We start from the raw sequence: 375,896 nt of genomic DNA, 5'->3' as shown, positions 1-375,896 counted from the left end.
GATCCCCACCGAAGCGGTTCACCGTTCGACTTGCATGTGTTAAGCACGCCGCCAGCGTTCGTCCTGAGCCAGGATCAAACTCTCCGTAGATGATTTGATACCGGCTGAGAACCGCGAGCTGACACTCTCGCGATATCAATCAACCAAAGGAATCCCAGCCACGACCACAAGAATCGCGGCACGGGGTATTACTTGGCACTGACTTTCGGCACGCTGTTGAGTTCTCAAGGAGCGGACGCGCAGAAACTCGACCCTTCCGGGCTTCGTCCCTGGCTGGAGGTCCCACTCTACGCCGGTTTCCAGCAGCCCGTCTAGCGGGGGGCTGGTCCGGCGGCCCTCCCGGGCCGCGCGGCGCAGAAAGAAAGTTACGTGCCCCCGCGGGCGGTGTCAAACGAGCTGCAGGTGACGCGCGCCACGCCCCCCGCCGCCTGGGTCGGCCCGTCCAGAGGCTCGCGCCGAGCCTGCGAGGCGTGAGGAGGACGGGGCCCTCTCAGAGCCCCAGGAAGCCCTCGATGCCGACGGTGAGACCGGGCCGACGCCCGATCTCCCGGACGGCGAGCAGCACCCCGGGCATGAACGAGGCGCGGTCGAACGAGTCGTGCCGCAGCGTCAGCGACTCCCCCGCCGCCCCGAGCAGCACCTCCTGGTGCGCAACCAGACCGGCCAGCCGCACGGCGTGCACGCGCACCCCCTCGACGTCGGTGCCGCGCGCCCCCGGCAGCTCGTCGGTCGTGGCGTCCGGCGCCGGCGGGAGCCCGGCCGCGCGGCGCGCCGAGGCCACCAGGCGCGCGGTCCGCACCGCCGTCCCCGAGGGGGCGTCCACCTTGTTCGGGTGGTGCAGCTCGACGACCTCCACGGACGGGAAGAAGCGAGCCGCCTCCTGGGCGAAGCGCATCAGCAGGATCGCCCCGATGCCGAAGTTGGGGGCGATGACGACCCCGAGCTCCGGCTTCGGCTCGAGCCACTCGGCGACGGTCGCCAGTCGGGCCTCGTCGAACCCGGTGGTGCCCACGACGCAGTGGATGTTGTTGTCGATGCAGAACCGGATGTTGTCCATCACCACGTCGGGACGGGTGAAGTCGACGACCACCTGGGCGCCGGCGTCGGCGACGTTGAACAGCCAGTCGCCGTCGTCGACCATGGCCACCAGCTCGAGGTCGTCGGCGTCGTTCACCGCCCTGACCACCTCGGTGCCCATCCGGCCGCGGGCGCCGAGCACTCCCACCGGGATGAGGGAGGACTCCCCCTCGACGGAGGCGGGCTGCTGGCCGGGCGCGCTCGTGGTCACGCGGTCAGGTTTCCCGGCCCGGCCCCGCGATGCAAGACAGGCCCCGGTCAGCGCGTCCGCCGGGCGAGGGCGGCCCACGCGAGCAGCCCCACGAGGATCCCCGCGACGTCGGCGACGACGTCGGCGAGGGACATCGAGCGGCCGAGCGGCGTGAGCCCCTGCACCAGCTCGCTGGCCACCGCGTAGGCCACCAGCCCCGTCGCCAGCGGCACCCCCTGCATCCCGGCCCACCGGCCGGTCAGCGCCAGGGCGCCGAAGACGAGCAGGTGGACCGCCTTGTCGGTCCCCGGGGGCGCGGTCGGCACCCCCGAGGCCGGCAGGAAGAGCACGACGGCCGAGACCAGCACCGCGAGCGCGAAGGCGGCCTGCGGCAGGGAGGTCCGGGTCGTCGGCATCCGCGAGGTCAGAGCCGGTCGAGGTCGGACTCGCGGTAGGGCCCCACCACGGCCAGGCAGGTCTCCCGGCCGAACAGCTCCCCTGCCACCGACCGGACCTGCGCCTCGTCGACGGACTCGATGCGCGCGAGCACGTCCCGCACCGGGACGTACTCCCCGTAGGACAGCTCGCTCTTGCCCAGCCGGCTCATGCGCGAGCCGGTGTCCTCCAGCCCGAGCACCAGCCCGCCCTTCAGCTGACCGCGCGCCCGGGCCACCTCCTCGGTGGTGAGCCCCTCGGCGGCGACCCGCCCGAGCTCCTCCCGAACCAGGCGGAGCACCTCGGGCACGCGCTTCTTGGAGCAGCCTGCGTAGACGGAGAAGGCGCCCGCGCCGGCGTAGTGGGTCAGCGCCGACCCGACGCTGTACACCAGTCCGCGCTTCTCCCGGATCTCCTGGAACAGCCTCGAGCTCATGCCGCCTCCGACGGCGGCGTCCAGCACGGCGGCGACGTACCGGCGCTCGTCCAGGCGCCCCATGGCGGGCGTGCCGAGCAGCAGGTGGGTCTGCTCCGTCCGGCGGGAGATGAGCCCGGCCGGCCGCGCGGGCCGCTCGAGCGCCACGTCGCCGGTGCGCAGCGGCGCGGGACGGGCCGTACCTGACAGCCGGTCGCCGAATGCCGCCGTCACCAGGTCGAGGACCTGCCGGTGGTCCACCCGCCCGGCCGCGGTCACCACGATCGAGGGCACGGCGTAGCGCGAGCGGTACCAGCCGTCGACGTCCTCCCGGGTGAGCCCCTCGATCGACTCGACGGTGCCCAGGACCGAGCGCCCGAGGGAGGTGTCGCCGTACAGCGTCTCGGCGAAGAGGTCGTGGACGGCGTCCGAGGGCTCGTCGTCGCGCATGGCGATCTCCTCGAGCACCACCGTGCGCTCGGACTCCAGGTCCGCCGCCGTGTTGGTCGCCTCGGTGACCAGGTCGGCCAGCAGCGTCACCGCGAGCGGGAGGTCGCTGGCGAGCACGTTGGCGTAGTAGCAGGTGTGCTCCTTGGCGGTGAACGCGTTCATCTCACCGCCGACGGCGTCCATGGCGGTCGCGATCTCCAGCGCCCCGCGCGACGTCGTCCCCTTGAACAGCAGGTGCTCGAGGAAGTGCGAGGCCCCCGCGACGGCCGGCGTCTCGTCGCGCGAACCCACGCCCACCCAGATGCCCAGGGTCGCCGACAGCACCCCGGGCATCGTCTCGGTGAGCACCCGCAGGCCCCCGGGGAGCTCGGTGCGCTCCACCCGGCCGCCGACCTCGTCGAGGTCCAGCAGCGCGGTCGTCCCGACGGGAACCGGGGTGGGGGCCGCTCCCGGAGAAGCGGCGCCCACCCCGGCCCGGATCAGATCAGTCGTGGTCACTCACCCGCAGGGGCGGACTCGGCCGGGGCCTCGGCGGAGGCCTCGGCGCCGTCGGCACCGTCGGCGGCGACCGGCGCGAGGCTGATCTTGCCGCGGGCGTCGATGTCGGTGATCTCCACCTGCATCTTGTCGCCGACGTTGGCGACGTCCTCGACCTTGCCGATGCGCTTGCCCGCACCGAGCTTGCTGATGTGGACCAGCCCGTCCTTGCCCGGGAGCAGGGAGACGAAGGCGCCGAACGGCGTGGTCTTGACGACCGTGCCGAGGAAGCGCTCGCCGACCTTGGGCATCTGCGGGTTGGCGATGGCGTTGATCCGGTCGACCGCGGCCTGGGCCGAGGGGCCGTCGGACGCGCCCACGTAGATCGTGCCGTCGTCCTCGATCGTGATGTCCGCGCCGGTCTCGTCCTGGATCGCGTTGATCATCTGGCCCTTGGGGCCGATCACCGCACCGATCTTGTCGACCGGGATGCGCACCGTGGTCACCCGGGGGGCGTACGGGCTCATCTCGTCGGGGGCGTCGATGGCCTCGTTCATCACGTCCAGGATGTGCAGCCGGGCGGCGCGGGCCTGGGTCAGCGCCTGGGCGAGCACGTCGGACGGGATGCCGTCGAGCTTGGTGTCCAGCTGCAGCGCGGTGACGAACTCCCGCGTGCCGGCGACCTTGAAGTCCATGTCACCGAACGCGTCCTCGGCACCGAGGATGTCGGTCAGCGCCACGTACTCGGTCCTGCCGTCGACCTGGTCGGAGACCAGGCCCATGGCGATGCCGGCGACCGGGGCCTTGAGCGGCACGCCGGCGTTGAGCAGCGCCAGCGTCGAGGCGCAGACCGACCCCATGGAGGTCGAACCGTTGGAGCCGAGCGCCTCGGAGACCTGCCGGATCGCGTAGGGGAACTCCTCGCGGTCGGGCAGCACCGGCAGCAGCGCACGCTCGGCGAGCGCACCGTGGCCGATCTCGCGCCGCTTGGGCGAGCCCACGCGACCGGTCTCGCCGGTGGAGTACGGCGGGAAGTTGTAGTTGTGCATGTAGCGCTTGCGGTTGTCCGGCGACAGCGTGTCGAGCTGCTGCTCCATGCGCAGCATGTTCAGCGTGGTGATCCCCAGGATCTGGGTCTCCCCGCGCTCGAACAGCGCCGAGCCGTGCACGCGCGGGACGACCTCGACCTCGGCGGACAGCGGCCGGATGTCGGTGACGCCGCGGCCGTCGATGCGGACCTTGTCGCGCAGGATCCGCTGCCGGACGACCTTCTTGGTGACGGCGCGGAAGGCGGCCGAGACCTCCTTCTCGCGACCCTCGAACTGGTCGGCGAGCGAGGCCTTCACCTCGTCCTTGAGCGCCTCGGTGGCGTCCTCGCGCTCCTGCTTGCCCGCGATGGCCTGCACCTCGCCGAGGCGGGTCAGGGCGGCGGACTCGACGGCGGCGTAGACGTCGTCCTGGTAGTCCAGGAAGCGCGGGAACTCCGCGACCGGCTTGGCGGCCTTGGCGGCCATCGCGCTCTGCGCCTCGCACAGCGCCTTGATGAAGGGCTTGGCGGCCTCGAGGCCCTGGGCCACGACCTCCTCGGTCGGGGCGCTGGCGCCACCGGCGACGAGCTCGATCGTCTTCTCGGTGGCCTCGGCCTCGACCATCATGATCGCGACGTCGCCGTCCGGGAGCAGGCGACCGGCGACGACCATGTCGAAGACGGCCTCCTGGAGCTCCGAGTGCGTCGGGAAGGCGACCCACTGGCCGCGGATGAGCGCGACCCGGGTGCCACCGATCGGGCCGGAGAACGGCAGGCCCGACAGCTGGGTCGAGGCCGACGCGCCGTTGATGGCCATGACGTCGTAGAGGTGCTCGGGGTCCAGGGCCATGACGGTGATGACGACCTGGACCTCGTTGCGCAGCCCCTTGGCGAAGGTCGGCCGCAGCGGGCGGTCGATCAGCCGGCAGGTGAGGATCGCGTCCTCGGACGGCCGGCCCTCGCGGCGGAAGAACGAGCCGGGGATGCGGCCCGCGGCGTACATCCGCTCCTCGACGTCGACGGTCAGCGGGAAGAAGTCGAAGTGCTCCTTGGGCTGGCGGCCCGCCGTGGTGGCCGACAGCAGCATGCTGTCGCCCATCGTCACGACGACCGAGCCGGCGGCCTGCTTGGCCAGCCGGCCGGTCTCGAAGGTGATGCTGCGGCTGCCGAAGCTGCCGTTGTCGATGACCGCGGTGGCGGTGGTGACCCCGTCCTCGGGGTCGAACTCGGCAGCGATGCTGCCCTGGGTGGTGGGTGCGGACACGTGTCCTTCTCTCTTCGTCGCATACCGCGACGTTCCTCTTGCGGCGCCTCGCGCCGACCTGCTTCCGGGGGCGACCGGTCTTCGATCGAAGCCCTCGGGCGGTGCTGTTCCCCGGAGGTGGGGAACCGATGCGTCCCGGGGGCCACTACCGAGGACCGGCCCTTGGCGGGGCGGTCGGCCGGAGGGCCTCGAACTCGGACGGCGGGTGCCGTACGAGAGAGGGGACCGCCCCGGATCGATCCGGGAGCGGTCCCCTCGACGTGCTAGCGGCGCAGGCCGAGCCGCTCGATCAACGACCGGTAGCGGTTGATGTCGGTCTTCGCCAGGTAGTTCAGCAGCCGGCGACGCCGGCCCACCAGCAGGAGCAGGCCCCGCCGGCTGTGGTGGTCGTGCTTGTGCGCCTTGAGGTGCTCCGTCAGATCGCTGATCCGGCGGGTCAGCATCGCGACCTGCACCTCGGGCGAACCGGTGTCCTTGTCGACCGTCGCGTACTCGGTCATGATCTGCTGCTTCGTCGCGCTGTCGAGCGCCATGGTTCGCCTCCTGGGCGGGTCACGTGTGGCCCCCGGTCTGACTCACGAGGGCAGCGTTCACACAGCCGTGCGTGCACGGCTGCCACGAGACTACCAGCGGTGATCAGCCGGTCGGACCGAGTGGCTGCCGGCCGGGGTGCCGTCCGGAGGACGACGCCGTCACAGGCCCAGCAGCGCCCGGGTGTCGGCCACGTCCTTGGCCATGGCGGCCAGGAGCCCGTCGACGTCGGCGAAGGCGGCCATCGCCCGGAGCCGGTGGGCGAACTCGACGCCGACGTGCTCGCCGTAGAGGTCGCCGTCGTAGTCGAGGACGTAGGCCTCGACCGTCCGGCGGCTGCCCTGGAAGGTGGGGTTGGTCCCCACGGAGATCGCCGCGGGGAACCGTTCCCGGCTGGCCGCGCTGCGCGGGTCGCGGGTGACCAGGTGCCCGGCGTAGACGCCGTCGGCGGGGATGGCGGTGTACGGCGGGGTCTCCACGTTGGCGGTCGGGTACCCCAGGTCGCGGCCGCGGCGGTCACCGCGCACGACGACGCCGTCGACCCGGTGCGGCCGGCCGAGCGCGCGGGCCGCCGGGACCATGTCCCCCGCGGCGACGCAGGCGCGGACGTAGGTCGAGGAGATGGTGACCTCGCCGTCCTCCGAGGCGTCCTGCGCCAGGGACACCCCCTCGACGGCGAAGCCGAAGCGGCGCCCCTCCGCGGTGAGCGAGGAGACCGTGCCGGCGGCGCGGTGGCCGTAGGTGAAGTTCTCCCCCACCACCACCTGCGCGGCGTGCAGCCGCTCGACCAGCACGGTGTGCGTGAAGGTCTCCGGCGGGAGCTTCATGAACTCCGCGGTGAACGGCAGCACGCACATGGCGTCCACGCCGAGGTCGGCGACGAGCTCGGCCTTGCGGTCCAGCGAGGTGAGGATCGCCGGGTGCGACCCCGGCCGCACGACCTCCGCCGGGTGGGGGTCGAAGGTCAGCAGCAGGCAGGGGCGGCGCATGGCCCGGGCCCGCGCGACGGCGGCCCCGATGAGCTTCTGGTGCCCGCGGTGGACGCCGTCGTACATCCCGACGGTGACCACCGTGCGCCCGAGATCACCCGGGGTGGCCTCGAGCCCCCGCCAGCGCAGCACGCGACAACCCCCGCCGCGGTCAGGAGACCTGGTGCAGCCAGCCGTGGGTGTCGGCCACCCGCCCGTGCTGGATGTCGAGCAGCGTCTCGCGCAGCCGCATGGTGACCGGGCCGGGCTCGCCGTCGCCCACGGTGAAGTCGCCGGTGCGGGCGCGGATCTGACCGACCGGGGTGATGACGGCGGCCGTCCCGCAGGCGAAGGTCTCGCTGATCGAGCCGTCGAGCGCGCCGCTGCGCCACTCGTCGAGGGTCACCTTGCGCTCGGTCACCCGGTGTCCGAGCTCCCGGGCGACGGTGATGAGCGAGTCGCGGGTGATGCCCGGCAGCAGGGTGCCGGAGAGCTCGGGGGTGACCAGCTCGGCGTCCTCGCCTGAGCCCAGGACGAAGAACAGGTTCATCCCGCCCAGCTCCTCGATGTAGCGCCGCTCCACGGCGTCGAGGTAGACGACCTGGTCGCAGCCGAGCTCGCTCGCCTGCTGCTGGGGCCGGAGGCTCGCCGCGTAGTTGCCGGCGCACTTCACGTCGCCGGTGCCCCCGGGCGCGGCCCGCACGTAGTCCTCGGAGACGAAGACGGAGACCGGGTGCACGCCGCGCGGGAAGTAGGCGCCGGCGGGGCTCGCGATCACCAGGAAGAGGTACTCGTGCGCCGGGCGGACGCCGAGGAAGGACTCGCTGGCCAGCTGGTAGGGGCGCAGGTACAACGTCTGGTCCGGCCCCGTGGGCACCCACGCGCGGTCGGCGTCGACGAGCGCGTCGACGGCGGCGAGGAACGCCTCCTCGGGCACCGGCGGCATCGCCAGGCGCTCGGCGCTGCGGATGAAGCGCGCCGCGTTGGCCTGCGGCCGGAAGGTGGCCACGCTGCCGTCGGGCTGGGCGTAGGCCTTGAGCCCCTCGAAGATCGACTGGGCGTAGTGCAGGGCGGCGGTGCCGGGGTCCATCGGCAGCGGGCCGTACTGCGTCAGCCGGGCGTCGTACCAGCCGCGACCGGCCTGGTACCGGGCCACGAACATGTGGTCGGTGAAGTAGCGGCCGAAGCCGGGGTCGGCCAGCAGCTCCTCGCGCTCGGTGGTGGAGCGGCGCTGCACGTCCTCCACGACCACCGGCACGCCCTCGACGAACGTCCGGGACGTGGTTCGGCTGTCGGCGAGCGTGTCGGTCATGGCTCCTACCCGGGCGTGCGAGGGGACGGCACCGGCCCGCGGGCGTGCGGGGCCGGTGCCGTCACACTAACCCGGCTCAGGCCCCGTCTTCGTGCTCGCCCTTCGGGCCGGCGGTCTCCAGCACCTCGTAGGTCCAGACGTGCGCCGAGTGCGGGGCGGCCGAGGCGAGGGTGTCACCGCCACCGGAGTGCGCCCGGTCGAAGTCCTGACCGGACTGCCAGGCCTCGTAGGCCTCGACGCTGCTCCACCGCGTGTAGACCAGGTACTGGTCGGTGCCCTCCACCGGCCGCAGCAGCTCGAACCACTCGAAGCCGGGGGTGGTCTCCACGGCTCCGGCGCGCCCGCGGAACCGCTCCTCGAAGCGCTCCTGCTTGTCCTTCGGCACGGTGATCGCGTTGATCTTGACGACGCTCATGGTCGTGCCCTTCCCGGGCGGGGTGGCCGCCAACCGCACGACCACCCCCGCGTGCGGCAGGCTGGTGCAGGTGAGCGCACCCCGCACCGCAGACCTGGGCTTCGCCCGCCTGGACCTCGACCGCGAGACCCGGACCGGTACGCCCGAGGTCGTGTTCGCGGCCGGCAAGACCCCCGCCCAGACCGTGGCCTGCCTGGCCGCCCTGCTGGAGGGGTCACCGGCGCCGTTCGCCTGGGCCAGCCGGGTCGACGACGCCACCGCGGCGGCGGTGCTCGACCGGTGGCCCGACGCCGTCGTCGACGCCGAGGCGCGGTGCGCCTTCGTGGGCACCCTGCCGGACCCGGTCGGCGAGGTGCTCCTGCTGACCGCGGGCACCTCGGACGGCCCGGTGGCCGCGGAGGTGGCGGCCACGCTGCGCGCGTGCGGCGTGGGCTGCCGCCGGGTGGACGACGTCGGGGTGGCGGGGATCCACCGCGTCCTCGGCGTCGCCCCGGACCTCGGGGCGGCCGACGCCGTGGTCGTCGTCGCCGGCATGGACGGTGCGCTGCCCAGCGTGGTCGCCGGGCTCACCGACCGGCTCGTCGTCGCCGTCCCCACGTCGGTGGGCTACGGCGCCGCCTTCGAGGGGCTGGCCGCCCTGCTGACCATGCTCACCGCCTGCGCCCCGGGGGTGCTCGTCGTCAACATCGACAACGGGTTCGGGGCCGGGGTGGCCGCCGCGCGGATCGTCCGCTCGGCTCAGCGGTAGCGCACGGGGTCGGGCAGCAGCTCGTTCATCGCCCCCGACCGGAAGCCCCGCGGGTCGAGCTCGACCCGGGCGAAGCCGGGGACGGCGGCGTGCAGGTCCACTCGCGCCGCGAGGTCGGCCACCAGCGCGGCGTCGACCTCCACCCGGGCGACGTCGTCGCCGAGGTCGCGCACCCGCAGGTCGCGCACCGGCAGCCCGGCCGCGACGAGTGCGGTGCGCAACCCGGCCTCCGCGTGCTCCACGCGGGCCAGCCCCGCGGCAGACACCGGCACCCCGTAGGCGATCCGGCTGGCCAGGCAGGCGGCCGCGGGCTTGTCGGCCAGCGGCAGCCCCCACCGGCGGGCGGCGGCGCGGACGTCGTCCTTGGTGAGCCCGGCCCGCGCCAGCGGCGTCCAGGCCCCGCGCCGGGCCGCCGCGCGGATGCCCGGCCGGAACCCCGCGACGACGTCGTCGGCGTTGGTGCCGGTGACCACGTCGGCGATGCCGAGCCGGTCGGCCAGCGGGCGCAGCACCTCGACCAGCTCGGTCTTGCAGAAGGCGCACCGGTCCCCGCCGTTGGCCCGGTAGCCCTCGCGGGAGAGCTCGTCGGTGCGTGGCCGCTCGTGCCGCACCCCCAGCGACGCGGCGAACTCCCCCGCGCCGGCGAGCTCGGCGGCCGGCAGGCTCGGGGAGACGGCGGTGGCGGCGACCACCCGGCCGGCGCCGAGCGCGCGTACCGCGGCGGCGAGCAGGACGCCGGAGTCGACCCCGCCGGAGAACGCGACGAGCACCCCGGGCAGCGGGCGCAGGAGCGCGTCGAGGTCGGCCAGGCGGGCGGCGAGGGTCACGGTGGCCAGGCTGCCACCGCCTCAGGCCGGCGGGAAGCCGACGACGACGCGCGCCGTGCGACCGGCGTCCTCGACGAGGGCCGCCAGCCGGCCGTCGGCGTCCACGGCGGCGTGCAGCCCGGCCGCCCCGGTCGCGGGGATGCGCTGGCCGTAGCCGAGCGCCCGCGCCTCCTCCGGGGTGAGCGGCCGCTCGGGGAAGACCAGGCGCGCCGCCTCCGTGAGCCCGAGGAACCCGGGCCCGCCGCCGGCGACCAGCGAGGCGGCTGCGTCCTCGACCGTGCCGGACTGCGCGACCGCGAACGGCCCCGAGGCGGTGCGGCGCAGCGCCGTCAGGTGGCCGCCGACGCCCAGCGCCGCGCCCGCGTCGCGGGCGATGGCGCGGATGTAGGTCCCGGCGGTGCACTCGACCGTGACGTCGACGTCCAGCAGGTCTGGCTCCGGCCGGCTGAGGCGGTGCACCTCCAGCCGGTGCACGGTGACCGAGCGGGGGGCGAGCTCGACGGCCTCCCCCGCCCGCACGCGGTCGTAGGACCGGCGGCCGTCGACCTTGACCGCGCTCACCGCCGAGGGCACCTGCTGCAGCGGTCCGGTCTGCGCGGCGAGGGCCGCGCGGACGGTGTCGTCGTCGAGGTGCGCCGCGGAGGTGGTGGTGAGCACCTCGCCCTCGCGGTCGTCGGTGACCGTCGCCTGCCCCAGCCGGATCCTGGCCTCGTAGGTCTTGCCGTGCCCGCCGACGTACCCGAGCAGCCGGGTCGCGGTGCCGACGCCCAGGACCAGCAGCCCGGTGGCCATGGGGTCGAGCGTCCCGGCGTGCCCGACCTTGCGCACCGACAGCGCGCGGCGGGCGCGGGCGACGACGTCGTGGGAGGTCATGCCGTCCGGCTTGTCCACCAGCAGCAGTCCGGGCGGGACGTCGGCATCCGGGCGTCGGCTCATTGCTCGACTCCGCCCTCGTTCCGCTCCTCGGTCGCTGGCGCTCCCTGCGATGCTCGCTCGGGCGTCGTTCTCGCGGTGCTCACGGGGCAACCGTCTCAGGCGCGCCCACCCACCGGTCACCCGCCACCCGCAGCAGCACCGCGACCAGCCGCAGCACGATGAAGAGCGTGAGCCCGGTCCAGATGCCGGCGAGGCCGAGGTCCAGCGGCCCGGCGAGCAGCGACAGGGGCAGGAATCCGACGAGCGCGGCCGCGATGGTGACGGTCCGCAGGTAGCCGACGTCGCCGGCCCCCATCAGCACGCCGTCCAGGGCGAACACCACCCCCGCCAGCGGCTGGAAGCAGGCGAGGAACCACCAGACGAGGGCGGCCTGCGCCAGCACCGCCGGGTCGTCGGTGAACAGCGGCGGCAGGACGTCCCGCAGCGCGATCAGGACGGCGGCCACGAGGCAACCGGTGACCAGGCCCCAACCCACGACGCGGCGCGCCGTCGCGCGGGCCTCGTCGGGCCGCCCGGCACCGAGGGCGTGGCCGACCAGGGTCTGCGCCGCGATGGCGTAGGCGTCGAGCACCAGGGCGAGGAAGAAGAAGAGCTGCAACGCGATCTGGTGGGCACCCAGGGCCGCCGTCCCGGCCCGCGCGGCGACCCCGGCGGCGACCAGGAAGGACAGCTGCAGCACCGCCGCCCGCAGCAGCAGGTCGCGGCCGATGACCAGCTGCCGCACGATCGCCCGCGGGTGCGCGCCCCAGTCAGCGCCCTCGCGCAGCAGCGCCCGCACGAAGAGGGCGGCGGTGAGCGCCTGCCCGGCGACGTTCGCCACCGCCGAGCCGACCAGGCCCAGCCCCACCGGGTGCACGAGCAGCGGGCAGAGGACGAGGCTGAGCAGGCTGCCCGCGACGACGTAGCGCACCGGGCGGCGCAGCTCCTGGACACCGCGCAGCCAGCCGTTCCCGGCCAGCGACACCAGCAGCAGCGGGGCCCCGAGCGAGGCCACCCGCAGCCAGCCCTCCCCCGCCTCCGCGACCGGCCCCGCGCCTCCGGCGAGGACCCGGGTCAGCGGCCCGGCCAGCAGCTGGAAGAGGGCGAGCACGAGCACCCCCAGGGCGAGCGCGAGCCAGGTCGCCTGCACGCCCTCCTCGACCGCGCCGGCCCGGTCACCGGCGCCGGCGCGGCGGGCGGCGCGCGCGGTCGTGCCGTACGCCAGGAAGTTCAGCAGCGCGGCTGCCCACGCCAGCAGGCCGCCACCGACGGCGAGCCCACCGAGGGCGACCGTGCCCAGGTTGCCGACGACGGCGGTGTCCACGAGGAGGTACAGCGGCTCGGCCGCGAGGACGACGAGCGCCGGGGCGGCGAGGGCGAGGACGGACGGGGAACCGGATGGCGGGGGCCGGACGCCTCCCGATCCGGTTCCCGGATCCGGCTCGGCGGCCTGATCGGCCCCGGTGCGGGGGCCCACGCCCGGCCGGCGAGGCGTGGGGGGCACGGAGATCCTTCTACCCACCTGGTCGCGGTGGCCGGCCCGCGGCCGACAGATCGCAGAGCTCCCGGCGCAGCGCCGCGACGGTGCCCTCGCGGTCGAGGTGCGAGGTGTACCCGGCGGCCGCCCGGTGCCCGCCGCCGCCGAGCGCCGTCGCGACCCGCGCGACGTCGCTCCCCCCGCGGGACCGCAGGGAGACCGACCAGGACCCGTCGTCCTGGCCCTTGAGCACGCAGGCGACGTCCGCCTCCTGGGTCGAGCGGACGACGTCGACCAGCGCCTCGAGCTGTTCCCCGGGCAGGCCGTGCTCGGCTGCCTCGACGGTGCTGGACCACGTCCACACCAGCCCGGCGCCCACCTCCGGCTCGAGCACCGCACGCCCGGCGACGACCGAGAGCAGGCCGAGCCAGCCGAAGGGGGCCGTGTCGAAAAGCCGGCGGCTGATCGCGGCGTGGTCGATGCCCGTGGCGAGCAGTCGCGCGGCGAGCTCGTGGGTCTCCGGCCGCGTGCTGCCGAACCGGAAGGAACCGGTGTCGGCGGCGAGCCCGGCGTACAGGCAGGTGGCCAGTTGGGCGTCGAGCGCCACGCCGAGGCCGTCGAGGAGGTCGGCGACGAGGGTGACCGTGGCGGGGGCGGCCGGGTCCACGAGCCGCAGGTGGCCGAAGCCGGGGTTGCTGGCGTGGTGGTCGACGACCACGGAGGTGCCGGCGCGGTCGAGCAGCGGAGCCAGCTCGCCGAGGCGCCCCGGGGAGGCCGCGTCGAGGCTGACGAAGACGTCCGGGGACGAGGGGACGGCGCCCGAGGGCACCAGCCCCTCCGCGCCGGGGATCCATCCGAGCGACGCCGGGAGGGTGAACGGGCCCGGGAAGGTGGCGAGCACCCGGGCACCGCGCCGGCGCAGCCCCTCGGCGAGCGCCAGGGTGCTGCCGAGGGCGTCGGCGTCGGGTTGGACGTGCCCGGAGAGGACCACGGTCGCCCGCGCATGCGCCGCCTCGGCGAGCACGGCGGCGACCGACCTCGTGGCGGTGGTGAGGTCCGGGACCGCACCGCCGCCGGGGTTGGCGGGGGTCACCCCGCCGGGTCGGGGTCGGCGACCCGGCCGCCCTGGTGCTCGGTGATGTCGCCGCCGCCCACGGGATAGCCCGGGCCGCCGTCGTCCGGCTCGTCCTCCGCGATGCTCGGCGCCTCCCCGATCTCGCCACGCTTGCCGCCCTGGGTGGGGTCACCGGCGTCGGGGGCCGGGCGGCCGCCGAACTCCGAGCGGCCGTGACCCTCGTCGGGCAGGTTCGGGTCGGGGTCGTTCTCGCTCACAGCGCACTCCTCGTCCGGGGCGTCAGGTCCTCGCCGCTGTCATCGGCAGCCCCGCCGCCGGCCGGTGCGTCGTCGTCCCCGTCCTCCGCGGGGCGGCGGTAGGGATCGGGCTCGCCGGCGTAGCTGGCGCCCTCGCGGGCGCGGGCCAGCTCCGCGTCGGCGTGCCGGGCCCGCTCCAGCGCCTCCTCGAGCTCGCGCGCGGTGTCGGGGACGATGTCGGCGACGAAGGTCAGCGACGGGACGAACTTGATCCCGGTCTGCCGGCCGACGGTGGAGCGGAGCACCCCGGTGGCGCTGGTGAGCGCCTTGGCCGAGTCGGCGACCTGCGTCTCGTCGCCGTAGACGGTGTAGAACACCGTGGCCTCGCGGAGATCGCTGGTCACCCGGGCATCGGTGACGGTCACCATGCCCAGCCGGGGGTCCTTGATCTGGGACTCGATCGCCGCGGAGACGATCTGTCGGATGCGCACCGCCAGCTTGCGGGCGCGGGCCGGATCGGCCATCAGGGACCTCCTTGGGACTGCCAGGTCGCTACCTGGGTGGGTCGGGCGGCCTCGTCGCCGGGGCCCGCCCCCCAGACTGCGAGGGGGTTGTGGGCGACGAGGTCCTCAATCGGTGTCGCTGACGAGCTGCCGGTGCGTCGACAGCAGGGTCACCTCCGGCCGCTCGGCCAGCAACCGCTCGCAGGCGTCGAGGACGTCGGAGACCTGGGCGGCGTCCCCCGCGACGGTGGCGACCCCGATCTGCACGCGGCGGTGCAGGTCCTGGTCGCCGACCTCCGCCGCTGCGACGGCGTACCGCCGCCGCAGCTCGGCGACGATCGGCCGGACGACCGACCGCTTGCCCTTGAGCGAGTGGACGTCGCCCAGCAGCAGGTCGGCGGTGAGCGCGCCGGTGAACACTAGGAGGACCCTCCTGCCCCCCACCGCTCGCGAGCTCGCGCCGGGACCCTGCAGGAGGGCCGTTCCAGCACGTCACCCGCTCGCAGTGGGGGGCAAGGGATCATCTGGTTCAGTCGCGCGGCTTCTCGCGCAGCTCGAAGGTCTCGATCACGTCGTCGACCTTGATGTCGTTGTACGACCCCAGGCCGATACCGCACTCGTAGCCCTCGCGGACCTCGGTCGCGTCGTCCTTGAACCGGCGGAGGGACTCCACCGACAGGTTGTCGGCGACCACGGCACCGTCACGGATCAGGCGCGCCTTGGAGTTGCGCACGATCGTGCCGCTGCGGACCAGCGAGCCGGCGACGTTGCCGACCTTGGGCACCCGGAAGACCTCGCGGACCTCCGCCGTGCCCAGCTGGACCTCCTCGTAGATCGGCTTGAGCATGCCCTTGAGCGCGGCCTCGATCTCGTCGATCGCCTGGTAGATGACCGTGTAGTACCGGACGTCCACCCCTTCGCGGTTGGCGAGCTCGGTGGCCTGGCCCTCGGCCCGGACGTTGAAGCCGAGGACGATGACGTCGTCGGCCAGCGCCAGGTCGATGTCGCTCTTGGTGATGCCGCCGACGCCGCGGTGGATGACCCGCAGCGAGATCTCGTCGTCGACCTCGATCTTCATCAGCGCCTCTTCGAGCGCCTCGACGGTGCCCGAGTTGTCGCCCTTGATGATCAGGTTGAGCTGACGGTTCTCCTTGAGCGCCGCGTCGAGGTCCTCCAGGCTGATCCGCTTGCGCATCGAGGCGTTCTGCGCGTTGCGGATGCGGGCCTGGCGGCGGTCGGCGATCTGCCGGGCGACGCGGTCCTCGTCGACGACGAGGAAGGTGTCGCCGGCGCGGGGCACCGAGGTGAGACCCACGACCTGCACGGGGCGGGCCGGCAGGGCCTCCTTCAGCTTGTTGCCGTGCTCGTCGAGCAGCGACCGGACGCGGCCGTAGGCGTCGCCGGCCACGATGGAGTCGCCCTGGCGCAGCGTGCCGCGCTGGACGAGCACCGTGGCGACGGGGCCGCGACCCTTGTCCAGCTTGCCCTCGATGACCACGCCCTGCGGGTCCTGCTCGGTGTTCGCGCGCAGGTCCAGCGAGGCGTCGGCGGTGAGGAGCACCGCCGCGAGCAGGTCGTCGAGGCCCTGCCGGGTGATCGCCGAGACGTCGACGAACATCGTGTCGCCGCCGTACTCCTCGGCGACCAGGCCGTACTCGGTGAGCTGCTGGCGGATCTTGGCGGGGTTGGCCCCCTCCTTGTCCACCTTGTTCACCGCGACCACGATCGGGACCTCGGCGGCCTGGGCGTGGTTGAGCGCCTCGACCGTCTGCGGCATGACGCCGTCGTCGGCCGCGACGACCAGGATGACGATGTCGGTGACCTTCGCGCCGCGGGCACGCATCGCCGTGAACGACTCGTGGCCCGGGGTGTCGATGAAGGTGACGGGACGCTCGTTGCCGTCCAGCTCGGTGACGACCTGGTAGGCGCCGATGTGCTGGGTGATGCCGCCGGCCTCGCGGGCCACGACGTTCGCGTCGCGGATCGCGTCCAGCAGCTTGGTCTTCCCGTGGTCGACGTGACCCATGACGGTCACGACCGGCGGACGGGCGGACCAGTCCTCCTCGTCGCCCTCCTCGTCACCGAAGGTGAGGTCGAAGGTCTCGAGCAGCTCGCGGTCCTCGTCCTCGGGGCTGACGACCTGGATGACCCAGCCGATCTCGGCGCCGAGCAGCTGGAGCGTCTCGTCGTTGACCGACTGCGTGGCGGTCACCATCTCGCCCAGGTGGAACAGGGCGGTGACCAGCGCGGCCGGTTGCGCGTTGATGCGCTCGGCCAGGTCGGTCAGCGAGGCGCCACGGGGCAGCCGGACGGTCTGCCCGTTGCCGCGCGGCAGGCTGACGCCGCCCATGCTGGGCGCCGCCATGGAGTCGAACTCCTGACGCCGCTGCTTCTTGCTCTTGCGCCCGCGGACCGGACCCCGGCCGCCGGGACGCCCGAAGGCACCGGCCGTACCGGCACCCGAGCCACCGCGACCACGGCCACGACCGCCGCCACCGCCGCGGAAGCCACCGCCGGCGGGCGCGCCGGCGCCGGGAGCGCCACCGCCACCGCCGGGACGGAAACCACCGCCACCGCCACCGCCGGGACCACCCGGACGACCGCGACCGGCACCGCCGGGCCCACCGCCCGGTCGGCCGCCACCGGCGGGTCGGGGCGGCATCATGCCGGGCGAGGGGCGCTGCGGCATCATGCCCGGGTTCGGGCGCGGACCGCCGGGACCGGCCGCCGGACGGGGACCACCGGCACCGGCGCCGGGACGGGGACCGCCCGGACCGGGGCGCGGACCACCCGCACCGGGCGCCGGACGGGGGCCGCCCGCGCCGGGCGCCGGACGGGGACCACCAGCGGGGCCCGGACGCGCGCCACCGGCCGCGGGGCCGGGGCGGGGCGTGCTGCTGAAGGGGTTGTTGCCCGGGCGCGGAGCCGGCCGCGGACCGGGACGCGGACCACCCGGGGCAGCGCCACCGGCGGGAGCCGGCCGGGATGCCGCGGGACGGGGAGCGGACGGCTGCTGCACCGGGGCCCCAGGAGCCTGCGCGGCCGGAGCCTGCGGAGCCGGGGCCTGCGGAGCCGGGGCCTGCGGAGCCGGGGCCTGGGCGGCCGGGGCCTGCGGGGCGGGCGCCGCGGGGCGCGGACCCGGACGGGGTCCGGGAGCGGCCGGGCGGGACGGGGCCGACGCCGCCGGGGCCTGCGGAGCAGCAGGGACCTGCGGGGCCGCCTGCGGCGCCGGAGCGGCGGGACGGGGAGCGGGCGCGCTCGGGCGCGGGGCAGCGGCCCCGTCGTTGCCGCCGCTGGTGGCGGCGCCGAGCGCCTCGCGCAGCCGACGGGCCACGGGGGCCTCGACGGTGGAGGACGCGGACTTCACGAACTCGCCCTGCTCCTTGAGCTTGGCGAGCACGGTCTTGCTGTCGACACCGAACTCCTTGGCGAGTTCGTGTACGCGGGCTTTGCCTGGCACGGGTCTCCTCTTGGTGAGGCCGGCGGCTTGCCCGCTCGACCTCGTCGTTAGTGGCGCATGGTCATCGTGAGAACTTCACGGCTGAGTCATCCGACGGTGTCCTGTCGACGTGCGGACCGGCCTGGTGCCGGCCCGACTGTGCAGTGCTGTCGCCCTCTCCCGGCCCGGTCCCGGCGACCTCCGCGGAGGCGCCCAGGACGTGGGCCCGGAGCGGACCGACCTCCACGGGGGCGCTGGTGCGCAGCGCCCGCGGGAAGGCCCGGCGTCGCTCCGCTGCGCGCAGGCACTCCGCCGTCGGGTGCAGCGAGGCACCGCGACCGGGGAGCCGCCGCCGCGGATCGGGAACCAGGTTCCCGTCCACGACGACCACGCGCAGCAGGTCATCGACCGAGGTTCGCTTCCGGCACCCCACGCAGGTGCGGACCGGATCCGACTTTTCGGCCACCCGTCACTCTAGCGCGTGGCCGGCCCGCGGTGTTCCGCGCGGCGTGGAGCCGAGCGCGGACCGCCCGCGGGAGCCTGCGCGCGGGACCCCGGAGCCCCGCCGCGCCCCCCGCCCGGGTGAGGCGGCAGGCCGGAGCGCAGCGGCGGGCGGCCCACCCCCGGCGAGGGGGTTGCGCCGGCGTCCTCGTCCTGGGCGTCGCTGCGGATGTCGATCCGGCAGCCGGTCAGCCGCGCGGCCAGGCGGGCGTTCTGCCCCTCCTTGCCGATGGCCAGCGACAGCTGGTAGTCGGGGACGACGACACGGACGGCCTTGGCCTGCGGGTCGACGAGCTGGGCGCTGGACACCCGGGCCGGGCTGAGCGCGGAGGCCACGAAGGACGCCGGGTCCTCCGACCAGTCGACGATGTCGATCTTCTCGCCGTGCAGCTCGCTCATGACGTTGCGCACCCGCTGGCCCATCGGCCCGATGCAGGCGCCCTTGGCGTTCAGCCCGGGGACGGAGGTGCGCACCGCGATCTTCGTGCGGTGCCCCGCCTCGCGGGCGACCGCGACGATCTCGACGCTGCCGTCGGCGATCTCCGGGACCTCGAGCGCGAACAGCTTGCGGACCAGGTTCGGGTGGGTCCTCGACACGGTGACCTGCGGGCCCCGGTAGGTGCGGGAGACGGCGACGACGTAGGCCTTGATCCGGCTGCCGTGCGGGTAGGACTCCCCCGGCACCTGCTCGGCGGAGGGCAGCACGGCCTCGACCTTGCCGATGTCGATCATCACGATGCCGCTGGCGTTGCGCCGCTGGTCGGCCTGGACGATGCCGCTGACGATGTCGCCTTCCTTGCCGGCGTACTCGCCGAAGGTCTGCTCGTGCTCGGCGTCGCGGAGCCGCTGGACGATCACCTGCTTGGCGGTGCTCGCGGCGATCCGGCCGAAGTCCGAGGGGGTGTCGTCCCACTCGCGGACGACCTCGCCGTCGGGGCCGATCTCCTGCGCCAGGACGGCGACCTCGCCGCTCTTGCGGTCCACGTGCACGCGCACGTGCTTGGCCGCCCCGTCGGCGTGCCGGTAGGCGGTCACGAGGGCGGTCTCGAGCGCCTCGATGACCGTGTCGACCGGGATGCCCTTCTCCCGCTCCACCGCCTTGAGCGCGGTGACGTCGATGTTCACTTCTCTCCTCCGTCGTCGTCCGCGAGCGCGGCCTGGTCCAGGTCGTCGCGCTCGTCGGCGTCGTGCTCCGCGGTGTCGCCCGCGATCTCGTCGGTGCTGTCGTCGGCGTGGGAGTCGGCCCGGCCGAACTCGACCTGCACCCGCCCCGCGCCCAGTTCGGCCCAGGGCACGCGGCGCGGCTGCGGCGGACGCTTCTTCGCCCCCGGCTTGCCCTTGGCCTCGACGGCCAGCGTGACGCCGTCGCCGTCGACCTCGGTGATCCGCCCGGTGAGCTGCTCGGCCGCCCCCGCGGCACCGACCGCGACCACCACCAGCCGTCCGGAGTTCCGGCGCCAGTGGCGCGGCTCGGTGAGCGGGCGGTCGACCCCGGGGCTGGTCACCTCCAGCACGTAGGGGGTGCGGCCCATGCCGTCGTCGTTGCGGTCCAGCACGTCGGAGACCGCCCGGCTGACCTCGGCGATGTCGTCGAGGGTGATCCCCGCATCGCGGTCGACGACGACGCGGACGACGCTGCGCCGGCCGGCGGGGGTGACGACGAGCTCCTCGAGGTCGTACCCCGCCTCGGTGACGACCGGGCGGATCCAGCCGGTCAGCCGGTCGGTGGCGGGGTCGCTCCGCTGGGTTCCGCGAGAGGCGGACACGCTGGCCTCCTCAGGCTCGGTCGGCGGCACGGTGCCGTGCGCGCAGTTCTGCGGCCCGGCGCCGCGGACCTGCGTCGCTGGCCGGGCCCGGTGTCGAGGGGAAGTGCTCAGGCTACCGCCCGCACCGGCACCCCGGCCCGGCGCGGGGCGGCCGGACGGGACCGGCCGGGTGGTGCGCCCACCGGCGGGCACGGCGGGTGCGGTGCACCTCACGTCCACGCGGCACGCCCGTCCGACCGGAGGACCGGCTGCGGGGGCCGGCGGCTGCGAGGATGGGGGTGATGTCTTCCACCCCCCGTCCCGGCCCGCGGACGCTCACGCGCCGGACCCTTCTGGTGGCCTCCGCCGCCGGCGTCGCCGCCGTGGCCACCGGGTGCACCTCCTCTCCCGCGGTGGAGGAGCGCGACACCGTGACCAGCGCGCAGGCCGACGAGCTGGCCGCGCAGGTCGGCGTCCAGGAGACCCTGGTCCGGGCCTACGAGCTGGCCTTCGCCGCCGATCCCGCGCTCGCCGCGGCGGTCGGTGTCCTCGCCGACCAGGCGGCCGAGCAGCTGGACCGGCTGCGCGCGGCGGCGCCCGGCAGCAGCCCCTCGGCCGCCCCGCCGGCGGACGCGCCCCCGCCCGGGGAGGCGCAGGCCTGGCTGCGGGCGCAGGTCGCCGTCGCGGCCACCTCCCACGCCGCCGCGGCGCTGGGCCAGGCCGGTGCGCGGGCCGCCCTCCTGGGCTCCATCGCCGCGGGGCTGCGCGGGCACGAGGCACGACTGGCATGACGGAGGACGGCCATGGCTGACGAGGACACCACCGCCACCTCCGCCGAGGACGCCGCGCTGGATGCCGCGCTCGCCGCCGAGCACGCCGCGGTGTGGGGCTACGGCGTGGTCGGGGCCGCGCTGCCACCGGAGCAGCGCGGCGGGGGGGCGGCCGCCCCGACCGGCCACCGCCACGGGCCCCACACGCTGACCACACAACTCCCCCAGCTCGGACCCCATCCCCCCCCCCCCCCCCCCCCCCCCCCCCCCCCCCCCCCCCCCCCCCCCCCCGCCGCGGGGGCGCCCCCCCCCGCCCCCCCCCCCCCCCCCCCCCCCCCCCCCCCCCCCGCGGCCGCGGCCGCCGAGACGGGCCACCGCCAGGTGCGCGACCGGGTGACCACCCTCCTCGGCGAGCGCGGAGCCGATCCGGCGCTGCCCGAGGCCGGGTACGCGCTGCCCTTCCCGGTGCTGTCGCCGGTGGACGCCGCAGCGCTCGCCGCCGTCCTGGAGGAGGGCGTCGCCGCCGCCTGGGTGCGGGTCCTGGACCGGGCGGCGGAGCGGACCACGCGGGCGCTGGCCATGGAGGCGCTCACCGCCGCCGAGGTGCGGGCCGTCGCGTGGCGCCAGGCCGCGGGCCTGAGCCCCGTGACGAGCGCTCTCCCGGGGCTCTCCACGGGGTAGGCCGGGGCCGAGGTCAGCCCAGGTTGCCGACGAAGGCGTCGGTGACGGCGACCGCGGCGCTGCTGGACTGCCCGGCCTCGACGAGGGTCGCGAAGGCGATGTCCCCCTGCGGGCCGGCCAGCTGGTAGCCCATGAACCAGCCGTGCGACTCCGGCGGGCTGGCCGTGCCGAACTCGGCCGTGCCCGTCTTCCCGTAGACCTCGCCGCGGTCGGCCAGCGCCTGCGCGGTCCCCGACAACACGACCTGGCGCATCATCGGCCGCAGGCCGTCGAGCACCCCGGCGGCCGGGCCGCTGGGCACCGGCCCCGCCGCCTCGGCGCCCACGACCTCGACCGGAGCCACCGGGGTACCCCCGGCGATGCCCGCGGCGACCAGGGCCAGCTGGGCGGGGCTCATGAGCACCTGCCCCTGCCCGATCGCGTTCGCCGCCTTCGTCGTCCCGGTGCTGTCGCCCGGGACGCTGCCGCTGAAGACGTCGACCGGCAGGTCCCAGTCGGTGCCGACGCCGTAGGCGGCCGCCGCCTCGGCCAGCGCGGCGTCCGGCAGCTGCAGGCCCTGCTGGATGAACGTGGTGTTGCAGGACTGCGCGAAGGCCTCGGTGAAGGGCACCGTGCCGAGGTCGAACTGGTCCTGGTTCTCGAACTCGCGCCCTTCGACGACCGTCGTCGCCGGGCAGGGCACCGGTGTCTGCGGGGTGAGTCCGCCCTCGTCCAGCAGTGCGGTCGCCGTCACCGCCTTCATGCTGGACCCCGGCGGGAACTGCCCGGTGAGCGCGTTGGCGGGGTTGGCCGCCTCGTTCGAGGCCACCGCGAGGATCTCGCCGGTCCCGGGGCGGACGACGACGAGGTGGGCGGGCAGGGGCTGGGCGGCGACGGCGGCCTCGGCGGCGGTCTGGATGGCCGGCACGAGCGGCGTCCGCACCGGCTCCCCCGCGACGGGCGGCACGGAGGCGATCTCCCGGCCGGACCCCTCCTCCGTACCGGCCACCGCGACGGTGAAGCCGGCGGTCCCGCTCAACTGCTCCTGGTAGGCCCGCTGCAGCCCGGACAGCCCCAGCTGGTCTCCGGCGGCGTAACGGGGCTCCCCGTCGACCGCCGTCTCCTCCAGGAGCTCCGCCGTCGCCGCGCCGACCCGGCCCAGCAGCGCGACGGCGAACCTCGACGAGGGCGCCAGCGACCGGGTCTCGGTCGGGAAGACGGCGCCGGGCAGGTCGAACACCTGGCCGCGGATCTGCTCGAACTGCGGCCGGCGCAGGTCGATGACCGGCACGAACTGCCCCTCCGGCGCGGCCTGCACGTCGGCGATGATCTCCTCGGCGGCGACGCCGGTCGCCGCCGAGAGCGCCGCCGCCAGCGCCGGCAGGTCGGTCACCTGGGCGGGGTCGACGCCCACCCGGACCACCTCGGTCGGCGTGAACAGCGGGGCGCCGGAGGCATCGGTGATCGCCGCCCGCTCGGGCAGCTGCCGGTCCAGTTCCAGGTGCTGCCCCTCGCCCAGCTCGGGGTGGACGACCGCCGGTTCGGCGACCACCTGCCACGCGTCGTCACCCTCGCGCAACCGAAGGGTGCCCTCGTAGCTCCACTCCGGCGCCGCCTCCAGGTCCCAGGTGGCGGTCCAGCCGACGGTGGCGACGCCGTCGTCGACGGCCACCTCGCCGATCTCGGCGGTCAGGGCCGCGCCGGGGAGGTCGGCGGCGGTCTGCTCGAGCAGCGCGGTGGCGGCGGCGGGGTCGGTCGTGGCACCGGCCGCGGCGCTGAGGTCACCCGCCGTCCAGTCCTCGAGGAAGGCCTCCGCCGCCGCGCGCACGTCGTCCTCGCTGCCCGAGCAGCCGGCCAGCACCGGGACGGCCAGCAGGATCGGGATCAGCAGAGCGGGGGCCGGGCGGGTGCGCACCCACACAGGTTCCCAGACGGGAGCGACGGTTCAGAACAGGACGCTGGCGTACTCGCCGACCTCGCGGAAACCCACCCGGCGGTAGGAGGCGCGGGCCCGCGTGTTGTAGTCGTTGACGTAGAGGCTGACCACGGGGGCGATGACCGCGCGGGCGTACTCGACGACCGCGGCGGTGCAGGCCGTGCCGATGCCCTGGCCGCGCAGCGCCGGCGCGACCCAGACGCCCTGCACCTGGCACGCGGCCCGGCAGGCCGCGCCGATCTCGGCCTTGAACAGGACCCGCCCGTCCTCGATCCAGGCCAGCGACTGGCCGGCCCGCACCAGCTCGTCGACCCGTGCGCGGTAGCCGGCGCCGCCGTCGACCCGCAGCGGGCTCACGCCGACCTCCTCGGTGAACATCGCCACCGCGGCCGGGAGCAGCACGTCGAGCTCGCCGGGGCGCACCGGCCGCACCCGCGGCTCGGGGGCGACGGCGGGCGGGCAGTCGATCGCCATGAGCGGCTGCCGGGGCCGGTGGTCGCGGGGCGGCCCCCACGAGGGCGCCAGCAGGTCCCACAGCGGCGCCACGGCGGCGGAGGGGCCCACGATGGTGGAGCAGCGGCGCCCGGCCCGGCGGGCCCGCTCGGCGAAGGCGACGGCGGCGGCGCGCTCGCTCCCGGGCAGCGCGAAGGGGATGAGGTTCGCGCCGGCCAGGCAGACCGCGTCCAGCTCCCGGCCGCTGCCGATGCCCCACAGCGGGGCGCCCAGCGAGACCGCCGCCGTACCCGAGGCCTCGACCCGGCCGGCGATCACGCAGGCCGCGACGGGGTCGGTCGCGAGCAGCCGGTGCACGGCCGGCTCGTCGGCCTCGTCGAGGACGCGGGCGGCAGGCGTACGGAGCACGGGTCAGCTGACGGAGACGACCGGCGGCCCGGAGGGCTCACCGGCGTCGACGTGCTCGCCGGCGATCCGCATGGCCTCCTCGATGAGGGTCTCGACGATCTGCGACTCGGGCACGGTCTTCACGACCTCCCCCTTGACGAAGATCTGCCCCTTGCCGTTGCCGGACGCCACCCCGAGGTCGGCCTCGCGGGCCTCACCGGGGCCGTTGACGACGCACCCCATGACGGCCACCCGCAGCGGGACCTCCATGCCTTCGAGGCCGGCGGTGACCTCGTCGGCGAGCTTGTAGACGTCGACCTGGGCGCGCCCGCACGAGGGGCAGCTGACGATCTCCAGGCCGCGCTGCTTGAGGTTCAGCGACTCCAGGATCTGGTTGCCGACCTTCACCTCCTCCGCCGGCGGGGCCGAGAGGGACACCCGGATGGTGTCGCCGATGCCCTTGCTCAGCAGGGCGCCGAACGCGACGGCGGACTTGATCGTGCCCTGGAAGGCGGGCCCGGCCTCGGTGACGCCGAGGTGCAGCGGGTAGTCGCACTGCGCGGCCAGCAGCTCGTAGGCGCGCACCATGACCACCGGGTCGTTGTGCTTGACCGAGATCTTGATGTCCCGGAAGTCGTGCTCCTCGAACAGCGAGCACTCCCACAGCGCGGACTCGACCAGCGCCTCCGGGGTCGCCTTGCCGTACTTGGCGAGCAGCCGCTTGTCCAGCGAGCCGGCGTTGACGCCGATCCGGATCGGGATGCCGGCACCCCTGGCCGCCCGGGCGATCTCGCCGACCTTGTCGTCGAACTTCTTGATGTTGCCGGGGTTCACGCGGACGGCGGCGCAGCCGGCGTCGATCGCGGCGAACACGTACCGCGGCTGGAAGTGGATGTCGGCGATGACCGGGATCTGCGACTTCTTCGCGATGATCGGCAGCGCCTCGGCGTCGTCGGTGTCGGGCACCGCGACCCGCACGATCTGGCAGCCCGACGCCGTCAGCTCGGCGATCTGCTGGAGCGTCGCGTTGATGTCCGCGGTCTTCGTCGTGCACATCGACTGCACGCTGACCGGGAAGTCGCTGCCGACACCGACACCGCCGACGTCCAGCTGCCGGGTCTTCCGACGCGGGGCCAGCACGGGCGGAGGGGCAGCGGGCATGCCGAGGCCGACGGGGATCGCCATGTCGCCAGTATCCCCCGGCGGACGGCCGGGCCGCTGTGACGTGCGCGTCCGCAGGGTGCAGGGCGTGCGCCGGCGCCTCAGGCCGGGTAGGCGGCGGTCTCGGCCACCCCCTCGCCGACGACCGCCCGCACCGCGCGCTTGTCCTTCACGAACGTCGACCGCAGGCTCGCGGTGTGCCGCTCCGCGACCGCCTCCTCGCCTGCTTCGTCGCGGTGTGCTGGGGGCTCAACTTCCCGGCCACGGCCCTCGCCCTCGAGCAGTTCCCGCCGCTGTCCATGGTCGCGCTGCGCTTCGCGCTCGTGGGGCTGCCCGCGCTCCTGCTGATCCCCCGGCCGGTCGTCCCCCTGCGCTGGCTGATCGGCGTCGGGGTGGGCATCGGGATCCTGCAGTTCGCCTTCCTCTATGCCGGGATGGCCGCCGGCATGCCCAGCGGCCTGGCGTCCCTGGTGCTGCAGGCGTCGGCGCCGTTCACCGTCCTGAGCGCCGGGGTCTGGCTGCACGAGCGGCTGTCCGCGCGGCAGCTCGGCGGGGTGGTGCTCGCCGTTCTCGGTCTCGCCGCGATCGCGGTGCACCGGGCGCAGACGGCCGCGTGGCTGCCCGTCGTCCTCACCCTCTGCGGGGCGCTCGGCTGGGCGATCGGCAACGTCTGCAGCCGCCGGGCCCAAGCGCCGAACGCGTTCCACCTGACGCTCTGGACGGCGGCGATCCCGCCCGTGCCGATGCTGGTGCTCGCGCTGGCCGTCGAGGGGCCGGACCGGATCGTGCGCTCGCTGGCGACCGCTGCGACGGCCGAGGCGCTGCCGGCGGTGCTGGGGCTCCTCTACGTCGTCGTCGTCGCCACGCTGGTCGGCTACGGGATCTGGAACACGCTGCTCTCCCGGCACCCGTCGAACGTGGTGGCGCCGTTCTCCATGCTCGTGCCGGTGGTCGGCGTGCTCGCGTCGTGGCTGGCGTTCGGCGAGGTGCTGGACCCGGTGGAGCTGGTCGCCGGCATCCTCGTGGTGGGCGGCGTGCTCGTCGCCTCCCGGCCGGCCCGCGGTGCCGCGACGCCGGCCGCGCCGATCACCCAGCCAGCCTGACCGGGTTGACCACGTCCGCGATCAGCAGCAGCAGCGAGAGCCCCAGGAAGAGGCCTGCGACGGCGTAGGCCACCGGCATCAGCCGGGCGATGTCGAACGGCCCGGGATCGGGCCGCCCCCGGAGCCGCGCGACCGTCGAGCGCGCCTTCTCGTACAGCGCGCCGGCCACGTGGCCCCCGTCGAGCGGGTAGATCGGGAGCAGGTTGAACAGGAACAGCACCAGGTTCAGCCCGGCCAGCAGCTGGATGAAGTAGCCGATCTTCTGCACCGGCGAGAGCTGGTCGAGGGCGAAGACCTCACCGGAGATGCGGCTGACGCCGACCACGCCGATCGGGCCCAGCGGGTCGCGCTCCTCGCCGAGGAACGCCGCGCGGAACAGCTGCGGCACCCGCTCCGGGATCTCCACCAGCCGGTCCACCGACCGCACCAGGATGTCGCCGAAGTGACCCGGCACCTCGCTCAGCGGCTGGCGCACCTCGCGCTGCAGCGGGCTGATGCCGACGAAGCCGACGACCTGCGTCGCCTCGCCCTCCTCGTCGGCGTAGACGACGTTCTCGATGGGGGTGACGGTGAGGTCGCGCCGCTCCCCGTCGCGCTCGACGGTGAAGACCACCGGCTCGTCGGCGCTGGTGCGGATCGCGTCCTGCACCTGCTGCCAGCCGACGTCGGTCTCCTGGGAGACGGGCTCGCCGTCGAGCGCGAGCACGGTGTCGCCCGGCTGCAGGCCGGCCCGCGCGGCGGGGCTGCGTGCCGGCAGGGCGCAGCCCGCGGCGCCGGCCTCGCACAGCTCCCCCTCGGACGTGATGGGGATCGAGCAGGGGTCCTCCGCACCGGCGCTCGCGGCGCCGGCGGGGAGGACGCAGTCGGGCACCTGGCGGATCGTCGTGGTGATCTCCGGGATGCCGAAGCCCATCAGCACGACCGCGAAGAAGATGACGGCGAGCACCAGGTTGTGGAACGGCCCCGCGAACATCACGACGACCCGCTGCCACCAGGGCTTCTTGTAGAAGACGCGGTCGCCGTCGCTGGGCCGGACGTCGTTGAGCGCCTGCCCGCGCACCTCGGCGATGAAGCTGCGCATGCGCGTGGCGCGCTTGCTCTCGTTCTCCTCGGCCGGCGGGATCATGCCGACGATGCGGATGTAGCCGCCGAGCGGGACGGCCTTGATGCCGTACTCGGTCTCGCCGCGACGCCGGGAGAAGACGGTGGGCCCGAAGCCGACCATGAACTGCGGCACCCGCATGCCGAACTTCCGGGCCCAGTAGAAGTGCCCCGCCTCGTGGAAGGCGATGGAGAACATCAGGCCGAGGGCGAACAGGACGATCCCCAGGATCGTCAGCAGGAATCCGCTCAGCTCAGCCTCCGCCGATCACACCCCGGGCGTGCTCCCGGGCCCACTTCTCCGCCGCCAGGACGTCCTCGACGCAGGTGGGGGCGCCGAGGTCCGGCGCGGCGTCGAGGGTACGCGCGACGAGCTGGACGATCCCTGGGAACGAGAGCCGACCCGCCGTGAACGCGGCGACCGCCTCCTCGTTCGCGGCGTTGTACATGGCCGGGACCACGCCGCCGGCCTCCCCCGCCGCGCGGGCCAGCCGCACAGCGGGGAAGGCCTCCTCGTCGAGCGGCAGGAACTCCCAGGTGCTCGCTGCCGACCAGTCCAGCGCCGGCTGCACGACCGGCAGCCGGTCGGGCCACGCCAGCCCCAGGGCGATGGGCAGCCGCATGTCCGGCGGGCTGGCCTGCGCGATCGTCGCGCCGTCGGAGAAGGTGACCATGGAGTGCACGATCGACTGCGGGTGCACGACGACGTCGATGTCGGCGTAGGGGACGCCGAAGAGCAGGTGGGCCTCGATCAGCTCCAGCCCCTTGTTCACGAGCGTCGCCGAGTTGATGGTGACGACGGGCCCCATCGCCCAGGTCGGGTGGGCGAGCGCCTGCTCGACGGTGACCTCCGCGAGCTCGGCGGCCGTCCGGCCGCGGAAGGGCCCTCCGCTCGCGGTGAGCACCAGCCGGGCGACCTCGGCCCGCGAGCCGCCGCGCAGGCACTGTGCGAGCGCGGAGTGCTCGGAGTCGACCGGCACCAGCTGACCGGGGGCGGCGGCGGCCAGCACCAGGTCACCACCGGCCACGAGCGATTCCTTGTTGGCCAGGGCGACGGTGCGCCCGGCCCGCAGCGCCGACAGCGTGGGCCCCAGGCCGATCGAACCGGTGATCCCGTTGAGGACGACGTCGGCCGGGCGGGCAGCGAGCTCCTCGGCGGCGCGCGGGCCGGCCAGGATCTCCGGCAGCGAGAAACCCCCCTTCGCCCAGCCGCGCTGCTGCGCCGCGGTGTAGAAGGCCAGCTGGAGGTCCTGGGCGGCGGTCGCCCGCGCGACGGCGACCGTCCGGACCCCCAGCGCCAGCGCCTGCTCCGCCAGCAGCGAGACGTCTCCTCCCCCGGCGGCCAGGCCGGTGATCCGCAGCCGGTCGGGGTTCTGCGCGGCGACCGCCAGGGCCTGGCGGCCGATGGAGCCGGTGGAGCCCAGGACGGTGACCTCGCGCGGCTCGCTCATGCGGGCATCCTGCCAAGCCCCCCGCCACCGGCCGCACCCACAGGCCGCCCCGGCCCCGGCCTGGCGGAACGGCAAGTTATGCCATCAGCCGCACCGGAGCTGGGCAGTTTCGATCCTAGGCGCCGCGCTCGGGCGTCTCGGGCGGGTGTGGATCGACGAGGACCTGCACGTCGAGCGGCGTGTCGTCGTCGATCCGCTACATCTGGCCCCGCTGCGTGCCGATACTCACCGCGACGGCTCGGAGATCCGGGCCCCCGACCATCGGAGCTCGCCATGTCGCACCGCACCACCAAGCGCGTCGCCGCCGCCACCGGCTTCGCCGTCGCCACGGTCTCCCTCGGCATGGCCTTCGCGCCCGCCGCCCTCGCCGCACCGACCGGGCTCGCCGCACCCACCGGCCCGGCGAGCGCGCAGGCCGGGCAGGTGTTCGAGGTGAGCGGCAGTGGCTGCGTCGCCGACGATCCGGAGAACCCGGACTACGAGGCCGGCGTCATCGTCTTCACGGACATGACGGACCTCGACGACGACAACTCGCCCCTGTTCCTCGCCGTTCCCACGGCCGAGGGCGACTGGACGGCGGAGATCTCCTTCCCGGCCGGCACGCCGGCCGGCGCGCACGAGGTGTACGCGGACTGCGACTACGCCTACAGCGCCGAGCTCGCCGAGTACCCGACCCTCACCGTGACCGTGCAGGCGCCGGCCACGACCACTCCCACCCCGCCGCCGGCCGCGCCGAAGACCGACGCCCCGGTTCCCGGCGCCATCCGCGGCACCTCGTCGAACACCCCCGGGGTCGCCGTCCAGACCACGGGTGCCACCACGAAGGACGCCGTCCTCGGCCAGAAGGTCGTCAAGGTCTACAAGGGCTTCCAGCCCTTCGAGAAGGTCACGCTGACCATGCACTCGACCCCGACCACGATCGGCACCTTCACCGCGACCGCCGAGGGCGTCGTCACCGCCGAGTTCATGCTTCCCGCGGGCACGACCGCGGGCACCCACACGCTGGTGCTCGAGGGCGACCAGGGCACCTACTTCCAGGAGTCCCTGCAGGTGGCGGCCGCCACGAGCAGCACCGGCAGCCTGGCCTACACCGGTGCCAGCGTCGGCCTGCCGCTGGCCCTCGGCGCCGGCCTGCTCGTCGCGGGTGGCGGCGCACTTGCCCTTTCCCGTCGCCGCGCGGAGGCCTCGCAGGCCTGAGCATGACCTCTCCGCACGACCCGGAAGCCGGCCAGGGCACCCCTGGCCGGCTTCCGGCGCGTTCCGGGGCCCGACGGCGGCTGCCGGCGGTGCTGGTGGCGCTGCTCGCGCTCCTCGGGGTCGTCGCCGTCGACGTCGTCGCGGTCGCGGCGCGGGTCGAGCGCCTGGAAGCCGATCTGGCGAACGGCTCCGGGGACGCCGACGGCCGGACCTGGGTCCTCGTCGGCGTGGACTCACGCGAGCGGTTGCCCCAGGGAACCGACGCGCGTGACTTCGGCACGGTCGAGACGGTGCCGGGCAGTCGTGCGGACGTCGTCCTGGTCGTGCACCGGACCGACGCCGGGACCACGGTGTTCTCCGTCCCCCGCGACGTCCTCGTCCGGCACGGCCGCAGCGTCGACCGGCTCGCCCTGACCTGGCTCGACGGCCCCCAGGCCACGGTGGACGCGCTCTGCACCCTCGGCATCCCCACCGACCACCTGGTGAGCGTCGACCTCGCCGGTTTCGCCGCGGTCGTCGACGCGGTCGGCGGCTTGCGCGTGGACGTCCCCCGGCCGGTCCGCGACCCCGCTGCGGGGTTGCTGCTGGAGACCGCCGGGCGTACCCACGTCGACGGGACGACCGCGCTGGCCATGGTCCGCTCCCGCCACCCGCAGCACCTGGTGGACGGAGCCTGGGCCCCCGCTCCCGTCGACCCGGACGGGCGGGCGGACGCGGCCGGCGACGTCCTGGCCGCGCTGGCCACCCAGGTGCGGGCGTCGGCCGCACGCCCCTGGCTGCTGCAGTCGGTCATCTGGACCGCCTCGGGCGCCGTCGCCGTCGATCCCGGCACCTCGGTGGCCGACCTGCTCGACCTGGCCCTCTCCGACGTCGGCGAGGTCTCCGTGCTGCCCGTGGGCGACCCGGTGGGGGACGGGCTGGCCCGCCTCCCGACGGCCGCGACCACCGCCGCCGTCGCGGGGGCGGGGCTCTCCTGCGACGGCTGACGACCCGCCGGGCCACCACCTCGGAGCGTGGAGTGCGCCGGCTCCTGCCAGAATGGTCGGGTGACCGAGGCACTGCACTCCCCGTCGACCCAGCGGGTCAACCAGCCCGGCCGTGAAGAGGCCGTCGTCCGCGCCGGCGAGCACCCCGTCGAGCACGAGGAGCCCCAGGACTGGGGCTGGCACGGCGAGACCGGCGCCTGGGGCCGGATCGGCGCCGTCGTCGCCTTGGGCTTCCTCCTGCTCATGCTGGCCGGCAACGAGCCGTTGATCAGCACCGGGCACGTCTGGGTCCTCGCCCTCACCGCCCTGGGCGCGCTGGTGCTGTTCATGGACTGGCGCCGCCGGAAGAACTCCTGGCGCAGCCGCTAGACCGGCTCGGCACCCCTGCGCGCGGCCCCGGGCGACGCCCGGCGGCCGCTCAGGTGACGGCGACCCCGATCGCCGCGCCGATCAGGTAGGTCACCCCGGCCGCGGCCGCCCCGAACAGGAGCTGGCGCAGACCGGCGTACCACCACGGCCGCGGGGTGAAGCGTGAGGAGAGGGCTCCGGCCAGCAGCAGCCCCAGCCCGCCGCTGAGCAGGGCGACCCAGAGGACCGGCACGCCGAGGAAGTAAGGCAGCAACGGCAGCACGGCACCGGTGCCGAAGGTCAGGAACGACGAGACCGCGGCGACCCGTGGCGAGGGCCGGTCGTCGGTGCTCACGCCGAGCTCGGCCAGCACGTGCAACCGCAGCGCGACCTCCGGGTCGGCCGAGAGCTGGACGGCGACCTGCCGGGCCAGCCGGGCGTCCACCCCGCGGTCCTGCAGCATCGCGGTCAGCTCCGCGAGCTCGCCGGCGGGGTTGCGGGTCAGCTCGCGCCGCTCCTTCTCGACCTCGAGGTCGAGCTGCTCGTTCTGCGTCTTCACCGAGGTGTACTCGCCGAGCGCCATCGACACCGCGCCGGCGACGAGGCTGGCGACACCGGCCAGCACGATGGCACGGGGGGCGGCACCCCCGCCCGCGACGCCGGCGACGAGCGCGGTGTTGGTGACCAAGCCGTCCATGGCCCCGAAGACGGCGGCCCGGAGCCAGCCACCGGAGACGTCGGCGTGGGTGTGCTCGTGCGCCTCGGCCTCGCGCGGCGCCGTGCTCACGCCTGGTCGGCCTCCGCGCCGAGCGGGACAGGCGCCTCGGCAGACGGCGTGGGCAGGGCCACCGCGGGCACGCCCTCGACCCGGTCGGCGGCGGCGAGCTGCCCGCAGGCACCGTCGATGTCCTGCCCGCGGGTGTCGCGCACCGTGGTGGCGACGCCGGCCGCCCGCAGCCGGGCGACGAACTCCCGCTGGGCGGGGAGCGGGCTGGCGTCCCACGGGCTGCCCGGCGTGGGGTTGAGCGGGATGAGGTTCACGTGCGCGAGCTTCCCGGCCAGCAGCTTGCCGAGCAGGTCGGCGCGGAACGGCTGGTCGTTGACGTCGCGGATGAGCGCGTACTCCACCGAGTAGCGGCGCCCGGTGCGCTGCGCGTAGGCGTCGGCGGCGTCGACGACCTCGCCGACCTTCCAGCGCGTGTTGATCGGCACCAGGGTGTCGCGCAGCTCGTCGTCGGGGGCGTGCAGGCTCACCGCGAGGGTGACGTTGCGCCCCTCCTCGGTGAGCCGCCGGATGGCCGGCACCAGGCCGACGGTGGAGACCGTCACCGACCGCTGCGAGAGGCCCAGCCCGTAGGGGGCGGTGCCGAGCAGCGCGTCGAGGGTGGCCCGCACGCGGGCGTAGTTGGCCAGCGGCTCCCCCATGCCCATGAAGACCACGTTGGAGAGCCGCCCGGGCCCGCCGGCGATCTCGCCGTTCGCCATCGCCGCCGACGCCGCCACCGCCTGCCCGATGATCTCGGCGGCGGAGAGGTTGCGGGTCAGGCCGGCCTGGCCGGTGGCGCAGAACGGGCAGGCCATGCCGCAGCCGGCCTGGCTGGAGATGCAGACGGTGGCGCGGTCGGGGTAGCGCATGAGCACGCTCTCCACCAGGGCGCCGTCGTGCAGCCGCCAGAGGGTCTTGCGGGTGCGGCCGTTGTCCGCCGTCTGGTGGCGGACCACGGTCAGCAGGCCGGGCAGCAGCGCCTCGCGCAGCGTCTCGCGGACGGCGGCAGGGATGTCGGTCATCTCGGCCGGGTCGGTGACCCCGCGGTAGAAGTGCCGGGCGAGCTGGTCGGCGCGGAAGGCCGGCTGGCCGAGCTCGACCACCGCCGCGCGGGCCTCCTCGCGGGTGAGGTCGGCGAGGTGGCGCGGGGGCTTGCCGCGGCGGGGGGCGTCGAAGACCAGGGGGAGGGCAGTCATGGCGCTCTCCATCGTCCCACTCCCCCGGCCCGGGGACCCGGTCCGGAGAGGCAACTCACGCGGACGGGCCGGATCCCTGGCAGTCTCCGGGTGCATGAGCAGGCTGGACGACGTCGACCTGAGCCTCCACCTGGACAAGAAGGAGGCCAAGAAGCAGCTCGCCGCCGCCCAGGAGCGGCTGGTGCACCTGCGCCTGCTGCTCGGCGGCCAGATCGGGCCCGGCGAGCTCGGCCCGCCGCTGCTGGTGCTCTTCGAGGGCTGGGACGCATCGGGCAAGGGCGGGGCGATCCAGCGGCTGGTCGGCGAGCTCGACCCGCGGCACGTGCGGGTGGCGCAGTTCGCCGCCCCCACCCCCGACGAGAAACGGCACCACTTCCTGTGGCGGTTCTGGCCGGTGCTGCCGGGATGGGGCGGTATGGCCGTGCTCGACCGCTCCTGGTACGGCCGGGTGCTGGTGGAGCGGGTGGAGGGTTTCGCCGAGGAGGAGGCGTGGCGCCGGGCCTACCAGGAGATCGTCGACCTGGAGACCTCGCTGGCCGCCGAGGGCACGGTGCTGGTGAAGTTCTGGATGCACGTCTCCCCCGAGGAGCAGCTGCACCGGTTCGAGTCGCGCCGCGCGAACCCGTACAAGGCCTGGAAGCTCACCGACGAGGACTGGCGGAACCGGGAGAAGCGCGGCGAGTACGAGGCGGCGGTCGAGGAGATGCTGGAGCGCACCGACACCCCCGAGGCGCCGTGGCACGTGATCCCCGCCGACGACAAGCGGTGGGCCCGCGTCGCCGTCGTCCGGACGGTCTGCGAGGCGGTCGAGGCGGCGCTGCACGCCCGTGGCATCGACCCCGACCCGCCGCTGACCGGGGATCAGGACTAGCGCGCGGCCCCCAGGTCGGCGTGCCGGCGCACCCAGGCGTGCATGGCGATGCCCGCGGCGACGCCGGCGTTGATCGAGCGGGTGGAACCGAACTGGGCGATCGAGACCGTGAGGGCTGCCCCGGCCCGCGCCTCCTCGGTGAGCCCCGGCCCCTCCTGGCCGAACAGCAGCACGCAGCGCTCGGGCAGCTCGGCGGTCTCCAGGGGGACGGCGCCGGGCCCGTTGTCGACGGCGACGACGGCGAGCGCCCGCTCCGCCGCGAACGCCAGCAGCCCGCCGACGTCGTCATGGTGGCGCAGGTGCTGGTACCGGTCGGTGACCATGGCGCCGCGACGGTTCCACCGTCGCCGGCCCACCACGTGCACCTCGGCGGCGAGGAAGGCGTTGGCGGTGCGCACCACCGTGCCGATGTTCAGGTCGTGGCCGAAGTTCTCGATGGCGACGTGGAAGGGGTGCCGGCGCCGGTCGAGGTCGGCGACGATCGCCTCGACCGTCCAGTAGCGGTACCGGTCGACGACGTTGCGCCGGTCGCCCTCGGCGAGCAGCTGCGGGTCGTAGCGGGGGTCGTCCGGCCACGGCCCCGCCCACGGGCCCACGCCGACCGTCGCGCCCCAGTCGGTGGGGCCGGGCTGTTCGTCCTCGTGCACGCAGGGAGGATCGCAGGGTGACCGACGACGTCCTCCTGCACCTGGTCGAGCCGGCCGCGTGGCGCGCCGCCCTGGGCAGGGGCGCGATCGCCCCGGCGGCGGAGGGCTTCGTGCACCTCTCGACGCCGGAGCAGGTGCACCTGCCCGCGCAGCGGCTGTTCCCCGGCCGCCGTGACCTGGCGCTGCTCGTCGTCGACCCCGCACGGCTCCCCCACCCGGTGCGGTGGGAACCCGGGCATCCTGACGACCCGGCGGGGATGCTGTTCCCCCACCTCCACGGCCCGCTGCCGGCGTCATCGGTCGTGGCGGTCGTCCCGTACCGGCCGCCGGCGCCGCTCGTGCTACCCGCGCCGGGCGACGCCCTCGCCCGCGCGGTGGCGCTCTACGCCTCGGTACCGGTCCGGCGGGCCGTCGGCGTGGGGGACGTACCGGGTGGCGTGGCGGTGCTGGACCCGGACGTCCCGCACTCCCGGGACAACAACCGGCTGGTCCTCACCGGGCCGGTCGACGCGGCGACCGTCGAGGCCTCCGCCGAGGAGGTCGGTGGCAACGCCGGGTGGCCGCACCTGGCAGCGCTCCTGACCTGGCCCGGCGCCGCGTCGGTCGCCGCCGAGCTCGCCGCCCGCGGCTGGGCCGCCGAGGAGCTCGTGCTCATGGGCCGCCCCACGGCGCTCGCCGTGCCGGCCGCCGCCGTGCGGGCCGAGGTGGTCGACCAGCGGGAGGTCCACGGCCTGTGGGACCGGGGCTGGCGCCGCGACCTCGCCGCCCTCGGCGACCGGCTGGAGCCGGTGGTGCGGCAGCTCATCGGCCGGGAGCAGCTCAACGACCGGGTGGTCGCGGTGACCGACGTGGTGGTGCGGGAGGACGGCCGGGTGGTGGCCGCCGCGCAGTTGCGGGTGGACGGCGCCACCGCGGCCGTGGAGTCGGTGATGACCGATCCGGACGCCCGCGGGCGCGGGTACGGCGACGCGGTGCTCGCCCGGGTGCTCGAGCTGGCCGCCGAGGCCGGCTGCGACCTGGTCGTGCTGGAGGCCGCGGGCGACGACTGGCCGCGGCACTGGTACGCCCGGCGCGGGTTCGCGGAGCTGGGCACGACCTGGTCCGTCGACCGGGAGCCCTAGACGGGCGCGAGGACCGCCAGGAGCAGGTAGGCCGCCGCCGCGGACGGAAGCAGCGAGTCCAACCGGTCCATGATGCCGCCGTGACCGGGCAGCAGGTCCCCCATGTCCTTGATGCCGAGGTCGCGCTTGATGAGCGACTCGGCGAGATCCCCCACGGTCGCCGAGACGGCGATCGCGGCCCCGAAGACCAGCCCGCCCCACCAGGGTGCGCCGAGGCCGAGCACCAGGATCGGCGTGGCCATCAGCATGCAGGCGAGCACGGACCCGGCCATGCCCTCCCACGACTTCTTGGGGCTGATCGAGGGCGCCATCGGGTGCTTGCCGAACAGCACCCCGGCGGCGTAACCCCCGACGTCGCTGGCGATGACCGTGGCGATGAAGGCCAGCACCCGCACGGCGCCGTCCTCGGGCACGAGCAGGAGGACGGCGAAGCCGGCCAGCAGGGGGACGTAGAGCGCGACCAGGACGCCGGCGGCCGCGTCCCGCCGGTAGCCGACCGGGCCGGCGGCCAGTCGCCACAGGAGCACCGCCAGGGCGGTCAGGAGGAAGCCGGTGAGCAGGCCGGTGGGGCCGCGCGTCCAGGCGAGCGCCTCCATGGCGAAGGCGCCGACGAGCAGCGGCACGAGCGGCGCGGAGTACCCGCCCTTGCCCAGGGCCCGGGTGAGCTCCACGACGGCGACGAGGATCGCGGCGACGAGCACCCCGAGGAACGCCGGGCGCCAGACGAACAGTGACACGACGATGACCGCGACCAGCCCGACGCCGACGCCGATGGCCGCGCGCAGGTTCCGGCCGGCGCGGCTCACCGGCTGCTCCGTGGTGGGCAGCTGGGCGACCGCCTCGGGCAGCGGCATGGCCGTGGCCGTGGGGACGTCGTCGGCGGCATCGGGGGTCGGCCCGGGTTCGTCGGGGACCGGAAGCGGCGAGCGGGACGGGAGCGGCGGCAGCGGGCGGGACGCCGCGACCGGCACCGGCCCGGTGTCGCCGTCCCGCCGGCGCCCGCCCGACCCCGGGCCACCCACCCGCGGGTAGGACTGACCCCCCGGGCGCAGGGAGCCCGGGCGGTCGGCGGGGGGAGGTGTCATCGGAGCGGCGGCCGAAGTGGAGGTCAGACCTCGAGGAGCTCGGTCTCCTTGTTCTTCATCGCCTCGTCGACGTGCGCGACGTGCTGGGCGGTGAGGTCGTCGAGCTCCTTCTCCGCGCGACGCACGTCGTCCTCGCCGGCCTCGCCGTCCTTGGCGATGCGGTCGAGCTCCTCCTTCGCGCGGCGGCGGATGTTGCGGAGCGCCACCTTCGCGTCCTCGCCCTTGGCGCGGGCCTGCTTCACCAGGTCGCGACGGCGCTCCTCGGTGAGCTGCGGGAACACCACGCGCAGGATCTGACCGTCGTTGGTCGGGTTGACACCCAGGTCGCTGTCGCGGATGGCCCTCTCGATGGCCGTCAGCTGCGACATGTCGTAGGGCTTGATGACCGCCATCCGCGCCTCGGGCACGGTGATCGAGGCCATCTGGGGCACCGGGGTGTAGGCGCCGTAGTAGTCGACCATGATCTTGCTGAACATCGAGGGCGTGGCACGGCCGGTGCGGACCGAGCCCAGGTCCTCGCGCGCCACCGAGAGGGCCTTGTCCATCCGCTCCTCGGCGTCGAGCAGGGTGTCGTCGATCACGGGGTGTCCCTCCTGCGGCGGTTCTCGTTCCGCCGGCGTCCTCGTCTGTGCCCGATCGGTGCAGCCGGCGTCACGCCGGCTGGCTGATCAACGTGCCGATCTTCTCACCTGCGGTGGCGCGGGCGATGTTGCCGTCGCGCAGCAGGTCGAACACGACGATCGGCATGGCGTTGTCCATGCAGAGGCTGATCGCCGTCGCGTCCGCGACCTTGAGCTGCTTGGCCAGCACGGTCGCGTAGTCGAGGTCGTCGTACATGACGGCGTCGGGGTTGGTGCGGGGGTCGTCGTCGTAGACGCCGTCGACACCGTTCTTGCCCATGAGCAGCACCTGGCACTCGATCTCCAACGCCCGCTGGGCGGCGACGGTGTCGGTGGAGAAGTACGGCATGCCGGCGCCGGCGCCGAAGATGACCAGCCGGCCTTTCTCCAGGTGCCGGATCGCCTTGCGCGGGATGTAGGGCTCGGCGACCTGGCCCATCGTGATGGCCGACTGCACCCGGGTCTCCAGCCCCGCCTTCTCGCAGAAGTCCTGCAGCGCCAGGCAGTTCATGACCGTGCCGAGCATGCCCATGTAGTCGGCCTTGGTCCGGTCCATGCCGGCCTGCGAGAGCTCCGCGCCGCGGAAGAAGTTGCCGCCGCCCATGACGACGGCGACCTGGGTGCCCCGGGAGACGACCTCGGCGAGCTGCTCCGCGATCCCCTTGACGATGTCGGCGTCGACGCCGACCTTGCCGCCGCCGAAGGACTCACCGGAGAGCTTGAGCAGCACGCGCTTGTAGCCGTCCCCGTCGGCCGGCTGGAAGGCGGTGGGGGCGGACAGCGGCGCGGTGGTGGTGTCGGTCAACGGTTCATCCCTGGGTGGAGTCGATGGGTGCTGTCGGTGGAGTGATCCTGCCGCATCCGGGTGCCCCGCTCCTGCCGAGCGAGGGCGTCCGCACAGCAAAGGACCCCGCTGCCCCCCACGCTCGGCGCGGGCCCCTGCACCGGGGCCGAATGGGGACGCGGGGTCCTCTGCTGTACGGCTCGTTACGCCTGGCCGACCTCGAAGCGCGCGAAGCGCTCCACGGTCAGGCCGGCCTCGTCGACGATCTGCTTGACCGTGCGCTTGGGCTCGGTGATCGACGGCTGCTCGAGGAGGACGAAGTCCTTGTAGTAGGCGTTGACCCGCCCCTCGACGATCTTGGAGATCGCCTGCTCGGGCTTGCCCTCCTCCTTTGCGGTCTGCTCGGCCACGCGGCGCTCGGTCTCGACCGCCTCGGCCGGGACCTCCTCACGGGTGAGGTAGCGCGGCCGTGCGGCGGCGATGTGCATCGCCAGGCTGCGGGCGGCGTCCTCGCTGCCACCGGAGTACTGCACGGCGACACCGATGGCCGGGGGCAGGTCGGTGGCCCGCTTGTGCAGGTAGGTGGCGGTGGTGCCCTCGAACGCGGCGAACCGGCTCAGGACCAGCTTCTCGCCGATGCGGGCGGACTCGCCCTCGACGAGCGCGGCCACGGTCTGGCCGTCGACCTCGCTGGTGAGCAGGCTCTCGGCGTCGGAGGCCTTGTTCGTCAGGCCGATCTCGAGCAGGCGCTCGGCCAGCGCGATGAAGTCGGCGTTCTTGGCGACGAAGTCGGTCTCGCAGTCGAGCTCGAGCAGCGCGCCGTCCTTGCTGACGACGATGCCGTTCGTGGTGGAGCGCTCGAGACGCTTGCCGACGTCCTTGGCGCCCTTGACCCGCAGCAGCTCGACGGCCTTGTCGTAGTCGCCGTCGGCCTCGGTGAGGGCCTTCTTGCAGTCCATCATGCCGGCGCCGGTGGCGTCGCGGAGACGCTTGACGTCGGCCGCGGTGAACTCAGCCATGTCACTTCCTTCTGGATGTGGTGAAGCGGAACGCCCGGAAAGCCCCGTCCCGAGGCTCACCCCGAGCTTGCGAGGGGTGAGAGGGACGGGGTCCTTTCTCAGACGGCGTTGTTCTCCTTGCCACCGGTGGTGGCGGGGACGTCCTCGACCGGGGCGACCTCGCCGACGGTGACGTCGGCCGGCTGCGCCGGGGTCTCCGGCAGCGGCGTGGCGGCGGCCTGCTCGTCGGCGGTACCGCCGGTGAGCAGCTCGCGCTCCCAGTCGGCGAGCGGCTCGCCGGCGCCGACGGCGGGCTCGCCGTCCTCGCGCCCGGCGTTGGCCTGCGCGGCGGAGCGGGCCATGAGGCCCTCCGCGACGGCGTCGGCGATGACCCGGGTCAGCACGGTGATGCTGCGGATCGCGTCGTCGTTGCCCGGGATCTTGTAGTCGACCTCGTCGGGGTCGCAGTTGGTGTCGAGGATCGCGACGACCGGGATGTTGAGCTTGCGGGCCTCGCCGACGGCGATGTGCTCCTTCTTGGTGTCCACGATCCAGATGGCGCTGGGCACCTTCTGCATGTCGCGGATACCGCCGAGCGAGCGCTCGAGCTTGGCCTTCTCCCGGCTGAGGACCAGCTGCTCCTTCTTGGAGAGGCTGACCAGCACGCCGGTCTGCTCCATGTCCTCGAGCTCCTTGAGGCGCTGGAGGCGCTTGTGGACCGTCTGGAAGTTGGTGAGCATGCCGCCCAGCCAGCGCTGGTTGACGTAGGGCATGCCGACCCGCGTCGCCTGCTCGGCGACGACCTCCTGCGCCTGGCGCTTGGTGCCGACGAACAGGATCGAGCCGCCGTGGGCGACCGTCTGCTTGACGAACTCGTACGCCGAGTCGATGTACCCGAGCGTCTGCTGCAGGTCGATGATGTAGATGCCGTTGCGCTCGGTGAAGATGAAGCGCTTCATCTTCGGGTTCCAGCGACGGGTCTGGTGCCCGAAGTGGACGCCGCTGTCGAGCAGCTGCTTCATGCTGACGACTGCCATATCGCAGCCTCTCTGCTCTCGCGCGCGACCGAGGCCGCGCGGATTCCGGTTGTCGCGGGCACCGGGTGGTGCACGCCCTGACGTCCTGCGGCGCCACTCACCCGGCTGGGCCGGGACCGAGGTGGCGACTGCCCCGCCGATCGGCGGGAAGAGGACGCGCGAAGTCGACCCGCTCGCACGGGCCGCACCGGACAGCATACGCGTCGTCCACCGGCACCCTCGTCGCGCCGGTCGGCGACCCGTCCACAGCGGGTACGGGCGTCCACACGTACCGGCCGCCCGCCCCCCAGCACGCCGCCCGCGACCAGCATCGGGGGATGCCCCTACGCGCCCGTCCGCTGGCCGCCCTGTTCCTCGGTCTGCTCGTCCTGGCCGGCGTCGTCCCCGCCACGGCGTCGCCGACCGCCGCCGGGCCGTCCCGACCGGAGCCGCTCTGGAGCGCTCCCCTGCCCGGCGAGCCGGTGGTCACCCGCCCGTTCGAGCCACCTCCGCACCGGTACGGGCCCGGGCACCGCGGGGTCGACCTGGCAGCCGCTCCCGGCTCCCCGGTGCGGGCGGCCGGCGACGGGGTCGTCGTCTTCGCCGGGATGGTCGCCGGGCGGCCCGTGGTCAGCGTCGACCACGCCGGAGGGCTCCGGACGACGTACGAGCCGGTGACGCCGTCGGTGGGCACCGGCCGGTCCGTCGTCCGTGGAGCTCGTCTGGGCGTGCTGCTGGCCGGCCACGACGAGTGCCCGGTCGCCGCCTGCCTGCACTGGGGGGCGCGCCGCGGCGAGGTCTACCTCGACCCCATGTCGCTGCTCCGGCCCCCGCGGGTGCGACTGCTCCCCCTTGCCGGCGATGCCCACGGTGCACCACAGCCAGTCAGCGCGCGGTGACAGGTCGTACGCACCGTCCCTGCGGGGATCCCGGGCGACCCGGCACCCCGGCGCTACCGTCCAGGTGTGCGATTCCGACGCAAGCGTGCCGCCAACCCGGGCTCCGGCGAGCCCACCGGTGTCGAGCAGGCCGGTGCCGGGACGACCGACGTGCAGCCGGCCGAGGCCCCGGCCCCGGCGACCGCGGCCCGACCGGTCGAGAGCGGGCCGGTCGAGAGCGGGCCGACCGAGGGCGAGCAGGACGCCGACCAGGTGCTGAGGGGCCTGCACCAGGTGATCGACACCTTCGGGTGGGCGGTGCTGCACGGTGGCGGCACGCCCGGCGAGCCGCGCTACTCCTACACGGTGGGCCTCGCAGCGTGGGAGCACCCCGAGGTGGTCGTGGTGGGGCTGCCGTTCCCCGCCGCGGAGAAGTACCTGAACCTGGTCGGCGAGGCGGTCCGGGGCGGGGCCCGGTTCGCGCCGGGTACCGCCACGGCGGCGCTGACCGACGAGGACTCCCCCGTGGTCTTCCTCCGCGTCGAGGACACCGAGCGGCTCACCGTGATCGAGCAGCTGCACGGCACCGTGGACGCGCTGCAGCTCATCTGGCCCGACTCCACCGGCCGGCTGCCCTGGCAGGAGGGGCACCGCAATCCGCCGGGCACTCAGCCGCTGCTGGGCCCCCGTCCGGACGACGACCCGGCCGGCAACTGACCGCCGTTCCCAGCGGAGACGCCGCTGCCCGACGTCAGGCGATGTCAGCGAGCTTGGTGCGCAGGTGCAGGACCGCCTTGGTGTGCAGCTGGCAGATCCGGCTCTCGGTCACGCCGAGCACCCGCCCGATGTCCGCGAGCGTGAGGCCCTCGAAGTAGTAGAGCGAGACGACGACCTTCTCCCGCTCGGGCAGCTGCTCGACCGCGCGGGCCAGCAGCTGCCGGGCCTCGCCGTGTTCCGCCATCGCCTGCGGGTCCAGGGCGCTGGGGTCCTGCAGGGTGTCGCCGAGGCGCGGGGAGCCGCCCTCGTCGTCGGTCAGCAGCTCGTCGAGGGCCACCACGTTGACCAGCGAGAGCTGGCCCAGGAACTTCCGGATGTCCTCGACGTCCATGTCCATGGCGTCGGCGACCTCTTCGTCGGTCGGCGTCCGGTGCAGCCTGCTCTCGAGCTCGGCGACGGTGCGCTCGAAGGCCCGGGCCTTGACGCGCACCGACCGCGGGATCCAGTCGGTGTTGCGCAGCTCGTCGATGATCGCGCCGCGGATGCGCGCCATCGCGTAGCTCTCGAACTTCACCTCGCGGGTGGGCTCGTAGCGGGTGATCGCGTCGATGAGCCCGAACGTCCCGTAGGAGATGAGGTCGGCCTGCTCGACGTGCGCGGGCAGACCGCTGCCCACCCGGCCGGCGACGTACTTCACCAGCGGCGCGTAGTGGAGGATCAGCCGGTCGCGCAGGCCGGCGTCCCGGCCCTCGACGTACCGCGCCCACAGGTCGGCCAGCAGGGCATCGGCGTCCTCACCGGACTCGTCGATGCGACGGATGGTTGCCTCAGACACGGTGGCGCTCCTCGGTCGTGCTGCGCGGGCACCGTCCGTGGTCCCGCGTGGTCCTGACTGCGTCCGCAGATCCCGCCACCCGGCCGCGCGCGTCAGGCACGGGGGTGCGCCTGGGCGTGGACCGCACGGAGCCGCTCGACCGTCACGTGCGTGTAGATCTGTGTCGTCGCGAGGCTAGCGTGGCCGAGCAGCTCCTGTACGGAACGCAGGTCCGCGCCGCCCTCGAGGACGTGCGTGGCCGCGGAGTGCCGCAGCCCGTGCGGGCCGATGTCCGGCGCCCCCGGGACGCCGGCCGTCGCGGCGTGCACCGTCCGCCGGGCCTCCCGCGCGTCGAGGCGGCCGCCGCGCAGCCCGAGCAGGAGCGCCGGCCCGGAGTCCGGCCGGACGAGGGCCGGGCGCCCGCGGGTCAGCCAGGCCTCCAGCGCCCGCTCGGCGGGCACGCCGTACGGCACGCTGCGCTCCTTCCTGCCCTTGCCCAGCACACGCAGCAGCCGTCGCCCGCGGTCGACGTCGTCGACGTCCAGGCCGACGAGCTCGCTGACCCGGATGCCGCTGGCGTACAGCAGCTCCAGGACGACCGCGTCGCGGAGCTGCACCGGCTCCTCGGCGCCCGCCGCCGTCTCCACCAGGGCCCGCGCCTGCTCGGGCGCCAGGACATCGGGGAGGGTGCGGTGCGCCTTCGGGCTCACCAGGCGCTGGCCGACGTCCTCGGGGGTGAGGGCGGCGCGGCGCAGCCAGGCGGTGAACGACCGCGCGGCCGACGCGTGGCGGGCGGTCGTCGAGCGGCTGTGCCCGCGGGTGCGCCCCTGGGCCAGCCAGCTCCGCAGGGTGGCGAGGTCGAGGTCGTGCGGCTGGGTGCCGCTGCGCCGGGCGAGGTGGTCCAGCAGCCGGGCGACGTCGCCGACGTAGCTGCGCACGGTGTTCGCCGAGAGGTCGCGCTGCCCGGTCAGGTGCTCCTCGTAGCCGGCCAGCGCCTCGGCCAGCGCGGGCGGCAGCCCGGCGCGGACCTCGTCGGTGCTGGGCGTGGCCACGGGGGCACCGTCCGTCGGCGCCCGGCCCCGGTCAAGCCGCCGCGCCGGGCGGCTTCGGCGGCGGGGCCAGCCGCCAGCCCGTGCTCGTCCGCTGGACCAGCTCCGCCACCTCCAGTGCCGGCAGCACGCGCAGCACCTCGAGCACGTCGCAGCCGGCGGTGCGGGCCAGCCGCTCCGGGCTGACGCCGCTGCGCACCGGGCAGGCGTCGAGCACCCGCACGGCGAGGTCGGAGAGCCCGTCGCGCGGGGAGGCAGGCCGGGGAGCGGCCTCGGCCAGATCGACACCGATGCCGCCGACCTCCTCGATGACGTGCGCCGCGCAGGTCACCAGCCGAGCGCCACCCTCCTCGTCCCGGAGGAGCTCGTGGCAGCCCACGCTCATCGCCGAGGTGACCGGACCGGGGACCACCAGCACCCGTCGCCCGAGGTCGCGCGCGCGGTTCGCCGTCGCCTGCGCGCCCGACCGGGCCGCCGCCTCGACCACGACCGTGCCGCGGCTCAGCGCCGCGATGAGGCGGTTGCGGACCAGGAAGCGGTGCTGGTGGGGCGCGGCACCCGGGGGCCACTCGCTGACCAGCAGGCCGCTCGCGGCGATCCGGTCGAGCAGCGTCCCGTTCCCCGCCGGGTACGGGCGGTCCACGCCGGAGGCGAGGACGGCGATCGTCGGCCCCTGCGCCGCGAGCGCACCGCGGTGGGCGGCCGCGTCGATCCCGAAGGCGCCCCCGGAGACCACCGTCCAGCCGCGAGCGGCGAGCTGGTGCCCCAGCTCGGCGGCCACGTGCTCGCCGTACGCTGTCGAGGCCCGGGAGCCGACGACCGCCACGGAACGGTCGGTGACCTCGGCCAACCGGGCCGTCCCCCGCACCCAGAGGGCGAGTGGCGGCACGAGCGCCTGCGTGCGCTTCGCCTGCCGCGTGCGGTCGTGCGGCTGCTGCAGCGCAGCCATGGTCAGCGCGTGCAGCGCGAAGGCCGGCCACTCGTCGTCCTCCGGCACCACCAGCCGGGCGCCGCACCGCTCCGCGCGCTGCAGATCTGCCGCCGTCGCGTCCTGCCCCGCCCGGGCGCCCACGATGGCCCGGACCCGGTCGGGAGCCGTTCCGGCGCGGATGCATCGGGTGGCTTCCACCGGGCCGACGTCCTCGACCCAGCGCCAGAGGTCGACGACCCCCGGCTCGACCGCCCGGCTGAGCCACGCCCGCGCCCGGCGGACCCCCGGGTGCACCTCGCCCGCCACCGGCGGCGCGCCGGCCGCGTCCTCCAGGTCCTCCTCGAGGGTGGTCACGCCACGGCCCGCTGCAGCCGCATGCCGAGGGCCTCGGCGACGTCGTCGGTGCACGGCACGCCGCGCCCGGCCAGGTCGGCGACCGTCCACGCGACGCGCACCACCCGGTCGAAGCCACGCACCGAGATGGAGCCGCGCTCGAGCGCCCGCTCGGCCAGCCGGAGCGACGCCCGCGGGATCGCGAACCGGTCGCGCAGCAGGCGACCCGGCACCTCGCTGTTGAGCGCGAGCCCGGTGCCGGCGAGCCGCGCCCGTGCCGCGGCCCGCGCCCGGGCCACCCGCGCGGCGACCACGTCGGTGGACTCCGGCGCGGGGAGCCCGTCGAGCCAGGCCGCCCGGGTGACCGGGGGCAGCTCCACCCGCAGGTCGACGCGGTCGAGCAGCGGACCGGAGAGGCGTGCCTGGTACCGCCGCCGCTCCAGCGGGCTGCAGGTGCAAGCGGTGTCCCCCGCGGCGGTGGCGCACGGGCAGGGGTTCGCCGCCAGCACGAGCTGCGCCCGGCACGGGAACGTGGCCGCGCCCGCGGCCCGCTGGATGGTGACCTGCCCCCGCTCCAGGGGCTGGCGCAGCGTGTCGAGCACCGCCCGGGGGAACTCGGGCGCCTCGTCGAGGAACAGGACTCCGCGGTGCGCCCGGCACAGCGCGCCCGGCCGGATCTGGCCCGAGCCACCCCCGATCAGCGCCGCCATCGTCGCCGAGTGGTGCGGCGCCTCGAAGGTCGGCCGGGTGATCAGCGGCGCCTCCGGCGGCAGAGCGCCGGCGATGGAGTGGATGGCCGTGACCTCGAGCGCCGCCTCTTCGTCCAGCGGGGGCAGCAGCCCGGGCAGCCGCTCGGCGAGCATCGTCTTGCCGGCACCGGGCGGCCCGGCGAGGTAGAGGTGGTGCCCGCCGGCGGCGGCGACCTCCACGGCCCGGCGGCCGGCGGCCTGGCCGACGACGTCCCCGAGCTCCGGCACCGGCGGCTGCGCGGGCGCCGCCCCGCGGACGTGCGGGGTCAGTCGCGCCGCGCCCAACAGGTGCGCGACGAGCTGGGTGAGGGTCGCGACGGCGAGCACCTCGACCCGGTCCACCAGGGCCGCCTCGGCGGCGTTCTCCACCGGGACGACGACCTGCGCGTGCCCGGCTCGGGCCGCCGCGAGGACCGCCGGCAGGACGCCGCGGATGGAGCGCACGGAGCCGTCCAGGCCCAGCTCGCCGAGGAGCACCAGCCGGTCGACGGCGCCGGCGGGCACCGCGCCCGCGGCGGCCAGCACCCCGGCGGCCACGGCGAGGTCGAACCCGCTCCCCTGCTTGGGCATCGACGCGGGCGAGAGCCCGATGGTCACCCGGCGGACGGGGAACTCGCCGCCGGCGTTCGCGATCGCGGCGCGCACCCGGTCGACCGACTGGCGGACCACCGCGTCGGGCAGCCCGACGAGCACCACACCGGGCAGCCCGGCGGCGATGTCCACCTCGACCTCGACCATCGCGCCGCGGACGCCGGCGAGCCCGACCGACCACGTGCGGGCCAGCGTCACGAGAAAGCCCCCCGCAGGTGCGTGACGACCGCCGGGCGCTCCGGGCGCACCAGCACGCCCACCACGTCGAAGCGCACCTCGGGGGCGTGGTGGTCGTGCACGGCCAGCCAGCGCTGCGCCAACGTCCGGATCCGGCGCCGCTTGGCGAGGGTGACCGCCTCGACGGGATGGCCGTAGCCCGTGCCCCGCCGCGTCTTCACCTCGCAGAAGACGAGGGCGTCACCTTCCCGCGCGACGAGATCGATCTCGCCCTCGCGGCAGCGCCAGTTGCGGTCGAGGACGCGCAGGCCGGCGTCGGTCAGGTAGGCGACGGCGATGCGTTCACCGCGGGCGCCGAGTTCGGTGGTGGGAGGCACCCCCCGACCGTGCCGCCGCGGGGGCGCCGGGCCGAGCCCCTGGGGCGATCTGTGGACGGGGCCGCCGGGTGTGGACGGCTACGGCAGCCGGGGACCGTCCGGGAGCTCGAGGTCGGGCTTGTCGAGCTCCTCGACGTTGACGTCCTTGAACGTCAGCACGCGCACGTTGCGCACGAACCGGGCGGGCCGGTACATGTCCCACACCCAGGCGTCGGAGAGCTTCAGCTCGAAGTAGACCTCTCCCGCGGCCTCCCGCACCTGCAGGTCAACGGAGTTGGCCAGGTAGAACCGGCGCTCGGTCTCCACCACGTACGTGAACTGCCGGACGATGTCCCGGTACTCGCGATAGAGCTGCAGCTCCATCTCGGTCTCGTACTTCTCGAGGTCTTCGGTGCTCATCGACACTGCTCCGCATCGCTGCTCCGCAGGGGAACCGGATGCCTACGGCTGATGCCGGCAGGGGAACCGGACGCCTGCGGCGACCCTCGAAGGTCCTCGGTGCTCGTCAGGGCTAAGGACACAGGGCGCATGGGCCCATCATCGACCATGGCACCGGAACCGGTCAGGTGGGTGGTCCGCTCGGCGTGCGCGTCGCGGGCGCTGCGCACGTTGACGAAGCGCATCCGGTGCTCGGGGCAGGGCCCGTGGCGGTCCAGCGCGGCGGTGTGCACGTCGGTGATGTAGCCCTTGTGGCCGGCGAAGTCGTACTCCGGCCAGCGCTCGTGCAGCTCGAGCATGATCCGGTCGCGGGTCACCTTGGCCAGCACCGAGGCCGCGGCCACGCAGGCGGCCACCCGGTCGCCCTTCCAGACGGCCAGCCCCGGGCGGGCGAGGCCCGGCACGGGGAAGCCGTCGGTCAGCACGTAGTCCGGGCCGGGGTCCAGCGTGCACACCGCGCGGCGCAGCGCCTCGATGTTGGTCACGTGCATGCCCCGGGCGTCGAGGTCCGCGACCGGCAGGACGACGACCGACCACGCGACCGCCCGGTCGAGGATCTCGTCGTAGGCACGCTCCCGGGCGGCCGCCGTGAGCAGCTTGGAGTCGGCCAGCCCCGGCACCCGGCCCCGGCGTCCCGCGGGCAGGATGCAGGCCGCGGCGACCAGCGGGCCGGCGCAGGCACCCCGCCCGGCCTCGTCGGCCCCGGCGACCGCCTCGAACCCCCGCCGGCGCAGCGCGCGCTCCATGTCCCAGAGCGCGTCGGGCCGGTCGTCGGCGAGGGTGCGCCGGACGCGGACCGCCGGCGCGGATGGGGTGTGGGTGGGAGGTGCGGCCATCGCCGCACGACACTACGACGGCGGGCCGACACCGCCGCCGCCCCCCGGACGCGCCGCAGGCCGGCTCCCGGGAACGGGAGCCGGCCTGCGGGGGCGGGAGAGGAGCCGGTCAGACGTCGGCCGTCTCCTCGGGGGATGCGGCCGCCGGGTGCGCGCCGCAGCCGCAGCCCGGACCGCGGTTGGAGAGGACCAGCGAGACGGCGTGCGCCCGGTCGCGGGCACCCAGCTTGCGCAGGATGGCCTTGACGTGGGACTTGACCGTGTCCTCGCTGATGAAGAGGTTGCGGCCGATCTGCCGGTTCGACTGGCCCTGCAGCAGCTCGTCCAGGACGTCCTGCTCGCGGCGGGTCAGCGGCACCTCGGGGGCGAACGGCTTGGCGGTCGGCACGGCGGAGGGCTCCACGCGGCGGATCTGCGGATCGACCACGGTGCGCCCGGCGCGGGCGGCGAGGATCGCCCAGCCGAGCAGCGTCGGGGACGTGTTGATCATCAGGTAGCCGCGGATGCCGGCTGCCAGGGCCTCGTTGACCACGGCCGGGTCCTCGGAGGTGGCCAGCGCGACGATCGCGACCCGGGGGAAGCGGCGCCGCAGATCACGGCAGGCGTTCAGCGTGGCCGCCCGACCGGACCCCAGCTCCACCACGACGGCGTCGGGGCGGGCGGTCTCGACCAGGGTGAGGGCCCGCCGCAGCTCGCCGGGAGTGCCGACGGCCTGCATGCCGGCGGTCTCGTTGATCATGCTCACCAGCCCGCGACGCAGGACGGGCGCGTCGGCGAGGAGGAGCACGCGGGTGATGCCGCGCGCGGTGCTCGCCATGGGTGCAGACACAACTGACTCCGTTTCACTTCCGGGAACGTGCAATCACTCCATCGGAAGGGGAAAACGGTTGCTTGAATGCTTTTCCGGCAATTCTTGTGCGATTGCCCGCGGCGATGGTGAAAGGCGCCGGAATCACTCCTGCAACGCCACGACCATCAGGAGGACGGTGGGACGGCGCGCGCCCGCCGGCGCCACGCGGTGAGGGGCACGGCACCGGCCAGCCCGACGGCGTAGGGCAGCACCGCCACCGCGCCCACCGGGCCCACCCCGTCATCGGGGACCGGGGGCACGGCTCCCGACGCCTCGACGCCCTGGATGTCCGGGGAGTCGAGCAATCCGAACCGGTCCAGCGGCCAGACGATGACCGCGGCCTTGCCGATGACGTCGTCGACAGCGACGGTGCCGGCGTACTCGTCACCCACGTGCGAGCGCGAGTCCGCCGACGCGGAGCGGTGGTCCCCCATGACCCACAGCCGGCCCTCGGGAACGGTCACCGGGCCGAACGGCCGGCTCTCGATGGGCATGTCCTCGAAGATGTAGGGCTCCTCGAGCGGTTCGCCGTCGACGGTGACCCGGCCCTCGACGTCGCAGCACTGGACGGTCTGCCCCTCGGTGGCGATGACGCGCTTGACGAAGTCGTCCTCGCTGGGCGGCGCGACGCCGATCGTGCGGCCCAGCCACAGCAGCGCGCCGGTGAACCAGTTGCCGGGCTCCTCGACCGATATCTCCGGCGTCCAGGTGTCCGGGCCGCGGAAGACGACGATGTCACCGGGTTCGGGCTCCCCGAACCAGTACGGCACCTTGTTGACCAGCACCCGGTCGCCGGTGCAGCCGGTGCAGCCGTGCAGCGTCTGCTCCATCGATCCGGAGGGGATGAAGAAGGCCTGCACGAAGAAGGTCTTGACCACCAGCGCGAGCACGAAGGCGATCAGCAGGAGGACCGGCAGCTCCCGCAGGAGCGAACCCTTCTTCGGGTCCTTCGCCCTCCGGCGCCGGCGCACGGGCCTCTCGGAGGCGGGTGAGGCGTCGGGGGTCCGGTCGGGCTCGTCGGGTTCGCCCGGGACGACGTCGGCGGGCCCCCCGGGCCGGTCGCTGCTCATCAGGAGCCAGCGTACGGCGCGGGGGACCCGCCGAGTTCCAGCCGGTCGGCCCGGCTGCAGCGTGTCCTCGCGGGGAGGTCAGCGCGCGACGGTCTCGCGCTTCTCCTTGATCTTGGCGGCCTTGCCGCGCAGCTCGCGGAGGTAGTAGAGCTTGGCGCGACGCACGTCACCGCGGGTCAGCACCTCGATCTTCTCCACGACGGGGGTGTGCACCGGGAAGGTGCGCTCGACCCCGACACCGAAGCTGACCTTGCGCACGGTGAAGGTCTCGCGGATGCCGCCGCCCTGACGGCGGATGACGACACCCTGGAAGACCTGGATCCGCGAGCGGTTGCCCTCGATGACGCGGACGTGCACCTTGACGGTGTCACCCGGGCGGAACGAGGGGATGTCGTCGCGCAGCGAGTCGGCGTCGAGTGCGTCCAGGGTGTTCATCTCGGCAGTCCTCAGTCTCAGGTGGCTCGTTCTCGGTTCGGACAGCGGAACGCCCCGGCTGTCCGTTCCGGGGGGCTGCGGCTCCGGTGCGGAGCTCCCGACAGCGGTGCCGTCGGTCAGCAGCGACTCTCTACTGTGCCACATCGTCACGCGACGATGCGCGGCGGGCCCGTCCACGGCCCCGCCCGCAGCTCCGCCACCAGAGCGGCGAGGTCGGCCGGGACGAAGGCTCCCCCCGCCGCCAGCTCGCCGGTCGTCCACCACCGGTGCGGTTCGTCGGCCAGCAGCTCCAGCGCGGTGAGCGCACCGGGGACGACCTCGTGGACGACGTCGCGCAGCACGAAGAACGTCTCGCGGGTGTCGAACACCTGCTCGCCGAACGGCCCGACGTGCCGCCGCAGCCACACCGGCCCCTCGAGCGCGGTCGTCTCGACGTGCAGCCCGATCTCCTCGGCTAGCTCCCGGACGGCGGCCGCGCGGAGGGTCTCGCCGTCCTCCACTCCCCCGCCGGGCGTGTACCAGAACAGCACCTCGCCGGGCGGCACGGAGGGATCGGGCAGCCGGGCGCCGAGCAGCAGCACCCGCCCCTCCGGGTCCAGGACGACGACGCGCGCCGTCGTCCGCTGGACCGGCCGGTCAGCCACCGGCCAGCGACGCCCGCTCGGCGTCGGTGAGCGCGTCGTCCGGCAGGGCGGCCAGCAGGTCGGGGCGGCGGGCCGCCGTGCGGCGCAGGGACTCGGCGCGCCGCCAGCGGTCGATGGCGGCGTGGTCCCCCGACAGCAGGACCGGGGGCACCTCGTGGCCCCGCCAGTTCGCCGGCCGGGTGTAGGAGGGGCCCTCGAGCAGGCCGTCGGCGTGCGAGTCGTACTCCGCGGACTCGCGGTTGCCCAGCACCCCGGGGATGAGCCGGGTGACCGCCTCGGTCATCACCAGGACGGCGGCCTCACCGCCGGCGAGCACGTAGTCGCCGATCGAGACCTCGGAGACCGGCCCGGCCTCGGCCGCCCAGTCGGCGACCCGCTGGTCGATGCCCTCGTAGCGCCCGCAGGCGAAGACCAGCCCGGGCTCGGTCGACCACTCCACCGCCATCGCGTGGGTGAACGGCCGACCGGCGGGGGTCGGCACCACGAGCCGGGTGCCGGGCGGGCGGACGGCCTCCAGGGCGCGGCCCCACGGCTCGGGCTTCATCACCATGCCGGGGCCACCGCCGTACGGGGCGTCGTCGACGGTGCGGTGGACGTCGTCGGTCCACTGCCGGAGGTCGTGCACGCCGACCTCGACCAGTCCCCGCTCGACGGCCTTGCCGAGCAGCGACTGGCGCAGCGGCGCCAGGTACTCCGGGAAGATCGTGACGACGTCGATCCGGAAGGCGTGACTCACAGGTCGAGCAGCCCCTCGGGCGGGTCGACCACCACGAACCCGCCGGCGACGTCGACGGTCGGCACGATCGCGGTGACGAACGGGATCAGCGCGTCCCCGCCCTCGACGCGGCGGACGACCAGCAGGTCCTGCGCCTCGTGGCGGACCGCGGTCACCTCACCGATCACCGTGCCGTCCGGGAGCCGGGCGGCCAGGCCGACGAGCTGGTGGTCGTAGTAGGAGTCGGGGTCGTCGAGCTCGGGCAGGTCGGCGACCCGGACCAGCAGCAAGGTGTTGCGCAGCTCGTCGACGGCCTCGCGGACGTCGTAGACGGCGCCATCGGGTGCGGCGAGCTGGAGCAGCAGCGTGCCGCTGTGCCACCGCCGGTCGACGACGGTGAGCGGGCCGCGCTCCGCCGGATCGGTCAGCAGCACCGCCCCGGGGGCGAAGCGCCCCTCAGGGTCGTCGGTGCGTACCTCGACGGTGGCCAGACCACGGACACCGTGGGGCCGGCCGATGCGGCCGACCACCACGGTGTCGGTGGGTTCGTTCTGGGTGCTCAAAGGAGCCGGTGCTCAGCGCCCGTCGGTGTCGACGACGTCGACCCGCAGGCCTCGTCCGCCGACCCCGGTCATCACCTGGCGCAGCGCCTTGGCGGTGCGCCCGCCGCGGCCGATGACCTTGCCGAGGTCGTCCGGGTGGACGCGGATCTCGAGGGTCTTGCCGCGGCGGTTGGTGAGCAGGTCGACGGTGACGTCGTCGGGGTTGTCGACGATGCCCCTGACCAGGTGCTCGAGCGCTTCTTCGAGCACGTCTTACTCGGCCGGCGTCTCGGCCGGAGCGGCGTCGGCTGCGGGGGCGTCGGCCGCAGAGGCGTCCGCCTTCGGAGCCTCGGCCTTGGGGGCGGCCTTCTTCTTGGGGGTGGTGGCGCCGGCGGCCGGCTCCTCCATACCCGCGCGGACGGCCTCCTCGTACAGGGCCTTCTTGTCCGGCTTCGGGGCAGCGACCTTCATGGGAGCCGGGGCCGGCTCGCCCTTGAACTTCTGCCAGTCACCGGTCACCCGGAAGATGGCGGCGACGGCCTCGGTCGGCTGCGCGCCGACGCCCAGCCAGTACTGCGCCCGCTCGGAGTCGACCTCGATGAAGGAGGGGTCCTCCTTCGGGTGGTACTTGCCGATCGTCTCGATCGAGCGGCCGTCACGCTTGGTGCGGGCGTCGGCGACGACGATGCGGTAGTACGGCGCGCGCATCTTGCCCAGGCGCATGAGCTTGATCTTGGTGGCCACGGTGTGTGGTGTTCTCCTCGAACGCGTTTCGGGTGCTCGCCGGGCGACGTGTGGGGGTACGCCGGGGCGGAGCCAGGGACACGCACGTCACCGGTGAGAGGGCCGCCGACGCCGTGTTCGACCGACCATGATGCCAGACGCCCGGACGGGGCGGTCACGCAGCCGGGTCGGCCCGCGCGGACGCACCGACCACGGCCGCCGGACGCCGTCCACCCTCGCCGCAGCGCGTCCTCCCTCACCGCACACCCTGAGGGAGGACGCGCCATGATCAGGTTCCCTGATCGTGGCTGGGGGTCAGCTGCGGACGGCGGCCAGCACGCGGGCGGTGGCGTCGTCGACGGGGATCTCCTCGCGCTCCCCCGTGGCCCGGTCCCGCAGCTCCAGGACGCCCTCGGCCAGGCCGCGGCCGACGGTGACGATCGTCGGCATGCCGAGCAGCTCGGCGTCCTTGAACTTCACGCCGGGCGAGACCTTCGGCCGGTCGTCGTAGAGCACGGTGAGGCCGGCGGCGACGAGCTGGGCCGCCAGCGACTCGGCGGCCTCGAAGACGGCGGCGTCCTTGCCGGTGGCCACGACGTGCACGTCGGCCGGGGCGACCTCCCGTGGCCAGACCAGCCCGAGCTCGTCGTGCGTCGACTCGGCGATCGCGGCGACGGCACGGGAGACGCCGATGCCGTAGGAGCCCATCGTCACGGTGACCAGCTTGCCGTTCTCGTCGAGCACCTTGAGGTCCAGCGCCTCGGCGTACTTGCGGCCGAGCTGGAAGATGTGGCCCATCTCGACGCCGCGAGCGAGCTCCAGCGGACCGGAGCCGTCGGGCGCGGGGTCGCCGGCCAGCACCTCGGCGGCCTCGATGACGCCGTCCCAGGTGAAGTCCCGGCCGGCGACCAGGTCGAACACGTGCTTGCCGGGTGCGTTCGCGCCGGTGATCCAGCGGCTGCCGGGAACCACCCGCGGGTCGACCAGGTAGCGGATGCCCGACTCGCTCCCACTGCCGAGCACCTGCGGCCCGATGTAGCCCTTGACCAGCGCCGGGTGCTGGTCGAACTCGGTGAACGGCTCGACCTCCGCCGGGGCCACCTGCGCCCCGAGGCGCTTGGCGTCGACGTCCCGGTCGCCGGGGATGCCGACGACCAGCGGCTCGCGGGTGCCGTCGGGGTGCACGAGGGTGACGACGACGTTCTTCAGCGTCGAGGCCGCGGTGTAGCCGGCCTCGGGGAACATGTCCCGCGCGACGGCGACCAGCGTCTCGATGGTCGGGGTGTCGGGGGTGTCCTCGACGTGCGCCTCGGGCAGGCCCTCGAGCGGGATCTCGTCGGGGACGACGGTGGTGACCGCTTCGACGTTGGCCGCGTAGCCACCGGCCGAGCGGACGAAGGTGTCCTCCCCGATCTCGGTCGGGTGCAGGAACTCCTCGCTCTTGGAGCCGCCCATGGCGCCCGACATCGCGGAGACGATGGCGTACTCCAGGCCGAGCCGGTCGAAGATCTTGATGTACGCGTCGCGGTGCGCGGCGTAGGACGTGTCCAGCCCGGCGTCGTCGACGTCGAAGGAGTAGCTGTCCTTCATGGTGAACTCGCGGCCGCGCAGCAGCCCGGCCCGGGGACGCGCCTCGTCCCGGAACTTGGTCTGGATCTGGTAGAGCGAGAGCGGCAGGTCCTTGTAGGACGAGTACAGGTCCTTCACCAGGAGCGTGAACATCTCCTCGTGCGTGGGGCCGAGCAGGTGGTCGACGCCGCGACGGTCCTTGAGCCGGAAGAGGTTGTCGCCGTACTCGGTCCAGCGCCCGGTGGCCTCGTAGGGCTCCTTGGGCAGCAGCGAGGGGAAGTGCACCTCCTGCGCGCCCATCGCGTCCATCTCCTCGCGGATGATCCGCTCGACGTTGCGGAAGACGCGGAAGCCCAGCGGCAGCCAGGTGAACCCGCCGGGGGCCGCGCGCCGGATGTAGCCGGCCCGCGCGAGCAGGCGGTGGCTGGCGACCTCGGCGTCGGCCGGGTCGTCCCGAAGGGTCCGGAGGAACAGGGTCGACATCCGCAGCAGCACGGCAGCAGTCTCCCAGGCCCGGCGGGGGACCTCCCCCGCCGGGCTCGCGGAGGAGATCAGTCGTCGCGACCGTGGCCGCCGCCGACCCGTCCGTCGGAGTCGTCGTGGCCGGAGGTGGGGCTCGCCGCGCCCGGCGACCAGGACGCCGACGGGGACGAGGACGAGGACGAGGACGAGGACGTCGACGGGGACGAGGACGGGGACCGGAACGCCGAGTCGTCCAGGGCGAACCGCGGTGCGCCGTCGATGCACGCGACGTGCACGTCGATGTCGTCGTCGTCGTTCTCGAACTCCATCTTGCCGAGGTCGTCGGAGGGGTCGACCCACCAGCCGGCCGCGGGGACCCCGGCCAGGACGGGTGAGCCGCTGCTGCAGTCGGCGAACACGGTGCCGCCGGCGGTGGCGTACTCACCGGTTGCCGACGCGGCGGGCGCCGACGGGCCGGGGGCCGACCCGTGCGGCACGGACGCCGTCGGCGCCGGGGGTGCCGACGCGGAGCTGCTGGCCGCCACCGGCGACGTGCCCGGCGACGCCGAGGCGTCCACGAACGACACCGCGAGGAAGCCCAGGCCGACGGCTGCGGCCGCCGACGCGGTCCAGGCGGCTCCGAGGAGGACCGGTCGTCTCATGCTGGTTCGTGTCATGGCGCAGACCCTCCGGCCGAGCGGGTTAAGACCACCCCAAGAGGACATCAAGGAAGCGCGCCGGTTTCCATCCCCAGGGCCGAGGGCCCGCTAGCGTCCGCGGCGTGGCCCAGCTCCTGGTCGTCGAGGACGACGAGCGCATCCGCTCCGCGCTCATCCGCGCGCTGCGCGACCGGGGGCACGCGGTCAGCTCGGCCGGCACCGCGCTCGAGGGGTTGCGACAGGCCGTCGACGGGCGGCCGGACCTCGTCGTGCTCGACCTCGGGCTCCCCGATCTCGACGGCGGCGAACTGCTGCGCATGCTCCGCGCGGTCTCCTCGGTGCCGGTCATCGTCGCGACGGCCCGGGACGACGACGGGAGCATCGTGCGGGTCCTGGATGCCGGCGCCGACGACTACGTGCGCAAGCCGTTCAGCGCGGAGCAGCTCGACGCACGCATCCGCGCGGTGCTGCGCCGGAGCAGCCCCGCGGGCAGCGGCGCGGCCGAACTCACCGTGGGAGAACTGACCGTGGACCCGCGCGGCCGCCGGGTGAGCTACGCCGGCCGGCCGGTCGAGCTCGCGCCCAAGGAGTTCGACCTGCTGGCGTACCTGGCCGCGCGGCCCGGCGCGGTGGTCCCCAAGCGCGAGCTGCTCGCGGAGGTCTGGCAGCTCCCGTACGGCGGCTCGGACAAGACCGTCGACGTCCACCTGTCCTGGCTGCGGCGCAAGCTGGGGGACGACGGTCCCCGCATGGTGCAGACGGTGCGCGGCGTCGGCGTCCGCCTGACCGAGCCCGAGCCGTGAGAGGCCGCATCACGCTGCTGGTGGCGGCGACGACGTCGGTCGTCCTGCTCGCCTTCCTGCTCCCCGCCGCGTCGCTGGTCAGCCGCGTGGCCGAGGCACGAGCCCTGGATGCGGGCCAGGCACAGCTGCAGTTCCTGCTGCCGTCGGTCGGCCTCGGGGACCAGGACCAGGTCGCCGCGGATCTGGCGGCTCTCGCCGGGGGGCCGCGGGCGGGGGTGCTCTGGACCGACGGGACGACGTGGCTCGGCGAGCGCGGGACCACGACCACCGCACCGGGGAGCCCCGTGGTCGAGGAGTCGGCCGAGGGCACACGTCTCGTCCAGCCGGTGGGCCGTCCCGGCGGCACGGCGGTCGTCGAGGTGCTCGTGCCGGTGGAGCAGCTGCGCGCCGGCGTCGCCCGCACCTGGGCGGTGCTCACCGGGCTGGGCGTCGTCCTCCTGCTGGTGGCCCTCGTCGTCGCCGATCGGCTGGCACGCTCGCTCACCCGCCCGGTGATGGACCTGGCCGCAACGGCACACCGGCTCGGCAGCGGCGAGCTGTCCGCGCGCGCCGTCCCCGCCGGGCCACCGGAGGTGCGCGAGGTCGGGGAGGCGGTCAACCGGCTGGCCGGGCGGATCGGCGAGCTGCTGCAGGCCGAGCGGGAGGCAGCGGCCGACCTGGCGCACCGGCTGCGCACGCCGTTGACGGCCCTGCGCCTGGACGCCGAGGGGCTCCCCCCGGCCGATCGGGACCGGATCCGCGAGGACGTCGACGCGCTGAGCCGCACGGTGGACGCGGTGATCGCCGAGGCCCGCCGCCCGCTGCGCGAGGGGCTCGGAACCGGCTGCGACGCCTCCGCGGTGGTGACCGGGCGGGTCACCTTCTGGTCGGCGCTCGCCGAGGACGAGGGCCGGGCGCTCCGGTTCACCGCCTGTCCCGACGCGCTCCCGGTGCGGGTGCCCGCCGACGACCTCGCCGCCACCGTCGACGCACTGCTCGGCAACGTCTTCCAGCACACGCCGGACGGCACCCCCGTCGCCGTGGACGTCCGGCCGCGGGACGGCGGCGGCGCCCTCCTCACGGTCGCCGACGGTGGACCTGGCCTCGATGCCACGGCGCTCGAGCGAGGCCGGAGCGGCGGCGGGTCCACCGGGCTCGGCCTGGACATCGTCCGGCGGACGGCCGAGGCCTCCCGTGGCCGGCTGCACCTCTCCTCGTCGTCGGCCGGGACACGGGTGACCGTCGAACTGGGCCCGCCGACCTGATCAGGCGGGTTCGGGCACCCCGCCGGGGTCTCCGCCCGGGTCGTCGGGCGAGGGCTCGACCGGCGCGGGTGGCAGCGTGTCGGGGGTGTCCGGCAGGAGCTCGCCCGGATCGTCGGGCACGGGCTCGCTCGGGTCGATCGGACGGTCGGGCTCCGGGATCGGCGTGACCATGCGACGAGTCAACCAGCACGGTCCCCCCACCGGCATGTCGCGAGCGCTCCGCGACGGACGCGTCCTGGCTACGATCGGGCCGGTCAGAGGCGCATCCACACCCCCGCCGCGGGGCCGACCGGCGTGAGCGAGGAACCAGTGGGCCGAGACCGCGACCAGCAGGGCGCCCGGCCGCTCCCCCCGCGCCTCGACCCGCGCGCCGGCGGGCGCGCCCGCGCCCGGACCGGGTCGAGCGCCGCCGGCCTGCGCGAGCGGGACGGCCACCGTCGCCTCGTCGTCGGCAGCCGCGTGGTCGCCGGGCTGCTCTCGGTGCTGCTGCTCGTGGGCTCCGGCTGGGGCTGGTACCTCGGCCAGGTCGCCGACGCGACGGTGAACCGCACCGACGCCATCCCCGCCGACGGCAACGACGGCGACGGCGAGGCGATGAACCTCCTGCTGGTCGGCAACGACAGCCGCAGCAACCTGACCGAGGAGCAGCTGGTCGAGCTCAACGCCGGGACGGACTCCGGCATCAACACCGACACGATCATCCTGGTGCACGTGCCCGCCGACGGGTCCCGCGCCTCGTTCGTCTCCTTCCCGCGCGACTCGTGGGTCGAGATCCCCGGCCACGGCGAGGACAAGCTGAACGCCGCCTACGCCTACGGCTACACCGGCGCCGCCGACGCCGCGACCGAGGCAGCCCGCCAGGCGGCCGGCGCGCAGCTGCTGGTGCGGACGATCAGCCGGCTCACCGGGCTGGAGATCGACCACTACGCCGAGGTCGACCTGCTCGGCTTCTTCGAGCTGTCGAGCGTCGTCGGCGGCGTCGAGGTCAACCTCTGCAACGCCGTGGACGACCGTGAGTGGTCCGGCGCCTTCTTCCCGGCCGGCCCGCAGACGATCAGCGGCGCGGACGCGCTGAAGTTCGTGCGCCAGCGGCACAACTTCGGCCCGGACGGCCGCGGCGACTTCGACCGCATCGTCCGCCAGCAGGTCTTCATCGCCGGCGTGCTGCGCAAGATGCTCTCCGAGGAGGTGCTGCTGGACCTCGGCAAGCAACGCGAGCTGGTGCAGGCCGCCGCGGAGTCGCTCACGGTGGACGAGGACCTGGACCTGCTGCAGCTGGCCGAGCAGATGCAGTCGGTCACCACGGGCAGCATCGAGTTCCAGACCGTGCCCAACCTCGGCGTCGACCGGGAGGGCGACGCGTCGATCGTCCGCCTCGAGGACGAGGCCACCCTCCGCCAGTTCTTCTCGCAGCTCTCCGCCGAGCCCGAGCCCGCACCGGAGGAGGCCGCCCCGCCGGAGGCCGCCGACCCCGCGGACGTCTCGGTGGCCGTCTTCAACGGCTCGGGAACGAGCGGGCTGGCCGCCACGGCCCAGGGCGAGCTCGAGGACGCCGGGTTCACGGTGGTCTCCACCGGGAACGCCGACTCCTCCGACTACGCGCAGAGCGAGATCCGCCACGCCGCCGGGGACGAGGCCCTCGCCGCCGCGGTCGCCGCCGCCGTCCCCGGCGCCGTCACCCGGGTCGTCGACGACGCCACGTCGGGCACCGTGCAGCTCGTCCTGGGCTCGGACTACAACGGCGTCGGGCAGGCGACCGACGCACAGCCGCCCGCGGCGCCGGTCGAGGGCGAGGACGCCCGCACCGCCGCCGACACCGGCTGCATCAACTGACCGCGCCCGGCGGCCTTCACCGCAGGCCCGCTGCGGGGGTCAGGACGAGGAACGGTGGACACACCGCCACCAGCGCCCCGGCCGCCAGCACGCTCCCGCGCCGCGCCGCGCCAAGATCAGCGCCGTCAGGGCCAGGAACGAGAGCGCCTGCACTCCAGCGCCCGGCTGACGCGGTCACGGACGGGCCGGCCGGCTCAGGCGATGACGCGGCCGCGCAGGACCGTCCGCTGCGGTCGCTGCAGCGCGTCGAGGTCGGCCCGGGGGTCGGTCTCGTAGACGACGACGTCCGCCGTCGCACCCTCCTCGATGCCGCGCAGCCCCAGCCACTCGCGCGCCTTCCACGACCCCGCGGCCAGCGCCGCCTCGGCCGGGATGCCGGCCCGGCAGAGCGCCCGGATCTCGTCGGCGATCACCCCGTGGTCGATCCCGCCACCGGCGTCGGTGCCGGCGAACACCGGCACGCCCGCCTCGAACGCGGCCCGCACGACGGCGCCCGAGTTCGCGTACAGCCGCCGCATCGTGCTGGCGTAGGTGGGGAACTTCTTCTCCCCCGCCGCCGCGAAGCCCGGGAAGTTCTCCACGTTGACCAGGGTCGGCACGACGGCGGTCCCCCGGCGGGCCATCTCGCCGATGAGCTCCTCGGTGAGCCCCGTGCCGTGCTCGATGCAGTCGATGCCGGCCTCGATCAGCGCGGGCAGCGCGTCGGTGCCGAAGGTGTGCGCGGTGACCCGGGCGCCCTCCTCGTGCGCGGCGGCGATCGCCGCCGCGACGACGTCGGCCGGCCACTCGGGCGCCAGGTCGCCGACCGAGCGGTCGATCCAGTCGCCGACGAGCTTCACCCAGCCGTCGCCGCGCCGGGCCTGGACGCGGGTCTGCTCGACCAGGTCCTCCGGCTCGATCTCGACGCCCAGCCCGGGGATGTACCGGCGGGTGCGGGCGATGTGCCGCCCGGCGCGGATGATCGTCGGCAGCTCGGGGTCGCCGTCCAGCTCGCGGGTGTCGACCGGCGAGCCGCAGTCGCGCAGCGCCAGCACACCGGCGTCCCGCTCGGTCAGCGCCTGCTGCCGGGCGTGGGCGAGGTCCTCGACGTGCCCACCGCCGCGGGCGATGCCGACGTGGCAGTGCGCGTCGACCAGGCCGGGCAGCAGCCAGCCGCCGCGGCTGACCGTCTCGGCGCCCGGCACCGGGTCGAAGGTGAACCGCCCGTCGCGGATCCAGACGTCGCGGTGCTCCCCCTCGGGCAGCACCACACCGGAGAGGTGGAGGGCGGGGGCGGTCACCGCCCGTTGCCGTCCTTGAACTGGTCGAAGTTCAGCTTGGTCAGGTCGGGCAGGCCCTGACCGGGCGGGAGGCCCGGCATCCCGGCGCCGCCGAAGGGGTTGGCCCCGCCCGGGAGGCCCGCGCCCGGCGGCAGGCCCGGAGCGCCGGCGGGGCGGCGGGCCGGACCACCCTTGCCCTTGCCCTTCTTGCCCTTGCCCTTCTTCGACTGCGCCTGCATCTGCCGGCCGCGGGCCTTCTTCGACATGGGTCCCATGCCCTGCAGGCCCATGCTCCCGGCCATCTGGCCCATCATCTTCTGCGCCTGGGCGAAGCGCTCCAGCAGTTGGTTGACCTCGGTGACGCTGACCCCCGAGCCGTTCGCGATGCGCACCCGGCGCGACGCGTTGATGATCTTCGAGTTGACCCGCTCCTGCGGCGTCATCGAGCGGATGATCGCGGCGGTGCGGTCGAGGTCGCGGTCGTCGACCTGCTTGAGCTGCTCCTTCATCTGGTTCGCGCCGGGGAGCATGCCCAGCAGGTTGGCGATCGGCCCCATCTTGCGGATGGCCACCATCTGCTCGAGGAAGTCCTCGAGGGTGAAGCCCTCGCGGGAGGTGAGCTTGCCGGCCATCTTCTCGGCCTGGTCGGCGTCGAAGGCCTGCTCGGCCTGCTCGATGAGGGTGAGCACGTCACCCATGCCGAGGATGCGGGACGCCATCCGCTCGGGGTGGAAGACGTCGAAGTCGGTGAGCTTCTCGCCGGTGGAGGCGAACATGATCGGCTGGCCGGTCACGTACCGCACCGAGAGGGCCGCACCACCGCGGGCGTCGCCGTCGAGCTTGGTGAGGACGACGCCGGAGAACCCGACGCCCTCCTGGAACGCCTGCGCCGTCGTCACCGCGTCCTGACCGATCATCGCGTCGACGACGAACAGCGTCTCGTCCGGGCGCACGGCGTCGCGGATGTCGGCCGCCTGCTGCATCAGCTCGGCGTCGATGCCCAGCCGGCCGGCGGTGTCGACGACGACGACGTCGTGCATCGTGCGGCGGGCGTGGTCGATGGAGTCGCGGGCCACCTGCACCGGGTCACCGACGCCGTTGCCCGGCTCGGGCGCGAAGACGTCGACGCCCGCCTGCCCGGCGACGATCGACAGCTGGTTGACCGCGTTGGGGCGCTGGAGGTCGGCGGCCACGAGCAGCGGGGTGTGGCCCTGGGACTTCAGCCAGCGGCCGAGCTTGCCGGCCAGGGTCGTCTTACCGGCACCCTGCAGACCGGCCAGCATGATCACCGTCGGCGAGGTCTTGGCCAGCCGGATCCGGCGGGTCTCGCCACCGAGGATCTGGATGAGCTCCTCGTTGACGATCTTGATGACCTGCTGCGCCGGGTTCAGCGCCTGCGAGACGTCCGCGCCCCGGGCCCGCTCCTTGACGGCGGTGATGAAGGCCCGCACCGCCGGCAGCGCGACGTCGGCCTCCAGCAGCGCGATGCGGATCTCGCGCGCGGTCGCGTCGATGTCGGCGTCGGAGAGCCGACCCTTGCCCCGCAGGCCGGTGAAGACCTTGTCGAGGCGGTCGGAGAGGGTCTCGAACACAGCACGTCCTCGTCACAGCTCGTGGCGCGGCCCGCCGGCCCGACGGCCGGCGACACGGCGACGGGTCCGGGCGTGCCGGACCCTCGCGCCTCCTGGCCCCAGCGTATCCACCCGGCTCCCACGCGGGCGGCACCGCGAACGAGCGACGGCGGCGAGGCGTCCACCCGAACCGGGGCCGGCTCACCGACCCTCCACGGCCGAGCGCACCACGAACAGGCATTGGCCGAAGCCTGTTTCGTGAGTATCGTTGCGCCTATCAGTCCCGGCCAACAGTGAGCGGCCGGACGGAGAGGTGCTCCTCGTGTCCGACGTCCTCGACCTGACGGCGCTCGTCCTGGCACTCGGCCTGCTCGGTCTGCGCGCCCACCCCCGCACCCGGTGCTGGGCGCCGCGAGGCCTCCGGCACGCCTCGCCCGCGGGACCCCCGGCCGCCGCGCCCGCCCGCGGAGAGGAGCGCCGGCTCGCAGCTGCGGGTCGCTGAGCCGCCGCGGACCGGCTCAGGACTGCCGGGCGCCCGCTGCCGGTGCGTCCACGGATGCGAGGCCACCCCCGGCCCCGTCGAGGACGAGCGCGAGGAAGTCCCCGACCCGGACGTGCCGCTCCAGGTCGTGCCGGAACCGCCCCTGCATCACGACTGTGTAGCGGTTGCGCCGCCCGACCCGCTCCCGGATGACGTACCCGGCCTGCTCGAGGTCGCCCACGATCATCTGGACGGCCCGCTCGGTGATGCCGACGCGTGTGGCGATGTCGCGCATCCGGGCGTCGGGATCGGCAGCGAGGCTGACCAGGACATGCCCGTGGTTGGACAGGAAGGTCCAGCTCGCCCCCGGCGCGATCATGCCGGGCACCTTACGCGACCGCCACCCACGCCATCAGCTGGTCCAGAGCAATGCATTTCGGGTAACGTGCTTCGCGCGAGGGGAGTACCCGATGCACACGAGCGCAGTCGCTGCCCGCCAGTCCCGGCCCCCGGCCCGGGCGCGACCGGCCCTGACCAGGGGTCGGGGGAGACCTCGCCGCACCCTGGGAGACGCCCTGTGACGTCGCGCCGCACCGCCATCCCGCCAGCCGCGAGAGCGATCGCCCCCGTTCCCGCCGACCGGTCCTCCTCGTGACCCCCACCGGGCCCCGGGTGACCTGGCCCTCCCCCGGCCAGGTGCTCCTCCTGCAGTCGGTCCGGGCGGACCCGTGCATCAGCGTCCTCGCCGCGACCACCCCCTCGCCGCGCATGACCGACACGGACGTGCGGCGCCTCCGCCGGCTGGCCGACGACGCCGCCGCCCGGCTGGCCGAGGGCGACCACCCCGACGTCCACCTGCTCCGGACCGCGCTCGACGAGGTGGTCGCCGGCGCGTCCACGCTGGCGACCGGGTCGGGGATCGGCCTCTACGTCAGCGCCCACGTGCGCGAGGTCGTGCGACTGCCCGTCCCCGTCGCCGACCGCGTGGTCGTCGACCCCTCCTTCGCCACGCGCGACCTCGTGCGGGCGCTGCACCGGACGCCCCATCACGTCGCGTTGCTGCTCGGAGAGCACGAGGCCCGGCTGATGGTCGGGGTGGCCGACGACCTGCGGCCACCGCCGCGCAGCGCCTTCCCCCTCACGGCGGACGGGGCGCCGGTCGACGCCTTCCTGCGCCGGGTGGACGAGGCGCTGGGCACCTACCTCCAGCTGCACCCGGCACCGCTGGTCCTGGTCGGGGCCGAGCACGTCGTCGGGCGCTTCCGCCGGCAGTCGCGCAACACCCACCGGCTGGCCGGGACGCTGGACGCCAACCTCACCCGCTCACCCGTGACGACCCTCGTGCCGCGGACCAGGGAGGTGCTGCAGGCCTACCTCCGGTCCCGCCAGGACGAGGCGCTGGAGCACCTGGACCGGCGGCGGTCGCGGAACGCGGTCGTGGAGGGGATCGACTCCTGCTGGCTCGCCGCCCGGCGGGAGCGTCCGGAGATGCTCGCGGTCGAGGAGGGCTTCACCTACGCCGCCCGGCTCAGCCCGGACGGCGACTTCCTCACCCGCGCCGACGACGTCGAGCACCCGGACGTCGTGGACGACGTCGTCGACGAGCTGATCGAGACGGTGCTCCTGCGCGGAGGGTGGGTCGCCTTCGTCGACGACGGCGCCCTGGCCGAGCACGGACGGGTGGCGCTCACCATCCGCTGACCGGGGTCAGGCCGCGCTGGGAAGCCCCGCCGCGAGGGCACCGGCCGGCACGGCCCCGACGACCAGGGCCGCGCCGCAGTCGACGCAGGCCCACTCGGGGCACTCGCCGCCGTCCTCGGTGTGGCCGTCGACGCACGGCGGCTGCACGAAGTCCCGGTCGTCCTCGCAGGACGGGCAGGGCCAGTGGCGGCTCTCCACGGGCGAGCTCCTCTCGGCAGATGGGACCGGTCCGTCCCGTTCCGCCTCGACGCTCGCACGGACCACCGACAGAACCCGGTAGCTCAGGCCGGCGTGTCGGGCCCCACCGCCACCGCGGGGCCACGGGTGGCGGCGACCAGGGCCGCGTCGACCCGTTGCCGCTGTTCCTGGTCCACCGGGGAGCCCGAGGGGTTGGCGACGTAGAAGCAGTCGACGGCGTCGCCCCCGAGCGTCTCGATGCGGGCCGACGTGACGTCGAGCCCCTCCCCCGCGATCGCCGCGGTCAGCCGGTAGAGCAGCCCCGCCCGGTCCCCCGCGCGCACCTCCACGATGCCGGTCGCCTGCCCGCTGACCTCGTGGTTGTGCCACGAGATCCGCGGGGGCGCGGTCCGGGCCTCCTGGTGGTAGTCGGCCTCCCGCTGGCGCAGCCGCTCCGGCAGCCGGAGCGTGCCCTCGAGGGCGGCCCGGACGCCGTCGGCGAGGATCTCCGGCACCGGCGCCCGGCCGAACCGGGGCCGCACCGAGTAGACGCCGGTGCTGTACCCGTCGGCCACGGTCATCTTCGCCGCCCGCACGTCGAGCTGGTTGAGCGCGAGCACGCCGGCGCAGGTGCTGAGCAGGCCCGGCCGGTCGGGGGCCCCGATGGTCACCTGCTGGCCGTCGGCCACCTCCTCGATGGCGACGGTCACGCCCCGCGTCGCGCCGGGGATGCCGGGGACCTGCACCGTGGCCTGCGCGCGCGTGGCCGGGTGCAGCACGGGTTCCGGCGCCACCAGCGGGGTGCCACCGAGGACGGCCTGCACCCGCGCGACGAGGGCCGCCACCAGGTGCGCTTTCCACGGCGACCAGGCGGAGGCGCTGGTGGCGGCGCCGTCGGCCTGCGCCAGCGCGTGCAGCAGCTGCAGCACCGAGGGGTCGCGCCCGATGGTGGCCGCCACCCGCTCGATGGTCGCGGGGTCGTCGATGTCGCGCCGGGTCGCCGTCGCCGGGAGGAGGAGGTGGTGGCGCACCAGGGTGCCCAGGACGGCGACGTCGGCGTCGGCGAAGCCCATGCGGGCACCGATCGCTGCGGCGACGCGCTCCCCCACCACGCTGTGGTCCCCCGGCCAGCCCTTGCCGATGTCGTGCAGCAACGAGGCGACCAGCAGGAGGTCGGGGCGGTCGACGTCGCGCGTCAGCTCGGAAGCCGCGGCCGCCGCCTCGATCAGGTGCCGGTCGACGGTGAACCGGTGCCACGGGTGCCGCTGCGGCAGCGAGCGCACCCGGTCCCACTCCGGCAGCAGCCGGGCCAGCAGCCCCTCCTGGTCCAGCTGCTCCAGCACCGGCACCGCCGACCGGCCGCTGGCCAGGACCCGCAGGAAGGACCAGCGCGCCTCGGCCGGCCACGGCTCGGGCATCGGGGGGCTGTGCACCGCGAGCACCTTGAGCGTGTACGGGGAGAGCAGCAGGTCGGCCCGGGCGGCGGCCGCCGCGGCCCGCAGCAGCAGGCCCGGGTCGGCGGCGGGCTTCGCGCCCTGGGCGAGCACCACCTCGTCGCCCTGCCGCACGACGCCCTCGGCCAGCGGCTCGCGGCGCACCCGGCGGTAGCGGCCACGGGGACGCCGGACCAGCCCGGCCTCCACCCGCCGCCAGGTCTCGTCGGCGACGAAGGCCAGCCGCCGCCCGGCCAGGCTCACCTCCCGCAGGAGCACGTCCTCGTCGGCCAGGCCGAGCGCGGCGGCGACCGCCCGCTGCTCCTGGCGGACCAGGACGTCGGCGGCGCGCCCCGACCGGCGGCGCAGCTCGTCGCGCACGTCCAGGAGGAAGGCGTAGGCCTGCTCGACCTCGGACGCGGGCTCGTCGGCGAGCTGGGCGGCGGCCGCCGCACGGAGCACCTGCCCCTCGCGCAGCCCGCCGTAGGCCTCTTTGAGGTCCGGCTCGAGCAGGAAGGCGAGCTCGCCGAGCCGGCGGGCGCGGTCGCGGCGAAGGTCCCTCAGCTGCGGCAGCAGCCGGACGGCGTGCTGCCGCCAGCTGGCCAGGGTCGCGGTGCGCAGCCGGGCGGCCAGCCCGGAGTCGCCGGCCACCAGCCGGGCGTCCAGGAGCCCGAGGCCGGCCTTGACGTCGGTGGAGGCGACGCCCACCGCCTCGGCCACCGACCGCACCGAGTGGTCCAGTCGCAGCCCGGCGTCCCAGACGGGGTACCACAGCGCGTCGGCGACGGCGGCGACCTCCGGCCGGTCCTCGTGCACGAGGACCAGGTCCAGGTCCCCGTGCGGGGGGAGCTCCCGGCGGCCGAGACTGCCGACGGCGACCAGGGCCAGGCCGTCGGTCCCCGTGCGGGGCGGCGGCCCGCCCCGCCGAGCCCGGGCCGGCGGCGTGCCACCGACGGCGTCGTCCAGCAGCCCGGCGAGCCACCGGTCCAGGGCCTCGACCCGCCCAGCGCGGCTCAGCCCCGGCAGCCCCTCGGTGTCCAGCACGGCTCCCCCTCGGTACGGCCCGGATGGAAAGGCGTCGGCCGGGGCGGTGACGAGACCACCACCCCGGCCGACGGAAGAAGGACTCCCTGCCCCCGCGCTCGCACGCTCGCCGCGGGACCCTGCAGGGGCCGGGTCCCTCAGATGGCGTCGTCCCCGCGTTCCCCGGTGCGGACCCGGACGATCTCGTCGATCGTGGTGACCCACACCTTCCCGTCGCCGATCTGGCCGGTGGAGGCCGCCTCGACGACGGCGTCCACCACCCGGGCGGCGTCGAGCTCGCCGACGACGACCTCGATGCGGACCTTGGGCACGAAGTCCACCTGGTACTCCGCCCCGCGGTAGACCTCGGTGTGCCCCCGCTGGCGGCCGAAGCCCTGGACCTCGCTGACGGTGAGCCCGGCGATGCCGATCAGCTCGAGCGCGTTCTTGACGTCGTCCAGCTTGAACGGCTTGACGATCGCGGTGACCAGCTTCATGCCAGCGTCCTCTCCGTGTTGCGGGCCTCGGCACGCGCCTGGCCGGCCAGTGGTGCGGTGGAACCGCTGCTGCCGAGCGAGGCGAAGTCGTAGGCCGACTCGGCGTGCGCGACGTTGTCGATGCCGGTGACCTCGTCCTCCTCGGTGATGCGGAAGCCCATCGTCTTCTGGATGACGAACCCGATGACCAGCGTAAGGACGAAGGAGAAGACGAGGACGGCCACCGCCCCGACGACCTGGCGCCACAGCTGGTCGACGCTGCCGCCGAAGAGCAGGCTCTCCACGCCGGCGGGGGCGTCGGGGTCGGCCAGGAAGCCGATGGCGATCGTGCCCCACAGGCCGCCGACCAGGTGGACGCCCACGACGTCGAGCGAGTCGTCGTAGCCCAGCTTGTACTTCAGGCCCACGGCCAGGGCGCACAGCACGCCGGCGACGGCCCCGACGACGATCGCCCCGACCGGCGAGACCGCCGAGCAGGCGGGGGTGATGGCGACCAGGCCGGCGACGACGCCGGACGCGGCGCCCAGCGAGGTGGCGTGGCCGTCGCGGATCTTCTCGATGAGCAGCCAGCCCAGCACCGCCGCCGCGGTGGCGACCAGCGTGTTCACCCAGGCGACCGCGGCGGTGTTGTTCGCGGCGACGGCGGAGCCGGCGTTGAAGCCGAACCAGCCGAACCACAGCAGCCCGGCGCCGATCATCACCAGCGGCAGGTTGTGCGGGCGCATCGCATCCCGGCCGAAGCCGCGCCGCTTGCCGAGCACCAGGGCGAGGGCGAGGCCCGCCGCACCGGCGTTGATGTGGACGGCGGTGCCACCGGCGAAGTCGATCGCGGCGAGGTCGTTGGCGATCCAGCCGCCGATCACGTCATCGACGTCGAAGGCGAACACCCAGTGCGCGACAGGGAAGTAGACGATCGTGGCCCAGATGCCGACGAAGACCATCCACGCGCCGAACTTGGCGCGGTCGGCGATGGCACCGGAGATCAGCGCGACGGTGATGATGGCGAACACGGCCTGGAAGCCGACGAAGGCCATGGCGGGCAGGCCACCGGCCTCGCTGGTCGTGTCCTCCATCAGGCCGGCGAGGCCGAAGTACTCGGCCGGGTCGCCGATCAGGCCGCTGCCCCCGACGCTGTCGCCGAAGGCGATCGAGTAGCCGTAGAGCACCCACAGCACGCTGACCAGGGCCAGGGCGCCGAAGCTCATCATCATCATGTTCAGCACGCTCTTCGCGCGGACCATGCCGCCGTAGAAGAGCGCGAGGCCTGGCGTCATCAGCAGCACGAGCGCCGCGCTGGTGAGGATCCAGGCGGTGTCGCCGGTGTTGACCACGGCAACCTCCTGTGTCGGGTCGTCGGCCGGGCGGCCGTATCGGTGGGCTCGGGCCCTCCGTGCGGGAGGGGCGACGCGGTGTTCACCGTGCCGGTCGCGTGTTTCCGGCGACGTCGGCGCCGCGTTTCGCGGGCGTGAACTCCGCGCCGCGTGTCCCGCTCCCGCGTTGCGGGCGTGTTGCGCGCCCCCCAGGAGCCCGTCCCTCACCCACCGAGCGCGGGGATCACCCCTCTCCGACGAGGCCCTCCGCGAACGCCCGCGGCTCGAACGGCGCGAGGTCGTCGGGGCCCTCCCCCAGACCGATGAGCTTCACCGGGATGCCCAGCTCCTGCTGCACCCGGACGACGATGCCGCCCTTGGCCGTGCCGTCGAGCTTGGTGAGCACCACGCCGGTGACCTCGACCGCCTCGGTGAACACCCGTGCCTGCACGACGCCGTTCTGGCCGGTGGTGGCGTCGAGCACCAGCAGCACCTCGGTGACCGGCGACTGCTTCTCCACGACCCGCTTCACCTTGCCGAGCTCGTCCATCAGCCCCGACTTGGTGTGCAGCCGGCCCGCGGTGTCGACGACGACCGTGTCCACCTCCGCCTCGACGCCGGTGCGCACCGCCTCGAACGCCACGGCCGCGGGGTCGCCGCCCTCCCGGCCGCGGACGGTGAGCACGCCCACCCGCTCGCCCCAGGTCTCCAGCTGGTCGGCCGCGGCGGCCCGGAAGGTGTCGGCCGCGCCGAGGATCACGCTCTTGCCGTCGCCGACCAGCACGCGCGCGAGCTTGCCGACGGTGGTGGTCTTGCCGGCGCCGTTGACGCCCACGACCAGCACGACGCCGGGCCGCCCCTCGTGCCGCGAGGTGCCCAGCGACCGGTCGAGGTCGGGACCCAGGACCGCGACGAGGTTGTCGATCAGCAGTTCGCGCAGCTCGGCGCCGGTGGCCGTGGCGAGCACCATCGACTGGGTGCGCAGCCGCTCCACGATCTGGGTGGTCGCGGAGATGCCCACGTCGGCGGCGAGCAGGGTCTCCTCGATCTCCTCCCAGTCGTCCTCGGTCAGCTTCTCGCGGGCCAGGACGGTGAGCAGGCCGCGGCCCAGCGACGACTGCGAGCGCGCCAGCCGCGAGCGCAGCCGCACCAGACGGCCGGCCGAGGGGGCCGGGGTGTCGAAGACCAGCCCCGGCTCGGGCTCGGCCGGGGGCAGCTCCACCGTCGGCGGGGCGTCGGGGACGACCGCGTCGGGCTGGTCCTGCAGTCCCAGGCCAGAGGCGGTGGCGCCCGTCGGCCGCGGCTGGTCGGCCGGTGGCGCGGGAGGCCGGGGCCGGGTCAGCGTCGTGCCGCTGACGGCGTCGTCGTCCAGGCGCGTGGTCCGCCGGCCGCGGCCGACGAGGAGGCTGACACCGAGGACCAGTGCCACGACCAGGATCGCGATCGCGATCAGCACGAATTCCATGCCCCGAGTCTCCCAGCACCCGCCCGCGGAGCACCTCCGGCACGGCGGGTCCCCGCAGGCACGGGCCGATGCGCCAGGCTGTGCCCATGCCGCCGCCCGCCTCGTCCTCCCCCGCCCTCGTGCTGGGCCCCCTCCTGCGGCACGTGGACCCGGTCTCGGCCACCGTCTGGGTGGAGACCGACCGGCCGTGCGAGGTCGACGTCCTGGGCCGGACGGCCCGCACTTTCTGCGTCGGCAGCCACCACTACGCCCTGGTGCTGGTGGAGGAGCTCGAGCCGGGCAGCACGACCCCCTACGAGGTGCGTCTCGACGGCGACCTCGTCTGGCCGCCGGCCGCCTCGGAGTTCCCGGCCAGCCGGATCCGGACGCCCGGCGGGCCGGGTGCGTTCCGGCTGGCCTTCGGCTCCTGCCGCTACGCCAGCCCGGGCACCGTCGAGGCGTCCGAAGGGATCCCACCGGACGCCCTCGACCTCTACGCCGGCCGGGTGGCGGGCCTGCCGGAGGACCGGTGGCCCGACGCGCTGGTGCTCCTGGGCGACCAGGTGTACGCCGACGAGCTCACCACGCACACGAAGTCGCTGCTGCACCGCCGGCGCGATGCGCGCACCACCGGCGGCCGCGGACCGGACGACCAGGTCGCGGACTTCGAGGAGTACACCCGGCTGTACTACGAGTCCTGGCAGGACCCCCGGGTGCGGTGGCTGCTGTCGACGATCCCGTCCTCGATGATCTTCGACGACCACGAGATGATCGACGACTGGAACACCTCCGCGGCCTGGCGGGCCACGGCCTCGCAGGAACCCTGGTGGCGCGGGCGGATCACCGGCGGTCTGGTCAGCTACTGGATCTACCAGCACCTGGGCAACCTCAGCCCGCAAGAGCTGGCCGAGAACAAGACCTGGCAGGCGATCCAGGACCTGAGCGCCGACGACCCCACCCGGGACGCCCAGCCGATGCTCCGCGAGATGGCGGAGCTGGCGGACGCGGAACCGGCGACGATCCGGTGGAGCTTCGTGCGGCACTGGGGCGACGCCCGGCTGATCATGGTCGACACCCGGGCCGGCCGGGTCCTCGCGGAGCAGCACCGCCGCATGCTCGACGAGGACGAGTTCGCCTGGGTCGAGGCCGCCATGCGCCGCGCCGTGCACGAGGGCGTGGAGCACCTGATCATCGGCACCTCGCTGCCCTGGTTACTGCCGCACGCGATCCACAACGTGGAGCGCTGGAACGAGACGCTCAACGTTCGGCACCACGGCCGCTGGCGAGGAAGGATCGCCGAAGGGATCCGGCAGGCCGCCGACCTGGAGCACTGGTCGGCGTTCGGGCACTCCTTCGAGCGGCTCGGTGCGGCGCTGACCGCGGTCGCCCGAGGCGATCACGGCCGGGCCCCCGCGACCGCTCTCGTCCTCTCCGGCGACGTCCACCACGCCTACGCGGCCGAGCTGGTGCGCCCCGGCGGGCTCCGGGCCCGCGTGCACCAGCTCACCGTCTCCCCGCTGCACAACCAGGCGCCCCACCCCGTCCGCATCGGTTTCAAGATCGGCTGGAGCCGGGCGGCGCGCCGGTGGACCGAACGCCTGGCGCGACTGGTGGAGGCAGAACCCACCGGCCTCGAGTGGGAGAAGCAGGCCGGCCCCTACTTCGGCAACCAGATCGGCGAGCTGGTGCTCGACGGCCGGGAGGCCCGCTTCGTGCTGTCGGTGAGCGAGCGGGGCGCCACCACGCTGAGCCAGGTCCTGGACGCGCCGCTGTCGAGCGCCTGAGAGGGTGAGGAGGTGACGAAGCCGGCCCCCGGTCCCGACCAGCCGCCGATCCCGGTCCGCCTGGTCACCTTCAACACCCACCACGGCGTGGGCGCCGACGAGCGCCACGACCTGCCCCGGCTGGCCACGCTCCTGGCCTCGGTGGACGCCGACGTCATCTGCCTGCAGGAGGTGGACCGCCACTTCGGCGCGCGCAGCGAGGACGTCGACCAGGCGCTCCTGCTGTCCCGGGCACTGGACATGCAGCTGGCCTGGGGGCCGGCCATCGACGAGCAGCGGCCGGGCGACCAGCCGCCTCGGCAGTACGGCAACGCACTGCTCTCGCGGCTGCCGATCCTGATCAGCGACGTCCACCGACTGCCGGGGAGCGGTGAGCCGCGCAGCGCGCTGCGGACCATGGTCGAGCTCGACGGCGGGGCGCTGTGGATCACCGCGACGCACCTCACCACGCGTTCGGCCGAGGAGCGCGGGGCACAGGTGGCGACGCTGGCGGCGCTGCACACCGACTCGATGGAGACCGGCGTGCTGGTCGGCGACTTCAACGCCGCGCCCGACGCCCCGGAGCTCGACGCGCTGCGCCAGCGGTTCACCGACGCCTGGCGGCTGGCGCGGGCCCGTGACGACCAGGCCGGCTGGCGGTTCTGGCAGTCCGACGCCGGTCACACCCACCCGGCGCGGTCGCCGCACCGGCGCATCGACCAGGTGTGGGTCTCGCCGGGGGTCGCCGTCGCCGGGGCGCACGTCCTCGACGGCGGGGGCGCCTCGGACCACCTGCCCGTGGTCGTCGACCTCGAAGTCCGCTCGGGCGTCTGAGAAAGGACCCTGCTGCCTCCACCGCTCGCACGCTCGCGGCGGCCCCCTGCAGCAGGGCCGTCAGGCGGTGGCGAGCTCGCGCAGCCGCTGGCTGATGACGCCGGTGATCCCGTCGCCGCGCATGCTCACCCCGTAGAGGGCGTCCGCGATCTCCATCGTCCGCTTCTGGTGCGTGATGATGATCAGCTGCGACGTCGACCGGAGCTGCTCCACGAGCACCAGCAGCCGGCCGAGGTTGACGTCGTCGAGCGCCGCCTCGACCTCGTCGAGCACGTAGAAGGGCGAGGGGCGGGCGCGGAAGATCGCCACGAGCATCGCGACCGCCGTCAGCGACCGCTCCCCGCCCGAGAGCAGCGACAGCCGCTTGACCTTCTTGCCCGGCGGCCGCGCCTCCACCTCGACGCCGGTCGTGAGCATGTTCTCCGGGTCGGTGAGCACCAGCCGCCCCGAGCCGCCCGGGAAGAGGGTGGCGAAGACCTGCTCGAACTCGCGCGCCACGTCGGCGAACGCCGCGGCGAAGACGTCGTGGATGCGGCCGTCGACCTCGCGCACGACGGTCAGCAGGTCCTTGCGGGTGGTCTTGAGGTCCTCGAGCTGGGTGGCGAGGAAGGTGTGGCGCTCCTCCAGCGCCGCGAACTCCTCGAGGGCCAGCGGGTTCACCTTGCCCAGCGTCGCGAGGTCGCGCTCGGCCCGGGCCACCCGCCGCTCCTGGACGGCGCGGTCGTAGGGCACCGGGTCCGGTGCCGGCTCCCCCGCCGCCTCGGCCTCGGCCACCTGCTGCGGCGAGGGCGGCACGGCCGCGGCGGGCCCGTACTCGCCGATCAGCGTGGGCAGGTCGACGCCGAACTCCTCGGCCGCCCGGGTCTCCAGCGACTCGATGCGGTAGCGCTGCTCGGTGCGCGCCACCTCGTCGCGGTGCACCTCGTCGGTGAGCCGGTCGAGCTCCGCTGTCGCCGCACGCACCCGGCTGCGCACCTCCAGCAGCTCGGCCTCGGCACCGCTGCGCGACGACGCCAGCGCATCCCGCTCCGCGGCTGCGCGGGCCAGCGAGCGCTCCAGGGCAGCGCTCGCCACCCCGGCGTCCCGCCGCACCGCGTCGGCGACCGCGGCCCCCCGCTGGCGGGCGACCCGGGCGGCCGCGGCGCGGTCGCGGGCCGCCCGCTCCTGCCGCGCCTGCCGGCGCAGCGACTCGGCCCGGCCCTGCAGCGCCCGCGCCCGCTCCTCGGCGGTGCGGACGGCGAGACGGGCCTCGGTCTCGGCCTGCCGGGCGGCGGCCACCTCGACGCGCAGCCGGTCGCGCTCCTCCGTCGGCGGCTCCTCCGCGACGGGCGCGGCCTCGGCGTCGGCGAGCTGCTGCTCCAGGCGGGTCAGCGAGCCCTGCGCCTGCTCCAGGGCCTGCTCCGCCCGCACCCGCGCGGCCAGCGACCGCTCGGCCTCCGAGGCGGCGGAGCGCGCCGCGGCGCCGAGCTCGGCCAGCGCCGCCGCCTCGGCCGAGCGGGTGCGGTCGGCGGCCTGGCGCGCGGCCAGCGCCTCCTCGACCGCGGCCGAGCGCGCCCGGGCCTCCTGCCGTGCCGCGGCCAGCTGGTCGGCGAGCTCGGCGGCCCGGGCCGACGCGGCGGCGAGCTCGGTCCCGGCCTCGTCCACGCGGGCCCGCAGCTCGAGGTTCGAGGGCGCGTCGGTCTGCCCACCCAGCGCCCAGTCCGCGCCGAGCAGGTCGCCGGTGGCGGTGACCGCCCGCACCCGGGGGTGGGTGCGCACGAGGGCGACAGCCGCGTCCAGGTCGGGTACGAGCGCCACCCGCTCGAGCGCGCGGGCCAGGGCCGGGCGCAGCTCCTCGGGGGCGCGCACGGCGTCCAGGGCCCACCGCGCGCCGGCCGGCAGCTCCGGCCAGCCGTCCCGCGGGACCGGCGGCAGTCCCCCGGTCACCAGCAGCCCGGCCCGCCCGCCGTCGGTCCGCGTCAGGTGGTCCAGCGCCGCGGCGGCCTCGGCGACGCCCGCGACGACGACGGCCTCCGCCATCCCGCCCAGCGCGGCCGCGACGGCGACCTCGTCACCGGGGGCGACGGCGAGCTGCTCGGTCACCGGGCCCAGGACGCCCGGCAGCCCGGCGCCGAGCACCGCGGCCGCGCCGTCGGCGGGCGTGAGCCCGAGGGCCAGGGCGTCGCGGCGGGCCTGCCAGGACGCGCGGTCGCGCTCGGCGGCCCGTTCGGCCTCGGCCAGCTCGGTCACCCGGCGGGCGGCGGCGGTGTGCCCGGCCACGGCGTCCTCGTGAGCGGCGACCAGCGCGAGGTCGGTGTCCTCCTGGCCGGCGACCTGCCCGCGCCGATCGGCCAGCCGGTCGGCGGCGGTCTCGGCGCGGTCGGCGGCCTCGGCGGCGGCGACGGAGAGCCGCTCGATCTCCGCCTCGCCGGCGTGCACCCGGGACCGAGCGGCCGCGACCTGCCCGGAGAGCCGGGCGAGGCCCTCGCGGCGGTCGGCGAGCGCGCGGGCGGCGGCGACCCAGGCCTTCTCGGCGGCGGCGAGCGCCGTCTCCAGCTCCGCCCGGCCGGCCACGACCGCGGCGAGGCGCTCCCGCTCGGCCGCCAGCCCGGCGGCCAGCTCGGCCTCGGTGGCGGCCACCCGGTCGGCCTCGGCGTCGAGCTGGTCGGGGTCGCGCCCGGTGGCGGCGGAGGGGGCCGCGGCGGAGAGGTGCCGGTGCCGCTCGGCGGCGAGCTGGGCGACGCTCCGGAACCGCTCCCCGAGCGCGGAGAGCCGGTACCAGGTGTCCGAGGCGGCCTGCAGCCGCGGCGCGCTCGCCGCGAGCGAGCTCTCCAGCTCGCCCTCCCGGCGGGAGACGGCGGAGAGCTCGCGCTCGACGACGGCGCGCCGCTGGCGGGCCGCGGTCTCGTCGGCGACGTCCCGGTCGAGGGCGTCGCGCAGCTGCACCAGGTCGTCGGCGAGCAGCCGGAGCCGGGCGTCGCGCAGGTCGGCCTGCACGCCGGCGGCCCGCCGGGCGACCTCGGCCTGCCGGCCCAGCGGCTTGAGCTGGCGCCGCAGCTCGGCGGTGAGGTCGGCCAGCCGGTCGAGGTTGGCCTGCATCCCGTCGAGCTTGCGGAGCGCCTTCTCCTTGCGCTTGCGGTGCTTGAGGACGCCGGCGGCCTCCTCGATGAACGCGCGCCGGTCCTCGGGGCGGCCGGAGAGCACCGCGTCCAGCTGTCCCTGGCCGACGATGACGTGCATCTCGCGGCCGATGCCGGAGTCGCTGAGCAGCTCCTGGACGTCGAGCAGCCGCACCTTGTCGCCGTTGATCTCGTACTCGCTCTCGCCGGAGCGGTACATGCGGCGGGTGATCGACACCTCGGTGTACTCGATCGGCAGCGCGCCGTCTGCGTTGTCGATCGTGAGCGTCACCTCGGCCCGGCCGAGCGCCGGGCGGCCGGCGGTGCCGGCGAAGATGACGTCCTCCATCTTTCCGCCCCGCAGGCTCTTCGCGCCCTGCTCGCCGAGGACCCAGGAGATGGCGTCGACGACGTTGGACTTGCCCGACCCGTTGGGGCCGACGACGGCGGTGATGCCGGGCTCCAGCCGGAGCGTGGTGGCGGACGCGAAGGACTTGAAGCCCTTGAGCGTCAGGCTGGAGAGGTGCACGGGACGTGGACTCTAGCCCGTGTCTCCGCAGGACAGGGGGGCCGCGGGGCCGGTGGTGCGCCTGTGGACGATCGGTTCAGGATGCGGCCCCCTTCCGGGCACCGCCCCGAGCGTGCGAGGGGTGGGGAGAAGGGGGTCCTTCCTCAGGCGAGCGCGGGCTCGGCGGTGTCGCCCGCCAGCGAGAGCAGCTCGTGCGCGATGGCGGCGTCGCGCTGGGCACGCAGCTCGGCGAGCTCGTGCTCGAGCCGCTGCACCCGGGCCCGCAGGGCGGCGTTCTCCTCGGCTACCCGGAGTTCCACGGGGGTGACGACCGAACCGAACAGGGCCTTGGCCATGGCTGTGACGGCCTTTCGAGAGAGCGAGAGGGTGTGCCCGGCGCCCCGGTGGACGGTCGGCGCGGGCTGGATGTTCCCAGGGTGACAGCCCCCGACACGCAGGTCAACGGCGCGGGGGCAGGGCTCCCGTGTCGGGGGGATGTCGTCTTCGTCACGCCGTGGTGAAGCCCGACATCCCCCGCGCCGGCCCGGTGCGGACGTCGACGTCGGTCACCCGCCCCGGGGCGTCCGGCCCGTCGAGGGCGGCGACGAGGTCGCGCACGGCCTGCTCGGGGCCCTCGGCGACGACCTCGACCCGGCCGTCCGGCAGGTTGCGCGCGACCCCGGCGAGGCCGGCCTCGCGCGCCAGCCCACGCACGAACCAGCGGTAGCCGACGCCCTGGACACGGCCGGAGACCAGCACCTCGACCCGGACGGTCACGCCCGTCGCGCTCTCGGCCGGGGCTGGCACACGGGGCAGCTGTAGCTCGAGCGGTTCATGAACGACTCCCGGCGGATGGGGGTTCCGCAGCGGGGGCAGGGCCGGTCCTCCTGCCCGTAGACGGCGAGGAAGCGGGAGAAGTAGCCGCTCTGCCCGTTGACGTCGACGTAGAGGGAGTCGAACGAGGTGCCGCCCTGCGCGAGGGCCTCCCCGAGCACGTCGCGCACGCCGTCGAGCAGGTCGGCCACCTGGGCCCGGGTGAGCCGGTCGGTGGGGCGGGCGCCGTGCAGGCGCGCCCGCCACAGCGCCTCGTCGGCGTAGATGTTGCCCACCCCGCCGATGAGCGTCTGGTCCAGCAGAGCGCGCTTGACCTCGGTGCGGCGCCGGCGCAGCGCGGCGGTGAAGGCGTCGACGTCGAAGGAGCCGTCCAGCGGGTCGATGGCGATGTGCGCCAGCCGCGGCGGCACCCCGCCGTCCGCCGGCGTGTCCTCGACCGCCAGGCCCCCGAAGGTGCGCTGGTCGACGAAGCGCAGCTCGCGGCCGCGGTCGGTGAAGGTGAAGCGGGCCCGCAGGTGGGTCTCGTCGGGCGCCGACGGCTTCTCGACGAGGAGCTGCCCGCTCATCCCGAGGTGGCCGACCAGCGCCCGGCCCGAGGGGGTCCCGTCCGCCTCGGCCAGCGGCAGCCACAGGTACTTCCCGCGGCGGTGCGCGGCGGTGAAGGTGCGGCCGGTGATCGCCTGCACGAAGTGGTCGGCGCCCTCCAGGTGCCGGCGGACCGCCCGCGGGTGGTGCACCTCGACGGCGGCCACGGTCCGCCCGGTCACCCACTGGTCCAGACCCCGGCGCACCACCTCGACCTCGGGCAGCTCGGGCACCGGCCTACTCCTCCGAGAGCGAGCGCCAGGCGGCCTCGGCGGCCTCCTGCTCGGCGGCCTTCTTCGTGCGGCCCGCCCCCTCCCCGCGGACGGTGCCGGCGAGCAGCACCGCGGCGCGGAAGGTCTTGGCGTGGTCGGGACCGTCGTCGTCCACCTGGTAGACCGGCGCGCCCAGCCCCTGCGCCGCACCGAGCTCCTGCAGGCTCGTCTTCCAGTCCAGGCCGGCGCCTCGGGTGGCCGACTCGACCAGCAGCGGGTCGAACAGCCGGTGCACGATCGCCGCGGCCGTGTCCAGCCCGCAGCCCAGGTGCAGCGCCCCGATGAGGGCCTCGAGCGCGTCGGCGAGGATCGAGTCCTTGTCGCGGCCGCCGGTGGTCTCCTCGCCGCGGCCGAGCAGCAGGTGCGGGCCGAGCCCGCCGTCGCCGAGCCGCCGGGCGACCCGGGCCAGCGAGGTCATGTTCACCACGGAGGCACGCAGCTTGGCCAGCTGGCCCTCGGGGAGGTCCGGCTGGCTGCGGTAGAGCTCGTCGGTGACCACCAGCCCGAGCACCGAGTCGCCGAGGAACTCCAGGCGCTCGTTGGTCGGCAGGCCGCCGTTCTCGTAGGCGAAGGACCGGTGGGTCAGCGCCAGCGGCAGCAGGCCCCCGGGCAGCGCGACGCCGAGGGCGTCGAACAGCCAGGTGGCTGCCCGCTCGGCGTGCTCGGCGCCACCCGGAGGCGCCGCGGGGACGCGACCGTCCACGGCATCCCGGTCAGGATGCGGAGCGGCGGCCGGCGTCCCCATGGCGGTACGGGTGCGGGAGGTCAGACCGACAGGACCTGGCGGCCGTCGTACTGCCCGCAGGTGGGGCACGCCTGGTGCGGGGGCTTGAGCTCACCGCAGGCGCGGTTGGGGCACGGCGACAGGGTCGGCGCGGTGGCCTTCCACTGCGACCGGCGCATGCGGGTGTTGGCCCGCGACATCTTCCGCTTCGGAACGGCCACGTCAGTTCTCCTCTGGGGTGGTGGATTCGCCGGGGGTGCCCGGCGAGGAAGCGAATCGCTCCGCGAGGGCCGCCCACCGGGGGTCGGTCACCTCGTGGGTGTGGTCCTCGGGCAGGTCGTCGACCCGCTGGCCGCAGCCGACGCAGAGGCCGCCGCAGTCCTCCGTGCAGACCGGCGAGAGCGGGAGGCTCAGGACGATGGTGTCCCGCGCCAGCGGCTCGAGGTCGAGGAAGTCGCCCTCGACCCGGCGCACCTCGTCCTCCTCGCTGGTGGCCTCGGTGGTGCTGCCCGCGTAGGCGTACAGCTCCTGGACGTCCAGCGTGAGGGTGTCCTCGAGCGGCTCGAGGCAGCGGGCGCACGAGCCGACGACGGGGACCTCCAGGTCACCGGAGACCAGCACGCCCTCCATGACCGACTCCAGCCGCAGCTGCAGGTGCACCTCGGCGCCGCCCGGGACGCGGATCAGCTCCAGCCCCCAGCCCTCGGGGGCCGGTGCGGTGCGGTCCAGCTCGTGCAGGCTCCCCGGGCGGCGGCCCAGCTCGCGCAGGTCGACCTTCCAGGGGTTGGCCGAGGGGCGCCGGTCCTCGGGGGAGGCGGCGCCGGGGCGGTTCGGGGAAGCGGCAGGCATGTCAGTACTCGCGGTCGGGTGCGGGAGGGGTGGGCGACCGGGCGGGAGCCGACGGTCGGGCCGGTGGTCGAGACTACCCGATCCTCCCGGGACCCCCACCGTGCGGAAGGTCTCAGCCGTCTCGCAGGGTGCTGCGGGCCTTGTCCACGGAGCGGAGCATGCGCTCCAGGGTCGTCCCGAACTCGGCGAGCCGGGTGTCGACGTACTCGTCGACCTCCGCCCGCATCCGCGCTGCCTCGGCGTGCGACTGCTCGCCGAGCTCGTCGGCGCGGGTGACCGCGGAGCGGTAGACCTCGGTCTCGGTGATGAGCCGCTCGTGCTCGGCCTGGGCTTCGGCGAGGAGGGCGGCCCGGTGCTGCCGGCCGTCGGCGACGAGAGCCTCGGCCTCGGCCTCGGCCTCCAGCAGGATCTGCTCGGCGTCGGCCTGGGCCTGGGCCAGGAGCTCGTCGCGCTGCCGCCGGGCCGTGCCGACGATCTCGTCCCGCTGGCGTCGGGCCTGCACGAGGAGCTGCTCGCTGTCCGCGCGGGTCCGCCCGGTGAGGCGCTCGGCCTCGGCCTGGGCCTGCTGCAGGATCTCGGTCCGCTGCTCGACGATCGCGCCGGCGGCCTGCACGTCCTCGGGCAGCGACTCCCGGAGGTCGTCGAGCAGGTCGAGCACGAGGTCGCGGGGCACCATGCAGGAGCTCGACATCGGCACGCTGCGGGCGTTCTCGATGACCGTGGTGAGCTCGTCCACCGTCTCGTAGAGCCGGTAGACCACCTCGGTGGTGTGACCGCGCCCGGGCCGGGTCACGAGCGCCCCTCCCGGGCCCGCTCGCGCAGCCGGTCGTCGACGGCCTTGGGCACCAGCCGGGAGACGTCCCCGCCGAACGTGGCGATCTGCTTGACCAGGCTCGAGGAGAGGTGCCCCACCTGCGGGGCGGTCGGTACGAACAGCGTCTCGACGGCCGCCAGCTCGCGGTTCATCTGCGCCATCTGCAGCTCGTACTCGAAGTCGCTGACCGCCCGCAGCCCCTTGACGATCACCGGGATGTCGTGGCTGCGGCAGTAGTCGACCAGCAGCCCCTGGAAGCTGTCCACGCGCACGTTGGGCAGGTCGGCGACCGCATCCCGGAGCAGGTCCATCCGCTCGTCGACGGAGAAGAGCCCCGCCTTGCCCGGGTTCACCAGCACGGCCACGACCAGTTCGTCGTAGAGCCCGGCGGCCCGGTTGATGACGTCGACGTGCCCGTTGGTCACCGGGTCGAAGGAACCTGGGCAGACGGCACGCCTCACGGACGCCGACCGTACCGGAGCACGGCCTCGCCGTAGCGCCGCTCGCGCAGACCGTGCAGGGGTGTCGGCCAGTCCCACGCCCGTTCCCGGCTGGGCCGCTCGACCACGACGACCCCGCCAGGGGTCAGCCACTCCCCCGTGACCAGGGCCCGGAGCACCTCGTGGACCTCCTCTGCCGGCGTCTCGTAGGGCGGGTCGGCGAGGACGACGTCGAACGCCTGCGGCGCCGGGCCGGCGACGACGGCGGGCACGGAGCCGGCGACCACCCGCCCGCCGGGCAGCCCGATCGCCGCCAGGTTGGCCCGCAGCACGGGCAGCACCCTCGGGCCCTGCTCGACGAAGACCGCGGTGGCCGCGCCGCGGGAGAGCGCCTCGAGGCCCAGGGCACCGGAGCCGGCGTAGAGGTCGAGGACCGCAGCCCCCTCGAGGTCGACCAGCGAGCCCAGGGAGTTGAAGAGCGCCCCGCGCGCCTTGTCCCCGGTGGGCCGGACACCCGCCTGCGGGACGGTGAGGCGCCGGCCGCCGGCCAGCCCCGCGATGATCCTGGTCACGCCTTCTCGAGCCACTCGGCGCGCTCGTCGCTGGCCAGGGCCGCGACCTCGGCGGCGAGCCCCGGGTGGTCGGCGAGACCGCGCTCGGTCGCCAGCAGCGCCGTCGCCTCCGCCCGCGCCTCGGCGATGAGCTCCTCGTCCGCCAGGAGGGAGAGCAGCTTGATGGTCGAGCGGCGGCCGGACTGCGCGGCGCCGAGGACGTCGCCCTCCCGCCGGGTCTCCAGGTCCAGCCGGGCGAGCTCGAAGCCGTCGGAGGTCGAGGCGACCGCGGACAGCCGCTGCCCGGTCGGCGACGACGTCGGGGCGTCGCTGACCAGCAGGCACAGCCCGGCGTGCTTCCCGCGGGCGACGCGGCCGCGCAGCTGGTGCAGCTGGCTGACGCCGAAGCGGTCGGCGTCCATCACGACCATGACCGTGGCGTTGGGCACGTCGACCCCGACCTCGACCACGGTGGTCGCCACCAGCACGTCGGTCTCCCCCGCGGCGAAGGCGCGCATGACGCCGTCCTTCTCCTCGGGGGTCATCCGCCCGTGCAGCACGTCCAGCCGCAGGCCGGCCAGCGGACCGGCGCGCAGCGCTTCGGCGACGTCGAGGACGGCGAGCGGGGGCCGGCGGTCGCTGCGCCCCTCCTCGGGCGGCGCGCCGTCGGCGTCCCCGGGCTGGTCGTCGGAGCCGGGGACGTCGCCGATCCGGGGGCAGACCACGTAGGCCTGCCGGCCGGCGGCGACCTCCTCGCGCAGCCGCGCCCAGGCCCGGTCGAGCCAGCCGGGCTTCTCCACGACCGGCACCACCGAGCTCGTGACGCCGCCACGCCCGCTGGGCAGCTGCCGCAGCGTGGAGATCTCCAGGTCGCCGTAGACGGTCATGGCGACGGTGCGCGGGATGGGCGTCGCCGTCATGACGAGCACGTGCGGGGGCCGGCTCCCCTTGGCCCGCAGCGCGTCGCGCTGCTCGACGCCGAAGCGGTGCTGCTCGTCGACGACGACGAGGCCGAGGTCGGCGAACTCCACGCCCTCCTGCAGTAGCGCGTGCGTGCCGACGACGATGCCGGCCCGCCCCTCGGCCACCTCGGCGCGGGCCTCGCGGCGCGCCGCGGCCTTGAGCGAGCCGGTGAGCAGGGTGACGCGGGTGCCGGCGGGGTCGCCGTCGATCTCCCCGGCACGGCCGAGCGGGCCGAGCAGGGCCCGGATGCCGCGGGCGTGCTGGGCGGCGAGCACCTCGGTGGGCGCGAGCAGTGCGGCCTGGCCCCCGGCGTCCACCACCTGGGCCATCGCGCGGAGGGCGACGACGGTCTTGCCCGACCCCACCTCGCCCTGGAGGAGCCGGTGCATCGGCTGGTCGCGGTCCAGCTCGGCGGCCAGCTCCTCCCCCACGGCCCGCTGGCCGTCGGTGAGCGCGAACGGCAGGGCGGCGTCGACGGCGTCGAGCAGCCCGCCGGCCTTGGGAGGACGGGCGGTGCCCGGCTCCAGCGCGGCGGCCCGGCGCCGGGCGGCGAGGGTGAGCTGCAGGGTGAGCGCCTCGTCCCACTTCAGCCGGTGCTCGGCGCGCTCGACGTCCTGGCTGGTGGTCGGGCGGTGGATGTCGAGCAGCGCCGCCGGCAGCGACAGCAGGCCGTGCCGGGCGCGGATCTCGTCGGGAAGCGGGTCGGTGACCAGGTCGGCGAGGTTGCCCGCCCCGCCGAGCAGCAGCTTGACCGACTTCTGGATCACCCAGCTCGAGACATCCTTGCTCGCCGGGTAGATCGGCACGAGCTCGCGAGCCCAGTCGTCGTCGTCATCGTCGCCGCTGAGCAGGTGCATGTCGGGGTGGGTGAACTGCAGCTTGCCCTGGTAGGTGCCGACGGTGCCGGCGAACATGCCCCACACCCCGGGCGCGAGGCGGGCGTGCCGGTGGCTGAAGAAGACCAGCTTCATGGTGCTGGCGCCGTCGCCCACGGTGACCTCGGTGAGGGTGCCGCGGCGCTGCCGCATCGGCCGGGTGCTGACCGTCTTCACCTGGGCGAGCACCGTCACCCGGTCGCCGGGCTGCAGGTCGTCGAGCCGGGCCATCTCGCCGCGCCGGGCGTAGCGGCGCGGGTAGTGGCGCAGCAGGTGGCGCACCGTGTGCAGGCCCAGCTGCTCGGCCATCCCGGTGGCGGTCTTCGGCCCGAGCACCTTCGCCAGCGGGGTCTCCAGCGTCACCGCCACCTCACTCGACCCCGATCTGCAGGGGCAGCGAGCCGGGACCGCCGCCGTAGCGCACCACCTCGACGGTCGGGTGCGCCGACGAGAGGTGGGCGCAGACCGCGTCGCCGAGCACCTCGTCGGGGCCGACGACCAGGGTGGCCATCTCCCCGCCCGCGGAGAGCAGCCGGTCCAGCAGGTCGCAGGCGACGGCGGCGAGCTCGGCGCCGATGACGACGACGTCACCCTCCGCGGAGCCGAGCACGTCACCGGGGTGGCAGCGACCCGCGGAGGTGAGCGCCTCCTGGTCGGCGACGGAGAGCTCGGCCCACCGGGTCGCGGCGGCGGCCTCGGCCATGGCGATGACGTCGTCGCCGAAGCGCCGCTGCGGATCGGCGACGGCCACCGCGGCCAGCCCCTGCACCGGCGAGCGGGTGGGCACCACGGCGACCTCCCGGCCGGCCTCCCGCGCCCGCTCGGCCGCCAGGGAGGCGACGGCGTGCAGGCCGGCGTCGTTCGGGAGGACCACCACCTCCTGGGCAGCGGCCGCGACGATCTGGTCGTAGACCTCGTCCTCGGTGATCCCGCCGGCGTCGCAGACGACGACGCGGACCCCCTCGGCGCGGAAGAGCTCGGCCAGCCCGTCGCTGTGCACCGCCGCGACGACCGCCCGCACGCCGTGCACCGGCGCCGCCGGGGGCACCGGCGCGAGCGGGCTGACCGTGATGCGGTGCGGGCGGCCCGCCTCGATGCCCGCCTCGATGGCGGCGCCGACGTCGGAGACGTGCACGTGGACGTTCCACTCCCGGCCGGTCGGGGTGTCGACGCCCACGATGACGAGGCTGTCGCCGAGCTCGGCCAGCCGCTCGTGGAGGCGGGCGACCGACCCCTCGTCGGCGTCGGCGAGGAGGTACTGCACCTCGCTGCCCGGCCCTGGCGGCGGCTGGTGCGGCGTGTGGAGGTGGTCGTGCGGGCCGTGCGTGCGGCGGGCCAGGGCCGGCCGCACCGGCTGGATGCCGGTGACCGTGCGCACGAGGGAGTCCAGGACGAGGGACAGCCCGGCGCCGCCGGCGTCGACGACGCCGGCCTCGCGCAGCGCGGCCAGCTGGTCGGGGGTGCCCTCCAGGGCGCGGTGGGCGCCGTCGGCCGCGGCCCCGACGACGTCGGCGAGCGCCGTGCGACCCGCGTCGACGGCGGCCACGGCGGCCTCCCCGGCGGCCCGGGCCACCGTGAGGAAGGTGCCCTCCTCGGGGTCGGCGACGGCGGTGTAGGCGCTCTCGGCGGCCTTGCGCAGCGCGGCGGCGAGGACCGGGCCGTCGGCCGGGGGCTGGTCTGCGAGCTGGTCGGCCAGCCCGCGCAGCAGCTGCGCCAGGATGGTGCCGGAGTTGCCACGGGCGGAGAGCACCGCGCCGCGGGCCACGACGGCCCACGTCGACTCGCCCGGCGCCGCCTCGTCCAGCGCGGCCTGCGCGCCCTCGGCGGTGTGCAGGAGGTTGGTGCCGGTGTCCCCGTCGGGCACGGGGAAGACGTTGAGGTCGTCGAGCCGCCCCCGGAAGTCGGACAGCGCCTCGACCGCGGCGCGGCACCACTGACCGACCGCGGCGTCGTCCAGCGCCGTCAGCACGGGAGCAGGCTACCCACCGGCACCGACACCGCCCGGCTCCGCGAGCCCCGGGACCGCCCGCGCGGGCCCCGCCGGGAGGGGGCTGCGGCATCCGCCGCGGAGAGCGGTTAGACTGCTGGACGGTCTTGATGCGGGTGCTGCCTTGCCCCGCCGTCTGTGAACGATTCTTCTGGGAGTGATCCACCGTGGCTGCCGTGTGCGATGTGTGTGGCAAGGGCCCCGGTTTCGGTATGTCGGTGTCGCACTCGCACCGCCGCACGCCGCGCCGTTGGAACCCGAACATCCAGTCCGTGCGGGCGCTGATCGCCCCCGGCAACCGTCGCCGGATCAACGCGTGCACGTCGTGCATCCGCGCCGGCAAGGTCGCCCGCGCGTGACGCAGGCCCCCTGAGGGGGCGCGAGACATCGAGGAGCCCCGGAGGTCACCGACCTCCGGGGCTCCTCGCGTGCGCGCCTCAGCCCCCGATGCCCCGCCCGCGCGCGGCGGTCACCACGAGGTCCACGACGGTCTCCACCGGGAACGCGGTCGCGTCCACCACCAGGTGGTAGAGGCGGGGATCGGCCGGGTCGCGGCGGTAGAAGTGCCGGACGTAGGCCTCGCGCGCGCGGTCGTTGGCCGCCATCTCCCGGGCCACCTCCTCGCGGGGCCGCCACGACCGGGCCACCGCCGCGGCCAGCCGCCGCTCCCGCGGCCCGTCCAGCCGGACGTGCAGCGCGTCGGCGCGGTCGGCCAGCACGACCATCGCAGCCCGGCCGAGCACCACGCCGCCGTCGCCGGCCGCGATCTCGGCCAGGATCCGCTCGGTCTGGTCGCGGTAGGCCCGTGTGTCGGGCAGCGGCGCCCCCGGCACCACCCCGCCCACCGGGTCGGGCATGGTGCCCAGCGACGCGACGAGCCGCCACAGCCCGCGCACCACCGTCTCGTCGTTGGCCTCGGCCTCCTCGAGCGGTACCCCCAGCCGCCCGGCCACCTGGGCGGGGATCGCGCGGTCGTGGAACGGCAGCCCGAGCCGCGCGGCGACCGCGGGCGCCACCTCCGCCCCCGCGGCGCCGTAGGGCGCCGAGATCGTCACGACGCCCATGTCGGCTCCTCCGCGTGCACGGGCAGCTCCTTGCCGAGGAAGACGGCCTCCGGCGAGCAGGCGTACACCCCGTAGCCGGGGACCGGCGCATAGCCGAGCTCCCGGTACAGCGCGACCGCCTCCGGCTGCCGCTGCCCGGTGTTGAGGACCACGGTGCGGTGCCCGGCACGGGCAGCCGAGGCCTCCAGCTCCGCCATCAGCACCTGGGCCAGCCCCCGCCGGCGGAACCCCGGCGCGACGTAGACCCGCTTGATCTCCGCACCACCCGGCGGGTAGGCCCGCCACGCGCCGCACCCGGCCGGCTCCCCCGCCACCTCGGCGACCAGGAACAGCCCGGCCGGCGGGCGGAACTCCCCCGGGTCGACGACTGCCTCGTCGCGGCCGCCGTACCGCGTCACGTACTCCTGCTGCACCTGTTCCACCAGGAGCTGCGCCAGGGGGTCCTCGTAGGGCAGCGGCCGCAGGCGCACCGCCGCGCCGTCCCGAAGCTCCCGCTCAGCCGAAGTGCGCATGCCCCGCCCTCTCCGCTCCCACGGCGGCCAGCACGTCGGCGGCCGTGACCCCGTCCACCCGCACGTCCGGCCCGCGCTTCCCCGGCCGCACCACCCCGATCGGCGTCCACCCCGCGGGCAGCGCCACCTTCCGCGGGAACGTGGCCAGCAGGGCGTGGTCCTCCCCACCGGTGAGCACCCACGCCATCGGGTCCACCCCCAGCGCCGAGCCGACCTGCTGGAGCGGGCCCACCGGCTCCAGGCACGCCCGCACCAACGCCGCGCGGTCCAGGTCGAGGACGACCCCGCTGGCCTCCGCGATGTGCCCGGCGTCGGCGAGCAGGCCGTCGCTCACGTCGCACATCGCGGTGGCGCCCGCATCGGCCGCCACCTGCCCGGCCGCGTACGGCGGCGTGGGGCGCCGGTGCGCCGACACCACCGCCAGCGGGCTGCTGAACCCGCGGCGCAGCACCGCCAGCCCGGCCGCCGACCACCCCAGCCGCCCGGCCAGCGCGACGACGTCCCCGGGCCGGGCGCCCGAGCGCAGCACCGGCGCCCGCCCACCGAGGTCGCCCAGGGCGGTCACCGACAGGACGACGGCGGTGCTGCCGGGGGCGGCCGCCACGGTGTCCCCGCCGACGACGGCGGCCCCCTGCGGTGCGCACTCGTCGGCCAGCCCCGTGGCGACCCCCTCCAGCCAGCTGGTGGGCGTCTCCGGCGGGCAGGCCAGCCCCACCACGAGCGCCGTCGTCCGGGCGCCCATCGCCGCGACGTCGGCCAGGTTGGCCGCGGCCGCCTTGTGCCCGATGTCCTCGGCCGAGGACCAGTCCCGCCGGAAGTGCCGGCCCTCCACCAGCACGTCGGTGGTGGCCACGACCCGGCGGTCCGGGGTGCGCACGACGGCGGCGTCGTCGCCGGGTCCGACCTCGGCGGCCGCCGCGGTGCCAGACCGGGCCAGCACCCGGGCGATGACGCCGAACTCGCCGACGACCCGCACGGTGTCGGCCGGATCGCCGCGCGGGACCAGGGGGCGGGGTCGGCTCATCGATGCTCTCCAGTCGCTGCGGTAGGTTGCCGACGAGTCCGCCAGCCGGCGGGGACGACGTCTCGGCACTGTTGCCGGAGGAAGGATCTCCCGTGGTCCACGCCTACATCCTCATCCAGACCGAAGTCGGCAAGGCGGCCCAGGTCGCCAAGACGATCAGCGAGATCAGCGGCGTCACGAAGGCCGAGGACGTCACCGGCCCGTACGACGTGATCGTGCGCGCCGAGGCCGACACCGTCGACGAGCTCGGCCGGCTCGTGGTCGCCCGGGTGCAGTCGGTCGACGGCATCACCCGGACGCTGACCTGCCCGGTCGTCAACATCTGAGCGCTCCCCCCGTGGACCCGCTCCGCCGGGCCGCGATCCTGATCACGGCGGTCACCCTCCCGGTGGTGATCGCGCTCGTCGTGCTGGTCAACCTGCGCGGCGGCGAGATCCCGCCGGAGTCCGAAGGCCCGGCCGCCGTCGACGGGGTCACGCCGGTCCGCCCCGAGGACCTCCCGACGCTCGAACTCGACAGCCCGGAACTCGGCCCCGAGGCCGAGGAGTCCTGCACCCCGCTGATGAGCAACCTGCCGCTGGAGCTGGCCGGCGAGCCCTCGCGCCGGGTGCGCTCCGAACGCGCCAACGTCTACGCCTGGGGCGAGCCGCCCGTGGTGCTGACCTGCGGCGTCGAGCGGCCGGCCGGGTGGACCGTCGGGGCGTCCGCCATCCAGATCAACGGCGTGCAGTGGCACGTCGACACCAGCGACCCCGAGGCGACGGTGTGGACGGCGGTGGACCGCCCCGTCTACGTCGAGGTGCGGCTGCCCCCCGGCGTCGACAGCGCCCCCGTCACGGCGCTCACCGTGCCGCTGGCCGAGGCCCTCCCCTACCAGGAGCCCGTGCCCGGTCCCTGAGCGCCCGCGCCTGCTCACGCCGGCGGCAGCAGCGCCAGCTGCTCCTCGAGGACGGCGCCGACCTCCCGCACCGCCTCGGGGACCGACCCGGCCACGGACGTCACCGACACGCTGAACACGCCGTGCCAGCACCACGCGAACGCCGCCGGGTCGGTCAGCCCGGCGTCCGGCACGGGGGTCTCCACGGTCAGCAGGCGGCAGTTCGCCGGCAGCTCGGGCGGGTCCACGCTGAGGACGCCGCCGTAGAGGTCGGCGTCGTTGCGGGCCAGGGCCTCGGCGTAGGCGCCGGCGCCGGCCCGCTGCTCGAACTGGTCGACGAACAGGCCGGTCATGGGGCCGGACTCCCGCCCCCAGAAGCGCTCCCACCCGTACCGGTAGCCGTAGTCGGCGAGCACCGCCATCTCGCGCTCCGGGTCCGGCGCGTAGGCGGCGACGTCCTCGAGCCGCTTCTCCCCGGCCGGCGGCTCGAGCTCGTCGTCGGGGAGTCGCGGCAGCCCGGAGGGCACCTCCTCGACGAGGAGCTCCTCCAGCTCCGCCGGTGCGGAGGGTCGGTCGGAGGCCGGGGCGGCGGTGGCGACGCCGTCGACCGCGCGCCCGCAGGCAGCGAGGAGCAAGGCGGCCAGGAGGAGGCCCGGGGCGATCCGGTGACCGGTGGCGCCTCCGCCACGGCCCGGCCGCCCGGCCCTCACCGGCCCGGCCGCGCGCCGCCGGCGAGCGCCCCGCTCACCAGGCGGTCCACCAGCTCGCCGAAGTCGACCCCGGTGGCGCCCCACATGCGGGCGAACATCGAGATCGGCGTGAACCCGGGCATGGTGTTGACCTCGTTGATCACCAGGCGGTCCGCGCCGTCCGGGCCGGTGCCGAGGAAGAAGTCGACGCGGGCCAGCCCGCGGCAGTCCAGCGCCAGGTAGGCGCGGCGCGCGGTGTCCTGGACGGCGGCGAGCTGCTCGGCGGTGAGGTCGGCCGGGATGTCGAACTCCGCGGCGTCGTCGAGGTACTTCGCGGCGAAGTCGTACCAGTCCACCCCCGGCCGCAGCCGGATCTCGGCGGGCAGGCTCGCCTCGGGCAGGCCCGAGCCGCGCGCGGCGAGCACGCCGCACTCGATCTCACGGCCGGGGACGGCGGCCTCGACGATCACCTTCGGGTCCACCGCGGCGGCCGCCGCGACCGCCGCCGGGAACTGCGCCCAGTCGGTGACCTTGCTGATGCCGATGCTCGAGCCGGCGCGCGCGGGCTTCACGAAGACCGGCAGGCCGAGTCGCTCGCGCTGTGCCTCGGAGAGCAGGACGGGGTCCGCGCAGACCGCGCCGTGCTCGTCGCGCAGGACGACGTGGTCACCCTGGGGCAGGCCCGCCGCGGCGAGGAGCTTCTTGGTGAACTCCTTGTCCATGGAGGCGGCGCTGGCGAACACCCCCGAGCCCACGTACGGCAGCCCGGTCATCTCCAGCAGGCCCTGGACGGTGCCGTCCTCGCCGAAGGCCCCGTGCAGGACGGGGAAGACGACGTCGACCTCGGTGAGCGCCCGACCGACCGCGGCGCCGGGCTGGAGGACGGCCAGTCCCCGGGCCTCGGGGTCGCCGACGAGGGAGACCGCCGTCCCCCCGGTGACCTCGGGCAGCGCGCCGTCGGTGAGCGCCAGCCGCTGGCCGGGGTCGGGCAGCACCCAGCGCCCGTCCTTCGCGATGCCGACCGGGACCACCTCGTAGCGCTCCGGGTCCAGCGCGGCCATGACGCTGCCGGCGGAGATGCAGGAGATGGCGTGCTCCTCGCTCCGCCCGCCGAAGACGACGGCCACACGCACCCTGCCCTGCTGTCCGCTCATCGACGCGACCCTAACCGAGGCCCCGACGCCGCCCCCGCCGCGACGTCGGTGCACGCGTCGGTCCGCCGGGCCGGGCGTGGTGTGGCAGCCTCGTCGCCGTGCCCGACGACCCAGCTCACCAGACCGCACCCGGGGCCGCGCGCACCACCGACGGGCCCCGGCACTCCCCAGGACTGCGCCTGGCCGGCGCGGCGGTGCACCTGTACACCGCCAGCGGCTCGGTGCTCGGCCTGCTCATCGTCCTCGCGGCCTTCGACGGCGCCGTGGAGACGGCCCTGTGGCTCATCCTCGCGACGCTGTTCATCGACGGCACCGACGGGATGCTGGCCCGGAGGTTCCGGGTCAAGGAGACGATCCCCTGGTTCGACGGCGCCCGGATGGACGACATCGTCGACTACCTGACCTACGTCTTCGCGCCGATCGTGCTGCTCTGGACGACCGACCGGCTGCCCGGCGGCGCGCTCGGCTGGGTCCTGGCCGCGCTGCCGCTGCTCGCCTCCTGCTACCAGTTCTGCCGGGTGGACGCGAAGACCGAGGACCACTACTTCCTCGGCTTCCCGAGCTACTGGAACGTGGTGGCCTTCTACGCGATCGTCCTGGACGTCGGCCCGACCGGCGTCGGCATCGCGCTCGCCGTCCTGACCGTCCTGGTGTTCGTGCCGGTCAAGTACGTCTACCCGTCGCGCACCAAGCTGCTGCGGGGGGTGAACCTGGGGCTGGCGGCGGTCTGGCTGGTCGCCTTCGCCGTCCTGATCGTCCAGTACCCCGATCCCCACCCGGTGGTCGTCGCGGTGAGCATGGTCTACCTCGCCTACTACTTCGGCGTGAGCATCTGGCTCACGGTGGCCGGCACCCGCCGCCGGTCCGCGTCAGCCGAGGGCGTCGAGCGCGCGGGATAGGTCGGCGACCAGGTCCGCGGTGTCCTCGATGCCGCAGGAGAGCCGCACGAAGCCCTCCGGGACGGCGTCCCCGCCCCACTGGGCCCGCCGGTCGATGGTGCTGTGCACCCCGCCGAAGCTGGTCGCCGCCGCCCACAGCCGGCTGGCGCCCAGCAGCCGGGCGACGGCGGCCTCGTCGGGCAGCTCGGCGGAGACGACGCCGTTGGGGCGCAGCATCTGCCGGGAGGCGAGGGCGAACGACGGGTCCTCCGGCCGCCACGGCCAGCGCAGACCGGTCACGGCCGGGTGCCCCGCGAGGAGCTCGGCGACCGCGGCCGCGTTCTCCGCCTGGCGGGCCAGCCGCAGGTCCAGGGTGCTCATCGAGCGGTGTCCGAGCCACGCCTCGAAGGGCCCCGGCGTGCTGCCGGTGCGGTCGCGGAAGCCCTTCACCGCCGCGTGCAGGGCGTCGTCGGCCACGGTCACGTGCCCGAGGAGGACGTCGCTGTGCCCGGTGAGCGCCTTGGTGTCGCTGCCGACGGTGAGGTCGGCACCGAGCGCCAGGGGGCGCTGGCCCAGCGGGGTGGCGGTGGTGTTGTCGACGGCGACCAGCGCACCGGCCGCGTGCGCGGCTGCCGCGACCGCGGCGATGTCGCAGACGTCGAGCTGCGGGTTGCTCGGCGTCTCCAGCAGGACCATGCGGGCCCCGGCCAGACCCCCCTCGGCGGCCACCCGCTCGATCTCCGGCGTCGGCACGTACCGCACCTCGACGCCGAACCGGGCCAGCTCCTCGGCGGCCAGCAGGCGGGTCGTGTAGTAGCCGTCCGACGGCAGGACGACGCGGTCACCGCTGCCGACGCAGGACAGCACCGCGGCGGTGAGCGCCGCCATCCCGGTGGCGAAGGAGAGGCAGCGGCCGCCGTCGAGCTCCCCGACGGCGTCCTCGAAGTGCCGGAGCGTCGGCTGCTCGGTCCGCGCGTACGCGTCGGCCCCGCCGGCGCGCGGCGGCCGGTCCCCGAGGTGGAAGGGTGCGGCGAAGACCGGCGAGGGCCGCAGCGGCGCGCCCGGGACCGCCGGGTCCTCCCCCGCCCGGACCGACCGCGTCCCGTCCCCGTGACCGCCCAGCTCGCTGCTCATTCAGGCTTCGCCTCCCGCGACATGATCTCCCGCACCATCTGCGCCGGCGCCTCGCCCTCGTGGCACACCCGGACGACGGCCTCGGTGATCGGGACGTCGATGCCGTGCGCGCGGGCGAGGTCGAGCACGGAGCGGCAGCTCTTCACGCCCTCGGCGGTCTGCCGGGTGCTCGCCTGCACCTCCTCGACGCTCATGCCCCGGCCGAGCTTCTCGCCGAAGGTGCGGTTGCGCGACAGCGGCGAGCTGCAGGTCGCCACCAGGTCGCCCAGCCCCGCCAGTCCCGCGAACGTGGTGAGCTCGGCGCCCAGTGCGAGCCCCAGCCGCGCCGTCTCGGCCAGCCCGCGGGTGATCAGCGAGGCGCGGGTGTTGTCGCCGAAGCCGAGCCCCTCGGCGATGCCGGCGGCCAGCGCGATGACGTTCTTGACCGCTCCGCCCAGCTCGCAGCCGACGACGTCCGGGTTCGTGTAGGGCCGGAAGTAGGGGGTGTGGCAGGCCGCCTGCAGGACCGCGGCCCGGTCCGGGTCCGAGCACGCGATGACCGTGGCCGCCGGCTGCTCCTCGGCGATCTCCCGGGCCAGGTTGGGGCCGGACAGCGCCGCGACCCTCCCCGCCCCGGAGCCGGTGATCTCGCAGATCACCTCGCTCATGCGCATGGTGCTGCCGAGCTCGATGCCCTTCATGAGCGACAGCAGCGTGGCGTCCGGCGGCAGCAGGCCGGACCAGGACGTGAGGTTGTCGCGCAGCGACTGCGAGGGCACCGCCAGCACGACGACCTCGGCGCCGTCGAGCGCCTCGGCCGGGTCGACGGTCGCCCGCAGCCGGTCGGGCAGGCGCACCCCCGGCAGGTAGTCGGGGTTCTCCCGGTGGTCGCAGATGGCCCGCACCAGCTCGGGCCGCCGCGCGTGCAGCCGGACCTCGCACCCGGCGTCGGTGAGCACCTTGGCGAACGTGGTGCCCCAGGAACCCGCACCGAGCACCGCCGCGCGCGTCACGCGGCGCTCCCCGCGGCGCCGCCGGGGCGCGAGCGCCCCGGACCGGGGTGGACGGCGGCCGGGGCCGGTTCCCCCCGGAGCTCGGCGAGCTGGTGGCGAACCCTCGTCATCATCAGGTCGGTCGTCTCCCGCAGCAGTGGGGCGTCCAGCGGCCGGCCGGCCCGGACCTCGGCGCGCAGGGCCGAGAGGTCGATCGGCTCGCCGACCAGGTAGTCGGCGGGCGTGCGCAGCCGCAGGTGCAGCTTCCTGGCGTGGTAGTCGTGCACCCGCTGCGGCCCCCACTGCGCCACCGGGACCACGACGGCGTCGGTGGTGAGCGCCAGGTGCGCCGCGCCCGTGCGCGCCTGCATGGGCCACCACGCGGGGTCCCGCGTCACCGACCCCTCGGGGTAGATCACCACGATGCTGCCGGCCTGCAGGTCGGCGCGCGCCGCGTCCAGCGAACCCCGGGCGGCCGACGAGTACCGGGCCACCGGGATCTGCCCCGCGGCCCGCAGGATCGTGCCCGCCGGCCCCTTGAAGACCGCCTCCTTGGCCAGGAAGTGCGGGATGCGCCCACGGTCGAACACCAGGCGGGCGCAGGCCAGCGGGTCGAGCACCGAGACGTGGTTGACCACGAGCAGGACCGGCCCGCGCACGGGGATGCGCTCGATGTGGTGGTAGCGCAGCCGGAACATCAGGGAGGAGACCGGGTAGATCACCAGGATGCACAGCCAGAGGTGGAACGAGATCCGCCCGCGGGTGCGCCACCGGCTCTCCGGCCGGCCACGCGCGTGCCCGGACGGGGTCGTGCCATGAGGGGACGCCTCTTCCGTCACCGACCCGCCTCCCTCTGGTGTGAGCCCGCCCATGATCGACCCGTCCCACCCGGCCCGGACCACCGGGTCCCGGTCCGGCGGGCCGCCGAGCGACCGCGTGCTGACATTGTGGGGCCGTGTCCACATGGTCGGTCGTCGTCCCGGCGAAGCGGCTCGCGGCGGCCAAGACCCGGCTGCGGCCGCTCACCGCCGGCCCCGGCGGTGACCACGGCGCCCTGGTCCTCGCCCTGCTCGCCGACACGGTCGCCGCGGCGCTGGCCTGCCCGCGGGTGGGCTCTGTCGTAGTCGTCACCGACGAGGCGGCTTCCGCGGAGCTGGTGCGCGACCTCGGCGCCGACGTCGTCCCCGACGAGCCCGACCGGGGCCTCAACCCCGCCCTCGAGCACGGGGCCTGGTGGGCCGGGAGCGCGCAGGTGGCCGCGCTCTCCTCCGACCTCCCGGCCTTGCGCCCCGGGGAGCTCGACGCCGCGCTGGCCGCCGCGGCGGCGGCACCCCGGTGCTTCGTGGCCGACGCCCAGGGGACGGGCACCACCCTGCTGACCGCCGCCGGGGCCCCGCTGCGCCCGCGGTTCGGCCGCGGCTCCGCGCACGCCCACGAGGCCGATGGCGCGGTCCGGCTGCCCGGCGCGTGGCCCGGCCTGCAGCGCGACGTGGACGTCCCCGCCGACCTGCGGGCCGCGCTGGAGCTCGGCGCCGGCCCGCGCACGAGCGGGCTCGTGCGGGCCTCACCGGTGCTCGCGAGCCGGGTGGGTACGGCACGATGAGGACGTGGCCCCAGAGAGCGCTCCCCGGACCGATGCCCTGCCCGCCGACCGCTACCTGAACCGGGAACTGTCCTGGCTCGACTTCAACGCGCGCGTGCTGGAGCTCGCCGAGGACGAGTCCCTGCCGCTGCTGGAGCGGGTCAAGTTCCTCGCCATCTTCGCCACCAACCTCGACGAGTTCTACATGGTCCGCATCGCCGGCCTGAAGCGCCGGCAGAACACCGGTCTCACCGTGCGCTCCCCCGACGGGCTGACCATCCGGGAGCAGCTCGAACTGGTCACCGGTCGCACCCAGGAACTGGTGCAGCGCCACTCCGACGTCTTCAACAAGGACGTGCTGCCGCGGCTGGAGGAGGCGGGCATCCGGCTCGTGCACTGGGAGGACCTCGCCGACCAGGACACCCGCCGGCTGCGCGACTACTTCCGCGACCAGGTGTTCCCCGTGCTCACCCCGCTCGCGGTCGACCCGGCGCACCCCTTCCCCTACATCAGCGGGCTCTCGCTGAACCTGGCGGTGTCGGTGCGCGATCCCGACACCGGCGCCCCGCGGTTCGCCCGGCTGAAGGTGCCCAACAACGTGCCGCGGTTCGTGCCGGTCGAGTCGGCGGACTCCACGGCCACCTTCCTGCCGCTCGAGGACCTCATCGCCGCCCACCTCGCCCAGCTGTTCCCGGGACTGGAGGTGATCGACCACCACTTCTTCCGGGTCACGCGCAACGCCGACCTCGAGGTGGAGGAGGACCGCGACGAGGACCTGCTGCAGGCCCTGGAGCGCGAGCTGGCCCGGCGCCGCTTCGGCCCCGCCGTCCGCCTCGAGGTGGCCGAGCCGATGGATCCGCGGATCCTCGAGGTGCTCATCTCGGAGCTGGAGGTCTCCCCCGACGACGTCGTCCACGTGCCGGGGCTGCTGGACCTCGCCTCGCTCATGGCGCTCTACGACCTGGACCGCCCGGAGCTCAAGGACGACCCGTTCGTCCCCGCCACGCACCCGCGGCTCTCCGAGGGCGAGACGCCCAAGAGCGTCTTCGCCACCCTCCGCGAGGGCGACGTGCTGGTGCACCACCCCTACCACTCGTTCGCCACGAGCGTGCAGCGCTTCATCGAGCAGGCCGCGGCCGACCCGAACGTGCTCGCCATCAAGCAGACGCTGTACCGCACCTCCGGTGACTCGCCCATCGTGACCGCGCTCATCGAGGCGGCCGAGGCGGGCAAGCAGGTCGTCGTCCTCGTGGAGATCAAGGCCCGCTTCGACGAGGAGGCCAACATCAGCTGGGCCCGCTCGCTGGAGCGCGCCGGCTGCCACGTGGTCTACGGGCTGGTGGGGCTCAAGACCCACTGCAAGACGGCGCTGGTCGTCCGCCGCGAGCAGGGCGTCATCCGGCGCTACTGCCACATCGGCACGGGCAACTACAACCCGAAGACCGCCCGCATCTACGAGGACCTCGGCATCCTGACCGCCGACCCGCGGGTGGGCGCGGACCTCACCGACCTGTTCAACGTGCTCACCGGGTACTCGCGGCAGACCAACTACCGCACGCTCATGGTGGCACCGCACGGCATCCGCAACGGCCTGATCGAGAAGATCCGCCGCGAGGCCCGGCACGCCGCCGAGGGCGGCCCCTCGGGCATCCGCATGAAGGCGAACTCGATCGTCGACGAGCGGATCATCGACGCGCTCTACGAGGCCTCGCGCGCCGGCGTCCCGGTCGAGCTCTTCGTCCGCGGCATCTGCGCGCTGCGGCCCGGGGTGCCCGGCCTCTCGGAGACCATCCGGGTGCGCTCGATCGTCGGCCGCTTCCTGGAGCACTCCCGCGTCATGTCGTTCCACAACGGCGGGGACCCCGAGTGGTGGATCGGCAGCTCCGACCTCATGCACCGCAACCTCGACCGCCGCGTGGAGGTGCTGCTGCGGGTCTGCGACGAGGCGGCCCGGGCGCAGCTCCAGGAGGCCCTGGAGCCGGCGATGGGGCCCGGGGTGCGCTGCTGGGAGCTGCGCAGCGACGGCAGCTGGGAGCGGCTCGAGGGCCGGGACCACCAGGCGGTGCTGATGCGGCGGGTCCATGAGCTCGCCGGCTGAGCCCCGCACCGTCGTCGCCGCGGGCGGGGTGCTCTGGCGACCGGCCGCGGACGGCGGGATCGAGGTCGCCGTGGTGCACCGCCCGCGCTACGACGACTGGTCGCTGCCCAAGGGCAAGCTCGACGCCGGCGAGCACCCCCTGCAGGCGGCCTGCCGGGAGGTGGTCGAGGAGACCGGGCTCGCCGTGGTGGCCGGGCGCCGCGCCCCGACCACCCGCTACGCCGTCGACGGCGCCCCCAAGCGCGTCGACTACTGGCTGATGCGCTGCGCCGGTGGCGAGTTCACGGCCAACGACGAGGTCGACGAGCTGCGCTGGCTCTCCCCCGACGCCGCCGCCGCGCAGGTCACCCACGAGCACGACCGGCTGGTGGTCGCCGACGCCGCCCGCACCGACGTCCCACGCGAGGTGGGCGTGCTGCTGGTGCGCCACGGCCGCGCGGGGAGCAGGCAGGACTTCGACGGCCCCGACGACCTGCGGCCGCTGGACGCCAAGGGGGAACGCCAGGCGCGGCGGCTGGCCGAGGCGCTACCGCTGTTCTCCCCCCGCGCGGTGGCCGCGGCACCGCCGCTGCGCTGCCGCGCGACGGTGGCACCCCTGGCCGAGCAGGTGGGGCTCCGGGTGCACGACCGGCCCGAGTTCGGGGAGGAGTGCTTCGCGGAGGACCCGCAGGCCGCCCTCAGCGCGCTCGAGCGGCTGCTCTCGGACGCCCCCGAGGCCGGGGTGACGGTGCTGTGCAGCCAGGGCGGGGCCATCCCGTCGCTGCTGCAGGCGCTCGGGGTGCACGGGCACGGCGTCCCCGGCCTCGCGCCGCCGGCCGCCAAGGGCAGCGTGTGGGCCCTCGGCGGCCGGCCGGGCGCGCTGGTGGCCGACTACTACCGTGACCTCGAGCCCGACCCCGACGCGCCCCGTTAAGCCGGCAGCGCGGGCAGCGCCTTGGGCAACCAGGCGGGGCGCCGCGCCTCGTAGGCCTCGACGTCGTCCAGGTGCCGCTCGGTGAGGCCGACGTCGTCGAGCCCTTCCAGCAGCCGCCAGCGGGTGTAGTCGTCGGCCTCGAACGGCACCGCGGTGTCGCCGTAGGTGATCTGCTTGGCCTGCAGGTCCACGGTCACCTGGGTGGTGGGGTCGGCCTCGGCGGCCGCCCACAGCGCCTCCACCTGCTCCTGCGGCAGCACGACGGTGAGCAGGCCGGCCTTGGTCGAGTTGTTCTTGAAGATGTCGGCGAAGCGCGAGCTGATCACCACGCGGAAGCCGCCGTCCAGCAGCGCCCAGACGGCGTGCTCGCGGGAGGAGCCGGTGCCGAAGTCGGGGCCGGCGACGAGGATCGAGGCGTCGGCGTACTCGGGCTTGTTGAGCACGAAGTCCGGCTCGTTGGTGCGCCAGGCGACGAAGAGCCCGTCCTCGAACCCGGTGCGGGTGATCCGCTTGAGGTACTCCGCCGGGATGATCTGGTCGGTGTCGACGGCACTGCGGCGCAGCGGTGCGACGGTGCCGGTGTGGGTGGTGAAGGCGTCCACGGGGTCAGGCTCCGATCAGGTCGGCGGGGGCGGTGAGGCGGCCGGTGAGCGCGGTGGCGGCGGCCACGGACGGCGAGACCAGGTGGGTGCGCCCTCCCTTGCCCTGCCGGCCCTGGAAGTTGCGGTTGCTCGTCGAGGCGGAGCGCTCACCCGGCTTGAGCTGGTCGGGGTTCATGCCCAGGCACATCGAGCAGCCGGCGCCGCGCCACTCCGCCCCCGCGTCGACGAAGACCCGGTCGAGCCCCTCGGCCTCGGCCTGGTTCTTCACGCCGACCGAGCCGGGGACGACGAGCATCCGCGTGTTCGGGTCGATCTTCTTGCCGCGCAGCATCTCGGCGGCGACGCGGAGGTCCTCGATCCGGCCGTTGGTGCAGGAGCCGAGGAAGACGGTGTCGACCTCGATCTCGGTGAGCGGGGTGCCCGGGGTCAGCCCCATGTAGGCCAGCGCCTGCTCGGCGGCCCGCCGCTCCCCCTCGTCGGCCATCTCCGCCGGGTCGGGGACGCGCTCGCTGATCGGCAGCCCCTGGCCGGGGTTGGTGCCCCAGGTGACGAACGGCGTCAGCGTCGAGGCGTCCAGGACGACCTCGCTGTCGAACACCGCGCCCTCGTCGGTGCGCAGCGTCGACCAGTACTCCACCGCGGCGTCCCAGTCCGCGCCCTGGGGCGCGTGCGGCCGCCCCTGCAGGAAGTCGAGGGTGGTCCGGTCGGGGGCGATCAGCCCGGCGCGGGCGCCGGCTTCGATCGACATGTTGCAGATCGTCATGCGGGCCTCCATCGACAGCGCCTCGATGGCGCTGCCGCGGTACTCGATGACGTGGCCGGCGGCGCCGTTGGTGCCGATCTGCGCGATGACGGCCAGGATGACGTCCTTCGCCGAGACGCCGGGCGCCAACTCGCCGTCCACGGTGACCGCCATCTGCTTGGGGCGGTACTGCGGCAGCGTCTGGGTGGCCAGCACGTGCTCGACCTCGCTGGTGCCGATGCCGAAGGCCAGCGCACCGAACGCGCCGTGCGTGGAGGTGTGGCTGTCGCCGCAGACGATGGTCATGCCGGGCTGGGTCAGCCCCAGCTGCGGGCCGATGACGTGCACGATCCCCTGGTCGCGGTCGCCCATGGGCGCCAGCCGGATGCCGAACTCGGCAGCGTTGCGGCGCAGCGCGTCGACCTGCGCCCGGCTGACCGGGTCGGCGATGGGCTTCAGGATGTCCAGGGTCGGGACGTTGTGGTCCTCGGTCGCCATCGTCAGGTCGGGCCGCCGCACCGTGCGCCCGGCCGCCCGGAGACCGTCGAAGGCCTGCGGGCTGGTCACCTCGTGCACGAGGTGGAGGTCGATGTAGAGCAGGTCGGGCTCCCCCGACGTGCTGCGCACGACATGGGCGTCGTAGACCTTCTCGGCCAGGGTCTTCGGCACGGGCGCGTCCCCTTCGGGTGACTGGTCGATCCCGAGTTGACTGTCTCACTCTGCGGGATGCGAGTATTGCTGTGTGGGACAGCCTAACCCGGTCGCGGTTCTGGACAAAGCGGTGTCGATCCTGCACGCCGTGGCGCACGAGCCGGCCACCCTCGCGGAGCTGGTCGCGCGCACCGGTCTACCCCGGGCGACCGCCCACCGGCTGGCCGTCGCGCTGGAGGGGCACCGCCTCGTCCGGCGCACCGAGAGCGGCAGCTGGGCGCCCGGCCCGGCGCTGGCCGAACTCGGGCGCGGGACGGCCGACATCGGCGAGATCGCCTCCCGCCACCTGGTCACCCTGCGGGACGTCACCGGCGAGAGCGCCCAGTTCTACGTGCGCGACGGCGCGACCCGCGTGTGCGTCGCCGCGGCGGAGCGCACCAGCGGCCTGCGGGACACCGTCCCGGTCGGTGCGCGCCTGCCCATGACGGCGGGGTCGGCCGCCCACGCGCTGCTGGTCTTCATGCCCGCCGACGAGGTGACCCGGCTGCTGCCCTCGGCCAGCTTCACCGCGCGCACGCTGCTCGACGTCCGCCGCCGCGGCTGGGCCCACAGCGTGGCCGAGCGGGAGGCCGGCGTCGCCTCCCTGTCCGCGCCCGTCCGCGACGGCGGCGGGTCGGTGCTCGGCGCCGTCTCCATCTCCGGCCCGGTGGAGCGGCTGGGCCGCCGGCCCAGCCCGGAGGTCGTCGGCGCGGTGCTGGACGCCGCGGCGGCGATCTCCCGCTCCGCACGCTGACGCCTCGGTCGTACCGCGTTCGAGCACGTGTCGGCGCGCCCACCAGCCCCTCGAGGCCGCCCCGGGAACGGCGAGAGCCCCCGACCGGGTGGTCGGGGGCTCTCGGTCGCGTAGCCCCGAAGGGATTCGAACCCTCGCTACCGCCGTGAGAGGGCGGCGTCCTAGGCCGCTAGACGACGGGGCCCTGCGCCGAAGATTCTGCCATGCCCGCGCACCGGCGCCGCACCGGGGGGCCGGGAACGGCGAGAGCCCCCGACCGGGTGGTCGGGGGCTCTCGGTCGCGTAGCCCCGAAGGGATTCGAACCCTCGCTACCGCCGTGAGAGGGCGGCGTCCTGGGCCGCTAGACGACGGGGCCGTGCTGTGGTGCGGTACTGCAAGAGGAACCAGGCTTCCTCGCTGGGGTACCAGGACTCGAACCTAGACTAACGGAACCAGAAACCGTCGGGCTGCCAATTACCCCATACCCCATGGGTAGCACCTCGCGGCGCCGGGAAGAACTGTACCCGACGCCGCGGAGGCGGGTCGCACCACCCCCCGGTCGGCGGATCAGCGGGCCGGGACGGAGACCACGGGCGGGTGCCGCAGGTCCAGGGCGGGCGTGCGCAGCTCGGGCTGCGCCCGCCGCCGCCAGCGGGCGACGAGCAGGACGAAACCGCCGAAGCCGGCGACGGTCAGGGCGAGCGACACCGGGACGAGCCCCGCCGGCACCACGTCCGTGGTCACCGCGTCCCCCAGCAGGGCGACCAGCACGAACAGCACCACGTTGTTGACCGCGTGCATCACCACGGCCGCCTCGATGCCGCCGGTCAACCACACCACGGCCGAGGCGGCGAGGGCGAAGGCGAAGCGGTCGAGGAAGGTGGCGAGGTCCGGCGGCAGGTGGGCGAGGGAGAAGAGCGCGCCGGTCACCACCGCGGCGACCACCGCGCCCGTGCGGGGGGCGCTGATCCAGCCGGCGACCGCCTGGCTGAGGTAGCCGCGGAAGAGGTACTCCTCCGCCGCCGACTGCAGCGGTGTGGTGAACAGGACCACCACCAGCAGCCAGCCCCACGACGGGACCGGCCCGGTCACCTCTGCGCCGCCCACGGTCACGCCCACGAGCACCGACAGCCCGATGACGACGCCGATCGAGGCCAGTGCCAGCACGGTCAGGCGGGGCAGCAGCCGCCACCGGAACCGGGCCAGCACCGACGACGACCAGCCCGTGCCCATGCCGTGCGCCACGGCCCAGGCCAGCCACACCACCGGGATGCCCACGACCAGGGTCGCGTTGGTGACCAGCAGGGTGCCGGGGTCGGTGAGCTCGATGAGGGTCAGGTCGGGGCTGATCCCGGTCAGGATGCCGAGGACGCCGAGCAGCGCCCCGGCCACGAGGAAGACCACCCCGAGCAGGAGCAGCCCCAGCAACGGCCGCCACCAGGCCCAGTCGCGCGAGCGCATCGCCCGCAGGAACGACGTCGGCTCGTCGTGCGGCGGCGTGCCCGGCGGGAGGGCCCACCCGGCCGGTGGCGCCGGCGGGTGGGGGGCCCACGCACCCGCCGGGAACGGCGGGTGGGCCCCCGGCGGGAACGGTGCCGGGTGGTACGGACCCGCCGGGTGGCCACCCGGCGGCCCGGGCCACGGCGCGACCGGGAACCACCCCGGCTCCGGGCGCAGCGTGGGCGGCGGCCCGGCGTACGGCTCCTCGACCGGGCCCCCGCCGGCCGCCGGCGAGGTCATCCCGCCGACGCCACCGTGCGCGCAGCGGCCAGCCGGGCCAGCGTCCGGTCGCGGCCGAGCAGCTCCATCGACTCGTACAGCGGCGGGGAGACCGTGCGCCCGCTGACGGCGACCCGGACCGGCCCGAACGCCTGCCGCGGCTTGCGCCCCAGCCCGTCGACGAGCGCCGCCTTGAGGGCCTGCTCGATGGCGGGCGTCGTCCACTCCGGCAGCTCGCCCAGCGCCGCCGACGCCGCGTCCAGCACCTCGACCGCGCCCTCCCCGGAGAGCTGCTTCTCGGCGGCGGCCGGGTCGACCTGGACCTCGTCGACGAAGAGGAAGCCCAGCAGGCCGACGGCCTCGGAGAGGACCACCATCCGCTCCTGCGCCAGGGGGGCGATCGCGCGCAGCACCGCGTCCTGCTCGGCGGTGGGCGGGTCGGTGACCAGTCCCGCGGCAGCCAGGTGCGGGACCACCCGAGCGGTGAACTCCTCCACCGGGAGGGCGCGCAGGTGCGTGGCGTTGATCGCCTCGGCCTTCTTCAGGTCGAACCGCGCGGCGTTCGCGTTGACCTTCGTGACGTCGAAGGCCTCGACCATCTCGGCCACCGAGAAGATGTCCCGGTCCTCGGCGATCGACCAGCCCAGCAGCGCCAGGTAGTTCACCAGGCCCTCGGGGAGGAAGCCGCGCTCCCGGTAGACGTCGAGGTTGGACGTGGGGTCGCGCTTGGAGAGCTTCTTGGTGCCCTCGCCGGTCACCAGGGGCAGGTGGCCGAAGCGCGGGGTGCCGGCGGCGACGCCGATGTCGGTGAGCGCCGCGTAGAGCGCCAGCTGCCGCGGCGTGGAGGGCAGCAGGTCCTCGCCGCGGAGGACGTCGGTGATGCCCATCAGGGCGTCGTCGACCGGGTTCACAAAGGGGTAGAGCGGCGCGCCGTTGCCCCGCACCAGCACGAAGTCGGGCACCGCGCCGGCGGCGAAGCGCACCTCGCCGCGCACCAGGTCGGTCCAGGCGAGGTCCTCGTCCGGCATCCGGAGGCGCAGCACCGGCTGGCGGCCCTCGTCGCGGTAGGCCGCCTTCTGGGCGTCGGTGAGGAAGCGGTCGTAGTTGTCGTAGCCGAGCTTCGGGTCCTGGCCGGAGGCGCGGCGCCGGGCGTCGACCTCCTCGTTGGTGGAGAAGGATTCGTAGGCGTGCCCGGACTCGAGCAGCTTCGCGGCCACCTCGCGGTAGACGTCCTGCCGCTCCGACTGCCGGTACGGCCCGTGGGGCCCACCGACCTCCGGGCCCTCGTCCCAGTCCAGGCCCAGCCAGCGCAGGCTGTCGAGCAGGTGCCGGTAGGACTCCTCGGAGTCGCGGGCGGCGTCGGTGTCCTCGATGCGGAAGACGAACGTGCCGCCGTGGTGGCGGGCGTGCGCCCAGTTGAACAACGCCGTACGGATGAGCCCGACGTGCACCAGCCCGGTCGGTGACGGGCAGAAGCGGGTGCGGACCGCTCCGGTCGGGGTGGTGGGTGCGACAGCCGTGGCCGTCATCGGGCGCCACCGGCGGTGGAGACGGCATCGGCCGCCGTCACCGAGTTGGTGAGCGTGCCGAGGCCCTGGATGGCGCAGGTGACGGTCTGACCCGGGCGGATCGGCCCGACGCCGGACGGCGTGCCGGTGAGGACGACGTCGCCGGGCAGGAGGGTCATCACCTGCGAGATGTAGGCGATCAGCGTGGGGATGCCGAACAGCAGCTGGCTGGTGCGCCCGGTCTGGCGGCGCTCGTCGTCGACGTCGCAGGTCACCTCGAGGTCCGCGGCGTCCAGGCCGATGCCGGCCAGGTCGGTCTCGATCCACGGCCCCAGCGGGCAGAAGGAGTCGAAGCCCTTGGCGCGGGTCCACTGCCCGTCGCTCCTCTGCATGTCCCGCTCGGTGACGTCGTTGGCGATCGTGTAGCCGAACACGCTGCCCATCGCCTGCTCCGGCGTCACGTTGCGGGCCCCGCGCGCGCCGATCACCACGGCGAGCTCGGCCTCGTGGTGCACGTTGGTGCTGCCCGCCGGGATGCGGATCGCGTCGCCGGGGCCGATGACCGAGGTGGAGGGCTTGAGGAACAGCAGCGGCTGCTGCGGGGCGTCGCCGGTGCCCATCTCCTTGACGTGCTCGGCGTAGTTCTTGCCGACGCACACCACCTTGCTCGGGAGGATCGGCGAGAGCAGCCGGATGTCGGCCTGGGCGAAGCGGGCGCCGGTGAAGGAGATCTGGCCGAAGGGGTGGCCCTCGATCTGGGCCACCTGACCGTCTCCGTCGAGGACGCCGAAGGACATGCCCTGGGGGGAGGCGAAACGGACGATGCGCACGACCCGAGGTTAGTCGCGCCCCCTCCTGCCTACCGTGCACCCATGGCCTGCCGGTTCAGCGAGCTCGTCGTCGACAGCCGGGACCCCGAGTCCCTCGCCGCCTTCTGGGCGGCGGTGCTGGACTACCGGGTCGTGGGGCGGGAGGACGACGGCGCCGTAGAGATCGGCCCCGAGGCCGGTTTCGGCGGGCCCGCGCCCACGCTGGTCTTCGTGCCGGTCACCGACCCGACGCCGGGGAAGGTGCGCCTGCACATCGACGTCAGCCCGACCGACCGCGACCAGGACGCCGAGCTCCAGCGGCTGCTCGGGCTGGGCGCGACGCCGGCCGACGTCGGCCAGTCCGACGACGCGACCTGGCAGGTCCTCGCCGACCCGGAGGGCAACGAGTTCTGCCTGCTCCGGACCCGGCTGGACCCCGTGTGACGGGCGGCCGCCGGCGGCACCAGGTCTTCGGCAGGGCAGTCGGTCTCTGCCCCGCCGGGGTGGGCAGAGCGCCACAGCTGGCAGCACACCTCCCCAGGGGGACGGTTCGCCGGGTCGTGGGGACGGCAACTGGCCGCGGTGTCGGCCGGAGGCCGACAATGACCCCGTGATCCTCATCGTCGTGAAGTTCCCCGTCCGTCCCGAGCGCGCCGACGAGTGGACCGGGCTGGCCGCCGACTACGCCCGCGCGGTTAACGCCGAGAAGGGATCGCTGTTCTTCGAGTGGTCGCGCAGCCTGGAGGAACCGCACACCTTCGTCTGCGTCGAGGGTTTCCGTGACGCCGACGCGGGCGCCGCCCACGTGGCCACCGACGCCTTCAAGCGCTTCGTCGAGCAGGCGCCGGACCTCGTCTCCGCGCAGCCGCAGATCATCTACGTGGACGCGCCCGACGTCAGCGGCTGGGGCCCGATGGGCGAGATCCAGCCGCGCTGACCGGGTGAAGCCCTTCCTGCTGCTCTCCTCCCGCCCCGAGGACGAGGCCGCGGACGGGGAGCTCGCCTCGTTCCTCCGCTGCACGGCGCTGCCCGCGGCGCGGCTGCACCGGATCCGGCTCGAGGCCGGGCCGCTGCCGGCGCTCGACCTCGACGGCTACGCCGGCGTCTTCCTCGGCGGCGGGCCGTTCAACTCCTCCGACGAGGACAAGTCCGCCGTCCAGGTGCGGGTGGAGCGCGACGTCGGCCGCCTGCTGGACGAGATCGTCGACCGGGACCTGCCCTTCTTCGGCGCCTGTTACGGGATCGGCACGCTCGGCACCCACCAGGGCGGTGTCGTCGACCGCACGTTCGGGGAGCCGGTGTCGGCGGTGGAGGTCGCCCTCACCCCGGACGGCCGGGAGGACCCCCTGCTCGCCGGCGTGCCCGACCGCTTCACCGCCTTCGTCGGCCACAAGGAGGCGTGCCGCGTGCTGCCGCCCACCGCCGTGCTGCTGGCCTCCTCGGCGACCTGCCCGGTGCAGATGTTCAAGGTGAAGCAGAACGTCTACGCCACCCAGTTCCACCCCGAGCTCGACGTCGCCGCGATCGTCGCGCGAGTGCGCATCTACCAGCACGCCGGCTACTTCGCGCCCAGCGAGGTGGAGGCGGTCGTGCGGCGCCTGACCCCCGCGGTGGTGACCGCGCCCGGCCGGCTGCTGGCGAACTTCGTCGCCCGCTACGGCTGAGGACGACCGCTACGGCTGAGGGCGACCGCTACGGCTGAGGACGACCACTACGGCTGAGGACGACGCAGCACCGCGTAGGTCAGCGCGTCCACCAGCGCGTGCCACGAGGCCTCGACGATGTTGGCGTGGACGCCGACGGTGGTCCACTCCCCCACCCCGTCGGTGGTGTCGATGAGCACGCGGGTGGTCGCGCTGGTGCCGCCCTTCCACCCGAGGATGCGGACCTTGTAGTCGGCCAGGGAGACCTCGGCCAGCTGCGGGTAGCGGTGCACCAGCGCCTGGCGGAGCGCGTTGTCGAGGGCGTTCACCGGCCCGTTGCCCTCGCCGGTGCTGATGATCCGCTCGCCGTCGACGTGCACCTTGACCGTCGCCTCGCTGACCACCACGCCGTTGCCCCAGTGCTCCACGGAGGTCTTGTAGCTCTCCAGCCCGAACAGCGGCGGCGGCGCCTCCGGCAGCTGGGAGCGCAGCAGCAGCTCGAAGGAGGCGTCGGCGGCCTCGAACGACCAGCCGTCGGCCTCGAGGACCTTGACCTGGTCGACCACCCGGCCGATCGCATCGGTCTGGCCGGTGAGGTCCACGCCGAGCTCGCGGCCCTTCAGCTCGACCGACGCCCGGCCGGCCATCTCGGTGACGAGGATGCGCATGTCGTTGCCGACGACCGCGGGGTCGAGGTGGTTGTAGAGCTCCGGGCTGACCTTGATCGCGCTCGCGTGCAGGCCGGCCTTGTGCGCGAACGCCGAGGCGCCCACGAAGGGCTGGTGCTCGTCGGGGGCGATGTTGGCGAGCTCGGCGATGGCGTGGCTGACCCGCTGCAGCTCGGGCAGGCACTCGGCCGGCACGGCGGGGATCCCCATCTTGGTGACCAGGTTGGCGATCAGCGCGAAGGTGTCGGCGTTGCCGGCCCGCTCCCCGTAGCCGTTCGCCGTCCCCTGCACGTGGGTGACCCCGGCCTCGACCGCGGCCAGGGTGTTGGCCACGGCGCACCCGGTGTCGTCCTGGCAGTGGATGCCGAGCTTCCCCTCGACCCGGGAGCGCACCTCGGCGACCACCCGGCCGACGCCCATCGGGAGCATGCCGCCGTTGGTGTCGCACAGGACGCCGACCTCGGCCCCGGCCTCGAACGCCGCCTGCAGCACCCGCACCCCGTAGTCGCGGTCGGCGGCGTAGCCGTCGAAGAAGTGCTCGCAGTCGAGGAACACCCGGCGCCCCTCGGACACCAGGTAGGCGACGGTGTCGGCGACCATCGCGAGGTTCTCCTCCAGCGTGGTGCGCAGCGCCTCCCGCACGTGGCGGACGTCGGACTTGGCGACCAGGCAGACCACGGGCGTCTGCGCGTCGAGCAGCGCGCGGACCTGGGGGTCGTCCTCGACGGCGACGCCGGCCTTGCGGGTGGCGCCGAAGGCCACCAGCTGCGCGTGCTTGAGGTGGAGCTCGGTGCGGGCCCGGGAGAAGAACTCGGTGTCCTTCGGCAGCGCGCCGGGCCAGCCGCCCTCGATGAAGCCGACCCCGATCTCGTCCAGCAACCGGGCGACCGCGAGCTTGTCCGCGACCGAGTAGCTGATGCCCTCGCGCTGGGCGCCGTCGCGCAGCGTGGTGTCGAAGACGTGGAAGTCGGTGCTGGTCATGGGGTCTCCCGGGGCGGTGGTGGACGGCCCGAACACGAAAAAGACCCCCCGGGTACGGGAGGTCTGCGCGCAGTCGGGGAGGTGACTGCGCGCTAGGCGATGATGATCGTGCCGCTGGGGTGCATCCCGGTCAGTGAATCACAACGGGACGGCCCCGACGATGACGGCCGTCCTCAGCCGCCGGCGAGGGCGGCGAGCCGGTCGCCGACGTCGGCGGTGCGGATCGTGGCGCGCGGGTCGCGTGTGGACAGGTCGAAGGCGACGGCGGCGTCGACCTTCCGCGCCTGCTCGCTGCGGCCCAGGTGCTCCAGCAGGAGGCCCACGGAGAGCACGGTGGCCGTGGGGTCGGCGATGCCCTGGCCGGCGATGTCCGGGGCGGAGCCGTGCACCGGCTCGAACATGCTCGGGTTGGTGCCCGAGGCGTCGAGGTTGCCGCTGGCCGCCAGGCCGATGCCGCCGGTCACCGCGGCCGCTACATCGGTGACGATGTCGCCGAAGAGGTTGTCGGTGACGATCACGTCGTAGCGGCCCGGATCGGTGATGAAGAACATCGAGGCGGCGTCGACGTGCTGGTAGGCGACGGTCACCTCCGGGAACTCGACCGACACCTCCTCCACGATCCGCGACCAGAGACCGCCGGCGTGGGTGAGCACGTTGGTCTTGTGGATCAGGGTCAGGTGCTTGCGCGGGCGGGCGACGGCCCGCTCGAACGCGTAGCGGACGACGCGCTCCACACCGAAGGCGGTGTTGAGGCTGACCTCGGTGGCGACCTCCTGCGGGGTGTCCTTGCGCAGGACTCCGCCGTTGCCGACGTAGGGGCCCTCGGTGCCCTCGCGGACGCACAGCATGTCGATCGGGCCGGCGTCGGCGAGCGGGCTGCGGACACCGTCGAACAGCCGCGCGGGGCGCAGGTTGACGTGGTGGTCCAGCTCGAAGCGCAGCCGCAGCAGCAGCCCGCGCTCGAGGATGCCCGGCGGGACGCTGGGGTCGCCGATGGCGCCGAGCAGGATGGCGTCGTGCTGCCGGAGCTCGTCGAGCACGGGGTCGGGCAGCAGCTCGCCGGTGCGCTGCCACCGCGCGGCGCCCAGGTCGTAGGGGGTCGTCTCCAGGTCGGGGGCGACCGCGCGGAGGACCTTGAGCCCCTCCGCCACGACCTCGGGTCCGATGCCGTCTCCGGGGATCACTGCCAGGCGCATGGTCAGGGACCCTAGGTCAGAGGGTGCTCAGGTCCGCGGCCCGGGCTGCCGACGCCCCGATGCGGGCGGCGATCCGCTGGAGCAGCTCCGGTCCGACGGGGCTGTCGACGGTCACCGCCATGAGCGCCTCACCGCCCTCGTCGGACGGGCTCACCTGGGCGCCGGCGATGTTGACCCCGGCCTCCCCCAGCTCCGCGCCGACCGCGCCGACCACCCCGGGGCGGTCGGCGTAGACGAAGAACAGCAGGTGCCCGGAGGCGGCGAGGTCGATCTCGAAGCCGGCGACCTCGGTCAGCCGCGGCGCCTGGTTCTTGCCGAAGAGGGTGCCGGCGACGGTGACCTGCGTGCCGTCGGCCATGGCACCCCACACCCGGACGTAGGTGCGGAACGTCGGGCTCTCGGGGTCGCTGGTGAGGACCACCTCCAGGCCCCGCTGCTCGGCGAGCAGGGGGGCGTTGACGTAGGTGACCTGCTCCTCCACCACGCCGGAGAAGACCCCCTTGAGCACCGCGAGCGGCAGCACCGAGACGTCGAACTCGGCCAGGGTGCCCCGGACCTCCACGGTGACCGACTGCGCGAGCCCGTCGGCGACGGAGGTGAAGACCCGGCCCAGCTTCTCGGCCAGCGGCAGGCCCGGCCGCACCTCCTCGGCGACGACGCCGCCGGCCTGCACGTTCACCGCGTCGGGGACGAACTCGCCCCGCAGCGCCAGCCGCACCGAGCGGGCGACGGCGGTCCCGGCCTTGTCCTGCGCCTCGGCCGTCGACGCACCGAGGTGCGGCGTGACGACCGTGTTGGGGAGATCGAACAGCGGGCTGCCGGTGCACGGCTCCTCGGCGAAGACGTCGAGGCCGGCGGCGCCGACCTGGCCGGTCCGCAGCGCGTCGGCCAGCGCCGCCTCGTCGACCAGCCCGCCGCGGGCGGCGTTGACGACCACCACCCCGCGCTTCGTGGCCGCGAGCTCCGCGGCTCCGATCAGGCCGAGGGTTTCCGGCGTCCTCGGCAGGTGGATGGTGAGGACGTCCGACTCCCGCAGCAGCTCCTCGAGGGAGACCAGGCGGACGCCGAGCTGGGCGGCCCGGCCGGGCTGGATGTAGGGGTCGTGCGCGACCAGCTCGACGTCGAAGGCCGCCAGGCGCTGCGCCACGAGCTGGCCGATGCGGCCGAGGCCGACCACGCCGACGGTCTTGCCGGCGAGCTCGACGCCCGTGAAGGCGGACCGGTCCCACCTGCCCGCGCGCAGGGACGCGTCGGCGGCCGGGATGTGCCGGGCGGCGGCCAGCAGCAGCGCGACGGCGTGCTCCGCGGCGCTGACGACGTTCGCGGTCGGTGCGTTCACCACGAGCACGCCGCGCCCGGTGGCGGCTGCGACGTCGACGTTGTCCAGGCCGATGCCCGCCCGGGCGACGACCTGCAGGCGCGGGGCCGCGGCCAGCGCCTCGGCGTCGATCCGGGTGGCGCTGCGGACGACGACGGCCGCCGCCTCGGCCAGCGCAGGAAGAAGCGCCGCTCGGTCGGCGCCGTCGACGTGCCGGATCTCGACGTCGGTCCCGAGCGCCACGAGCGCGCCGGGCGCCAGCTCCTCGGCGATCAGGACGACGGGTGCGGTCGTGGTCACGAGAGGAGAGCCTAGGGACGCAGCGGCTCACCCGGGGGTCCTTGCCCCCGCCCGGTGGCACCGACATCCTGGCTTGCGAAGCCGGTGCACGCCGGCCCCGACGGAGGAGAACAGTGAGCCAGTCCGACGACGAGGGTCGTCCCGAGTCCCAGCCGCACGGTGCCGGGAGCGGTCCGGAGCCCGGCCGGCCCTCCTACGAGCAGCAGTACGGCGGCCAGGGCGAGTACGGGCAGCCGCAGTACGGCCAACCCCAGTACGGCCAGCAGCCGCAGTACGGGCAGCCGCAGTTCGGGCAGCAGCCGCAGTACGGCCAGGGCGGCTACGGCCAGGGCGGCTACGGGCAGGACCAGTACGGGCAGCAGCCGCAGTACGCGCAGCCCGGCTGCCCCCAGCAGTACGGCGCCCCCGGCTACCCCCAGCAGTACGGCGACCCGGGTGTCCCCGCGAAGCCGGGCGGGGTGATCACGGCGGCCGTGCTCGGTCTCGTCTACGGCGCGATCGGGCTGCTCGTCACCTTCTTCCTCCTGATCATCGGCGCGGCCGCCAGCGGTGCCGGCGGCGGGCTGGACGAGGAGATCCCCGGCTTCGGTGCCATGACCGGCGCCGTCGGAGGGGCGCTCATCGTCTTCGGCGTGCTCGCGCTGGGATGGACGGTGCTCATGGTCTGGGGCTCGATCTGGGCGCTGACCGGCCGCAGCCGGGTGCTCCTGCTGGTGGGCGGCTCGATCGCCCTGACCTTCACGACGATCGGCCTCCTCGGCAGCCTCGTCGACGGGGCCGCCGGGGACGTCGTGGTCAATCTGCTCTTCTTCCTCGCGGCGCTGGCGATCGTCGTCCTGCTGTCGCTGAAGCCGGCCGGCCAGTTCTTCGCCGCCCACCGGTACCGCCGGACCGGTCGCTGAACCGGGTGGCTCCGGCCGGAGCGATCCGCTCGGGGGTGCCCGACTCCCGCGCCGGTGTGACCATCCCTACGACACGTCCTCGGCGATCACGCCGGGGATCCCGAGCAGGAGGAAGCCACCATGTCCAGCCCTACCGGTTCCGATCCCGACCACCCGCAGGGGGGTTCGCCGCAGGGCCAGCCGGGCTGGGGCCCGCCGCCCGGCCAGCAGCCCGGCCAGGGCTACGGCCAGGGCTACGGCGAGGGGTACGGCCAGCAGCCCGCCCCGCAGTACGGCCAGGGCTACGGCCAGCAGCCGGGCGGCTATCCCAGCGCCCCTCCCGGCTACGGCCAGGCGCCCGGCGGTCAGCGCCCGGGTCAGGTCACCGCGGCCGCCGTCATCGGCGTGGTCATCGGCGGCCTGGGCACGCTCGGCGGGCTGCTGACCCTCTTCGCGATCGGCGCGCTCTTCGAGATCGACGCGCTGCTCGGCATCCTGGCCCTGCTGTCGTTCGCGGCGGCCGTCGTGCTGCTCCTCGGCGGCATCCAGGTGCTGCGCGGGCAGGACCCCAAGCTGCTGCTGCTGGGCAGCTACGCGTCCATCGCGCTGCAGCTGCTGTACCTGCTCTGGAGCCTGGTGCAGGAGGAGGGCTTCGTCTTCACCGGCCTGCTGGGCTTCGTGCTGCCGATCCTCATCGTCGTGCTGCTGCGCACCGAGCAGTCCCGGCAGTACTTCGCCTCGCGCGGTCAGTCCGTCTGACCTCCCGCCGCACGAGAACGGCCCCCGCTGCCTGCGCAGCGGGGGCCGTGTCACGTGGAGGAAGGGTGGTCCTTGCTCAGTTCCGGGCGGCGGTCCCGGTGTAGTCGTCGGACGCCGACACCCAGCTCATGAGCCCGCGCAGCTTGCGCCCGGTCTCCTCGATGGGGTGCGCCTCGGCGGCGGCCCGCTTGGCCTTGAAGTCCGGCGCTCCGGCGTCCTGGTCGGCGATGAAGGCGGCGGCCCAGGAGCCGTCCTTGATCGCGTCGAGGACCTCCTTCATCGACTCCTTGACGCGGGCGTCGATGACCTTGGGGCCGGAGGTGTAGTCGCCGTACTCGGCGGTGTCGGACACCGACCAGCGCTGCTTGGCGATGCCGCCCTCGTACATGAGGTCGACGATCAGCTTCAGCTCGTGCAGGCACTCGAAGTAGGCGACCTCGGGCTGGTAGCCGGCCTCGGTCAGCGTCTCGAACCCGGCGGTGATCAGCGCGCTCGCGCCACCGCAGAGCACCGCCTGCTCGCCGAACAGGTCGGTCTCGGTCTCCTCGGCGAAGGTCGTCTTGATGACGCCGGCGCGGGCGCCGCCGATGCCCTTGGCGTAGGAGAGCGCGAGCTGCAGGGCGTTGCCGCTGGCGTCCTGCTCGACCGCGACCAGGCAGGGCACCCCCTTGCCGTTCTCGAACTCGCGGCGCACCAGGTGGCCCGGGCCCTTGGGGGCGACCATCGCGACGTCGACGCCGGCCGGGGGCTTGATGTAGCCGAAGCGGATGTTGAAGCCGTGGCCGAAGAACAGCGCGTCGCCGTCCTGCAGGTTGGGCTCCACCGACTCGGCGTAGAGGTGCCGCTGCACGTGGTCCGGCGCCAGGATCATGATCAGGTCGGCCTCGGCGGCCGCCTCGGCGGGCGTGACCACCCGCAGCCCCTCGGCCTCGGCCTTGGCCCGGCTCTTGCTGCCCTCGGGCAGGCCGACGCGGACGTCGACGCCGGAGTCGCGCAGCGACAGCGCGTGGGCGTGACCCTGGCTGCCGTAGCCCAGGACGGCGACGGTCCGCCCCTGGATGATCGAGAGGTCGGCGTCGTCGTCGTAGAAGATCTCGGCGGCCATGCTGTGGTTGTTCCCTTCGGTTGGTCTGTACGAGTGCGGTAGGGGTTCAGGCGGTGCGCTCGACCGGCCGCAAGGTACCGGCGCCGCTCATGGCGCGCGGGCCCCGGCCCAGGGCCACGGTCCCCGACTGGGCCATCTCCTTGATGCCGAGCGGTGCGAGCACCGCCAGCAGCGCCTGCAGCTTGTCGGGCGTCCCGGTCGCCTCGAGCGTCACCGTGTCCGGGTTGACGTCGACGACGCGGGCCCGGAAGAGCTCCGCGGTCTGCAGCACCTGGGTGCGCTCGGCCATCGGCGCGCGCACCTTCACGAGCAGGAGCTCGCGCTGCACGGCGGCCTCGCCGTCCAGCTCGACGATCTTGATGATCTCGATGAGCTTGTTCAGCTGCTTGGTGATCTGCTCGAGCGGCTGGCTCTCCGCGTCGACGACGATCGTCATGCGGGACAGGTCGGGGTTCTCGGTCGGCCCGACGGCGAGGGACTCGATGTTGAACCCGCGGCGGCTGAACAGCGCCGAGACGCGGGCCAGGACACCCGACTTGTTCTCGACCAGGACCGACAGGGTGTGGCGCGACATCTCACGGTTCCTTTCCAGGAAGTCGTCACCAGCGGCGGCCCCCTCCCGGGGGCCCACCGCCGAGCGGAGCGAGGTGGTGCGGAGGGAGGGGGCCCTACACCTGTCCGTCGCCGAAGACCGGGCGCAGGTCGCGCGCGGCCAGGATCGCGTCGTTGCTGGCGCCCGCGGCCACCATCGGCCACACCTGGGCGTCGGCCCCCACGACGAAGTCGATGACCACCGGGGCGTCGTCGATCTCCATCGCCTTCTGGATGACCGCGTCGACCTCCTCCTTGGTCTCGCACCGCAGGCCCACGCAGCCCAGCGCCTCGGCGAGGGCGACGAAGTCGGGGATGCGCACCGGCTTCGGGGTGCCGTCGGCGTTCCGCGCGTGCAGCTTGGTGTTGGAGTAGCGGCCCTCGTAGAAGAGGGTCTGCCACTGCCGGACCATGCCGAGGTTGCCGTTGTTGATGACGGCGATCTTGACCGGGATCCCCTCGATCGCGCAGGTGGCGAGCTCCTGGTTGGTCATCTGGAAGCAGCCGTCGCCGTCGATGGCCCAGACGGTGGCCTCGGGGCGGCCGTACTTGGCCCCCATCGCCGCGGGCACGGCGTAGCCCATGGTCCCGAGGCCCCCGCTGTTGAGCCAGGTGCCCGGCAGCTCGTACTTGATGAACTGCGCGGCCCACATCTGGTGCTGGCCGACGCCGGAGGTGTAGATCGCCTCCGGCCCGGAGATGGCGCCGAGCCGCTCGATCACGTACTGCGGCGACAGCGCACCGTCCTCGGGCCAGTCGTAGCCGAGCGGGTAGCGCTCGCGCCAGTCGTCCAGCTGGGCCCACCAGGCCGCCAGGTCCGGCGTGCGGCCGGCCGCGTGCTCGGCGCGCAGCGCCTCGACCAGCTGGGCGATGGTCTCCTTCGCGTCGCCCACGATCGGGACGTCGGCCTTGCGGTTCTTCCCGATCTCGGCCGGGTCGATGTCGGCGTGGATGACCTGTGCCTCGGGCGCGAAGCTGGACAGCTCCCCGGTCACCCGGTCGTCGAAGCGCGCGCCCAGCGCGACGATCAGGTCGGCCTTCTGCAACGCGGTGACCGCCGCGACGGTGCCGTGCATCCCGGGCATGCCCAGGTGCTGGGGGTCGCTGTCCGGGAACGCGCCACGGGCCATGAGCGTGGTGACCACCGGCGCCCCGGTCAGCTCGGCCAGCGCGGCCAGCTCGTCGGTCGCCCGCGCCTTGAGCACGCCACCGCCGACGTAGAGGACCGGCCGGCGGGCGCCGGCGACGAGCGCCGCCGCCTCGCGCACCTGCTTGCCGTGCGGGCGGGTGGTCGGCTTGTAGCCGGGGAGGTCCAGCCGCGGCGGCCAGGAGAAGTCGGTGGTCGCCTGCAGGACGTCCTTGGGGATGTCGACCAGGACCGGGCCGGGCCGGCCGGTGGCGGCCAGGTGGAACGCCTCCGCGATCCGCTGCGGGATCTCCGCGGCGCTGGTGACCAGGAAGTTGTGCTTGGTGACCGGCATCGTGATGCCGCGGATGTCGGCCTCCTGGAAGGCGTCGGTGCCGATGGCGGCGCTGGGCACCTGCCCGGTGATCGCGACGATCGGGACCGAGTCCATGTAGGCGTCGGCCAGCGGGGTGACCAGGTTGGTCGCGCCCGGGCCCGACGTCGCCATGCAGACCCCGACGCGGCCGGTGGCCTGGGCGTAGCCGGTGGCGGCGTGGCCGGCGCCCTGCTCGTGGCGGACCAGCACGTGGTGCACGTGGGAGTCGAAGAGCGGGTCGTAGGCCGGGAGGATCGCGCCGCCGGGGATGCCGAAGACCACGTCGACGCCCACCGCCTCGAGGGACCGGACGAGGCTCTGCGCGCCCGTGATGCCGGTGGCCGGCTGGGCGGCGGCCTCGGCGACCGAGCGGGCCGTGGTCTCGACGCCGGTCAGCGACGCGGCGGCCTCGCGGGTGGTGGCCTCGGGGTCGGGGGCCTCGTGGGGGGTGCTGGTCATCGCGCGGGTCTCCTGTGCCTTGCGGCGTGGTACGGGCTGGTGCGACGGGCGGCGTGCTCGCTGTGCGGCGGATCACGGCCAACAAAAAACCCCTCGTGCCGCAGGCACGAAGGGTCAGCGCGTCGGTCGGTGACCGGACGCGCTAGGCGATTACGAGGACGCCGTGGGTTCGGGCGTCGGCGAGCATGCTGGTGCGAGGCACGGGGACACTGTGCGCCCGCAGGCGGCCCGTCGTCAACCGTCGCGTCCCACTAGGTGGACACCCCGGTCCATTTTCGAGCGGCTCGGCTGCGGGACGTCCAGGACCGAGTCGTCGAAGCTCGCCAGCAGCGCCCGCAGCTCGGTGAACGGCATGGGCCTGCCGAACAGGTAGCCCTGGAGGTAGCGGCAGTCCATGGCCTGCAGCTCGGCCAGCTGGGCCTCGGTCTCGACACCCTCGGCGACGACGTCCATCCCGAGCGCGCGGCCGAGCTCCACGACGCTGGCCACGAGCGCGCGACCGCGCGGGTCGGTGTCGATGCCGGCGACGAAGGCCCGGTCCATCTTCAGGATCTGCACCGGCAACCGGGCCAGGTAGGCCAGCGACGACCACCCCTGGCCGAAGTCGTCGAGCGAGAGGACGACGCCCATGCCACGGAGCGTCTCCAGGTCGCTGAGCACCCCGTCGTGCACGTCCAGGAGGACGGACTCGGTGATCTCCAGGATCAGCTTGCTCGCGGGCAGCCGGGCGGCGGTGAGCGCGGCGGCCACGTCCGGGGCCAGGCACCCGGCCTGCAGGTGGCGCACCGACACGTTGACGCCCATCTGCACGTCCCAGCCGTCGGCCAGCAGCACGGCCGCCCGTTCGGTCGCCTCCCCGAGCACCCAGCGCTGGAGCGGGACGATCAGGCCGTCCTCCTCGGCCAGCGCGATGAACTCGTCCGGGGGCACGGTGCCCAGCAGCGGGTGCTCCCAGCGCACCAGCGCCTCGAGGCCCAGCACGCGGCGGTCGTGCACGCCGACGACGGGCTGGTACAGCACACGCAGCTGCCCCTCGGCGAGCGCCGCGGGCAGGTCGCGGGCCAGCCGGGTGCGCCGTCCCACGGCCTCGTCGATCGCCTCGCCCGAGGAGCGCACGCAGCGCTTCCCCGCGGCCTTCGCGGCGCGCAGCGCGAGATCGGCCTGGCGGACGGTCGCGGACGCCTCCGCGGCAGGGTCCAGCTCGGCCAGGCCGATGCTGCCCGAGACCACGAATCGCGGACCGGCGCCCTCCCCGCCGGGGGACGGCGCCTGGAACGACCGGTCGAGGGCCACGACCAGCCGCTCGGCCAGCCCGGTGGCCTCCTCCAGGCCGCCGGGCACCAGCAGCGCGAACTCGTCGCCACCGAGACGGGCGACCAGGTCCTGCTCCCGCGCCCCGGAGCGCAGCTGGTCGGCCACCTGGACCAGCAGCTGGTCGCCGGCGTCGTGACCGGCCACGTCGTTCACGGCCTTGAAGCCGTCGAGGTCGACCAGCAGCACGCAGCCCGGGCGGCCCTCGGTGGCCGCTGCCCGCGCGTCCTCGAGGGCGGTGAGGAACCGGGCCCGGTTCGGCAGGCCGGTGAGGTAGTCGGTGTAGGCCATCCGCTCGAGCTCGCGCTCGGTGGACCGGCGGGCGGTGACGTCGCGCAGGTGCAGCACCAGACCCGAGCCCAGCGCGCTCCCCGGGATGCCGGCGCGGGCGGCGCCCGACAGCTCGACGTCACGGTGGTCGCCGGCGCGGGTGGCCAGCCGGACGGTGGGCGGCAGGGCGGCAGGGCCCGCGGGGACGCCCCCGCGCAGGACGCCCTCGAGCACCGCGCGGTCGTCGGGGTCGGCCAGGTCGGCCAGCCGGCGGCCGGTCAGCTCCCGCTCGGACCAGCCGAGCTGGCCGTCGGCCGCGCCGGAGACCCAGCGCACCCGACCGTCGCCGTCCAGCACCACGGTGACGTCCTCGGCGCTGGCTGCGAGCGCCCGGAAGTAGGCCTCGGCCCGCTGGAGCCGGCGGGTGAGCCGGCCGCCGTCGACGACCCAGACCAGGCTGCGCAGCGAGGTGCAGAGGACCAGCACCCCGATCGCCACCTGCTCGGGCGTCGTGAACGAGTGCCCGGTGACGAGGAACCAGATGACCACACCCGCGACGCCGTAGGCGGTCGCGTGGCTGACGGCGAGCCCGAAGAGCGGCAGGCCGTCGGCGTCCTGGCGGGGTTCCCGGTGGTGCCCGCGATCGGTGTCGACGGCCCGGACGGCGGCCGCCAGCATCGCCGACCAGGCGATGCTGACGAGCAGCTCGGAGGGGGTCTCGCCCAGCACCCGGGTGAGCGCCCCGACGACGGCCATGCCCGCGGTCGCGAGCATCGACACCAGGAGCCACACCGCCGGCTCTCGGCGGGACGCCGGCGCACGGGAGACGGTCAGGAGCGCCACCGCGCAGAGCAGCGCGCCGCCGGCTGGGTAGCCCATCGCGTGCAGCACCGCGACGTACCCGCCGCCGCTGGGGGCACCCGACCGCGACAGCACCAGGCCGGCGAGCAGCAGCCCCGCGATCACCACGATGGCGCCGTCGAGGAGTTCCCGCACACCGGCCCGCTCGCTCCGCGGCGGCAGGAGCAGCCAGCACGCGGCGAGCCCCAGGGGCAGCGCCAGCACCTGCGCGGCGTGCGCGACCGTGCCCGCCCCGCCGTCCACGACGCTCGCCAGGCGACCCACGGCGAGCAGCACGGCGACCGCCGAGAACGCCTGCCACGGCCGCCGCGCGGTGCGGTCCAGCCGGGCCGCGTGCCGGACGACGACGGCGGCGGTGGCGAGGGCACCGACCGCCAGCAGCACGCTGAACAGCCCCGCGGCGGCGGCCGCGCCCAGGGCCGGCCCCACGGCCGCCCCGGACACGGCCAGGACGGCGAGGAGGACGTGGAGGAGCCGCGACTCGCGCCGCTCCGCCGGGGACGCGGCAGGCGGGAGCCCGGGGGCCGAGCCGGTGCGCGGCGGGGCGGCGAACGGGGGGACGGCGGGCAGCGGGACGGCCGGGGCCGCAGCCTCGTCGTCCCGTCGCTGCGCGGCCAGGTCCACGACCCTCTGGTCGGCACCCCGGCCGGGGCTGTGGACTCCGCCCCGCCCCGGCCTCACCCGATCGGGTGTCAGCCGCAGATCGCGCCCTGCGCCGCCGACCCGACCAGCTTGGCGTACTTGCCGAGCACACCGGTGGTGTAGCGCGGCGGGAGCGGCTCCCAGCCCTCGGCCCGGCGGGCGAGCTCGTCGGCGTCGACGAGCAGGTCGAGGGTCCGGGTGGTCAGGTCCAGCCGGACCCGGTCGCCGTCCCGCACGAAGGCGATCGGGCCGCCGTCGGTCGCCTCGGGTGCGACGTGCCCGATGCACAGGCCCGTGGTGCCTCCGGAGAACCGGCCGTCGGTCAGCAGCAGGACGTCCTTGCCGAGCCCCGCACCCTTGATCGCCCCGGTGACGGCGAGCATCTCCCGCATGCCCGGGCCTCCGCGCGGGCCCTCGTAGCGGATGACGACGACGTCGCCGGGCTGCAAGGTGCCGTCCGTGACGGCGTCCATGGCGCCCTGCTCGCCGTCGAACACCCGGGCGGTGCCCTCGAAGACGTCGGCGTCGAAGCCGGCGGACTTCACGACCGCGCCCTCGGGGGCGAGCGAGCCGCGCAGGATGCTCAGACCGCCGGTCCGGTGGATCGGGTCGTTCATGGCGTGCACGATCGTGCCGTCGAGGTCGGGCGGGGCGATGTCGGCCAGGTTCTCGGCCATCGTCTTCCCGGTGACGGTGAGCGTGTCGCCGTGCAGGAGCCCGGCGTCGAGCAGCGCGCGCAGGACGACCGGCACGCCGCCGACCCGGTCGACGTCGGTCATGACGTACTTGCCGAAGGGCTTGACGTCGGCCAGGTGCGGGGTGCGGTCGCCGATGCGGTTGAAGTCGTCGAGGGTCAGCTCGACCTGGGCCTCGTGGGCGATGGCGAGCAGGTGCAGGACGGCGTTGGTCGAGCCGCCCAGCGCCATGACGACGGTGATGGCGTTCTCGAACGCCTCGCGGGTCATGATCTGCCGGGAGGTGATGCCCTTGCGGAGCAGGTTGACCACCGCCTCGCCGGAGGCGACCGCGTAGGCGTCGCGGCGGCTGTCGGGGGCGGGCGGCGCGGCGCTGCCCGGCAGCGCCATGCCGATCGCCTCGGCGACGCTGGCCATCGTGTTGGCGGTGTACATGCCGCCGCACGAGCCCATGCCCGGGCAGGCCGCCCGCTCGATCGCGTCGAGCTCGTCCTGGGTGATGAGCCCGCGGGCGCACGCGCCGACGCCCTCGAAGACGTCGATGATGGTCAGATCACGGTCGCCGAGCTTGCCCGGCAGCGTGGAGCCCGAGTAGAGGAAGACGCTGGCCAGGTCCAGCCGTGCGGCGGCCATGAGCATGCCGGGGAGCGACTTGTCGCAGCCGGCCAGCAGCACCGAGCCGTCCAGCCGCTCGGCGAACATGACCGTCTCGACCGAGTCGGCGATCACCTCGCGGGAGACCAGCGAGGCCCGCATGCCCTCGTGACCCATGGAGATGCCGTCGGAGACGGAGATGGTGCCGAACTCCAGCGGGAAGCCACCGGCGGCGTGCACGCCCTCCTTGGCTCGCTTGGCCAGCCGGTCCAGCGAGAGGTTGCACGGGGTGATCTCGTTCCAGGAGGACGCCACGCCGATCTGCGGCTTGGCGAAGTCCTCGTCGCCCATGCCGACCGCGCGCAGCATCGCGCGCGCCGGGGCCTTGGCCAGCCCGTCGGTCACCTCGTGGCTGCGGGGCTTGAGCGGGCTGTGGGTCGCGCCCGCGGGCTCGTTTCCGGGGATGAGGTCCTCGCCGATCGTCACGGGAAGCGATGCTAGGCCGCGGGTCCGACATCCCGGAGACTGCCGTGGTACTAGTACGGGTACCACCACCGAGCCGCGACCGAACGGGGAGCGCATGACCGTCGCCGCACGCCGGGAGCTGGGCGAGTTCCTCACCTCGCGACGGCGGCAGCTCGCCCCGGCGGCGGTGGGCCTCCCCTCCGGTGGCAACCGGCGCACGCCCGGCCTCCGCCGGGAGGAGGTGGCACTGCTCGCCGGGGTGAGCCACACGTGGTACACGTGGCTGGAGCAGGGGCGCGACATCCGGCCGTCCCCGCAGGTGGTGGACGCCCTCGCCCGCACGCTGCAGCTGTCGGCGGCCGAGCGCGAGTACGTCCTGCGGCTCTCCGGCAACGACCCGGTGCGCACCCACGAGGCGGTCGACGCCATGCCCGCCCACCTGCAGCGGCTGCTGGACTCCCTCGGCGCCTCGCCCGCGTACGCGATCACCTCGCGCTGGTCGATCGCCGGCTGGAACGCGGCCTACGCCCGCCTGTACCCGGGAGTGGCCCGGGTGCCGGCCGGGGACCGGAACCTGCTGTGGCTGGTCTTCACCGATCCGGCCGTGCGCCGGCTCCTCGGCGACTGGACCACCGACAGCCGGCGCTTCCTCGCCCAGTTCCGCGCGGAGGTCGGTCCCCGGCTGGCCGACCCGGAGGTGGCGGACCTCGTGACGCGGCTGAAGGCGGCGAGCCCCACGTTCCGCGAGGGGTGGGCGAGCCGCGACGTCGACCGGTTCACGTCCACCGAGCGCCGGTTCGAGCACCCGGAGGTGGGCACGTTGGTCCTCGAGCACCACCAGCTCACCCCGGCCGACGCCCCGGGTCTGCAGCTGGTCGTCTACACCGCGGCCCAGGCGGACAGCGCCGCCCGGTTGGCCCGGCTCGCCGGCTGAGCGGTCTGGGAGGATCGACGTCCGTGAGCCCTCCCAGCCGCTTCCGCATGACCCGGAGCGCGCTCATCCCCGTGGTCCTGCTGGCTCTCTGCGTCCTTCCCACGGCGCTGGTCAGCGCCTGGACGCTGCTGCTCCTGCTGATCCCCGCCGTGGTGACCGCGTGGGTGCTGCGGGCCGGGGTGGACGTCGGCGAGGACGGGATCACCGCGCGCTCGCTGCTCGGATCCCGCACGGTGGCCTGGCCGGAGCTCTCCGGCATCCGCCTCGGGGAGCGCGGCAGGCTGTGGCTGGTGACGACGGCCGGCACCGAGGTCCGCCTCCCCGTGCTGCGGGTGCGGGACCTGCCGCGCCTGGCCGCCGCCTCGGGCGGCCGCCTCGCCGACCCCTCCGCCCGCCCTTCGGGTCAGTAGTCGCCGACGACGTTCTCCAGCGGCCGGCCCGCGAGGACTCGGCCGATCTGCTCGGTGACCGCCGCCGTCGCCCGCTCCCGGGTCCCCGGCACCTCGCCGCCGATGTGCGGGGTGAGCAGCAGGTTCGGCGCGCGCCAGAGCGGGTGGCCCTCGGGGAGCGGCTCGGGGTCGGTGACGTCGACCGCGGCGCGCAGGCGCCCCGAGGCGAGCTCGGCCAGCAGCGCCGCGGTGTCCACGACCGGCCCGCGGGCGGCGTTCACCAGCAGGGCGCCGTCGGGCATGGCGGCCAGGAAGCGCGCGTCCACCATCCCGGTGGTCTCGGGCGTCAGGGGCACGAGCAGCACGACGACGTCGGCCTCGGGCAGCAGCTCGGGCAGCTCGGCCACCGTGCGCACCCCCTCCCGCGGGCGGCGGGCCACGTAGGTGAGCCGCACGTCGAACCCCTCGAGCATCCGGCCCACCGTCGCGGCGATGTCGCCGGCACCGATCACCAGCACCCGCGCGCCGACCAGGGAGTGCTGGGTGGTGAAGGTCCACCGGCCGGCGTCGTGCTCGCGGACGAAGAACGGCAGCCCGCGCTGGGCCGCGAGCGTCGCCGCCATCACCCACTCGGCGGTGGCCGGGGTGTGCGCGCCGCGGGCGTTGCAGAGGACGACGCCCTCGGGCATCCGCCCCGCGAAGCCCTCGGCGCCGGCGCTGGTCAGCTGCACCAGCCGCAGCCGCGGGAGCGCGTCGAGGAAGCCGTCGGGCGGCGCGGCCGAGCCACCGCCGGCCACCCAGACCTGGGCCTGCGCGGGCTCCCCGCGGGGCGGCCCCTCCGCCGGCGGCACCCGGTGGGCCCGCACCCGCGGGGAGAGCGCCTCGACCGCGTCGGCCAGCCGGCGGGACGGGACCAGCACGTGCAGCGTCTCGTCCGCCGCGAGCTCCAGGGTGGTCACCGCCTCACGCTAGCCAGCCCCGCCTCCGCGCGCGCGGGCCGGCCGCCCGTCCACCGCACGTACTCTGGGCCGGGTGAGGCCGACGAGGGCGGGGGGCGCACCGCGGGCGGTCGCCGCCGTGCTCGCCGCCCTGCTGCTCGCCGGCTGCGGTGGCGGCGGCTACGAGCCCGCCGGCCCGTTCCGGCCGCTGCCCGAGGGGCCGCCGCCGCAGGTGGGCCCGCCCACGCAGACCCTGCCGCCGCCCGCGGACCCGGCGCAGCCGGGCTCCGGCGAGGAGGAGGGCGATCCGAACGTGGTCGCCACCGACCTCAGCGTGCCCACCGGCCTGGTGCTGCTGCCCGACGGCACGGCCATCGTCGGCGAGCGGGACACCGGGCGCCTGCTGCAGGTCTTCCCCGACCGGTCGCCGGCCAAGGAGCTCATGACCCTGCCGGGGCTGGACACCAGCGGCGACGGCGGGCTCCTGGGGCTGGCCCTCTCCCCCACGTTCGCGGAGGACGGGCTGCTGTTCGCCTACGTCACCACGGCGACCGACAACCGGGTCGTGCGGTTCCCGATCGGGGGGACGCCGAACCCGGTGCTCACCGGCATCCCGCGCGGTGCGACCGGCAACGGCGGCGGCCTGATGACCGGCGCCGACGGCCACCTCTACGTCGGCACCGGTGACACCGGGGACGCCGCGCTCGCGGCCGACCCGGCGTCGCTGGCCGGCAAGGTGCTCCGCATCGACGTCTTCGGCCGTGGCGCCGACGGCGGCGACCCGGTGCACAGCTGGGGCTACCGCGACGTCACGGCGCTCTGCCAGGACGGCGACCGGGTGTACGCGACCGACCAGGCGCGCCAGGGCCCCGACGAGGTCGACCGCGTGCAGGAGGAGGGCGTGGGCGTCCCCCTGCTGACCATCCCCGCCGAGGAGGGCGGCCTGGGCGGCTGCGCGGTCGCCAACGGCACGGTGTTCCTGGGCGCGCTGGACGGGCAGCAGGTGCACGTGGTCACGCTGGACGAGAGCGGCGTCCCGATCGAGGGTGCCGTCGACGAGGTGCTCGGCGACCGGTACGGCCGGCTGCGCACCGTCGTCCTGGACGCCGAGGGCGCGCTCTGGGTGACGACGTCGAACCGTGACGACGCCGGCTCCCCCGCCGAGGACGACGACAAGGTGCTACGGATCCGCCCGCCCGGCGGTCAGCCGAACTCCCCGCTCTGAGGGGTCGGCGCACGGACCCGGTGGACGACGCGCGCCCGCCGGCTCAGCTCCCGCAGCCGCCCCGCCGGCAGCTCCACCCGGTCAGGGCTAGGAGCCGACCAGGCGCTCCTCCAGCATGCGCTTGACGGTGGCGGCGTCGGCCTTGCCGCGGGTGGTCTTCATGACCGCCCCGACCAGCGCGCCGATCGCCTGGACCTTCCCGCCGCGCACCTTCTCGGCGACGTCGGGGTTGCCCTCGATGGCGGCGTCGACCGCGGCCACGAGCTCGTCGGACTCGCCCATGACCGCCAGCCCGCGGGACTCCACGACCGCCGCCGGGTCCCCCTCGCCGGCCAGCACGCCGTCCAGCGCCTGCCGCGCCAGCTGGTCGTTGAGGGTGCCGGCGGAGACCAGCCCGATCAGCTCGGCGACCTGCGCCGGGGTCACGGCCAGCTCACCCAGCTCCGTCCCGGCGTCGTTGGCCCGGCGGGCCAGCTCACCGAGCCACCACTTCCGGGCATCGCTCGGCGAGGCGCCGGCGGCGACGGTGTCGCTGACCAGCTCGACGGCGCCGGCGTTCACCAGCCAGCCCATCTCCGTCGGCGAGATGCCCCACTCGTCGGAGAGCCGCGCCCGGCGGGCCGCCGGGAGCTCGGGCAGGGCGGCGCGGAGCTTCTCGATCCACTCCTCGTCGGGCGCGATCGGCACGAGGTCGGGCTCGGGGAAGTACCGGTAGTCGGTCGCCTCCTCCTTGCTGCGCCCCTCGGACGTCGAGCCGGTGTCCTCGTGGAAGTGCCGGGTCTCCTGGACCACGCGCTCGCCGGCGTCCAGGACGGCGGCCTGCCGGCGCATCTCGTAGCGCACCGAACGCTCCACGGAGCGCAGCGAGTTCACGTTCTTGGTCTCGGTGCGCGTGCCCCACTCCAGGCTGCCGATCGGCGCCAGCGAGGTGTTCACGTCCGAGCGCAGGTTGCCCTGCTCCATCCGGACCTCGGAGACCCCGAGGGCGAGCAGGATCTCCCGCAGCTCGGTGACGTAGGCCTTCGCGACCTCCGGCGCCTTGGCGCCGGTCCCCGGGATCGGGCGGGTGACGATCTCGACGAGCGGGATGCCGGCGCGGTTGTAGTCGACCAGCGAGTGGTCGGCGCCGTGGATGCGCCCGGTGGCGCCACCGACGTGCAGGTTCTTGCCGGTGTCCTCCTCGATGTGCACCCGCTCGATCTCGACGCGGTGGGTCTCGCCGTCGACCTCGACGTCCAGGTGACCGGCGGTGCACAGCGGCTCGTCGTACTGGCTGGTCTGGAAGCCCTTGGGGATGTCCGGGTAGAAGTAGTTCTTGCGGGCGAACCGCGACCAGGACGCTATCCGGCAGCCCAGCGCCAGGCCGATGCGGATGGTCGACTCGATGGCGTCGGCGTTGACCACCGGCAGGGAACCCGGCAGCCCCAGGCAGACCGGGCAGGTCTGGGTGTTGGGCTCGGCCCCGAAGGTCGTGGAGCAGCCGCAGAACATCTTCGACGCGGTGCCCAGCTCGACGTGGGTCTCCAGGCCGATGACCGGCTCGTAGCGGGTCAGGACCTCGTCGAAGTCCACGAGGGTGTCGGTCATGAGGGGGCGTTCTCCTTCGAGCCGATCGCGGCCAGCAGCGCGTGCCCGCGGGCGGCGTCCTGAGCCGCCTCCAGCGCGGCGGCGACGCGGTAGCAGCGGTCGTCGGCGAGGGCCGGCGCCATGATCTGGAAGCCGACGGGCAGCCCCTCGGAGAGGCCGCACGGCACCGAGATCGCCGGGACGCCCGCGAGGCTCGCCGGCAGCGTGCAGAGGTCGGCGGCATACATGGAGATCGGGTCGTCCACGCGGGCGCCGATCGACCAGGCGACCGTGGGGCTGGTCGGGCTGACCAGCACGTCGACGTCGTCCCAGGCGGAGGTGAACGCACGCGTGATGAGCGTGCGGACCTTCTGCGCCTGCCCGTAGTAGGCGTCGTAGTAGCCGCTGGACAGCGCGTAGGTGCCGAGGATGATGCGGCGCTTGACCTCGGGACCGAAGCCCTGCTCCCGGGTCAGCGCCATGACCTCGTCGAGGTCGCGGCTGCCGTCGTCGCCGACCCGCACGCCGTACCGGACGCCGTCGAAGCGGGCCAGGTTGGACGACGCCTCGCTCGGCGCGATCAGGTAGTACGCCGGCAGGGCCAGGTCGAAGGCAGGGCAGGAGACCTGCCGGACCTCGGCGCCCATGCCTTCGAGCAGGGCGACCGCCTCGGCGACGCGCGCCAGGACACCGGGGTCGTACCCGTCGGTGTGGCCGTCCCCGCCGAGCTCGGTGACGACGCCGACCCGGAGGCCGGACAGGTCGCCCCCGGCGCCGCGGCGAGCGGCCTCGGCGAGCACGGGCACCGGCGCGTCGATGCTGGTGGAGTCCAGCGGGTCGTGCCCGGCGATGGCCTCGTGCAGCAGCGCGGCGTCCAGGACCGTCCGCGTCATGGGGCCGGCCTGGTCGAGGCTGGAGGAGAAGGCGATGAGCCCGTACCGGGAGACCGACCCGTAGGTGGGCTTGTGGCCGACCAGCCCGGTGACGGCGGCCGGCTGGCGGATCGACCCGCCGGTGTCGGTGCCGATGGCCCACGGGGCGAGGCCGGCGGCGACCGCGGCCGAGGAGCCGCCCGAGGAGCCGCCCGGGATGCGGTCGGTGTCCCAGGGGTTGCGGGTGACCCGGTAGGCCGAGTTCTCGGTGGAGGAGCCCATTGCGAACTCGTCCATGTTGGTCTTGCCGAGCAGCACCGTGCCGGCGGCCTTCAGCCGGGCGGCCAGGGTGGCGTCGTACGGCGGTCGCCAGCCCTCGAGGATGCGCGAGCCGCTGGTGGTGGGCACGCCCTCGGTGACGACGACGTCCTTGAGGGCGAGCGGGACGCCGGCCAGCGGGCCGAGCTCGGCGCCGGCCGCGCGGGCGTCGTCGACGGCGCCGGCGGACTCAAGCGCGGCGTCGGCGTCGACGTGCAGGTAGGCGCCGATCGTGGCGTCCTGCGCCTCGATCCGGTCGAGGTAGGCGCGCGTCACCTCCACGGAGCTGAGGTCGCCCGACTGAAGCGCCTCGATGAGCGCGGCGGCGCTGGTGGTGGTGAGGTCGGTGGCGGTCACGCCTCCTCCCCCAGGATGCGCGGGACCCGGAAGCGGTCGTCCTCCGCGGCCGGGGCCCCGGCGAGGACGACGTCGCGGGGCAGGCTGGGCCGGGCGACGTCGGGGCGCATGACGTTGGTCATCGGCACCGCGTGCGTGGTCGGCGGCACGTCGGCGACGTCGGCCTTGCCGACCTGCGCGACGGCGTCCAGCACGGCGGCGAGCTGACCGGCGAAGAGGTCCAGCTCCTCGTCGCTCACCGCGAGCCGGGAGAGGTGGGCGAGGTGCGCCACCTCGTCACGGGTCAGTTGGCCCTTCGGGGAGGGGGTGCTCATGCTGCGGTGGAACTCCACTTCGGCAGTGCCCGGCGGCCCGCTCTCGGACCGGGACGTGACCGGGTCACTGTACGTGCAGCCCTCCCGGCGCTGGTCAGCGTGAGAGGCTGCCCCCGACCGCGATCGACGGAGATCGGCCCGAACCGGCGAGCACTCCCCCGGAGGAACCGTGTCCTATCTCCTGCGCCTCGTCGTGCCCGACCGCCCCGGCGTCCTCGGGGCCGTGGCCACGGCGCTCGGCACGGCGGGGATCGACATCGTGTCGCTGGACGTGCTGGAACGGGGCAACGGCATCGCGGTCGACGACGTCGTCGTGGACCTGCCCGGTGACCGGCTGCCCGACAGCCTGATCACCGCGGCCCAGACCGTGCCCGGGGTGCAGGTGGAGTCGCTGCGCCCTTTCGCCGGGCCGCTGGACACCCACCGGGAGCTCGACCTGCTGGACGCGCTGGCGCGCGGTGACCGGCCGCCGACCGAGCTGCTCACCGACTCGCTCCCCCGCGTGTTCCACAGCGGCTGGGCGGTGGTCCTCGACGACTCCGGCCAGCCCGCCCCCCTGGCCGAGCGGGCGGTGCTCGCCGCGTCGGACGCCGCGCCCGCCTTCCTCGGGCTGACCCTGCCGTGGCTGCCGCTGGCGGGGCCGCGGCTGCTGCCCAGCGACGAGCCGTGGCTGCCCGAGCGGTGGCAGGAGATGGCCATCGAGATGATGGCGGTGCCCTACGGCGCCGGCCGGGCGATCGTGCTCGGGCGCTCCGGCGGCCCGGCCTTCCGCCGGTCCGAGCTCCTCCGCCTGGCCCACGTCACCGGCATCGCGACGACGGTCGCCCACCTCCCGCCGGCCTGACGCCCTCGCTGCTGGAGGCCGGGCCGCCCGCAGAGGGCGGCCGCCGCGACCGTGCCGGCGCGGCCGCTCGAGCTGCTGACCTGCGCCTCTCCGCGAAGGGCTTGCGAGGACATGTGTTCGAACATATGATCGAACACATGGCGCAGGTGACGGCGGGGGGCTCAGCCGAGCCCGGCTGCGGCGCGTCCGGCGCAACCGCGGAGTTCGTGCCGGCGCCACCGACGGCCGGGTGGGCCACCGGTCCGCTGGGCGCCGTCCAGGCTGCCGACCGCGAGATCGCCCGCCACACCGCTCTCCGCGCCCGGGCGGTGGCCGAGTTCGCCACCACCCGTCCCGCGTCGGCCGATCGCCCGGCCGGTCAGGCCGGGGCGATGAGCGAGGCACGTCGGGCCGCCCGGCCGGAGGTGCTGGCCGAGGTCAGCGAGTGGGCGGCGCAGGAACTCGTGGTGGCGCTGTCCCTCTCCGCCCAGGCCGCCGAGCAGCTGCTCGCCCGGTCGCTGACGCTGGTGCACCGGCTCCCCGCGACGTTGGCCGCGCTGGAGCGCGGGGAGATCCACCCGGGGCACCTGTGGCCGATGCTCGAGCGGGTGGCGCCCATCGCCGACGCGGCGCGGCGAGCCGCCGTGGAGCGCGATCTGCTCGCGTGGATGTCCGGCCGGGTGACCACCCCAGCGCAGCTCGGCGCCAAGGCTCGCCGCCTCGGTCTGGCCCGGGACGCGCGCGACGAGGCCGCCCGGCTGGCCGCGTCGCTGCGGGAACGGGGTATCTCGATCCGCTCCGACCGGCGCGAGGGCATGGCCTCCTTCGGCGCTCTCCTCACGGTGCCCGAGGCCCAGGCGCTGCTCGACGCGCTGAGCCGGTACGCCGATGCGCTCGACGAGCCGGAGGACCGCAGGACCCGCGGCCAGAAGATGGCCGACTGCCTGCTCGACCTGGTCCTGCGGCCGGAGAAGAACGACCTCCCCGCCGTCCAGGCGCAGCTGACCGTGGTGGCCGGGGTGCGGTCCCTCCTCGGGGGCGATCAGCCCGGTGAGATCGGCAACGAGCCGGTACCCGCCGAAGTGGTCCGCGCCCTCGCCCGCGCCCTGGGCCTGCTGCCCGCAGCGGAACGCCGGGCCGACGATCAGCCGCGGGACGCCGGCGCCACCGACGTCTGGCCGGACGACCTCTGCCCCACGGACTCCTGGCCGGACGACTTCGGTTCCACCGGCGCCTGGCCGCTGGACACCTGGCCCAGGGAGTGGCGAGAGGCCGACGAGCGGTGGTGGGCGGAGGTCGAGGCCCGCGCCCTCCGAGGTGAGTGGGGAGGGGAGGACTACACCCCGGAGGACGAGCTGCTCCGCCGGTGGGCCGAGGAGGCACCCGTCGAGGCCTGGCTGGAGCGCGTCGGTGCTTTCGCCGACCCGGCGCCGCCCTCCGATCCCGATCCCGGCTCCGGCTCAGGACGCGGCCCCGATCTCAGCCCCGGTTCCGAACGTGACCCCGATGCCAGCCGGGGTTCGGGATGCGACCCCGATGCCAGCCGGGATTCAGGACACGGCTCCGACGTCCAACCTGGAACAGCACCCGACCAGCGGCCCGCGACATGCCCAGCGCCCACGACGGAGGACGACGACAGCGGCGGATCCGCTCGCTGGGCGACCGCCCACGGGTCGATGCAAGCTGCCGCGGATGCGCTGCTGGGCCTGGATCGGGCGATCGGTCACGCCCGACGGATGGTCATCGACGCCCAGCGGGCCGACCGTGCGGACGAGGCCACCTGGCTCCGCAGCGCCGCTGGGCGGGTCACCGGTGCGCCGAGCGACCTGGACGCGTGCGCCGCGGCCGGGGAGTCCCGCCGGGCGGCCCTCGCCGCACTTCTCGACGTGAGCGGCGGCGGCACGCTGGTCGACCGGCCGCGCATCGCGGTGGTCGACGAACTCTCCGGCGCCCTGCTCGCGCTGACCGACAGCCGTGAGCTCCGCCGCCTGGCCCGCTGCGACGACGCCGCCTGCCGCCGCGCGCCGGCCCGCTGCACGCACGACCTCACCGGCCGCCCGGGGCTCGGCCCACCCGGCCCGACCGACGGGTACCGCCCCGGCGCCGCCCTCGACCGGTACGTCCGTGCCCGCGACCGTCGCTGCCGCTTCCCCGGCTGCCGCAGGCGCGTGCGGCTCGGCGGGGAGCTGGACCACGACCGTCCCTGGCCCGAGGGGCCCACCAGCGCGCAGAACCTCGTCGGCTTCTGCACCGGTCACCACCGCGGCAAGCACCAGGCGCCCGGTTGGCGGCACGAGTTGGCGCCCGACGGCCGACTGACCGTGACCGCCCCGACCGGCCTGGTCGCGACGACCACTCCCCCACCGTTCTGAGCGGCTACTCCTCGGTGCCGTCACCGATCGTCGCGACCTCGCGGGCGGCGTCCGGGCCCTGCTCGAGCAGCACGCGGAAGCCGTCGTCGTCCAGGATCGGCGCTTTCACCTGCACGGCCTTGTCGTACTTGCTGCCCGGGTCGGCGCCGACGACCACGAAGCCGGTCTTCTTCGACACCGAACCCGTCACCTTGCCGCCGCGCTCCTGGATCGCCGCGATCGCCTGGTCGCGGCTGAAGTCGCGCAGCGAGCCGGTGACCACGACGGTGACCCCGGTGAGCGGGCCCGGGCCGGCGTCCTCGCCCGCATCGGCCAGCGAGACACCGGCCTGCCGCCACTTCTGGACCACCTCGCGGTGCCAGTCGACGGCGAACCAGTCGCGGATCGACGCCGCGATCGTCGGCCCGACGCCGTCGGCGGCAGCGAGCTCCTCCTCCGTCGCGGCCATGATGCGGTCCATCGACCGGAAGTCACGCGCCAGCGCCTGGGCGGCGGTCGGGCCCACGTGCCGGATGGAGAGGGCGACCAGCACCCGCCAGAGCGGGACGTCCTTCCGGGTCTGCAGGTTGGTCAGCAGCTTGCGCCCGTTGGCCGACAGGGCGCCGTCCTTCTTCGTGAAGAACGCGCTGCGGCACAGCGCCTCCTCGTCGAGGAAGAAGAGGTCGCCCTCGTCCTGGAGCAGACCGCTCTGCAGCAGCGCGATCGCCGCCTCATAGCCGAGGTTCTCGATGTCGAAGGCGCCGCGACCGGCCACGTGGAAGACCCGCTCCCGCAGCTGTGCGGGGCAGGACCGGGCGTTGGGGCAGCGGATGTCGGCGTCGCCCTCCTTCTCCGGTCGCAGCTCGGTGCCGCACTCGGGGCAGTGGGTCGGCATGACGAACTCGCGCTCGTCGCCCGTGCGGGCCGCCACCACCGGGCCGAGCACCTCGGGGATCACGTCGCCGGCCTTGCGGATGACGACGGTGTCCCCGATCAGCACGCCCTTCCGCTTCACCTCGCTGGCGTTGTGCAGGGTGGCCAGCTGCACGGTGGAGCCCGCGACCTTGACCGGCTCCATGAAGGCGAACGGCGTCACCCGGCCGGTGCGCCCCACGTTGACCCGGATGTCGACGAGCTTCGTCGTCGCCTCCTCCGGCGGGTACTTGAAGGCGATGGCCCACCGTGGCGCCCGGGAGGTCGAGCCCAGCCGCCGCTGCAGCGCCACCTGGTCCACCTTCACCACGACGCCGTCGATCTCGTGCTCCACCGAGTGGCGCTGCTCGCGGTAGCGCTCGATGTAGGCCCGCACGCCCTCCAGGTCGGGCACGACCTCGAAGCGGTCGCTCACCGGCAGCCCCAGCGCCCGCAGCCCGTCGTAGGCCGCCGACTGGCGCTCGGGCTCGAACCCCCTCCGGGCACCCAGGCCGTGCACCACCAGCCGGAGGGGCCGCGAGGCGGTGACCTTCGGGTCCTTCTGGCGCAGCGAGCCCGCCGCGGCGTTTCGCGGGTTGGCGAACGGCGGCCGCCCCTGCTCGACCATGGCGGCGTTCACGTCGGCGAACGCCGCCACCGGGAAGTAGATCTCGCCCCGGACCTCGAGCAGCTCGGGGACGTCATCGCCGGTGAGCTGCTGCGGGACGTCGCGCATCGTGCGGACGTTGGCGGTGACGTCCTCGCCGGTGACGCCGTCGCCCCGCGTGGCGGCCCGCACCAGGCGGCCCTGCTCGTAGACCAGGTCGACGGCGACCCCGTCCACCTTCAGCTCGCAGAGGTAGCTCCCCCCGGCCGCGCCCTCCCGCTCGGCCCGCGCCGCCCAGGCCGACAGCTCGTCGCTGGTGAAGGCGTTGTCCAGGCTCTGCATCCGCTCGAGGTGCTGGACCGGCGCGAAGGTGGCGGTGAACCCGCCGTTGACCTTCTGGCTCGGCGAATCCGGCGTGACCAGCGCCGGGTGCGCGGCCTCCAGTGCCTTCAGCTCACCCATCAGCTCGTCGTACTGGCCGTCGCTGATGAGCGGCTCGTCGCGCACGTAGTAGGCGAACGCGTACCGGTCCAGCTCCTCGGAGAGGTCGCGGTGCCGGGTGCGCACGTCGTCGGGGACCTCGGTGAGGTCCTCGCGGTCGGCCACCGGGGTGACGGACGGTTCGACGAGGTCGGCGTCGGTGCTCACGGTCGAACGGTATCCGGCGGCTACGACGGTCAACCGGCGCTCACCCGGTCGGGGCCGGGCGCCTCACTCCGGGAGCAGGTACTTCGCGGCCTCGCGCACCTGGCGCATCGCGGCCCGGGCGTAGGACGGCGTCGCCCCCGCCAGACCGCAGGCGGGGGTGAGGGTCACCGCCTCGGGCAGCCGGTCGGCGGTGAAGCCGAGCTCGCGCCACCACGCCTGCACCCGCGACGCCGTCGCCTCCGGGGCCGGGAGCGCGGCGTCGGTGCCGGGGACGACACCGGGCAGCAGGTGCACCCCCGCGTCGACCGCCTCCCCCACCGCGTCGAGGTCCTGGACCAGGCCGAGGTCGAAGGAGAGCCCCGACGCACCGGCGGCACGGAACAGCCCCAGCGGCGTGCGCGGCGCGCAGCAGTGCACGACCACCGGTCCGGGCAGCGCCCGCACGACGGCCGCGAGCTCCTGCTCGACGACGTCCTCGGCGACCGCCGGCAGCTTCCCGAACCCGCTCACGGTCGGCAGCGCGCCCTGCAGGACGGCGGGGACCGAGGGCTCGTCGAGCTGCACCACGATCCGCGCCCCGGGGAGCCGTGCCTGCACGGCCGCCACGTGCGCGGCGAGCCCCTCGGCCAGCGACTGCCCCAGATCGCGGCGGGCTCCCGGGTCCACGACCGCACGGTCGCCCCGGGCGCGCTCCAGCCCGGCGGCGAGGGTCCACGGGCCGGTGGCCTGCACCTTGAACGGTCCCGTCCAGTCGGCGGCGACGTCGTGCACGGCATCGAGGTCGCGGGCGAGGAACTCCTCGGCCCGCTGCTTGTCGATCCCCGGCCGCGGGACGAGCCGCCAGCCCGCCGGGGTGAGGTCGACGGCGAGGTCGACCAGCAGGGCGGCGCTGCGCCCGAGCACGTCCGCACCCGCCCCGCGACCGGGGAGCTCGGGCAGGTGCGCGAACCCCGGCAGCTCGCCGACCACGGTGCGGACCGCCTCCGCCGGCTCGGTGCCCGGCAACGACCCGACGCCGCAGGCGGGGCCCCAGAGACCCCCGGCGTCACTCATGCGGGCATCCCGGCACGGTCGCCGGTGGCCCGGACCGCGGCCTGCCCGAGCACCAGGTCACCGCGCTCCGGGTCGGGGGTGTAGAGCACGGCGGACTGGCCGGCGGCCACCCCGCGCTGCTCCTCCTCGAGCAGGATGTGCAGCCCACCGGCGTCGTCGCCGGTCACCTCGCACGGCACCGGGGTGCCGTGCACCCGCAGCTGCACCTCCGCCCGGAGCGGCAGCTCCGGCGCCGCCCGGGTCCAGGTGGGAGCCGCGGTGACGACGCGGTCCACGCCGGCGAGGTCGGCGGTGCCGATGGTCACCGTCCGGGTCACCGGCTCGATGCCCAGCACGTAGCGGGGCCGCGAGTCCCCGGCGCTGACCCCGAGACCGCGGCGCTGGCCGACGGTGAAGCCGTAGGTGCCCTCGTGCTCGCCGACGGTCGCGCCGGTTGCGGCGTCGACCACCGGTCCCGGGCGGCTGCCCAGCCGGCGGGCCAGGAAGCCGCGGGTGTCGCCGTCCGGGATGAAGCAGATGTCGTGCGAGTCGGGCTTCGTGGCGACGGCGAACCCGCGCTCGGCGGCGATCTCCCGCACCCGCTCCTTGGTCATGCCGCCCAGCGGGAACACCGCCGCGGCCAGCTGCTGCGCGGTGAGCACGCCGAGCACGTAGGACTGGTCCTTGGCGGCGTCGACGGAGCGGCGCAGCTCGCCGCCGGCCAGGCGCGCGTGGTGCCCCGTGACCACCGCGTCGAAGCCCAGCCCGACGGCCCGGTCGAGGACGGCGGAGAACTTGATCTTCTCGTTGCAGCGCAGGCACGGGTTGGGTGTGCGGCCGGCCGCGTACTCGGCGACGAAGTCCTCGACGACGTCCTCGGTGAACCGGTCCGCCATGTCCCAGACGTAGAAGGGGATGCCGAGCTCGTCGGCCACCCGCCGGGCGTCGTGGGAGTCCTCGACGCTGCAGCACCCGCGGGAGCCGCTGCGCAGCGTCTGCCGGTTCTGCGAGAGCGCGAGGTGGACGCCGGTGACGTCGTGCCCGGCGTCGACGGCGAGGGCCGCGGCCACGGCGGAGTCGACTCCCCCGCTCATGGCGGCCAGCACCCTCATCGGCGCCCCGTCCCGGCCCGCCGGGCCCGCTCGACCACCGGTGCCACCACGCCGAGCAGCGCGTCGACGTCGGCGTCGGTGCTGGTGTGCCCGAGGCTGAAGCGCAGCGAGCTGCGGGCCCGGTCGGGGTCGGCGCCCACCGCGAGCAGCACGTGGCTGGGGCGGGCCACCCCGGCGCTGCACGCCGATCCGGTCGAGCACTCGATGCCGCGGGCGTCCAGCAGCATGAGGAGCGCGTCGCCCTCGGCGCCGGGGAAGGAGAGGTGGGCGTTGCCGGGCAACCGGCCGGGCCCAGAGCGGACGACGTCGTCGAGCGGGGCGCCGTTGAGCTGGGCATCGGGCACCTGCTCCACGACCCCGGCCACCAGCCGGTCGCGCAGCCGCGCCAGCTCGGCGGCCCGCTCGACGCGGCCCCGCACCGCCGCGGCCGCCGCGACCGCCAGCCCGACGATGGCGGCGACGTCCAGGGTGCCGGAGCGGACGTCGCGCTCCTGGCCCCCACCGTGCAGCAGGGGCGTGCACTCGGCGTCGCGGCGCAGCAGCAGCGCGCCGGCGCCCATCGGTCCGCCGAGCTTGTGGCCGGTCATGGTGAGCGCGTCGACCCCGCTGGCGCCGAAGTCGACCAGCACCTGCCCGACCGCCTGCACCGCGTCGGTGTGGAAGGGGACCCCCACGTCGTGCGCGGTGGCCGCGAGCGCCGCGACGTCGCTCACCGTGCCGATCTCGTTGTTGGCCCACATCACGCTCGCGACGGCGACGTCGGTGCCGTCGCCCAGCGCCTCGGCCAGCGCCCGGGGGGTGACCCGACCCGAGGGCTCCACCGGCAACCACGTGACCTCGGCGCCCTCGTGCTTGGCCAGCCACTCGACGCTGTCCAGGACGGCGTGGTGCTCGGCGGGGCTCACGACGATGCGGCGACGGCGGGAGTCCGCCTCGCGCCGGGCCCAGAACAGGCCCTTGATCGCCAGGTTGTCGCTCTCGGTGCCGCCGCCGGTGAACAGCACCTCCGACGGCCGGGCGCCCAGCGCCTCGGCCAGCCGCTCGCGGGCCTGCTCCGCGGCGCGGCGGGCCGCCCGGCCGCTCGCGTGCAAGGAGGAGGCGTTGCCCACGCGGCCGAGCTGGCCGGTCATCGCGGCCAGCACCTCGGGCAGCATCGGCGTGGTCGCCGCGTGGTCGAGGTAGACCGGCTCCGAGTAGGTCATGACGCGCTCAGGGTAGTCGCGGGCACGGCCGGGCCGGTCGCCGCCGCCGGAGGACCACCCGCACGCGGGGCGAGCACCGCGCCGCCGACCGCGACGGCGGAGAGCAGCACCACACCGGCCAGCACCGCGACCTCGAGGGAGAGCGCTCCGCCCGCCGCGGCGGCAACCAGCACGCCGACGAGCCCGATGCAGACCGCGGCGCCGGTGACGTCGGCGATCTGGAAGGCCGCGGAGTCCGCGCCCCGGGTCGCGTCCGACGAGCGGTCCAGCAGCAGCACGCTGAGGCTCGGCATGCCCAGGCCCATGCCGAGGCCGGCGACCGCCCAGCTCACGTAGGCCGGCCACCCGCCCACCCCGGGGACGGCGATCGCGGCCGTGGCCAGCAGCCCGGCGGTGAGTACGGCGAACCCGAGGCGCAGCAGGCGCACCCGCGACCAGTGCGGGTGGCGGCCCTGCAGCTGGGAGGCGGTCGCCCAGCCCAGGGCGCCGGCGGTGAGCGGGATCCCCGCGGCGGTGGCCGAGTAGCCGTGCAGCTCGGTGAGGGCCAGCGGCAGCAGCGCGTCCATGCCGAAGAAGGCACCGGCCAGCAGCCCGCGGCCGGCGACCACCGCGGGCAGACCCGGGCGGGCGACGGCGGTCCCGGTCGGCAGCAGCGGGCGCAGGCCGAGGACCAGTGCCAGCAGCCCGGCGACGGCGATCCCGGCCGCCAGGAGGTCGAGGCGCTGCCCCGCGTACTGCAGGGCGGCGATGCCCACGCCGGCCAGCAGCGCCCACCAGCGCCGCGCCGAGGCGGGGGCCGCGACCGGGGCGGGCCGGGGCAGCGCGCGGACCGCGGGCAGGACCAGGCCCAGGCCGAGCAGGATGAGCGGCAGGAGGGCGAGGAAGACCAGCCGCCAGGTGAGGTGGGTGGTGAGCAGGCCGGCGACGACGGGGCCGATCAGCGCCGGGAGCACCCACGCGGCGGCGAACGCGCCGAAGAGCCGCGGACGCAGCCCGGGCGCGAAAGCCTGCCCGGCGACCACGTACAGGGAGACGGCGATCGCGCCCCCGCCGATGCCCTGCAGCGCCCGGGCGGCGACGAACAGCGCCATGCTCCCCGAGACGCCGGCGGCGAGCAGCCCCGCGGCGAAGACCGCCACCCCGGTCAGGAGCGCGACCCGTGACCCGCGGCGGTCACCGAGGTCCCCGCCGAGCACCATCCCGACCACCGAGGCGACGAGGAAGGCGCTGAAGGGCCAGGCGTACCAGGCAAGGCCGTCGAGCTCCGCGACCGCGGTCGGCATCGCGGTCGCCACCGCCATCGCCTCGAAGGCGACGAAGGTGACCAGCATCAGCAGCCCCGCGGTGGTCAGCCGGTGCGCCCGGTCGAACAGCGTCGGCGGCGCTCCGGTGCTCACGCGGTGCCCAACCACCGGACCTCCCGCCTGCTTCCCGTCCCCGGACATGCGTCGAGGGCCGGCCCCCTGCACGGGAACCGGCCCTCGACGGGTGCCGCTACTTGCGGGCGTTGATCGCCTCGGTGGCGGCCGGCACGACGGTGTTCAGGTCACCGATCACGCCGAAGTCGGCCAGCTCGAAGATCGGCGCCTCGGGGTCCTTGTTGATGGCGACGATCGTCTTGCTGGTCTGCATGCCGGCGCGGTGCTGGATGGCGCCGGAGATGCCGACGGCCACGTAGAGCTGCGGCGAGACGGTCTTGCCGGTCTGCCCCACCTGGAAGCTGTGGGGGTAGAAGCCGGAGTCGACCGCGGCGCGCGAGGCGCCCACGGCCGCACCGAGCGAGTCGGCCAGGCCCTCGATGATCGAGAAGTTCTCGGCGCTGGCCACACCGCGGCCACCGGAGACGACGATGGAGGCCTCGGTGAGCTCGGGGCGGTTGCTCTTCTGCTCCACGACCCGCTCGACGACCCGGACCTGCTTGGCCGCGTCGCTCACCGAGACGTCGACGGTCTGCTCGGCACCGGCGGCGGGGGCCGGCTCGGGGGTGACCGAGTTGCCGCGGAGCGTGTAGATCGGGGTGCCGACCGTCACCTGCGAGTGCACGATCGTCGCCCCGGCGAACGCCGCCTGCGTGGCGGTGCCGTCGGGGGCGATCTCGGTGACGTCGGTGAGGAAACCGCTGCCGGTCTTGATGGCCAGGCGGGCGGCGATCTCCTTGCCCTCCGGCGAGGAGGGGATGACGACGGCGGCGGGCGACTTCTCGCTCACCAGCTGCGCCAGCACCTCGGCCTTGGGGGCCACCAGGTAGGCGTCGACGTCCTCGGACTCGGCGACGTAGACGGTGGCGGCGCCGTACTCCGCGAGGGCGTCCTTGACGCCGGCGGCGGTGCCGGGGGCACCGAGGACGACGGCCGACGGCTCACCGAGTGCGCGCGCCGCGGTCAGGGCTTCCAGCGTGGTCTTGCGGACACCGCCGCCGGCCGGGTCGAGCTCGGCAAGGACCAGGACCTCTGCCATGGGATGTTCTCCTCTTCCTTGGATCCGGGCGGGGTCAGACGATCTTCTGGGCGGCGAGGTAGTCGACGAACTTCTGCGCGCCGTCGCCCTCGTCGGTCACCTTGACGCCCTCGCCCTTCGGCGGGCGGCCGGCGAAGTCGAGCACCTTGCTGGTGGCGGTGGCCAGGCCGACGCTGCCGGCGTCGAGGCCCAGGTCGGCCAGGGTCTTGGTCTCCACCGGCTTCTTCTTCGCGGCCATGATCCCCTTGAACGAGGGGTACCGCGGCTCGTTGATCGTGTCCCAGGTGGAGATGATCGCCGGGAGCGGGGCCTCGAGGGCCCAGTAGCCGCCGTCGGTCTGCCGCTCCACCTTGGCGACGCCACCCTCGATGGTGACCTTGCGGGCACCGGAGAGCTGCGGGAGACCCAGGCGCTCGGCGAGCAGGGCGGGCATGACCGACAGCTGGGCGTCGGTGGCCTCCGCGCCGCACATGACCAGGTCGAACTCCATCTGGCCCAGCGCCGCGGCGATCACCGCGGAGGTCTGCACCGCGCAGGAGCCGTGGATGGCGTCGTCGACGACGTGCACGGCCTTGTCGGCGCCCATGGAGAGCGCCTTGCGGATGGCGTCGGTGGCGGAGTCGGGCCCGACGGTCAGCACGGTGACCTCGCCGCCCTGCGCCTCCTTGATGGTGAGCGCCTCCTCGATGGCGTACTCGTCCATCTCGTTGATCACGTTGTCGGCGGACGCACGGTCGACGGTGTTGTCGGCCGGGTCCAGCTTGCGCTCACTTCCCGAGTCCGGGACCTGCTTGACAAGAACGACGATGTTCATCGCGCTGAACCTTCCTCAGGACGCGTTCAGGATGCGGGCACGAGGCCCGCCTGGCTCCGATCATGGAGGCTACTGCGGAGTAACGCCGCCGCGGTACGAGGGGCGGGTGAGGCACGTCACGCCGGCGGGCCCGGCCACTCCCCCGTGGCGGCGAACCGGCGCAGGACCGCCGTGTACGGCGCCAGGTCCAGCCCCTGGGCGGCCACCCAGTCGTCGGAGTAGTACGTCCGCGCGTACCGCTCTCCGCCGTCGCAGAGCAGCGTCACCACGCTCCCCGTGCGCCCCGCCGCGACCATCTCGGCGACCAGTCCGAAGGCCCCCCACAGGTTCGTGCCGGTGGAGCCGCCGGCCCGGCGTCCGGTGACCTGCTCCAGGTGCCGCATCGCGGCCAGCGAGGCGGCGTCGGGGACGGCGACCATACGGTCGACGATGGTCGGCACGAACGAGGGCTCCACCCGCGGCCGCCCGATCCCCTCGATGCGTGACGGCGCCCCGGTCGTCCACCCCGGGTCCCCGGCCGCGTACCCCGGGAAGAACGCGGAGTTCTCCGGGTCGACGACGGCCAGCCGCGTGGGGTGCCGCCGGTAGCGGATGTACCGCCCGATCGTCGCGCTCGTGCCGCCGGTGCCGGCGCCGACCACGATCCACTCCGGCACCGGGTACCGCTCGGCGGCGAGCTGCTCGAAGACCGACTCGGCGATGTTGTTGTTGCCCCGCCAGTCCGTGGCCCGCTCGGCGTAGGTGAACTGGTCCAGGTAGTGCCCGCCGCACTCGGCGGCCAGCCGCCGGGCCTCCTCGTAGATCTCCGCCACCCGGTCGACGAAGTGGCACCGGCCGCCGTGGAACTCGATGAGCGCGACCTTCTCGGGGCTGGTCGAGCGCGGCATGACGGCGACGAACGGCAGGCCCAGCATCCGGGCGAAGTAGGCCTCGCTCACCGCCGTCGACCCGCTCGAGGCCTCGACGACGGTGCTGCCCTCGGTGATCTGCCCGGAGCACAGCCCGTACAGGAAGAGCGACCGCGCGAGCCGGTGCTTCAGGCTGCCGGTGGGGTGGGTGGACTCGTCCTTGAGGTAGAGGTCCACCCCCCACTCCGGCGGCAGGGGGTAGACCAGCAGGTGCGTGTCCGCGCTGCGCCGGGCGTCGGCCTCGACGGCGGCGACGGCCCGGTCCACCCACGCCCGGCCGCCGGGGCCCGACCGGTCGACCACACCCTCCACCGGGCTCAGCGGCCGGAGAACTCGGCCTTGCCCGGGCCGCTCTCCAGGAACGAGCGCATCCCGGCAGCCTGGTCCTCGGTGTCGAACAGCTCGGCGAACAGCCGGCTCTCCAGGTCCAGCCCCTGCTCCAGGGGCAGGTCCAGCCCCTCGTCGATCGCCCGCTTGGCCGCCGCGAGCGCCAGCGGCGGGCCGGCGGCGAGCTTGCGCGCCATGGCGAGGGCGGTGTCGTACACCTCGGCGTCGGGGACGGCGGCGTCGGCCAGCCCCATCTCCAGGGCCTCCTCGGCGCCGACGTGCCGGCCGGTGAAGACCAGGTCCTTGGCCCGGGCCGGGCCGACGAGGCGGGCCAGCCGCTGGGTCCCGCCGGCGCCCGGGATCACGCCGAGCAGGATCTCGGGCTGGCCGACCTTCGCGCCCGCGCCGAGCACGCGGAAGTCCGCGCACAGCGCCAGCTCGTAGCCGCCGCCGAGGGCGTAGCCGGTGACGGCGGCGATGACCGGCTTCGGGATCCGCGCGACCGCGCGGAAGGAGTTCTGCAGCTCGCGGCCCCAGGCGACCATCGACCGCCCGTCCAGCTGCGACATCGCCTTGATGTCGGCGCCCGCGGCGAAGACCCGCTCCCCGCCGTAGAGGACGACGGCGCGCACGTCCGACCGCTCACCGGCCTCGAGCGCGGCCGCCCGGACCTCCAGGTGCAGCTGCTCGTCGATCGCGTTCATCTTCGGCCGGTCGAGGCGGATGGTGCCCACCCCGTCGTCCACCTGCAGGGTCACGAACTCGGGGGTCGATGCCATGGACGGCACCCTATAAGGACCGCCTCCCCCTCGACCCCCGCTCCGCTCGGGCCGCGCCTCGGGAGGGGGCCGCCTCAGGAAGCGCGCCTGGCGGTGAACCGGCCGTCGGTGCGGGCGAGGTCCAGCGGCAGGCCGAAGGTGTCCGAGAGGTGCTCGGAGGTGAGGACGTCGTCGGCCGCGCCGGAGGCGACGACCTCCCCCTCGCGCAGCAGCAGCGCGTGGGTGTAGCCCGGCGGGATCTCCTCGACGTGGTGGGTGACCAGCACCTGGGCGGGCGCGTAGTGGTACCTCGCCAGGTCCGAGAGCCGGGCGACGAGGTCCTCGCGACCGCCCAGGTCGAGACCGGCCCCGGGCTCGTCGAGCAGCAGCAGCTCCGGGTCGGGCATCAGCGCGCGGGCGATCTGGGTGCGCTTGCGCTCGCCCTCGCTGAGGGTGCCGAAAGGGCGGTGCGCGTACTGGGCCACGCCCCACTGCGCCATGAGCATCCCGGCCCGGGTGAGGTCGTGGACGTCGTACCGCTCCCGCCACCGGCCGACGACGGCGTACCCGGCCGAGACGACGACGTCCCCGGTCTTCTCCGCGGGCCCGATCCGCTGGGCCAGCGAGGCGCTGGTCAGCCCGATGCGGGGCCGCAGGTCGAAGACGTCGACGGCGCCGAGCGTCTCGCCGAGCAACCGCACCTCGCCCCGCGTCGGGTGCAGCTGCGCGGCCGCGAGCTGCAGGAGCGTGGTCTTGCCCGCCCCGTTGGGACCGAGCACCACCCAGCGGTGGTCCTCCTCCACGGCCCAGTCGACGCCGCGGAGCAGGTGGTTCCCGCCCCGGACGACGTCGACTCCGGTCATCCGTACGACCGCCCCTCCGGGGGCGTCAGGGTTCGGCACGCCCCCATCCAACCAACCGTCGCGCCGGTCGGTGCGCCCGCTCCGGTCGGCGGCTTGGCACGATCGCCCGGTGACCGAACACACAGCGAGCGGACGCCCGCTCCCCGACGTGCTGCCCGGCGCCCCCGCACCGCTGGGTGCGGTCTGGGACGGCCGCGGGACCAACTTCGCGCTGTGGTCGGCCGGCGCCTCCGCCGTCGACCTCTGCCTGTTCGACCCCGACGGGACCGAGCACCGGCACCGGCTGGAGGAGACCACCCACCAGGTGTGGCACGGCCGGCTGCCCGGCGTCGGCCCCGGGCAGCGCTACGGCTACCGCGTCCACGGCGGCTACGAGCCGTTCTCCGGTTCCCGGTACAACCCGGCCAAGCTGTTGCTGGACCCCTACGCCCGGGCCGTGGACGGGGAGCTGGAGCTGCACGCCGCGCTGTTCGGCCACCCCGTCGAGCACCCGGACTCCGCCGTCCCCGACGGCCAGGACTCCGCTCCCCACGTCCCCCGCGGCGTCGTCGTCCACGACCCGTTCCCCTGGGACGGCGACCGCCCCCTGCGCCGTTCGTGGTCGGACACCGTCATCTACGAGGTGCACGTCAAGGGGGCCACCGCCCGGCACCCCGGCGTCCCGCCGCACCTGCGGGGCACCTACGCGGGGCTGGCCCACCCCGCCTTCGTCGAGCACCTGCTGGCGCTCGGCGTGACAGCGGTCGAGCTGCTCCCGGTGCACCACTTCGTCAGCGAGCCGCACCTGCTGCGCCGCGGGCTGACCAACTACTGGGGTTACAACACGCTGGGCTACTTCGCGCCGCACGCCGCCTACAGCGCCGCCGGCAGCGGCGGCCAGCAGGTGACCGAGTTCAAGACGATGGTCAAGGAGCTGCACGCCGCCGGCATCGAGGTGATCCTCGACGTCGTCTACAACCACACGGCCGAGGGCGACCACACCGGGCCCACGCTGTCGTTCAAGGGCATCGACAACCCCGGCTACTACCGGCTCGACGGCGCCAACCCCTCCCGCTACACCGACTACACCGGCTGCGGGAACACCCTCGACGTGCGCCGGCCGGCCGTGCTGGGCCTGCTCATGGACTCGCTGCGCTACTGGGTCACCGAGATGCACGTCGACGGCTTCCGCTTCGACCTCGCCTCGGCGCTGGCCCGCTCGATGCACGACGTCGACCGGCTGTCGGCGTTCTTCGACGTCGTGCACCAGGACCCGGTGGTCAGCCAGGTGAAGCTGATCGCCGAGCCCTGGGACGTCGGTCCGGGCGGCTACCAGGTGGGCAACTTCCCGCCGCCGTGGACGGAGTGGAACGGCAAGTACCGCGACACCGTGCGCGACGTCTGGTCGGGCGCGCACGTCGGCGTGCGCGACCTCGCCTACCGGCTGACCGGCTCCTCGGACCTCTACCGCTCCGACGGCCGGCGCCCGTTCGCCAGCATCAACTTCGTCACCGCGCACGACGGCTTCCCCCTCGCCGACCTGGTCGCCTACGAGCAGAAGCGCAACGAGGCCAACGGCGAGGAGAACCGGGACGGCGAGAGCCACAACCGGAACTGGAACTGCGGCGTCGAGGGGCCCACCGACGACCCCGAGGTGCTCGCCCTGCGCGCGCGCCAGGTGCGCAACCTGCTGGCCACCCTGCTGCTCTCCACCGGGGTGCCGATGCTGACCGCCGGCGACGAGCTGGGCCGCACCCAGCAGGGCAACAACAACGCCTACTGCCAGGACAACGAGATCTCCTGGCTGGACTGGGCGGCCGCCGACGAGGACCTGCTCGCCTTCGTCACCCGGCTGGTCCGGCTGCGCCGCGGCGCCCCGGTGCTGCGGCAGGAGGCGTTCTTCGAGGGCCACGAGCTGGCTGGCACCGAGGGCACCCGCGACCTCGCCTGGTTCGCCCCGGGCGGCGGCCAGCTCACCACCGCGCACTGGTTCGACACCGGGCTGCAGACCGTGGGCATGTACCTCGACGGCCGGGGCATCCGGCACCGCGACGAGCACGGCCACCCCGTCGTCGACGACTCCTACCTGGTGCAGCTGCACGCCGGCCCCGACCCGGTGACCGTCGAGCTGCCCGGGCCGCCGTGGGCGGACGGCTACGAGCTGGTGGTCTCCACCGAGTACGCCCGCGGCGCCCCGCCGGCGATCACGTTCCTGCCGCCGGGGCCGGTGGAGCTGCCCGGCCGCTGCGTCTGGCTGCTGCGGGTCGAGCGCCGGCCCGACAGGTGAGGTGCTGGAACGGCCACCCTTCAGGGCCCCACGCCGAGCTCGTCAGGCGTGGGGGGAAGGGTGGTCCTTCTACTCCTGCGGCTGCTCGAAGGTGATGACCGTCCAGCCCAGGAGCAGGCGGTCGCCGTCGGAGAGCGGGTGGGCCACGCCCGGCTCGAGCTGGGTCCACTCGGTGGCCTCGGGGCCGGCGACGTGGGTGCCGTTGAGCGAGCCCAGGTCGACGAGCGAGACCTCGCGGCCGTTGCGGGTCAGCGCCGCGTGGGCCGAGGAGAGCACGTTCTGGGTGTCGGCGATCGGGACCGCGCGCGCCGAGCCGCTGGAGACCATCTCGTGGTTGTCGGGACGCCGCCCGAGCACCAGGTCCTCGTCGATGGTGACGACCATGCCGTCGTCGAAGCGCAGGATCGGCGTGGCCTCGGTCGACTCGGGGCGCCAGAACGCGGTCTGCTCGCCCGAGTCGGGCTGGGCCGCCGACGCGGAGGAGCCGCGGCCGGCGCCGAAGCCGGAGTCCGTGCTCGCCGCGAAGGACGACGCCGCCGCCACAGGGGCCGCGGCGGCCGGGGCCGCCCCGGCCAGGTGCAGCGTGGCGCCGCCACCGGGCACGGTGCCCTCGACCAGGTCGTAGCTCACGCCCGGCGGTGTGCGCGGCGCGGACTGGCCGGGGCCCACGTACAGCGACTGCCCCGGCGAGAAGCCGGAGGCGAGCGTGCCCCCCTCGACGGACGAGCCGGAGAGCGGGACGCCGTCGACGGCCGGCTGACCCTTGCCCGCCCAGAGCGCGACGCCGTTACCGGCGTCGCCGGTGACGACGAGGGCGAACGAGACGCCACCGGAGGCCAGGGAGCTCACCTCACCGGCCACGGCGGCCAGCACGCGGTCGGCGCCGGGGCCCGTCACGCCCAGGCAGGCGTGCAGAGCCGACACGAGGGCGGGCGAGCCGGGAGCGTCGACCCACAGCAGGCCGCCGCCACGGCGGGCGACGACGGCATCTCCGGGGAGCACTTCACAGCGGTCGGGCATGGCGTCCAGCCTAGTGAAGGGCGAGCGTTCTGGCTGGCCGCGGGCCGCCGCCACGCCGGGGCGTGACGACGTCACACGAGGTCACTGTGGCCGGCGTGGCCCGAGTGCCCGCTGGTTCACCGTCAGGCCGTGCTCACCACGCCGAGCTCCGCCGGATCGGCGAGGTGCTCCGAGTGCGGCAGCACGCGCACCGTGTAGCCGAAGGCGCCCGTGCGCTCCAGCGGCACGGTGGCGGTGAACCAGTGCCGCGACCCGTCGGTGTGCTCGTGCGCCATCGGCACGGTGGTCACCTCGTGCAGCCCGTCGGCGTCGTCGACCCGGCCGTAGGCGGCCTGCACCTCGACGTCACCGGGCTGCAGCCCGGGCAGCTCCACCTCGGCGCGCAGCGCCAGCGTCGACCCGATCTCCGGGGTGTCCCCGGCGCCGGTCGCCTCGACGTGGGCCACCCGGACGTCGTGCCAGTGGTGCAGCACCTGCGAGCGCCAGGAGGCCTCGCTGCGCGCCGGCGCGTAGCCGTCGGCGGCCATCGCGCGGGCCGACCCCGCGGCCGGGACGTAGAGGGCGCGGACGTAGTCGCGGACCATCCGGGTGGCCAGCACCTTGGGGCCGGTCTCGCGCAACGTGTGCCGCACCATCTCCACCCACCGGCCCGGGATGCCGTCGCGGTCGGTCTCGTAGAACCGCGGCAGCACCTGGTTCTCGAGGAGGTCGTAGATCGCCCGCGCCTCGACCTCGTCGCGGCGGTCGGGGTCGGCGACGCCGTCGGCGGTCGGGATCGCCCAGCCGTTCTGGCCGTCGAACCACTCGTCCCACCAGCCGTCCCGGATGGAGAGGTTCAGCCCGCCGTTGAGCGCCGCCTTCATCCCCGACGTGCCGCAGGCCTCGAGCGGGCGCAGGGGGTTGTTCAGCCAGACGTCGCAGCCCCAGTACAGGTAGCGCGCCATCCCGATGTCGTAGCCGGGCAGGAACGCGATGCGGTGCCGGATCTCCGGGTCGTCCGCGAAAGCCACCATCTGCTGGATCAGCTTCTTCCCGCCGTCGTCGGCCGGGTGGCTCTTGCCGGCGATGACCAGCTGGATCGGCCGCTCGGGGTCCAGCAGCAGCGCCTTGAGCCGCTCCGGGTCGCGCAGCATCAGGGTGAGCCGCTTGTAGGAGGGCACGCGGCGGGCGAAACCGATGGTGAGGACGTCGGGGTCGAAGACGCCGTCGGTCCAGCCCACCTCGGCCTCGGTGGCCCCGCGCGAGAGCGCCGTCTCGCGGACCCGCCGGCGCACCTCCTCGACCAGGCGGGCGCGCAGCACGCGCCTGGTCCCCCACAGCTCGGCGGCCGGGATGCGGTCGACGCCGTCGAAGTGGACGTCGCCGTCGACCTCGACCGGGTCGCCCTGGCTGGAGGACTGGGTGCCCATCTCGACCAGCTCGCGGGCGGTCCAGGTCGGCGCGTGCACCCCGTTGGTGATCGAGCCGATGGGCACGTCGGCCTCGTCGAAGCCCGGCCACAGGCCCTTGAACATCCCCCGGCTGACGTGCCCGTGCAGCTGGCTCACGCCGTTGGCCCGCTGCCCGAGGCGCAGGCCCATGTGGGCCATGTTGAACTTCGCCGGGTCCTCCTCGGCGCCCAGCGGCAGCAGCTGGTCCATCGGCACGCCGAAGCCGGCGAAGTAGCGCTCGATGAGCGCCTTGGGGAACCGGTCGATACCGGCCGGCACGGGGGTGTGCGTGGTGAAGACGGTGCCCGCGCGCACCGCCTGCAGCGCCTCGGGGAAGGTGAGGCCGTGCGCCTCGGTGAGCTCTCGGATGCGCTCGACGCCCTGGAAGCCGGCGTGCCCCTCGTTGGCGTGGAATACCTCCGGCTGGGGGGTGCCGGTCAGCGAGCAGTAGGCGCGCACGGCCCGCACACCGCCGATGCCCAGGAGCATCTCCTGGCGGAGGCGGTGGTCCTCGTCGCCGCCGTACAGCCGGTCGGTGACCAGCCGCTCGCCGGGGGCGTTCTCCTCGATGTCGCTGTCGAGCAGCAGCAGCGAGACCCGGCCCACCTGGGCGCGCCAGACGTGGGCGTGCAGGCTGCGCCCCTCGGGCAGCGGCACGGTGATGACGACGGCGGAGCCGTCGGACCGGCGCAGCAGCTTGATGGGCAGGCCGTGCGGGTCGAGCGAGGGGTAGCGCTCGAGCTGCCAGCCGTCGGCGGACAGGCCCTGGCTGAAGTAGCCGGCGCGGTAGAGCAGCCCCACGCCGATCAGCGGGACGCCGAGGTCGGAGGCGGCCTTTAGGTGGTCGCCGGCGAGGATGCCCAGGCCCCCGGAGTACTGCGGGAGGACCTCGCTGATGCCGAACTCGGCGGAGAAGTAGGCGATGCTGCGCGGCGCCTCGTCGCCCAGCGACTGGTACCAGCGCGGGGTGCCGAGGTACTCCTCCAGGTCGTCGACGGCGTCGGTCAGCCGCCGGACGAAGCGCCGGTCCTTGGCGAGGGTGGCCAGCCGCTCGGCCGACACCTCACCGAGGGCGCGCACCGGGTCCCCTCCGCAGCGCTGCCAGAGATCGGGGTCGAGCGCCTCGAAGAGGTCGCGGGACTCGGCGTGCCAGGACCAGCGGAGGTTCATCACCAGCTGGGAGAGGGGCAGGAGCGGCTCCGGCAGAGCCGCGCGGACGGTGAACCGACGGAGTGCTCGCACCCGGGGAGCCTATCGACTCCGGGGCCCCCGGGCAGGGCTCCGCGCGGTGACCACCAGGAGCACCCGGCCCGGACGGGTGAGCCGCCGAGGGCAGAACGGCTGCCGAGATGCTGGTGAGGCGGCAGCTCAGTAGCGTGGTCGGCGATGACTGGCCGCCCTGATCTCCGCCTCGGCATCACCGATGTCGCCCCCGTCGTGTCCTGCGGGTCCTTCTCGGCCCGCGCGGTGGTCGGGGAGCACGTACCCGTCACCGCCACCGTCTTCCGCGAGGGCCACGACGCCGTCGCCGCGAACGTCGTCTGGACGCCCCCGGGCGGCGACGACGCGAGCGCGCCCTTCCTGCGCATGGCGAAGCTGCCACCGGAGCCCGACCGGTGGCTGACCACGGTCGTGCCCGACCGCGAGGGGCGGTGGACCTTCTGCGTCGAGGCGTGGAGCGACCCGCTGGCCACCTGGCGGCACCACGTCGAGGTCAAGGTCGAGGCCGGCCAGGGGGCCGACGAGCTCGCCAACGACCTGGAGGAGGGCGCCCGGCTGCTCGACCGGGTGGCCGCCGAGGCCGAGGAGGACTGGCGCGGGCGCGTCGAGGCCGCGGCCGCCGCCCTGCGGGACACCTCGCAGGAGCTCACCGTCCGGATCGCCCCGGCCCTGGCCGCCGGCCTGCAGCGCTACCTGCACGAGCACCCGGTGCGCGAGCTGGTCACCCGTTCCCCGCGGTACGAGGTGTGGGTCGACCGCAAGGAGGCCCTGTTCGGCTCCTGGTACGAGTTCTTCCCGCGGTCGGAGGGCCCGGTGGTCGCCGGGGCGCCCACCCACGGCACCTTCACCACGGCCGCCGACCGGCTGCCCGCGGTCGCGGACATGGGCTTCGACGTCGTCTACCTGCCGCCGATCCACCCGATCGGCAAGGTGAACCGCAAGGGCCCGAACTCGAGCCAGTTCCCCGGCGGCAACCCGCACGACGTGGGGCCGGACGACGTGGGCTCGCCGTGGGCGATCGGAAGCGACGAGGGCGGGCACGACGCCGTCCACCCGCAGCTGGGCACGATGGAGGACTTCCGGGCCTTCGTCGCCCGCACCCGTGAGCTGGGCATGGAGGTGGCCCTCGACTTCGCGCTCCAGGCCGCCCCCGACCACCCGTGGGTGAAGGAGCACCCGGAGTGGTTCACCACCAAGCCCGACGGGACGATCGCGTACGCGGAGAACCCGCCGAAGAAGTACCAGGACATCTACCCGGTCAACTTCGACAACGACCCCGAGGGCATCTACGCCGAGTGCCTGCGGGTGGTCCGGGTCTGGATGGACGCCGGCGTCCGCATCTTCCGCGTCGACAACCCGCACACCAAGCCGCTGAACTTCTGGCACTGGCTGATCTGGGAGGTCAAGAAGACCGACCCGGACGTGCTCTTCCTCGCGGAGGCGTTCACCCGGCCGGCGATGATGCACCAGCTCGCCCGGCTCGGCTTCACCCAGTCCTACACGTACTTCACCTGGCGGACCGGGCGCGAGGAGCTCGAGGAGTACGGCCGCGAGCTGGCCGCCAACAGCCACTACATGCGGCCGAACTTCTTCGTGAACACCCCGGACATCCTCCACGAGTCGCTGCAGTTCGGCGGCCCGCCGATGTTCAAGATCCGGGCCGTGCTCGCCGCGATGATGAGCCCGACCTGGGGCGTCTACTCCGGCTTCGAGCTGTTCGAGCACGTGGCGGTGAAGCCGGGCAGCGAGGAGTACCTGGACAGCGAGAAGTACGTGCTGCGCCCCCGCGACTGGGCCGGCGCCGAGGCGTCCGGGCGGAGCCTGGCGCCCTACCTGCGGCGGCTCAACGAGGTGCGGCGCGCCCACCCGGCGCTGCAGCAGCTGCGCACGCTGCGCTTCCACCAGGTCGACAACCCGAACCTGCTCTGCTTCACCAAGACCGACCCGGGGTCCGACGACGCCGTCCTCGTCGTCGTGAACCTGTCCAGCCGGGACACCCAGATCGGGACGACGGCGCTGGACCTGCCCGCCCTCGGGCTGGACTGGCACGAGCGCTTCGGGGTCACCGACGAGCTCACCGGTGCCCGCTACGACTGGGGCCAGTTCAACTACGTGGAGCTCGACCCCCACCGGGAGCCGGCCCACGTGTTCGCGCTGACCTTCCCGCGATCCGTGCAGTTCCCCCCGCCCGTCTCCTGAAGAGATCGATCTCCGGCCCCGTCCCGGGTCCCGCCCTGAGCCTGCGAAGGGTGGGGAGGACGGGGTCCTTCTCCCGAGAGGGGAACCCGCTCCCGATGACCGTTCCCGTCCCCGACGCACCCGCGCACCGCTCCGCCCTGCCGCCGCCGGGCACCGATCCCGAGTGGTACAAGCGCGCGGTCTTCTACGAGGTCCTCGTCCGCGGCTTCGCCGACAGCAACGCCGACGGCGTCGGCGACCTCCGCGGCATGCGCGACAAGCTCGACTACCTGCAGTGGCTCGGCGTCGACTGCCTCTGGCTCCCGCCGTTCTTCGCCTCCCCGCTGCGCGACGGCGGCTACGACGTCAGCGACTACACCGCGGTGCTGCCCGAGTTCGGCACGATCGAGGACTTCAAGGAGTTCCTCGACGAGGCCCACGCCCGTGGCATGCGCGTGATCATCGACTTCGTCATGAACCACACCTCGGACCAGCACCCCTGGTTCCAGGCCAGCCGCAGCGACCCGGAGGGCCCGTACGGCGACTTCTACGTCTGGGCCGACGACGACACCGGCTACGCCGACGCGCGGATCATCTTCGTCGACACCGAGAGCTCCAACTGGACCTTCGACCCGGTGCGCAAGCAGTACTTCTGGCACCGCTTCTTCTCCCACCAGCCCGACCTCAACTTCGAGAACCCGAAGGTGCGTGAGGCGATCATCGACGCCCTCCGCTTCTGGCTGGACCTGGGCATCGACGGCTTCCGGCTCGACGCGGTGCCCTACCTCTTCGAGGAGGAGGGCACCAACTGCGAGAACCTGCCGCGCACCCACGAGTTCCTCAAGGAGGTGCGCAAGGTCGTCGATGCGGACTACCCCGACCGGGTGCTGCTGTGCGAGGCGAACCAGTGGCCGGCCGACGTCGTGGAGTACTTCGGCGAGGACGGCGACGAGTGCCAGATGGCGTTCCACTTCCCGGTCATGCCGCGCCTGTTCATGGCGGTGCGCCGGGAGCAGCGGTTCCCGATCTCGGAGATCATGGCGCAGACGCCGGACATCCCGGACAACTGCCAGTGGGGGGTCTTCCTCCGCAACCACGACGAGCTGACGCTCGAGATGGTCACCGACGAGGAACGCGACTACATGTGGGGCGAGTACGCCAAGGACCCCCGCATGAAGGCCAACATCGGCATCCGCCGGCGGCTGGCCCCGCTGCTGGACAACGACGTCAACACCCTCGAGCTGTTCAACGCGCTGCTGCTGTCGCTGCCGGGCTCGCCGGTCCTGTACTACGGCGACGAGATCGGCATGGGCGACAACATCTGGCTCGGTGACCGGGACGGCGTCCGCACGCCGATGCAGTGGACCCCCGACCGCAACGGCGGCTTCTCCACCGCCGACCCGCAGCGCATGTACCTGCCGCTCAACCAGGACCCCGTCTACGGGTACCAGGTCACCAACGTGGAGTCGCAGCTGCGCAACACCAACTCGCTGCTGCAGTGGCTGCGGCGGATGATCCAGGTCCGCGGGCAGCACCCGACGTTCGGCCTGGGCACCTTCGAGGAGGTCGGCTCCCGCAACCCGACGGTGCTGTCGTTCGTCCGCCGGTTCGGGGACGACGTCGTGCTGTGCGTCAACAACCTCTCGCGCTTCCCGCAGCCGGTGGAGCTGGACCTGCGCGAGTTCGAGGGCTACACGCCGATCGAGCTCACCGGGCGGGTCGAGTTCCCGCAGATCGGCGTCCTGCCGTACATGCTCACGCTCGCCGGGCACGGCTTCTACTGGTTCGAGCTCTCCAAGCCGAACGAGCCGGTCCCCGACGAGCACGAGGACTGGGCCAGCGCCACGTCCAGCGCCGTGGCCGACTCCCTGCTGGCCGCCGGCGTGGTCAGCGCCGCCGACGAGCCGTCCGACGAGTCCGGAGACCCCCGATGAGCGCACTGACGGAGCTGTTCCGCGACTGGATCCCCCACCAGCGCTGGTTCGGCGGCAAGGGCCGCGAGTGGGCCGAGGTGACCGAGGACGGCTTCTTCCTCGACCGCGGGAACCCCGTCCTCTCCGTGCACCGGGTCCGCATCCGGTACGCCGACGACGTGACCGAGACCTACTTGGTCCCGCTGTCGTGGCGGGACCACCCGGCCGAGGACCTGGAGACCGCGCTCGTCGGCGCAGTGTCCAACGAGGGCCGGGAGACCTACGCCTACGACGCGATGCGCGACCGCGAGTCCACCGCGCCCTGGCTGATCCACCTGGCCCAGGGCTCGTCGATCGGGCCGATGCGCTTCTCCCCCGCCGGCGAGGGGGACATCCCCGAGGGGCTGCCCGGCGACATCGTCTCCACCGAGCAGAGCAACACCTCCCTGGTCTACGGCCAGGAGGCGATCCTCAAGCTCTTCCGCCGGCTGGAGCCGGGGCTCAACCCCGACGTCGAGATCCACGACGCGCTGCGCCGGGCGGACAACCCGCACATCGCCGCGCTGCTCGGCCACATCGAGATCGACGACCCGCAGGGCGACGCCCCCGCCACCGTCGCGATGCTGCAGACCTTCGTCCCCAACGCCAGCGACGGCTGGCGGCTGGCCACCGCCAGCGTCCGCGACCTCTACGCCGAGGGCGACCTGCACGCCGACGAGGTCGGGGGCGACTTCGCCGCCGACAGCGAGCGGCTGGGGGCGGCGACCGCGTCGGTGCACGCCGACCTGGCCGCGGTCCTGCCCACGGAACAGGCCGACCCCGGGTGGCTGGCCACCGTCGCCCGGCAGATGTCGGAACGTCTGGACGCCGCCATCGAGATCGTGCCGCAGCTGCAGGAGCACGCCGAGGCGCTGCGGGAGGTGTACACCGCGGTGAGCGAGAGCGAGGAGCCGGTCGTGCGCCAGCGGGTGCACGGTGACCTCCACCTGGGTCAGGTGCTGCGCACGGCCACCGGCTGGATCATCCTCGACTTCGAGGGCGAGCCGGCCCGCCCGCTGGCCGCCCGTCGCGAGCTCGACAGCCCGCTGCGGGACGTCGCCGGCATGCTGCGGAGCTTCGACTACGCCGCCCGGCACCTGCTCGTCGAGCAGCCCGAGGACACCCAGCGCGAGTACCGCGCCCAGGAGTGGGCGGCGCGCAACCGCGCCGCCTTCTGCGCCGGGTACTCCGAGGCCAGCGGGATGGACCCGTGCGGGGACTCACCACTCCTTCGGGCGTTCGAGGCCGACAAGGCGGTTTACGAATGCGTCTACGAGGCGAGGAACCGTCCGCACTGGCTGATGATCCCGCTCCAGTCGATCGCCCGGCTCGCCGGTCGCGACTGAGCTCCCGAACCGACGGACCAGAGCACCGAGAACGGACGAGGACGGCGAGACCATGACGACCGACGACCGAGGCGAGAGCCCCGTGGCCGGCAAGGACGATCTGCAGCGCGCCGTGGAGGAACGGGTGGCGCAGGCAGAGGCGGCCGCCGGTAGCGAGCCGCCGGTGAACGCCGAGCCGGCCAGGAAGAGCACCAAGCGGGCCGCGGCGAAGAAGGCTGCGCCGGCGAAGAAGGCCCCGGCCGCCAAGAAGGCCGCCCCGGCGAAGAAGGCTGCGCCGGCGAAGGCTGCCGCTGACAGCAAGCCCTCCGGCGACAGCAAGCCCGCCGCCGCGAAGCGGGCGACCGCCAAGAAGGTCGCCGCGGCGCCCACGGCCACCGAGGCCACCCCGGAGCCGGGCAGCGAGGAGACCGAGGTGACCGCCAACCCGGTGGTCGCCCCCGCGCCGATCGCCGAGCCCGGCTCCCCCTCCGGTGCGCCGGCCGGTCAGCCGGAGGCGCCCGACCCCGACCCGGCGACGCCGCCCACCCCGCAGGCCCCGACCGAGGACCGGGCGGGCTCCGACGGCTCCGCGGAGCCCGCGGCGCCGGTCCCGAGGGCCGACGCGTCCCCTGCCGACAGCGCAACCTCCGACGACGGCTCCCCCGCGGGCGGCACCACCGCCGGCGCCGCGGAGGATGCCGCGATCGAGGAGTTCGCGGAGGACGACCTGCGGGCGATCGCCGAGGGCTGGTCGCGCGACCCGCACCGGATCCTCGGCGCGCACCGCACCGCCGAGGGCTGGGCTGTGCGGACGCTGCGCCCGGACGCCGTCAGCGTCGCCGTCCTCGACGAGGACGGCAGCCGGTACGAGGCCGCGCCCCTGCACGCCGGCGGCATCTACGAGGCGGTGCTCCCCCGGCAGCCCGGGGACTACCGGATCGAGGTCGTCTACGGCGGCGGCGAGGGCGGGACGACCACACACACCGTCGACGACCCCTTCCGCTGGCTGCCCACGCTCGGGTCCCTGGACGAGCACCTCATCCGCGAGGGACGCCACGAGCGGCTGTGGGAGGTGCTCGGCGCGCACGTCCGCCGTTACGAGACGCCGCGCGGCACGGTCGAGGGCGTCTCGTTCGCCGTCTGGGCACCCAGCGCCCAGGGCGTGAAGGTCACCGGCGACTTCGACTACTGGCAGGCCCGGGCCTACCCGATGCGCATGCTCGGGTCCTCCGGCGTCTGGGAGATCTTCATCCCGGGCGTGCAGGTCGGGACGCGGTACCGGTACCACGTGCTCGGCGCGGACGGCACCTGGCGCGAGAAGTCCGACCCGCTCGCCTTCGCCACCGAGGTGCCGCCGCTGAACGCCTCCGTGGTCACCGAGTCCACCTACGAGTGGGCCGACGACACCTGGCTCGAGCAGCGGGCGGAGGCCGGCTGGCACCAGCGCCCGATGAGCGTCTACGAGGTGCACGCCGGCTCATGGCGGCAGGGGCTGTCCTACCGCGAGATGGCCGACGAGCTCGTCGACTACGTCCGCGACGCCGGGTTCACCCACATCGAGTTCATGCCGCTGGCCGAGCACCCGTTCGGCGGCTCCTGGGGCTACCAGGTCACCTCGTACTACGCGCCGACGTCCCGCTACGGGAGCCCGGACGACCTGCGCTACCTGATCGACCGGGCGCACCAGGCCGGGATCGGCGTCATCGTCGACTGGGTGCCCGCCCACTTCCCCAAGGACGAGTGGGCGCTGGCCCGCTTCGACGGCACGCCGCTCTACGAGCACGGTGACCCGCGCCGGGGCGAGCAGCTGGACTGGGGCACCCTCGTCTTCGACTTCGGCCGGTCCGAGGTCCGCAACTTCCTGGTCGCCAACGCCCTGTACTGGTGCAAGGAGTTCCACGTCGACGGCATCCGCGTCGACGCGGTGGCCTCGATGCTCTACCTGGACTACTCCCGCAGCGAGTGGCTGCCCAACAAGTACGGCGGGCGGGAGAACCTGGAGGCCGTCGCCTTCCTGCAGGAGTTCAACGCGACGGTCTACCGCGAGGTCCCCGGCGTCATGACGATCGCCGAGGAGTCCACCGCCTGGCCGGGGGTCACCCGGCCCACCCACCTCGGCGGCCTGGGCTTCGGGTTCAAGTGGAACATGGGCTGGATGCACGACTCGCTGGCCTACGTCGAGCGCGAGCCGATCTACCGCAGCTACCACCACGGTCAGCTCACGTTCTCGATGCACTACGCCTACACCGAGAACTACGTCCTGCCGATCAGCCACGACGAGGTCGTGTACGGCAAGGGCTCGATGCTGCGGAAGATGCCCGGCGACCGCTGGCAGCAGCTGGCCAACCTGCGCGCCTACCTGGCCTACATGTGGGCCCACCCGGGCAAGCAGCTGCTGTTCATGGGGTCGGAGTTCGCGCAGGACGCGGAGTGGGCCGAGAGCCGCTCGCTGGACTGGTGGCACCTCGACGACCCCGCGCACCGCGGCATCCTGCAGCTGGTCACCGACCTCAACGGCCGGTACAAGGAGTGCGACGCCCTCTGGTCCCAGGACGTCGACCCGGCCGGGTTCCAGTGGATCGACGCCAACGACGCCTCGGGCAATGTGCTCTCCTTCCTGCGGTACGGGGCCGCGCCGCAGGGCACCGTCCCCGCCGGGGACGGTGGCGAGGAGACGGCGGGGAGCCCGGCGCAGGGGTCGGCGCTGGCCTGCGTCGTCAACTTCTCCGGAGCCCCGCACCACGAGTACCGCATCGGGCTGCCCCGCCCGGGCCAGTGGCGTGAGGTGCTCAACACCGACGCCGAGGGCTACGGCGGCTCCGGCGTCGGCAACTACGGCGGCGTGGAGGCCGAGCCGGAGCCGTGGCACGGCCAGCCCTACTCGGCGACGATCGCCGCTCCCCCGCTGGGCACCGTCTGGTTCCTGCACGAGTAGAAGGACCACCCTTCAGAACGTCACGGGGCATGCTGTGCTCGCGCGGCCTCCCGGACGCGCGAGCACAGGGCACCTGGAGGAAGCACCGGATGAGACGGCTGCTGCACCGGGTGGCCCCTGTGGTCGTCGCGGGGCTCGTGCTCACCGGTTGCGCCACCGGCACGGTGCGCGGTCAGGCGATGCCCCCGGGCGGTGCCCCGACCGACGCTGGCGCCGACGAGTTCCCGATCACCGGGGTGGGCGAGCAGCCGATCGACCAGTTCGCCCGCAACGCCCTCGCCGACCTCGAGACCTTCTGGACGCAGGCCTACCCCGAGTACTTCGGCGGGGAGTACACGCCGCTGGAGGGCGGCTACTTCTCGGTCGACTCCGAGAACCTCGACGAGAGCGCCTACCCGGAGACCGGCATCGGCTGCGAGGGCTCGTACACCGCGCCGGAGGACGTGGCCGGCAACGCCTTCTACGACCCGGTCTGCGACGTGATCGCCTACGACCGCGCGCTGCTGCAGGAGCTCTCCGACGACTACGGCCGCTTCCTCGTGCCGGTGATCATGGCCCACGAGTTCGGGCACGCGATGCAGGGGCGGTTCGGGTTCGCCGAGTCCGGCCGGAGCATCCAGGACGAGACCCAGGCCGACTGCCTGGCCGGTGCGTGGACGCGCTGGGTCGCCGAGGGGGAGGCGGACCACCTCTCGCTGCGCGAGCCGGAGCTCGACGACGTCGTCCGGGGGTTCCTCCTGCTCCGCGACGACGTGGGCAGCGACCCCGACGACGTCGAGGCGCACGGCTCGTACTTCGACCGGGTCTCGGCGTTCTACGACGGGTTCACGAGCGGCCTGGGTGTCTGCCGCGACGCCTTCGGCGAGGACCGGCTGTTCACCGCCGCCGAGTTCACCCCGACGGATCTCAACCAGGGGAACGCGGAGTTCGCCGACATCGTCGACTGGGTCGGCGCCACCCTGCCCGCCTTCTGGGGCGAGGTCTTCCCCACCGCCTTCGGCGAGGAGTTCCAGGAGCCCGCGATCGCCGGGTTCGACGGCCGGGCGCCGGGCTGCGACGGGCTCCGCGACCGGGACCTGGGCTACTGCGCCGAGGAGCTCACCGTCTACATCAGCGGGAGCGACCTGGCGGTGCCGGCCTACGACGAGATCGGCGACTTCGCCCTGGCCACCGCCATGGCGCTGCCCTACGCGATGGCGGTGCGGGAGCAGGCCGGGCTCTCGGTCGACGACGCCGAGGCGACCCGGTCGGCGGTCTGCCTCACCGGCTGGTACCAGGCGCAGTGGTACAACGCCGAGTTCGTCGACGTCGTCGAGGCCGAGATCAGCCCCGGCGACCTCGACGAGGCCGTCCAGTTCCTGCTGCGGTACGGCGTCGAGGAGCAGGTCTTCCCCGACGCCGACGCCTCGGGGTTCGAGCTGGTCGGCGCCTTCCGGTCCGGCTTCCTGGAGGGCGGCGGGGCCTGCGGGATCGCGGGCTGAGCCCCGCCGTCAGAAGAGCGCGGCGGTGAGCTGACGGCGGGCCGACGCGACGCGGGGGTCGGCGTCGCCGACGACGGCGAAGAGCTCGACCAGGTGCTTGCGCGCCGCGTCCCGGTCCTCGCCCCCGGTGCGGCGGACCACGTCGAGCAGCCGGTCGAAGGCCGCCTCGATGTTGCCGGTGCCCAGGAGGAAGTCGGCGGCCCGGGTCTGCGCGGCGACGTCGTCGGGCGCGGCGTCAGCGGCGGCCAGCGCGTCCGGGCCCGCTTCCTCGGCCCGGCGGAACAGCTGCACCTGGCGCAGCGCGATGCCGGCGTCGGGGTGTTCGGGCTCCTCGGCCAGGATCGCCTCGTAGGCGGCCTCGGCCGCGGCGAGGTCTCCGCGCTCGAGGGCGGCCTCGGCGGCGTCCAGTCGCGGGTCCTCCGCCTCCTCCTGCGCCTCGGCGCCGGGGACCGCGCCCCCGGTGGTGGCCTGCACCAGCTCGGTGACGAACTGGCGGGCCTGCTCCTCGGGGATCGCGCCGGTGAACTCGGCGACCAGCTGCCCCTGCCACACCGCCTTGACGGCGGGGATCCCCTGGACGCGCAGCCCCTGCGCCAGCGCCGGGTTGGCCTCGACGTCGACCTTCGCCAGCACCCAGGAGCCGCCACCCTCGACGGCCAGCCGCTCGAGCACCGGGGAGAGCTGCTTGCACGGCCCGCACCACTCGGCCCACAGGTCGAGCACGACCGGCACCTGGAACGACCGGTCCAGCACCTCGGCCTGGAAGGTGGCCTCGGTGACGTCGACGACCGCACCACCCGGTGCGCCCGCCGGGGCGGCGGCGCTCGGCGGCGGGGCGGCCTGGGCGCGCGCCGCGGCCTCCGAGCGGGCCTTGACGGCGGCGAGGTCGACGGCGCCGGCCATGGCGGCGGCCATCTGGGCCTGCTGTGCCTGCGCGCGCGGGTCGGGACGTCCGGGGCGGGTGGGCTGCATGCACCTATTGTCGCCCTTCGGGCTCCGACCGCGGCCAGGTGCCCTCCGGACCTGCGTGGAGCCGTCCCGTCGCCCCACGCGGGGAGACTCCGGCCCGGCCCCGCGGGACGACCCTCGCGGAGCGGCCCCCGGTTCTTCCTCGGGGACGCTCCGGGCCCCGCTCGTCAGAACCGGGCGGGCTCGGTGTAGCCACCCCACTCGGCGCGCAGGGCGTCGCAGATCTCGCCGAGCGTCGCCTCCGCGCGCGCGGCGTCGAGCATCGCGGGGACCATGTTCGCCTCCGTCCGCGACACCTCGACCATCCGCGCGACGGCCGCGCGGGCGGCGTCGTCGTCCCGCTGCCGCCGGCGGCCGGCCAGCTCGGCCTTCTGCTCGACCTCCACCTCGTGGCTGACCCGCAGGATGTCCAGCTTGTCGTGGGCATCGACGGAGCCGGTGAGCGTGTTCACGCCGACCACCTTCTTGTCGCCCTTCTCCAGCGCCCGCTGGTAGACGAACGCCGCCTCGGCGATCTCGCCGGTGAACCAGCCGTCCTCGATGCCGCGCAGGATGCCCGAGGTGATCGTGCCGTCGGTGCCCATGTCGCGGATGCGGGCGAAGATCTCCTCGGCCTGCCGCTCGAGGTCGTCGGTGAGCGCCTCGACGTACCAGGACCCGCCGAGCGGGTCGGCGACGTTCATGACGCCGGTCTCCTCGGCGATCACCTGCTGGGTGCGCAGCGCGATCTGCGCCGCCTTGGCGCTGGGCAGCGCGAGCACCTCGTCGAGGGCGTTGGTGTGCAGCGACTGCGTGCCGCCGAGGACGGCCGCGAGCGCCTCCACCGCCGTCCGGGTGATGTTGTTGTCCGGCTGCTGCGCGGTCAGGCTCACCCCCGCCGTCTGGGTGTGGAAGCGAAGTTGCTGGGCCTTCTCCGTCCGTGCGCCGTAGACGTCGCGCAGCCAGCGCGCCCAGATGCGGCGGGCGGCCCGGAACTTGGCGATCTCCTCGAAGAAGTCGATGTGCGCGTCGAAGAAGAAGGAGAGGCCGGGCGCGAAGGTCTCGATGTCCAGCCCCCGGTCCAGGCCCAGCTCCACGTAGGCGAAGCCGTCAGCCAGGGTGTAGGCGAGCTCCTGCGCGGCGGTCGAGCCGGCTTCGCGGATGTGGTAGCCCGAGACGCTGATCGGCTTGTACGCCGGGATGTGCTCGGCGCAGTACTCCATGAGGTCGCCGATCAGGCGCAGGTGCGGCTCCGGGGGGAAGAGCCACTCCTTCTGCGCGATGTACTCCTTGAAGATGTCGGTCTGCAGCGTGCCGTTGAGCCGGCCGATGTCGGCCCCCTGGCGCTCGGCGGCCACCAGGTACATGCAGAAGACCGGGACGGCGGGGCCGCTGATGGTCATCGACGTCGTCGTCGCCTCGAGGTCGATGCCGTCGAAGAGCGCGTCCATGTCGACGGCGGAGTCCACGGCGACGCCGCAGTGCCCGACCTCGCCGAGGCTGCGGGGGTCGTCGGAGTCGCGGCCCATGAGCGTGGGCATGTCGAAGGCCACGGACAGGCCGCCGCCGCCCTCGGCCAGGATCATCTTGTAGCGCTCGTTGGTCTGCTGGGCGTTCCCGAACCCCGCGAACTGCCGGATGGTCCAGGCCCGGCCGCGGTAGCCGGTGGCGTGCAGCCCCCGGGTGAAGGGGAACTCCCCCGGATAGCCGATCCGCTCGAACCCCTCGACGGCGCTCTCGTCGGCCGGGCCGTACACCGGGTCGACCTCGACGCCGGAGAGCGTGGTGAAGTCCGCGTCCCGGACCCGCCCCGCGGCGAGCGCCGCGTCGTACCGCTGCTGCCACCGCTGCCGGGCGTCGTCGCTCATGCCGAGATGCTAGGACGTCCAACTATCGTGTGTCGAGCGTCACGGCGCGTCGTCCGCGACGTCCCCGGCCCCGAGCCGGACCCGGCGCAACGTCGTGAACAGCACCTCGTGCTCCTCCTCCGCGAGGTCCCCCAGCCCGAACTCGAGATCGGTCAGCGCCCGCGTCCCCTCCTCCACGACGGCGCGGCCGCGTGCGGTGATCGCCGCGAGGACACCGCGGCCGTCCGCGGGGTTGGGGCGGCGGTCGACGTACCCGGCGGCCACCAGCCGGTCGATGGCGTTCGTGACGCTGGTCGGGTGGACCATCAGCCGGCTGCCGATCACCTTCAGCGGCAGCTCCCCCGACCGGCTGAAGGTGAGGAGCACGAGCACCTCGTACCGGGCGAAGGTCAGCTCCAGCGGTCGCAGGACCGCGTCGAAGCGGGCGAGCAGGATCTGCTGGACGCGGAACACCGACGTCGCCGCCCGCATCGCCGACGACGGGCCGAAGTGCTCCTCCCACCTCTCCCCGGCGCGTTCGATCGGGTCGAACGGCAGCCCCAGCGGTCGGACCATGCGGCGCACGGTACCGCTCGATGGGCGGGGATCCCGGCGTGGCCCGACGGCTCCCCGTCACCGCCGCCAGTGCACGAGGGTTGCGCACGGTGGCGACCCTCCGCATCGCCGAGACCGGCGACGCGCGCCGCGCCGGCGACCCGGCCCAGGGGCACGCCGAGTCCCTAGGTTTCCTCTCCGCGGGGGGACACCCACCCCGGGAGGCTTCGATGAGGTCCAAGCTGTTGACAGGCGCGGTGGCTCTGAGCGCCGCGGGCCTGCTGGCGGTACCGGCGACGGCAGGCGCCCACGGCGGCGGCCACGGCGGCGGCCACGTGGAAGTGATCGAAGCGCAGGACGACTGCGACCCGGCCAGCTTCGACGAGGCGGTGGGACCAGGCACCTGCGTCGGTGACGGCGACACCACGTTCGACGAGTTCGTCGAGGAACTGCTCGACGACGGCGAGCACGGGAAGTGGCGGTTCCACCCGGACCGGACCACGGTGCGCCACGGCGATTCGCTGCACGTCGTGGGCGTCGGCGGGGAGTTCCACACCTTCACCGAGGTCGAGCGCTTCGGCGGGGGCTGCGTGGACGACGTCAACGCGCTGCTGGGACTCACCCCCGTCGCCGAGTGCGCCGACCTCGTGGAAGTGCAGCCCGGGGTGTCCGTTCCCCGCGGCTTCGTCGAGACCGGCGTGCCACCGGGCGGGCACCACGTGGTCGAGCACCTGGAGCCCGGGGTGCACAAGTTCGAGTGCCTCATCCATCCGTGGATGCAGTCGACGGTCACCGTGCGCAAGTAGTCACCCGACGGACCCGTCGGCGACCGGGGCAGCCACGCGGCGGACCCCTGGGGGCCGCCGGTGGCGGGGTCCGGCGGCTGTGGCCCACCGCTGCCTCGATCAGCGCAGCGGTGGGCGCAGCGGCGGGACGTGCCGCACGCCGAACACCTCGCGCAGCGCCACGCGGGCGGCGTTGTCGCCGCAGGCCCCGTGGACGGCGGGCCCGGGCGGGGTGGCCGACGACGCGAGGTACACCCCGCGCACCGGCGTCTTGTAGGTGTTCCAGCGCGGCACCGGGCGGGCCAGCATCTGGCGCAGGGTGGCCTGGCCGTTGGAGATGTCGCCGCCCCGGTAGGTGGGGTTCCACCGCTCCATCTGCACGGCGGTCTTGGTGGCGCGCTCGACGACGGTGTCCCGGAACCCGGGTGCGAACCGCTCCACCTGCCGCTCGATCGCCTCCGTCATGTCGGCGTCGGAGGCGTGCGGCACGTGCACGTAGGCCCAGAAGATGTGCCCGCCCTCGGGCGCACGGCTGGGATCCGGCACGGTCGGCTGCACGGCGAGCACGTAGGGGCGGTCGGTGAGCCGGCCCTCGTTGGGCGCCCGCTCCCCCGCGATCGTCTCCTCGAGGTCGCCGGCGACGTGGATCGTCCCGGCCCGCCGGACGTCGGGGTTGGTCCACGGCACCGGCTCCGAGAGGATCCAGTCGATCTTGAACACCCCCGGTCCGTGCCGGTAGCGCCGCACCCAGCGTCGGTAGCCCTCGTGCACCCGGTCGCCGGCCATGCGGACGAACGCCTCGGGGGTGGTGTCGAGAAGGACGGCGGGCACGTCCTCGAACTCGCGCAGGTCGGTGACCAGGTGCCTGGTGACCACCTCGCCGCCCTGCTCCTCGAGCGCCGTCACCATGGCGTCGGCGAGCCGCTGCGACCCACCCTCGATCAGCGGCCAGCCGACGTGGTGGGACAGCATCGTCAGCAGCATGCCCAGGGCCGAGGTGAGCGGCTGGCTGAGGTCGAGCATGCCGTGGGCGGCGGCGCCCCCGAGCAGCGCTCGCCCCTCGTCGGTCTCGAAGTACCGGTGCGCCAGCCAGCTCACGTTCGGCAGGCCGGTCAGCCCGAACCGCGCGATCTGCGGCACGCTGCGGGTCGGCAGGCTCCGCAGCCGGCTGGTGAGGAAGAAGTCGACGACGTCGGTGCCGTGCTCCACCAGCGGCTCGAACAGCCGCCGGTAGGCCGCCGCGTCCACGCCGAGGCCGGCTGCGGTCTCCTCCAGGGAGCGGTGGGAGACCGCCGCCCGCCCGCCGTCCAGGGGATGGGCGTAGTTGACCTGCGGGTGCACGAGGCGCACCCCGCGTGACGGCAGGTCGAACTCGCGGAAGAAGGGCGCCGCGACGGCCAGCGGCTGCACCGTCGAGCAGACGTCGTGGTGGAAGCCCGGGCGCATGAGCTCCTCGGTGCGCATGCCGCCGCCGGGGCGCTCGCCCGCGTCCACCACCTGCACCCGCAGGCCCGCGGCTGCCAGCCGGAGCGCCGCGGCCAGGCCGTTGGGTCCCGCTCCGACGACGACGGCGTCCGGCTTCCCGTTCACCCGTCCATCCTGGCCGCCCCGCGTCGGAGCCGCCCGGTCAGCGGCTACAGCTGGCCGAGCAGCTCGTCCGCGGCGCGGTACGGGTCGGTCCCGCCGCCGACCACCGCGTCGGCCAGGGCGCCGAGCGCCGCCGAGCCGCGCACGTCGCCCATCCGCTCCCGCAGGGTGGCCAGCGCGATCGCCTCGATCTCGCGGGCGGCCCGCTCGCTGCGCCGGCGGTGCCCCTCGCCCGAGGACTCCAGCCACTGCCGGTGCTCCTCGATCCTCACCAGGACCTCGTCGATGCCGTTGTCGGTGTCGCGGGCGGCCACCGTGCGGCAGATCGGCGGGCGCCAGTGCCCGGCCTCGGAGTGCCGCCCGCCGAGGGAGAGCATGTAGCGCAGGTCGCGGACGGTCTGGTCCGCGCCGTCCCGGTCGGCCTTGTTCACCACGAAGACGTCGGCGACCTCGAGGATGCCGGCCTTCGCGGCCTGGATGCCGTCGCCCATGCCCGGCGCGACGAGCACGAGCGTGGTGTCGGCGAGCGAGGCGATCTCCAGCTCGGACTGGCCGACGCCCACGGTCTCGACGAGCACGACGTCGCAGCCGGCCGCGTCGAGGACCCGCAGCGCCTGCGGGGTGGCCCACGACAGCCCGCCGAGGTGGCCGCGGGAGGCCATCGAGCGGATGAAGACGCCGCTGTCGCCGGCGTGGTCCTGCATGCGCACGCGGTCGCCGAGCAGCGCGCCCCCGGAGAAGGGGGACGACGGGTCGACGGCGAGGACCCCGACCCGCTTGCCGGCCTGCCGCAGCGCGCGGACCAGCGCGGTGGTCGACGTCGACTTGCCGACGCCCGGGGACCCGGTGAGCCCGATGACCTGCGCGTGGCCGGTGTGCGGGGTCAGCGCGGCGGCCACCTCGCGCAGCGCAGGGCTCGCGTCCTCCACCAGGGAGATCAGCCGGGCCACCGACCGGGCGTCGCCCTCGCGGGCGCGCTCGACCAGGGTCGGGACGTCGGTGGACCGCCGGGAGCGGCGCCCGCGAGGGGCGCCCGGAGCCGGCGTCTGGACCGCGGTCCCCTCTGTCGTCACGCCTTCGCGGGCACGTGCAGGATCAGCGCGTCGCCCTGGCCACCGCCACCGCAGAGCGCGGCCGCGCCGACGCCGCCACCGCGGCGGCGCAGCTCCAGCGCGAGGTCCAGGACGATCCGGGCGCCGCTCATGCCGATCGGGTGGCCCAGGGCGATGGCACCACCGTTGGGGTTCACCTTCTCCGGGTCGATGCCGAGCTCGCGGGTCGAGACGATGCCGACGGCCGCGAAGGCCTCGTTCAGCTCGACCAGGTCGAGGGACTTCGGGTCGATGCCCTCGCGCTCGCAGGCCTTCTGGATCGCCCGCGACGGCTGGCTCTGCAGCGTGGCGTCCGGCCCGGCGACGACGCCGTGCGCACCGATCTCGGCGATCACGGTGCAACCGAGCTCGGCGGCCCTCTCGGCGCTCATGACCACGACCGCGCAGGCGCCGTCGGAGATCTGCGAGGCGGTGCCGGCCGTGATCGTGCCGTCCTTCGCGAAGGCCGGCTTGAGCTTGGAGAGGCTCTCCGCGGTGGTGTCCGGGCGGATGCCCTCGTCCTCGCGGAACTCGATCGGGTCGCCCTTGCGCTGCGGGATGAGGACGGGGGTGATCTCCTCGTCGAAGATGCCGTCCTTCGCGGCGCGGGCGGCCTTCTGGTGGCTCGCCGCGGCGAACTCGTCCTGCTCCTCGCGGGTCAGGTCGTAGCGGCTGTTCGCCTGCTCGGTGAGCGCGCCCATCGCCACCTGGTCGAAGGTGTCCGAGAGGCCGTCGTGGGCCATCGAGTCGATGAGCGTCGTGTCGCCGTACTTGGTGCCCGTGCGGGAGCCCGCCAGCAGGTGCGGGGCCTGCGTCATCGACTCCATGCCACCGGCGACGACCACGTCGTACTCACCGGCGCGGATGAGCTGGTCGGCCAGCGCGATGGCGTTCATGCCGGAGAGGCAGACCTTGTTGATGGTCAGCGACGGCACCGACATGGGGATGCCGCCGGCCACCGCCGCCGGGCGGGCGGGGTTCTGCCCGGCGCCGGCCTGGATGACCTGACCCATGATCACGTAGTCGACCTGGTCGCCGGAGATGCCGGCGCGCTCGAGCGCGGCCTTGATGGCGACACCGCCGAGGTCGGCCGCCGAGAAGTCCTTGAGCGAGCCGAGGAGCCGCCCCATCGGGGTGCGGGCGCCGCTGACGATGACCGAGCGGGACATGCTGCCTCCAGTGCCGGGCCGCCGCCGGTGGCGACCACGTTGTCGGGACGCACCGCGACGGTGGTACCGGCGCGGCGTCGGGCCTCCCGGGAAGGATAGGACGGGCGCCGGACCGGCGGCAGGGCCGGACGAGTGGCCGCGGTCACGTCCCCGGGGTGAGGCGCGCCACATCGACCTGTCGTCTCAGACGTCTTGGCGGCAATATGCGTCGGGTGAGCAACGACGCCGCCCGCCCCGGCCTGCCCGAGGGCCTGCTGACGACCATCGACCACGTGGGCATCGCCGTCCCCGACCTGGACGAGGCGATCGCCTTCTACGCCCGCGCCTTCGGGGTGCACTCGGTGCACGAGGAGACGAACGAGGAGCAGGGCGTGCGCGAGGCCATGCTCGCCGTCGGCACCGGCGAGACCAGGATCCAGCTGCTCGCGCCGCTGACCCCGGACTCCACCATCGCCAAGTTCATCGGCCGCTCCGGCCCCGGCCTGCAGCAGCTGGCCTTCCGGGTCGACGACGTCGAGGCGGTGAGCGCCACGCTGCGCGAGCGCGGACTGCGGCTGCTCTACGACACGCCCAAGCGCGGCACGTCGGACAGCCGCGTGAACTTCGTCCACCCCAAGGACGCCGGCGGCGTCCTCGTCGAGCTCGTCGAGCCGGCCCCGACCTCCGCGCGCTGACCACCCCGAGCCGCCCGGTTACCCATCGGTAACCTCTCCGCACCCGCACCGCCCTCCGAGCCTGGCCGACGACGGCCACCTATGACCCAGGAGTTCGCGTGAACGAGATCAGGGACGCCATCCTCGCCGACCAGCTGGACGCCCTCGGCGGCCTGGCCGTGCCGGAGTCCTACCGCGCCGTGCTGGTCCGCAAGGACGAGCAGGACATGTTCGTGGGCCTGACCACGAAGGAGAAGGACCCGCGCAAGTCCCTCCACGTCGAGGAGGTCGCCACCCCGGAGCTCGGCCCGGGCGAGGCGATCGTGGCCGTCATGGCGTCCTCGGTGAACTACAACACCGTCTGGACGTCGATCTTCGAGCCGGTCTCCACCTTCGGCTTCCTCGAGCGCTACGGCCGCGTCTCCGAGCTCACCAAGCGGCACGACCTGCCCTACCACGTGGTCGGCTCCGACCTGGCCGGCGTCGTCCTGCGCGTGGGCCCCGGCGTGAACAAGTGGAAGCCGGGCGACGAGGTCGTCGCGCACTGCCTCTCCGTGGAGCTCGAGGACCCGGCCGGCCACGACGACACGATGATGGACCCGCAGCAGCGCATCTGGGGCTTCGAGACCAACTTCGGCGGTCTCGCCGAGCTGGCCCTGGTCAAGAGCAACCAGCTCATGCCCAAGCCCGCCCACCTCTCCTGGGAGGAGGCCGCCAGCCCCGGCCTGGTCAACTCGACCGCCTACCGCCAGCTGGTGAGCAAGAACGGCGCCAACATGAAGCAGGGCGACACCGTGCTCATCTGGGGCGCCTCGGGCGGCCTGGGGTCCTACGCCACCCAGATGGCGCTCAACGGCGGCGCGATCCCGGTGTGCGTGGTCAGCAGCCCGGAGAAGGCCGAGATCGTCCGGAAGATGGGCGCCGAGCTGGTGATCGACCGATCCGCCGAGGGCTACCAGTTCTGGAAGGACGACGACACCCAGGACCCCAAGGAGTGGCAGCGCTTCGGGAAGAGGATCCGTGAGCTGACCGGTGGTGAGGACGTCGACATCGTCTTCGAGCACCCGGGCCGGGAGACCTTCGGCGCCAGCGTCTACGTGGCCAAGAAGGGCGGGACGATCATCACCTGCGCCTCGACCACGGGATACATGCACGAGTACGACAACCGGTACCTGTGGATGAATCTCAAGAAGATCCTGAGCTCGCACTTCGCCAACTACAAGGAGGCGTGGGAGGCCAACCGGCTCATCGACAAGGGCCTCATCCACCCCACCCTGTCGAAGGTCTACCCGATGGAGGAGGTCGGCCAGGCCGCCCTCGACGTCCACCGCAACGCCCACCAGGGCAAGGTCGGCGTCCTGACCCTCGCCCCCCAGGAAGGGCTCGGGGTCAAGGACGCCGAGAAGCGCGCCAAGCACATCGACGCGATCAACCGCTTCCGCGGGGTCTGACGAAGGACCCCGTCCCCCTCACCCCTCGCAGGCTCGGGGTGAGCCTCTGGACGGGGCCGTTCCGGTCGCCTGGGGCCGGGCCGCGCTGCGGCCCGGCCCCCTGCGCGTCACCCGGCGTGTCACCCGGGCCGCCGGCACACCTGTGGCGCACCAGGCCCAGGACGATGACGTGCCCCTGCCCTTCTGCGAGGATGAACCCATGAGCGACCCCCGCCGTGATATGCCGATGCACGAGGCCCAGCACTCGTTCGACGTGGTCCTGCGGGGGTACGACCGCAGCCAGGTCGCCGACACGATCGAGCGGCTGGAGGCGGACTTCCGCATCGCGCTCGCCGACCGCGACGCCGCCGTCGCCCGCTCCAGCGACCTGGCCAGCCAGCTCTCGGCGCTCCACGGCGAGATCGAGTCGCTGCGCCGCAAGGCCGCCAGCGCCGCCGCTCCCACGTTCGAGAACATCAGCGAGCGCATCCAGCACATGCTGCAGCTGGCCGAGGAGGAGGCGGGCGAGATCCGCCGCGCCGCCGAGGTCGACGCGATGGCCGTGCGCGAGCAGACCGCCGCCGAGGAGCGGGCGCTGCTGGAGCGCCACGCCGCCGGGCAGGCCGAGGTCGAGCGGATGATCGCCGAGGCGCGGCACAGCGCCGAGCAGATCGCGCAGAAGGCCCAGCAGCGGGCCGACGAGCTGGTCGCCAAGGCCCAGGAGCGGGTCGCCCGGCTCGACGCCGAGTCCCAGGCCCGCCGCGCCAAGGTCGAGGAGGACTTCGACATCGCGCAGCGCGCCCGCCGGGCCGAGGCCGCGCGGGTCGAGGAGGAGCGCGAGCGCGTCTCCACCCAGGCCGCCCGCCAGCGGATCTCCGCCGCCGAGCAGCACGCCGCGCAGCTGGTCGCCGACGCCGAGGCCCGCGCCGAGGCCATCCGCGAGGTCCGCGACGAGCTGACCAGCCGGCTCGTGCAGGCCCGCCGCCTGCTCGACAGCCTGCCCGACCTGGGCGACCGGGCCCAGCAGTCCCGTGACGACGCCGAGGCCGAGCGCCGCCCGCAGCCGACCGCGCGCACCGCCGAGGCCGCTCCCCAGCAGCCCGCCCGGCCGGGCGACCGGCCGCAGCAGGCGGCACCGCAGCAGGCCCCGGCCCAGCCGACGACCGCCCCGCAGACGGCTCCGGCCGCGCAGGCCGACCGCCCGGAGGCGACCGCTGATCAGTCCCCCGCCCAGGTCGCCGGCCCCCAGACGGGTCAGCAGCCGGCCGTCGCCCGGGGCGAGGGCGAGGCCGCGGCGGCCCGCCAGCCCACCCGCATCGACCCGGTGACCGCCACCTTCCCGGCGGTCCAGCGCGCCGAGCCGACCACCCGGGCGCTGCCGCTGCCGCCGCGGCCCACCACGGGCGGAACCCCGGCCGCGCAGGACGAGTCGACGACGGAGTCGGTGGACGAGCCGGTGGGCCGCTCCTGAGCCCGGGGGGCCGGCGCGGGCTCTGGCCCGTCGTGGCCCTGACCCTCGCGCTGCTGCTGGGCCTCCTCGCCGCGCCGGTACGCGCCGCGGCCGAGGAGCCCGGCGAGGGGCTGCTGCGGGTCGCCCACCTCTCCCCCGACACTCCCGCGGTGGATGTCGCGCTGACCCCCGCCGCGCCGCCCGGGGAGGTCCTCACCGACCCGGGCCCGGTGGTCGCGCCCGGGCTGCGGTACGGCGAGGTGGACGCGTACACGCAGCTGCCCTCGGGCGCCTACGCGGTCAGCATCCGGGCCGCCGGCGCACCGGCGTCCACCCCGCCGGTGCTCTCCACACGCCTCGACCTCTCCCCCGGGCAGGCGCGGACCGTCGTGCTCGCCGGCGCCTTCGCCCACCTCGCCCTGCAACCGGTCGAGGACGACCTGAGCGCCCCACCGGCCGGGGAGGCCCGCGTCCGGGTGCTCGCGGCCGCACCCGCCGCCGGCCCGCTCGACGTCCTGGTGCCCGGTGGGCCGCGGCTCTCGGCCGGGCTCGCCTCGCCCGGCGCCGGCCCCGCCGTGACCGTCCCCGGCGGTCGCTACCGAGCCCTCGTGCCGACGACCGGCGACGAGGCCGAGCTCGACCTGCCCGCCGGCTCGGTGCGCACGGTGCTCGCCCTGGAGCGCCCCGGGGGCGGCGTGGAGCTGCGGGTGGTGGCCGACGCCTCGGGGCTCGCCGTCCGGCCCGTGGGTGCGGTGGAGGCCGGGGGCGGCCCGGCCGGGCTCCTCACCGGCTGGCTGCCCCGCGCGGTCGCCGTCGCGACGGCGGCCCCGCGGCTCGCCGTCGAGCGGCTGCCGACCGCCGCTCCCGTGCGCCTGCGCGTCCCCGCCGCGGGCATCGAGGCGCCCGTGGTCGGCGCCGGCCTCGACGACGCGGGCGCCCTCGTCCCGCCGGCGGACCCCTCGAGGGTCGGCTGGTTCACCGGCGGCCCCGTCCCGGGCTCCCCCGGTCCCGCGGTCCTCGCCGGGCACGTGGACGGCGGCGGGCGCGCGGGGGCGCTGGGCGCGCTCGCCGGGCTCTCCCCCGGCGACGAGGTGCTCGTCGACCGGGCCGACGGCAGCGTGGCCCGCTTCCGCGTCACCGCCACCGAGCGGTACGCCAAGGCGGCCTTCCCGGGGACGACCGTCTACGCGCCGACCCCGGCCGCGGAGCTCCGGTTGATCACCTGCGGCGGCGCGTTCGACGCGGCGGCGGGGAGCTACCTCGACAACGTGGTGGTCTCGGCCGAGCTCGTGACCTGATGGAACGGCCTCGCTGCAGGGGCCCGCGCCGAGCTCGCGAGCGTGGGGGGGTCCTTCTTCAGCGGCGGCGGGTGCGGGAGCGCCAGCAGGCCGTGTGCCAGTGCCGGCGCCGGTCGGCCGCCGAGTCGACGTCCCAGGGCTCGAGGTCGGAGTCCCGGACGAAGGCGGGCCAGGTCACCACGTGCGGCGTGCCGGGGCGGATCTCCTGGTCGCAGCCCGGGCAGCGGTAGGACTTCCCGGTGGCGGCGCCGGTGATGGCCCGGACGACCCAGTCGCCGTCGGAGGCCTCCTCGACCTGCTCGGAACGACGGACCGGGTCGCGTCCCGGAGGACGCGACCCGGTCCGTGGACGGCGACGGGGCACCCGTCAGCGGGCGGCGTAGTCCCGGAACCCGCGACCGGTCTTGCGGCCGAGGTATCCGGCGGTGACCAGGTGCTCCAGCAGCGGCGCCGGCGCGAACCCGGGCTCCCGGAACTCGGTGTAGAGCTCCCGCTCGATCGCGAGCGAGACGTCGAGGCCGACGACGTCCAGCAGCTCGAAGGGACCCATCGGGTAACCGCAGCCGACCTTCATGGCGGCGTCGATGTCGTCGGCGGTGGCGTAGTGCGCCTCCAGCATCTTCACCGCGTCGTTCAGGTACGGGAAGAGCAGCGCGTTCACGATGAACCCGGCGCGGTCGGTGCAGGAGACGGCGTGCTTGCCGAGCTTCGCCGACACCGCGTGGATCGTCGCGGCCGCGTCGGGAGCGGTGGAGATCGTCGAGACCACCTCGACCAGCTTCATGACCTGCGCGGGGTTGAAGAAGTGCATGCCCACCACGTCGGCCGGGCGGCCGCTGGCCTTGGCGCACTCGATGACCGGCAGGCTCGAGGTGGTGGTGGCGAGCACCGCGCCGGGCTTGGCGATCTCGCCGAGGTTGGCGAAGAGCGCCTCCTTCACCGGCAGCGACTCGATCACGGCCTCGATGACCAGGTCGCGGTCGGCGAGGTCGTCCAGCGACGTCGTCCCCGTGACCCGGCCGAGGATCTCCTCCTTGGCCGCCTCCTCGAGGCGGCCGCGCACGACCTGCTTGTCCAGGGACTTGGTGAGCGCCTTCGTGACGCCCTCGACCTTCTCGGGCGAGCGGGCGACGAAGCGCACGTCGTAGCCGCCCTTGGCGACGACCTCGATGATGCCGGTGGCCATCGTGCCCGAGCCGACGACGCCTACGGTCCGCACGTCGCGGGCGCCCGCAGCGGCGCCGCCCGGCGTCGGGGTCTGCGCGTCCGCGACCACCTCGGCCGAACCGGGCTCTGCGTAGGTGTAGAAGCCGCGACCGGACTTCCGGCCCAGCAGCCCCGCGGTCATCATCTGCTTGATGACCGGGCTGGGCGCGTGCAGCCGGTTCCGCGACTGCTTGTACATCGTGTCGAGGATCTCGTAGGCGGTGTCGATGCCGATCAGGTCCATGAGCGAGAGCGGCCCCATGGGGAGCCCGCAGCCCAGGCGCATCGCGGCGTCGATGTCCTCGCGGGAGGCGTAGCGGTTCTCGTACATCGAGACCGCGTGGTTGAGGTAGCCGAACAGCAGCGCGTTGGCGATGAACCCGGCCTTGTCGCCGATGGTGACGTCGACCTTGCCCAGTCGCTCGGCCAGCGCCTCGACGGTCTCGACGACCTCGGGCTCGGTGACCACGGTGCGGACGACCTCGACGAGCTTCATCACCGGGGCAGGGTTGAAGAAGTGCATCCCGATGACCTTGCTCGGCCGGCCGGTGACCACCGAGAGCTCGGTCACCGAGAGGCTGGACGTGTTGGTCGCCAGGATCGTGTCCGGCGGGCAGATCTTGTCCAGCTTGGCGAAGGTGTCGGCCTTGAGCTCCATGCGCTCGGGGATGGCCTCGATCACCAGCTCCGCGGTCGCGAGGTCCTCCAGCGAGGTGGAGAAGCGGATGCGCTCGAAGATGGCGTCGCGGTCGGCCGGGTCGAGCTTGCCGCGGGCGACCGCCCGGTCGGTCGACTGCTCCAGGTGCCCGCGACCGCGCTCGAGCGCCTCGCCGGTGACCTCGACGGCGGTGACCGACAGCCCCGCCCGTGCCAGCACCTCGGTGATGCCGGCACCCATGGTGCCCAGCCCCACGACGCCGACCTCGTTCAGTTCCCTGGCCACGTTGCCGTCTCCCATCGCCGGTGATCGCGGGAAGTCTCTCATCACGACGACCAGCGCTCCCCGGCCCCTCTGCTCCGGCTCGGTGGGGGCGGAGGGGCCCCGGTCAGAACAGCCGCTGGGAGGGGTCGTCGGTGCCCTTGAGGACGGCGTAGTCCACGGTGACGCAGTCGATCCCCCGGTCCTGCGCCAGCACGCGCGCCTGCGGCTTGATCTCCTGCGCGGCGAAGACGCCCTTCACCGGGGCCAGCAGCGGGTCGCGGTTGAGCAGGTCCAGGTAGCGGGTGAGCTGCTCGACGCCGTCGATCTCGCCCCGCCGCTTGACCTCCACCGCGACGACCCCGCCGTCGGCGTCCCGGCAGAGCAGGTCCACCGGGCCGATCGCCGTCGGGTACTCCCGCCGCACCAGGGTCCAGCCCTGCCCGAAGGTCTCCACGTGCAGTGCCAGCAGCCGCTGCAGCTCGGCCTCGACGCCGTCCTTCTGCAGCCCGGGGTCGACGCCGAGCTCCTGGGCGTGGTCGTGCAGCACCTCGTCGATGCTGATGATCAGCTGCTCGCCCGCCTTGTTCGTCACCGTCCAGGTGCCCGCGCCGTCGGAGAGCGCCTCGTCCAGCCGGCACGGCGGGCTCATCCAGTTCAGCGGCTTGTAGGCGCGGTCGTCGGCGTGCACCGACACCGAGCCGTCGGCCTTGACCAGGAGGAGGCGGGTCGCCATGGGCAGGTGGGCGGTGAGCCGGCCGACGTAGTCGACGGAGCAGCGGGCGATGACCAGACGCACGGGCGCCGACGGTACCGGCCCGCGCCGGCGCCGCCGACGGCAGTCACGGGGATGGGCGGGCCGATCTCGCGCTGGCACGGGGCGCACCGGCGGAGAATGGGCGGGTGCCGCCCGTGAGCAGACCACCGCCGGCGACTGGGTGCACTGGCTCCTGACGCCGCTCGCGCCCGCCTGGGCACGGAAGTCGCGTGGGTCTCGCTCTTCACCGAGCGGTCGACGACTACGCGGCCGCCGAGGGCGTCGAGCACGCCGCCGAGCGCGATGCCCTGGTCACCCGCGGGGTCCGCTACGGGCAGGGCCACCTGTTCGGCCGGCCGCGACCGGCGGCCGAGGTCCTCCAGAGCCTCCCGGCGTGAACCCCCACGCGGAACCTCCCGGGCGCCCCTACCCGTCGTACGCGGTATGAGCACCCGTCCCCTGCGCGCCGTCATCTTCCTGGTCCTGGCCCTGCTCCTGAGCGCCTGCGCCGACGCCGCGGGCGGTGGCGCCGGCGGTGCGCCCGCCGCCGATCCGTCGCCGTCCCCCGCGGAGGAGGACGCCACCGTCGTGCTGCAGGTGAGCGAGGTCGGTGGCTTCACCACGCCGGCCATGCTGGCCAGCCGACTGCCGTCGGCGACCCTCTACGCCGACGGCCGGCTCATCACCGACGGGCCGGTCATCGCCATCTGGCCCGCCCCGGCGCTGCCCAACCTGCAGGTGTACCGGCTCGGGGACGGCGGGGTGCGCGACCTCGTCGACCGGGCGGTGGCCGCCGGTGTCACCGAGACCGGCGACCTCGGCAGCCCGCCGGTCGCGGACGTGACCAGCACCCGGTTCACCGTCCGCACCGGCGGGGAGACGGTCACCCGCGAGGTGTACGCCCTCGGCGTGGGGCCCGAGCGGGAGCCGGACGGCGGGCTGCCGACCGGGTTCGACACCGGGATCACCGAGGAGCAGGCGGCCGCGCGCGCCCGGCTCGCGGAGCTCGCCGAGGCGCTGCGCGACCCGGTCGCCGCGCTGGGTGCCGACCGGGTGTCCGGCCCCGAGCCGTACCAGCCCGACGCCGTCGCGGCGGTGGTGAGCCCCTACGTCGACGTGGACCCGGCCCAGCCGGAGCTGCCGTGGCCGGGGCCGGAGCTCCCGGGCGAGCCGATCGGGCCGGGCATCACCTGCGTGACGGCCACCGGCGAGCAGGCGCAGGCGGTGCTCGAGGCGGCGGCGGAGGGCAGCTCGGCCACCCCGTGGGTCGGGGACGACGGGTCGCGGTGGTCGGCGCAGCTGCGGCCGCTGCTGCCGCACGAGTCCGGCTGCGCGGACCTGACCGAGGGATGAGCGACGGGCCCGGACCTCCTGGGAGGTCCGGGCCCGTGCAGGGGTGTTCTCAGGCGGTCGCGGGCTCCCGCAGGTCGGCGTCGACGCCGCCGCGCTCCTCGGCCGGGGCCAGCGGGTCGACCGTCCTCGTCGAGCGGTAGCGCTCGAGGTCGAGGATGCCCTCCCGCCGGGCCACGATCGTGGGCACCAGCGCCTGACCGGCGACGTTGACCGCGGTGCGCCCCATGTCGAGGATCGGGTCGACGGCCAGCAGCAGGCCCACGCCGGCCAGGGGCAGGCCGAGGGTGGAGAGCGTGAGGGTCAGCATGACCACCGCGCCGGTGACGCCCGCGGTGGCGGCCGAGCCGATGACCGACACCAGGGCGATGAGCAGGTAGTCGGTGAGGCCCAGGTCCACCCCGAAGAACTGGGCGACGAAGATCGCCGCGAGCGCGGGGTAGATCGCCGCGCAGCCGTCCATCTTCGTCGTCGCGCCCAGCGGGACGGCGAACGAGGCGTAGGACCGCGGGACGCCGAGGTTCTGCTCGGTCACCCGCTCGGTCACCGGCAGCGTGCCGATCGAGGAGCGCGAGACGAAGGCCAGCTGGATCGCCGGCCAGGCGCCCGCGAACCAGCGCAGCGGCGAGAGGCCGTGGGCGCGCAGGAGCACCGGGTAGACGACGAAGAGCACGATCGCCAGACCCGCGTAGACGGCCCCGGCGAAGACGCCGAGCGAGCCCAGGGACTCCCAGCCGTAGCTGGCGACGGCGTTGCCGATCAGGCCGACGGTGCCCAGCGGCGCCAGGAGGATGACCCACCACAGCACCTTCTGGACGACGGCGAGCGCCGATCGGACGACGCCGAGGAAGGGCTCGGCTGCCTCGCCGACCTTGAGCACCGCGATGCCGATGACGGCGGCGATGACGATCAGCTGGAGGACGTTGAACGACAGGGCACCCTCCGCGGAGCCCTGCAGGCCCAGGATGTTGCCGGGGACGATGCCGTTGAGGAAGTCGAACCAGGAGCCGGTGCGGCCGGGGTCGGCCTGCGCCGCGGCGTCGACCGAGCTGTTGCGGCCGGGCTGGGTGAGCAGGCCGAGCCCGATCCCGATGGCGACGGCGATCAGCGCGGTGATCGCGAACCAGAGCAGCGTCTGGGCGGCGAGCCTCGCGGCGTTGGAGACCTGCTTGAGGTTCGCGATGCTGACGATCACCGCGGTGACGATCAGCGGCGGGACGAGGGTCTTCAGCAGCGTGACGAAGGTGCCGCCGATGGTCTGGAGGGTGCTGGTGAGCCAGTTGGGCGAGCCGTCGGCGACGGGGCCGATCTCACGGGCGACGAAGCCGAGGGCGACGCCCACGACCAGGGCGAGGAGGACCTGCGCCGCGAAGGGCAGGCGGCGGAGACGAGCGAGCACGGGGGTGTTTCCGTTCTGGATGAGAGATGACCGGGCGGGGGCGCGTCAGCCCCGACAGCGGTCCACCGTCACGCGGCCGAAGTCGACGGTCCGCCGCCGCGTCAGGCCCCAGATGTTCTGCACGCGTGGGTCAGGGCTTCCCGGCGCCCGCGCATTCCGCGCTGTGGCCGGCTTCACCGTGGTCCTTCTTCAGTCCGGCCAGACGGGGCGGCGCTTCTCCAGGAAGGAGGCCATGCCCTCGCGCGCGCCGGGCAGCTGGCTCGCCGCCGCCATGACCTCGATCGCGGTCGCGTAGGCGTCGCGCTCGGGGCGGTCCAGCTGGGCGTACATCGTCTGCTTGCCCCAGGCCTTGCTCGCCCGCGAGCCACGGGTGGCCCGCTCCACCAGCTCGTCGACGGCGGCGTCCAGCTCGGCGTCGGGCACCACGCGGTTCACCAGCCCCCAGTCCAGCGCCGTCGCGGCGTCGATGACGTCGCCGGTCAGCGCCAGCTCCATGGCGCGCTTGCGGCCGACGTTGCGGGCGATCGCCACCATGGGCGTGTGGCAGAACCAGCCGCCCTTGCCGCCGGGTGCGGCGAAGCCCGCGGATTCTGCGGCGACGGCGAGGTCGCACGAGGCCACCAGCTGGCAGCCGGCCGCCGTCGCGAGGGCGTGCACCCGCGCCACGACGACCTGCGGCACGTCCTGGACGGTCTGCATCAGCTCGGTGCACAGCTGCAGCAGGCTGCGCACCTCGGGCAGCGAGGCCCCGGCGACGTCGGCGAAGTCGTGGCCCGCGCTGAACACCGGACCCTCGGCGCCGAGCACGACGGCCGCGGCGTCGCTCTCGCCCGCCTCGGTGACCGCGGCGAGCAGCTGCGTGAGGTGCTCGCGGGAGAGCGCGTTGCGCTTCCCCGCGCGCGTCATCGTGATGCGGACGACGTCGCCGTCGCGCTCGACCCGGGGTGCACCGTCAGCCATGCCCCGACCCCACCATGCCCGGCCCCGGTCGGCAACGACGATCGCCGCGCGAGGGGGGACGCTGGGTCCGTGCCCGACGTCGAACCGCTCAGCCCGACCGCGCCGCGACCGGCCGGCCGCACCGTGTTCACCCAGGGCTGGCGCGACGTCGCGTTCCTCCACTGGGCGGTGGACCCCGCGCGGGTCGCTCCGCTGCTCCCGGCCGGGACCCGCCCCGACGTGCTGGACGGCGCCACCTACGTCGGGCTCATCCCGTTCCGCATGGTGCGGATCGGGCTGTTCGGGACGCCGGGCATCCCCTACCTCGGCTCGTTCGCCGAGACGAACGTGCGGCTCTACTCGGTGGACGCCCAGGGCCGGCGGGGCGTCGTCTTCCGGTCGCTGGACGCCGAGCGCCTGCTCCCCGTGGTGACCGCGCGCTGGGTGGCACGGCTGCCGTACGCGTGGTCGCACATGCGGATCGACCGCGCCGGCGACCGCGTCACCTACCGCTGCCGCCGGCGCTGGCCCGGCCCCGCCGGTGCGCGCAGCACGCTCACCGTCGACGTGGGCCGCCGGCTGGACCGGCCGGGCCCGTTGGAGCACTTCCTGACCGCCCGGTGGGGGCTGCACCGGCCCGGACGAGGCGGTCCGGCGTACTGGCCCAACGAGCACCCGGAGTGGCCGCTGCACCGGGCGGAGGTCGCCGACCTCGACGACTCCCTGCTCGCCGCCGCCGGCCTGGCCGACCTGCCGGGCCCGCCGGACAGCGTCCTGTTCTCCCCGGGCGTCGACGTCCGGTTCGGCCCGGTGGTCACGCCGGGGCGGGGACCCGGTCCGGGAGGCCGTTGGCCTCGCGGACCACGTCGACGACCTGCCCCATGATGTCGTTCAACCCGAAGTCCTTCGGGGTGAAGACGCGGGCCACGCCCTGCTCGCGCAGCCGCCGGGCGTCGCTGTCGGGGATGATCCCGCCGACCACGACCGGCACGTCGTCCAGCCCGGCCTCGCGGAGCCCCTGCAAGACCGCCGGCACCACCTGCAGGTGGGAGCCGGAGAGCACCGACAGGCCGACGACGTGCACGTCCTCCTCCACGGCGGCGCTCACGATCTGGGCCGGCGTCAGCCGGATGCCCTGGTAGATCACCTCGAACCCGGCGTCGCGGGCGCGCACGGCGATCTGCTCGGCGCCGTTGGAGTGGCCGTCGAGCCCCGGCTTGCCGACGAGGAAGCGCAGCCGGCCACCGAGCTCCGCACCGGTGGCGCGCACCCGCTCCCGGACCTCGGTGAGGGCCTCGTCGGCCTCCCCGCCCCCGCTGGCGGCGGCGACGCCGGTGGGGGCCCGGTACTCCCCGAAGACCTCGCGCAGCGCGCCGGCCCACTCCCCTGTGGTCACGCCGGCGCGGGCGCAGTCGAGGGTGGCCGGCATCAGGTTCACGTCGGAGGACGCGGCCTCACGGAGGGCGTCCAGGGCCTTGTCGGCCGCCTCCTGGTCCCGCTCGGCCCGCCACTTCCGGACGGCCTCCTGCGCGGCGTTCTCGACCGCCGGGTCCACGACCATGATGGCGGCGTCGAGGTCGGCGGTCAGCGGGTTCGGCTCGGTGGTGTCGAACCTGTTGACGCCGACGACGACGTCCTCGCCGCTCTCCATCCGGCGCCGGCGCTCGGCCAGGGAGGCCACCAGCTCGCCCTTCATGTAGCCGGACTCGACGGCCGCGACGGCCCCGCCCATCTGCTGCACACGGGCGATCTCGGCGCGGGCGCCATCGACGAGCTCGGCCACCTTCTTCTCGACGACGACCGAGCCGGTGAACAGGTCGTCGTACTCCAGCAGGTCGGTCTCGTAGGCGAGCACCTGCTGCAGCCGCAGCGACCACTGCTGGTCCCACGGCCGGGGCAGCCCGAGTGCCTCGTTCCACGCCGGCAGCTGCACGGCGCGGGCGCGGGCGTCCTTGGACAGGGTCACGGCGAGCATCTCGAGGACGATGCGCTGGACGTTGTTCTCCGGCTGCGCCTCGGTGAGGCCCAGGGAGTTGACCTGGACGCCGTAGCGGAAGCGGCGGTGCTTGGGGTCCTGCACGCCGTAGCGCTCCTCGGTCAGCTCGTCCCAGAGCTGGGTGAAGGCCCGCATCTTGCACATCTCCTCGACGAACCGGACCCCGGCGTTGACGAAGAAGGAGATGCGCGCGACGACCTCGCCGAAGCGCTCCTCCGGCACCTGGCCGGAGTCGCGCACGGAGTCCAGGACCGCGATCGCCGTGCTCATGGCGTAGGCGATCTCCTGCACCGGCGTGGCCCCGGCCTCCTGCAGGTGGTAGCTGCAGATGTTGATCGGGTTCCACTTGGGCATCGCCGTCACCGTGTAGGCGACCATGTCGGTGATCAGCCGCATCGAGGGCGCCGGCGGGAAGACGTAGGTCCCCCGCGAGAGGTACTCCTTGATGATGTCGTTCTGCGTCGTCCCGGCCAGCGTGGCGACGTCGTGCCCCTGCTCCTCGGCGACCGCCTGGTAGAGCGCGAGCAGCCACATGGCGGTGGCGTTGATCGTCATGGACGTGTTCATCTCGTCGAGCGGGATGCCGTCGAAGAGGGCACGCATGTCACCGATGTGGGTCACCGGCACGCCGACCTTCCCGACCTCCCCGCGGGCGAGCTCGTCGTCGGGGTCGTAGCCGGTCTGCGTCGGCAGGTCGAAGGCCACCGAGAGACCGGTCTGGCCCTTCGCCAGGTTGCGGCGGTAGAGGGCGTTGGACTCGGCCGGCGAGGAGTGGCCGGCGTAGGTGCGCATGACCCAGGGTCGGTCGCGCTCCGTCGGCTTCTGCGGGAACGGCATACCGGCGGAGTGTAGGGCGGTTACCCGCCGGTAGCAGCCCCGCCCGGGAAGGTGTGCGGTGGGACACTCGCCAAGGGTGAACCCGGGAGGAGGAGAGCCGTGGCGGTCGCGGACAGCCTGCTGCACGCCGGGGGGCCGGTGGTGGCCCTGGCGGCGTTCGCGCTGCTGGCGCTCTTCACCCGCTGGGCCTTCGGCAGCGACGGCGGGCGCCGGCGCGGCGGGCCGATCGAGGACGGGCTGCTCACCCACGTGGCCACGCTGAGCCGCCGCGAGTCGGCCCTGGCCCTGCGGGCGGTGCTGTCGGACGCCGGGATCCGGTCCACGGTGCGCTTCCCGGAGGCCTACCGCGCCGAGGTGCTGGTGTTCCCGGAGGACGCCGACCGTGCGCGGCAGCTGGCCGCGTCGTTCGGCGGCGGGCCGCTCCCCTAGTCCGGGCGCTCCGTGCGCCGGACGTCGGCGCCCAGGCCACGGAGCTGGTCGACGAAGTCGGGGTAGCCGCGGTCGACGTGGTGCACGTCCTGCACCTCCGTCACCCCGTCGGAGCACAGGCCGGCCAGCACGAGCCCGGCTCCGGCGCGGATGTCGGTGGCCAGCACGGGAGCGCTGGAGAACCGCTCGCGGCCGCGGACCACGGCGTGGTGCCCGTCGATGCGGACGTCGGCCCCCAGCCGCACGAGCTCGTTGACGAACATGAACCGGCCCTCGAACACGTTCTCCGTGATCAGCGCGGTCCCGGTGGAGACCGCGGCCAGCGCCACCGCCATCGGCTGCAGGTCGGTCGGGAACCCGGGGAAGGGCAGGGTGACGACGTCGACGCAGCGCGGGCGGCCCTCCATGGCCACCCGGAGGCCGTCGGGCAGCGACTCGACGACGGCCCCGGCGTCGGTCAGCTTGTCCAGGGCCACCGTGAGGTGCTCGGCGACGCCCCGCTCGATGACGACGTCCCCCCGGGTCATCACCGCGCCGATGGCCCAGGTGCCGGTCACGATGCGGTCGGGGACCGTCGTGTACTCGACCGGCTGCAGCGCGTCCACGCCCTCGACGGTGATCGTGGAGGTCCCGGCGCCCTCGATGCGGGCCCCCATCTCGCCCAGCATGCGGCAGAGGTCGACGATCTCGGGCTCGCGCGCCGCGTTGTCGACGACCGTGGTGCCCCTGGCGAGGACCGCCGCCATGACGAGGTTCTCCGTGGCACCGACCGAGGGGAAGTCCAGCCAGATCGAGGTGCCGGTCAGCCGCGGGGCGGTCGCGACGAGGAAGCCGTGCTCGCTGATGATGGTGGCGCCCAGCCGCTCCAGGCCGGAGATGTGCATGTCCAGTCCGCGCGAGCCGATGGCATCCCCGCCCGGGAGCGCCACGCGCGCGCTGCCGCAGCGGGCGACCAGCGGGCCGAGCACGCTGATCGAGGCGCGCATGCGGCGGACCAGGTCGTAGTCGGTCTCGGTGGAGGGCGCCTCCGGGACGTCGATGGTCAGCCGGCCGCCACCCCCGCTGCCGGGGGTCCGCTCGTAGGAGACGGCGCAGCCCAGCCGGCGCAGCACCTCGCCCATGATGGCGACGTCGAGGATGTCGGGGACCTCGTCGATCGTCGACCGCCCGGAGGCGAGCAGCGTCGCCGCCATCAGCTTCAACGCGCTGTTCTTGGCACCGGTGACCCGCACCCGGCCCGCGAGCCTCGCTCCCCCGGCCACCTCGAAGCACTCCACCGGGGCAGCCTACGGCGGACCGCATCTGGCGACGGCCCCGCTGCACGAACCCGCCGCGCGCCCGGTGACGCGCTGGAACGGCCCTCCTGCAGGGACCCGCTCCGAGCGCAGCGAGGAGTGGGGGGCAGGAGGGTCCTTCTCCTAGGCTTCGGGCATGACGGTCCGGCTCACCCGCATCTACACGAAGACCGGCGACGCCGGTCAGACCCACCTGGGCGACATGAGCCGGGTGGCCAAGACCGACGCGCGGCTCGTCGCCTACGCCGACGTGGACGAGGCCAACAGCGCGATCGGCGTCGCGATCGCCCTCGGCGCCCCCGAGCCGTCGCTGGCCGACCTGCTCCGCAGCATCCAGAACGACCTGTTCGACGTGGGCGCCGACCTGTGCACGCCGATCGTCCCGGAGCCGGAGTACCCGCCGCTGCGGGTGACGGCCGCCTACACCGAGCGGCTCGAGGCGGCCTGCGACGCCTACAACGAGACGCTGCCCAAGCTCGACAGCTTCATCCTCCCCGGCGGCACCCCGCTCGCGGCGCTGCTGCACCAGGTGCGGGTGATCGTCCGCCGGGCCGAGCGCAGCGTCTGGGCGCTGCTGGAGAGCGACGCCGAGCGCACCAACCCGGAGACGGCCCGCTACCTGAACCGCCTGTCGGACCTGGTGTTCATCCTCGGCCGGGTCGCCAACCCCGGCGGCGACATCCTCTGGGAGCCCGGCGCGCACAGCGGCGTCCACGCCCAGCGCGCGGCCGCTCGCCGGGACGGCTGAGCCCGGCGTCCTCAGCTGCCCGGCGGCGCCGACTCCACCCAGGACAGGAAACCGGTCACCGTCGAGCGGTCCATGGCCAGCTCGCGCCGCCCCTGGGCGGTGCTGCACTCCAGGACGTGGACGTCACCGGGCAGCGCGAGGTCATCCCGCCCGGGCGGGCGCTGGGCCAGCACGCGGAACCCGGCGCGGGTCAGCCGCTGCTGCGGGCGCACCGACAGCGACAGCGCGCGGTACCAGAGCAGGACGTCACCGCCGTACCAGGCGACGCCCACCGACCAGCGGGGCGCGCCCTCCGGGCGCAGCCACATCGTCACCGCGCCGAGCCCCGAGAGCAGGAACCGGCGGCGCAGCAGGAAGACCACGACGACGAGCAGCAGCAGGACGCCGATCAGCACCCACAGGGCGGTGGTCATCCCGCGCGCTCGCCGGCCCCGTCAGTCGCTCGCGCCGGCCGCCCTCAGCCGCGACTGGGCGCGGCGTGCGGCGGCGACCGCCTCGGGGTCGTCGCCCTCGCTCTCGGCGCGGCGCAGGGCCTCCCGGGCCCGCTCGACGTCGATCTCCGTGGAGATCTCCGCCGTCTCGGCGAGGATCGAGACGCCTCGCTCGGTGACGGAGAGGAAGCCGCCGTGGGCGGCGATGACCATGTCCTCGCCGGACTCGGTGTGGATCGTCACGACGCCGCCGTCGGCCAGCTGACCCAGCAGGGGGGTGTGCCCCGGCAGGACACCGAGCTCGCCCTCCGTGGTGCGGGCGATGACGCTCGTGGCCTCGCCGGACCAGATCTTGCGCTCGACGGCCACCAACTCGACCTGCAGGGTCGCCACGACACTCCTCGGGGTCCACGGAACGGAACCCTCACTCTAGCCACGCAGCGACGAGCTGGAACGGCCACCCTTCAGGGGCCCGCGCCGAGCGTGCGGGGCATGGGAGGGAAGGGTGGCCCTCTTTCAGGCCGCGCGGCGGTAGAGCAGGGTCCAGCGCCCCACGCGGACCCAGGGGTGGCGCACGCAGGTGGCCGACGCCCAGCGCTCGGTGTCGAAGTCGGCGACCCGCACGTCCACGGGGGCCAGCGGCGGCCACGTCCAGTCCGCGACCCGGTCTGCGGACCGCGGTACCGCGCCGTCCCGTGCCACGCTCGCCCCTCGCGCCGGCACCCGTCTCCCGGGCGCGCCTGGAGCAATGGTCGACAGCTCCGCCCCCGGCCCGCAGAGCCGGTGGCCCCGATTCACCCGATCGGACGAGATCCCCGGATCGCCGAAGGCCGGGCCTCCTCGCGGAGACCCGGCCGACGGAACGTCCCGGGGTGGCCTCGCTGCAGGGCCCCGCGCCGAGCGTGCGCGGCGCGGGGGCAGCGGGGTCCTTCTACTTCTTGAGCTTCGAGGCGTTCTTCTCGAGGTCCTCGAGGCCACCGCACATGAAGAAGGCCTGCTCGGGGACGTTGTCGTACTCGCCCTCGGTGATGGCCTTGAACGCCTGGAGGGTCTCCGCCAGGGGCACGAACGACCCCGGCTGCCCGGTGAAGGCCTCGGCGACGAACATGTTCTGCGAGAGGAAGCGCTCGACGCGACGGGCCCGGTTGACCGTGACCTTGTCCTCCTCGGAGAGCTCGTCGATGCCGAGGATCGCGATGATGTCCTGCAGCTCCTGGTAGCGCTGCAGCACCTGCTTCACCCGCTGGGCGATGTCGTAGTGCTCCTGGCCCACGTACTGCGGGTCGAGGATCCGGCTGGTGGAGTCCAGCGGGTCCACGGCCGGGTAGATGCCCTTCTCCGAGATCGGCCGCGAGAGCACGGTCGTCGCGTCGAGGTGGGCGAACGTGGTGTGCGGCGCCGGGTCGGTGATGTCGTCGGCGGGCACGTAGATCGCCTGCAGCGAGGTGATCGAGCGGCCACGGGTCGAGGTGATCCGCTCCTGCAGCTCGCCCATCTCGTCGGCCAGGGTCGGCTGGTACCCCACGGCCGAGGGCATGCGGCCCAGCAGCGTGGAGACCTCGGAGCCGGCCTGCGTGAACCGGAAGATGTTGTCGATGAAGAGCAGCACGTCCTGGTTCTGCTCGTCGCGGAAGTACTCGGCCATCGTCAGGGCCGAGAGGGCGACGCGCAGGCGGGTGCCCGGCGGCTCGTCCATCTGGCCGAAGACCAGCGCGGTCGACTCGATGACGCCGGACTCGGTCATCTCCGTGATGAGGTCGTTGCCCTCACGGGTGCGCTCGCCGACACCGGCGAACACCGACACACCACCGAACTCCTGGGCGACGCGGCGGATCATCTCCTGGATCAGCACGGTCTTGCCGACGCCGGCACCGCCGAACAGACCGATCTTCCCGCCGGCCACGTAGGGGGTCAGCAGGTCGATGACCTTGATGCCGGTCTCCAGCATCTCGGTGCGGCCCTCGAGCTGGTCGAACCGCGGCGCGTGCCGGTGGATGGACCAGCGGGTGGCGTCCTCGGCATAGCCGGGGGTGTCCAGGCACTCCCCGAGGGCGTTGAAGACGTGACCCTTGGTGACGTCGCCGACGGGGACCATGATCGGGTTCCCGGTGTCGGTGACCTCGGCGCCGCGGACGAGACCGTCGGTCGGCGCCATCGAGATGGTGCGCACGACGTTCTCACCCAGGTGCTGGGCGACCTCGAGGGTGAGGGTCTTGCCGAGGTCGGCGAGCGTGACGTCGACCTTCAGGGCGTTGAACAGGTCGGGCATCGCGTCGCGCGGGAACTCGACGTCGACGACCGGCCCGGTGACCCGCACGACGCGGCCGGAGCCGGTGGTCTGCGAGGTGGTCGGACGGTCCTCGGTGACGGTCATCTGTACTGCTCTCCTGCCCTGGGGCTCGGTGGTCTGCTGTTCGGTGGGTCAGTCGTTCGAGCCGGCCGAGACCAGCGCGTCGGCGCCACCGACGATCTCGCTGATCTCCTGGGTGATCTCCGCCTGGCGGGCCTGGTTGGCCTGCCGCGAGAGGTTCTTCGCCAGCTCCTCGGCGTTGTCGGACGCCGACTTCATCGCCCGGCGGCGCGAGGCCGACTCGGACGCGGCCGCCTCGAGCATCGCCGCGTAGATGCGCGTGGTGATGTACTTCGGCAGCAGCGCGTCGAGCAGCCCCTCCGCCGAGGGCTCGAACTCGTACGCGGTCGGGAGACCGTTGTCGGCAGCGGTGCCCTGCTCCCGGTCCTCCCGCTCGTAGTCGAACTCCTCGACCTCCTCGACCTCCAGCGGAGCCATCCGCTTGGCGACGGGGATCTGCGAGAGCAGGGAGCGGAACTCGGTGTAGACGATGTGCAGCTCGTCGACCCCGAGGACGCCGTCGGCGCCCGACCCGCTCTCGTCGTCGTCCTGACCGGCGGTGAAGGCCGCGATCAGCTCCTCGCCCACGCTCTGGGCGTCGGAGTACTTGGGCTGCTCGGAGAAGCCCGTGAAGGTGTCAGCCATCTCGCGGTTGCGGAAGGAGTAGTAGGTCTCCCCCTTCCGGCCGACGACGTAGAGGACCGGCTCCTTGCCCTCCTGCCGGAGCAGGGAGAGCAGCTCCTCGGTCCGCCGGAGCACGTTGACGTTGTACGAGCCGGCGAAACCGCGGTCGGAGGTGATCACCAGGACGGCGGCCCGCCGCGCGCTCTCCCGCTCGGTCAGGAGCGGGTGGTCCAGGGACGCCGAGGACGCCAGCGCCGACAGGACGCGGGTGATCTCCCGGGCGTAGGGCTTGGACGCCTCCACCCGGGCCTGGGCGCGCACGATGCGGGCACCGGCGATCAGCTCCTGCGCCGAGAAGATCTTCTTCGTCGACTGCGTGGAGCGGATGCGGCGCCGCAGCGCGCGGAGAGAGGCAGCCATCGCCTCAGCCCTTCTTCTTGACCTGGACGCGCTCCTGACCCCGCTCCGAGGCGTCCATGGCCTCGACCTCGGGCTCGTTCACCTTGAGCGACTCACCGTCGCCGGTGGTGAACTGGCCGTAGAAGGCGTCGACCGCCTGCTCCAGGTTCCGCACCGTGTCGTCCTCGAGCTTCTTCGACGTCCGGATGGTGTCGAAGATGCCGCCGTGGCTCCGGGACACGTAGTCGAGGAACTCCGACTCGAAGCGGCGCACGTCGCTCACCGGGACGACGTCGAGCTTGCCGGTGGTGCCGAGCCACAGCGAGACGACCTCGCGCTCCACGGAGTACGGCGAGTACTGGCCCTGCTTGAGCAGCTCGACCAGGCGCTGACCGCGCTCCAGCGTCGCGCGGCTGGAGGCGTCCAGGTCGGAGGAGAACGAGGCGAACGCCTCGAGCTCGCGGTACTGGGCCAGGTCCAGGCGCAGGCGGCCGGCGACCGACTTCATCGCCTTGATCTGGGCGGACCCACCCACTCGGGACACCGAGATGCCGACGTTGATGGCGGGGCGGACACCGGAGTTGAACAGACCCGTCTCGAGGAAGATCTGCCCGTCGGTGATCGAGATGACGTTGGTCGGGATGTAGGCCGACACGTCGTTGCCCTTGGTCTCGATGAGCGGCAGGCCGGTCATCGAGCCCGCGCCGAGCTCGTCGGAGAGCTTCGCGCAGCGCTCCAGCAGGCGGGAGTGGAGGTAGAAGACGTCGCCCGGGTAGGCCTCGCGGCCCGGCGGGCGGCGCAGCAGCAGGGAGACGGCGCGGTAGGCCTCGGCCTGCTTGGACAGGTCGTCGAAGACGATGAGGACGTGCTTGCCCTCGTACATCCAGTGCTGGCCGATGGCCGAGCCGGTGTAGGGGGCGATGTACTTGAAGCCGGCGGCCTCGGATGCCGGGGCGGCGACGATGGTCGTGTACTCCATCGCGCCGGCGTCCTCGAGGGCGGAGCGGATCGCGGCGATCGTCGACCCCTTCTGGCCGACGGCGACGTAGATGCAGCGCACCTGCTGCTGCGGGTCGCCGGTCGCCCAGGCTTCCTTCTGGTTGATGATCGTGTCGGTCACGATCGCGGTCTTGCCGGTCTGCCGGTCACCGATGACCAGCTGGCGCTGGCCGCGGCCGATCGGCGTCATGGCGTCGATGGCCTTGATGCCGGTCTGCAGCGGCTCGTGCACCGACTGCCGCTGGACCACCGTGGGCGCCTGCAGCTCGAGCGCGCGGCGTCCGGTGGTCTCGATCGGGCCCGCGCCGTCGATCGGGTTGCCCAGCGGGTCCACGACGCGGCCGAGGTAGCCGTCGCCGACGGGGACCGAGAGGACCTCGCCGGTGCGCCGCACCTGCTGGCCCTCCTCGATGCCGGAGTAGTCACCCAGGACGACCACACCGACCTCGCGGACGTCCAGGTTCAGCGCCAGACCACGGACACCGCTCTCGAACTCGAGCAGCTCGTTGGTCATGACCGAGGGCAGGCCCTCGACCCGGGCGATGCCGTCGCCGGCCTCGGTGACGATCCCGACCTCTTCGCGGGACACGTCAGGCGAGTACTCGGTGACGTAGTTCTGGATGGCACTGCGGATCTCTTCTGCGGAGATCGTCAGCTCGGCCATGGCTCTGAGTCCTCTTCCCTGCGGGGTCGTGATCTGTGGTGGTGGGCGGGTCAGCCGGCGAGCTGCCGTCGGGCGGCTTCCAGCCGGTGGGCGATGCTGCCGTCGATGACCTCGTCGCCCACCTGGACGAGGAGACCGCCGAGCACCGTCGGGTCGACGGTGACCTGCAACCCGATGGTCCGCCCGTAGAGGCGGGTGAGCACGTCGACCAGGCGCTGCTCCTGGGCTGCGGTGAGCGGCGCCGCCGTCGTCACCCGGGCCACGTACTGGCCCCGGCGACGGCTGGCGACGTCCGAGAGCCGCTCGACCGCGACCCCCGCCGTACCGGCGTGGGACGTGGTGAGCACGTTGCGCAGCAGGAGCTCGGTCACCGGGCTGACCCGGCCCGACAGCAGCTGGTCGAGCAGCGCCGCCTTGCCCGCGGCCGGGGCCTTGCGGTCGCTGAGGATCCGGGACAGCTCCCGGTCGCCCTCGATGATCCGGCCGAAGCGGAAGAGCTCGTCCTCCACGCCGTCCAGCTCACCGCGGGCACCCGCGGCGTCGAGAGCCGCCTCGGTGGCCAGGGACGTCGCGGCCTCGATCAGGTCGAACGGCCGCGACCAGCGCTGCCGGACGCTGAACTCGACGATGTCGAGCGCGACCGCGGAGAGGCGGCTGCCGAACAGCCGCTGCGCCAGCGCCGCCCGCTCCTCGGGCTTGCCCGACGGATCGGTGAGCGCCCGGCGCAGCGAGGGCTGGGCGTCCAGCAGCCGCGCCACCGCGAACAGCTCCTCGGCCAGCGCGAGCTGGTCCTCGGCGGCGGTGGCGCGGGCCTGACCGGTCAGCTTGTCCTTGGCCTTGCCCAGGAACCCGGAGGGGTCCCGGGTCAGCTCGTCCAGCCGTTCCCGGGCGGCGAGGAGCGCCGCGCGGCTCGAGGCATCCATCAGCGGGTGCCTCCGGCGACGGTGCTGCCGCTCCGGCCGTCGGGGGCGCCGGCGGCCATCTGGTCGAGCTCGTCGAGGAAGCGGTCCACCGTCCCCTGCCGGCGGGCCTCGTCGGCGAGGGACTCCCCGACGACCCGGCCCGCGAGCTCGACGGCGAGGCCACCGACCTGCCCGCGCAGCTCGTTGACCACCTGCTGGCGGGCAGCAACGATCTGCTCCTCGCCACGGGCGACGATCCGCGCCGACTCCTCCTGCGCCTGGGCCCGCAGGTCCTCGAGGATCCGCTGACCCTCGGCGCGGGCCTGGTCACGGATCTGCGCGGCCTCGTTGCGGGCCTCGGCCAGCTGCGCGCGGTACTGCTCGAGCGCCGCCTTGGCCTCGGCCTGCATGGCCTCGGCGCGCTCGATGCCGCCCTCGATGGCGCGCTGGCGCTCGGCCAGCATCGCCTCGAGCCGCGGCACGACGAAGCGCTTGTAGAGGAGGTACAGGATGGCGAACGAGATGATGCCGACGATCAGCTCACCCGGGTGCGGGATGACCGGGTAGGCGTCCTCCCAGAAGCCGCCCTCGCCGCTCTCGGCGGCCAGGACGTCGGCCGCGTTGTCGATCGCGCCCATCACGTGTGCTCCTTCCGGTCCTCGGTCAGCCCGAGAAGACGAAGGCGAGGGCGATGCCGAAGATGGCCAGCTGCTCGCAGAGCACGAAGCCGAGGATGGCGATGGTCTGCAGCACACCGCGGACCTCGGGCTGACGGGCCACGCCGGCCACGTAGGCAGCGAAGATCAGGCCGATGCCCACACCCGGCCCGATGGCCGACAGGCCGTAGCCGATGATCGCGAGATTGCCTTCCATTGGGTGTGTCCGTTCCTCTCAGTCGGTCTGTGCTACCGGGTGGCGCACATCGGTGGTACAGCTCGGAGCCGGTGCTCCGCGGACGTCAGTGGTCGTCCGCGTAGATCTCTGCGATGTAGACAGAGGCCAGCAGGATGAAGACGTAGGCCTGCAGGAACGCGATCAGGATCTCGAACGCGCTGAACAGGAAGAACATCACGAAGGCCGGGATCGAGACCAGCTTCAGCAGACCCTCGCCGTGGAGCAGCAGGTACTCCCCGCCCAGCGCGAACAGCAGCAGCAGGATGTGGCCCGCGAACATGTTGCCGAAGAGCCGCAGCGTGAGCGTGACCGGACGGGTGACGAGGAACGTCACCAGCTCCAGGACGAAGACGACCGGGACCACCCAGAAGGGCAGACCGCTGGGCACCAGGTTCTTGAGGAAGCCACCCAGCCCGCGACGGCGGACGCCGGCGACCAGGTAGACGACGTAGACCCCGAGCGCCAGGGCGAGGGGGAAGCCGATCCGGCTCATCGTGGGGAACTGGACGGGCGGGATGATGCCCATCAGGTTGTTCACCAGGATGAGCGTGAACAGGGTGAACAGCAGCGGGACGTAGGGCCGGAAGTGGTCCGAGCCGATGATGTCCCGGCCGATCGAGTTGCGGACCAGGCCGTACACGCCCTCGAGCCGGTACTGCCCGCGCCCGGGGACCACCGACAGGCGACGCGTGGCCAGCATCATGACGACCGCGAGACCGATGGTCACCAGGACCATCACGATCATCGAACGCGTGATGGCGAAGGCGCCGTCGCCGACGAGCGGCTGCCAGAAGTCCGGCGCACTCGGCGGTACGAACTCCTCGGCGGCCGAGACCACGGTCGTCACTACTCAGCCTTCGTCACGAACTTCTGGGTGGTTTCGTACTGCGGCCCGGGGGGCCGCCTTCCGCATCTGCGGCGTGGCACGCCTCACGGGCCGTGGTGAGCGTAGCGGACCCAGATCGCGGAGATCGAAGCGGCCATCCCCAGGACGAGGGCCACGGGCAGCACCCAGACCTGGTCGATGGCCTCGCTGAGCCACCACGCCGGCAGCCCGAAGACCAGCACGCCGGACAGGAGCATGCCGAGCGCGTCCCACGCCTCGCGCAGGTGGGCGCCCGCCACCATCTGGTGGTGGACCGGCGCCGGCCGCTCGGTGCCGCCGGGCTCGGTCAACGCGCCGCCCCGGACGCCGCCCCCGGCTCGTCGTAGATGTAGGTCTTGACCCGGGTGAAGGCGACGACCTCGCCGATGGTGCCGGCCAGCGACACGACGATCGCGGTGACGGCGAAGGCGATCGGGGAGAGCCACTCCGCGTCGCGGAACAGCACGAGGAAGACCCCGAGCAGCATGACCTTGAAGAAGTAGCCGACGAGGGCACCCATGAAGACCACGCGCGGGTCGAGGCCGGCCATCCTGCGCAGGAGCACCAGGGTGGAGACGGTGCTCACCAGGACGACGGCGACGGCCAGGGCGCTGCCCGCCGCGCCGAGCGCGCCGTCGACCGCCGTGAAGACGGCGAACGCGACGACTCCGACGACGGTCGCGGGGACCAGCCCACCGCGGAGCATGGCGCCGTAGGGATCGGGTCTCGTGGCCGGTTCTCCTTGCGAATGCACGCCTCACGGTACCTGGAAGGACCCTGCCGCCCTACCGGCACGGGGCCCGGTCAGAGCGGGACGCGCTCGGCACCCGCAGGCGGCGGCGCCGGCTCCTGGCTCCCGGTGCGGTGCCCCCGCGCCGTGGGGTGGTCGGCGCGGCTGCGCAGGCGCTGCGCCTCCAGCTCCGCGGCGCGCGCCTCCCGCGCCGCCCGGCGTGCCCGCGGGCTGAGCACCACGACGACACCGACGACGAGCAGCACCCCGACCGCCACGACGAGCTCGACCCGCCCGCCGGTGATCGAGAACCCCACCGCGCCGAAGGAGAGCAGCGCCGCCCAGAAGTACATGACCAGGACCGCGCGCTTGTGCGAGTGCCCGATGGAGAGCAGCCGGTGGTGCAGGTGCATCTTGTCCGGCGAGAACGGGGACTGCCCCTTCCTCGTCCGCCGGACGACGGCCAGCACCAGGTCGGTGAACGGGATGAACAGGATCGCGATCGGCACGAGCAGCGGCAGCGTCAGCGGCAGCAGGCTGGCCGCCGAGTCGAAGGTCTGGGCGTCCACTCCCCCGGTCGCGGTCACCGCGGCGGCCGAGAGCATGAGCCCGACGAGCATGGAGCCCGAGTCGCCCATGAAGATCCGCGCCGGGCTGAAGTTGTGCGGCAGGAAGCCCAAGCAGGCTCCGGCGAGGACAGCGGTGATCAGCGCCGGGGCGCTGGCGGTGGCCACGTAGCCGGTGAGCCCCAGGTGGAAGCTGTAGGCGAAGAAGGCCAGGGCGGCGATCGCCGAGACGCCGGCGGCCAGCCCGTCGAGCCCGTCGATGAAGTTGAGCGCGTTGACCGCGAACACGGTCAGCAGGATGGTCAGCGGCACGCCGACGTCCGGGCCGAGCGAGACCGTCCCGATGTCGGCGACCGGGAGGAACAGGAACGCCAGCTGGACCCCGAGCAGCGCCATGACGCCGGCCGCGGCGATCTGCCCGGTGAGTTTCGTCAGCGCGTCCAGGCCCCACTTGTCGTCGAGCACCCCCAGCAGGCAGATGAGCCCGCCGGCGACCAGCACCGCGTAGACCTGGGTGTCGTCGAACGTCCGCTGCAGGGCGGGCAGCCGGGAGGCCACCAGGACGGCCGCGACCACCCCCAGGTACATGGCGACGCCGCCTCCCCGCGGGGTCGGGATGACGTGCACGTCGCGCTCCCGCGGCGCGGCCATCATCCGCAGCCGGATCGCCATCATCCGCACCACCGGCGTGGCCAGGAAGGTGACCAGCGCCGCGGTGAGCAGGACGACGACGTACTCGCGCACGGGCTCAGGCGGTCCGCGCCGGCTGGGGGTGGGCAGTCGGCCGGGTCGGGTGGGGGTAAGCGGGGTGCGCGGACACCAGGTCGCGGACGGCCGCGGCGACCTCGGCGGTGCGGCTGCCGTCGGCGTCGCGGATGGCGGCGCCGATGAGCGAGGCGATCGACCGCATCTCCGGCTCGGCCATGCCCTGGGTGGTGACGGCGGGGCTGCCGACCCGGATGCCGGAGGCCACGGAGGCCGGTTGGGGGTCGAACGGGATCGCGTTCTTGTTGAGCACGATGCCCGCGGCGTCGCACCGCTTCTCGGCGTCGGCACCGGTCACGCCGGTCCCCTGCAGGTCGAGCAGGGCGAGGTGGGTGTCCGTGCCGCCGGCGACCGGCCGCAGCCCCTCGGCGGCCAGCCCCTCGGTCAGCGCCTGCGCGTTGGCGACGACCTGGCGGGCGTAGTCCTGGTACTCCGGCTGGAGGCACTCCTTGAAGTTCACCGCCTTGGCGGCGACGGCGTGCATGAGCGGGCCGCCCTGCATCATCGGGAAGGTGGCCTTGTCGATGGCCTTGGCGTGCTCGGCCCTGCAGACGATCGCCCCACCGCGCGGGCCGCGCAGGACCTTGTGCGTGGTGAAGGTGACCACGTCGGCGTGCGGCACGGGGCTCGGGATCGCCTTGCCGGCGACCAGGCCGATGAAGTGCGCGGCGTCGACCATGAAGATCGCGCCCACCTCGTCGGCGATCCGGCGGAGGGCGGCGAAGTCGATCAGCCGCGGGATGGCCGACCCCCCGGCGACGATGAGCTTGGGCCGGTGCTCGCGGGCGAGGTCGCGCACCTGGTCGTAGTCGATGTGCTCGGTCCGCGGGTCGACGCCGTACTGCACGGCCTGGAACCACTTGCCGCTGAAGCTCACCTTCGTGCCGTGCGTGAGGTGGCCGCCGTGCGGCAGCGCCATGCCCAGGAAGGTGTCGCCCGGCGAGAGGAAGGCGCCGTAGGCGGCCAGGTTGGCGTTCGCCCCGGAGTGCGGCTGGAGGTTGGCGTGCTCCGCGCCGAAGAGCTCCTTGGCCCGCTCGATGCCGATCTCCTCGGCGCGGTCGACGACCTCGCAGCCGCCGTAGTAGCGCCGGCCCGGGTACCCCTCGGCGTACTTGTTCGACAGCGTGCTGCCCAGCGCGGCGAGGACGGCGGGGCTCGTGAAGTTCTCGCTGGCGATCAGCTGCAGCCCGCCGCGCAGCCGGTCGAGCTCCCCGGTGACCACGCCGGCGATGTCGGGATCGAAGGCGGCGAGGGCCGCGAAGTCCGGTCCCCAGTAGGGCGTGCTCATCTCGTCGCGCTCCAGATCCGTGCGGGCGCCCGCGGTACCCGTGTCCGGGCGCGCGGCGGTCAGGGGCCCACGGTATCGCTCCGGGCCGGGCGGAGAGGGGACCCGAGGAGCAGCCCCGTCCCGGAGCCCGCCCTGAGCGTGCGGACGGTGGGAGGACGGGGTCCTTCGTCAGTCGCTGAGCTCGGGGACGACCTCGCGGAGCCGCTCGACCGGCACGGCACCCACCCGGAGCACCCGCGGTGGGCGCCCGGTGCAGTCGACGATGGTGCTCGCCGCCGAGCTCGTGCGCGGGCCGCCGTCCAGGACGACGGCGGCATGCATACCGAGCTGCTGCACCGCCTGCTCCGCGGTGGTCGCCGCCTGCCGCCCGGATCGGTTGGCGCTCGAGACCGCCAGCGGCCCGGTACGGCGCAGCAGGTCGCGGGTCAGCTCGTCGTCGGGCAGCCGGACGGCCACCGTGCCCTGCGCGTCGCCGAGGTCCCAGGCCAGCGACGGCGCGTGCTCGACCACGAGGGTGAGGCCGCCGGGCCAGAACTCCTGCGCGAGTTGCGTCGCGACCGCAGGGGTCTGCAGGACGAGGCCGGCCAGCGTCGAGGCCTCGCCGACGAGCACCGGCACCGGCATCGCCCGGCCGCGGTTCTTGGCCTCCAGCAGGCGGGCGACCGCGGCGGGCGAGAAGGCGTCGGCGGCCACGCCGTAGACGGTGTCGGTCGGGAGCAGCACCAGCTCACCCCGGCCGATCGCCGCCGCCGCGGCGTCGAGTCCGGCGGCGCGCGTCTCGGCGTCGGAGCAGTCGTAGAAGTCGGCCACGGAGGAGCAGTCTTCCGCAGGGCTCAACCGCAGCGGCGGGCGGTGGTGTAGCGGGGTCGTCCGGCGAGGTCCCGGTGGTCGTCGACAGCGGTGAACCCGCCGTGCGCGCGGACGACGGCGGGCAGGGACTCCCCCTGCTGGTCGGCGTGCTCGATGCCCAGGCCGCCGCCGGGTCGCAGCAGCCGGGCGGCGGTCACCAGCAGCCCGCGCACGACGTCCAGCCCGTCCGGTCCGCCCCAGAGCGCGAGCGGCGGATCGTGGTCGGCGACCTCGCGGGGCACCCGGGCGCCGTCGGGCACGTAGGGCGGGTTGCTGACCACGAGGTCGACGCCGCCGTCGAGCTCCCGCAGCAGCGCCGGGTCGGTCATGTCGCCCGCGACGACGTCGACCGGGGTGTCCCCCGCGGCGGCGCGGGCGGCCGCGTTGTGCCGGGTCCACTCGATGGCGCCGGGATCGCGCTCCACCGCCGTCACCCGCGCCCCGGGGTGCTCGTGCGCGAGGGAGAGCGCGATGGCCCCGGAGCCCGAGCCGAGGTCGACCACGACGGGCTCCGCGATGCCGGCCAGCCGCTCGAGGGCCCAGCCCGCCAGCTGCTCGGTCTCCGGGCGGGGCACGAACACCCCCGGGCCTACCGCCAGCTCCAGGTACCGGAAGGGGGCGCGGCCGGTGAGGTGCTGCAGCGGCACCCGGTCGGCGCGCTGGGCGACCAGCTGCTCGAACCGGGTGGCGGCCGCGTCGTCGACCACGTCGAGGGTGAGCAGCCGGGCGCGCGGGACGCCGAGGGCGTGGGCCAGCAGGAGCTCGGCGTCCACCCGCGGGCTCTCGACGCCGGCCTCGGCGAGGCGGGTGACCGCCCCCCTCAGGAGGAGCCGCGCGATCAGGAGCCGGCCGCCAGCAGCTCGGCGGTGTGCGCGGCGACCAGCGCGTCGATGACGCCGTCGAGCTCGCCGTCCAGCACCTGGTCGAGGTTGTGCGACTTGTAGCCGACGCGGTGGTCGGAGATCCGGTTCTCCGGGAAGTTGTAGGTGCGCACCCGCTCGCTGCGGTCCACCGTGCGGACCTGGCTGCGCCGCTGGTCGCTCGCGGTCGCCGCGGCCTCCTCGCGGGCGGCGGCCAGCAACCGGGAACGGAGCACGCGCAGCGCCGACTCGCGGTTCTGCAGCTGGCTCTTCTCGTTCTGCGAGCTGACGACGATGCCGCTGGGCAGGTGGGTGATGCGGACGGCCGAGTCGGTCGTGTTGACGCTCTGCCCGCCCGGCCCGGACGAGCGGAAGACGTCGATCCGCAGGTCGTTCGGGTCGACGGTGACGTCGACCTCCTCGGCCTCGGGGAGCACCAGGACGCCGGCGGCCGACGTGTGGATGCGGCCCTGGCTCTCCGTCGCCGGCACCCGCTGCACCCGGTGCACGCCGCCCTCGAACTTCAGCCGCGACCAGATCCCCTCGTCGGTGCGCGACTTGATCGCGACCGCGACGTCCTTGTACCCACCGAGCTCGGCGTCGACGGCGTCGAGGACCTCCGTCGCCCAGCCGCGCCGCTCGGCGTAGCGCAGGTACATGCGCAGCAGGTCGCCGGCGAAGAGGGCGGATTCCGCGCCGCCCTCCCCGGCCTTGATCTCGAGGATGACGTCCTTGTCGTCGTCGGGGTCCTTGGGCAGCAGCTGCTCGCGGAGCCGGTCGGTCAGCTCGGCGATCCGCTGCTCGAGCGCGGTGGCCTCCGCGGCGAAGGAGGCGTCCTCCGCGGCGAGCTCCCGGGCGGCGCTGAGGTCGTCCCGGGCCTGGTCGAGCGCCCGCGCGGTCTCCACCAGCGGCGCCAGCTGGGCGTAGCGGCGACCCATGCGGCGGGCGCGCGCCTGGTCTGCATGCACGGCGGGGTCGGCCAGCTCCTGCTCCAGGCGGGCGTGCTCGGCGAGCAGCCCGGCCAGCCGGTCGGGCGCCGACGTCTCGGTGCTGCTCATCGCTCTCTCCTGCGGGGCTTCGGGGCCGGACATGACGACGGCGCCCGCCCCACCGCGAGGGTGGGACGGGCGCCGTCGGGGGTGCTACTGGGCGTCGGTCGAGGCGCCCGTGCTGCGCTTGCCGAACCGCTTCTCGAAGCGGGCGACGCGGCCGCCGGTGTCGAGGATGCGCTGCTTGCCGGTGTAGAAGGGGTGGCAGGCGGAGCAGGTCTCGACGGTCAGCTGACCGTTCGGGGCGGTGCTGCGGGTCGTGAAGGTGTTGCCGCAGCCGCAGGTCACGGTGGTGACGTTGTAGGCCGGGTGGATGTCGGGCTTCATGGCTGCTGCCTCTTCTACGAAGTCTGTGTCGTTCAGTCGGTCAGAACGCCGGGGGCCGGACGACTATTTCCGGCCGCGCCAGCGGGCCTCGGCCGACCAGTCTCCCAGATCGGTCGGGAGGTGCTGGAACGGCCCCCGATGAGGGGCTGGAACGGCCCCGCTGCAGGGTCCCGGCCCGAGCTGGGGGCACCTCCCGCTGGCGGGGGACAGCGAGGGCCGGGGGCAGCGGGGTCCTCCTAGTCCTGGCCGGGGCCCAGCGTCGTCTTCTGGATCTGCATGAGGAACTCGACGTTGTTGCGGGTCTTCTTCAGCTTGTCGAGCAGCAGTTCCAGCGCCTGCTGCGGCTCGAGCGCGGCGAGCACCCGGCGCAGCTTGATGACGATGGCCAGCTCGTCGGGCGACATGAGGATCTCCTCCTTGCGCGTGCCCGACGCGTTGACGTCGACGGCCGGGAAGACCCGCTTGTCCGCCAGCCGGCGGTCCAGCTTGATCTCCGCGTTCCCGGTGCCCTTGAACTCCTCGAAGATCACCGTGTCCATCGTGGAACCGGTCTCGACCAGCGCCGAGGCGATGATCGTGAGCGAGCCCCCGTTCTCGATGTTGCGGGCCGCGCCGAGGAAGCGCTTGGGCGGGTACAGCGCCGTGGAGTCGACACCGCCGGAGAGGATGCGCCCGCTGGCGGGGGCCGCCAGGTTGTAGGCGCGGCCCAGGCGGGTGATCGAGTCCAGCAGGACGACGACGTCGTGGCCCATCTCGACCAGGCGCTTGGCCCGCTCGATGGAGAGCTCGGCCACCGTGGTGTGATCGGCCGGCGGCCGGTCGAAGGTCGAGGCGATGACCTCGCCCTTCACCGAGCGCTGCATGTCGGTGACCTCTTCGGGGCGCTCGTCGACGAGGACGACCATGAGGTGGCACTCGGGGTTGTTCGTCGTGATCGCGTTGGCGATCGACTGCAGCACCATCGTCTTGCCGGCCTTGGGCGGGCTGACGATGAGCGCGCGCTGCCCCTTGCCGATCGGCATGACCAGGTCGATGACGCGGGTGGTCAGCAGGTGCGACTCGGTCTCCAGCCGCAGGCGGTCCTGCGGGTAGAGCGGGGTCAGCTTGGTGAACTCCGGCCGGTTGCGCGCCTGCTCGGGGTCCAGGCCGTTGACCGTGTCGAGGCGGACGAGTGCGTTGTACTTGTCCTTGCGCTCGCCCTCGCGCGGCTGCCGGACGGCGCCCGTGATGGCGTCACCGCGGCGCAGGCCGTAGCGGCGCACCTGCGACAGCGACACGTAGACGTCGTTCGGCCCGGTCAGGTAGCCCGAGGTGCGGACGAAGGCGTAGTTGTCCAGGACGTCGAGGATGCCGGCGACGGGCAGCAGGACGTCGTCCTCGCTGACGGTCGGCTCGCTCGGCTCGAAGCGGTCCCGGGTGTTCCCGCCCCGCTTGTTGCGGTCGCGGTAGCGACGCCCCCGGCGGCCGCGGCCGCCCTCGAAGTCGTCGTCGTCGTCCTCGGCGGGGCGGTCGTTCCGACCGCCGTCGGTGCGGTTGTCGGTGCGGTTGTCGTTCCGGTTGTCCGGACGGCCGCCGCGGTCGTTGCGGTCCCGGTCGGGGCCGCGGTTGCCGTCACGGCCGGCCCCGTCACGGGCGCCGCCCTCGCGGTTCCCCCGCTCGGCGCGTTCGCCGCCGTCCTGGGTCCCGCTGCGGTCGGTGCGCTCGCCGCCGTCGCGCGGGGTGCCCCGCTCGGCGCGCTCGCCGCCGTCACGGTTGCCGTCCCGCTCACCGCGGTTGCGGTTGCGGTCGCGGCCGCGCTGCGGCCGGTCGCCACCGCGCTGCTCGTCCTCGCGCGGCTCGGCGGGGGCGGTGTCCTGCGCGGGGGCCTGCTCCTGCGCGGTGGCCTGCTCCTGCGCGGGGGCCTGCTCCTGCGCGGTGGCCTGCTCCTGGGCAGGGGCCTCAGCCGGGGCGGCGGCCGCCGCCGGAGTGCTCTCGGTGGCGGCGCCCGGCGAGCCGGCCGGTCGGCTCGCCGCCCGGCGGGTGCGCACGGGTGCCTCACCGGTCAGCGGGCCGCCGTTCGCGCCCCCGCTGACGGGCGCCTCGAGGGGTGCGGCCGACGCGGCGACGCCGCGCGCGACCTCGGCGCCCCCGGTGGAGCCGTTCTCCGCGCGCGGCGCGGGTGCGCCACCCTCGGAGCCGGCGCCCACCTGGCGTTCGGAGATGGCCGCGACCAGGTCGCTCTTGCGCATCCGGCCGGTGCCGGGGATGCCCAGCTCGCCGGCCAGGCGCTGGAGTTCGGGCAGGAGCATGCCCGACAGCCCGTTGCCGCGGCGGCGGGGACGCCCAGCCTGCCCAGAAGCGGCAGTGCCCTCGGCGGTTGCGGCGGCATCGGGCGCGCCGTTCCGGCCGAGGTCGGTGGTTTCGCTCACGTACAGGTCCTTCCCTGCGGTGACCTGCGCGTCTCAGCGCAGGGGGTGCCCGGTCCCCGGCGGACCGGCCCGGAGGGCGGATGCGCGTCAGGAGACAGGTCGAGAGGTGCGAGGCGGATCAGCGGCGAAGAGGTTCGGACATCTGCTTCGGCCCCGCGCGAGGCTCGCCCGAGTGGGCGGCTACGCCGTGAGCCTAGTCGCAGCTCACGGACACGACAACACCGGATGATCTCGGCGTGTTCCCCGTTACCGAGACGATACCTGGCGGGCGGGCAGCACCCGGGCCCCGCCCTGGTCGATCGGCAGCGGGAGCACGCGCCAGCCGGCCGGCACCAGGCCAGCGACCTCCCGCACCCGCACCGCGGCGGCGAGGTCACCGGACGGGTCGTCGGGATGCCGTCGCGTCAGCACGAGGACGCTCGGACCGGCCCCGGAGACGACGGCCGCGTGGCCCGCGTCGCGCAGCCGGTCGACCAGGGCCAGCGACTCCGGCATCGCCGCGGCGCGCTGCCGCTGGTGCAGCCGGTCCTCGGTGGCCTCGAGGAGCAGCCCCGGCTCCCGGGTGAGCGCGTGCACCAGGAGAGCGGCGCGACCGGCGTTGAAGGCGGCGTCGCCGTGGGGCACCGACTCCGGCAGGAGGGTGCGGGCCACGTGGGTGGGGAGCACGGTCTCCGGCACGACCACCACCGCGAGCACCTCGTCGGACACGTCCAGCCGGTCGGCCCGGGCACCTCCCGCCGTCGACCACGAGAGGGTGGCACCGCCCAGGAGGCACGGGGCGACGTTGTCGGGATGCCCTTCCAGGGCGTCGGCGAGCCGCAGGACCGCGTCGCCGTCGATCGCATCGACGTCGGGGCACAGCGACCAGGCGGCCAGGAGCCCGGCGATGACCGCGGCCGCCGAGGACCCCATCCCGCGCCCCTGGGGGATGCCGTTGTCCGCCTCGATGCGGAGCCCCGGAGCGTCCCACCCCAGTTCCGCGGCCCCGGCACGGAAGGCCCGCGCCACCAGGTGCGACTCGTCGGCGGCCAGCGTGCCGGCGCCCTCCCCGCGCACGACGATCTCCGTCGACCCGCGTTCGACCAGCGAGAACTCGAGGACGTCGTGGCACGCGAGCGCGAGCCCGGCGCAGTCGAAGGCAGGGCCCAGGTTGGCGCTCGTGGCGGGGACCCGGACCCGGACGACCCCGGTCACAGGCCGAGCTGCGCTGCGGCCGCGGCCGCGTCGACCGGGATGGTCAGCGGCGCCGGCGCACCGGAGATCGCCCACTCCGGGTCCTTGAGGCCGTTTCCCGTGACGGTGCAGACGATCCGCTGGCCGGGCTCGAGCTCGCCGGCGTCGGCGACCTGCAGCAGGCCGGCGACCGAGGCCGCCGAGGCCGGCTCGACGAAGACCGCCTCGCTGCGGGCCAGCAGCCGGTAGGCCGAGAGGATCGCCCGGTCGGTGACCGCTTCGATGCGCCCGCCCGACTCGTCGCGGGCGGCGAGCGCCTTGGTCCAGGACGCGGGGTTGCCGATGCGGATGGCGGTGGCGATCGTGCTCGGGTTCTCCACCACCTGACCGCTGACGATCGGGGCGGCGCCGGCGGCCTGGAAGCCGAACATGCGCGGGCTGCGCGAGGCGGTGCCGTCGGCGGCGTACTCGCGGTAGCCCTGCCAGTAGGCGGTGATGTTGCCGGCGTTGCCCACGGGGAGGCAGTGCACGTCGGGGGCGTCGCCGAGCACGTCGACGATCTCGAACGAGGCGGTCTTCTGCCCCTCGATGCGGAACTGGTTCACGCTGTTGACCAGGCTGACCGGGTAGTCGATGGCCAGCTTGCTGGCCAGTGCGAGGCAGTCGTCGAAGTTGCCGTCGACCTGCAGCAGCTTGGCGCCGTGCACGAGCGCCTGGGCCAGCTTGCCCATCGCGATCTTGCCCTGGGGGACGAGGACGGCGCAGGTCATGCCTGCGCGGGCGGCGTAGGCCGCGGCGCTGGCGCTGGTGTTCCCGGTGGAGGCGCAGATGACCGCCTGCGCACCCTCCTCCAGGGCCTTGGTGATGGCCATCGTCATGCCGCGGTCCTTGAACGACCCGGTCGGGTTGGCGCCCTCGACCTTGAGGTAGACCTCGCAGCCGGTGCGCCGGGAGAGCTCCCGCGCGGGCACCAGCGGGGTGGCGCCCTCCTGCAGCGTGACCACCGGGGTGGTGTCCGAGACCGGCAGGCGGGACCGGTAGGCCTCGATGAGGCCGGGCCAGCCCGGGGACACGACCGACGAGACCGTCATTGCAGACCCTCCACGCGCAGCACGCTGGTGACCCCCCGGACGGCGGGCATCTCCCGCAGTGCGGCAATGGTGGCCGACAGCGCCGCGTCCGGGGCGCTGTGGGTCACGATGACCAGCGTGGCGGCGTCGCCGCGGCCGGTCTGGCGGACCGTGGAGATGCTCACGCCGTGCTGCGCGAACTCCTGCGCGACGGCGGCGAGCACACCGGGCTTGTCGGCGACGTCGAGGCTCACGTGGTACCGCGTCGGGGTCTCGGCCATGGGCCGGACGGCGAGGTCGGCGTAGCCCGTGGGGCCCTGCCCGGCGGCGCCGGCCACCCGATTGCGGGCGACCGCCACCAGGTCGCCCAGGACGGCGCTCGCGGTTGGTTCCCCCCCGGCGCCCTGGCCGTAGAACATCAGCTGCCCGGCGGCCTCGGCCTCGACGAAGACGGCGTTGAAGGCCCCGCCGACCGACGCCAGCGGGTGGGTCGTCGGGATCATCGCCGGGTGCACCCGCACGGAGACCGAGTCGCCGTCCCCGTTCCCGTCCACCCGCTCGCAGATGGCCAGCAGCTTCACCGTGCAGCCGATCTCCGCGGCCCGGGCGACGTCGGTGGCGGTCACCGTGGAGATGCCCTCCCGGTGCACGTCGGCAGCCGAGACCGGCGTGTGGAACGCCAGGGAGGCGAGGATGGCGGCCTTGGCGGCGGCGTCGAAGCCGTCGACGTCGGCGGTGGGGTCGGCCTCGGCGTACCCCAGCTCCGTGGCCTCGGCCAGGGCCTCGCCGAAGCCGGCGCCGGTCTCGGCCATCCGCGACAGGATGTAGTTGGTGGTGCCGTTGACGATGCCCACGATGCGGGACAGCTGGTCGCCGACCAGCGACTCGCGGAGCGGGCGCAGGATCGGGATCGCCCCGGCGACGGCCGCCTCGTAGTACAGGTCCACGCCGGCCTTGGCCGCCGCCGCGTGCAGGGCCACGCCGTCCTCGGCGAGCAGCGCCTTGTTGGCGCTGACCACCGACTTGCCCGTCTCGAAGGCGGCGAGCATCAGGGACCGTGCGGGCTCGATGCCGCCGATCACCTCGACGACGAGGTCGACGTCGTCCCGGGTGACCAGGGCGTGCGCGTCGGTGGTGAGCAGGTCCAGGGGCACGTCCGGGTGGTGGTCCGGGCGGCGGACGGCGACGCCCGCCACCTCCACGGCGCGGCCGACGCGGGCGCCGAGGTCGTCGGCCTGCTCCTGCAGCGCGCGCAGCACCGCGCTGCCGACGGTGCCGCAGCCGAGCAGCGCCACCTTGAGGGGTCGGTTCACGAGGTCGCTCCCGCGGGGTGCTCGGGCGCCGGCTGGTCGATGGCCGGCGAGGGGGCGGGTCGGTCGGCGAGGACCGCGTCGAGGGCGAACACGTCCGACAGGGTCTGCCGTCGCACGATCTCCCTGGCGGCGCCGTCCCGGACGGCGACCACCGGGGGCTTGAGCAGGTAGTTGTAGTTGCTCGCCATCGACCAGCAGTAGGCGCCGGTGGCGGCGACGGCGAGCAGGTCGCCCGGCTGCACGTCCGAGGGCAGCCACAGGTCGCGCACCAGGATGTCGCCGCTCTCGCAGTGCTTGCCGACGACCCGGCACAGCGCCGGCGGGGCCTGGGAGACGCGGTTGGCCAGCACGCAGGTGTAGGCGGCGTCGTAGAGGGCGGTGCGGATGTTGTCGCTCATCCCGCCGTCGACCGAGACGTAGTTGCGCACCATCGGGGTGCCGGGCGCACCGCTGGCGCCCAGCCGCACCGGCTTGATCGTGCCGATCTCGTAGAGCGTCACCGTGCCCGGCCCGGCGATGGCGCGGCCGGGCTCGACCGCCAGGCGCGGCACGGGCAGGCCCAGCTGCGCGCACTCGGCGGCGACGACGGCGCGCAGCCGCGTGGCGACGTCCGCCGGGCTCACCGGGTCGTCCTCGGACAGGTAGGCGATGCCGAAGCCGCCGCCCAGGTTGAGCTCGGGCAGCACCTCCCCGGTGGCCTGGTGCACCTGGCCCAGGAGCCCGACGACGCGGTGCGCGGCGGCCTCGAAGCCGGCCGTGTCGAAGATCTGCGAGCCGATGTGGCTGTGCAGCCCGGCCAGCCGCAACGCGGGCTCGCGGATGACCCGCACGGCGGCGGTCAGCGCGTCACCGGTGGCCAGCGAGAAGCCGAACTTCTGGTCCTCGTGCGCGGTGGCGATGAACTCGTGGGTGTGCGCCTCGATGCCCACGGTCGCGCGGATGAGCACCGGCACCGGCGACCCGCCGTCGGCGACCCGCTTCTCGGCCATCGGGACGAGCCGCTCGATCTCGTCGAAGGAGTCCAGCACGACGTGGCCGATGCCCGAGTCGACGGCCAGCTGCAGCTCGACGAGCGACTTGTTGTTGCCGTGCAGCGCGATCCGCTCCGCCGGGAACCCGGCCGCCAGTGCGAGGGCCAGCTCGTTGCCGCTGCACGCGTCCAGGTGCAGGCCGTCGTCGGCGATCCACCGGGCCACCTGGCCGCAGAGGAACGCCTTGGAGGCGTAGTGCACGTCGGCGTCGGCGAAGGCCAGGGCGAACTCCGCGGCCCGACCGCGGAAGTCCTCCTCGTCGAGCACGAACAACGGGGTGCCGTGCGCGCGCGCCAGGTCGGTCACCGCGCGGCCGCCCAGGTGGAGCTCACCGTCCACGCGGGTGGCCGAACGCGGCCAGACGTGCGGGTCGAGCGCCCCGAGCTCCTCCGGCGGGGCTCCGGCGGCCGTGGGCGGGGTGATCGTGCCGTGCAGCGGCCCCGCGGGGTGCGCCCTCACATCCGCTCCGGCGCGGTCACACCGAGGACCCCGAGGCCGTTGCGGAGCACCACCGCGGTCGCGGCGCACAGCCAGAGCCGGGCGGTGGTGAGCGGCGTGGTCTCCTCGTCGCCGCGGGGCAGCACCCGGCAGGCGTCGTAGAAGCGGTGGTAGGTCCCGGCCAGCTCCTCGAGGTAGCGGGCCACCCGGTGCGGGGCGCGCAGCTCGGCGGCCGAGGTGAGCACCCGCGGGAACTCCCCGATCGCCCGCAGCAGGTCGTTCTCGCGCTCGTGCACCAGCGCGCCGACGTCGACGCCGGCGGCCTCGCCCAGCCCGATCCCGAGGTCGGCGGCGTTGCGCAGCACCGACGAGATGCGGGCGTGCGCGTACTGGACGTAGAAGACCGGGTTGTCGTTGGTCTTCCGCGTCCAGAGGTCGATGTCGATGTCGATCTGCTGGTCGACCGAGGCCCGGGCCAGGGCGTACCGGGCTGCGTCCGCGCCGATCGCGTCGACGAGGTCCTCCAGGTTGACCACGGTGCCGGCGCGCTTGCTCATCCGCACCGGCTCGCCGTCGCGCAGGAGGTTCACCAGCTGGCCGAGCAGGATCTGCAGGTGCACCGCGGGGTCGTCACCGGCGGCGGCCACCAGGGCCTTGTACCGCCCGACGTAGCCGGAGTGGTCGGCCCCGAGCATGATCACGACCTTGTCGAAGCCGCGCTCGCGCTTGTCCAGGTAGTAGGCGCAGTCGGCGGCGAAGTAGGTGGGCTCGCCGTCGGCCTTGACCAGCACCCGGTCCTTGTCGTCGCCGAAGGTCGTCGTGCGCAGCCACACCGCGCCCTCGGACTCGTACACGTGCCCCTGCTCGCGCAGCCGCGCCACGGCCTTCTCGAGGGCCCCGGCCCGGTGCAGCGACGTCTCGGAGAACCAGACGTCGAAGTGGACGCCGAACGCCTCCATCGTGCTGCGGATCTCGTCGACCATGAGCTCCACGCCCCGGGCGCGGAACACCGGCAGCTGCTCGTCCTCGGGGCGGTCGAGCAGGCCCGGCTCGGCGGCCACGACCTGCGCCGCGATGTCACCGATGTAGCTGCCGGCGTAGCCGTCCTCGGGCACCTCGCGGCCGTTCGCGGCGGCGAGCAGGCTCCGGGCGAACCGGTCGATCTGCGCCCCGGCGTCGTTCAGGTAGTACTCGCGGGTGACGTCGGCGCCGCTGGCCTGGAGCAGCCGGGCGATGGCGTCGCCGACAGCGGCCCAGCGGGTGCCGCCGATGTGCACCGGGCCGGTGGGGTTGGCCGAGACGAACTCCAGGTTGAGCCGCTGCCCGGCCAGGGTGGCGGTGCGCCCGTAGGCCTCCGCCGCCGTGACGGCGTCGACGGCGATCTTGCCCAGCGCGCCCTGCGCGAGGGTGACGTTGAGGAAGCCGGGCCCGGCGATGTCGACCCGCGCGACCCCCGGGTGGGCGCGCAGCTCCTCGGCCAGCAGCCCGGCCACCTCGCGCGGCGGCCGGCCGGCGGGCTTGGCCAGGCGGAGGGCCACGTTGGTCGCGTAGTCGCCGTGCTCGGGGTTCTTCGGCCGTTCGACGACGACGTCCGCAGGTACCTCGACGGGCAGCGCGCCTCGCTCGACGACCGCGGCCACGGCGGTGCGGACGAGGTCCTGGAGCTGCTCCGGTGTCACCGGGCGAGCGTACTGATCGCGGTGCAGCCACCCGCCGCCCCCGCCCGGCTCCCAGCTCCCGTACAGGGAGCCGACCTAGACTCGCTCCCGGTGAGCGGGGCCCGCCCGGCCCCCGCCGCAGCGGCGCGGACGCGCCCCGTGAACGAGGAGAGGCCTTGGCCAAGGACCGCAAGCCCGACAAGAGCCGAGCCACCGGCGGTGGGGCCACCCGGTCCGGCGGGCGGGCGACGGGAGGGCGCACCCGGCCTCCGACGCAGGTCGTGGTGCAGCAGCGGCCCTGGGGCCTGATCGCCGCCGCCGTGGCCGTCGTCGTCTTCGCCGCGGCGGTCATCACCTACGCCGTGGCGCAGGTGCGGGCGGCCGACGCCTCGCGGGTGGAGTCGATCGACGAGATCGCCGGCGCGCAGACCTTCGAGTACGAGGGCGGCCTGCACGACGACGGCCCGATCGAGTACACCGAGTCCCCGCCGGTCGGCGGTGAGCACGCCAACCTGTGGGCCGACTGCACCGGCACGGTGTACGACGTCGACATCCGGCACGAGAACGCGGTGCACAGCCTGGAGCACGGCGCCGTCTGGATCACCTACAACCCCGACGAGGTCTCCGACGCCGACGTCGAGACCCTCGCCGGGCTGGTCGAGGGTGTCTCCGGCCGCATGCTCTCCCCGTACGAGGGCCAGGACTCCCCCATCAGCGTCCAGTCGTGGGGCGAGCAGCTGAAGGTGGACAGCGCCGAGGACGAGCGGATCAAGCAGTTCGCCGACCTCATGACCTACAAGGCCGACAGCTTCCCGGAGCCCGGCGCCACGTGCGAGAGCCCGACCTTCCTGGCCGACCCGCCGCTCGAGAGCGACGACGCCCCCGTCACCCAGTGAGGACCGTCTCCCGGGAGGTGACCTCGTGACCGCAGGCAGTGCGTCCCGGCACAGCACGCTACGCACCGCCCTGCTCGCGGTCATCGGCGTCGGGCTGCTCCTCCTCGGCGGGGGGCTGGCCGTCGCGCTGGGCATCGGCCGGGACGCCCAGCCCACGGCCGACTCCGTCGACGCCGGCTTCGCCCGGGACATGTCCCGCCACCACCTGCAGGGCGTCGAGATGGCCAACCTGGTCGCCGAGCGCAGCGACGACCCGGAGGTCGAGCAGTTGGCGTTCGACATCTCCGCCACCCAGACCAACCAGGCCGGGCGCATGCAGGGCTGGCTGGCGCTCTGGGACATCCCCGTCTCGGGCGGCGAGACCATGGCCTGGATGGCCGGGGCGGACGCCCACGCCGGGCACGACATGGCCGGCACGGAGATGGCCGCGGGCGCGCTGATGCCCGGTATGGCCACCGACGACGAGCTCGCGGAGCTGCGGAGCCTCTCGGGCACCGCCTTCGACGTGGAGTTCCTCCGGCTGATGATCCGGCACCACCAGGGCGGCTTCGACATGGCCGCCTACGCGGCCGAGAACGCCGAGGTGCAGGCCGTGCGGGACCTCGCGCGGTCGATGGTGCGGTCGCAGGGCGCGGAGGTCGAGACGATGACCGCGATGCTCGCCGCCCGGGGCGGGACCCCCCTCCCGGAGCCGTGACCCGCGGCCCGGGAGCCGCATCCCGGGCCGCGGCGGGGGGCTGGTAGTTTCTTCCCTGCCCCACCACCGAGCCCCCGTAGCTCAGGGGATAGAGCACCGCCCTCCGGAGGCGGGTGCGCAGGTTCGAATCCTGCCGGGGGCACCACCACGAGCCGAGTCCCGGTCCCCCTGCGGGCCCCCGGCTCATGCCAGGCCCCGCGGCCCCTCACCGGGTGCCGACGGGCCTGTCGCGCATCCGGGGGACGCAGCGTGCCCGCCGGGCGTGCGACATGGCGCGAGTTCTGGCACGTTTCCATCGACGGCCCGTCGCGGTCCGGTGCTCGGGGTGCTCGCGGGGCCGGCGGACCACGGCGCGGGAGGTCGGATGAGCACGGCAGAGGGCGCGCAGGCCCACGCGGAGAGCCGGCGGGGCGGCTTCAGCTCCCGCCGCGTCTTCATCCTGGCGGCCATCGGCTCGGCGGTCGGCCTCGGCAACATCTGGCGGTTCCCCTACGTCGCGTACGAGAACGGCGGCGGCGCCTTCGTGGTGCCCTACCTGGTCGCGCTGCTGACCGCCGGCATCCCCTTCCTCCTGCTGGACTACGCGATCGGCCACCGCCACCGCGGCTCGGCACCCCTCTCCTTCGCCCGGCTGCGCCGCGGGGTCGAGGGGCTCGGCTGGTGGCAGGTGGCCATCTGCTTCGTCATCGCCGTCTACTACGCGGCGGTGCTCGCCTGGGCGCTGAGCTACACCTTCTTCTCGTTCGACCAGGCCTGGGGCGCCGACCCCGAGGGCTTCTTCTTCGGCGAGTACCTGCAGGCCGGTGACGTCGAGGTCACCGCGGACGTGGTGCCCGGGGTGCTCGTGCCGCTCGCGGTCGTCTGGCTGGCCGTCCTGGCGGTCATGGCGCTCGGCGTGCAGCGCGGGATCGGCGTGGTCTCGCTGGTCTTCATCCCGGTGCTCGTGCTCGCCTTCGCCGCACTGGTGGTGCAGGCGCTGCTGCTGCCGGGAGCGGGTGCCGGCCTCGACGCGCTGTTCACACCCGACTGGTCGGCCCTCGCCGTGCCCTCGGTCTGGGCCGCCGCGTTCGGCCAGATCTTCTTCTCGCTGTCGATCGGCTTCGGCATCATGATCACCTACGCCTCGTACGTGAGCCGCCGCGAGGACATGACCGGCTCCGGCCTCGTCGTCGGCTTCTCGAACTCCAGCTTCGAACTGCTCGCCGGCATCGGCGTCTTCGCCGCTCTCGGCTTCATGGCCCAGGCCGGCGGGGTCGCCGTCGACGAGGTCGCCAGCGACGGGATCGGCCTGGCTTTCATCGCCTTCCCGACGATCATCAGCCAGGCCCCGGGGGGCACGCTCCTCGGCGTCCTGTTCTTCGGGTCGCTGGTGATCGCCGGGATCACCTCGCTGATCAGCGTGATCGAGGTGGTGATCTCCGCGGTCCGCGACAAGCTGGACACCGGCCGGCTCACCGCGACCCTCGCGGTCGTCGTGCCGACCGCGGTGCTGAGCCTGGTCCTCTTCAGCACGACCAGCGGCATCTACGTCCTCGACGTGGTCGACCACTTCGTCAACCAGTACGGCATCCTCGTCGTGGCCCTGCTGAGCATGCTGGTCGTCGCGTGGGGGCTCCGGGCCCTGCCCCGGCTCGCCGACCACCTCAACGTCCACGGCCGGCCGAGGCTCGGCACGGCCTGGCGGCTGCTGACGAGCGTCGTCGCCCCGGCGGGTCTGGCGATCGTGCTCGTCCTCGCGTTGCGGGACGACCTGGACGCGCCCTACGGGGACTACCCCACCTGGCTGCTGGTGTCGCTGGGCTGGCTGCTGGTGGTGGCGCTGCCCGTCGCCGGGTTCCTGATCGCCCGGCTGCCGTGGCGTGCCGGCACCCACCTGGACGGGCCGCCACCCGGCTCCGATCCGACGGCGCCGCTGCACGCCCCCGCTGCCGCGGGACCGACCCCCGGAGGCCGTCCGGTCACCGGGAACGACGAGGGAGGCCGGCGATGAGCGCCGAGGCGATCGCGATGATGGTGGTGGCGATGCTCGTCATCTGGGGCGGCCTCGCGCTGGCCGTCGCCAGCCTGATGCGCCACGGCGCGGTTGAGGACCGCGGCGAGAACCTGCGCCGGGACCTCTGACCCCGTTGCCCACGGAACGAGGGGGCCGGACGCCCAGCGTCACGGCCACCCCGGCGGGCCGTCCGGGGGCAGGCCATCGCTCGTGGCCTCCGAACTGATCACGACGCCGCCCCCGACCCGGTGGACGGCATCCTGGTCCACCCCCACGGCGGCGGCAGGCGGCAGCCGCCGGCCCCGTCGACGGCACCCGCCGCGCGATGGGGCGCGGCCGGTCCCGGACGAGGCCGGCCGGGTGCGGATGCGCATCGCACGGACCGACCGCGCCACCATCGACGGTTCGCTCAGCTGGTGAGCATCCCGCCCTCGACGGGGATGGTCGTGCCGGTGACGTAGCCGCCCGCGTCGCTGACCAGGAAGACCAGGGCGGCGGCGAGCTCCTCCGGCTCGCCCTTCCGCCCCACGAGGACCCGGGACAGCTGCGACTCCAGGTAGCCCTCGGGGTACTGGTCGGTCATCTCGGAGGTGAAGAAGCCGGGCGCCAGGGCGTTGACCCGGATCCCCTTGCGCCCGGTCCACTGCTGGGCGAGGTCGCGGGTCAGCCCGATCAGCCCCGCCTTGCTGGCGGCGTAGGCGGCCTGCGGCAGGCCGGCCGTCGTCAGCCCGAGCACGCTGGAGATGTTCACGATCGAGCTGCCCGGCTGCATGACCCGGCCGCAGGCCTGCGCCATCCAGTAGCAGCCGTTGAGGTTGACGTCGATGACCTGCCGGAACTGCTCGGGCGTCTCCCGGGTGGCCGGCGCGGCGGTGCCGACCCCGGCGTTGTTGACCAGGACGTCGACCTTGCCGAACTCGGCCATGGCGGCGTCGACGAGCGCCTGGCAGTCCTCGGGCCGGGAGACGTCGGTGGCCACGCTGATCGCCCGCCGCCCGGCCTCCTCCACCGCACGCTGGGTCTCGGCCAGGCGGTCGACCCGGCGGGCACCCAGGACGACGTCGCAGCCGGCCTCGGCCAGGGTGCGGGCGAAGACGGCCCCCAGGCCGGAGGAGGCCCCGGTGACGATGGCGACGCGGTCGTCGAGGCGGAACAGGTCGAGGATCGAGCGGTCGGGCATGAGCGGGGTTCTCCTCGGGTTCGGCGGGCTGTCGGGCCACCGTATCGGCCCTGTGCGGTAGATCACCGATCGAGCCGGGTAGGGGCCCCGGGTCCAGCCAACGGGGACCAGGGGGACGACCGTGACCAACCTCGCGCAGAACCTGCTCGACTCCGCCGACGAGGGCGCCGACCGTCCCGCGCTGCGGATGGATGACGCCGAGCTCACCTACGGCGGGTTCCGCGACGCCGCGCTCCGCGTCGCCGCCTCGCTGCAGGCCCGCGGCGTGCGGCCGGGCGACCGCGTCGGGCTGGTGCTGCCCAACGTCCTCTCGTTCCCGGTCGTCTTCTACGGGGCCCTGCTCGCCGGTGCCGCCGTCGTGCCGATGAACCCGCTGCTCAAGGCGCGGGAGGTGCAGTACTTCCTCGAGGACTCCGGCGCGCGGGTCGTCGTCACGCTGGAGAGCACGGCCGGGCCGGTGCGCGAGGCGGCGGACGTGGTCGGCGCCGAGGCCGTCGTGGTGGGGCCCGCCTCCCCCGACGAGCTCATGACCGCCGAGCCGCTCGGCGCGGCGGTGGAGCGGTCCGACGACGACCTGGCCGTCGTCCTCTACACCTCGGGGACGACCGGGCAGCCCAAGGGCGCCGAGCTGACCCACGCGAACATGGGCCGCAACGCGCTCACCACCGCCGAGACGCTCGCCGAGAACACCGCCGACGACGTGATCATGGGCTGCCTGCCGCTGTTCCACGTCTTCGGTCTGACCTGCGGCCTCAACACCGCCGTCGTGCGGGGCTCCCTGCTCACGCTCGTCCCCCGGTTCGACGGCGCGAAGGCGCTGGAGGTGATCGAGCGAGACCGCGTCACCATCTTCGAAGGCGTCCCGACGATGTTCGCCGCGATGCTGCACCAGCCCGACGCCGACCGGCACGACCTCTCGAGCCTCCGGCTGTGCGTCTCCGGCGGCTCGGCGATGCCGGTCGAGATCATGCGCTCCTTCGAGGAGCGCTTCGGTTGCATGATCCTCGAGGGCTACGGCCTGTCGGAGACCTCGCCGGTCGCCTCGTTCAACCACCCGCACGCGGAGCGCAAGCCCGGCTCGATCGGGACCCCGATCCGCGGTGTGGAGATGCGCCTGGTCGACGACGACGGCAACGAGGTGGGCGGCGGCGAGGTCGGCGAGATCGCCATCCGCGGCGAGAACGTGATGCGCGGTTACTGGGAGCGGCCGGAGGAGACGGCGAAGGCGATCCCCGACGGCTGGTTCCGCACCGGCGATCTCGCCCGCACCGACGAGGACGGCTACTTCTTCATCGTCGACCGCAAGAAGGAGATGATCATCCGCGGCGGCTACAACGTCTACCCGCGGGAGATCGAGGAGGCGCTGTACGAGCACCCGGCGGTGGCCGAGGCCGCTGTCGTGGGGGTCGCGCACCCCGACCTCGGCGAGGAGGTGGCCGCGGCGGTCGCCCTCAAGCCCGGCATGACCGCCGAGGTCGAGGAGCTGCGCGAGTTCGTCAAGGCGCGGGTGGCCGCCTACAAGTACCCCCGCCACCTCTGGCTGGTGGACAGCCTGCCGAAGGGCCCGACCGGGAAGATACTGCGCCGCGCCGTGGAGATCCCGCAGGAGGTGGGGGCCCGATGAGCCAGCCCCCCGCGCCCCGCAAGGCACCGCCGTCGCCGCCGCTGTGGCGGCAGGCCTTCGACGCCGCCGAGCGGGCGATCGCGCCCCGCGCCGAGGACGTGGTGCGCAGCGAGTACTTCGCGCTGGCCACCGCTCTGCTGCGGCGCGCGCAGACCGTGGCGGGCAGCTCGGCGCAGGGGCTCAGCGCCCGCGCCTGGCACCTGCTCAACCTGCCCGCCGGCAGCGACGTCAGCCGCCTGCGCGCGCAGATCGGCTCGCTCGACCGCGAGGTGCGCCGGCTGACCATCCAGCTGGAGAAGGAACGGCGACGCAGCTCCGCGTCCCGCCCGGACCGCCCTCGACCGACCACCGCCCCGACCACGGAGGACAGCGATGCCGACGGTGCCCAGCCCGCAGACGGTGCTCGACCGCGTCCGGCGCGACGTCGAGCGCAACACCCTGCGCGCCCGTAACGGCATCAAGCTCGTCGCCGGCGTCGACCGGCCCGGCGTCGGGCAGACCCCCAAGGACGTCGTCTGGCAGCGCGGCCGCACCCAGCTCTGGCACTACCGCAACGACCCCGACACCTACGGGGGCGTCCGCTACGGCCCGCCGCTGCTCATCGTCTTCAGCCTCGTGAGCAAGAGCTACATCCTCGACCTGACGCCGGGCAACAGCTTCGTGGAGCAACTGCTCGAGGCCGGCTTCGACGTCTACATGCTCGATTGGGGCGAGCCCGACGAGCGCGATGCGGGCAACGGGCTCGAGGACTACGCCGACGACTACATCCCCGCCGGGGTCGACCGGGTCCTGGAGCTCTCCGGCGCCGACGAGGTCAACCTGTTCGGCTACTGCTTCGGCGGGAACCTCGCGCTGCTCTACGCCGCGCACCACCCCGACGCGCCGCTGCGCAGCCTCACCGTGCTGGCCACGCCCGTGGACTTCCGGCACATGGGCCCGCTCGCCGACATCTTCGCCGTCGGGGGCATGGACGTCGGCTCGGTCCTCGGTCCGGACGGCAACGTCCCGCCCTCGGTCGTCGTCCAGGGCTTCCGCGCGCTGACCCCCACGGCGGAGGTCACCCGGTACGTCACCCTCTGGGAGCGGCTCTGGAACGACGAGTACGTCGCGTCCTACCAGGCCATGACCGGCTGGTCGGACGACCACGTGCCCTTCCCCGGCGTCGCGGCACGGCAGACGGCGGAGATGCTCGTGCGGGCCAACGGCATGGTCAACGACCGGCTCTCCGTGGGCGGGGACCCGGTTCACCTCTCCGACATCCAGGTGCCGTTCCTGACCGTGCGCGCCAACCGCGACCACATCGTGCCGCCGGACGCGACGGCGCCGCTGATCGACCTGGTCGGGTCCCCCGACAAGCACGAGCTGTGCCTCGACGCCGGCCACATGGGGCTCGTGGTGGGGCGCACCGCGGCGAAGACGACGGTGCCCACGATCATCGACTTCGTCCGCCGGCGCAGCGACGCGCTCGACGCCGACGAGACCAGCCGGGAGGCCTGACGTGACGGTGGTGGAACTGGGACCGGAGCGCTGCGATGCGCTGCTCCGCTTCTTCGGCGACCTGCCCGCCGGTGACCTGACGTTCATCAAGGAGGAGGTCACCGACCCCGAGACGGTGCGCTCCTGGGCCAGCGGCGAGTCGTCGGGCGGTCGCTGGGTGGCGGTCGAGGGCGACGACGTGACCGGCTACGTCGCCGTCCGGCCGCTCCCGGGCTGGTCGGACCACGTGGGTGAGGTGCGCCTGGTCGTCGCGCCGTCCCGCCGCGGCAGCGGGCTCGGGCGTGCGCTGGCCCGGCAGGCGCTGGTCGGCGCGGTCTCCTCCGGGCTGTCCAAGCTGGTCGTGGAGGTCGTCGCCGAGCAGGGGTCGGCGCTGGCGCTCTTCAGCGACCTCGGCTTCTCCGGGGAGGCGCTCCTGCGCGACCACATCCGCGACCGCGACGGCGAGCTGCGCGACCTCATGGTGCTGGCCCACCACGTCTCCGACACCTGGTCGGGCATGGACACCGTCGGCATCGCCGACGAGCTGGGGGCGCCGGCCGGCTGAGGCCCCGGGTCAGCGCTCGGTGACGCGTCCGCCGTCGACCTCGAGCAGCCGGTCGGTGGCGACGGCGGCGAGCATCCGCCGGTCGTGGGTGACCAGCAGCAGGGTGCCGGAGTAGCCGGCGAGCGCCTGCTCCAGCTGCTCGATCGCCGGCAGGTCCAGGTGGTTGGTCGGCTCGTCGAGCACGAGGACGTTGATCCCACGCGCCTGCAGCAGCGCCAGCGCCGCGCGCGTCCGCTCCCCCGGCGAGAGGGTGACCGCGGGGCGCGTGACGTGGTCGGCGGTGAGCCCGAACTTGGCCAGCAACGTGCGCACCTCCGCCGTCGGCCAGTCGGGCACCTCCGCGCCGAAGGCGTCCAGCAACTGCTCGGTGCCGAGGAACCGCCCGCGGGCCTGGTCGATCTCGCCGATGCGGACCGACGGCCCCAGCGACGCCGCACCCTCGTCCAGCGGCAGGCGGCCGAGGAGCGCCGCCAGCAGCGTCGACTTGCCGGAGCCGTTGGCGCCGGTGATGGCGATGCGGTCACCCCAGTCCACCTGGAGGTCCACCGGCCCGAGGGTGAAGGGACCCCTCCGCACGACCGCACCGCGCAGGGTCGCCACGACGGCCCCCGCGCGGGGGGCGGCGGCGATCTCCATGCGGAGCTCCCACTCCTTGCGCGGCTCCTCGACCACGTCGAGCCGCTCGATCAGCCGCTCCGTCTGCTTCGCCTTCGCGGCCTGCTTCTCTGCCGACGCCCGGTTGAAGTTCTTGATGTGCTTGTCGGGGTCCTTCGACTTCTTGACCGCGTCGCGGACGCCCTTGGCCATCCAGTTGCGCTGCATCCGCGCGCGCGCCTCGAGCCCGGCCTTCGTGTCGGCGAACTCCTCGAACTCCTCGCGCGCGTGCCGCCGGGCGATCTCGCGCTCCACCAGGTAGGCCTCGTAACCGCCGTCGTGCACCCGCACGAGCTGCTGGGCCAGGTCCAGCTCGACGATCCGGGTGGCCGTGCGGGCGAGGAACTCGCGGTCGTGGCTGACCACGACCACGCCGGACCGGGAGCCGGCGACGAACCGCTCCAGCTGGTCCAGGCCGGCGAGGTCGAGGTCGTTGGTCGGCTCGTCGAGGAGCAGGACGTCGTAGCGGCTCAGCAGCAGCGCGGCCAGCCCGACGCGGGCGGCCTGGCCACCGGACAACCCGGTGGTCGGCGCGTGGAGCGCGACCCCCGGCGCCACCTCGGCGACGACCTCGGCGGCCCGCTCGTCGAGGTCGGCCCCACCCAGGGCCAGCCAGCGCTCCAGGGCGTCGCCGTACGCGTCGTCGGCGCCGGCCTGCCCCGCCACGAGCGCCTCGGTGGCGGCGTCGAGCTCCGCCTGCGCCGAGGCGACACCGGTGCGGCGCGCCAGCGCGGCGAGGACCGTCTCCCCCGGGCGGCGCTCGTGCTCCTGCGGCAGGTAGCCGAGCGTCGCCGTCGGCGGGCTGAGGGAGATGCTCCCGGACTCGGCAGGGAGCTCCCCGGCCAGCGTGCGCAGCAGGGTCGACTTGCCGGCGCCGTTCACCCCGACCAGGCCGACGACGTCGCCCGGGGCGACGACGAGATCGAGGTCGGCGAAGAGCACGCGGGCGCCGTGACCGGCTGCCAGTCCGCGGGCGACGAGGGTGGCGCTCACCCCTGCAGCCTGCCAAGCGCCCGCGAGGCGCTCAGTCCCGGCTCGCCGACGGGTCGTCGTCGACGTCGAAGGCGTCCTCCCCGTAGCCGCTGCCGGCGTCCTCCGCGACCACCCTCGCCCGCCGCACGAGCCACGGCTGCAGGTGGTCGTAGCCGCGCACCGACACCCGCCGCAGCGGCCGGACCCGGTAGTCGCCCACCGCGCGCAACCGGTCGGCGAGGTCCCGGTCGACCAGCAGGGCGCCCGGTCGGGCCAGCGACGTCAGCCGGCTGGCGAGGTTGACCACCGGCGAGTAGACGTCGCCGAGCCGGGTGAGGACCGCGCCGTAGGCGGCGCCGACCCGCAGGGGCGGGCGGTCGTCGGCCGCCCAGGCGTCGGGGAGCTCCAGGCCGATGTCCGCGGCGTCCGTCGCCGACCACGCGGTGAAGAGGACGCCGTCGCCGACGGTCTTCACCACCCGGCCGTGGTGCCGGGCGATCACCTCGGCGGCGGTGCTCTCGAAGTCCTCGACCATCGCGCCGAGCTCGCGGCCACCCATGCCCCGGCTGCGCGAGGTGTAGCCGACGAGGTCGGCGAAGCCCACCGCCAGCTCCCGGCGGTCGCCGGGCCCGGTCGCGGCCAGCAGGCGGTCGACGTTGGCCACCAGGTGCCGGCGCCAGACGTAGTCCTGCACCTCGCGCAGCCGGGGCAGGAGCGCCTGGGCGGCGGCCACCGCCCGCTCCGTGGTCGCGGCCGGGTCCTCGTCGGCCCGCGCCCCGCGCAGCAGCGCGTCGGCCAGCATGTCGGTCTGCCAGTCGGCCAACCGGGAGAGCGACTGCCCCATCGCCCGGGCGATGGAGGCCTCGCTCTCCGTGTCGACGAAGCCGGAGTCGATCAGGGTCGAGAGGACGCCCAGCGCGGCGATGTCGGCGTCGGTGAAAGCGGGGTCGTCGTCGGCGGCGTCGGGGAAGCCGAGCGCCCGCCACAGCCGCTGCGTCCGCTCCGGTGGCATGCCGGCCATCCGGCCGACGTCCAGGCGGGTGTAGCGCCGGGGGCCGCCGAGCAGCAGCCGCTCCAGCGCCTCGCGGGCGCCCGGCTCAGGACCCGCCCCGGCGTCGTCCATGCGCCTCGGACCTCAGTCCGTGGTGTGGACGACCAGCACGTCGCACCCCGACCGGCGGGTGGCGTCGGCCGGGACCGAGCCCAGCAGCCGGCCCTTGATGCTGTTGAGGCCCCGGTTGCCGACGACGAGCAGGTCCGCCTTCTCCCGGCGGACGACCTCCAGCAGCGTCTCGACCGGTGATCCCATCACCGCCACGGTGCGCACGTCGCGGGCGCCGGATGCCAGTGCGCGCTCGGCGGCGGTGCGCACGGTCTCCTCGGCGGGGTGGGACCCGACCACCTGGTAGGCCTCGTCCCCCAGCACGTCCTGCGCCCGGGCGAGCTCCCGGTCGTCGGTCTCCGTGGGGAGGTAGGCGCAGGCGACCACCAGCGTCGCGCCGCAGGCGCCGGCCAGTGCCCCGGCCCGGGCGACCGCGCGCAGCGAGGACTCCGACCCGTCGGTTCCGACGACGACCGTGGTGTAGGCGTTCGCGGGCTCGCTCACGGCGCGCACTCTAAGGGACGGCGCGCGGCCGTGTGCCCGGGGTCACGCACACCGGGCGCGCGGGCAACGGAGCGGTGGAAAACGTGCCCGCGGGGTGCCGGAACGTCGTGCCGGTGCGCTTGGATGGGCGGGACACGGGCCACCAGATCGGAGGCGCGACATCGCCACCCCCCACTCCCCCGTGACCGACCCCGTGCGGGTCGAGGTCCGGGGGCTCACCAAGTCCTTCGGCTCCGTCCGGGCGGTGAGCGACCTGGGCTTCACCGTCGAGCCGGGCACGGTCACCGGGTTCCTCGGCCCCAACGGCGCGGGCAAGACCACCACGCTGCGCATGCTGCTCGGGCTGGTCCGCCCCGACGCGGGCACCGCCACGTTCGACGGCACCCCGTACACGGCGCTGCGGGAGCCGGTCCGCACCGTCGGCGCGGTCCTGGAGACCGCCTTCCACCCGGCCCGGTCCGGCCGCAACCACCTGCGCGTCTACTGCCGCGCGGCCGGGCTGCCGGTCGAGCGCGCCGACGCGGTGCTGGCCCAGGTCGGGCTGGCCGACGCCGGGGGACGGCGCGCCGGCGGCTACTCCCTCGGGATGCGCCAGCGGCTCGGGCTGGCCACGGCGCTGCTCGGCGATCCCTCCGTGCTGGTGCTCGACGAGCCGGCCAACGGCCTGGACCCCGAGGGCATCCAGTGGCTGCGAGGCTTCCTCCGCCACCTCGCCCACGACCAGGGCCGCACGGTGCTGGTCTCCAGCCACCTGCTCTCGGAGGTGGAGCAGACCGTCGACCGCGTCGTCATCGTCGGCGCCGGCCGGCTGGTCCGCGAGGGCTCGATGGCGCAGCTGCGCGCCGGGGCCGACGGCGCCGGCTCGGTGCTGGTGCGCAGTCCCGAGGCGACCCGGCTGGCCGACTCGCTGCGCGCCGACGGCACGTCCGTCACGCTCGACGGCGACTTCCTGACCGTCACCGGCCGCACCACCGCCGAGGTCGGCGCCCGCGCCTTCACCGCCGGGGTGGAGCTGCACGAGCTGCGCTCGCGCACCAGCGGCCTGGAGGAGATCTACTTCCAGCTCACCGCCGGCCAGGAGCAGTACGCCGCCGGCGCGACGACCCCGGAGCTCTCGCGATGACCCACCTGATCCGCGCCGAGTGGACCAAGCTGTTCACGACCAGGGTGTGGCTGGGCCTGCTGCTGGGCGCCTGCGTCATGGTGATCGGCTTCGCCGTCCTGCTCACCTCCTTCGCCGGCAACCCCGAGTCGGGCATCCCGGCCGTGGGCACGCCGATCTACGAAGAGCTGGCGATGGCGAACGCCGTGAACGTCAACGTCCTCTTCCTCATCGTCGGCATCATCGGGATGACCCAGGAGTACCGGCACCGGACGGCGACGCCGACGTTCCTGACCACCCCGCGCCGCGGCCGCGTCGTGATCGCCAAGCTGCTGGCCTACGCGCTGGCGGCGACGCTGTTCGCGCTGGTCGTGCTGGTCGTCAACTACGCGACCGTCGCGATCCACGCCGGGGCGCGCGGCGCGGCGCCGGCGCTGGACGCGGACAACCTCGGCACGCTGGGCAGCTCCGGGCTGGCGCTGATCATCTACGCGGTCATCGGCGTGGGGCTCGGTGCTCTGCTGCGCAACCAGGTCGGGGCGATCGTCGGCGGGCTGGTCTACCTGTTCGTCATCGAGCCGATCATCCGGTCGATCCCGGCCACCTCGGGGGCGTACAAGTGGATGCCGGGAGGTGCGTTGGAGGCGCTCACCGCGACCTTCCAGGGCCCCGACCTCCTGGAGGCGTGGCAGGGCGGTCTCCTGCTGCTCGGTTACGGTCTCGTGGCGGCCCTGCTGGGCACCTTCCTGGCCGTCCGCCGCGACATCGCCTGAGACGGCCGGGGGCTCGTCCCACGCCCCCGCCCCGGTCGAGAGCACGCGCCGGGCAGCCGCGAACGCAGAACGGAGAACGCGTGACCACTCGCATGACCGTCCAACGACTCGGCCGGCTGATCGCCGACGGCGAGACCGATGCCGTCCGGTCGGCGGTCGCCGACTCGCCCCAGCTGCTCGAGGGCTCCGTCGAACGGGACGGCCAGGACGGCTGGACCCCCCTGCACCTGGCGGTCGCCTGCGACCGGGTCGAGGTCGTCCGCGTCCTCGCCTCGGCCGGGGCGGACCTCGCCGCGCGCACGGACCAGCACCGCACACCGCTGCACGTGGCGCTGGAGCACGCGCCCGATCTGGTCCCGGTGCTGGTGGAGCTCGGGGCGGTCGTCGACGCCCCCAGCGCCGCCTACCTCGACGACGTCGACCGGCTCACCGCGGAGCTGGACGGCGGGGCGGCGCTGACCGACCCGGCCACGGGGGTCGACCTGCTGGCCTGGGCCGCGTACGGGGGCGCCGCGGGCGCCGCGCGGCTGCTGCTGGCGCGCGGGGCCGACGCCGACGGGGGCGCGCTGCACGCCGCGGCCGCCGGCGGCAGCGCGGAGCTGGTCCGCCTGCTCCTGGACGCCGGCGCCGACGTGGACCGCCGGGATCCCGACACCGGGCGCACCCCGCTGCACACCGCCGTGGCGGCGGGCGCGACGGGGGACGCACCGGAGATCGTCCGGGCTCTGCTGGACGCGGGGGCCGACGTCAACGCCACCACGCACGACGGTGCCAGCGCGCTCGACATCAGCCGCGTGGCGGCGGCCAGGCACCGGCAGGAGGACGACGACCAGGCCAGCGGCAACGACGCCCTGGTCGATCTCCTGGTCGCCCACGGCGCCACCCACTGACCCCGACGTGGGACGGGCGCGCGGATCCGGCTCCGCACCCGGTCGGCGACCGGGGACGGGCGTAGACTCGACACCCGGTCCAGCGACGCGCCCCTCAGACGCAGCCCCGAGACGAAGAAGGCACTCGACCCCGTGTCAAGCGTGAGTTCATCCCGACCGTCGTCCAACTCGTCCCCGGTCGCCGGTTTCGGCACCAACGAGTGGCTGGTCGAGGAGATGTACCAGCAGTTCCTCGCCGACCCGTCCAGCGTCGATCAGGCGTGGCACGAGTTCTTCGCCGACTACCGTCCCGGTCCGCCGGCCGGTGGCGACCGGGAGCACGCGCCGTCGGGGAACGCGGCGCCGGCCGCGAAGGAGGCGGCCCCCGCCGAGGCCCCGGCCTCCCCCGCGCCCGCGGCCCCCGCCGCCAAGAAGCCCGACGTCCAGCGCCCGGCCGCCGGGTCCCAGCCGACGGGGAGCCCGCCCGTGCAGAAGACCGACCAGCCCGCCGCCCCTGCCGCCGCCAAGGCCGCTCCCCCCGCCGCCAAGGCCGCTCCTGCCGCCGCCAAGGCCGCTCCCCCCGCACCCAAGCCGCCGGCGGGCGAGGGCAAGCAGTCCCCGCTGCGGGGCGCCGCCGCGGCGGTGGTCAAGAACATGAACGCCTCGCTGACCGTGCCCACGGCGACGAGCGTGCGGGCGGTGCCGGCCAAGCTGCTGGTCGACAACCGGATCGTCATCAACAACCACCTGGCCCGCGCGCGTGGCGGCAAGATCTCCTTCACGCACCTGATCGGCTACGCGCTGGTCCGGGCGCTGGACTCGTTCCCCAACATGAACAGCGCCTTCGCCGAGATCGACGGCAAGCCGGTGCTGGTGGCGCCCGAGCACGTCAACTTCGGGCTGGCGATCGACCTGCCCAAGCCCGACGGCTCGCGGTCGCTGGTCGTGGCCTCCATCAAGGGCGCCGAGGAGCTGGACTTCGCCGGCTTCTGGGCCGCCTACGAGGACATCATCCGCCGCGCCCGGAACAACAAGCTGACGATGGAGGACTTCTCCGGCACCACGATCAGCCTGACCAACCCCGGCACCATCGGCACCAACCACTCGGTGCCGCGGCTGACCGCCGGGCAGGGCGCGATCATCGGCGTGGGCGCGATGGAGTACCCCGCCGAGTTCCAGGGGATGAGCCCCGAGGTGCTCACCGAGATGGGCGTCTCGAAGATCATCACGCTCACCTCCACCTACGACCACCGGATCATCCAGGGCGCGGAGTCGGGCGACTTCCTGCGCAAGCTGCACTCGCTGCTGCTGGGCGAGGACGGCTTCTACGACGAGGTCTTCCGCTCGCTGCGGATCCCCTACGAGCCGGTGCGCTGGATGCCGGACGTGCGGGTCACGCGCGAGGGGCAGATCGACAAGGAAGCCCGGGTCATCGAGGTCATCGAGTCCTACCGGCGCAACGGCCACCTCATGGCCGACACCGACCCGCTCGAGTTCAAGGTCCGCACCCACCCCGACCTGGACATCCTCCAGCACGGGCTGACCCTGTGGGACCTCGACCGGAAGTTCCCGGTCGGCGGCTTCGCCGGTGAGCGCCTCATGCCGCTGCGGGACATCCTCGGCGTGCTGCGCAACTCCTACTGCCGCACGGTCGGCGTGGAGTACATGCACATCACCGATCCCGAGGAGCGCGAGTGGCTCCAGCAGCGGATCGAGCTCAAGCACGCGCAACCCGACCGCGAGAAGCAGAAGCACGTGCTCGGCCGGCTCAACGCCGCGGAGGCGTTCGAGACCTTCCTGCAGACCAAGTACGTCGGGCAGAAGCGGTTCAGCCTCGAGGGCGGGGAGTCGGTCATCCCGATCCTCGACGAGGTGCTCATCGCCGGCACGGACCACGGCCTGGACGAGGTCGCGATCGGCATGGCCCACCGCGGCCGGCTCAACGTCCTGGCCAACGTGCTCGGCAAGAGCTACGCCAAGATCTTCGGCGAGTTCGAGGGCAACATCGACCCGGGCACCGTCCAGGGCTCCGGCGACGTGAAGTACCACCTCGGGGCCACGGGCACGTTCCGCAACCCGTTCCGCGAGGACGCGGAGATCGCCGTCTCCCTGGCCAGCAACCCCAGCCACCTGGAGACGGTCAACCCCGTCCTCGAGGGCATCGTCCGCGCCAAGCAGGACATGATCGACAAGGGCGAGCAGGGCTTCACCGTCCTCCCCGTCCTGCTGCACGGGGACTCGGCGTTCGCCGGCCAGGGCGTGGTCCAGGAGACGCTGAACCTCTCCCAGCTGCGCGGCTACCGCACCGGCGGCACCGTGCACGTCGTCATCAACAACCAGGTCGGCTTCACCACCAGCCCCGGTTCGGCGCGCTCGACGCTGTACTCCACCGACGTCGCGCGGATGGTCAACGCGCCGATCTTCCACGTCAACGGCGACGACCCGGAGGCCTGCGTCCGGGTGGCCCGGCTGGCGGTCGAGTACCGGCAGACGTTCAAGAAGGACGTCGTCATCGACCTCGTCTGCTACCGCCGCCGCGGCCACAACGAGGGCGACGACCCCTCGATGACCCAGCCGCAGATGTACGACATCATCGACCGCAAGCGCTCGGTGCGGAAGCTGTACACCGAGGCGCTGGTGGGTCGCGGCGACATCACGCTCGAGGAGGCCGAGGAGGCCCTCAAGGACTACCGCGGCCAGCTCGAGCGCGCCTTCGCCGAGACCCACGACGCGCAGGACTCCTCGAAGCCCGAGCCGGTCATGGACCCGCGCACGCCGCAGGAGTCCACGGTGCAGACGGCGATCACGCAGGAGGTCCTCAAGACCATCGGCGACGCGCACGTCTCCTTCCCGACGGACTTCACGCCCCACCCGAAGCTGCAGAAGATGCTCGAGCGGCGGGCCGCGATGGCCAGCGAGGGCGGCATCGACTGGGCCATGGGTGAGCTGCTGGCGTTCGGGTCGCTGCTCATGGAGGGGGTGCCGGTGCGGCTGGCCGGCCAGGACTCCCGCCGCGGCACCTTCGTGCAGCGCCACTCGGTCCTCATCGACCGGGAGAACGGCGCCGAGTACACGCCGCTGGCCAACCTGACCGAGGAGCAGGCGAAGTTCTTCGTCTACGACTCGCTGCTCAGCGAGTACGCCGCGCTCGGCTTCGAGTACGGCTACTCCGTGGCCAACCCCAAGGCGCTCGTGCTGTGGGAGGCCCAGTTCGGCGACTTCGTCGACGGGGCGCAGATGGTCATCGACGAGTTCATCAGCTCCGGTGAGGCGAAGTGGGGCCAGCGCTCCGGCGTCGTCCTGCTCCTGCCGCACGGCATGGAGGGCCAGGGCCCGGACCACTCCAGCGGTCGGATCGAGCGGTTCCTGCAGCTGTCGGCGGAGAACAACATGACCGTCGCCAACTGCACCACCCCCGGCAACTACTTCCACCTGCTGCGGCGCCAGGCGCTCTCCGACGTGCACCGCCCGCTGGTGGTGTTCACGCCGAAGTCGCTCCTGCGGGCGAAGGCTGCGGTCAGCCCCGTCGAGGACTTCACCGAGGAGAACTTCCGGCCGGTGCTCCCCGACACCGGGGTGGGTGGCGAGCCGCTGGAGGCCTCGGCGGTGCGCCGGGTGCTGCTCTGCAGCGGCAAGGTCGCCTACGACCTGATGGCGCAGCGGGAGAACGAGGGCACCGCTGACACCGCGATCGTCCGCGTCGAGCAGCTCTACCCGCTGCCGGCCGAGCAGATCCGGACGGAGCTCGAGCGCTACCCGGAGGCCACGGACGTGGTCTGGGTGCAGGAGGAGCCGGCGAACATGGGCGCCTGGCAGTTCATGGCGGTCAACCTGCCCGAGGAGCTGCCCGAGGGCCGCACGCTCCGGCGGGTCAGCCGCCGCGCGTCGGCCAGCCCCGCCGTCGGCTCGGCCAAGGTCCACGAGGTCGAGCAGCGCAAGCTGGTCGCCGAGGCCTTCGCCGACTGACCCCGCGGACGCTCGCGTCCCCCTTCCGCGCCCGGCCCCCGAACACCACGGGGGCCGGGCGTCGTAGGTTCTCCGGCATGTACTTCACCGACCGGGGCCTGGAGGAGCTGGCCGAGCGGCGCGGCACCGAGCAGGTCACCCTGGCCTGGCTGGCCGACCAGATGCAGGCGTTCGTGGACCAGCACCCCGACTTCGAGGTCCCCGTCGAGCGGCTGGCCACGTGGCTGGCCCGCGGGGGCACGGACGACGACGACCTGGACGACTGAGGGACGACGGACGGGGAGCTCGCGCGCCGAGCGCGACGCACTCGTGGCCATCACCCGCTGATCCCACGAGTCCGTCGCAGCGGGCCGGTTCCGCCCGCCCCTCCGCGAGCCTGCGCCGCTGCACCCCTCTCGCCAGGCACCCTCCGTAGGTGCTCGGTCACTCGCACGCGCTCTCCGGACTCGCCGTCGGCGCCGCCACCCTGCCCTGGGCACCCGTGCAGGGCCCCGTCGCCCAGGGCGCCTGGATCGCCGCCGTCGGCGGGTTCGCGATGCTGCCGGACCTCGACCACCGCAGCTCCACCGTCTCCGACATGTGGGGTCCGGTCACCGACGTGCCGGCGGGGGCGATCGGCGCGCTCGCCGGCGGCCACCGCTGGGGCACGCACGACGCGGTCCTCGCGCCGCTGGCGTTCGGGGCGCTGGCCCTCGCCGCGGCCGGCGCCTACTGGTCGAGCCTGCTGCTGATGGCGCTGGGGATCGGGCTGGCGCTGCGGGCGCTGCACTTCGTCATCCCGGGCCGCACCGAGACGACCATCCTGGGCAACCTGCTGCTCTCCTGGGGCGGCGCCTGGCTGCTGCTCGGGCACATGGCACCGCCGGCCTGGCTGCCGTGGGCCGTCGCGGCGGGCGTGCTGACCCACGTGCTGGGCGACGCGATCACCACCGCGGGGGTGCCCGTGCCGCTCCTGTGGCTGGTCAAGCGCAGGCGGCTGGCCCTCTCCCGCATCCGCACCGGGGCCACGATCGAGAAGGTCGCCCTCGTGCCGCTGTTCGTCGTCGCCACGGTGGTGTTCTCGTACAGCAACACCGGGCTGCACACGGCGCTCGCCCCGGTGGTCGACCGGCTGCTCACCTCCGGCTGAGCCGCGCCCTCACGGGCGCGGGTTGGTCCGCGTCCAGCCGCGGTCGTCGCGCCGGGCGCCCTGACCGGCCCGGCAGCGGCGGCACACCGACTGCACCTCCTCGGCGTGCCGGCCGGACTCCGGCTGCACGTCCGGCCAACCGACGTGCGGGAAGCGGGCGAGCCTCGACCGGCTGAGCGCCAGCCCGCACACGGTCTCGTTGCGCCCGCGCTCCCAGGCGTGGACCTCCCCGGCGGGGTACCGGATGCCGTCGTCGGGGTCGACCCACTGACCCGTCGCCGCAACGCTCGCCATGGGGAGCAGGTACCCGCGGACCGGGGGTGCGGCAAACAGGTCGCCGGAGGTCACCGGTCCCCGCAGAATCCAGGGGTGGAGAGACTTGCGGAGAAGCTGCTGAACTGGGCCAGCATCCTCGACGACGAGACCCGCCGGCAGGCCGAGCGCACCGCCTCCCTCGACATCGTGCACCCGCACGTGGCGCTGATGCCCGACGCGCACCTGGGCAAGGGGGCCACCGTGGGCTCCGTGCTCCCGACGCGGGCCGCGATCATCCCGGCCGCGGTGGGCGTCGACATCGGCTGCGGCATGATCGCCGTCCGCACGCCGTGGTCGGTGGACGAGGTGCGGGCGCGCGGCCCCCTGGCACCGCTGCGCGGCGACATCGAGCGGGCCGTCCCGCTGTCGGCCGGCCGGTACAACAAGAAGCTGACCGCGACCGCCCGCCGCCGGGTCGCCGAGCTCGAGGCGACGGCCGAGGAGCTCGGCGACCGCGTGCTGCACTCGGTGACGACGACGGCGCCGAACTGGGCACTGCAGCTGGGCAGCCTGGGATCCGGCAACCACTTCATCGAGGTGACCGCCGACGAGCGCGACCAGGTGTGGCTCTTCCTGCACTCGGGCAGCCGCGGGGTGGGCAACAAGATCGCCCAGAAGCACATCGCGATCGCCCAGGAGCGGGCGCGGCGCGACGGTCTCGACCTACCCGACCGCGACCTCGCCTGGCTGGACGAGGGCACCCCGGAGTTCGACCGGTACATCGCCGAGCTCCGGTGGGCCCAGCACTTCGCGCTCCTCAACCGCGAGGAGATGATGGACCGGGTCGCCGACGCCCTGGCCCGGCACATGCGCGCCGACGCCACCCCCGAGCTCGAACGGATCAACGCCCACCACAACTTCAGCCAGCACGAGCGGCACGTCGGCGAAGAGCTGTGGGTGTCCCGGAAGGGCGCGATCGAGGCCAGGAGGGGGCAGGCCGGGCTGATCCCCGGGTCGATGGGGACGGCGAGCTACGTCGTCACCGGCCTCGGCAACCCGCAGTCGCTGAACAGCTCGCCGCACGGCGCCGGCCGGGTCTACTCGCGGAGCAAGGCCCGCCGGACCTTCACCCGCGCCCAGCTCGAGGAGTCGATGCGCGGCATCGAGTGGCGGCACAGCGACGCGTTCCTCGACGAGATCCCCGCCGCCTACAAGGACGTGGACGTCGTCATGGCCGACGCCGCCGACCTGGTCGAGGTTCGGCACACGCTGCGCCAGCTGGTGAACGTGAAGGGCGACTGAACCGCTACGGTCCTGATCTTGTGACCGCCGTCTCATCGAGGTCCCGGCTCTCCCGGGGCACCCACCTGGGCTACGCCACGGGCTCGATCGCGACGGCCGCGTTCGGCACCGTGCCCGGGCTGCTGCTCCTGTACTACCTGACCGACGTGCTCGGCGTGGCCGCCGGGATCGCCGGCCTCGTGGTCTTCGCACCCAAGGCGTGGGACGTGCTGCTCAACCCCTGGATCGGCAGCCGCTCGGACCGGACGAGCAGTCGCTGGGGGCCCCGCCGACCGTGGATGCTGGCCGGCGGGGTCGCCCTGCCCCCGCTCTTCGTGCTCGTCTTCGCCGGGCCCGGCGCCCCGCCGGCGGCGGCAGCGGCGTGGGTGGCGGTCACCTTCCTGCTCGCCGCCACCGCCTACGGCTGCTTCCAGGTGCCCTACGTGGCCCAGCCGGCCGAGATCACCGATGACCCCGACGAGCGGTCGACGCTGATGTCCTGGCGCGTCGCGGCGCTCGCGCTCGGCATCCTGCTGGCCGGCGCGGGCGCGCCCGCCGTCGTCGACGCCTTCGGCGACGGCCGCGGCGGCTACCTGGCCATGGCGGTGTTCGTCGCGGTCCTGCTCGCCCTCGGGATGCTCGGCGCCGTCGTCGGCACCAGCAACGCGCCGACGCTGACCCGGGTGCGCAGCGAGGGCCGGCTGCTCGCCACGCTCCGGCTGGCGTGGCGGGCGCGACCGTTCCGGGTGCTGCTCACCGGCTTCGTCGTCCAGGCGCTGGGCATCGGGGTCATGCTGGCCGGCGTCCCCTACTTCTCCGAGCAGGTGCTGGGCGACCCCGCCGCCGGGACGCTGCTGTTCGCCGCGCTGGTGGGCCCGGCGATCCTGGTCATGCCGGTGTGGCTGCGGGTCGGCCGCCGGGTCGGCAAGCGCACCGCGCTGCTGGCCGCGTCGCTGCTGTTCGCCTGCGCCGCGGCCGCGCTCGCCGTCGTCCCCGAGGGCGGCACGGACGCGGCGGTCGCACTGGTGGTGCTGGTCGGCATCGGCTACGCGGGGATGCAGATGTTCCCGCTGGCGATGCTCCCCGACGTCATCGCCGTCGACGAGGCGTCCTCCGGCGAGCGCCGGGCGGGGGTGTTCACCGGCGTCTGGACCGCGGCCGAGACCCTCGGCCTGGCCGTCGGCCCCGGCCTGCTCGGGGGGCTGCTCGCGGTCGCCGGCTACGTCTCCTCCACCGGGGACCAGGTCGTCGCGCAGTCCAGCGGCGCCGTCCTCGCCGTCCGGCTCGGCTTCACCGTCGTGCCTGCACTGCTCGTCCTGGCCAGCGTCCCCGTGCTCGCCCGCTACCGGCTCGACGCCGTCCCGACCCAGGAGGTCCCCGCGTGAACCCGACCGAGGTGCTCGCCGAGCTCGCCGCGCTGCAGGCCGGGGACGTGCCCACCCACGGCGGCGCCACCATGGCCTACGTCTACGACTCCGGCCGCGCCGAGGTCGACGAGCTCGCCGCCGCCGCGCAGGCGGCGTTCCAGTGGACCAACGCCCTCGACCCCACCGCCTTCCCCAGCGTGGCCCGCATCGAGAACGACCTCGTCGGCGCCGCGCTCGCGCTGCTCGGCGGCGGTCCGGACGCGGTGGGGACGCTGACCAGCGGCGGCACCGAGAGCTGCGCGCTCGCCGTCCTCGCCGCCCGCGAGCAGTGGCGCGCCCGCGGCGGTTCGGGGCGGCCGCGGCTCCTCCTGCCGGTCACCGCGCACGCGGCCTTCCGCAAGGCCGCGCACCTGTTCGGCGTCGAGGTCGTGGACCTCCCCGTCGATCCGGAGACCTGCCGGGCGGAGCCGTCGGCGGTGGAGCGGCAGCTGGACGAGCGGACGGTCCTGGTGGTCGTCAGCGCGCCCTCCTACCCGCACGGGGTGCTCGACCCGGTGGGCCGGATCGCGGGGCTCGCGGCCGCGGCCGGTGTCCCCTGCCACGTGGACGCCTGCATCGGCGGGTGGGTGCTCCCCTACCTCGACGACGTCCCCGAGCCCTTCGACCTCTCCGTGCCGGGGGTGACGTCGCTGTCGGTCGACCTGCACAAGTACGGCTACGCGCCCAAGGGCGTCTCGGTGCTGCTCACCGCCACCCCGGAGCTGCGGCACGCGCACTGGTTCAGCACCGCCGGCTGGCCGGGATACCCGGTGGTGAACCCGACGCTGGCCGGCACCCGTCCCGCGGGGGCGATGGCGGCCGCCTGGGCGGTGCACCGCTGGCTGGGCACCGACGGGTACCGGGAGCTGGCCCGCCGGGCGCGGGAGGCCGCGCTGCGGCTCGCCGACGGTGCCGCCGCGGTCGACGGTCTCCGGGTGGTCGGCCGGCCGGTCGCGACGCTGGTCGCCCTGGCCACGGACGGCCCCGACGGCGTGGACGTCCTCCACCTCGCCGACGAGATGACGGCGCGCGGCTGGCTGCTGCAGCCGCAGCCGCCCTTCGCCCAGGACGGCGGCGACCTGCCCGCCACCCTGCACCTCACCGTGACGGCGGCCGCCGCCGACCGGGTGGAGGCCCTGCTCGCCGACCTCCGCGACGCCGCGCGCGCCGCCGCCGCGCTGCCCCCACCGGTGCCCGACCCCGGGCTGGTGGCCGCGGCGGCCACGATCGACCCGGCGGCGCTGACGGTCGCCGAGGTCGAGGCGCTGCTGGAGCTGGCGGGGGTCTCCGGCGGATCGCTGCCCGCGCGCATGGCGCCGGTGCACGCCCTCGTCGCCGCGCTCCCCCGGCCGGTCGCCGAGCGGCTGCTCGCCGGCGTGCTGGGCCGGGTCTACCGGCCCACGCTCAGCGGGTGACGCCCTGCTCCCTCGCGCAGGCGGCCACGGCCTCGGCGACGGCGGTCGCGACGCGGCGGTCCAGGGGGCTGGGCACGATGTAGTCGGCCCGCACCTCGTCACCGACGACGCCGGCGATCGCGGTCGCCGCGGCCAGCTTCATCTCCTCGGTGATGCGCCTCGCGCCGGCGTCGATGGCGCCGCGGAAGACGCCGGGGAACGCCAGCACGTTGTTGATCTGGTTGGGCAGGTCGCTGCGGCCGGTGGCGACGACCGCGGCGTATCTCGCCGCCATCTCCGGGTCCACCTCGGGCGTCGGGTTGGCGAGCGAGAAGACGATGCAGTCCTCGGCCATCGACGCGATCGCCGCCTCGGGCACCGATCCCCCGGAGACCCCCAGGTAGACGTCGGCCCCGCGCAGCGCCGACACCATCGAGCCGGCGAAGCCCGAGGCGTTGGTGTTCTCCGCCAGCCAGCGCTTGGTACCGGTCAGCCCCTCCCGACCGGTGTGCAGGACCCCCCGGGAGTCGGCGACGGCGATCTCCCCGACGCCCGCCTCGAGCAGGATCTTGGTGCAGGCGACGCCGGCGGCGCCCGCGCCGGAGACGACCACCCGCAGGTCCCCCAGCTCGCGGCCGACCACCGTCGCGGCGTTGCGCAGCGCGGCGAGGACGACGATCGCCGTCCCGTGCTGGTCGTCGTGCATGACAGGGATGTCGAGGCGCTCGCGCAGCCGCGCCTCGATCTCGAAGCAGCGCGGCGCGCTGATGTCCTCGAGGTTGATCCCCCCGAACGACGGCGCGATCGCCGCCACCGTCTCGACGATCTCGTCGACGTCGGTGGTGGAGAGGACGATCGGCACCGAGGAGAGCCCGGCGAACTCGCTGAAGAGGCAGGCCTTGCCCTCCATGACCGGGAGCGAGGCGACCGGACCGATGTCGCCCAGGCCGAGCACGGCGGTGCCGTCGGAGACGACGGCGACGACGCGGGGCGCCCAGGTGAACCGCCGGGCGAGCTCCGGCTCGGCGGCGATCGCGCTCGACACCCGGGCGACCCCCGGGGTGTACGTGAGGGCGAGGTCGGCGGTGGAGCCGATCGAGCGGGTCGAGGACATCGAGAGCTTGCCGCCCTCGTGCACCGCGAACGCCGGGTCGGAGGCGAACCGGTCGGTGCCGACGTGGTCCCCGGTGGCCGCATTTCCGCTCATGGGCACAGCAGCGTAAACCCGGCCCCACCGCGGTCGGCCGCTGCGGTGCGCACGTGGCGATCCGCTGGCTCGCCGTCCACGACAGGTCCCGCGCTGCTGCCCACGTGGAGCGGTACGCGCAGCTACGCGGGGCCTGAGCCGAGGTCCGGGGGAAGGGCCAGCCGGCCGGGGCGCGGCCACAGCCGCCCCAGCACCCGGCCCACGACGACGGCGGCCCCGAAGGCGCGGCTGTCGTCGGTCAGGAACGGGTTGTCGCCCTCGACCCAGTGCCCGCCGTCGACCGCCCGCCGGGCCCGCTTGACCGTCAGCAGCTCCGGGCGGGCGGGGAAGCGCGCGAGGACGACGTCACCCGGACGGACGTGCCCGCCCGGCGGCACCCGCCGGGCCAGCAGCCGGTCGCCGTCGCGGAGGGTGGGCGACATCGAGGGGCCGCTGACCCGCACCAGGACCCAGGCGCTGGGCAGCGGAGCTGCGATCTCTCCCGAACTGTCGCCGTCGATCACCGCGAGTAGGGTCGCAGACGACACCACCCCACGACACCGGAGGCACCCCCATGCGTCTGTTCCGCATGTTCTCCGCCGTGGAGGCCACCGCGCACTGCGACCTCCCCTGCGGCGTGTACGACCCGGCCCAGGCCCGGATCGAGGCCGAGTCGGTCAAGGCCATCCAGGAGAAGTACCAGGGCAACGAGGACCCGGTCTTCCGCCAGCGGTGCGTCCTGATCAAGGAAGCCCGCGCCGACCTGGTCAAGCACCACCTGTGGGTGCTGTGGACCGACTACTTCAAGCCCCCGCACTTCGAGAAGTACCCGCACCTGCACGAGCTGTTCAACAAGGCCACCAAGCAGGCGGGCGCGGCCGGCGGCAAGGGCAGCATGGACCCCGCCGAGGGTCAGAAGCTGCTCGACTACATCGCCGAGATCGACAAGATCTTCTGGGAGACCAAGGCCGCTGCCTGACCCCCCACCGCCTCGGACGGCGCCGGTCGACACCCGTCGGCCGGCGCCGTCCGTCGTCCGGGGCGCCCCCCGACGGGGTCGCCGGGCGGCCCGGCGCCCGTGGTGAGCAGCACGTTCGCTCCAGGGAGCCGCGGGGCACAGACGATCAGCGGTGGACGAACGAACAGGTTGGTCCACCGCCGACACCAGGAGGCTCTGTGATCGACGTCGGCGCGGTGCTGCAGAAGGTGGAGGCGGCAGCCCCCATCGAGGCCGTCGAGGTGGTCGCCGCCGAGCTGGGCGAGATGGTCGACGCGAGTGCGGTGGCGCTCCTCCTGGCCGACGTCAGCGGACGGGCCGTCGTCCGCCTCACGGCGGCCGGCCGGGTCGAGGGCGCCCGCAGCCACGGCGCGGAGCAGGCCGAGACGCTACCGCTGCCCGGCACGCGGTACGAGCGGGTGCTGCGCACCCAGCTGGCCGACGTCGAGCCGATGGACGACGGGGCCCGGTTGATCGTCCCGGTGACCGATCGGGGCGACGCCATCGGTCTGCTGGAGCTCGACGTCCCGCGGTACCCGTCGAGCGACGAGGTCGCCGACATCAGCAGCGCCGCCCACGCCCTGGCCTACGTGCTCATCGCCGCGCGCCGGCACACCGACGTCTTCGAGTGGGGACAGCGCTCCACGCCCTTCGCGCTCGCCGCGGAGATCCAGCGCCGGCTGCTGCCGGCCTCCTACACCTGCGAGGCGGGCCAGTTCACCCTCGCCGGGTGGCTCGAGCCGGCCAGCTCGGTGGGTGGCGACACCTTCGACTACACGCTGGACCGGCACTTCCTGCAGCTGTCCATCACCGACGCGGTCGGGCACCAGGTCGAGGCCGCGCTCCTGGCGACCCTGCTGGTCGGGGCGCTCCGGAACGGGCGCCGCAGGGGCCTGGACCTGGCGGGCCAGGCTCGGTACGCCAACGAGTCGCTCGCCGAGAGCTTCGACCCGGGGCAGTTCGTCACCGGGCAGCTCCTGCGGGTGGAGCTCGACACCGGTGCCGCGGCGATCGTCAACGCCGGGCACACGCTCCCCCTGCGCCTCCGCGGCGGGCAGGTGACGGAGGTCGAGCTGGCCGTGGAGCCGCCGTTCGGCGTGGTCCCGGGCAGGGCCTTCACCGTGCAGTCCTTCCCGCTCGAGCCCGGCGACCGGATCGTCTTCCTGACCGACGGGATGCTGGAGCGCAACGCCGCCTCCCTCGACGTCGCGGCCGCTCTGGCCGGCAGCGCGGCCCTGCACCCCCGCGAGGTCGTCCAGGAGCTGGGCGCCGCAGTGCTGAGGGCCACCGGCGGTGACCTGCGCGACGACGCCACGATGGTGTGCCTGGACTGGTACGGCGGCCCTCCCCGCGTACGCACCACCGCCTTCGGCGCCGACCCCGACCGCGCCTCCCCGCCCGCCTGACCCGGGCGGTCCAGGGTGGCCCGGTACCGTTCGGACACGATGCGCATCGACCGGGCCGGGTGGCCTTTCATCACCGGACCCCTATTCCCCGCCGCTGCCCTGGGCGTGGCCGGACGCCGACGGGCCGTCTGGCCGTTCCTGGCCGTCTCGGCGTACATGGCGCTGTTCTTCCGCGACCCCGACCGGCGCTGCGACACCGCGCCGCCGTCGCCCGACGAGGTCCTCTCGCCCGCCGACGGCGTGGTGATGGTCGCCGGCGAGCCGCAGGAGGGGGTCGCCCCCGAGGGCGACTGGCAGCAGGTGAGCGTCTTCCTCTCGGTGGTCGACGTGCACGTCAACCGCTCGCCGTACTCCGGGGAGGTCGTGCAGAGCTCCTACACCAAGGGCAGCTTCCTCGCGGCCTACCGCAAGGAGTCGGCGCACCGGAACGAGCGCAGCGAGCTGTGGCTGCGCAACGGCGAGCGCACGGTCGTCTTCCGCCAGATCGTCGGCGTGCTCGCGCGGCGGATCGTCACCCGGACCGGCCCCGGGCAGCACCTCGCCACCGGCCAGCGGATGGGTCTGATGAAGTTCGGCTCCCGCATGGACGTGTTCGTGCCGCGCGAGTGCACGATCACCGTGACCGAGGGGCAGCGCGTGCGCGGCGGCGAGACCGTCATCGCCCGCTGGCCCTCGGCCCGCTGAGGGAGGCTCCGTGCCCAGCTCCGCATCCGGTGAACGCCCGCCCCAGACCCGCCGCACGGCCACCGTGGAGTTCGTCCGGGGCTCGGTCCGGGGCTCCCGGCGCCGGGCGCTGGCGACGCTGCCGAGCCTGTTCACGCTCGCCAACATGCTCTGCGGCTTCGCCGCGATCCTCGTGTCCATCCGGGGCCAGTACACCCTGGCCGCGGTGCTGATCGGCCTGTCGGTGCTGTTCGACATCACCGACGGCGCCGTCGCCCGCCTGGTCGGGGCGGTGACGCCCTTCGGCCTGCAGTTCGACTCGCTGGCCGACCTCGTCTCCTTCGGCCTGGCCCCGGCGCTGCTGGCCTTCACCCTCTTCTCCGAGGGCCGCGACGAGTGGGACCCGCTGGGCTGGGTCGTCTGCTTCCTGTGGGTGGCGTGCGCGGCGATCCGGCTGGCGCGCTTCAACACCACGATCGACCCGACCGCCGACAAGCGGTACTTCACCGGCATGCCCAGCCCCGGTGCAGCGGGGGTCGTGCTGGCCTCGGTGTTCGCCTTCGGCGACGACATGCAGGGCCGCGACCGGCTCTGGGTGCTGCTCGTCGTCGCCGTCCCGGCGGTGCTGATGGTGACCAACATCCGGTTCCGCTCCTTCCGGTCGCTGGTCAGCCCCAGGAGCGGGCGCCCCTACGGGCTGGTCGCCACCGCCGTGCTGCTGGTGATCGGCTTCGCGGTGGCCCCCGTCGTGACCGGCTGCGTGCTCGCCTACGGCTACCTGCTCGCCCCCGTGCTGGTGCCGGTGCTCTCGCCGCTGAGCCGGCTGGTGCCGGACCGCCTGAAGGAGGCGCTGTCGTGAGCGGACAGGGACGTGAGCATCGCCGCAGGCTGGAGGCACCTCCCGCTTGCGGGGGACAGCGACCGAGGAGCGGAGCGTCCCGCGGTAGCGAACGGGGGCTGTCGTGAGCGTGCGGCCGATCCGACCCGAGGACGTGCCCGCCGTCGTCGGCCTGGTGCGGGAGCTCGCCGAGTACGAGAAGGCCCTGCACGAGGTGCGGCTCACCGAGGAGCAGCTCACCGCCTGCCTTTTCGGCGACTCCCCCGCCCTCTTCGGCCACGTCGCCGAGGTCGGGGGCGAGGTGGTCGGCACCGCGCTGTGGTTCCTCAACTTCTCGACCTGGCGGGGCACCCACGGCATCTACCTCGAGGACCTCTACGTGCAGCCCCGGCACCGGGGCACGGGCCTCGGCAGGGAGCTGCTGCGGACGCTCGCCCAGGTCTGCGTCGACCGCGGCTACTCGCGGCTGGAGTGGTCCGTCCTGGACTGGAACACCCCGTCGATCGCGTTCTACGCGGCCGCCGGCGCCGTCCCCATGGACGAGTGGACCGTCTTCCGCCTGACCGACGACGCGCTCGCGTCGTTCGCCTCGGATGACCGATCGGGACCGCGCCGCTAGCGTTCTCCCCGTGACCACCGAGCGCGGACCGATCGAGTGCTGGCTGACCGACATGGACGGCGTCCTCGTCCACGAGGGGAACGCCCTGCCCGGGGCCAAGGAGTTCCTCGACCGGCTGGTCGAGCGGCGGCGGCGCTTCCTCGTCCTGACCAACAACTCCATCTTCACGCCGCGCGACCTGGCGGCCCGGCTGAGCCGCAGCGGCCTGCTGGTCCCCGAGCAGGCGATCTGGACCTCGGCGCTGGCGACGGCGGACTTCCTCACCACGCAGCTGCCGGGCGGCTCGGCGTACGTCATCGGTGAGGCCGGGCTCACCACGGCGCTCTACGAGGCGGGCTACACCCTCACCGACACCGACCCCGACTACGTCGTCCTCGGCGAGACGCGCACGTACTCCTTCGAGGCGATCACCCGGGCGATCCGGCTGGTGGGCAACGGCGCCCGGTTCATCGCGACCAACCCCGACGTCACCGGCCCCTCCCCCGAGGGCCCGCTCCCGGCGACCGGTTCGGTGGCCGCGATGATCACCGCGGCGACCGGCGCGAAGCCCTACTTCGTCGGGAAGCCCAACCCGATGATGTTCCGGAGCGCGATGAACCGGATCGAGGCCCATTCGGAGTCCACGATGATGATCGGGGACCGGATGGACACCGACGTCGTCGCCGGCATCGAGGCCGGCCTGGAGACGGTGCTGGTGCTCTCCGGCTCCACCGCGGCGAGCGAGGTCAGCCGCTTCCCGTTCCGGCCGAGCCGGGTCTGCGACTCGATCGCCGACGTGATCGACCTGGTGTGAGCGGGCCGGTCCTCGCTCAGCTGTCCTCGTAGGCCAGCCGCGAGTCGGGGGCGGCCAGCAGGTAGAGCACCGCGACCACCATCGCGAGGATCGGCAGCCCGATCAGCGGCTGCTGGGCCGAGAAGGCGAAGGTGAAGCCGGTCAGCCCCAGGAACAGCTGCAGGGCGATCACCGGCGCGCGGGCCCAGGCAGCCACCCGCCAGAGCCCGCGCGCGCCGGCGAGGAGCACCCCCGCGGCCAGCGTCGCCAGCACCACCTCGGCGAGGGCCCGGGCGACGCTGTCCGGGTCGCCGGTCAGCGTGAGGTAGAGCAGCACCAGCGCGAGGACGCCGAGGATCGCCCCCTCCAGGGCCACCACGAGCGCCGCCCGGCGCAACGACGGCGGCGCGTGCGTCACCGGCCCGGCGGGGCGCGGCGCGGGCTGCGCCGCCGTGGCGCCGAACAGCCGGTCGGCGAGGCGACGGGGCGGCGGGGTGGGCGTGCCGCAGTCCTCGGTCACGACGGCGAGACTACGCGGCCGGCCGTCCCCCCCGGTCCGCACCGGCTCCCTCCCCCGTGCGCCGCGACCCGCTGGTTAGCCTGGCGGCATGCGCGCGCTCGTGGTGGTCAACCCTGCGGCGACGACGACCACCGCCAAGACGCGCAACGTGCTGGTGGGCGCGCTGGCCAGCGAGCTCAAGGTCGACGTCGCCGAGACCACGCACCGCGGGCACGGCCGGGAACTCGGCGCCCGGGCCACCGCCGACGGCATCGACGTGGTCGTCGCGCTGGGCGGCGACGGCACCGTCAACGAGGTGGTCGACGGCCTGCTCGCCGACGGACCCGGACCGGGTGTGCCCGCGCTGGCCGTGGTGCCCGGCGGGTCGACCAACGTCTTCTCCCGGGCGCTGGGCCGCTCGCGGGACCCGGTGGAGGCGACGGCGGAGATCCTCGCCTCGTTGCGCGCGGGGCGGACCCGCTCGGTGTCGCTCGGCACCGCGAGCGCCACCGGCACCAGCACCGCGGCGGTGACCGGGGTCGCGCCGGCGGCGGCCGAGGCGGTCGCCCGGGCCGAGGCCGACGCCGACGGCCCGGGGTGGAGCGCCCCCCGGTGGTTCGTGTTCGCCGCCGGCTTCGGGTTCGACGCCGAGGTGATCGCCCGGGTCGAGGCCCACCGGTCCCGGGGGCGGCGGTCGACCGGCGCGCTGTACGTCCGGGAGGGGACGAACGCGTTCCTCTTCGGCCGGGAGCGGCGCCGCCCGGCCATGACCGTCCACGTGCCGGGAGAACCGCCCGTCGAAGGGCTGTTCCTCTGCCTGGTGTCCAACGTCAGCCCCTGGACCTACCTGGGCGCCCGGCCGGTGAACCCGACGCCGCAGGCGTCCTTCGACAGCGGGCTGGACGTCTTCGCCCTCGGCCGCACCACCACCGGGCGGATGCTGCGCGCCCTGCGCCAGACCATGCGCCCGGAGCCGGACCTGCGTGGGCGCGGCCTGCACCGGTGGCACGACCTCCAGCAGCTCACCGTGACCGCCGTCCGGCCGCAGGGATGGCAGGTCGACGGCGACCACCTGGGCACCGCCACGGGGGTCCGGATCCGGAACGTCCCCGACGCGCTGCGCGTCATCGCGTGACACACCTTTCTTGAGCATCCGCGCGACGTTTTCCTCCTGCCGGGTGGCGGGCCTAGCACGGCCGTGGTGAGGTTGCTCACGCGGGGGTCAGCGTCGACCCCGAATCGCTTGACAGGCGTCCGGCACGTGAAAACATCGCTGCTGGAACGCAACCTGCCGGTAACAAAGCAGATAGTCGCTGCCGCCGTGGCGCTGGGTGACCGGTGTGGGGCTCGGCGATGGCCGACCGAGCACATGCGACTGACGTACCGACCGCAGACGACATCGAGGAGTACAACGCCATGGACTGGCGCCACCGCGCGCTCTGCCGGGACGAGGACCCGGAGCTGTTCTTCCCGATCGGGACGACCGGCCCCGCGCTCGTCCAGATCGAGCAGGCCAAGGCCGTGTGCCAGCGCTGCCCGGTGGTCTCGTCGTGCCTGGACTGGGCCCTGCGCTCCGGCCAGGACTCCGGTGTCTGGGGTGGGCTCTCCGAGGACGAGCGGCGCGCGCTGAAGCGGCGCCAGGCTCGCACCCGGGTCACCACCGCCTGACGACCGGGCACGACCGCGCCGCCGGCACACCCGGCGGCGACCGCACCACCGCTGTCGCACCGACCGCCACGAGGCCGGTCCGGGACCTCCCGGGCCGGCCTCGGCGGCGTCCGGGGCCGGTGCGGGTCAGCGGCGCGGCCAGGCGCTCCCGGGCAGCGTCAGCACGACCTCGGTACCCGACCGGCCCTCCAGCGGGCCCATCGCCAGGCTCCCGCCCAGCTCGCTGATGACCAGTGTGCGGACGATCTGCAGGCCCAGCCCGTCGCTCGCCGCGGGGTCGAAGTCGGGGGGCAGCCCCTGGCCGTCGTCGCGGACCAGCACCCGCAGGTCGTCCCCGTCCCGCTCGGCGACCAGCTCGATCACGCCCGGCTCCCCCTCGGGGAAGGCGTGCTCCGCCGCGTTGTGCAGCAGCTCGGTCACCGCGAGGACCAGCGGGGTCGCCGCCACCGCGGGGAGCTCCCCGAACGAGCCGGTCCGCCGCGTGCGGGCCGCCGGCCCCACGCTCGTCAGGTCGCCGAGCATCGGGAGCACCTGGTCCAGGACGTCGTCGACGTCGACGACGTCCTCCCGGCTGCCCGCGAGGGTCTCGTGGACCACGGCGATCGAGGTCACCCGGCGCACCGACTCCTCCAGCGCCGCCCGGGCCGCGGGCTCGGTCATCCTGCGGGCCTGCAGACGCAGCAGCGCCGCGACCGTCTGCAGGTTGTTCTTCACCCGGTGGTGGATCTCCCGGATGGTCGCGTCCTTGGTGAGCAGCGCCCGGTCCCGCCGCCGCACGTCGGTCACGTCGCGGACCAGCACCAGCGCGCCGTGCTCGGCGCCGGGTGGCTCCAGCGGCAGGGCCCGCAGCAGCAGCGTCGCGCTGGCGCCCTCGACGTCCACGGGGTCGAGGTGGCGCCCGCCGAGCGCCGCGGTGATGCCCGCGGCCGCCGCCTCCCCCGCGACGCGGTCGGTGACCGCGCGGCACGTCACCTCCGCGAGGACGGCCCCGGCGAGGTCGCCGACCACGCCGATGCGGCGGTACGCGGAGAGGGCGTTCGGGCTGGCATAGGTCACCCGCCCGGCCTTGTCCAGGCGGACCAGCCCGTCCCCGACGCGCGGGCTCATCTCCGCGTCCTGCAGCTTGGCCGGCGGGAAGGTCCCCGCCGACACCATGAGGCAGAGGTCGGCGGCGATGTCGAGGTAGGTGAGCTCGAGCGTGGACGGCGACCTCGTCACCGCGAGGTTGGTCTCCTTGGCCAGCACCGCGACGCCGACGCCCTCGTGCCGCACCGGGATGACCTCGCGGCGGCGCGGCGTGGGGCCCGACCAGTCGGGGTCCCCGTCGGTCACTGGCCGGCCCTCGCGGAGCGCCACGACGAACGGGCCCGCGGTCTCGGCGCCCACCTCGACGCCGACCATGTCCTCCGGCCGGCTGGTCGGTGCGGTGAGCGGCCGGACCTGGGCCACGCACCACCACGACCCCGAGGACAGCGGCACCCACAGCGTGAGGTCGGCGAAGGCCAGGTCGGCGAGCAGTTGCCAGTCGGCCACCAGGCGCCGCGCGTGGTCGATCTTCGCGGGGCTCGACGCCGTTCCGCGGGTGAGGCGCTCGGAGAGGCTGCTCATGGTGGCCCGAGCCTAGGACGCGGCCCGGGCCCCGCCCCCGGCGGGCGAGGGGGACGCCGTCCGGTCCCTAGCCTGGTGCCCGTGCTCTCCCTCCCCGCCGTGCGCATCGAGCCGGCCGTCCCCGCCGACCACGACCGGATCGCCGCGCTGACCGTGCAGGTATACGTCGACGGCGGGCTGGCGTCGGCGGGCTACGCGGCCGAACTGGCCGACGTCGCCGGTCGCGCCCGGGTGGCCGACCTGCTGGTCGCCCGGGACGGGGCCGGCCGGCTGGTCGGCAGCGTGGCGTTCGTGCCGGGCGGCGAGTTCGGCGAGGTGCTCGAGTCCCCCGACGAGGCCGGGTTCCGCATGCTGGTGGTCGACCCGCGGGCGCAGGGGCGCGGGGTCGGCGCGGCTCTGGTGGAGGAGTGCCTCGCCCGGGCCCGCGCGGCCGGCCGGCGGCGCGTGGTCATCTCCACCGGCACCCGCATGACCGCGGCGCACCGGCTGTACGAGCGGCTGGGCTTCACCCGCCTGCCGGAGCGGGACTGGACGCCCGTCCCCGGCATCGACCTGCTGGTCTACGCCCGCGAGGTGTGAGGCCCCGTCCAGGGGACCGGTCCCGAGCCTGCGTGCGGTGGAGGGGCGGGGTCCTTCCTCAGGACTGGGCGACGATCGCGATGAGGTCGCCCTCCTGCAGCACCTCGCCCTCCACCACGTGGAGCTCCTGCACGGTGCCCGCGTGCTCGCTGAGCACGGGGATCTCCATCTTCATGGACTCCAGGATCACCAGCGTGTCACCGGCGGACACCTGCGCACCTGGCTGCACGAGCACCTTCCAGACACTGGAGACCATCTCCGCGTGGATCTCCTCCACCGCCACCGGTACCTCCCGCGCCCGTCCGACCGTGAGGGCCCATCCAAGCACGCGGCGCGGACGTCAGGACGCCGGGACGGCACGACCCTCGGCGAGCCGGCTGAGCACCGCGCACACCTCCGACCCGTCGTGCGGCACGCCGGTCTCCGGCAGACCGGAGAGCGCCGACCGGACGAGGCCGGCGGCCGCGGCCACGTCGTCCGCCCCGGCGCTGACGGTGGCCAGCAACGCGTCGTACCAGCCGTCCAGCCGGTCGCCGGGGTCGTAGCCGCTGACCGCGGCGAGTTCGGCACCGCCCTCGGCCACCGGGGCCCGGCCGGATCCCGGAAGGCGACCGCTGATCCGCCCGGCGGTCCCCGGCGGCAGCGTGGACCGCAGCTGCGCGACCACCGCCGCCCGGGGCGCGGGGCGGGCGTCGGGGCCCGGGTCGTCGTCCCGGGGGCCGGCCGCGCTGCGCAGCGCGAGCTCGACGGCGTCCACGCCGTGCGACCGCTCGAGCACCGCCATGTCCAGCGAGAAGCCGGCGGCGACCTCGGCCAGCTCGCCGTCGGGCGCGATCCCGACGGTGACCGGCCCCCGCCAGCCGACCTCGGCGAGGCGGTGCGCCGCCACCGGGAGCCGGCCGGGCTCGCGGGGGGTCCAGGACACCCGCGCGATGCCCGCGGCGCGGTCCCGGGCCACCGGGGTGGTGAACCGCAACCCTTCGGCGGTCACCCAGGCCAGGAAGCCACGCTCGCTGGCCGGCTCCACGCCGTCCCCGCCCAGCCGCTCGAGAACCTCCGGGTCGGGGCCGGCCCAGCGCAGCCCCGCACCGATGACCGCGCCGGCCAGGCGGGCGTTGCCGGCGAGCGCCGGCGGAACGGGCAGCACCGTGTCCGCGCCGCGGCGCCGGGCCGCCTCGACGATGCGGTCGACGGCCAGGTAGGACTCCGCGGCCGGCGCGGGACCCAGCAGCACACCGTCGTCGGCCAGGCGGACGTGCCGGGCCGAGCGCTCCGTCTCGCTGTGCACCGCCACGGCCTTGAGACCGAGCCGCTGGCACGCGCGGATCGCGGCGCACCCCGCCGGCCCCCGTCCGGCGACGAGGACGGTCTCGATCCCCAGCTGCGGCACTGCTGCTCCTCCTGCGCTCGCCCTGCCCAGCGCACGGCCGGGACCTCCCGTGAGAGGCTTGTCGGGTCAGCTTGGCGGGTCCATCGGCGCCGCGCACCCCGCGTGCGCCGGTCACGGGCCCCGCACCGACCCTGGGCCGCCCGGCCCACCAGCAGTATGAGAGGAGGGCAGCGATGTCCAAGCGCGGACGCAAGCGTCGCTCCCGCAAGGGGAACAAGGCCAACCACGGCAAGCGCCCCAACGCCTGAAAGGACCCCCTGCCCCCCGTCGCTCGCACGCTCGCGCCGGGACCCTGCAGGGGGCCATGTGCCAGAGGCCCAGAACCCGTCGGGTTCTGGGCCTCTGGCGTCTGCAGGTGCTAGGCGATCGGGCGCTCCTGCGAGCGCTCGATCGTCAACCGCTCGACGCTGACCTGGGTGCCGTCCTCCTCGAAGGAGACGCTGGTCAGCTGCATCTTGATCCGGTCCCGAAGGCCCGTCGGCGGCTTGTCGCCCCCGCACCGCCGGCGCACCAGCGCCTTGAACTCCTGCTCGATGCCGAACTGGCGCAGGCAGGGGGAGCACTCGTCGAGGTGCTCGGCGATGACGCCACGGCGCTCGTCGGAGGTCTCGTGGTCGAGGAACTCGAAGACGTGGGTGAGGACGTCGTCGCACGAGTTGATGTCGAGGGGCTCGCCGGCCCCGTGCTCGTCGCTCACGGGCGGGTCGCCTCCTCACCGGCCCCGGCGCGGACGAATCCGCGCTCGCGGGCGTAGTCGGCCAGCAGCTTCTGCAGCCCGCGTCGGCCGCGGTGCAGCCGGGACATCACCGTGCCGATGGGCGTGCCCATGATCTCGGCGATCTCCTTGTAGGCGAAGCCCTCGACGTCGGCCAGGTAGACCGCCAGCCGGAAGTCCTCCGGGAGCTGCTGCAGCGCTTCCTTGATGTCGGAGTCGGGCAGGTGGTCCAGCGCCTCGATCTCGGCCGACCGCAGGCCGGAGGAGGTGTGCTCCTCGGCGGCGTACAGCTGCCAGTCCTGCACCTGGTCGGTGGGGTACTGCTGCGGCTGCCGCTGCTTCTTGCGGTAGCTGTTGATGTAGGTGTTCGTGAGGATCCGGTACAGCCACGCCTTGAGGTTCGTGCCCTCGGCGAACTGGTGGAACGCGGAGTAGGCCTTGACGAACGTCTCCTGCACCAGGTCCTCGGCGTCGGCCGGGTTGCGGGTCATCCGCAGGGCCGCCGGGTAGAGCTGGTCCAGGAAGGGCAGCGCGTCCCGCTCGAACCGGGCGTCCCGCTCGGCGCGGGTCTCGGCGAGCTCGGTGCGGCTGCCGCCCTCCCGCGCCTCCGGCACCTCCGCCGGGGTCACCTCGGGCAGCTGACCGGTGTTCTCGACCGCGGACTCCTCAGGCACCGACCGTCCTCTCTGGGGCCCCCGGACGCGGGGCGCCACATCGGTCGATCCTAGCCGCGCGGCGTCCGGACGGCCCGGGGGACGTCGGTGCGCGGCCCTGGCGCGAGGGGGGGAGAGGGTGCTGCTCACGGCCGGTCCAACGGCGCCGCCCGCCGACCGCATTCCCGGGCGACGGATCTCGCTAGGCTCCCCCGCCGTGGCGGCAACCCCGGCGGTGCGGGTCCTCGAGCAGGCGAAGGTGGCCCACTCCCTGCACCCCTACGACCCTGAGCACCCGTCGGACCAGGGGCACGGCGAGGCGGCGGTGGCCGCGCTGGGCGCCGATCCCCACCAGGTGTTCAAGACGCTGGTCACCCGCGTCGACGGCGCGCTCACCGTGGCGGTCGTGCCGGTCAGCGGCACCCTGGACCTCAAGGCGCTGGCGGCGGCCGCCGGCGGGCGGAGAGCAGCGATGGCCGAGCCGGCCGACGCGGAGCGCGCCACCGGCTACGTGCTGGGCGGCATCAGCCCGCTGGGCCAGCGCAAGCTGCTGCCCACCGTGGTGGACTCCTCGGCGCTGGACTTCCCCACCGTGCTGGTCAGCGCCGGCAAGCGCGGGCTGCAGCTGGAGCTGCCCCCGGCCGAGCTGGTGCGCCTGACCCGGGCCCGGACGGCTGCGATCGGGCGCTGAGCTCAGGGCGCGCCGTACGGCGTGAGGAGCTGGTCGACGGGGGCGAAGTCGTCGGTCAGCAGGGGGGCGTCACCGATGAAGCGGGTGAGCTCCTCCCCCTCGGCGACCTGCCAGACCAGCTCCCGGTCGCTCAGCGCCGCGGCTATCTCCTCCACCGGGAGGGGCTGCTGCGACGCCACCGCGATCACGTTGCCGCCGTCCTCCCCGGCCAGCACCGGCGCGCGGGCCAGCAGGGCCACGTGGCCGAACACCTCGCGCATCGTGGCCAGCTCCGCGCGGACGAAGGACAGCGGCGGGTGGTCGATCAGGTTGACCGCGTAGACACCGTCGTCGGCCAGCGCCCGGTCCACCAGCTCGAGCGCCTCCCGGGTCGTGAGCTGCCAGGGCACCGAGAGCCCGCCGAAGGCGTCCCCGACGACGAGGTCGCGCTCCCCCACCGGCTCCTCGGCGAGCCCCACCCGGCCGTCGGCCACCCGCACCTGCAGCTGCTCCGAGGTCTCCAGCCCGAGCTGCTCGCGGTCCATGTCCACCACCTCGGGGTCGACCTCGACCACGAGGCTCTCCGTCCCCGGCCGCACCTCGGCCAGGTACCGCGGCAGGGTGAGCCCACCACCGCCCACGTGCAGCGCCGAGACCGGCTCGCCCGGGGGGAAGGCGGCGTCGGCGACCGCGGCGATCGCCCGCACGTAGGCGAACTCCAGGTGGGTGGGGTCGGCGAGGTCGACGTAGGAGTGCCGCAGCGTGTCGAGCATCAGCACCCGGCCGGAGGGCCGCTCCGGATCGGCCACCACCCGCGCGCAGTGGTAGGCGGTCTCCTCCTCGCAGGGCGTGGGGGCGAGCGCGGCGAGGCCGCCCCCCACCACGGTCAGGACGAGCAGCCCGGCCGGAACGGTCCGGGGCCCGCCGCCGCGCCGCAGGACCACGCCCACCGCCAGCCCGGTGAGCACGGTGACCGCACCGGTGGCCACCAGGATGACGCTGCTCGGCAACAGCGCGACCAGCACGAATCCGGTGGCGAACGTCGCCGCGATGCCACCCAGCGTGCCGATGCCCGAGAGCCGGCCGACGACGGCGCCGGTCTCGTCGAGGCTGGCCAGCTGCAGCTTCACCACCATGGGCGGGACGGCCGACAGCAACGCCGCCGGCACGACCACCGCCACCGCGGCCAGCAGCAGCACCCCGCCCGCGTCGGCGCCGCTGAGCAGCGAGCCGGTGAAGCGGACCAGCGGCAGCACGGCCACGATGAGCGCGCCGCCGGCCACCAGCAGCGGCGCCAGCAGCCGGCGCGGGTCGGTCCGGTCGGCCGTCGCCCCGCCCAGCCACGCGCCGACGGCGATCGCCGCGAGGGCGAACCCGATCACCGCGGTGCTCGTCTGCACCGTGACGCCGACGTAGGGCGCGATCAGCCGGAGGCCGACGATCTCCAGCACCAGGACGGCGCCCGAGCTCAGGAAGGTCAGCGCCGCGGCCACCCACGCCGGGAGCGCACCGCCGGGCGGCGGGGCCGGCGGCGGTGCGTCGACCGGGGCGGTGGTACGGGCGTCGTCCGCTGCCACGTCAGAAGAGCGCGGGCTGGTCGGCGGGCGCGTCCACGCCGTCGGCACGCGCCAGCAGCTCGGGGCCGTTGTTGCGGACGCTGTTCACCGCCGGGCTCACCGGCCGCAGCTCCAGGCCCTCGACGAGCTCCGGTGGGGTGGGGCGGGCCAGCTCCGCGACGTCCTCGCGGGCCGGGTCCAGCCACTCGGCCCAGCGCTCCCGCGGCAGCACCAGCGGCATCCGGTCGTGGATCTCCGTGAGGGCACCGGTCGCCGGGGCGGTGACGACGGTGCAGGTGTAGAGCCGGTCCTCGCCGGTGCCCCAGACCTCCCAGAGCCCGGCCATGGCCAGCACCGAGCCGTCCTCGGGGGTGATGAAGTAGGGCTGCTTGGCCGGGGAGTCCAGGCGCTTGGCCCACTCGTACCAGCCGTCGGCCGGGACCAGGCACCGCCGGGAACGCGCCGCGCTGCGGAAGGCGGGCTTCTCCGTCAGCGACTCCGCCCGCGCGTTGAGCATCCGGTTGCCGACCGACACGTCCTTGGCCCACGAGGGGACCAGCCCCCAGCGCACCGACCGGAGCTCGCGGTGGCCACCGCCGGTGGGCACCCCCTCGGCGTCGCGCTCCCGGGCGTGCCGCACCACGTAAACGTCCTTGGTCGGCGCCACGTTGTAGTCGGCGGCCAGCGGGGGCTGCCCGCCGGCGGGGACCGCCTCGAACTCGAGGGCGAGGTCCTCGGGCTTGCGGCTGGCCGCGTAGCGACCGCACATGGCGCCTCCTCGAGGGCACGGGGCTGTTCCCCACGCACTCTAGGTGCGCCCACCGACGGGTCGGTGCCCGCGCGTGCGGGCGCGGTCCCCGGGTAGGGCCCACTGTCGCAACGCCCGACGAGAGACGAGGATCACCGCGTGACCGCGACGCAGACCCCACCGACCGACCACCCGAAGACCGCCAGCGACAGCGCCGACCGGCGCTACGCCACGGTCAACCCCTTCACCGGTGAGACGGAGAAGGAGTTCGACTTCACCCCGACCGAGGCCATCGACGGGATCGTCGAGCGCGCCCACGCCGCCTACCAGGAGTGGCGCCGGCGGCCGGTCGAGGAGCGCGCCGCCGTCGTCCGGCGCGCCGCCGAGCTCATGGACGAGCGCCGCGACGAGCTCGCCGCGCTCATCACGCAGGAGATGGGCAAGCGCCGGGACGAGGCCAGCGGGGAGCTCTACCTGTGCTCGATGATCCTCAAGTACTACGCCGACAACGGCCCCGGCTTCCTCGAGCCGACGTCCATCACGCCGCTGATGGGCAAGGGCGAGGCGGTCGTGGAGACCCAGCCGGTCGGGGTCCTGCTGGCCATCGAGCCGTGGAACTACCCCTTCTACCAGGTGGTCCGCGTCGCAGGCCCGAACCTGGTGCTGGGCAACACCGTCATCCTGAAGCACTCCGAGATCACCCCGCAGTGCGCGGTGGCGATCGAGCAGCTCTTCGCCGACGCCGGGGCCCCCGAAGGGGTCTTCACCAACACCTTCCTGCGCATCTCCGACGTCGAGCAGGTCATCGCCGACCCCCGCATCCAGGGCGTGACCCTGACCGGCAGCGAGCGGGCCGGCAGCGCCGTGGCCGCCCTGGCCGGCAAGCACCTGAAGAAGTCGGTGCTCGAGCTCGGCGGCAGCGACCCGTTCATCGTCCTCGACGCCGAGGACCTCGGCGCCACGATCAAGGCCGCCACCATGGGCCGGATGCAGAACACCGGTCAGGCGTGCACCGCCTCCAAGCGGCTCATCGTCACCGAGGAGCTCTACGAGCCCTTCGTCGAGGGCCTCAAGCAGGCCTTCTCCACGTTCTCCCCCGGCGACCCCGCCGACCCGTCGACGTCCCTGGCCCCGCTGTCCAGCGAGCGGGCCGCCCAGGACCTGCACGCGCAGATCCAGGACGCGATCGACAAGGGCGCCACCGTGGTCGCCGGCGGGAAGCGGCCCGAGCACCCGGGCGCGTTCGTCGAGGCGACGATCCTCACCGACGTCACCCCGGAGATGCGGGCCTACCACGAGGAGCTCTTCGGCCCCGCCGCCGTCGTCTACAAGGTGAAGGACGCCGAGGAGGCGGTCGAGCTGGCCAACTCCAGCGCCTACGGGCTGGGCGCCACCGTCATGAGCGGTGACCTGGACCGCGCCCGGTCGGTGGCGGACCGCCTCGAGGCCGGGATGGTGTGGATCAACCAGCCCACCGGCTCCTCCCCCGAGCTGCCCTTCGGCGGCGTGAAGCGCTCCGGCTACGGCCGCGAGCTCTCCGAGCTGGCCATGTTCGAGTTCGCCAACCGGCGGCTGGTCCGCACGGTGCCGGTGAAGAAGGCCGAGAAGCCGCAGGCCGGCTGAGAAAGGACCCCCTGCCCCCCGCCACTCGCAAGCTCGCGGCGGGACCCTGCAGGGGGCCGTCGAACGGGGCCGGGTGGTGCGTTGCGGGCGACCGGGCAGGATGGTCCTCGTGACCGATGCCTGGGCGGCGCCGCACCACCCGTCCCCCGTCGACGCCGTCGTCACCCTGCCGGGGTCGAAGTCGCTGACCGCCCGCGCGCTCGTGCTGGCGGCGCTCGCCGACGGCCCGAGCCGGCTGGTGCGCCCGCTGCGGGCGCGCGACACCGATCTCATGGCCGCGGCGCTGCGGGCCCTCGGGGTGCGGGTCGACGACGACGGCGAGGACGTCGTCGTCACCCCCGGCACCCTGCGGGGCCCGGCCACGGTCGACGCCGGGCTCGCCGGCACGATCCTGCGGTTCCTGCCGCCGGTGGCGGCGCTGGCCGACGGCGCGGTCCGCGTGGACGGCGACCCGCGGCTGCACGAGCGGCCGAACGGCGGGCTGATCACCGCGCTGCGCGACCTGGGCGTGCGGGTCGACGACGACGGCCGCGGCCGCGCCCCGTTCACCGTGCACGGCACCGGCCGGGTGCGCGGCGGCCCGGTCGAGGTCGACGCCGGCGAGTCCTCGCAGATCGTCTCGGGGCTGCTGCTGGCCGCGGCCCGCTTCGACGAGGGCCTGGACCTCGCGCTGACCGGCGGGGTGCCCTCGATGCCGCACGTCGAGATGACGGTGGCCACGCTGCGCGAGCACGGCGTCGACGTCGCCGCCACCGACCGCGGGTGGCGCGTCGCGCCCGGGACCGTCGCCGCCCTCGACCGCGTCGTCGAGCCCGACCTCTCCAACGCCGCCCCGTTCCTCGCCGCGGCGCTGGTGACCGGCGGGCGGGTGACCGTGCGCGACTGGCCCGACGTCACCACCCAGCCGGGCGCCCACCTGGACCGGCTGCTCCCGGCGATGGGAGCCGAGGTGACCCGGACCCCCGAGGGCCTGCGGGTCACCGGCACCGGGGCGATCCGGCCGCTGGTCGCGGACCTGGGCGAGGTCGGAGAGCTCACCCCGGTGCTCGCGGCGCTGTGCGCGCTCGCCGACGGCCCGTCCCGGCTCACCGGGATCGCCCACCTGCGGGGGCACGAGACCGACCGCCTGCAGGCGCTCGACGAGGTCCTCACCGCCGTCGGCGCGCGGGTGCGGCAACTGCCCGACGGGCTGGAGATCGAGCCCGGGCCCCCACGGGCCGCGGTGCTCGACTCCTACGCCGACCACCGCATGGTCATGGCCGCCGCCGTCCTCGGCCTGGCGGTCGAGGGCGTCGCGGTCACCGGCCCGGACGCGGTCACCAAGACCCTCCCCGACTTCCGGGAACGCTGGGCCGGCCTGCTGGGCGAGCCGATCGGGGCCCTCTCCTGAGCGCGCAGCGCGGGGCCCGGCGCATGGACGAGGACGACGTCCGGGTCAGGCCCAGCCCTCGCGGCTCGCGCCCGCGCACGCGCACCCGGCCCACGCACGCCGACGCCGTCCCCGGCCTGGTGATCGCGGTCGACCGCGGGCGGATGACGGTGCGGGTCGAGGGGCCCGACGGCGCGCCGGTCGACGTCACGGCGATGCGCGCCCGCGAGCTCGGCCGGCACGGCGTCGTCGTCGGCGACCGGGTGCGGGTGGTGGGCGACACCAGCGGGCGCACGGACACCCTCGCCCGGATCGTGGTCATCGAGGAGCGGGCGACGTCGCTGCGCCGCACCGCCGACGACACCGATCCCACCGAGCGCGTGGTCGTGGCCAACGCCGACCTGCTGGTCGTCGTCACCTCGGTCACCGACCCCGAGCCGGCTTACGGCTTCCTCGACCGCTGCCTGGTGGCCGCCTACGCCGGCGGGCTCGAGCCGCTGCTGTGCCTCACCAAGACCGACCTCGCGTCGGCGGAGCCGCTGCTGGACCGCTACGCCGGGCTGAGCCTGGACGCGGTGCCGATGTCCCGGGAGCTCCCGCTGGAGGACCTCGTCGGCCGGCTGCGCGACCGGATGAGCGTCTTCGTCGGCCAGTCCGGTGTCGGCAAGTCCACGCTGGTCAACCGGCTGGTGCCCGACGCGCTGCGGGCGACCGGCGACGTCAGCAAGATCGGCAAGGGCCGGCACACGTCGTCGTCGGCGGTGCTGTTCGACCTGCCCGGCGGCGGGACGGTCATCGACACCCCGGGCATCCGCTCCTTCGGCCTGGCCCACGTCACCGCCGACGACGTCCTCTCCGCCTTCGAGGACATCGCCGAGGCCGCGACCGAGTGCCCGCCCGGGTGCGGGCACACCGCCGAGGACCCGGACTGCGCGCTGGACGCCTGGGCGGCCGCGGGACCGCCCGCCCGGGAGCAGCAGCTGGCCGCCCTGCGGGTCCTGCTCGGCGCCGTGGGCCAGGTCGGCCCCGGCTACTAGAAGGACCGGCCTTCCCCCCACGGCTCGCACGCTCGCCGCGGGCCCCTGAAGGCCGGCCGTTCCAGCACGTCACCACGCTCGGCGCGAGCCTCCGGACGGGGCCGTTCCAGCACGTCACCACGCTCGGCGCGAGCCTCCGGACGGGGCCGTTCCAGCACGGCTCGCACGCTCGCCGCGGGCCCCTGAAGGCCGGCCGTTCCAGCACGTCACCAGCGCCGCCGGCGGGGCTCGACGAACAGGTCGTCGGCCATCGGCTCGTCGACCGCCTCGATCCGCACGTCGTGGCCCCGTCCCGCGTTGTCGCCGCCGAGGGCCTCGGTCAGCACGCAGACGCCGGTCTGCACGTCCAGCCGCACCCGGTAGGCGCCCGGGTACTCGTCCAGGATGTGCTCCGGGTGGTCGCGGTACTCGTCCAGGTCCACCTCCCGCGAGCGGAGCAACGGGCAGCAGCCGCAGCGCGGCTCGTAGGCGTCGGTCGGCCGGACGACGGCCTCCCAGGCCGCCCGCCCGGCGTGCTCGACCTCCGCCAGGGACAGCACGTCCAGGGCAGCCACCAGCGCGTCGGTGTCCGGATCACGACCGTCGGCGAGCTCCGCCGGGTCGAGCATCGCCACCCAGTGGTAGTCCTGGTGCATCGGGTCGTCGAGGGCGTGGTCCCACGCCTCGCGCCGCTCCGCCACCAGCCCGTCCGGCCGGAGCCGGGGCCGCGGTTCCGCCTCCCGCGCCGGCTCCCGGACCACCTGCAGCGGCGCGCCGTCGACCGTCTCGACGCGGAGCAGGTCGGGACGGCGCAGCCACGCCCGGACGGCACCGGGCTTCCACCGGTCCTCAGGCCAGCTGACGGAGAACCGCAGCGTCGACCAGCGCCACGGTGAGGAGCGCGCGAGGGCGGCGAAGGTGTCGGGTGACGGGCGGAGCACCGGAGGAGTCTGCTGCCCGATCGGCTCCGGCGTCGAACGACTTGTCACCACCACCGCCTGTCGACCCGTCGAGGTGTCGACCGCGGGTCAGACCTCGACCCGGCCGCCGCTGCGCCAGTAGATCCCTGCCTCGCGGGTGAGGAACTGCTCGTCGACGAGGTACCGGCGCAGCGCCGCGACGTCCGGGTGCCAGACGGCGAGCAGCGCGTTGACCTCGCGCTCCGGGTAGCGCACCCCGGGTTCGAAGACCCGCACCAGGTGGTCGAGGACGACCAGCCGCTTGCTCCGCTGCGAGGGGATCGACACCAGTCGGCCGTCGCGCACGAACGCCGAGAGGACCGCGTCCTCCGCCGGGTCGTCCGACAGCGGCTGGGGTGCGGGCGCGGCCTCGGCGGCGGCCCGCGCGGCGGCGCCGAACCGCTCGGTGCGCAGCGCCAGGGCGTGGCCGTCGCGGTGCACCAGCCCCGCGCGCGCCAGCCGACGGGCCGCGAGCGCGACGTCCTTGAGCCCCAGCCCGGTGGCCTCGGCGACCTCCTCGATCGTGCTGGCGCCGAGCGCCAGGGCCGCGACCACCTTGAGCCGCACCGGGTCCGCGAGCAGCCCCGCGATCGTCGCCGCGTCCACGCCCCGACGGTAATCGGTGCATCGGCGGCGGACCGCCGGGTAGGGAGCGGGGCATGGTGAGCCCGATCGACATCCAGAAGGCCCTGGCCGGCATCGACTATCCCGCGAGCAAGGACGACATCGTCAAGCACGCCGAGCAGCACGGGGGCGACGGCGAGGTCGTGGACGCGCTCAAGAAGATCGAGGACCGCGAGTACGAAGGGCCCAGCGGGGTCAGTTCCGCCGTCTTCGACTGACGCACCGCTAGGTTGGGTGCCCATGACGTCGGGTCGGGGCTTCTCAGAGGACATGCGGCTGGCACACGTGCTGGCCGACCAGGCCGACTCGATCAGCATGGACAGGTTCAAGGCCCAGGACCTCACGGTCGACACCAAGCCCGACCTGACGCCGGTCACCGACGCCGACCGGGCCGTCGAGGAGCAGCTGCGCATCACGCTCGGCCGCGCGCGCACCCGGGACGCGGTCCTCGGCGAGGAGTTCGGCACGACCGGCCATGGGTCGCGCCGGTGGGTGCTCGACCCGATCGACGGGACGAAGAACTTCGTCCGCGGGGTGCCGGTCTGGGCCACCCTCATCGCGCTCTTCGACGGCGACGAGGCGGTGGTCGGCCTGGTCTCGGCGCCCGCGCTGAACAAGCGGTGGTGGGCGGCCAAGGACGTCGGCGCCTGGACCGGGCGCCGGCTGGAGTCGGCCACCCGCTGCCGGGTGTCGGAGGTGTCGCAGCTCGGTGACGCGAGCCTCAGCTACTCCAGCCTCTCGGGCTGGGAGGAGCGCGGCGGGTTCGACGGCTTCCTCGACCTCACCCGCTCGGTGTGGCGCACCCGCGCCTACGGCGACTTCTGGAGCTACGTGCTGCTGGCCGAGGGCGCGGTCGACATCGCCTGCGAGCCCGAGGTGTCGCTGTGGGACCTGGCGGCGCTGGACGTGATCGTCCGGGAGGCCGGTGGCCGGTTCACCGACGTCACCGGCGTCCCCGGGCCCGCCGGCGGCAGCGCCCTGGCCACCAACGGCCGGCTGCACGACGCCGCCCTGGAGCGGCTGGGGCAGACCGAGACGGTCCACCAGCTGACCTCGTCCCCGCCGGTCCCGCCGTCCTGATCAGGCGCGGGACGGCTCCACCACCGGGCCGGCCACGCGTGCGGGGACGACATCCGCGCCGGCACCTCGGGCGGCCAGCAGCGCCGCGCCGACGGCCGACGCGCTGCGCAGGTGCAGCACGCGCACCGGGCGCCGCAGCTCGTCGGCGAGCAGCTGCTGCACGAGCCCGGTCCGGGCGCCGCCACCGGTGACCACCACCGGGACGCCGTCGTCGGGCGGCCCGAGCAGCGCCGTCGCGGCGCCCACCGCCCGGACGACGCCCTCGACCGCCGCCCGCGCCAGGTGCGCCCGCGTGGTCCCCGGGTGCAGGCCGTCCCACCCGGCCCGGTCCCCGGGCCCGGCCACGCCGCCGCGCTCGCCGGTGAGGAAGGGCCGGAAGACCGCACCTCCCGCGTCGGGCACCGACGCCGCGGCCGCGAACAGCTCCGGCCAGGAGAGGCCGAGGACGCCGCACACCCAGGCCCAGGCCGAGCCCCCGTTGCGCAGCGCCGCCATCGCGTACCAGCCGCCCTGCGCGTCGGCGTAGCCGTGCACCGCCGGCTCCTCGACCGGATGCGGGGACCAGTCCGGGCGCAGCACCTGCGCGCCGGTGCCCAGGTTCACCTGGAGCCCCGTGACCGTGCCCGCCGCGAGCAGGGCCAGCGGGGTGTCCGCCGCACCGACGACGACCGGCACCTCCCCGAGCGGCAGCGCCGCGACGCCCACCACCTCGCTGCCGGGCCGTACCGCGGGGAGCAGCCGCGGCGGCACCCCCGCGGCCGCGGTCGCCGAGGGCGACCAGCCGTCCGCGGGGACGTCCCAGAGCAGCGTCCCGGAGGCGTCGCTGCGGTCGGTGACCGGCGGGCTGCCCGGCAGGAGCCTGAGTCGCAGCGCGTCCTTGGGCAGCAGCACGACTGCGGCGCGGTCGAGGACCTCGGGCTCGTGGCGGGCGAGCCAGGCCAGCACCGGCCCGGTCATCCCCGGTACGAGCGGGTTGGCCAGCGCGGCGCGGTCGGCCGCGGGGAGCGCCCGCCAGGCGGCCAGCTCACCGCTCGCCCGGGCGTCCGGCCAGAGCACCGCCGGCCGCACCGGCGCACCGGCGGCGTCGACCAGCACGGTGCCGTGCATCTGGCCCGACAACCCCAGCGCCCGCACCCGCGCGCCCCCGAGCGCCGGGGCGAGCTCGGCGAGCGCCCGGTCCAGGGCGCGCCGCCACACCGCCACGTCGATCTCGGCGCGGTCCGGGGCCGGCCGGTCGTAGCCGTACGGGGACTCGGCCTCGGCCACCACCGCGCCGCCGTCGTCCAGCGCGACGAGCTTCAGCCCGCTGGTCCCGAGGTCCGCGCCGAGGAACACCCCGCCCACGGCGCCGGTCAGCGCTCCGGGCTGTCGCCGTAGGCGTAGCTGCTGTCGACGTACCGCCCGCCGACGGCCGCGCCCGGCGGGGCTATCGCGTCGAGCCGGGCCAGGTCCCCGGCCGAGAGCTCGACGGCGGCCGCGGCGACGTTCTCCTCCAGGTAGGACCGGCGCTTCGTGCCGGGGATCGGCACGACGTCGTCGCCCTGCGCGAGGACCCAGGCCAGCGCCAGCTGGCCGGCCGTCACCCCCTTCTCCGCTGCGAGCTCGCGGACGGCGTCGACCAGCCGGAGGTTCGCCGCGAACGCCTCGCCGGTGAAGCGCGGGTGGCCGCGCCGCCAGTCGTCCGCGCCGAAGTCCTCGGGGCTGCGGATCGCCCCGGTCAGGAAGCCGCGGCCGAGCGGGCTGAACGGCACGATCCCGATGCCGTGCTCCCGCGCGACCCCGAGCACCTCCTCCTCGAGGTCGCGGGTCCACAGCGACCACTCGCTCTGCAGCGCCGCGATCGGGTGCACGGCGACCGCCCGGCGGATCGACGCGGCGCTGGCCTCCGACAGCCCGAGGTGGCGCACCTTCCCCTCGGCGACCAGCTCGGCCATCGCACCGACGGTGTCCTCGATCGGCACCCGCGGGTCCACCCGGTGCTGGTAGTAGAGGTCGATCACCTCGACGCCGAGCCGGCGGAGGCTCGCCTCCGCGCAGGCCCGCACGTTCTCGGGGCGGCCGTCGATCCGCACTCCGCCGTCCGGCGTGCGCGACAGGGAGAACTTCGTCGCCAGCTGGACCTCGTCCCGGCGCCCGGCGATCGCCTCCCCCACCAGCTCCTCGTTGTGGCCGCTGCCGTAGACGTCGGAGGTGTCGAGGAATGTCACGCCGAGCCCGAGCGCCCGGTGCACGGTGGCGATCGACTCCGCGCGGTCGGCGGCGCCGTACATCTGGCTCATGCCCATGCAGCCCAGACCGACAGCGGAGACGGGAAGCCCGTCACGGCCGAGCGTGCGGGTGGGGACGGCGGAGGGCGGGGCGGCGGGCATGCCCCGCATCCTGGCCCGTCCGCGGTCGCGCCCGCCACCGCCGCCGTTTCTTTGCCGGGTCGACGGGTAGCCGGAGCGGGCACCGATCGAACCGGAGGACCCCGATGAGTTCCAGCCGCACCCGTCCCGGTCCGCGCCGCAGCGCCCGCGTCCTGGGCCTCGCCAGCACCGGCCTGGGCGTCGCGATGCTGCGCGACCCGAAGGGCGTCGCCCGGTTCTCCGGGGTCGACGACTCGGCGACCGCGCTCTCGGTGATCCCGCTCGTCGGCGCCCGCGAGCTGCTGCACGCCCTGCCGCTGCTCGCCGGCCGGCCGGGCTGGGCCTGGACCCGGGTGGCCGGCGACGCCGTCGACCTCACGGCGATGGGGGTGGCCCTCTCGCACCGCGGTGGGGAGCGCGGGCGCCGGCTGCGCAACGCCACGGTCGCCGTCGCCGGGCTCGCCGTCCTCGACCTGCTCACCGCCGTGCGCGCGAAGCGGCGGGGCAGCCGCACCGACGCCCGCGAGCTGCTGCCGACCTCGGCCCCGTGGAAGAGCGCGATCGACGTCTCCGCGGCCACCACGGTGAACAAGCCGCCGCACGACGTCTACGCGCGCTGGCACGACTTCTCCCGGCTGCCCGAGTTCATGGCGCACGTGCGCGAGGTGAGCACCACCGGCGTCGGGCGCTGGCGCTGGGTGGCCGAGGCGCCGGGCCGGCGCACCGTGCAGTGGGAGGCCGAGGTGGTCGAGGAGTCCCCCGGCGAGCGGATCCGCTGGCGCTCGCTGCCCGGCGCGGACATCGAGAACGCCGGCGTCGTCGAGTTCCGCCCGGCCCCCGGGGACCAGGGCACCGAGGTGCGCGTGCGGCTGGCCTACGCGCAGCCCGGCGGCAAGGCGGGCAAGGCCGTGGCGAAGCTGTTCGGCGAGGCCCCGGACCAGCAGATCCGCGACGACCTGGCGCGCTTCAAGCAGATCCTCGAGACCGGGCAGGTGGTCCGCTCCGAGGGCACCCCCGAGGGGCCGCTGGCCCGCCGGATGGCGAAGCAGCAGCCCGCCGCGCCCCGCTCCTGACCCCGCCGACTCCCGGAAGGACCACCCCCGTGCGCGCCACCCAGTGGATGGGCAAGAACCACGTCGAGGTCAACGAGGTCCCCGACCCCGTACTGCTCAACGACCGCGACGCGATCGTGAAGATCACCTCCACCGCGATCTGCGGCTCCGACCTGCACCTGTACGACGGGTTCATCCCCACGATGAAGAAGGGCGACATCCTCGGCCACGAGTTCATGGGCGAGGTCGTCGAGGTCGGCAAGGGCGTCTCGAACCTGCGCGTCGGCGACCGCGTCGTCGTGCCGTTCCCCATCGCCTGCGGCGCGTGCAACGCCTGCGAGCGCGGACTGTTCTCCGTCTGCGAGAACTCCAACCCGAACGCGGGCATGGCCGAGAAGCTCTGGGGCCACTCACCCTGCGGCATCTTCGGCTACTCGCACCTGGTGGGCGGCTACCCGGGTGGCCAGGCCGAGTACGCGCGCGTGCCGTTCGCCGACGTCGGCCCGCTGAAGGTCGAGGACGACCTGACCGACGAGCAGGTCCTCTTCCTCACCGACATCTTCCCCACCGGCTACATGGGCGCGGAGATGTGCGACATCTCCGGCGGCGACGTCGTCGCGGTGTGGGGCGCCGGGCCCGTCGGCCTGTTCGCGGTGGCCAGCGCGAAGATGCTGGGCGCCGAGCGGATCATCGCCATCGACCGCTTCGACTACCGGCTCGACAAGGCGCGCGAGGCCGGCGCCACCGACGTCCTGAACTACGAGGAGGTCGACGTCCTGGATGCGCTGAACGAGCTCACCGCAGGCCGCGGGCCCGACGGCTGCATCGACGCGGCCGGGCTGGAGGCCACCCACCCCACCGCCGCGGTCGACGCCTACGACCGGGCGAAGACGGCGGTGATGGCCGAGACCGAGCGGCCGCACGCGCTGCGCGAGGCGATCATGGCCTGCCGCAACGGCGGCACCGTCTCGATCATCGGGGTCTACGGCGGGCTGATGGACAAGTTCCCGGTCGGCTCGCTCATGAACCGGTCGCTGACCGTGCGCACCGGCCAGGCCCACGTGCACCGCTACCTGAAGCCGCTGTACGAGAAGATCCGCGACGGCGAGATCGACCCCACCTTCCTCATCTCGCACACGCTGCCGCTGGACCAGGCGCCGCGGGGCTACCGGATGTTCCGGGACAAGGAGGACGACTGCACCAAGGTGGTCCTCAAGCCCTGACCCCGCCCCGTCTGGTGGGATGGACGCCAGACCGGGCCGGCGACGCGGCCGGCCCGGCTCCGAGGAGGACGCCACCGTGCAGTACGCCGAGTCCGTCGTCGACCTGGTCGGCAACACCCCGCTGGTCAGGCTGTCGTCGGTGACCCGCGGCCTGGGCCCCGACGCGCCGCTGGTGCTGGCCAAGGTCGAGTACCTCAACCCCGGCGGCTCGGTGAAGGACCGGATCGCCGTGCGGATGGTCGACGCCGCCGAGGCCAGCGGTGAGCTGAAGCCGGGCGGCACGATCGTGGAGCCGACCAGCGGCAACACCGGCATCGGCCTGGCGCTGGTCGCCCAGCAGCGCGGCTACCGCTGCATCTTCGTCTGCCCCGACAAGGTCGGGCAGGAGAAGATCAACGTGCTCAAGGCCTACGGCGCCGAGGTGGTGGTCTGCCCGACCGCCGTCGACCCCGCCGACCCGCGCTCGTACTACTCGGTGTCCGACCGGCTCAGCCGGGAGACCCCCGGAGCCTGGAAGCCCGACCAGTACTCCAACCCGAACAACCCGCGCTCGCACTACGAGACGACCGGGCCGGAGATCTGGGCGCAGACCGACGGCCGCATCACCCACTTCGTCACCGGGGCCGGCACCGGCGGCACGATCAGCGGCGTCGGCCGCTACCTCAAGGAGGCCTCGGCGGGCCGGGTGCAGGTCGTCGGCGCCGACCCCGAGGGCTCGGTCTACTCCGGCGGCACCGGCCGTCCGTACCTGGTCGAGGGCGTCGGCGAGGACTTCTGGCCCAGCACCTACGACCGGGAGGTCGCCGACGAGATCGTCGCGGTCTCCGACGGCGACTCCTTCGCCATGACCCGCCGGCTCGCCCGCGAGGAAGGGCTGCTGGTCGGCGGCTCCTGCGGCATGGCCGTGGTCGCCGCACTGCGCGTGGCCGAGCGGCTCACGAAGGACGACGTCCTCGTGGTGCTGCTGCCCGACGGCGGCCGGGGCTACCTGGGCAAGATCTTCAACGACGCCTGGATGGCCGACTACGGCTTCGTCGAGGCCACCGGCGGGGAGACCGTCGGCGAGCTGCTGCACACCAAGTCCGGCGAGACGCCGACGCTGGTGCACACCCACCCGAACGAGACCGTCCGCGACGCCATCGACATCCTGCGCGAGTACGGGGTCAGCCAGCTGCCCGTGGTCCGGGCCGAGCCGCCGGTGACCGCCGGTGAGGTCGTCGGCTCCATCGACGAGAAGACGCTGCTCGACGCGCTCTTCACCGGCCACGCCTCCCTCGCCGACCGCGTGGAGAAGCACATGAGCCCGCCGCTGCCGATCGTCGGCTCGGGCGAGGCGGTCAGCGCCGCGGTGGCCCAGCTGGGGTCGGCCGACGCGCTCCTGGTGCACGTCGACGGCAAGCCGGCAGGCGTGGTCACCCGGCAGGACGTGCTCGGGCACCTGGCGGGGATCACCCCTACGGTCGGGCCATGACCGGCTTCAACACCCGCGCCATCCACGCCGGGCAGGAGCCCGACCCGGCCACCGGCGCGGTGATCCCCCCGCTGCACCTCACGACCACCTACAAGCAGGACGGCGTCGGCGGGCTGCGCGGCGGCTACGAGTACAGCCGGAGCGGCAACCCGACCCGCGACGCGCTCCAGGCGCAGCTCGCGGCGCTCGAGCAGGGCACCACGGCGCTGGCGTTCGCCTCCGGCCTCGCCGCCGAGGACGTCCTGCTGCGCACGGTGTGCCGGCCCGGTGACTCGATCGTCCTGGGCGGGGACGCCTACGGCGGGACCTTCCGGCTCATCTCCCGGGTGCTGGAGCCGTGGGGAGTCGGCTACCGGCCGATGGACCTCGGCGACCTCGACGCCGTCCGGGAGGCCTGCGCGCCGCAGACCACCCGGGTGATCTGGTGCGAGACGCCCACCAACCCGCTGCTCAACCTCGCCGACGTCGCCGCACTGGCGGGGATCGCGCGCGAGACCGGCACGGTCCTCGTCGTCGACAACACCTTCGCCTCGCCCTACCTGCAGCAGCCGCTCACCCTCGGCGCCGACGTCGTCGTGCACTCGACCACCAAGTACCTGGGTGGTCACTCCGACGTCGTCGGCGGGGCGCTGGTCACCGGCGACGCGGAGCTCGGCGAGCGGCTGGCCTACAACCAGAACGCGATGGGCGCGGTCAACGGCCCCTTCGACGCCTGGCTGCTCATGCGTGGCATCAAGACCCTCGGCGTCCGGATGGACCGGCACTGCGCCAACGCCGCGCGGATCGCCGACTTCCTGCTCGGGCACCCGGCGGTCGCCTCCGTGCTCTACCCGGGCCTGCCCGACCACCCCGGCCACGCGATCGCGGCGAAGCAGATGTCGGGCTTCGGCGGGATGCTGTCGTTCCGGCTGCGGGACGGCGAGGAGGCGGCGCTGGCCGTCTGCGAGCGCACCGGGCTCTTCACGCTCGCCGAGTCCCTGGGCGGCGTCGAGTCGCTGATCGAGCACCCGGGCCGGATGACCCACGCCAGCGCCGCCGGGTCCCCGCTGGAGGTGCCGGCCGACCTCGTGCGGCTCTCGGTCGGCATCGAGGACGCCGACGACCTCCTGGCCGACCTGGAGCAGGCGCTGGGCTGACCCTCAGGACCCCGGTGCGGTCGGCCCGACGATGAACAGCGGGTGGAAGTGCTCGACCACGGGGAACGGGTCGTAGAAGGAGTGCAGCAGGCGCCGCCACTCCTGGTATCCCGGCGAGCCGCGGAAGCCCTCGGTGTGGTCCTCGATCCTGGTCCACTCGACGAGCAGGAGGAAGACATTCTCCCGCTCCACGCACCGGGACAGCATCAGCCGCCGGAAGCCCGGTGTGGCGGAGATGATCGGGGCTGCGGACCGGAACGCCGCCTCGAACTCGTCCTCGCGGCCAGGGGTCACGGACAGCTCTGCGTGCTCGAGGATCACGGCCTGCACCGTACGGCCCGCTGGAGCGCCGCGGCGGCGGCTCTCAGCGCGGGGCGGTGAGGATCCTGGGGCCGTCCTCGGTGACCGCGACCGTGTGCTCGACGTGCGCGGCCCGGCTGCCGTCGGCGCTGCGCAGGGTCCAGCCGTCGGCGTCCACGGTGTAGTCGTCGGAGCCGCCGGCGAGGAACCAGGGCTCGATCGCGATGACCAGCCCCGCGCGCAGCGGCACGCCCCGGCCGGCGCGGCCCTCGTTGGGCACCGAGGGCGCCTCGTGCATGGTGCGCCCCACCCCGTGCCCGCCCTGGTCGGTGTTGATGCCGCACCCGCCGGCCCGGCCGACCGCGCCGATCGCGGCGGAGATGTCGCCCACGCGGTTTCCGACGACGGCCGCCGCGATCCCGGCCTCCAGCGCCCGCTCGGTCGTGGCCACCAGCGCGAGGTCCTCGGGCCGCGGCGTGCCCACCGGGAAGGTGATCGCGGCGTCGCCGACCCAGCCGTCGAGCACCGCACCGGCGTCCACGCTGAGCAGGTCGCCGTCCTCGAGGACCTCGGGGGTCGGGATGCCGTGCAGCGCGACGTCGTTCACCGACAGGCACAGCACCCCGGGGAACGGCGGGGTGGTGGACAGCGGTGCGTAGCCCAGGAAGGGCGAGGTGGCGCCGGCGTCGGCCAGGACGTCGCGGGCCACGGCGTCGAGCTGGGTCAGCCGCACGCCCGGCGCCGCGATCGCCCGCACCGCGGCGTGCATGTCGGCGACGACCGCGCCGGCGGCGCGCATCGCGTCCAGCTCGCCTGGGGTGCGGAGTTCGATCACGGTGGTCCTCCTCGGGTGCTCCCGGCAAAGCTATCCCGGCATGGCGAGGACCCCGTGGTCGTCCCCCTCGCACGCAGCGCGCGAGCCATCGGACGGGGGTGAGGAGCCCAGAGGCCCCTCCGGAGCGGTCGCTCTCTGCCCACGCCGGCGGGGCACAGACCGACTGGCCCGGGGGCAACCGGTGGCCGCCCTCGCAGCCCACGCCGTCGGGGGCGTTCGAGGACGACGCCGGCACGGTACGGAGGAGCGGGTGACCTCCCCGCGCCTGACCGTCGTCGTCGCCACCCGGAACCGGCGGGGCTCCCTGCTCCGGTCGCTCGCCCGCCTCGACGGCGACGCCCACCCGGTGGTCGTCGTCGACAACGGCTCCTCCGACGGCACGGCGACCGCCGTGCGCGCCGGGCACCCGGGCGTGACCGTGGTGGAGCTGCCGGAGAACCGCGGGGCGGTGGCCCGCACCGTCGGCGTCCAGCGGGCCGGCAGCCCCTACGTCGCCTTCGCCGACGACGACTCCTGGTGGGAGCCGGGCGCCCTCGACCGCGCCGCCGACCTGCTCGACGACCACCCCCGGGTCGCCCTGATCGCCGGCCGCGTGCGGATGGCCGCCGACGGGTCGCTCGACGCGGTCACCCGCAAGCACCGGGCCACGGTGCTGGGGACGACGCCCGGCAGCCCGGGGCCCGACGTGCTGAGCTACCCGGCCTTCGCCACGGTCGTCCGCCGGGAGGCGTACCTGTCGGTCGGCGGGTTCTCGCCGCTGCTGTTCTTCGGCGGCGAGGAGCACCTGCTGGCGCTGGACCTCGCGGCGACGGGCTGGCAGCAGAGCTACGCCGACGACGTCGCCGCCTGGCACGACCCGGCCGGTCCCCCGGTCGTCGCGCCGCAGCGGTGGGCGCTGCAGACCCGCAACGACCTGCTCGTCGACTGGCTGCGCCGCCCGCTGCCGGTGGCGCTGGCCGCGACGGGCCGGCTGGCGCGGCGGGCGCTGTCGGATCCCGCGGCGCGGGCAGCGCTGCGCGGCTGGGCCCGCCGGCTGCCCGCTGCGCTGCGGCAGCGGCGGCCCGTCCCGGCGGAGGTGGAGCGGCGGTTCGCCCTGGCGCAGCGGCCGCTCAGCGCCCCAGCCGCTCGGTGAACCACCGCCGCGCGTCCTCGCTCCCAGCGGCGCCACGGCTCCGGGACCGGGCCACCGCTCCGGCGAGCTCGCCGGACAGGCAGCGGGACAGCGCCTCGTCCAGGACCTCGGCGGTGACCTCCTCGGCGTCCAGCACCAGCGGCCACTCCAGCGCGCGCGCCTGGCCGGTGACCTTGGCACCGCCGGCGATCGGGTCGCACGCGATGACCGGTCGGTCGTGCTTGAGCCCGAGGACCAGGCCGTGCAGCCGCATGCTGACGACGGCGTCGCACCGCCGCAGCAGGGCCTCCACCTGGGCGGGGCGGCGGGGATGCGGCTTGTCGTACAGGTCGGTGTCGATCGGGAACCACGGCAGGGCCCGGGCCGCGAGCCACTCCTCGATCACGCCGCGGACCCGGTCGGCCCGGCTGCGCTCGCCGTACTCCCCCTGCACCGGGGCGAACGCCACCGCGAGCACCGGGGCATCGGCCACCGGGACCTCGATCGCGAGGTCCGGCCGGGTCACCCCCGCGGCGTCGCGTTCCCAGACGGCGTCGAACATCTCGCCGGCCGAGTCGTCGACGACGGAGACGTTGACCGCCCAGCGCCGGACGCCCGCGAACGCCGCGGTGAGCTCCGGCAGGGGCGGCAGGTCGCCGATGGGGCCGGTCGTGAAGACCAGGTGGGTGTAGTCGGCCGGGTCGACGTCCCGCCAGTGCACCCCCCGCTCCAGGTAGGGCGCCCAGGCCACGTCGTGGTCGACGCCGAGCTCGGTCAGCCAACCGGTGACGGCATCGGCTCCCAGCTCGTCGCCGACGGTGGCGATCACCTCGTCGAAACTGAACCAACCCGCCACCAGAACACGCACGACCTCCACCTTCGCAGCCGGGCGCCCGGCCGGCACCCGCTGGGAAGGGGAAGCGGGTCCGAGGGGTTGTGCCGGTCACCCCTGACCCACGAGGAGCCGCCGTGACCACCACCGACCGCGACCGCGACCTACCGGCCCTCGAGGCCGAGCGCGACCGGATCCGCGCCGCACACCTGCGCCCGGCCGGATCCCGCCCGGCCTCCACCGCCCGCGGCCTGCACCACACGGCGCTCATCAGCAGCGACGTCGAGCGGACCGTGCGCTTCTACCAGGACGTGCTCGGCTTCCCGCTGACGGAGCTGATCGAGAACCGCGACTACCCGGGGTCCTCGCACTTCTTCTTCGACATCGGGAACGGCAACCTGCTGGCGTTCTTCGACTTCCCCGGCCTGGACGTCGGGCCCTACGCGGAGGTGCTGGGCGGCCTGCACCACATGGCGATCAGCGTCGACCCGCAGCGCTGGGAGGAGCTCGTCGGCCGGCTCACCGAGACCGGCGTCGAGCACGAGGTGCACAGCGGGGTGTCGGTCTACTTCCGCGACCCCGACGGCGCCCGCATCGAGCTCATCGCCGACCCGCTCGGGGAGATGTACGGCACCAAGGTCCTGTGAAGGAGGACCCCGTCCTCCTCACCGCTCGCGGCGAGCCTCGGGACGGGGCCGTCAGCGCTCCGGATCGGCGACGAGGTCGGCGTAGTCGGGGTGCCGCTCGATCCAGCCGGCGACGAACGAGCAGCGGGGCACCACCGACCCGCCGCGTGAGCGCACCTCGTCGAGGGCGGCCCGGACCAGCGTGCTGCCCAGGCCGGACTGCCCGGCGTCCGGGTCCACCTCGGTGTGGGTGAACACCAGGGTGTCGCCGCGGCGCTCGTAGGCGGCCAGGCCCAGCACGCGGTCGCCGTCGCGGATCTCGAAGCGGTCGGACTCGGGGACGTCGGTGACGGTGGTCTCCATGCCCGCGGTCAACCTCGGGCGGGGGCCGGCTGTTCCGCCACGAGCTGCAGGGCGCGGGTCGGGCACTGCCGCACCGCCTCCTCGGCGTCGCGCAGCTCACTGCCCTCCGGGTGCGGCCGCAGGACCGTCACCGTCCCCTCGTCGCCCACCTCGAAGAGGTCCGGTGCCAGCGCCTCGCAGGCGCCGGCCCCCACGCAGCGCTCCAGGTCGGCCTCCAGGCGGCTCACGGGCGCTCCGTGAGCCGGGCCGGGAGCCGCTTGAGCCCGTTGACGAACGACGACCGGAGCTGGGCGGGCGGTCCGGTGACCTCGAGGTCGGGCAACTGCTCGAAGACCCGGGCGAAGGTGACCGCCAGCTCCCGCCGGGCAAGGTGCGCGCCCAGGCAGAAGTGCGGTCCCTTCGACCCGAACCCGACGTGCGGGTTGGGGTCGCGTGCCAGGTCGAAGCGGTGCGGATCGGCGAAGACCGCGGGGTCGCGGTTCGCGGCGGCGTAGAAGAGGAGGAACTTGTCCCCCGCGGCGAACCGGTAGCCGTTGAGCTCCCCGTCGCGGGTGGCGGTGCGCCGCATCCAGGTGATCGGGCTGGTCCAGCGCACGATCTCCTCGACCGCGGTGCGGGTCAGGCCCGGGTCGGCGACCCAGCGGGCCCGCTGGTCCGGGTGCTCCTGCAGCGCCAGCAGCCCCTGCGAGATGGCGTTGCGGGTGGTCTCGTTGCCCGCCACCAGCAGCAGGATGAAGAACGAGGCGATCTCCTGGTGGGTCAGCCGCTCGCCGTCGACGTCGGTGGTCACCAGGGCCGTCGTGAGGTCGTCCCTGGGCTGCTCCACCCGTTCCGCGGCCAGCCGCTCCATGAGCGCGGCCAGCTCGATGCCGGCCATCAGGACGCCGGTGAGCGGGTCGTCCTCGTCCTCCACGAGCTCCGGGTCGCCGCCGGAGAGGATGACGTTGGACCTGGCCAGCACCATCGCCCGGTCCTGCTCGGGCACGCCCATCATGTCGCAGATGACCCGCAGCGGGATGGGTGCGGCGAGGTCGGCGACGACGTCGAAGGTGCCGTCGCCCGCGGCCGCCTTCCGCCGGACCTGCGCCAGGACCTCGTCGACGATGCCCGCCACCGAGTCGACGACCCGCTCCAGCATCCGGGGCGTGAACGTCTTGGCCACGATGCGGCGGATCTTGGCGTGCCGCGGGTCGTCCATGCTGATCAGCGAGCCGTAGAACTCGTTGAGGTCGGCAGGGATGTCCTGGATGGACACCGCCCCCTCGCCCGAGCAGAAGACGGCGGGCTGGGAGCTGATCGCCTCGAGGTCGGCGTAGCGGGTGATCGCGTGGTAGCCCGGGCCGCTGGCCAGGTTCGGGATCTCCGGCTCGGCGAAAAAGGCGAACGGCCGCTCGGCGCGGAGCCGGTCGAAGACGGCGTGCCGCTCGGTCGGCGGGCGCGACCAGAAGTCGCGGTCGGACAGGTCGATGCCGAGGTCGGCGGCGCCCACCCTGCGCGGCTGCGGAGCGGTTCCCGGTGCTGGTGCGGCGTCGACGGACACGAGCGGTCCTCCCTGGGCGGCGTTCGTGCCTCGCACGTTAGAGAGAGTCGTGGTGACACACAACACACCTCCGCGAGACCGCCGCGGGCAGATGCGCGAAGGCCCGGTCACCAGGGTGACCGGGCCTTCGTGGTGGTAGCGGGGACAGGATTCGAACCTGCGACCTCTGGGTTATGAGCCCAGCGAGCTACCGAGCTGCTCCACCCCGCGTCGGTAGCTACCACCATACACGCCTCCGCGGCCCGCCTGCGGCGACCTCGCGCGCGGCACCACGTCGGCGACGACACTGTGGGGAGCCGCTCGTCCCTGGAGGTCCCGTGTCCCACCCCCCCGCCGGCCTGCACAACCTCGATCTGCTGGCGATCTACTGCAACGACCACCTGGCCGCCTCCACCGGGGGCATCGAACTGGTCCGGCGGATGCTGGGCGTGCACGAGGGGACCGAGTACGCGCCGAGGCTGGAACAGCTGCTCACCGAGCTCCACGAGGAGAAGGCCGCGCTGCGCGGGATCATGGAGGCCCTCGGGCTGCCGGTCCAGCGGCACAAGCAGGTCGCGCTGTGGCTCGGCGAGAAGGTGTCCCGGCTGAAGCTCAACGGCCGGGTCCTCACCCGGTCCCCCCTCAGCGACCTCGTGGAGTTCGAGTTCCTCGCCTCCGCCGTCCGGGCCAAGCGCAGCGGCTTCGAGACCCTCCGGGAAGTCGCCGACGCCGACGAGCGCCTGGACAAGGAGCTGCTCGACGGCCTGGTGGAGCAGGCCAACCGGCAGCACAGCTGGCTGACCGCGACCCGGCGCGAGGTCGCCGCCCGGGTGTTCGGCGGCAACGACCACGCCCCCGACGAGGCCGCCGGCGACTGACGGAGGTCCTCCGAGCCCCCGGAACGGGGTTTGCCGCCGGAGCCCGTCGAACACATCGGAGGGGGACCGACGGCGCCGCGGAGCGCTGCGCCGACATCGTGCGGCCGGGCCCGGCCCGCGCCGCGCCGAACGCGGGAGGTGTCTGCCGTGCGCGGAACGGGAGCAGCCGGGGGCGGCCGGGTCGTCGTCGTGACCGGGGCCAGCGGTGGGATCGGCCGGGCCACCGCGGTCGCCTTCGCCCGGAGGGGTGACCGGGTGGCCCTGCTGGCACGGGGCGAGACCGGCCTGGCCGGAGCCGCGGCGGACGTCCGGGCCGCCGGCGGGACCCCGCTGGTGATCCCGGTCGACGTCGCCGACGCGGCCGCCGTGGACGCCGCGGCGAGCCGGGTCGAGCACGAACTCGGGCCGATCGAGGTCTGGTGCAACGTCGCGTTCAGCACGGTCTTCGCGCCGTTCGAGCAGATCACCGCCGCCGAGTGGGAGCGCGTCACCCAGGTCACCTACCTGGGCTTCGTGCACGGGACGATGTCGGCGCTGCGGCGGATGAAGCCCCGCGACCGCGGCGTCATCGTGCAGACCGGCTCGGCGCTCGCCTACCGCGGCATCCCCCTGCAGAGCGTCTACTGCGGCGCCAAGCACGCCATCAAGGGCTTCACCGAGTCGCTGCTCACCGAGCTCCGGCACGACGGCAGCAACGTGCACGTGACGATGGTGAACCTGCCCGGCGTCAACACCCCGCAGTTCGACTGGGTGCTCAACAAGCTTCCCGAGCGTCCCCAGCCGGTGCCGCCGATCTACCCCGTCGACATGATGGCCGAGGCGATCGTCCACGCCAGCGAGCACCCGCGGCGGCGCGCGTGGTGGGTCGGCAACCCGACGGTGTGGACGATCCTCGGCAACAAGGTCTGGCCGCAGTTCCTGGACCGCTACCTGGCCCGCAACGGCTACGACGGGCAGCAGCGGGGCGAGAAGGCCTCGCCCGACGACCCGGTGAACCTGTGGGAGCCGGCCGACGGGCGCGATGGGCGGGACTTCGGGGCGCAGGGCAGCTTCCGCCACCGGACCCGCTCCTGGGACCCGCAGATCTGGGCCGGCCGACACCACGGCACGCTGGCCGCGCTCGGCGCCGGGGCAGTCGCCTCGGGGCTGGCCGCGTGGCGCCGTACCCGCTGACGATGGCGCCACGGATCGAGGACTACGCGGTCATCGGTGACCTGCAGACCGCTGCGCTCGTGGGCCGCGACGGGTCGATGGACTGGTTGTGCCTGCCCCGGTTCGACTCCCCCGCCTGCTTCGCCGCGATGCTCGACGACGAGCGGGCGGGGCGCTGGCAGCTCGGCCCGGCCGACGGGGCACCGTGCACCCACCGGCGCTACCGCGGTGACTCGCTGATCCTGGAGACCGTGTGGGAGACCGCCGAGGGCACGGTCCGCGTCGTCGACCTCATGCCTGTCCGCGGCGAGGGGGCCGAGGTCGTCCGGCTCGTCGAGGGGCGGTCCGGCCGGGTCCGCATGCGGTCGGAGCTGCGCCCCCGGTTCGACTACGGGCACGTGCGGCCCTGGGTTCACGAGGACGACGACGGCGACCTGGTGGCGATCGCCGGGCCCGATGCGGTGTGGCTGCGGACACCGATCGCGCAGGAACGGCGGGGCGGGACGGCGATCGCCGAGTTCGAGGTCGCCGGCGGGGACCGGGTGCCGTTCGTCCTGAGCCACGGCCCCTCGTACCGGCCGCGCCCCCGTCCGGTCGCGGCCGACCGGGCCCTGGCCGACACCGAGGCCTTCTGGGCCGACTGGGTCGCCCGCTCGAACTACACCGGCCGCTGGGGGGAGGACGTCCGCCGTTCACTGGTCACCCTCAAGGCGCTGACCTACGCACCGAGCGGCGGCATCGTGGCCGCGGCCACCACGTCGCTGCCCGAGGAGCTCGGGGGCGTGCGGAACTGGGACTACCGCTTCACCTGGCTCCGGGACGCGACCTTCACGCTGCAGGCGCTCCTCGGCTGCGGGTACGTCGCCGAGGCCAGGGCGTGGCGCGACTGGCTGCTGCGGGCCGTGGCCGGCGACCCCGCCGAACTCCGCATCATGTACTCCCTGGACGGCACCCGGAGGCTGCCCGAGCAGGAGCTGACCTGGCTGGCCGGGTACGAGGGCTCCCGGCCGGTCCGCGTCGGGAACGCCGCCGCGGGCCAGTTCCAGCTGGACGTCTGGGGGGAGGTCCTCGTCGGGCTGCACCTCGGCCGGTTGGCCGGTTTGCCCAGCACGGAGGACGCCTGGGCGCTGCAGCGCGGGCTGATGGACTTCCTGGAGTCCCACTGGGACGAGCCCGACCACAGCCTCTGGGAGGTCCGGGGGCGGCCTCGCCACTTCGTGCACAGCAAGGTCATGGCCTGGGCAGGTGTCGACCGGGCCGTCCACGCGGTGCAGGACCTCGGGCTCGACGGGCCGCTGGACCGCTGGCGGGCCCTCCGGGCGGAGATCCACGCCGACGTCTGCGCCCGGGGGTACGACGCCGAGCGGGGGACGTTCACCCAGTTCTACGGCTCGCGCGGGCTCGACGCGGCCCTGCTGCTCATCCCGCGGTTCGGTTTCCTGGACTGGGGTGACCCCCGCGTCGTCGGCACGGTGGAGGCCGTGCAGCGGGAACTGTCCGAGGACGGTCTCCTGCTGCGCTACCGGACCGGCACCGACGGCGGGGTGGACGGCCTGCCTGGCGCGGAGAGCACCTTCCTCGCCTGCAGCTTCTGGCTCGTCGACGCCCTTGCCGGGATCGGTCGCCGCGCGGAGGCCGAGCAGCTGTTCGAGCGCCTGCTGGGGCTGCGCAACGACGTGGGCCTGCTCAGCGAGGAGTACGACACCGCGTGCGGCCGCCACATGGGCAACACCCCGCAGGCGTTCAGCCACGTCGGGCTGGTCAACGCCGCGCGCCACCTCAGCGGCACCCACCCGGCCGAGGAGCCCGACGGGCACCCCACCGGGATGGGGTAGGCCGGCGGCCGTCCCCGGGGGCGACCGCGCCGCTCAGGACCCGGCGTCGGCGGCCGCGGCGTCCCGGGCGGCCGCGCGCGCCCGCTGGGGCTCGACGGTGTACCGGGGGTCCTTCGCGCTGGCCATGCCGGCGTCGAAGACGCCGAACCGGGTGAGCGCCGAGCCGGCCGCCAGGAGTGCCCCACCGAGCACCGCCGGCACCCGCCGTCGGCCGGCGGCCAGCGTCAGCGCCGTCCCGGTCACCGTGCAGGCGCGCGCGACCTCCAGCAGCCGCCCCGCGCGGCCGGTGCGGTACGGCTCGCTCACCACGCCGTGCCCGTGCTCCACCCGGTGCATCGCCGCCAGCTCGATCACCGCCCCCGTCACGGCCACCTGCCGGGCCGGCCCGGACTCCTCCGCGGGGGTGAGGGCGGCGGCGATCCCGCCGCCCGCAGCCATCGCCGAGCCGGCGAACGCGAACGGCAGCTCCCGGTGCGCCTCGTGCCAGGAGGGCACCGCGGTGTCGGCGAGCAGCGCCGCGGTGTAGGTCGTCATCGGCCCGCCGAGCACCGCCGCGCCCACCCCGGTGAGCAGCCGCAGACGCGGGAAGCGGTCCAGCAGGTGCGCGCCGGCCGTGGCTGTGGCGAGCGCGCTGAACGGCGCCAGCACCCAGGAGCCCACCGACAGCGGCGAGGTCGGCTTGAAGACCCGCAGCATGTTGAGGAAGCGCGCGGGTCGCCCCAGGTCGTGGATCAGGTAACCCACCGAGGTGAGCGCCGCACCGCCTGCGGTCAGGTGCGCGGCCCGCGAGAGGGCCGGCCGGCCGGTCAGCTCGGCCATCGTCCCCAGCAGGGCCGAGGTCCCCGCCGCCCCACCGAGGAAGAGGTACAGCGGCACGTCCGGGGTCTTCCACACCGGCGGCTTGATCACCGGTCGCCCGTAGTAGGAGGTGAACTCCGCTTCCCCCACCACGGACTCGCCGGGCCGCGGCGGGCGGCCGCCCGCACGGCGCCGCCGCTCCCGGTCCTGCGCCGGTGGGCCGTCCGCCCGGCGCCAGCCCTCCCCCGGGACGCCCTCGGCCGCGGTCACCGGCGTCGCCCCGCGAAGGCCGAGGCCACCAGTCCCACGACCATCGCCGCGCCCGCGGCGACGTGCCGCCACATGGACGGCAGGTCGCGCGTGGTCACCACCGGATCCGGTGGCAGCCCGTAGACCTCGGGCTCGTCGAGGAGCAGGAAGAAGGCGCCCGCTCCCCCGACCCCGTCGGCGTCGTCGTGCCCGTACAGCCGGGCACCCTCGACGCCCTTGTCCTGGAGCGCCGCCAGCCGCGCGTCGGCACGGGCCCGGAGCTGGTCGAGGTCGCCGAACTGGATCGACTCGGTCGGGCAGGCGCTGGCGCACGCGGGCTGCAGGCCGTCGGTCAGCCGGTCGTAGCAGAGGGTGCACTTGAACACCCGGCCGTCGTCCTGCCGCTGGTCGATGACGCCGTAGGGGCAGGCAGGCACGCAGTAGCCGCAGCCGTTGCAGATGTCCTCCTGCACCACCACGGTGCCGAACTCGGTGCGGAACAGCGAGCCGGTGGGGCAGACGTCCAGGCAGGCGGCGTGGGTGCAGTGCTTGCAGACGTCGGAGCTCATCAGCCACCGGATCTCCCGGCCCGCCGACGGCGTCTGCTGCGGTGCGCTCTGCTCGGCCGTGGTCGCCGAGGCGGGCACCCGCGAGTGGACGACGGGTGGGTCCTCCAGCGGCCGCTGACCGCCGGCCGTCCCCGGCGCCCCCACCGTCGGCATCGGGAGGTCGACCGCACGGCTCTGCTCGACGAAGGCGACGTGCCGCCAGCTGTTGGCGCCCAGCATGCCGGTGTTGTCGTACGACGCCCCGGTCAGCCCGAGCTCGGCGCGGTTGCCCTCCGCGTCGTCCATCGGGAGCGTGTTCCACTCCTTGCACGCCACCTCGCAGGCCTTGCAGCCGATGCACACCGACGTGTCGGTGAAGAAGCCGACCCGCGGCGGGTGGTCGTCGGCCCCGTCACCAGAGCCGTAGCCGCGCTCGCCGGCGACGTCCGGCACCGGCCCGAAGAGCCGGTTGTGCGGGTCGTCGCCGGAGAACGCGGTGCTGGCCGAGCTGATCGTCGTCATGACCGCTCCTCGATCGGGGCCCGCCCGTTGGGGCCGAGCCGTCCGCTCGCCACCCCGGCCCGGCGGCGGTGCTCCTCGACGAACTCGACCAGCGCGGGGCCGCGGGGCCGGCGACCGGGCCGGATGTCGCAGGTGGCCACCTTGGACTCCTGGATGTGCACGTTGGGGTCCATCACCACACCGAGCAGCTCGTTGGCGGAGTCGCCGGTCGTGATGCCGTTCTGGCCCCAGTGGTACGGGATCCCGATCTGGTGGACCTCGCGGCCGGCGACCCGCAACGGGCGCATCCGCTCGGTGACCAGCACCCGCGCCTCGATGGCGTTGCGCGCGCTCACCAGCGTCGCCCACCCCATGTGCTCGAGGCCGCGCTCCGCGGCCAGCTGGGGGCTGACCTCGCAGAAGAACTCGGGCTGCAGCTCGGCGAGGTAGGGCAGCGTGCGGCTCATCCCGCCCGCCGTGTGGTGCTCGGTGAGCCGGTAGGTGGTGACGACGAACGGGAAGGTCTCGTCCAGCGCCGGGTTGGCGCGGTTCCAGGCACCCCGCAGCTCCTTGCGGGCCGGGTTGGCCTGCTGCTCGTACAAGGGGTTGGGCACCGGCGACTCGGCCGGCTCGTAGTGGGTCGGCATCGGCCCGTCGGCCAGCCCGGCCGGCACGAAGAGCCACGCCTTCCCGTCGCCCTGCATGATGAACGGGTCGGTGCCGGCCAGCGCGTCCTCGGCCGTGGCGCCCTCGTCGGGTACGAAGTCGGGCCGCTTGGTGGCCTGGAAGTCCGGGACGTCGGGGCCGGTCCACTCCTGCGCATCCTCGTCCCAGTAGACGTACTTCTTGCGCTCGCTCCAGGGCCGGCCCTCGGGGTCGGCGGAGGCGCGGTTGTAGAGCACGCGGCGGTTCATCGGCCACGCCCAGCCCCACTCCGGCGCCACCAGGTCCTGCTCCGTGTGCGGCTTCTTGCGGTTGGCCTGGTTCACCTCGTCGGCGAAGACGCCGGAGTAGATCCAGCAGCCGCACCTGGTCGACCCGTCGTCCGCGAGCTCGGTGTACCCGGAGACCGCCGTGCCGTCCGGCCCGGTGCCGCTGATCTCCCGGAGCACCGCGTGCGCGCTGGGCTCGTCCAGCGGTCCGTGGGTCGGGTAGTCCCAGGTGAGCTCGAGGATCGGCCGGTCCCGGGGGTCGGTGGAGCCGGCCAGCTTCTCGCGGATGATCCGGCCGAGGTGGAAGTAGAACCACAGGTCGCTGCGGCAGTCCCCCGGCGGCTCCACGGCCTGGGAGTGCCACTGCAGCAGCCGCTGGGTGTTGGTGAACGAGCCGTCCTTCTCCACGTGCGCCGCCGCGGGCAGGAAGAAGACCTCGGTCGGGATCTGCTCGGTGACCAGCTCACCGGTCTCGATCTCCGGGCCGTTCTGCCAGAACGTCGCCGACTCGATCATCTGCAGGTCGCGGACGACGAGCCACTCGAGGTTGGCCAGGCCGAGACGGGACATCTTGCCGTTGGCGTTGCCGACCACGGGGTTCTCCCCGACCAGGAAGTAGCCGGGCACGCTGCCCTGGATCTGCTCGGCGATCGTCGTGTAGTTGCTGTGGTCGCCGGTCAGCCGGGGCAGGTGGTCGAAGCAGAAGTCGTTCTCCGGCTGCGCGGCGTCGCCCCACCAGGCTTTCAGCAGGTTGACCGTGTACGTCCGCATGTTGCCCCAGTAGCCGACGGAGCCCGAGGCCTCCGCGACGAAGTCGTCGAGGTCGCGGTCCTCGCGGGCGTGGGGCATGGGGATGTAGCCCGGGAGGATGTTGTAGAGGGTGGGGATGTCGGTGGACCCCTGGATGCTCGCGTGCCCGCGCAGCGCCAGGATGCCGCCACCCGGGCGGCCCATGTTGCCCAGCAGCGCCTGCAGCACGCCGGCCGCGCGGATGTACTGGACGCCGACGGTGTGCTGCGTCCAGCCCACCGAGTAGACGAAGGCGCTGGTGCGCTCCCGCCCGGAGTTGCTGGTGAGCGCGTCGGCGACCTTCAGGAAGACGGCCGGCTCGATGCCGCACACCTCGTGGACCAGCTCCGGGGTGTAGCGCGCGTAGTGGCGCTTGAGCACCTGGAAGACGCACCTCGGGTGCTGCAGGGTCTCGTCCCGGCGGGGCTTCCCGCCCACGGGGATCCCGCCGCTCCCCGCCTGCTCCGAGCCGCCCTCGGAGTGCTCCTCGGCGTCCGGCGCGTCGGCCTGCCCGCCGCCCGACGCGCCCGACGCCCCCGGCTTGGGTGCCTGCCGCTGCCCCGCGGCAGCGGTCACGGACGTGCCCTCGTACTGCCACGTCGTCTCGTCGTACTGCCCGTTCTCCGCGTCGTAGCCGGAGAACAGCCCGTCGAGGTCCTCGGTGTCCTGGAAGTCCTCCCGCAGGATGGCCGCCGCGTTGGTGTAGGCGGCGACGTATTCGCGGAACTCCAGGCCGTTCTGCAGGACGTGGTTGATCAACCCGCCGAGGAAGGCGATGTCGCTGCCCGCCCGGAGGGGGACGTGCAGGTCGGCCAGCGCGCTGGTGCGGGTGAACCGCGGGTCGACGTGGATGACCGTCGCGCCGCGCGCCTTGGCCTCCATCACCCACTGGAAGCCCACCGGGTGGGCCTCGGCCATGTTGGAGCCCTGGATGACGATGCAGTCGGAGTTGGCCAGGTCCTGCTGCGGCATCGTCGCCCCGCCGCGACCGAACGTGGTCCCCAGACCGGGGACCGTGGAGGAGTGCTATATGCGCGCCTGGTTCTCGACCTGCACCGCGCCCAGCGCGGTGTAGAGCTTCTTCATGAGGTAGTTCTCCTCGTTGTCGAGGGTCGCCCCTCCGAGGCTCGCTATCCCCATGGTCCGGTTGACCCGCTTGCCGTCGACCTCGTCCTGCCAGGTCTCGCGGCGGGTGCGGATCACCCGGTCGGCGATCATGTCCATCGCCGTGTCGAGGTCGAGGTCCTCCCACTCCGTCGCGTGCGGCCGGCGGTACCGGACCGTGGTCTGGCGGGTGGGGCTGGTGACCAGGCTCTTGCTGGCCGCGCCCTTGGGGCAGAGCCGGCCGCGGCTGATCGGCGAGTCGGGGTCGCCCTCGATCTGGGTGACCTTCTCGTCCTCCACGAACACCCGCTGGCTGCAGCCCACCGCGCAGTAGGGGCAGACGCTCTGCACGACCCGGTCCGCGGTGGCCGTGCGAGGGGTGAGGGCGTCGGTCCGCCTGCTGCGCACGGCGTCCCCGCGACCGAGGGGGTCATCGCCGGTGAGCTGCCGGACCACCGGCCACGCGTCGAGCCAGGTCTTCACGAGCACCTCCTGCAGGGCCCGTCCGGCCGGAGGCGGACGGGGTGCCGGGGTGTGCAGGCACGGTCTCCGGTCGCACACCTCGGCCCGTTCGGCTGCCGCTCCCGACCCTAGCCACCGGCCCGTGGACCTGCACGTCCGCGCGCCCTCCCGCCGTCGCCGGCTGGCCGGTGGCGGGGCCCTCCCCCAGCATGGGGTCGGTGAGCGGGAAGCCGGATGCCGTCGTCGTCGGTTCGGGGCCCAACGGGCTGGCGGCGGCGCTGCGGCTGGCCGCCGCCGGTCTCCGCGTGCAGGTCGTCGAGCGGAACCCGCGGCCCGGTGGCGGGCTCCGCACGGCCGAGCTGACCCGGCCGGGCTTCGCCCACGACGTGTGCGCGTCGGTGCACCCGATGGCCGCCGCGGCGCCCTTCTTCCGGGAGTTCGACCTCGCCGCCCGGGGGGTGCGGCTGCTCTCGCCGGAGATCCCCTACGCGCACCCGTTCGACGGGGGGCGCGCCGCGGTCGCCCACCCGTCGCTGCAGGAGACCGCCGCGGGTCTCGGACCGGACGGCCCCGCCTACCGCCGCCTCCTGGAGCCCCTGGTCGAGCACGCGGACGACGTCGTCGACTACGTCCTCGGCAGCGCCTTCCGCCGGGTGCCCACCCAGGGCATCCCGGCACTGGCCTGGTTCGCCGCCAACGGGCTGCCGGACATCGGCCGGCTCACGCGGCTCTGGTTCCGCACGGACGAGCCACGGGCCCTGCTCGCCGGCGCCGCGGCCCACGGGATGCTGGAGCTCGACCGGATGATCACCGGGGGGCTCGGGCTGCTGCTGGGCATGCTCGCCCACCACCGGGGCTGGCCGCTGGTGGAGGGCGGCTCGCAGCGCCTCGCCGACGCCATGGTGAACGCGCTGGAGGAGCAGGGAGGCGAGCTGGTCACCGGGCACGAGGTGACCGACCTGCGGGAGTTCGACGGCGTGCCCGCCGTCCTGCTCGACACCACGCCGTCGGCGTTCGTCCGCATGGCCGGTGACCGCGTGCACGAGGGCTACCGGCGGTGGGTCGGCAGGTACCGCGGCGGCCCCGGGGTGTTCAAGGTGGACTGGGCGCTGTCGGAGCCGGTGCCCTGGACCGACCCCGACGTCCGGCGCGCCGGCACCGTGCACCTGGCGGGCACCCTCGAGGAGACGGTCGCCGCCGAGTCGGCGCCGGCCGAGGGGCGGCACGTGGAGCGACCGTTCGTGCTGGCCGCCCAGCCCACCGTCGTCGACCCGACGCGCGCGCCCGCCGGCAGGCACGTGCTGTGGGCCTACGTGCACGTGCCCCCGGGCTCGGAGGTCGACATGACCGAGCGCATCGAGGCGCAGGTCGAACGCTTCGCCCCCGGCTTCCGGGACACGGTCCTCGACCGGCACACCACGAGCCCGCGGGAGCTGGAGGCGCACAACCCCAACGACGTCGGCGGCGACATCTCCAACGGGCTGGCGTCCCTGTGGCAGATGCTCGCCCGCCCCGTGCCCCGCTGGAACCCCTACCGGACCCCGGTCCCCGGCACCTACCTCGCGTCGGCGGCCACCCCGCCCGGGCCCGCCGTGCACGGCATGTGCGGGGACAACGCGGCCCGCGTCGCGCTGCGGGAGGTCTTCGGGGTGCGGACGGCCCCGCCGCTGCGACCGCCCGCGGCCTGACGGCCCGGCTCGGTGCCCCGGGTTCGGGGCCCGGGGACGCCGGGTAGCGGACGTGGTGCCGCACCGGTCCACCCGCCCGAGCGCGAGGAGCACCCCATGAGCGAGCCGAACCGGAACACCTCCACCAGCGATCTGCTCCAGTCCCTGAGCGCCGAACTCTCGACCCTCGTCCGGCAGGAGCTGCAGCACGCCCAGGCCGAACTCGCGGGGAAGGCGCGGCAGGCCGGCCGCGCCGGCGCGCTCCTCGGGGCCGCCGGCGTCCTCGGGGCGATGGCCGTCGGCAGCTCGGCCGCCCTGCTGCTGCGCCTCCTGGACCGGACCGTCAGCCCCACGACCTCCGCCGCGCTGACGACCGGGCTGCTCGCCGGTGGCGCCGGCGCGCTGACCGCCGGCGCCCTGGCGGAGCTCCGCCGGGCGTGGCCGCTCGTCCCCGACGAGGTGGTGGACAGTCTCCGCGAGGACCTCCGCGCCGCCACGGCCACCGAGCGCCCCCCGGCCGGCTGAGCCTCCGGGGCGCCTCAGCGGCCCGCGGCGTCCAGGGCCGGCCGGGACCGGTCGGGCACGGGCGGGACCGGCGGCGCGTCCTCCTCCGGTGCGGAGCGGAGCAGGCGCAGCAGCAGCAGGACGGCGGCCAGCAGGTAGACCGGCGTGCCGGCGGCCCACAGGACGGCGCCGGCGACCTGCTGGTCGGCGACGGGGTCGAAGCCGTGCTCGGCCGCCGTCCCCACGTACACCCCGTACCAGGGGGTGGACGAGAGCATCATGACCCCGCCGAGCACCGCCTCGCCGAACGCCGGCACCAGGACGGCGACCAGCCCGGCCACCAGCTGGCCGAGCCGCCGGCGCGGCACCCGGAGCACGCACCACCAGAAGACGGCGGCCGCGGTGAGGAACGTCAGGTGCTCGGCGACGTGGAGGACCTCCGAGCGGACGGCCGCCTCGTAGGCCCCGGGCAGGTGCCACAGCAGGACCACGGTGAGGTAGCCACCAGCAACGCCGAGCACCACGGCCGGGCGGCGCGCCCACCGGACCACCGCCGCCCACGGTGCCGCGACGACCTCGCGCGCCGGGGGCGGCAGCGCCGCGAGCACGCGCGGGACCGGGTCGGCGAGCACCAGCAGCGGCGCGGCCACGATGGTCAGCAGCAGGTGCTGCACCATGTGCGCGGCGAGGGAGTCCTCGGCGAGCTGCTCCAGCGGTGACGCCAGGGCGGCACCGAGCGCGGCCAGCGCGAGCAACCAGGCGGCACCCGGGCCGGCGACCGCCCACGGGGAGCGGCGGCGGGGGGCGGACCAGGCGAGCAGGCACGCGTAGCCGAGGGCGGCCAGGCCCAGCACCGCGATCGTCGCCCAGGACCAGCCGCCGTCCCCGCCCAGCGGGTGGGCGAGCGTGCTCGCCGGGAGCGGGACGCCGCTCACCGCGCGCCCTCGGTGTCGACGACGTCGACGACCGTGTGCATACCTGCGGCGTGGTGCCCGGTCACCGTGCACCAGAGCTCGACGCGGTCGTCGGCCGACACCGCGAAGGTCAGCTCGTGCGCCTCACCGGGGTCGAGCACCGGGGTGACGGCCCGCTCGTCGCCGTCGACGCGGACGGCGAGGTCGTGCGGCGCGGCGCCGGTGTTGGTCACGACGAGCCGGATCTCCCCCGCGGCCAGCGGGCGGCCCTCGGTGAGGACGTCCCACTCGGTCAGCCCGACCCGCTGCTCGGCCCCCGGTGGACCCGGTGCCGCCGGCGGGGCGTCGGCCGTGCACCCGGTGACGGCGGCCAGGAGCACGAGCGGGAGCAGGGCTCGTGCGGGGCGCGCGGTCACGGCTCCCCCAGCAGTTCCCGCACGGCGTCGGCGGCCGGGTGCTCGGGGGCCAGCTCCAGGAAGCGCCGCAGGGTGGGGCCCGCCGCCGGATCCCCGAGGGCGTGCTCGGCGGACCCGAGCATCAGGAGCGCCTCCGGGTGCTCGGGCGCCGCGGCCAGGACGGTCCGCACCAAGGGGACGGCCTCGTCCGGCCGCTCGTCGCGGAGGAGCGCGAACGCCAGCGACAGCACCACCGCGAGGTCCTGCGGGCGCTCCTCGAGCACCGCCCGGTACGCGGTCGCCGCCTCGGCGAACCGGCCCGCGTCGTCCAGCGCCCGCGCCTGCCGGAGCAGCTCGTCGGCGAGGTCGGCGGCGACCGCGCCCTCCTGGGCGGACGGCACGGCTGCCTGCTGCGGCCCGGCGGCGGCGGGTGCGAGCACCCGCGGGACGGCGACCACGGCGACCGCTGCCACCGCCGCGACGGCGACCACCGGGACGAGGACCGCGGGGCGCGGCAGCCACGCCCGCCGATCCGGCGCCGGGACGGGCGCCGCGTCGTCCTCCGCGGCCGCGGTACGCGCCCGCTCGGGCCCGGGCGAGGCCAGCCGCAGCACCTCCGCCAGCAGCTCGTCCTCGGCGGTGCGGGCATGCGCACCCCGCGGCCCGGACCGGACGTCGTCGAGCAGCTGCAGGGCCGCCTCCAGCCGCTCGTCGTCACCGGAGCCGGTCAGCCGGTCCCGGCGGGCCAGGGCCGCCGTCTCCGCGGCCTCGGCCGCACTCCGCTCCGCGTCGGTCAGCACCGGCCGGCCGGCCGGCCGGCGGCGGGAGACCAGGACGCCGACCGCGACCGCCCCGCCGAGCAGGGCCGCCCCGGGAAGCACGACCAGCGCCCAGCCCACCCCCTCCCGCGGCGGGTCGAGCAGGATCCACTCGCCGTAGCGGGCCGCGAAGTGCGCGCGGATCTCCTCGGGGCTCCGGCCGGCCGCCACCTGCTCGGCGATGACCGCGCGCATCCCGCGGGCCGCCGGCGCCGCCGAGTCCGCCGCCGACTCACCGGCGCAGGTGGGGCAGCGCAGCCCGGCCGCGACCTCGCGCGCGGTCGCCGCCGGGTCGGCGCGCCCCGCCGGCTCCTGGCGCCACCACAGGGCGGCGACAAGGGCGAGGGCGGCCAGCACCACGGCCAGGACCCGCAGCCGGCCGCTCACCCCTCCTCCAGCCGCGGCAGCACTTCCTCCGCCAGCCACTCGGGCGAGACCGGGCCCACCCGCCGCGCGACGACCGTGCCGTCGCGGTCGACCACGAAGGTCTCGGGCACGCCCGTCGTCCCCCACTCGACCGCCAGCCGGCCGTCCGGGTCGGCCACGCTCGGGAAGGAGGTCCCCCCGACACCGGCGAGGAACTCCCGCGCGGCGGCTCCGTCGTCGTTCACGTCGATCCCGACGAGCCGGAGGCCCTCCGGCCCCCACTGCCGCGCCGTCTCGACCAGCAGGGGCATCTCCTCCCGGCAGGGGGCGCACCAGGACGCCCACACGTTCACGAGCACGACCGAGCCGCGCAGCTCCGCGAGGTCGAGGTGCCCGCCGTCGAGCGTGGCGCCCGACAACGCCGGGGCGGGGCCGCCGACCATCGCCGTGGCCGACGCCCCCCGGGGGCGGTCGAGCGCGAGGGCCAGCGGGACCAGCAGCGCCAGGCCCACCAGCAGGGCGGGGACCAGCAGCAGCCACCGCCGCCGGCCGCTCACCGCTCACCCGACGGCAGGCTCGGCACGGGGGCCTCCGACGGTGCGCGGTCGCGCCGGGCCCGGCGGGCGGGCCACCCGGCGATCACGGCCCCGAGGGCCATCACCGCGCCGGCGATCCAGAGCCAGGAGACCAGCGGGTTCACCGCGATGCGCAGGAGTGCCCACCCGCCGTCGGGATCGACCTCGGTGACGGTCAGGTAGACGTCGCCGGCGGGCGTGGAGCGGACCGCCGGCGAGGCCACGGTGATCGAGTGCGCCGGGAAGGTCCGCAGCTCCGGCTCGGCCGTGCCGCGGGCCGTCCCGTCCTCGGCCAGCGCCACCCGGGCGACCACGCGCATCTCCTGCGCGGTGCGCTCGCGCCCGACCGACTCCAGCCGCGCCGTCCACCCGGCCGCCGCCACGGCCTCCCCCACGTCGACACGCTGCTCCGTGGCGGTCGCGAAGGACGAGGACGCCGCGACGGCGACCGCGGCCAGCGCCACCCCGACGTGCACGACCAGCCCGCCGTGCAGCCGCCGCCGGCGGCGCACGGCCTCCAGGAGGGAGCCCGGCCACGACCGGCCGGTGGTCCGTCGCGCGACGCGGGCGCCCTGGGCCACCAGCTGGACCGAGGTGGTGAGCACCAGGGCGGCCAGGCCGAAGGAGGTCAGCGCCGCGGCCCCGTGGACGCCGAGCACGACGAGCAGCGCCACGGACGAGACGGAGACGGCGACCGGGCCCGCCGCCCGCCGCGCGAGCGCCGGCACCGAGTCACCGCCCCACGACACCAGCGGCCCGAGGGCCATGAGGAGCAGGACGACGAGCGCGACCGGCACCGCCATCTGGTTGAAGTACGGCGGGCCGACCGAGACCTGGCTGCCGTCGGCGAGCTGGGCGAACACCGGGAACAGCGTGCCCAGGAGCACCGTGAAGGCCAGCCCGACCAGCAGGACGTTGTTGCCCAGGAACACCGTCTCCCGGGAGAGCCGGGCGTGCAGGGTCCCGTCGGGCCCGAGCCGGTCGGCGCGCCACACGAGCAGCACCGCGACGGTGACCAGGACGACGCCGATGAACCCCAGGAGCAGCGCGCCCAGGGACGACCGGCTGAAGGCGTGCACGCTGTCCACGATCCCGCTGCGGGTGAGGAACGTGCCGACCAGCACGAGCACGAAGCCGGCCACCGCCAGGCAGACGTTCCACACGCGGAGGGTGGCCCGGCGCTCCTGCACCATCGCCGAGTGCAGCAGCGCCGTGGCGGTCAGCCAGGGCAGCAGGGAGGCGTTCTCCACCGGGTCCCACGCCCAGTAGCCGCCCCAGCCCAGCACCGCGTAGGACCACCACGCGCCCAGGACGATGCCCAGGGTCAGGAAGGTCCAGGCCACCAGCGTCCAGCGGCGGACGGCCAGCAGCCAGCCGCGCCCGGTGTCGCCGGTGACCAGCGCCGCGACCGCGTAGGAGAAGGGCACCGCGAGCCCGACGTAGCCCAGGTACAGCAGCGGGGGGTGCGCCCCCATCAGCGGGTTGTCCTGCAGCAGCGGGTTGGGGCCCGGGCCGTCGGCCGGCGCCGGGGACACCCGCTCGAACGCGTTGCCCCCGAAGAGCGCCAGCGCGAAGAAGAAGACGGCGACCACCGAGAGCGTCACGAGCACCCAGGGGTGGTGACGGGCGGCCCGGGCGTCCGGGCGGCGCGCGACGGCGGCGGCGTAACCGGCGAGCACGACCAGCCAGAGCAGCAGCGACCCCTCCAGCGCCGACCACAGGCTGGTCACCGTGTAGTACAGCGGGACGGCGCGGCCGCCGTTCTCGGCCACGTACCGCACGCCGAAGTCGTGCGTCAGCAGCGCCCACTCGAGCACCGCCGCGGCCGCCAGTGCCGCGCCGAGCACGGCGTAGGTCAGCCGCCGCGCGGAGCCGGCCGACGCGCGGCCGGAGGCGACGCCCACCCAGGCCGCGACGGACGTGGCCGCGAGGACGAGCCCGGAGGCCAGCGAGGCGGTCCCGAGCAGCGCCGTCACCCGGCCTCCCCGGCGGGCCGGTACTCGTTGGAGTGCTTGACGAGGACGACGTCGCCGACGAAGACGCCGTCCCCCCGCAGCCAGCCCTCCACCACGGCGCCCTGCCCTTCGGCGAAGACGGCCGGCAGGGCGCCGGTGTACACGACGGGGAGGGTGCCGACGCCGTCGGTCACCGTGAAGCGGGCCTCCGCGCCGACGCGCTCGAGGCTGCCCACCTGCACCAGGCCGCCCAGGCGCAGCCGCTCGTCCTCCGGCGGCGGCTCCGCGAGCACCTCGGCCGGCGTGCGGTAGTAGACGAGCGTGTCGGCGAGGCCGCTCACCCCCAGCAGGGCCAGCGCGCCGGCCACGGCCCCGACCACGACGAGGAGCCGCACCGAGAGGGCGCGCCGCCGCGCCGCCGGCCGGGTCACCGGCGCTCCCGCCCGGGGCGGGTGGCCCACAGGTACCCCGCCCAGACCAGCACGGTCAGCAGGAAGCCGAGGACCACCGCCAGCTCGCCGGTCACCGCCGCCCCCCGGGGACGACGGTGATCACCGGGGCGGACCCGCCGGCCGGCTCGGCCGCCGGCTCGGAGGCACCCGCCCGCAACCCCGCCACCCGGCGGCGTACCACCAGGACCGCCAGCAGGGTGAAGGCCGCGACACCGGCCGCCAGTGCCCAGGCCATCGTCGGGTCGATCGGCGGGCTGCCGTCGGGGCCGAGCACGGTGGGCGGCTGGTGCAGCGTGCGCCACCACACCACGGAGAAGTGCACCACGGGCACGTTGAGGAAGGCGACGACGCCGATGGCCGCGGACCGGCGGGCGGCGACGTGCGGGTCGTCGGCCATGCGGCGCACGCCTAGGTAGGCCACGTAGACCAGCAGCAGCACCGCCGTCGTCACGAGCCGGGCGTCCCACGTCCACCAGACCCCCCAGACCGGGCGGCCCCAGAGCATGCCGAGCGCGATCGCCAGCGCCGTCAGCCCCACCCCCAGCTCGGCGGCGGCCTGGGCGTACCGGTCCCAGCGGAGCTCACGGCGCACCAGGTAGGCGGTGCTGCAGACCAGGACGGTCGCGAACGCCAGGTAGGCGACCCAGGCCGCGGGGACGTGCACGTACATCAGCCGCTGGGCAGGGCCCTGGACGGCGTCCTCGGGGGCCACGACCAGCGCCAGGACCAGGGCGGCCACGGTGGTCCCGCCGGCGGCCGCGGAGAGGAGCCCGTCGCCGGGCACCGTGGTCCTGCGCACGCGCGCTCCTCCTGTCGAGCGGCTCCCGATCGGGCGGGCCCGGGAACGGCTGGGTCGGCGGGGACGACGGCCAGCCTCTCACTCCTCGAGGAGGAAGGGGAAGACGGCCCAGGCGGTCGCGCCGGCGACCAGGTCGTAGGCGACGAGCAGGGCGAGCCACGGGAGGGGCTCCGCGGCGAGTCCGGCCTGCGTCCCCGCCAGGAGCGCGGGGAGCCCGGCGGGGAGGACCAGCGCGGCGAGCAACCCTGCCCCGCGCGCCGACGCCGTCAGCAGGGCGCCGAAGACGGTGGTGCTCGCCGCGACCCCCGCCAGACCGAGCACCGCGGCGACGCACCCGGCGGCGGACACCGTCCCGTCGAGCAGCAGGACGGCGAGGAGGGTCCCCGTGGCCCAGGTGACCGCCAGCGCCGTCCAGACGACGGTCGCCTTGGCCAGCAGCAGCACCCCGGGCGGGACGAGGCCGCGCAGCAGGTCCCAGGAGTCCTCGTCCCGTTCCGCCGCCGCGACCAGCCGGGCCAGCGGGACGGCGGCGGTGAGCACCAGGAGCCAGACCAGCCCGGGGGCCGCCGTCCGCAGCGCTGCGGGGTCGGGGCCGAGCACCAGGCCCCCCAGGACGACGCCGGCCGCCACGAACGGCAGCACCGACGCGAAGCCGTCGACCCCGCCCAGGGCGACCCGGGCATCCCGCCGGACCAGCACGGCGAGGGTGCGCAGCGCGCCGGCGGGGAGCACCCGGTGCCGCGCTCCGCCCCGGCCGCTCACCCGAGCACCGTCGCGGCGCCGCCGACGAGCTCCAGGCGGGCGTCGACCGGGCCGAGGTGCGCGGCGACGTCGGCCCCCGCGACGAGCACCGCCGACCCCTCGACGGCCAGCGCCCCGACGGTCCGGCGCACCGCCTCCCGGCCATCGGCGTCGAGGTGCTCCATCGGCTCGTCGAGGCACACCACCGCCGGGGCGGCGACGCGGGCGACGGCCAGGGTGACCCGCGCGCGCTGGCCCGCCGAGAGGCGGCCGGTCTCGTGGTGCCACACCTCCTCGGGGAGGCCGCAGGCGGTCAGAGCGCCCGCCGCGGAGGTCGCCGGGTCCGCCCGCCCGGCCAGGGCGCCGGCGAAGGCCACGGCCTCCAGCGCCCGCTGCCGGCGGCGCGCCGCCGCACCGGGTCGCAGGTAGAGCGCCCGCCCGGTGACCGAGCGGGTGCCCGACGTCGGCTCGACCAACCCGGCCGCGATCCGCAGCAGGGTGGTCTTGCCCGCACCGTTCCCCCCGGCGACGACGCAGACCGCCCCGGCCGCGAGCCGCAGCGTCAGGGGGGCCAGCGCGGTCCGGCCCCCGTAGCGGCGGGTCACCTCGTGGAGGGCGAGCGCGGGCGGGTGCACGCCGCCGGGGCCGTCGGTGCTCGACTGGGTCATCGTGGCCAGGATCGTGCCACCGGGCCCGCTCCCGGGGCCGCGGTGCTGCGGTTGTGCGGCGTCGCCGAGCCGCTAGGGTCGGGGAGGACCGCAGCGGGGGCGCCCGGGGGGCGTGCCCGTCCACCCGCCACGGAGGTCCGCGATGGTGCCTGCCGAACTCGCTCCGGTGGCGGCACCGGAGCCGGGCTCGGTGCTCGATCCGGTGGGTCCCGAGGCGGCGCAGATCGCCGGCCTCACCTGGTTCATGATCACCCTGGGCGGGCTGCTGTGGCTGCTCACCGTCGTCTTCCTCGTGCTGGCCCTGCGGCACCGCGCGCACCGGGAACCGCGCGCCTCGGACCGTGGCGCCAAGTCGTTCATCGCTGTCTGGGGCGTGGTGGTCCCGATCGTCGTCCTGCCGATCGTCTTCGCCTACAGCCTCGTGGTCGGCGTGGACATCTCCCGCCCGCCGCCCCCCGGGGAGCTGACGGTGGAGGTCGTCGGCCACCAGTTCTGGTGGGAGGTGCGCTACCCCGAGGCCGACGTCGTGACGGCGAACGAGATCCACGTGCCGGTCGGCCGGCCCGTCCGGCTGGAGATGACGTCGGCCGACGTGATCCACAGCCTCTGGATCCCACCGGTCGCCGGCAAGCTGGACCTGCTCCCGGGCCAGACCAACACGCTCTCGTTCCGGGTCGACGAGCCCGGCAGGTACCTGGGCGAGTGCGCCGAGTTCTGCGGCATCCAGCACGCCCGCATGCAGTTCGTCCTCGTCGCCCAGCCCGCCGAGGAGTTCGCCGAGCACCTCCGCGCGCTGCAGGCCACCACCGCCGAGCCGGTCGGCGAGCTGGCGGAGGCCGGCCGCGAGGTGTACCTGGCGGCGGGCTGCGGCCAGTGCCACCGGATCGAGGACGTCAGCGAAGGTGCCGACTTCGCGCCCGACCTGACCCACCTGGCCACGCGCGACACCATCGCCGCCGGGATGCTGGAGAACACCCGCGGCAACCTGGCCGGCTGGATCCTCGACCCCCAGGGCCTCAAGCCGGGCGTGCGCATGCCGCCGAACAACCTCTCCGGCGCAGACCTGCAGGCGCTGCTGGCCTACCTGGAGAGCCTCGAGTGACCGCGCTGCAGGATCCCCCCGCCACCGAGGACCGGCTGGCCGCGACCTGGGCCACGCCCCCCGGGGCAGCCGGCTGGTTCACGGCGCTGAACCACAAGCAGGTGGCCCAGCGCTTCCTGGTCACCGCGTTCGTCTTCTTCGGCCTGGGCGGCATCCAGTCGGTGCTGATGCGCTGGCAGCTCGGGAGCGCCGAGAGCACCTTCCTCGACGCGCAGACCTACAACGAGCTGTTCACCATGCACGGCACGACGATGATGTTCCTGTTCGCCGTGCCCGTGGGCGAAGCGTTCGCGATGTACTTCCTGCCGCTGATGCTGGGCACCCGCGACCTGCCCTTCCCGCGGCTGACCGCGTTCGGCTGGTACATCTACGTGCTCGGCGGGATCTTCCTCTACAGCAGCTTCCTGTTCGGCCAGGTCCCCGACGGGGGCTGGTTCGCCTACACACCGCTGACCGGGCCGGAGTACTCCCCGAGCGCCTCGATCGACTTCTGGCTGCTCGGCGTGACGTTCGTCGAGATCGCCACCATCGCGGGCGCGATCGAGCTGGTCGTCCTCATCCTCCGCAACCGCGCGCCGGGCATGAAGATCAGCCAGATGCCGCTGCTGGCGTGGAACGTGCTGGTCACCGGCATCGCCGTCATCTTCGCGTTCCCGCCGCTGGTGATCGCCAGCGTGCTGCTCGAGCTCGACCGCAAGATCGGCACGCACTTCTACGACCCGGCGGCCGGCGGCGAGTCGCTGCTCTGGCAGCACCTCTTCTGGTTCTTCGGCCACCCCGAGGTCTACATCATCCTGCTGCCGGGGCTGGGCATCGTCTCCACGATCGTGCCGGTCTTCGCCCGCAGCCGGATGGTCGGCTACAGCCTGATCGCGGTCTCGACGGTCGCCATCGGCGTCCTGTCGTTCGGCGTGTGGGTGCACCACATGTTCGTCACCGGCATCCCACAGCTCGGGCTGGCCTTCTTCTCGCTGGCGAGCCTCTTCATCCCCATCCCGAGCGCCATCCAGATCTCGGCGTGGATCGCCACCATCTGGCAGGGCCGGGCGGTGTGGAAGACACCGATGATGTACGTCGTCGGGTTCATCGTGATCTTCGTCCTCGGCGGGGTCACCGGGGTGATGGTCGCCTCCGTCCCCTTCGACACCCAGGCGCACGACAGCTACTTCGTCGTCGCCCACTTCCACTACGTGCTCATCGGCGGGATCCTCTTCCCGGTGCTGGCCGCCATCCACTTCTGGGTGCCCAAGATGACCGGCCGGCTGCTCGACGAGCGCATCGGCAAGGTCGGGTTCTGGCTGACCTTCATCGGCTTCAACGTGACGTTCTTCCCCCTGCACATCACCGGGCTGCAGGGCATGCCGCGCCGCGTCTACACCTACGCCGAGAACACGGGGTGGGAGACCACGCAGGCCATGGCCACGTGGGGCACGGTCGTGCTCACGCTGGGCCTGCTCATGACGCTCGGGAACGTGGTCGTGTCGGCGCGCGGCGGGGAGCGCGCCGGCGACGACCCGTGGGGTGGGGAGACCCTGGACTGGTACGCGAGCTCGCCCCCGCCCGCCTACAACTTCCGCGGCATACCGGAGGTAGCGAGCCGGTCGCCGCTGTGGGACACGCGGCCGTTCCGGCCGAAGTACGACCCGGCCACCTGGCAGGACGAGCTGCGCGAGCCCCGCGCCCCCGTGCGGCAGGTCGTGCTGACCAGCGTCCTCGACGCCGCACCCGAGGAGCTGGTCACGCTGCCGCAGAAGTCGTGGTGGCCGCTGCTGATGGCCTCCGCGCTCACCCTCGCGCTCATCGGCACCATGATCGACGTCTACCCCGTCGCCCTCACCGGCGTGCTCGCCGCCGTCGTCGTCGGCGTGGTCTGGGTGTGGGACAGGCAGGACCAGCCGTGAGGACCAGCGGGCACGCCGGTGAGGCCGCTCCCCGTCCGGCCCCGCACATCGCGCGGGGCACCGGGTGGTGGGGGATGCTGCTGCTCCAGCTCGTCCTGGTGTCCATGCTGGCGGCGCTGGAGTTCTCCTACTTCTACCTGCGCGACGGGTTCGACACCTGGCCGCCGGACCCGACCCCCGCCCCGGCGCTGGGGCTGACCGCGGTCGCCACCGGGCTGCTGGTCCTCAGCGCCGTCCCGGTGGCCGCGGTCCACCTGGCGGCGCGGGCCGGTCGCGCCGACGGCCGGGGCGCCGCCGCCCTCGCCACCGCTGTCGTCCTGGGGGTGGCGTTCCTGGTCGTGCAGTTCGCCGACTACTCCGCGAACGACGTCGACCCGCAGCGCGACGTCTACGGCTCCCTCTTCCTCGCCCTCGCCGGCTTCCACCACCTCAACGCCGCCCTGGCGCTGCTCGGCCTCGGCATCGTGCTCCTGCGCGTCCGCTCGGGCGGCATGCGGCCGCGGGAGCAGGAGATGACGGTGACGGCCGCGCACTACTGGTACTTCGTCGTCTGGTCCTGGATCGTCGTCGCCGCCACCCTCTACCTGACGCCGAGGTTCTGGTGACCGCCGCGACCCCCGAGACGAAGCGAGCCGCCGGCCGCCCGGTCCTCTTCTGGTTCGGTGTCGGTGGCGGTACGGCAGCCTGGCTGGCGCACCTGCTCGTCGGCTACTGGTCCATCGAGGCGACCTGCCCCACCGAGGGCCTCGCGCTCCCCCTCTTCCTCGTCGTGCTCACCGTGGTGCTGACGGCGGTGGCCGCGGCGGCGACGTGGGCATCGTGGTGGGCGATGCGGCATCTGCCGCCCCAGGCGGAGTCCGCCGCGGTCCCGGGTCCCGAGCCCCGGCCGCTGCTGCCGTGGAGGCGGCGGAGGGACCCGGAGGAGGCGCCCCCGGCCGGCGCCTGGGACCCGGTGCCCGGCCCCGCGCGCAACCGGATGCTGGCGCTCACCGGCCTCACCATGAACCTGCTGGCGATCGGGCTCATCGCGCTGGCGCTGCCGCCCGTCCTCGCGTACGGACCGTGCTGGTGAGCGGCCACCGGCGGCCGGGCTCGCGGCTGGGGGCGCTCGCGGTCGCGGTCGCCGCCCTCAGCGCGTGCACCGGCACCACCGGGGATGCCGAGGGCTCGGTGGAGGCCGGTCGCGTCCTGCTCGGCGAGTATGGGTGCGTCGCCTGCCACCAGGTGCCGGGCGTCGCGGGCCCGCAGGGAAGGGTCGGTCCCCCGCTGGGCACCATCGTCGACCGGCGGACCGTCGCCGGGACGCTCCCCCACACGCCGGAGAACCTCCGGGCCTGGATCCAGGATCCGCAGGAGATCGAACCGGACAGCCTGATGCCCGACCTCGGCGTCACCGACGACGACGTCGAGGACATCGTCGCCTACCTGTACTCGCTGGGGTCACCGTGAGGGCGCACCCGCCGGGGCGCCCGGCGCGCTGGGTGCTGGTGCTGGCGTTGGTCCTCACCTGCGCCGCGCTGACCCTGGTCACGGCGCCGGTCGAGGCCGCCCCCGCCCCGGAGCCACCGGCCGAGGAGCTCACGGCGGGCGGCACGATCTACCAGCGGTACTGCGGGATCTGCCACAACAACGACGGGACCGGCATCCCCGGGACCGGGGTGGAGGCCGGACCCGACCTCCGCGGGCTGCCGGTGGCCTACGTCGACCTGGTCATCCGCACCGGGCGGATGCCGATCCTGCACCGCGAGGTGGGGGCCGTGGAGGAGCGGCTCACCGACGCCCAGCGGGTCGCGGTGGTGGCCTGGATGACCGAGGAGTTCGGGCTGGAGGGCGCGGTCCCCGAGGTGGGCGACGGCGACCCCGGCCGCGGTCAGCCGCTCTGGCTGACCAACTGCGCGCCCTGCCACAGCGCCGCGGGCAACGGCGGCATCTCGGCCGACGGGACGATCGCCCCGGAGGTGACCGGCGTCGACCCCACCGGGATCGTCGAGGCCCTCCGGGTGGGCCCGTTCGAGATGCCGAGGTTCGGCGACGAGGTGCTCAGCGAGCAGGACGCCGCCGACATCGCCGCCTACGTGCAGGACCTGTCCGACGCGGAGACCACGCCGCTGGGCATGTCCGACATCGGGCGGGTGTACGGCGCCGCCTTCACCGCGCTGCTGGCCCTGGCGATGGTGGGGGCGTTGTTCCTCGTCGCCCGGCGGGGCCGGCGGCCGGCCGTGCGGTCCGAGGGGCCACCGGTGGACGAGACGGAGGAGACGGAGGGACCCAGGCCGTGACCGGTACCGAGGCTCCGCCCGGCACCGGCCGGGACCGGCTGCGCCGCCCCGTGCCGATCGGCGTGGGCGCCGTCGCCGCCGGCCTGCTCGTCGCCTTCGTCGCCGGGGTGTTCCTGGGCTGGTCGACGGCGGCGCTGGGCCTGACGCTGACCGGTGCCCTGCTGGGTGCGGCCCTGCTGTTCGGCCAGGTCGGCGGTCCGGCGGCGCAGGAACTCGCCTGGCCGGACGAGCGCCGGCCGGGCGCTGCGCCGGTGGCGGCCGCCGCGGGGGCCGCCGTGAGCACCCCGGTGCGCCGGCGCCGGGTCCTCGGCGGTCTCGGGGCCCTGGTGGTCGCCGCCCTCGCCGGCGTCGGGCTCCTCGCCTGGTCCGGGCGGGACCGGGGACCGGGGACGGCCTGGCGGCGCGGGGTCCACCTGGTCACCGCGGAGGGGCAACGCATCCGCGCCGCCGACGTGCCGGTGGGCGGCTTCGGCACGGTGTGGCCGGAGGGTGCGGTCCGCGCCGACCTGTCGGCCGTGGTGCTGGTCCGCCTGGCGACGCAGGAGGCGGAGCCCCCCACGGTGCTGGAGTGGGTGGTCGGTGACCGCCTCGTCGCCTACTCGAAGATCTGCACCCACGCCGGTTGCCCCGTCGGCCTGTACCAGGAGGACAGCGACTCGCTGTTCTGCCCGTGCCACCAGGCGACGTTCGACGCGGCGCGGGGGGCGGTGCCGACGTTCGGCCCGGCCTCCCGCCCCCTCCCCCAGCTCCCTCTCGGGGTGGACGACGACGGCTTCCTCGTGGCGACGAGCGGGTTCCGGACGCCGATCGGGCCGGTGCGCGGATGAGCGTGCAGGAGAGCCCCGCCCGGCCGCGGTGGCTGCGCGAGCTCATCGTCCCGACGCACTGGTCGTTCCTGCTCGGCCCGGTCGCGGTGGTCTCCTTCGTGGTCCTGCTGCTGACCGGCCTGGTGCTGACGTTCTTCTACCAGCCCTCCACCGAGCTCGTGGAGTACGACGGCTCGGCCGCCCTGTACGCCGGCCGGGAGCTGCCCGCGGCCTTCTCCTCGGTGGTCACGATCAGCGAGGACGTGCCCGGGGGGCTGCTGCTGCGGCGGGTGCACCGCGCGGCCAGCTACCTGTTCGTGGCCGCGCTCCTGCTGCACGTGCTGCGCGTGCTGCTCGCCGGCGCGTTCCGGGGGCGCAGGTTCACGAACTACCTGGTCGGGCTCGTGCTGCTGGCCCTGGCCCTGGGCCTGGGCTGGACCGGTCAGAACCTCGTCTACGACGTGGTCACCGGCAGCAGCGTCCGGATCGGCTACACGATCGCGGCGAGCATCCCCTACGTCGGCACCGAGCTGGCCGACCTGGCGTTCGCCGGGCCCGACGTCGACGACGTCGTCGGCCGGTTGTTCTGGCTGCACGTCCTGCTCCTGCCGCTGGCCTTCCTCCTCGGTCTGGCCCTCCACCTGTGGCTGGTCGTCCGGCACCGGCACACCGTGCTGCCGCAGCGCAGGGGGGACGACGGCCGGCTGGTGGTGGTCGTGCCCAGCGGTGCGGGGCTGCGGTCGCGCGCGGGGCTCCTGGCGGTGCTCGTCTGCGCGCTCGTGGTCCTCGCGGCCACGCTGGTGCCCTTCGGCGACGTCACGCACATCGGCCCGTTCCTCCCCGGCGTCGCGGGCAACGACATGTACCCCGACTGGTACCTGTTCCCGATGGAGGGGGCGATCCTGCTGCTCCCCGCCGTCGAGGTCACCGTGCTCGGGGCGACGATCACCAACCCCCTGCTCGGCGGGGTGCTGCTGCCGGTGGTCCTCGGCGGAGCAGCCGTGCTCTACCCGCTGCTGGAGCACCTGTTCCGGCCCCGCCCCTCCGCCGAGCAGGACCTCAGCGAGCACCCGTTCCGCGCCCCCGTCCGGGTCGCCTTCGTCACGCTGCTCGCGACCGTCACGGTGCTGACCTCGCTGGGCGCGGCCAGCGACGTGCTCGCCCAGATCACCGGCGCACCCGTCACCACCGTGATCGCCATCCTGCGGGTGGCGTTCGTGGCCGCACCACCGGTGCTCGCCCTCCTCGCGTACTGGTACGCCCGGCGGCGGTCCGGGCAGCTACCGGCCTGAGCCGCTCACCGGAGGACTCGACGGCCGGTGACTCAGTCGATCCGGAGCTCCTCGAGGTCGGCCTCGCGGAGGGCCAGGCCGAGCCCCGGTGCGCCCGGGTCGGGGCGGACCCGTCCCCGGCGGGGCTCGGGAGCGCCGTCGAACAGGCGCGCCTCGAAGCGCTCGTGGTCGTGGAACCACTCCAGGTGGCGCAGGTTGGGAGTCGCCAGGCCGAGGTGGGCGTGCAGCGCGGGAACGCAGTGCGCGGAGACCTCGAGCCCGTGCCCCCCGGCGAGCGCGGCCGCGCGCAGCCACTCGGTCACCCCGCCGCAGCGGCTGGCGTCCACCTGCAGGCAGTCGACGGCGCCGCCGCAGAGCACGGTGAAGTCCTCGATCCGGGCGGCGTACTCACCGGCGGCGACGTCGCAGTCCAGGCTGCGGCGCACGAGCGCCAACCCGTCGGGGTCGTCCGAGGAGACCGGCTCCTCGAACCACACGACGCCGAGCTCGTCCAGCGCGCGGCCCACCCGGACCGCCTGCTTCACGGTGTATCCCCCGTTGGCGTCGACGAGCAGCGCCACCTCGTCCCCGACCATCTGCCGGGCCAGCCGGGTGCGCGCCAGGTCGCGGGCGACCGCTTCCCCCCAGGACTCCCCGATCTTGATCTTCACCCGGTCGAAGCCGCGATCCAGCCAGCCCTCGAGCTGCTCGCGGGTGGCGGCGTCGCCGTAGCTGGTGAACCCTCCGCTCGCGTAGACCGGCGACTCCTCCCGCACGGCGCCGAGGAGGACCGCCAGCGGCACGTCGAGCAGCCGCGCCTTGAGGTCCCAGAGGGCGACGTCGACCGCGGAGATGCCCATGGCGACCAGCCCTCGCACGCCTGCGTTGCGGGCGGCACGGGCCATCGCGTGCGCGGCGGCCTGCGGGTGCAGCGCCGACCTGCCCTCCACCACGCCGGCCAGCAGCCCCCGGACCACCGCCGCGGCCGCCGCATCGGCGTAGGTCCAGCCGGTCCCGGTGCGGCCCCCCGCACGCGCGCGCACCACGATCGCCGTCGTCGCGTCCCACTGCAGCGTGCCGTCGGCCTCGGGTCGGTCGGTCGGCAGCCGGTAGACGGCGACGTCCACCGCCTGCACGGGGACCTCCGGGACGACCGTCACGGCCGCGCCCCTGCCCGCGCGCGCCGCACGGCCGAGGCCACGACCCCACCGGCGACCCCGCCCACCGCCGCCAGCGTGGCCGCCTGCGCGAGCCGGCCAGGCGGCCGCGCCGTCGGTGCGAGCGCCCGCTCCGGGTGGTCCTCGAGCCGCGCACCGGAGACCAGCCCGGCCAGGGCCTCGACGACGTGCACGGCCCGGCGGCCGGTCTCCCCCTGCTCGACCTGGGTGCGGCAGCTGAAGCCGTCGGCGAGCACGACCGCCCGGGGGTCGCCGGCCCGCACCGCCGGCAGCAGGACCTGTTCGCCGCAGGCCATCGACACCTCGTAGTGGCCGCGCTCGAAGCCGAAGTTGCCGGCCAGCCCGCAGCAGCCGGAGTGGAGCACGTCGGCGTCGAAACCGGCCTTCGCCAGCAGCCGGCGATCCGCGTCGAACCCCATGATCGAGTGGTGGTGGCAGTGGGTCTGCACCATCGCGGCGCGGTCCGCCGCGGGTGGCGTCCAGTCGGGTGCGCGCTCCTCCAGGAGCTCGGCCAGCGTCCGGGTGCGGTCGGCCAGCAGACGGACGTGCTCGTCGTCCGGGAGGAGCTCGGGGGCGTCGGAGCGGAAGACCGCGGTGCAGCTGGGCTCCAGGGCCACGACCGGCATGCCGTCCGCCAACGCTGGTCCGAGCGCCCGTGCGGTCCGTCGCAGGACGCGGGCGGCGGTCGCCAGCTGCCCCGTGGAGATGAGGGTCAGCCCGCAGCAGAGCTCCTGGTCCGGCACCCGGACGGTGAAGCCGGCGTCCTCCAGCACCGTCACCGCCGCGTGGCCGACGTGCGGCTGGAAGAACTCGGTGAAGGTGTCCGGCCACAGGAGCACCTCCCCGCGCTCCCCCGACCCGCGCGGCCCCCGCTCGCGGTACCAGTGCGTGAAGCGCTGCGGGGCGAACAGCGGCAGCTCGCGCTCCGGGGTCACCCCGCCCACCGCCTTGGCCAGCGCCCGCAGGCCGGGCGCGTGCGTCAGCGCGTTCGCCGCGCGCGGGGCCAGCGCGGCGACCCGGGTGACCAGCGGCAGCCAGCCGAGGGAGTAGTGGGTCCGCGGGCGGAGCCGGCCCGCGTAGTGGTGGGAGAGGAACTCCGCCTTGTACGTCGCCATGTCGACGTCGACCGGGCAGTCGCTGCGGCAGCCCTTGCAGGCCAGGCACAGGTCCAGCGCGTCGTGGACGGCGGTCGAGCGCCAGCGGTCCGGGATCAGCTCACCCCGCATCATCTCGAACAGCAGGCGGGCGCGACCCCGGGTGGAGTGCTTCTCGTCCCCGGTGACCTGGTAGCTCGGGCACATCACCTGCCCGGAGGCGACGTCCAGCGAGGACCGGCACTTGCCGACGCCGACGCAGCGCGCGGCTGCGTGAGCGAAGGACCCGTCGTCCTCGGGGTAGCCGAAGGCCACCTCGGGCTCCCAGGCCGGGTAGTCCGCGGTCATGCGCAGGTACGAGTCGAGGGGATAGGGCGCCACGACCTTCCCCGGGTTCATCCGGTCGTCGGGGTCCAGCAACGCCTTCACCTGCCCGAAGGCCGTCACCAGCTCCGGCGAGAACATCCGTGCCAGCAGCTCGCCGCGCACCTGGCCGTCGCCGTGCTCGCCGGACATCGAGCCGCCGTACCGCGTGACCAGGTCGGCCGCGTCCTCCAGGAACGACCGGTAGGTCTCCTCCCCGCCGGGCGCGCCGAGCGGGAAGGGGATCCGGAGGTGGACGCAGCCGTGACCGAAGTGGCCGTACAGCGAGGACGGCGTGAGGCGGTGCCGGTCGAGGAGCGCGGCAAGGTCGGCCAGGTAGTCCCCCAGCCGCTCCGGCGCGACGGCGGAGTCCTCCCAGCCGGGCCAGGTGTCGGGCGCGTCCGGCGGATGGGCGGTGGCGCCGAGCCCGGACTCGCGGAAGGCCCACATGTCGGCCTGGTCCCCGGGGTCGTCGAGCACCAGGACCTCCGGCGGCTCGTCCGCGGACCGCACGTCCTCGACCAGCCGCGCCATCCGCCCGGCCAGGTCGTCCTCGTCGCCGGCGAGCTCGACCAGCAGCCAGCCGCCGCCGTCCGGCAGCTTCTCCAGCGCCCGCGGGTTCATCCCGAGCTCGTCCTGGTTGCGGCGCAGCACCTCGTCGACGCCCTCCAGCCGGTGCGGCCGGTGCCGGAGCACCCGGGGCACGTCCCGACCGGCGGCGACGACGTCGGGGTAGCCCAGCACCGCCAGCTGCCGGGCGCGGGGCAGCTCCGACAGCTGCAGCTCCGCCTGCAGCAGGGTCACGAGGGTGCCCTCGCTGCCGACCAGCGCCCGGGCGACGTCGAAGCCGTTCTCGGGCAGCAGCGCGTCGAGGTTGTAGCCGGACACCCGCCGCGGGATGCGGGGGAACCCCGTGCGGATCTCGGCCAGGTACCGGTCCCTCAGCTCGCGCAGCCCCCGGTGGACCACGGCCGGGCGGCCGCCGGCGCGCAGGATCTCGGCGTACTCCTCGTCGCTGGTCGGGCCGACCCACATCCGCGTGCCGTCGGCCAGCAGCACCTCCAGCCGGGAGACCCTGTCCACCGCCTTGCCGTACACCTGCGCCGAGGCGCCGCAGGCGTTGTTCCCGAGCATGCCGCCGACCGTGCACGCCCAGTGGGTGGCCGGCTGCGGTCCCCAGGTGAGCCCGTGCTCGGCCAGCTCGGCGTCGAGGTGGTCCAGCACCATCCCCGGCTCCACGACGCAGGTCCGCTGCCCGGTGTCGACCGAGACGAGCCGGTCGCAGTGCCGGCTCCAGTCCAGGACGACGGCGGCGTTCGTCGTCTGCCCGGCCAGGCTCGTGCCGCCGCCGCGGGACAGCAGCGGGACGCCGTGCTCCCGGCAGACCGCCGCCGCCTCGACCGCGGCCTCCACCGTGCGCGGCTCCACGACGCCCAGTGGTGGGATCCGGTAGTTCGACGCGTCGGTGGAGTAGGCGCCGCGGGTGCCGTCGTCGAAGCGCACGCCGCCGTCGACCCGGCGGCGCAGGTCCGCCTCGAGGCCCGCGACGTCGACCCGGTCGGGCCCGGCCGGGTCCGGCGGTCGGCTGGTCGGCGGTGGGAGGTCGGTGACCGCCATGGGTCAGCTCCGACGCGGGAGGAACTCCTGGATCTTGGTCTTGGCCCCCGTCTTGACCACTCCCCAGGCGTCCTCGTCGCCCTTGAACAACGACTTCGCGGTCTCGGTCATCTGCTCGAGGGTCGCGTGCGGCGGGATCGGCGGGACGTCGGCGTCGCAGTGCACGTCCAGCACCGCCGGACGGCCCGCCGCGAGGGCCCGGTCCCACGCGGGACCGATCTGGTCGGGGTCGTCGACGGTGATGGCCTCGAACCCCAGCCCCGCCGCGAAGTCCGCGAAGGAGACGTCGGGCAGGGTCTGCGACTCGGCGAGCTTCGGGAAGCCGCCCATGGCCCGCATCTCCCAGGTCACCTGGTTGAGGTCGTTGTTGTGCAGGACGGCCACGACCAGCCGCGGGTCGGTCCACTCCTGCCAGTAGCGGGAGACGGTGATGAGCTCGGCCATGCCGTTCATCTGCATCGCCCCGTCGCCGACGAAGGCGATGGCCGGCCGGTCCGGATGGCCGAACTTCGCACCGATGGCGTAGGGCACGCCCGGCCCCATCGTGGCCAAGGTGCCCGACAACGAACCCCGGTTGTCGGGACCGAACCGCAGGTGCCGGGCATACCAGTTGGCCGCCGACCCGGAGTCCGCCGTGATGATGGCGTTCCCGGGCATCCGGTCGTTGAGCTCCCAGAACAGCCGCATCGGGTTGACCGGGTCCGCATCGGTCATGGCCCGCATGTGGATGGTCTCCCACCAGCGCCGGACCCCGTCCTCGATCCCGTCGCGCCAGGAACGGTCGGACTTGCGTTCCAGCAGGGGGATCAGCGCGCGGAGCGTCGTGGCGGCGTCCCCCACGAGGTTCAGCTCGTACGGGTACCGCATCCCGATGAACGTCGCGTCGTGGTCGATCTGGACGCCCCGGGCCTGGCCGTACTCGGGGAAGAACTCGCTGTAGGGCAGGTTCGACCCGACCGTCAGCAGCGTGTCGCAGTTCTCCATCATCTCCCAGGTCGGGCGGGTGCCCAGCAGGCCGATCGACCCGGTCACGAACGGCAGGTCGTCGGGGAGCACGTCCTTGCCGAGCAGCGCCTTGGCGACGCCGGCGCCGAGGATGTCGGCGACCTGGACGACCTCGGCGCGGGCGCCGCGCGCCCCCTGCCCGATCAGCATCGCGACCTTGCTCCCGCTGTTGAGCAGATCGGCCGCCGCCCGGATCGACGGGTCGTCCGGGACCACCGTGGGCGTCGAGGTGTGCACGCTGCTGGAGGGCACCATCTTGTGCTCGTGCGTCGGCGGGCTGTACTCGAGCTCCTGCACGTCGGCCGGGATGATCACGGCGGTGGGCGCGTGCTCGGCGGCGGCGATCCGCATGGCCCGGTCGATCACGTTGGGCAGCTGCTCGGGCGTGTTGACCACGTGGACGTAGTGGTGGGCGACGTCCTTGAACAACGACAGCAGGTCGACCTCCTGCTGGTAGGAGCCGCCCATGGCGCTCCGGTCGGTCTGGCCGACGACCGCGACCACCGGGACGTGGTCGAGCTTGGCGTCGTAGAGACCGTTCAGCAGGTGGATCGCACCCGGGCCCGAGGTGGCCAGGCAGACACCCACCCGGCCGGTGAACTTGGCGTACCCAACCGCCTCGAAGGCGGACATCTCCTCGTGGCGGGACTGGACGAACTGCAGCCCGTCCTGCTTGCCGAAGGCCTCGAGGATGCCGTTGATCCCGTCACCGGGATAGGAGAAGACCTTGGTGACGTCCCATTCCCGGAGCCGGTCCAGGAGCACGTCGGCGACAGTCTGGCTCATGGGAGATCCTCCCGTTGGGTTGCACCGTCGCCCTTCGCGCTACCCGGCGGGCGGGGGTGGAACCGAGGCATGACTTTACGATCGGATGACCGTGTCCCCCGTCCGGGACCGGACCGCCCGAGCTCGAACCAGACGTCGGCCCCCGGGAGGACGACATGAAGGCGACCACGCTCACCGACGGCCCGCCTCGTCAGCAGGTGCTCGTGTTCGCGACCGGTGACGAGGTGGTCTCGAGCCTGACCGAATGGGCGCGCAGCACGGATCTGCCAGCCGCGTCCTTCACCGCGATCGGCGCCTTCGCCGAGGCGACGTTGGGCTTCTACGACCTCGAGGAGCAGCGATACCTCGAGATCCCCGTGGACAGCCAGGCGGAGGTCCTGACGCTGGCCGGTGACATCACGCTGGACGGGGACGGCGGGTGGCTGGTGCACGGTCACGTGGTCTGCGGGCTGCGGGACGGGTCCACGGTCGGCGGGCACCTGTTGCGCGCGGTGACCCGGCCGACCCTGGAGATGGTCGTGACCACGAGCCCGACGTACCTGCGGCGCCGACCCGACCCCGCGTCCGGCCTCGCCCTGATCGACCCCGACGCGCGCTGAGGCGCGCCCCCACCCGGTGGCCGCGGGCGCGGCACCGGCCGTCCCAGGAGGACCGATGAGCGCAGGAGGAGACCACCGCGGCGAGGGTCGACCGCACGACCCCCAGGCCCGCGTCGGGAGCGGAAAGCCGGCCCGACGGCGGATCGCCGCGCTCGCCGTCGGGGTCATCGTGATCGTCTTCGCCGTGCTGCTGATCGTCTGGCTGCTCGGCAGGTCCGCCGCAGCGCAGCGCGCGGCCGGGGTCGAGGGCATCGCACACCAGAGCACCGAGGCGGCTGCGGTCGCGACCGGGGCTGCCCTGACCCGGGCGGATCCGCCCACCTGGGACAGAGGCCTCGCCCACCCCTTGCCGGGAGCGGGCGAGGCCTCGGCCACGCGGTCGTAGCGGGGACAGGATTCGAACCTGCGACCTCTGGGTTATGAGCCCAGCGAGCTACCGAGCTGCTCCACCCCGCGCTGTGCCACCACGCTACGGCATCGGCATCGGCATCGGCATCGGCGCCGGTGGCCTGCTGCCGGTCCCACGGCCGGTGCTCGACCCGCGGGACCGGCGGACCTCAGGAGGTGCCGGTGCCGGTGCCGGTCGGCGCGGGCGCGGCCGTGGCCCCGTTGCCCCGGCTGCCCTCGGCCGGTGCCGACGCGACCGGCGGCAGCGGCTCCTCCGGCGCCCGGCGCGGCATGCGCGGTTCCTGCCCGAGCCCCTTGACCAGCGCGACGAGGACCAGGAGCAGCACCACCGCGAACGGGAACGCGGCGACGATGGACGCGGTCTGCACCCCGCCCAGACCCCCGCTGACCAGCAGCACGGCGGCGGAGGCCGAGATGACCAGACCCCAGATCACGCTGACGACGCGCGCCGGGTCCTGCCCGCCGCGGCTGCTCAGCGAGCCGAGGACGAAGGTGGCGGAGTCGGCGCTGGTGACGAAGAAGGTGACGATGAGGATCATCGCCCCGATCCCGGCGATCACGCCGCCCGGCAGGGTGTCCAGCAGCGCGAACAGCTGCTGCTCGGTCGCCTGGCCCGCGAGCCCGGCGCCCTCCTGCTCGGCGAGGATGCCGGCCCCGCCGAACACCGAGAACCACAGCCCGCTGACCAGCGTGGGCACCGCCAGCACTCCGATGACGAACTCGCGGATGGTGCGGCCGCGCGAGATGCGCGCGATGAAGGTCGCCACGAACGGCGACCAGGAGATCCACCACGCCCAGTAGAAGATCGTCCAGCCGTTGATCCACTCCGAGCGCTGGGGGTCGAAGGGACCGGTCTGCAGGCTCATCGTGGGCAGCTCGGCGAAGTAGCTGCCGAGGGTCGTGGTGAACGCGCCCACGAGCCGGCCGGACGAGGCGGTGAAGAGCACGAAGGCGAAGAGCGCGATCGCGAGCACGACGTTGGCGGTCGACAACCACTTGATCCCGCGGTTGATGCCGGACAGCGCGGAGATCAGGAAGAGGACGGTGACCACCGCGATGATCGCCAGCTGCACGCCGGAGCCGATCGCGATGCCGTCGTCGAGGGAGTTCAGACCGCCGTTGATCTGGGCGGCCCCGAGGCCGAGCGACGTCGCGACGCCGAAGACGGTGGCCACCACCGCGATCGTGTCGACCGCGGCCCCCAACGGGCCGTCGACGCGGTCCCCGAGGAGCGGCCGCAGCGCCCCGCTGATGGTGGCCTTCCAGCCGCGGCGGAAGCGGGCGTAGGCCAGCGCCAGCGCCAGGACGGCGTAGATGCCCCACGGGTGCAGGCCCCAGTGGAAGAACGAGTACCGCAGGGCGTCACGGGCGGCCTCCGTGCTCTCCGGGGTGGCCGTCGGCGGGGTGATGAAGTGCGACACCGGCTCCGCCACGCCCCAGAACACCAGCCCGATGCCCATCCCGGCGCTGAAGAGCATCGCGAACCACGCCCGGGTGCTGTACTCCGGCCGGTCGTCGTCCTTGCCCAGCCGCACCCGCCCCCACCGCGAGGCCGCCAGCGCGATCACGGCGATCAGCACGATCGTCGCGGTCAGCAGGTAGAACCAGCCGAACCGGTCGACGACGAAGGTGCGCGCCGATGTGGCCGCGGAGTCCAGGGACGCAGGTGACAGTGCTCCCCAGAGGACGAACGGGAGCACGACAGCCAGCGAGGCCCAGAAGACGACGGAGGTTCTTCGCACGAGGGGCGGTTCCTTCGGTAGGGGACGGGACAGCCGGTCGACGACCGGCCGCGCCGCCCGGCAGGGAGTACCCCCGGGGCAGCACGATCATCCAGAGTCGCAGCAAGCACCGGGAAACGCATCTTCCCGCGGGTGACGAGTCCCACCAGCGCGGGACGGGGCGCGTCGGGGATCGTGGACGGGTGCCGCCGCAGCCCCTCGCACCCCACGACGCCCACCGCGCCGTCGACCTGGCCCTCCGGGCAGGCGAGCTGCTCCTGTCCGCGGGTGCCAGCGCCGCCGAGGTCACCGCGACCTGCACGGTCGTGGCCCGGTCCTGCGGCCTCCGGCGGGTGGAGTGCGACATCACCTTCACCTCGATCACCGTCTCCGGCCACGCCGCGCAGGACGCAGGACCCGTCAGCGGGTTGCGCCTGGTCCAGCAGCGCGAGCTGGACTACTCCCGCGCCACCGCCGTCCACAACGTGGTCGGCGACCTCGCCGCGGGGCGGGTCACCCCCGCGGAGGCCGACCGCCTGCTCGAGCGGGTCGCCGCCAGCCCGCAGCCCTACCGGCGCTGGGTGGTCACGGGAGCCCGGGCGCTGCTGGCGGCCGCGGTGGCCGTCCTGCTCGGCGCCGGTCCCGCGGTGACGGCGGCGGCGTTCGGGGCGACCGTGCTCGTCGACCTCGCCATCGACCGGCTGGGCCGCCGCGGGCTGCCCGCCTTCTTCCTCAACGCCGTCGGGGGCCTGATCGCCACGGCGGTCGCCCTGGCGCTGGTCGCCGCCGACATCGGCGTCCGCCCGTCGCTCGTCGTCGCCGGCGGGATAGTCCTGCTGCTGCCCGGTGTCACGCTCGTCGGCGCGGTGCACGACGCCATCACCGGCTTCTACGTGACGGCGAGCGCGCGGGCCTTCGAGACGTTCCTGCTCACCGCCGGGATCATCAGCGGGGTCGCGGTCGGCCTGTCGATCGGCGTGCGGCTCGGCGTCCCGGTCGCGATGTGGGACCCGCCGTCCGGCGGCCTCGGCGACGTACCGCTGCAGCTCGCCGCCGCGGCCGCGATCTCGGCCTCCTTCGCCGTCGCCAACCACGCCCCCCGGCGCACCCTGCCCCCGGCCGCGGCCGCTGGCGCGCTCGGCTGGGCGGTCTTCGTCGGGCTGGACGCGCTGCGGCTCTCGGTCACCATCGCGACCGCGGCCGCCGCCGTCGTCATCGGCCTGGGCGCGTTCGCCCTGGCCGGCCGGCAGCGCGTCCCCGCGCTGGTCTACGTCGCCGCCGGGATCATCCCCCTGCTGCCCGGGCTGGTGATCTACCGAGGCCTCCGCCGGCTGACCGAGGGCGACACGATCGGCGGGATCACCCTGCTGGGGACGGCGATCACCATCGGTCTGGCCCTCGCGGCGGGGTCGCTGCTCGGCGAGTACGTGGCGCAGGCCCTGCGGCGGACCCGCCTGCCCGGCGAGCGGCGCCTGACCGGCCTGGTCCAGGCCCGCGCGGCACGCCCGAGGAGCCGCCCGCAGCGCGCGGGCCAGACGACGCAGACCTGACTGCGCGGACCCGTGTGAACGGTGGGACAGGCCGCGGCGGGGGCCGTGCGCGCCTCCGGCTCCGCCGCTCGCGCCCCACCTACAGTCCGGCTCGTGGCGGGGAACGGGGCGGCGAGCAGGTTCGTCGGTGACCCGCAGCCGGTGGAGATCCACCACCGCGGGATCTGGTACTCCGGCGAGCTGCTCGGCTGGCGGCACACGCCCGACGGCCGGGTCTCCGCGCGCGTGCGCTGCACCGTCGACGGGCTGCGGCACTCGACGTGGAAGGACCTCGCCGAGCTGCGCCTGCCCGACCCGGCACACCCGCCGCGGCGAGAGCCGTTCCCGGCGGCGCCGGCCCGGCCGCTGCCCGCCGGGGCACCCGTCCCCGACCAGGACCGCACCCGACCGCACACGCTCCTCGCCGCGCTGACCACCCGGCCCCGCCCGCCCGCGCACGCGGTCACGCCGCCGGCCGCCGAGCCCGTCGTCCCGACGCCGGGTCGGGCACACGACGCAGGCGCGGCCCGCCGGCCGCGCCCCACGCCGTACCGCCGGACGCCCCGGCAGGAGGACCACCGGTCGCGCGAACCTCTCGACGTCGGGGAGCGCCTCGGCCCGCGCTGAACCGGCGCCCCGCCCCGAGCACGACGAAGGCCCGGTCCCTGGGGGACCGGGCCTTCGTGGTGGTAGCGGGGACAGGATTCGAACCTGCGACCTCTGGGTTATGAGCCCAGCGAGCTACCGAGCTGCTCCACCCCGCGTCGGTAGAGCCAGCCTACCAGCTCCCGGGGTGGGCGGGCGCCCGGGGGCACCCACCCACCCGCGAGACGGGGGTCAGTCGACGGCGTCGGCTGCGGCCTGGGCCTCCTGGTAGGCGGTCACGGCCTCCTGCAGGTCCTCGAGCGCCTGACCCTGACCGGCGAAGTCACCCGCCCGCTGGGCGTCCGCGAGCGCGGCCAGGGCCGCGTTCATGTCCGCCACCGCGTCCGCCAGCACCGTGGCGTTCGGGGTGTCCCCGCCGCCGTTCGCCGGCGGCTCGGCCGGCGCCGGGTCCTCCGGTGCCGGCGTCTCGGGCAGATCGCCGGACGCGTCGCCGTCGGCACCGGTGTCGTCGTTGTCGGTGGCCGATTCCCCGGCCCCCGGCCCGAAGACCTGGTCCAGCGCCTGGGCGAGGGTGTCGGCGTAGCCCACCCGGTCGCCGTAGTTCACCAGCACCTTGCGGAGCAGCGGGAAGGAGTTCTCCCCGGTGCCCTCGACGTAGAGCGGCTCGACGTAGAGCAGGCCGCCGTCGCCGATCGGCAGGGTGAGCAGGTTGCCGAACACCGGTGTGGAGTCCGCGCTGCGGAACAGGTTCAGGTCACGCGCGACCTCGTCGTTGGTGTTGAACGACTGCTGCACCTGCTGGGGCCCGCGGAAGGGCGTGTTGCCCGGGAGCCTCAGCACCTGCAGCTGCCCGTAGGTGTCCGCGTCGCTGGACGCCGAGACGAACGCCGAGAGGTTCTGCCGGTTGAAGGCGTTCAGCGCGCTCGTCAGCTGGAACGACGCCCCCTCCTCGCCGGGCCGCTCCGCCAGGATGTAGTACGGCGGCTGGGCCTGGTCGGTGTTCTGCGTCGGGTCGTCCGGGATCTGCCACCGGTCGTTGCCGCTGTAGAAGTTCTGCGGGTCGTCGACGTGGTAGCGCGTCAGGATGTCCCGCTGCACCTTGAACAGGTCCTCGGGGTAGCGGATGTGGTCCACCAGCCCCTCGGGCATCTCGTCCCTGGGCAGCACGACACCGGGGAAAGCCTTCATGAAGGTCTTGAGGACGGGGTCCTCGGTGTCCCACTCGTACAGCCGCACCGTGCCGTCGTAGGCGTCGACCGTCGCCTTCACGGAGTTGCGGATGTAGTTGAAGGTCTCGTTCGGCAGAGCCGTCGTCCCCGTGCCGGTGAGGGCGTCGGCCGCGGCCTCGCCCAGCTGCATCTGCTCGGCGTAGGGGTAGGAGTCCGACGTCGTGTAGCCGTCGAGGATCCACTGGATCTCGCCGTCGATGACCGCCGGGTAGGGGTCGCCGTCGATCTCGAGGAACGGCGCGACCTTCTGCACCCGCTCCCGCGGGTCGCGGACGTAGAGGACCTTGGACTCCTCGTTGACCGCGCTGGAGAGCAGGAAGTTCCGCTCCCGGTAGTGGATGGCGAAGGCCAGCTGGCGGAAGAAGCTGCCGATCTCGACGCCACCTTCGCCGTCGTAGGTGTTGTTGATCTGCCGCTCGTCGGACCCGCCCTCGGGCAGGTCGAACTCGCGCGGCTCGGCGCCCTCGGGGGCCCCCACCACCGAGTACACGTCCTGGCCGTTGATCTGGATCAGCTCGCCGTAGTAGATGCGCGGCTGCTCGACGTCGATGTTGCCGCGGGTCGGCAGGTCGCGGGTGGTGAACCGGGGCTCGCCGCCCTCCTGGCCTGCGACGACCTCGTTCGCCGGCGCCGCCACGAAGCCGTTGCCGTGCGTGTAGACGGTGTGCCGGTTGATCCAGGTGTCCTGGTTCTCCGACAGCCCCGAGCTGTTCAGCTCGCGGACCGCCACCACGTAGTCGCGGGTCTCGCCGTCGATCGTGTACCGGTCGATGTCCAGCTTCTCCGGGAAGCCGTACACGTTGCGGATCTGCTGCCGTGCGGTGAACGTGTCGGAGAGGACGTTCGGGTCCAGCAGGCGGGCGTTCGGGATGGTCTCGGAGTCCGCCCGCAGGTCGGCCAGTGCCGCCTCGGGGTCGACCTCGTCGCCGGTCGCGTCCTGCGCGTAGTCGACGTAGTCGATCTCGGCGAGGTCGTAGGCGTCCCGCGTCGCCGTGATGGCCCGCTCGATGTAGGGCTCTTCCTTCTCGTTGGCGCTGGGGCCGACGACGAACTGCTGGACGATCGCCGGGTACGCGACGCCGATCACCAGGCTGGAGACCAGGAGCAGGACCAGGGCGGCGGCCGGGAGCAGGAAGTTGCGGACGACGATGTTGGCGAAGAACGCCACGGCGCAGACGGCCGCCACGAAGACCAGGATCGTCTTGGGCGTCAGCAGCGCGTTCACGTCGGTGTAGCTGGCGCCGGTGAAGACGTCACCGCGGTTGGAGTAGACCAGCCCGTACCGGTCCAGCCAGTAGGCGACGGCCTTGAGGGCGAGGAAGACGCCCAGCAGCACCGAGAGCTGCACCCGTGCGGCGCCGGTCAGCTTCTGGCCGGGGGTCTGCAGCCGCAGCCCGCCGAACACGTAGTGGGTCAGCAACGAGCCGATGAGCGCGAGGATGACGATCGCGAACCCGAAGCCGAGCAGCAGCCGGTAGAAGGGGTAGTCGAAGACGAAGAACGACAGGTCGACGCCGAACTGCGGGTCGGTGCGCCCGAAGTCGGTGCTGTTGCGGAACGACAGCCACGTCTCCCAGCTGCTCTGCGCGGTGAACCCGGCGAAGAGCCCGAGGACGACGGCGATGCCGGTGAGCACCAGGCCGCGGCGCGGCTCGAGGGACTGGCGGTAGCGCTCGAGGTTCTGCTGCTCGAGCGACATCGGCCGGAACGTGGGGCGGAAGCGGTAGGCCAGGTACATGGCCAGCGCGGTGAGCCCACCGGTGGCCACGCCCGCGACGGCGAAGAGGAGCGCGCGGGACTGGAGCTCGGTCCAGAACACCTCGGTGAAGCCGGTCTCGTCGAACCACAGGTAGTCGACGTAGACGTTGGTGAGGGTGCCGACGGCGGTGAACAGCACCAGCAGCACGGCGATGGCGCCGATGACCAGCTTCGCGCGCCGCGACAGCGCCGGTACCGGCACGGGGGGCCGCATGGCCACGAGCGGTCTCCTTCAGTTGCAGGCGTGGCCATCGGCCACGCGGTGATCGACCGCGGGGGGTCGGGTTGTGCGGCGCCGGGCATGCCCGGCCTCATGGACAACGCACCGGACGCCCCGGGGTTCCCGGGCGTGCGTCGCGGCACGGACCAGGATGCCCCGGTTCAGCAGCCCTCCGGTGTCCGGCCGGCGCGGACGTCGGCCAGGGCCGCCAGCGCGTCGTCCAGCGTGGCGACCCGGGCCATCGGCACGCCGGCGTCAGGGGCGGCCAGCGCCTCGGCGCAGTTGGCGGCCGGGACCAGGAAGAGCTCGGCACCGATCTCGCGGGCGGCGACCATCTTCAGCGGGATCCCGCCGATGGGGCCGACGTTCCCGTCGAGGTCGATCGTGCCGGTGCCCGCGATCACCGCGCCGCCGGTCAGGTCCTCCTCCCCCACCAGCTCGAGGATGCCGAGGGTGAGCATGAGGCCGGCGGAGGGGCCGCCCACGTCGGCGACCTGGATGTCGACGTCGAACGGCGCGTACGGCTGGTCGAGCACGCTGATGCCCAGCATCGACCCCTCGCGCCCCTCGGCCGCCTGCGTGGTGACCGTCGCGGTGCCCGGCTCGCCCAGGCGGGTGTAGCCGACCGTGACCGGCGTCCCGGGCGGGATGCCGGCGAGGACGTCGGCCAGCACCTCGGTGTCGGGTGCCGGACGGCCGTCGACCGTCTCCAGGGCGTCGCCCTCCTCCAGCGCCCCCTCCGACGGGGATCCCTCGGGCACCTGCCGCACCACGACCTTCTGCGGGTAGCCGAGCTCGCCCAGGGCGACGCTCTCCGCCGCCGCCTCGGAGGTGAGGAACGCCTGCCGGTTGACCTCCCGGGTCTCCTCCTCGCTCCGGTCGGGCGGGTACACCGACTCCTCGGGGACGACGCTCACCTCGTCGTCGAACCAGCCGCGCACGGCCTGCACGAGGCTCAAGCCGCCGCGGCTCACGCCGACGGTGGTCAGGGCCAGGTCGCCCTCGACGTCGTTGCGCTCCCGGCCCTCCACCGCGATGATCGGCTCGCCGTCGATCTCGCCGAGCGTGTCGAACGTGGGGCCCGGGACCTGCGCGACGTAGGGCACCGGCACGCTGGTGCCCAGCACGCCGAACAGCAGCAGGAGCACGGCACCCACGCTCAGGACGGCGTTGCGACGGGTCACGAGGGGCGAGCCTAGAACCCCTGCCTGGACGACGCCGTCGGCCCGGAGGCCCTCGACCTCCTCCGGCAGCCCCGCCCCGGGAGCCATCCGCCCGGGGCGAACGGGTCCCCCGGCGGAAGATCGCACGTCTACCGTGGACGCATGAGCGACGTCCCGTTCGGCTTCGGCCCTCCTGACCGCGACCCCGAGCGCCGGGAGCCCGGCCGCGGCGACCAGGGTGGCGACCCGTTCGGCCTGGGCGCCCTGTTCGGGGGCATGGCCGGCGGCGGCTCCCCCGAGGACGTGCTCGGCAAGATGCCGCTCTTCGCCGAGCTGCAGAAACTCATGAACTGGTCGGGTGGCCCGGTCAACTGGGACCTCGCCCGGCAGGGTGCGATCAGCCAGCTCGCGGCCGGGCACCAGCCGTCGTCGGAGCAGGAGCGCGCCGCGACCGCGGAGTCGCTGCGGCTCGCCGACCTCTGGCTGGACCAGGTCACCGAGCTGCCCTCGGGCATCGAGCGCACCGCTGCGTGGTCGCGGGTCGAGTGGGTGGAGCAGACCCAGCCCGCGTGGGCGGCGCTCATCGACCCGCTGGCCGAACGGGTGGTGGCGGCGATGACCAGCGCCCTCCCGCAGGAAGCGGCGATGTCCTTCGGTCCGATCGCCGGGATCATGGGCCGCATGGGCGGCATGATGTTCGGCGCCCAGGTGGGCCAGGCCCTCGGCTCGCTGGCCGGCGAGGTGCTCACCAGCACCGACGTCGGCCTGCCGCTCGCGCCCCCCGGCACCGGCGTGCTCGTGCCGCAGAACCTGGCCGCGTTCGCCGAGGGCCTCGACCGCCCGGCCGACGAGGTCCGGCTCTTCGTTGCGCTGCGGGAGGCGGCCTCCCAGCGGCTGTTCGCCCACGTCCCGTGGCTGCGCCAGCAGCTGCAGGACGCCGTGCACGCCTACGCCCGCGGCATCACCATCGATCGCGAGGCGATCGAGCGGGGCATCAACGAGGCCATGGCCGGTGGCATGGGCGCGGGCCTGGACCCCGGCGACCCCGAGAGCATCCAGCGCCTGCTCGGCAGCGGAGTGCTCGAGCCGGAGGAGACCCCCGAGCAGCAGATGGCGCTGCGCCGCCTGGAGACGCTGCTCGCCCTGGTCGAGGGCTGGGTGGACGCGGTCGTCGCGGCCGCCGCCTCCGACCGGCTGCCGGGGCACGTCGCCCTGGCCGAGACGATGCGCCGCCGCCGGGCCTCCGGCGGCCCGGCGGAGCAGACCTTCGCCACGCTGGTCGGGCTGCAGCTGCGGCCGCGCCGGCTGCGCGACGCGGCGACCGTCTGGGGCGCCATGGGTCAGCAGCACGGCAGCGCGGACCGCGACCGCCTGTGGTCGCACCCCGACCTCCTGCCGACGTCGGAGGACCTGGACGAGCCGCTGGACTTCGTCGCCCGCCAGGGTCTCGACGACGAGCTCGCCGCGCTGAACGCCGACGACGCCGAGCGGGCGCCGAGGCGGCCGGGCGACGACGAGGGCGAGGACCGGCGGGAGCTGGGCGGCGAGGGCTAGCCGCTCACCCGTCGACGTCGGACGGGGGTTCGGCCCCGGCCGCACCCGCGGTCGCGGCCAGCTCGACGCCCTCGAGGAAGCCGCGCGCCCGCTCGGCGCGGGGGTACTGCGCCACCAGCGCCCAGAAGCGCTCGTCGTGCCCGGGCTCGACCAGGTGCACCAGTTCGTGCACGAGCACGTAGTCGACGACGTAGTCGGGCATCGACTGCAGCCGGCTGGAGAGCCGGATGGTCCGGTCGGCCGGCGTGCAGGAGCCCCAGCGGCGGTGCTGGTTGTCCACCCAGCGCACGCTCGCCGGCTCGGCGAGGCCGTCGAGGTGGGCGGCCGAGAGCGCGCGCGCCCGCGCCAGCAGCTCGGCGTCACCCCCGAGGGAGCGCTTGCGCCGCTCCTCGCGGGTACGCAGCTTGGCCACCATCTGGGCCACCCAGCGCTGCTCCTCGGCAGGGCTGAAGGCGGCCGGGATGAGCACCACGGTGCGCCCGAGCTCCCGGTAGGCGGTCACCGTGCGCCGCCGGCGGCTGCTCCGCCGGACCTCCACGACGTCGCCGTCCGCCGGTTCAGGCAGGGCGCTCGCATGAGGAGTCGTTCGGGGCACGAGGAGACCGTAGGACACCCGCAGTGCGTGACGCCTGCGCGGAGCCACCCTCTCGGGTGCAGGTCGCACGGACGGTGGACATCGGCACCGCTCCAGCCGGTGACGAGGGCGGCCGGATGGAGGAGATCCACACCCGCACGGGGACGTCTGCGCTGGTGGGCGCGGTGCCGGGCGTCACCGCGGGTGGCCCGTCCCCGACCCGTCCCCCGGTTCCGCACAGCGACACGCCACACCGTCCCCATGGCATCCACAGCGTCGTCCACAGCTGTGGGGAACGTGCTGCCACCGACCGCCCCGGCCCCCGCGGCGGAGAGCCCGCCGACGGTCCGCGCCGGCGGCCCACGGGTAGCGTTCCCGCCCAACGGTGCCCGGCGTGCGAGCCGAGGCGCCCCGGAGACGAGGAGATCCCGTGGCGGAGAGCTACAACGGCTACTGCGTGAAGTGCAAGGAGAAGCGCGACTTCGACGGCGAGGTCAAGGTGAGCGAGTCCGGTCGGCGCATGGCCCAGGGCACCTGCCCCGTCTGCGGCACCAAGATGAACCGGATCCTCGGCAAGGCCTGAGGCATCCGCGGCGGCGCCCCGGGGCGGGGCGCCGCCGTCGTCGTCCGGGGGCCTGTGGACGACGGCGCCCGCCCCGCCCGAGGGCTGCCACCCTGCCGGGGTGACCGACAACGTCCATCCCCTCCTCCCCGCGGCGATCCCGCTGCTCGCCGGCGACGCCGGGAGCGTCCAGGTCGGCGGGGTCGACTCCACCGACGGTCTGCTCTTCCTCCAGCCGGCCGCGGGGCTGGCGCCCGCGCTCCGCGCCCTGGACGGGCGGCGGTCGCGGCGGGCCGTCCGTGCCGAGGCCGCCGTCGAGGGCCTGCCGCCCGGGCTCGTGGACTCGGCGGTCGATGCGCTGAGGTCCGCCGGGCTGGTCCGCGACCTCGACCCGGCCGACCTGCTCGCGATCGGGGCCGGCCCGGCCGCGGCCGCACGCGCGGCGGTGGAGCTCCCCGCGGCGGGCTCCTCCCCCGGTGCGGCCGGCTGGCGCGCACGGCGGCGCGCCACCGTGGTGGTCGAGGGCGCCACGCGCGTCGGCACCCCGCTGGCCGCCGTCCTGGCCGCGAGCGGGATCGGGCGTGTCGTGGTCCGCGACCCGGGTGTCGTCACCGCTGCCGACGCCGTCGTCGGTGGCCTGACCGCCGCCGACGAGGGGCGGCCCCGAGCGGTGGCGGCGGCCGACGCGGTCCGCCGCGCCAGCCCGCAGACCGATCTGGGGCCGCTCCCACCCGGCCTCCGCCCCGACGTCGTCGTCCTCACCCGACCGTGGGCGGCCTCCGACCCGCTGGTCCCCGAGGTGCCGGGCCCGCACCTGGTCGCCACGGTGCGCGGGGAGACCGGCGTCGTCGGGCCGCTCGTGTTCCCCGGCGCCAGCAGTTGCCTGCGCTGCGGCGACCTGCACCGCCGGGACGCCGACCCGCGCTGGCCCCGGCTCGCCGCCCAGCTGACCGCGACCGAGCCCCCGCCCAGCGGTGCCACGCTCACCTGCCTGCTCACGGCCGTGCTGGCCGCCGGCCAGGTGCTGGCCTGCGTCGACGGGCGCGGCACACCGGTCACCCTCGGGGGCACGGTCGAGCTGCACCCGCCCGACCTGGTGCCCCACCTGCGGCGGTGGCCCCCGCACCCGGACTGCGGCTGCGGCGCGGCGGCGGCCGCGGACGACCCGTCCGAGAAGGGTGCGGGCCGCCCTCCCGGCGGGACCCCGGCCAGTCGGGTGACAATGGTCACCGAGCGAGCTCTCGGGCTCACCGGACACGACACGGCGCCGTTCCGCCCGGCCGCCGGCGAGGAGGACGCGTGAGCGACGAGCGACCGGTGATGCCCCGGGGGTCGGTCGGGCGAACGGCACGGCTGGCGTCCCTCCCCCTGGGGGCCGCGGGCCGCGCCACGATGGGGTTCGGCAAGCGCCTGTCCGGGCAGTCGGCGGACACGGTGAACGCCGAGCTGCAGCAGCGCACCGCCGAGCAGCTGTTCGCCGTGCTGGGGCAGCTCAAGGGCGGCGCCATGAAGCTCGGCCAGACGCTCTCGGTGTTCGAGGCCGCGGTGCCCGAGGAGATGGCGGCGCCGTACCGGGAAGCCCTCACCAAGCTGCAGGAGGAGGCGCCCCCGATGCCGGTGCGGACCGTGCACGCGGTCCTCGCCCAGCAGCTGGGTGGCACGTGGCGCCAGCGGTTCGCCGAGTTCGACGACGCCCCGGCCGCGGCCGCCAGCATCGGGCAGGTGCACCGGGCCACGTGGCGGGACGGCCGTGACGTCGCGGTGAAGATCCAGTACCCCGGCGCGGCGACGGCGCTGATGAGCGACCTCAACCAGCTGGCCCGGTTCGCCCGGCTGTTCGCCGCCGTCTTCCCCGGGCTCGACGTCAAGCCGCTCATCGCCGAGCTCAAGGCCCGCGTGGTGGAGGAGCTGGACTACGGCCTGGAGGCCGACGCCCAGCGGGCGTTCGCCGCCGCCTACGCCGGGGATGCGGAGATCGCCGTCCCCCGGGTGGTGGCCAGCGCTCCCAAGGTCGTCGTCTCCGAGTGGATCGAGGGCACCCCGCTCTCCCGGATCATCGCCACGGGCAGCCGGGAGCAGCGCGACCGCGCCGGCCGGCTGCTGGCCACCCTGCACTTCTCCGCGCCGCAGCGCGCCAGGCTGCTGCACGCCGACCCGCACCCGGGCAACTTCCGGATCCTGCCCGACGGCCGCCTCGGCGTCATCGACTTCGGCGCGATCGCCCGGCTGCCCGACGGGCACCCCGAACCGATCGGGCGGCTGCTGAACTGGGCGCTGGACGGCCGCGCGGCGGAGGTGCTCGCCGACCTGCGCACCGAGGGGTTCGTGCGGCCCAGCGTGGACGTCGACCCCCAGGCGGTGCTCGACTACCTGCGCCCCCTGCTGGAGCCGATCGCCGGCCACCACTTCCACTTCACCCGGGCCTGGATGCAGGAGCAGGCCATGCGGATCGGCGACCCGCGGACCGAGGCCAACCGGCTGGGCCGGCAGCTCAACCTGCCACCGGCCTACCTGCTCATCCACCGGGTCTCGATGGGCTCCATCGGGGTGCTCTGCCAGCTCGACGCGGCCGCCGACTGGCGCGCGATCCTCGAGGAGTGGCTTCCCGGGTTCAAGAAGTAGCGGTCGGGGGCCGGACGACGATCGTCCGGCCCCCGACAGCGGAGGGGTCGTCCCGAGGCTCGCCCCGAGCGTGCGAGGGGTGAGGAGGACGGCGGCCCCGTCCCGAGGCTCGCCCCGAGCGTGCGAGGGGTGAGGAGGACGGCGGCCCCGTCCCGAGGCTCGCCCCGAGCGTGCGAGGGGTGAGGAGGACGGGGTCCTTCTAGTAGACGGCGGCGCTGGCGCGTGCGGCCCGGCGGACCGCGCGCTCGGCGCGGCGGGAGGCCCGCCGTGCCAGGTAGAGACGGCGGGCGCGGGACGCGGCCATCGCCTCGGCCTGCAACTCGCTCATGCGACTGCGGGCCATGTCGTGCTCGAGCATGTACATCGCTGATCCTCCTGGTCGGCTCCCGCTCGGGAGCTCGGAACTGCTGGTCACGTGCTTACGGGGCGCGGATGGCCGCGGGCTCACGCCGCGACGACCTTCCGGGGACGGCCGCGTGGCCGCTTGCGGGCGATCACCGCGCCTCGGTCGAAGATCTCGCCGCCCCAGACGCCCCACGGCTCGGCGCGGGAGAGCGCGCCGGCCAGGCACGCCTCTCGCACCGGGCAGTCGCCGCAGAAGCTCTTGGCGAGCTCCAGCTGAGCCGGGCTCTCGGCGAACCACAGCTCGGGGTCCTGGACCCGGCACGGCAGGGGGCGCCGCACCGGTCCGGGGGGCAGGGTCGGGCGGGGCCGCCGCGGGGTGGGGCCACCGGTCCTGGGGAGCCCGGACCGGCGGTGGGACGTCGGGCGGTCGATCGTCTGCTGCACTGCCGCTCCTCCTCGTACTCGTCGGGTACGGCCGGCGGGGGTCCGCCGACCGAAGTCGGGGGCCGGGCGCCGCGGAGGCGGAAAACGAGAGAGGCCGCGGATCCCGGGGTTCGGGTTCCGCGGCCTCGAGGAGGACCGGTGAGCGGCTAGCTCAGGGGTCTCCCCGGGGATCGGATCCCGAGGGTGGTGCCGTCGTTCTGGGGCAGGTAGGTGGGCACGAAGCTGCGCTCGACGGTGCAGGGCGACTTCGGGCGCCGGTCCAGGGCGGGGGCGACGCGCGGCGTGCCGACGCCGAGGGCTCCGCCGAGGAGCGCGGTGGCCGCGCCGCCGGTACGGGCGGCGGTGGGCAGACCGGTGCCCTCGTGCTGGGCGGCGACACCGGTCATGACCAGGCCACCCACGTGCACGTCGGCGCCGCCCAGGCCGAGGAGGTCGGCGGAGGCAGCAGCGGTGGTCCAGGTGTTGTCGATCATCGGGATGCCCCCTCCTTCCTTCTCTCGCGCGCCGGCCGGTCGGCCGGGCTCGCCACGGGGTGCGGCTCGTGTGGAACGGGACACTAGGGGCGCCCCGGAATCCGGGTCAATCGAATTAGACGCGGTTCCTCCGCGTGGGGGTCCTACCGCGTCTCGGAACCGCCTGCCGTCGCCCTCGGCGACGGCATCCTCACCCGTTCAGCCGCTGACGGTGGCCAGCACGTCGGCGCCGTAGAGCTCCAGCTTCCGGGCCCCGATGCCCGGCAGCCCCGACAGCTCCCGGAGGCTGGCGGGCCGGCTCTCGGCGATGGCCTGCAGCGTGGCGTCGGAGAAGACGACGTAGGCCGGCACGGAGGCGTCCTGGGCGGCCTGGGTGCGCCAGGCCCGCAGCCGCTCGAAGAGCTCGCCGGCCTCCCCCTCGAGGACCACCTTGGGTCGCTTGGCCGGCCGGCGGGCCGGCGGCGCGGTCGGCGAGGAGCCCGGCGCCAGGCCGTCGAGGAACCGGCTGCGCGGCCGGGAGCGGCGGCCACCCGGATTGCGCGCCAGCGACCACGACAGGGTGAGCTGCTCGCGGGCGCGGGTCACCGCCACGTACAGCAGCCGCCGCTCCTCCTCCACCGCGTCCGGGCGGCTCAGCGACTGGGCGATCGGCAGCACCCCGTCGACCAGGCCGACGACGAAGACGACGTCCCACTCCAGGCCCTTGGCCGCGTGCATCGAGGCGAGCGTGACCCCCTGGACGGTGGGTGCGTGCTGGGCGTCGGCGCGCTCGGCGAGGTGGGTGACGAAGCCGGCGAGGTCCAGCGAGGGGGTCTCGGCCACCAGGTCGACGGCGAGGTCGACGAGCGCGGCGAGGGACTGCCAGCGGTCCCGCGCCGCCCCACCGGCCGGCGGGCGGTGCTCCACCCAGCCGGTGGACGCCAGCACGTCGCGGACCGCGGGCACGAGCATGCCGGGGTCGTTGCCCCCGGCGGCCGCCCCGCGCAGCAGCAGCACCGCCTCGCGCACCTCGGGCCGCTCGAAGAACCGCTCACCGCCCTTGAGGACGTAGGGGACGCCGGCGTCGGCGAGCGCGGACTCGTACACCTGCGACTGCGCGTTGATGCGGAACAGGACCGCGATCTCCGCGGCCGGCGTCCCGTCGTCGATGAGCGCCTTGCACCGGGCCGCGACCGCGGCTGCCTCCGCCGGCTCGTCGGGGTGCTCGACGAACCGCGGCTCGGGCCCCTGCGGCCGTTGGCCGAGGAGGCGGAGCCCCGGCAGCCCCTTGCGTGGCGGCGCCTGCCCGATCAGCCGGTTGGCCAGGCCCACGACCTGCGGGGTCGACCGGTAGTCGCGCTCGAGCTTGACCACGGCGGCGTCGGGATAGCGGTCGGCGAAGCCGAGCAGGTAGTCGGGGTCGGCGCCGGTGAAGGAGTAGATGGTCTGGTTGGGATCGCCCACCACGCAGATCTCGGCTCGGCCGCCCAGCCAGGCGTCGAGCAGCCGCTGCTGGAGCGGGTTGACGTCCTGGTACTCGTCGACGACGAAGTGCCGGTACTGCGCGCGGACCTGCCGGGCGACGTCGGGGTGCTCCTCGAGCGCGTAGGCGGTGACCAGCAGCAGGTCCTCGAAGTCCAGCGCCCCGTCGCGCTGCTTGGCCTGCTCGTAGCTGGCGTACACGGCGGCGACGGCGGCGGGCTCGAACGGCGCCTCGCGGCCGGCCGCCTTCGCCCGGGCCGGATAGTCCTCCGGCGTCGCGAGGGTGGTCTTGGCCCACTCGATCTCGCTGGCGAGGTCGCGCAGGCTGGCCCGGTCGGTGGTGAGCCGGTTGCGGGTGGCGGCGGAGGCGACCACCCGCAGCTTGTTCTCGATGAGGCCGGGCATCGGGCCGCCGAGCACCCGCGGGGCGAAGTAGCGCAGCTGGCGCATCGCGGCGGCGTGGAAGGTGCGGGCCTGCACCCCGCCCACGTCGAGGGCGGCGAGGCGGGCACGCAGCTCACCCGCGGCCCGCGCGGTGAAGGTGACCGCCAGCACCTGCTCGGGGACGTAGCTGCCGGTGTGCACGCCGTAGGCGATGCGGTGGGTGATCGTGCGGGTCTTCCCCGTGCCGGCACCGGCCAGGATGCAGACCGGCCCGGACACCGCCTGGGCCGCCTCGCGCTGCTCGTCGTCGAGGCCGTCGAGCACGGCCTCCGCGTCCGCATGCGCCATCGCCGGCGTCCCTCCGCGTTCCTCGTCCGGTCGTCCCCGGGAGCCGTCGGCTCCCGGCACGATCCTCCCAGCCGGCGACGACGGACGGCGGGAAGCATCCCCAGGGGCGGCTCGTTGGCATGCACGCACGCACACCACCCCGACCCGGGGCTGGACCGACCACGCACGAACAGGGAGACTCCCCGCGATGACCACGACCCCCGGCGCCGCCGTCACGATGTACACCACCACCTGGTGCGGGTACTGCGTGCGGCTCAAGAAGCTGATGCAGCGTGAGGGCATCGCGTTCGCCGAGGTCGACATCGAGACCGACCCGCAGGCCGCGGAGCTGGTCATGCAGGCCAACGGGGGCAACCGCACCGTCCCCACGCTGCTCTTCCCCGACGGCACCGCGCTCACCAACCCGAGCATCGACGCGGTCAAGGCCCAGCTCGCACACACCCCGGAGGCGTGAGCACCCGTGGTCCCCGGTCCCAGGCCCTCCGACGAGCTCGACGGGCGCGTGTTCACCGATGCGTCGTCCCGACCCGAGGTCCCGGGCTGCCCGGGGACCGCCGACCGCCCGCGCGTCGCGCTGACCCGCGGCGAGCGTGGCTGGGTCGTCGTGCCGCTGACCGGCCGCCCGGTCGACGGAGACCCCGTCGCCGACGTCGTCGAGGGCATGACCCTGGCCGACCTGGTGGCCGACGAGCTCGGCGGGCTGCCCGAGCCGGACCGCTCCGCGCGGCGCTCGGCCCGCGGCCCGGTGACCGCCCCCGGCGAGAGCGACCCGGTGGACGCGCGGATCGCCGCCCTGCAGCGCACGGTCGCCCAGCTCGAGCACGCGCTCGCCGCGCGGGTGTCCACGGAGCGGGCCATCGGGGTGCTCGCCGAGCGGCAGGGCACGAGCCCGCGCACGGCGTTCGAGGGGCTGCGCCGGGAGGCTCGCACGCAGGGCCGCCCCGTGGTGGAGCTGGCCCGCGAGGTGCTCGAGAGCCTCGCTCCCGATCCGGTCGCGCCCGCCGTCGCACCGGGCTCCCCCGCCCCGCTCGCGACCCCGCCCGCCCCGCGCCTCGAGCCGGTGGCCAGCGGCGCCGTCGCCACCGCGGACGGCCGCTCCTGACCCGTCCGGAACCGCTCTCCCCCGACGCCCTGGCCGATCGTCTGGCCGGCCTGCTGGCGGACCTCCCCGCGGAGCCCGGTGCCACCGCGTTGCGCGTCGCCGTCGACGGCCCCGAGCCGGCCGCCCCCGAGGCGCTGGCGGGCTCGATCGCCGAGCGGCTGCCGATGCTGGGCCGCGCCGCCGTCGTCGTCCCGGCCACCGGCTTCTACCGGCCGGCGTCGCTGCGGCTGGAGCACGGCCGCACCGACCCCGACGCCCGCTACACCGACTGGCTCGACGCCGGCGCGCTCGGCCGCGAGGTCCTCGGACCGGTCGGGCCGGGCGGCGCCGGGGAGTACCTGCCGGTGCTGTGGGACCTGGCGCGGGACCGCTCTGCCCGGGAGACGCGGCGGCCTGCGCCGGCCGGCGGCGTGCTGCTCGTGCCCGGCTCGCTGCTGCAGGGGGTCGGCCTGGCCTTCGACGTCGTCGTGCACCTGCGGATGAGCCCCGCCGCGCGCGGTCGCCGCACCCCGCCGCAGCAGGCGTGGGAGCTACCGGCGTTCGACCGCTACGACGACGAGGTCGACCCCGTGGCGCTGGCGGACGCGGTCGTGCTCGCCGACCACCCCGACCGCCCCGCACTGGTCCTCCAGGGGCGACTCCGGTGACGTGCTGGAACGGCGGGCTTCAGGGGCCCGCGCCGAGCTAGCGAGGCGTGGGGGGAAGCTCGTCCTTCAACCACAGGTCGAGGATGTGCCGCGCGATCGAGATCGACGGCGGCACCACCAGCTGCCCGTCGGGGCTGCGCAGCTCATCACGCGTGAACCAGCGCGCCTCCTCGATCTCGTGGGGGTCCAGGCGCAGCGGCTGGTCGGCGTCGGCCCGGGCCACGAAGCCGAGCATGAGGGACTGCGGGAACGGCCACGGCTGGCTGGCGACGTAGCGGACGTCGGTGACGCGCAGCCCGACCTCCTCCTCGACCTCCCGGGCCACGGCCGCCTCGGCGGACTCCCCCGGCTCGACGAAGCCGGCCAGGATGGAGAACCGCCCCGGGGGCCACGTCGCCTGCCGGCCCAGCACGACGCGGTCGCCGCCGTCGTGGACCAGCATGATCACCGCGGGATCGACGCGGGGGAAGAACTCGGTTCCCGTGCTGGGATCGCGCTGCGACCAGCCGGCCCGCTCGACCGTCGTCGCGACGCCGGTGAGGGGGCTGAACCGGTTCCGCTCGTGCCACTCCAGGATGCCGACGGCCTGGGCCAGCAGCCCGGCGTCCAGGTCGTCGAGGTCCGCGCCGACCTCGCGCAGGCCGGCCCACCGGTCGACCGTCCGGCCGTTGACCGTCAGCGACCGCTCACCGCGCACCGCCGCGTAGGGCACCCCGCCGGCCTCGCCCAGGAAGATTGCGCCCGCGGGCAGGGACGGCCGCTCGTCCCACACCAGGCGGGGACCGGTCGGCCCCTCCTCCACCGGCACGGCGCGGGCGGCGTCGACCGTCAGCACCCGCACCGGGCGGCCGCCGGTGGGGTCGGTCAGCGACCGGGCGAGGTGCGCGCGGTCGTGCCCGGAGCGCGACAGCAGCGGACCGCCGTCGCCGGTGGCGGGGCCCGCGGTCACGCCTGCCCGCCGCCCCCGGTGACGGAGACCGGCGCCAGGGTGCCGAGCTCGGCGGCCACCCGGTCGGCGTCGCCCACGACGACGGCGGTGAGGGCCTCGGGTGCCATGTACCGGGTGGCCGCCGCCTGCACCTGCTCCACGGTGACCGCGGTCAGGTCACGCTGGTGGGTGCTGAGCCAGTCCGCCGGCAGGCCCACCCCGAGCAGCGCCGACAGCGTGCTGGCCAGGCCGGCGTGCGTGGAGGTCGACAGCGCCATGCTGCCGAGGACGTACCGGCGGGCCGCGTCGAGCTCCGCCTCCGTGACCGGGGTCAGCGCCATGCGCCCCAGCTCGTAGAGCGTCTCCAGCAGGGCCGGGCCGGTGACCTCGGTCGCGACGTCGGCCTCCACCAGGAAGGACGAGGCCGCGCGCTGGTGGTCGATCGCGCTGCGCGGGCTGTAGCTGTAGCCGCGCCGCTCGCGGATGTTCTCCACCAGGCGGGAGGAGAAGTACCCGCCGAACACCATCGCCGCGAGCCGGGCCGCCGGGAGGTCGGGATCGGTCCGGGCGGGGGCCGGACCGCCCAGGCGGAGGTTGGACTGCACCGCGCCCGCCCGGTGCACCAGCTCGATGCCGTGCGCCGGCTGCTCGGTGACCGGCGGGGTCTCCACCGCCTTGCCGCTGCCGGTCCAGACCTCGAGCGCGGCGGCGACGGTGTCCGTGGCGGCCGCCGGGTCGACGTCGCCGACCAGGACCAGGATGCTCCCGGTCGGCAGCACCCGCTCGCGGTGCAGCCGTCGCAGGGCCGGCGCGCGCACGGCGGACACCAGCTCGGCGTCGGGCAGCTGGACGGCGTACGGGTGGCTGCCGTAGCGGCGGGCGGCCAGCGCGGACCGGGCGATGGTGCCCGGCTGGGTGCGGGCGATCGCGATCCGCTCGGCGAGCCGGTCCCGCTCGCCGTCGACGCGACCCGCCGGGTAGCTGGCGCCGGTGAGCAGCTCGGCGAGCAGCTCCAGCACCGGGGTGAGCCCGCCCGGGAGCAGCGTGGTCCCGAAGACCAGGCGGTCGGCGTCGGTGCTCACCGAGAGCTCGGCGCCGTGGCTCTGGAGCAGCTGGGCCACCTCGGCCTGGTCGTGCCGCTGCGTGCCGAGCAGCACGGCCCCGGAGAGGACGGCGCCGCGGGCGGCGTGCACGCCGGCGTTGCGCGCGCCGGCCGCGGCGAACGGCACCCGCAGGCGCAGCTCGACCAGGGGGACCCCGGGACGCGGCACCACGACGACGCGGAGGCCGTTGGGCAGTGTCGTCTCCACGGCCTCCGGCGCGGGCTGGGGGCGCGGCTCGCCGAGCGGGGGGATCAGGGCGGCGGTCATCGGGAGCCTCCAGCCGGTCGCAGCTCCAGCACCGCGACGGTGCCGGGATCGAGCCCGCGGGCGGCGCCCTGCACCGCCTCGGGGGTCACGGCGGCCAGCCGGGCGGCGAGCTCGCCGGCGAGCTCCGCCCGCCCGTGCACCAGCTCGGCGGCGGCGAAGGCGAGCGTGCGCCCCAGCACGGAGTCCGCCTGCTGCAGCAGCTGGGCCTCGATGCGGGCCTGCACCCGGCGCAGCTCGTCGGCGTCGACGCCGTCGGTGGCGATGCGGGCCACCTCATCGTGCACGGCGGACATCACGCGCTCGGCCGGCACGGCGGCCGGGTGGTGCACCTGGGTGGTGAGCAGGGTGGCGTCCCGGACGTCGAAGGGGTCGCCGAACAGGCCCACGTAGCTGCTCTGGGCGATGGCGATCCGATCGTCGTGGACCAGCCGACGCTCCAGGCGGGAGGCGTCGCCCTCGCTGAGCAGCTCGGCCAGCAGCACGCTGCCCAGGTAGGTGTCGAAGTCGCCCACCGGGTCGGGCACCCGCCAGCCGAGGGCGAGCGCCGGCGCGGTGGCCAAGGGGTCCTCGACGACGGCGGAGCGGACGGTGGTCGGCGAAGGCTCGCCGGTGTAGGGCAGGGACGGCACGTGGCGGCCGGGGATCGGGCCGAACCAGCGGCGCACCAGCTCCTCGGTCTCCGCGACGTCCAGGTCGCCGCCGATGCAGAGCACGGCGTTGCCGGGCGCGTAGTACTTGTCGAAGAAGTCGGTGGCGTCGGCGACGGTCGAGGACTCGAGGTCCACGAACGAGCCGTAGCCGTCGTGGGTGTTGGCGAAGCTCTCGAACGCGACCTGCGGCAGCTGCAGCCACGGGAAGGCGCCGTAGGGCCGGTTGAGCACGTTGACCCGGATCTCCTCCTTGACCACGTCGATCTGGTTGCGGAGGTTCTCCTCGGTGATCGCCGGCGCCGCCATGCGGTCGGCCTCGAGGAAGAGGGCACGCTCGAGCGCCTCGGCGGGCAACGCCTGGAAGTAGTTCGTGTAGTCCTGGTGCGTGGAGCCGTTGAACGTGCCGCCGGCGGCCTGCACCAACCGGGCGTGCTCCATCTTCGCGACGTTCGCCGACCCCTGGAACATCATGTGCTCGAAGAGGTGGGCGAACCCCGTCCGCCCCTCGGGTTCGTTGCGCATCCCGACGTCGTAGTAGACGCTCACCGCCACCACGGGCACGCTGCGGTCGGGGGCGAGGACCACCCGCAGGCCGTTGTCCAGCGTGAATCGTTCGATCGGGTGCCGCAGGGTCAGTTCGGTACCGGCTGCAGTCACGCACCCGACACTACGACGACGTCACCCTCCGGGTGGCACCGCGGGCGGACGGCGTCCCCAGCGATGGTGAGTCGCGGTGCCGACCGACGAGCGGGGCCCGGAGGGTCCCCGAGGAGGGACGCGGACCCGCTCAGGGCCCCCGGGGGACGGCACGTGGTCGCGGTGCCGACCGACGAGCGGGGCCCGGAGGGTCCCCGAGGAGGGACGCGGACCCGCTCAGGGCCCCCGGGGGGACGGCACGTGGTCGCGGTGCAGTCCGGAGGACTGCGGTGTCACAGCACGTCGACGTCGGCGAGGACCCGGTCGATGACGCCGTAGAGCTCGGCGTGGGTGTTCGGGATCGAGACGTACAGCAGCGCCGGCGCCGGCCGGCCGACGTCGATCAGCAGCAGCGCCGCCCGCTCCCCGGAGGCGTCGTAGCCCTCGACGTCCCACGACAGCTGGAACTCCAGCAGGTGGGCGGGGCGCCCGTCGACGGTGCGGGGCTCGTCCCGGCGGATCTCGATCGAGTTCGGCCCCGGGTAGTAGTTGGCGCGGACGCTGGCCGCCAGGGTCGTGACCGTGCCCTGCAGGGTCGACGGGCCGGCCCACCCGTACCCCTCGGCCACCGGACCGGAGGTGCACTGGGAGATGAAGATGCCGCCGTCGGGCGTCGCCTCCTGGGTCGTGAAGTACTGACCGGCGGTCGCGCTGGTCTCCAGCTGCCGGCCCAGGTCGAACTCCGACCAGCCCTCGCCCAGGTAGGGGTAGGAGATGCCGGCGGCCTCGTCGATGATCCGCACCGTGCCCGGCGGGAAGGCCTGCCCCGGGGCGGGCGCCGCACCCGGGGCCTCCGCGATGGCCGCGCCGGCGTCGTCGTCCCCGCCCGAGCCCAGCACGGCGACGACGGCGGCCACGAGCAGCACCAGCACCGCGCCCGCGGCGACCCACAGCCGGGCCGCGGCGCGGCGGCGGGTGGGCCCCGCCGGGACCTCGGGCCCGGCGGGTTGCTGCTGACCGGCCGGCCGTGTGGCGACCCGGTGCACCTCGACGCCCGGACCCGCGGGCATCATCACGTCGGACCACGCGGTCCCGCTCCACCAGCGCACCATGCCGGGGGCGCCGGCCGGGTCGGGGTACCAGCCCGGCGCCGCGTCGTGGCCCACTCCCGTCACGCCGCCAGCGTAGGGCGTGCCCCGCGGCGTCCCCGCCATCACGCGCCCGTCGAAGGAGGCTGCCGTGCACTCCCTCGAGGCGGCCGTCGTGCGCCGGCTGCGCGACGCCGGGTGCGTCTTCGCCGAGGACGAGGCGGCCCTGTTGACGTCGGCGGCCGGCGACGCCGAGCACCTGGCGCGGCTGGTCGCGCGGCGGGTGGCCGGTGCACCGCTGGAGCAGGTGCTGGGCTGGGCGGAGTTCTGCGGCCTGCGGATCACCGTCGCGCCGGGGGTCTTCGTGCCGCGGCGCCGGACCGGGCTGGTGGTGGACGAGGCCGCGGCGCTCGCGCGGCCGGGCGCCGTCGTCGTCGACCTGTGCTGCGGCACCGGCGCGGTCGCCGCGGCGCTGGCCGCCGCCGTCCCCGGCATCGACCTGCACGCCGCCGACGTCGACCCCGCGGCCGTGGCGTGTGCCCGGCTGAACCTCCCCGGCACTCCCGTGCACGAGGGCGACCTCTTCGACGCCCTGCCCCCCGGCCTGCGCGGCCGCGTCGACGTGCTGACGGCCAACGTGCCCTACGTGCCGACCGCCGCGATCGCGCTGCTGCCCCCGGAGGCCCGGGAGCACGAACCGCGCACCGCGCTCGACGGCGGCGCCGACGGGCTGGCGCTCGCCCGCCGGATGGCCGCGGAGGCGCCGGGGTGGCTGGCGCCGGGCGGCGCGGTGCTGTTCGAGTGCGGCGAGGGGCAGGTCGCCGCCGCGCTGGACCTGGTCGCCGCAGCCGGCCTGGCGGCCCGGCTGGTCACCGACGACGACCGCGGGGCCACGGTCGTCGTCGGCACCCGGCCCTAGCCGACGCGGCGGGCGGCCAGCTCCCGCCACAGGTGGGCCGCCGCCTCCGCACCGCGGTAGAGCATCGGCAGCAGCACCCGCTCGTTCGGGGAGTGGATGCGGTCGGTCGGCAGGCCGGCCCCGAGGAAGAGCAGCGGGGCCCCGAGGGCCTCGACGATCGCCGCCTCCGGGCCGCTGCCGCCCTCGCGGGTGAAGAGGACGTCGGCCGGGTCGGTGTCGAACGCCTGGCCGATGGCGGCGAGCAGCGCCGCCATGTGCGGGGAGTCCAGGTCGCTGGCGCACGGCGCGACCCCGCCGGGCGGGGTGTGCACCTCGGCCTCGATGCCCTCGGGGACGGTGGCCTCGACCCACGCGCGCAGCATGGGGCCGATGTCCTGCGGCCGCTGGTCGGAGACCAGGCGGAAGGTGACCTTGGCGTGCGCCTCGGCGGGGATGATCGTCTTGTGGCCGGGACCGGTGTAGCCGCCCCACATGCCGTTCACCTCGGCGGTCGGCCGGGCGCCGGTGCGTTCCAGGGTGGTGAAGCCGGCCTCGCCGTAGGTGGCCCGCGAGGCGGCGGGGCCGGCGAGCCACGCCTGCTCGTCGAACGGCACGCGGCTCATCAGCTCGCGCTCGCGATCGGACAGCGGGCGCACCCGGTCGTAGAAGCCCGGGATGGTCACCCGGCCCTGCTCGTCGTGCAGCTTCGCGAGCAGCTCCGCCATCGCGTGCAGGGGGTTGGGGACGGCGCCGCCGAAGGAGCCGGAGTGCAGGTCGACGGCGGGGCCGCGCAGCGTGATCTCGGCGTCGGCCAGGCCGCGCATCGCCGTCACCGCGCTGGGGACGTCGGGCGCGGCCATGCCGGTGTCACTGACGACGACGACGTCACAGGCGAGCCGGTCGCGCTTCTCCGCCAGCAGCGCCTGGAAGTGCGGGGACCCGGACTCCTCCTCGCCCTCGATCAGGAGCTTGACCGTGACGGCGGGGGTGTCGCGGCCGGTGGCGGCCAGGTGCGCGCGGAGGCCGAGCAGGTGGAAGGCGACGTTGCCCTTGTCGTCGATGGCGCCGCGGGCGTGCAGCTCGGGGCCGTCGGGGCCCTCGACGCGGGTGGGCTCGAACGGTGGGTGCTCCCACAGCTCCAGCGGGTCCACCGGCTGCACGTCGTGGTGGCCGTAGACGAGGGCGACCGGGGCACCGGCGTCGGCGCTGGGCCACTCCGCGAAGACGGTGGGGGCGCCGGGGGTCTCCCAGATCTCCACGGTCGGGAAGCCCACGCGGCGGAGCGCGTCGGCCAGCCACGTGGCGCTGGCGGCGACGTCGCGGGAGTGCGCGGGGTCGGCCGAGATCGACGGGATGCGCAGCCAGGCGTCCAGATCGGCGTGCAGGTCGTCGAGGTGGTCGAGGACGAAGTCACGTTCGGCGCTGGTCACGGTCCCCGACGGTAGCCGCGCCGCCCGGCGCCGCCGCCTGCGCCCGCCGCTCGGGGCCCACCAGCCAGCGGAACACCCCGCGCTCGACCGCCTCGGCCACCACGATCGCCACCAGCTGCACCCCGCCCCAGAGCGCGAGCAGGCTCCACTCCTGTCCGGCGAGCGGGGCCTGCAGCGAGCCGAGCTCGTGCAGCACCACGGCCAGCAGCAGGGACGAGAGCAGCGCGAGGGCCACCAGGGCGTGGCCGGCGGCGATCCAGGCGTTCGGGCGCGACCTGGTCTCGGTCGACTGCCGGCGCAGCCGCCGGAAGCAGACGATCCCGTAGCCGAGGCCCAGCACCGCGCTGACCGCCAGCAGGTCCAGCGCCTGCCACGTGGGCGCGACCCCGCCGCCGGTGGCGGTCGAGTCGATGATGAGCGCCGGGGCCACGACGACGGCGAGGGCGGCCAGCCCGTAGAGCGCCGCGGCACCCTCCCGCACCGCGCGCCCGGGCCGGAACCGGGTGCTCACCGGCCCTCGCGGGCCCGCAGCGCGAACCGGTCGACCAGCCCGCCGTCGGGGCGGATGCACCGGGCGGTCAGCCGGTCGCCGTCGACCTCGACGTGCAGGTACTGCAGCACCGAGGCCGCGGCGGCGGTGATCCGGCCCGGGCGCACCGGCGTCAGCTTGGCGCCGCCACCGCTGACCACGTAGGTGATGCCGTCCAGGGGGACGGTCCGCTCGTAGTTGTGGTCGTGGCCGGCCAGCACCAGGTCGACGGCGTGCCGCTCGAGCACCGGGACGACCTTCTCCTCGGCGCCCGGCGTGTCCCCGTGCCGCCCCGAGGAGTACGGCGGGTGGTGCAGGCAGACGACCTTCCACTGGCTCGCCGAGGTCGCCAGCGCGTCGTCCAGCCAGTCGATCTGGTCGGACGCCCCGGGGCCGAACAGGCCCGGCATGCTCGAGTCCAGGTAGAAGAAGTCCACCGGGCCGTGGGTGCTGCGGTAGTAGCGGGCCGGCGTACCGAGCAGCCGGAGCTCGGTCTCGATCTCCTCGAGCCGGGAGTCGCTGAAGTGCACCTCGCCGTCGTGGTTGCCGATGGCGAGCTCCACGTCGACCCCGGCGTCGACGAGCGGGCCGTAGGGGCGCAGGAAGACGTCCTCGAAGCGGTCCTCGATCCGGCCGTAGTAGCAGATGTCGCCGAGGTGGGTGATCAGCCCGTACGGGTTCTCCTCGTAGCCCTGGGCCATCCGGGTGGCCACGGCGATCGCCTGCCGGCCGCCCGTGCCGGTGTCCCCGACCGCGGCGAAGGTGAGCCGGTCGGGCGTGGTGGTCCAGGCCTGCCGGGGCAGGACCAGCTCGGGCGTGCGGCCGGGGACGAGGTCCTCGCGGCTCAGCAGCGGCCAGACCTGGTCGGCGAGCACCCCTCCGGTGAGGGCCGCCCCGCCGACGCCTGCGGCTGCCGCGAGGAACTGTCGTCGGGTCAGCGACATGAGAGGTCCAACGACGCGGGGTCGCCGGGGCGTTCCCGGGGGGCGCGGTGCCCGCGCGGAGCGTTAGCGTCCGGGGCATGCCCGGAGAGCTGCTGCGGACCGATGTCGGCAACCTGACCTTCGACGTGCGCGTCGACGGACCCGAGGACGGCCGGCCGGTGCTGCTGCTGCACGGGTTCCCCGAGACCTCGGCGTCCTGGGCCGCGGTGACGCCGCTGCTCACCCAGGCCGGCCTGCGGACCTACGCGCCCGACCAGCTGGGCTACTCCCCCGGCGCCCGGCCGTCCGAGGTCGAGGCGTACGCGATGCAGAACCTGGCCCAGGTCACCGCGGACCTCATGACCGCGCTGGAGGTCCCGGTCGCCGACGTCGTGGGCCACGACTGGGGGGCCAACGTCGCCTGGACCCTCGCCGCATGGCACGCCGACCGGGTGCGGTCGCTGACCGCGGTCTCCGTCCCGCACCCGGCCGCCTACACCGCCGCCTTCCGGATCGACCCCGAGCAGAAGGAGCGCTCGGCGTACATCCGGCTGTTCTGGCAGCCCGGCAAGGCCGAGGAGGTGCTCCTCGCCGACGACGCGCGGCGGCTGCGCCGGATGCTGCTGGGCGCCGACGGCGACACCGGGGTCTCGCCGGAGGCGGCCGACGAGTACGTGGCGGTGCTGTCGGCGCCGGGTGCGCTCACCGCGGCGCTGAACTGGTACCGGGCGATGAGCTCCGACATCCGGGTGGACAAGGTCGAGGTGCCGACGACCTACGTGTGGAGCGACGGCGACGTCGCGATCGGGCGGACGGCGGCGGAGGCGTGCGCGGAGTTCGTCACCGGCGACTACCGCTTCGTGGAGCTGCCCGGCGTCACCCACTGGATCCCGGAGCAGGCACCCGAGGAGCTCGCCCGCGCGGTCCTGGACCGGGTCGCCAGCACCTGACCTCCTGCCGGCGTTCCCGCGGAGACGTGTCGAGCGCGGGCGCGGACGTCAGCGCTGGTCGCGGCGCAGGGGGTGCTCGTCGGGCACCTCGACCAGGACGATCCGCACGCCGTCGGGGTCCTCGATCCACATCTCGACCAGCCCCCACGGTTCCCGGCGGGGCGGCCGGGTCACCGGGACGCCGGCTGCCGCCAGTCGCCGGTGCTCGGCGGAGACGTCCCGGACCTGCAGCCACAGGGCCAGGCCCACCGGGCGTTCCTCCGACCGGCCGGAGACCTCCAGCAGCCCGTTGCCCAGGAAGAAGACCACTCCCGGGTGCTCGGCGGGACCGAACTCGCGGTGCACCGCCAGCCCGAGGACGTCGCGGTAGAAGGCCTGCGACCTCCGGGCGTCCGACGGGCGGAGCAGGATGCGGCTGCTCAGGACGTCCATGGCGCCATCCTGGTCCGAGTGCGCCGGGCGCGCTGGGGATCCCCTGGCGGAGCCCGCCCCGCTCCGGACGTTCAGCTCGTCCCGGTGATCAGGGCGAGCAGACCCGCCTCGTCCAGCAGGTCGACCGGGCGCAGGGTCTCCTTCGCGGCGACGTGGTGGAACCCCGCGCTGACCTGCTCGACCGGCACCCCGGTCAGCCGTGACCAGCCCAGCCGGTACGCGGCCAGCTGCACGCCCACGGCGGCCAGTTCACCGCCGCTCGGCGGCGGTCCGGTCTTCCAGTCGATGACCTCGTAACCGCCGTCCTCCCGCTGGAACACCGCGTCGATCCGGCCGCGCAGCGTGATGGGGCCCAGCGGCGTCTCGAACGGCACCTCGACCTCGACCGGCTGCCGATCGGCCCACTCGCTGGCCAGGAAGGCCTCGCGCAGCTCCTCGAGGGCGTCGTCGGGCGCGGCCAGCTCGTCGCCGGAGCCGGGCAGCTCGTCGAGATCGACCAGCCGCGCGGCGCCGAACCGCTCCTCCAGCCACGCGTGGAACGCGGTGCCCCGGCGCGCCTGCGGCGCGGGCGCGGCCGGCATCGGGCGGCGGAGCCGGCGGGCCAGCTCGGCCGGGTTGCGGCGGAGCGTGACCAGCGCCGACACCGACAGGTGGGAGGGCAGCGGGACGTCGACGGTGGGGCTGTCCTGCCGCGCCCGCTCGCGCAGCAGCAGGTCGGCGTCGCGCACCCACTGGTCGACCAGCTCGTCGTCCCCGCCGAGGGTCCGGTCGGGGTCCAGCGGGTGGGGCGCCGCCCCCTCGACCAGCTGCGCGGCGGCGGTGAGCGCGCGCCGGCGCGGCTCGGAGAGCGGGTCGGCCGGCCACACGCCGACCGGCCACTCCTCCAGGGCGGGGTTGGTCGCGCCGTCCTCGGGCGCCGGTGCCCAGCGCACGACCGTGCCGGCGCCGGCCTCGCACGCCTCCTTGGCGGTGGTCAGCAGCGACGAGGGACCGCACGGCTTCACGCCGTCGCGCCACCAGCTGCCCGAGCAGAGCAGCAGCCGCTTGGCGCGGGTGACGGCGACGTAGCCGAGCCGGATCTCCTCGTCGCGGCCGAAGTCCTTCCAGTCCTGGACGTAGTCCTCCAGCGCGTCGCGCACCGCGGCCTGGTCACCGGAGCCGGGCACCGGGAGCGTCAGCCGCGGCAGCTCCGCCCGGTCGGTGAGCCGGAGGTCGGCCGGGACGGCTCCGGGATCCTTGATCCACGAGTCGCTGGCGTTGGTGCGCGCCGGGAACTGGTCGGCGGTCATGCCGGGCACGGCGACGACGTCCCACTCCAGCCCCTTGGCCGAGTGCCCGGTGAGCAGCTGCACCGCCTCCGGGTTGACCGCCACCTCGCCGGGTTCGAGGCCGCGCTCGCGCTCCTCGGCGTCGCGCAGGTAGCCCAGGAACGCCGGCAGCGACGGCAGCTCGGCCAGCTCGGTGAACTCGGCGGCGACACCGTGCAGGGCGTCGAGGTGGGCGCGGGCACCGGCCGGGCTGACCCCCGGCGCGCTGGCCAGCTCGGTCTCCAGGCCGAGGGTGCGGGCCACCTCGTCGACCAGGTCGGGCAGCGACTCCCCGATCCGGCCCCGGAGGTGGGCGAGCTCGGCGCCCAGCCGGCGCAGCCGCCGGTACCCCGTGGGCGAGTACTGCCCGGCGTCGCCGAGGTCGTCGAGCGCCTCCACGATGCTGCCGCGCTCCTGCGGGGCCTCCACCGCCCCGGCCTCCTCGCCCCCGGCCGGGCGGGCCGGCCGGCGCGCGTGCACCAGGGCACGGGCGCGGGCCTCCAGCGCGGCGAGGTCGCGCGGGCCGATCCGCCAGCGGGCACCGGTGAGCAGCCGGCCCATCGCGTCGCCGGCCGTCGGGTCGACCAGCACGGTGAGGGTCGCGACGACGTCGGAGACCTCCGGCACCTCCAGCAGGCCGCCGAGCCCCACGACCTCGACCGGTAGCCCGCGCTCGCGCAGGGCCGCGGCGATGCCCGGCAGCTGCTTGCGGGTGCGCACCAGCACCGCCACCGACGGCCGGCGCCCGTCGTCCTTCGCCGGCACCGCGGCGTCCTCGCCCTTCCAGCAGGCCGCCAGGCGGTCGGCCAGGGCGGCGGTCTCCTCGGCGACGGTCTCGTACAGCCCGACGGTGACCGAGCCGCGGCCGGCGGTCGGCGCTGGGGCGAGGTCGGGCAGCGGCTGGGCCGGCTCGGGCAGCATCGCGGAGACGGCGTTGGCCACCGCCAGCACCGCTTCGTCGTTGCGCCAGCTGGTGGCCAGCGTCAGCCGCTGGGCCGCACGGCCCGGACCCCCGGGGAACGTCCGGGCGAATCGCTCGATCGTGCCGGCCGAGGCCCCCCGCCACCCGTAGATGGACTGCCGGGGGTCCCCGACGGCGAGCACCGGGTGGCCGCTCGCCCCGCCGAAGAGCGCCTCCAGCATGCGGAGCTGCCCGACGCTGGTGTCCTGGTACTCGTCGAGCAGCACCACCTTCCAGCGGGCCCGCTCCCGCCGGCCGACCTCGGGCGCGGCGACGGCGATGCGCGCGGCGTGGGCCACCTGGTCGGCGTAGTCGATGGAGCCCAGCGCCCGCTTGCGCGCCTCGAACGTCTCGACCAGCGGCAGCAGCGCCACGCGGGCCCTCTGCCGGGCGAGCATCTCGGCGACCGCGGCGTAGGGGCCTTTCTTCCTGGGGGCGTCCGCGTAGCCCGCGATCTGCGCCTCCAGCCGCGCCGTCCAGGCCCGCAGCGCCGCGGGCGTCACGTCGTGCTCGCCCATCTCCGCGGCCAGCGCCAGCACGTCCTCGACGGTGGTGAGCAGGGTGAGCGGCACGTCGGCCATGTCGCCGGTCCAGGCCGCGACGACGGTGGCCGCCTGCCCCCAGCACATGGCGGGGCCGAGCACCCCGGCGCCGGGCTCCACGCCGATGCGCAGCCCGTGCTCGGCGACCAGCGCGGCGGCGTAGCCGTGGTAGGTCGAGACGGTGGGCTGGGCGATCGCCAGCCGCTCGCGCAGGTCGTCCTCGGTCTCGGGGTGGCGGGCCAGTGCACCCAGGCGCAGCCGGATGCGCTCGTTCAGCTCGCTGGCGGCCTTGCGGGTGAAGGTGAGGCCGAGGACCGCCTCGGGCTCGACGATGCGGTTGGCCACCAGGTAGGAGACCCGCGCGGCCATCGTCTCGGTCTTGCCCGAGCCCGCCCCGGCGACGACGACCAGCGGCCGGTCGGCCGGCGCGGAGACGACGCCGGCCTGCTCGTCGGAGGGTGCGTAGGACAGCCCGCACCGCGCCGCGACCTCGGCGGGCGTGAGCAGCTTGCGGGGCGCGGGCTCCGGCGCGGCCGCCTCGGCCAGGAGCTCGTCGAAGGACAGTTGAAGGACCCCCGGAAGGACCTCGTCCTCCTCTCCGCTCGCACGCTCGCGGCGAGCCTCTGGACGCGGCCGCTCGTGCGGGGTCATGCGGTCACCTGCCGGCCGGGCTCCTGCAGCGGGCAGCTGCGCCGCGCCGGGCAGCGCGCGCAGTGCGAGCCGGTGCGCACCTCGAAGGTCGCCCCGCCCATGCCGGTGCCCACCTCCGCGACCAGCTCGCCGGCCCAGGTGCCCTCCAGCGGCACGTCGGCCGGCAGTGGTTCCTGGTGCTGCTCCTTGGCCTTCGCGCCGGTGCCGACCTGCAGCAGCGCGGCGCCCCCGGGAGCGGTGCCGTGCTCCTCGAACGCGCCGGCCGCGACCGCCACCTGGTAGGCCGCGAGCTGCCCGTGCTCCTCGGTGTTCTTGGCCGCGGTCTTCCCGGTCTTGAGGTCCACGACCACGAGGCGCCCCTCGGCGTCCCGCTCGAGCCGGTCGACCTGGCCGCGGATGCGCGCCCGCCCCACGACCACGTCGAAGTCCACCTCGGCGCCGACCAGCTCCCGCGGGTTGGCGGCGTGCCAGCGCAGGAAGCGGTCGAGCATGTCGTGGGCGTGCACCCGCTGCCGTTGGTCGGCCCAGCCGGGACCGAGGTCGAGCTGGTCGAGCTCGGCGTCGAGCACGGTGCGCGCGTCGGGCGCGGGCAGCCCCTCGGCCACCTGCTGCGCGACCGCGTGGACCGCCGACCCCACGGTGCGGGTGGCATCGGGCGACGCCTCGGCCCCCACGGCGCCGAGCACCCACCTCAGCGGGCAGCGCTGGAAGGTCTCGATCGCCGACGGGCGCACCCGCACGGGCAGCTCCTCGTCGACCAGCGGGGCGTCGTCCGACAGCGGCGCCAGCCCCCACCACCGGGCCGGTGCCGCGCCGGGGACGCCCTCGTCGGCGAGCCGGCGCAGCAGCGCCGCGGCGGCCGACCGCCGGGCCGGGGGCGTGTGCGGGTCGGCGACCGCCCGCCGCAGCTCCGCCACCAGGGCGGGCAGGGTGAGCGCCCGCGGTAGCTCGGTGAGCGGCCGGCCGTCAGGGGGCGGCGGGGACACCAGGTCGAGGAAGCGGGAGGCGGTCGCCCCGGCGTCGGCGCCGTCGAGGGCGCCCTCGACGGCGGTGACCACCAGCCTCCGCCGGGCCCGGGTGCAGGCGACGTAGAACAGCCGCCGCTCCTCGGCCAGCGCCAGGGCGCGGCGGTCGGTGCCGGCGCCGTCCATGCCGGCCGCCTTCTCGACCAGCAGCTCCGCACCGAGCAGCGAGGCGCGCTCGCGCAGGTCGGGCCACAGCCCCTCCTGCACCCCGGAGACGCAGACCAGGTCCCACTCCAGCCCCTTGGCGGCGTGCGCGGTGAGCAGCCGGACCGTCTCCCCGGCGACCGCCCGCGCCGCACCGGTGTCGCCGGGCAGCTCCTGCGCGGAGAGGTGCTCGACGAAGGCCCGCACGTCGGCCGACGGCAGCCGGTCGACGAAGCCCGCGGCGGCGTCGAAGAGCGCCACCACCGCGTCGAGGTCGCGATCGGCCACCGCACCGGAGGGGCCGCCCGCGGCGCTGGACCGGGCCCAGCGCGTGGCCAGGCCGCTGCGCTGCCACATCGCCCACAGCACGTCCTCGGCGGTGCCGTCCTGGGCCAGCGCGAACCGGCCGGCGTCGAGGACCGCGGCCACCCGCGCGGCCGGGCGGGCGACGTGCTCGGGCAGCGCCCCCAGCAGGGCCTCGTCGGTGAGCGCGGCGGCCAGCGGGGCGCCTCGCTCGGCGGCGTCGACGCCCTGCTTGGCCAGCGCGATGCGGACGGCGCGGCGGAGCCGCCGGAGGTCGAGCACGGTCGCCCCGCCCAGCGGCGAGGAGAGCAGCGCCTCGGCGCCCGGCTCGTCCAGGCCTGCGGGCTCGCCGTCCGGCCCGGGGAGCAGGGCGGAGAGCGACCGCAGGAACGGGGCGACGGCGGGCTGGGCGGCCAGCGGCAGCTCGTCGGTGGAGACGGCGACCGGCACCCCGGCCGAGGCGAGAGCCCGCCGGAACGGGCCGAGCACCGCGGCGGTGCGCACGACGACCGCCATCCCCGACCACGGGACGCCGTCGAGCAGGTGCGCCCGGCGCAGCACGTCGGCGACGTAGGCGGCCTCGACCGCGGCCGAGCCGAAGACGTGCACCTCGGCCTCGCCGGGAGGTGTCCCCTCCCCGGCGGCCAGGCGGCGGTGCTCCCAGGGGCCGGGCAGCCCCTCGGCCACCTGCCGGCTGATCCGCAGCAGCTCCGCGCCCGAACGGCGGCAGACCCCCAGCGAGACCCGCGACGCGGCCCGCCCACCGGTGTGCCGGAACCGTTCGGTGAACTCGACGATGCCCCGCGGCTCGGCGCCGCGGAACGCGTAGATGGACTGGTCGGGGTCGCCGACCGCGACCAGGTTCCCCCCGCCCCCGGCCAGCAGCTCGAGCAGCTCCACCTGCGCGGGATCGGTGTCCTGGTACTCGTCGACGAAGAGCCAGCGGGCGCGCTCGCGCTCCTGGCGCAGGAGCTCCGGGTCGCCGGTCAGCTCGAGGATGGCCTGGCGCACGAGCTCCGCGGGGTCGTAGCCGGAGGCGTCGCCGCGGGAGGCGACCCAGAAGTCGCTGACGTTCTCGTACTGCTGCTGGAACGCCGCGGCGTGCACCCAGTGCTCGTTGCCGGTCTCCCGGCCCCATGCGGCCAGCCGCTCGGCGTCGACACCGCGCTCGGTCGCCCGCAGGAGCAGTTCGCGGAGCTCTGCGCGGAACCCCTCGGTGCCCAGCGCCGGCGCGAGGTCCTCGGGCCAGCGGACGGTGCCGACCCCCTCGGCGTCACCGCGCAGCAGCTCGGCCACGACGGCGTCCTGCTCGGCGGAGGTGAGCAACCGGGGCGGCGGGTCGCCCCGCAGCACCGCGGCCCGGCGGAGCACGCCGTAGGCGTAGGAGTGGAAGGTGCGGGCCAGCGGCTCGCGGATGGTGCGGGCGACCCGCGAGGTGATGCGGGTGCGCAGCTCGGCGGCGGCCTTGCGGCTGAAGGTCAGGACGAGGATCTGCTCCGGGTCGACGCCCGCGTCGATGCGGGTGGCGACGGCCTCGACGATCGTCGTCGTCTTGCCCGTGCCGGGGCCGGCGAGCACCAGCAGCGGCCCGCCCGGGTGGTCGACGACGGCCTGCTGCGTCGGGTCGAGCACCGGCGCGGTCGTGCGCGGTGGGTCGCCCGGCAGCAGCCGGTAGACCGGACCGCTCTCACCCCCGCGCTGCGCCACCCCTCGATGGAAGCACGGGGGTACGACGATCCCGCGACGGACGGGGCGGGTGGCGCGGGAGGGTCAGGCCAGGGAGTCCAGCAGGGACTGCTCGAGCATCAGGTCGGCCGCGGTGGTCAGCCAGCCGGCGACGAGGAGGAGCGGGAAGGCCCGCTCGTGGTCGAGCGACGCGGTCCCCGCGACCAGCCCGGCCTGGGCCACGGCCCGGCACGCCATCGTGTTCATGCCCTTGTCCTCGGCACGTCCGGGCGGGAACTGGAGCCGTCAGCCCGTGAGGTGCCACTCCTCCTCGGCGATCCGGTCGGCGTCGGAGCGCGAGAGGGCGCTCTCGGCCACCAGCCGGTCGAGCACGTGCGCCTGCCGCTCGGCCGCGAGGTCGGGGTGCACGAGCGGGTCGTACGCGCTCGGCGCCTGCACCAGTCCGGCGAGCACGGTGGCCTGTGCCCAGTCCAGCTCGTCGGGGGCCAGCCCGAAGTACCCCTCGGCCGCCGCCTGCACCCCGTAGAACCCGTGGCCGAAGTAGACGGCGTCCAGGTACATGCGCAGCAGCTGCTCGCCGGACCACGCCCGGTCGAGCTTCAGGGCCAGCACCACGGAGCGCGCCCGGGCGCCGGCGTCGGTCGCCCCGTCCTCGTAGAGCACGCGGGCCAGCTGGTGCTGGATGGTCGAGCCCCCCAGGTCGCGGCCGACGACCAGGCCGAGCGGCGCCCGCAGCGCCCCGCGCCAGTCGATGCCCGGGTGCGAGCCGAAGCGGCTGTCCTCGGTCGCCAGCAGGGCTGCGGCGATCCGCGGGGGCACCTCCCCCGTCGACGGCGTGCCACCGAACGCGTCGAGCCGGGCGGCCACCCGCTGCTCGGCGTCGGCCACCCCGGGGGCCGCCCCGCCGACGGCGAACGCCACGCACAGGAGGACGAGCAGCCCCGCCACCAGCCGGAGGCCGGCCCGCCGCACGCGGGCCCCGCGCGACCGGACGGGTCGGGACGCGGCCGGGGTGGGGAGCGGGGGCTGCTGCCGGAGCTGCGGGATCACCGGGTCAGCCCACCGCGCGCCCCGGTCAGCGCACATCGCCCCGCAGGGCGATCTCGCCGCCCGCGGTGATCATCCCGCGGGAGGACGGCGCTGCGCGGGCGCCGCCCGGTCGGGCCAGCCGACGGCCGCGAGGTCGACCTTCCCGTCCCGCGCCGGCACCCCCTCGGCGGCCAGCAGCTCGAGCTGCCGGGCGCGGACGGGCTCCGCGGCCGAGCCGTCGGCCCGGACGACGCGGTGCCAGGGCACCGCGGCGCCGCCCAGCGCCAGCGCCCGGGCCACCCGGCGGGGCCCGACGCCCACCAGCCGGCCGATCGCGCCGTAGCTGCTGACCCGGCCGGGCGGGATCTGCTCGACGACGTCGAACACCGCCTCGTCGACGTCCCTGGGGTCGGGGGTCACCCGCCGATCATGGCAATCGCCGCCCTCCAGCCGGGCACCCGCAGCCGCGGGATGTGCGCCAGGGGCCACCGCCCGGGCGGCTCAGCCCCTCCGGCCGAACCGGGCCAGCAGCCGGGTCTGCGGATCGGCCGACGGCGGGACGTCCAGCGGCGGGTCGAACAGCCCGGGGACGCCGCCGTCGGGCAGCCGTTCGGCGTAGACGAGGGCGGCGGTCACCAGCTCGCCGTCCAGCTCGGTGTCCCCGCCGGTGGCCCGGGCGAGGTCCCAGGCGTGCACGGTGAGGTCGGTGGACATCTCGAAGATGTACTCGGCCGCCGGCGTCGGCCCGCGCGTGAGGTGGACCGTGTGCCGGAGGGCGTCGTCCGCGGCGAAGGCGGCCAGCGCGGCGTCGGCGGCGGACTCCCAGCCGAGGAGCGGATCGTCCCCGAGCAGGTCGTCGGTGCCGTCGGGGAAGCGTCCCTCGATCATGTCCACCGGCTCGCCGGCCAGCAGCGGCGGCACCCACAGCGCCTCGTTGACCAGGTGCGCGACCAGGTCGCCGACCGTCCACCCGGGGAGCGACTCGTCCTCCCACTGGTCCGGCGCCACCGCGTCGACCCGGTCGGTGAACTGGTTCTGCGCGCGCTGGAAGAGCTCGAGGAGCTCCGCCGGGGAGAAGTCGGACATGGACGTCAGTGAAGACGACGACGGCCCGGCCCGCTCCCCGAGGGGAACGGGCCGGGCCGGGCGACGCACTGGGACGGGGCCCCTAGTACGTGGGCAGGGCCTTGTCGATGCGGGTGGCCCACGCCGTCACGCCGCCCTGGACGTGGACGGCGTCCCTGAAGCCGGCGTTCTTCACCGCGGCCAGCGCCTCCGCGGAGCGGACGCCGGTCTTGCAGTGGAGCACGATCGGCTTGTCCTGCGGCAGCTGCGCCAGCGCCCGGCCGGAGAGGATCTCGTCCTTGGGGATCAGCTTCGCACCGGGGATCGAGACGATCTCGTACTCGTTCGGCTCGCGGACGTCGATCAGCTCGAAGTCCTTGCCGGCGTCCATCATGTCCTTGAGCTCGTCGACGGTGATCGTCGAGCCCGCGGCTGCCTGCTGGGCCTCCTCGGAGACGACGCCGCAGAAGGCCTCGTAGTCGATGAGGCCGGTGATCGGCTCACCCTCGGGGTCCTTGCGGATTTTGATCTCGCGGAAGGTCATCTCCAGGGCGTCGTAGACCATCAGCCGGCCGAGCAGCGTCTCGCCGATGCCGGTGATCAGCTTGACCGCCTCGGTGGCCTGGATCGCGCCGACGGTCGCGCACAGCACGCCGAGCACGCCGCCCTCGGCGCAGCTGGGGACCATGCCGGGCGGCGGGGGCACCGGGTAGAGGTCGCGGTAGTTCGGGCCGTGGTCGTTCCAGAAGACCGACACCTGGCCGTCGAAGCGGTAGATCGAGCCCCACACGTAGGGCTTGCCGAGCAGCACGCACGCGTCGTTGACCAGGTAGCGGGTGGCGAAGTTGTCGGTGCCGTCGACGATCAGGTCGTACTGGCCGAAGATGTCGAGCACGTTGTCGCTGTCCAGCCGCGTCTCGTGCAGGCGGACGTCGATGAGCGGGTTGATCTCCTTGATCGAGTCCCGCGCGCTCTCGGCCTTGGACCGGCCGACGTCGGACTGCCCGTGGATGATCTGGCGCTGCAGATTGGACTCGTCGACGGTGTCGAACTCGACGATGCCGAGCGTGCCGACCCCGGCCGCAGCCAGGTACATCAGCACGGGTGAGCCCAGGCCGCCGGCGCCGACGGCGAGCACCTTGGCGTTCTTCAGTCGCTTCTGCCCGTCCATCCCGACGTCGGGGATGATCAGGTGGCGGCTGTAGCGGCGGACCTCCTCGATGGAGAGGTCGGCGGCGGGCTCCACCAGGGGTGGCAGGGACACGGATGCTCCTCGGGTCTTCTCGACTGCGGCCCCGGAGGACCAGCGTTCACGCGGACAACAGCGTGACACGCAACGGGATTCCCACGGCCCCCGGCCGGTTCCCGCGGCGGGCCGGACCCGCTGTCCTCCCCCGCCGCAGCGCGTCCTCCCTCACCGCAGACGGTGCGGGAGGACGCCCCACGATCAGGTCCCCTGATCCCGGCGGAGGGCGGTCAGGGGTAGGGCCAGGCGTTCCGCACGCAGCCCTGGAGGTCGAGGGTCTGCTGCTGCATCACCGGCGCGGGCTGCCCGGGCCCGGGGCACCGCACGTGGCCGTTCCCGAGCACGTGGCCGACCTCGTGGTTGACCACGTAGCGCCGGTAGGTGGCGATGTCGCCCTCGTAGTGCGGGACGGCGGTCGCCCACCGGGCCAGGTTGATGACGGCGCGGTCGCCGTAGCGGCAGGAGGTGTAGCCGCCGGTGCCCACCCCCGGGCAGTAGGTCTCCATGCTGCCGGGGCTGACGAGGCTCACCCGGAAGTCGAACGCGGCGCCCGCGCCGACCCGCTGGAAGGAGAGGCGCCCGCCGTTCCCCCACGAGCGCGGGTCGCCGAGCGTCGCCGTCACCGCGTCGGCGAACTCCGCGCCGTCCACGCCGATGCCGTCCTCGACCTCGACGATGAACCGCTGCAGCGGGCCGGTGCCGAGCACCTCCGAGCCGCCGTCGACGAGGGAGAGGCTGCCCGCGCCGTGCTGCACGTACTCCTCCGCCACCGCCTCCGCCGGGGCGGTCTCCGACGGGCCGGCGTCCCCCTCGGCCGGGGCCACCGGCTCGGCCGCGGGCGGTGGCTCGGCGGCGGTGGTGGCGACCGCGGGCGCGGACGTGGGATCCGCGGCGGCGGTGGTCGGCGTCGTCCCCGGGGGGTGGAGGACGAGGTCGACGAGGACGGCGACCGTGGCGATCGCGAGGAGCGGGATCGCGTAGGCGCGCCACCCGTGGCGGCGGACGAACCGGCGCACCCGGCCGCGGAGCCGCGGGTCGCGCCGCCCGGGGCGGGCCGGACCGCGCTCGGCGGGCGGGCCCGGACGAGGCACGGGACGGCCGTCGGTCAGACGTCCTCCCACCGGTCGCCCTCCGCTCGCTCGCTCCGCCCCGGGTGGGCTCAGGGTCTCACGCTGCGTGGCTCGTCGGCGACAGCCTGCCCGTCCGCCACGCCCGGCCGGGCGGTCCGGCCCTCGACCATGCCGAGCACCGCCCGCGCGGTCGGCTCCGCGGCCTCGAGCATGGCCACGTGCCCGACGCCGTCGAGGAGCAGGAGCCGCCCGTCCGGCACGGTCGCGGCCAGGCGCGGGGCGAGCGCGGGGTCGACGAGCCGGTCCCGCCCGCCCCAGACCACCAGGACCGGCATCCGCAGCCCCCGGGCCGCCCGCCAGGCGTTGGCGGGGCCGACCCGGAGGTAGGACGTGATCAGGCCGCGCATGCTCCGGGCCAGCGCCCGGTCGGCCCAGGGCTGCTCGGCCCGTTCGCGCATCTCCTGGACCGCCTGCTCGAGGCGCTCGCGCGGCACGGCGGACGGGTCCCCGAAGCACATGCGCACCATCGACCGGACGTTCTCGTCGGGGGTGACGGCGGCCAGCCGGCGCTCCGCCAGCGTCGGCACGCCGGGCACCAGCAGGAGCAGCAGCGCCCGGCTGAACGCCGGCGGCACCCGGTACACGGGCATGGCCGGCGACACCAGAGTCAGCGTCGCCACGAGGTCGGGGCGCAGGGCGGCGACGAGCAGGCTCACCAGGCCGCCGAGGGAGTTGCCCACCAGGTGCACCGGGTCGCCGGTGCCCGGGCCCGGCTGGGCGGCGACGTGCTCGAGGACCTCGATGACGGCCCGCACGTGGCCGCGGACGGAGTACCGGGCGCGGGCCGGGGGGCGGGACCGGCCGAACCCGGGGAGGTCGACCGCCCAGCCGTCGAACCGCACCGCGAGCAGTGCCGCGAGATCGGTCCAGTTGGTGGAGGCGCCGCCGAGGCCGTGCACGTACAGCGCCCGCTCGCGAGGCGCACCCGCCTCCCCGCCCTCCTCGACCGGCCCCCGCCACGGGGTGCGGCGCACGAAGACCGAGCCTCCGCGGACCGGCACCTCCTCCCCCGGCCACGGGGGGAGGGTGGGGTCCAGCGCCGGCAGCGGGGTCGCGGAGAGCTCGGCCTCGGACATCGCCCTCGACGGTAACTCTGCGTACCGTCCATCGAACGACCTGGGCAGCCGTCGGTAGCATCCCCCTGCCATGCAGCCCTCATCCCCCGCCGCGGCCAACCGGCGCACGTCCCGACTGCCGCGCAGCGCGCGGCGGCTCCAGCTGCTGCGCGCGGCGCAGGACGTCTTCGTGGCGCACGGCTTCCACGCCGCCGCCATGGACGAGATCGCCGTCCGCGCCGGGGTCAGCAAGCCGGTGCTGTACCAGCACTTCCCGGGCAAGCGCGAGCTCTACCTGGCGCTGCTCGAGGAGCACGTCTCCGAGCTCGCCCGCCGCGTGGGCGAGGCGATGGGCCGCACCGCCGACAACCGGGCGCGGGTCGACGCCGCCGTCGGCGCCTACTTCGACTTCATCGACGCCGACGGCGAGGCGTTCCGGCTGGTGTTCGAGTCCGACCTGCGCAACGACGAGGACGTGCGCGCGATCGTCGACCGCGGCTCGGCCCTGTGCGTCGAGGCGATCGCGGGCGTCATCGCCGCCGACACGGGCGCCGACCCCGAGCGCGCCCTCCTGCTGGCCTCGGGGCTCTCCGGCCTGGCCGAGAGCAGCGCCCGCTGGTGGCTGCCGCGCAAGGGCACCGTCTCCCGCGACGAGGCGGTCTCGCTCATGTCCGCCCTGGCCTGGCGCGGCATCTCCGGCTTCCCGCGCGTGGACGGCGACGCCAGTTCTTGAGCGGCCCCCTGCAGGGTCCCGCCGCGAGCTCGCGCGTGGTGAGGGCAGGCGGTCCTCCTTTTCGCTGACGGCGCACCCGCTCGGCCGGTCCCGCCGCCGCCGTCTGCACTAGCGTTGGGGTCAGTCGCGCAACGAGGAGGCATCGCCCACGTGGAAGTCAAGATCGGCGTCCAGCACTCGCCCCGGGAGCTGGTCATCGACAGCCCCAAGACCCCTGACGAGATCGCGGCCGAGGTGGCCAAGGCCATGTCGGGCTCGACCAAGGACGGCCTGCTCACCCTGGTCGACGAGCGGGGCCGCCAGGTCCTCGTCCCCGTCGACCGGATCGCCTACGTGGAGATCGCGCAGGCCGACCAGCGCCGCGTGGGCTTCATCGCCGGCACCGGCAGCTGACACAAGGCTCCAGGGGAAGGGGCGCTCCGCGATGCGCGGAGCGCCCCTTTCTGCAAGGTCGTGCCGAGTGGGGCCCGGAGGGTCCCGCGCAGGCACGACGGACGCGCTCCACGCCACAGGGGACGGCACGTGGCCGCGGTGTCGGCCGGAGGCCGACGATGTCATCGCGTCAGGGGTTGAGGCCGAGCGCCTTCATCCGGGCCGTGTGGGCCTGCGTGATGCGCTCGATGAGCCGGCCGATCCCCGAGAGGTCGCCGGTGCCGGAGACGATCAGCTCGGCCAGCGGGTCGTGCTCGGCGATCACCGCTTGCGACCTGGTCATCGCCTCCCCCACCAGCCGCCGCCCCCACAGCGCCAGCCGGCCGGCGACGGTGCGGTCCGCGGCGATCGCGGCGCGCACCTCGCGGACGGCGAAGTCCGAGTAGCCGGTGTCGGCCAGCACCTCGAGCACCAGGCCCCGGTCGGGCTCGGGCAGGAAACCGGCGATCTCCCGGTAGAAGTCGGCGGCCAGCCCGTCGCCCACGTAGGCCTTCACCAGACCCTCCAGCCAGGTGCTGGGCCGGGTGCTCTCGTGGAAGGTGTCGAGCGCCGAGACGAACGGGGCCATCGCCGTCGCCGGGTCCACGCCCAGCTCCTCCAGCCGGGCGGCGAGCCGGAAGTGGTGCCCGATCTCGGCGGCGGCCATCCGCGCGAGCGCGGCCCGGCCGGTGAGCGTCGGCGCCATGCGGGCGTCCTCGGCCAGCCGGTCGAACGCGGTGAGCTCGGCGTAGGCCAGCACCCCGAGCAGATCGGCGACCGCCGTGTTCTCGACCGGGGGCACGGCATCTCCTGGGCTCGGCGACGAGGGACGCGCGCGTGCCCCGGAGGAGTGAGGCACCCGACACCGGGGAGCGCGGCGCCGAGAGGCTATCCGCTGCTCGCGCTAGCATGGGAATCGGCGGGCCTCCGGGCACGCTCGTACATCTGTGCGCTGACGACCGCTGGACGACGCCCCCCGGGCTGTCTCCCGGGCCGTGGCGAGGTCCGGTTCTGCTGGCCGCGTCGGCGCAGGAACCGATCCCGCGACAACCGACCCGGGACGGGCGCGAGGCGGCGACACCGCTGCCGCAGCCGGTCCCCCAGCACACCAGAGGCGAGAGCACTGACCTCCATCGAGCAGACCCCCACCGACACCACCGCCCCGGAGCTGGAGCACGCCGAGACCGGCGCGCCCGCTCCCGAGGAGCTGGAGCAGACCGTCGAGGAGCTCGGCGGCGCCCCCGTCGCCCCTGACAGCCCGCTGTTCAGCGACTTCGACGTGCACCCCGACATCGTGTCCGCGCTGGCCGACGCCGGGATCACCCGCACCTTCGCCATCCAGGAGCTCACGCTGCCCCTGGCGCTGGCCGGCAACGACCTCATCGGCCAGGCCCGCACGGGCACCGGCAAGACCCTCGGTTTCGGCGTCCCGCTGCTGACCCGCGTGACCCCGCCGAGCGAGGGCGCCGACGGCGTTCCGCAGGCCCTGGTCGTCGTCCCCACCCGCGAGCTCTGCGTGCAGGTCGCGCGCGACCTCGGGACCGCCGGCGCCACGCGCGGCATCCGCGTGCAGGCCATCTACGGCGGCCGCGCGTTCGAGCCGCAGATCGAGTCGCTGCGCAGCGGCGTGGAGGTCGTCGTCGGCACGCCGGGCCGGCTGCTGGACCTCGCCCAGCGCGGCGACCTGATCCTGGGCAAGGTCCGCGTCCTCGTCCTCGACGAGGCCGACGAGATGCTCGACCTGGGCTTCCTGCCCGACATCGAGCGGGTCCTCGCGATGGTGCCCGAGAAGCGCCAGACGATGCTCTTCTCCGCCACCATGCCCGGCCCGATCGTGACCCTGTCGCGGTCGTTCATGACCCAGCCGACCCACATCCGGGCGCACGGCAACGACGAGGGCTCGACGGTCCCGCAGACCACCCAGTTCATCTACCGGGCGCACAACCTGGACAAGCCCGAGCTGCTCTCCCGGGTGCTGCAGTCGCGCGACCGCGGCCTGGTCATGGTGTTCTGCCGCACCAAGCGCACCGCCCAGAAGGTCGCCGACGAGCTCGTCGACCGCGGGTTCGCCGCGGCCGCCGTGCACGGCGACCTCGGGCAGGGCGCCCGCGAGCAGGCGCTGCGGGCGTTCCGCAGCGGCAAGGTCGACGTCCTCGTCGCCACCGACGTCGCCGCGCGCGGCATCGACGTCACCGGCGTCAGCCACGTCGTGAACTACCAGTGCCCCGAGGACGAGAAGACCTACGTGCACCGCATCGGCCGCACCGGCCGGGCCGGCTCCACCGGTGTCGCGGTCACCCTGGTCGACTGGGACGACATCCCCCGGTGGCAGCTGATCAACAAGGCGCTCGGCCTGGGGTTCGACGACCCGCCGGAGACCTACTCCACCTCGCCGTGGGTCTACTCCGACCTCGACGTGCCCGAGGGCGCCAAGGGCCGCCTGCCCCGCTCGCAGCGCACCCGCGAGGGTCTGGAGGCCGAGACGCTCGAGGACCTCGGCGAGACGGGGAAGCGCAACCGCCCGGCGGGCCGCGGCGACGCGCGCGGCCCGACCGAGCCCAGCCGCACCGGCGACGACGAGCAGGCCGGCGGCGGCAAGAGCCGTCCGCGGCGCCGGACCCGGCGCAGCGCGGGCGGGGCCGGCGAGGGCGGTGCGGCCGCCCCGGAGGGCGACGCCTCCCCCGACAGCGTCCCCGCGGCCTCCACCGAGGGCGGCAGCGCCAAGCCGCGCCGCCGTCGCCGCCGCCGTGGCGGTGCCGGACGGAGCGGCTCCGGCGGCGAGGGGGCGGGCGCGGAGCACTCGGGCGCCGACGCCGCGTCCTGATGAAGGACCACCCTCCCCCCCACGCCTCGCACGCTCGGCGTGGGCCCCTGGAGGGCGGCCGTTCCAGCCTGGTGCAGATGCCGCTGCGGGTCTGGATCTGGGTCGCTGCCACGCTGGCGCTGGTCGTCGTCGCCACCCTGCTGTGGCGCGGGTCGGACGCCGCCGCCACCTCGAGCACCACCGCCGCGCCGGCCGACGTCCCCCCGGGGACGCCGGCCGGCGCCGTCTCGTTGGGGTGGTCGGCCGCGAGCGAGCCGTTGCCCGGGGACGTCGTCGCCGAGGGCCGGGTGCTCGTCGGCTCGCCGCACGGCGTGCGGGCGCTGGACCCGGTGACCGGCGCGGAGGCCTGGCACTACACGAGGGACAACGCCCGGCTCTGCGGGCTCACCGTGACCGACGGCGTCGCGGTCGCGGTCTTCCGCACGGAGGACCGCTGCGACGAGGCGGTCGCCCTCGACGCCGGGACCGGGGTGCGCGCCTGGACCCGCAACGTGAACTTCCGGCCGGAGGTCACCCTCTCCGCCACCGACCGGATCGTCCTGGCCGGCACCCCCACCGGGATCGTCACCCTCGACCCCCTCGGCGGCGGCATCCGCTGGCGGTACGCGCCGCCGGAGGGCTGCACGCTGCTCGGCTCCGCCGCCGGGGACGCCGGCGTCGCCGTCCTCCACCAGTGCGCCGACTCCCCGGACGCGCAGCTGCGTCTGCTCGACGGGTTCGACGGCGACGAGCACTGGACCCGCGACCTGCGGGTGCCCGACGGGCAGACCGCCGAGCTGGTCGGGGCCGCCCTGCTGGTGGCTGTGCGGCTGGGTGAGGAGGTCCAGCTGCTCTCGGCCGCCGACGGCGCCCTCCTCACCACCCTCCCCGCCGGCGCCGGGGACACGGTCGGGCAGGAGGCCACCGACACCGCCGTACTGATCCGGGCCGGGGGCACGCTGACCGCCCTGGACCCGCAGTCGGCACGACCGCTGTGGGACGTCCCCGCGACCGGCCTGCCCGGGCAGCCGACCACGACCCCGGACGGCGCCCCGGCGCTCCCCGTCCCGACCGCCGACGGCGTCGTCCACCGCGACCCCGCGACCGGCGACGAGCTCGGCCGGTCCGAGGCGACCGCGCTCCCCGGCGGGGCGGTGGCCACCGTCGTCGGGAACGTCGTGGTGCTCGCGCTACCCGGCGAGGTCCGCGCCTACCGTTGAGGCGGTACCCGTGCGGCATCGCCGCCGCGAGCGGGGTTCACTGGGCACCATGGTCCTGCCCGGCGGCCCCGACGCCCACGCCATGTCCCTCGCCATCGCGCCCGACGACCTCCGCCAGCTCGCGCAGCACGACGCTGTTCCGCGCACGTTCGCCGGTGGCGCCGGGCCGCTCGCCGCCCTGGACACCGGGGGGAGCGCCGAGCGCGGCACGGTCCTGATGGTGGCCGGTTACACGGGCAGCAAGGAGGACTTCGCGCCCCTGCTGCGGCCGCTGGCCGCCGCCGGGTACCGGGTCGTGGCGCTGGACCAGCGCGGGCAGTACGAGTCGCCCGGACCCGACGACCCGGCCCAGTACTCGGTGGAGACGCTGGGCGACGACGTCCGCGCGGTGGCCCGGGTGCTGCGCGAGGAGTCCGGCGCACCGCTGCACCTGGTGGGGCACAGCTTCGGCGGGCTGGTGACCCGCGCCGCGGTCCTCGCCCAGCCGGCCCTCTTCACGACGTTCACGCTCCTGGGCTCCGGGCCCTCGCGGCTGACCGGGCGCCGCGCCGAGCTGCTCGACCACCTCGGCCCGCTGCTGGACGCCGGCGGTGTGCCGCTGGTGCACCAGACCCTGGAGCAGGTGGCGATGACCGACCCCAGGGCGCAGGCCGTGCCGGCGCCGACCCGGGAGTTCTACTCCCGGCGGTTCCTGCGCAACTCCGCCGCGGGGCTCCGCGGCATGGCCGCGGCGATGCTCGCCGAACCCGACCGGGTGGCCGAGCTCAAGGAGACCGGGGTGCCGATCCTGGTGGCGCACGGCGAGGCCGACGACGCGTGGATGCCGCACGTGCAGGCCGACATGGCAGAGCGACTGGGCGCCCGCCACGAGGTGATCGACTTCGCCATCCACTCCCCCGCCGTCGAGAACCCACCCCGGACCCTCGAGGTGCTCTGCGACTTCTGGTCGAGCGCCGGAGGCCGGTCGTGAGCCGGCTCGCTCCCCTGCCCTCGCCCGATGACTGGACCGAGGAGGAGGACCGGCTGGGCTTCTTCGGCCCCGGCAGCGTGACGTGGCGGATCCACAGCGACCCCGCCTACCACGTCGGCGCGATGGGGTCCCTGATGCTGCAGGCCCTGCACCCGGTCGCCATGGACGGCGTGGCGCGCAACTCCACCGGGTTCAAGGACGACTGGTGGATGCGGATGACCCGCACCGGCCAGTACATGGAGACGGTCGTCTTCGGCCGGCGCACCGAGGCCCGCCGGATGGCCGCCCGGGTGCGGGGCTACCACCGCAAGCTGTCGGGCGTGGACGAGACGACCGGCCGGGCGTACCGCGTCGACGACCCGGACCTGCTCCTGTGGGTGCACAACTGCGCGGTCCGGTCCATCTTGACGACGGCGCGCCGGGCCGGCGTCGCGGTCTCGGACGAGGAGGCCGACCGCTACGTGGCCGAACAGGTCGCCTTCGCGCACCTCGTCGGCGTGCCGCTGGAGACCGTGCCGCGGTCGGTGGCCGCGCTGGACGCCTACTTCGAGGAGATCCGCCCCTCGCTCGCCGCCACCCCCGCGGCCGTGAAGGGCATCCGCGACCTGTTCCTTCCGCCGATGCCCGGGTGGCTGCAGCTGCTGACGCCGGCCCGGCCGGTGTGGGGCAGCCTGGCCGGGCTCTGCTTCGCCCTGCAGCCCGCCTGGGCCCGGCAGCTGTACTCCCTGCCCGGGCTCGCGCTGACCGACGCCGCGGCGACCGCCGGGCTCAGGGCGTTCCGGGCCGCGTTCCTGGCGCTCCCCGACCGCGCGTACCGGTCCCCGATCGTGCGCGCCGGCTACGCCCGCGTGGCCGACGCCTCGTCCGCGGCTTAGGACTCGTCCTCGGGGAGGAAGCTCCAGGGCTCGCGGGCGGACCCCGCCGCCTGGCCGGCCGGGCAGCTCGACCGGAAGTCGCACCACCCGCACTGCCGGCCCGGTACCGCCGGGAAGGCCGCGTCGGGGTCCTCGCCCGCGGCCACCGCCTCGCTCGCCGCCTGGATGTCGATCGCCACGTCCTCGGCCCGCCGGACGTGGTTGGCCAGCGAGCGCTCGGTGTGCTCGAACGCCGCGACGGTGCCGGTGGGCACGTGGTGCAGCTCGACGCGGTTGCACGGCCGGCGCAGCGTGCGGCGGACGGCGAGCACGTAGAGCGCGAGGGCCTGGGAGCCGCGCGCCTCGTCGTCGGTGCTCGGCGAGCGGCCGGTCTTGTAGTCGACGACGACCAGCTCGTCGCCGCGCTCGTCGATGCGGTCGACCCGGCCCGAGAGCGTCATCCGCTCGGTCATCGTGCTCACCGTCCGCTCCCGCGCGCGGGGCTCCTGGGTGGGGTCGACGTCGGCGAGGTAGTCGGAGAGCCAGCCCGCCGCCCGCGCCCGCCAGCGGTCGGACTGCTCGGCGTCGCGGAAGCCGGCCGGGCTCCACGCGCCGATCAGCAGCTGCCGAGCGGCGCCGGGCGTGCGGCGCTCGACGGGCAGGTCCCACCACGAGGAGAGCACCTGGTGCAGCGCCGTCCCGACCGTGTGGTGGGCGAACCGCGGGCCGCGCGGCGGGCTGGGCCGGTCGACGTTGGCGAACCGGTAGCGCCGGGGGCAGTCGGAGAAGTCGGCCAGCGACTTCGGCGAGGCGCGCAGCAGCCGGCGGGGCATGCCGGGCAGCACCGCCTGGCCGCCGTCGGTCGGGTTGCGCATGCCGGTCACGGTAGCCGCGGGGGGCGACGACCCGGCTCAGTCGCCCCAGGGCGCGGCGCCGGTGCCGGCCGCCACCAGCCGTTCGTACTCCTCCGGGTCGGTCGTGCACGCGCCGAGCGGCGTCGCCTTGTTGGTGCCGTGGTGGTCGCTGGATCCGGTGACCAGCAGGTCGAGCTCGGCGGCCAGGCCGCGCAGGTGGGCGCGCTGCGCGGCGGTGTGGTCGGGGTGGTCGACCTCCAGGCCGAGCAGCCCCGCCGCCGCCATGGCCGCGATCGCGTCGTCGCCCACCACCCGCCCGCGCTTGGTGGCCAGCCCGTGGGCGAAGACGGGGACGCCGCCGGCCGCCCGCACGAGGGCGATCCCCTCGCGGACGTCGGTGTCGGCCTTGCTCACGTAGTAGGGGCTGCGGTGGTGCAGCAGCCCGGCGAACGCCTCGTCGACGGTGCCCACGACGCCCGCGCGGACCAGCGCCCGCGCCACGTGCGGCCGGCCGACCACCCCGCCGCCGGCGTGCTCGACCAGCTCCGCCCAGGACACCGGGTACCCGTCGTCGGCCAGCGCCTGCACGATCCGCTCGGCGCGGCCGAGGCGCTCGTCCCGCAGCCGGGCCCGCTCGGCGGCGAACACCGGGTGCAGCGGGTCGAACAGGTAGCCCAGCAGGTGCACGCTGACCGGTGGCCCGTCGGAGGGGAACCAGCGGCAGGAGAGCTCCATGCCGGGGACGACGGTGAGCCCGGCCGGGCGGTGCTCCTCCGCCGCCGCCCAGCCCGCCGTCGTGTCGTGGTCGGTGAGCGCCACGACGTCCAGCCCCGCGGCCCGCGCGGCGGCGAGCAGCGCAGGGGGGTCGTCGGTGCCGTCGGACACCGAGGAGTGGGTGTGCAGGTCGATCCGCATCACCGGTCAGCCTCCCCCACGGCGGCCCGCCGCACCCGGTGGGCGGCCGGTCACGGCTGCCGCGGCCGGATCGGCGGGATCGGCTCGGTGTCGCGCCGTCCACCGGTGGCGACCGGCCCGGCCGGCGGCGGCGCCTCGGGGTTGCCCTCGTCGTCCCCGGAGGAGGCGCTGCCCCAGTCGCTCCCGAACAGCAGGCCGCTGACCTCCCGGTACAGGTCCCCGGCGCGCGGGAGGAAGGTGATCTCCGACAGGCCCTGCTGCTGCCCGGCGGACTCGAAGCGGAAGGTCCCGTACCCCAGCAGCTGGCCGAGGAAGGTCTCCTTCCACGTGAGGTCGGTGATCCGGCGCAGCGGCAGCAGGGTGACGGTGCGGACGATGACGCCCGAGGTCAGCAGCACCCGCCGCCGGCTGACGATGAAGTGCCGCATCCACCACTCGCCGACGCGCATGCCGTAGGTGCCCAGCGCCACGAGGACGACGAGCATCCCGATCGTGCTCGTCACCCGGTTGTCGGGATCCAGCACGAGCAGCCACCCGCCGACGAGCAGGACCGGCAGGAACTTGAGCGTCGGCACGATGAGCACCGCCCAGTGCCGACGGGTGACCACCACCGCGTCCTCGTCGTCCAGCAGGTACTTCCGGACGTCCTTGGCGGCCCGGGTCGGCAGCCCGGCGGGGGCGCTCACCGGCTCAGACGAGGGAGCCGACGAACTGCGCGAGGGAGGAGGCGGCGTCGCCGAGCGCCTCGCCGGCGTTGCGCACCAGCTGCGCCGAGGACTCCGGCGCCTGGATCACGTAGAACAGCACGAAGGCGACGACCAGCCAGGTGAGGACCTTCTTCAGGTTCACCGCCACCTCCGGGGTGCGGGTGAGGCGGCCCGGGTCGCCCGGGCCGGCAGGAGGGCCCGCCGGGTGCGGCGGACGCGTTCGTCCCATGAGTAACACAGGCCCCAGGGTGGGCCCGCCCGACGCGCCGGTCCCCCGGCGGCCCGTCCGGTTCCGGCACCCGCGGGTCAGCGGCCGGGGAGCAGGTGCTCCCCCACCGGGCCCAGCGGCAGGTCGGGGTAGATGCGTTCGCGCAGGTCGAGCAGGTGGAGCTCCTCGACCAGCAGCCACGCCGCGCTCTGCGGCCACATGACCAGCCACAGCCAGACGCCGTAGGCCTCCCCGACGAACGCGGCACGGTCGTCGCGGGTCGGCACCGCCCACAGCGGGGCGTGCTGGCCGGCGGCCTCGACGTACGCCGAGCTCGGCCCGGAGATGACGTCACCGGGGTCGAGCCCGGGGAGCCCCGCGTAGCCGCAGCCGACTCCGGTGCCGGGCTCCTCGGCCACCAGCACGAGCTCGGCGGCTCCGCCCAGCGGCGCGGGACCGGCGCAGTCGACGACGATCGCCCGCGCGCCCGGCTCGCCGCCCCACGCCAGGCCGGTCACCGCCCAGCCCGGCGGCACCGGGTCGGGCACCCACGCCGGCACGCGTGCGTCGGCGGTGACGGCGGCGATCGCGTCGTGGGCGACCAGCGCGGTGTGGTGCAGGGGCGTGACGGCGCCGTGCAGGTGGCACCAGGCGTGCGCCTCGGACCCGTGGCGGACGACCAGTGGCTCACCGCAGCGCGGGCAGACCGGCGACGCACTCATCGGGGACACGGTCTCGGGAGCGGCCGCGATCGTCAAGCGCAGCGCGGCGGGGCGACCCCGTCGGCGGCCTGCGTAGCCTGCGGGCGTGACCGACGGCGAGCCGCCCGTGGTGCGCTGCGTCGGCGCGATCGTGCACGACGCGCACCGCCGCCTGCTGCTGGTGCGCCGGCGCAACGCCCCCGGCCGGGGCCTGTGGTCGGTGCCCGGCGGGCGGGTGGAGCCCGGCGAGACCGTCGCCCGCGCCGTCGAGCGGGAGGTGCGCGAGGAGACCGGGCTGCACGTGCGCGCCGGCGCGGAGGTGGGCCGCGTCCGGATCGACGCCGGCGCGGTCGTCTACGACGTCGTCGACGTCGCCTGCGCGCTCGTCGGCCCGGCCGCTCAGCCGGTCGCCGGGGACGACGCCGTCGACGCGGTCTTCGCGGACGCGGCGACGCTGGCCGGGCTGCCGTGCACGCCCCGGCTGGTGGAGACGCTGCGCGGGTGGGGCGTGCTGCCGGACTGACCGGTCAGCACGCCCGCCGTCCTCAGCCGCGGGGCGTGGGCTCCGGGCGGCCGGGCTGCTCGCCGCCGCGGGCCTCGCCGTAGGAGCGCTTGGGCACCATCACCTTGCGCCGGAAGATGCAGACGACCGTGCCGTCCTGCTTGTAGCCGATCGTCTCCACGTGCACGACGCCCCGGTCGTCCTTGGACTTCGACGGCGTCTTGTCCAGGACCGTCGTCTCCCCGTAGATCGTGTCGCCGTGGAACGTCGGGGCGACGTGGCGCAGCGACTCGATCTCCAGGTTGGCGATCGCCTTGCCCGAGACGTCGGGGACGCTCATGCCGAGCAGCAGCGAGTAGATGTAGTTGCCGACGACGACGTTCTTGCCGAAGTCGGTGGTCTTCTCCGCGTAGTTCACGTCCATGTGCAGCGGGTGGTGGTTCATCGTGAGCAGGCAGAACAGGTGGTCGTCGTACTCGGTGACGGTCTTCCCGGGCCAGTGCTTGTAGACGGCCCCGACCTCGAACTCCTCGTAGTACCGACCGAACTGCATGTGCTGGCTCCCGACCTCGACGCTGCGGACGGGTCGTGATCCTACGGAGGCGGCACCGTGCCGCTCCCCCGGGCGGCCGGTCCGCGGGGCCTCACAGCAGCTCGAGCACCGGGCCTATCTCCTGCGTGGCGTACCAGCCCAGCTCGTGCCCCTCGGCCTGGTCGACGACGAACTGCGCGTCCTCGCTGCCGAGGTCGGCCTCCAGGACGACGGCGACGGCGGCGCGGACGTCGCCCTCGGCCTCTGCGTCGTCGATGTGCGCGCTCGCCACGTCCTCGACGCGGATCTCGTGCCGGACGCGGGCCGCGCCCGGGTCGACGTGCGGCTCGTCCATCGGGGTCACCGCGTCGTCGGGCACGTCGGCCGCGAGCACCACCCGCCGGCGCGCGGCCAGGGGATCGAGGTCCAGGAGCCGCAGGCTGGCGCGCGCCGCGGCCAGGAGGGCGGCGTACTCCAGCTCCTCGCCGTCCGCCTCCGCGTCGCTCACCGCGTAGAACCGGCGCAGCTGCGGGGTCACCGCGAAGACGGTCTGCGGAGCGGGCAGCCGCCCCTCGTCGACCAGGGTGCGGAGCACGTTCGTCGTCGCCGGCAGGTACACGCGCACCCGGTCGACCCCCTTCGTCGGTGGAGGCACGACCGTAACGGCCGGCCGGCGGAGGCTCAGGTGGAGGTCTCGACCAGCCCCGCGACCTCCTGCTCGATCAGGTCGGCGAGCACCTCGACGTCGCTGACGCTGTCCCGGTCGGCGTTGAGGCCGAAGAAGACCGTGCCGTCGTAGGAGGTCATCCCGATCGAGAGCCCCTGCCCCCGGGCCAGCGGCACCACCGGGAACACCTCGAGCACCCGGCCGCCGGCGGCGTACAGCGGCAGCTGCGGGCCGGGCACGTTGGTCACCACGAGGTTGAACAGCCGCCGGGAGAGCCCGCGCGCGGCCCGCGCGCCGAGCGCGTGCAGGGTCGAGGGCGCGAAGCCGCCGAGCGCGATGAGGCTGTCCGCGCCGACGGACCGCCCGTGCTGGGTCACCCCCCGCATGGCGTAGGTGAGCCGCGCGAGGCGGACCCGCGGGTTGGGCTCGCCGACCGGCAGGTCCACGAGGTGCGAGGTGACCTGGTTGCCGCCGGCCCCGTCCTCGTCCTGCACCGACACCGGAACCAGGGCGCGCACCGAGGTGCCGCCGACGACCGGCTCGCCGCGCGAGAGCAACCACTCCCGGAGAGCCCCCGCGACGACGGTCAGCAGCACGTCGTTGACCGTTCCGCCGTGGGCCTTGCGCACCCGCTTGAGGTCGTCGAGGTCGGCGGACGCCACCGCGACCCGGCGCTGCCGGCCGATCGTCGCGTTCAGCGGGCTGTGCGGCGCCGGGAGGATCGCCGAGCGGGCCGTCCGGACCAGCCCGCCGGCGACACCGCCGATGCGGACCGCGGTGGCCCGCGCGTCCGTCACCGCCGAGCGGGTGAGCTCCACCAGCGAGGACGGGCGGCGGCGGTAGTCCTCGAACGCCGACCACACCAGCTCCACCCCCGACGGCGGGCGCCGGGGCGACCACTCGCCGGGCGAGGGGACCGGCGCGTCCGGGGAGACGTCCAGCAGCACCTGGCCGATGTCGACGGCGCTGAGGCCGTCCACCAGCGCCGGGTGGGTCTTGGTCACCACCGCGACCCGGCCGCCCTCCAGCCCCTCGACCAGGTAGGCCTCCCACAGCGGGCGCCTGCGGTCCAGGGGCCGGGACATCAGCCGGGAGACCAGGTCGAGCAGCTGCTGCTCCGTGCCCGGCCGGGGCAGCCCCGACCGGCGCAGGTGGTAGTCGAGCGAGAAGTCGGGGTCGTCGACCCACACGGGGTTGGCGAGGTGGCCCGGCACCTCCGCGACGCGCTGCCGGTACCGCGGCACCAGGGACAACCGCGCCTCGACCAGCGCCGCCAGCGCCTCCAGCCCGCCCGGGGGCGCCTCCAGCACCAGCACCCCGCCGACGTGCATGGGGGTGCCGGGTTCCTCGAGGTAGAGGAACGAGGCCTCCAGGGTGCCCAGCCGCTCGACCATCGTTCTCCTCCCCCTGCGGTGCCCCACGCTACGACGGGGACGACGTTCCGGACAGCCCGGTGGTCAGCCCGCCCGCCGGCCGAGCGCACGACGGCGTCCGGCGGCGAGGGCGGGCACACCGGCGAGCTGGGCGGCGAGCGCCCGCAGCTCCGCGCGCAGGGGCGAGCCGGCCGCCGCCTCGGCCAGGGTGCGGCCGGCCGCGAGGGCGGCATCGGTCGCGCGGCGGTCCGCCGGGAGGAAGAACCGCGGGCGCCGGCCGGTGAAGCGCGCCAGCGCGTCGCCGACCTCCTGCCGCGGATCCCCGGGGACCGGCCCTCGGCGCAGCTGGTTGACGACGAGCTCGGGCTCGACGTCGGGCAGCACGTCGTGCAGCTGGTCGAGCGCCCGCACGCACCGCTGGAGGGCCACGGGGTCGGCCCCGGAGACGCACAGCACGGTGTCGGCCTGCTCGAGGACGGCGAGGGTCGCCCCGTTCCGCCGGGGGGCCGCGGTGTCGAAGGAGAGCTCCTCGTCGTCCTCCACGCCGAAGGCGCAGTCCACGACGGTCAGCTGCGCGAGGTGGCGGGCCTCGTCGAGCACCGCGGCCACCGCGGCCGGCCGCAGCTCGGGCCACCGGTCGGCGCGGGCCAGCCCGGTGAGCACCCGCAGGTCCGGGCGCACCGCCCATGCCAGCGCGGCGAGCGCCGCGCCGTCCAGCGTGCCGAGCCCCGCCTGCCGGGCGGCGCCGGCGAGCCCGGGCGACTCGTCGAGCAGCCCGAGCACCTGGGCCACCACGCCGCCGTGGACGTCGGCGTCGACCAGCAGGGTGGGCACGCCGAGCCGGGCCGACTCGTCGGCGAGGCCCACCGCGACCGTCGTCCGGCCCGGGGCGCCGGTCGCGCCCCACACCGCGACGACGCGGCCCTGCCCACCCCGCGGCCGCTCCCGCTCGCCGGAGGCGCCGGGGGCGCCGGACGCCGGGAGGGCCGCACGCAGGTCGGCGACGTCGTGGCCGGGCGCCGGGACGCCCGACACCGCGTCCCGCAGCGCCCGCGCGATCAGTTCGGGGTCGGCGTCCGCCGGCAGCACCTGGGCGACCCCGAGGCGGCGCAGCCGCTGCGCGGCGGCCTCGTCGCCGGGCTCGACCAGACCCACGACCGCGACCCCGGCCGCGTGCAGCCGGGCGACCGTCTCCCCGTCGAGCCGCCGCAGCTCCGCCGACAGCAGCACCGCCTGGCCGGTACCGGTGGCGGCGGCGGCCAGCAGGTCGGAGACGTCGACGCAGCGGCGGACCACGGTGACCCCGTGGTCGTCCCGGTCGAGGGCACCGACGAGCTCGGACTCCCAGCCGGCGCCGGTGACGGCGGTGAAGACCTGCAGGGCCATCAGCCGGTCGGTCCCGCCGCGGCGGGCGCGCTGCCGGTCGCCACGGCGGGCGGTGCGGCGGGCGGTGCGGCGGGCGGTGCGGGCACCGGGACCGAGGTCGGCGTCGGGGTCGCGCGCTCCCGGTCGGCGCGGGTGACGCCGACCTCCGCGGTCGCGCCGGCGGGGTGGGCGACCACCACGAGCGGGCGCCCGGCGATGGAGGCGAGCACGTCGGCGGCGTCGTCCGCCGCCACGCCGACGACGACCTGCACCGTGGCGGTCGGTGTCGACAGGACGCCCTGGGCGCCGCCGGACAGCGCCTGCACCGGTGCCGCCCCGACGACGAGCGCGACGCTGCCGACGTCCTGGCCGGCGGCGCCGGCCGCCGGATCGGCGACGGCGTACACGTCGATCAGCTGCCCTCGCCGGAGCCCGGGGGGCACGTAACCCGCCTGGACCGGGAGCGCGAGCTGGACCAGCTCCGAGGGGCCCTCGAGGGCCGAGCGGGGCAGCAGCTCGCCGGCCCGCACGCCGCGGGAGAGGGCGCTGCCGTCGGGTCGGGTGCTGCCCGACAGGTACTTCTCCGCCGCCTCGTCGAGCCGGACGTCGACCACCACGAGGTCCTCGGCGGTCAGGACCGTTCCCGCCGCCAGGTCCTCGGCGGCGCTCCACACCGGCACGGTGGCGTCCGCCGCGCTGACGACCCGGGCGCCGAGCAGCACCGAGGCGAGGACGAGCAGCACGCCGAGCACCAGCCGGAGGTCCAGCCAGCCCGGCGCCCGGACCCGCCGCGGGGTGGGCCCGGCCGGCAGCTCGGTGGTGCCGGGGGTGCGCACGGCGGTCACACGACCTTCTCTCTGCGAGCACGTCGCCGGCCCGGTCGGGCGCGTCGACCCGTCGATGCGGGTCGGTGACGGCGTTGGGACGCCGATGATGCGGTACGCATCCGATCTCGTGCATCCGTCGTCCACACGTTCGGGTGTGGACGGCCGCCACGGACCACCGGCACGGCTGACAGACTGGTCCGCGAACGGATGGAGACGCCCATGCCCACGCCCCGCTTCCTGACCCTCGACGACGTCGCGGAGATCCTCAACGTCTCGTGGTCGCAGGCCTATGCGCTGGTGCGGCGCAAGGAGCTGATCGCCATCCAGATCGGCGGGCGCGGCCAGTGGCGCGTCGAGGTGGACGAGCTCGAGCGCTTCATCCAGCAGAAGTACGCCGAGGCCCGCGCCGGCGCCGTGCCCCCCGAGCCTGCGGCCGGCTCCACCGCCGGGGCCGACGCCTCCGAGCGGGCCTGACGGCTCAGTCCCATCCGGGCGCCAGGGTGCGCACGACGGCCACGGCGTCGACGACCACGGCGGTGACCCGGCGCACCGCGCCCGGGCGGCGCGGCTGGTCCGCCGCGTGCTCGGCCACCTCCACGTAGTCCGCGCCCACCCGGTCGATCGTCCCGGTCAGCAGCGAGCCGTCCTCCAGCACGAGCTGGACGGCGCTGCGGTCGCGCGCCAGGCCGCGCAGGGCCCGGCGCAGGTCCAGGCGCACACGCACCGGGCCCGGGTCCTCGGCCGGCGCCGTCCAGCGCCCCAGACCCTCGACGGCCCGCACCGCCGCCATCGCCACCAGCTGGTCCCGACCGCGGTCGTCGGCGAGCAGCAGCCAGTCGCCCCCCTGGTCGGCGAGCACGCCGCGGACCCGGCCGGCTCCCCGGCAGGTGACCACCAGCTCTGCCCCGAGCGAACCACCGATCCGCTCGGCCAGCCGCACCGCGCCGATCTCGGCCCGGGCACGCGAGGCCCACTCGGCCCGGTCCTGGGCGTCCTCCGCGGCCTCGAACTGCGCCTGCAGGTCCGCGAACAGCTGCTGCCATCGCATGCTCACAGCCTAGATCGTGCAAGTACTTGCGTTTGCCTGCATTTGGTTGCTTTAGTGGCGTGACGTCAACACGGGGGAGGTGGCTCATGCCGGTGCGGCGACTGCTCGGGACGGCCCTCTGCATGGCCGGGATCGCCGCGGTCCTCGTGCTCCTCGCCCCAGTGCCGCCCACCTCGGTCACCGCCGTCGCCGCAGCGCAGCGCACCGCCGACACCGTCGGGGCCGACGCCCTGGTGGTGCACCTGGTCGGGTTGCTCGCCTGGGTGGTGTGGGGCTGGGGCGCGCTCGGCCTGGCGCTGACCGCCACCGCGGCGCTGCCCGGGGCCGCCGGCGCGCTCGCCGCCGGCGCACTCCGCGGGCTGCTGCCCTCCGGTGCCCGGCGGGCCGCCGCGCTCGCGCTGGGCATCGGGCTCGGCATCGCACCGCCGGTGCTGGGCGCCGCGGCGCCCGGGCTGCCCCTCACCTCGGCGGCCGCCGCGGCCGACCCGGGGGTCACCGCCGGACTCCCCGGGCAGGCCGTGCCCGACTGGCCGGCACCGGTGGCGCCCACCGCGCCGGACGGCGACCCCCGCAACGCCATCCCCGACTGGCCGGAGGCTCCCGCCGCCGGCGAGCACGTCGTGGTGCGCGGCGACTGCCTCTGGACCATCGCCGCCGGCCACCTGGCGCGCACCGGCGGGGCGCAGCCCTCCACCGCCGAGGTCGCCACGGCCGTCGCCGCCTGGTGGCACGCCAACGCCGAGGTGATCGGCCCGGACCCCGACCTGCTGCTGCCGGGCCAGGTGCTCCGACCACCTGCCCGGCCGTGATCCGACCGTCCCCCACCGCCGTCCCCGGGAGCCCTCGATGACCGCACCGTCCCGCACCGTCCCCCCTGCGCCTCCGGCCCTGCGGGTGACGGTCGTCCCCACGCCGCAGCCGCCGGGCGAGCTCCGGCCGGCGCTGCGCCTGGTGCATCCGGAGCAGCCACTCCCCCGGCCGGTCCCGCGCCCGGGCCCTCGGCTGCGCGACGTGGCCGGCCTCCCGCTGGACGAGTTCGGACCGGTCCTGACGGGGCGGGCCGACCTCCCGCCCGCGGCTGCGGCGGCCCGGCGGCTGGTGACCACCGCGCTGGAGGCCCTCGTCGGCCGTCGCCCGCTGACCCAGGTGCAGCCGCTCGCCTCGACCGGGGTCTACGCCGCGCTGTCGGCCCGTCGCCCGCCGCGGTGGTGCACCGAGGGGAGCGCGCCCGTGGTGGTCGGGCCGGTGCGCGTCTGCGAGCCGGTCGACGGCGTGGCGGAGGTCAGCGCCGTCGTCCACCGCGCGGGGCGGGCGCACGCCGTCGCCGCCCGGCTGGAGGGCATGGACGGCCGCTGGCGCTGCACCGCGCTGCAGATCGGCTGACCGGTCGCCCGCTCAGGCGGGCAGGGTCACCAGCGTGCGCCCGTCGCCGCCGACGATCTCCAGCCGGGCCAGCTGCTCGGGTGAGAGCGCGACCGTGCCGGTCCACGAGTGGTCGCCCTCGTCGGTGATCCAGCTGCGGGTGCGGTGCCGCTCGCCGTCCTGGCCCACGGCCACCAGCCAGCACGTCGCTCCGTGCGGGAGGCCCTCCATGGTCAGCGCGATGCTCGAGCCGTCACCCTCCGGGGCGACCGTCGCCCAGGCGTGGAGGTCGCCCGCGCTGCCCTGCAGCGTCGCCGGCTCCGCGGGCCCCGAGGTCAGCACCACACCGGCACCGATGCCCCCGCCGACCACCACCGCCGCCGCGACGGCCCCGGCAAGCAACCTGCGGTGGCGCAGGCGGACCGGCCGGACGGGGACCGCCGAGCGGCGCAACCGCTGGAAGGAGACCTCGCTGGGGACGGGGTCCTCCGGGTGCGCGTCCCCGGGCCGGATGGTGGCCAGCAACGGCGGCAGGCCGCCGAGCTCGTCCAGGGTCCGGCTGCACACGGGGCAGCCGCGCAGGTGGGCCGCCATGCCCATCCGCTCGTCGGGTTCCAGGGCGTCGAGCAGGTAGGCGCCGACGTCGACCTCCCGCGGGCAGCTCACGTCGTGACCCCCCGCTCCTCGAGGACGAGCTTCAGCGCCCTCAGGGCGTAGAAGACGCGGGACTTCACCGTCCCGGGCGGCACGCCCAGGACGACGGCCGCCTCGGCGACGGTACGACCGGCGTAGTAGGTGTGCAGCAGCACCTCCCGGTGCGCCGGGGTCAGCGCGGAGAGCGCGTCGGCGACCAGCCAGCGATCCAGGGCGGTGTCCGTGCCGTCGTCCGCGACCAGGTGCGGCAGGACGGCGTCGTCGACCTCGGCGGGACGGGCGAGGCGCGCCCGGTGGCGGTCGATGACCAGCCGGCGGGCCACCGTGAACAGCCACGGCCGGAGCGGTCCGCGAGCCGGGTCCATCACCTCCGGGTGCCGCCAGGCCTGCAGCAGCGTCTCCTGCACCACGTCCTCCGCGGCACCGCGGTCACCGCCGTTGAGCCGGATGACGAACCCCAGCAGCGGTCCGGCGTGCTCGTCCCAGAGCCGCCGCAGCAGCACCTCGTCGGCCGCCTCCGGCATCCTGGATCGGCTCACCCCGAGGAGCATCCGGCTCACCGCCGTCGCTGTCGATACCGCGGCGCGCGGCTGCCGGCCCCAGCGAGACCCGGCACTCCCGCGGCCACCGGACGCGCCGACGTGGCGGTCGGAGCCGGTCGTCGCCCGCACCGTGGTCACGTCCTCGGAAACGTACGACCTCGGCCGGCGGTTCAGCGTGCGCCCGACCGGGTGAACCGTCCCCGCCGTCGCCCCGTGCTCCCTGGCAGACCGGACCGAGGCCGGACGCACGGCGGAGGACAGGCGGCCTCCCGGACCCGAGGGGTGGTGGGCGCCCGGTGGTGCGGCAGGACGAGCGGGCGCCGTTCCGGACGGCGCTGCAGCGGGCCGGCGAGGCCGCGCACCCCCGCGGGGAGTACGTCGGCCAGGAGAGCTTCATGCGCGCGGGCGAGATCCGGGCCCTGGCCCGCCGCGCCGGCATCGGCCCCGGCGTCTCGGTCCTGGACCTCTGCTGCGGGGTCGCCGGCCCGGGCCGGATGATCACCGCGGAGCTGGGGTGCCGCTACCTGGGCGTGGACAGCTCCGCGAGCGCCGTGCAGATCGCCCGCGGACTGGCCGGCAGCCTGCCGTGCCGCTTCGAGCAGGCGCACGTGCCGCCGCTGCCCGACGGTCGCTTCGACGTCGTGCTGCTCCTGGAGACGATGCTGGCCTTCCCCGACAAGGCGGCCCTGGTCGAGGCGGTCGCCGGCGCCCTGCCCGTGGGGGGCCGCCTGGCCTGCACCCTCGAGGAGGGGACGCCGCTCACCGCGGGCGAGCGCGCCCGGATGCCCGACGCCGACACCGTGTGGCTGATCCCGCTCGCCGCGCTGACCGGCCTGCTGCGCGAGGCCGGTCTGACCGTGACCTGGCAGGAGGAGCGGACCGCGGCCCACCACGCGACGGCGACGGCGCTGCTGCGGTCCTACCAGGCGGACGCCGCCGGGATCTCGGCGGTCATCGGCGCCGCCGCCCTGACCGACCTGCTCCGCGCCCACCGGTCGTGGAGCGACTGGCTGGGGTCCGGGCGGGTGCGCAAGTTCGCGCTGGTGGCGGAGAAACGATGACCTACCCCTACACCCGTTACCTGGCGGCCAAGAAGACCGTGGACGACCGCGCCCTCAACCACCGGGTGCTGGGGGACCTCCGCGGCCTGCTGCCGCCGGACGGCTGCCGTGTCCTGGAGATCGGCGCCGGCCTCGGGACGATGGTGGCTCGCCTGCTCGAGTGGCAGGTCCTCAGCGCCGGCGAGTACGTGCTGCTGGACGTCGACCGGCGGTTGCTCCGGGACTCGCGCACCTGGCTCTGCGGCTGGGCCGGCGAGCGCGGCATCGCCACCGAGCTCCTCCCCGACGGCGTGCGTCTCGGCGAGCTCCGGGTGCGGCTGGTCGAGGCCGAGCTCGGCGACCACCTGGCCTCCGGTCGCGGGGAACCGGCCGACCTGCTGATCGCCAACGCCTTCCTGGACCTGGTGGACGTGCCGGCCGTCCTGCCCGGGCTCCTCCGGCTGCTGGCGCCTGGGGGCGCCTACTGGTTCACCGTCAACTACGACGGCGAGAGCGACTTCCAGCCCGGCCACCCGGCGGACGAGGAGGTCCTGGCCGCCTACCACCGCACCATGGACGAGCGCGTCCGTTTCGGACGCCCCGCCGGGGAGAGCCGGACGGGCCGCCACCTCTTCCACCACCTGCGGGCCGCCGGCGCGCCGGCTGCCTCGGTGGGGGCCTCCGACTGGGTCGTGCACCCCGACCCGGACGGCGGGTACCCGGACGACGAGGCGTTCTTCGTCGAGGCGATCCTGCAGACGGTGGAGGACGCCCTGGCCGGCCCCGCCGCGCCGCCCGGCCTCGCCGGCTGGCTCGCGGCCCGCCGCGGTCAGCTCGCCGGGGGCGACCTGGTCTACCTGGCGCACCAGCTCGACCTCGCCGGGCGCGCCCCCACGCGGCCGGCCGGCCCCGGCTGAACCACCGCGCGCCCGGGGCCGTGCTCCCCGGCAGAGGCCGCCCTGGACCGTCATGGAGGTGCGATGCGCGCTCCCCGGCTCGAGACGGTCCTGGGCGCGCTGGGCACCGCCGCCCTGCTCGGCGTCCTGTCGCTGACCGTCGGACTGGACGCCGCGGGCTGGTCGGTCGGGCTCGCCTCCGGCTGGGCCGCGACCGCGCTGCTGGTCGTCGGCCGGGCCCGCCGCGGCGAGCCGGTCCTCCCGCCGGACCGGGTGACGCTGGGCCGGGCGCTGCTGACCGCCGGGGTCGCCGGTCTCGTCGCGGACTCCGCGGACCGGCCCCTGCCGGCCACCGCGGTCGTCGTCCTCTCCTCCGTCGCGCTGGTGCTCGACAACGTGGACGGCCGGGTGGCCCGCCGCACCGGGACCGTCACGCCCTTCGGGGCCCGGCTGGACGGCGAGATCGACGCCTTCCTCATCCTCGTCCTGAGCGTCGCGGTCGCCCGGGACCACGGCGCCTGGGTCCTGGCGATCGGCGCCGCCCGGTACGTGTTCCTGGTGGCGGGCTGGGCCCTCCCGTGGCTGGCCGCGCCGCTGCCGCCCCGGTACTGGGGCAAGGTCGTCGCCGCCGTCGCGGGCGTCGTCCTCACCGTCGCGGTCTCCGGCGTCCTGCCCCGCCCGGTCGGCACGGCGGCGGTCGGGGTGGCGCTGCTGCTCCTCGTCGAGTCGTTCGGCCGCAGCGTCGTCTGCCTGTACCGCACCGGCGCGGGACCGCATACCCGGCGGGCGGTGCGGTCCGCCACCGCGCTGGTCGCGGCGGCGGTGGTGTGGGCGGTCCTCGTCGCGCCCCCTCGGCTGGACCTGCTGACCGCGGCGTCCTTCGCGCGCATCCCGCTGGAAGGGCTCGCCCTGGTGGCCCTCGCTCTCGTGCTGCCCCCGCGCCCCCGACGGGTCGTGGCGGCGGCGGCGGGCGCGGTGCTCGCCGGTCTGGCGATCGTCAAGCTCCTCGACGCCGGCTTCACCGCCCAGCTCGGCCGGCCGTTCAACCCGGTGCTCGACCGGGGCGCGTTCCTGCCGGCGATCGAGGTGGTGCGGGACTCGGTCGGGGAGTCGGCGACCCTGGGCGTCCTCGTCCTGGCCGCGCTCGCCGTCGTGCTGCTCGTCGCGCTCGTCGTCGGGTCGACGATCCGCCTCACCAGCGGCGCCGCCCGGCACCGGAGCCGATCGGTCCGGGGTCTCGCCGCCCTCGGCCTGGCGTGGGCGGTCTGCGCCGCGCTGTCGCTGCAGCTCACCCCCGCCGGCCCCGTCGCATCGGCCAGCGCAGCCGGGCTGGCCCTCGCGCACAGCCGTGACGTCGGGGACGCCCTCGCCGACCAGGAGCGCTTCGACACCGCGGTCCGCTCCGCCGATCCGCGGACCGGTCCGGCGAGCGGGTCGGGGCTCCTCGCCGCGCTGCGCGGCAAGGACGTCGTCATCGCCTTCGTCGAGAGCTACGGCCGGGTCGCCGTCGAGGACCCCGTCATCGCTCCCGGTGTCACGTCCGTGCTGCGCAGCGGCACGAGCAGGCTGGAGCGCGCCGGGTTCCAGGCGCGCAGCGCCTTCCTCGACTCGCCGACCTACGGCGGCTACAGCTGGCTCGCCCACGCGACCCTGCAGTCGGGGCTGTGGATCGACGGCCAGCCGCGCTACGACCGGCTCCTGGACAGCGACCGCCGCACGCTCACCAGCGTCTTCTCCGCGGCCGGCTGGCGGACCGTCGCCGTCAACCCGGCCAACGACGCACCGTGGCCGGAGGGCGCGTCGTTCTACCGCTACGACCGCGTCTACGACCGGCACGGCCTGGGCTACCAGGGCCCCGGCTTCAGCTGGGCGACGATGCCCGACCAGTACACCCTCGCCGCCTTCGAGCGGCTCGAGCTGTTCCCGGGGCACCCCCCGGTGATGGCCCAGGTCGACCTCGTCTCCTCCCACCAGCCGTGGACCCCCCAGCCGACGATGGTGCCGTGGGACGAGGTCGGCGACGGCTCCGTCTTCGCCGCCATGGCCACGCAGGGTCCCTCGCCGGAGGAGGCCTGGCGCGACCCCGGGACCGTCCGCCGGCTCTACGCCCAGTCGATCGGGTACTCCCTGGAGGCGCTCATCTCCTGGGTGGTCCGCCTGGACCACGACGACAACCTCGTCCTCGTCGTCGTCGGTGACCACCAGCCCGTGACGGTGGTGAGCGGCCCCGACGCGGACCGCCAGGTGCCCGTCTCGTTCGTGACGTCGGACCCGGCGGTGCTGCGGAGCATCTCCGCCTGGGACTGGCACGCCGGGCTGCTGCCCGGCCCCACCGCGCCGGTGTGGCCCATGGACGCCTTCCGCGACCGGTTCCTGGACGCGTTCGACGCCGCGCCGGCCGTCCGCGCCGAGGGGCCGGTGCGGTGAGCGACCCGGCGGCGCCGGCGCGGGGCTTCTGGCTGCGCGGGCCGGGCGCCGGGGAGATCCGGGCGGTCCGGCTGCGGGAGCCGGGCCCGGACGACGTCGTGGTCCGGGCGCTGCACTCGGGGATCAGCCGGGGCACGGAGACCCTCGTCTTCCGCGGCGAGATCCCCGAGCACCAGCGCGAGGCCATGCGGGCGCCCTTCCAGGTCGGGGACTTCCCCGGCCCGGTGCAGTACGGGTACCTGAGCGTGGGGGTGGTGGAGCACGGCCCCGCCGCGCTCGTCGGGCAGACCGTCTTCTGCCTGCACCCGCACCAGACCGTCTACGTCGTCCCCGCCGACGCCGTCGTCCCGGTACCCGACGGCGTCCCGCCCCGCCGGGCCGTGCTGGCCGGGACGGTCGAGACCGCGGTGAACGCGCTCTGGGACGCACCGCCGCTGCTCGGTGACCGGGTCACCGTCGTGGGCGCGGGGATGATCGGGTGCTCCGTCGCGCGGTTGCTGGCGCGCTTCCCGTCCACCGAGGTCGAACTGGTCGACGTCGACGAGGCCCGCGCGCCGGTCGCCGAAGCGCTCGGCGTCGCCTTCGCCACGCCGGGCGGCGCCTCGGGCGGGCGCGACCTCGTGGTGCACGCGAGCGCGACCGACGCGGGGCTCCAGCTGTCGATCGACCTGCTCCGGGCCGAGGGCACCGTCCTGGAGCTGAGCTGGTACGGCGACCGGGAGGTGACCCTGTCGCTCGGCGGCGCGTTCCACTCCCGGCGGCTGCAGCTGCGCGGCAGCCAGGTCGGGTCCGTGGCGCCGGCGCGACGGAGCTCGCGGACGTCCCGGGACCGGCTGGCGCTCGCCCTCGACCTGCTGCGGGACGGCTCCTTCGACGCGCTGCTCAGCGGCCAGTCGCGGTTCGACGACCTGCCCGAGGTGATGGCGCGGCTCGCCGACGGCCGGCTCCCGGCCCTCTGCCACACGATCGCCTACGACGAGGAGTGAGCGCGTGTTCGGTGTGACGGTCCGCGACCACATGATGATCGCCCACAGCTTCACCGGCGAGGTGTTCGGCCCGGCTCAGCGGCTGCACGGCGCCACGTACGTCGTGGACGCGACCGTGCGCCGGGCGGAGCTCGACGACGACGGGGTGGTCGTGGACATCGGCGCGGCCGCCGGGCTGCTGCACGAGGTGCTCGGCGAGCTGACCTACCGCAACCTCGACGAGGAACCCGCGCTGGCCGGCACGAACACCACGACCGAGGCGCTGGCCCGCGTGATCGCCGATCGGCTGGCGGAGCGCATCCACCAGGGCGCGCTCGGTCCGGGCGGGCAGGGGCTGGCGGACCTGGCCGTCACGCTGCACGAGTCGCACATCGCGTGGGCGACCTACGACCGTCCCCTGTGAGGCACGTCCGCGTCGTCGTACCGGCGGGGATCGACGACCCCGCCCGGGTCAGCGGCGGCAACCGCTACGACCGCGAGGTCTGCGACGACCTGCGCAGGGCCGGGTGGCGGGTCACCGAGGTCGCCGCCGAGGGGGCGTGGCCGCGGCCCGACCCACCCGCGCTGGAGGCCCTGGCGGGCGCGCTGGACGCGCTGCCGGACGACGCCCTCGTCCTCGCCGACGGGCTGGTCGCCTCCGCCGCGCGGACCGTGCTCGTGCCCCGGTCGCGCCGGCTCCGGCTCGTCGTGCTGGTGCACATGGTCTTCGGCGGCGACGCCGTCGGGGCCGACGACGAGGGGGCGGTGCTCGCCGCCGCCCGGGCCGTGGTCACCACCAGCCACTGGACCCGTGGTCGTCTGCTGGACCGGTACGGCCTGCCGGCGGCCGGCGTGCACGTCGCCCAGCCCGGCACGGGGCCGGCGCCCGTGAGCCCCCGGTCGGCCGGCGGCGGACGGCTGCTGTGCGTCGGGACGCTGGCTCCGGTCAAGGGCCAGGACCTGCTGCTCGCGGCCCTCGCGGACGTCGCCGGGCTGACCTGGCGCTGCACGCTGGTCGGCTCCCGGGACCGGCACCCCCGCTTCGCCGCCTCGCTGGAGCGCCGGGCCGCGGCCACCGGGATCGGCGACCGGGTCCGGATCACCGGCGTCCGCACCGGGGAGGCGCTGCGACGCCGGTACCAGGAGGCCGACCTGCTCGTCGTCCCGTCCCGGGCGGAGACCTACGGCATGGTGGTCACCGAGGCGCTGGCCGCCGCGCTCCCCGTGCTCGCCACCCGGGTCGGCGGTCTACCGGAGTCCGTCGGGTGGACCGCCGCGGGCCCACCCGGTCTCCTCGTGCCCCCGGCGGACCCCGCAGCCCTCGGCGCCGCCCTCGCGCGCTGGCTCAGCGAACGCGGGCTCCGCGACCGCCTCCGGGACGCCGCCCTGCTCCGGAGGGCGGAGCTGCCGGGCTGGCCGGCGACGGGGGCGCGCATCCGCGAGGTGCTGGCGGCGGCCGGTGCTGAACCGGCTGCGCCCGCGGTCCGTGTGGACCGGTGAGACGGACGGAGGCCGAGGGGTGAGCGGACGCGCGTGGGCGAGGGCACGCGTCCTCGGCGGCGTCCTCGTCCTGGCCTTCCTGGTCTGGCGGTTGGGCGCGGATCCGTTCCTGGACGGCGTGCGCGGGCTCGGCCCGGGGGCGTTGCTGGCCGCGGTCGCCATCGGCGCCGCGACGACGGTCTGCTCGGCCTGGCGCTGGCGCGCCGTGGCCGCGGCCCTCGGGGTCGGGTTGCCGATGCGCGCGGCGGTCGCCGCCTACTACCGGGGGCAACTGCTCAACAGCCTGCTGCCCGGCGGCGTGGTCGGGGACGTCTACCGCGGCGTGCGGCACGGGACCGACGTCGGCGACCTGGGCCGCGCGCTGCGCGCCGTGGTCTGGGAGCGGGTCGCCGGCCAGGTGGTCCAGGCCGCGATGGCGCTGACGGTGCTGACGACGTTCCCCTCACCGCTGCGGGGGTGGGCCCTGGCGGTGGCCGCCGCCGGCGCCGTGGCCGCGGGCGTCGTGCTGGTCACCGGCCGCGGCCTGTCGCGGCGGGGTCCGGCCCGCTTGGCCCGGGTGGCCCGCGCGGTGGCGGTCGAGGCCCGCACGGCGCTGCTGCAGCCCTCGACCTGGCCGCCGGTCCTGGTCGCCTCCGTCCTCGCGGTGCTCGGTTACCTCGGCACCTTCCTGCTGGCCGCCCACGCCGCCGGCGTGCCCGTTGCGCCGCAGCAGCTGCTCCCGCTGGCCCTCGTCGTCCTGCTCGCCGCGGCGATCCCGGTCAACGTCGGGGGCTGGGGACCGCGGGAGGGCGTGGCCGCGTGGGTCTTCGCCGCGGCCGGGTGGGGCGCCGGTGCCGGCGCGAGCGTCGCCACCGCCTTCGGCGTCCTGATCCTGGTGTCCGTGCTCCCCGGCCTCGTCGTCCTCGTCGCCGACCGGAGACACCCGCCCCGGGCGGCGGCGCGCCGGCCGCGGAGCGACCACCTGCACGACGAGGCCCGAGAGGACGGTGCCCTGCATGGCTGACCGGCCCTACACCTTGCTCAGCTGCGGCATGTCGATCGACGGCTACCTGGACAGCACGGACGCCACCAGGTTGCACCTGTCCAACGACGCCGACTTCGACAGGGTCGACGCGGAGCGCGCCCGCTGCGACGCGATCCTCGTCGGCGCCGCCACGGTCCGGAACGACAACCCCCGCCTCCTGGTCCGGTCGGCCGCCCGGCGCGCCGAACGGGTGGGGCGGGGGCTCCCCGCGTCCCCGGCCAAGGTGACGCTCACCCGGCGCGGAGAGCTCGCCGCGTCGGCCGCCTTCTTCACCACGGGGGACTCCGAGAAGCTCGTCTACTGCCCCACCGGCGCGGCCGGGAACGTCCGGCTCCGGCTGGGGGAGCTCGCGACCGTCGTCGACACGGGCGAGGCGGTGGACGTGGACCCGGCGGCCGTGCTCGAGGACCTCTCCGCCCGCGGCGTCGACCGGGTGATGGTCGAGGGCGGCGGGACGGTCCTCACCCAGTTCCTGACCGCCGGCCTGGCCGACGAGCTGCACCTCGTGGTGGCGCCGTTGTTCGTCGGCGACTCCCGCGCGCCCCGGCTGGTCGGTGACGGGTGCTTCCCCTGGCGGGCCCACCGCCGGGCGGCCCTGGCCGGCGTCCGGCAGATCGGCGACGTGGCGCTGCTCCGGTACGCGCTCTCCGACCGCTTCTGCACCGAGCACGTCACCGGTGAGCACCGATGACACCCGGCCTGCCCGCCGCGGAGATCCGCACCGAGGTCCGGGTCCCGCTCCGCTTCCCCGACGGCTACGCGACCACGGCCGTGGTCAGCAGCTTCCGCGGCCTCGTCGACCGCCGCGAGCACCTGGCCCTCGGGCTGGGCGAACCCGCGGACGTCCCGCTGGTCCGCCTGCACAGCGAGTGCCTGACCGGGGACGTCTTCGGCAGCCAGCGCTGCGACTGCGGGCCCCAGCTGCGGGAGGCGGTCGAGCGGATCACGGAGGCCGGCGGGTACCTCCTCTACCTCCGCCAGGAGGGGCGGGGCATCGGCCTCTACGACAAGCTCGACGCCTACGCGCTCCAGGACACCGGTCTCGACACCTACGAGGCCAACGTCGCCCTCGGGCACGACCCGGACGAACGGGACTACACGGCCGCCGCGCAGATGCTGCGCGCTTTGGGCGTGCCCGCGCTGTCCCTGCTGAGCAACAACCCGGACAAGGCGGCCCAGCTGACCCGCCTCGGCCTCACCCTTGCGGAACGGGTCCCGACCGGGGTGCACGTCTCCCCCGCGAACGTGACCTACCTGTCCGCGAAGGCCCGGTGGGGCCACGACGGCCTGCACCGGGCCGCGCTCCTCGCCGGTGGGACGCCCGGGATGCCGGCCGGGTGACCGCGGCACGACGACGCCCCGCCGACCGGCTGGTCGGCGGGACGAGGTCCTTCGTCAGCTGCCGGCCGCCCCGTGGCACTGCTTGTACTTCCGGCCCGACCCGCACGGGCAGGGGGCGTTGCGCGGGGTCTCCTTGGTGCCGGTGACCGTCGCGGTCTTGGCGGCCTTCGCCCGGCCGCTCTCGGCCGGGGAGGCATCGAGGCTGGGCGCGGAGTAGGTGAGGTTCTCCGGTGCGCGGCGCGGCTCGTCGAGCCCCTTGACCGTGAGTTCCGGGGCGGGCTTCTCCGCCACCGGCTCCTCGGCCACCGGCTCCTCGGCCACCGGCTCCTCGGCCACCGGCTGCTCGGCCGTGGGGGCCGCGGGAGCCGGCACCTCGGCCGCGGGGGCGGTGGGGGCTGCCTCCGCGACGGGAGCTGCCGCGGCCACCGGCGCCCCGGGGGCGGGAGCGGAGCGGCGGGCGGTCGCGGCCGCCGCCGTACCGGCCGCGGCCCGTGCCGCGGCTGCCTGGCGCGCGAGCACCTTGGCCGTGCCCTCCTGCGCGGCGGCCAGGGCCTTCGCCTCGGCCTCGGCCTGCTTGGCCTTGGCCTCCGCCTCCTGCTGGTCCTTGGTCTTCACCTCGAGGTTGAACAGGAAGCCGACGGACTCCTCCTTGATGCCGTCGAGCATCGCCACGAACATGTCGTAGCCCTCGCGCTGGTACTCCACGACCGGGTCGCGGTTGGCCATCGCGCGCAGGTGGATCCCGGCCCGCAGGTAGTCCATCTCGTAGAGGTGCTCGCGCCACTTGCGGTCGAGCACGCTGAGCAGCACCCGCCGCTCCAGCTCGCGCATGACCTCCGAGCCCAGCGCCGCCTCCCGCTCCTCGTAGGCGCGGTGGACGTCGTCGAGCATCGCGGTCTTGAGGTCCTCCGCGGAGAGGTCGGACTGCTCGCCGCCGGCCGTCTGCCCGACGATCTCCTCGACGGTGATCCCGACCGGGTAGAGCGCCTTGAGCCCGGTCCACAGCTGGTCGAGGTCCCAGTCCTCGGCGTACCCGGTCTCGGTGGCGCCGTCCACGTAGGCGGAGACGACGTCGTCGACCATGGAGGCCACCTGCTCGTGCAGGTCCGCCCCCTCCAGCACCTTGCGCCGCTCGTCGTAGATGACGGTGCGCTGGCGGTTGAGCACCTCGTCGTACTTGAGGACGTTCTTGCGGACCTCGAAGTTCTGCTGCTCCACCTGGGTCTGCGCCGAGAGGATCGCCCGGCTCACCATCTTGGACTCGATCGGCTGGTCGTCGGGCACCCGGAGGGTGTTCATCATCGACTCCAGCATCGGGCCGTTGAAGCGCCGCATGAGGTCGTCGCCCAGGGACAGGTAGAACCGCGACTCCCCCGGGTCGCCCTGCCGGCCGGAGCGGCCGCGCAGCTGGTTGTCGATGCGCCGGCTCTCGTGCCGCTCGGTGCCGAGGACGTACAGCCCACCGGCCTCGGTGACCTCCTCGTGCTCGGCCTTGACCTGCGCCTTGGCCGCGTCGAGCGCCTCGTCCCAGGCGGCCTCGTACTCCTCCGGCGTCTCCGTCGGGGAGAGCCCGCGAGCCCGCAGGGCCTCGTCGGCGATGAACTCGGCGTTCCCGCCGAGCTGGATGTCGGTGCCCCGGCCGGCCATGTTGGTGGCCACCGTGACCGCGCCCGGGCGGCCGGCCTGGGCGATGATCGCCGCCTCACGGGCGTGGTTCTTGGCGTTGAGGACCTCGTGCGGGATCCCGCGCCGCAGCAGGAACTTCGAGAGGACCTCGGACTTCTCGACGCTCGCGGTGCCGACCAGCACCGGCTGGCCGGCCTCGTGCCGCTCGGCGATGTCGTCGACGACGGCCTCGAACTTGGCCTTCTCCGTCTTGTAGATGACGTCGGCGCGGTCCGCGCGCACCATCGGCCGGTTCGTGGGGATCGGCACGACGCCCAAGGAGTAGGTCTGGGAGAGCTCGGCGGCCTCGGTCTGGGCCGTGCCGGTCATCCCGGAGAGCTTGTCGTAGAGCCGGAAGTAGTTCTGGAGGGTGATCGTGGCGAGCGTCTGGTTCTCGTCCTTGATCTTCACCTTCTCCTTGGCCTCGATGGCCTGGTGCATGCCCTCGTTGTAGCGGCGGCCGGCCAGCACGCGCCCGGTGAACTCGTCGACGATGAGTACCTCGCCGTTGCTGACGATGTACTGCTGGTCCTTCTTGAACAGCTCCTTGGCCTTGAGCGCGTTGTTGAGGTAGCTGATCAGCGGGGTGTTCGCCGCCTCGTACAGGTTGTCGATGCCGAGCTGGTCCTCGACGAACTCGACGCCCTCCTCCGTGACGGCGACGGTGCGCTTGTCCTCCTCCACCTCGTAGTGGACGTCGCGCTTCATCATCGGGACCAGGCGGGCGAACTCGCCGTACCACTTGGCGCTGGTCTCGGCCGGGCCGCTGATGATCAACGGGGTGCGGGCCTCGTCGATGAGGATCGAGTCGACCTCGTCGACGATCGCGTAGTGGTGCCCGCGCTGGACCAGGTCGGCCTTGCTCCACGCCATGTTGTCGCGCAGGTAGTCGAAGCCGAACTCGTTGTTCGTGCCGTAGGTGATGTCGCAGGCGTAGAGGTCGCGTCGCTGCGCCGGGGTCTGGCCGGAGAGGATGCTGCCGACCGAGAGCCCGAGGAAGCGGTGCACGCGGCCCATCCACTCGGCGTCGCGCTTGGCCAGGTAGTCGTTGACCGTGACGACGTGCACGCCCTTGCCCGACAGCGCGTTGAGGTAGGCCGGGAGGACGCCGGTGAGCGTCTTCCCCTCACCGGTGCGCATCTCGGCGATGTTGCCCAGGTGCAGCGCCGCGCCGCCCATCAGCTGCACGCGGAAGTGCCGCTGCCCCAGGGTGCGGGTGGCCGCCTCCCGGACGACGGCGAACGCCTCGGGCAGGAGCGCGTCGAGGGACTCGCCCTCGGCGTGGCGCTCCTTGAACTCGTCCGTCTTGGCCCGCAGCTCCGCGTCGGAGAGGTCGGTGTAGTCGTCGGCGAGCGACTCCACCGCGTCGGCGATTCTGCCGAGGCGTCGGACGAGCTTGCCCTCACCGGCACGGAGGATCTTCGAGAACAGCACGACCCCAGCGTAGGCGGCCCGGCCCCGGCTGCGGACGCGGCGACCGCCCGGGGCACCACGCGTCCCATCCGTACGCTGCAGCGATGGCACGCGATCCGTCCGACCCGGGCCCCGGGCTGCTCGAGTTCCTGACCGAGCGGCACCTGGCGACGCTGACCACCCTGCGTCCCGACGGCACGCCGCACGTCGTCCCGGTCGGGGTCACCTACGACGCGCCGACCAGGACCGCCCGGGTGATCACCTCCGGCACCTCCGCCAAGGCCCGGCACGTCCGGGAGGGGCAGGCGCGGGTCGCCGTCTGCCAGGTCGACGGGCGCCGCTGGACCACCCTCGAGGGGACGGCGGTGGTGCGCGAGGACGCCGCCTCGGTGGCCGACGCCGTCGAGCGGTACGCGCGGCGGTACCGCCCGCCGCGGGAGAACCCGGCCCGCGTCGTCATCGAGATCTCGGTGGACCGCATCCTGGGCAACGCATGACGATGCCCACATGACGTGGGATCCGCGGCCCCGGCCGGAGGCTCACCGCGAGCCTGCGAGTGGTGAGTGGGCCGGGGTCCTTTCGCTGCTCAACGAGACGGTGCGCACCGAGCGGTTGGTGTTGCGCCCCTACCGGTCCTCCGACGTCGACGCGGTGCACCGGGCCTCGCAGGACCCCGAGACCCAGCGCTGGATCTCGACGATCCCGGTGCCCTACACGCGCGAGGACGCCCGCCACTACGTGGAGGAGGTGGCCATGCGCGAGCGGGCGGACGGTACGGGGCTCTCCGCCGTCGTCGAGGCCGACGGCGAACTGGCCGGCACCGCGGGGCTGTACCTGCGCCCCGGGCGCCTCGGCCCGGAGATCGGCTACACGATCGCCCCCTGGGCGCGCGGCCACGGCTACGCCGCGGAGGCCGCGCACGCGCTCGCCGACTGGGCCCTCGGGCTCGGCGCGCCCCGGGTGCACCTGTTCGTCGACGTGGGGAACGTCGCGTCGCGGGTCGTCGCCCGCCGCGCGGGGTTCCGCGAGGAGGGCGTGGTCCGGGGCTGCCTGGACCAGCGTGACGGCAGCCGGAGCGACGCGGTGCTGTTCGGCCGGCTCGCCGGCGACTGAGCGGGGCACGGCCGGGCGGCCGCGCCCCGCCCGGTCAGACGTTCGCCGGCTGCGGCGCGGCGCTGGGCGCCGAGGCCGGGGAGGCGCCGTCCTGCGACACGGGGGCGAGGCGGATGAGCCCGTAGTCGTAGGCGTGCCGGCGGTAGACGACCGTCGGCTGGCCGGTGTCGGCGCACTGGAACAGGAAGAAGTCGTGGCCGACCAGCTCCATCTCGTGGAGGGCCTGGTCGACGGTCATCGGCGTCGCCGGGTGGTGTTTCTCCCGCACGATCTGGCCGGGCAGGTGCTCGTCGAGGTCGGTGACGTGCGGCCCGGTGGCCAGTTCGCGGTCGAGCTCCAGCTGCTGCTCGATGGTGAGCTCGGGGTGGCCGGTGTCCGGCGCGGCGCCGGTCAGGCGCACGCTGTCGGGGGTCCGCCGGCCGTGGTGCACCCGGCGGCGGTCCGCCGCCCGGCGCAGCCTGTTGTCCAGCTTGCCGCAGGCCAGGTCGAGCGCCGCGTAGAAGTCCGGGCCCGCGGCCTCGGCGCGGACCACCGGGCCCTTGCCGCGCAAGGTGATCTCCACGCGCTGGCAGCTGGCCGACTGGCGGGGGTTCTTCTCGTGGAAGAGCTCGACGTCGATGCGGGACAGCTTGGCGTCGAACCGCTCCAGCTGACCGACCTTGTCCTCGACGTGTTGGCGGTAGTGCTCAGGGACCTCGACGTTGCGACCACGGACCACGATCTCCATGAGACCTCCCGGTGGGGGACGGGGATTGGTCGCTTCGACGCTAGTCCCTCCCCTGGGACCGCGACAGTCGATCGAGGTCGTGGTGGAGGACGGTCCCGGACCGGTACCGGGCCCTCCCGGTGGCGCCCCGCGCGGGCCCGGCGGGGGCCCGCGGGGTGGCGGCCACGACCGCCGCCACGACCGTGCCCGAGGCCCCGGGAGCGGTGTCCAGGGCCCGCGCCGCCTCGGTCAGCGTGGCCCCCGTGGTGACCACGTCGTCGACCAGGACCAGCACCGCACCGGGCGGGCGTCGTGCGCCGGTCACCTCGAACGTGCCGGCCAGGTTGGCCCGCCGCTCGACCGCGGAGAGCCCCGAGGAGTCGCGGACCCGGCCGCGCCGGCGCAGCGCCCGGCACTCGTCGGCCGCCAGGCCGGCCGCCCGCAGCTCGGCCACGGCCCGGCCGGTCAGCTCGCGCACGTGGTCCCGGCCCCGGCTCCGGAG

At 74.7% G+C, this 375,896-nt stretch carries 362 protein-coding genes, 7 tRNA genes, 1 rRNA gene and 3 pseudogenes (1 of these 373 only partly in view); 139 read left to right on the top strand and 234 right to left on the bottom strand.

Features of this window, described 5'->3' with window-relative positions; genetic code table 11:
* The 9 genes from ACI794_RS02340 to ACI794_RS02300 form a co-directional block, all read right to left on the bottom strand.
* Window positions 1-90: ribosomal RNA gene (locus tag ACI794_RS02340) — 16S ribosomal RNA — on the bottom strand; the annotation flags it as partial.
* A 400-nt stretch (window positions 91-490) separates the two neighbouring features.
* The gene (gene dapB / locus ACI794_RS02335) at window positions 491-1,288 is read right to left on the bottom strand and encodes a 4-hydroxy-tetrahydrodipicolinate reductase (RefSeq protein WP_456603241.1); all 798 of its coding nucleotides are present in this window, start codon (window positions 1,286-1,288) and stop codon (window positions 491-493) included.
* A 47-nt stretch (window positions 1,289-1,335) separates the two neighbouring features.
* Window positions 1,336-1,683, bottom strand: coding sequence for a VanZ family protein (locus tag ACI794_RS02330; RefSeq protein WP_456615587.1), 348 nt, complete (start codon window positions 1,681-1,683; stop codon window positions 1,336-1,338).
* Window positions 1,684-1,691: 8 nt separating this feature from the next.
* Window positions 1,692-3,065 carry a M16 family metallopeptidase gene (locus ACI794_RS02325; RefSeq protein WP_456603239.1) on the bottom strand — a complete coding sequence of 458 codons (1,374 nt, stop codon included), beginning with the start codon at window positions 3,063-3,065 and terminating at the stop codon, window positions 1,692-1,694.
* Window positions 3,062-5,335: a polyribonucleotide nucleotidyltransferase gene (locus ACI794_RS02320; RefSeq protein WP_456615586.1), complete on the bottom strand. Its 2,274-nt coding sequence runs from the start codon at window positions 5,333-5,335 to the stop codon at window positions 3,062-3,064. The genes ACI794_RS02325 and ACI794_RS02320 overlap by 4 nt, the downstream gene beginning before the upstream one ends.
* 263 nt (window positions 5,336-5,598) lie before the next feature.
* Window positions 5,599-5,868: a 30S ribosomal protein S15 gene (gene rpsO / locus ACI794_RS02315; RefSeq protein WP_456578995.1), complete on the bottom strand. Its 270-nt coding sequence runs from the start codon at window positions 5,866-5,868 to the stop codon at window positions 5,599-5,601.
* Between the two features lie 159 nt (window positions 5,869-6,027).
* On the bottom strand, window positions 6,028-6,987 hold the full coding sequence (locus tag ACI794_RS02310; protein ID WP_456603237.1) for a bifunctional riboflavin kinase/FAD synthetase: 960 nt from the start codon (window positions 6,985-6,987) through the stop codon (window positions 6,028-6,030).
* Between the two features lie 19 nt (window positions 6,988-7,006).
* A complete protein-coding gene (locus ACI794_RS02305) occupies window positions 7,007-8,146 on the bottom strand; it encodes a branched-chain amino acid aminotransferase (RefSeq protein WP_456615585.1) in 1,140 nt (379 codons plus the stop codon).
* A 76-nt stretch (window positions 8,147-8,222) separates the two neighbouring features.
* Window positions 8,223-8,561, bottom strand: a complete 339-nt coding sequence (locus ACI794_RS02300; RefSeq protein ID WP_456578998.1) for an antibiotic biosynthesis monooxygenase family protein — start codon at window positions 8,559-8,561, stop codon at window positions 8,223-8,225.
* On the opposite strand from ACI794_RS02300, the gene larB reads away from it, so the two are divergent.
* Window positions 8,542-9,309, top strand: a complete 768-nt coding sequence (gene larB / locus ACI794_RS02295; RefSeq protein ID WP_456615584.1) for a nickel pincer cofactor biosynthesis protein LarB — start codon at window positions 8,542-8,544, stop codon at window positions 9,307-9,309. The genes ACI794_RS02300 and larB overlap by 20 nt on opposite strands.
* On the opposite strand, the gene larE is transcribed toward larB, so the two are convergent.
* From larE to rimP, 12 genes and pseudogenes are all read right to left on the bottom strand, one after another.
* Window positions 9,300-10,136 (bottom strand): ATP-dependent sacrificial sulfur transferase LarE, encoded by an 837-nt coding sequence (larE, locus tag ACI794_RS02290; protein WP_456615583.1) that lies wholly within the window; start codon window positions 10,134-10,136, stop codon window positions 9,300-9,302. The genes larB and larE overlap by 10 nt on opposite strands.
* 21 nt (window positions 10,137-10,157) lie before the next feature.
* Window positions 10,158-11,072 carry a tRNA pseudouridine(55) synthase TruB gene (gene truB / locus ACI794_RS02285; protein WP_456615582.1) on the bottom strand — a complete coding sequence of 305 codons (915 nt, stop codon included), beginning with the start codon at window positions 11,070-11,072 and terminating at the stop codon, window positions 10,158-10,160.
* Between the two features lie 79 nt (window positions 11,073-11,151).
* The gene (locus tag ACI794_RS02280) at window positions 11,152-12,555 is read right to left on the bottom strand and encodes an MATE family efflux transporter (protein ID WP_456603232.1); all 1,404 of its coding nucleotides are present in this window, start codon (window positions 12,553-12,555) and stop codon (window positions 11,152-11,154) included.
* A gap of 10 nt (window positions 12,556-12,565) precedes the next feature.
* A complete protein-coding gene (locus tag ACI794_RS02275; RefSeq protein WP_456615581.1) occupies window positions 12,566-13,621 on the bottom strand; it encodes a DHH family phosphoesterase in 1,056 nt (351 codons plus the stop codon).
* Window positions 13,618-13,860, bottom strand: coding sequence for a hypothetical protein (locus ACI794_RS02270; protein ID WP_456579004.1), 243 nt, complete (start codon window positions 13,858-13,860; stop codon window positions 13,618-13,620). Before ACI794_RS02270 ends, ACI794_RS02275 begins: the two co-directional genes overlap by 4 nt.
* Window positions 13,857-14,363: a 30S ribosome-binding factor RbfA gene (gene rbfA / locus ACI794_RS02265; protein ID WP_456603230.1), complete on the bottom strand. Its 507-nt coding sequence runs from the start codon at window positions 14,361-14,363 to the stop codon at window positions 13,857-13,859. Before rbfA ends, ACI794_RS02270 begins: the two co-directional genes overlap by 4 nt.
* A 105-nt stretch (window positions 14,364-14,468) precedes the next feature.
* Window positions 14,469-14,762: a DUF503 domain-containing protein gene (locus tag ACI794_RS02260; protein WP_456579006.1), complete on the bottom strand. Its 294-nt coding sequence runs from the start codon at window positions 14,760-14,762 to the stop codon at window positions 14,469-14,471.
* 109 nt (window positions 14,763-14,871) lie between these two features.
* Window positions 14,872-16,707: a translation initiation factor IF-2 gene (infB, locus tag ACI794_RS02255; RefSeq protein WP_456603245.1), complete on the bottom strand. Its 1,836-nt coding sequence runs from the start codon at window positions 16,705-16,707 to the stop codon at window positions 14,872-14,874.
* 951 nt (window positions 16,708-17,658) lie between these two features.
* Window positions 17,659-17,802, bottom strand: a pseudogene (locus tag ACI794_RS02250) (translation initiation factor IF-2 N-terminal domain-containing protein); the annotation flags it as partial.
* 61 nt (window positions 17,803-17,863) lie between these two features.
* The gene (locus tag ACI794_RS02245; protein WP_456603244.1) at window positions 17,864-18,214 is read right to left on the bottom strand and encodes a YlxR family protein; all 351 of its coding nucleotides are present in this window, start codon (window positions 18,212-18,214) and stop codon (window positions 17,864-17,866) included.
* A gap of 41 nt (window positions 18,215-18,255) precedes the next feature.
* Window positions 18,256-19,407, bottom strand: coding sequence for a transcription termination factor NusA (gene nusA, locus ACI794_RS02240; protein ID WP_456603229.1), 1,152 nt, complete (start codon window positions 19,405-19,407; stop codon window positions 18,256-18,258).
* Window positions 19,404-20,048: a ribosome maturation factor RimP gene (gene rimP, locus ACI794_RS02235; RefSeq protein ID WP_456603228.1), complete on the bottom strand. Its 645-nt coding sequence runs from the start codon at window positions 20,046-20,048 to the stop codon at window positions 19,404-19,406. Before rimP ends, nusA begins: the two co-directional genes overlap by 4 nt.
* Before the next feature lie 281 nt (window positions 20,049-20,329).
* Here rimP and ACI794_RS02230 point away from each other — a divergent pair, with 281 nt between their 5' ends.
* The 3 genes and pseudogenes from ACI794_RS02230 (at window position 20,330) to ACI794_RS02220 (ending at window position 21,478) form a co-directional block, all read left to right on the top strand.
* Window positions 20,330-20,818, top strand: a complete 489-nt coding sequence (locus ACI794_RS02230; RefSeq protein ID WP_456615580.1) for a twin-arginine translocation signal domain-containing protein — start codon at window positions 20,330-20,332, stop codon at window positions 20,816-20,818.
* Window positions 20,819-20,830: 12 nt separating this feature from the next.
* Window positions 20,831-21,043 (top strand): annotated as a pseudogene (locus tag ACI794_RS02225) (DUF4439 domain-containing protein); the annotation flags it as partial.
* A 147-nt stretch (window positions 21,044-21,190) separates the two neighbouring features.
* Window positions 21,191-21,478, top strand: a complete 288-nt coding sequence (locus ACI794_RS02220; protein WP_456615591.1) for a DUF4439 domain-containing protein — start codon at window positions 21,191-21,193, stop codon at window positions 21,476-21,478.
* Window positions 21,479-21,491: 13 nt separating this feature from the next.
* Here the strand turns inward: ACI794_RS02220 and ACI794_RS02215 are convergent, their stop codons facing one another.
* The 3 genes from ACI794_RS02215 to ispG are packed head-to-tail and all read right to left on the bottom strand — an operon-like array spanning window position 21,492 to window position 25,418.
* Entirely contained in the window at window positions 21,492-23,372 is a 1,881-nt protein-coding gene (locus tag ACI794_RS02215) for a penicillin-binding transpeptidase domain-containing protein (protein ID WP_456615579.1), read from the bottom strand.
* 30 nt (window positions 23,373-23,402) lie between these two features.
* Window positions 23,403-24,254 (bottom strand): GNAT family N-acetyltransferase, encoded by an 852-nt coding sequence (locus ACI794_RS02210; RefSeq protein WP_456603224.1) that lies wholly within the window; start codon window positions 24,252-24,254, stop codon window positions 23,403-23,405.
* A gap of 3 nt (window positions 24,255-24,257) precedes the next feature.
* Complete coding sequence (ispG, locus tag ACI794_RS02205; protein WP_456603223.1) at window positions 24,258-25,418, bottom strand: flavodoxin-dependent (E)-4-hydroxy-3-methylbut-2-enyl-diphosphate synthase; 1,161 nt, start codon at window positions 25,416-25,418, stop codon at window positions 24,258-24,260.
* Window positions 25,419-25,591: 173 nt separating this feature from the next.
* Between ispG and ACI794_RS02200 the strand changes: the two genes are divergently transcribed.
* Entirely contained in the window at window positions 25,592-26,497 is a 906-nt protein-coding gene (locus tag ACI794_RS02200) for an EamA family transporter (RefSeq protein ID WP_456615578.1), read from the top strand.
* On the opposite strand, the gene ACI794_RS02195 is transcribed toward ACI794_RS02200, so the two are convergent.
* Together ACI794_RS02195 and dxr are read right to left on the bottom strand one after the other, a co-directional pair.
* A complete protein-coding gene (locus ACI794_RS02195; protein ID WP_456603243.1) occupies window positions 26,481-27,815 on the bottom strand; it encodes a M50 family metallopeptidase in 1,335 nt (444 codons plus the stop codon). The two genes, ACI794_RS02200 and ACI794_RS02195, sit on opposite strands and share 17 nt — an antisense overlap.
* Window positions 27,816-27,852: 37 nt before the next feature.
* A complete protein-coding gene (gene dxr, locus ACI794_RS02190) occupies window positions 27,853-29,049 on the bottom strand; it encodes a 1-deoxy-D-xylulose-5-phosphate reductoisomerase (protein WP_456603221.1) in 1,197 nt (398 codons plus the stop codon).
* Between the two features lie 273 nt (window positions 29,050-29,322).
* On the opposite strand from dxr, the gene ACI794_RS02185 reads away from it, so the two are divergent.
* The 3 genes from ACI794_RS02185 to ACI794_RS02175 are packed head-to-tail and all read left to right on the top strand — an operon-like array spanning window position 29,323 to window position 31,601.
* Window positions 29,323-30,246, top strand: coding sequence for a hypothetical protein (locus tag ACI794_RS02185; RefSeq protein ID WP_456615577.1), 924 nt, complete (start codon window positions 29,323-29,325; stop codon window positions 30,244-30,246).
* A 2-nt stretch (window positions 30,247-30,248) separates the two neighbouring features.
* Entirely contained in the window at window positions 30,249-31,232 is a 984-nt protein-coding gene (locus ACI794_RS02180) for an LCP family protein (protein WP_456615576.1), read from the top strand.
* Between the two features lie 60 nt (window positions 31,233-31,292).
* Window positions 31,293-31,601, top strand: coding sequence for a DUF2631 domain-containing protein (locus tag ACI794_RS02175; RefSeq protein WP_456579019.1), 309 nt, complete (start codon window positions 31,293-31,295; stop codon window positions 31,599-31,601).
* Between the two features lie 49 nt (window positions 31,602-31,650).
* Here ACI794_RS02175 and ACI794_RS02170 read toward each other — a convergent pair whose 3' ends face one another.
* Together ACI794_RS02170 and rlmN are read right to left on the bottom strand one after the other, a co-directional pair.
* Window positions 31,651-32,367, bottom strand: coding sequence for a VIT1/CCC1 transporter family protein (locus tag ACI794_RS02170; protein ID WP_456579020.1), 717 nt, complete (start codon window positions 32,365-32,367; stop codon window positions 31,651-31,653).
* Window positions 32,364-33,542, bottom strand: a complete 1,179-nt coding sequence (rlmN, locus tag ACI794_RS02165; protein WP_456615575.1) for a 23S rRNA (adenine(2503)-C(2))-methyltransferase RlmN — start codon at window positions 33,540-33,542, stop codon at window positions 32,364-32,366. Before rlmN ends, ACI794_RS02170 begins: the two co-directional genes overlap by 4 nt.
* Before the next feature lie 94 nt (window positions 33,543-33,636).
* Here rlmN and ACI794_RS02160 point away from each other — a divergent pair, with 94 nt between their 5' ends.
* A complete protein-coding gene (locus tag ACI794_RS02160) occupies window positions 33,637-34,413 on the top strand; it encodes a polyphosphate kinase 2 family protein (protein ID WP_456603216.1) in 777 nt (258 codons plus the stop codon).
* Here ACI794_RS02160 and ACI794_RS02155 read toward each other — a convergent pair.
* Window positions 34,410-35,060 carry a TrmH family RNA methyltransferase gene (locus ACI794_RS02155; RefSeq protein ID WP_456603215.1) on the bottom strand — a complete coding sequence of 217 codons (651 nt, stop codon included), beginning with the start codon at window positions 35,058-35,060 and terminating at the stop codon, window positions 34,410-34,412. The genes ACI794_RS02160 and ACI794_RS02155 overlap by 4 nt on opposite strands.
* Before the next feature lie 17 nt (window positions 35,061-35,077).
* Here ACI794_RS02155 and ACI794_RS02150 point away from each other — a divergent pair, with 17 nt between their 5' ends.
* On the top strand, window positions 35,078-36,181 hold the full coding sequence (locus ACI794_RS02150; RefSeq protein WP_456615574.1) for a GNAT family N-acetyltransferase: 1,104 nt from the start codon (window positions 35,078-35,080) through the stop codon (window positions 36,179-36,181).
* On the opposite strand, the gene ACI794_RS02145 is transcribed toward ACI794_RS02150, so the two are convergent.
* The 5 genes from ACI794_RS02145 to rpsB all read right to left on the bottom strand — a co-directional run bounded on the left by ACI794_RS02145 (window position 36,178) and on the right by rpsB (window position 40,705).
* On the bottom strand, window positions 36,178-37,266 hold the full coding sequence (locus ACI794_RS02145) for a phosphatidate cytidylyltransferase (protein ID WP_456615573.1): 1,089 nt from the start codon (window positions 37,264-37,266) through the stop codon (window positions 36,178-36,180). The two genes, ACI794_RS02150 and ACI794_RS02145, sit on opposite strands and share 4 nt — an antisense overlap.
* A 23-nt stretch (window positions 37,267-37,289) precedes the next feature.
* Entirely contained in the window at window positions 37,290-37,847 is a 558-nt protein-coding gene (gene frr, locus ACI794_RS02140; protein ID WP_456579026.1) for a ribosome recycling factor, read from the bottom strand.
* Between the two features lie 70 nt (window positions 37,848-37,917).
* Window positions 37,918-38,691 (bottom strand): UMP kinase, encoded by a 774-nt coding sequence (gene pyrH, locus ACI794_RS02135; RefSeq protein WP_456579027.1) that lies wholly within the window; start codon window positions 38,689-38,691, stop codon window positions 37,918-37,920.
* 182 nt (window positions 38,692-38,873) lie between these two features.
* A complete protein-coding gene (tsf, locus tag ACI794_RS02130) occupies window positions 38,874-39,689 on the bottom strand; it encodes a translation elongation factor Ts (RefSeq protein WP_456603212.1) in 816 nt (271 codons plus the stop codon).
* Window positions 39,690-39,787: 98 nt separating this feature from the next.
* Window positions 39,788-40,705 (bottom strand): 30S ribosomal protein S2, encoded by a 918-nt coding sequence (gene rpsB, locus ACI794_RS02125; RefSeq protein WP_456603211.1) that lies wholly within the window; start codon window positions 40,703-40,705, stop codon window positions 39,788-39,790.
* A gap of 317 nt (window positions 40,706-41,022) precedes the next feature.
* On the opposite strand from rpsB, the gene ACI794_RS02120 reads away from it, so the two are divergent.
* Together ACI794_RS02120 and ACI794_RS02115 are read left to right on the top strand one after the other, a co-directional pair.
* The gene (locus ACI794_RS02120) at window positions 41,023-41,583 is read left to right on the top strand and encodes a M23 family metallopeptidase (protein WP_456615572.1); all 561 of its coding nucleotides are present in this window, start codon (window positions 41,023-41,025) and stop codon (window positions 41,581-41,583) included.
* 66 nt (window positions 41,584-41,649) lie between these two features.
* A complete protein-coding gene (locus ACI794_RS02115; RefSeq protein ID WP_456615571.1) occupies window positions 41,650-42,279 on the top strand; it encodes a DUF4262 domain-containing protein in 630 nt (209 codons plus the stop codon).
* Window positions 42,280-42,313: 34 nt separating this feature from the next.
* Here ACI794_RS02115 and whiG read toward each other — a convergent pair whose 3' ends face one another.
* From whiG to ACI794_RS02030, 17 genes are all read right to left on the bottom strand, one after another.
* Window positions 42,314-43,114, bottom strand: a complete 801-nt coding sequence (gene whiG / locus ACI794_RS02110) for an RNA polymerase sigma factor WhiG (protein WP_456579032.1) — start codon at window positions 43,112-43,114, stop codon at window positions 42,314-42,316.
* Window positions 43,115-43,206: 92 nt separating this feature from the next.
* Entirely contained in the window at window positions 43,207-44,145 is a 939-nt protein-coding gene (locus ACI794_RS02105; protein WP_456615570.1) for a tyrosine recombinase XerC, read from the bottom strand.
* A 31-nt stretch (window positions 44,146-44,176) separates the two neighbouring features.
* A complete protein-coding gene (gene dprA / locus ACI794_RS02100; RefSeq protein WP_456603207.1) occupies window positions 44,177-45,427 on the bottom strand; it encodes a DNA-processing protein DprA in 1,251 nt (416 codons plus the stop codon).
* Window positions 45,424-46,944 carry a YifB family Mg chelatase-like AAA ATPase gene (locus tag ACI794_RS02095; RefSeq protein WP_456615569.1) on the bottom strand — a complete coding sequence of 507 codons (1,521 nt, stop codon included), beginning with the start codon at window positions 46,942-46,944 and terminating at the stop codon, window positions 45,424-45,426. Before ACI794_RS02095 ends, dprA begins: the two co-directional genes overlap by 4 nt.
* Complete coding sequence (locus ACI794_RS02090; protein WP_456579036.1) at window positions 46,941-47,300, bottom strand: YraN family protein; 360 nt, start codon at window positions 47,298-47,300, stop codon at window positions 46,941-46,943. The genes ACI794_RS02095 and ACI794_RS02090 overlap by 4 nt, the downstream gene beginning before the upstream one ends.
* A 78-nt stretch (window positions 47,301-47,378) precedes the next feature.
* On the bottom strand, window positions 47,379-47,699 hold the full coding sequence (locus ACI794_RS02085; protein WP_456579037.1) for a DUF2469 domain-containing protein: 321 nt from the start codon (window positions 47,697-47,699) through the stop codon (window positions 47,379-47,381).
* Window positions 47,696-48,574: a ribonuclease HII gene (locus ACI794_RS02080; RefSeq protein ID WP_456603205.1), complete on the bottom strand. Its 879-nt coding sequence runs from the start codon at window positions 48,572-48,574 to the stop codon at window positions 47,696-47,698. The genes ACI794_RS02085 and ACI794_RS02080 overlap by 4 nt, the downstream gene beginning before the upstream one ends.
* A 109-nt stretch (window positions 48,575-48,683) precedes the next feature.
* The gene (locus ACI794_RS02075; protein WP_456603204.1) at window positions 48,684-49,391 is read right to left on the bottom strand and encodes a LuxR C-terminal-related transcriptional regulator; all 708 of its coding nucleotides are present in this window, start codon (window positions 49,389-49,391) and stop codon (window positions 48,684-48,686) included.
* 158 nt (window positions 49,392-49,549) lie between these two features.
* Window positions 49,550-50,494 (bottom strand): signal peptidase I, encoded by a 945-nt coding sequence (gene lepB / locus ACI794_RS02070; protein WP_456603203.1) that lies wholly within the window; start codon window positions 50,492-50,494, stop codon window positions 49,550-49,552.
* 78 nt (window positions 50,495-50,572) lie between these two features.
* Window positions 50,573-50,929: a 50S ribosomal protein L19 gene (rplS, locus tag ACI794_RS02065; RefSeq protein WP_091933693.1), complete on the bottom strand. Its 357-nt coding sequence runs from the start codon at window positions 50,927-50,929 to the stop codon at window positions 50,573-50,575.
* A 146-nt stretch (window positions 50,930-51,075) separates the two neighbouring features.
* The gene (locus ACI794_RS02060) at window positions 51,076-51,573 is read right to left on the bottom strand and encodes an NUDIX hydrolase (protein ID WP_456603202.1); all 498 of its coding nucleotides are present in this window, start codon (window positions 51,571-51,573) and stop codon (window positions 51,076-51,078) included.
* Window positions 51,566-52,309, bottom strand: a complete 744-nt coding sequence (gene trmD, locus ACI794_RS02055; protein ID WP_456603201.1) for a tRNA (guanosine(37)-N1)-methyltransferase TrmD — start codon at window positions 52,307-52,309, stop codon at window positions 51,566-51,568. Before trmD ends, ACI794_RS02060 begins: the two co-directional genes overlap by 8 nt.
* Complete coding sequence (gene rimM / locus ACI794_RS02050; RefSeq protein ID WP_456603200.1) at window positions 52,306-52,851, bottom strand: ribosome maturation factor RimM; 546 nt, start codon at window positions 52,849-52,851, stop codon at window positions 52,306-52,308. The genes trmD and rimM overlap by 4 nt, the downstream gene beginning before the upstream one ends.
* A 12-nt stretch (window positions 52,852-52,863) precedes the next feature.
* Window positions 52,864-53,100 carry an RNA-binding protein gene (locus tag ACI794_RS02045; RefSeq protein ID WP_104529572.1) on the bottom strand — a complete coding sequence of 79 codons (237 nt, stop codon included), beginning with the start codon at window positions 53,098-53,100 and terminating at the stop codon, window positions 52,864-52,866.
* Between the two features lie 3 nt (window positions 53,101-53,103).
* Window positions 53,104-53,574 carry a 30S ribosomal protein S16 gene (rpsP, locus tag ACI794_RS02040; RefSeq protein WP_456603199.1) on the bottom strand — a complete coding sequence of 157 codons (471 nt, stop codon included), beginning with the start codon at window positions 53,572-53,574 and terminating at the stop codon, window positions 53,104-53,106.
* A gap of 294 nt (window positions 53,575-53,868) precedes the next feature.
* On the bottom strand, window positions 53,869-55,617 hold the full coding sequence (locus ACI794_RS02035) for a proline--tRNA ligase (RefSeq protein WP_456603198.1): 1,749 nt from the start codon (window positions 55,615-55,617) through the stop codon (window positions 53,869-53,871).
* Window positions 55,618-55,673: 56 nt separating this feature from the next.
* Window positions 55,674-56,246 carry a hypothetical protein gene (locus ACI794_RS02030; protein WP_456615568.1) on the bottom strand — a complete coding sequence of 191 codons (573 nt, stop codon included), beginning with the start codon at window positions 56,244-56,246 and terminating at the stop codon, window positions 55,674-55,676.
* A 119-nt stretch (window positions 56,247-56,365) separates the two neighbouring features.
* Here ACI794_RS02030 and ACI794_RS02025 point away from each other — a divergent pair, with 119 nt between their 5' ends.
* Both ACI794_RS02025 and ACI794_RS02020 read left to right on the top strand, forming a co-directional pair.
* Window positions 56,366-57,046 (top strand): response regulator transcription factor, encoded by a 681-nt coding sequence (locus tag ACI794_RS02025; RefSeq protein WP_456603196.1) that lies wholly within the window; start codon window positions 56,366-56,368, stop codon window positions 57,044-57,046.
* Window positions 57,043-58,290, top strand: coding sequence for a sensor histidine kinase (locus ACI794_RS02020; protein ID WP_456603195.1), 1,248 nt, complete (start codon window positions 57,043-57,045; stop codon window positions 58,288-58,290). Before ACI794_RS02025 ends, ACI794_RS02020 begins: the two co-directional genes overlap by 4 nt.
* Here ACI794_RS02020 and ACI794_RS02015 read toward each other — a convergent pair whose 3' ends face one another.
* A complete protein-coding gene (locus ACI794_RS02015; RefSeq protein WP_456579049.1) occupies window positions 58,291-58,461 on the bottom strand; it encodes a hypothetical protein in 171 nt (56 codons plus the stop codon).
* Window positions 58,462-58,584: 123 nt separating this feature from the next.
* Between ACI794_RS02015 and ACI794_RS02010 the strand changes: the two genes are divergently transcribed.
* On the top strand, window positions 58,585-60,123 hold the full coding sequence (locus tag ACI794_RS02010) for an LCP family protein (RefSeq protein ID WP_456603194.1): 1,539 nt from the start codon (window positions 58,585-58,587) through the stop codon (window positions 60,121-60,123).
* A gap of 194 nt (window positions 60,124-60,317) precedes the next feature.
* On the opposite strand, the gene ACI794_RS02005 is transcribed toward ACI794_RS02010, so the two are convergent.
* The 3 genes from ACI794_RS02005 to ACI794_RS01995 form a co-directional block, all read right to left on the bottom strand.
* Window positions 60,318-61,403, bottom strand: coding sequence for an amidohydrolase family protein (locus tag ACI794_RS02005; RefSeq protein WP_456615567.1), 1,086 nt, complete (start codon window positions 61,401-61,403; stop codon window positions 60,318-60,320).
* Window positions 61,400-62,974 carry a signal recognition particle protein gene (ffh, locus tag ACI794_RS02000; protein WP_456579053.1) on the bottom strand — a complete coding sequence of 525 codons (1,575 nt, stop codon included), beginning with the start codon at window positions 62,972-62,974 and terminating at the stop codon, window positions 61,400-61,402. Before ffh ends, ACI794_RS02005 begins: the two co-directional genes overlap by 4 nt.
* Before the next feature lie 497 nt (window positions 62,975-63,471).
* Entirely contained in the window at window positions 63,472-63,813 is a 342-nt protein-coding gene (locus tag ACI794_RS01995; protein WP_456603192.1) for a helix-turn-helix transcriptional regulator, read from the bottom strand.
* A 293-nt stretch (window positions 63,814-64,106) separates the two neighbouring features.
* Here ACI794_RS01995 and ACI794_RS01990 point away from each other — a divergent pair, with 293 nt between their 5' ends.
* On the top strand, window positions 64,107-65,135 hold the full coding sequence (locus tag ACI794_RS01990; protein ID WP_456615566.1) for a baeRF3 domain-containing protein: 1,029 nt from the start codon (window positions 64,107-64,109) through the stop codon (window positions 65,133-65,135).
* 6 nt (window positions 65,136-65,141) lie between these two features.
* On the opposite strand, the gene ACI794_RS01985 is transcribed toward ACI794_RS01990, so the two are convergent.
* The 5 genes from ACI794_RS01985 to ftsY form a co-directional block, all read right to left on the bottom strand.
* Complete coding sequence (locus ACI794_RS01985; protein WP_456603190.1) at window positions 65,142-65,333, bottom strand: hypothetical protein; 192 nt, start codon at window positions 65,331-65,333, stop codon at window positions 65,142-65,144.
* A gap of 83 nt (window positions 65,334-65,416) precedes the next feature.
* A complete protein-coding gene (locus ACI794_RS01980) occupies window positions 65,417-67,789 on the bottom strand; it encodes a [protein-PII] uridylyltransferase (RefSeq protein WP_456603189.1) in 2,373 nt (790 codons plus the stop codon).
* Between the two features lie 137 nt (window positions 67,790-67,926).
* The gene (locus tag ACI794_RS01975) at window positions 67,927-68,265 is read right to left on the bottom strand and encodes a P-II family nitrogen regulator (protein ID WP_456579059.1); all 339 of its coding nucleotides are present in this window, start codon (window positions 68,263-68,265) and stop codon (window positions 67,927-67,929) included.
* On the bottom strand, window positions 68,262-69,596 hold the full coding sequence (locus ACI794_RS01970; protein ID WP_456603188.1) for an ammonium transporter: 1,335 nt from the start codon (window positions 69,594-69,596) through the stop codon (window positions 68,262-68,264). Before ACI794_RS01970 ends, ACI794_RS01975 begins: the two co-directional genes overlap by 4 nt.
* A 223-nt stretch (window positions 69,597-69,819) precedes the next feature.
* Window positions 69,820-71,040 (bottom strand): signal recognition particle-docking protein FtsY, encoded by a 1,221-nt coding sequence (gene ftsY / locus ACI794_RS01965; protein WP_456579061.1) that lies wholly within the window; start codon window positions 71,038-71,040, stop codon window positions 69,820-69,822.
* Between the two features lie 86 nt (window positions 71,041-71,126).
* On the opposite strand from ftsY, the gene ACI794_RS01960 reads away from it, so the two are divergent.
* Window positions 71,127-72,803, top strand: coding sequence for an alkaline phosphatase D family protein (locus tag ACI794_RS01960; protein ID WP_456615565.1), 1,677 nt, complete (start codon window positions 71,127-71,129; stop codon window positions 72,801-72,803).
* 12 nt (window positions 72,804-72,815) lie between these two features.
* The gene (locus ACI794_RS01955) at window positions 72,816-73,616 is read left to right on the top strand and encodes an endonuclease/exonuclease/phosphatase family protein (protein ID WP_456603186.1); all 801 of its coding nucleotides are present in this window, start codon (window positions 72,816-72,818) and stop codon (window positions 73,614-73,616) included.
* Window positions 73,617-73,676: 60 nt separating this feature from the next.
* On the opposite strand, the gene smc is transcribed toward ACI794_RS01955, so the two are convergent.
* The 12 genes from smc to ACI794_RS01895 all read right to left on the bottom strand — a co-directional run bounded on the left by smc (window position 73,677) and on the right by ACI794_RS01895 (window position 86,098).
* On the bottom strand, window positions 73,677-77,243 hold the full coding sequence (smc, locus tag ACI794_RS01950; RefSeq protein WP_456615564.1) for a chromosome segregation protein SMC: 3,567 nt from the start codon (window positions 77,241-77,243) through the stop codon (window positions 73,677-73,679).
* Window positions 77,244-77,386: 143 nt separating this feature from the next.
* Window positions 77,387-77,578: a hypothetical protein gene (locus tag ACI794_RS01945; RefSeq protein WP_091933638.1), complete on the bottom strand. Its 192-nt coding sequence runs from the start codon at window positions 77,576-77,578 to the stop codon at window positions 77,387-77,389.
* A 151-nt stretch (window positions 77,579-77,729) separates the two neighbouring features.
* Window positions 77,730-77,999 carry an acylphosphatase gene (locus ACI794_RS01940; RefSeq protein ID WP_456579066.1) on the bottom strand — a complete coding sequence of 90 codons (270 nt, stop codon included), beginning with the start codon at window positions 77,997-77,999 and terminating at the stop codon, window positions 77,730-77,732.
* Window positions 77,996-78,874: a bifunctional DNA-formamidopyrimidine glycosylase/DNA-(apurinic or apyrimidinic site) lyase gene (mutM, locus tag ACI794_RS01935; protein WP_456615563.1), complete on the bottom strand. Its 879-nt coding sequence runs from the start codon at window positions 78,872-78,874 to the stop codon at window positions 77,996-77,998. Before mutM ends, ACI794_RS01940 begins: the two co-directional genes overlap by 4 nt.
* Before the next feature lie 4 nt (window positions 78,875-78,878).
* Window positions 78,879-79,616, bottom strand: a complete 738-nt coding sequence (rnc, locus tag ACI794_RS01930; protein ID WP_456603183.1) for a ribonuclease III — start codon at window positions 79,614-79,616, stop codon at window positions 78,879-78,881.
* 62 nt (window positions 79,617-79,678) lie between these two features.
* On the bottom strand, window positions 79,679-79,858 hold the full coding sequence (gene rpmF / locus ACI794_RS01925; protein WP_014377519.1) for a 50S ribosomal protein L32: 180 nt from the start codon (window positions 79,856-79,858) through the stop codon (window positions 79,679-79,681).
* Window position 79,859: 1 nt separating this feature from the next.
* Window positions 79,860-80,486, bottom strand: coding sequence for a YceD family protein (locus ACI794_RS01920; protein WP_456579069.1), 627 nt, complete (start codon window positions 80,484-80,486; stop codon window positions 79,860-79,862).
* A 112-nt stretch (window positions 80,487-80,598) separates the two neighbouring features.
* Window positions 80,599-81,279: a hypothetical protein gene (locus tag ACI794_RS01915; protein WP_456603182.1), complete on the bottom strand. Its 681-nt coding sequence runs from the start codon at window positions 81,277-81,279 to the stop codon at window positions 80,599-80,601.
* A complete protein-coding gene (gene coaD / locus ACI794_RS01910; protein WP_456579071.1) occupies window positions 81,276-81,761 on the bottom strand; it encodes a pantetheine-phosphate adenylyltransferase in 486 nt (161 codons plus the stop codon). Before coaD ends, ACI794_RS01915 begins: the two co-directional genes overlap by 4 nt.
* Window positions 81,758-82,312 carry a 16S rRNA (guanine(966)-N(2))-methyltransferase RsmD gene (gene rsmD, locus ACI794_RS01905; protein ID WP_456603181.1) on the bottom strand — a complete coding sequence of 185 codons (555 nt, stop codon included), beginning with the start codon at window positions 82,310-82,312 and terminating at the stop codon, window positions 81,758-81,760. The genes coaD and rsmD overlap by 4 nt, the downstream gene beginning before the upstream one ends.
* On the bottom strand, window positions 82,309-84,492 hold the full coding sequence (gene recG / locus ACI794_RS01900; RefSeq protein ID WP_456603180.1) for an ATP-dependent DNA helicase RecG: 2,184 nt from the start codon (window positions 84,490-84,492) through the stop codon (window positions 82,309-82,311). The genes rsmD and recG overlap by 4 nt, the downstream gene beginning before the upstream one ends.
* A 7-nt stretch (window positions 84,493-84,499) precedes the next feature.
* A complete protein-coding gene (locus ACI794_RS01895; RefSeq protein ID WP_456603179.1) occupies window positions 84,500-86,098 on the bottom strand; it encodes a DAK2 domain-containing protein in 1,599 nt (532 codons plus the stop codon).
* Window positions 86,099-86,283: 185 nt separating this feature from the next.
* Between ACI794_RS01895 and rpmB the strand changes: the two genes are divergently transcribed.
* Window positions 86,284-86,475: a 50S ribosomal protein L28 gene (gene rpmB, locus ACI794_RS01890; protein WP_305999814.1), complete on the top strand. Its 192-nt coding sequence runs from the start codon at window positions 86,284-86,286 to the stop codon at window positions 86,473-86,475.
* 78 nt (window positions 86,476-86,553) lie between these two features.
* On the opposite strand, the gene ACI794_RS01885 is transcribed toward rpmB, so the two are convergent.
* Genes ACI794_RS01885 through ACI794_RS01875 form a run of 3 tightly spaced genes read right to left on the bottom strand, consistent with a single transcriptional unit; the run spans window position 86,554 to window position 88,716 of the window.
* Complete coding sequence (locus tag ACI794_RS01885; RefSeq protein WP_456579075.1) at window positions 86,554-87,180, bottom strand: cytidylate kinase-like family protein; 627 nt, start codon at window positions 87,178-87,180, stop codon at window positions 86,554-86,556.
* The gene (locus tag ACI794_RS01880; RefSeq protein ID WP_456603178.1) at window positions 87,168-87,692 is read right to left on the bottom strand and encodes a GNAT family N-acetyltransferase; all 525 of its coding nucleotides are present in this window, start codon (window positions 87,690-87,692) and stop codon (window positions 87,168-87,170) included. The genes ACI794_RS01885 and ACI794_RS01880 overlap by 13 nt, the downstream gene beginning before the upstream one ends.
* Window positions 87,676-88,716, bottom strand: coding sequence for a thiamine-phosphate kinase (locus ACI794_RS01875; RefSeq protein ID WP_456603177.1), 1,041 nt, complete (start codon window positions 88,714-88,716; stop codon window positions 87,676-87,678). Before ACI794_RS01875 ends, ACI794_RS01880 begins: the two co-directional genes overlap by 17 nt.
* 92 nt (window positions 88,717-88,808) lie before the next feature.
* Between ACI794_RS01875 and ACI794_RS01870 the strand changes: the two genes are divergently transcribed.
* A complete protein-coding gene (locus tag ACI794_RS01870) occupies window positions 88,809-89,042 on the top strand; it encodes an Lrp/AsnC ligand binding domain-containing protein (protein ID WP_236824589.1) in 234 nt (77 codons plus the stop codon).
* An 11-nt stretch (window positions 89,043-89,053) separates the two neighbouring features.
* Window positions 89,054-89,614 (top strand): DUF3515 domain-containing protein, encoded by a 561-nt coding sequence (locus ACI794_RS01865; protein WP_456615562.1) that lies wholly within the window; start codon window positions 89,054-89,056, stop codon window positions 89,612-89,614.
* Between the two features lie 14 nt (window positions 89,615-89,628).
* On the opposite strand, the gene ACI794_RS01860 is transcribed toward ACI794_RS01865, so the two are convergent.
* Window positions 89,629-90,228, bottom strand: coding sequence for a hypothetical protein (locus tag ACI794_RS01860; protein ID WP_456603175.1), 600 nt, complete (start codon window positions 90,226-90,228; stop codon window positions 89,629-89,631).
* Between the two features lie 71 nt (window positions 90,229-90,299).
* The gene (locus ACI794_RS01855) at window positions 90,300-91,436 is read right to left on the bottom strand and encodes a D-alanine--D-alanine ligase family protein (protein WP_456603174.1); all 1,137 of its coding nucleotides are present in this window, start codon (window positions 91,434-91,436) and stop codon (window positions 90,300-90,302) included.
* Between the two features lie 98 nt (window positions 91,437-91,534).
* Here ACI794_RS01855 and ACI794_RS01850 point away from each other — a divergent pair, with 98 nt between their 5' ends.
* The gene (locus ACI794_RS01850; RefSeq protein ID WP_456615561.1) at window positions 91,535-92,335 is read left to right on the top strand and encodes a CDP-alcohol phosphatidyltransferase family protein; all 801 of its coding nucleotides are present in this window, start codon (window positions 91,535-91,537) and stop codon (window positions 92,333-92,335) included.
* On the opposite strand, the gene ACI794_RS01845 is transcribed toward ACI794_RS01850, so the two are convergent.
* The 3 genes from ACI794_RS01845 to ACI794_RS01835 are packed head-to-tail and all read right to left on the bottom strand — an operon-like array spanning window position 92,306 to window position 95,258.
* Window positions 92,306-93,448: a cystathionine gamma-lyase gene (locus tag ACI794_RS01845; RefSeq protein WP_456603172.1), complete on the bottom strand. Its 1,143-nt coding sequence runs from the start codon at window positions 93,446-93,448 to the stop codon at window positions 92,306-92,308. The genes ACI794_RS01850 and ACI794_RS01845 overlap by 30 nt on opposite strands.
* Window positions 93,445-94,440 carry an NAD(P)H-dependent glycerol-3-phosphate dehydrogenase gene (locus ACI794_RS01840; protein WP_456603171.1) on the bottom strand — a complete coding sequence of 332 codons (996 nt, stop codon included), beginning with the start codon at window positions 94,438-94,440 and terminating at the stop codon, window positions 93,445-93,447. Before ACI794_RS01840 ends, ACI794_RS01845 begins: the two co-directional genes overlap by 4 nt.
* Window positions 94,437-95,258 (bottom strand): lysophospholipid acyltransferase family protein, encoded by an 822-nt coding sequence (locus ACI794_RS01835; protein WP_456603170.1) that lies wholly within the window; start codon window positions 95,256-95,258, stop codon window positions 94,437-94,439. Before ACI794_RS01835 ends, ACI794_RS01840 begins: the two co-directional genes overlap by 4 nt.
* 116 nt (window positions 95,259-95,374) lie before the next feature.
* Between ACI794_RS01835 and cofC the strand changes: the two genes are divergently transcribed.
* Genes cofC through ACI794_RS01820 form a run of 3 tightly spaced genes read left to right on the top strand, consistent with a single transcriptional unit; the run spans window position 95,375 to window position 99,012 of the window.
* Entirely contained in the window at window positions 95,375-96,022 is a 648-nt protein-coding gene (gene cofC / locus ACI794_RS01830) for a 2-phospho-L-lactate guanylyltransferase (protein ID WP_456615560.1), read from the top strand.
* A gap of 4 nt (window positions 96,023-96,026) precedes the next feature.
* Complete coding sequence (locus ACI794_RS01825; RefSeq protein WP_456603168.1) at window positions 96,027-98,099, top strand: RNA degradosome polyphosphate kinase; 2,073 nt, start codon at window positions 96,027-96,029, stop codon at window positions 98,097-98,099.
* Window positions 98,083-99,012: an NUDIX hydrolase gene (locus tag ACI794_RS01820; protein WP_456603167.1), complete on the top strand. Its 930-nt coding sequence runs from the start codon at window positions 98,083-98,085 to the stop codon at window positions 99,010-99,012. The genes ACI794_RS01825 and ACI794_RS01820 overlap by 17 nt, the downstream gene beginning before the upstream one ends.
* Here ACI794_RS01820 and leuD read toward each other — a convergent pair.
* Window positions 99,009-99,614 (bottom strand): 3-isopropylmalate dehydratase small subunit, encoded by a 606-nt coding sequence (gene leuD / locus ACI794_RS01815; protein WP_456615559.1) that lies wholly within the window; start codon window positions 99,612-99,614, stop codon window positions 99,009-99,011. The two genes, ACI794_RS01820 and leuD, sit on opposite strands and share 4 nt — an antisense overlap.
* A 4-nt stretch (window positions 99,615-99,618) precedes the next feature.
* Complete coding sequence (leuC, locus tag ACI794_RS01810) at window positions 99,619-101,025, bottom strand: 3-isopropylmalate dehydratase large subunit (RefSeq protein WP_456603165.1); 1,407 nt, start codon at window positions 101,023-101,025, stop codon at window positions 99,619-99,621.
* A 112-nt stretch (window positions 101,026-101,137) separates the two neighbouring features.
* On the opposite strand from leuC, the gene ACI794_RS01805 reads away from it, so the two are divergent.
* Entirely contained in the window at window positions 101,138-101,800 is a 663-nt protein-coding gene (locus ACI794_RS01805) for an IclR family transcriptional regulator (protein ID WP_456615558.1), read from the top strand.
* 111 nt (window positions 101,801-101,911) lie between these two features.
* On the opposite strand, the gene ACI794_RS01800 is transcribed toward ACI794_RS01805, so the two are convergent.
* From ACI794_RS01800 to ACI794_RS01775, 6 genes are all read right to left on the bottom strand, one after another.
* A tRNA-Glu gene (locus ACI794_RS01800) sits at window positions 101,912-101,984 on the bottom strand.
* Window positions 101,985-102,083: 99 nt separating this feature from the next.
* A tRNA-Glu gene (locus ACI794_RS01795) sits at window positions 102,084-102,156 on the bottom strand.
* A 41-nt stretch (window positions 102,157-102,197) separates the two neighbouring features.
* Window positions 102,198-102,269, bottom strand: a tRNA-Gln gene (locus ACI794_RS01790).
* 78 nt (window positions 102,270-102,347) lie between these two features.
* Complete coding sequence (locus ACI794_RS01785; RefSeq protein ID WP_456615557.1) at window positions 102,348-103,520, bottom strand: CPBP family intramembrane glutamic endopeptidase; 1,173 nt, start codon at window positions 103,518-103,520, stop codon at window positions 102,348-102,350.
* Entirely contained in the window at window positions 103,517-105,028 is a 1,512-nt protein-coding gene (gltX, locus tag ACI794_RS01780; protein ID WP_456602203.1) for a glutamate--tRNA ligase, read from the bottom strand. The genes ACI794_RS01785 and gltX overlap by 4 nt, the downstream gene beginning before the upstream one ends.
* Window positions 105,025-105,837: a fumarylacetoacetate hydrolase family protein gene (locus ACI794_RS01775; RefSeq protein ID WP_456602202.1), complete on the bottom strand. Its 813-nt coding sequence runs from the start codon at window positions 105,835-105,837 to the stop codon at window positions 105,025-105,027. Before ACI794_RS01775 ends, gltX begins: the two co-directional genes overlap by 4 nt.
* 42 nt (window positions 105,838-105,879) lie before the next feature.
* Between ACI794_RS01775 and ACI794_RS01770 the strand changes: the two genes are divergently transcribed.
* From ACI794_RS01770 to ACI794_RS01760, 3 genes are all read left to right on the top strand, one after another.
* Window positions 105,880-106,260, top strand: coding sequence for a VOC family protein (locus ACI794_RS01770; protein ID WP_456579094.1), 381 nt, complete (start codon window positions 105,880-105,882; stop codon window positions 106,258-106,260).
* 166 nt (window positions 106,261-106,426) lie between these two features.
* Window positions 106,427-106,753: a putative quinol monooxygenase gene (locus ACI794_RS01765; RefSeq protein ID WP_456615556.1), complete on the top strand. Its 327-nt coding sequence runs from the start codon at window positions 106,427-106,429 to the stop codon at window positions 106,751-106,753.
* A 4-nt stretch (window positions 106,754-106,757) separates the two neighbouring features.
* Entirely contained in the window at window positions 106,758-107,480 is a 723-nt protein-coding gene (locus ACI794_RS01760) for a glutamine amidotransferase (RefSeq protein WP_456602200.1), read from the top strand.
* Window positions 107,481-107,527: 47 nt separating this feature from the next.
* Here the strand turns inward: ACI794_RS01760 and cimA are convergent, their stop codons facing one another.
* The 3 genes from cimA to serA form a co-directional block, all read right to left on the bottom strand.
* Window positions 107,528-109,108, bottom strand: coding sequence for a citramalate synthase (gene cimA / locus ACI794_RS01755; protein ID WP_456602199.1), 1,581 nt, complete (start codon window positions 109,106-109,108; stop codon window positions 107,528-107,530).
* 173 nt (window positions 109,109-109,281) lie between these two features.
* Window positions 109,282-110,304 (bottom strand): 3-isopropylmalate dehydrogenase, encoded by a 1,023-nt coding sequence (locus tag ACI794_RS01750; RefSeq protein ID WP_456602198.1) that lies wholly within the window; start codon window positions 110,302-110,304, stop codon window positions 109,282-109,284.
* 16 nt (window positions 110,305-110,320) lie between these two features.
* Window positions 110,321-111,922 (bottom strand): phosphoglycerate dehydrogenase, encoded by a 1,602-nt coding sequence (gene serA, locus ACI794_RS01745; protein WP_456615555.1) that lies wholly within the window; start codon window positions 111,920-111,922, stop codon window positions 110,321-110,323.
* 113 nt (window positions 111,923-112,035) lie between these two features.
* On the opposite strand from serA, the gene ACI794_RS01740 reads away from it, so the two are divergent.
* Window positions 112,036-112,824: a hypothetical protein gene (locus ACI794_RS01740; protein WP_456615554.1), complete on the top strand. Its 789-nt coding sequence runs from the start codon at window positions 112,036-112,038 to the stop codon at window positions 112,822-112,824.
* Between the two features lie 120 nt (window positions 112,825-112,944).
* Window positions 112,945-113,562, top strand: a complete 618-nt coding sequence (locus tag ACI794_RS01735) for a hypothetical protein (RefSeq protein WP_456615553.1) — start codon at window positions 112,945-112,947, stop codon at window positions 113,560-113,562.
* Between the two features lie 76 nt (window positions 113,563-113,638).
* On the opposite strand, the gene ilvC is transcribed toward ACI794_RS01735, so the two are convergent.
* From ilvC to ilvD, 5 genes are all read right to left on the bottom strand, one after another.
* Window positions 113,639-114,667, bottom strand: coding sequence for a ketol-acid reductoisomerase (gene ilvC / locus ACI794_RS01730; RefSeq protein WP_456602194.1), 1,029 nt, complete (start codon window positions 114,665-114,667; stop codon window positions 113,639-113,641).
* 46 nt (window positions 114,668-114,713) lie between these two features.
* Window positions 114,714-115,241 (bottom strand): acetolactate synthase small subunit, encoded by a 528-nt coding sequence (gene ilvN / locus ACI794_RS01725; protein WP_091933248.1) that lies wholly within the window; start codon window positions 115,239-115,241, stop codon window positions 114,714-114,716.
* A gap of 94 nt (window positions 115,242-115,335) precedes the next feature.
* Window positions 115,336-117,219, bottom strand: coding sequence for an acetolactate synthase large subunit (locus ACI794_RS01720; RefSeq protein ID WP_456602193.1), 1,884 nt, complete (start codon window positions 117,217-117,219; stop codon window positions 115,336-115,338).
* 234 nt (window positions 117,220-117,453) lie between these two features.
* Complete coding sequence (locus tag ACI794_RS01715; protein ID WP_456615552.1) at window positions 117,454-120,285, bottom strand: putative bifunctional diguanylate cyclase/phosphodiesterase; 2,832 nt, start codon at window positions 120,283-120,285, stop codon at window positions 117,454-117,456.
* 68 nt (window positions 120,286-120,353) lie between these two features.
* Window positions 120,354-122,078: a dihydroxy-acid dehydratase gene (ilvD, locus tag ACI794_RS01710; protein ID WP_456615551.1), complete on the bottom strand. Its 1,725-nt coding sequence runs from the start codon at window positions 122,076-122,078 to the stop codon at window positions 120,354-120,356.
* A gap of 94 nt (window positions 122,079-122,172) precedes the next feature.
* Here ilvD and ACI794_RS01705 point away from each other — a divergent pair, with 94 nt between their 5' ends.
* Both ACI794_RS01705 and ACI794_RS01700 read left to right on the top strand, forming a co-directional pair.
* Window positions 122,173-122,991: a helix-turn-helix transcriptional regulator gene (locus ACI794_RS01705; RefSeq protein ID WP_456602191.1), complete on the top strand. Its 819-nt coding sequence runs from the start codon at window positions 122,173-122,175 to the stop codon at window positions 122,989-122,991.
* A gap of 23 nt (window positions 122,992-123,014) precedes the next feature.
* Window positions 123,015-123,401: a PH domain-containing protein gene (locus tag ACI794_RS01700; RefSeq protein WP_456602190.1), complete on the top strand. Its 387-nt coding sequence runs from the start codon at window positions 123,015-123,017 to the stop codon at window positions 123,399-123,401.
* Here ACI794_RS01700 and ACI794_RS01695 read toward each other — a convergent pair.
* Entirely contained in the window at window positions 123,395-124,339 is a 945-nt protein-coding gene (locus ACI794_RS01695) for a 2-hydroxyacid dehydrogenase (protein ID WP_456602189.1), read from the bottom strand. The two genes, ACI794_RS01700 and ACI794_RS01695, sit on opposite strands and share 7 nt — an antisense overlap.
* 73 nt (window positions 124,340-124,412) lie before the next feature.
* On the opposite strand from ACI794_RS01695, the gene ACI794_RS01690 reads away from it, so the two are divergent.
* A complete protein-coding gene (locus ACI794_RS01690) occupies window positions 124,413-125,543 on the top strand; it encodes a PQQ-dependent sugar dehydrogenase (RefSeq protein ID WP_456602188.1) in 1,131 nt (376 codons plus the stop codon).
* 87 nt (window positions 125,544-125,630) lie between these two features.
* Here ACI794_RS01690 and gatB read toward each other — a convergent pair whose 3' ends face one another.
* Genes gatB through gatC form a run of 3 tightly spaced genes read right to left on the bottom strand, consistent with a single transcriptional unit; the run spans window position 125,631 to window position 128,970 of the window.
* Window positions 125,631-127,130, bottom strand: coding sequence for an Asp-tRNA(Asn)/Glu-tRNA(Gln) amidotransferase subunit GatB (gene gatB / locus ACI794_RS01685; protein ID WP_456602187.1), 1,500 nt, complete (start codon window positions 127,128-127,130; stop codon window positions 125,631-125,633).
* Complete coding sequence (gene gatA / locus ACI794_RS01680; protein WP_456602186.1) at window positions 127,127-128,656, bottom strand: Asp-tRNA(Asn)/Glu-tRNA(Gln) amidotransferase subunit GatA; 1,530 nt, start codon at window positions 128,654-128,656, stop codon at window positions 127,127-127,129. The genes gatB and gatA overlap by 4 nt, the downstream gene beginning before the upstream one ends.
* Complete coding sequence (gene gatC / locus ACI794_RS01675; RefSeq protein ID WP_456579112.1) at window positions 128,653-128,970, bottom strand: Asp-tRNA(Asn)/Glu-tRNA(Gln) amidotransferase subunit GatC; 318 nt, start codon at window positions 128,968-128,970, stop codon at window positions 128,653-128,655. The genes gatA and gatC overlap by 4 nt, the downstream gene beginning before the upstream one ends.
* A 169-nt stretch (window positions 128,971-129,139) precedes the next feature.
* Here gatC and ACI794_RS01670 point away from each other — a divergent pair, with 169 nt between their 5' ends.
* Together ACI794_RS01670 and ACI794_RS01665 are read left to right on the top strand one after the other, a co-directional pair.
* Window positions 129,140-129,814 carry an ACT domain-containing protein gene (locus ACI794_RS01670; protein ID WP_456579113.1) on the top strand — a complete coding sequence of 225 codons (675 nt, stop codon included), beginning with the start codon at window positions 129,140-129,142 and terminating at the stop codon, window positions 129,812-129,814.
* Window positions 129,815-129,951: 137 nt separating this feature from the next.
* A complete protein-coding gene (locus ACI794_RS01665; protein ID WP_456615550.1) occupies window positions 129,952-132,165 on the top strand; it encodes a DUF222 domain-containing protein in 2,214 nt (737 codons plus the stop codon).
* Between the two features lie 4 nt (window positions 132,166-132,169).
* Here the strand turns inward: ACI794_RS01665 and ligA are convergent, their stop codons facing one another.
* From ligA to ACI794_RS01615, 10 genes are all read right to left on the bottom strand, one after another.
* Window positions 132,170-134,311: an NAD-dependent DNA ligase LigA gene (gene ligA, locus ACI794_RS01660; RefSeq protein ID WP_456615549.1), complete on the bottom strand. Its 2,142-nt coding sequence runs from the start codon at window positions 134,309-134,311 to the stop codon at window positions 132,170-132,172.
* A 63-nt stretch (window positions 134,312-134,374) separates the two neighbouring features.
* On the bottom strand, window positions 134,375-135,364 hold the full coding sequence (locus tag ACI794_RS01655; RefSeq protein ID WP_456615548.1) for a methionine synthase: 990 nt from the start codon (window positions 135,362-135,364) through the stop codon (window positions 134,375-134,377).
* Window positions 135,361-136,455, bottom strand: coding sequence for a tRNA 2-thiouridine(34) synthase MnmA (gene mnmA / locus ACI794_RS01650; protein ID WP_456615547.1), 1,095 nt, complete (start codon window positions 136,453-136,455; stop codon window positions 135,361-135,363). Before mnmA ends, ACI794_RS01655 begins: the two co-directional genes overlap by 4 nt.
* Complete coding sequence (locus ACI794_RS01645; RefSeq protein ID WP_456602180.1) at window positions 136,452-137,657, bottom strand: cysteine desulfurase family protein; 1,206 nt, start codon at window positions 137,655-137,657, stop codon at window positions 136,452-136,454. Before ACI794_RS01645 ends, mnmA begins: the two co-directional genes overlap by 4 nt.
* Entirely contained in the window at window positions 137,654-139,054 is a 1,401-nt protein-coding gene (locus ACI794_RS01640; RefSeq protein ID WP_456602179.1) for an MFS transporter, read from the bottom strand. The genes ACI794_RS01645 and ACI794_RS01640 overlap by 4 nt, the downstream gene beginning before the upstream one ends.
* 97 nt (window positions 139,055-139,151) lie before the next feature.
* Window positions 139,152-140,114: an electron transfer flavoprotein subunit alpha/FixB family protein gene (locus tag ACI794_RS01635; protein WP_456602178.1), complete on the bottom strand. Its 963-nt coding sequence runs from the start codon at window positions 140,112-140,114 to the stop codon at window positions 139,152-139,154.
* Window positions 140,115-140,148: 34 nt separating this feature from the next.
* A complete protein-coding gene (locus ACI794_RS01630; protein WP_456579122.1) occupies window positions 140,149-140,928 on the bottom strand; it encodes an electron transfer flavoprotein subunit beta/FixA family protein in 780 nt (259 codons plus the stop codon).
* 116 nt (window positions 140,929-141,044) lie between these two features.
* The gene (gene cds1, locus ACI794_RS01625) at window positions 141,045-142,139 is read right to left on the bottom strand and encodes an L-cysteine desulfhydrase Cds1 (protein ID WP_456615546.1); all 1,095 of its coding nucleotides are present in this window, start codon (window positions 142,137-142,139) and stop codon (window positions 141,045-141,047) included.
* 14 nt (window positions 142,140-142,153) lie between these two features.
* Entirely contained in the window at window positions 142,154-142,942 is a 789-nt protein-coding gene (locus ACI794_RS01620) for an enoyl-CoA hydratase/isomerase family protein (protein ID WP_456615545.1), read from the bottom strand.
* 74 nt (window positions 142,943-143,016) lie between these two features.
* The gene (locus ACI794_RS01615) at window positions 143,017-143,784 is read right to left on the bottom strand and encodes an ABC transporter ATP-binding protein (RefSeq protein ID WP_456615544.1); all 768 of its coding nucleotides are present in this window, start codon (window positions 143,782-143,784) and stop codon (window positions 143,017-143,019) included.
* A gap of 109 nt (window positions 143,785-143,893) precedes the next feature.
* On the opposite strand from ACI794_RS01615, the gene glgX reads away from it, so the two are divergent.
* Window positions 143,894-146,050 carry a glycogen debranching protein GlgX gene (glgX, locus tag ACI794_RS01610; RefSeq protein WP_456615543.1) on the top strand — a complete coding sequence of 719 codons (2,157 nt, stop codon included), beginning with the start codon at window positions 143,894-143,896 and terminating at the stop codon, window positions 146,048-146,050.
* 69 nt (window positions 146,051-146,119) lie between these two features.
* On the opposite strand, the gene ACI794_RS01605 is transcribed toward glgX, so the two are convergent.
* Window positions 146,120-147,070: an FHA domain-containing protein gene (locus tag ACI794_RS01605; RefSeq protein WP_456602172.1), complete on the bottom strand. Its 951-nt coding sequence runs from the start codon at window positions 147,068-147,070 to the stop codon at window positions 146,120-146,122.
* Between the two features lie 122 nt (window positions 147,071-147,192).
* On the bottom strand, window positions 147,193-149,742 hold the full coding sequence (gene glgP, locus ACI794_RS01600; protein ID WP_456602171.1) for an alpha-glucan family phosphorylase: 2,550 nt from the start codon (window positions 149,740-149,742) through the stop codon (window positions 147,193-147,195).
* 144 nt (window positions 149,743-149,886) lie between these two features.
* Between glgP and ACI794_RS01595 the strand changes: the two genes are divergently transcribed.
* From ACI794_RS01595 to ACI794_RS01575, 5 genes are all read left to right on the top strand, one after another.
* Window positions 149,887-151,920: an alpha-1,4-glucan--maltose-1-phosphate maltosyltransferase gene (locus tag ACI794_RS01595; RefSeq protein WP_456615542.1), complete on the top strand. Its 2,034-nt coding sequence runs from the start codon at window positions 149,887-149,889 to the stop codon at window positions 151,918-151,920.
* A gap of 95 nt (window positions 151,921-152,015) precedes the next feature.
* Window positions 152,016-153,833: a maltose alpha-D-glucosyltransferase gene (treS, locus tag ACI794_RS01590; RefSeq protein WP_456602170.1), complete on the top strand. Its 1,818-nt coding sequence runs from the start codon at window positions 152,016-152,018 to the stop codon at window positions 153,831-153,833.
* A complete protein-coding gene (locus ACI794_RS01585) occupies window positions 153,830-155,197 on the top strand; it encodes a maltokinase N-terminal cap-like domain-containing protein (protein WP_456615541.1) in 1,368 nt (455 codons plus the stop codon). The genes treS and ACI794_RS01585 overlap by 4 nt, the downstream gene beginning before the upstream one ends.
* Window positions 155,198-155,249: 52 nt before the next feature.
* Entirely contained in the window at window positions 155,250-158,111 is a 2,862-nt protein-coding gene (glgB, locus tag ACI794_RS01580) for a 1,4-alpha-glucan branching protein GlgB (protein ID WP_456615540.1), read from the top strand.
* 89 nt (window positions 158,112-158,200) lie between these two features.
* A complete protein-coding gene (locus ACI794_RS01575) occupies window positions 158,201-159,592 on the top strand; it encodes a neutral zinc metallopeptidase (protein WP_456615539.1) in 1,392 nt (463 codons plus the stop codon).
* Between the two features lie 9 nt (window positions 159,593-159,601).
* Here ACI794_RS01575 and ACI794_RS01570 read toward each other — a convergent pair whose 3' ends face one another.
* The 3 genes from ACI794_RS01570 to ACI794_RS01560 form a co-directional block, all read right to left on the bottom strand.
* Window positions 159,602-160,564 (bottom strand): tetratricopeptide repeat protein, encoded by a 963-nt coding sequence (locus ACI794_RS01570; protein ID WP_456602166.1) that lies wholly within the window; start codon window positions 160,562-160,564, stop codon window positions 159,602-159,604.
* A gap of 164 nt (window positions 160,565-160,728) precedes the next feature.
* On the bottom strand, window positions 160,729-162,408 hold the full coding sequence (locus tag ACI794_RS01565; RefSeq protein WP_456602165.1) for an acyl-CoA mutase large subunit family protein: 1,680 nt from the start codon (window positions 162,406-162,408) through the stop codon (window positions 160,729-160,731).
* A 39-nt stretch (window positions 162,409-162,447) separates the two neighbouring features.
* On the bottom strand, window positions 162,448-162,963 hold the full coding sequence (locus ACI794_RS01560; protein WP_456615538.1) for a MarR family winged helix-turn-helix transcriptional regulator: 516 nt from the start codon (window positions 162,961-162,963) through the stop codon (window positions 162,448-162,450).
* Window positions 162,964-163,172: 209 nt separating this feature from the next.
* Between ACI794_RS01560 and ACI794_RS01555 the strand changes: the two genes are divergently transcribed.
* Window positions 163,173-163,748: a cupredoxin domain-containing protein gene (locus tag ACI794_RS01555; RefSeq protein ID WP_456602163.1), complete on the top strand. Its 576-nt coding sequence runs from the start codon at window positions 163,173-163,175 to the stop codon at window positions 163,746-163,748.
* 99 nt (window positions 163,749-163,847) lie between these two features.
* Here the strand turns inward: ACI794_RS01555 and ACI794_RS01550 are convergent, their stop codons facing one another.
* From ACI794_RS01550 to ACI794_RS01540, 3 genes are read right to left on the bottom strand one after another with little or no spacing between them, the layout of a single operon-like run.
* A complete protein-coding gene (locus ACI794_RS01550) occupies window positions 163,848-165,317 on the bottom strand; it encodes a phytoene desaturase family protein (RefSeq protein ID WP_456615537.1) in 1,470 nt (489 codons plus the stop codon).
* 44 nt (window positions 165,318-165,361) lie between these two features.
* Window positions 165,362-166,387, bottom strand: a complete 1,026-nt coding sequence (gene meaB / locus ACI794_RS01545) for a methylmalonyl Co-A mutase-associated GTPase MeaB (protein ID WP_456579139.1) — start codon at window positions 166,385-166,387, stop codon at window positions 165,362-165,364.
* Window positions 166,384-167,574, bottom strand: a complete 1,191-nt coding sequence (locus ACI794_RS01540) for an acetyl-CoA C-acetyltransferase (protein WP_456615536.1) — start codon at window positions 167,572-167,574, stop codon at window positions 166,384-166,386. The genes meaB and ACI794_RS01540 overlap by 4 nt, the downstream gene beginning before the upstream one ends.
* Before the next feature lie 203 nt (window positions 167,575-167,777).
* Here ACI794_RS01540 and mce point away from each other — a divergent pair, with 203 nt between their 5' ends.
* From mce to ACI794_RS01520, 4 genes are all read left to right on the top strand, one after another.
* The gene (gene mce, locus ACI794_RS01535; RefSeq protein ID WP_456602160.1) at window positions 167,778-168,248 is read left to right on the top strand and encodes a methylmalonyl-CoA epimerase; all 471 of its coding nucleotides are present in this window, start codon (window positions 167,778-167,780) and stop codon (window positions 168,246-168,248) included.
* A 98-nt stretch (window positions 168,249-168,346) separates the two neighbouring features.
* A complete protein-coding gene (gene ccrA, locus ACI794_RS01530; RefSeq protein WP_456602159.1) occupies window positions 168,347-169,678 on the top strand; it encodes a crotonyl-CoA carboxylase/reductase in 1,332 nt (443 codons plus the stop codon).
* Between the two features lie 199 nt (window positions 169,679-169,877).
* Complete coding sequence (locus tag ACI794_RS01525; RefSeq protein WP_456602158.1) at window positions 169,878-171,128, top strand: hypothetical protein; 1,251 nt, start codon at window positions 169,878-169,880, stop codon at window positions 171,126-171,128.
* Between the two features lie 32 nt (window positions 171,129-171,160).
* Window positions 171,161-172,405, top strand: a complete 1,245-nt coding sequence (locus ACI794_RS01520; RefSeq protein WP_456615535.1) for a class F sortase — start codon at window positions 171,161-171,163, stop codon at window positions 172,403-172,405.
* Between the two features lie 58 nt (window positions 172,406-172,463).
* Here ACI794_RS01520 and ACI794_RS01515 read toward each other — a convergent pair whose 3' ends face one another.
* From ACI794_RS01515 to nucS, 3 genes are all read right to left on the bottom strand, one after another.
* Window positions 172,464-172,769 (bottom strand): hypothetical protein, encoded by a 306-nt coding sequence (locus ACI794_RS01515; protein WP_456579145.1) that lies wholly within the window; start codon window positions 172,767-172,769, stop codon window positions 172,464-172,466.
* 3 nt (window positions 172,770-172,772) lie between these two features.
* Entirely contained in the window at window positions 172,773-174,554 is a 1,782-nt protein-coding gene (locus ACI794_RS01510; protein WP_456615534.1) for a 3-hydroxyacyl-CoA dehydrogenase family protein, read from the bottom strand.
* Between the two features lie 103 nt (window positions 174,555-174,657).
* Entirely contained in the window at window positions 174,658-175,329 is a 672-nt protein-coding gene (gene nucS / locus ACI794_RS01505; protein ID WP_456602155.1) for an endonuclease NucS, read from the bottom strand.
* Window positions 175,330-175,517: 188 nt separating this feature from the next.
* On the opposite strand from nucS, the gene ACI794_RS01500 reads away from it, so the two are divergent.
* Complete coding sequence (locus ACI794_RS01500) at window positions 175,518-175,685, top strand: hypothetical protein (protein WP_456615533.1); 168 nt, start codon at window positions 175,518-175,520, stop codon at window positions 175,683-175,685.
* A gap of 46 nt (window positions 175,686-175,731) precedes the next feature.
* On the top strand, window positions 175,732-176,640 hold the full coding sequence (locus ACI794_RS01495) for a hypothetical protein (RefSeq protein WP_456615532.1): 909 nt from the start codon (window positions 175,732-175,734) through the stop codon (window positions 176,638-176,640).
* A gap of 49 nt (window positions 176,641-176,689) precedes the next feature.
* Here the strand turns inward: ACI794_RS01495 and ACI794_RS01490 are convergent, their stop codons facing one another.
* Both ACI794_RS01490 and ACI794_RS01485 read right to left on the bottom strand, forming a co-directional pair.
* Window positions 176,690-178,036 carry a dicarboxylate/amino acid:cation symporter gene (locus ACI794_RS01490; protein WP_456615531.1) on the bottom strand — a complete coding sequence of 449 codons (1,347 nt, stop codon included), beginning with the start codon at window positions 178,034-178,036 and terminating at the stop codon, window positions 176,690-176,692.
* A gap of 189 nt (window positions 178,037-178,225) precedes the next feature.
* A complete protein-coding gene (locus ACI794_RS01485) occupies window positions 178,226-178,996 on the bottom strand; it encodes an enoyl-CoA hydratase-related protein (RefSeq protein ID WP_456602152.1) in 771 nt (256 codons plus the stop codon).
* 69 nt (window positions 178,997-179,065) lie between these two features.
* Between ACI794_RS01485 and ACI794_RS01480 the strand changes: the two genes are divergently transcribed.
* Window positions 179,066-179,860: a YqjF family protein gene (locus ACI794_RS01480; RefSeq protein WP_456615530.1), complete on the top strand. Its 795-nt coding sequence runs from the start codon at window positions 179,066-179,068 to the stop codon at window positions 179,858-179,860.
* Here the strand turns inward: ACI794_RS01480 and ACI794_RS01475 are convergent.
* Window positions 179,790-181,808: a protein meaA gene (locus tag ACI794_RS01475; RefSeq protein ID WP_456615529.1), complete on the bottom strand. Its 2,019-nt coding sequence runs from the start codon at window positions 181,806-181,808 to the stop codon at window positions 179,790-179,792. The genes ACI794_RS01480 and ACI794_RS01475 overlap by 71 nt on opposite strands.
* A gap of 99 nt (window positions 181,809-181,907) precedes the next feature.
* Between ACI794_RS01475 and ACI794_RS01470 the strand changes: the two genes are divergently transcribed.
* Window positions 181,908-182,237 carry a hypothetical protein gene (locus ACI794_RS01470; protein WP_456615528.1) on the top strand — a complete coding sequence of 110 codons (330 nt, stop codon included), beginning with the start codon at window positions 181,908-181,910 and terminating at the stop codon, window positions 182,235-182,237.
* On the opposite strand, the gene murA is transcribed toward ACI794_RS01470, so the two are convergent.
* Window positions 182,234-183,514, bottom strand: a complete 1,281-nt coding sequence (gene murA, locus ACI794_RS01465; protein WP_456602148.1) for a UDP-N-acetylglucosamine 1-carboxyvinyltransferase — start codon at window positions 183,512-183,514, stop codon at window positions 182,234-182,236. The two genes, ACI794_RS01470 and murA, sit on opposite strands and share 4 nt — an antisense overlap.
* A gap of 154 nt (window positions 183,515-183,668) precedes the next feature.
* Here murA and ACI794_RS01460 point away from each other — a divergent pair, with 154 nt between their 5' ends.
* Entirely contained in the window at window positions 183,669-184,280 is a 612-nt protein-coding gene (locus ACI794_RS01460) for a cob(I)yrinic acid a,c-diamide adenosyltransferase (protein WP_456615527.1), read from the top strand.
* An 11-nt stretch (window positions 184,281-184,291) separates the two neighbouring features.
* Here the strand turns inward: ACI794_RS01460 and ACI794_RS01455 are convergent, their stop codons facing one another.
* The 24 genes from ACI794_RS01455 to argS all read right to left on the bottom strand — a co-directional run bounded on the left by ACI794_RS01455 (window position 184,292) and on the right by argS (window position 207,954).
* Window positions 184,292-184,693, bottom strand: a complete 402-nt coding sequence (locus ACI794_RS01455) for a DUF2550 domain-containing protein (RefSeq protein ID WP_456579156.1) — start codon at window positions 184,691-184,693, stop codon at window positions 184,292-184,294.
* Window positions 184,694-184,714: 21 nt separating this feature from the next.
* Complete coding sequence (locus ACI794_RS01450; RefSeq protein ID WP_456579157.1) at window positions 184,715-185,104, bottom strand: F0F1 ATP synthase subunit epsilon; 390 nt, start codon at window positions 185,102-185,104, stop codon at window positions 184,715-184,717.
* 123 nt (window positions 185,105-185,227) lie between these two features.
* The gene (locus tag ACI794_RS01445; protein ID WP_456615526.1) at window positions 185,228-185,413 is read right to left on the bottom strand and encodes a hypothetical protein; all 186 of its coding nucleotides are present in this window, start codon (window positions 185,411-185,413) and stop codon (window positions 185,228-185,230) included.
* Window positions 185,414-185,642: 229 nt separating this feature from the next.
* Window positions 185,643-187,085, bottom strand: a complete 1,443-nt coding sequence (gene atpD / locus ACI794_RS01440) for a F0F1 ATP synthase subunit beta (protein ID WP_456579159.1) — start codon at window positions 187,083-187,085, stop codon at window positions 185,643-185,645.
* A gap of 48 nt (window positions 187,086-187,133) precedes the next feature.
* Window positions 187,134-188,105, bottom strand: coding sequence for a F0F1 ATP synthase subunit gamma (locus ACI794_RS01435; protein WP_456602145.1), 972 nt, complete (start codon window positions 188,103-188,105; stop codon window positions 187,134-187,136).
* 4 nt (window positions 188,106-188,109) lie between these two features.
* Window positions 188,110-189,747: a F0F1 ATP synthase subunit alpha gene (atpA, locus tag ACI794_RS01430; RefSeq protein WP_456602144.1), complete on the bottom strand. Its 1,638-nt coding sequence runs from the start codon at window positions 189,745-189,747 to the stop codon at window positions 188,110-188,112.
* A gap of 50 nt (window positions 189,748-189,797) precedes the next feature.
* Window positions 189,798-190,670 carry a F0F1 ATP synthase subunit delta gene (locus tag ACI794_RS01425; protein ID WP_456602143.1) on the bottom strand — a complete coding sequence of 291 codons (873 nt, stop codon included), beginning with the start codon at window positions 190,668-190,670 and terminating at the stop codon, window positions 189,798-189,800.
* Window positions 190,670-191,287: a F0F1 ATP synthase subunit B gene (locus tag ACI794_RS01420; protein ID WP_456602142.1), complete on the bottom strand. Its 618-nt coding sequence runs from the start codon at window positions 191,285-191,287 to the stop codon at window positions 190,670-190,672. Before ACI794_RS01420 ends, ACI794_RS01425 begins: the two co-directional genes overlap by 1 nt.
* Before the next feature lie 25 nt (window positions 191,288-191,312).
* Entirely contained in the window at window positions 191,313-191,522 is a 210-nt protein-coding gene (locus ACI794_RS01415) for a F0F1 ATP synthase subunit C (protein ID WP_456579164.1), read from the bottom strand.
* An 85-nt stretch (window positions 191,523-191,607) separates the two neighbouring features.
* Window positions 191,608-192,390: a F0F1 ATP synthase subunit A gene (atpB, locus tag ACI794_RS01410; protein WP_456602141.1), complete on the bottom strand. Its 783-nt coding sequence runs from the start codon at window positions 192,388-192,390 to the stop codon at window positions 191,608-191,610.
* Between the two features lie 83 nt (window positions 192,391-192,473).
* A complete protein-coding gene (locus ACI794_RS01405; protein ID WP_456579166.1) occupies window positions 192,474-192,719 on the bottom strand; it encodes a hypothetical protein in 246 nt (81 codons plus the stop codon).
* A complete protein-coding gene (locus tag ACI794_RS01400; protein ID WP_456602140.1) occupies window positions 192,716-193,162 on the bottom strand; it encodes a hypothetical protein in 447 nt (148 codons plus the stop codon). Before ACI794_RS01400 ends, ACI794_RS01405 begins: the two co-directional genes overlap by 4 nt.
* A 50-nt stretch (window positions 193,163-193,212) precedes the next feature.
* Window positions 193,213-194,448: a glycosyltransferase family 4 protein gene (locus ACI794_RS01395; RefSeq protein ID WP_456602139.1), complete on the bottom strand. Its 1,236-nt coding sequence runs from the start codon at window positions 194,446-194,448 to the stop codon at window positions 193,213-193,215.
* Between the two features lie 4 nt (window positions 194,449-194,452).
* Complete coding sequence (locus ACI794_RS01390; RefSeq protein WP_456615525.1) at window positions 194,453-195,757, bottom strand: serine hydroxymethyltransferase; 1,305 nt, start codon at window positions 195,755-195,757, stop codon at window positions 194,453-194,455.
* Between the two features lie 168 nt (window positions 195,758-195,925).
* Entirely contained in the window at window positions 195,926-196,567 is a 642-nt protein-coding gene (locus ACI794_RS01385; protein ID WP_456615524.1) for an L-threonylcarbamoyladenylate synthase, read from the bottom strand.
* A 23-nt stretch (window positions 196,568-196,590) separates the two neighbouring features.
* Complete coding sequence (gene prmC, locus ACI794_RS01380) at window positions 196,591-197,430, bottom strand: peptide chain release factor N(5)-glutamine methyltransferase (RefSeq protein ID WP_456602205.1); 840 nt, start codon at window positions 197,428-197,430, stop codon at window positions 196,591-196,593.
* A 14-nt stretch (window positions 197,431-197,444) separates the two neighbouring features.
* Complete coding sequence (gene prfA / locus ACI794_RS01375) at window positions 197,445-198,524, bottom strand: peptide chain release factor 1 (RefSeq protein WP_456579171.1); 1,080 nt, start codon at window positions 198,522-198,524, stop codon at window positions 197,445-197,447.
* Window positions 198,525-198,608: 84 nt separating this feature from the next.
* Window positions 198,609-198,842, bottom strand: a complete 234-nt coding sequence (gene rpmE / locus ACI794_RS01370; RefSeq protein WP_456579172.1) for a 50S ribosomal protein L31 — start codon at window positions 198,840-198,842, stop codon at window positions 198,609-198,611.
* A 236-nt stretch (window positions 198,843-199,078) separates the two neighbouring features.
* Window positions 199,079-201,250, bottom strand: a complete 2,172-nt coding sequence (gene rho, locus ACI794_RS01365; RefSeq protein WP_456615523.1) for a transcription termination factor Rho — start codon at window positions 201,248-201,250, stop codon at window positions 199,079-199,081.
* Between the two features lie 246 nt (window positions 201,251-201,496).
* The gene (gene thrB, locus ACI794_RS01360; RefSeq protein ID WP_456615522.1) at window positions 201,497-202,444 is read right to left on the bottom strand and encodes a homoserine kinase; all 948 of its coding nucleotides are present in this window, start codon (window positions 202,442-202,444) and stop codon (window positions 201,497-201,499) included.
* A complete protein-coding gene (thrC, locus tag ACI794_RS01355) occupies window positions 202,441-203,514 on the bottom strand; it encodes a threonine synthase (RefSeq protein ID WP_456615521.1) in 1,074 nt (357 codons plus the stop codon). Before thrC ends, thrB begins: the two co-directional genes overlap by 4 nt.
* A complete protein-coding gene (locus ACI794_RS01350) occupies window positions 203,511-204,806 on the bottom strand; it encodes a homoserine dehydrogenase (RefSeq protein ID WP_456615520.1) in 1,296 nt (431 codons plus the stop codon). The genes thrC and ACI794_RS01350 overlap by 4 nt, the downstream gene beginning before the upstream one ends.
* Window positions 204,803-206,296, bottom strand: a complete 1,494-nt coding sequence (gene lysA, locus ACI794_RS01345; protein ID WP_456602133.1) for a diaminopimelate decarboxylase — start codon at window positions 206,294-206,296, stop codon at window positions 204,803-204,805. Before lysA ends, ACI794_RS01350 begins: the two co-directional genes overlap by 4 nt.
* Window positions 206,293-207,954 (bottom strand): arginine--tRNA ligase, encoded by a 1,662-nt coding sequence (argS, locus tag ACI794_RS01340; RefSeq protein ID WP_456579178.1) that lies wholly within the window; start codon window positions 207,952-207,954, stop codon window positions 206,293-206,295. Before argS ends, lysA begins: the two co-directional genes overlap by 4 nt.
* A gap of 155 nt (window positions 207,955-208,109) precedes the next feature.
* On the opposite strand from argS, the gene ACI794_RS01335 reads away from it, so the two are divergent.
* The 5 genes from ACI794_RS01335 (at window position 208,110) to ACI794_RS01315 (ending at window position 211,647) form a co-directional block, all read left to right on the top strand.
* Window positions 208,110-208,829, top strand: coding sequence for a DUF3105 domain-containing protein (locus tag ACI794_RS01335; protein WP_456615519.1), 720 nt, complete (start codon window positions 208,110-208,112; stop codon window positions 208,827-208,829).
* Window positions 208,830-208,854: 25 nt separating this feature from the next.
* Complete coding sequence (locus tag ACI794_RS01330; RefSeq protein WP_456615518.1) at window positions 208,855-209,526, top strand: DUF305 domain-containing protein; 672 nt, start codon at window positions 208,855-208,857, stop codon at window positions 209,524-209,526.
* A gap of 70 nt (window positions 209,527-209,596) precedes the next feature.
* Window positions 209,597-209,671 (top strand) — tRNA-Arg (locus tag ACI794_RS01325).
* 219 nt (window positions 209,672-209,890) lie between these two features.
* Entirely contained in the window at window positions 209,891-211,516 is a 1,626-nt protein-coding gene (locus ACI794_RS01320) for a sodium-dependent transporter (RefSeq protein ID WP_456615517.1), read from the top strand.
* A complete protein-coding gene (locus ACI794_RS01315; RefSeq protein ID WP_456579182.1) occupies window positions 211,513-211,647 on the top strand; it encodes a methionine/alanine import family NSS transporter small subunit in 135 nt (44 codons plus the stop codon). The genes ACI794_RS01320 and ACI794_RS01315 overlap by 4 nt, the downstream gene beginning before the upstream one ends.
* Before the next feature lie 281 nt (window positions 211,648-211,928).
* Here ACI794_RS01315 and ACI794_RS01310 read toward each other — a convergent pair whose 3' ends face one another.
* A complete protein-coding gene (locus tag ACI794_RS01310) occupies window positions 211,929-212,699 on the bottom strand; it encodes an SDR family NAD(P)-dependent oxidoreductase (protein ID WP_456579183.1) in 771 nt (256 codons plus the stop codon).
* Between the two features lie 121 nt (window positions 212,700-212,820).
* On the opposite strand from ACI794_RS01310, the gene ACI794_RS01305 reads away from it, so the two are divergent.
* From ACI794_RS01305 to ACI794_RS01290, 4 genes are read left to right on the top strand one after another with little or no spacing between them, the layout of a single operon-like run.
* On the top strand, window positions 212,821-214,323 hold the full coding sequence (locus tag ACI794_RS01305; protein ID WP_456602128.1) for a long-chain-fatty-acid--CoA ligase: 1,503 nt from the start codon (window positions 212,821-212,823) through the stop codon (window positions 214,321-214,323).
* A complete protein-coding gene (locus tag ACI794_RS01300; protein WP_456602127.1) occupies window positions 214,320-214,775 on the top strand; it encodes a hypothetical protein in 456 nt (151 codons plus the stop codon). Before ACI794_RS01305 ends, ACI794_RS01300 begins: the two co-directional genes overlap by 4 nt.
* Window positions 214,696-215,820 carry an alpha/beta fold hydrolase gene (locus ACI794_RS01295; RefSeq protein ID WP_456579186.1) on the top strand — a complete coding sequence of 375 codons (1,125 nt, stop codon included), beginning with the start codon at window positions 214,696-214,698 and terminating at the stop codon, window positions 215,818-215,820. The genes ACI794_RS01300 and ACI794_RS01295 overlap by 80 nt, the downstream gene beginning before the upstream one ends.
* A gap of 1 nt (window position 215,821) precedes the next feature.
* Window positions 215,822-216,364 (top strand): N-acetyltransferase family protein, encoded by a 543-nt coding sequence (locus ACI794_RS01290; protein ID WP_456602125.1) that lies wholly within the window; start codon window positions 215,822-215,824, stop codon window positions 216,362-216,364.
* 9 nt (window positions 216,365-216,373) lie between these two features.
* On the opposite strand, the gene ACI794_RS01285 is transcribed toward ACI794_RS01290, so the two are convergent.
* From ACI794_RS01285 to ACI794_RS01275, 3 genes are read right to left on the bottom strand one after another with little or no spacing between them, the layout of a single operon-like run.
* Window positions 216,374-218,011: an ABC-F family ATP-binding cassette domain-containing protein gene (locus ACI794_RS01285; RefSeq protein ID WP_456615516.1), complete on the bottom strand. Its 1,638-nt coding sequence runs from the start codon at window positions 218,009-218,011 to the stop codon at window positions 216,374-216,376.
* A gap of 31 nt (window positions 218,012-218,042) precedes the next feature.
* Complete coding sequence (locus tag ACI794_RS01280; RefSeq protein WP_456602123.1) at window positions 218,043-219,113, bottom strand: adenylate/guanylate cyclase domain-containing protein; 1,071 nt, start codon at window positions 219,111-219,113, stop codon at window positions 218,043-218,045.
* Between the two features lie 12 nt (window positions 219,114-219,125).
* Window positions 219,126-219,596, bottom strand: a complete 471-nt coding sequence (locus ACI794_RS01275) for a universal stress protein (protein WP_456615515.1) — start codon at window positions 219,594-219,596, stop codon at window positions 219,126-219,128.
* Between the two features lie 181 nt (window positions 219,597-219,777).
* On the opposite strand from ACI794_RS01275, the gene ACI794_RS01270 reads away from it, so the two are divergent.
* The 6 genes from ACI794_RS01270 to ACI794_RS01245 all read left to right on the top strand — a co-directional run bounded on the left by ACI794_RS01270 (window position 219,778) and on the right by ACI794_RS01245 (window position 227,435).
* Entirely contained in the window at window positions 219,778-220,719 is a 942-nt protein-coding gene (locus ACI794_RS01270; protein WP_456615514.1) for an ABC transporter ATP-binding protein, read from the top strand.
* Entirely contained in the window at window positions 220,716-221,471 is a 756-nt protein-coding gene (locus ACI794_RS01265) for an ABC transporter permease (RefSeq protein WP_456615513.1), read from the top strand. The genes ACI794_RS01270 and ACI794_RS01265 overlap by 4 nt, the downstream gene beginning before the upstream one ends.
* A gap of 80 nt (window positions 221,472-221,551) precedes the next feature.
* Window positions 221,552-222,361, top strand: coding sequence for an ankyrin repeat domain-containing protein (locus ACI794_RS01260; RefSeq protein WP_456602119.1), 810 nt, complete (start codon window positions 221,552-221,554; stop codon window positions 222,359-222,361).
* Between the two features lie 141 nt (window positions 222,362-222,502).
* Window positions 222,503-226,306 carry a multifunctional oxoglutarate decarboxylase/oxoglutarate dehydrogenase thiamine pyrophosphate-binding subunit/dihydrolipoyllysine-residue succinyltransferase subunit gene (locus tag ACI794_RS01255; protein ID WP_456615512.1) on the top strand — a complete coding sequence of 1,268 codons (3,804 nt, stop codon included), beginning with the start codon at window positions 222,503-222,505 and terminating at the stop codon, window positions 226,304-226,306.
* Window positions 226,307-226,383: 77 nt separating this feature from the next.
* Window positions 226,384-226,572 (top strand): DUF6104 family protein, encoded by a 189-nt coding sequence (locus ACI794_RS01250; protein ID WP_456602117.1) that lies wholly within the window; start codon window positions 226,384-226,386, stop codon window positions 226,570-226,572.
* Window positions 226,573-226,721: 149 nt separating this feature from the next.
* Window positions 226,722-227,435 (top strand): metal-dependent hydrolase, encoded by a 714-nt coding sequence (locus ACI794_RS01245; RefSeq protein ID WP_456615511.1) that lies wholly within the window; start codon window positions 226,722-226,724, stop codon window positions 227,433-227,435.
* Window positions 227,436-227,444: 9 nt separating this feature from the next.
* Here ACI794_RS01245 and ACI794_RS01240 read toward each other — a convergent pair whose 3' ends face one another.
* Window positions 227,445-227,729 carry a hypothetical protein gene (locus tag ACI794_RS01240; protein WP_456579197.1) on the bottom strand — a complete coding sequence of 95 codons (285 nt, stop codon included), beginning with the start codon at window positions 227,727-227,729 and terminating at the stop codon, window positions 227,445-227,447.
* Between the two features lie 75 nt (window positions 227,730-227,804).
* Here ACI794_RS01240 and ACI794_RS01235 point away from each other — a divergent pair, with 75 nt between their 5' ends.
* From ACI794_RS01235 to ACI794_RS01225, 3 genes are read left to right on the top strand one after another with little or no spacing between them, the layout of a single operon-like run.
* Entirely contained in the window at window positions 227,805-228,992 is a 1,188-nt protein-coding gene (locus ACI794_RS01235; protein WP_456615510.1) for an RtcB family protein, read from the top strand.
* Between the two features lie 20 nt (window positions 228,993-229,012).
* Complete coding sequence (locus ACI794_RS01230; RefSeq protein WP_456602114.1) at window positions 229,013-230,356, top strand: MFS transporter; 1,344 nt, start codon at window positions 229,013-229,015, stop codon at window positions 230,354-230,356.
* Complete coding sequence (locus ACI794_RS01225) at window positions 230,353-231,792, top strand: pyridoxal phosphate-dependent decarboxylase family protein (RefSeq protein ID WP_456615509.1); 1,440 nt, start codon at window positions 230,353-230,355, stop codon at window positions 231,790-231,792. Before ACI794_RS01230 ends, ACI794_RS01225 begins: the two co-directional genes overlap by 4 nt.
* On the opposite strand, the gene ACI794_RS01220 is transcribed toward ACI794_RS01225, so the two are convergent.
* Together ACI794_RS01220 and ACI794_RS01215 are read right to left on the bottom strand one after the other, a co-directional pair.
* Window positions 231,782-232,978, bottom strand: a complete 1,197-nt coding sequence (locus ACI794_RS01220; RefSeq protein WP_456602112.1) for an NAD(P)-dependent malic enzyme — start codon at window positions 232,976-232,978, stop codon at window positions 231,782-231,784. The genes ACI794_RS01225 and ACI794_RS01220 overlap by 11 nt on opposite strands.
* A gap of 122 nt (window positions 232,979-233,100) precedes the next feature.
* Window positions 233,101-233,481, bottom strand: a complete 381-nt coding sequence (locus tag ACI794_RS01215; protein ID WP_456602111.1) for a S26 family signal peptidase — start codon at window positions 233,479-233,481, stop codon at window positions 233,101-233,103.
* Window positions 233,482-233,531: 50 nt separating this feature from the next.
* On the opposite strand from ACI794_RS01215, the gene sodN reads away from it, so the two are divergent.
* The 6 genes from sodN (at window position 233,532) to ACI794_RS01185 (ending at window position 238,273) form a co-directional block, all read left to right on the top strand.
* Window positions 233,532-233,936: a superoxide dismutase, Ni gene (gene sodN / locus ACI794_RS01210; RefSeq protein ID WP_456579203.1), complete on the top strand. Its 405-nt coding sequence runs from the start codon at window positions 233,532-233,534 to the stop codon at window positions 233,934-233,936.
* A gap of 197 nt (window positions 233,937-234,133) precedes the next feature.
* Window positions 234,134-235,360: a PP2C family protein-serine/threonine phosphatase gene (locus ACI794_RS01205; RefSeq protein ID WP_456602110.1), complete on the top strand. Its 1,227-nt coding sequence runs from the start codon at window positions 234,134-234,136 to the stop codon at window positions 235,358-235,360.
* A gap of 39 nt (window positions 235,361-235,399) precedes the next feature.
* Window positions 235,400-236,044, top strand: coding sequence for a phosphatidylserine decarboxylase (locus tag ACI794_RS01200; RefSeq protein WP_456602109.1), 645 nt, complete (start codon window positions 235,400-235,402; stop codon window positions 236,042-236,044).
* Between the two features lie 10 nt (window positions 236,045-236,054).
* Window positions 236,055-236,882 (top strand): CDP-diacylglycerol--serine O-phosphatidyltransferase, encoded by an 828-nt coding sequence (gene pssA / locus ACI794_RS01195; protein ID WP_456579206.1) that lies wholly within the window; start codon window positions 236,055-236,057, stop codon window positions 236,880-236,882.
* Between the two features lie 103 nt (window positions 236,883-236,985).
* Window positions 236,986-237,480 (top strand): N-acetyltransferase family protein, encoded by a 495-nt coding sequence (locus ACI794_RS01190; protein WP_456602108.1) that lies wholly within the window; start codon window positions 236,986-236,988, stop codon window positions 237,478-237,480.
* 10 nt (window positions 237,481-237,490) lie between these two features.
* A complete protein-coding gene (locus ACI794_RS01185; RefSeq protein ID WP_456602107.1) occupies window positions 237,491-238,273 on the top strand; it encodes an HAD-IIA family hydrolase in 783 nt (260 codons plus the stop codon).
* A gap of 16 nt (window positions 238,274-238,289) precedes the next feature.
* On the opposite strand, the gene ACI794_RS01180 is transcribed toward ACI794_RS01185, so the two are convergent.
* Window positions 238,290-238,772 carry a hypothetical protein gene (locus tag ACI794_RS01180; protein ID WP_456602106.1) on the bottom strand — a complete coding sequence of 161 codons (483 nt, stop codon included), beginning with the start codon at window positions 238,770-238,772 and terminating at the stop codon, window positions 238,290-238,292.
* 88 nt (window positions 238,773-238,860) lie between these two features.
* Between ACI794_RS01180 and ACI794_RS01175 the strand changes: the two genes are divergently transcribed.
* Complete coding sequence (locus tag ACI794_RS01175) at window positions 238,861-239,886, top strand: diacylglycerol/lipid kinase family protein (protein ID WP_456602105.1); 1,026 nt, start codon at window positions 238,861-238,863, stop codon at window positions 239,884-239,886.
* A gap of 281 nt (window positions 239,887-240,167) precedes the next feature.
* On the top strand, window positions 240,168-240,419 hold the full coding sequence (locus ACI794_RS01170; protein WP_456602104.1) for a WhiB family transcriptional regulator: 252 nt from the start codon (window positions 240,168-240,170) through the stop codon (window positions 240,417-240,419).
* A gap of 126 nt (window positions 240,420-240,545) precedes the next feature.
* Here the strand turns inward: ACI794_RS01170 and ACI794_RS01165 are convergent, their stop codons facing one another.
* Window positions 240,546-242,027 (bottom strand): sensor histidine kinase, encoded by a 1,482-nt coding sequence (locus tag ACI794_RS01165; RefSeq protein ID WP_456615508.1) that lies wholly within the window; start codon window positions 242,025-242,027, stop codon window positions 240,546-240,548.
* Between the two features lie 81 nt (window positions 242,028-242,108).
* On the opposite strand from ACI794_RS01165, the gene ACI794_RS01160 reads away from it, so the two are divergent.
* Window positions 242,109-242,606 carry a GNAT family N-acetyltransferase gene (locus tag ACI794_RS01160; protein ID WP_456602102.1) on the top strand — a complete coding sequence of 166 codons (498 nt, stop codon included), beginning with the start codon at window positions 242,109-242,111 and terminating at the stop codon, window positions 242,604-242,606.
* A 58-nt stretch (window positions 242,607-242,664) separates the two neighbouring features.
* Here the strand turns inward: ACI794_RS01160 and ACI794_RS01155 are convergent, their stop codons facing one another.
* On the bottom strand, window positions 242,665-242,889 hold the full coding sequence (locus ACI794_RS01155; RefSeq protein ID WP_456602101.1) for a biotin/lipoyl-binding carrier protein: 225 nt from the start codon (window positions 242,887-242,889) through the stop codon (window positions 242,665-242,667).
* Between the two features lie 57 nt (window positions 242,890-242,946).
* The gene (locus ACI794_RS01150; RefSeq protein ID WP_456602100.1) at window positions 242,947-243,996 is read right to left on the bottom strand and encodes a biotin carboxylase N-terminal domain-containing protein; all 1,050 of its coding nucleotides are present in this window, start codon (window positions 243,994-243,996) and stop codon (window positions 242,947-242,949) included.
* Between the two features lie 173 nt (window positions 243,997-244,169).
* Here ACI794_RS01150 and ACI794_RS01145 point away from each other — a divergent pair, with 173 nt between their 5' ends.
* On the top strand, window positions 244,170-244,244 hold the full coding sequence (locus ACI794_RS01145; protein ID WP_014377707.1) for a 50S ribosomal protein bL37: 75 nt from the start codon (window positions 244,170-244,172) through the stop codon (window positions 244,242-244,244).
* A 110-nt stretch (window positions 244,245-244,354) separates the two neighbouring features.
* Here the strand turns inward: ACI794_RS01145 and rsrA are convergent, their stop codons facing one another.
* Window positions 244,355-244,693 carry a mycothiol system anti-sigma-R factor gene (gene rsrA, locus ACI794_RS01140; RefSeq protein ID WP_456602099.1) on the bottom strand — a complete coding sequence of 113 codons (339 nt, stop codon included), beginning with the start codon at window positions 244,691-244,693 and terminating at the stop codon, window positions 244,355-244,357.
* Window positions 244,690-245,385 carry a sigma-70 family RNA polymerase sigma factor gene (locus ACI794_RS01135; protein WP_456579217.1) on the bottom strand — a complete coding sequence of 232 codons (696 nt, stop codon included), beginning with the start codon at window positions 245,383-245,385 and terminating at the stop codon, window positions 244,690-244,692. The genes rsrA and ACI794_RS01135 overlap by 4 nt, the downstream gene beginning before the upstream one ends.
* A gap of 196 nt (window positions 245,386-245,581) precedes the next feature.
* Here ACI794_RS01135 and ybaK point away from each other — a divergent pair, with 196 nt between their 5' ends.
* Entirely contained in the window at window positions 245,582-246,055 is a 474-nt protein-coding gene (gene ybaK, locus ACI794_RS01130) for a Cys-tRNA(Pro) deacylase (protein WP_456602098.1), read from the top strand.
* Between the two features lie 2 nt (window positions 246,056-246,057).
* On the opposite strand, the gene ACI794_RS01125 is transcribed toward ybaK, so the two are convergent.
* Window positions 246,058-247,611, bottom strand: coding sequence for a fused MFS/spermidine synthase (locus ACI794_RS01125; protein WP_456602097.1), 1,554 nt, complete (start codon window positions 247,609-247,611; stop codon window positions 246,058-246,060).
* Window position 247,612: 1 nt separating this feature from the next.
* Window positions 247,613-248,359, bottom strand: coding sequence for an SOS response-associated peptidase (locus ACI794_RS01120; protein ID WP_456579220.1), 747 nt, complete (start codon window positions 248,357-248,359; stop codon window positions 247,613-247,615).
* Window positions 248,360-248,497: 138 nt separating this feature from the next.
* On the opposite strand from ACI794_RS01120, the gene ACI794_RS01115 reads away from it, so the two are divergent.
* The 3 genes from ACI794_RS01115 (at window position 248,498) to rsgA (ending at window position 252,367) form a co-directional block, all read left to right on the top strand.
* Complete coding sequence (locus ACI794_RS01115; protein WP_456602096.1) at window positions 248,498-249,961, top strand: NAD-dependent succinate-semialdehyde dehydrogenase; 1,464 nt, start codon at window positions 248,498-248,500, stop codon at window positions 249,959-249,961.
* Window positions 249,962-250,070: 109 nt separating this feature from the next.
* A complete protein-coding gene (aroA, locus tag ACI794_RS01110) occupies window positions 250,071-251,351 on the top strand; it encodes a 3-phosphoshikimate 1-carboxyvinyltransferase (RefSeq protein ID WP_456602095.1) in 1,281 nt (426 codons plus the stop codon).
* Window positions 251,352-251,374: 23 nt separating this feature from the next.
* Entirely contained in the window at window positions 251,375-252,367 is a 993-nt protein-coding gene (gene rsgA / locus ACI794_RS01105; protein ID WP_456602094.1) for a ribosome small subunit-dependent GTPase A, read from the top strand.
* Between the two features lie 206 nt (window positions 252,368-252,573).
* Here rsgA and ACI794_RS01100 read toward each other — a convergent pair whose 3' ends face one another.
* Together ACI794_RS01100 and ACI794_RS01095 are read right to left on the bottom strand one after the other, a co-directional pair.
* Window positions 252,574-253,287, bottom strand: a complete 714-nt coding sequence (locus tag ACI794_RS01100) for a hypothetical protein (protein WP_456615507.1) — start codon at window positions 253,285-253,287, stop codon at window positions 252,574-252,576.
* An 87-nt stretch (window positions 253,288-253,374) separates the two neighbouring features.
* Entirely contained in the window at window positions 253,375-253,911 is a 537-nt protein-coding gene (locus ACI794_RS01095; RefSeq protein WP_456615506.1) for a DUF2087 domain-containing protein, read from the bottom strand.
* A 53-nt stretch (window positions 253,912-253,964) separates the two neighbouring features.
* Between ACI794_RS01095 and ACI794_RS01090 the strand changes: the two genes are divergently transcribed.
* Together ACI794_RS01090 and hisN are read left to right on the top strand one after the other, a co-directional pair.
* Window positions 253,965-254,147 (top strand): DUF2795 domain-containing protein, encoded by a 183-nt coding sequence (locus ACI794_RS01090; RefSeq protein ID WP_456615505.1) that lies wholly within the window; start codon window positions 253,965-253,967, stop codon window positions 254,145-254,147.
* A gap of 52 nt (window positions 254,148-254,199) precedes the next feature.
* Window positions 254,200-255,009, top strand: a complete 810-nt coding sequence (gene hisN / locus ACI794_RS01085; RefSeq protein WP_456602091.1) for a histidinol-phosphatase — start codon at window positions 254,200-254,202, stop codon at window positions 255,007-255,009.
* Here the strand turns inward: hisN and ACI794_RS01080 are convergent, their stop codons facing one another.
* Both ACI794_RS01080 and ACI794_RS01075 read right to left on the bottom strand, forming a co-directional pair.
* Complete coding sequence (locus ACI794_RS01080) at window positions 255,010-256,353, bottom strand: FGGY family carbohydrate kinase (protein ID WP_456615504.1); 1,344 nt, start codon at window positions 256,351-256,353, stop codon at window positions 255,010-255,012.
* A gap of 8 nt (window positions 256,354-256,361) precedes the next feature.
* Window positions 256,362-257,378, bottom strand: a complete 1,017-nt coding sequence (locus tag ACI794_RS01075) for an aldo/keto reductase (RefSeq protein WP_456615503.1) — start codon at window positions 257,376-257,378, stop codon at window positions 256,362-256,364.
* A 104-nt stretch (window positions 257,379-257,482) separates the two neighbouring features.
* Between ACI794_RS01075 and ACI794_RS01070 the strand changes: the two genes are divergently transcribed.
* The 4 genes from ACI794_RS01070 to ACI794_RS01055 are packed head-to-tail and all read left to right on the top strand — an operon-like array spanning window position 257,483 to window position 262,239.
* The gene (locus ACI794_RS01070) at window positions 257,483-258,430 is read left to right on the top strand and encodes an SRPBCC family protein (RefSeq protein WP_456602088.1); all 948 of its coding nucleotides are present in this window, start codon (window positions 257,483-257,485) and stop codon (window positions 258,428-258,430) included.
* 29 nt (window positions 258,431-258,459) lie between these two features.
* Window positions 258,460-259,632: a zinc-dependent alcohol dehydrogenase gene (locus tag ACI794_RS01065; protein WP_456602087.1), complete on the top strand. Its 1,173-nt coding sequence runs from the start codon at window positions 258,460-258,462 to the stop codon at window positions 259,630-259,632.
* Window positions 259,633-259,651: 19 nt separating this feature from the next.
* Entirely contained in the window at window positions 259,652-261,103 is a 1,452-nt protein-coding gene (locus ACI794_RS01060) for a cystathionine beta-synthase (protein WP_456602086.1), read from the top strand.
* Window positions 261,100-262,239, top strand: coding sequence for a cystathionine gamma-synthase (locus ACI794_RS01055; protein ID WP_456615502.1), 1,140 nt, complete (start codon window positions 261,100-261,102; stop codon window positions 262,237-262,239). Before ACI794_RS01060 ends, ACI794_RS01055 begins: the two co-directional genes overlap by 4 nt.
* A gap of 3 nt (window positions 262,240-262,242) precedes the next feature.
* Here the strand turns inward: ACI794_RS01055 and ACI794_RS01050 are convergent, their stop codons facing one another.
* Window positions 262,243-262,560: an antibiotic biosynthesis monooxygenase family protein gene (locus ACI794_RS01050; RefSeq protein ID WP_456615501.1), complete on the bottom strand. Its 318-nt coding sequence runs from the start codon at window positions 262,558-262,560 to the stop codon at window positions 262,243-262,245.
* A gap of 43 nt (window positions 262,561-262,603) precedes the next feature.
* Window positions 262,604-263,374 (bottom strand): type I methionyl aminopeptidase, encoded by a 771-nt coding sequence (gene map / locus ACI794_RS01045; protein WP_456579235.1) that lies wholly within the window; start codon window positions 263,372-263,374, stop codon window positions 262,604-262,606.
* Window positions 263,375-263,624: 250 nt separating this feature from the next.
* Here map and ACI794_RS01040 point away from each other — a divergent pair, with 250 nt between their 5' ends.
* The gene (locus ACI794_RS01040; protein WP_456615500.1) at window positions 263,625-264,506 is read left to right on the top strand and encodes a glycosyltransferase family 2 protein; all 882 of its coding nucleotides are present in this window, start codon (window positions 263,625-263,627) and stop codon (window positions 264,504-264,506) included.
* Here the strand turns inward: ACI794_RS01040 and ACI794_RS01035 are convergent.
* Entirely contained in the window at window positions 264,484-265,353 is an 870-nt protein-coding gene (locus tag ACI794_RS01035; RefSeq protein ID WP_456602082.1) for a polysaccharide pyruvyl transferase family protein, read from the bottom strand. The two genes, ACI794_RS01040 and ACI794_RS01035, sit on opposite strands and share 23 nt — an antisense overlap.
* A 101-nt stretch (window positions 265,354-265,454) precedes the next feature.
* On the opposite strand from ACI794_RS01035, the gene ACI794_RS01030 reads away from it, so the two are divergent.
* Window positions 265,455-265,964: a VOC family protein gene (locus tag ACI794_RS01030; RefSeq protein ID WP_456602081.1), complete on the top strand. Its 510-nt coding sequence runs from the start codon at window positions 265,455-265,457 to the stop codon at window positions 265,962-265,964.
* 51 nt (window positions 265,965-266,015) lie between these two features.
* Here ACI794_RS01030 and ACI794_RS01025 read toward each other — a convergent pair whose 3' ends face one another.
* The 4 genes from ACI794_RS01025 to ACI794_RS01010 form a co-directional block, all read right to left on the bottom strand.
* Complete coding sequence (locus ACI794_RS01025) at window positions 266,016-266,306, bottom strand: GNAT family N-acetyltransferase (protein ID WP_456602080.1); 291 nt, start codon at window positions 266,304-266,306, stop codon at window positions 266,016-266,018.
* Between the two features lie 8 nt (window positions 266,307-266,314).
* Window positions 266,315-266,533, bottom strand: coding sequence for a ferredoxin (locus tag ACI794_RS01020; protein WP_456602079.1), 219 nt, complete (start codon window positions 266,531-266,533; stop codon window positions 266,315-266,317).
* Window positions 266,530-267,795 carry a cytochrome P450 gene (locus ACI794_RS01015; RefSeq protein ID WP_456602078.1) on the bottom strand — a complete coding sequence of 422 codons (1,266 nt, stop codon included), beginning with the start codon at window positions 267,793-267,795 and terminating at the stop codon, window positions 266,530-266,532. The genes ACI794_RS01020 and ACI794_RS01015 overlap by 4 nt, the downstream gene beginning before the upstream one ends.
* A 184-nt stretch (window positions 267,796-267,979) precedes the next feature.
* Window positions 267,980-268,056 (bottom strand) — tRNA-Met (locus tag ACI794_RS01010).
* Window positions 268,057-268,163: 107 nt separating this feature from the next.
* On the opposite strand from ACI794_RS01010, the gene ACI794_RS01005 reads away from it, so the two are divergent.
* The 3 genes from ACI794_RS01005 (at window position 268,164) to ACI794_RS00995 (ending at window position 271,690) form a co-directional block, all read left to right on the top strand.
* Window positions 268,164-268,703, top strand: a complete 540-nt coding sequence (locus ACI794_RS01005; RefSeq protein ID WP_456602077.1) for a hypothetical protein — start codon at window positions 268,164-268,166, stop codon at window positions 268,701-268,703.
* A gap of 147 nt (window positions 268,704-268,850) precedes the next feature.
* On the top strand, window positions 268,851-269,876 hold the full coding sequence (locus ACI794_RS01000) for an SDR family oxidoreductase (protein ID WP_456602076.1): 1,026 nt from the start codon (window positions 268,851-268,853) through the stop codon (window positions 269,874-269,876).
* A gap of 2 nt (window positions 269,877-269,878) precedes the next feature.
* Complete coding sequence (locus tag ACI794_RS00995) at window positions 269,879-271,690, top strand: glycoside hydrolase family 15 protein (protein ID WP_456615499.1); 1,812 nt, start codon at window positions 269,879-269,881, stop codon at window positions 271,688-271,690.
* A 33-nt stretch (window positions 271,691-271,723) separates the two neighbouring features.
* Here ACI794_RS00995 and nrfD read toward each other — a convergent pair whose 3' ends face one another.
* The 3 genes and pseudogenes from nrfD to fdh form a co-directional block, all read right to left on the bottom strand.
* On the bottom strand, window positions 271,724-272,758 hold the full coding sequence (gene nrfD, locus ACI794_RS00990; protein WP_456602074.1) for an NrfD/PsrC family molybdoenzyme membrane anchor subunit: 1,035 nt from the start codon (window positions 272,756-272,758) through the stop codon (window positions 271,724-271,726).
* The gene (locus tag ACI794_RS00985; protein WP_456615498.1) at window positions 272,755-273,807 is read right to left on the bottom strand and encodes a 4Fe-4S dicluster domain-containing protein; all 1,053 of its coding nucleotides are present in this window, start codon (window positions 273,805-273,807) and stop codon (window positions 272,755-272,757) included. The genes nrfD and ACI794_RS00985 overlap by 4 nt, the downstream gene beginning before the upstream one ends.
* A pseudogene (gene fdh, locus ACI794_RS00980) lies at window positions 273,804-277,100 on the bottom strand (formate dehydrogenase). Before fdh ends, ACI794_RS00985 begins: the two are co-directional and overlap by 4 nt.
* A gap of 182 nt (window positions 277,101-277,282) precedes the next feature.
* On the opposite strand from fdh, the gene ACI794_RS00975 reads away from it, so the two are divergent.
* The gene (locus ACI794_RS00975; protein ID WP_456602072.1) at window positions 277,283-278,761 is read left to right on the top strand and encodes a phytoene desaturase family protein; all 1,479 of its coding nucleotides are present in this window, start codon (window positions 277,283-277,285) and stop codon (window positions 278,759-278,761) included.
* A gap of 96 nt (window positions 278,762-278,857) precedes the next feature.
* On the top strand, window positions 278,858-279,265 hold the full coding sequence (locus ACI794_RS00970) for a phage holin family protein (protein ID WP_456602071.1): 408 nt from the start codon (window positions 278,858-278,860) through the stop codon (window positions 279,263-279,265).
* Window positions 279,266-279,279: 14 nt separating this feature from the next.
* Here ACI794_RS00970 and ACI794_RS00965 read toward each other — a convergent pair whose 3' ends face one another.
* The 9 genes from ACI794_RS00965 to ACI794_RS00925 form a co-directional block, all read right to left on the bottom strand.
* Window positions 279,280-280,179, bottom strand: coding sequence for a cytochrome c oxidase assembly protein (locus ACI794_RS00965; protein ID WP_456615497.1), 900 nt, complete (start codon window positions 280,177-280,179; stop codon window positions 279,280-279,282).
* Window positions 280,176-280,574: a hypothetical protein gene (locus tag ACI794_RS00960; protein ID WP_456602069.1), complete on the bottom strand. Its 399-nt coding sequence runs from the start codon at window positions 280,572-280,574 to the stop codon at window positions 280,176-280,178. The genes ACI794_RS00965 and ACI794_RS00960 overlap by 4 nt, the downstream gene beginning before the upstream one ends.
* Complete coding sequence (locus ACI794_RS00955; protein WP_456602068.1) at window positions 280,571-281,758, bottom strand: cytochrome c-type biogenesis protein CcmH; 1,188 nt, start codon at window positions 281,756-281,758, stop codon at window positions 280,571-280,573. Before ACI794_RS00955 ends, ACI794_RS00960 begins: the two co-directional genes overlap by 4 nt.
* Entirely contained in the window at window positions 281,755-282,294 is a 540-nt protein-coding gene (locus ACI794_RS00950) for a TlpA family protein disulfide reductase (protein ID WP_456602067.1), read from the bottom strand. The genes ACI794_RS00955 and ACI794_RS00950 overlap by 4 nt, the downstream gene beginning before the upstream one ends.
* Window positions 282,291-284,288: a heme lyase CcmF/NrfE family subunit gene (locus ACI794_RS00945; RefSeq protein WP_456602066.1), complete on the bottom strand. Its 1,998-nt coding sequence runs from the start codon at window positions 284,286-284,288 to the stop codon at window positions 282,291-282,293. Before ACI794_RS00945 ends, ACI794_RS00950 begins: the two co-directional genes overlap by 4 nt.
* The gene (locus ACI794_RS00940; protein ID WP_456579254.1) at window positions 284,285-284,698 is read right to left on the bottom strand and encodes a cytochrome c maturation protein CcmE; all 414 of its coding nucleotides are present in this window, start codon (window positions 284,696-284,698) and stop codon (window positions 284,285-284,287) included. The genes ACI794_RS00945 and ACI794_RS00940 overlap by 4 nt, the downstream gene beginning before the upstream one ends.
* A 91-nt stretch (window positions 284,699-284,789) precedes the next feature.
* A complete protein-coding gene (gene ccsA, locus ACI794_RS00935) occupies window positions 284,790-285,518 on the bottom strand; it encodes a cytochrome c biogenesis protein CcsA (RefSeq protein ID WP_456602065.1) in 729 nt (242 codons plus the stop codon).
* A 78-nt stretch (window positions 285,519-285,596) separates the two neighbouring features.
* Window positions 285,597-286,280 (bottom strand): heme exporter protein CcmB, encoded by a 684-nt coding sequence (locus tag ACI794_RS00930; protein ID WP_456615496.1) that lies wholly within the window; start codon window positions 286,278-286,280, stop codon window positions 285,597-285,599.
* Complete coding sequence (locus tag ACI794_RS00925; RefSeq protein WP_456615495.1) at window positions 286,277-286,927, bottom strand: ABC transporter ATP-binding protein; 651 nt, start codon at window positions 286,925-286,927, stop codon at window positions 286,277-286,279. The genes ACI794_RS00930 and ACI794_RS00925 overlap by 4 nt, the downstream gene beginning before the upstream one ends.
* A 142-nt stretch (window positions 286,928-287,069) precedes the next feature.
* Between ACI794_RS00925 and coxB the strand changes: the two genes are divergently transcribed.
* Genes coxB through ACI794_RS00885 form a run of 8 tightly spaced genes read left to right on the top strand, consistent with a single transcriptional unit; the run spans window position 287,070 to window position 294,307 of the window.
* A complete protein-coding gene (gene coxB, locus ACI794_RS00920) occupies window positions 287,070-288,029 on the top strand; it encodes a cytochrome c oxidase subunit II (protein ID WP_456615494.1) in 960 nt (319 codons plus the stop codon).
* Window positions 288,026-289,930, top strand: coding sequence for a cytochrome c oxidase subunit I (gene ctaD, locus ACI794_RS00915; protein ID WP_456615493.1), 1,905 nt, complete (start codon window positions 288,026-288,028; stop codon window positions 289,928-289,930). Before coxB ends, ctaD begins: the two co-directional genes overlap by 4 nt.
* Window positions 289,927-290,535: a cytochrome c oxidase subunit 3 gene (locus tag ACI794_RS00910; protein ID WP_456602060.1), complete on the top strand. Its 609-nt coding sequence runs from the start codon at window positions 289,927-289,929 to the stop codon at window positions 290,533-290,535. Before ctaD ends, ACI794_RS00910 begins: the two co-directional genes overlap by 4 nt.
* The gene (locus ACI794_RS00905) at window positions 290,532-291,002 is read left to right on the top strand and encodes a hypothetical protein (protein ID WP_456615492.1); all 471 of its coding nucleotides are present in this window, start codon (window positions 290,532-290,534) and stop codon (window positions 291,000-291,002) included. Before ACI794_RS00910 ends, ACI794_RS00905 begins: the two co-directional genes overlap by 4 nt.
* Window positions 290,999-291,379 carry a c-type cytochrome gene (locus ACI794_RS00900; protein WP_456579262.1) on the top strand — a complete coding sequence of 127 codons (381 nt, stop codon included), beginning with the start codon at window positions 290,999-291,001 and terminating at the stop codon, window positions 291,377-291,379. The genes ACI794_RS00905 and ACI794_RS00900 overlap by 4 nt, the downstream gene beginning before the upstream one ends.
* On the top strand, window positions 291,376-292,209 hold the full coding sequence (locus tag ACI794_RS00895) for a c-type cytochrome (protein WP_456615491.1): 834 nt from the start codon (window positions 291,376-291,378) through the stop codon (window positions 292,207-292,209). Before ACI794_RS00900 ends, ACI794_RS00895 begins: the two co-directional genes overlap by 4 nt.
* Window positions 292,206-293,036: a QcrA and Rieske domain-containing protein gene (locus ACI794_RS00890; protein ID WP_456602057.1), complete on the top strand. Its 831-nt coding sequence runs from the start codon at window positions 292,206-292,208 to the stop codon at window positions 293,034-293,036. Before ACI794_RS00895 ends, ACI794_RS00890 begins: the two co-directional genes overlap by 4 nt.
* Window positions 293,033-294,307, top strand: a complete 1,275-nt coding sequence (locus ACI794_RS00885; RefSeq protein WP_456602056.1) for a cytochrome b N-terminal domain-containing protein — start codon at window positions 293,033-293,035, stop codon at window positions 294,305-294,307. Before ACI794_RS00890 ends, ACI794_RS00885 begins: the two co-directional genes overlap by 4 nt.
* Window positions 294,308-294,339: 32 nt before the next feature.
* Here the strand turns inward: ACI794_RS00885 and ACI794_RS00880 are convergent, their stop codons facing one another.
* From ACI794_RS00880 to ACI794_RS00870, 3 genes are read right to left on the bottom strand one after another with little or no spacing between them, the layout of a single operon-like run.
* Complete coding sequence (locus tag ACI794_RS00880; RefSeq protein WP_456615490.1) at window positions 294,340-295,446, bottom strand: enolase C-terminal domain-like protein; 1,107 nt, start codon at window positions 295,444-295,446, stop codon at window positions 294,340-294,342.
* Window positions 295,443-298,538 carry an FAD-binding and (Fe-S)-binding domain-containing protein gene (locus ACI794_RS00875; RefSeq protein ID WP_456615489.1) on the bottom strand — a complete coding sequence of 1,032 codons (3,096 nt, stop codon included), beginning with the start codon at window positions 298,536-298,538 and terminating at the stop codon, window positions 295,443-295,445. Before ACI794_RS00875 ends, ACI794_RS00880 begins: the two co-directional genes overlap by 4 nt.
* A 3-nt stretch (window positions 298,539-298,541) precedes the next feature.
* Window positions 298,542-300,329: a thiamine pyrophosphate-requiring protein gene (locus tag ACI794_RS00870; protein ID WP_456602053.1), complete on the bottom strand. Its 1,788-nt coding sequence runs from the start codon at window positions 300,327-300,329 to the stop codon at window positions 298,542-298,544.
* A gap of 155 nt (window positions 300,330-300,484) precedes the next feature.
* Between ACI794_RS00870 and ACI794_RS00865 the strand changes: the two genes are divergently transcribed.
* Together ACI794_RS00865 and ACI794_RS00860 are read left to right on the top strand one after the other, a co-directional pair.
* Complete coding sequence (locus tag ACI794_RS00865) at window positions 300,485-300,928, top strand: PPC domain-containing DNA-binding protein (RefSeq protein ID WP_456602052.1); 444 nt, start codon at window positions 300,485-300,487, stop codon at window positions 300,926-300,928.
* A 55-nt stretch (window positions 300,929-300,983) separates the two neighbouring features.
* Window positions 300,984-301,313, top strand: coding sequence for a hypothetical protein (locus ACI794_RS00860; protein WP_456602051.1), 330 nt, complete (start codon window positions 300,984-300,986; stop codon window positions 301,311-301,313).
* Here the strand turns inward: ACI794_RS00860 and ACI794_RS00855 are convergent.
* Together ACI794_RS00855 and ACI794_RS00850 are read right to left on the bottom strand one after the other, a co-directional pair.
* A tRNA-Met gene (locus ACI794_RS00855) sits at window positions 301,311-301,384 on the bottom strand. The genes ACI794_RS00860 and ACI794_RS00855 overlap by 3 nt on opposite strands.
* Before the next feature lie 101 nt (window positions 301,385-301,485).
* Entirely contained in the window at window positions 301,486-303,078 is a 1,593-nt protein-coding gene (locus tag ACI794_RS00850; RefSeq protein ID WP_456615488.1) for a BCCT family transporter, read from the bottom strand.
* A gap of 182 nt (window positions 303,079-303,260) precedes the next feature.
* Here ACI794_RS00850 and ACI794_RS00845 point away from each other — a divergent pair, with 182 nt between their 5' ends.
* On the top strand, window positions 303,261-304,607 hold the full coding sequence (locus ACI794_RS00845; RefSeq protein WP_456602049.1) for a threonine/serine ThrE exporter family protein: 1,347 nt from the start codon (window positions 303,261-303,263) through the stop codon (window positions 304,605-304,607).
* Between the two features lie 93 nt (window positions 304,608-304,700).
* On the top strand, window positions 304,701-305,213 hold the full coding sequence (locus ACI794_RS00840; RefSeq protein WP_456602048.1) for a hypothetical protein: 513 nt from the start codon (window positions 304,701-304,703) through the stop codon (window positions 305,211-305,213).
* Between the two features lie 60 nt (window positions 305,214-305,273).
* Here ACI794_RS00840 and ACI794_RS00835 read toward each other — a convergent pair.
* The 3 genes from ACI794_RS00835 to ACI794_RS00825 form a co-directional block, all read right to left on the bottom strand.
* Window positions 305,274-305,350: transfer RNA gene (locus ACI794_RS00835), tRNA-Met, on the bottom strand.
* A 73-nt stretch (window positions 305,351-305,423) separates the two neighbouring features.
* Window positions 305,424-308,393: a UPF0182 family membrane protein gene (locus tag ACI794_RS00830; protein ID WP_456615590.1), complete on the bottom strand. Its 2,970-nt coding sequence runs from the start codon at window positions 308,391-308,393 to the stop codon at window positions 305,424-305,426.
* 167 nt (window positions 308,394-308,560) lie between these two features.
* Window positions 308,561-309,583 carry a YlbL family protein gene (locus ACI794_RS00825; RefSeq protein ID WP_456615487.1) on the bottom strand — a complete coding sequence of 341 codons (1,023 nt, stop codon included), beginning with the start codon at window positions 309,581-309,583 and terminating at the stop codon, window positions 308,561-308,563.
* A 141-nt stretch (window positions 309,584-309,724) separates the two neighbouring features.
* Between ACI794_RS00825 and ACI794_RS00820 the strand changes: the two genes are divergently transcribed.
* Complete coding sequence (locus ACI794_RS00820; RefSeq protein ID WP_456615486.1) at window positions 309,725-311,116, top strand: zinc-dependent metalloprotease; 1,392 nt, start codon at window positions 309,725-309,727, stop codon at window positions 311,114-311,116.
* Window positions 311,117-311,120: 4 nt separating this feature from the next.
* Here the strand turns inward: ACI794_RS00820 and ACI794_RS00815 are convergent, their stop codons facing one another.
* The gene (locus ACI794_RS00815; protein WP_456602045.1) at window positions 311,121-311,711 is read right to left on the bottom strand and encodes a M48 metallopeptidase family protein; all 591 of its coding nucleotides are present in this window, start codon (window positions 311,709-311,711) and stop codon (window positions 311,121-311,123) included.
* 409 nt (window positions 311,712-312,120) lie between these two features.
* Between ACI794_RS00815 and ACI794_RS00810 the strand changes: the two genes are divergently transcribed.
* The 3 genes from ACI794_RS00810 (at window position 312,121) to ACI794_RS00800 (ending at window position 314,874) form a co-directional block, all read left to right on the top strand.
* The gene (locus ACI794_RS00810; RefSeq protein ID WP_012950213.1) at window positions 312,121-312,273 is read left to right on the top strand and encodes a DUF5679 domain-containing protein; all 153 of its coding nucleotides are present in this window, start codon (window positions 312,121-312,123) and stop codon (window positions 312,271-312,273) included.
* A 100-nt stretch (window positions 312,274-312,373) separates the two neighbouring features.
* Complete coding sequence (locus ACI794_RS00805) at window positions 312,374-313,555, top strand: ThiF family adenylyltransferase (RefSeq protein ID WP_456615485.1); 1,182 nt, start codon at window positions 312,374-312,376, stop codon at window positions 313,553-313,555.
* Complete coding sequence (locus tag ACI794_RS00800; RefSeq protein WP_456602043.1) at window positions 313,552-314,874, top strand: ABC1 kinase family protein; 1,323 nt, start codon at window positions 313,552-313,554, stop codon at window positions 314,872-314,874. Before ACI794_RS00805 ends, ACI794_RS00800 begins: the two co-directional genes overlap by 4 nt.
* A 199-nt stretch (window positions 314,875-315,073) precedes the next feature.
* Here ACI794_RS00800 and ACI794_RS00795 read toward each other — a convergent pair whose 3' ends face one another.
* From ACI794_RS00795 to ACI794_RS00780, 4 genes are all read right to left on the bottom strand, one after another.
* Entirely contained in the window at window positions 315,074-315,238 is a 165-nt protein-coding gene (locus ACI794_RS00795) for a hypothetical protein (RefSeq protein WP_456580560.1), read from the bottom strand.
* An 80-nt stretch (window positions 315,239-315,318) separates the two neighbouring features.
* Window positions 315,319-315,558, bottom strand: coding sequence for a WhiB family transcriptional regulator (locus ACI794_RS00790; RefSeq protein ID WP_456602042.1), 240 nt, complete (start codon window positions 315,556-315,558; stop codon window positions 315,319-315,321).
* 251 nt (window positions 315,559-315,809) lie between these two features.
* Entirely contained in the window at window positions 315,810-316,136 is a 327-nt protein-coding gene (locus ACI794_RS00785; protein ID WP_456602041.1) for a hypothetical protein, read from the bottom strand.
* A gap of 198 nt (window positions 316,137-316,334) precedes the next feature.
* A complete protein-coding gene (locus ACI794_RS00780; RefSeq protein ID WP_456602040.1) occupies window positions 316,335-318,329 on the bottom strand; it encodes an ATP-dependent helicase in 1,995 nt (664 codons plus the stop codon).
* A gap of 187 nt (window positions 318,330-318,516) precedes the next feature.
* Between ACI794_RS00780 and ACI794_RS00775 the strand changes: the two genes are divergently transcribed.
* The 3 genes from ACI794_RS00775 to ACI794_RS00765 all read left to right on the top strand — a co-directional run bounded on the left by ACI794_RS00775 (window position 318,517) and on the right by ACI794_RS00765 (window position 320,078).
* Complete coding sequence (locus ACI794_RS00775; protein WP_456602039.1) at window positions 318,517-318,783, top strand: mycoredoxin; 267 nt, start codon at window positions 318,517-318,519, stop codon at window positions 318,781-318,783.
* Window positions 318,784-318,789: 6 nt separating this feature from the next.
* A complete protein-coding gene (locus ACI794_RS00770) occupies window positions 318,790-319,431 on the top strand; it encodes an ANTAR domain-containing protein (RefSeq protein ID WP_456615484.1) in 642 nt (213 codons plus the stop codon).
* An 89-nt stretch (window positions 319,432-319,520) separates the two neighbouring features.
* Window positions 319,521-320,078, top strand: coding sequence for a uridine kinase (locus ACI794_RS00765; protein ID WP_456580566.1), 558 nt, complete (start codon window positions 319,521-319,523; stop codon window positions 320,076-320,078).
* A gap of 37 nt (window positions 320,079-320,115) precedes the next feature.
* Here the strand turns inward: ACI794_RS00765 and nudC are convergent, their stop codons facing one another.
* From nudC to ACI794_RS00745, 4 genes are all read right to left on the bottom strand, one after another.
* Window positions 320,116-321,027 carry an NAD(+) diphosphatase gene (gene nudC, locus ACI794_RS00760; RefSeq protein ID WP_456615483.1) on the bottom strand — a complete coding sequence of 304 codons (912 nt, stop codon included), beginning with the start codon at window positions 321,025-321,027 and terminating at the stop codon, window positions 320,116-320,118.
* Entirely contained in the window at window positions 321,024-322,376 is a 1,353-nt protein-coding gene (locus ACI794_RS00755; RefSeq protein ID WP_456615482.1) for a M16 family metallopeptidase, read from the bottom strand. The genes nudC and ACI794_RS00755 overlap by 4 nt, the downstream gene beginning before the upstream one ends.
* Window positions 322,373-323,683, bottom strand: a complete 1,311-nt coding sequence (locus tag ACI794_RS00750; RefSeq protein ID WP_456615481.1) for a M16 family metallopeptidase — start codon at window positions 323,681-323,683, stop codon at window positions 322,373-322,375. Before ACI794_RS00750 ends, ACI794_RS00755 begins: the two co-directional genes overlap by 4 nt.
* A gap of 272 nt (window positions 323,684-323,955) precedes the next feature.
* Window positions 323,956-324,837 (bottom strand): DUF2510 domain-containing protein, encoded by an 882-nt coding sequence (locus ACI794_RS00745; RefSeq protein WP_456602034.1) that lies wholly within the window; start codon window positions 324,835-324,837, stop codon window positions 323,956-323,958.
* A gap of 64 nt (window positions 324,838-324,901) precedes the next feature.
* Here ACI794_RS00745 and ACI794_RS00740 point away from each other — a divergent pair, with 64 nt between their 5' ends.
* A complete protein-coding gene (locus ACI794_RS00740; protein WP_456615480.1) occupies window positions 324,902-325,669 on the top strand; it encodes a putative protein N(5)-glutamine methyltransferase in 768 nt (255 codons plus the stop codon).
* On the opposite strand, the gene ACI794_RS00735 is transcribed toward ACI794_RS00740, so the two are convergent.
* From ACI794_RS00735 to ACI794_RS00725, 3 genes are read right to left on the bottom strand one after another with little or no spacing between them, the layout of a single operon-like run.
* On the bottom strand, window positions 325,666-327,078 hold the full coding sequence (locus tag ACI794_RS00735) for a dipeptidase (protein ID WP_456615479.1): 1,413 nt from the start codon (window positions 327,076-327,078) through the stop codon (window positions 325,666-325,668). The two genes, ACI794_RS00740 and ACI794_RS00735, sit on opposite strands and share 4 nt — an antisense overlap.
* Window positions 327,059-327,589 (bottom strand): hypothetical protein, encoded by a 531-nt coding sequence (locus ACI794_RS00730; protein ID WP_456615478.1) that lies wholly within the window; start codon window positions 327,587-327,589, stop codon window positions 327,059-327,061. Before ACI794_RS00730 ends, ACI794_RS00735 begins: the two co-directional genes overlap by 20 nt.
* A complete protein-coding gene (locus tag ACI794_RS00725; protein WP_456615477.1) occupies window positions 327,586-328,551 on the bottom strand; it encodes a metallophosphoesterase family protein in 966 nt (321 codons plus the stop codon). Before ACI794_RS00725 ends, ACI794_RS00730 begins: the two co-directional genes overlap by 4 nt.
* 77 nt (window positions 328,552-328,628) lie before the next feature.
* On the opposite strand from ACI794_RS00725, the gene ACI794_RS00720 reads away from it, so the two are divergent.
* Entirely contained in the window at window positions 328,629-329,480 is an 852-nt protein-coding gene (locus ACI794_RS00720; protein ID WP_456602029.1) for an alpha/beta fold hydrolase, read from the top strand.
* Window positions 329,481-329,528: 48 nt separating this feature from the next.
* Here the strand turns inward: ACI794_RS00720 and ACI794_RS00715 are convergent, their stop codons facing one another.
* The 10 genes from ACI794_RS00715 to ACI794_RS00670 all read right to left on the bottom strand — a co-directional run bounded on the left by ACI794_RS00715 (window position 329,529) and on the right by ACI794_RS00670 (window position 342,077).
* Complete coding sequence (locus tag ACI794_RS00715) at window positions 329,529-329,912, bottom strand: VOC family protein (RefSeq protein ID WP_456602028.1); 384 nt, start codon at window positions 329,910-329,912, stop codon at window positions 329,529-329,531.
* A 71-nt stretch (window positions 329,913-329,983) separates the two neighbouring features.
* Window positions 329,984-333,373 carry an ATP-dependent helicase gene (locus ACI794_RS00710; RefSeq protein ID WP_456602027.1) on the bottom strand — a complete coding sequence of 1,130 codons (3,390 nt, stop codon included), beginning with the start codon at window positions 333,371-333,373 and terminating at the stop codon, window positions 329,984-329,986.
* Window positions 333,370-336,552 (bottom strand): ATP-dependent helicase, encoded by a 3,183-nt coding sequence (locus ACI794_RS00705; protein ID WP_456602026.1) that lies wholly within the window; start codon window positions 336,550-336,552, stop codon window positions 333,370-333,372. Before ACI794_RS00705 ends, ACI794_RS00710 begins: the two co-directional genes overlap by 4 nt.
* A gap of 63 nt (window positions 336,553-336,615) precedes the next feature.
* Window positions 336,616-336,777, bottom strand: coding sequence for a hypothetical protein (locus tag ACI794_RS00700; protein WP_456602025.1), 162 nt, complete (start codon window positions 336,775-336,777; stop codon window positions 336,616-336,618).
* A 39-nt stretch (window positions 336,778-336,816) separates the two neighbouring features.
* Window positions 336,817-337,581, bottom strand: a complete 765-nt coding sequence (locus ACI794_RS00695; protein ID WP_456615476.1) for a biosynthetic peptidoglycan transglycosylase — start codon at window positions 337,579-337,581, stop codon at window positions 336,817-336,819.
* Window positions 337,582-337,650: 69 nt separating this feature from the next.
* Window positions 337,651-337,980 carry an MGMT family protein gene (locus tag ACI794_RS00690; RefSeq protein ID WP_456602023.1) on the bottom strand — a complete coding sequence of 110 codons (330 nt, stop codon included), beginning with the start codon at window positions 337,978-337,980 and terminating at the stop codon, window positions 337,651-337,653.
* Between the two features lie 81 nt (window positions 337,981-338,061).
* Entirely contained in the window at window positions 338,062-338,646 is a 585-nt protein-coding gene (locus ACI794_RS00685) for a TIGR03086 family metal-binding protein (RefSeq protein WP_456602022.1), read from the bottom strand.
* Between the two features lie 82 nt (window positions 338,647-338,728).
* Window positions 338,729-339,889 (bottom strand): adenylyltransferase/sulfurtransferase MoeZ, encoded by a 1,161-nt coding sequence (moeZ, locus tag ACI794_RS00680; RefSeq protein ID WP_456615475.1) that lies wholly within the window; start codon window positions 339,887-339,889, stop codon window positions 338,729-338,731.
* Window positions 339,890-340,101: 212 nt separating this feature from the next.
* Window positions 340,102-340,992, bottom strand: a complete 891-nt coding sequence (locus ACI794_RS00675; protein ID WP_456602021.1) for a DUF3152 domain-containing protein — start codon at window positions 340,990-340,992, stop codon at window positions 340,102-340,104.
* Between the two features lie 38 nt (window positions 340,993-341,030).
* A complete protein-coding gene (locus ACI794_RS00670; protein ID WP_456615474.1) occupies window positions 341,031-342,077 on the bottom strand; it encodes an alpha/beta fold hydrolase in 1,047 nt (348 codons plus the stop codon).
* 70 nt (window positions 342,078-342,147) lie between these two features.
* Between ACI794_RS00670 and ACI794_RS00665 the strand changes: the two genes are divergently transcribed.
* On the top strand, window positions 342,148-342,789 hold the full coding sequence (locus tag ACI794_RS00665) for a TetR/AcrR family transcriptional regulator (protein WP_456615473.1): 642 nt from the start codon (window positions 342,148-342,150) through the stop codon (window positions 342,787-342,789).
* A gap of 150 nt (window positions 342,790-342,939) precedes the next feature.
* Window positions 342,940-343,182: a DUF3107 domain-containing protein gene (locus ACI794_RS00660; protein WP_346619940.1), complete on the top strand. Its 243-nt coding sequence runs from the start codon at window positions 342,940-342,942 to the stop codon at window positions 343,180-343,182.
* A 169-nt stretch (window positions 343,183-343,351) separates the two neighbouring features.
* On the opposite strand, the gene ACI794_RS00655 is transcribed toward ACI794_RS00660, so the two are convergent.
* The gene (locus ACI794_RS00655; RefSeq protein ID WP_456602773.1) at window positions 343,352-344,002 is read right to left on the bottom strand and encodes a ferritin-like fold-containing protein; all 651 of its coding nucleotides are present in this window, start codon (window positions 344,000-344,002) and stop codon (window positions 343,352-343,354) included.
* 477 nt (window positions 344,003-344,479) lie between these two features.
* Between ACI794_RS00655 and ACI794_RS00650 the strand changes: the two genes are divergently transcribed.
* The 4 genes from ACI794_RS00650 (at window position 344,480) to ACI794_RS00635 (ending at window position 349,068) form a co-directional block, all read left to right on the top strand.
* Window positions 344,480-346,024 (top strand): DEAD/DEAH box helicase, encoded by a 1,545-nt coding sequence (locus ACI794_RS00650; protein ID WP_456615472.1) that lies wholly within the window; start codon window positions 344,480-344,482, stop codon window positions 346,022-346,024.
* 77 nt (window positions 346,025-346,101) lie between these two features.
* Window positions 346,102-347,223, top strand: a complete 1,122-nt coding sequence (locus tag ACI794_RS00645; protein WP_456615471.1) for an outer membrane protein assembly factor BamB family protein — start codon at window positions 346,102-346,104, stop codon at window positions 347,221-347,223.
* Window positions 347,224-347,272: 49 nt separating this feature from the next.
* Window positions 347,273-348,193 carry an alpha/beta fold hydrolase gene (locus ACI794_RS00640; RefSeq protein WP_456615470.1) on the top strand — a complete coding sequence of 307 codons (921 nt, stop codon included), beginning with the start codon at window positions 347,273-347,275 and terminating at the stop codon, window positions 348,191-348,193.
* On the top strand, window positions 348,190-349,068 hold the full coding sequence (locus ACI794_RS00635; RefSeq protein WP_456602777.1) for an oxygenase MpaB family protein: 879 nt from the start codon (window positions 348,190-348,192) through the stop codon (window positions 349,066-349,068). Before ACI794_RS00640 ends, ACI794_RS00635 begins: the two co-directional genes overlap by 4 nt.
* On the opposite strand, the gene ACI794_RS00630 is transcribed toward ACI794_RS00635, so the two are convergent.
* From ACI794_RS00630 to ACI794_RS00610, 5 genes are all read right to left on the bottom strand, one after another.
* Window positions 349,065-349,922: a RecB family exonuclease gene (locus ACI794_RS00630; RefSeq protein ID WP_456615469.1), complete on the bottom strand. Its 858-nt coding sequence runs from the start codon at window positions 349,920-349,922 to the stop codon at window positions 349,065-349,067. The genes ACI794_RS00635 and ACI794_RS00630 overlap by 4 nt on opposite strands.
* Before the next feature lie 36 nt (window positions 349,923-349,958).
* Complete coding sequence (locus ACI794_RS00625; RefSeq protein WP_456615589.1) at window positions 349,959-350,816, bottom strand: PHP domain-containing protein; 858 nt, start codon at window positions 350,814-350,816, stop codon at window positions 349,959-349,961.
* Between the two features lie 50 nt (window positions 350,817-350,866).
* A complete protein-coding gene (locus ACI794_RS00620) occupies window positions 350,867-351,502 on the bottom strand; it encodes a PH domain-containing protein (RefSeq protein ID WP_456602779.1) in 636 nt (211 codons plus the stop codon).
* A gap of 4 nt (window positions 351,503-351,506) precedes the next feature.
* On the bottom strand, window positions 351,507-351,665 hold the full coding sequence (locus tag ACI794_RS00615; protein ID WP_236825822.1) for a hypothetical protein: 159 nt from the start codon (window positions 351,663-351,665) through the stop codon (window positions 351,507-351,509).
* Between the two features lie 164 nt (window positions 351,666-351,829).
* On the bottom strand, window positions 351,830-352,453 hold the full coding sequence (locus ACI794_RS00610; RefSeq protein ID WP_456580595.1) for a DUF6758 family protein: 624 nt from the start codon (window positions 352,451-352,453) through the stop codon (window positions 351,830-351,832).
* 85 nt (window positions 352,454-352,538) lie between these two features.
* On the opposite strand from ACI794_RS00610, the gene ACI794_RS00605 reads away from it, so the two are divergent.
* Window positions 352,539-352,955, top strand: coding sequence for an NUDIX domain-containing protein (locus tag ACI794_RS00605; protein WP_456615468.1), 417 nt, complete (start codon window positions 352,539-352,541; stop codon window positions 352,953-352,955).
* A 22-nt stretch (window positions 352,956-352,977) separates the two neighbouring features.
* On the opposite strand, the gene ACI794_RS00600 is transcribed toward ACI794_RS00605, so the two are convergent.
* From ACI794_RS00600 to ACI794_RS00580, 5 genes are all read right to left on the bottom strand, one after another.
* Complete coding sequence (locus ACI794_RS00600) at window positions 352,978-353,487, bottom strand: MaoC family dehydratase (RefSeq protein ID WP_091928934.1); 510 nt, start codon at window positions 353,485-353,487, stop codon at window positions 352,978-352,980.
* A gap of 91 nt (window positions 353,488-353,578) precedes the next feature.
* Complete coding sequence (locus ACI794_RS00595) at window positions 353,579-354,121, bottom strand: DUF6912 family protein (protein WP_456602781.1); 543 nt, start codon at window positions 354,119-354,121, stop codon at window positions 353,579-353,581.
* Window positions 354,122-354,147: 26 nt separating this feature from the next.
* Window positions 354,148-355,527, bottom strand: a complete 1,380-nt coding sequence (locus tag ACI794_RS00590) for a WS/DGAT/MGAT family O-acyltransferase (protein WP_456602782.1) — start codon at window positions 355,525-355,527, stop codon at window positions 354,148-354,150.
* A 63-nt stretch (window positions 355,528-355,590) separates the two neighbouring features.
* The gene (locus ACI794_RS00585) at window positions 355,591-356,892 is read right to left on the bottom strand and encodes an AAA family ATPase (RefSeq protein WP_456615467.1); all 1,302 of its coding nucleotides are present in this window, start codon (window positions 356,890-356,892) and stop codon (window positions 355,591-355,593) included.
* Window positions 356,892-357,716 carry a flagella basal body P-ring formation protein FlgA gene (locus tag ACI794_RS00580; RefSeq protein WP_456602784.1) on the bottom strand — a complete coding sequence of 275 codons (825 nt, stop codon included), beginning with the start codon at window positions 357,714-357,716 and terminating at the stop codon, window positions 356,892-356,894. The genes ACI794_RS00585 and ACI794_RS00580 overlap by 1 nt, the downstream gene beginning before the upstream one ends.
* A 201-nt stretch (window positions 357,717-357,917) precedes the next feature.
* Here ACI794_RS00580 and ACI794_RS00575 point away from each other — a divergent pair, with 201 nt between their 5' ends.
* A complete protein-coding gene (locus ACI794_RS00575) occupies window positions 357,918-358,172 on the top strand; it encodes a helix-turn-helix domain-containing protein (RefSeq protein ID WP_456602785.1) in 255 nt (84 codons plus the stop codon).
* A 4-nt stretch (window positions 358,173-358,176) separates the two neighbouring features.
* Here ACI794_RS00575 and ACI794_RS00570 read toward each other — a convergent pair whose 3' ends face one another.
* Window positions 358,177-358,746: a hypothetical protein gene (locus tag ACI794_RS00570; protein ID WP_456615466.1), complete on the bottom strand. Its 570-nt coding sequence runs from the start codon at window positions 358,744-358,746 to the stop codon at window positions 358,177-358,179.
* Between the two features lie 86 nt (window positions 358,747-358,832).
* Between ACI794_RS00570 and ACI794_RS00565 the strand changes: the two genes are divergently transcribed.
* Together ACI794_RS00565 and ACI794_RS00560 are read left to right on the top strand one after the other, a co-directional pair.
* Window positions 358,833-359,555 (top strand): LysM peptidoglycan-binding domain-containing protein, encoded by a 723-nt coding sequence (locus tag ACI794_RS00565; protein WP_456615465.1) that lies wholly within the window; start codon window positions 358,833-358,835, stop codon window positions 359,553-359,555.
* A 37-nt stretch (window positions 359,556-359,592) separates the two neighbouring features.
* Window positions 359,593-360,129: an Rv3235 family protein gene (locus ACI794_RS00560; RefSeq protein ID WP_456602788.1), complete on the top strand. Its 537-nt coding sequence runs from the start codon at window positions 359,593-359,595 to the stop codon at window positions 360,127-360,129.
* A 12-nt stretch (window positions 360,130-360,141) separates the two neighbouring features.
* Here ACI794_RS00560 and ACI794_RS00555 read toward each other — a convergent pair whose 3' ends face one another.
* Window positions 360,142-360,774 carry an anti-sigma factor family protein gene (locus ACI794_RS00555; protein WP_456602789.1) on the bottom strand — a complete coding sequence of 211 codons (633 nt, stop codon included), beginning with the start codon at window positions 360,772-360,774 and terminating at the stop codon, window positions 360,142-360,144.
* Complete coding sequence (locus tag ACI794_RS00550) at window positions 360,771-361,301, bottom strand: sigma-70 family RNA polymerase sigma factor (protein ID WP_456615464.1); 531 nt, start codon at window positions 361,299-361,301, stop codon at window positions 360,771-360,773. The genes ACI794_RS00555 and ACI794_RS00550 overlap by 4 nt, the downstream gene beginning before the upstream one ends.
* 299 nt (window positions 361,302-361,600) lie before the next feature.
* On the opposite strand from ACI794_RS00550, the gene ACI794_RS00545 reads away from it, so the two are divergent.
* The 9 genes from ACI794_RS00545 to ACI794_RS00505 all read left to right on the top strand — a co-directional run bounded on the left by ACI794_RS00545 (window position 361,601) and on the right by ACI794_RS00505 (window position 370,497).
* On the top strand, window positions 361,601-362,365 hold the full coding sequence (locus ACI794_RS00545) for a class I SAM-dependent methyltransferase (RefSeq protein ID WP_456602791.1): 765 nt from the start codon (window positions 361,601-361,603) through the stop codon (window positions 362,363-362,365).
* Window positions 362,362-363,261 (top strand): hypothetical protein, encoded by a 900-nt coding sequence (locus ACI794_RS00540; RefSeq protein ID WP_456602792.1) that lies wholly within the window; start codon window positions 362,362-362,364, stop codon window positions 363,259-363,261. The genes ACI794_RS00545 and ACI794_RS00540 overlap by 4 nt, the downstream gene beginning before the upstream one ends.
* A gap of 63 nt (window positions 363,262-363,324) precedes the next feature.
* On the top strand, window positions 363,325-365,667 hold the full coding sequence (locus tag ACI794_RS00535) for a CDP-alcohol phosphatidyltransferase family protein (RefSeq protein ID WP_456615463.1): 2,343 nt from the start codon (window positions 363,325-363,327) through the stop codon (window positions 365,665-365,667).
* Complete coding sequence (locus tag ACI794_RS00530; protein ID WP_456615462.1) at window positions 365,664-366,653, top strand: zinc-dependent alcohol dehydrogenase; 990 nt, start codon at window positions 365,664-365,666, stop codon at window positions 366,651-366,653. Before ACI794_RS00535 ends, ACI794_RS00530 begins: the two co-directional genes overlap by 4 nt.
* A 4-nt stretch (window positions 366,654-366,657) precedes the next feature.
* Window positions 366,658-367,056 carry a 6-pyruvoyl trahydropterin synthase family protein gene (locus ACI794_RS00525; RefSeq protein WP_456602795.1) on the top strand — a complete coding sequence of 133 codons (399 nt, stop codon included), beginning with the start codon at window positions 366,658-366,660 and terminating at the stop codon, window positions 367,054-367,056.
* The gene (locus tag ACI794_RS00520) at window positions 367,053-368,132 is read left to right on the top strand and encodes a glycosyltransferase family 4 protein (RefSeq protein ID WP_456615461.1); all 1,080 of its coding nucleotides are present in this window, start codon (window positions 367,053-367,055) and stop codon (window positions 368,130-368,132) included. Before ACI794_RS00525 ends, ACI794_RS00520 begins: the two co-directional genes overlap by 4 nt.
* 19 nt (window positions 368,133-368,151) lie before the next feature.
* The gene (locus tag ACI794_RS00515; RefSeq protein WP_456615460.1) at window positions 368,152-369,135 is read left to right on the top strand and encodes a lysylphosphatidylglycerol synthase transmembrane domain-containing protein; all 984 of its coding nucleotides are present in this window, start codon (window positions 368,152-368,154) and stop codon (window positions 369,133-369,135) included.
* Window positions 369,128-369,847, top strand: a complete 720-nt coding sequence (locus ACI794_RS00510) for a RibD family protein (RefSeq protein WP_456615459.1) — start codon at window positions 369,128-369,130, stop codon at window positions 369,845-369,847. Before ACI794_RS00515 ends, ACI794_RS00510 begins: the two co-directional genes overlap by 8 nt.
* Window positions 369,844-370,497: a GTP cyclohydrolase II gene (locus ACI794_RS00505; protein WP_456615458.1), complete on the top strand. Its 654-nt coding sequence runs from the start codon at window positions 369,844-369,846 to the stop codon at window positions 370,495-370,497. Before ACI794_RS00510 ends, ACI794_RS00505 begins: the two co-directional genes overlap by 4 nt.
* A 54-nt stretch (window positions 370,498-370,551) precedes the next feature.
* On the opposite strand, the gene secA is transcribed toward ACI794_RS00505, so the two are convergent.
* Window positions 370,552-373,596, bottom strand: coding sequence for a preprotein translocase subunit SecA (secA, locus tag ACI794_RS00500; protein ID WP_456615457.1), 3,045 nt, complete (start codon window positions 373,594-373,596; stop codon window positions 370,552-370,554).
* Window positions 373,597-373,679: 83 nt separating this feature from the next.
* On the opposite strand from secA, the gene ACI794_RS00495 reads away from it, so the two are divergent.
* Both ACI794_RS00495 and ACI794_RS00490 read left to right on the top strand, forming a co-directional pair.
* Complete coding sequence (locus tag ACI794_RS00495; RefSeq protein ID WP_456580618.1) at window positions 373,680-374,072, top strand: pyridoxamine 5'-phosphate oxidase family protein; 393 nt, start codon at window positions 373,680-373,682, stop codon at window positions 374,070-374,072.
* 118 nt (window positions 374,073-374,190) lie between these two features.
* Window positions 374,191-374,688, top strand: a complete 498-nt coding sequence (locus ACI794_RS00490) for a GNAT family N-acetyltransferase (protein ID WP_456602801.1) — start codon at window positions 374,191-374,193, stop codon at window positions 374,686-374,688.
* 34 nt (window positions 374,689-374,722) lie between these two features.
* On the opposite strand, the gene hpf is transcribed toward ACI794_RS00490, so the two are convergent.
* A complete protein-coding gene (gene hpf, locus ACI794_RS00485) occupies window positions 374,723-375,415 on the bottom strand; it encodes a ribosome hibernation-promoting factor, HPF/YfiA family (RefSeq protein WP_456580620.1) in 693 nt (230 codons plus the stop codon).
* Window positions 375,416-375,455: 40 nt separating this feature from the next.
* Window positions 375,456-375,896, bottom strand: partial view of a ComF family protein gene (locus ACI794_RS00480; RefSeq protein WP_456602802.1) — the 3' portion only. The gene runs 357 nt beyond the window's last position; only the last 441 of its 798 coding nucleotides appear in the window; its start codon lies beyond the right edge, outside the window; its stop codon occupies window positions 375,456-375,458.

The sequence above is a fragment of the Blastococcus sp. SYSU DS0541 genome, assembly GCF_054050875.1.
This window is presented reverse-complemented; position numbering and strand designations above follow the sequence as displayed.

Bases quoted from the DNA above. Each gene is read 5' to 3' on its own strand.
- ACI794_RS02145 (WP_456615573.1), bottom strand. From the start codon at position 37,266: ATGACACCTCCCCCCGCCGACCGCCCGGGCTCCCTGCGCCCGGGGGGT.
- ACI794_RS00665 (WP_456615473.1), top strand. From the start codon at position 342,148: ATGCAGCCCTCATCCCCCGCCGCGGCCAACCGGCGCACGTCCCGACTG.
- ACI794_RS00505 (WP_456615458.1), top strand. From the start codon at position 369,844: ATGACACCCGGCCTGCCCGCCGCGGAGATCCGCACCGAGGTCCGGGTC.
- ACI794_RS01995 (WP_456603192.1), bottom strand. From the start codon at position 63,813: ATGATCGCGCCGGGGGCGAGCTGGACCTTCCTGTCCAACCACGGGCAT.
- ACI794_RS01485 (WP_456602152.1), bottom strand. From the start codon at position 178,996: ATGGCTGACGGTGCACCCCGGGTCGAGCGCGACGGCGACGTCGTCCGC.
- ACI794_RS01420 (WP_456602142.1), bottom strand. From the start codon at position 191,287: ATGGGCGCGATCGACAACGCGGCCGACGTCCTGGCCGCCGAGAGCGGC.
- ACI794_RS01770 (WP_456579094.1), top strand. From the start codon at position 105,880: ATGGCCTGCCGGTTCAGCGAGCTCGTCGTCGACAGCCGGGACCCCGAG.
- rbfA (WP_456603230.1), bottom strand. From the start codon at position 14,363: ATGGCCGATCCGGCCCGCGCCCGCAAGCTGGCGGTGCGCATCCGACAG.
- ACI794_RS01875 (WP_456603177.1), bottom strand. From the start codon at position 88,716: ATGAGCCGACCCCGCCCCCTGGTCCCGCGCGGCGATCCGGCCGACACC.
- rplS (WP_091933693.1), bottom strand. From the start codon at position 50,929: ATGAACACCCTGGACGCACTCGACGCCGACTCGCTGCGCGACGACATC.
- rpsB (WP_456603211.1), bottom strand. From the start codon at position 40,705: ATGGCAGTCGTCAGCATGAAGCAGCTGCTCGACAGCGGCGTCCACTTC.
- ACI794_RS01435 (WP_456602145.1), bottom strand. From the start codon at position 188,105: ATGGCTGCCTCTCTCCGCGCGCTGCGGCGCCGCATCCGCTCCACGCAG.
- tsf (WP_456603212.1), bottom strand. From the start codon at position 39,689: ATGGCTGAGTTCACCGCGGCCGACGTCAAGCGTCTCCGCGACGCCACC.
- ACI794_RS01540 (WP_456615536.1), bottom strand. From the start codon at position 167,574: ATGTCCCGCTCGGTCATCGTCAGCGGCGCCCGCACCCCGATGGGGCGG.
- ACI794_RS01025 (WP_456602080.1), bottom strand. From the start codon at position 266,306: ATGGAGACCACCGTCACCGACGTCCCCGAGTCCGACCGCTTCGAGATC.
- ACI794_RS01070 (WP_456602088.1), top strand. From the start codon at position 257,483: ATGAGTTCCAGCCGCACCCGTCCCGGTCCGCGCCGCAGCGCCCGCGTC.
- ACI794_RS01960 (WP_456615565.1), top strand. From the start codon at position 71,127: ATGCCGCCGCCCGCCTCGTCCTCCCCCGCCCTCGTGCTGGGCCCCCTC.
- ACI794_RS00785 (WP_456602041.1), bottom strand. From the start codon at position 316,136: ATGATCGACAACACCTGGACCACCGCTGCTGCCTCCGCCGACCTCCTC.
- ACI794_RS01265 (WP_456615513.1), top strand. From the start codon at position 220,716: ATGACCCACCTGATCCGCGCCGAGTGGACCAAGCTGTTCACGACCAGG.
- ACI794_RS00710 (WP_456602027.1), bottom strand. From the start codon at position 333,373: ATGACCCCGCACGAGCGGCCGCGTCCAGAGGCTCGCCGCGAGCGTGCG.
- ACI794_RS02120 (WP_456615572.1), top strand. From the start codon at position 41,023: ATGCCCCTACGCGCCCGTCCGCTGGCCGCCCTGTTCCTCGGTCTGCTC.
- ACI794_RS01920 (WP_456579069.1), bottom strand. From the start codon at position 80,486: ATGCCTGCCGCTTCCCCGAACCGCCCCGGCGCCGCCTCCCCCGAGGAC.
- rlmN (WP_456615575.1), bottom strand. From the start codon at position 33,542: ATGACTGCCCTCCCCCTGGTCTTCGACGCCCCCCGCCGCGGCAAGCCC.
- ftsY (WP_456579061.1), bottom strand. From the start codon at position 71,040: ATGGAATTCGTGCTGATCGCGATCGCGATCCTGGTCGTGGCACTGGTC.
- ACI794_RS01665 (WP_456615550.1), top strand. From the start codon at position 129,952: ATGGCGCAGGTGACGGCGGGGGGCTCAGCCGAGCCCGGCTGCGGCGCG.
- ACI794_RS01240 (WP_456579197.1), bottom strand. From the start codon at position 227,729: ATGGCGAGCGTTGCGGCGACGGGTCAGTGGGTCGACCCCGACGACGGC.
- ACI794_RS01320 (WP_456615517.1), top strand. From the start codon at position 209,891: ATGAGCACGGCAGAGGGCGCGCAGGCCCACGCGGAGAGCCGGCGGGGC.
- thrC (WP_456615521.1), bottom strand. From the start codon at position 203,514: ATGACGGTCTCGTCGGTCGTGTCCCCGGGCTGGCCCGGCCTCATCGAG.
- ACI794_RS01605 (WP_456602172.1), bottom strand. From the start codon at position 147,070: ATGCCCGACCGCTGTGAAGTGCTCCCCGGAGATGCCGTCGTCGCCCGC.
- ACI794_RS01845 (WP_456603172.1), bottom strand. From the start codon at position 93,448: ATGAGCAGCGAGCTGGGCGGTCACGGGGACGGGACGCGGTCGGTCCGG.
- ACI794_RS01495 (WP_456615532.1), top strand. From the start codon at position 175,732: ATGAGCACCCGTCCCCTGCGCGCCGTCATCTTCCTGGTCCTGGCCCTG.
- ACI794_RS01615 (WP_456615544.1), bottom strand. From the start codon at position 143,784: ATGACCGGAGTCGACGTCGTCCGGGGCGGGAACCACCTGCTCCGCGGC.
- ACI794_RS00885 (WP_456602056.1), top strand. From the start codon at position 293,033: ATGAGCGTGCAGGAGAGCCCCGCCCGGCCGCGGTGGCTGCGCGAGCTC.
- ACI794_RS01820 (WP_456603167.1), top strand. From the start codon at position 98,083: ATGAGCTCGCCGGCTGAGCCCCGCACCGTCGTCGCCGCGGGCGGGGTG.
- gltX (WP_456602203.1), bottom strand. From the start codon at position 105,028: ATGACGGCCACGGCTGTCGCACCCACCACCCCGACCGGAGCGGTCCGC.
- truB (WP_456615582.1), bottom strand. From the start codon at position 11,072: ATGAGCCGACGCCCGGATGCCGACGTCCCGCCCGGACTGCTGCTGGTG.
- ACI794_RS00585 (WP_456615467.1), bottom strand. From the start codon at position 356,892: ATGGCCCTGCAGGTCTTCACCGCCGTCACCGGCGCCGGCTGGGAGTCC.
- ACI794_RS01945 (WP_091933638.1), bottom strand. From the start codon at position 77,578: ATGGCCAAGGCCCTGTTCGGTTCGGTCGTCACCCCCGTGGAACTCCGG.
- dxr (WP_456603221.1), bottom strand. From the start codon at position 29,049: ATGAGCGAGCCGCGCGAGGTCACCGTCCTGGGCTCCACCGGCTCCATC.
- ACI794_RS01560 (WP_456615538.1), bottom strand. From the start codon at position 162,963: ATGGTCCGACCGCTGGGGCTGCCGTTCGACCCGATCGAACGCGCCGGG.
- ACI794_RS00645 (WP_456615471.1), top strand. From the start codon at position 346,102: ATGCCGCTGCGGGTCTGGATCTGGGTCGCTGCCACGCTGGCGCTGGTC.
- hisN (WP_456602091.1), top strand. From the start codon at position 254,200: ATGCGGCTGGCACACGTGCTGGCCGACCAGGCCGACTCGATCAGCATG.
- ACI794_RS00865 (WP_456602052.1), top strand. From the start codon at position 300,485: ATGAAGGCGACCACGCTCACCGACGGCCCGCCTCGTCAGCAGGTGCTC.
- ACI794_RS00495 (WP_456580618.1), top strand. From the start codon at position 373,680: ATGGCACGCGATCCGTCCGACCCGGGCCCCGGGCTGCTCGAGTTCCTG.
- ACI794_RS00610 (WP_456580595.1), bottom strand. From the start codon at position 352,453: ATGAGTGCGTCGCCGGTCTGCCCGCGCTGCGGTGAGCCACTGGTCGTC.
- ACI794_RS00625 (WP_456615589.1), bottom strand. From the start codon at position 350,816: ATGCGGATCGACCTGCACACCCACTCCTCGGTGTCCGACGGCACCGAC.
- ACI794_RS00775 (WP_456602039.1), top strand. From the start codon at position 318,517: ATGACCACGACCCCCGGCGCCGCCGTCACGATGTACACCACCACCTGG.
- rpsO (WP_456578995.1), bottom strand. From the start codon at position 5,868: ATGGCGCTCGACAGCGCGACGAAGCAGCAGATCATGACCGAGTACGCG.
- cimA (WP_456602199.1), bottom strand. From the start codon at position 109,108: ATGACCAGCACCGACTTCCACGTCTTCGACACCACGCTGCGCGACGGC.
- ACI794_RS00820 (WP_456615486.1), top strand. From the start codon at position 309,725: ATGAGCGACGTCCCGTTCGGCTTCGGCCCTCCTGACCGCGACCCCGAG.
- ACI794_RS00685 (WP_456602022.1), bottom strand. From the start codon at position 338,646: ATGTCCGACTTCTCCCCGGCGGAGCTCCTCGAGCTCTTCCAGCGCGCG.
- ACI794_RS00630 (WP_456615469.1), bottom strand. From the start codon at position 349,922: ATGCGCAACCCGACCGACGGCGGCCAGGCGGTGCTGCCCGGCATGCCC.
- ACI794_RS01200 (WP_456602109.1), top strand. From the start codon at position 235,400: ATGCGCATCGACCGGGCCGGGTGGCCTTTCATCACCGGACCCCTATTC.
- ACI794_RS02185 (WP_456615577.1), top strand. From the start codon at position 29,323: ATGTCGCACCGCACCACCAAGCGCGTCGCCGCCGCCACCGGCTTCGCC.
- rsgA (WP_456602094.1), top strand. From the start codon at position 251,375: ATGGACGAGGACGACGTCCGGGTCAGGCCCAGCCCTCGCGGCTCGCGC.
- ACI794_RS01750 (WP_456602198.1), bottom strand. From the start codon at position 110,304: ATGCGCCTGGCAGTGATCCCCGGAGACGGCATCGGACCCGAGGTCGTG.
- ACI794_RS00795 (WP_456580560.1), bottom strand. From the start codon at position 315,238: ATGTACATGCTCGAGCACGACATGGCCCGCAGTCGCATGAGCGAGTTG.
- ACI794_RS00540 (WP_456602792.1), top strand. From the start codon at position 362,362: ATGACCTACCCCTACACCCGTTACCTGGCGGCCAAGAAGACCGTGGAC.
- ACI794_RS01555 (WP_456602163.1), top strand. From the start codon at position 163,173: ATGAGGTCCAAGCTGTTGACAGGCGCGGTGGCTCTGAGCGCCGCGGGC.
- ACI794_RS02330 (WP_456615587.1), bottom strand. From the start codon at position 1,683: ATGCCGACGACCCGGACCTCCCTGCCGCAGGCCGCCTTCGCGCTCGCG.
- ACI794_RS01250 (WP_456602117.1), top strand. From the start codon at position 226,384: ATGTACTTCACCGACCGGGGCCTGGAGGAGCTGGCCGAGCGGCGCGGC.
- ACI794_RS01565 (WP_456602165.1), bottom strand. From the start codon at position 162,408: ATGAGCGACGACGCCCGGCAGCGGTGGCAGCAGCGGTACGACGCGGCG.
- ACI794_RS00700 (WP_456602025.1), bottom strand. From the start codon at position 336,777: ATGAACACGATGGCGTGCCGGGCCGTGGCCCAGGCCGGGCTGGTCGCG.
- ACI794_RS00600 (WP_091928934.1), bottom strand. From the start codon at position 353,487: ATGCAGTTCGGTCGGTACTACGAGGAGTTCGAGGTCGGGGCCGTCTAC.
- ACI794_RS00570 (WP_456615466.1), bottom strand. From the start codon at position 358,746: ATGCGATGGCAGCAGCTGTTCGCGGACCTGCAGGCGCAGTTCGAGGCC.
- ACI794_RS01585 (WP_456615541.1), top strand. From the start codon at position 153,830: ATGAGCGCACTGACGGAGCTGTTCCGCGACTGGATCCCCCACCAGCGC.
- ACI794_RS00535 (WP_456615463.1), top strand. From the start codon at position 363,325: ATGCGCGCTCCCCGGCTCGAGACGGTCCTGGGCGCGCTGGGCACCGCC.
- ACI794_RS01785 (WP_456615557.1), bottom strand. From the start codon at position 103,520: ATGACCTCGCCGGCGGCCGGCGGGGGCCCGGTCGAGGAGCCGTACGCC.
- ACI794_RS01295 (WP_456579186.1), top strand. From the start codon at position 214,696: ATGCCGACGGTGCCCAGCCCGCAGACGGTGCTCGACCGCGTCCGGCGC.
- ilvC (WP_456602194.1), bottom strand. From the start codon at position 114,667: ATGGCCGCCGAGATCTTCTACGACGACGACGCCGACCTCTCGATCATC.
- ACI794_RS00725 (WP_456615477.1), bottom strand. From the start codon at position 328,551: ATGTCGCTGACCCGACGACAGTTCCTCGCGGCAGCCGCAGGCGTCGGC.
- ACI794_RS00590 (WP_456602782.1), bottom strand. From the start codon at position 355,527: ATGGTCGAGCGGCTGGGCACCCTGGAGGCCTCGTTCCTCTACCTCGAG.
- ACI794_RS01170 (WP_456602104.1), top strand. From the start codon at position 240,168: ATGGACTGGCGCCACCGCGCGCTCTGCCGGGACGAGGACCCGGAGCTG.
- ACI794_RS00870 (WP_456602053.1), bottom strand. From the start codon at position 300,329: ATGAGCCAGACTGTCGCCGACGTGCTCCTGGACCGGCTCCGGGAATGG.
- ACI794_RS00560 (WP_456602788.1), top strand. From the start codon at position 359,593: ATGACCGCACCGTCCCGCACCGTCCCCCCTGCGCCTCCGGCCCTGCGG.
- ACI794_RS01720 (WP_456602193.1), bottom strand. From the start codon at position 117,219: ATGACCAGCACCCCCCACGAGGCCCCCGACCCCGAGGCCACCACCCGC.
- atpD (WP_456579159.1), bottom strand. From the start codon at position 187,085: ATGACCGTCACCGAGGACCGTCCGACCACCTCGCAGACCACCGGCTCC.
- glgB (WP_456615540.1), top strand. From the start codon at position 155,250: ATGACGACCGACGACCGAGGCGAGAGCCCCGTGGCCGGCAAGGACGAT.
- ACI794_RS02085 (WP_456579037.1), bottom strand. From the start codon at position 47,699: ATGAGCACCGAAGACCTCGAGAAGTACGAGACCGAGATGGAGCTGCAG.
- ACI794_RS01885 (WP_456579075.1), bottom strand. From the start codon at position 87,180: ATGGGCGTCGTGACGATCTCGGCGCCCTACGGCGCCGCGGGGGCGGAG.
- ACI794_RS02030 (WP_456615568.1), bottom strand. From the start codon at position 56,246: ATGAGACGACCGGTCCTCCTCGGAGCCGCCTGGACCGCGTCGGCGGCC.
- gatB (WP_456602187.1), bottom strand. From the start codon at position 127,130: ATGACCGACACCCTCGTGGACTTCGACGAGGTCCTGACCCGCTACGAG.
- ACI794_RS00575 (WP_456602785.1), top strand. From the start codon at position 357,918: ATGCCCACGCCCCGCTTCCTGACCCTCGACGACGTCGCGGAGATCCTC.
- ispG (WP_456603223.1), bottom strand. From the start codon at position 25,418: ATGGCGATCCCCGTCGGCCTCGGCATGCCCGCTGCCCCTCCGCCCGTG.
- ACI794_RS01620 (WP_456615545.1), bottom strand. From the start codon at position 142,942: ATGGCATCGACCCCCGAGTTCGTGACCCTGCAGGTGGACGACGGGGTG.
- ACI794_RS01595 (WP_456615542.1), top strand. From the start codon at position 149,887: ATGACTGGCCGCCCTGATCTCCGCCTCGGCATCACCGATGTCGCCCCC.
- ilvN (WP_091933248.1), bottom strand. From the start codon at position 115,241: ATGTCGCGCCACACCCTGTCGGTCCTGGTCGAGAACAAGTCGGGTGTC.
- ACI794_RS01455 (WP_456579156.1), bottom strand. From the start codon at position 184,693: ATGACCACCGCCCTGTGGGTGCTGATCGGCGTCCTGCTGCTGCTCGTC.
- treS (WP_456602170.1), top strand. From the start codon at position 152,016: ATGACCGTTCCCGTCCCCGACGCACCCGCGCACCGCTCCGCCCTGCCG.
- ACI794_RS01655 (WP_456615548.1), bottom strand. From the start codon at position 135,364: ATGAGTGACGCCGGGGGTCTCTGGGGCCCCGCCTGCGGCGTCGGGTCG.
- ACI794_RS01220 (WP_456602112.1), bottom strand. From the start codon at position 232,978: ATGAGCGGAAATGCGGCCACCGGGGACCACGTCGGCACCGACCGGTTC.
- ACI794_RS00565 (WP_456615465.1), top strand. From the start codon at position 358,833: ATGCCGGTGCGGCGACTGCTCGGGACGGCCCTCTGCATGGCCGGGATC.
- ACI794_RS01415 (WP_456579164.1), bottom strand. From the start codon at position 191,522: ATGGAAGGCAATCTCGCGATCATCGGCTACGGCCTGTCGGCCATCGGG.
- ACI794_RS00995 (WP_456615499.1), top strand. From the start codon at position 269,879: ATGGCGCCACGGATCGAGGACTACGCGGTCATCGGTGACCTGCAGACC.
- ACI794_RS00510 (WP_456615459.1), top strand. From the start codon at position 369,128: ATGGCTGACCGGCCCTACACCTTGCTCAGCTGCGGCATGTCGATCGAC.
- ACI794_RS02015 (WP_456579049.1), bottom strand. From the start codon at position 58,461: ATGGTCACGCCGATCCCGGAGCCCGACCGTCCGATCGACCCGAGCGAG.
- ACI794_RS01735 (WP_456615553.1), top strand. From the start codon at position 112,945: ATGTCCAGCCCTACCGGTTCCGATCCCGACCACCCGCAGGGGGGTTCG.
- ACI794_RS01705 (WP_456602191.1), top strand. From the start codon at position 122,173: ATGACCGTCGCCGCACGCCGGGAGCTGGGCGAGTTCCTCACCTCGCGA.
- ACI794_RS01075 (WP_456615503.1), bottom strand. From the start codon at position 257,378: ATGCCCGCCGCCCCGCCCTCCGCCGTCCCCACCCGCACGCTCGGCCGT.
- ACI794_RS01880 (WP_456603178.1), bottom strand. From the start codon at position 87,692: ATGCGCACTTCGGCTGAGCGGGAGCTTCGGGACGGCGCGGCGGTGCGC.
- ACI794_RS02180 (WP_456615576.1), top strand. From the start codon at position 30,249: ATGACCTCTCCGCACGACCCGGAAGCCGGCCAGGGCACCCCTGGCCGG.
- ACI794_RS01460 (WP_456615527.1), top strand. From the start codon at position 183,669: ATGACGGTCCGGCTCACCCGCATCTACACGAAGACCGGCGACGCCGGT.
- lepB (WP_456603203.1), bottom strand. From the start codon at position 50,494: ATGAGCAGCGACCGGCCCGGGGGGCCCGCCGACGTCGTCCCGGGCGAA.
- atpA (WP_456602144.1), bottom strand. From the start codon at position 189,747: ATGGCCGAGCTGACGATCTCCGCAGAAGAGATCCGCAGTGCCATCCAG.
- ACI794_RS01280 (WP_456602123.1), bottom strand. From the start codon at position 219,113: ATGGACGACGCCGGGGCGGGTCCTGAGCCGGGCGCCCGCGAGGCGCTG.
- ACI794_RS02075 (WP_456603204.1), bottom strand. From the start codon at position 49,391: ATGGCGAGCACCGCGCGCGGCATCACCCGCGTGCTCCTCCTCGCCGAC.
- ACI794_RS00670 (WP_456615474.1), bottom strand. From the start codon at position 342,077: ATGTCCGAGGCCGAGCTCTCCGCGACCCCGCTGCCGGCGCTGGACCCC.
- ACI794_RS01475 (WP_456615529.1), bottom strand. From the start codon at position 181,808: ATGCCGTTCCCGCAGAAGCCGACGGAGCGCGACCGACCCTGGGTCATG.
- mnmA (WP_456615547.1), bottom strand. From the start codon at position 136,455: ATGAGGGTGCTGGCCGCCATGAGCGGGGGAGTCGACTCCGCCGTGGCC.
- ACI794_RS00830 (WP_456615590.1), bottom strand. From the start codon at position 308,393: ATGCGGCCCCCCGTGCCGGTACCGGCGCTGTCGCGGCGCGCGAAGCTG.
- ACI794_RS00755 (WP_456615482.1), bottom strand. From the start codon at position 322,376: ATGACCGCCGCCCTGATCCCCCCGCTCGGCGAGCCGCGCCCCCAGCCC.
- ACI794_RS01425 (WP_456602143.1), bottom strand. From the start codon at position 190,670: ATGGATGCCTCGAGCCGCGCGGCGCTCCTCGCCGCCCGGGAACGGCTG.
- rpmE (WP_456579172.1), bottom strand. From the start codon at position 198,842: ATGAAGCCCGACATCCACCCGGCCTACAACGTCACCACCGTGACCTGC.
- ACI794_RS00975 (WP_456602072.1), top strand. From the start codon at position 277,283: ATGGGGTCGGTGAGCGGGAAGCCGGATGCCGTCGTCGTCGGTTCGGGG.
- ACI794_RS01645 (WP_456602180.1), bottom strand. From the start codon at position 137,657: ATGACCTACTCGGAGCCGGTCTACCTCGACCACGCGGCGACCACGCCG.
- ACI794_RS02080 (WP_456603205.1), bottom strand. From the start codon at position 48,574: ATGGCCGCACCTCCCACCCACACCCCATCCGCGCCGGCGGTCCGCGTC.
- ACI794_RS02160 (WP_456603216.1), top strand. From the start codon at position 33,637: ATGAGCAGGCTGGACGACGTCGACCTGAGCCTCCACCTGGACAAGAAG.
- ACI794_RS01630 (WP_456579122.1), bottom strand. From the start codon at position 140,928: ATGAACATCGTCGTTCTTGTCAAGCAGGTCCCGGACTCGGGAAGTGAG.
- coxB (WP_456615494.1), top strand. From the start codon at position 287,070: ATGGTGCCTGCCGAACTCGCTCCGGTGGCGGCACCGGAGCCGGGCTCG.
- ACI794_RS00985 (WP_456615498.1), bottom strand. From the start codon at position 273,807: ATGACGACGATCAGCTCGGCCAGCACCGCGTTCTCCGGCGACGACCCG.
- ACI794_RS00860 (WP_456602051.1), top strand. From the start codon at position 300,984: ATGAGCGCAGGAGGAGACCACCGCGGCGAGGGTCGACCGCACGACCCC.
- ACI794_RS01055 (WP_456615502.1), top strand. From the start codon at position 261,100: ATGACCGGCTTCAACACCCGCGCCATCCACGCCGGGCAGGAGCCCGAC.
- ACI794_RS02300 (WP_456578998.1), bottom strand. From the start codon at position 8,561: ATGAGCGTCGTCAAGATCAACGCGATCACCGTGCCGAAGGACAAGCAG.
- ACI794_RS00970 (WP_456602071.1), top strand. From the start codon at position 278,858: ATGAGCGAGCCGAACCGGAACACCTCCACCAGCGATCTGCTCCAGTCC.
- ACI794_RS00640 (WP_456615470.1), top strand. From the start codon at position 347,273: ATGGTCCTGCCCGGCGGCCCCGACGCCCACGCCATGTCCCTCGCCATC.
- ACI794_RS00780 (WP_456602040.1), bottom strand. From the start codon at position 318,329: ATGGCGCATGCGGACGCGGAGGCCGTGCTCGACGGCCTCGACGACGAG.
- ACI794_RS00720 (WP_456602029.1), top strand. From the start codon at position 328,629: ATGCCCGGAGAGCTGCTGCGGACCGATGTCGGCAACCTGACCTTCGAC.
- hpf (WP_456580620.1), bottom strand. From the start codon at position 375,415: ATGGAGATCGTGGTCCGTGGTCGCAACGTCGAGGTCCCTGAGCACTAC.
- ACI794_RS01175 (WP_456602105.1), top strand. From the start codon at position 238,861: ATGCGCGCGCTCGTGGTGGTCAACCCTGCGGCGACGACGACCACCGCC.
- ACI794_RS01090 (WP_456615505.1), top strand. From the start codon at position 253,965: ATGGTGAGCCCGATCGACATCCAGAAGGCCCTGGCCGGCATCGACTAT.
- ACI794_RS01060 (WP_456602086.1), top strand. From the start codon at position 259,652: ATGGACGCCAGACCGGGCCGGCGACGCGGCCGGCCCGGCTCCGAGGAG.
- ACI794_RS01310 (WP_456579183.1), bottom strand. From the start codon at position 212,699: ATGCCCGACCGCTCGATCCTCGACCTGTTCCGCCTCGACGACCGCGTC.
- ACI794_RS02305 (WP_456615585.1), bottom strand. From the start codon at position 8,146: ATGACCGACACGCTCGCCGACAGCCGAACCACGTCCCGGACGTTCGTC.
- ACI794_RS01975 (WP_456579059.1), bottom strand. From the start codon at position 68,265: ATGAAGCTGGTCACCGCGATCGTCAAGCCGTTCAAGCTGGACGACGTC.
- ACI794_RS01315 (WP_456579182.1), top strand. From the start codon at position 211,513: ATGAGCGCCGAGGCGATCGCGATGATGGTGGTGGCGATGCTCGTCATC.
- ACI794_RS01525 (WP_456602158.1), top strand. From the start codon at position 169,878: ATGAGCGACCCCCGCCGTGATATGCCGATGCACGAGGCCCAGCACTCG.
- ACI794_RS01855 (WP_456603174.1), bottom strand. From the start codon at position 91,436: ATGAGCGGACAGCAGGGCAGGGTGCGTGTGGCCGTCGTCTTCGGCGGG.
- ACI794_RS02230 (WP_456615580.1), top strand. From the start codon at position 20,330: ATGTCTTCCACCCCCCGTCCCGGCCCGCGGACGCTCACGCGCCGGACC.
- ACI794_RS01165 (WP_456615508.1), bottom strand. From the start codon at position 242,027: ATGAGCAGCCTCTCCGAGCGCCTCACCCGCGGAACGGCGTCGAGCCCC.
- gatC (WP_456579112.1), bottom strand. From the start codon at position 128,970: ATGAGCACCCCCTCCCCGAAGGGCCAACTGACCCGTGACGAGGTGGCG.
- prfA (WP_456579171.1), bottom strand. From the start codon at position 198,524: ATGAGCAGCACCGAGACGTCGGCGCCCGACCGGCTGGCCGGGCTGCTC.
- ACI794_RS01390 (WP_456615525.1), bottom strand. From the start codon at position 195,757: ATGAGCACGCCCTACTGGGGACCGGACTTCGCGGCCCTCGCCGCCTTC.
- ACI794_RS00925 (WP_456615495.1), bottom strand. From the start codon at position 286,927: ATGACCCAGTCGAGCACCGACGGCCCCGGCGGCGTGCACCCGCCCGCG.
- ACI794_RS00715 (WP_456602028.1), bottom strand. From the start codon at position 329,912: ATGGACGTCCTGAGCAGCCGCATCCTGCTCCGCCCGTCGGACGCCCGG.
- ACI794_RS01575 (WP_456615539.1), top strand. From the start codon at position 158,201: ATGAGACGGCTGCTGCACCGGGTGGCCCCTGTGGTCGTCGCGGGGCTC.
- ACI794_RS01635 (WP_456602178.1), bottom strand. From the start codon at position 140,114: ATGGCAGAGGTCCTGGTCCTTGCCGAGCTCGACCCGGCCGGCGGCGGT.
- ACI794_RS01120 (WP_456579220.1), bottom strand. From the start codon at position 248,359: ATGTGCGGTCGCTACGCGGCCAGCCGCAAGCCCGAGGACCTCGCCCTC.
- sodN (WP_456579203.1), top strand. From the start codon at position 233,532: ATGCGTCTGTTCCGCATGTTCTCCGCCGTGGAGGCCACCGCGCACTGC.
- mce (WP_456602160.1), top strand. From the start codon at position 167,778: ATGCGTCGGGTGAGCAACGACGCCGCCCGCCCCGGCCTGCCCGAGGGC.
- ACI794_RS00875 (WP_456615489.1), bottom strand. From the start codon at position 298,538: ATGGCGGTCACCGACCTCCCACCGCCGACCAGCCGACCGCCGGACCCG.
- ACI794_RS01300 (WP_456602127.1), top strand. From the start codon at position 214,320: ATGAGCCAGCCCCCCGCGCCCCGCAAGGCACCGCCGTCGCCGCCGCTG.
- infB (WP_456603245.1), bottom strand. From the start codon at position 16,707: ATGGCGGCGCCCAGCATGGGCGGCGTCAGCCTGCCGCGCGGCAACGGG.
- ACI794_RS01570 (WP_456602166.1), bottom strand. From the start codon at position 160,564: ATGCAGCCCACCCGCCCCGGACGTCCCGACCCGCGCGCGCAGGCACAG.